We start from the raw sequence: 461,373 nt of genomic DNA on the forward strand, positions 1-461,373 counted from the left end.
GGCCGAACAGCAGCTTCTGCTCGTCCGCCGTGGCCGCGCCCAGCAACTCCTGGACCAGTCGGCGCCGTTCCGCCTGTGCTCCGGTGCCCGCGACGGCGGCCAGGGCGGTGAGCGCCGCGTCCACGTCCGCCACCGTGAGCGTCGGCTCGGCCGCCGGGGCGACGGGATCCTTCAGCGCGTTCCAGCCCACCCCGATCCGCCCCTGGGGGAGCCGTCCCGCCAGGTAAGGGATGACCAGGGGCCCGTCGGCGGGCCCGGCGGCCTGGAACAGGTCGGACAGCAGGGCGACCTTCCGCGACCGCGCCGCCGTCGCGGCCACCTCCTTGGACACCTCCGCGACCCTGGCGAACAGCATGCGGCCATCCTGCAACGCGGGGCCTGATCCCGCACGGCGGGCCGCACGGCGTCGCGCCCCGGCCGGGCGGCCCGTAGCGGTACGCGCCCGGCGGTCGGCCGAGTGCCCGGCCCGGTGCTCCGCTCAGCGCTCGACGATGCCGCGCACCACGTCCAGGTCGACCAAGTCCTGCGGGCGAAGCCGCAGTTCGTCCGCGAGGCCGGGCGCGTCCGCGCGCGGACGCTTGAGGATGGCGGCCGCCGCCTCGGGCGCGATCACGGAGAAATAGCTGTCCGGGGTCGCCCAGGTGCGGCCGGGGGCGGCCAGGGCGAGCGCGCCGCCGGAGCCGCCCTCGCCGATGACCAGGCTGGTGACGGGGGTGCGGGCGGTGGCCACCGCCGCGAAGACGTCCGCGATCGCGGCGCCCGCCCCGGCGCGCTCGGCCTCGGCGTCGTTCGCCGCCCCGGGCGTGTCGATCAGGGTGAGCACGGGCACGCCGAGGCGGTCGGCCAGGCGGATGAGCCGGGCCGCGGTGCGGTACCCGGCGGGGCGTGTCGCCGTACCGCACTGGGCCGCGTACGCGACCGTCCGGCCGTCCCGCAGCCCGAACCCGCACCGCAGGCCCGCGTCCGTGCCGCCGCACCGGTCACCGCTGATCTCCTCCCGCGCGGAGAAGTACGCGTCGAGGTAGGCCTCCGCGCGCGGGCGCTCCGGAGCACGGGCCCGGAGCACCGCCTCCCAGCCCGTGCCGGACGGCTGCGGGCGCCCGAGGGCGCGCGGCGGCGCGACGGGCCCCCGCGCGGGCGAGGTGAGCAGCCGCAGCCAGCGCCCCAGGCGCGTGCGCAGCTGCTCCCGCGGTACGACCGCGTCGACGGCGCCCGCCGCCAGCTGGGCCTCGGCGGTGTACGCCGCCGGGTCCGCGTCCGGCGGCCGGACCCGGGAGCCCGCGAAGCCCACCTGCGCGCCCGGCAGCGCGAGCACGAGGTCGGCGCCCGCGCCCAGGGTCGCCCAGCCGCCCCCTGTCGTCGGGTCGCGCACCACGGCGATCTGCGGCAACCCGGCCGCGCGGTTGAGTGCCGACTGGGCCGCCACGCGCTGGAGTTGGGACAGGGCCCGCAGGCCTTCCTGCATCCGGCTGCCGCCGGTCGCGACGAGCGAGACGAGCGGCAGCCGGTGCGTACGGGCCGCCGCGTACGCCGCCTCCAAGCGGTCGCCGGTCCGCTCGCCGAGCGAACCGCCCAGATAGCGGAACTCGAAGGAGACCAGGACGGCACGCACGCCCTCGACGACGGCCGTGCCGCACACCACGGACTCCGTCTCGCCGGTGCGCTCGTACGCCGCGGCGCGCGCGTCGTCGTATCCCGGCCAGGAGAGCGGTCCATCGGGCCGCGCCGCGCTCGGCGGCTCCGGGAGTTCGGTGAAGTCGGCGGTGACGGAGGCGATGGCCTCGCGTGCGGAGACGCGGTCGGCGGCGCGGTGCGCATGAGGTGAGGACACGCCTCGTACTCCTACCCTGCTCCGTCCCGTTCCGTCGAGCACCGGCCGGTCGGTACGCCGTCGGCATCCCAGCCGCACCAATCCGGCCGGGTGGCCGTGACGAACCCCCTGTGTCCATCCAGACAATGGGACGAGGGAGTCAGCCCATGCAGCAGAGCAACACCACCACCAAGCCGGGCCGCAGGCGGGCCGGGCGGTTCGCCGTCGCCGTCGCGGCGGTCGGGGTCCTCGTGGGCGGCGGCATCGCCGCGGCGGGCTCGGCCAGCGCCTCCACCTTCTGCGGAGCGACGGGGGACGGTGGCTACGGGTGCGTGATCGACCAGGGGGACGGGACGTTCAAGATGGTCAACAGCAACGGGGACATCGTCTACAACTGGTGACGCCGTACGGCTGGGACCTGACGCCTGGTGCCTGACGCCGGGCGTCCGACCTGAGGGCGGGCGGACCACGACCGGCTTGTGTGCCGGTGCGGGTCCGCCCGTCCGTGCGACCGCCGGGCCGCACGCGCCTTCTAGGGGCGGTGGCAGATGTAAAGAGGGCCCGCCCAGTGCTCGCAGACCGGGCCGGTGGTGGGCGCCGGTGTCGGCTCGGGGGGAGTGGTGGGCTCGACCGGGGTCGGCGTCGGAGTCGGTGTGGGCTCCGGGGGCAGGGTGGGTGTGGGCGTCGGGGTGGGTGTGGGTATGGGCTCCGGGGGTTGCGTGGGGGTCGGCGTCGGGGTGGGTGTGGGCGTAGGCGACGGCGAGGGAGGCTCTGTCGGGGTCGGGGTCGGGGCCGGGGTGGGAGTGGGCGTCGGTGTTGGAGCCAGCGCTGGCGTCGGTGTCGGAGGCAGCGGCGGCGTTGGCGTCGGAGCCAGCGGCGGCTCCGGCGGGCGCGGCGGCTGCGGTCGCGTCACAGGCGGGACAGGCTGCGGCGGCTCCGGCCGCGCGGCCGGAACCGGGGCCGGGCCCTGGGGCTGCTCGGCGGGCCGGTCGGCGGGCCGCTCGGGCCGCGCCTGCGGAGGGACCGGCGCCTCGGGCCGCCCCGGTGCCGCGCCCCCTGGTGCGTTCGGCTTCGCCGCGGTACCCGGCCGGGGCTCGGGCACGGTGATGTCCGGCGCCCCGTCGGACGCCTTCTCCGGCTCCCCGACCGGCGCGTCCGCGGGACGGGACGCCGCGCCGCTCTCCGCCGTGACGGCGCGGGCGGGGGTCGCCGAGTGTCCCGGGCCGCTCAGGACCAGGCCCGCGGCGACGGCGGCCCCGGCCACCGTCGTGCCGACGGCCCCGACGACGGCCACGGGCAGCTTCCCGCCCGCCGTGAGGGCGTGGCGCAGGCCGTGCAGCAGCCCGCCGGAGCCGGGCGCGCTCCCGCCGGACGACGCGGCGGCCGCGGCCCCGGCGCCCGCTCCGGCCGCGAGCGGCGCCAGGAACTTGCCCGCGCCCCCGAGGACGAACAGGAGCAGGGCGGGCCCGACCAGGGCGGGCAGCCGGTGGTTGGCGCGGGTCAGCAGTGCGAGGCGGCCCCGGCAGTCGGGGCAGCCGTCGAGGTGGGCGACCAGCGTCTCGGACTGCCGGGGCGTGGCCTCGCCGCGCACGTGCGCGGGCATGCGGTCCCAGTGGGTCTCGCAGGCCGGGTTCTCGGGCGCACCGGGGTGGGCGCGCAGGAAGGCCTGGCGCATGCCCTCGCGGGCCCGGTGCAGCAGCACCGCCGTGGCGCCGCGGCCCGCGCCGATGCTCCGGCCGATCGCGTCGAGCGGCTGGCCCTCCGCCTCGGCGAGCCACAGCGCCTTCACCCAGCGCTCGGGCAGCTGGCCCAGGACCCGCGTCAGCAGGTCGACGGAGGACACCCGGGCCGCCGGGTCGCCCTCGCCGTCGGCGACGGTGGTGACGTCGACGACCTCGGGCGCCCACGGGGCCTGCGGGTCGTGCGGGGTCTCCTTCGCGGCGGCCCGCCCGACCGACACCGCGAGGTGCCGCACGGTCGTCATGAGGTACGCCGCCACGTTCTCGATCTCGTGCCCGGCGGCCAGGCGCCGCCAGACGCGGAAGTGCGCCTCGGCGACCAGGTCGTCGGCGACCCAGGCGTTGCCGGTCAGTGAGCGCGCGTACGCGACGAGGCGCGGATGCTCGGCTTCGTAGACGCGCGCGTACGCGGCGGTCGCCGCCCCGGAGGCGGCGGGAACGGCCTCGGGCGGGCCGTCGGCGGGGACCTCAGGGGGGACGTCGGCAGGGACGTCGGATATGACAGGACACTCCTGTCCCACTGCGGGGGTGGTGGGTGAGGTCGAAAGACTAGGTGAGAAATATCGGACATATCAGGGATAGGTGACGCAGGTCACAGTGAACTCTTCATGCACTCCCGTAATGAGGGCACCCGCTACCGGGTCGTAGGGGTAAGGAACCGGCAGAAGTGGAGCTCGACCATGGCCGTCACGCTCGAACAGTCCGCCCGCGCTCGTCTGATCACCCCCGAGGGCCGTGAGCGTCCGATCTCCGTGACGTTGCGCTATGCGGCGAGCAATCCGCTGGCGGTGCAGGTGACCTTTCCGTCGGAGGTGTCCCTGGATGGCGCCGAGGTCACCTGGGTCTTCGCCCGCCGCCTGCTCGAGGACGGGCTGAGCGCCCCGGCGGGCACGGGGGACGTGCACGTCTGGCCCTGCGGGCGCGCGCGCACCGTCCTGGAGTTCCACGCCCCGCACGGCCTCGCGCTCGTGCAGTTCGACCGGGGCGCGCTGCGGCGCTTTCTGATGCGCACCTACGCCGTGGTGGGGGCGGAGGGCGAGGAGGTGGGGCTCGACCTGGACCGCGGTCTGACGGAACTCCTCGGCGGAGTCTGAACCGGCGGATCCCCTCCTGGACGCCGACGGATCCGCCCCCGGGTGTAGGTTAGGCTTGCCTAACTCGATCACGTGCGCGCGTTGTTCCACGTGAAACGGGCGTATCAGGATCTCAGGGGAGGAGACCGGGATGGGCCACGGCTGGGAAGGCGTCGTCCTCAAGCTGTTCCGAGGCAAGGACTTCCGGTTCACCGTGACCGGTGCCGAGGACGTGACGGAGCACTACCGTCGCCTCCACGTCACCGACGGCGGCATGCTCGCGCAGACCGGTGTGCACCCGACGATGTGGGTGCGGCTGTGGTTCGACAACGCGGGCAAACCCCATCAGCGCGCCTACACCCTCGTCGACCCCGATCCCGAGGCGGGCACGTTCAGCCTGGAGTTCGCGCTGCACGACGGCTGTGCGAGCGAGTGGGCGCGCAAGGCCGGGCCCGGCGACACCATCGAGGCGACCGTGCAGGGCACCGGCTTCGACCTGCCGCAGCCCGAGCCGTCGCGGCTGCTCGTCATCGGTGACGCGGCGTCGCTGCCCGCGGTGAACTCCCTCCTCGACGCGATGCCGGGCATCCCCGCGACGATCTGGTTCGAGACGCAGCACGCCTCGGACCGCGAACTGCCCCTGGGGGTCGACCCGGCACTCCACGACGTGCACTGGATCGAACGGCAGCCCTCGGGCGCCGAGCTGGTGCGGCAGGCCGAGGCGGGTCTCGCCGCGGCCGTCGAGGGCACCGCCGACGCCTATGTGTGGATCACCTGCGACACGACGACCACCCGCACGCTCGCCGCGTACGTACGCAAGGAACTGGCGCTGCCCAAGAACCGCGTGCACGCGCTCGGTTACTGGCGGCCGGGACGCGGCTGACGGCCGGGCGGTCCGGCGCCGCGCGGCCGCTCAGGGGCGCTCGGCCAGCTCCACGGCGACCCGCCGCCCGGAGTCCAGCGCCCGTACGCCCGCGTCGGCGACGGCCGCCGCCACGTACCCGTCCCAGGCGCCCGGGCCCGTCAGCCGCCCTGCGGCCGCCGCCCGCACCCAGGCCCTGACCTCGCGGTCGTAGGCGTCGGCGAAACGCACCAGATAGTCCTGCGCGATGTCCTGGCGCGCGCCGCCCCGGGACCGTACGACCATCGCGGACTCGTCGCCGACGCGGGCGGTGCCGTGCTCGCACACCGCCTCGCACGTCACCTCGTAGCCGAAGCCGCAGTTGACGAAGACCTCCACGTCGACCAGGGCGGCGCCGTCCGTCTCGAAGAGCACCAACTGGGGGTCGAGCAGCCCGGCGGGCGCCCCCGACGACGGCCGGGGCCAGGCCACGGTCACCGCCGTGATCTCCTGGCCGAGCAGCCAGCGCACCGCGTCGATCTCGTGCGACACCGAACTGCCGATGAGCATCGCGGACGTGAAGTGCGGGGGAGAGGACACATTGCGGTGGCGGCAGTGCAGCATCAGCGGCCTGCCCAGGTCACCGGCGTCCAACAGCGCCTTGAGCCGCCGGTACGCGGCGTCGTAGCGGCGCATGAACCCCACCTGGATCAGGGCGCGCCCGGCCCGTGCCTCCGCCTCGACGATCCGCAGCGCCGCCCGGGGGTCCGGCGCGAGGGGCTTCTCGCACAGCACCGGCAGGCCCCGCGCGACGGCGGCGAGCAGCGCCTCCTCGTGCGCGGCGTCCGGGGACGCCACCACCACGGCCCGCACGTCCGGCCGGTGGAGGGCGTCGAGGGCATCGGCGTGCACGCCCGCACCCGCGATCCCGGCCGCGGCCTGCCCGGCCCGCTCCGTGTCCGGGTCCGCGACCGCCACCACGCGCGCCCCGGCCGTCCGCGCCAGACGGCGCACGTGATCGGCGCCCATGTGGCCCGCGCCCAGGACGGCCACCCCCAGCGGTTCGCTCACTCCACGAACTCCCCTTCCGCGCCCGGCCGTCGGGCCACCGTAGCCGCACGCCGCCGCACGATCACCACGCATCCGGCGACGAGCACCGCCGCACCCGCCCCGACCAGGACGAGAGCGGGCCAGGCGGAGTCGTCGTCGGCGTCCGCGTCCGGCTCCGGCGCGAACGCGGGCGCCGCCGCGGCGGCGTGCCGGGCCCGGTCCGGCGCGGTACGGGGCTTCGCGGGCAGCAGCGAGCCGACCGGCCGCACCCGGCCCGCCGCCGCGAAGCCCCAGTCGAGCAGCCGCCTGGCCTCCTCGTACACGGCGTAGCCGCCGTTCTGAGGGTTCATCACCGTCACCACGAGCGTGCGCGCGCCCCGGTGGGCGGCGGCGATGAGGGTGTTCCCGGCCCGGCTGGTGTAGCCGTTCTTGACGCCGATCAGACCGGGGTAGCGGGCGACGCCGTCCGCCCCGGTGAGCAGCCGGTTGGTGTTCTGGATGGGGTAGGACCAGCCGCCCGCGGGGAAGGAGGCGACCGTCGTCGAGCAGTAGCGGGCGAACTGCGGGTCCGCGAGGCCCGCCCTGCCGAACACCGCCAGGTCGTACGCCGAGGAGACCTGGCCCAGGGCGTCGTAGCCGTCCGGTGAGACCACCTGGGTGTCGCGGGCGCCGAGCGCCCGGGCCTTGGCCCGCATCTGCCGGACCGTGCGGTCCATGCCGCCGTTCATCGCGGCGAGCACGTGCACGGCGTCGTTGCCGGAGCTGAGGAACACACCGCGCCACAGGTCGGCCACGCGGTAGCTGCGGCCCGCCGAGACGCCCACCAGGCTGCTGCCGCCGCCGACGCGGGCGAGTTCGGCCTCGGTGACCGTGTGCCGCGTGTCCGGGTGCAGCCGGGGCAGGGCCGCGAGGGCGAACAGCGACTTCAGCGTGGAGGCGGGCGGCAGACGGCGGTGCGCGTCGCGGGCGGCGAGCACCTCGCCGGTCCGCGCGTCGGCCACCACCCAGGACAGCGCCGAGACCCCGGCGGGCAGCGGCGGCGCCGCCGACCCCGGCCGCACCTGCGTGCCGGGCCGGTCCAGGAGCGAGGAGGTGTACGCGGGCTGCCGCACGGGCGGCGTGGGCTCGGCACACGCGGCGGTGCCGGTGAGGCAGACCAACGCCCCGGTGGTGAGGGCCGACGTGCGAAGGAGCGAGCGGCGCAGGGCGGCCGGCAGAAATCTGATGGTCATTCAGCCACCGTAGGAGCGGGCTCCGGACCGCGCAGATCGGCTTGGCCCGGCCGGGGGCATCGGGCCGCCGTACTCCGCCAGTCGGGCGGCGCACACGGCCCGCGCGCCCAGTGGCGGCGCGGCCGGAAGTCGACGACCGCGCGGGCGAAGGTGCGTGCGGGGCCGGGGAAGAAGTCAGGCCTCGACGCTGGAGATGAGGTGGTCGATCACGTCCACGGGGCTTCCGCGCCGCCGGTACGCGGCGCGCTGGCGGTCGGCGCCGCTGCCGTCGGCCTGGAGCCGGGACCAGGCGGCGTGCACCAGCGGGACGTCACCGTGGCATTCGAGGGCGGGCCGCACCCGGCTCAACAGGCGCACGGCCTGGGTGGCCGCGGGGGCGAGGCGCCGGGTGGTCAGGTCGATGCCCGCCCCGCCGAGCCCGTCGCGCGCGGCCCGCCAGCAGGCGGCGCGCAGCATCTCCGGCGGCGGCCGGAGCGGGGGCTCCCCGGCCTCGATGGCCCGCAGCGCGACGCAGGCCAGCGCCCTGACGACACCGGCCAGCAGGACCACGTCGTTCACGGTGGACACCGCGTCCGCGACCCGGACCTCCACCGTGGGCACGTGGTGCGAGGGCCGGATGTCCCAGTACAGGCCACCCCGGTCGAGGAGCGTGTCGGTGGCCACCAGGTCGTCCACGAGGTCCTCGAAGTGGCTCTGGGACTCGAAGTACGGCGGCGGCCCCGACACCGGCCAGCGCCCCCAGACCAGGGTGCGCCAGCTGGCGTAGCCGGTGTCCTCCCCGTACCAGTAAGGGGAGTTGGCCGCCAGCGCCACGAGCGCGGGAAGCCACGGCCGCAGATGGTTGCTCACGCGCAACGCGGTGGGCAGATCCGGAATCCCGACGTGGACGTGGCAGGCGCAGGTGCTCTGCTCGTAGTCCAGGGCACGGAAGCGCGCGAGACTCTTCACATAGCGCGGCGTGCTGGTGAACGCCGGTGGCACGGGATGCCCGAGGACCGGGGTGCCGCTGGAGATCAGCCGCAGCCCCTGCCGGGCCGCGGCCCGTGCGATGCCGCCGCGCGTGGACCGGATCTGGTCGGCCAGGCCGGCCAGCTCGGTGTGCGGGTCGGTCCGTCCCTCGACCTGATAGCGCGTGATCTCCGTGGTGACCCGGTCCTTGAGCTCCCCGACGGCGTCGGCCACGACCTTGTCGGCGCTGGGGCTCAGCTCCCGGGTGACCGGATCGACCAGCAGGTACTCCTCCTCGACCCCCACCGTGACGGTCGCCGCCGACCCTGCCGTGTCCCCGGGGTTTCCCATAGAAGCCATGGTGACACCCGGAGGAAAGCCTGGATCTGACGGAATACCGCCAATTACGCCGTGCGGTGCGAGGGCCCGGACCGGTGCGTCGCCGGGGCGGGAGGCCGCGGCTGGGCGGGTTCGCGCAGGGGGCGCAGGAGCAGCCAGCCGATGGCGGGCAGCACGATCAGCGGCGCCAGGGCGGTGCGCAGGGACGTGGCGTCGGCGAGGGTGCCGATGAGCGGGCTGGCTACGCCGCCGACGCTGACGGTCAGGCCCAGCGTGACCCCGCTCGCCGTGCCGACGCGGCTCGGCAGATAGTCCTGGCCGAGGGTGACGTGCAGGGAGAAGGGCACGTACAGGCCCGCGGACGTGAGCGCCACGCACCCGTAGAGCAGCGGCCCGGGGACCAGGACGACCCCGGCGACGGCGAGCACGCTCACCGCGTACGACCACCGCACCACCGTGACGCGGCTGTAGCGGGTGGCGAGGCGGCCGCCGATCACCGTGCCGACGGCTCCGCCGATGTAGAGCACGAACAGACCGGCCGTACCGGCGACTTCGCCGCCGCCGACGCGCTCGCGCACGTACAGCGCGATGAACGCGCTCAGCCCGACGAACACGATCGAGCGGCACACGATCGCGCCGGAGAGGCGGAGGAACGAGGCCCAGTCGTCGGCGCCGGTGCCCTTGGCCGCGCGGGCGGCCGCCGCCGTGGCCGCGAGGGGCGCCCTGACCTCGCGCAGCGCCGCCGCGCACAGGGCCGCACCGGCGAGCGCGGGGACGACCAGGAGCGGCGAGGCCCGCAGACCGCCGGTGGCGATGACGGCGGCGACGAGCAGCGGGGCCGTGGCGAAGCCGATGTTGCCGCCGAGGGAGAACCAGCCCATCGCCGTGTGGCTGCCGCGGCTGGCGACGCGCGCCACCCGCGCGGCCTCGGGGTGGTAGGCGGCGACACCGACGCCGGACACGGCGACCACCACCAGCGTCAGGGCGTACGAGTCGAAGACGCCGCTGAGCGCGACCCCGGCGCCGCCGACCACCGTGCTCACCGGCAGCAGCCACGGCATCGCCCACCGGTCGGTGAGCGCCCCGAACAGCGGCTGCACCACCGACGACAGGAGCGACGCGGCCAGGACGATGCCGGAGGCGGCGGCGTAGGTGTACGCCCGCTCGGACACGAAGTACGGGACCAGGGCGGCCACGGCTCCCTGGTAGACGTCCACACAGGTGTGGCCGAGGGACATCAGGGTCAGGGGCCTGTTGCGAGGTGAGGGCTTGGACACGGACCGATCGTCGCCCCGCCGCGCCCTGTCGGGCTTCCGATAAAATGCCAAAGTCTGCCGATTGTCCGCCAGCCTGGCGAACGCCGCACGGAGAGGCCCCTCGCATGCCGGAAGGTGACGCCCCGCCGGAACAGGAGCCGGTCCGCCACACCCCCGTGGCCCCGACCCACGTCAGGGTCCTCGCCCCGGGCGACCGCATCGACGCGCACCGGCACGACGACCACCAGATCGCCTACGCGGGCTCCGGGGTCGTCGCCGTCACCACGGACGCCGGTACGTGGTACGCGCCCGGCACCCGTGCCATCTGGGTGCCCGCGGGCACCGTCCACTCCCACCGGGCCTACGGCCACCTGGAGATGTACTTCGTCGGACTGCCCGCCGACGACAATCCGCTGCACCTGGACGAGCCGACCGTCCTCGCCGTCAGCCCGCTGCTGCGGGAGCTGATCATCGAGTACGCCCGCGGGCCCAAGGACGGCAGCGCGGAGCGCCGCCGGCTGCGCGCGGTCCTGCGTGACCAGCTGCGCGCGTCCCCGCAGCAGCCGGTGCGGCTGCCCACGCCCGCCGACCCGCGCCTCGCGGCGGTCTGCGCGCTCGTCCACGGGGACCCCGCCGACCCCCGCACCCTCGCCGAGCTCGGGGCCGCGACCGGGGTCGGCGAGCGCACCCTCAGCCGCCTCTTCCGCGCCGAGCTCGGCATGACCTTTCCGCAGTGGCGCACCCAGTCGCGGCTGTACCACGCGCTGCGGATGCTCGGCGACGACCTGACCGTGACCGCCGTCGCGCACCGCTGCGGCTGGTCCTCGACGAGCGCGTTCATCGACGTCTTCCGGCGGTCGTTCGGCTGTACGCCGGGCACCCACCAGCGGCGCGCCTGAGCCGCGCGCGGGCTCGCCGCGCCGTACGCCCCGCTTGTGGGGGATCGCGACACACCGAGCGGATCGTCAAACCTGGGGGTACCGCGGCCCGCGTGCCACCGTTCCGTTGGCCGCGGCCCGCGGACTCGCGGGCCCTCAGAACGAAGGATCGGCATGCGCAAGGTGAAGACGATGAGGACGAGGCTCTCCGCGCTGTTCGTCGCGGTGGCCGCCACGGCTGTCACGGCGGGCCCGGTCTCCACGGCCCACGCGGCCGACGGGTACGACCGGTGCCCCGCCGGCTTCTACTGCATGTTCTCGGGTCTCGACGGGACCGGCGAGATGATCAAGCTCAGCGGGAACACCCCGGACCTGGCGCCGCTCGGCATGGACGACCACGCCAAGTCGGACTGGAACCGGACGCCGTCGACCATCTACCTCTGGTCGGAGGCGGGCTACTCCGGCTGCACGGCCGTGACCTCCTCGGGCCCGACCGGCAAGGGCAACTTCTTCCCCGCCTACCGTGACTTCTTCAGCTCGGTGCAGTTCGACGGCCCGGGCGGCCCGAGCTGCGGGACGCCGCCCGGCGAGGACGGCTAGCCTCCCGGGGCGGGGCGCCCGGGCTCCGGGGGCGGAGGTCCGGGGCGCGACCGGCGGTTCTAGGATGCCGTCATGGCTGATCCGGACCCCTCGACCCGTACGTCCTCCAGGGACCCGGAGCTCGGTTTTCCACCCCCCGGCGCGGTGCTGCACCGGCTGCGCACCCAGCGGGGCATGTCACTGCGTCAAGTGGCCGCGGAGTGCGGCCTGTCGGTGTCCTTCCTCGCCTCCCTGGAGCGCGGCGAGACCGACATCGCCCTGGAGCGGCTCGGGCGCCTGGCCAAGGTCTTCGGCCACGACGTCGGCTCGTTCCTCGGCTTCTCCCGGGGCCGCGCCACGCCCTCGCTGTATCCGAGGGAGGAACAGGAGACCCTGGACCGCGCCCCGGGAGTCGTCTACCGCGTGCTGCGCGCCCCCGAGCTCGGCTACCAGGTCGTCACGGGGGACTTCGCACCGCACAGCGGCCTGTTCGAGGACCTCCAGCACGAGGGCACCGACCTGGTGACGGTCACCCGCGGCACGCTCGTGGCCCGCTACGACGGCGTCGACCACGTCCTGCGCGCCGGGGACTGCATCCAGTGGGCCGCGGGCCGTCCGCACACCTTCCGGAACGACGGCGACGAGCCCGCGCAGATGGTCGTGGTGCTGTTCTCCAGCCTGTACTGACGCACGGGCCTGCACTGAACGCTCGGGCCGCGCCGTGCCGTGCCGCGAAAGCGGCGGGTCCGGGCCGCGGCGCGTCCGGACCCGCCTGGGACTCACCTAGCGGCGTGCGGCCGCCGCGGGCTTGGGCAGGGTGCAGCCCGGCCGGTTCAGGTCGATCTTGTTGCCGGCGCCGACGCAGGGGACGACGATGTAGGTCTGCTGGGCGTACCCGATGTTGGGGCGGACGGTGACGTTGCCGTTCTGGTCGACCTCACAGGGGTTGTTGTCGGTGCAGCGCTGGCCGCTCTCATTGATGGTGTTGTTGACGGCCACGACCTTGCCGGTCTGGTCGTCGATCACCGGTGAGCCGGAGGTGCCGCCGATGACCTGGCAGGGCTGGGTGTAGCGGAGCGAGTCCTTCCAGGTCCAGCGCCCCTCCTTGAGGCGGTAGGCGAAGCCGTCGACGTTGCACTTGTACATCCGCTTCCAGTAGCCGGACGCGACGGTGATGGCACGACCGGCCTGCGGGTGCGCCGCGTCGATGTCGAGGGCTTTGATGCCGTAGCGGGTCTCTATGTCGCGGTAGGTGCTGGTGAGTTCGTACAGCGAGACGTCTGTGTCGGTCATCGTGCCGTATGCGATTTTGCTCGCACGTACGGTGCCCGCGTTGCCGCCGCTCGCATTGAGGAGCGTGAAGCTGCGGCTGGACGCGCGGTTGACGATGACCTGGCCGGGGCCGGGGAAGCCGGTCTCCAGGCAGTGGCCGTTGGACAGGACGAGCGCGGGGTCGGTGGGCTGCGAGCTGGGCACGCGGACGACGGAGCCGGAGCAGTTGCTGAGTGCCACGGTGCCCGCGAAGGTCACGGCCTTGGTGTTGACCTTGGTCTTGGCGGCGGGCTGCGTCCGTACCACCTGCTTGTCGGCCGTCGGCGCCTCGTTGCTGACGGCGGCCGCGGGCAGTGCCGTCGCGCCGAGGAGCAGCGCGGTGAAGACGGCACCGACGAGAGGCTTGTTCATGTGGGGGTCCCCTCTGATGGCTGTGTGACCGAAGGTGCTTCGGTTTTGTCATGCGCATCCTTGAGGGATCCTGCCGCCAGGACAAGACCGCGTACGGTCAAGTGCAGGGAAGACGCCGTGGGTTGTGGGCCCATGGGCGCCCGGCCGGGCCCGCCCGCTTCCGAACCAGCTGATGCCGTAAAGGACTTCAGCGCTCCTGTAGTGAACGATATTATGCTCAGGCGTACGATTTAACGTACGAGCTTCGCGTGGGAAGCACACGTGAGGCCGAGGAGCGACGACTTCGGGAGGACAGTGTGGTTCCGGAACTTGTCAGGACCTGGGCGGTGGGCTGGACGGTGTCGCGGAGCACGCCGCCGCCGGTGGAGCGGCCCTGGGGGCTCTACCTCGACGTGGGCGTCGCCGGTCAGGTGGGGCGTCATGTGCTGTCGTACGCCACCGAACCCGTCGTGCGCGCGGCGGCGGCGTCCGTGAGCGTGCCGGACACCTGGCTCAAGGTGCCCGGGGAGGCGGAGGACGTCGAACCCTGGCTGCCCGAAGGCTGGGTGGTCGACAAGGAGGAGTCCGGCCACTTGATGTCTGTAGGCCTGCGGGCCACGGCCCCAGCCGTGCCGGACGGCTACCGCGTGTCGGTGCGGACGCGCGACGGTGTCACCTTCGTGTGCCTGCACGACCGGGCGGGCGCTCTCGCCGCCCGGGGGCAGATGGCCGTCCTCGGTGAGGCCGCCGTCGTGGACCGCGTCGTCACGGAGGAGGCGCATCGCCGTCGGGGCCTGGGCAGTCACGTGATGCGCGTCCTCGCCGACGAGGCGCTCGCACGCGGCGCGGGCCTCGGCGTCCTGGGCGCGACCGACGACGGCCGCGCCCTGTACGAGGTGCTGGGCTGGAAGCTCAGCGCTCCGTTGGCGGCGTGCATCTACCGGCCGTGATGCTCGTGAGGGCGCGCCCGGGCCCGGGCGCGCCCTCACGAGGGTCCGCTCAGACGGCGGCCCGCTCCACGGGAATCCACAGCTTCGCGTCCGCCCGCGCCTGGTCCGCCGAGACCTCCACCTGGAGGATCTCGGGGCCCGGCCTGCTCCGGTACGGGTTCGACGGGAACCACTGCGTGAACACGTCCCGCCACAGGTGCTGGAGCGCCTGCGGGAACGGGCCGGAGTTCTCGAAGACGGCCCACGCGCCCGGGGGAACGGTGAGGACGTCCATGTCCTCCGGTGCCTCGGCGCCCGTCACCACGCCGTGGTAGTAGTCGAGTTCGGTCCCCTCGGCACGGCTGGGGTCGAGCTGGTCGCTGACCCCGACGATCCCCGTCGGCTCCTGGTCCGACAGCGCGGTGACGCGCCGCAGGGTCTCGGCGTCGATGCCGCGGATGAACTCGGCGATCGCGGGGTTGGCCCCTTCGTGGACGAGCGGGACGCGGGCCTTCTTGCCCACCACGCGGAACTCGTCCTTGTCCACGATCCGGTATCGCATGCTGCTGCTCCCTTCGATGATGAGGCGGAAGGACATCCGGGGCTGGGAGCGCAGCGCCGCACCGGTGCGGCGGGCCTCGCTCGGCCCCACCCCGTGGACGGCGCGGAAGGCACGCGCGAAGGCCTCGCCCGAGCCGTAGCCGTAGCGCACCGCGATGTCGAGGAGGCCGCGCTCACCGGCGAGCACCTCGGCGCCCGCCGTGGACAGCCGCCGCAGGCGGATGTACTCCGACAACGGGACTCCCGCCAGCGCCGAGAACAGCCGCCGGAAGTGGTACTCCGACGTCATGGCGATGCGCGCGAGCTCGCTCACCTCGATCGGCTCGCCGAGATGAGCCTCGATGTGTTCCATGGCCTCGTTGAGCCGCTCCAGCACCCGGATCCCCTTCCCTTTCGCTTCCTCACGTTAGGGAGGAGTCACCCTGCCCGACCCGACATTCTGTGCCCGGTGCGGTCGGGTCCGGCGCGCGCAGGGCGTCCAGCACGGCCCGCACCGCGGCGCGCGGCGGTGCGCCGTGCCGGACCGCCGCCGTGATGGTGCGCGTCACGGGGGTCGCCAGTTCGCTGGTGGCGACGCCGTAGCGGCGGTCCACCGCCAGGCCGGGGAGCAGCGCGATCGACAGACCCGCCTCGACGTGCTGGAGGGCCAGCATGTAGTTGCTGAACCGGCACACCACCCGCGGCTCGAACCGCGCCTGCCGGCACAGGCGCAGCGCGAGGTTCGCCATGTACGACTGCGGCATGTCGAAGGCCCACGGCTCGTCCACGAGGGACGCGAGGTCCACGGCGCCGCGCCCGGCCGCCGGATGCCCGGAGGGCACCACGAGCAGGATCGAGTCCGTGGCCAGCGGCACGAGGTCGAGGTCGGGCCCCAGCGGCAGCTCGTCGAAGTCCGTGGTCGTGATGATGAGGTCCGCGTCACCGCCCCGCAGCGCGGGCATGCTCTCGTGCGGCTCCAGCTGGAGCACCTCGACGTCGAGGTGCGGATGCTCCCGCGCGAGCCGGGTCACCGCCGGTACGGCCATGGTGTGGACCGCGCTCTGGAACGCCCCCAGGCGCACGAGCCCGGCCGGTTCCTCGCCGAAGCCGCGCAGCTCGGCCTCGACGCTGTCCATGTGGTCGAGGATCGCCCGGGCCCGCCGCGCCAGGATCAGACCGGCCGAGGTCAGGCGCACCCGGCGCCCCGTCCGCTCGATCAGCTGGGTGCGGGTCTCGGATTCGAGCACGGCGAGCTGCTGGGACACGCTCGACGGGCTCAGACTGGCGGCCTGGGCGACCGCCCGGACGGTGCCGAGGGTGTCGAGCTGGGTCAGCAGGCGCAGCCTCCAGGGATTCATCACCTCACGATTATTGTGCGGTTCTTCCGAACAGGAAAGCCGGAATTGTGAGATGGACGCGTCGCTCGGGCGCCGCCTAACGTCGGCGGCATGGCTCCTTCGTCCACCCCTCCGTCCCCGGGCGCTCAGGCGACCGCCGCCCCCGGGCTGTCCTGCGCGTCGTTCGCGTCCGTGCCGTCCGTGCCGTCCGCGCCGTCACCGTCGTCCCTGACGTCACCGTCGATGTCACCGTCGTCCACGGAGGCCTTCTGGGCCGACGCCGAGCGGCATCTCGTCCGGTACGGCGGCGCGTTCACACGCGAGATCATCGAACGCGCCGCGGGCAGCTTCGTGTACACCGCGGACGGCCGGAAGATCCTCGACTTCACCTCCGGCCAGATGAGCGCGATCCTCGGCCACGCGCACCCGGAGATCGTCGCGACCGTCCAGCACGGGATCGCGACGCTCGACCACCTCTTCAGCGGCATGCTCAGCCGCCCGGTCGTCGACCTCGCCCGACGCCTCGCCGGGACCTTGCCCGCACCGCTGGAGAAGGCGCTGCTCCTGACGACCGGCGCCGAGTCGAACGAGGCGGCCGTGCGGATGGCCAAGCTCGTCACCGGCAAGCACGAGGTCGTCTCCTTCGCGCGGTCCTGGCACGGCATGACGCAGGCCGCGGCGTCCGCCACGTACAGCGCGGGCCGCAAGGGCTACGGCCCCGGCGCCCCCGGCAACTTCGCCATCCCCGTGCCGAACGCCTACCGGCCCGACTTCACCACGCCCGACGGCACCCTCGACTGGCGCCGCCAGCTGGACTTCGCCTTCGAGCTGATCGACGCCCAGTCGACCGGCAGCCTCGCCGCGTGCCTCGTCGAGCCGATCCTCAGCTCGGGCGGCATCATCGAGCCGCCGCCCGGGTACTTCGCGGCCCTGCGGGACAAGTGCCGGGAACGCGGCATGCTGCTGATCCTCGACGAGGCCCAGACCGGCCTGTGCCGCACCGGGACCTGGTACGCCTTCGAGCGCGACGGCGTCGTGCCCGACATCCTCACGCTGTCCAAGACGCTCGGCGCGGGCCTGCCCCTCGCGGCCGTGGTCACCAGCGCCGAGATCGAGCAGGAGGCGCACGAGCGCGGGTACCTGTTCTTCACCACGCACGTGGCCGACCCGCTGGTGGCCGCGGTCGGCAACACCGTCCTGGACGTCCTGGTCCGCGACCGGCTCGACGAGCGCGCGCGGACCCTCGGCGCCTTCCTCCGCCAGGGCCTCACGGAGATCGCGGAACGGCACGAGGCGGTCGGTGACATCCGGGGCCGTGGCCTGCTGGCCGGGCTCGAATTCGCCGCCGACCCGCAGGGCGGGCGGAGCTCGAGCGAGCTGGGCGCACGCGTCACCCGGCGCTGCCTCGAACTGGGCCTGCACATGAACATCGTCCAGCTGCCGGGCATGGGCGGCGTCCTGCGGATGGCGCCGCCGCTGACCGCCACCGAGGACGAGCTGTCCCTCGGCCTGACGATCCTCGACCAGGCGATCAGCGAGGCCCGCGCCGGTCTCTGAGGGGGGTGCACCCGCGCCGGTCTCTGAAGGGACATCCGCGCGGGGCTCTGAGGGGACACCCGGGCCGGGGCACCGCGCGGCCCGATGGCGCCAATTGGTCTGGACCTGAAGGGTGCCACCTCGCCACGCTTGACGAATACATGCCATACCGCTGTGTCGTCGAAAGGTGGCCGCCATGTCCCCCCACACCTCGCAACACCCCGAGCGCACCGGCACCCCCGGCCCTGACACTCGCTCAGGCCTCGGTCGCCGCGCGTTCGTCGGCGTCCTCGGCGCCGCCGCCCTCGGCGCCCCCGCGTCCGCCGCGCACGCCTCGCCGGAGCCCGTGCGCGCGGGACGCGGCGGCACCGACCTGCGGCCGGTGTTTCTCGGCACGTACGGCAACGGCATCATCACCTGCACCTACGACACCACGACCGGCGCACTGACCCGGCAGAGCGCCTTCACGGCGGTGACCGACCCGTCCTTCCTCGCCGTGGCCCCCGGCGGCAAGGTGCTGTACGCGCTGGACAACGCCGGGCGCCAGGGCGCGGTGCGGGCCTTCGCCATCGGTGCCGGGGGCGCGCTGACCCCGCTCGGCCCGGCGCAGTCCACGGGCGGCGCCAACGTCACGCACCTGTCCGCGCACCCCGCCGGGCGCCATCTGCTCAGCGCCAACTACGGGGGCGGCAGCGTCGCCGCGCACACCCTCACCGGCGACGGCGGCGTGGGCGCGCGCACGGGCTTCGTCCAGCACACCGGCTCCGGGCCCGACCCCTCGCGGCAGGAGGGCCCGCACGCGCACCAGATCCTCACCGACCCCAAGGGCTCCTACGTCTTCGCCGTCGACCTGGGCACCGACAAGGTGTACACGTACCGGCTCGACGCCGTCAGCGGTGCGCTGCGCCCGGTGTCCGAGGCCCGCTCGGTGCCGGGCGCCGGGCCCCGGCACATGGTCTTCCACCCGACGGCCCCGTACGCCTATGTGGCGAACGAGCTGAACAGCACCATCAGCGTCTACGCCTACAACACCGCGACCGGCGTGCTGACGCGCGGCCAGAGCCGGCCCACCGTCCCCGCCGGGGCCGGGCGGGCCGTGCGCAACTACCCGGCCGAAGTGACGGTCTCGGCCGACGGCCGCTTCGTCTACCTGTCCAACCGGGGGCACGAGAGCGTCGCCCGCTTCTCCGTCACCGGCGGCGGAGCCGAACTGCGCCTGCTCGACACGGTCCCGAGCGGCGGTTCCTGGCCCCGGCACCTCAGCCTCTCGCCGTCGGGCGCGCTGCTCTTCACGGCCAACCAGTACGGCAACACGGTCGCGGCCTTCACCGTGGACCGGGACTCCGGCGCCCTCACTCCCTCCGGCCGGCCCTTCGCCACGTCGTCGCTGGGCTGCGTGCTGCCGATCTGAGCGGCTGCTGAGCGGCTCCTGGGCGGAAGGGGAGCGGTCCCGGCCACAACCCACTGGCGGCCTCGGTCCGCCGCGGCCGATCATGGAGCACATGAACGATCAACCCACGCGCTGGAGCCAGGCGACCGTCCACCCCGACATGTGGGCGGACCCGGGCGACGACCCCCGCGACGGAGCCACGCCGGACGGCGAACTCGCGACGCTGCGGGACTTCCTCACGAACTACCGCCACACCCTGCGGATGAAGTGCGAGGGCCTGGACGCGGAGCAGCTGGCCCGCCGGTCGGTGCCGCCGTCGACGATGTCGCTGCTCGGCCTGGTGCGCCACCTCGCCGAGGTGGAGCGGGACTGGCGCGGCTGGCTCGGCGCGGGCGGTCCGCCGCCGAAGCTGTACGGCGTGCGGGACGGGGACTTCGACGGCGCGGTCGCCGACCAGGCCGTGGTCGACGCCTCGTACGCCGACCTGGAGCGCGAGCAGGCGGAGACCGACGCCGCGCTGGCCGCGTACGAGGACCTGGGCGAGCGGGTGGGGAAGGACAACGTCTCGATACGGGAGCTGCTGGTGCACCGCGTGGAGGAGTACGCCCGCCACTGCGGACACGCCGACCTGCTGCGCGAGTGCGTGGACGGACGGGTCGGCCAGTGACCAGGGGACTCGGGTAGCGGGAGCGCGGCCGTAGGCTCCGGTGGGCGCTCACCGGAGCCTACGGCGGGGCGGGGCCGTCAGGCGGGCAGGGCCGCCTCGACGGCGGCCACGACCTCGGCCGCGTCGGGCTCGGTCTGCGGGGCGAACCGCGCGGCGACCGTGCCGTCGGGGCCGATCAGGAACTTCTCGAAGTTCCAGCGGATGTCCCCGGTGTGGCCCTCGGCGTCCGCCGCCGTGACCAGGTGCTGGTACAGCGGGTGCCGCTCCGCGCCGTTGACGTCGACCTTCTCCGTCAGGGGGAACGTCACGCCGTACGTCGCCGAGCAGAACTCGGCGATCTCCTCGGACGTGCCAGGCTCCTGGCCCATGAACTGGTTGCACGGCACCCCGAGCACGGTGAAGCCACGGCCCGCGTACTGCTCGTGCAGCCGCTCCAGGCCCGCGTACTGCGGGGTGAGGCCGCACTTGGAGGCGACGTTGACGATGAGGACGGCCTTGCCCAGGTACTGGGACAGGTCCGCGGGACCGCCCTGGAGGCTCTCGATCTCTACTGCGTCGTAGACAGACATGCTGCGGAGCCTACGCCCCGGTACTGACGGGGCACCGCGTGGTGTCCATCCCGAGCCTAAGGTCCGGCCGTGCCGGGCGCCGTGCCGGGGCGGGCCTCCCGCGGCAGCTCGTCGCGGTGCAGCCTGCCGCGGGCGACCAGCTCGACGGTGACGGCCGTGGCGATGGCCTGCACCGCCATGAGGGCGATGAGGACGAACAGCTGCACCGCGCCCGCCTGCACGGGTGAGGCGCCGCCGAGCAGCATGCCGACGAACGCGCCGGGAAGCGTGACCAGGCCGACCGTGCGGGTCTGGTCGAGCCCGGGCAGCAGGGCGTCGGACGCTGCCGGACGGCAGACCTCCAGACGGGCGTCGTGCGGGAGCAGACCGAGGGCGAGACCCGCCTCGAACTCGCCGAAGCGGGTGTGAAGTTCGTCCAGGGCGCGGCGCCCGGCGAGCACCGTGGCCGTGAGCGCGCCGCCGATGAGGATGCCCGTGACGGGGATCATGGCGATGCCCCGCACCGGGACGAGCCCGGTCAGCGTGAGCACGCAGACGACCGGTACGACGGGCGTCGCCAGCGGCACGGCCGCCCGCCACCAGGTGCCGTTCGGGGTGATGCGGCGCCCCGCCGTGCGCGTGGCCACGGCGAGCATGAGCAGCAGAAACGCGAACAGGGCCGCCGTGTGGTGGACCACCCAGCCGATGAGCAAGGAGACCGCGGCCAGTTGGGCCGTCGCCCGCGCACCGGCCACCGCGATCTCACGGGCCCGGCCGCGCGCCCCGTCCGGTGAGAGCCGGAACACCGCCGCCACCGCGGCCGCCGCCAGGAGCAGGACCAGCAGGACGGCACCGAGGGTCACATTGGCGGGCAGCAGCGTCTGAGCAGCGAGTACACGCACGGACCCACCCTAGGCGCGGGGGCCGTAGGCTCCTTCCTACCGACGCGTTCGCCCCAGGGTGGGCCGAATGCGCCGGACGGACGTACGCAGCGACAGAAGGGCGACCAGTCATGGCGCAGCAAGTGCGGGGCGTGATCGCACGCGCGAAGGGCGAGCCGGTACGGATCGAGACGATCACCGTGCCGGATCCGGGGCCTGGGGAAGCCGTGGTGAAGGTCCAGGCGTGCGGGGTCTGCCACACCGACCTGCACTATCGCGAAGGCGGCATCAACGACGACTTCCCGTTCCTGCTCGGCCACGAGGCGGCGGGCGTCGTGGAGTCGGTGGGCGAGGGCGTCACCGAGGTCGCGCCGGGCGACTTCGTGATCCTCAACTGGCGCGCCGTGTGCGGCCAGTGCCGCGCCTGTCGGCGGGGCCGCTCCCAGTACTGCTTCAACACGCACAACGCGCGGCAGAAGATGACCCTCGCCGACGGCACCGAGCTCTCGCCCGCGCTCGGCATCGGCGCGTTCGCGGAGAAGACCCTCGTCGCGGCCGGGCAGTGCACCAAGGTCGACCCGGCCGCGTCCCCGGCCGCCGCGGGCCTGCTCGGCTGCGGCGTGATGGCCGGGCTCGGCGCGGCCATCAACACCGGCGGGGTGACCCGTGGCGACTCGGTGGCCGTCATCGGCTGCGGCGGCGTCGGCAACGCGGCGGTCGTCGGGGCCCGGCTCGCCGGAGCCGCGAGGATCATCGCGGTGGACATCGACGACAGGAAGCTGGAGACCGCCCGCGGCCTCGGTGCGACCGACACGGTCAACTCCCGCTCGGCCGACCCGGTCGAAGCGGTCCGGGAGCTGACCGGCGGCTTCGGCGCCGACGTCGTCATCGACGCCGTCGGCCGCCCGGAGACGTACGAGCAGGCCTTCTACGCCCGTGACCTCGCGGGCACGGTCGTCCTGGTGGGCGTGCCGACCCCGGACATGCGCATCGACCTGCCGCTGCTCGACGTCTTCGGGCGCGGCGGCGCCCTCAAGTCGAGCTGGTACGGCGACTGCCTGCCCTCGCGGGACTTCCCCATGCTCATCGACCTCTACCGGCAGGGGCGGCTCGACCTCGACGCGTTCGTGACCGAGACGATCGCGCTCGACGAGGTGGAGAAGGCCTTCGAGCGGATGCACCACGGGGACGTGCTGCGTTCGGTGGTGGTCTTCTGATGGCCCCCGCCACCGCGGGCCCCGTCCGCGTCGAACACCTCGTCACCTCCGGCACGTTCTCCCTCGACGGCGGCACGTGGGACGTGGACAACAACGTCTGGATCGTCGGTGACGACCGCGAGGTCCTGGTCATCGACGCCGCGCACGACGCCGACGCCATCGCCGGCGCCGTGGGCGACCGGCGCGTCGTCGCCATCGTGTGCACCCACGCCCACGACGACCACGTCGACGCCGCTCCCGCGCTCGCCGAGCGCACCGGCGCGCCCGTCCTGCTGCACCCGGACGACCTGGAGCTGTGGAAGCTGACCCACCCGGACCGGGCACCGGACGGCGAGCTGGCCGACCGCCAGGAACTGGACGTCGCGGGAACGACCCTGACGGTCCTGCACACCCCCGGCCACTGCCGGGGCGCCGTGAGCCTCTACGCGCCGGGACTGGGCACGGTGTTCACGGGCGACACGCTGTTCGCGGGCGGTCCGGGCGCCACCGGCCGGTCCTTCAGTGACTTCCCGACGATCGTCGAGTCGATCCGTGAGCGGCTGCTGACGCTGCCCCCGGAGACGGTGGTGCGCACCGGCCACGGCGACACCACGACGATCGGCGCGGAGTCCGGTCACGTGGAGGAGTGGATCGCGCGCGGCCACTGAGCGCCCGGACGCCTCGCGCAAGCCACCTGCGGACATCCCCGCAGGTGGCTTTTCCGCACTGCTAGCCTGTAGCAGGTGAACACACATACTGACCCTTACGTCGTGCGCGCCGAGACGCCCTCCGTCGAGACCTACCTCCATCTGCGCGCCGCCTCCGGGCTCAGCCCTCGGACGGTCGAGCAGGCGTCGGCCGGACTGCCCCACACCTGGCACGCGGTCACCGTGTACGCCGGGGGCGAGCCGGTCGGCATGGGCCGCGTCGTCGGCGACGGCGGGTGCGTCTTCCAGATCGTCGACATGGCCGTCCTGCCCGCGCATCAGGGGCAGGGTCTCGGCAAGCAGATCATGGCCGCGCTCGTCGGCGAACTGGAGCGCCGCGCACCCGAGGGGGCGTACGTCTCCCTCATCGCGGACGGCGACGCGCGCTTCCTGTACGAGAAGTTCGGCTTCCGCGACACGGCGCCCGTCTCCATCGGGATGCAGCGCTGGATCTGACGGGACGTAGCGCCGGATCCGACGGGGCAGGGCGGTGGATCCGACGGGACGCGGGGCGGGACCCGACGCGGCGCGGTGCCGGGTCCGGCGGGTCGCGGCGCGTCGGACCCGGCGTCGCGGGAACCCGTGTCGGTCCCGTGAGGGCGGCGCGCCGCAGGTCACGCGTGCTGGCAGCGCTCCCCGATCTCCGATAAGTTAGGCAAGGCTTACCTAATGGAGGTTGAGGATGGGTGTCCGACACATCAGTACGACCATGCCCGCGGCAGCGGCGCGCGCCCGCTCCGTGCTCGCCACCGCCTGGTCCTGCGCGGTGACCACGGAGATCGGCAGGGACGAACTCCTCGGCGCCCACAGCGTCACCGAGCGGGGTGCCGTACGCCTCGATCCGCCGGAGGACAGCGCTCTCGCGGCCGCCCTCATCTGCGCGCCGCGCGGCGCGCCTTCCACCCTCGTGGAGTTCGCGGACGTCTCGCCGGTGCCGGTGCGGGACCGGGTGCGCAGCAGGCTGTGGCTCTCGGGGTCGCTCACGGCCACCCACGACGAGCTCCTCTTCGAACCGACCACCGTCGTCCTGCACGACACCCACGGCCGCACCGGCATCGACCTCGAAGAGTTCGCGCTCGCCGACCCCGACCCGCTGGCCCACGCCGAGTCCCGGCTGCTCACCCATCTCGCGGACTCCCACCCCGACGCCGTCGAGCAGCTCACCCGGCTCATCGCCGCGGAGAGCCTGAGCGGCGTCGTGAACGTCAAACCGGTGGCCGTCGACCGCTACGGCCTCACCCTGCGCCTCGAACGCGTCAGCAGCCAGGCCGACGTGCGCTTGCCCTTCCACGCATCCGTCGAGGACCTGGGCCAGGTCACCGAGCGGATGCACGCCCTGCTCACGAAGGCGCGCCTGCTGCGCCGCCCCGCGCTGCGCCCGGCGCCGCCGGAGCCCTGGGGGTCGACGGAGTCCTGAGGGCCGTAGGCGTCCGAACCGCTGTTCCCGGCGGGGGAGATGAGGTCTCGCCGAGCCAGGGTCGGTTACCGTTCGCCGGAGTGATCCAGGCATGATGGGCACCATGAGCGCGCAGAGTAAGTCTTTGCCCAACGATCCGGTGGAACCGGTTCAGGCCCTGATCGTCGTCGACATGCAGTCCGCCTTCGTCTCCGGCGACGACGCCATCCCTCACGTCGAGCGTGTGCTCCAGCGCACCGAACAGCTCATCGCCAAGGCCCGTGCGGCCGACGCCCTCGTCGTCCAGCTCCAGAACGACGGCCCGGAAGGCGCCACCGACGAGCCGGGCACACCCGGCTGGCGGCTCCATCTGCCCGTGGACGCCGACCGCGGCGAGGTCGTGATCCGCAAGGAGTACGACGACGGCTTCGAGGAGACCGAACTGGAGGAACTGCTGCGCGAGGAAGGCGTCACCTCGCTGGCCATCTGCGGCGTCATGTCGGAGATGTGTGTCAGCGCCACCGCACGCACCGCGCTCGACCTGGACTTCCGCGTGGTCATGCCGCACGACGCCCACGGGACGTACGACATCCCGGCGGCCGAGGGCATCAGCGACGCCGTACCGGCGGCGACGGTGTCGCGCGTCGCCGAGTGGGCCCTCGGCGACGAGGTCGAGGTCGTGCCGAGCGCCGACGAGGTGAGCTTCACCGCGTCCTGAGACGCGCCCGTACGAAGGGCTGTCCGCCCGCCCGTGCGACGGGCGGGCGGACAGCGGGCGCCGCGACGGGGCGGCGCGCGTCACTTCCCGGTCGAACCCGCCCGTGCCGCGAGGACCCCGGCCACCTCGTACAGATAGCGGTTGACCGGGGTCGGCGTCCCGGTGCGCTCGCCGAGCCGGACCACCGAACCGTTCCAGGCGTCCAGTTCGGACGGACGGCCGGACAGGATGTCGCGCTGGAGCGACGAGGTGCCCTCGGCGGGCTGCTGGTCGATGAAGTCCAGCGTCCTCAGCACGATGTCCTCCGGCAGCGGCACGCCGTGGGCCGCGGCCAGCCGCTGGATCTCGGTCATGCCCTCGACCAGCAGCCGCCGCGTCCCGGGCCGTGAGCGCAGCACGCCGAACGGCGCGTCCGTCACCGTGCCGAGCCCGCCGAACGGCACCACGAACAGGAACTTGGCCCACAGCTCCGCCCAGATGTCGTCCGGCACGGCGGCGGCCACGGACGCGCCCGTGAGCGCGGACACCAGGCGCGTCACACGCTCGGACGCGCTGTTGTCCCACTCCGCGAACGCCAGCGCCGCGGGCCCGCCCACATGGCGCACGCGCCCCGGCCCGTCGAGGTGCGCGATGATCTTCGCGGTGCCCGGCAGGACAGCGCCGCGGCCGACCTCCTGGGCCACCCGCTCGGGGCCTCCACGCCGTTCTGGAACGTCACGACGGCCGTGTCGGAGCCGACGAGCGGCTTCAACGCGGCGATGGCGGAGGGTAGTTGCCAGGTCTTGACGCACAGCAGGACGTAGTCGACCTCGCCGATGTCGCGGGTGTCGTCGGTCGCGCGCACCGGCGCCACGGCGAAGCCCCCGGCCGTGCTGTCCACGCGCAGGCCGTCGCGCCGCAGGGCCTCCAGATGGGCGCCCCGCGCCACGAAGCGCACGTCGTGCCCGGCGGCGGCGAGCCGCCCGCCGAAGTACCCGCCGATCCCGCCGGTGCCGATCACCGCGACGCGAACCTGCTCGGCCGTTGCCTTCCCCGCCATGGAGAACCCCCTTGTACCGCCGGTCGTCACACCGGGCGGCCACGGCCCGGATCAGGCCACCCTATGCCGGGGCCGCGGGCCGGGCGCGTGCCCTTCACAGGGGCAGCGCGCACACCGCCATGGGTGCCGTGAACGGCTCGCCGGCGGGGGTGAGTTCCCCCGTGCCCGCGTCGACGCGGAAGACGCTCACCGAGCCGGAGCGCTGGTTGCTGACGAACAGCAGCCGCTGCGTGGGGGAGAAGGCGAGGTGCCGGGGGAAGTCCCCGCCCGCGGGTGTCGTGCCGAGGAGGCGGAGCCGGGCCCCGCCCTGCTCGACGGCGTACCGTGCCAGGGAGTTGTGCCCCCGGTTGGCGACGTACGCGAAGCAGCCGTCGCGGGTCACGAGCGGCTGCGCCGGGTAGTTCGTGAGGCCGGACGGCGTGCCCGTGGACTGCGGCTCACCGGGTGTCAGACGCCCGGTCGTGGGGTCGTAGGCGCAGACCACGACCGTGTTGTCGAGCTCGTCGGCCACGTACGCGAAGCGCCCCGAGGGGTGGAACGCGAGGTGCCGGGGTCCCGCGCCCGCCCGCAGCGTGACCCGGGTGACCGGGCGCAGCGTGCCCGCTTCCGTGTCGAGGCGGTACGTGTACACGGTGTCGGTCCCGAGGTCGACGGCCAGGACGTGGCGGCCGTCCGGGGACGTCACGACCTGGTGGGCGTGCGGGCCCTGCTGCCCGGGGCCGGGCTGCGGCTCGGTGTGCTTGACGAGGCCGGTGCGCTCGCCGAGCGCGCCGGAGTCCTCGACGGGGTGCACGGCCACGCTGCCGGAGGAGTAGTTGGCGCTGAGCAGCCAGCGGCCGCTCGGGTGCACGGACAGGTGGCAGGGGCCGTCGCCCCCGGTGTCGCGGGTGCCGAGCACCCGGTGGGCGCCGTCGGGGGAGAGCGCGACGGCGGTCACGCTTCCCGGCGCCCGCTCGTTGACGCAGTACAGCGTCCGCCCCGAGGGGTGCGCCACCAGGTAGGACGGGTCCAGGACCCCGGTGAGCGTCCCGGCGCCGGTGATGCGGCCCGTCGTGTCGTCGTACGTGGCCAGGCCGATGCCGGAGCCGCCGCCCGGCTCGGAGGTGTAGGTGCCGAGGAAGAGGGGGCGCCCGCCGCTCCCGCTGCTGGGGAGGGGCGCGGCTCCGGCGGACGTGGTGGTGACGGCCCCGGCGGCGGCCGCGGCGAGTGTCGTAGCGATGAACCGGCGTCTGTCCATGCTGCACCTCGTGTGTCAGAAGTGACGGTAGTGGCGATGTGGCAGCCACCTTGGACCCTGGTCCGTTGAACAGGCAATAGTCGAAACATGAGTTGCATCATGTGCAACGGGCAAGAGGGGCGGTGATCGATGCCCGGCACCCTCTTCTGAGCAGCGCCGTCAGCTTTCGCCGTCCGGCCCCTGCACATTTGCCAACGCATCCGCGTACAGCCGGAACAGGCGCGGGGAGGGCCGCCGGGAATCCCCGGTCGACCGCGCCGTGTGCTGGAGGCGCTCCCAGCAGCGCGCGGTGAGGGCCCTGGCCCGGGCGCCCGGCCAGGGCTCGGGCAGCAGCTCGGGAGGCAGCAGCGGGTCCGGCTTCATGGCCGTGGAGAACGCGGCGGCGAGCGTGACGGCCAGGGTGAGCCGCTCGACACCCGTCGGCTCCGGGGAGCCGTCCAACTCCGCGAGGCAGGACGCCGCGTAGGCCGCGAGCCGGTCGTGGCGGTCGGCGATCTCCGGCAGCGGCCACAGGGCCGCGGCCAGCTCGCGAGGCGCTTCCAGCTCGCCGATGCGGAGATCCGTGCTGGTGAGGAAGGTGACCGAGGACAGCACGCCGAGGTGGCGCGCCTGGGCCTCGACCAAGCTCTCGACGGCGTTGGCGCACGCGTACAGGCCGCCCTGGACGGGGGCGGCGCCGAGGTGCAGCAGGGTGTCCCGCAGCGTGTCGCGGGCGGCGCGGCTCGACTCGGGCACGGCGAAGGCGAACAGGTGCCAGACGCCGTCCCAGGGGGCGAGCCCCCGGTCCTGGCGGTACGCGTGCCGCACGTACGCGGCGTCCGGGGCGAGGGAGCCGGTGACGTCGACGACGGCGCGCAGCACCGCCTTGCGCCCCCGGCCCTCGTGTGTGAACCGGCCCTCGCCGACGAGCCGTTTGAGGCACAGCCGGACCTGCTGGTCGCTCATGCCGAGGACGTTCGCGACCGTGTACAGCTCGCCCGCGTCGACGGTGCCGTCCTCGCGCACGAGGGCGTGGACCAGCAGGCGCGTCGGGATCTCCGGACGGCCTACCGGTGCGGCCGCGGCCTGCGCTGCGTCGGTGCCCTCGCGTGCGGTGGTGCTCATCGTTCCTCCTGGGCTGCTGCCGAATCCGCGGTCGTGACCGCGCGGTGCATGGTGGTCACCGCGTCGAAGCCCATCAGGCGGCGCAGATACGGCGTGCGGTGGGTCCGGGTCGCCGTGAAGCCGTGCCGTTCGTAGAGGGCGCGCGCCCGCGGGTTGACGTCGATGACGTCCAGGCGGACGCGGCGGCAGCCCGCCTCGGCCGCGACGGCGGCGACCTCCCGCAGCAGCAGACTGCCGATGCCGTGACCGCGTTGGTCGGCGGCCACGGCGATGCCGTCCATGACCAGCTCCCCGGCGGCGGGTGTCCGCTCGAAGAGGGCGAGCACCGCGAGCCTCGGCAGACCGCGGAGCGGACCGTAGGCGGACAGGACGTCGCGCGCGCCCCCACCGGTCAGCGCGCGCCCGTCCTGCTGGAACCCGGCGACCGCGACCACCCGGTGCCCGCGTACCGCCACGACGCCCCGGTCGCGGTGGAGATGGCGGGCGAGGAAGGCCCGTCCGGCGTCGGGCGGGCCGAGGCCCGGCCCCAGCTTCCGTCCGAAGGCCTCCCAGTAGAGCGCGGCGACCTGCTCCTCCGCGCCTGCGGGGACGCCGCGCCGCACCTCGATCTCCCCGCCCGTCGCCGCGGTGGGTCCGTGGTTCGTCACGCTCATCGGTACCGCCCCCCTGTCACGGGAAGGGCTCCATGCCCGGAGAGCCCCCTTGTGCGATCGATTGTATTACGTTCATTCTCTCTACGAGAGTTTTCAAAGCGATAGTTAAGTGGGGGTGGGGCATGCACGGGCATCCACGCGGGGCATCCGGGGAGCGACAGGGGCGGAAGCGGCCGAAGGGGGAGGGGGCGTGACCGAGACGACCGTTCGCCGTCCGGCCGTCACCGCTCGGGCGCGCCTCACCGACGTCGACGCCCTGCGCGGCTTCGCGCTCCTGGGCATCCTGCTGGTCAACATCCACTACCTGGCCTCCGCCCACCACGGCTCCGGAGTGGAGGACCCCGCCTTCGGCGCGCCGCTCGACACGGCGGTCCGCTCCGTGACCGCGGCGCTGTTCGAGGCCAAGTTCTTCCTGCTGTTCTCGTTCCTCTTCGGCTACAGCTTCACCTTGCAGCTCACCTCGGCGGAGCGCGCCGGGGCCCGCTTCGCCCCGCGCTTCCTGCGGCGCCTGGCGGGCTTGTTCGTGCTCGGGGTCCTGCACGCGGTGCTGCTGTTCCCCGGCGACATCCTCACCACGTACGCGGTGCTCGGACTGATCCTGCTGTCCCTGCGCCGGATGCGGCCGCGCACCGCCGTGCGCGTCGCCGTCGCGCTGCTCGCGCTCACGGCGGTGGGGTACGCGCTGCTCGCGCTCGTCGCCCACGCGGCCCATCCGAGCCCCGACCTGGCGGCGGCCGCCGCCGGTGCCGACGAGGCCACGGCGGCGCTGCGCTCCGGCCCCGCCTCGGTCGTCGGCGCGCACCTGGACGAGCTGCCCGACGTGGTGTTCCTGCTCGCCTTCTTCCAGGCGCCCGCGGCCCTGGCGGCCTTCCTCCTTGGCCTGGCCGCGGGCCGGCGCCAGGCCCTGGCCGACCTCGACCGCCACCAGCGCCTCCTGCGGCGGCTCCAGGCCGTCGGCTTCCCGGTCGGCCTGGCCGGTGGGGTGGTGTACGCCCACGCGAGCCTCGCGCACCCCGGGACCGCGTACCAGGTGCTCGCCCTGGGCGTCGACGTGATCACCGCCCCGCTCCTGGCGGCCGCCTACGCCGCGACGGTGCTGCGCGTGGTGCGGTCCCCGCGAGGCCGGGCGGTGAGCGCCGTGCTGGCCCCCGCGGGCCGGATGACCCTGACGAACTACCTCACGCAATCCCTCGTCTGTGCCCTGCTGTTCACCGGCTACGGCGCCGCCCTCGTCGGCCGCGTGTCCCCGCTGGGTGTCACGGCCGTGGCCCTCGCCCTGTTCGCCGTGCAGGCCGTCGCCTGCCGCTGGTGGCTGCGCGGCCATCCGTACGGGCCGGTCGAATGGCTGCTGCGGGCGGTGACCAACCTCGCCCGGCCCGGGTGGCGCGAGGACACCTGGGCGGAGGGCCGCTCACGGAGGCGGAGGGCCGCTCACGCCGCGGCGCGCGAGCGGCGCCGGTAGCCGCCGGGGGCCTGCCCGTACTCACGCTTGAAGGCCTTGGCGAAGGCGTACTCCGAGCCGTAGCCGGTGCGGGCGGCGACCGCGGTGAGGGGGACCTCGGACTCCCGCAGGAGCTGGGCGGCGGTCGTCATCCGCCAGCGCGTCACGTACGCCATCGGCGGCTCGCCGACCAGCGTCGCGAAGCGGCGGGCGAACGCCGCGCGGGACAGGCCCGCCCGGTCGGCCAGCGACTCGACGGTCCACTGGTTGGCCGGGTCCGTGTGGATCGCGGTGAGGGCCGGGGCGACCGCGGAGTCACTGAGCGCGGCGGCCCAGCCCTTGGCGGCCGAGGGCGGCTGCTCCTCCAGCCAGGCCCGCAGGATGTAGAGCAGGAGCGAGTCGATCAGGGCCGGGACGATCCCGGCCGAGCCGATGCGCGGGTGCTCCAGCTCGGTGCCGAGGAGCTGGACCGCGGTGCTCAGCTCGGGGTGGCGGCCGTGCCCGGTGGACAGGTGGACGACCTCGGGCAGCTGGCCCACCAGGGGGTGCGGCCGCCCCTGGTCCAGGTGGTAGTTGCCGCACAGCAGGCTGGTGCGCGGCCCTTCGCCGCCGAGCGAGACCGTGCCGATCGGCGAGCCCGGGCTGAACTGCTCGGCCCGCTCCTCCTCCGCCGGCGTCGACGGGTGGTCGGCGAGGACGTGCGCGGTGCCGTCCCGCAGGAAGACCACGTCGCCCGGGCTGAGGGCGACCGGCGCCAAGTGGGGCGCGCCCACGGGGATCAGCCAGCACGTGCCGTGCAGCACCACGTGGAACCCGGCACCCGCCACGGAGGGGAGGCGCAGCCCCCAGGGCGCGCGCCCCTCGGTGCGCACGGATGTGGGATGCCCGGTCCGCATCGAGCTCAGCGCCTCGGTCAGGATGTCCAACGCCCCGCCCCTTCGTCGTCGTCCACGATCGGGCTGCCCACGATACGGCCCGTTGATCAAGCCACGGTCAACACCACCTTGCCCTGCGTGCGGCCCGACCCCACCAGCTCGTGGGCCTTCGCCGCCTCGGTGAGGTCGAACGTCGCGGAGACGTGCGGCCGTATCCGCCCGGCATCGATGAGCTGGGCGATCGCCTCCAGGGACGCGTAGTCCGGCTCCACGGAGACGCCCGCGAAACGGCGGCCCGCCTTCTCGACGGCCGCGGCCAGCTCCTGGTTCCCGTGCTCCATGATGCTCACCAGGGTCCCGCCGGGGCGCAGCACCGACAGCGAACGCGCGCCGTCGGACGAGGAGTCGAAGACCACGTCGAGGTCCTTGACGACCTCCGTGTAGTCGGTGGTGCGGTAGTCGATGACCTCGTCGGCGCCCAGACCGCGGACGAAGTCGTGCTTGGGGGCGCTCGCCAGGGCGGTCACATGCGCCCCGCGCGCCTTCGCGATCTGTACGGCGAAGTGCCCCACGCCGCCCGCGGCACGGTGGACCAGCACGCGCTGGCCCTCGGTCAGCCGCGCCGCGTCGACGAGGCCCTGCCAGGCGGTGAGCCCGGCGAGCGGCACCGAGGCCGCGTGCACGTGGTCGAGGGAGGCGGGCTTGCGGGCCACCTGGCGCGACGGCACGGCGACGTAGTCCGCGTACGCGGTCGCCGCGCGCGGGAAGAACGGCATGCCGAACACCTCGTCACCGGGCTTGAACCGGGCGCCCGGGGCCGCCTCCTCGACGACGCCGGAGATGTCCCAGCCCACGCCGTACGGCGGCTCGCCGAGCAGCGGGTAGAAGCCCGCCCGGACCGCCACGTCGACCGGGTTCACGCTGCTGGCGTGCACCCGCACGAGCACCTCACCACCGAGCGGAGCGGGGCGTTCGGTCTCCACGGTCTCCAGGACCTCGGGACCGCCGAAGGACTTCTGGACGACAGCGCGCATCTCGGTTTCTCCTCCTGCTGGGGGCGCGGCCCGCGGAGGCGATCCGCGGCCCTGCCCGGCGTGTTGATGTGCTCAACCCTAGGAAGATCGAACGATCCGCTGAATATCCTGCGCGCTCTCAAAGATGTCCTGTCGTCTTGCGCAGGTGGAGGGTGAGCCATCCCGGGGCGCAGGGACCCAAGCGGCGCGTTCAGCGGGCTCGGCCGGGCCCAGCTCGTCGGCGCGTGCTCGTACGCCGACCGGGCCCGGCCCCGATGCGTTCTGGCCGAATAGGCGTCACCAGGCATGCCATATCGGTCAGTCGACCCCTCGGAGCTGCGGATAGGTCGCCTGTACGGGTGAACCTTTGTTCCCGCACCGCGGTGCGGGAACAGCCATCAGCGCAGACGAGGAGCCACTGAGTGGACCACAGCCGTGTGATCCGGATCCGTACGACCCTGGCCGCGATGGGGGTGACGGCCACGCTCGCGACGGCCGTGGCGGCGGCCCCCGCCGCGACCGCGGCTCCGGCACCGAAGCCGCCGACGACGGCCGGCGCGCCGCACGAGCCGTGCACCGGCACCTTCCAGGAGGACGCGCGCCTCGGCCCCCAGTGGCTGCCGAAGAAGGGGCAGCGGCCGGTCGGCCCGCTCCTCAAGGGCTGGAAGCGCACCGGAAAGCTCACGCCGTCCGCGTTCCTGAAGAAGTACTGGGAGGGCCCGGCGGACACCGGTAGCTGGAAGTACCCGCCGAACGACGGCTTCGAGACGGTCAACGGCCAGGTCGACAAGCACCGCGAGACCCTGGAGGCGGGCGAACGCCTGGACCGCTTCGGCTCCGAGTACGGCTCCTTCCTCGCGCCCGCGGGCGACTCCTACGCGGAGCGCGCCCTGCCGCCGCAGAACCTGAACACCCGCGACACCGCGTACGCCTGCGACTATCGCGTGTACAAGGTGGCCAAGCCGTTCGACGTCTGGCAGGGCGGCATAGCCCCCTGGTTCGAGCAGCCCGGCGGCGGCGAGCAGATCAAGCTGGACCCCGCCTTCCTCAACCCGGGCGACGGGCAGCGCCTGAACGTGAAGTGGCTTCTCGACCACGGCTACCTGAAGCCCGCCAGGGCCTGACGGCGACCAGGCACGCACAGTGGACGTCCACGCCCTGCGGTCCGCGCTGCGCGCCGCGGGCGTGGCCGACGGCTACTACTGGATCGAGGGCGTCCACGAACCGGCGCCCACGCCCCCGGACTTCGCGTATCTGCGCGGTGACGGACAGGGGGCGTGGGAGCTCGGAACGTACGAAAGAGGGGAGTGGCATCCGCTGGCACGGGGCCTTGCCGAGGCCGAGGCGTGCCGACGGATGCTGCGGCTCCTTGCCTGAGGGGGCGGTGCCACGGCCGCTGGGGCAGCCTGCCTCGGCCGTATGCGGAACCCGCCTCGGTCACATGGGGTACGACAGGAGCCGGACCTCTCCCGGGGGCCAGTCCGCTCCGTCCCGCAGCGGCGTCCACATGGTGCGCAGCGGCATCACCACGGGCCCGTCGGCCTGTTCGACGTGCACGTCCTGGTCGAGCGCGCGCCAGCCGAGGCGCTCGTAGAGCGCGACCAGCGGGGGGCGGCAGAAGAGCAGCCCGTGGTGCGGCCCCATCGTCCGGGCGTGGTCCAGGGCGGCGGCCACGACGGTGCGGGCGAGACCGCGACCGCGCACGTCCGGCGCGACGGCCACGCCACCGATGCCCACGACCTCGGTCGTGGTGTCGCCGATCGCTATGGGCAGCCGCAGCACACCGGTGTGGGCCACCAGGCGGCCGTCGAGACGGACGCCGAAGTGCTCCTCCTTGGGCAGCCAGGTGAGGCCGGTGTCATCGACGCCGAAGGGGTCGGGGCCGTCGCCGAGGATCTCGTTCTGGTGGGCGTGCGTGTACTCCGCGAGCCGCACGGCCGTCGCCGGTTCAGACAGGTGATCGGTCATTCCGGCATGATCCCTCAGCGCCGGGGGAGGGCACCCGCCGGGTCAGCGCTCGACGGGGACGAGCCCGCGCTCGTACGCCTTGACCAGGCGCTGCGGCACGTGAACGGTGACGCCGTCGACGGTGACCGGGACCAACTGGGCCGTGCTGGCCTTCCACTGGGCACGGCGGTGACGCGTGTTGCTGCGGGACATCTTCCGCTTGGGGACGGCCATGGTGAACCTCCGGGAGGGGGGTGCGGGCGGACACGTCGACCGTACATGAAAATGGCTTCCATTAACAAAAGGGTGCGGGGCGGCTGCCTCACGGGACGGGGGCGCCTCGCGGGGTGCCGGACCGGCCGTCTCGCGCCGCCGTCGCGACGGCCACCGCCCACGCGATGCGGGCCGCGCGCTGCTGACGCCGCAGGCGGCCGGGCGCGGCGGCCAGCGTTCCGCTCGCGGTGATGCGGTGATGCGCTGGCGCTGGCGACGGCCGCGTGCCGCCGTGGGTGCGCTGCTCACCGACGGAAGCGCCATCGCGGACACGGCCCTCGGCGCGGGCTTCGCCGACCAGGCGCACCTCACCCGCACCGCGCGGGCGCGCGCCGGACGCCCGCCCGCCTCGCCGCGCGAACGCCGCCGCGCACCCCGCCAACCCTGAACCTCACCCTAAACCTGAGGGTGAGAGTGACATGGCGTCAGCTATGGACACGGCCTCACACCGAGCCGAGGATCCCCGTCCCTCCAGCCCGAAGGAAGCCGGGGGCGGCGACCGCTCCGGCCGCTCGCTGTCACGGCCGCCCGGCCACCGACACCTCCTCGCCCTCCGGTACCGGCCCCGGTGGCGTCCCGTCGCCGAACGGGCGCCCGCCGAGCTGCTCACGGTGATGCGGCGTCAGCCATCCGCCGAGATCCGGCCCGAGCGGCACGATGCCCGTCGGGTTGATGCCGGTGTGCACCTCGTAGTAGTGCCGCTTGATGTGGTCGAAGTCGACGGTGTCGCCGAAACCGGGGGTCTGGTAGAGATCGCGGGCGTACGCCCACAGCACCGGGTCCTCGGACAGCTTCCAGCGGTTGCACTTGAAGTGGCCGTGGTACACGGCGTCGAAGCGCACCAGGGTCGTGAACAGGCGGATGTCGGCTTCCGTAAGGCTGTCGCCGACCAGATAGCGGCGGTGCGCGAGCCGCCGCGAGGTCTCCTCCAGGCGGTGGAAGACGTCCCGGCACGCGGCCTCGTACTCGCTCTGGCTCGAGGCGAACCCCGCGCGGTACACGCCGTTGTTGACGTCGCGGTAGATGCCTTCCATCACGTCGTCGATCTCGTCCCGCAGGGGCTGCGGATACAGGTCGGGCGCGCCCGGCCGGTGCAGGTCCCGCCACTCCGTGGCCAGGTCGAGGGTCAGCTGCTGGTAGTCGTTCGTGACCAGCTTGCCGCTGTCCGTGTCCACCAGCGCGGGGACGCTCACACCGCCCGGATAGCCGGTCTCCCGCGCGTCGTACGCCTCGCTCAGATAGCGGATGCCGAGCACCGGGTCGCGGCCGTCGGGGTCCAGGGTGAAGCGCCAGCTCCGGTCGTCCTGGATGGGGTCGACGACTGCCAGGGACAGCGCGTCCTCCAGGCCGAGCAGGCGACGGGAGACGAGCGCGCGGCTGGCCCAGGGGCAGGCGAGGCTGACCACCAGGCGGTAGCGCCCGGCCTCGACCGGCCAGCCGTCCCGGCCGTCCGCAGTGACCCGGTCGGCGAAGTGACTCTTGGAGCGCTTGAAGGGCTTCTTGCCGTACGCGGCGTTGCTCTTCGCCGTGTCTGCGCCGCCGGTCGCCCCTCCGGACCGGTCGGTGCCCCCGTCTGCCGCCGCCCCGGGGCGTCCGGTCTCGCCGCCGGACCCGCTCGCCGCCTCGGTGCGGCCGCTGTCGTCGCCGGTCACCGTACGCTCTCCGCACGCGCGGGGGCCGGCAGGGGCGCGAGGTCGTAGATGCGGTTCAGCAGCGCCGCCTCGTTGCCCGCGAGGCCCGCCCTGCGCAGGGCCTCGTCGGCGTCCGCGATCGGCACGGCCAGGAGGGCCGCGGTCTGGGGCGTCACGGGGTCGGACAGCGCGGCGCGCGCGGTGTGCAGCAGCCGCAAGCAGGCCTGGGCCGCGGCCAGTTCGGGATACGTCGTGCCGGTCATGTCGCTTGGCTCCTTAACCCGCGGGTCCACTGTGTGAAGGTGCAACCTCCACTCTCGCGCACGGGTCTGACAATTGCCCCTCAAGCACCCGGCGCGTACCCGTGCGACGGCCCCGGAACCCCTCTGCGAGTGAGCCGCAGCCGCAGCCCGCGGGGCATCAGCGTGAGCCGTTCGGTGACCCGCAGCCGGTAGCCGGGCTCCGGCAGCAGGTCGTAGCGGCGCAGCAGGAGCGCGAGCACCAGCGTCGCCTCGTGCAGCGCGAACTGACGGCCGATGCAGGCACGCGCGCCCGTGCCGAACGGCTTGAAGGCGTGCGCGGGCCGCGCACGCACGGCGGCGGGTGCGAACCGCTCCGGATCGAACTCCTCCGGGCGCGCCCCCCACACCTCCGGGTCCCGGTGCAACATCACCGCCAGGACGACCGCCCACGCGCCCCGGCGCATCGGATGTACGCCGCCGAGCACGGTGTCGGCGCGCGCCTCCCGCGAGAAGGCGGGTGCCGTCGGCCACAGCCGCAGCGACTCGTCGAGTACGCGGCGCACGTACCGCAACTTCGCCACTTGCTCGTACGCCGGTGATGCCGTGTCACCCCACACCTGGTCCACCTCCTCCCGCGCGCGGGCGAGCACGTCGGGGTGGCGCGCCAGATAGTGCAGCGCGAACGACAGGGCGCCGGACGTCGTCTCGTGCCCGGCCACCAGGAACGTGATGACCTGACGCCGGATGTTCTCGGCCGACAGGCGCTCGCCGGTCTCCGGGTGCGCGACCTCCAGCATCCGGTCCAGGAGATCCCCGCGGGCCCCCGAGGCGTCCGCCGCGCGGCGGGCCGCCACGACCCCGTCCACCGTCCGGTTCAAGTACGCCATGTCGGCGGCGTTGCGCCGCTCGGCGCCGCGCAGCAGTGCGGGCGCGAGCGCGGGCGGCACCACGTTGCGGCGCTGGGCGTACGAAAGGGTGCCGACCATGGCGGTGACGAAGGGGTGCGGCCGGGTGCGCTCGAAGGAGCCGAAGTCGTGCCCGAAGCCCGTGCGGGCGATCGTCTCCAGCGTCAGCTTGGTCATGTCGCCGGGCACGTCGACGGCCCGCCCGGCCGTCGCCTCGGCGTCCCAGCGGTCCGTCAGCTGCCCGGCCACGTCCAGCATCAGGGGGTGGTAGCCCGCCATGGCGTCCCGGCTGAAGCCCGGGGCGAGGATGTCGTGCGCGAGCTGCCAGTTGGGCTCGTGGTTGTAGGCGGTGAACAGGCCGTCGCCCGCCACCGGCCGCAGGTTGGCGACGCCGAGCCCGACGTGCTTGGCGAACCGCGCCTCGTCGGCGAGCTCCCCCGCGAGCCGCGCGCCCCACACGAACACGATCTCCTTGCCGAAGGCCTTGCGCCGGAAGATCGGCCCGAGGTCGGCGCCGATCCGCATCGAGTCCTGTATGGGCGTGCGCGGATCGATGCCGAGCACGTCCCCGAGCAGCGGCACGCGGCGCGGCGGGTGCGGGATCCGGCGCAGCCGCGGCCAGCCGAGCTCGGCGCCACGGAACCCCTTGGGCAGCGCGGTGGCATCGCCCGGCTGCCGCGTCGTCTGCGCCACGACCACCATCTCCCTTGTCAACAGGCCGAGTTCGGCCTTCTTGTACGTGGATTCAATAGGCGGGGCCAGTCTCCGCCCGCTGTTGAACCGACGTCAAGTAAGGTGCTCGTATGGCCGCGAACGCCCAGGAGCGCACCCGCCGCAGACTCAGCACGGAGGAGCGCAAGGAACAGCTGCTCACGGTGGGCGCGCGCCTCTTCGCACGCAATCCCTACGACGAGGTCTGGATCGAGCAGGTCGCCGAGATCGCGGGTGTCTCGCGGGGCTTGCTCTACCACTACTTCCCGACCAAGCGGGACTTCTTCGCCGCCGTCGTGCGGCGGGAGAGCGCGCGCATGCTGGGCCTGACGGCGGCCGAGCCGGGCCTGCCGTTCCGGGAGCAGATCAGCTCCGGCCTCGACGCGTTCCTCACGTACGTCGAGCAGCACGCCCAGGGCTTCCGGGCCTTCCACAGCGCGGAGGCGGCCGGGGACCCGGTGGTGCGCGAGGTCTACCGCGAGGGCCTCGCCGCCCAGGAGCGGCAGATCCTCGCGGCCCTCGCCGCCGACCCCGGGACCGCGCACCTGGGCGAGGACCTGCCCGCCGTACGGCTCGCCGTCCGCGGTTGGCTGGCCTTCATGGTCGCCGTGTGCCTGGAGTGGCTGGACACGCTCGACAGCGGGGAGCTGGGCCGCGACCAGGTGCGGGACCTGTGCGCGCGGGCGCTGCTCGGCGCGCTCCTGCCCTGATCGGCAGCCCGTGATCCGCCGTCGGTGTCCGGCGGCCGCGCGCCGCTTAGGCCGCTATCGCCAGGGTCGCAGGCGGCGGGGGTGCGAGCGGGCGCAGCGGTGGCACCACGCGTCCGTCCGGCAGGATCTCGCCGGTGTCGTCGAAGACGATCGTGCCGTTGCACAGCAGGCTCCAGCCCTGTTCGGGGTGGGCGCTGACGACCAGCGCGGCGTCCCGGTCGGAACCCTGCGCTGACGGGCACGGCGGCTGATGGGCGCACATGGCACACCTCCGGGTCGCTGTACGTCGGTGCCGCTTGGAGTGGCACCCTCTAGTACGAGTAATGACTCCTGCTCGCTCACGGATTCATCGCTCCGGGGGCTTACTAGGGCATGTTGAGTCACGCGGGCGAAAAGCCCGTCCCGAAGTGCTCCAGCAGTGCGCGCCGTGCGCCCTCCGTGTCGTCGCCGAGGCGCTCGGCGACCCACAGGAAGAAGTCGTCGGCGACCGTGTCGATCCAGTCGTCCGCGGGGTCGGCGGGGCCCGGATCCGGTGCCGGGTACCGCAGTTCGAGCTCCGGCCCGCGCGCCCCGAAGACCGTGAACAGGCGGTGCCCGTCCGCCTCGCACGCCTGCCGTACGGTCACCGTGGCGCAGTCCCAGCGCCGGGGCCCGTACTGCAGCCACAGGACCGCCGGGTCCGGCTCTTCGGCGTACAGGGCGGCGGCGACGGGCAGTTCACCCGCGCCGCCGGACCCGCCGTCGAGGTGGAGGAAGCCGTGACAGCGCCCGGCCGCGGGCGCGAGCAGCCCCGTGGCCCGGGCCAGCGCCCACACCCGGCCGTGCTGGTCGTAGTCCTGGAGCACCACGGCGTCGCTCGCCACGCTGGGAGACATCGGGGGCCTTTCCGGGTGGGGCGGCAGTGAAGGGCGATGCGGACGTTACGGCGACACGTGCGGGTTGCCGGGGCATGGCGGCTGCGCGTCCGGGTGACGTACTCCTGGTCACGTGTCCGCACCGGCTCTCCTCCATGAGAAGGGAAGCCGCCGACGCGAGGGTGCGGTACAGGCCATGTAGCCCACCGCCGCGAGGAGTTCGCAGCCCGCGGCCACGAGCAGGGCGCCGGGCAGGGACCAGGTGGCGAGGGGCCCGCCGACGCCCGCGCCGAGCGCGTACCCGGTGATCTTCAGGCTGGCGCCGGTGGTGAAGATCCGGCCGCGCAGCCGCTCCGGGGCCTCGCGGTGCCGGACCGCGAACAGGGCCGTGAGCTGCGGGCCTTCGGCGACCCCCGCGATGACCATCGCGGCGACGAGCGGCACCGGCGCGGCCGTCGCGGCGAGGGCGAACGCGGTGGCGAGGACGAGCGTGCTCACCAGCACGGTGACGTCGGGCCGCAGCAGCCCCGGCCGCTTCGCCAGCAGGGCGTTGGCGGCGAGCGACGCCGCGGCCAGAACGGTCAGCAGGACCGTACCGGAGTGGGACGAACCGAACGCCTCGGCGCCCAGCGGGGGAGTGCAGACGACGAGCACGCCGACGCCGACGTACGACACGACGGACGTCAGCGTCGCGCGGGCGAGCGGACGGGTGCTGCCGATGGCGACGAACCCGGAGAGCAGGTCGGCGACGATCGACGTCGTGGCGCCGCCCCCGGATGCCGGGGCGCGGCCGGGCAGGCTCCATGCCGCGGGCAGCGCCAGCAGGATCAGCGCGAGGGATACCACGACGCCCGCCGGGGCCCCGGCCAGCAGGGCCACGAGCCCCGCCAGGGCCGGTCCGGTCAGAGCGGCGGCGTTGTAGGTGAGCGCGTCGAGGGCGGTGGCGCGCGGCAGACCGTCCGGGGCGACGACGTCCGGAAGCCGGGCGGTCCAGCCACCGGCGAGCGCAGGCCCGAGCAGCCCGCCGAGCGCGGCGGTGGCCACCACGACGGGCAAGGGGATCCGCCCCAGGCTCACCAGGACGACGAGGAGCGTCGTCGCGTACGCGCCGAGCGCCCCCGCGAGCAGCCGCCCCGGCCGCGCCGCCCGGTCAAGCACGGCCCCGACGGCCGGGCCGCCCACCGCCGCCGACAACGTGAGCCCGGCCAGCAGCGCGGACGCGTCGGAAGCGGACCCGGTCACGGCGAGCCCGACGAGCAGCAGGGCGGGCCCCGACATCTCGTCACCGGTACGGGCGGTCGCGGCGCCCGCCAAGTAGAAGGCAAGTCTGTAACGCCTGATCATGATGGGCACGTTACGCAGTAACGCAATTCTTAAGGAAGAGCGTTACATTCCAGGATATGGATCCCTCAATGGACGGCGCGGACGGCGGAGGCGGCATGGACAACGCGAGCGGCGACGGGCACGACGACTGGTCGACCCGGCACTCCGTGTTCCGCACGGCCCGGCGCACCGCCGCGCTCGTCAACGCCCTCGGTACGGCACCGGACGCGCCGACGCAGGCGGAGGTGGCGGCGGTCGAGGCGGTGCTGCGCGAGTACGGCGAGAGCGACCCGCTCGACCTGACCGCCGAGGACGTGCGGGCGATGCGCTCCGCCGCCTCGTCCCTGCGCGCCGTCTTCGCCGCGCCCGACGTCGACACCGCCGCGCACCGCCTGAACCGGATCCTCGCCGAGCGCTGCGGCCCGCTCCGCCTCACCGCCCACGGCGGCGGCTCACCGTGGCACCCGCACCTGGACAGCGACGACGAGGCACCTTGGGCGGAGTGGCTCCTCGCCTCGTCCTGCATGGCCCTGACCGTACTCGTGTGGGACCGCCAACGCCCTCCGGGTGGCGTGTGCGCGTCACCGTGCTGCGCGCACGTGTACGTCGCGATCGGCGGCGGCGCGGACCGCCGCTACTGCTCCCGCCGGTGCGCCACGCGGGAGCGCGTGGCGAGCCACCGCCGGGCGAAGAGGGCAGGCGCGGTGTGAGGCCGCCCCGGAGGCGCGTGGCCTTGCCGGTCGGCCCGGTCTAACCCCCGTACCCCGCGAAGTCGTTCCAGCCCGGCGCCTGCGTGATCTGCTCCCACGTCGGCCGCGCGGCTCCCGTCCGCTCCCGTACGAGATCGCCGGGCAGGCTGAAGAGCGGTGCCTTGCCCGGTGAGACGAGGGCCTGGGCGACGATCGCGTCGCGCAGGGCCGCGGCCGTGTGCAGACGGGGGAGCGCGGCGTGCACACGGTCCGCGTACCCCGGCGGCAGATCACCGGCGCTGCCCGCGACGTCCAGCCGGGCCCCGGCGCTCACCAGCGCGATCTCGGGACGCTTGCGGGAGACGATGCCCTCCGAGGTGTGCAGGGCGATCGCGTCCCACACGACGTCCACGCGCTCCGGCGACACCCCCTGCCCGGTGAGGAACTCGGCGGCCAGGTCCGCGCCGTCGACCTCGAACCGCTGCTCGCCGTTGCCCTCCTCGGTGAGGCCGAGGTCATGGAGCATGCACCCGAGGAAGAGCAGCTCGTCGTCGTAGTCACGCCCGGGGACCACCCCGCGGGCCTCGCCTGCGCAGCGGCCGTACAGATAGGTGCGGATGCTGTGGTGGAACAGCATCGGCGACGCGATGCCCCGTGTGTACCGCAGTGCCTCTCGCGCCAACTCGCTCTCAGGAAGGCCGAATTCCGCGAACTCCGTGCCGGTGCTGTCGCCCGGAACGTGCTCTGCCGTTGCGTGCGTGCTCTGCTGTGTCGTCATGCGGGAAATTCTTCAACGGGCCTGAAGCGTCAGCAATGACGAGAATCCCACCTATCCAGCCATCGGCGCGTGGTCGCTGCCCCGGGGGGCCTCATGGCGGCGCGGGCACGGCGCGCGAGGTCGCGACGGGCTGAGCCCTTGCGGAGGCCGAGCCTCCGTAACGCGCGGCCACCGCGGTCGCACGAGCGTGCAGGGCGGTGCGCAGCGGCTGCGGGGCCAAGGCCTCCGCATCCATGCCGAGCTGCCACAGGGCCCATTCGGCGTGCCGGGAGTCCTGGAAGGTCACCTCCAGGCGCAGCCGGCCGTCCGCGTCGGCCTCTTCCGCGCGGACGGCCAGCGCGGTGTCGAGCAGCTCCTCCCGCCGGGCCGGATCCACCCGGACCAGCACGGTGAGGTGCTCGCCGCCGGAGAGGAACCGTGCGGACCGCTCCTGCCAGACGCGGTCCAGGTCGACCCGGTTCGGCCGCTGTGCCGGTTCGGGGAGTTCCTCGGCGGCCCGTACCCGCGCGAGGCGGTAGGTGCGGTCCGCTCCTGCTCTCGTGGCGAGGAGATAGGCCCAGTCGCGCACGGTGACCAGGCCGATCGGGTCCACCGTGCGCCACCGCGGCGGCCGGCCCGTGGCCGCGTAGTGGATGCGCAGCTTGTGCCCGGCGAGCACCGCGCGCCGGACCTCGGCCATCGTGCCGCGGGGCACCTCCTCGGTGACGAGCCTGCGGGAGAGCAGATCGGTCTCCGGGTCGACGAGGAATCGCCGGGCCGCGTCACCGGCGGAGTCCCGGTGGCTCTCGGGCAGCGCGTCGACCACCTTCCGCATGGCCGAGGCGAGCGCGGAGCCGAGGCCGAACACCTGCTCGCCGCGGACCGATCCGGCGGTCAGCAGGGCGAGGGCCTCGTCGTGGTTCAGCCCGGTGAGCTCGGTCTGGAAACCCGGCAGCAGCGCGAAACCGCCGTGCCTGCCGCGCTCGGCGTAGACCGGGACGCCCGCCGCGGACAGCGCCTCGATGTCGCGCAGCACGGTCCGGGTGGACACCTCCAGCTCCCGGGCCAGCGCGGCCGCGGTCATCCTGCCGTGCCGACGCAGCAGGAGCACCAGGGAGACCAGCCGATCGGCACGCATGCCCGCACTCTAATTCCATACGTGACCAAGGGTGTCGTGATGTGTTGGCAGGCTCGTGGACGCGAAGCGACGCGACCTCCGTCGGCGGTCGCCGAGCCGATGGACGTACGTACTCCCTGTGAATCGAATGGAGCTGATGTGACGGTGCGGCGAACGGCGGTCAATCCGGTGACGTGGTCGGTGGAGATGGGGTTCAACCAGGGAGAGGTCGTCTCCGGTCACACCCGGACCCTGTACGTCTCGGGGCAGACCGCGATGAACGGGGACGGCGAGCCCCAGCACGACGGGGACATGGGGGCGCAGCTGGCGCTGAGCATCGACAACGTGGAGGCCGTGCTCGGCGCGGCCGACATGGCCCTGCCGGACCTGGTTCGGCTCAACGTCTACACGACCGACGTCGATCTGCTCCTCCAGCACTACGGAGTCCTGGCGGCACGCCTTGGCGCCGCCGGGGCGGCGCCTACGACCACGATGCTCGGAGTGACGCGGCTGGCCGTCCCCGGCCAGCTGGTCGAGCTGGAGGGAACCGCCGTCGCGTGAACGACAGAGCCCACTCGCGCACGGCCGGGCGCGGGTGGGCTCTGGGGGTGGTGCACGGTCCACTGCCGAGGAATTACACCAATTCGGGCTGCGGCTTCGCCTGGAGGGAGCGCGCGGGCTTGGGATCCGAGCGTTTGGTGGTCCGTATGTAACCGTAGATCACGGAGGACATCGCGAGAATGAGGAGCGGTCCGAACAGCCACGGGTATGTGGCCATTTCCACGGCCAAGTACCGATAGGACACCAAGAGCACCGCGAAGACCGCGGCGCCATGGGCGACGAGCTGGATTGCGGACCGGTCCCAGCCGAGCGCGAAGGAGCGCACGGCCACCTCGACCGTGAGCGCGAACACCACACCGGCGATGAGGTCCACGCCGTAGTGGTACCCGAAGCCCAGCGTCGCCGTGAGGGTGGCGACGAGCCAGAACGTGCCCGCGTAGCGCAGCGCCCGCGGGCCCTTGCGGGAATGGATGAAGATGATCGTGGCCCACGCGGTGTGCAGGCTCGGCATGCAGTTGCGCGGGGTGATCTCGTCGTACGTCATGGGGCCCGGTGTGGTGCCCGGCAGCGTGTCCGGCCAGATGTTGGCCACCGCCCAGTGCTCGCCGCCGGTGCCGAAGGCGCCGGTGCCGTAGGCGAAGATCGGCCCGACCACCGGGAAGATCATGTAGATGCTCGGCCCGAGGAGGCCGATCACCAGGAACGTGCGCACCAGGTGGTGGCGCGGGAAACGGCGCTCGGCCGCCACGTTCCGCAGCTGGTACGCCGCGACGACCACCGCGGCCACCGCCAGCTGCACGTACACGAAGTCCAGGAAGTGCTCGCCGAACGGCCCCGTGGCCCTGATGACGCGGCCCACCAGCCACGACGGGTTGCCCAGCGCGTGGTCGGCGGTCGCCAGGTACTGGTCGAGGACCGTCGGCCGGGTCTTCGAGGTGATGAGCAGCCAGGCGTCACCGGTCTTGCGGCCCGCCACCAGGAGCAGGCCGAGGCCGACGCCCTTCAGCAGCAGCATGCGTTCCCTGCCGGTGCGGCGCGTGATCGCGAAGACCGCATATCCGAGAACGACCCACAGCGCGCCGTTGCCGAAAGTCAGCTTCTCGCCGAGTGCCCATCGCGCGAGAAAGAAGGGAATGTCGATCGCGACGGCGATGCCGAGTGCGACAAACCTTTCCCGCCAGGTGAGCACCACCATCATCAAGGCCATTCCGGCATACAGCAGGGGCCCCGACGCGGGCGGATATATCACCTCTTGCACCTGATTGGTGAGAGGCCCGGGAAGGCCGTAGCGGCGCGCGGTGATTTCAAGGGCGATGAGGAAGCCGAGGGTCACCACGCCCGCGGCGGCCCACAGGATCACCCGGGGTTGACGCCACGCGGCGAAAGAAATTCTGCAGTTAATTCGCGAGATCAACCGCGATACCATGGATATCAATTGTTTGGCCGATTTGGTAGATGTTGACTAAACGGTTCGCTCTTTGTGCCGCGTGGCACGGGTTTCCGGTCGGGGCGGGCGGCGGGTGGTCGTGAGTCCGATCATGCTATCGGAGTGACGCGGGTGGGTTTCCCTGGTCACGGGCTGTAAGAAGGTAAGTCGATCCTGTGCTCGAAAGTCCAGTGCCTAACGGTGATCGTGAAACTCTCGACACCCCCGGGGCATCGAGAGCACCACGCGCCAGCCGGGTCCGCCCGGGTCTCAGTCCCCGGGCCCGTCGAGCCGGGCGAACAGGGGCCGCGCCTTCGGGACGCGGCCGTCGGTCTCGGCCAGCTGCGCCGCTACGCGGGCCGCCGACTCCGGGACGAAGGGGGCGAGCTGGTCGGACAGCGTGCGACAGGCGTGCAGCAGGGCGGCGAGCACCGCGTCGAGACGGTCGCCCGCAAGGCGGTCCCCGGCGCGCTCGGCCTTGGCCAGCTCCCAGGGGCGCGTCGCGTCGACACAGCGGTTGGCCTCCTCCACGATCCGCCACACCGCGCCCGTCGCCCGCCGGAAGTCGAAGTCCGCCAGGGCCGCGTCGACCTCGTCCTGGACGCGGCGACAGGCCGCGTCGAGCCGCTCGGTGCCCGCGGCGGCGGCCCGCGCGGGGGCGACGCGGCCGTCGCGGAAGCGATGGGCCATCGTCACGACCCGGTTGACGAGGTTCCCGAGGCCTCCGGCGAAGTCGGCGTCGGCCCGCGCGACGAGTCGCTCCCGGGTGAAGTCCGCGTCCCCGACCCGGGGCACGTCCCGCAGCAGCCACCAGCGCACCGCGTCCGTGCCGTAGGCCGCGGCCAGCTCCGCCGGGTCGACGGTCGTGCCGCTGGACTTGCTGATCTTGCGGCCGTCGACGGTGAGGTAGTCGTGGACGAGGACGTCCGTGGGCAGCGGAAGCCCCGCCGACAGGAGCATGGCCGGCCAGTAGACGGCGTGGAAGCGCACGACGCCCTTGCCCACGAGGTGGACGCGGCGGGTGCTCCGCTCCCACCAGCGGGTGTACGCGGGATCGTCGGTGCCGTGGCCGAGGCTGGTGACGTAGTTGCCGAGGGCGTCCCACCAGACGTACACGACCTGGCTCGGGTCGTCCGGGACGGGGATGCCCCAGCCTCGGGCGCGCGTGTGCGAGCGCGAGACCGAGAAGTCGTGCAGGCCGCCGTCGATGAGGGCGAGCACCTCGTTGCGGCGCGCCGCGGGCTCGACGCGCAGCTCGCCGGAGGAGATCAGCGCGCGCAGCCGGTCCGCGTACCGGGACAGCCGGAAGAACCAGTTCTCCTCCGCCACCGGCTGCGGCTCGGTGCCGTGCTCGGCGCAGCGCCCTTCGACCAGTTCGGCCGGGGTGTAGAACTGCTCGCAGCCGACGCAGTACAGGCCCTCGTAGTGCTTGCGGTACAGATCCCCGGAGGCCGCACACCGGCGCCACAGGTGCTCCACGCCCACGCGGTGGCGCGGGTCGCGGCTGGTGCGGATGAAGTCGTCGAAGGACAGGGCGAGCGGTTCGCGCAGCCCCTCGAAGGCCTCCGCGTTGCCGTCGACGAAGTCCTGCACGGGCACGCCCTCGGCCTCGGCGGCCAGGACGTTCTTCAGTGAGTTGTCGTCCGTCCCGGTCAGGAGCCTGACCTCGTCGCCCCGATGGCGCCGGTGGCGGGCGAGGACGTCCGCCTGGACCAGTTCGAGGGCGAAGCCCAGGTGCGGGCGGGCGTTGACGTAGGGGATCGTCGTCGTGACGTACGTACGGGGTGTGGTCATCGGAACCTCCAGTGGAGAGGCGGGGCTCCGAAGCCGCTCGGAAACGGAACGAGGCCCCGACTCGGGGCCTCGGAAACGTGAACGTCCGGTATCAGCAGCCCCGTTGCGGGGGCATCATGGCGAAGAGGTACTCGGACGTGATCATGGTGGGGATGGTAGCAGCCGCTGTGGCACGGGGGCGGGGAATTTCCGGCGGGGTGTGGGGAGCGGCTGGGAGGCGGGCGCGTGACGGCTTCCCGCAGCCGTGGGGCGCGGGGCGGGTGGCGCGTGGCCGGGCCCGGGCGGACGTCGGCCGCGGACTACGGCGTCGCGTACCTGCCAGACCGCAGGTCGCGCCCCTGCTGGACTGAGTCTCGCGATCAGCCCCTCACCAGGACGGACCCATGCCTTCCGCTATTGCCGCAGCAGCCCTGCCCGCCCCTGACGGATCCACCACGGCCCCTCGGTCCCCGCTCGTACGCCGACTCGCCGTCGCCACCGTCACGATGGGGATCTTCGCCATCGTGACGGTGGAGATCCTGCCCATCGGCCTGCTCCCCGCCATCGGCCGTGACTTCCGGGTCACGGACGGCACGGCAGGGCTGATGATGACCATGCCCGGTCTGCTGGCGGCGCTGTCCGCGCCCGTGGTGACCGTGGCGTCCGCGCGGGTGGACCGGCGCACGATGCTCGGCGCCTTCATGCTGCTGCTCGCGGCGGCGAGCGCCCTCGCGGCGGCCGCGCCCGGCTACTGGCTCGTCCTCGTCTCGCGTGTCGCCGTGGGCGTCACCATCGGCGGTTTCTGGTCGATCGCGGCCGGTCTGGCCGAACGCCTCGTGCCCCAACAGTCGGTGGGGCGGGCCAAGGCGGTCATCTTCTCGGCCGTCCCCCTGGGTTCGGTCCTCGGCGTGCCCCTCGGCACCTTCGTCGGGGACGTGGCCGGGTGGCGGACCTCCTTCGCCGCCATGGCGGTCCTGGCCGTGGCGGTGTGGGTGGCGATGCTGGTGCTGCTGCCTCCGCTGCCGCCCGCCGAAGCCGTCCACCCGAGGGCCCTGTGCGGCCTGCTGCGGCGCACCGGCACCCGGCTCGCGCTGCTCATGACGTTCCTCGTCGTGCTCGCGCATTTCGGTGCCTATACGTACATAGCACCCTTCCTGGCCGAGGTGACGCGGGTGAGCCCGGGGCTGGTGACCCTGTTCCTGCTGGCGTACGGCGCGGCCGGGGTCGTCGGGAACTTCGTGGGCGGGGCGGTGGCGGCCCGTCGGCCGCGTACCGCGTTCGCCGTCGCTGCGGGGCTGATCGCCCTGGCCACGCTGGCGCTTCCGGTCGCCGGGCGGTGGGCGGGCGGCGCGGTCGCGCTGCTCGTCGTGTGGGGCGTCGCGTACGGCGCCGTGCCGGTGTGCTCGCAGACCTGGTTCGCCGTCGCGGCGCCCGGCGCGCCGGAGGCGGCCTCGGTCCTCTTCACCGCTTCCTTCCAGGCGACCTTCTCGCTGGGCGCGCTGGCGGGCGGTGCCGTGGTGGACCGGGCGTCGGCGGCCGCGGTGATGGTCTGCGGCGGTCTGGTCGCCGCTTCCGCGGTGCTGCTCGCGTGGGGCGCCGGACGGGTGGGCGGTCCGGCGCCCACCGTGGCCGGTGAGCGCCGGAACCGGTGACCGCAGGGGTCAGACCGCGGCCGTGAGCGCCTCGAACTGGGCGTCGGTCAGGGTGATCCCGGCGGCCGCCGTGTTCTGCTCCAGGTGCGCCACCCGGGACGTGCCCGGAATGGGGAGCATCACGGGGGAGCGGCGCAGCAGCCAGGCGAGGGCGAGCTGCGAGGGGGCCGCGCCGTGTTCCTTCGCGGCGGCGTCGAGCGGGCCGCCCGCGCGGGCGAGCTCGCCGGTGGCCATCGGGTACCAGGGGATGAACGCGATGTTCTCGCGCTCGGCGTACTCCAGGACGTCCTCGGAGGCGCGGTCGGCCAGGTTGTACCTGTTCTGCACGGAGGCGATCTCCGCGATCTCGCGGGCCGCCGTGAGCTGCTCGACGGTCACCTCGGACAGGCCGATGTGGCGGATCTTGCCTTCCTGCTGGAGCAGGACGAGCTCGCCGAGCTGGTCGGCGAGCGGCACCTGCGGGTCGATGCGGTGCAGCTGGAACAGGTCGATGCGCTCCACACCGAGATGGCGCAGGCTCAGCTCGGCCTGCTGGCGCAGGTACTCGGGGCGCCCCACCGCGTGCCAGGCGTCCGGGCCCGAGCGGGTGAAACCGGCCTTGGTCGCGATGACCAGGTCGTCGGCGTAGGGGTGCAGCGCCTCCTTGATGAGGACCTCGTTGACGAAGGGGCCGTAGGAGTCGGCGGTGTCGATGAAGGTCACACCGAGCTCGACGGCGCGGCGCAGCACGCGCACGGCTTCGTCACGGTCCTCGGGCTCGCCCCAGACGCCGGGCCCGGTCAGCTGCATGGCGCCGTAGCCGAGGCGGTGGACGGGCAGGTCGCCGCCGAGGGCGAACGTGCCCGAGGCGGCGGCGGGGCGCGGGGTGTTCGGGGTGCTCATGGGGGCGGTCCTTTCACGGCGTACGGATCGCGACATGGGGATCACAACGTACGAACGACACGGCATGGGTGACACGAGGTGTGTACCACCGAACCTATGCGCAAGAAGGCGTGAAGAGCGGCTTCGGCCGGGCACCGGCAGGTGGTCGGCCGGAGCCCGGCCGCCGCTCCCCACGGGCTGGTGGGGCGTCACGTCGGACAGGACACCCCTGGCCCGGGGCCCGCGGGCCGGGTCCCTCAGCCGTCCAGGCGCTTCAGGAGCTCGGCGGCCACCGCGCCGGAGGACGCCGGGTTCTGACCGGTGATCAGACCGCGGTCGACGACCACGTACGGGGCCCACGGCCGGCCCTCCTCGAAGGCGGCGCCCGCCTCGACGAGGCGGTCCTGGAGCAGCCACGCCGCCCTGTCCGCCAGACCCGCCTGGGTCTCCTCGGCGTTGGTGAAGCCGGTGAGGCGGTAGCCCGCGAAGGCATTGCTGCCGTCGGCGGTGGTGGCGGCGAGCAGCGCCGCAGTGGCGTGGCACACGGTGGCGACCGGGGTGCCCGACTCCAGCGCGCGGACGAGCAGCCTGCCGGAGGCGGGGTGGACCGCCAGGTCCTCCATGGGGCCGTGGCCGCCCGGGTAGAAGACGGCGGCGTAGGCGTCCAGGTCCACGTCCTCCAGCCGGACGGGGGAGCGGAGTTCGGTGAACGCGGCGAGCGCGGCGGCGGTGTCGGCGGCGCCCTGCTCGCCGCCGTTCACCTCCGGCGCCAGGCTCGCCCGGTCCACGGGCGGTACGACACCGCCCGGCGTGGCCACCACGATCTCGTGGCCCGCGGCCTTGAGGGCCGCGTAGGGCGCCACCGCCTCCTCGGCCCAGAAGCCGGTCGGGTGCGGGGTGCCGTCGGCGAGGGTCCAGTGGGCGGCGCCGGTCATCACGAAAAGAATCTTCGACATGCCCCGAAGGTAGGCCGCTCAGGCCATAGGTATCCAATAGGGAAGTAAGTCGCTGCCATAGGAAATCCAATGGACGGGAAGGGAATACCCGACGCCGGGCGGCGGCAGGCCCGAGCCCCCGTTCATCCTCCGTTCACAAGGGAATGAGACCGGCCGGCCTGGGGGTTGGAGGCACACATGCGTCGACGGCAACGGGCCGTGACGCGTCCTGGCCTGGAGGACCTCATGAGGATCGGCATCATCGGCGCGGGCAACATCGGCGGGAACCTCACCCGCCGTCTGACCGCACTCGGCCACGACGTGTCTGTGGCAAACTCCCGCGGCCCGCACACGCTCACCGCCCTCGCGGAGGAGACCGGGGCCACGCCCGTGACGGTGGCCGAGGCGGCGCGCGGCGCCGAGGTCGTCGTCGTGACGATCCCGCTCAAGAACATCCCCGACCTGCCGTCCGGCCTGTTCGACGGGGCCGCCGACGGCTTCGCCGTGATCGACACCGGCAACTACTACCCGAAGGAGCGCGACGGCAGGATCGAGGCCATCGAGAACGGCCTGCCCGAGAGCCGCTGGACCGAGCAGCACATCGGCCACCCGGTCATCAAGGCGTTCAACGGCACCTACGCCCAGGACATCCTCGACAAGCCCCTGCCCGCGGGCGACCCCGACCGCCTGGCCCTGCCCGTGGCCGGCGACGACCGGACGGCGAAGCGCACCGTCCGCGACCTCATCGACGCCCTCGGCTTCGACACCGTCGACGCGGGCGGCATCGACGACTCCTGGCGCCAGCAGCCCGACACCCCCGTCTACGGCCTGCGAGCGGGCACGGCGGAGGTCACCAAGGCCCTGGCGACGGCGAGCCCGGAACGGCCTGAGAACTTCCGGGCGTAGGCGTAGGCACAGCGGCCCGGTCCGGCATCCCCTTTCCGCCGCATGATCACCCCTGGGTAGATTGGCGCGATGACGGAGAGGGCGAACATCCCGGCGGACTTATCACCGGGCGAGCAGCGGGACGGGCGAGGGGCACGGGGCAGCAGGCGGGGACGGCACGCCGCGCCGAAGCGCGGAGCCAAGGCGGGGAGAGCCGGAGCCAAGGCGAGGAAGGGCGCTGCCCGGCCGGGAAAGGGCGGCGGCCTCGCCCGGTCTTCGCTCCTGATGGCGCTGGGCACCGTCGTGTCCCGAGCGACCGGCCTCATCCGGCAGGTCCTCCAGGCGGCCGCACTCGGCACCGGCCTGCTGGCCAGCACGTACAACACGGCGAACACCGTGCCGACGGGCCTGTACACCCTGCTGATCGGCGGCGCGCTCAACGCCGTGCTCGTGCCGCAGCTCGTCCGCGCCCGGACCACACACCCCGACGGCGGCCGGGCCTACGAGCAACGCCTGGTCACCCTCGTGCTGTGCGTGCTCGCCGGGGGCACGGCCCTGGCGGTGTGGGCGGCTCCCGAGATCGTCGGCCTGTACATGCGGGACACCCCGGACAGCCACGAGGCGTTCGAGCTGACCGTCGTCTTCGCGCGGTTCCTGCTGCCCCAGATCTTCTTCTACGGGATGTTCGGCATGCTGGGGCAGGTCCTCAACGCCCGGGAGAAGTTCGGCGCGATGATGTGGACGCCCGTCCTCAACAACGTCGTCCTGATCGGTATGTTCGGCGCCTATCTGAGCCTCATGACGGCGCCGGACCGCGTCGGCGACATCACCGCGAGCCAGATCCGGCTCCTCGGTATCGGCACCACCTGCGGCATCGCCCTCCAGGCCCTCGCCCTGGTCCCGTACGTCCGCGCGGCGGGCTTCCGCTTCCGGCCCCGGTTCGACTGGCGCGGCGCGGGCCTGCGCCAGAGCGCCCGGGCGGCCCGCTGGACCCTGCTGTTCGTCCTGGTCAACCAGATCGCGCTCACCGTCGTCACGAACTACGCCAACGCGGCCGACCAGCGACTGCCCACCGCGGGCGCCGGGTACACGGCGTACTCGTACGCGCAGACCATCTGGCTGCTGCCGCAGTCCATCGTCACGGTCTCCCTGGTCACGGCGCTGCTTCCGCGGCTGAGCACGGCGGCGGCGCAGGGCCGCACCGCCGACCTGCGCGGTGAGCTGTCGCGCGCGCTGCGTCTGACCGGCGTCGTCATCGTGCCCGCCGGGTTCTTCTTCCTCGCGCTCGGCCCGCAGACGGCGGCCCTGCTGTTCGGGCACGGCACCACCGACGCCGCCGCCACACAGCCACTCGGCCAGATGCTCCAGGCCTTCGGCCTCGGCCTCATCCCCTTCTCCGCCCAGTACCTGCTGCTGCGCGGCTTCTACGCCTTCGAGGACACGCGCACGCCGTTCTGGACGGCCGCGTGGATCGCCGCCGTGAACATCGCCCTGGCCACCGCCTGCCACCACCTCCTCCCGGCGCGCTGGGCCGTCGTCGGCATGGCGGGCGCGTACACGCTGTCGTACGCCGTGGGACTGCTGCTCACCGCGCGTCTGTTGCGCAGGCGCCTCGGCGGTCGCATGGACGGCAGGCGCCTGCTGCGCACCTACGGCAAGCTCGGCCTCGCCGCCGCCCCGGCGGGCGCGCTGGCCTGGGCCGTCGCGCACGGGCTCGGGTCCGGAGGGGGCGCGGGCACGCTGCGGACCGCGCTCGGGCTCGCCACCGGTGCCGCCGCGATGGTCCTCGGCTATCTGCTGCTCGCCCGGCTGCTGCGGGTCGGTGAGGTGCGACTCGGGGTGCGCTGAGCGGCGTGCGGGTGGCCATGGGGGTGGGTGGCGTTCGGTGGCTTGAAAGCGGTGGTCGGGTGTGGGGGAGGGCGTGTCAGGCAATGTGCCCCCGTGCTGCGTCCTGCCAGGTGTGACTGGTGCAGATCCCTCCTTCGACAAGCGGCCCCCTGCCGAGAGAGACCCGACCGAGCGGGCCAAGGCCGAGCAAAACGTGACTGAACACAGCGGTGAGGAGCGGGCGAAGGGCGAAGGCGAGGCGGGCAGACCGGAGCGGCTGCCCGCCAAGGAGACCTGGAGCGTGCTCTACCGGCACTTCCGGCCGCACCGCGGCGCGGTGGCGCTCGGCGCGCTGTTCACCCTCATCGGCGCGGCCACCGGCCTCGCCCAGCCCGTGGCCATCGAGGAACTCGTCAACCGGCTGTCCGACGACGAGTCGATCTCCTCGATCCTGATCCTGCTGACCGGGCTCCTCGTCATCGGCACCGCCGTCGAGTCCGTCGGCAGCTACATCCTGGAACGCACCGCCCAGTCCGTCGTCCTGGACTCCCGGCGCTCCCTGATACGCCGGCTGCTGCGGCTGAAGGTCAGCGAGATCGAGCGCGTACAGCCCGGCGACCTGATGTCCCGCGTCACCTCGGACACGACGCTGCTGCAGGCCGTCACCACGCAGTCGGTGGTGTCGGCGTTCTCCGGCGCCCTCACCGTCATCGCGACCATCGTGATGATGGCCTTCATGGACGCGGTGCTGCTCGGCGTCACCCTCGGCGTGATCGTCCTCATCGGCGGCGCCACCGCCCTCGTCATGCCGCAGATCTCCAAGGCGACCGAGCGCTCCCAGGAGGCCGTCGGCATGATCTCGACCGCGCTGGAGCGCGCGTTCGGCGCCTTCCGCACCCTGAAGGCCTCCGGCGCCGAGCGGCGCGAGACGGCCGCCGTGGAGGAGGCCGCCCACGAGGCCTGGCGGTACGGCGTGAAGTCCGCCAAGTGGCAGGCCGTGGCGTGGAGCTCCATGGGCTTCGCCATCCAGGTGTCGTTCCTCGCGGTGCTCGGCGTCGGCGGCGCGCGCGTCGCCTCCGAGGCGATCTCCGTGGCCACGCTGGTGGCGTTCCTGATGCTGCTCTTCTACCTGATCGACCCGGTGAGCCGACTCGTCGACGCGGTCACCCAGTACCAGGTGGGTGCCGCCGCCGTCGCCCGCATCGTGCGGGCCGAGCGCATGGAGACCGAGGAGCTCGACGCGCCCTCGCCGCGCGCGGCCGGGGCGCGGAACACCCCCGCCGCCGTGGCCTTCGACAACGTCACCTTCCGCTACCAGGACGGGCTGCCCCTGGTCCACCACGGCGTGACCTTCACCGTCCCCGGCCCCGGCATCACCGCGTTCGTCGGCCCGTCCGGCGCGGGCAAGACCACCGTGTTCGGACTCGTCGAGCGGTTCTACGAGGCCACCGGCGGCCGCGTCCTCGTCGACGGCAAGGACGTACAGGACTGGCCGCTCGCCGACCTGCGCGCCACCATCGGCTACGTCGAGCAGGACGCCCCCGTCCTCGCGGGCACCCTGCGTGAGAACCTCGTCTTCGCCGCCCCGGACGCCACCGAGGCCGACCTGCGCGACGTGCTGGTACGGGCCCGGCTCGACGCCCTTGTCGAGCGGCTGCCCGACGGCCTCGGCACCGTGGTCGGCCACCGCGGCTCCAAGCTCTCCGGCGGCGAACGCCAGCGCGTGGCCATCGCCCGCGCCCTGCTGCGCAAGCCCCGGCTGCTGCTCCTGGACGAGGCCACCTCGCAGCTCGACGCGGTCAACGAACTCGCGCTGCGCGACGTCGTCGCCGAGGTGTCCCGCGAGGTGACCGTCCTGGTCGTGGCCCACCGCCTGTCGACGGTGACGCTCGCCGACCAGATCGTCGTCATGGACGCGGGCCGGGTCCGCGCGACGGGCACGCACGACGAACTCGTGGCGGCGGACCCGCTGTACGGCGAGCTCGCGGCCACACAGTTCCTGGCGACCGCCTCGTGACGCCCGGGCCGCACCGGGGCGGGGCGGTGGCGGGAACGGGTCCGGGGCGGTGGCGGGAACGGAGCCGCGCCGTGGCGTGATTAAAGCCCGCGCCGAGCCCCGACGGCATGATCTACGGTGAGGCCATGACCAAGGTGACCTTCGATCGTCACGTATCCGAAATCAGCACGCAGGCCGAGCACTTGAGGGCTCAGGTCAAGGACGCCGACCTCGCCGTGCCGGTGCGGACCTGCCCCGGCTGGAGCCTCGGCAACCTCCTGCGGCACGTGGGCGGCGCGCACCGCTGGGCCGAGGCCGTGGTCCGCACCCGGGCCAGCGGGCCGGTGCCCCACGACCAGGTCGACGACGTCGCCGGGGACGACCGCGCCGACGCCGCCGCGCTCGCGGACTGGGTGGTCGAGGGCGCGGCGCGCCTCACGGACACCCTGCGCGCGGTGGGACCCGACGCCCCGGTGTGGACGCCCGCGCCCGGCGGCACGCCGGAGTTCTGGGCCCGGCGCATGCTGTTCGAGACGGTCCTGCACCGTGCGGACGCGGCCGTCGCCGTCGGCGGCCCCTACACCCTCGCCACGGACGTCGCGCTGATCGGCGTCGGCGAGTGGATGGAGTTCACCGTCCTGCCGCAGGTCTACGAGTCCGAGGAGCACTTGCGTGCCCTCCTCGGCCCCGGTCGCACGGTCCACTTCCACGCCACCGACGCCGAGCCCGCGAGCGCGGGGGAGTGGTTCGTCGACCTCACCGGCGACGCCATCACCACCCGGCCCGTGCACGAGAAGGCCGCGGTCGCGGTCCGCGGCCCGGCCACCGCCCTGCTCCTGGCGCTCTACCAGCGCGAGTCGGCTCTCCCCGAAGGCCCCGAGGTCATCGGTGACCGGGCCCTGTTCGAGCAGTGGCGCGAGACGGTGAGCCACTGGCTCCGGAAGTGAGGGAGAGCCCGTCCGCCCCCTGGCCCTTTGCGGAGCTGTACTCTGGCGAGCCCCGGGAAAGGGCCAGGCGCGCGGAGAGCCTTCAGTGCGATCCGAACCACGAGTGCCCCGCGGCATCGTTGTCCGATGTGCTGTAGACCGCCCCGGACTCACGGGCGGTCAAGAAGACGTTGTAGCTGGTCAGCGCCGACATGATGTACTTCTGGTCGTCGTCGTAGTGAAAGCGCATGCCGTCCCGCCACTCGCACCGGCTCGTCCAGACGGCGTTGTTCTCCCAGCTCTTGTTGTCGGTGGCCAGGCAGAGGCCGGTCGCCTTGTTCTGGAGCTGCTTCATCGACAACCCACCCGGGTCGTCGCCACGCCAGTCCCACTGCTGGAAATTGCTTCCGTTGCACTTGGACATGAAGACACTGGTCTTCCCGCCGTTGATCTTCCCGCCGGTGAGGCATTGGTTGCCGTTCAGGTAGATGTTCCTGAAAGTCCAGTACTCCGGGCCAGGAGCCGCCTGGGCGGAGGTGGGCTGCAGGACGCAGATCCCTCCCGCCAGCGCGAGGGCCGCGACTCCGGTACTCAGACGATGCGTTACCCGTGTGGTGTGCATGAGCAAAACCTAAGGGGCTTGCCCGGCAGGCCATCGAGGGCGAATGGGAGGAGAACCTGAGGAAAGGGGTCGGGATCGACGAAGAGCCGGTGAAGGTTCACCTTCCCGTGCGGCGGCGGGCGACGGGAGGCCCGCTCTCCTTCGGCGTCCCTTCACTTCGCGCTCCGCGAGGGAGTGCTCAGGACCTCGGCACCCGGTCCACGGGAAGGCCGCGAGGTTCCTTGATGCGCTTCATGATGATCTGGGAGTTGACCTCGGTGACCCCGTCCAGGGTCGTGAGGCGCTCGATCCACAGGCGTTCGTAGGCGGCCAGGTCGGCGACCGCGATGCGCAGCAGACAGCCGGGGCTGCCGAAGAGGCGGTACGCCTCGATGACGTCGGGGATGTCCTGGAGCGCCGCCTCGAACGCCTCGACCGTCTCGCGGTCCCGGCGGACCTCGATGGAGACCAGGACCTCGAAGCCGCGGCCCACCGCCTCCGGGTCGACGACCGCGCGGTAGCCCTGGATCACCCCGTCCTGCTCCAGCTGCCGCACCCGCCGCATGCAGGGCGACGCGCTGAGGCCGATGCGCTGGGCCAGCTCCTGGTTGCTGAGACGGCCGTCCTTCTGGAGCTCGCGCAAGATATCGAGGTCAATTCGGTCCATGACGCAATTCTGCACTACTGAAACCCGCATCTCCGGGTTGATCTCGCAATCGCCTTGCGCGGGGGCTCGCCTATTCTTGCGACGTGACTGTCCGTGAACCTCGGGCCGTCGATCTATGCGGCCGCGCGGCGAACAGCGCCCGGCCGCACCCCGGACTCATGGAGAGGCAGGCCCGCGCCGATGACGCAGCTGGCATCCCCGACGGCCCCGCGGCGGGTCGTCGTCATCAGCACCGGTGGCACCATCGCCAGCCGCTGGCAGGGCGCCGGGTACGCCGCCGACGCCTCCGGCGGCGAGGTCCTGGCCCAGGCCGCCGTGCCGGACGGCGTCACGGTCGAGGTCGTCGACCTGTTCAACGTGAACAGCTCCAGCATGACCTCCGCCCGGCAGCTCACGCTGCTGCGCGCGGTGCGCGAGGCGCTCTCCGATCCCGGCGTCACCGGGGTCGTCGTCACGCACGGCACCGACACCCTGGAGGAGTCGGCCTTCTTCGTCGACCTGCACCACGACGACCCGCGCCCGGTGGTCTTCACCGGCGCGCAGCGCCCGCTGGGCGCCGCCGACGGCGACGGCCCGGGCAATGTGTACGACGCCCTGCAAGTCGCCGCGACCGTACGGGACATGGGAGTCCTGGTCGTCTTCGACGGCACGATGCACGCGGCGCGCGGCACCGTGAAGACCCGCACCCTGGCCGCGCACCCGTTCGCCGACCCGTCCGGGCAGCCCGTGGGGCGGCTCGGCTTCGGGCGCGTGGACGTCGACCGGCGCCCCGAGCGGCCCGAGCCGCTGCCGCTGCCCGCGCCCGTGGGCTCCGACCCGCTGCCCCGCGTCGACATCGTGATGCACCACTGCGACGCCGACCCGCTGCTCCTGGACGCCGCGGTCGCCGCCGGGGCGCGGGGCATCGTGCTCGTGGCCACCGGAGCGGGCAACGCGACACCGCGGTTCGCCGACGCCGTCGCGGCGGCCGTGGACCGGGGCGTCCTGGTGGCCCTCACCACCCGGGTGCACTCCGGCCCGGTCGCCGAGATCTACACCGGCGGCGGCGCGGTCGACCTGGTCGCCGCGGGCGCCGTGCTCACCGGCACCCTCCGCGCCGGGCAGGCGCGCATCGCCGTCCTCGCCGCGCTGCTCGCGGACGCCGCACCCCAGCGGCGGGGCGCGCTGCTGCGACAGCTCCTGGGCACCCCGGACCAGAGCGAAGGCCAGGCGTCGGCCTCGGCCGCCTGACGCGCGAACCCGCGCCCTTCGCACTCCCCGCGCCCCGCGGCCCGCGCACTTCCCGTGCCCCGCGCGCGGCCTCGCGCTCGTCTCGCGTCCTCCCCGTTTCCGCGGGCGTTTCCGCGGGCGTTTCCGCGGGCGTTCCCGCGGGCGTTCCCGCGGGCGTTCCCGCGGGCGTTCCCGCACCACCCTCGTACCACAGGACACAAAGGACCACCCCATGACCGCCCCCGCCCGGCCCGCCGCCGAAGCCGCATCCGACCGTCCGATCGGCGCGGTCGCCACGAACACCCCGGCCGGGCCTCCGCGCACCCGCCGCGAGCACGACCTGCTCGGTGAGCGCGACGTCCCCGCGGACGCGTACTGGGGCATCCACTCGCTGCGCGCCACGGAGAACTTCCCCGTCACGGGCGTCCCGATCTCCGTGTACCCGCAGCTCGTCGACGCGCTCGCCGCCGTCAAGGAGGCCGCGGCGCGGGCCAACGAGGAACGGGGCCTGCTGTCCGCCGAGAAGACCCGCGCCATCGTGGCGGCGTGCCGGGAGATCCGCGCGGGGCACCTGCACGACCAGTTCGTCGTGGACGTCATCCAGGGCGGCGCCGGGACCTCCACGAACATGAACGTCAACGAGGTCGTCGCCAACCGGGGCCTCGAACTGCTCGGCCACGCCAAGGGCGCGTACGCGCATCTGCACCCCAACGAGGACGTCAACCTCAGCCAGTCCACCAACGACGCCTACCCGACCGCCCTGCGCATCGCGACGATCACGGCGGTGCACGGGCTGCTCCAGGCCATGGCCGTGCTCCAGGACGCCTTCGCCGCCAAGGCCGTGGAGTTCAGGGACGTCCTGAAGATGGGGCGCACCCAGCTCCAGGACGCCGTGCCGATGACGCTCGGCCAGGAGTTCTCCACGTACGCGGTCATGCTGGAGGAGGACCGGGGCCGTCTGTCCGAGGCCGTCGAGCTGATGCACGAGATCAACCTCGGCGCCACCGCCATCGGCACCGGCCTCAACACCCCGCCGGGCTACGCCGAGACGGCCCGCCGCCATCTGTGCGAGATCACCGGCCTGCCCCTGGTGACCTCCGCGAACCTGATCGAGGCCACCCAGGACTGCGGCGCGTTCGTGCAGCTCTCCGGCGTCCTCAAGCGGATCGCGGTGAAGCTCTCCAAGACCTGCAACGACCTGCGGCTGCTCTCCTCGGGGCCGCGCGCGGGCCTCAACGAGATCAATCTGCCCCCGGTCCAGGCCGGTTCGAGCATCATGCCGGGCAAGGTGAACCCGGTGATCCCCGAGGTCGTCAACCAGGTCGCCTTCGAGGTCATCGGCAACGACCTCACCGTCACGATGGCAGCCGAGGCCGGCCAGCTCCAGCTCAACGCCTTCGAGCCGGTCATCCTGCACGCCCTGTCCAAGAGCGTCACGTCCCTGCGAGCGGCCTGTCTGACCCTCGCGGAGCGCTGCGTCGCGGGCCCTGACGGCGGCATCACCGCCAACACCGAAGCGCTGCGTGCCTCCGTGGAGAACTCCATCGGCCTGGTCACCGCCCTCAACCCGCACATCGGCTACACCGCGGCCACCGCCATCGCCCAGGAGGCCCTGCGGACGGGGCGCGGCGTCGCCGAACTCACCTTGGAGAAGGGCCTGCTGCCCGCCGAGCGGCTGGCCGAGCTGCTCACCCCCGAACGCCTCGCGGGCGCCTCCGACCAGCGTGCTCGCTGGTCCTAGCGCGTTCCGCCCGGTCCTAGTGCTTTCGGCCGAGCCCGGCCACGCCCCCGGACGGAGTCCGTGGTGACCGCGCTGAACTAGCGTGGTCATCATGAGCGACGGGCAGCGGGGAGCAGACGGGCGGGAGGTGTCCGCCGCGGCCGCGGACCGCGCCCTCGGCGTGGTCCGCGGCTACGCGGCGCGCGACGCCGCCGCGGTGACCCGGGCCCTGGCCCGCGTCGGCGAGGCCGAACGGCAGCAGACGTACGCGGTGCTCGGCGGGCTGCTGCGGTCCACGCTGGCCCTCGTGGAGCTGACGGGCCGGGAGCTGCGGACCGGGGACGTGGTGCGGCTCGCCGACGAGGTGGCCGCCGCCGCGCCCACCGCCTACGAGTTCACCGTGACGCAGGCGGTCCGCGCCTGGGCGAGCGGCGACCGGGAAGCGTTCCGCAGCGCCCACGCCGACGACCCGCTCGGCGACCTCCACGTCACCGCCGTCCTCGTCGCGCTCCTCGGGCTCGCGCTCTGGGGCCGCGAGACCTTCCTGGACACGCTGCGGGCCTACGAAGAGGTCACGCGGACCCTGGGCGTGCCGCCCGACGCCTGACCCGTCGCCCTCCCGAACCCTCGCCGGCTGCGTCGTCGATGCCCATCCCTGGCGGAGCCGGCGAGTCCGCCACGCCTTCCGGGCACCGGTGCGGTGTGTCTCCCGGCCATCGGCGCAGCCTCGCGCACCGTCGGGAACCAGCCATCCTCTCGCCCGAGTGGAACCGTCAACGCCCTGTCTGCGTAGCAGAGTTGGCGGTCGGCGAACACCCCACGGCCCCCGCCCGTCCCAGGCGTTGACGTTCCTCGTGGTGTCCCTCATGTCACACGTGTCACGTGCGCCTCGATAGTCACGGACAACCTGACGGAACTCATTCCTCCCCTTGGTTCACGGGCCGATGTGCCTCCGGTAAGCCCCGCCACGGTGCTTTTCAGTCAGCGACCCCGGCGTCTTGTAGCCCGCTCCGGAGGCTGGCTACGATCCCGCTCTCGTTTCACTTTCTGCACATCTCTGCACAGGTAGTTCACAGTTGTGAGGGGGTTGCGTGGAGCCACAGACGGAAGCGGACACACCGGACCGCCACGGCGACGTAGCGCGGCCTCGGCCGCCCCAAGGCCCCCGCGCCGGTGCCGATGCGCTCTCCGCCCGCGACTTCCGCCTCTTCTGGTGGGCCAACGCCGCCGACGCACTCGGCACCCAGGCCTCCGGCGTCGTCCTGCCGCTGCTGCTCCTCGCGCTCGGCCACTCCGCGCAGACGGCCGGGCTCGTGGCCGGGTTGTCGCTGGCCGCCGGGATCCTGCTCGGCCCGCTCGCCGCGGTCCCCGCCGACCGGGGCGCCCGCAAGACGATCATGTTCTGGTCCGCCGCCGTCTCCGCGCTCGCCCTGGGGTCCGTCGCCCTGACGCTCGCGCTCGGGCACCTCACGCTCGCCCACCTCCTCGGCGCCGTCCTGGTCGAGCGGTTCGCCACCGCCTGCCACGAGGCGGCCTCGCGCGGCACCGTCGCCCTGGTCTGCCCGCCCGACGAACAGCCGCGCGCGGTCGCCCGGCTCGCCGCCGCCGACCAGGGCGCGCTGATCCTCGGCCCGGCCCTCGGCGGCGCCGCCTACCAGCTCTCGCGCGCCCTGCCCTTCCTGGCCGACGCGGTCTCCTACGCCGTCGCCGCCCTCTGCGTACGCGGGATGCGCACCGACCTGAAGGCCGCGACGGAGCCCTCCGGCGACAGCCTGCTCCGCGAGGCCGCGGCGGGCCTGCGCCTGGTGCGGCGACAGCCGCTGCTGCGCCTGGTCCTGGTCTGGATCGCCCTCGTCAACGGCGTCGCCGTCGCGCTCTACTACGCCGCCGTCTTCGCCCTCGAGCGCTCCGGCACGGGGGCGCTTCCGCTCGGCGTCGTGCTCGCGGTCTCCGGCGGCGCGGGGCTCGCCGGTTCGCTCGCCGCGCCGAAGGTCGCGGTCCGCGTCGGCGCCGCCCGGCTCGTCACCGCTGCGACCTGGCTGCTCGTCCCGCTGACCGCGGCACTCGCCACCGCCACCGGACCGTGGGCGTACGGCGCGCTGCTCGGCGCGGTCTGCCTGGTCATCCCGCTGGCCGCCGTGGTCCTCCAGGCGCGGGTGCTCCTCGTCGCCGAGCCCGCCGTGCAGGCCCGCGTCGGCGCGGTCCTCGGCACCGCGTCCGGCGGCGCCGCGGCCCTCGCCCCGGTCCTCGCGGGCCTGTTCGCCGACCGGGTGGACACCGCAGCGCCCGCCCTCTGCTGCGCCGCCCTGCTCACCGTCCTCGCCGTGCACACCACCCGGCGGGCCGCCCTCGCGGAGGCCGCCGCGTGAGCCGCTTCCAGGTCTACCGGGCCGCGCTGCCCGAGGTGTGCGCCGCCGACCCGCGCCGGATGGTGTTCACCGCCGACGCCGACGGCCGCTGCGAGGTCTTCACCTGGGACGCGGCCGCCCGCCGCGCCCGGCAGGTCACCGACAGGCCGGGCGGGACCCTGCACGGCGCGATCGACCGGGACGCCCGCGTCTGGTGGTTCGCCGAGGACGCCCGGGGCGTCGGCCACTGGCGGTTCCAGCCCTTCACCGGCGGCCCCGACCGGCCCGGACTCGCCGGCGTCCCGGACGGCACCGCGCGCGGCCTGGCCGTGACCGGCGGCGCCATCGCCGCCGTCGGCATCGGCCTGGACGACGGCACCGCCGTCCACATCGGGTCCCGGGGCGGCCCCGGCCGCGAGGTGACGCGCGTCGACGGGCCCGCCGCGCTCGCCGGACTCACCCCGGCGGGCGACCTGCTGGTCCTCACGCGCGGCGCCGACTCGCCCCACGCCGTCACGGTCCTCACCCCCGAAGGCGACGCCGCCGCGGTCCTGCCCGGGGACGGCGCGCACGGCAGGCTGTGGGCCCTCGGCTTCGCACCGGCGGGACCGGACGCCACCCTGCTCCTCGTCCGCGAGCGCGACGACCGCTATCTGCTGGAGACCTGGACCCCCGCCACCGGCACCGTGACGCACGACTGGTGCGCCTTCGACACCCAGATCACCGCCCGCTGGTACCCCGAAGGGCGCTCCGTCCTCATCCGCCAGGACCGCCACGGACGCTCCCTGCTGCACCGCGCCGACCTCGAACGGCGCGCCCTCGACGCCGTCCCCGCGCCACCCGGTACCCTGCTGGACGCCGCCCCGCACCCCGGCGGCGACCTGCACACCCTCTGGACCGACACGGCGCACCCGCCGCGGATGGCCGCCACCGCCGGCACACCGCTGCCGCCCCTCGGCACCGTCGAGGGCCGCGTACCCGGCACCCTGCGCGACATCCGCACGCCCGGCCCCGACGGCCCGGTGCACACCCTGCTCAGCCTCCCCGAGGACGGCCCCGGCCCCTACCCCGCCGTCTTCCTGGTGCACGGCGGCCCCGCCGATCACGACCGCGACGCCTACGACGGCACCGTGCACTCCCTGGTCGCCTCCGGCTTCGCCGTCGCCCGGGTCAACTACCGCGGCTCCACCGGCTACGGCCCCCGCTGGCAGCGCGCCTTCGGCGACGGCGTCGGCCACACCCAGGTCGCGGACCTCACCGCCGTGCGGGCCGACCTCGTCGCGCGCGGCCTGATCCGCCCCGACGCGACCGGCCTCTGGGGCACCTCCTGGGGCGGCTACCTCGTCCTGCTCGCCCTCGGCACCCGACCCGGCCTGTGGCGGGCGGGCGTCGCCGTGAAGCCGGTGGCCGACTACGCCGCCGCCCACGCCTCGGCCACCCCGGCCCTGCGCGCCCTGGACGAGCGGCTGTTCGGCGGCACCCCCGAGCAGGTCCCCGCACGCTACGCGCACAGCTCCCCGATCCGGTACGCCGTCGACGTACAGGATCCGCTGCTGGTCGTCGCCGCCACGCACGACACCAAATGCCCCGCCGCACAGGTCCGTTCCTACCTCGGCGTCCTCCACGCCGTCGGTGCCCGGCACGAGTCCCTCTGGCTGGACTCCGGGCACGACGGCTACGACGGCGGCGACCACGTGGCCGTGCTGCGCCGCGCGGTGCTCTTCCTCGACCGGGAGCTCCGCGGCACCACCCCACCCAGACGCCCCCCTCCGCCCGGAAGGGGGTCAGCTCACCGCACCGCCCATCAGTGAGAGGAGAGAGCCATGCAGAAGGACGTCATCCACAACGACCCGCTCGCGGAGGACGAGACGAACCGGAAGCCGAGCATCGGCATCACGGTCACCGTCCCGTTCCGCAACGCCGAGGACGGCGACGAGAGCGTCGAGGACTGATCCCGAACCGGCCGGCCCCCGGGAGCACCCCCCGGGGGCCGGTCGGCCCCACCATCGGAGGAGCGCCCATGCGCGTACTGCTGGTCAACATGCCCTGGTCGCCCATCGACCTTCCGTCCCTCGCCCTGGGCATCCTCAAACGGAGCGTGGACGAGCGCGTCCCCGGCGCCACCGCCGAGGTGCTGCACGCCAACCTCGCCTTCACCGACTGGATCACCGAGCGCACCGAGTTCACCGGTGACGACTACGAGTACTACGCCCTCTCCTCGTACTTCATGGGCTGCGGCGACTGGGTCTTCTCCTCCGCCCTGTACGACGACCCGCAGTGGCGGGACGAGGAGTTCACGGCCACCATGACCGGCAAGCTCAAGGCCGCGCGGATGAAGATGACGCGTGAACTGCACCGCGTCGTCCCCGAGTTCGTCGAGATGATCGCCCAGCAGATCGTGGCGAAGGAGCCCGACGTCGTCGGCTTCACCTCCACCTTCCAGCAGAACACCGCCGCGCTCGCCGCCGCCCGTCGGGTCAAGGAACTCGCCCCGCACGTCGTGACCGTCATGGGCGGCGCCAACTGCGACGGCGAGCAGGGCGCCGCCGTGCACCGCAACTTCGCCTTCGTCGACTACGTCGTCCGCGGCGAGGGCGAGGGCGCCTTCCCGCAGCTGCTCACCGCGCTCAAGGAGAGGGCCGCGGTCGACGACGTGCCCGGCCTGTGCCGCCGCGACGCCTCGGGCACGAGCATCGCCAACCCGATGGCCACCCGGCCGCTGCCGCCCGCGGCCATCCTGCCGCCCGACTACAGCGGCTACTTCGAGCGCCTCGCCGCCTCGGTGGCCCGCAACTGGGTGGAGCCCAAGCTCGTCGTCGAGGGCGCCCGCGGCTGCTGGTGGGGCGAGAAGCACCACTGCACCTTCTGCGGGCTGAACGGCTCGTTCATGGAGTTCCGTTCCAAGAGCCCGGACACCTTCTACGAAGAGATCATGGAGCTGGCCCGCCGCCACCGGGTGCTCGACATGTACGTCGTCGACAACATCCTCGACATGCGCTATCTGACGACCGTCCTGCCCCGCATCATCGACAGCGGCTACGACCTGCGCCTGCACATCGAGATCAAGGCCAACATGAAGCGCAGCCAGCTGCGCACCCTCGCCGACGCCGGGCTCATCTACGTCCAGCCGGGCATCGAGAGCCTCAACAGCCGCGTCCTGGACCTGATGGACAAGGGCGTCAGCGGCTGCCAGAACGTCCGGATGCTCCGCGACGGCGCCGAGACCGGCCTGTCCGTCGCCTGGAACTACCTGCACGGCTTCCCCGGCGAGAGCTCCGAGGACTACGACCCGGTCGTCGCGCAGATCCCCGCCCTGGAACACCTCGACCCACCGGTCGACCTCTCCGCCCGCATCGCCATCGAACGCTTCAGCCCCTACTTCGAGCGGCCCGAACTCGGCTTCACCGGACTGCGCCCCGAGGCCCACTACCGCTTCACCTACGACCTGCCCGAAGAAGAGCTGTACGGCATGGCGTACGTCTTCGAGGCCCCGGCCCGCGGCATCGGCGAGCAGACCGTCAGCGCCCTCAACGCGGCCCTCGCCGACTGGAAGAAGCACCACACGGACGCCCGCCTCACCCACGACGACCACGGCGACCGCATCGTCCTGGTCAGCCGCAGGCGTGCCTTCGCCTGGCGCGCCATGGAGCTGAGCGACCCCCTGGAGTTGGCCGTCTTCCGCCTCCTCGACCAGCCGCACACCCTCCAGGCCCTCACCCGCAAGGCCGCCTCGCGCGTCCCCGGAAGCGGCGTCGACGAGGAGCGGCTGCAGCGGCTGCTCGACTCCTGGCTCGCCCTCGGCATCGTCTTCGCGGACGCCGGCCAGTACGTCCACATCGCCCCGGCCGCGGTCAACGAGGACCTGCTGCGCCTCGACTTCATGCGGCACGTCCACGCGGAGGACGGCGCGGCCGACCCCGAAGCCGTCCCCGAGCCGGCCTGACCCGCCCGAACGACCGACCAGGAGGAGCCCGATGACCGCCACCCTCACCTCGCCCACGCTCCTGGCCTGGCGCGACTACGACCCGGACGCGTGCGCGCTGCCCGGCATGTTCCTGGGCGAGGTGCCGCTGCCGGGCCCGGCCCGCGGCGAGGCGGCGCGCCTGTGGGAGCTGGGCGCGCGCCGGGTGCGCCTGCCCGCCCCCGTCGACCTGACCGCCGCCACCGACCCGGCAGCCGCCCTGCACCGGCTCAGCCTCGTCCGGGACCTGACCGCGCGCGCCGTCATGGTGGAGTGGGAGCTGCTGCTCGACAGCGACGCGGGGGAGAGCTGGCGGGTGCTCAGCCACCTCCAGCCGCCCGCTTCCCTGCACGGCCCCACCGACGCCGAGGCGTCCCTTCGCACCTGGCGGCGCGGCCACTACCTGTGCAAATGCCTGTGGCGCAAGGGGCCGGGCTTCATCCAGATCCGGGACCGGCGCTGGGGCGAGCTGCGCCGCTTCACCGCCGACGAGCCCGAGTACGCGACGGCCATCGACCTCCTCGACTACGGCGCGCCCGCCGACAGCGTCCCCGGGGCGGCCCTGGACGACTTCCGCGGCGAGAAGCTCGTCCTGGACGTGGGTCCGTACGCCTGGTGGATTCCCTACCGCGTGAGCCGCTGGCTGCAGCAGTCGATCGCCATCTGAACGAGAGCGGTGGAGGGGCCGCTGAACGAGAGGGGTGGAGGGGCCGCGCCGGGAAAACCGGTCGACGGCCCCGAGCCCGTGGTGCGACCATCTCCGGAGCAGCCCACGAGATCAAGGAGACGGCGATGCGCGGAACGTCCATGTCCCAGACGAAAGGAACAGTCATCAACCTGAAGGACATGACGCTCTGTGCGCACCACGCACCGCACGCTGAACCTGGGGATCCTGGCGCATGTTGACGCCGGCAAGACGAGCCTGACCGAGCGGCTCCTGTACGAGGCCGGGGCGATCGACGCCATCGGCAGCGTCGACGCGGGCAGCACCCACACCGACTCCCTCGACCTGGAGCGCCGTCGCGGCATCACCATCAAGTCGGCGGTGGTGAACTTCCGCCTCGGCGGCGGTGGTTCGGCCGTCTCGGTGAACCTCATCGACACACCCGGCCACCCCGACTTCATCGCCGAGGTGGAGCGGGTCCTCGGTGTCCTCGACGGCGCCGTGCTCGTCGTCTCCGCCGTGGAGGGCGTACAGCCGCAGACACGCGTCCTGATGCGGACGCTGAAGCGGCTCGGCATCCCCACCCTGCTCTTCATCAACAAGGCCGATCGGCGCGGCGCCGACGACGCGCGCGTCCTGCGCGAGGCCGAGCGCAGGCTCGGCGTGCCCACCGTCGCGATGGGGCGCGTCACCACGGGCCTCGGCACGTCCACGGCCCGCGTGGCGGCCTTCACCGAGGACGACGCCCCCTTCGCGCGCGGCCTCCTCGACGTCCTGACCGCCCGGGACGACGCTCTGCTCGCCGCGTACGTGGCGGACGAGGCCTCCGTCCCGTACGAGCGCCTGCACGACGCCCTGGTGACCCAGACCCGCAAGGGCTGGGTGCATCCGGTGTACGTCGGGTCGGCGATCACCGGCGCGGGCATCCAGGAACTCGTCCGGGGCATCCGGGAACTGCTGCCCGCCGAGCACCCCGACACCGAAGGGCCCGTCTCGGGGCGGGTGTTCAAGGTGGAGCGCGGCGAGGGCGGCGAGAAGATCGCGTACGCCCGGCTGTTCTCGGGGCGGCTCGCGGTCCGCGAGCGCGTCGCGGTCGGCACCGCCACGGCCAAGGTCACGGACCTGGCCGTGTTCGACCGGGGCGCCCTGGAGCGCCGCGCCTCGGCGCGGGCCGGGGAGATCGCCACGCTGCGCGGGCTCGCGGCGATCCGCATCGGGGACGTGATCGGCACGCCGCCGGTCGGCCGCCCCTACGACCACGTCTTCGCGCCGCCCTCCCTCGAAACCGTCGTGGTGCCCGCGGACCCGGCCGACCTGGGCGCGCTGCACCTGGCCCTGACCCGGCTCGCCGAACAGGACCCCCTGATCGGACTGCGCCAGGATCCGGACGGGCGGGAACTGTCCGTCTCCCTCTACGGCGAGGTGCAGAAGGAGGTCCTCGCGGCGAGCCTGGCCGAACAGCACCTGGCGGTCGACTTCCGGCGGACGACGCCGATCTGCGTCGAGCGCGTCACCGGCACGGGCGCCGCCCACGAGGTGCTCGGCGAGGAGGGCAACCCCTTCCGGGCGACGGTGGGGCTGCGGGTGGAGCCGGGGCCGGTCGGCGGCGGCGTCGCCTTCCGCCTCGCGGTCGAACTGGGGTCGCTGCCCCTCGCCTATGTGCGGGCCGTGGAGGAGACCGTCCACGCCACGCTGGAGCAGGGGGTGTACGGCTGGCGGGTGCCCGACTGCGTGGTCACGATGACCCACTCGGGCTTCTGCAGCATCACGAGCACGGCGGGCGCGTTCCGCGGGCTGACGCCGTTGGTCCTGATGGCGGCGCTGCGCCGGGCCGGGACGGTCGTGCACGAGCCGATGCACCGCTTCGTCCTCGAGGTCCCGCAGGACGCGTACGCGCAGGTGGCGCTCGCTCTGGCCCGTCACCGCGCCCTGCCGGGAACGCCGACGGCACGCGGTGACGCGTTCGTCGTCGAGGGTCACCTGCCCGCCGACCACGTGCACGGCCTGGAGCGGGAGCTGCCCGAACTCACCGGCGGCGAGGGCGTCCTGGAGACGTCCTTCGGCCACTACCGCGTGACGAACCGCCCGCGGGCCCGGGCCAGGACCGACCACAACCCGCTGCACCGGGAGGAGTACCTGCTGCACGCGCACCGGCGGATGTGAGCGGCGCCGGGAGCCCCACCCGCCGGGGACGGGTGGGGCTCCCGGGCCACGGAGATGTCAGGCGGCGACCAGGCCGGTCTTGCGGGCGCCCGCGTTGCTGAAGCGGAGCCAGAACTCGACGCCGTCCTTGAAGTCGGTGCCGAGGATCTTCCAGCTGCCGCCCGGCACGTTGACCTCGTCCTTGCAGACCACCTGGTTCTCGTCGTGGTTCTTGAGGTAGCACAGCTTGAGCACCGTGCCGTTGCTCGGCTTGACCTGGATGTCCGCGCACCGGTTGGTGGTGCGGTAGTAGGCCGCGCCGGGCGGGGCGTCGATCTCCCCGGGTGCCTTGTCGTACCTCCAGGCGCCGCCGAGGCAGGAGGCGGCAGGCGCCCGGTGCTCCGGCGTCGCGACGGCCGCCGGGGTGATGAGGCCCGCGCCCAGCGCGATGAGGCCGGTGACGAGTGCGAGGCGCTTCTTGGTTCGCATGATGTCCCCTCGGTGTTCTGCCGATGTGGCGTACACAGGCCCCCGTGGGTCTGTGTGCGGCAGTCCACCGTCCGCGGAATTGTCCGGCAGCCCCCTCACGTCCTACCGGACAAAGGAGGTGGGGCGGACGGGGAGGTTCTGCTTACGCTTCGCCGTTCCGGCGGCCGGTCAGGGAACCGAAGTCGAGCATGGCGTCGGCTTCGCGCTGGGTCTCCTCGGCGGTGCGGGCGGCGATGGCGACCACGTCACCCCGTTCGGCTATCAGCAGGTCGTAGATGGGCGCGGTGTTCTCTGGAGCATGCACGTCTTGTGGTCCGTTTCTACTGGTCGTCGCGGCCATCACCCTACTGGGCGCCCCCGGCGGCGGGAGGCGGAGGGGGTGACCCGGTGATCAGCGGCGGGCCGCTCACGGGAGAGCTGGGCCACCGGCGTTCGGCCTGGTCAGGGGGTGGCGCGCAGGAGCACAAGGGATCCGTCATAGGTCGGGCGGCCGCGCAGCCGGCCGAAGGCTTCGTCCCACATGCCGGACCCCAGGGCGCGGCGCAGGGAGACGTCGAAGTCCTGCCGCGCGCGGTCGTCGACGAAGCTCCAGGCGGAGCAGGCCTGGCGGGCCGCGGGGTTCAACAGGAGTTCGGGGCGGCCGTAGTAGGCCTCGTTGAAGCCGTCGGTGCAGTCCAGCGGGATGGGCACGGGCCGGACGGCGGTGGTCCCGCCGAGCGCGGCCGTGAGGCGGTGCAGCGCGGGGTAGCGGCGGGCCTCGGTCTCCAGCACGTCGGGGGCGTACTCGTAAAGCCAGAAGTCACACACGCGCGCGGGGTCACAGGTCAGTACGACGACGGGGCCGCGGGTCACGCGGCGCATCTCGCGCAGCCCGGCTTCGGGGTCGGACCACTGGTGGACGCTGAAGAGGGTCATCGACGCGTCGAACTGTCCGTCGGCGAACGGGAGGTCCTCGGCGACGGCGTCGACGGCGGTCGCGAGCCGCGCCGGGCGCCGCGCGCGCAGGGCCAGGGAGGGCTCGACGGCGGTGACCCGATGGGCCGCGGTCTCGTACGACCCGGTGCCCGCGCCGACGTTGAGGACGCTGTGTGCGTCGCCGAGGGCCTGGGCGATGACACGGGCGATGCGCTCGTCGGGGCGGCGGAAGGACGCGTGGCCGGGGCCGGTGGCGCTGCCGTCGACGCTGCCGTCGTGGGTGCGCATGACCATGGGTGACCTCGCTTCTCGGGCCTGGCCGGGGCGGTCCTGTCCGCTCCTCGAACAATTCCCTCCATCTTGCATCTGCCGCGTGAATGTTCCTAGGAGCCTCGCGAATGCTTGGCTGATCGGCCAAAGGGTGGGGCATTTATGTTATTGATCTTGGAGGTTCCGTCGGGGCGGAGGGCCGGGCCCGGAGGCGTCTTGGCCTCAGGCCGCAGTGACGGGGCGTCACTGCGGCCTGCGCTCCGGCTGTGGCGGTCAAGGAGGGTCAGGAGGGTCAGGAGGTGGTGAATGCGGCGGCGCGGTCGGTGGCCCAGGTGGTGAAGGGGCGGGCGGGGTGGCCGGTGAGGCGCTCGACCGTGTCCGTGAGGGGTACGGGCTCGCCGTCGTGGGATGCCCACCAGTTCAGCAGGGTGTCGGCGTACACGGCGGGGATGTAGTCGGCCGTCTCGCGCTTCCACTCCTCGCGCGTGGCGTGGCGGACCGGGATCGGGCGGCCGGTGACGGCGGCGAGCTGCTCGATCTGCTCGGCGAAGGTGAGGGACGCGGGGCCGGTGAGGGTGAACCGGCCGCCGCGGTGGCGGGGATCGGTCAGGGCGGCGTGCGCGGCCTCGGCGACGTCGTACTCGTGGATGGGGTCGTTGTGGGCGTGGGGGTAGGGCAGGCTGACGGGCTTGCCGGACTTGATGGACCAGGCCCAGCCGCCGGCGTTGGAGGCGAAGGAGCCGGGCCGCAGGATCGTGGTGGTGATCGGCGAGGCCAGCAGGGCCTGTTCGACGTCGAAGTGGGACTTGGCGAGCGGGTCGCCCGCGGGGTCGGGGCCGAGGACGCTGGCGGAGGAGAGCAGTACGACGTGGGTGACGCCCGCGTGGTGGGCCAGGTCGGCGAAGTCGGTGACGCGGTCGGCGGCGGCGTAGAGGAAGACGGTGGTGACGCCCTCCAGGGCGGCGGGGAAGGTGGCCGGGTCGGTGAGGTCCAGGCGGACCGTCTCGACTCCGGCGGGCGGCGTGAGGCCCTCGGGGCGGGCGGAGCCGACACGGACGGGCAGGTCGTCGCGGTGGAGCAGGGTGGTCAGGTGGGTGGCGACCGCGCCGCGGCCGCCGGTGATCAGGAACATGGCTGTGCTTTCTCCGTACTGGTTCGTGGGGTGGGGCCGGTGGCCGGGCCGCCCGCAGGCGACGGAGGCGGCGGTGAACCCGGCGCGGCCGGTCAGGAAGGCGCGGCGGCGCCCGTACGTGTGGGCGAGCCGCCCGCCGACGGCCAGGGGCGCGCCGGGGGCGAGGGGGAGGGCCTCTTGGGGAGCGTGTCGAACGTCGTTCGTCGCGAACATCGTTCGTTCCGAAGGTAGGTAACGAACGGCGTTCGTGTCAAACAGTGTTCGTTTCGGGCTAGGGTCTCCCCATGAGCACGCAGCCCGTCAGCCGCCGCGCGCGGCCCGCCAAGGCCCCCCTCAGCCGCGACGTCATCGTGCGCACGGGCCTGAGGATCCTCGACCGCGACGGCCTGGACGCGCTGACCATGCGCCGCGTCGCCAAGGAGCTCGACACCGGCCCCGCCTCGCTCTACGTCTACGTCGCCCACCGCGACGACCTCATGGCCGCCATGCTCGACGAAGCCCTCGGACAGGTCCGCCCGCCCGGGGAAGGCACCTGGCGGGAACAGCTGCGGGCGCTGATCGCCGCGGCCGTCGAGGCGATGAGCCGCCACGAGGGCCTGGCCGCCGTCGCCCTGGGCGCCATCCCCACCGGCGACAACGTCCTGCTGGTCCTCGACCGCATGCTCGCCCTCCTGAAGGACGGCGGCCTCGACGACAACGCCGCCGCCTGGGCCGTCGACCTTCTCTGGCTCCACACCGCCGCGGCCGCCACCGAGGAGAGCGCGTACCGGACCAAGGGCTCCGACGAGGAGTCCACCATCGCCGCGGCCGACCGCCGCTACGCCGCCCTGCCCGCCGACCGGTACCCGATGATCACCTCGCTGCGGCAGGCCCTGTTCTCTCCCGGCGACCGCGACACCTGGGCCCTGGAGGTGCTGATCAACGGCATCCTGCACACCCCCACCCCCTGAATCGGACCGGCGCCTGTCGGCGGGATGTCGGTGCCCTCGGGGCCGGAGCCGGCGATGTGTCGGTGCCCGCTGCCACGGTGGCTTTCGGCCACTCCCCTCGGGAACGGCCCTGACCAGCACGTGCCGTCGCATCGACAGGGAGCCTCACGCCATGACTGGAACGCCCTCCGCCGCGCCCTGGGACGTGCACCGGCTGCCGCGTGCCGAGGGCCGCGTCTTCCTGGTCACCGGGGGCAACGCGGGCATCGGGTACTTCATCGCGGAGCAACTGGCCGCGACCGGAGCCACCGTCGTGCTGGGCAGCCGGGACCCGGGACGGGCGGAGGCGGCCCTCACCTCGATCCGCTCGCGCGTGCACGGCGCGGCGGTGCGCGCCGTCCGGCTGGACCTCGCCGACCTGTCCTCGCTCGGCGCGGTGGCGGACTCCCTGGACGTGGAAGCGCTCGACGCAGTGGTCCACAACGCGGGCGTCGCCCTCGACCACCCGCCGCGCCGCGAGACGCCGGACGGCCACGAGCTGATGTTCGGCACGAATCACCTCGGGCACTTCGCCCTGACGGGCCTGCTGCTGCCGCTCCTCGCGGCCGCCCCGGCGGCACGCGTCGTGACCGTCGGCAGCTTCGCGGCGAAGACGGAACGCCTCGACCTGGACGACCTCCCGTCCCGGCGGGACTACCGGGCCGCACGCGCCTACGGACGGTCCAAGTTGGCCCAGATGTACTTCGGGCTCGAACTCGACCGGCGCCTGCGGGACGTCGGCAGCCCGGTGGGCAGCGTGGTGGTCCACCCCGGCGGAGCTCTGGACGCCCTCACCCCGGCGCGGCCACCGGTCCACGCGCGCGGCCTCGGGGCGCGCCTCGGCGCGGCGCCCGCCGCCCTGCTCGTCCAGGGCAAGCACGCCGGTGCCTGGCCCGCGGTGCGAGCGGTCCTCGACCCGGCCGTGCGCGGAGGGCAGCTGTGGGGGCCGCGCCGCTTCGGCCTGCGCGGCGCCCCTCGGCAGGAGGAGGTGTGGAGCCATCTCGCCGACACCGCCGTCGCGGCCGGGCTGTGGGACGCCAGCCGCGACCTGACCGGCGTCGACCCGGGCCCGTGAGCGCACCGAGGAGCGGGCCGTGCTCCCGGCCCCGACGCGGCGGGCACGCGCCTCGACACATGGGCACGCGCCGAGGCGCGGCTGGGAGGCACCTCCCTGCGGCCGGGAAGCACCGGGATGCAAGGATCAGGCGCGTGAACAGTGATCCCACCGTGCTCGACAACCCCGTCGCCCAGTCGCTGCTCGGCACGCACGCGCATCTGGCCCGACGGCTCGGGCAGGCCGCCACGTACCTGCCGGAGGTCACGACCTTCTGCGCGCTGCCCACCGAGCCCGACCCGGCGGACTGGGCCGATCTGGCCCGGCTGCTCGGCAGCGACGGCTTCGCCGACATGTTCAGCAACGCGGCGCCCGCGCCCTCGGACTGGGAGCCGGTCTTCGTCCTGGAGGGGCGGCAGATGGTCTGGCCCGGCGGACGTCCGCCCGGTGACCCGGGTGCCGCGTCCGACGCCGCGATAGCGGAGCTGGGGCCGGACGACGTGCCGGACATGCTCGACCTCGTCAAGCGGACCGAACCGGGGCCGTTCTGGACCCGCACCGTCGAACTCGGCACCTACCTGGGCATCCGCGTGGACGGAGCCCTGGTGGCGATGGCGGGCGAGCGGCTGCGGCCCCCGGGCTGGACCGAGATCAGCGCCGTGTGCACGGCCCCCGAGGCCCGCGGCCAGGGCCACGCGGCCCGCCTGGTAAGGGCGTTGGCAGCCCACATCCTGGCCCGGGGCGACCAGCCGTTCCTGCACGTGGCGGAGGCGAACTCCGGCGCGATCGCCCTGTACGAGCGGCTCGGCTTCGAGACCCGCGGGCCCGTGACCTTCCAGGGTTTCCGCACGCCGTAGACCCGGTGCGGGGGCGCGGCCCCTCGGAGCGCCGCCGCACCGCATGGCCCCGCCCCGTAGGGGCACCCGCCGTGCACGTGACGTCGCGTCACGGTGGCGCGAGACGGCAGGGGGGCGCATGCGGGACACGCGGGAAACACGGGGCAAGGCCGGAGACGGAGAGGCACCGCCGTGGTGGGACGTCGCCTTCGACGCGCACGGCGACGCCGTGGACGAGCGGCAGGGAGACCGGGTGGCCGGCGCGGCCCGCGAGGCCGATGTGCGCCACCTGGTCGTGCTCGCACACACCGCCCACCAGGAGCCCGAGCTGACGGAACGGGTCGACGCGCGCTGCCGCGCCCTGTTCGCGCAGGCCGAGGTCACGGACGGCGTGGGACTCGTGGGGGTGCGCTGGCCCGGCATGTGCTTCGCGCCACCGGAGGACGGCCGTGCGGGGCGGCTCACCGACACCGACGTCGCCGGACTGCGCCGGGTCTTCCCCGACGGCGGGGACACCCTCACCAAGCTCCTCGGGCTCCTCGACGAACGGCCCTTGCGGAACGGCGCCCTGGACGACGTGGGCATCGCCCTGCGCCGCCTCGTCGAACAGCCCCTGGACACCCCGCTGCACGCCTACGGCACCGACCTGGGCGCGAACGTCCTGCCGCAGACCGACCCGGCCATGCTCATCGACAGTCCCACCCAGGTGTGCGAGGGCTTCGCCGAGGCCCTCGACGCGGCCCGGCAGGAGGTCGAGCGGGTGGAGAACCGCAGCCCCGAGCGGTTCGAGGAGGCCCATACCGGCTCCGGCGCACCCGAAGTCTCCGAGCACGGCACGCTCACCGAGTCCGGCACGGCCGGGCCGCGCCCCGCCGACGACCCCACCGAGCGCCTGTCGCGGCCCGAGTCCCTCGCGCCGAGCGAGCGCCCCCTGCGTGACCCGCACGCCGAGCGCATGCCCGGCCGGGTGTGGGACGGCGCCCACCAACTGCTGTGCGAGGTCACGTCGTACGCGATGAGGAGGCACGCCGGGCTCATCGGCGAGCGCGCCCTCGCCCCGCTCCTGCGGACCCTCGGCGAGAGCCTGCCCGACACCCGCATCCACCTCGTGGGCCACGGAGCGGGCGCACGTCTGGTGGCCTACGCCGTGCGGGGCCTCGGCCCGGACGAGCGGGTCGCCTCGCTGTGCCTGTTCCAGGCGGCCCTGTCGCACTTCGCGTTCGCCGAGCACCTGCCCCAACTGAGCGGCGGGGGAGCGCTGGCGGGCCTGCACCGGCGCGTCACGGGACCCGTCGTGTGCTGCTACTCGCACCACGACCTGGAACTCGGTCTGTTCTTCCCGCTCGCCTGCCGCAGGATCGGCGACGGAGCCCTGCTCTCCGGCGCCGGCCGGACCTGGGGCGCACTCAGCTACGACGGGATCCAGGGCATCGACGGCAGCCCCGCGCTCACCCTCGCCGACGCGCTCACCGAGGGCGCGCTGCCGTCCTCCGGGTACGTCGGCGTCGACGCGTCCGAACGGATCCGCGCGGGCGGCCCGCCCCGGGGCGCGCACGACGACGTGTTCCACCAGGACCTCGTCCGCCTGGTCGGTGCGGCGGCCGGCCTGGCCTAGGGAGCGGAGCCCAGGACGGGCCGGGCGGGCACGCCTAGCCGTTGGTGTAGACGTACCGCTGGCCCAGCGGCCAGCCCGCGCTGCGTCCCGCGTCCGTCACCAAGAGGTGCTGGTACTGCGGGACGGTGACGAGGTTCTGCGTCAGGGAGGGGCACAGCACCGCGCACCCGGCGGCGGTCTGCGTGCCCAGGCGCAGGCCGTTGCCGTCGAAGAAGACGTACTCCACGTCGTCCGCGGCCTGCGTGGTGTCGACGTGCACCGTGGCCGGGACCGGCGACGACAACCGGAACAGCACCCCGCCCACCCCGGCGGCACGCAGCTGCCGGGCGCCGATGCCCAGGGTGCTCCACCGCGGCCGCGGCGCGTCCACGTCGAGCAGGGCGATGCGCAGCGAACCGAGACCGGGCCCCTGCAACACGGCCCGGGGCGCGCGGTCCAGGCGCGCGGCGGCGCCGCCGGAGCCGTCCCCGCCGTCGTCCGCGGTGGACGACGGCGTACGCGTCCGGCTGGGAGCGGGCTCGTCGGGGGACGGGGAAGCGGGCGGCGACTCGCTGTCCGAGGGGGACGGCGATGCCGAGGGCGACGACGACGGTGAAACGGGCGGCGGCGACACGATGAGGGTGCCGTTGACGCACTGGACGTTGTGGCCGTTGCAGGCGAGGTTGTTGCCGTTCTCGTTGCTCTGGCCCTGCGCGTCCCCTTGGTCGCCGCCGCAGCCGCTGAGGGGGACGACCAGGCAGAGCAGCAGCACCGCCGTGGCGGTGCGGCGCGGTGCTCGCGTCATCCGCCGGAACTCCCTTGGGACGCGGGCCGGTTCGTGGCCGATGCGCTCGATGTCACTCCCGAGTCGCAGGCGACGTGCTGGCCGATGCACGCCTGGTTGTTGCCGTTCTGATTGGTCTGGACGATCGTCCCCGGACCGCGCTGCTCGCCGCCGCCGTCCTGCCCCCACACCGTGATGAACGCCGCCACGATCATGCCGACCGCGCCGATCACCGCCGCGATCAGGCCCACCGCGCCCCTGCCCCCCATTGCGCCCCCTCGACCGGCGTGCACCGCGCGAGTGCCGGTGCGCCGGGAGGCCAGCGTAGGCGCGGCACCAGGGTCGGAGGAGGCAGTGGCGACCGGGCTACGCCAGACGGCCCGGACGCCGTGCCTGCGCCCGCGCGGGCCGGTCTACGCGTGGACCGGCGCGGGCGAGGACCCTCGACGCCCGCGGGGCCCGCCGAGTTCAGCCGAGCGACCGTGTCACTCAACACAATCAAGCGACATGGTCAGATGACAAAGTCGTGTGTATCTTAATGATCAAGCGACTGCCGGTGCGGAACGAAAGGCCCCCTCATGACGCACGCCTCCACCCCCGACCTCACCTCCACGGCGACGGCCCAGGCGATCCCGGAGCGTCCGGCGCTCCCCCTGATCGGCCACGCCCTCGACATCCCGAGCGGAGCCGACGGCCTCGTCCATCTGATGAAGGAGGTCAAGGAGTTCGGCCCGGTGTTCCGGATCCGCGCCTTCGGCTCCGAGACCGTGATGGTCGGCGGCCTGGACCTGGTGGCCGAGCTGGCGGACGAGACCCGGTTCCGCAAGAACGTGCACGGCGACCTCGTCGAGATCAGGGAGATCGCCGGGGACGGCCTCTTCACGGCCTTCCACCACGAGGCCAACTGGCAGAAGGCGCACGACATCCTGATGCCCGCCTTCTCGCTCGGGGCCATGCGCGGCTACCACGCGACGATGCTGGACGTCGCCCGTTCGCTGATCGCCAAGTGGGACAGGCTGGCCGGCGAGGGCCCGGTGGACGTGCCGGAGGACATGACCCGGCTGACCTTCGACACCATCGGACTCTGCGGATTCGGCTACGACTTCGAGTCGTTCCGGCGCGACGACGCCCACCCCTTCGTCGACGCGATGAGCAGGGCGCTCGCCTACACCCAGACCAAGGGCGAGTCGATCCCGGGCACGGAGGTGTTCCGCTGGCGGCAGACCGAGCAGTTCCGCAAGGACGCCGTGCTGATGACCGAGCTCGTCGACGAGGTGATCCGGCAGCGCAGGGCGTCGGGCGACACCAGCACGGACGACCTCCTGGGCCGCATGCTCCACACCCGCGACGCACGGACCGGCGAGCCCCTGGACGACGTGAACATCCGCAACCAGGTGATCACGTTCCTCATCGCCGGACACGAGACCACCAGCGGGGCCCTGTCGTTCGCCCTCTACTACCTCACCAAGCACCCCGAGGTCCTGGCCCGCGCGCAGGCGGAGGTCGACGCGCTGTGGGGCGACACGGACGCGCCCGCGCCCGAGTACGGCGACATCGGCAAGCTCGGCTACATCCGCCAGGTGCTCAACGAGAGCCTGCGGCTGTGGCCGACCGCGCCCGCCTTCGCCATGGAGCCGATCGAGGACACCGTCATCGGCGGCACGTACGCCGTGCGCAAGGGCGAGACCCTGATGGTGCTCACCCCGGCCCTCCACCGCGACCCCGCCTGGGGCGAGAACGTCGACCTCTTCGACCCCGACCGGTTCACGCCCGAGCGCGAGGCGGCCCGCCCGGTCCACCTCTTCAAGCCGTTCGGCAGCGGTGAACGCGCCTGCATCGGCCGCCAGTTCGCCCTGCACGAGGCCACCCTGCTCCTCGGCCTGCTGGTCCACCGCTACCGCCTGCTCGACCACACCGACTACCAGCTGGAGATCAAGCAGACCCTCACCCTCAAGCCCGACGCGTTCACCCTCGAGCTCGCCCGGCGCACCAGCGACGAGCGGCGTCTGCCCGCCGCCGCGAGCAGCGCGCCCGTGAGCGAGGACCGGCCCGCGGCCCGCCGCGCCACCGCGACCGCGCTGACCCTGCTGCACGGCTCCAACCTGGGCACCTGCGCCGGGCTGGCCCACGACCTCGCCGCCGACGGCGACGACCACGGCTTCACCACCGAAGTCGCCCCCCTCAACGACCGGGCGGGCAGGCTCAGCCCCGCCGACGGCCCCGTGGTGATCGTCGCCGCCTCCTACAACGGCCGCCCCACCGACGACGCCGCCGAGTTCGTCACCTGGCTGGAGGGCCTGGAGCCCGGCGCCCTCGACGGCCTGCGGTTCGCCGTCCTCGGCGTCGGCGACCGCAACTGGGCCGCCACCTACCAGCACGTACCGACCCTCATCGAGGAGTGGCTCACCGCCGCCGGTGCCACCCCGCTCCTGGAGCGCGGCGCCGCGGACGCCTCCGGTGACTTCGCCGGCACCGTGGACCGCTGGAGCGCCGACCTGTGGACGGCCCTGCTCGACCGGTACGGCACCGCCGACGGCGAGGCGGCACGCCCCGAACCCGACACCGCGGAGCCGCAGAGCCTGTACGAGCTTCAGGACGCCACCGCGTGCGTCACCGGTGAACTCGCGGCCCGGCACGGCGTCCAGCCCATGGACGTGCTCGACGCCTACGAACTCGTCGACATGGAACACGAGCTGGGCCGCTCCAAGCGCTTTCTGAAGCTGCGGCTGCCCGCGGGCGTCTCCTACCGCACCGGCGACCACCTGGCCGTCCTGCCGCAGAACCCCGACGCGCTCGTCCAGCGGGTCACCGCCCGGTTCGGCCTCGACCCGGAGCGCACCGTGCGGCTGAGCGCCCGCCGCCGCGCCCGCAACACCCTGCCCGTCGACCGGCCGCTGACCCTGCGCCGACTGCTCACCGACTTCGTGGAGCTCCAGACCCCGGCCACGCCCGAGCAGGTCGCCGTCCTCGCCGAGCACACCGCCTGCCCGCCCGAGCGCCGCCCCCTGGCCGAACTCGCCGGACTCGACGCCGACGCCTTCCGCGAGCGGGTCACCGTCCCCGGGCTCAGCGTCCTGGACCTGCTGGAGCGTTACCGCGCCTGCGAGCTGCCCTTCGAGCGCTTCCTGGAACTCCTCCCGGTGCTGCGCCCGCGCCACTACTCCATCTCGTCCTCCGCGCAGGCCGCGCCCGGCGAGATCGACCTGATGGTGTCGCTGCTCGCCGCGCCCCACCGCGCGGGCGAGGGCACCTTCCACGGCATCGGTTCGCACTACGTCCAGACCGTGCGGGCCGGGGACACCGTCCAGGCCAGGGTCCTGCCGTGCGGCGAGTCCTTCCGGCTGCCCGAGGACGACGCGGTCCCGGTCATCCTGGTCAGCGCGGGCACCGGCCTCGCGCCCTTCCGCGGAGCCGTGCTCGACCGCCTGCACACCGGGTCCTCCGGCACGCTGCTGTGCTACTTCGGCTGCGACCACCCCGAGGTCGACTACCTGCACCGCGAGGAGTTCGAGACGGCCGAGACGGCCGGAGCCGTCAGCATGCGGCCCGTCTTCTCCCAGGCTCCCGAGGACGGCGCCCGCTACGTCCAGGACCGCATCGCCCGGGAGAGCGCCGAGGTCTGGGACGTGCTGGAGGCGGGCGGCCGGGTCTACGTCTGCGGTGACGGCCGCCGGATGGCCCCCGCCGTGCGGGAGGCGTTCCTGGCCGTCCACCGCGAGCACACCGGCGCGTCCGACGCCGAGGCCGCCGCCTGGCTCACCGGGCTCACCGAGTCCGGCCGCTACGTCGAGGACGTCTGGACCGGCTGAACCCGCCGCCCCTCACCGCCGCCCCACCTGCCGCACCCGCCCCGTCCGGTGGTCACGGACGCCCACCCGGCGCACCCGTGACCACCGGGGCGGCGCACCCGTGACTCCGGGGCCGGACCCGTGACTCCGGAGCGGCGCCCCCGAGGCTCCGGGGCCGGACCCACTCCTTCCGCACCTCCTACCGATGGGAATCCCATGGCTGTCGCACTCCCGCCCACCCGCCGAGCACCTGTGGCCGACCGCACCCCGCGGGGGCGTCGATGAGGGCGCGCGGCACGGCCGCCCTGACCCTCGGCGTCGCCGTCGCGCTGATCGCCGGAGCCACCCTCGGCAACGGCGGGGCGAACCTGATGCCCCTCTTCGTCGACGACTTCTCCTCACGGTTCGCCCTTGGGGACTCCGGTGCGGGACTCGTCGGCGCCGCCCAGCTCATGGCCACCGCGCTCGTCACCCTGCGCCTCGCCGCGCGGGCCGCGCGCCCCGGCCGCGTCCGCATGGCCCGCACCGGTCTCGCCGTCGGCCTCGCGGGCTTCGTCGGGGCGACCGCGGCGAGCGACCTGCCGACCCTGATCCTGGCCAACCTCGTCATCGGCGGCGGACTCGGCGCGGTCTACGCCGCGGCCACGGCGGCGATCGCCGCCACCGACGACGCCGACAAGGCGTCCGCGGCCACCATCGCGGGCACGGTGGCCGTGACCGCCCTGCTGATCATGGCGGTGCCCGCGGCCAACCACAGCGTGGGGGAGGGCACCGGCTTCCTGGTCATGGCGCTGTGCTGTCTGCTCGCCTGGCCCCTGGTGGGCGGCCTTCCCGACGGGCCGACCACGAACGGGGCCGCGCAGGCCGGGGCAGCCACGGCGGGGACCGCCCCGGCCGCCACGCCGCACGACGCGGCCACCCCCTCCTGGGTCCTGCTGGGCGGGATCGCGCTGCTGTGGGCCGTCACCCAGGGCGCCTGGGCGTACGCCTCGGTCTTCGGCCGCGAACACACCGGCATGTCGCCGTCGGCCGTGTCGGTGGTCCTCGCCGTCTCCGGCGTCGTGGCCCTCGTCGGCGCCGTGCTCGGCCCCGCCGCCGCCCGCCGCTTCGGCCGTACGCGGTCCCTGGCCGCCTTCATCACGGCACAGGCCCTGTCGATGGCCGCCCTGGTGCTCACCCACGACCCGGTGCTCTTCATCGTCGCGGCCGTCCTGTGGCAGGCCTGCCAACTGGCCGTCCTGGTACAGACCCTCGCGGCCGCCGCGCTCCTCGACCCGAGCGGACGCCTGGTGGCCTCCCTGAGCGGAGCGAGCGCGCTGGGCACCGGCATCGGGCCGCTGGCCGTCGGCGCCGTCCTCGACACGGCGGGCGCCGGGGTGCTCGGCGTCGTCCTGGCCCTCGGCACCTTCGTCGCGTCCCTGCCCCCGCTGCGGATGACGGTCGCCAGCGCCACGGCCGACCGCGCCCAGCCGCAGCCGCAGCCGCAGCCGGAGACTGAGCCCGAGCCCGACCCCGCGGCCACGACAGGCTGAACACCCGTCACATCTCAGGCCGGGCGGGCTCCCACGGACCGTCGCCAGGCGTCGCGCGCGCTCTTCACCGGGCTCGCGCAGCGCCGTACGATCCAGTAGCCGCCCCGCGTACGCCCGCCCCGCACGGTGTCCGCGTACGCCGTACAAGGCGCACACCCTGCGAGGCACACACCGCGTGAGGCGCACACGGCGCACGCCCCGTGCCACGCCACGCCCGTCCCCGCACACGCTCCGCGATCGATCCCTCGTCGACCCCAGCCAGAGGTGACCCGTGGACAGCCAACCCCCTCTCTTCCGCCTCGACGCGAGCGCCGGTGACCTGCACGGCGAGAACCGGAGGCTCCGCGCGATCGGCCCCGCCGTGCGCGTGCGGCTCCCCGGTGGAGTGCCCGCCTGGGTCCTCACCCGCCACCAACTCCTCCAGGAACTCCTGGCGGACCCTCGTACGGCGAAGGACCCGGCGCACTGGTCCGCGTTGCGGGCGGGAGAGGTGCCGGAGGGCTGGCCGCTGATCGGCATGGTCACCAACCGCGGCATGACCACCGCCGACGGAGAGGAGCACCGCCGACTGCGCGAGCTGGTCACGCAGGCCTTCACCGCGCGGCGCGTCACCGCGATGCGGCCCCGCGTCGAGGCGGTCACCCAGAGCCTCCTCGACGGCCTCGCCGAGGGCGGCACCGATCCCGTGGACCTGCGCCGCCACTTCGCCTATCCGCTGCCCATGGCGGTGATCGGCGACCTGCTCGGCGTGCCCCACGAGCGCTTCGACGACTTCCGGAACCTCTCCGCCAGCCTGACCAGCAGCGTCACCCCGCCCGAAGAGACCCTCACCACCCAACAACGCCTGCACGCGCTGCTCGCCGACCTCGTCGCCGACCGGCGGAAGCGGCCGGGGGAGGACCTGACCAGCCAGCTGATCGCCGCGCGTGACGACGGGGACCGGCTCTCGGAGCCGGAGTTGATCGGCACCCTGATCCTCGTCCTCGTCGCGGGCCACGGCACCACCCTCAACCTGATCACCAACGCGACCGCGGCGCTGCTCACCCACCCCGAGCAGCGCGCCGCCGTCACCACCGGGCAACGGCCGTGGGACGCCGTGGTGGAGGAGACCCTGCGCTGGGACCCGCCCGTCGCGCACTTCCCGCTGCGCTACGCCCTCGACGACATCCCCGTCGGGAACGTGGTGATCCCGCGCGGCGAGGCCATCCTGGCCTCGTACGCGGCCGCGGGCCGGGATCCCGACCGATTCGGCCCCGACGCCGCCGAGTTCGACACCGCCCGGCCACGGCCGAGGCACCTCTCCTTCGGTCACGGCCCGCACCACTGCCTCGGCGCGGCCCTGGCCCGGCTGGAGGTGGGCATCGCGCTGCCGGGCCTGTTCGGGCGGTTCCCGGACATGGAGCTCGCCGTGCCGCGCGCGGAGTTGGTGCCGTTGCCGTCCTTCGTCAGCAACAGCGTCCAGGCCCTGCCGGTGACCTTGTGCGGCGGCTGACGAGGTTCCGGAGCGGGACCCCCGGGCCGCTCGGGGCCGCCGGATGGAATGATGACGGGCGACAAGGCGACGGCGGTCCGAGGAAGCCGGTGTGAATCCGGCGCGGTCCCGCCACTGTGATCGGCGAGCGCGTCCCGGCCTGCCACCGCCCCGCAGGGGGTGGGAAGGCCGGGACGGACAGCGACCCGTAAGCCAGGAGACTCACGCGGTCGCCTCCTCCGCACAACACCGGGGCGGATCTCCCCGGAGAGAGGCAGGACGCGGCATGCCCGCAAGACAGGCCCGGAAGTCGTCCGGCACCGCAGGAAGTCACGACACGGCCACCGGCCCGGCGCCCTGCCGGGTCGTCGTCTGCCGGGACTGCTGCTGCGGCACTCCGAAGGTGACCGGCGTCGACCACGCCGCACAGACCGCGCGCCTGCGGGCCGAGGCACCCGTACGCGTCTCCGCCTGCCTGGACGTGTGCGACCAGGCCAACGTCATCGTGGTCCAGCCCTCCGCCGAGGGCCGGGCGGCCGGTGCCCGGCCGGTGTGGCTCGGCCTGGTCAACGACGCGGACGCGACCGAGGACATCGTCGCCTGGGTCCGCGCCGGGGGCCCCGGCGTCGCTCCGCGGCCGGAGATCCTCGACCTGTACGCCTTCACCCCGCCGCGACGCCGCGCGGTGTCCTGAACCACCGCGCCGGGGCGGCGCGTTCAGGTCAGGGCAGCGGGCGCGCCTCGCCCGCGGTCACCGCCGCCCCGGCGCCCACCCCGTGCAGGACGTGGGCCAGCACCTCCGCCCCGCGGACCACGCGCGGTCCCGGCCGGTTGAAGTACGCGGGCCCGTCCAGGACCCAGACGCGCCCCGACCGGACGGCGGGCAGCTCCGACCAGCCGGGCAGCCGGGTGAGCAGGTCCGTCTCGCGCAGCGTCCGCTCGGGCGGAAAGCCGCAGGGCAGCACGAGCAGCACGTCGGGCCGGGCCGCCCGCACCGCGTCCCACGTCATGGGCCCGGTGTGCTCCCCGGGCCCGGCGAGGAGCGCCTCGCCCCCGGCGGCGGAGATCTGCTCGGGCACCCAGTGCCCGGCGGGCCACAGCGGGTCCAGCCACTCGATCGCGACCACCCGGGGCCGCGCACGCCCCGCGGTCAGCGCGCGCACCCGGTCGAGACGGGCCCGCAGTCCGTCCCGGCGCGACGCGGCGCGCCCCCGCACCCCGAGCACGGAGCCGACCGTGACCAGACAGTCCAGCACGTCGTCGAGGGTGCGCGGCTCCAGGCTCAGGACGCGGGTGTCCGCGTCCAGGAGCCGCACGGTGCGGCTGACCCGCTCGTACGACACCGCGCAGACGTCGCACAGGTCCTGGGTGAGGACCACATCGGGGCGCAGGGCCGCGAGGGCCTCGGTGTCGAGGGAGTACAGCGAGGACCCGGAGTGCGCCGACCCGCCCACCGCGTCGGAGATCTCACGGCTGCTCAAGGCGTCCTGGTCCAGATCGGCACCGGTCACCACGGGCACGCCCGCCACCTCCCGGGGTGGCCAGTCGCACTCGTGGGTGCGCCCGACGAGCCCCTCCATCAGGCCGAGTTCGGCGACGATGTCGGTGGCGGCGGGGAGCAGGGACACGATGCGCATACGCCGACCCTACGGCGTGCGCCGCCGCCCGCGCCCGCCACCGGTGTGCCCAAGCCGACGCCTCCCGACGGTGGTGCTCGCCGCTCCCGGAGCCGATACTTCGCCCGGCACACGACCCGACGACGGAGGAGAACCGATGACGTTGAAGGTGAGCCGGAGGCCGCGCGGAGTCTTGCGCGGGCCGGGCCGCGGCATCGCGTCGATGGCCCTGCTGGCCGCGGCCGCGGGTGTGCTCGCACCCGCCCCCGCGTCCGCGGCACCGGCCTGTGCCGCCCCGGGGCGGGGTACGCCGGTCCAGGTGGCGCGCATCCCCGACTGGGTGGAGTCGATCGTCGTGGACGAGCGCGGGCGGATGTTCGCCACCGCCTACTTCACCGGCCGCGTCTACCGGATCGACGCGCCGGGCCGCACCCCCGTACCCCTCACCGGCGACGTGGGGGCCAACGGCGGAATCGTCGTGCGTGCGGACGGCCGCCTCCTGGTCGGCACCGGCAACGACCTCGTGCACTCGCTCACCGGCGACGCGCTGCCCACCTCGAAGCTCCTCCTGGTGGACCCGGACACCGGCGAGGTCAGCACGTACGCCGCCGGACTCGGCGGCATCGACGGCGTCGCCCTCGCGGCCGACGGCACCGTGTACACCACGACCTTGGGCGGGCGGAACATCGGCCGCGTCTCGCCGGACGGCGGGGTCGACCCCGCCTGGGCCCGGGTGCCCCAGCCCAACGGCATCGCCGTGTCCCCGGACGGGACGCAGGTGTACGTCATCCAGACCACCGTGGCCCCCGGTCTCTACCGCATCGCGGCCGACGACCCGGCCCACCCGAGGCGTTGGGTCTCGGTGGCCCCGTCCGACGTCCTCGCCCTGCCCGACGGGCTCACCCTCGACAGCAAGGGGCGGCCGCTGATCACCACGCACGCCGCGGGCCAGATCTGGCGCGTCGAGGACGGACGCCTCTGCGCCGTGGAGTCGGGTCTGCACCTCTCCACCCAGGTCACCTACGGCCAGGGCGACCGCGGCTTCTCGGCGGGCAGGCTCTACCGGGCGGGCGTCGACGGGAAGATCTACGAAGTGCCCGCGGGCGCCGACCCCTCGTAGCCCGCCCGCCGACCGCGCGGCACGCCGCGAGGCCGGGTGAGCCGTGTCTCACCTGCTCTGCGCCGCTTGTCTATGCAACGAGTTGCATAGAAGGATTCGGGCATGGCGCTTGAGCACGCGATCCTCGTCTCCCTGCTGGAGCAGCCGGGCTCCGGCTATGAGCTGGCCCGGCGGTTCGACCGGTCCATCGGGTACTTCTGGACCGCCACCCACCAGCAGATCTACCGCGTGCTCAAGCGCATGGAGAGCGACGCCTGGATCGAGGCCCGCGCGGTGGCGCAGCAGGACAGGCCCGACAAGAAGGAGTACTCCGTCGCGGCCCTCGGCCGCGCCGCGCTCTCGGGCTGGCTGCACGAGCCGATCGAGCCCGAGAGCGTCCGGCACGAGCTCGCCGTGAAGATCCGCGGCGCGGCCTTCGACGACCCGGCCGCGCTGATCCGCGAGGTGCGGCGGTACCGCGAGGCGCACGCCGACCGGCTCGCTCACTACCGCGCGGGGGAGCGGCGCGACTTCACCGGGCCCGAGGCGCCCGCCGTGCTCGACGACGGGCAGGAGCTCCAGCACGTCGTGCTGCGCGGCGGCATCGCGTACGAACAGATGACGCTCACCTGGCTCGACGACGTGATCGCCACCCTCGAACGGCTCGGCGCCCGGCGCTGACGCCCCCACAGCTCTCCCGCCCCCTTCCCCGACCTCCCCGACCCCGAGCCGGAAAGGCGACTGGCCATGGCCGACGCGCTGCTGTTCAACCCCCACACCTACGACCCGACCCACTTCGACCCCGAGACCCGCAGGCTGCTGCGGGCGACCGTCGACTGGTTCGAGGCGCGCGGCAAGCGCCGGCTCATCGAGGACTACCGCTCCCGCGCCTGGCTCGCGGACTTCCTGGAGTTCTCCGCCAAGGAGGGCCTGTTCGCGACCTTCCTCACCCCGGCGTCCGCCGCGGGCGAGGGCGAGGGCGACAAGCGCTGGGACACCGCCCGGATCGCCGCCCTCAACGAGATCTTCGGCTTCTACGGCCTCGACTACTGGTACGCGTGGCAGGTCACCATCCTCGGCCTCGGCCCGGTCTGGCAGAGCGACAACGCCGCCGCCCGCGCCCGCGCGGCCGAACTCCTCGCGCAGGGCGAGGTGTTCGCCTTCGGCCTGTCCGAGAAGACCCACGGCGCCGACATCTACTCCACCGACATGCTCCTGGAGCCCGACGGGAACGGCGGCTTCCGCGCCAGCGGCTCCAAGTACTACATCGGCAACGGCAACGCCGCGGGCCTCGTCTCCGTCTTCGGCCGCCGCACCGACATGGAGGGCCCGGAGGCGTACGTCTTCTTCGCCGCCGACAGCCGCCACGCGGCGTACCACCTGGTGAAGAACGTCGTGGACTCCTCGAAGTACGTGAGCGAGTTCCGGCTCGACGACTACCCGGTCGCGGCCGAGGACGTCCTGCACACCGGCCGTGCCGCCTTCGACGCCGCGCTCAACACCGTCAACGTCGGCAAGTTCAACCTCTGCACCGGCGCGATCGGCATCTGCGAGCACGCGATGTACGAGGCCGTCACGCACGCGCAGAACCGCATCCTGTACGGCCGTCCGGTCACCGCCTTCCCGCACGTGCGCCGCGAGCTGACCGACGCCTACGTCCGCCTCGTGGGGATGAAGCTGTTCAGCGACCGCGCCGTGGACTACTTCCGCTCGGCCGGGCCCGACGACCGCCGTTACCTCCTCTTCAACCCGATGACGAAGATGAAGGTGACCACGGAGGGCGAGAAGGTCATCGACCTGATGTGGGACGTCATCGCGGCCAAGGGCTTCGAGAAGGACACCTACTTCGCCCAGGCCGCCACGGAGATCCGGGGCCTGCCCAAGCTGGAGGGCACGGTCCACGTCAACCTGGCCCTGATCCTGAAGTTCATGGGCAACCACCTGCTGAACCCGGCCGAGTACGCGCCCGTGCCGACCCGCCTGGACGCGGCCGACGACGCCTTCCTCTTCCAGCAGGGACCGGCCCGGGGCCTCGGCGCCATCCGCTTCCACGACTGGCGCACCGCCTACGACGCGTACGCCGAGGTGCCCAACGTCGCCCGCTTCCGCGAACAGGCCGACGCGCTCTGCGCGTTCGTCACCACGGCCGCCCCGGACGAGGAGCAGAGCCGCGACCTCGATCTGCTCCTCGCCGTCGGCCAGCTCTTCGCGCTCGTCGTGCACGGCCAGCTCATCCTGGAGCAGGCGCGCCTGACGGGCCTGGCGCAGGACGTGCTCGACGAGCTCTTCGCCGTCCTCGTACGGGACTTCTCCGGGTACGCCGTCGAACTGCACGGCAAGGACTCCGCCACCGAGCGGCAGCAGAGCTGGGCCCTCGGCGCGGTCCGGCGCCCGGTCGTCGACGAGGCCCGCTCGGCGCGCGTCTGGGCCCGCGTCGAGGCGCTGGCCGGGACGTACGAGATGGCACCGTAGCCCTTTCGGGAACGAGAGGGGGGCGGGGCCGCCGTGGTGACACGGCGGCCCCGGTCCTCACAGGGTGAGCAGCGTCCGGCGGGCTACCCCGGTGTCCTGGAGCGGTTTGAGGACCAGCCGCACCAGGACCAGTGCGTTGTCGTCACCCGCGACACGGTTGGCGCTGAGCTCGCCGCACGTCAGACACTCGTGGATGAGCATCCACTCGCCGTCCGGGCGCGCGGTCATGGTCAGCGCCGTCATGCGGCCGCGGCAGGGTGAGGCGCGGTCGCCGGGCACGCGGTGGTCGACGTGCAGGCTGGCCAGGCAGTGCGGGCAGTGGTTGCGGTGCCCGGTGCCCGGCGCGTCCAGGGGCACGTCGAGTCGGCAGCCCACGCACCGGAAGTCGTGTGCGCGGTGCCCGCCCCGACCGTGCAGGACGTCCTTGTGCCGTTGCGGGCGGCGGCGCGCCGATGACGGCTCGGGGGTGTGGTTGCGTCGCGGCATGGTGGTGTCCTTCCCCTCGGCCCGGCTCACAGGGTGCCGAACGCTTCGAGCGGGAAGGGCGGTTGGGCGAGCGGCCGCACCGCCATGCGCATCAGGATGAGCTGGTTGTCGTCCGTGCGGACGGGGCTCGACGTGAGCTCGTCACAGCGCACGCAGCGGTGGATGACCCGCCAGTCGCCGGTCCGCAGGACGGCGATGGCTATCGGGGTCATCCGCCCCCGGCACTCGCTCGGGCCGCCCTCGACGTGGTCGACGACGTGCTGCGAGTGCAGGCACGAGGGGCAGTGGTCGCGCGGGACGCCGTCGGCGGTGGCGGACACGGTGAGGCCGCACCAGGCGCAGGTGAACGTGCCGATCCTGAGGGTGTTGTGGGCGTCGCTCTGACGAGCTCCGGTGGTGTGGGACACCCGGGTACTCCTTGCTGAGGGAAGGGAAACGACAGCAAGAGCAGGCCGAGCGGCTTCGGCGAAGGAAGGCACCATAGACCGGTGTCCGGCCGCCGCGCGGACATGGCGGCGGCGAAGCGGACGGTCAGACGGTGCGGCGAGGCGCGCTCGGCGCGACCCGGGGCATCAAGCACCCCTCTCTACGGGCACACGGCCCGGTCGGCGATCAACAGTGCGAACGCCAGGTTAGCCACGGCGCCGTGGCGCGTGCCAACGAATTTCGGGCCGGACGGGCGCGGATCAGACGATGGGGTCGATAGTGACGTCTTCGACGGCGAAGACGCACTTGGACTCGGACTTGGACTCCTTGGTGCCGCCTTGGGCGTTGGTCTGCCACGAGCCGTAGGACGTGAAGCCCGCCTTGCACTTCACCTTGGCCCGCCAGGTGACGTCCATGGTGCCGGTGCACTTCAGCGCCCCGTTCCCGTTCATGTCCGCTGAGGCGGTGCAGTCCAGGCTGCCGTAGCGGAACGTCTCGCCTGGTTTGACGGCAGAAGCGGTGGGGGCCATGAGCACCACGGTCGCGGCGAGCGCGGTGCCGACGGTGGCGAGCCTGCGGATCGAGAGTTTCATACCGTTTCCTCCCTGTTCTGACAGCTCCTAGAGCGTGCTGCCGGGAGGCACCCGGAAGCCAGGGGCGGTGGCCGGGGCGGGCCGGGAAACGTTCCCGGTTCCGACGGGAAGGGTGGCGGGGGAGTGACGGTCGCTGGGCGTGAGGCCCTGAGTCAGCCGCGGGCCGGTCGGCAGTCCGCGCACAGGCCCCACCAGATGATCTCCGCCTCGTCGACCGCGAAGCCCCGGTCGTCCCCGGGCTCCAGACAGGGGGCGTGGCCGACGCTGCAGTCGACGTCCTCGATGCGGCCGCAGGACCGGCAGACCAGATGGTGGTGGTTGTCCCCGACGCGGAGTTCGTAACGGGTGGGGGAGCCCGCCGGCTCGATGCAGCGGATCAGTGCCGCCCGCCCGAGGTCGTCGAGGACGTTGTACAGGCCCTGCCGGGACAGGCCCCCGGAGGAGGGCGCCCCGCCGCCGGTGACGCCGATGCGGCTTTCCAGTTCGGCCGCCGTGGAGTGCGGGTGACCGTGCAGGGCGGTCAGCACCGCGCGACGCTGCGCCGTGCTGCGCAGCCCCTTGGCCCTGAGCAGGTCGGCCGCTCGCTGCTCCATGACGATGCACCCCCAGTTCCGTCCCGGAAGTCTAACGGGATCACCCCGGGCGCCCTGGGCGAGATCCGATCCTAGAATTGACTCTGTCCAAACTAGCGGGCTACTGTCTCGTACGGCAACGGACCGCCGAGCACCCCGCGGCTCGGTGTGCGACCGCCGCTGCCGCACGCGACCCCTACCCCTCATCCGACGCGCCGCCCCCGGTTCCCCGGGACTTCGCTGCCCCGAACCGGGAGGCCGCCGGCGCGCGACCCCGACGGAGACCCCCATGAAGTGCTACGACTGCGCCCTCGACGGCAGGAGCGACACCGCGGGCATCGGCATCTGCAGCCGCTGCCACCTGGTCGTCTGCACGGACCACGGCCACGTCACGCCGCTCGTCCTGCACCAGGCCGGCGGCATGGGCAAGGCGACACGGGACCTGCCGGGCCGCCGCGTCGTCTGCCACACGTGCTACGCGGCGGAGCGGTCCGCCTGACCGGGCCTGACCAACCGTCACCTCCTGACCTGCCGGGCGGTCCGCCCCGTCACCCCCGAGGAAGTGCGTCGTGAACTCTCCCGCCGAGCCCGGAGCCACCACGTCCTCCGGACCCGACTCCTTGACCGCAGCCGCAACGTCAACCGCACCCCCTGCCCGCCGCCTGCTCCCGTACGCCCTGGCCGTGCTCCTGGTCGGCCTGAACATGCGGCCCGTCATCGTGGCCGTCTCGGCCCTCCTGGACGACATCCGGCACGCCACCGGCCTGTCCAACGGCGCCGCGGGCGTCCTGTCCACGCTGCCGCTGATCTGCTTCGGCGTCTTCGCCCCGCTCGCGCCCCGCCTCGCCCGCCGCCACGGCATGGAGCGCACCCTCGTCGCCGTGCTCCTGCTCCTCCTGGCCGGAGCCGCCGTGCGCCTCGTGCCCGCGCTGCCCCCGCTGTTCGCCGGGACCTTCCTGATCGGCGCGGCCGTGGCCGTGGCCAACGTCGTCGTGACGGCCCTGATCAAACGGGACTTCCACCGCCACGTGGGCCTGATGTCCGGCCTGCACTCCGCGATGCTCGTCGGCGGCGGCGCCGTGGCGGCCGCCGCGACGGTACCGCTGCGCGACGGGCTCGGCCTCGACTGGTCCGGCGGGCTCGCCCTGTGGGGGCTCCTCGCGCTCGTCGCGGTGCTGGTGTGGGCGCCGCGCCTGCGCCGCGGTCCCGCGCGGCGCCCCCGCGCCGCCCCGGGCCCGGGCGGATCGCTGTGGCGCGACCGGCTCGCCTGGGCCGTGGCCCTGTTCTACGCGTTCCAGTCCCTCATCTACTACACGGCCACCACCTGGCTGCCCTCCTTCTACATCTCCCATGGCTACTCAGAGGGCCGGGCCGGAGTACTGCTCGCCGTCTGCATGGGCTTCGCGATGCTCACGTCCCTGCTGGTGCCCGTGGCCGCGCAGCGCTCCCGGCGGCAGAGCCACCTGGCCGTGCTCGGCAGCGCGCTGTGCGCCGTGGCGCTGATCGGGCTGGCCGCCGCGCCGACCGGCGCCGCCACCCTGTGGGCCGCGCTCCTCGGCCTCGGCCTCGGGGCCGTCCTGAGCCTGGGCATCGCCTTTATGTCGATGCGGGCCCGCACCATCGAGGAGGCCGGGCTGCTCTCGGCGATGTCGCAGTGCGTGGGCTATCTGGTGGCCGCTGTCGGGCCCACGCTCTTCGGCGCCGTGCGGGACCTGAGCGGGCACTGGACCGCGGGCCTGGTCGGCCTGGTCGTCATCGCCGTACCGATGGCCGTCACCGGTGCGCTCGCCGGGCGCGGCGGACACGTGCGCCCGCACTGAACGCGGGAACGGGCCCGCACCCCGAAAGGGGGTGCGGGCCCGCACTGTGGACCGGCGCCTAGCAGCTCATGGCCCAGGTGTGGGAGTCGCCGTTGTCGTTGGCCGCGCCGTTGTAGTTGACCTCCTGGCCCGGCGTGAGGCAGATGGTCATGTGGCCGCCCTGGTGGGCCCGCGAGTACACCTGGACGTGGTCCTTGATGCCCGGGCCCGAGATGCCGTGGTTGGCCCAGGAGGAGTCCTCGTCGGCGATCCAGCTCTCCCACCAGCCGTCGTCACCGGACCAGTTGGCGCGCTGGCCCTTGTAGTCGGCGTGCTCCCAGGTGCAGAACTCGCCGCTGGGACAGTCGGCGGCACCGGCGGGCGTGGCCGCGACCAGGCCACCCGTCATCAGCAGGGCGGCGGCCGCGACGGCGGCGAACAGGCCGCGCTTGGCGGAGGTCTTGGGGGCGGAGGGGACGGGCTTCGTGCTCATGGGCGGGAGGGGCCTTTCTGTTCGCTTCGCTTGGACTTCTCGGGTGGTCGGGGTGGCTGCTCCGCGGGCTGCCGGGCGCGGGACGGGTGCGCCGACGGCCGCCGCCGGGCCGGTCAGGCCGCCTGGCAGCCCTCGTCCTTGTCGGACACGCCGTCGATCCGCGATCCCCAGGACCAGTTGTCGCTGAAGTCGTACGGCCGGATCAGGCGGTAGTAGCAGTCGTGCCGCCCCCAGTCGATCGCGTACAGGTTCTGGTTGGCGTCCGAGCGGAACGAGGCGGTCTTGTCGTGGTGGGAATCGGGCAGGTCCCGGTAGCCCGGGGGCTTGTAGCAGAAGCCCGTGCCGTGCTGGCCCGGCTGGGTCCAGAAGCACACTTCGCCGGGGCCGCGCTCGACGCCGGGCCCGGCCGCCGACGCGGGGGCCGTGGTGAGCGCGGGGGTGAGGGCGGTGACCAGGGCAGCGGCCGACAGGGCGAGTTTGCGGAGCATGGGCACCTTCGCGTCACTGGGGGATCCCTGCCCAAGGCTCGTGGGCGGGCACGGCCAGGCTGCCCCCGGCGCGAGGGCGGCATGCGGGAACTCACCCGAATGGTGGGCTTATGGGAGAGAAGAAGCCTTTCTGCGCGCGCGGAGCGTGATGCCTTGGCGAACGCCCCGGTCGGGATGGTGCGGCGCATGACCCTTCGGCCCAACTGGGTACGGTGTACGCTGATCCCTCCGGTCGAACCAACGTGCGAGGAGCGCTCGTGAACGTCACCCCCGCAGACAGCCACACCGTGATCCAGGTCCGCGGCGCGCGGGCGAACAACTTGCGGAACGTCTCCCTCGACCTGCCGAAACGGCGCTTGACCGTCTTCACCGGAGTCTCGGGCTCGGGGAAGTCCTCGCTGGTCTTCGGCACGATCGCCGCCGAGTCGCAGCGGCTCATCAACGAGACGTACGCCGCGTTCATCCAGTCGTTCATGCCGAGCGTCGGCCGACCCGACGTCGACGAGCTGCGCAACCTCAGCGCGGCCATCGTCGTCGACCAGGAGAGGATGGGCGCCAACTCGCGCTCCACGGTGGGCACCGCCACGGACGCCTACACGATGCTGCGCATCATCTTCAGCCGCCTCGGCGAGCCGGGCATCGGCACCGCGGGTGCCTTCAGCTTCAACCTGCCCGAGGGCATGTGCCCGGACTGCGAGGGCACCGGCGAGGTCTCCACCGTCGACGCCGACCAGCTGGTGGACCGCGACCTCTCGCTGAACGAGGGCGCCATCACCGTTCCCTACTACGCGGTGGACTCCTGGAGCTGGCAGATCATGGTCAACTCCGGCTTCCACGACCCCGACAAGAAGCTGCGGGACTTCACCGCGCGGGAGTGGGAGGACCTCCTGCACAAGGCGCCGGTCAAGGTGAAGGTGGGCGCCAACGGCTTCACCTACGAAGGCCTCGTCTCCAAGATGCAGCGGAGCTGGCTGGCGAAGGACCGCGAGTCGCTCCAGCCGCACATCAGGAGCTTCGTCGAGCGGGCGGTCGTCTTCGCCCGCTGCCCGCTCTGCGGGGGCAGCCGCCTCACCCGGGCCGCACTCGCCTCGAAGGTGGGCGGGCTGAACATCGCCGAGTGTTCGGCGATGCAGATCAGCGACCTGGCGGCGTTCGTCCGCGGCATCGACGCGCCCGGCGTGGCGCCGCTGCTCGCCGGGCTGCGGGACCTGCTGGACTCACTCGTGGAGATCGGCCTCGGCTACCTCAGTCTGGACCGGCCCTCGGGCACGCTGTCCGGCGGCGAGGCGCAGCGCGTGAAGATGGTCCGCCACCTCGGCTCCAGCATCACCGACGTGACGTACGTGTTCGACGAACCGACCACCGGCCTGCACCCGCACGACATCCAGCGCATGAACGGCCTGCTGCTGCGGCTGCGCGACAAGGGCAACACCGTGCTCGTCGTCGAGCACAAGCCGGAGGTCGTCGCGATCGCCGACCACGTCGTGGACCTCGGCCCCGGCGCGGGGGAGGCGGGCGGCGAGATCTGCTACACCGGCGACGTCGCGGGCCTGCGCACGTCCGGCACGCTCACCGGACGGCACCTCGGACACCGCGCCGAGCTGCGCACGCGCGTCCGTACGCCCCAGGGGCGCCTGTCCATCAAGGGCGCCGACCGGCACAACCTCAAGGACGTGGCGGTGGACGTGCCGCTCGGGGTGCTCACCGTGGTCACCGGCGTCGCGGGCTCCGGCAAGAGCTCCCTGATCCACGGCTATCTGTCGGGGCAGGACGGGGTCGTGGTCGCCGACCAGGCGCCGATACGCGGCTCGCGCCGCTCGAACCCGGCGACGTACACGAACCTCCTCGGCCCCATCCGCACCGCCTTCGCCAAGGCCAACGGCGTCAAGGCGGCGCTGTTCAGCGCCAACTCCGAAGGCGCCTGCCAGAAGTGCAACGGCATCGGCCTCGTCTACACCGACCTCGCGATGATGGCGCAGGTCGCCTCGGTGTGCGAGGGCTGCGCGGGCAAGCGGTTCACGCCCGAGGTCCTGACGTACACGCTGCGCGGCAAGAACATCAGCGAGGTGCTCGGCATGTCGGTCGCGGAGGCGTACGCCTTCTTCCCGTCGGGCCAGGCGCACACCATCCTCGGCCGCCTCGACGACGTCGGGCTGAGCTATCTGCGCCTCGGCCAGCCGCTCAACACCCTCTCCGGAGGCGAGCGGCAGCGCCTCAAGCTCGCCCTCCACATGGCCGAGAAGTCGTCCACGTACGTCCTGGACGAGCCGACGACCGGACTGCACCTCGCCGACGTGGACAAGCTGCTCGCGCTCCTCGACCGGCTCGTCGACGACGGCAACTCGGTGGTCGTCATCGAACACCACCAGGCCGTCATGGCCCACGCCGACTGGATCATCGACCTCGGGCCGGGCGGCGGACACGACGGCGGCGAAGTGGTGTTCACCGGCACTCCCTCCCAACTGGTCGCGGACGCCGATACGCTGACGGCACGTCACCTGCGGGAGTACGTGGCCTCCTGAGCCCGTGCCGTGGGGCGCTGACCCCACGCCCCACGGCACGCCCGCGATATTCGCTTGCCCTCGCGGCGACAGAGGACGACAGTCGCCCCGTGCGAAACATCGAGCTGTCGGACGGCGTGGTCACCCTGTCCCCCCTGACCCTGGAGGACGTCGACGCGCACCTGGCGGGCGAGGACGACCTCCTCGTGCGCTGGCTCAACGGCGAGCCCAGCACCCGGGCGAGCACGGAGGAGTACGTGCGCCACTGCCAGGACCAGTGGGCCGACAAGGGAACGCTGCGCGCCTTCGGCGTGCGCGCCGGTGACGACCTGACCCTCGCGGGCACCATCGACGTACGGCTCACCGTCCCGGGCCTCGCCCCCGGCGCGGCCAACATCGCCTACGGGCTCTACCCCGCCTGGCGGGGCCGGGGCCTCGCGACCCGCGCGGTCGACCTGGTCTGCCGCTACACGGCGACCGAGGGCGCGCGCGTCGGCGTGATCCGGGTCGACCCCGCCAACGCCGCGTCGGAGGCGGTGGCGCGGCGCGCGGGCTTCACGTACATGAAGCAGGTCCGGGAGACGGACGGGACGTGCCACAACTGGTACGTCCGCGACCTCAAGGGCCTCGCCGCGCCACGGTAGGAGTCAGTGCCCGTCGGAGCAGGTGTTGCCCGTGGCGGGGTTCAGCACGCCCACGACGTTCACGGTGTTGCCGCAGAGGTTCACGGGGATGTCGACCGGCACTTGGACGAGGTTGCCGCTCAGGACGCCGGGCGAGTTCTCCACCGTGCCGTCGGCGTCGGCGTCGGCGGCGGCCGAGGTGGCGCCGCCGACCAGCGTCGTCACGGCGAGTGCGGCCGAGGCGAGAAGCACGCGAGTGCGCATGGGTACCTCCTGGTGCGAAGGAATGGTTCCTCCCGAGCCTCGCCGCCGTGCGGTACGGGAGAAAGTCCTGGTAGCCCGATGGAATGAACAGCGACAACCGGCCATTTCGGTCGGCCGAACGCGGCGTCCGGGTCCGGAGTGGATCGACGGTGACGGGGCGGACGCGAGACCGCGCGGCCCCGCAAGGCACTGTTTCCGGCCTTCGTCATCGAGGCGGGGGACATGCGCGACGAAGTTGGCCGAACCACACGTCATCGAAATCGCTGTAGAGGGCATGTAGTGGGGAGCGGAACGCCTCGGGGGACCGGCAGACCTGCACGCCCGTCCGAAACCGGAGACAGCATGACGCAAGCAGCTCCCTTTCCTCAGGACCGCACCTGTCCCTACCACCCGCCCGCCGGCTACCGCCCGCTGAGCGAACAGGGCCCGCTCAGCCGCATCACCCTCTACGACCACACCGAGGCCTGGGTCGTCACCGGGCACGCCGAGGCCCAGGCGCTGCTCACCGACGACCGGCTCTCCGCGAACCGGCAGAATCCCGCCTTCCCCTCCCTCGCCCCCCGCTTCGAGCTCTCGCGCCGGGTGCGGACCGCGCTCCTCGGCGTGGACGACCCCGAACACAACAGACAGCGCCGCATGCTCATACCGCCGTTCGGCGTGAAACGGGTGGCGGCGATGCGGCCCCGCATCCAGCACCTCGTCGACCAGCTCCTCGACGCCATGCTCGAACAGGGCCCGCCCGTGGACCTGGTGTCCGCGTTCGCCCTTCCGGTGCCGTCCATGGTGATCTGCGAGCTCCTCGGCGTGCCGTACGCCGACCACGACTTCTTCGAAGAGGCCTCGCGCCGCCTGCTGCGCGGCAAGACGGCCGACGAGTCCGAGGAGGCGCGCCTGGACCTCATGGACTACCTCGTGGGTCTGGTCGACCGGAAGAGCCGGGCCGCCGGGAGCCGCCCCACGGACACGGCGGCGCCCGCCGAAGGCCTGCTCGACGACCTCGTCCGCGAACGGCTGCACACCGGCGAGGTCGACCGCGAGGAACTGGCGCGGATCGCGTTGATCCTGCTGGTCGCCGGGCACGAGACGACCGCCAACATGATCTCGCTCGGCACCTTCACCCTCCTCGAACACCCGGAACAGCTCGACGCCCTGCGGGCGGAGCCGGAGCTGATCCGCGACGCGGTGGAGGAACTCCTGCGATTCCTGTCGATCGCCGACGCGCTCCAGCGGATCGCCACCGCCGACATCGAGGTGGCCGGGCAGACCATCCGCGCGGGCGAGGGCGTCTTCCTCGCCGCCTCGGCCATCAACCGCGACGCCGCCGTCTACCCCGAACCGGACGACCTCGACGTCCGCAGAAGCGCCCGCCACCACCTGGCCTTCGGCTTCGGCATCCACCAGTGCCTCGGGCAGAACCTCGCCCGCCTGGAGCTGGAGATCGCCTTCACCTCCCTCCTCGCCCGGGTCCCCGGCCTGCGGCTCGCCGTCCCGCCGGACGAGGTCCCGATCAAGCCCGGCGACACCATCCAGGGCCTCATCGAACTGCCTGTCAGCTGGGGGCGCGGCTGATGCGGATCACGATCGACACGGACCGCTGCATCGGCGCGGGCCAGTGCGTCCTGACCGCCCCCGGCGTCTTCACCCAGGACGACGACGGCTTCAGCGCACTGCTGCCCGAGAGCGCCGACGGAGCGGACGACCCGATGCTGAAGGAGGCGGCACGCGCCTGCCCGGTGCAGGCCATCACCCTCAAGACCGAGTGACGCACACGGGCGGGGGTCAGCAGCGGCCCCCGCCCCCTCGCCCGGGACAGCGCCTGCCGGAGAACGGGGCAGGATTTCCGCCTCTAGCTGGCACTTCCTGGGAGTTCCCGAGGCAACACGGTGGGCGGTGCAGTGAGGTCGTGCCGCATCTCGCGGACGCCGAGGCGGATGTGCAGGGTCGTGGTGCGTCTGCCCGATGCCCGTCTGCCCCTCTCCCAGACCCGGCCCGGGCCGCTGGCCGGGGCCCGCGGCATCCACCTGCGCGGACTCGACCCCGGCCCGCAGTGCCCGCACCCCGGCTGGCGAGCCCTACACCGCCGTCGATACCGGCCCACTCGTCGAGGTGGCGGCGGGCACCACCCGCCATCAGGTCGTCACCGTCACCCGGCTGCGCTGAGCTCCTTTCTCCCGGTCGGCCGGGCGGGGCCCGCGTCAGCGGAGTAGCCCGGGTGGTCGGGCTCCGCCCGGTCCAGCAGGAACTCTGGACGCTCGTGCCTTACCGGGTCGGTCAGCAGGGAGAAGAGCGAGTCCATGTCGATACCGGCAGCTCGGTGTGCGCCACGGCGGGCCCGGTATCCGTCGAGGAGCTTCTCGAGGGCGGTCTCGCTCGCGTTGCGGCGGCGCGGGACGAGGGGCCGGTGGTGTCGCGGCCCGTCCACCTGGATCGTGACGTCGTCGTAGCGAGACAGTTGTTGGCGTAGGTGACCAGCCCGGTGGCCACCAGCCGTTGTTCGCGGCCCCTGCGGAACTCGGCGAGCCGGGCCTGGTCGGTGTACTTCGCCGCGGAGGTCCCGGGCAGGGTGCGCACACCCAGCTGGGGGCGAGGAGGTCGTCGGAGAGCCGGTGCAGTTCCCAGCCCGGAGCGTCACGTAAGTCGGCGAAGCCGCGCGGCGGAATCCCAGCTGGACCGTGCCCGACCACACCAGCACCACCCATGCGGAACGCGGCCAACTCCACGGCTACAGGCTGCCGTCCGGCTACGGCCTGCGCGCCCCCCGCGCCTTCACCTGGTTCCTGACCTCCCGCCTCCTGGAGCCCACCCTCCTCGCCGTCGGTGCACGCATCAAATGCTGACCACCCGCCCACACGCCATCCGCGTCGGTTCTGAGGAGCGGCTTGGCGGCCCCGCGAGGGGGCGGTGGATCGGGCTACCGTGTGAGGGACATGCGCTCATGACGGCTTTCGGACGCCCGCCGGAGAGGGACCCGTGGTTCGTCAAACGTTGGTTTTGCTCCCGGACGACATCGTCGCCGTGTGTGCGGCCTCCGGCTGTAGGCGGCGTGCCCATGTGTGGGGACCGCGGCGCAAAGCGGCCTTGTGGGCGTCCTCGCGGTGCTGGTTGCGTCGCAAGCCGCGGCACCCCCCCCGGCCCCGGATCGCGGGGCCCTCGACGGCATCGACGAAGGGCATACTCATGACGAAAGGAATGCATTCCACCACGCGCAGACGCGTCCTCGGGGCAGCGGTCGCGCTGTCCGCGGCGGCCTCTCTTCTCGGCGCGGCGTCCTCGTCCGCCGTGCCGCCGCGCGGTCAGGCGCCCCGTACGGAGATCGTCAGTACGACCGAGGACGGCACGCGGGGCAACAGCCACTCGTACAAGCCCCGCAGCAGCTACGACGGACGGTACGTCGCGTTCGAGACCATGGCGTCCAACCTGGTGCCCGGCGACACCAACGACACCACCGACGTGCTCGTCCGCGACCGCCGCACCGGCACCCTCACCCGTGTCGGCGTGGGCGACGACGGACGCCAGAGCAAGGAAAGCGTCGATCTCAGGGCGTTGAGCGGCGACGGCCGCGTCGTCGGTTTCGATTCCCGCGACCCGGCACTGGCTCCCGGGGAACGGCCACCCGCCATCAGCCACGCCTACGTCCGTGATCTGCGCAGCCGCCACACCGAGTTCGTCGCCATCGGCCCGGAGGGCAAGCTGTTCGAGTGGTCCCGTCTCGAAGCCCTCAGCGGGGACGGCCGGTACGCGGCCTTCTTCGGCTACGCCCGCATCCCCGGGCCGCCCTTCTACCTCGCCACGCTCTACGTACGCGACCGCGAGCGCGGCCTCACGGACGTCATCAGCGAGGATCTGTACCCCGGGCCGCTGATGAGCGATGTCTCGATGAGTGCGGACGGCCGCCACGTGGCCTTCAGGGTGTACGACCACGACCGGTACGGCGTGGCCAGCGCCGTGTACGTCCGCGACCGCCGCACGGGCCGCCTGCACCACATCAACCACACCCCGGGCGACCCGCAGCCGGTCAGTGACTGGTACTTCGAGCCGTCTCTGAGCGCGGACGGGCGCTTCATCGCGTACGTCACCAACCGCGATGGCCTGTCCGCCCCGAACCCTCACATGCTGTGGGAGATCTTCGTGCACGACCTGCGCACCGGACGCACCGTGCTCGCGAGCACGGCCCCCGACGGCGGACCGCTCAACAAGCCCGCCCGGTCGCCGCAGATCAGCCCCGAGGGCCGGTACGTGGGCTACACCACCCTCGCCTGCGCCACCGGTGAGCCGGACTGCAAGCAGGCGCTGTACCTGCGCGACCTGCGACGTGACGGCCCCGAGGCCACCCGCCGCATCACCGTCGCCGTGGACGGCGGCTTCCCCTCGCATGGCGCGGGCGCCCCGGCCCCGGCACACGGCGGCTGCCTGGTGGCCTTCGCCTCGCCCTCCACGAACCTGATCCCCGACCATCCCGAACAGATCGACGACGTGTACATCCGGCACCTGTGCTGAGGCGTAGGAGCGCGAACCAGATTCGGACAGGGACATGCGGTCCCTTCGCCTCCACCACTCGAGGAAGATCCGTGTGACCCTGCCCTGATCACGTGGGTTTGCGTACGGGTTCTGAGCTTGGGATTTATCCTGCGGCGGTGACTCTCCGTGGTTTCGTGCCGACCTTGTGGTGGGCGGGGCGCTGGTAACGCTCGCCGGTGGCGAGGACCTTGCCCACGTCATGTCGGGTGGCGGACCGCCGGTTCCTCGAGCCAACTGGACGCCCTGGGCCAGGATGTGAAGGTTTCGGCGCACCGGCTGGTGAAGCGGCTGTCGGACGCAGGTTTCTGAACCCCCGGCGGACTCGGGCGGGTGTGAGCCGTTCCGGCGGGGCGGGCTTCTCCCATGGATGGCGGAGGTCCTTCACCAGCGGGCGGGCGAGGCGGAGTTGAGTGTGGGCGGCGAGGACGAGCCAGGTCCACCGGTCCGCGGCCTCGGGGCTGCGCAGCCGTGGGGCGGTCCAGCCGAGTGTCTGCTTCCAGAACCTGAACATGTGCTCCACATCGAATCTGCGCAGGAAGACCTGCCAGCAACGGTCGGTGTCGGCCGCGGTGGCGCCGGTCTTGGACCACCACAGCCACACCGGCTTGGGCTCGCCGCCGGAGGGCAGGTGCTCGACCTGGAGCCGGATCACCGTGCCCTCGATCAGGGGCAGCTCGGCGGTGTGGTCGATCCATGCGCATCGCCGGGTGAGGCGGGGGTGGAGCCGGTCCCAGGCCCGTGCGGTTGCCTTCCCGTAGAGGCGGGTGTCGGTGATGGTGATGGCTTGCTCGGTGCCCCAGGTTGCCGGGTCGCCGAAGACGAACTCGCCGCCGTGCTTGGGCGGGCGGCCGCCCAAGGGGTTGGCCTGGTGGAACTCCTTGCGGGAGGGTGCCGGACGGCGCATCACGCGGTCCGAACGGAGCCGGCCCAGGATCTCGACGGGCAGGCCGGCCAGCAGGTGGGCCAGGCGCGGGGCGTCGTATCCGGCATCGACCACGACCAATACGTCCGGGTCGCCCTCGCGCCATTGTCCCGCCGTGATGAGGCGCTCGACAACCTCGCGGATCTGTGTGGTGGTGACTGCCGCGACGTCGGCGCCGGGTCCGAGGCGGACCGCGTCCAGGACCGCCGTCCACGAGGTCCTCCCGGTCTCCAGCGCGGCGATGACGGAGTAAGGCCAGCCAGGGATCATCTGGTGCTTGTTGTCTCCGTAGCCGTAGGTGTGGCAAAAGCACCGGTCAGGAGCGGTGTCCGCGTCTGGACGCAGCCAGGGCGTGACGTCGACGGCCAGGACCAGGCGGCCATCGGCCGCCTTCGGCAACGGTACCGAGACCAGGGCCCGCCGCAGCCGGTCCACATCAAGGCGCCCCTGGTTCAGCCCGGCGTACAACGCGCCATGCCCACGCTGGTGTTCCGGCGCGAGCGCCAGGCCGACCAGGGTCTTCACCGGCCCGTCGGCACACAGCATCGCGTCGGTGAGTTCGAACAAGGAGTCCGCCCGTGCGGTCAGGGACGCGTACAACTCCGCACGGAAGGCTGACAGCAGCCCGAACGGCTCCCGCGTGACATCGTGATGCAGCAGACTCACCTCTACGGCCTTCGCTTGATCCGGTGCCTCTGTGACGGAGCACAGAATCAGACGAAGGCCGCCCCGCTGAACGGCCCTTATCACTACGAGTGATCAAGTTCGAGGCGCAATTCGACCAGCGAGGATAAATCCCAAGCTGAGAGGTCGTTTTCCTCTTTAGCGCGGTGATATCAGATGGTTTGCGCAGGGTGGTGGTGTGGTGCTGGTGTCGCTGGCAGGCTGATTGCGCATGCTGGGACGGATGGTGTGGCGCATGGGGCGGGAGTCAGCATGCGCCTGTCTCATCCCAGGACACCCTGGTCCGTCCCGTGCTTCAGCACGGTAGGACGCGCGCCTGGGCGCACGCCCATCGGCAGCGGTATGCCCAGGTCATGACGGAACGTCGCGCGTACCCGAGCGATCTGTCCGATGCCCGCTGGGAGTTGATCGAGCCGGTGCTGTCCGCCTGGCGATACGAGCGCCACGGCCGGGCCCTGGGCTTTGGCCGGCCCGCCCAGCACGACCTGCGCGAGATCATGAACGCAATCCTGTACGTCGACCGCACCGGCTGTCAGTGGGCCTATCTACCGCACGATTTCCCGCCCCATCAGACGGTCTACGGCTACTTCGCCAAATGGCAGAAGGACGGCATCTTCGCCCAGCTCAACGGCCTGCTCCGGGACCTGGTCCGACAGCAGGAAGGGCGGAACGCGGAGCCGTCGGCCTGCGTGATCGACGCGCAGAGCGTCAAGACCTCCACCAGCGTCCCCGCCCGCAGCCAGGGCATCGACGCGGGCAAGAAGATCGTGGGAGGCAAGCGCAGCATCCTCATCGACACCCTCGGCCTGCTGCTGGCCGTGCTGGTCACCGCGGCCCGCGTCCAGGACTCCACCGCCGACCGCGAGCTCCTCGACCAGGCCGCCACCAACCACCCCACCCTGCGCAAGGTCTGGGTCGACGGCGGCTACCGCAAGCATTTCATCGAGCACGCCGCCACCCTCGGCGTCGACCTCGAAATCGTCCAACGCGCCCCCGGGACCAGGGGGTTCACCCCGATCCCGAAAAGGTGGGCGGTCGAGCGGATGTACGGCTGGCTGATGCTGCACCGCCGCCTGGCCCGCGACTACGAGACCCTCCCGGCCCGTTCGGAAGCCATGATTCACCTGGCCATGACCGACCTCATGGCCCGCCGCCTCCCCGGTGAGAGCACCGTCTCCTGGCGCGACCCGAGATCACCAAACCAAATCTGCAGCACGGGATAAAACGCCGGGAGAGAGCGACCTCTGAGTACGGGCTTCGCTGCCGCACGAGCCGAGCAGCAGGCGGCTGCCAAAAGCGGTGGGGACTCATGGGCGGGCGCCGGCAAGTGGCTCATCACGTTCGTGCGGGGCACCGTGCTCGTGATGCCCTTGATGCTGTGGGCGGGCATGCGGATCCTGCGGGAGAAGGGCTGTCGGCTGCTCGTCATCGGCGGCAGCGTGATCTGGTTCTTCGGCGCCGGGCACGGCGTCGACGGCATCGACTCCGTCCAGGGCGGTCTTCTGCCGGTGCCCCTGCTCGTCGGAGCCGTCGTCCTCGGGGTGCTTCTCTCCGCCCCGACGAGCCCGACGAGCCCGACGCCCCGGACGAACCCGACAAGAGAACCCCCGCCCGGCACCACGGTGTGACTGCTCCATAGCCTGCGCAGGGAGCAGTACCGCTCGCTTCCGCGAGGGTCGCGGGGAACCGGACCGTCCGCCTCGGCGCCGTCGACTCCGGGAAGGGCACACATGCCAGGCATCATCGCGTCTCTGGGCTTGGTGGGGGTCGTCCTCTTCCTGGCGGGCCCGGGCCGCTGGTCCAGGCTCGGCGGGGCTTTCGCGGGTAGTTTCCTGCTCACCGTGCTGCTCGTGCCGGTCGCCGGACCTATGGCGTTCGCCCTCGCGGCGCCCGTCATGGGGGCGGCGCTGGGCCTGTTGCCGCCGTTCGACCGGGAGACGGCCCCGCGGGCCCACGTCACCTGGCTGGTCTGCGTACTGCTCGCCATGGCGGGTCTCTTTCTCTGGTTCACCGGAGGCGCCAGCGACCTCGTCGTTCTGGCTCTCGTCGTCTCCGGACCCGGAGCGCTCGCCGCAGCGGGGCGGCTCATCTACTTCCTGCTTGCGGGCGACGAATGAGAGGACGTCTGGTTCACGCGCCTGCACCGGCACCGGGAGGACTACCTGCGCTGGGCCCACGACCTGCGGCTGCCGTTTGACAACAACCCCACCGAACAGACAATCAGGATGGGAAGACTGCGGATCCAGGTCTCCGGATGTCTGCGGACCCTGCAAGGCGCCCAGGACCTCGCCGCGATCCGCACCTACCTCGCCACCCTGGCCCGCCACGACCAGCCCCTGCTCGCCGTCCATGTGCAAGCCATGCGCGGCAGCCCCTGGACGCCCGCCACCGCTCGATCCCACCGGCCCCGCCGACCGGCAATCAAGCATGCCTTCCTACGATGACCCGGTGCCGCACTTCGAGATCGCGACAGCCATCGCCGCACCCCCAGACCAGGTATTCGAGGCATGCCTCGACGTGGAAGCGCACACCCGATCGATGGCCGATTCGTCGGAACGGGCGGTCGGCGGCAGGACCCGAGGCAGCCTCTCACTCGGCGACACGGTGACCTTCCAGGCCCGCCACTTCGGCCTGACCTGGCGACTCACCGCCCGGATTACAGCGTATGACCCGCCCCGGCGCTTCGTGGACGAACAGGATGCCGGCCCCTTCAAGCGATGGCATCACAGTCATCACTTCGAGCCGGACGGCACCGGCGGCACCCTCATGAGGGACGTCATCGACTTTGCCTCCCCGTTCGGACTTCTCGGACGCGTCGCCGACCACACCATCCTGAGCTGGTACATGCCCCGCCTCATCAAAACCCGCAACGCTTACCTCGCCAGCGCCCTACGCTGAGCCCCGATTGACGACCACCACGCCCTCAGGGCGGTACAGCGCCCCAGCAGCCGCCACGGCGCGGGTGCGCACGGAGGGACTGCGGGAGGAAGCAGAACGGGCGCGTGACCCGGCACCAACACATCAAAGCCGCATCCCGGGATGAAACAACAGGATGAAACGACCTCTGAGCGCGCCGGTGCTGGGCCTGTCCGTGCCGGTGGCCGCGACATCCTCATCCAGCGCTGGTACGTGCGCCGCATTTGCCTGGACAGCCAGGGCACGGTGCGGCGGGTGTGCGTGGTTGCCGGTGGCGGCGCGCTGGATGGTGACGGCCCGGTCCGGCGGGAGCCGCGCCGGGGCCTGTGCCAGGCGTCCAGGAGGGTTCGTCCATGCGCTGACGGTTGCTGTACTTCTGCCATGCAGCTGCGGCCGCCATCTAGAGGGCCGTCTCTACCGTGCCGTCCGCCCGCCTCACCGGCACCCGCGAGGCGGGCGGTGCCGTGGCGGCTGCCCTCACGCCCACTCGGTCAGGTCGTAGACCGCGTCGCAGAGGGGGTCTGTCACTCCGTCCGCGCGGTGGGCGGGGAGGGTCTCGCGGTCATCCGGGTTGAGGATGGCGATGAGCTTGGTCGACGCCCACCATCCCACGCTGCGAGGCCGGCGGGCGTCATCGTCATACACCGCAAGGTCCACGCCGATGGTGCCGTAGTCGCACCACAGATAGACACGCAGGACAGCGGGAGTGCGCAGGTCGAAGCCGACCAGACGGTAGAGGTCCGGAGCAGCGGACGCTGCCGCGTCATGCCAGAGCGGGTCTCCCACGAGGTCGGCAATCACGTAGTCGAGCGCGTCCTGAGCTGTGACTTCTATGTCTCTGGCCAGTAGCCCTGCCGACTCCACGTCCGCGAGGTCGACTACGGGCAGGTCTTCATCGTCGCGCACGGGGGGAAGGCCTTGGTCCCGTGCGCTCTGCGCTGCGTGACGCAGGGCGCCGACGTACCACCAGTCGCCGATCTGCTGCCCGTCCGGCCATCGTTCGGGAAGGTCCGCGAGGAACGAGCCGCTGGTCGGGCTCGCCAAGCGGACCCGGCAGTGATCGTTGCCGCTTCGGTGGGCGGCTTGAACGCAGTAGTCCGTCCCAGGGAGCGGGGTGCCGATGAAGCGGCGGAGCGTCAGCAAGACGCGGGAGGGGAAAACGTCCATGCTTTCAGGATCCTCCACTCCCGCGCCTGCTGAAGTGCATCGCGCTGATCAGATGTCGTTGACCCAGTCAGGGCATACTGTCTGCCCCTTGCAGTAGGACGTGATGGTGCCGATAGGACGTCCATCAGGGGTATGGACGCCGTTCGGTCCCTTCTCACCTCGCTCGGCCGAGCCCAAGATGTTCATGCGCACCTGGCTGCCATGGGTGATCACGCCGTCGTACTCGGCGCGCGTTCCGTGGACTCGGTCGGCGTTGCCGTTGTAGGGCGCGTTGATGAACTTCTTCGATGTCACGTTGTGCTTCTTCGCTATGTGATGGGCACCGAAGTCGTTGGTTCCCTGACGAGTGGGGATGTCGTTGTGGTCCCAGTCGAGTGTCGACCAGTTGACGCGGTACCAGGGGATGGAGGGGTCAGGCGGAAGCGCGGCGGTTTCACCCGCCCCGTCTATCTCTCCGGGGAGCGGCACTCCTTCGGCCAGGGCCTGCTCCACACCGAAGGTCTTGACGTACTCGTCGTTGGACATGATCTGGATGTCAGCGGGGGACTCGGAGGGGTTGGTGTGTTCCTCCGCGGCAGACGCCGCCCCAGGTGTCAGCAGTGCCGTGAGACAAGCAACGGCCGTACCAGCCATGGCAGTCTTGTGCAGTAAACGTACGATGTTTCCCCCAGCAACTCGGAGCGAGCATACGCCTCCGGAGAGGTCGTTGAGCTCGCACGTGGTCTGTGCGTGTTCAACAGGAGCATAGACCCGCGATGAGGAGTCGGTGCACCTCGCGGCGAAGGTTGGCGAAAAGTATTCCCTTTTGCAAATCTCGTCAGCGGTTCGACGGGGCGTCAGCTCTCGGCCGGTCACGCGTACGACGGCCAGGCCTTCGTCCCGTTCGGCGAGCCCGGTGCGGCACCCGAGGATCTGCTGCTCCGGCTCGGCAATTGCACGTCGCTCGTGAAGTCGCCAAACAGCGCGGACAGAGCGACGCCCGGGGCCGTGGCGGGCCCAGCTCGGGCTGTGCAACGCCGACGGTCGGGAGTCGTCCGGGTTCGCCCCCGTGCTCCAGGGTCTGATGGCCGACCGGGCCTGGGGTCCCGGCCGTCGGCGGCGTCCTGGACCGCTGGCCGGACATCGCGGTCGGCCGTCGCCCCGCAACTGCCCGACCGCGTACAGGCGGTCGCCCCCCTCCATTCGAAGTCCGGCCAACTGGACCTTCGCCCCGCTCCCCGGCCCGCGCCTCCCAACTGCGCCTGATCGCCGCCCGCATCGTCGCCGCGGCCAAGGGGCTGGTCGGCGCCGACGCGGTGTGCACCGTGCGGGTTTCCTGCCCGTCAGCGCCGTGCCCGCGTGCCAGCCCGTACCGGAAGTCCCCGGCCGCCGCGCCCGCCGCTCTGCAGGTGCCGGTGGAGACTCGCGGGGTGGGGGCGCCGGGCTTCCGGCGGGCGCTCGCCGCCCACCAGGCCGCTGTGCCTCAGCCCATGTCGACCCGGCCGTCGCGGAAGCGGTGCAGCGGCAGACGCAGGCGGTGCGGGCGCTGAGCCTGCGGGCGTTCCCCGGGCTGGAGGCGGCGGCCGTCGGTCAACTGGCCCCGGTTGAGCGGTCCCGCATCGTGCGCCGCCGCCAGGCCGACGCCTCACCCGCCGCCGCCGTACGGATGCTCCGCGCCCACGTCGAACAAGTTCACATCCACTATTGGTTACACCGTACACAGCGTGTACGGTGTAACCAGATCAACGACCGGAGGAACCGATGTCCGAGCAGACCGTCGCGCACGCATTCGCCGCATTGATGAACGGCCACGACCCCGATGCCGTGGACGGCTTCGTGGCCGAGGACTACGTCAACCACAACCCGTACGTCGAGGACGGCCGGGAGGCCAACCGGGCCTTCTGGGGCCGCTGGTTCGCCGCCTTCCCCGACACCCGCGTGACCCTCGAGGACGTCCTGGTCGACGGGGACCGCGTGGCCGGCAGGTTCACCTACCGTGCCACCCACCTCGGGTCGCTGCTCGGCGAGGAGCCCACCGGTCGCCCGGTGGAGATGCGCTCGCTGGACATCTGGCGGGTACAGGACGGCATGGCGGTCGAGCACTGGGACGAGCTCAACACCCTTGAATTCTTCACCCAGCTGGGCCTGCTCGCACCGATGACCATGCCCGGCGCACGGAGCCAGGAAGAGGGCGACGCGTCATGACACCTCCCGGACAGCAGCCCGAGCCCTCCAAGTCCCGGCAGCGCCGGGAGCGGGAACGTGCCGAAACGCGGACCGAGATCCTGCGAGCCGCCCGTGAGCTGGCCCGCGCCGAGGGCTGGGACGCCGTGAGCATGCGCCGCCTGGCCGACCGGATCGGCTACTCCACCAACTACGCCTACCGCTACTTCAAGGGCCGGGACGACATCCTGCTGGCCTTCGTCAAGGACGGCTTCGTCCGGCTCGCCGACACCATGCGCACCGGCGGTACGTCGGTCCAGGCCGCAGCGGCCGCCTACCTGGACTTCGCGCTCGACGAGCCGGACGTCTACCAGGTGATGTACGGCCTCGGCGGCGTCCACGTACCCGCCGCCGACACCGTCACCGAGGGCAACGCGGTCGGCGCCGTGATCGCGGACGCCCTGGGCGTCGCGGACCCCTACGACGACCGCATCGCCCGTATCTGGGCCACCGCGCACGGCCTCGCCGCTCTGCACGCCATCCGCAAACTCCCCGTCGACCGCGCCCACCTGCACCGGCTCCTCGCGGCCAGCGTCGACGACCTGCTCCGCACCCCGCAGCAGCCAGAAGAAGGAGATGCCCGATGACCACCAGCCCCGCCGTCCCCGCCCGCTGGACGGCGGACGACATCCCGGACCAGACCGGCCGCACCATCCTCGTGACCGGTGCCAACAGCGGCCTGGGCTACGTCACCGCACGAGAACTCGCCCGCCGCGGCGCCCACGTCGTGCTCACCGCACGCAACGCGGACAAAGGCCGAGCCGCGCTGGACAGACTCCGCGGCGAACTCACCGAACCCTCCCTGGAACTGCGCACCCTGGACCTGGCCGACCTGCGCTCGGTCCACGACTTCGCCGACACCTTCGACGCACCCGTGGACGTACTCGTCAACAACGCGGGGATCATGATGCCGCCGCGCACCCTCACCAAGCAGGGGTTCGAGTCCCAGTTCGCCACCAACCACCTGGGGCACTTCGCGCTGACCGGCCTGCTGCTGGAGCGACTGCGGACCGGAAGCGACCCACGCGTCGTGACGGTCACCTCGACCCTCCACAAGAACGGAACCATCCACTACGACGACCTCGACGGCGAACGGTCCTACTCACCGCGCGCGTTCTACGCGCAGTCCAAGTACGCCAACGTGCTGTTCGGCCTCGAACTGGACCGGCGACTGCGTACGAGCGCCGTCCAGGTCCGCAGTGTCCTGGCCCACCCCGGCTACTCGGCCACGAACCTCCAGTCCTCCGGACCGACCGGACTGCTCAAGGCCATCCTCAGGGTCACCAACCGCCTCGTCGCCCAGGACGTGGAGACGGGCGCGCTCAACCAGCTCTACGCGGCCGCCGCCCCGCAGGCCAGAAGCGGGCAATTCATCGGCCCCGACGGACGCAACGAGGCGAAGGGCCACCCCACCCTCGTACAGCCAGTCGAATCCGCCACGGATCCCGAGGCCGCCCGCCGCCTGTGGGACCTGTCGGAGCAACTCACCGGAGTCCGTTACGACTTCACCGATACTGGCGGCCGCTAGGGTGGGCCGCCGTCGACGGCACCCTGATCATGATCGAGTACACCGGTACCGTGACCCTCCGCCCCAAGGAGGGCGGCAACTTGCCCAAGGCCGTGGCGCCGCGCTCGACTTCAGGGCCGGCAGCCGGTTCGGAGGCGGCTGGTTCGACTTCGCCTGCACCGGCTCGCCTCGGCCCTGCTCCGGGGGAGGGCTTGTCGGCGGCGCGGCTGGGGTCTGCTGGGGTTCAGAGGGCGTGGCGCGCGGGAGTGGGGCAGGGGGGGCGATGGCGGGGCCTCCTGGTCAGAGGCGGTTTGTGATGTCTTGCTGTGGGTTGTCGAGCCAGAGTCTCTGACCGTGGGCGTCGGCGGTGAGGCCGAAGCGGGTGATGTCCGGCCGTCCCAGTTCGCACCAGATGGTGAAGGCGCCCACGACCTCGTCCCACAGATTCCGCGGCCCCCATACGGTCACCGCGCCCGGCTCCCACCACGCGTCGTAGCGGACCTGGGTCACGCAGGTGCCGGGCTCGTTCCACAGCTGGAGTTCCCTGTCCTGGCCCTCGCCGCGGTGCGCGAAGGAGATGTCGGGCACCTGCAGGCCGACCACGAAGTCCTGCTGCCAGGTTCCCTGCATGACCTCGCCAGGATCGAGAGCCGAGGCGGTGGTGCGGGCCTCGCCGAGTTCGCCGATCCTGCGTCCAGGACGCTGGGAACGCACCCACATGTACGAGCAGCCGCCCACGAAGCGGCCCGATGCGACGCCGTCACGCAGCGTCAGCTTGAGCAGTCCGGCGTTGGCGTACGCGGTGCCGAACGGCGTGACGATGATCCCGCCGTCACTCATCTGCTCTCGCCACGCGGTGGGGATTCGGTTGCGCAGCGCGGCCGTGGAGATCAGCCGGTCGAACGGGGCCCGCTGCGCCCACCCCTCCAGTCCGTCCCCGCACACCACGGCCGGGGTGTACCCGGCGCGCTTGAGGTTGGCCAGGCCGGCAGCAGTGAGCCCGGGGTCGACTTCCTTGGCGGTGACCTGCTGCGAGCCGACCCGCTCGCACAACAGGGCCGTATGGAAACCCAGTCCGGAGCCGACCTCGAAGACCCGCTGGCCTGCGGCGAGTTCCAGGTGGCACAGCTTCTCGAAGGCGATGTCGGGGGCGGAGACCGAGGACGTGAAGTCCCCCGGGCCGGTCCGGTCGGTGCGACGGCCCCGTCGTCGATCTGCGTGATGCACGAGCGGTGGGAGTCGTAGACGGCGCGCAGCCAGGTTTCCTCGTCACGCTCACGGTCCACCAGGAGGTATCGGCCCGCACTGTCCTTCTCCGGCACCCAGAACCGTGAGGGCACGAACGCGGTGCGGTCCACCGCGTCGAACGCGTCCCGCAGCCACGCTGTGCGGAAGACGCCCTTGGCCTCCAGGACTGTCCGGCACCACGCCTTGTGGTCCACCGTGCCTGCCCCGCCTATTTGCCGCCGGGCTGCCCGTCCGGATTGGGCTCCGGACTGGGCGGGGTCCACGGCTTGATCGGTGCGGGCTTGCCCTTGTGCTTGCTTTCGGCGGTCAACGCACGCCCTCCTTCCCTCTGGGCTGGTGATACGGGCCAGTGTGGGGCATCCATGGCCGCACCGGCAGACCACGCGTCAGGCGTCCTCCGCCTGCGCCCGCCCTCTGGGTTGCCGCTGCCAGTCGGATTCGACGAGCTGGGCTCAAGGGCATGTTCGGCCGGGTTCAGCCCGGCCGGAGTGGTGGGCGGTCATGACACGAAGCCCGCGATCGGCTGGGTGGGCCGGTCGCGGGCTGGGGTGTCGCGGGGGAGGGGAGCTCGCTGTCAGGCGGTGTAGCCGAGGACGAGGGCGGCGACGACCGGGGCGAGGTAGAGGACGGGGAAGGCGACGGTCTTGTAGGAGCGGGCGCGCAGGACGGTGATGACCGCGCCGGCGAAGTAGAGGATGAGGCCGATCGCGGCCGCCACTCCGATCGCGGGTACCGCGAAGCCCACCAGCAGGCCGATGGCTCCGGCGGTCTTGGCCAGGCCGAGCGGGGTCCACCACGCCTGGGGTACGCCGTACTGGGTCAGGGGTTCGGTGACGAAGGCGGCCTTGCGCAGCAGCGAGAAGCCGGAGAAGCCGACCCAGGCGGCGGTGAGCACGGTGACGATGGTGGCGGTGGTGGACATGGGGACTCCTCGGGGAACTGCTGAGCGGATCGGTGCTTGCTGCGACGGCCTCCCAGCGTTGCTGGCCTCGCCGTCATGGGTCTGACGCGGCTGCGCCCGAGAATGTGACAGGCCCAAGACGGGACAGACGGTTGGGCGGTCGTTCAGACGGTCTTGGTGAACGTGTGGAGATGTTCGCGGAGGAAGGTCCGCAGTGTCCTGGCGGGGCGGCCGAGGACGGTCTCGATGGTGTCGTTCGGAGATTCCGGGCGCGCGATGGCCAGTTGCTGGATCTCCACCACGTGGCTGGCGAGCCAGGGCGGCATATGTGCGGTCGACAGGAGATGGCTGTGGAACTCGCTCGGCGGCAGGTCGAGGTAGCGAACGGGGCGGCAGGTCAGCTCGCCGAGCAGACGGGCGAGCTCGGGGTGGCTGAAGGCTCGCGGGCCGGTCAGGGTGTAGGTGGCGCCGGCAAGGCCGGGGCGCAGGAGGGTCTCGGCGGCGACGTCGGCGATGTCTCGGACGTCGATGTAGTTACAGGGTGCCTCGCGCATGGCCCCGATGAGTACGCCCTCGGCGATCGCTGGGGCGTTCAGGAGCAGCTTTTGCATGAATGCGTAGGGCCGGAGCACCGTAGCCGTCATTTCGGTTTTCGCCAGGTGTTCCTCGACCCGCCAGTGGCCGCGCGAGATGGCCACCGGTGAGGCGGGCTCGGCTGCCGGGGCGGAGAGTTTGACCACGTGCCGTACCCCGCAGTGGGCTGCGGCGTCTATCACGTTGGTCTCCAGCTCGGCTTGGCGCGGGCTGTTGGCCATGGCCAGGAACAGTTGCGTGGATCCCTCGAACGCGTCGCGGAGCGTCTGAGGGGCTGCGGCGTCCGCACCGACGATCTCGACCGGCGTGCTCGTGCCGAGGGCGGCGCGCAGATGGTCGGGCGTACGGCTGACGGCGCGGCAGGGGACTTCGAGTTCGACGAGCCGCCGGAGCAGGGCACTGCCGGTGGCGCCGGTGGCGCCGATGACGGTGATCACAGTGTGCCTTTCGTGAGTGAGGCGTCTGGAGAATCGGGTGGGAAGGGCCGGGTCAGGCCTGTTGCCGGGATGTCGTGCCGTGCCACCGCCAGGTGACGATGGCGGCGGCCAGGCCGGCCGACAGCGGCAGGTCGATCCGCAGCCGCTCCAGCCATCCGGCATCGGGCACGGGTGTGTGCGACGGCAGCCAGGCGGATCCGAACCATCCGGCCAGGCCGGCGATTCCGGCCGCTGTCATGGCAAGTCCGAGGGTGAGTACCGGTCGTGGCACCGAGGCTGTCCAGCGCCGGGGTCGGCCACGGCGGCGCAGCCACACGCCGACGATGCAGGCCACCAAGGCCGATGTGGCCCCGATGGAGGTGAAGGCGGCCCTGGTCAGTTCGGGCTGGCCGCTGAGGAATCCGCCGAGCCCGGCGGTGAGCGCAGGGGCCAGGTAGGCGGTCGCGACTTCCTTCCACAGGGTGAACGGACGCGTGGCGGAACCGCGCTGGGCGGTTCTGGGAGGGGGACTCATGTAACTCCTCCAAAATAAATTAGCTGGCTAACCAGTTGATTAGGTGGCTAACTACTGGGGTGCAGGAAAGGCTGCCGCGCGATCGAGGCCGCCGCCCCGCGCGGAAGTGCTGCCGCGGCTATTCCGCTGTCAGTGCGCCGATCCGCTGAGTGATCCGCTCCAGGAGGTCGAGGAACAGCCCGCGTTCGTCGTCGGCCAGCCCGCCGACCAGCGCCTCAAGCCGTGCGAAGTGGTCCGCGGCCATATCGCGCAACCGCTGACTGCCGCGCGCCGTGAGGACGACTACTGCGCCCCGCCCGTCCTCCGTCGAGGCGCGGCGAGCCACCAGGCCCTCTCGCTCCAGGCCGACGACCAGGCCCGTCACTGTGGCGCGCGAGACGCCAAGACTCTTTGCGAGCTGCGACGGCGACTTCTCCCCGTCACTGTCCTCGAGATCCACCAGGAGGCGGTAGCGTCCGGTCGACAGCCCGGAACGCGCAAAGTGCACTTCGGACGCCCGGTCCAGGCGCGCCCCGGCAGCCATCAGGCGCACCGCGACAAGCACCGCCTGCGGATCGGCCTCAAGCCCGTACCGCGCGATCTGCTTCCGCGCCTGTGCGAGCGTGGGTGCGGCGCCGGGGTTCGCGTCCTCGTCACTCATGAGAAGTAATATGGCGGCTAACTACCTGCCGGTCAAGTCGCCGAGAGCCTCGCAGCCGCAGCCGCCGGACGGCTCCGCCCCCGACTGCGGCCCGCCGCGCCGGGGGCCTCACCGCAGACCTGGTCACCGGTGCCATGACGAGGGTGACGTGCCCAGTCGTCTGCGGATGTCTCCTGTCATGGCCCGGTGCTGTCGCCTCAAGGACGTGTCACTTCCTCAACTTGAGGCTTCAACTCGACTGCGTTGCGGCAGGCTGGGGTAGTCGGGGAGCTGCCAGTCGCCTCCGCGCTCTTCCTTCGCGAAGCGCGCGGTGAGGTCGGGAATGCGCAGGAGGCAAGCCAGGGCCGTGACGGCCTGGAAGGCGCTGATCGCGCGCTTGTTCATGGGCATGCCGACGCGTAGCAGACGGGGGTTCACTTGGGCTTGGATCTCGTCGATGAAGGGCCGTAGCACGCTGTCGTAGTTCGCCAGGGCGGTGGGCAGGTCGTCCGCGTGCCGGTTGATCTCGCCGGCCAGGACGTAGGCGCCGACCAGACCGCCGGAGATGCCCATGCCGCTGTAGGGGGAGGCGCAGTGTGCGGCGTCACCGGCCAGGGCCACCCGCCCCTGGGACCAGGTGGCGGTGCGTACCTGGGCGATCTCCTGCGAGTAGAAGAAGGGACTCGTCTCCATGCCCGCGATGAACCGCTCGGTCTGCCAGCCCGCATCGCGGAAACGGCCGGCCCAGAAGTCCTGCTGCCGCTCGACGGGGGCGCGGTGGATCGCGGAGGCTTCCGCCGACTCCTCTCGCATCACGAAGTAGACCTGGGTCTCGGCCGGGTCGTGGCTGCGCCGCATGATCTGGCGGCCTCCCGGGACCATGTAGGTGTCGCGGATGTTGCTGTCGGAGGCGATGCGCGGGACGAACCAGTAAGCCATGTGGATGCCGACGCGCCAATACGGGTCGAAGCCCTCCGGGAGGAGCGCCCGGCGGATGCGTGAACCCTGGCCGTCGGCGCCGATCAGCACGTCGTACGCGCCGGACGTGCCATCGGAGAAGTGGGCGGTGACCTGGCGGTCGTCCTGATCGAAGCCGTCGACGCTCTTGCCGAAGACGTACGCGGCGCCGTCCTTGGCCGCGTCGTGGAGGATGCGCACGAGGTCGCCGCGCATGATCTCGTACTCCGAGGTGAGGGTCTGGCGGCCCTTGCCGGAGGTGTTGGCCATGATCGTCGCCTTCGGCTTCCCGCGGGAGTTGACGAAGGCGACGCCCGCCTCGTCCACGAGCCGACTGCGGACGGTGTCGAGCAGCCCCATCCGCTCGACCGCTTCGATGCCCTGCCCGCGGAGGTCGACCTGCGCCCCCGAGGCGCGCAGCGCCGGAAAGCGTTCGATGACCGTCACCTGGTGGCCGCCGCGGGTGAGCCAGAAGGCCAGCGCCTGCCCGGTGACGCCGCCACCGGCGACGAGAATCCGCAGAGAGCACTTCGTGATCTTGTTCGTCATGTCGATCACCCCCAAATCTATCGGTGATTGATTCCTTTCGAGATTCTTCTATCACCGATAGATTGTCAACGTGACCAAGATGAACCGTGCGACCGTCGTCACTGAAGCGTTGGATCTGCTCGACGAGGTGGGCCTGGAGAACGTCAGCACGAGGCGGCTGGCACAGCGCCTCGGCGTCGAGCAGCCCTCGCTCTACTACCACTTCCGCACCAAGAAGGACCTGCTCGCGGCCATGGCACAGGCGGCTATGGCCCCCCACGCCGACGCACCGCTCCCCGCGCCCGGGGACGACTGGCGCGAGTGGTTTCTGGAGAACACGCGCAGCTTCCGGCGCACGCTGCTCCTGCGCCGCGATGGCGCACGCCTCCATGCCGGCAGCGCCCCGACCGGCGACCTCGACCGGATCCGCCACAAGATGACCTTCCTCATCACCTCCGGCGTGCCAGAACGGGACGCACAGATGGCCATGTTGGCCGCCAGCCGCTATACGGTCGGCAGCGTCCTGGAAGAGCAGGCCGACACGGACTCCGGGGACGTCACGGAGCGACGGGCCGGCGTGCCGGAGATCGACCACGAATCGGCGTTCGAGGAGGGCCTCGCCCTCATCCTGGGCGGCCTCGTGCAACGCACCGCAGCGGCTGGATCCCGGGCCCAGCAGGACCCCGGACGCTGATCGCCGCCGAGGCAGCACTGGCGAGTCGGTTCGGCCGAGCTTGACTCCGTCCGCTGGCGCTCGCCGCTGTCGCTGTGGCGGACTGGCGCCCCCAGCAGGCGGCCGAGATACGCAGCCTGGCGTATTGGGCCCCGTCGCACGACCGGTGACGATGAACCCTATGCGTACGCAGCCCCGGACGCGGGCCGAACTCAGGCGTGCCGCCTTCCTCCTTCTAGGCATCGGATTCCTCCTCCTGTTCACCGGAAACTTCCTCCTCGCCGACTACCAGGACCGCCCGCGGGGCCTCAACTTCTGCCTGAGCCCCTGCGAGCCGCCCGAGGATCCCGGCCCGGCCCAGTCGAGTGAAGCCTCGGATGTCATCAACGCTCTTGGAACGCTCGCCACGGGCGCGGGGACCTTCCTGACCGGCGCCGCGGCGTTCCGTCTGGCAAAACGCCGCGAGCTCCCGCCCCTCGCACGCCAGGAACGATCCGAGCCCCGAGAGAACACCACGCCGGAATAGGGTCCGCCTCCCGACCGCAGCCGTTGTGCCGCTATGTTCTGAGACCGCGCCACACGCCGGTGCCCTGTGTTGTGGGGGCCCGCCGTCCGGGGCTCCGGCACGCGCGGCTCCACCACTTTCGGTGCGGAGGGCGTTTACACCGCCCGCGCCGCTCTTGTCCGGGTGGCGTTGCCTGTCGCTTGTCGCCGTCGTCTCTCGCACTGCCAGCGGACGCGGTCCACGTGGTGGGCGGGTTACGTCGTTCACGGGACGGTGGCCAGGTTCGCGCGGGGGGCCAGCGGCTGCGTCACCGGCCGGGTGCAGGCGCCGGCGTCGGGCCCAGCTGCGAACGACGAGGTCTGCACGCTGTTCCGCGTGAGAACGCGTTGTGTTTGGCATCCCAGCACCTCCCGGCGTGCCGGAGAGCGCCTTGGCGCCACGCAGTGAACGGAAAGGGAGGAGCAGCCGTCGTGACCGGTGAGGGCCTCACTGCGCAGGAAGGCAAGTCGGCTTGTGAGAACGGAGACGCTCTGGCCGTACACGGCCGAACGGCTTGTGGGGACCTGACAGCGAGCGCTGCGCACTGGATGTGCACGGCGTTACGAGCTGCTGCCCGTTCGTGCTGCTCAGGCGGTACTTCACCGTGCGGCCATAGGGAACAATTGGATCATGCGTATCCGAGTGGTCGACCCCAGCGAATTCCCCCTGCTCCAGGACATCGAGAGGGCCGCGGGCCGCTCGTTCCGTGACGTCGGCATGCCGGAGATCGCCGATGACGAGCCGCCCACACCCGAAGAGCTCGCGCGGTACCAGCGGGCGGGGCGCGCCTGGGTCGCGGCCGACGACGCCGACCGGCCCGTCGCGTACCTCCTCGCGGACCACGTCGACGGCGATCTGCACATCGAGCAGGTGTCCGTGCACCCCGACCACGCGCGGCGCGGCGTCGGCCGCGCCCTCATCGAGCACCTGGCCGACACCGCCAGGGCCGGTGGGTTCCCCGCGCTGACCCTCACGACCTTCGCCGAGGTGCCGTGGAACGCGCCGTACTACGCCCGCTGCGGCTTCGAGACCGTCGACGAGGCGACGATCGGCCCACAGCTGCGAGCGGTGCGGCAGAACGAGGCCGCCCACGGCCTGGACCGGTGGCCGCGGGTGTGCATGCGGCGCCCGGTGTGAAGCCGTGGCACAACAGGCTCATTGAAGTCTTCAGTAACGCCGCGGTCCGGACCTAGGATCGGGCGGCATGAGCGGGCGACAGCTCAGGACCCGGCGCGGCGCGCGGTACACCGGCGCGCGCGGCGCGGGCCTGTGTCTGCTGGCGCTCGTGGTCTGCCTGCTCACCGTGTGGGGCTCGGGCGCGGCGTCGGTCTCCTCCGGGGCGGAGAAGACCGACCACGCGCGCACGACAGGTCCCTACAGCCCGGCCGTCGAGGCCTCGGTGGGCCCCGACACCAGCGGTTGCCAGGACGGGGACGCCCAGGACGCGCCCCGGGGCGCGGTGCTGCCCCGGCCCGACCAGCCCTGCGCGCCCGTGCCCCGGTCCGCGCCGACGAGCGGCGACGCGGTGCCCGTCGCCACCGCGCCGAGCCCGAAGGGCGCGGACGCCACCACCGTCGATCTCTACAGAACCCGCGTCATCAGAACGTAGAGGGCCCTCTCCTCCCTCGACGCTTCCCGCGCCACGGACGCGGCGTCCGACCGCTCCACCGGGCGTCCCCGCCCGCGCGGTGTCCGACCGCGCGGCTCCCTCGGCAACCCCCTGTGCACCAAGGAGAGTTCCAGCATGTCTTCGTCCCCTTCGCGTCCCCCCGCCCCGCCCGAGGGCCTGATCGCGCCCGGCGCGCCGGCCGCACACCGGGCCGTCCCCGGCGCTCCCGCGCTCCAGCCTGGCACCGACCTCGGGCTGCTGCTCCTGCGCGTCGCCGTCGGCTTGACCATGGCCGGTCACGGCACACAGAAGCTGTTCGGCTGGTTCGACGGCGGCGGCTTGAACGGCACCGCCGACCACTTCGCCGCGGACGGCTACAAGGCCGCCAAGACGATGGCGTGGGTCGCCGCCCTCACCGAGACCTTCTGCGGCCTCGGCCTCGCCATCGGCCTGCTCACCCCGCTCGCGGGTGCGGGCATCCTCGGCATCATGCTCAACGCCATCGCCACCAAGTGGGGCGGCGGCTTCTTCGCCCCCGAGGGCGTCGAGTACGACCTGGTCCTGCTCGTCGGCGCCGTGGCCCTGGCCCTGACCGGACCCGGCCGCGTCGCCGCCGACCACCTACTGCCCGGGCTGCGCGACCACCGGTTCACCAGGGGCGTCGCGGCGGTCGCCCTCGGCGCGCTCTCAGCCGCGTTCGTCCTGGTCGTCCTGCGCGACTGAGGCGGTACTCCCGGCAGGACCGGGGCGGCGCCCGCGGCCATGACCGCGGCCGCCGCCCCGGCGTGGGCCGACGCGAGGAGAACGTACTTGACTGCGGAACGATCTCCGCTTTGGGTGGAAGGGCCCACCGCCGGGCCCGTCGCCCTCGATCAGGAGCCGTCATGCACGCAGAGGAAAGCCAGGACGAAGCACCGGCACGCGTGCCGATGACCGCCGAGAGCATCGCGGCGGCCACGGTCGGTGAAGTGCCCCGGCTCGACGGGCAGGTGACGCTCAGGGAGTACGATTCGCGCTGGCCCGAGGCCTTCGCGCGGGAGGCGGCGCGCATCCGCGCCGCGCTTGACGCGACACCCCACGAGCTGGAGCACGCCGGGTCCACCTCTGTGCCGGGCCTCACCGCCAAGCCGATCGTCGACATGGTGCTCACCGTCCCCGACCCTGGAGACGAGGAGGCGTACGTACCGGCCCTGGAACGGATCGGATTCCGGCTCGCTATCCGTGAACCCGAGTGGTACGAACACCGCGTACTGCGCAAGCAGGACCTGGGGCCCGGCGCCGATTCGGCGAACCTGCACGTGTTCCCGCGCGGCTGCGCCGAGGTGACCCGCATGCTGCTGTTCCGCGACCGGCTGCGCGCCCACCGCGACGACCGGGACCTGTACGCCCGCACCAAGCAAGCACTCGCCGCCCGCACCTGGACCTATGCGCAGAACTACGCCGACGCCAAGTCGGACGTGGTCGCGGAGATCATGGAGAGGGCGGCACGGGAGGGCTGAGCACGGGCGGGGCCGCGCGGCCGGGGGCAGGTCCGTGTGGCGGGGCAGCCGCGAGTCGGGTGCGCTGCAGCCGGAGTTGAGCCCCTTGTGGCTCCGTCGACGGGGACAACGGACGAGCGCGGCAGAAGTGCCGTGCGGCGACCCGGGCGGTGGAACCCGGCCTGATGGCGTCGCCCGGCGGCTGGATCGCGCGGAGCCGTCAGGAGGTCGGTGAGCCGGTGACCGCCGCGAGGGCCTGGCGGAGCGTGGCCTCGCTCGGCGGGGCGGCGGGCCAGCGGGCGGCGACGTGGCCGTCGGGCCGGACGAGCAGCGCCCCCTGCGGGCCCAGGCCGCAGGGCTCCGTGTGCGCGCGGGGGAGGGCCTCGACCCGCAACGGCCAGGGCGCGGTGGGCAGATGCTCCCACCGGGCCGGGTCCGGGGTGAGCAGGGTGAACCACTCGCCGCAGGCGTCGAGCGTGGAGCGGCCCGGGGCGAGCCAGAAGTGGGGCATGCGGTGGCCCGGCTCCGCGGTGGGGACGTAGTCCGTGCCCCCTTCGGAGGAGCCGGATGCCTCCGGCGGAGCCGGGCCGTCGGCGAGGACCGCCCCGGAGCGATACGCGACGCCGAGCACCAGGCCGAGCTGCGCGAAGTACCGCTCCGACCAAGGGAGTTCGACCGGGTCCTCTGCCGCCGCGCCGGACCGGAGCTGCTCGTTGCGGCGCGTCTGCACCTGGACCATGAGCCGGGTGGCGGCCACCGTCTGGTCGAGCGTCCGATGAGCGACGGGCAGGCGTTCCGTGCCGTAGGTGTCGAGCAGGCCCGGCCCCGCCCATCCGCGCAGGACGCCCGCCAGTTTCCAGCAGAGGTTGTGCACGTCGGCGACCCCGGTGTTCATGCCCAGGCCGCCGGTGATGGGCAGCGCGTGCACGGCGTCACCGGCGAGCACCACGTGCCCCTGCCGGAAGCGCTCGGCGACGAACGCGTTCATCACCCAGTGCTGCACCCGCAGCACCTCGGGCCGCACCCCGGCGCGCGGCCCGAGCGCACGGGAGACGAGACCGGGCCAGTCGGTGTGCGCGGCGTCGTCCGGTGTGAGCCCGAACCAGAGCCAGCCGCCCTCGGGGTGGACGGGACCGAACGACCCGTGCGCGGTGAAGTAGACCCCGGCGGGCTGGCCGGCGCTCCAGCGGCCGAGGTCGGCGTCGAACACCACGGTGGTGAAACGGCCCAGCTCACCAGGGCCGGTGGTGGCGATGCCCAGGAGCGGCCGGAGGGTGGAGTGGGCGCCGTCGGCGGCGAGGACGTACCGGGCACGGACCCGGGTGCGCTCGCCGCTGCCGTGGTCGGCGAGCACGGCCACGGCGCCCTCGGCCTCTTCCACCAGGTCGACGAGTTCGACCCCGAAGCGCACCGGTGCGTCGGCGGCCGCCAGCAGGGTGGGTTCCAGGCGGTCCTGCGAGGTGAGCACGCCGATCACGGGGCTCTCGGGCACCGGCTCGTTGACCCCGATCATCGCGGCCGTGGCGAAGTCGCGGTCGTACAGGGTGTCGCGGAAGCGGATGCGGCCGTACTCGGGCGCGAACGCGCGGTCCGCGATCCGGGCGGCGAGGCCGAGCCCCCGGTAGATCTCCATCGAGCGCACGTTGACGAGCCGGGACCGGGGGAAGGGCGAGAGGCCGGTGCGCTTCTCCACGAGCAGCGTCCGCACGCCCCAGCGCGCGAGCAGCGCGCGGGCGGTGAGCCCGACGGGACCGCCCCCGACGATCAGTACTGCCGTCTCGGCGTCCACTGCGGGCATGTCGGCTCCTCAGGCGGCGGTGCGGCGGCCTGGGCGGCGGCCGAGCCGGCATGAGGTCAATTTCCCGGACCCGGTGGCGGGCCGCAACGCCCGTGCCGCCGATTGCGCCCGAACGTGTTCAGGAGGCCGGGCCGACCGGCAGCCCGCTCAGGACAGGGGGCGGCTGGAGCCTCGTACCACCAGGTCGGGGGCCAGGTGTATGGTCCGCCGCGGTCCGCCGCCGTCGGCGCCGAGGCGGTGGCCGAGCAACCGCGTCGCCTCGGCGGCCAGTTCGGCGACCGGCTGGCGGACCGTGGTGATGCCGGGGGCCGCGAGCTCCGCCATCGGGATGTCGTCGAACCCGGTGACGGCGACTTCGCCGGGCACGTCCGCGCCCAGCTCCCGCAGCCGCTGGAGCACCCCGATCGCGATGAGGTCGTTCGCGCAGACCACGGCGTCGGGACGCGTTTCCCCCAGCGCGTCGACGGCGGCCCGGCCCCACGCCACGGAGAAGTCGCCGAGCGCCACCCGCTCCGGCGCCCGGGGGTCGAGCGCGCCGGAACCGGTCGCGTACGCCGCGCGCCGTTCAGCCGCAGCCGACGCCGTGCCGTGCGCGCCGACGAAACAGGGCCGTCGGCGCCCGGTGGTCGCGAGGTGGTCCAGGACGAGGGCCATGCCCGTGGCGTTGTCGACGGCCACGGAGTCGGCGACGCCGGGACCGCACCGGCGGTCCAGGAGGACCAGCGGCACCCGCGCCGCCGCCGCGGCCACCGCGTCCCGGCTGCGCCGCTCGTCGGCAGGGATCACCAGGAGCGCGTCGACGCGGCGGCTGAGCAGGTCGTCGATGCGCTCCGCCTCCGCCACGGGGTCGTCGTCGCAGTCGGCGAGCAGCACGGCGCGCCCCTCGGCCTGCAGCGCGTGCGTCAGCTCGCGGACCAGGGCCGGGTAGAAGGGGTTGGTGATCTGCGGCAGGACGAGGCCGACCGTGCCGGTGGCGCGGCTGCGCAGGGCGCGGGCCGCGTGGTTGGGCCGGTAGCCGAGGCTCGCCGCGGCCGCCCGGACGCGGCGGGCGGTGTCGGCGCCCACGGGCCGGGTTCCGGCGAGGACCCGCGAGACGGTGGCGACGGAGCAGCCGGAGGCCCGCGCCACGTCCCTGAGCGTCACGTCAGCCACGCCCGTGCCCCCTTCCCTCGGCAATGTCCGGAGAACGTTATCAACGGCCACAGGGCTCGCCCGGAGGCGCCGAAGAGGGGCAGGGTCCCGTACCGCCTCGCCCCATGTCTGACGTAATACCAGGTCAGAGGCGTAGGACGGGCACATGGACGGGGATGCTCCGGATCGTTGACATAATGCGCACCCGTGCACAAAGTCTTCGGAGAACGTTTTCCCGAGGTGACGCCCGCCAGCGCCGCCTCAGCCGAACAAAGAGGTTCCGCGATGGCCAGAAAGATCATCCTCGACTGCGACCCCGGGCATGACGACGCGATCGCCATGCTGCTGGCGCACGGCAATCCCGACGTCGAGCTGGTCGCGGTCACCACCGTCGTCGGCAACCAGACCCTGGAGAAGGTCACCCGCAACGCCCTGTCGGTGGCCCGCATCGCCGACATCACCGGCGTGCCCTTCGCGGCGGGCTGCCCCCGCCCCCTGGTGCGCGACGTCGAGGTCGCCGAGTCGATCCACGGCGAGAGCGGCCTGGACGGCCCCGTCCTGCCCGAGCCGACCCTGGAGCTCGACGGCCGCCACGCCGTCGACCTCATCATCGACACGGTGATGTCCCACGAGCCCGGCGAGATCACGATCGTCCCGACGGCCGGTCTGACCAACATCGCCCTGGCCGTGCGCAAGGAGCCCCGGATCGCCGAGCGCGTCCGCGAGGTCGTGCTCATGGGCGGCGGCTACCACACCGGCAACTGGAGCGCCGTCGCCGAGTTCAACATCAAGATCGACCCGGAGGCCGCGCACATCGTCTTCAACGAGCGCTGGCCCCTCACCATGGTCGGCCTCGACCTGACGCACCAGGCGCTCGCCACCCCCGAGGTCGTCGCGCGCATCGCCGCCGTGGGCACGCGGCCGGCCGCGTTCGTGAACGAGCTCCTGGACTTCTTCGGCTCCATGTACCTGCGGGAGCAGGGCTTCGAGCACCCGCCGGTGCACGACCCGTGCGCCGTCGCGTACGTCATCGACCCGAACGTCATGACGGTGCGCAAGGCCCCCGTGGACATCGAGCTGACCGGCACCCTGACCCTCGGCATGACCGTGGCCGACTTCCGCGCGCCCGCCCCCGCCGACTGCCACACCCAGGTCGCCGTCGACCTGGACCACGACAGGTTCTGGGACCTCGTCGTCGACGCCCTGGAGCGCATCGGCGAGGTGCCCGCGTGAACGCCTCCTCCACCGGGTCCGCCACCGCGACCGCGCCGGGCAGCCGCCCGGTGCGGATCTGGGTCCTCGTCACCGCCCTGCTCGTGGCGTGCTTCGCCTTCCAGCTGAACGCGAGCATGCTCAGCCCGGCGCTGAAGAACGTCGAGGACTCCCTCGGCGCGACCACCGCCGAGGTCGGCCTGACCCAGACGGCGTTCTTCACCTCCGCCGCGCTGTTCTCGCTGTTCCTGCCGCGCCTGGGTGACCTCGTCGGCCGCCGCCGGGTGCTCGCCGCGATGATGGTCCTGATGGCCGTGGGCTGCGTCGTGGCCGCGCTCGCGCAGAGCGTGCCGATGCTGTTCGCAGGGCGTGTCATCCAGGGCGTGTCCGGGCCGACGGTCCCGCTCTGCCTGATCATGCTGCGCAACGAGGTCCACGAGCCCAAGCGGTACGGCACCCTGCTCGGCGTCATCACCGCCGTCAACGGCGGCATCGCGGGCGTCGACTCCATCGCGGGCGGCAAGCTCGCCGACCACTACGGCTTCCACTCGGTCTTCTGGGTGATGGCCGTCGTCGCCGCTCTCGCCGCCGTCCTGGTCGCCGTGCTCACCCCCGAGTCGACCGCCGCCAACGCCGCCGAGACCCGCATGGACTGGCCCGGCGTGGCCATCCTGGTCGTCTCCGTCGGCGCGGCCCTGATCGCCCTCAACGAAGCGGGGAAGCTCGGCGACGCCAACTGGCCGCTCGTGGCCGCTCTCGCCGTCGTCGCCGCGGCCGCCTTCGCCGTGTTCTGGCGCGCCGAGGACCGCAGCAGCCACCCGCTGGTGGCGACCCGGCACCTGCGCCAGCGCTCCACGTGGGCCCTGCTCCTGACGACCGTGCTCACCATGACCGGCGTCTTCGCCGTCATGAACGGCATGATCCCCGCGTTCGCGCAGAACGCGGACGCCGGATTCGGCATGAGCGCCGAGCAGTCCGCCTGGTGGACCCTGACCCCCTACGCCCTCGCGGGCCTGGCCATGGGCCCCCTCGCGGGACGCCTCGCGGCCACCCTCGGCTACGGCAAGGTCCTGCGCTTCGGCCTCGTCGGCTCGGCCGCGACGGTCGCCCTGATGCTCGTCACGCTCCAGGCCGACTCGCGCGCGCTGCTGCTCGTCTCGTCGATCCTCATCGGCGTGACGTACGCGGGCGTCGCCAACATCGTCCTCAACGGCCTCGGCATCGTCCTGTCCCCGAAGGAGGGCCCCGGCGTCCTGCCCGGCCTCAACGCGGGCGCGTTCAACCTGGGCGCGGGCCTGAGCTTCGCCGTCCTGTTCGCCGTGCAGACCGCGGCGGCGCCCGCGGACAAGACGTCGGTGGCGGGCTACTCGGCGGGCATGATCGCCGGAGTCGTTCTCATCGCGGCGGCGTTCGTGACGTCCTTCCTGATCCCGAAGCCGGTGACGGCGGAGGAGCACGCCTAGCCGCCCCGCGTCCCTCAGGGGCTCACCCCCCCTCAGGGGCTCACTCCCCCCACAGCGGGGCGAGGCCGACGCACGGGAGACGGCCGACGCACGGGAGACGGCCGGCGCACGGGAGACGGCCGACGGGCGGGAAGCGGTCGAACACAGTCCGTAGACGGACAAGAGCGAGACTCTTTGTCAGGACGGACTGTGTCTGCCCTAGGATCTCGACCAAATGAACGTGCACGGACGGGACTTCGAGAAGGCCACGTTCGCCCGCGTCCTGCGAGGAGCGCGCGAGGGCAGCGGCGCGACGCTCACGCTGTGGGGGGACCCCGGCATCGGCAAGACGGCGCTCCTGGAGCATGCCGCCGCCACGGCGACCGGGTTCACCACGCTCTCCTGCCGCGGCACCCGTGTGGAGGAGCCCCTCGCCTTCGCCGCGCTGCACGCACTGCTGCGGCCGGTGGCCGACCGGATCGACGCGTTGCCCGCGGCCCAGGCGGCGGCCCTGGGCGCGGCGCTCGGCCGCGGCGGCGCGCGCCCCGACCGCTTCCTCATCGCCGTCGCCACCCTCACGCTGCTGTCCGAACTCGCCGCGGAACAGCCCCTCCTGATCACCGTCGACGACGCGCAGTGGCTCGACGGGCCGACCACCGCGTGCCTCGCCTACGTGGCCCGCCGACTGGACCGCGAACCGGTCGCCCTGCTCGTCGCCACGGGTCAGGAGGCGCCCACGCCCGGCGGCCCCTGGGACGGCGGCACCGCCCTGGAGATCGGCGGGCTCGACGACACCGCCGCCGCAGCGGTCGTCCGCGAAGCCTCGCCGCACGCCGACGCCGAAACCGTCCGCCGCACCCTGCGCGCGGCGGGCGGCAACCCCCTTGCCCTGCGCGAGCTGCCCGGCTCCGGCGCGGCCGACGGGCCGGAAGGGCGGACGGCCCCCGTTCCACTTCTGCACCGGGCCATCGCCGCGCGCGTCGCCCAGCTCGCCGCGCCCACCCGCACCCTCCTCCTGGTCGCCGCCGCCGAGGACCGCGGCGACCACCGCGCCGTCCGTGCCGCCGCCGCCCTGCTCGGCGCCACCGAAGCAGCCTGGCAGGACGCCCTGGCCTCCGGGCTCCTTGACATCGAGGGCGACCGCGTCCGCTTCCACGCGCCACCGGTCCGTACGGTCGTCGACGACCACGCCCCGCCCGCCGAGTGCCGCCGCGCCCACCGCGCCCTCGCGGACGTCCTGACCGGCGAGGGCCGCGCCGACCTGGGCGCCTGGCACCGCGCGGCCGCCGCCGAAGGCCCCGACGACGACGTCGCCGCCCAGCTGGAGGAATGCGCCCGGCAGAGCGGACGGCGCGGCGGCCACGCCTCGGCCGTCGCCGGTCTGCGCCGGGCCGCCGACCTCACCACCGCGCCCCACGGCAAGGGCCGACGCCTCGCCCTGGCCGCTCGTGCCGCCTGGGAGGCCGGGCAGGTCCCCGCCGCACGCGACCTCCTCGACCAGGCCGAACGGCACGCCTCCGAGGAGGTCGTCGCAGGGATCAGCGGTGGCCTGCGCGGCCTCATCGCCCACGCCCACGGCGGCCAGGAGAGCGCACACCGGCTGCTCCTGCGGGACCTGCGCGCCGTCGCCGACCGGGGCCGCGCCGTCGAGCTGGCCTGCGTCGCCGTGCGGGCGGCCTGGTCCGCGGGCTCCGGCGACCGGCAGACCGAGGCCCTGCGCGTCCTGGCGGGCCTCGCCACCGACGGCGATCTGCCCGAGGCCGCGCTGTTGCCCGCGCTCAACCAGTGGTGGGACACCGACCGCGAGACGTCCGCCGCCGCGCCCCTCACCGACGACGCCGTCGCCCGCCTCGGCACCGTCTCCTGGCCGCTGCTCCCGCCTGCTCCGCTCGCCCTGGCCCGGGGCGCGGAGACCGCCCTCGCCGACGCCCTGCGCGCCCGGCTCGCCGCTCTGCGCGCGACCGAACCCACCGGCGCGCTCGTGCGCACCGCCCCGCAGACCGCCCCCCTCGACATCGCCCGCGGCCACTGGACGGAGGCCACCGCCGACGCCACCGAAGCCCTGCGCGTCGCGGAGGAGACCGGTGCCGACCACGCCGCGTCCCTGTGCCGCGCCGCCCTCGCCCGTCTCGCCGCGCTGCGCGGCGAGACGCCCGCCGTCACCGCGCTCACCGACCGCGTGCTGGAACGCTCGGTGCCGTGCGGCACGCGCGACCTGACGGCCACCGCGTACTGGGCCCGGGGCCAGGCCGCCCTGTTCGCGGGCCGGGACACCGAGGCGCTGGCGTGGCTGCGCCGTCTCACCGAGCCCGGCCACGCCGCCGCGCACCCCACCCTCGCGCTGCTCGCCGCGCCCGACACCGCGGAGGCGGCACTCCGCGCCGGTGCGGAGGCCGACGCGCGAGCCGCCCTGCGGCCGCTGCGCGCCTGGGCCGACGGCACCGGCGCCGCCTGGGCACAGGCCGCGGCCGACAGCACCGCCGCGCTCCTCACCACGGACCCGGACGAGGCCGAGGCGCTCTTCCGCCGGGCCCTGGAGGCCTCCGGCGCGGCCCGGCGCCCGTTCGACCACGCCCGTACGCGCCTGCTGTACGGCGAGTGGCTGGGCCGGGCCCGACGGCGTACGGACGCCCTCGTACAGCTCGTGGACGCGGCCGAGACCTTCCACCGGCTCGGCGCCGTGCCCCTGCTCGACCGCGCCCTGGCCGAGCAGGAGCGGGCCGGGGAGCGGATCCGCCGCCCCGCGCCGGAGCCGCGCGGCGGGCCGGTGCTCACGCCGCGCGCGTGGCAGGTGGCCCGCCTCGCCGCCGAAGGCCTCACCGACCCCGAGATCGCGGCCCGGCTCCTGCTCGGCCCGCGCACGGTCCACCACCTCGTGACCGACGCGCTCGCACGGCTCGGCGTCGCGGCCCGCGCCGACCTCGCGCGCGTGGACTTCACTGACGGGACGTACGCGAAGACCGACGGGACGTACGCGAAGACCGACGGCACGTACCCGAAGGCCGACGGGACGGACCCGAAACCGGAGTGACCGGTGCGGCTTCCGGGAGGGCTTGACTTCAACCGCACTTGAGGTCGGAGGATCACGGCACGTCTCGCGAAAGGAGCCGGGGCGTGCCCTCGTACCCCGCACCGCACGGTTCCCACGGGTCGCTCGTGGAGGCCGACCGGGCCCGGCGGCGCGCCGAGCCCGCCGACCACGCCGAGCCCGCCGACCACGCCGAGCCCGCCGACCGCGCGGGCCGGGAGGCGACGCGCAGGGGCGTCGCACTGGTCCGTGCCTACGCCCGAGGCGACTCCGCGACGATCGCCGCGGCCCTCGACACCCCGGACCCGGCCGTGCGGTCCCAGCTGCCGTCCGTCACCGGTGACGTCCTGCGCCTCGTCGTCGGCGTCGTCCTGTCGGGCCCGCGCACCCTCACCCCGGCCGACGTGGTCAGCACCGCCGACCGGCTCGCCGCCGCGGGCCCGCCGCACCACGAACTGGCCGCCACCCGGGCGGTCCGGGCCTGGGCCGCCCGCGACGACGCGGCGCTGCGCACCTCCTGGCGGGACGAGGCCGGTGGCGCGCACGGCACGGCGGTGCTCGCGGCGGCCCTCGCGGTCGCCGCGTGGGGCGAGGCCCCGTTCCTGGACCTGCTCGCGGCCTTCGACGAGCTGACCGCCGTCGGCGGCTGAAACCGCCCGGTCAGGGCCTCCGGTCGCGGGCCGCGCCCGGCCTGTCTAGCGTGAGAGCGCACATCACTCACCGGGGGGCGCGGAACGAACAGGTGGAATCGCCATGGCAGGCAAACCGGCCGTAGTCCTCGTGCACGGATTCTGGGGCGGCGCCGCCCACTGGGCGAACGTCATCGTGGAGCTGAACAAGCGCGGCTTCGACGATCTGCACGCGGTGGAGAACCCGCTGACCTCCCTCGCCGACGACGCCGAGCGCACCCGCAAGATGGTCCGGCAGATCGACGGACCCGTGCTCCTGGTGGGCCACTCCTACGGCGGCGCGGTCATCACGGAGGCGGGCGACCTGCCCAACGTCGCCGGACTCGTCTACATCGCGGCGTTCGCGCCGGACGCGGGAGAGAGCCCGGGGCAGATCAGCGAGGAGAAGCCCCCGGCCGCCTTCGACAACATCGCCCCGGACTCCGACGGCTATCTGTGGATCAAGCAGGACGCCTTCCACGAGAGCTTCGCCCAGGACCTCACACCCGAGGAGGCGCTGGTCATGGCCGTCACACAGAAGGCGCCGCTCGGCTCGACGTTCGGCGACACGATCACCGCCCCGGCCTGGCGCGCCAAGCCGAGCTGGTACCAGGTCTCCACCGCCGACCGCATGATCCACCCCGACAACGAGCGCCGCATGGCCCAGCGCATGAACCCGCGCAAGACCATCGAACTCGACGCCAGCCACGCCTCCCTGGCCTCCCAGCCGGGCCCGGTCACCGACCTCATCGAGGCGGCGGCCGACGAGGTCGGCGCGGCCTGACGCCCGGCCCGCTCAGCCCGCCGGCTTGCGGAGCGCCAGGACGTGGTAGTCCGTGTGCCGGCGGGTGAAGGAACGGAACGGGCCGATCAGCGGGTCGGTGTGGGTGAGTGCCTCCTTGCCGAACCGCTGCTCGATCTCCTCGCGCCGGTCCTGGTAGAGCACGCCCATCAGCTCGCCGCACAGCACGGCGTTGGTGGTCATGTCCCGCACCAGCTCCACCTGGAACCCGGCCTCCTCGACCTCGCCGATCAGCGCGGCGAAGGGCCGCAGCGGCGGACACGCCCACAGCGTGGTGTACGCGGACATCTCCGCCTCGCTGGGCGCGCCCCGCACCGTGAACTCGGTCAGCAGGAAGCGGCCGCCGGGCTTCAGCACGCGCTGCGCCTCCCGGAGTCCCAGGGGGCGGTCGGACAGGTGCGGTACGCAGTCGATGGACCAGGCGGCGTCGAACGAGGCGTCGGCGTGCTCCAGGGCCATGGCGTTGCCGTACGCGAACTCCACGCGGTCCGCGGCCGGATGCCCCGTCCGCCGCTCCTGGCACCGGTCCAGCTGGCTCCGGCTCACCGTGATGCCGGTGACGCGGCACCCGGTGCGCTCCGCCAGGCGCAGCGCGGGAGCGCCGGTGCCGCAGCCGATGTCGAGCACGCGGCTGCCCGGCACCGGGTCGAAGGTGTCGATGAGGAACTCGGTCTGCCGGTCCTGCGCGACGTCGGCCATGTCGACGAGCGAGGCCGCGGGCGTGCCGTGCGGCACGAACATGCCGATGTGCACGGCGCTCGACCCGAGCAGATGCGCCAGCAGATCGCCGTACTGGTCGTACATCGCCCCGACCTCGTCGGGGGTGGGAGCCGTGCCGTGTGCCTCCGCTGCCATGGTGCGTCTCCTCCCGGTGGGTGCGGATGCCGATCCTCCGCACGTACAAGGACATTGCACCTGTCACCCGTGCGGTTCGTGAGGGCGTAGTTGAGCCAGGAATGTGCCCTCCGACGGCGGTTCGGCGATGACGTCCGCCGAGGCTCGCCTTCGCCCAGCGGCCGGTGCCGGGCTCCATGCGGGGCCCGGTCGGTCCGCCGTCACGCTGGCCGTATCCGGCGCCGACCGCCGCCGGGAGCTGCGTTAAGCTCCGCAGCGGTCGACCCCGGGAGGGCCCTCATGTCGTACGATCCCACGCTGATCAACAGCAACGTGCCGCACTCCGCACGCATCTGGAACTACTGGCTGGGCGGCAAGGACTGCTACGAGGTCGACCGGCAGGTGGGCGACCAGATCTGCGCGGCCAACCCGGGGATCATCGAGATCGCGCGCGCCCAGCGGCACTTCCTCGTGCGCGCCGTGAGCCACCTCGTCGAGGACGCGGGCGTCCGCCAGTTCCTGGACGTCGGTACGGGCCTGCCCACCGCCGACAACACCCACGAGGTCGCCCAGCGCCTCGCTCCCGACGCGCGGATCGTCTACGTCGACCACGACCCGATCGTGCTCACCCACGCCGAGGCGCTGCTCACCAGCACCCCACAGGGCGCGACGGGTTACATCGACGCCGACCTGCGCGACCCGGACGCGATTCTCGAACAGGCCGCCCACACCCTGGACTTCACCCGGCCCGTCGCCCTGATGCTGCTCGGGATCACCGCGCACATCACCGACGACTCCGTCTACGCCATCGTGGGCCGCCTGGTGGACGCCCTGCCCTCCGGCAGCCATCTGGTCCTGTGCGACGACACCGAGGTGCTCGACCCCGAGCGGATGCGCGAGATGATCGAGCAGTGGAACGAGGCGAGCGACAACCCGCGCGTCAACCGCAGCCCCGAGCAGCTCGCCCGCTTCTTCGACGGCCTGGACCTCCTGGAGCCCGGCCTGGTGTCCGTCTCGCGCTGGCGGCCCGAGCCGCACAAGGGCCGACTGCCCGCGGAGGTCGACGACTTCGGGGGCGTGGCGCGCAAGCCCTGAGGCCCCCGGCCGCGTTCGAGTGACGGCCGGGCCCGCGCTCGGGTGACTCCGGGGAGGCGCGCGTCTTGCGGGGCGGTTGTGGTGTGCATGACCATACGTCCATGGCGAATCCGAAGGGCACCCCTCGGCGCACCCTCCTCACCGGCGCCGCCGCCACCGCGGCCGCCGCCACCGTCCAGGCCGCGGCCCCGGCCGCCGCGGGCGAGCGGATCCGGCTCGCTCCACGGCCGCCCTCGCGCGAACTGCGCGCCCTGCTGCGGGAGATCGACCACCGCCGCATCGAGGCGACCGTACGCCGCCTGGTCGCCTTCGGCACCCGGCACACCCTCTCCGCCCAGGACGACCCGGAGCGCGGCATCGGCGCCGCGCGCGACTGGATCCTCGCCCGGATGCGGGAGTACGCCCGCGACTCCGGCGGCCGGATGACCGTCGACCTCCAGTCGTACGTGCAGCAGCCGGGGCCGCGCATCCCGACGCCGACCCGGATCTCCAACGTCGTCGCCACGCTGCGCGGCACGACGTCCCCCGACCGCGTCTACGTCGTCTCCGGGCACTACGACTCCCGCGCCGGCGACCCCATGGACCACACCAGCGACGCCCCGGGCGCCGACGACGACGCCTCCGGGGTCGCCGTGGTCATGGAGCTGGCCCGTGTCCTCGCGACCCGGCGCACGGGGGCGACGCTGGTGTTCGCCGCCGTCGCCGGGGAGGAGCAGGGGCTGTACGGCGCCGCCCACCTCGCGCAGAGCTACAAGGACCAACGGGCCGACGTGCAGGGGATGTTCACCAACGACATCGTGGGCAGCTCCACCGCCGACGACGGCAGCCGCGACCCGCACACCATCCGGCTCTTCGCCGAGGGCGTGCCCACCGCCGAGACGCCGCAGGAGGCCGAAGTGCGGCGCTCCGTCGGTGGCGAGAACGACTCGCCCGCGCGGCAGCTCGCCCGCTTCGTGCGCGAGGTCGCCCACCCCGACGCGACCGGCATGAAGGTCCGTGTGATCTACCGCCGCGACCGCTATCTGCGCGGCGGCGACCACATCCCGTTCCTCGAGCGCGGCTACCCGGCGGCCCGGTTCACCGAGCCCGCGGAGGACTACGCCCACCAGCACCAGGACGTACGGGTCGTCGACGGCAAGCAGTACGGGGACCTGCCCGAGTTCTGCGACTTCCCGTTCGTCGCGCGTGTCGCCCGGGTCAACGCCGCGGCCCTGTGGAGCCTGGCCCTGGCCCCGGGCACGCCCCGCGGTGCGAAGATCGTGACCACGGCCCTCACGAACGCGACGGAGCTGGTCTGGGAGCGCGGCGGGGAGCCGGACCTGGCCGGGTACGAGGTCGTGTGGCGCGAGACGACCTCGCCCGAGTGGACGCACGCGGTCCGTGTGGGCGACACCACCCGCCACACCGTCGACCTCTCCAAGGACAACGTGTTCTTCGGCGTGCGCGCGGTGAACCGGGCCGGACTGCGCAGCCCGGTGGCCTTCCCGGCGCCGCAACGCTAGGGGCCGTCCCGCGCCCCTGCGCTGAGCTGGGGATTCCCTGGCGGCGCGGATTGACTTTGCGTGCTCTTTACTGTTGTCTGCGCACATGAAGAGAACGATCCGCACCGCCGCGTGCGCGCTCGCCGCCGCCGGTCTCGCGCTGACGCTCGGCGCCTGCTCCGAGGCCGAGAAGAAGGCCGTCGACGCCGTCGACAAGGCCGTCAACGAGAAGTACGAGGTGACCTACGAGGTCTCCGGCAAGAACGTCGACGAGATCGAGTTCGCCGCCGGTGCGGGTTCCGCCGCCAACCCCAAGCTGGAGAAGGCCGCCAAGCCGGAGCTGCCGTGGAAGAAGACGGTGACGCTGCGCGGGATCATGCCGCCCACCGTCGTGCCGATCTCCACGGACCCGACGGGTGCGGACCTCACCTGCAAGGTGATCTACAAGGGCGAGGTCATCAAGGAGGCCTCCGGCGAGAACGTCGTGGCGGGCTGCGTCGCGGTCTCGCCGGTCGCCAAGTAGCGCCCCGCGAGAAGTGCCCGCGGGGGCGCGCCCCGGACTCGGCTCCGGGGCGCGCCCCCGCGCGCGTGCGGCCCGGCCCCTGGCCTCACCGACGGGCGGCGCCGCCCGAGTACACGACGTCGACGAGCAGGATCTGGTCGTTGCCCGGGGAGTTGTCCCTGTCGATGGACGTGGTCAGCCAGATGTCCCCCTGGGGGTCGACCTCGACGGTGCGCAGCCGGTTGTACGTGCCCTGGAAGTACGTCCGCTGGTCGGTCAGGCCCAAGTTCGCGTCGATGCGCAGCCGGTACACCCGCTGGCCCCGGGTGGTGGCGACGAAGACGTGGTCGTTGATGATGGTCAGGCCGCTGGGCGAGCCGGAGGCCACCGGCCAGGTCTTCTTCGGCGGGATGGTGCCGGAGCAACTGCCGCTGGTGCCCTCACAGTTGGGCCAGCCGTAGTTGCCGCCCTTCTGGACGAGGTTGACCTCGTCCATCACGTTGTTGCCGAACTCGGCCTGCCACAGGCGTCCCTGCGAGTCGAAGTCGAGGCCCTGCGGGTTGCGGTGGCCCAGTGACCACACGGCGTTGCCGAAGGGGTTGTCGGCGGGGATGGAGCCGTCGGGGTTGATGCGCAGGATCTTGCCGTTGAGGGAGTTCCTGTTCTGCGCGAGCGCGCCGTTCTGTGCGTCGCCCATGCCCGCGTAGAGCTTGCCGTCGGGGCCGAAGCGCAGCCTCCCGCCGTTGTGGGCGCGGTTCTTGGTCATGCCGCTGAGGAGCACCTTGTACCCGGTGAGGGTGTTGTTCTCCAGCGTCATGCGGGCGATGCGGTTGCCGTCGGTCGAGGTGTGCAGGAAGTACAGGAAGTGGTCGGTGACGAAGGTCGGCGAGATCTCCAGGCCCATCAGACCGCCTTCGAGGCCGGTGGTCTGGGAGTAGGGCACCTTGCCGAGGAGCGTCTTCTGGCCCGTCTTCGTCAGGCGGTAGACGTTGAAGGTGTTGCGCTCGGTGAAGATCGCGGCGCCGTCCGGCAGGAACGCCAGGCCCCACGGCACGTCGAGACCGCTGGCGAGGGGGGTGACGGTGCCGGGGTCGGGGGTGCCCGGCTCGGCCCGCGTAGCGGCGTCGGCCGAGGTCAGGGTCGCGCAGAGCGAGACGGCGGTGGCCGCGGCCACCAGCGCGCCCAGGGTCCGGGACGGGTGGCGTCGGGTGCGTGACACGGTGTCCTCCAGGGGGAGTGGGGGGAGTTGACGGCCCTGGCAGGGAGGAAGCTTTCCTGTTGGGTGGGGGCACCGTAGGAGCGTGTGATGTACCTGTCAACGCGGGCGATCGGCCGTTCTCGGGGATTCGGATGAGGCTTCTCGGCGGCCCCGGTGCGGCGCCCGCCGCACCGCTTTCATATGGACGATCTTGTTCCGCCCCATGGGCCCGCCGCGTTCCTTATGATCACCGCGGGCCTCCAGGGGGGAGGCCGCCATGGTCAGGAGGGGAAACATGTCCGGAGTCTCCAGAAGATCGCTCCTTGGCTACTCGGGTTCGGCCGCGGCGGGCGCGGTGCTCGCGTCGGCCGGTGCCGCGCAGGCGGAGGACGGCAAGGTGGCGCAGGCCGCCGACACCGGCACGTCCGCCGAGCGGACGCAGGCGGCGGCGGTCGCCTTCGCGCCGGGCACGGAGTTCACCGGCCGGGTCCAGCACGGCACCGGCTACGCCGAGCTGTCGATGACCTTCACGGTCAAGACCGAGGAGTCGCCCGCCCAGTACGACGTCTCGCCCGCGGAGATCGCGGAGGCCCTCAACGAGGTCGCGGCCAAGCGCGGCTGGCCCCGCATGACGTTCTACGGCACGCCCCCGAAGGCACCGCTGAACTGACGCCGCGCGCGAGCGGCCCCCGCACCGGACGCCGAGCCGGTGCGGGGGCCGCCGCGTCGTTCCGGGGGCTCCGCACGCGGCGACGCCCCCGGACCTGGGATGGATCTAGTGGTGTTTGCCCTTGTTCACCTTGCAGACGGCCTTCGCGGTCTTGCCCGGATCGCTTTCCGAACGGGCGGTGAGCACCACCTTGCCGTTCCGGTCGGCGTCGCGCCGCGCGCTCACGGCGACGTCGACCTCGACGGACTGGCCGGACCGCGCGGTGGCGAGGCGGTTGGGCAGCCACGCGGACCAGCCGTCACCGGACGCCTTGGCGGACAGCCGGTAGACGTCGGAGCGCAGATAGCGGTCCACGTTCTCGGGGTGCCCCGGACGCGGGGGAACGCCGCGCCCGGTGTTGGCCAGGTCGAAGGAGCACACGGCCCGGCGCTCCGCGCTGCCCTTGGCGTGTCCGCGGTCCAGCGCCACGCCCCGGCGCTGCGGGCCCGCGCCGTCGAGGGACTTGACGGCGATCGTGTACGACAGGACACCGCTCGGGGTGCGCTCCAGGTCGAGGACGTAGAAGTGCAGGCGGTTGGCCTCGTCGACGTACTCGTACTCGCTGCCGGAGTTGGCGCCGGCGTGCAGCAGGGCGTCGCTGAGCTGCCGGTAGTCGCCCATGGTGATCTTCTGCTGGGTGCCGTCGGGGCGCTTGAAGTCCACCATGTCGATGTCCTCGGGGTGCGCGTCGACCACCCACGCGAACGGGGCCTGGTCCTGGTTCTTCGTCTTGGACAGCAGCACGCCGTTGTCCGGGGTGAAGGAGTCCATGCCCATGCGGTCGACGACCTCGACGGTGTAGTTCTGATAGCCGCCGCCGTCGCACAGGGGATCGGTGGCCGGATCGCAGGCGCGCGCCAGGTCGCGGCTCATGCTGATGTTGACGCCGCTGAGCCCCTTGGCGCCGGGCGGCGCGGAGCGGGCCGTCACCCGGGCCACGACGGTGCCGGAGCCCTTGAGCGCGTCGCGGTCCAGGCGCAGCACGTTCTTCTCGTCGACGATGCCGAGCTTGAGCTTGTCGCGCAGGATGTGCTGGGAGCCCATCGACCCGCCGTTGGTGGCCGGTATCTGCCAGCGGGTGTGCGGGCCTCCGGGGCCGTTGAAGGAGCCGCGCGAGAGCATGCTCCAGATGCCGGTGTAGGCGCGGCGCAGCGGTTTGCCGTACGGGTTGTTGTAGTTGTCGCCGATCCCCAGGATGTGGCTGAGCTCGTGCGCGTACACGCCCATCCCGGAGCTCTCGGCCTGCGTGGACGAACCGGCCGTCGCGTTGGGCCAGATGCGGGCCGCGGCCGCCCAGGACGTCCACGGCACGTAGCGGGTGCTCGCGGAGTTGCCGCCCGAGGTGATGGGCGCGGGCGGGCCCCACGCCGACGGCACGCTCTGCGGCGAGGCGAACTTCATCTGCCCGAACTCCTGCCACACGGACGACTCGTCCTGCCCCGCGGTCAGGAAGAAGACGAAGTCGTACTTGGCGGTCTCGCCGCCGCCCACGTCCGCGGTCCAGGCGGCCTTGCCGTCCGCGCGGATGTCCTTGCCGCAGCTGCTGCCGCGCGGACAGGCGCCCGGGTTCATCTGCGGCTCGATGCCGTACTGGAAGGACTTGTACGGCATGCGGTAGACGCCGAAGGCGGTCAGGTCGACGCCGATGCGGCCGCCGGAGTCCTCCATCCAGTACTCGTTGATGGTGTGGCCGCGGTTGAGCGCACCGGGCTTGTTGAGGAAGTCGCGGTAGAAGGACGGCAGTTGGGCGCGCGGGATGTTGGCGGCGCTCGGCTGGGGATTGCCGAAGAGGCTGGATCCGGCCGGTTTACTGACCGTGAACTCCTCGTCGGGGTAGTCCAGGAGCACCAGGGCGCCCTTGAAGGTGCGCTTGGTGGGCTTGAGATCGGGGTTGGCCCAGTCGGTGCCGGGCACGGACCGGTGGTCGGCCCACGTCATGGAGTCGGGGTTCTGCCAGCGCTGCGGGTCGATCGGCTGGACGAGGGGAGGACGGGCCGTGGGCTCGGGGTTCGCCCGGGCGGGGCCGACGGCGAGGGCGGAGGCGGTGAGTCCCAGGAGCGCCGTGAGGAGACCGAGACGGCGGACCGGGAGACGGCGCGTGCTGGCGCCGTGCGCATTTCTACGACGGGTGCGACGGAGGAACAAGGCTCACCTCTTGCCTGGTGGGTGTGGACAAGAACATGACAAGCCGGTCAGCGGTACCCTCCGCCGGGCACCTTTGGGGTGTCAACAGTCTTTTGGGACGGATTTGCCTGGTGGGGTGGGGCGGTTGGGCCCGGCGGGGCGGTGGACGCGGCTGAGCCCCACCGGGCGCCGCCCACCGGGCCTGCTGCCCGCCGGGCCTGCTGCCCGCCGGGCCTGCTGCCCGCCGGGCCTGCTGCCCGCCGGGCCTGCTGCCCGCCGGGCCTGCTGCCCGCCGGGCCTGCTGCCCGCCGGGCCTGCTGCCCGCCGGGCCCGCGCCCGCCGGGCCCGCCCTCCCGCCGGATCAGACCATCAGCCCCGCGCCCCGAAGTTCTGCGTCCACCACGGGCCGCCTTCGCCCTCCTCGACCCCCGTGCCCAGCTCCTTGAAGGCGCAGTTGAGGATGTTGGCGCGGTGGCCCTCGCTGTTCATCCAGGCGTCCATCACCGAGGCGGCGGTCTGCTGGCCGCGCGCGATGTTCTCGCCGTAGGTGCTCCATTTGTAGCCCGCGGCCGTGATGCGCTGCCCCGGGTCGGTGCCGTCCGGCGAGGTGTGGTCGAAGTAGTTGCGCGACCGCATGTCGGCGGAGTGGCGCTGCGCGGCCGTGGCCAGCTTGCTGTTGTGGGTGAGGGGACCGCACCCGGCCTTGGCGCGCTCGGCGTTGACCAGGCTGAGCACCTGCTGCGCGTTCGACCCGGAGGGTGCGGGCGGCGCGGGCTTCTTGGTCGTGGGGCGCGGCGCCGCCTTCCGGGAGGGTGCGGGCCGCGGCGGCTCGGCCGTCTTCTTCCTGCTGGCGCGCGAGGGGCTCGCGGTCGGCGAGGGCTTCTTGGTCTTCGTGGCCTTCGACGGCGACGCGGACGGGGACGGCGACCGGCTCGGCTCCTCCGTGACCGTCGGCGACGCGGAGGGCTCGCTCGACTCCAGCGCCACCGCCGAGCCCTTGTCCGACGGGCCGGGCGAGTCGTCGGCGAGCTGCATGACACCGGCGAGCGCGGCGATCGCGGCCACACCCGCGCCCGCACCGACCGCCTGCCGCCGCCGACGCACGCTGCGCCGCCCCTGCCGCAGCCGCGCGCGGGAGCCCGGGGTACCCGTCGAGGAGAGGGGGGTCACGTCAGGGGCCCCACCGTCCCGGAGGCCGACATCAGCAGAAGGCGCCGTTTCGTCCTGATGCATGGCTTGTGTGCTCGCCTCACCGTCGCCCGCGTACGCGACGGACGCCATGGCGTCGGCCCCGGCGCCCGCGCCGGAGAAGTGTCCGGCCCCCATGACCAGCAGCGGCGGCACGAGAGCGATCCCGGCGAGCAGCCCCTCCGCGGGCGTGAGGCGCGCGCCGAGGCCCCCGCAGGCCGCGCAGTCACGGGTGTGCCGCACCAGGCGCTTGCGCCACAGCGCGGACGGCCTGCCGTCCCAGCCCGACGCCGCCTGCGCGAGCACGGGGCAGCGCGGCTCGGCGGCCAGGGCGCGCACGACCACGCGTGCCGCCTCCAGCTGGGCCTTCATGCGCTGCACCCGGACGGCGGTGTGCTCGGGCGTCAGCTCCAGGGCCGCGGCGACCTCGCCGCGGGACAGCTCACCGGCGGCCTCCAGCCACCACAGCGCGAGCAGCTCCCGGTGGTCGTCGTCCATCCAGCGCGTGGCCCGGGCGACCTCCTTGCGCTCCCCGGACAGACCGAGCCGGAGGATCGTCACGTCGGTGAAGTCCCCGCCCGGGTCCGGGACGTCGTACGCGTCCTGGAGGCCGCTGTCGACCGGCGCGGGCCGCTGGTGGCGACGGGTCTCGTTCATGGCGATGGCGACGAGCCAGGAGCGGAACGAGTCCGGGTCGCGCAGGCCGGGAAGCCCTCTGAGCATCCGGACCATGACGTCCTGCACCAGGTCGTCGACGTCGGCGTGCCCGCTGAGGGCGCGGCCGACGATGTTGTACACGAGCGGCAGGAACGCGGCGACCAGCTCGTCCTGGGCCCGCGCGTCCCCGGCCCGGCCCGCGACGACGAGAGCGGTGAGGCCGGTGCCGTCCCCCTGCTGCGGCTCCCACTGATCGTGCTGCACGGCACATCTCCTGTCCTGATCGCTGCGTGGTGCTGAGTACGCCCACTGCATCGGAGATCCTGCGGGGCGCGGGGGGATAACAGAAACCGCGCAGATCACTTTGAGACCCGAGTCACGTCACGCGGTGCGAGACCGGAGTCGCTTCGGGTGACGCGTGCGAGGCCTGGGACGAGCCGGCTGGCACGCGGGGTGCGCGTCGGAACGTGTCGGCCGACGGGGGTTGTCCCCACCCCCGCCGCACCGGCCAGCCGGATGGCCGCGCCGGGCCGCGTGCGGGACCGTGATGCCGACGCGGATCGCGTCACGCGCCCGCGTCACCGCACCCCTTCACGCCACCCGCCCCTTACCCGGAAGGCTCCACCGTGCGCATCGCCACCGCCACCGCCGTCGTCCTGGCCCTCGCCGCGGGCGTCGCGCCGAGCGCCGTCGCGAAGGACCGTCCCGCCACCGGCGAGGAGCGGCCGACCGTCGACGGCTACTGGCGCATGGACGGCTACGGCACCGTCCTCGCGCTCCGGAACGGAACCTTCCAGGAGTACCAGACGACCGCCGTGAGCTGTCTCAAGGGCGAGTCGGCCCGACGCACGGGCGCCGGGCGCTACACCACGCGGGACAGCGCCGTAGTCACCGTGCGCACCGGGCCCGACGGGCAGCGCGCGACCCTGAGCTTCGACAGCTCCGTGGGCCACCGCGCCCTGCGGCGCCTCCAGGCGCTGCCGGACGACTGCACGCGGCAGGGCCCGAAGGGCCCCCGGGCGTCCTTCGACGTGTTCTGGCAGTCGTTCGCGGAGAACTACCCGTTCTTCGCGGCCCGGGGCATCGACTGGGACGCCGTACGCGACCGCTACCGGCCCCAGGTGCACGCGGACACCACGAGGAAGGAACTGTTCTCGATCCTCAGCCGGATGGTGAAGCCGCTGTACGACGCCCACGTCGCGGTCATGGACGGCGACCGCGTCTACGCCGAGGTCCGCCCCGGCACGGTCAACCCCACGAAGAAGCTGGACGCCAAGGTCAAGAAGTTCGTCGAGAGGCGCGACCTGAAGCACGCCACGTACCGCAAGGACTTCGCGGGCGGCCGGATCACCTACGCCGATCTGCCGGGCGGCCAGGGCTATCTGCGGATCTCCGGCTTCGCCGGGTACGTGCCCGCGGGCGCCCCCTTCTCCGCCCACGCGGCAGAGCTCGACCGGGCGCTCGACGCGATCCTCACCAAGGACCGCACCCGGCGGCTGAAAGGCCTCATGATCGACCTGCGCGTCAACGGCGGCGGCTCCGACGTCCTCGGCATCCGCATCGCCGAGCGCCTCACCGACACGCCCTACGTCGCCTACTCCAAGCGGGCCCGCAACGACCCCGCCGACCCGGGCGAGCACACCCGCCCCGAGCCCATCCGCGTCCGCCCGGCCGACGCTCCCCGCTACACCGGCCCGATCGCCGTGCTGACCGGCGGCTCGACCGTGAGCGCGGGGGAGACCTTCACCCAGGCCCTGATGGACCGGCCCGGCAGGGTCGTCCGCGTCGGGCAGGCCACCCAGGGCGTGTTCTCGGACGTCCTGGCGCGCAACCTCCCCAACGGCATGGTCGCCTGGCTGCCCAACGAGGAGTTCCTGACCCGCACCGGCCGCACCTTCGACGGCACCGGCGTTCCGCCGCACCTGAGCGAACCCGTCTTCACCAAGGAGGAGTTCGCCAAGAACCGCGACTCGGCCTTCGACCGCGCCCTGCGCGTCCTGAAGGCGCACTGAGCCTCGCGACCGGTGCGGCGCGAGGCGGCGGACGGAAGGGTCCAAGGACCGCGAGCGGAACGCCAACCAAAGCCTCACGCACATGTCTTGATGGACCATCAGTCAGCGGGTTGGATGGCGCGAACACCTTGACACCCAGGGTGTTCCCGTCCACCACCGGAGGTCCGCCATGGCCCCGCGCCGCATGGCTCTGGCCGCGCTCCTCGCCGTCGCCCTCCTGGGCGGGGCGCTGACCCCCGCTGTCCAGGCCCGTCCCGCCGCCATGGCGGACGGCCCGCGCGGCGGAGCCGTCGGCGCGTCACGCCCGGCGGACACCACCGGCATCCCGCGCCTGACCGACCGCCGGGGCCGCACCCTCACCCTGCGCGGCTGGAACGTCGAGGACAAGACCCACCATGGCGCCGAGGCCCTCAGCGCCATCACGGAACGCCACTTCAGCGATCTGCGCGCCCGCGGCTTCAACGTCGCGCGGCTCCTCGTCCTCTGGGACGACCTGGAGCCGCGCCGCGGCCACTACAGCGAGGGCTATCTGCGCAAGATCCAGCGGATCCTCGGCTGGGCCCACAAGCACCGGATCCAGGTCGTGCTCGACGCCCACCAGGACGTGTTCGGACCCGCTTTCGGCCACCGCGGGATCCCCCGCTGGGCGACGCGCACCGACGGGCTGCCGTTCACCCCGCACCCCGACGACTGGTTCGCCGAGTACTTCGAGCCCGCCGTCCAGCGCGCCTTCACCCACCTCTACGAGGACGCGGACCTGCGCACCGCCCAGGCCCGCGTGTGGCGCCTCCTCGCCGCCCGCTTCGGCGGCCATCCGGCGCTGCTCGGCTACGACCTCATCAACGAGCCGATGGGTGAACTGCGCCCCGGCGAGGACCTGGCGAGCGCCGCCCGCCGCATCGAGGCGACCCAGCTCACCCCCCTGTACAACCGCCTCGCGGACGCGATCCGCACCCGGGACCGCTCGGCCTGGCTGTTCGTCGAGCCGACCCCGATCGTCGGCGAAGGCGTCCCCACCGGCCTCGGCCGCGTGGACGACGAACGGGTCGTGTACGCGCCGCACTTCTACAACACCGCGATGGAGGCGGGCGCCGACTACGATCCGTCGGCCGGCTGGATCGAGGCGTACGAGCGGGCCGTCACCGCCTACCCGCGCGAGCACTCCCTGCCGGTCGTGGTGGGGGAGTGGGGCCCCCTCAACAGCGGCCTGCCGCACATGCGCCGCTTCTACGACGACGCCCTCGCCTCCCTGAACCGCTACTCCTCCGGCTGGGCGGGCTACGTGTGGTGCTACGGCGGCGGTTACTGCGCGCTCGACCCCGAAGGGCGCTTCCGCACGAACAAGGAGCGCACCGCCACGCCGTACGCTCCCGCGGTCGCCGGAGCCGTACGCGAGGACGCCCACGACCCGGCCACCGGCACCTACCGCCTCGCCTACCGGGCCGCGCGCCGCCCCGGCACCACCGAGCTGTCCCTGCCGCCGAGCCCCACCGGATGGCGCGTCGAGGTCACGGGGCGCGGGGCGCACACCAGCACCGACGGCGTGCCCGCGGGACGGGCGGGCCACGTGAAGGTGTGGGCCGCCCGGCACGCGGAGGTGGCCGTGCGGGTCACACCGGGTCCGGGCGGCACACGTAGCTGAAAACCCGTCAGAAGAAGATCACGGAGCGGAGCTTGAGGCGTTCGGAGCCGTACCCGGTGCGCGGGCGCAAGGTGAACGAGTCGCCCGTGCAGTCCGGCTCCGTGAAGACCTCGGCGTACGCGTCGGTCCGGTTGCGCGGCGAGTGGGCCGGGGAGCTGGAATCCGGGTCCGCCACCTCCGGCAGCGTGACGCACTTCCAGCTCTCCGGGTCGTCGATGACGGCGACCTGCGGCCTGCCGTCGAGCCCGCTGTAGGTGTACTGGAACTGGCCGTCGGCCGCGGTGGCCGAAGCGGGCAGGGTGACGATCAGGGCAAGAGCGCCCGCGGCGGCGGCCAGGGCGGTGCGGAAGCGCATACGCGCGGTCCTTTCGCAGTGGTGAGGGCAACGGGCCTTCGCTTCCCCTGCGTATGTCCGCATATGCCGGTCCTTTCGGCACTCACCCGGACGAGGGAGCCGCTCGGCGCGCGGTCCGTACGCTGCGGACGAGGGGCTCCCGGGGCGCACGCGGGGGGCGTGCGAATCAGCTGCCCGCTCCGACTTCCCGGCTCTCTGGGAGCGTGTCCCCTGGGTGACTCCACCCCCGTGCGGAACCGTGGCACCCATGACCGCCACACGCATGACGTCGGCACGCATCAGGCGCGCGGCCCTGGCCGCCGCTGCCGCCCTCGCCGTCTTCACCGCGCTGCCCACCAGCAGCGCCCACGCCGCCACCGGCACCTTCTTCTACCACTCGTCCCAGTCCGGCGACCTGGAGATCGACGACCCGGACAACGGCGAGTGCTACCTCCTGCTCCAAGGCGCGACCAGCGTGCGGAACCGCACGGACGCCGTCGCCCGGGTGTACTACGACCAGGGCTGCGAGGAACTCGCGGACACCCTGGTTCCCGGGGACGGCCGCACCTTCACCGACCCTCTCGCGCGCAGCGTGATGTTCGGCTGAGAGCCACCCCCCCCCAGGACGGCGGGGCCGCCCCTCCTTGGCCCCGCCGTCCACCCCTCGCGCGGCGGGAGCGGCCTAGGCGGCAAGCTCCCGCAGCAGCTCCGGCAGCGCCGTGCCGATCGGCTCGCGCACCACCTCCGCGGCCCGGTCGTCGTACGGGGTCGGCTCGGCGTTCACGATGACGAGACGCGCCCCGAAGTCGGCGGCGAGACCCGCGAGGCCCGCCGCGGGCTGCACCTGGAGGCTCGTGCCCACCGCGATGAACACCTCGCAGGCCTTCGTGATCGCCACGGCCTCGCCGAGCACCTCCGGATCGAGCCGCTCGCCGAACATCACCGTCGCCGACTTGAGGACACCGCCGCATGCCGTGCACGCCGGATCCGGATCGCCCGCCTCGACACGGGCGAGCGCCTCCTCCATCGGCCCGCGGGCACCGCACCCGGTGCACACCACCGACCGCGCCGAGCCGTGCAGTTCGAGCACCTTGCGGTCCGGCATCCCGGCCAGCTGGTGCAGCCCGTCCACGTTCTGCGTGATCACCCGCACCGGGACGCCGGAGCGCTCCAGTTCGACCACCGCGTGGTGCGCCGCGTTCGGACGGGCCAGCAGCGTGCGGTTCTCCCGCCGCATCCGCCAGGCCCTGCGCCGGACTTCCGGATCGCCCATGTAGTACTCGTACGTCACGAGCTTCTCGGCCTCGGGATCACGCCGCCACAGGCCGTTCGGCCCGCGGTAGTCGGGGATGCCGGAGTCCGTGGAGATGCCGGCTCCGCTGAGAAGGGCGACGAGGGGCTTGCTCATGCCGCCGAGCCTAGGGCGCGCGTGCGCGCACCGGCGAACGGATTCCGCCGGGCGCACCGCTCCGCGCCCGCGCACCGATCCGGCGCCGCGCCCGGCGCCACCCCCGGCTCGCCCAATGGGGTGAGCTGCGCGTATGGAGCGCCGCGCGCCCCCGCCGGGCGGGGATCCTGGGACGGAAGCGGCGTGCGGGCAGGAGCTGGCATGAAGGCCGAAATTGACAGCGACGACAGCCTCCGGCGTGCGATAGAACCATGGATCACACATCCCAGGGCGCATCTCACCTCGCTTCAGTGGCGGCTCAGCCACGCCTCGCTCCGTCGACGGCGCGGGCACGCCACCCCCTCCCACCACACGCCAGGCGGGTCGGCCGTGACGCCGACGTCCTGACGCACCTCCCTCCCTCACTTTCGCCCTTCCCGCCACTTCCGCGACACACCATGCCGCCCTACGGGGTCCTCGGACCCGGCAACGGGGGAACCCATGTCCGTGCCACCGCCTCCGCAGCCCTACCGTCTGCTGCGCGCCACCGACCTCCTCGACCTCCACTTCCGCTTCCTGGGCCTGCGCCTGGAGAAGCCCCTGCTCGAACCCCGCCGACTGGTCCGCCAGAAGCCGGACCAGCCGGGCTACCTCGTGGTCACCTTCGGCCCCCAGCACGTCGTCGAGCGGGCGTTCTTCGAGATCACCCCCGGCATCCCGGAAGGCGCCTCCCTCGCGGGGGACGAGCCGCACGAGCCACCGCCCGTGGCCTCGCGCATCGGCGGCCGCAGCGTCCTGGTGTTCGGCGTGGGCGCCCAGGCCTTCGTCACCTACACCGAGAAGGGCCTCCTCGACGCGATGCGGGAACTCCCCCTGCGCGTCGTGGACGCCGCCAGGGAACCGGCCGCCGCGGCCGGCCTGCACCACGCCGTGACCGAGGCTCCCGACAACGTCTTCCACGCCCTGCGCCTGGCCCGCACGGTGGCGGAGCTCGCGGCGCGGCACGGCACCGACGCGCCCGTCGACGCGGGGCTGCTCGCCGCCCCGGCCGCGGACCTCGCCGCCGGAGCCCGGCCGGAGAACCCGCTCGCGAACCCGGACGACCCGAAGACCGGCATCGAACTGCCCTACCGGCTCCTGCTGTCACCACCCCAGGGCGCCACCTGGTCGCACAGCAGCGAACTCGCCGACCCCACGGGCCGCGTCGAGCTGTGGCACACCCGGCTGCCCGCCACCGGCGCCCGTGCCGTCTGGACCCGCGACCCCGGCTTCGACCCCGCGAGCCCGCACCCGCTGCCCCCCGACGGCAACGAGTTCACCATGGCGATGACCCCCGAGGACCGGTCGTCCGTGGTGCACCTGACCTCGAACACCGGTCTTCCGGGCGGTTTCCGGCCGACACCGCTCACCGGCGACAACCTCATGCTGTCCAGCATGGGAGGCTGGCTCGACTCCCTCGGCCGCTGGGACCGGCCGCCCGAGGGATTCCAGGTCACCCAGTGGCGCCACCGCGCCTCCCTCGGCCGCGACCACTACGTACGCGTCATGTACCGGGGGCGGCTCTTCCCCTTCGGTCACCTCGCGGACCTCGTGAAGGTCACCGAGCGCAAGTTCGACCACAAGCGGCCGGACAACGCGGCCTACCTCAACCAGCGGTTCTTCATCATGGTGCGCGAGCCGGTCCGCCGCTACGGAGCGCCGGAGGACACCGAGGAACTGAAGCGCCTGCGCCGCCGCTTCCCGTTCACCAGCGTCCGTCTGCTCACCCTCGTCACCCCCGACCTGCACGAGCCCCGCCCCATCCCGGGCCTGGCCACCGACCCCCAGCACCCCAACGAGAAGCTCGCCTTCTTCCCGGAGACCGACGGCGACGTGCCCTTCCAGTTCCAGGTGAGCATGACCGACCTGGACGGCCGGCTCGTGGAGTTCCGTACGCCCATGGCCTTCGTCGGCAAGAACCTGTACGGGAACCGGGCCGACGTAGGGACGATCATCACCTACTACACGCCGGACGAGACGAAACCGAGCCCCACCGAGCCCGACCTGACCCAGGGCGCGGTCACCCGGGCCCTCGCCGACGTGCGCGGCCAGGCCGTCGCCTACGCGCCGAGCAACAAGCCCGACGACACGACGCTCTCCACCGGACGGCTGATCTGGGGCGCCGCGCTCGCCCCGGAGCCGGTCGCCGCCGAAGAGCCCCTGTTCCTGCCCACCGTGCGCTGGGCGCGAGCCGTCGTGCCCGCCCTCAGCCGCTTCGGCACCGGCGTGGGCGGCGACCAGCCGAAGTCGGTGTTCCACCCCGAGCCGTACGTGCGCGACGCCTTCACCGACGCCAACAAGGGCCAGCTGTTCATCGAGCTCGTCGAGCCGTTCCCGCTGACCTTCAGCTCGGCAGGGCAGAGCGCCGGAGCCCTCGCCCAGCCGAACTTCTCCGTCGCGGGCCTGTCCCGGCTGACCGGCCCGGTCGCCGCCGTCCCCACCACGGCCCTCGGGCCCGCCGCCGACCCGGCCGACAAGTGGGTCAACCTCCTCCAGGGCCGGTTCAACCCCCTCGACTACTTCAAGCAGATCGCCGACGCCAAGCTCTTCGGCATGTTCCCGCTGTCGGCGATCCTCAAGGAGGCCGGCCTCGACAAGCTCAAGGCGCCGAACTTCCTCACGGCGACCGTCAACGCCGTCACCGGGTTCCTCAACGACCTGCGCGGTCTGCGCGACACCCTGGCCGCCGTCCAGGAACAGTTCCCGCAGACCGCCGACCGCGTCATCCGCGTCGTCGACACCGCGACGCGCTTCGTCGAGGTGCTCCTCGCCTACATCACCAGCAATCTGGAGCACGCCCCCAACCCCACCCGCATCGAGGACGTCGACAACGCCTTCCGCGCCTTCGCCGACGCCCTCAGGGAGCTGCGGGTGGGCCTGCCCGCCGGGGTCGAGACCGGTGTGCGGCAGCTGCTCACCCGCATCGCCGAGGCGACCGCCACGTACGAGAACGGGGCGGGCGAGGTCATCGCGCTGCGGGACGCCATCAAGATGGCGGCGCTCGGCGCCAAGCTCCCGGACGTCGTCAACTCCCGCATCCAGTGGCAGCCGGACATCAAAGCGTGGACGCCGGGCAGGACGGACCCTCCGGAACACGAGAAGGACGCCGTCTTCTGGCCCATCGGCAAACTGAGCCTCGTCGCCGACCTGCGCGGCTCACTGCGGCCCGACGTGCCCCAGGCAGCCGACGTCACCTGCACGCTGGGCCGCTTCAAGCTGCGCATGGTCCCCGGATTCGAAGCGATCGCCCTGGACTTCGAACGGATCCGCTTCACCATGCGCGCGGGCCAGAAGCCCGACGTCGAGGTGAAGTTCGGCGGCGTCGACTTCATCGGGCACCTGGAGTTCATCCAGACCCTGCGCAACCTCATCCCGCTCGACGGCTTCAGCGACCCGCCCGCCCTCACCGTCGACGCCTCCGGCATCCACGCCAACTACTCGATGCAGCTGCCCAACGCGGCCGTGGGCGTGTTCAGCCTGGAGAACCTCTCCCTGAACGCGATGCTCTCGGTGCCGTTCATCGGGAACACCCCGCTCCAGGCGGGCTTCTCCTTCTGCCGCCGCGAGGCACCCTTCCGCCTCACCGTGTCGATGCTCGGCGGCGGCGGCTACTTCGGCATCGTCCTGAACCCCAAGGAGATCGCCGTCCTGGACGCCGCCATCGAATTCGGCGCCGCGGTGTCCATGAACTTCGGCGTGGCCAGCGGCAGCCTGTCCGTGATGGCGGGCGTCTACTTCCGGCTCGAACTCGTCGACGTCACGCCCGACCCGGGCAGGCCCGACCAGAAGGAGACCCGCCCCAGCGTCAAACTCGTCGGCTACCTCCGCGCCCGCGGCGAGGTCGACGTCCTCGGCATCGTCTCCGCCTCCATCGAGCTCTACCTCGAACTCGGCTACGAAGGCGGCTACGCCGTCGGTCGCGCCCGGCTCACCATCAGCATCGAGATCGGCTTCTTCTCGAAGTCCGTGACGATCCGCTGCGAGAAGAAGTTCGCGGGCAGCGGCAAACTCACCGGATTCGCGGGCGCCGCGGCCGAACCGGAGCTCACACCGCCGTCCTTCGCCGACCTCATGTCGCCGTACACCGACCCGGTCACGGGCGCCCGCGTCGACCCCGTCCTCGACTACTGCACGGCCTTCGCGGAGGTGGACTGACCATGGTGGACAGCATCCGATGGACCGTCCTCCCCGACGGCGTCATCGAGGGCGACACCGTACGCGTGTCCGTCCTCGTCACCCCGAACCTGACCGGCATCACCCAACTCGGCCAGTCCGAGGCGTTCATCCGCTGGCCCGAGCGGCTCGCCACCCTGCTGGCCGGGCTCTGGTTCGAGTTCGACAAGCCCGAACACACCTACGTCACGCAGCACGAGCCGACGGGCCACCACCCCCCGGCCGACCTCGACACGTGGAAGGCCCTGTTCAAGGACACCACCCTGGTGTCCCCGCCGGAGCAGGCGACCGCGCTGGCCGCCGAGGCACCGGACACGCTGCGCTCCTTCCCCGGCAAGCTGGTGCACGACGAGATCACCGACGTGTACCGGGCCGTCGCCGTGACCACGACGCGCAGCCGCCTCGGCGGCGAATGGGCCCGCCAGGAGAGCGTCCTGTGCGAGGAGCCGCCGACGGACCACCGCGGCTGGGAGACGCCCGCCCTGTATCTGATGCCCGACATCATCACCAGCGAAGTCCTGGCCATGGGCCGCAACCTGGCCAAGGGCTACGAGGCGGTGAAGCTGGCGTTCAACCAGCACAGCGACGTCCCGCGCGCCGCCGCGGACGACCTCGCTCCCCGGGTCATGGACCGTACGACCCCGCTGTACACCAGCGAGGAGTACAAGCACATGCTGCCCCTGGCCGAGACCGCCCTGTTCTACGACCGGCCCAGGCCGTCCGCCGAGGCCCTGGCCGCCGAGGAGGAGGAAGAGCACCGCGTCGACTTCCACGAGGCGTGCGGTCTGCTCGGCGACTACCCGGAGCTCCAGCGCAGGTTCGGCCTCGTCGTCGACCGCCGGTTCACGCTGCCCGCGAGCATCCCCGACGGGGCCCGCGTCCGGGTGCGCTTCGACAACGGCGTGCCCCACGCCGACGATCTCAACGCCGAGCCGCTCCGCCCCTGGACGACCCTCCGGATCGTCCGGGGCAGCGTCTTCGAAGCGGGCGCCGCCACCACCGGCCTGATCACCGGCAGGATGCTGAACCTGGGCGCCCCCGACACCTGGCACCTCACCGAACTGGACGTGGACGGGGCGGCGCTCAAACACCTCGACTACGCCCGCACCATCGCGGCCCTGCACGACCGTGACGTGCCGTCGAGCCCCGGCTCCGTCGCCCACCAGGTCGCGGGCACCGCCACCCCGGCCGCCCGCGGCGGCGGCATCACCCTGATGCACACCGTCCGCGACCACTACCTCGCCGGGCAGATCGGCACCGACCTCAAGCGCCGCACCAACGGCGAAGTGGCCGAACTGACCGCGGAGAACCTGGTCCGCGGCTACCGCGTGGACATCGGCACCGTCGACCCGGCCACCGGAGCCGTCCGCCAGTGGCAGTCCCTGCTGCGCCGCCGCGGCCGCTACACGATCCGCTGGCCCGGACAGCAGCCCATCACCCTCCAGGTCCGCCCCGACGAGGGCCTGGTGCGCGCCAGCGCCGTGACGGCCGTCTCCGCCACCTCCAAGGTGCTCTACGGTCACCAGGCCGTCTGCGGCTGGCACGGCTGGAGCCTCGCCGCGCCCCGGCCGGGCCGCACCATCGGGCTCGACAACGAGCCGGAGGCACCCGCCCCGCCCGTGTCCCCCGACGTGCCCCTGGAGACCCGGTTCACGGCGGAGCCCGGCTCGCTGCCCGCCCTGCGCTTCGGCCGCACGTACCGCATGCGCGCCCGCGTCGTCGACCTCGCGGGCAACGGCCTCGACCACACCGCGAGCACCCCCGACGCCGTCCGGTCCGACGCGATCACCTACGGCCGCTGGGAACCCGTCCCGCAGCCCGTGGTGGTGCCGCTGCTGCCGTTCAACGAGGGCGAGTCCACCGAGCGCATGGTCATCCGCAGCACCGTCACCGACGACGGCCGCCAGATCTCGCCCGACGAGTACGTCCTGTGGCGCTCCGACGTCCCCGACCACAAGGCGCGCTCCGACGTCGACGGCCTGGACCGCCAGTACAAGCCGATCGCGGAACGACACGTGGCACCGCCGAAGACGGCCCTGCAGATGGCCGAGGAGCACGGCGTGTTCGACGCCGCCTTCGGCGCCACCAAGCCCGACCGGGTGCGCGCGGAGTACTTCGCGGCCGCCTCCCGCGAATCCGGGTCCTTCCTGGACACCGTCGTCCGCGACCCGCAGTGGCCGCACCTCCCGCACGACCTGCTGCTCGAAGGCTCCATCCACATCGCCAAGCACGACGTGCACGACCCGCTGGCCGTCACCCCGCTGCCGCTCGCGCGCCGCGGCGCGGGGCTCAAGCGCGGCGAGTTCGTCGTGCACGACACCCACCAACTGCGCCTGCCGTACCTCCCGGACGTCCTCGCCGAGGGCGTCATGCTGCGCGGCCTGCCCGGCGACCGGGAGAACCGCAAGATCCCCTTCCCGGGACCCTGGCCGCAGGCCCAGCCGTTCAGGATCCGCATCCGGGAGGGCAGCGGCGAACCGCACTGGGACGGCCTCACCCAGCGCGTCCTGGAGGTGTACCTGCCCAAGGGCGAGATCGCCACGGTCCGCCTGAGCTGCTATCTGGACCCGGCGAAGCTCCCCCTGCTGCGCCAGTGGGGGCTGCTCACCGAGTCCTCCTTCTGGAAGGACCTGCGCGAGCGGGACAGGGCGTTCCTCACCCGGGCCACCGCCGACGGTGAGAACTGGATGCTCACGCCCTGGACCGAGGTCACGCTGGTGCACGCGGTGGAGAAGCCCGTCCAGCCGCCCCGCCTCGCCGAACTCAGCGCCTTCCGGACGGCCGAGCAGACCGCCGCCCACATCGCCATCCAGGTCACCAGCCACGCCGAGAGCACCGGCCACGTCGAGGTGGACGCCCGCTGGAGCGAGTGGCTCGACGACGTCACCCAGCCCGCGCCCACCCGCGTCGACGGCCACAAGCAACTGGAGGACATCACCCTCGCTTACGCCGACGACGAGGAACGGGTCACCCGCACCCACGAGTTCGGCGACACCCGGCACCGCAACGTCCGCTACACGCCGACCGCCGTCACCCGCTTCCGCGAGTACTTCCACCCCACCATCACCGAAGACCGCGCCAACGTCACCCGCCTCGGCCCGACCGCGGCCCCCCTGCCGGTGCCCAGCTCCCGCAGGCCCGAGCCGCCCGCCGTCGCCTACGCCGTACCCACCCTGCGCCACGACCGCAGCGTCGACCAGCAGCGGGCCACGGTCACCCAGCGCCGCCGCCCCGCGGGCCTGCGCGTCTATCTGAACCGCCCCTGGTACTCCTCCGGCGACGACGAGATGCTCGCCGTGGTGCTCGACACCGGCACCGCCCTGCCCGACACCGTCGCCACCCGCTGGGGCGTCGACCCCGTCTGGTCCGACACCACCGTCCTGCCGCGCCCGCAGGCCACGCACTTCCCGAACCCGGAGAAGCGCCCGACCGGTCTGCGCCTGCCCGGCTCACCCGACGCGGAACCGGTCCTGGTCGACGCGGCGGCCTTCACCCCCGCGTACGACACGGCACGCAGGCTCTGGTACGTCGACATCGACGTGGACTTCGGCGGCGGCGCGGCCACCGCCTACTTCCCCTATCTGCGCCTCGCCCTCGCCCGCTACCAGCCGTACGCGGTCGACCCGCTGCACCTGTCGAAGGTGGAACGGGCGGAGTTCGCCCAGCTCCTGCCGCCGCGCACGCTCACCGGGCGGCGCGAGGGCAACCAGCTCACGGCCACCCTCACCGGCCCGGCCACGTACAACGAACTGGGTGAGACGAGCGGCACCGGCGTCACCGCCGCGGCCGCGTGCCGCCGGGTCACGCTCACCCTCCAGAGCCGGGCGCTCGCGGGGGAGGACGACATGGACTGGAAGGAGCTGGGCACGCCGGCGGACCTGGTCTGCCGTGCCGACGGCACGGGCTTCGCCTGGTCCGGCGGCATCGCGGCCCCCACCGGTCAACCCCTCACCCTGTACCGGCTGCTGGTCCAGGAGCACGAGCTCTACCGCACCGACAAGGACACGGCCACCGACACGGTCACCGTCAACGGCGCCCCGGTACCGGCCGCCCGGCGCCTGGTGCACGCCGACTACTTCGAGCTGACGGTCGGTCTGCTGGGCCGGATCGACTTCAAGCTGTAGCGAGCCGGCCGCCGCCAGGGGCCCGGGCCGCGGGGGAACGCGGCCGGGGCCCCTCGCAGCACGTCGGGAAACGGCCACCACTGCTGCTACTCTCTGTCGTCGCATGGTCATCGTGAGCAACTTGCAGAGGTGTACGTGAAGGTCACCTGCGTCGGTGGCGGCCCCGCCGGTCTCTATCTCTCCATCCTCCTGAAGCGACAGGACCCGGCCACCGAGATCACCGTCCACGAGCGCAACCCGGAGGGCTCCACCTACGGCTGGGGCGTCACGTACTGGCGCGGGCTCCTCGACAAACTCCACGAGCACGACCCCGAGTCCGCGCGCGCCGTCGAGGAGGCATCCGTGCGCTGGCGCGACGGCGTCGCCCACGTGGGGGACGCCGTCACGCGCCACCGCGGCGACGAGGGCTTCGGCATCGGCCGCCACCGCCTCCTCGAACTGCTCGCCGCCCGGGCCCGCTCCCTCGGCGTACGCCTGGAGTTCGGCCAGGAGATGACCGCCGACGCGCTGCCCCGCGACGCCGACCTGGTCGTCGCCGGTGACGGCCTGCACAGCACGCTGCGCGGCGCGCACCCCGAGCACCACGGCACGCACGTCACGGCCGGGCGCAACCGCTACATCTGGCTCGGCACCACCAAGGTCTTCGACGCCTTCACCTTCGCCTTCGTGGAGAGCGACCACGGCTGGATCTGGGCCTACGCGTACGGCTACGGCACGGAGGGCAGCACCTGCGTCGTCGAGTGCGCCCCGGAGACCTGGACCGGGCTCGGCCTCGACCGTGCCGACGAGGCCGAAGGCCTGACCCTCCTGGGCAAGCTCTTCGACCACCTCCTGGACGGGCACCCCCTGATCGGCCGCTCCTCCAGCGACGGCCGGGCCCAGTGGCTGACCTTCCAGACCCTCACCAACAAGCGCTGGTACCGCGACAACGTCGTCCTCCTCGGCGACGCCGCCCACACCACCCACTACTCCATCGGCGCGGGCACCACCCTCGCCCTGGAGGACGCCATCGCGCTGGCCGCCGCCCTGCGCGGCCACTGCGCGGTCCCGGAGGCGCTCGCCGCCTACCAGCGGGAGCGCGCGGCCGCCCTCCTGTCCGTGCAGAGCGCCGCCCGCTACAGCGCCCGGTGGTACGAGAGCCTGCCGCGGTACGTCCACCTGCCGCCGCACCGCATGTTCGCCCTGCTCGGCCAGCGCCACTCACCGCTGCTGCCGTACGTGCCGCCCCAGCTCTACTACGGCCTCGACAAGGCCGCCGGACAGGTCGAGGCACTGCGCAGGTTCAAGCGCTGGCTGGGGCCGAAGCTCGCCCGCACCGCGCACGCGCGGACCGCGCCGGGCCGCGACCGGCGCCCGTAGCGCACGAGGACCCCGTGGTCCGGGCCGTGGCCCGGACCACTCGGTGCCTCGATCAGGACTGCGGCGGGTTCTGCTGCCCCTGGTCGCCGCCCAGCTGCTCCTTGAGCTTCTCCTGGGCGGTGTCGACCTGGCTGCTGTACTTGCCCTGCGTCTTGTCGTCGACGAAGTCTCCCGCCTTGTCGATGCCCTGGCCCGCCTTGTCCTCGTGGCCCTTCAGCATCTGCTTGAGCTTGTCCAGCACAGACATGGGATGTCTCCTTGCGGTTCGCCCCTGGTTCCAGGTTCACCGCGCTCCGACCGATCCGCATCCCGTGCGGGGAAAACGCATCCCGTGCGGGGGAAACCCCCGTGCGTCACCCACGCCCCGGGCGCTACCGTCCCGGCATGCTCCCTGAGGACGGACACTTCGCTGAGGACGTAGCCGCCACCTACGACGAGTCGTCGGCCGACATGTTCCGCCCGGAGGCGGTGGACCCCGTCGTCGACCTCCTCGCCGACCTGGCGGGCGACGGCGAGGCGCTGGAGTTCGGCATCGGCACGGGCCGCATCGCCCTGCCGCTCTCCCGGCGCGGCGTCCCGGTGCGCGGCATCGAGATGTCCCGCGCCATGGCGTCCCGGCTGCGGGAGAAACCCGGCGGCGACGCGGTGCCCGTGACCATCGGCGACTTCGCCACCACCCACGCCGAGGACGCGCGGTCCGCCGCGGTGGTCTACCTCGTCTTCAACACGATCAACAACCTCACCACGCAGGACGCCCAGGTGGCCTGCTTCCACAACGCCGCCGCCCATCTGCGCCCCGGCGGCCGCTTCGTCATCGAGGTCGGCGTGCCCGATCTGCGCCTCCTGCCACCCGGGCAGACCGCCGTGCCGTTCCACATCAGCCCCACCCGATGGGCGTTCGACACCTATGACGTGGCCACCCAGGCGCTGAGCTCGCACTACGTCACGATCGTCGACGGCCGCGCCGAGCACCGCTCCATCCCCTTCCGGTACGTGTGGCCCGCCGAGCTCGACCTGATGGCGCGGCTCGCCGGACTCCGCCTCCGCGACCGCTGGGAGGACTGGCACGGCAAGCCCTTCACCGGCGAGAGCACCCAGCACGTCTCGGTGTGGGAGAAGCCCCTCGACTGACCGGGCCCGGGTCAGCGCCCGGCGAGCAGCGCGTCGACCGCCCGGCCGAACAGCCACGCCGCCGCCCGCGCCACCACGGGATCCAGCACCCCGGGCAGCCACCGCACCCGCAGCTCCTCGCGCCAGACCACCCGCGCACCCGCGCCGGCCTCCCCGGGGCCCACCTCAATCTCGGCCCACCCGGTGACGAACGAGCCGCGCTTGACCAGACGGCAGATCCCGCGCCTCCCTCGCGGCGGCTGCCAGAGCACGACCTCCATCACGTCGTCGAACGCCAGCGGCCCGACCCCGGACCGCGCGGTCAGCAGGGCACCCGCACCCCCGGACTCCGCTCCGGAGACCGTGACCCTGGTCAGGGGCATCACCCGGCCGTGCCGCTCCCAGTCCGTCAGCCGCCGCCACGCCTCGTCGGGACCGAGCGGCGTGGTGCGTACGAGGCGGAAGAGGGCCATACGCCGATCGTAGACAGCGCCACCGGGCTCCGCGGCCCCGGCCTCACCGAGCCCACTGCGGCTTCCAGACCCCGGTGTCCGGCTCGGCCGGCCGCGCGGAGACGAGGTGGTCGCGCAGCGTGGCCAGGGCCGGATGCGGGTTGTCAGCGCGCCAGAGCAGGGAGTGCGGATAGACCGGAGTGGGGTCGCGCAGGGGGATGAGCCGCAGGTCGTGGCCGACGGGCCAGACGAGGGGAGTGCGCTCGCTGAGGAAGGTCGCGACCGCAGCGGAGTCGACGATCGTGTCGAGGAGGGCCTCGACGCCGAAGTCGGGGCCGATGGCGTCGATGGACAGGCCGAAGGCCTCGGCGAGCGCGTCGTAGTACGCGGCCCACTCGGTGCCCGGAGCGTTGCCGGGCATCCAGATGCGGTGCCCGGCCAGCTCGGCGAGCGCGACCGAGGACGCGGCGGCGAACGGGTGGGCGGGCCCGGTGAACAGGCGCAGCGGCTCGTCGAGCACGGGCAGCGCCCCGATGCCCTCCGGAAGCTGCCGGCCCGGCATGGTCACGGCCCGGAACGTGGCGTCGATGGTGCCGGACGCGAGGGCCTCGACGGCCGCGTCGACGCCGTACAGCGTGACGACGTCGAGCTCCACGTCCGGGTGCGCGCGGTGGAAGTCGCGCACCAGGCCCGCGGTGGCGACCCGGCGGCCGACCACGTCCACGCGCAGGGCGCGCCGCCCCGGGCGCACGGATGCCGCCGCCCGCTCCTCGGCCAGGAGCAGCGCCCGGGCGTGCGGCAGGAACGCCTGCCCGTCGATGGTGAGCCGGGCCCCGCGCGGGGTGCGGGCGAAGAGGCGCACGCCGAGTTCCTCCTCCAGGGCGGCGACGCGCTTGGACACGGCCTGCTGGGTGAGCGACAGATCGACGGCGGCCTTCTGGAACTGCCCGGCGTCCGCGGCGACGACGAAGGTGCGTACGGAGTTGAGATCCACACCGCCCAGCCTACTGACACAACACGTGGTTGTGGCTCGCCGGTCCGATGGTTGTTTGATCCGCAGGCCAGACGCTCGCTTGGATGACGCGGGTCAACGAAAGGTTGCCCGGACCGGCCGACCGGGAGCGCGCTGCTCCCGGGCCGGGGGCGCCTTGCCCCGCACCCCGGAGGTGACGCACCCGTGCCCGACTCCTTCGTCCATCTGCACAACCACACCGAGTACTCGATGCTGGACGGCGCCCAGAAGCTGCGGCCCATGTTCGCCGAGGTGGCCCGGCAGCGGATGCCCGCCATCGCCATGAGCGACCACGGGAACATGTTCGGCGCCTACGAGTTCGCCCAGGTGGCGAAGGAGTCCGACGGCATCCGGCCGATCATCGGCATCGAGGCGTACCTGGCGCCGTCCTCACGCTTCGCGCGCAAGCAGGAGTTCTGGGGGCCGGGCGGCCGCCGCGCCGTCGGCGACGGCGGCGAGGGCTCCAAGGACGTCTCCGGCGGCGGCCGCTTCACCCACATGACCATGTGGGCCCGGAACGTCCAGGGCCTGCGGAACCTCTTCTGGCTCAGCACCCGCGCCAGCTACGAGGGCCAGTTCCCCGCGGGCAAGCCGCGCATGGACCGGGAGCTGATCGCCGAGCGCCCGGACGGCATCATCGCCACCACCGGCTGCCCCTCCGGCGAGATCCAGACGCGCCTGCGACTGCACCAGTACGACGAGGCCAGGGCCGCCGCCGCGGCCTGGCAGGACCTCTTCGGGCGCGAGAACTACTTCCTGGAGCTGATGGACCACGGCCTGGACATCGAACGCGACGTGCGCGACGGCCTGCTGCGCCTGGCCGACGACCTGGCGATCCCGCTGCTCGCCACCAACGACGCGCACTACGTCACCGAGGACCAGGCCGACGCCCACGACACCCTGCTGTGCATCGGCGTCGGCAAGAACAAGGACGACCCCCGGCGCTTCCGCTTCAACGGCTCCGGCTACTACCTCAAGAGCGCCACCGAGATGCGCGCGCTGTTCGCGGAGCTCCCGCAGGCCTGCGACAACACCCTGCTGATCGCCGAGCGCGTCGAGTCCTACGACGAGGTCTTCGACCACGTCGACGAGATGCCGCGCTTCCCGGACGTCCCCGAGGGCGAGACCCAGGAGTCATGGCTGCGCAAGGAGGTCGCCCGGGGCCTGGTCCTGCGCTACGGCGACCCGGTCCCCGCGCACGTCATGGACCGCTTCGAGACCGAGATGGCCGTCATCGGCCCCATGGGCTTCAGCTCGTACTTCCTCGTCGTCGCCGACATCTGCCGCCACGCCCGCGACAACAGGATCCCCATCGGGCCCGGCCGCGGCTCCGCGACCGGCTCCCTCGTCGCCTACGCCACGCGCATCACCGAGCTGTGCCCCCTGGAGCACGGCCTGCTCTTCGAGCGCTTCCTGAACCCCGAGCGCATCAACCCGCCGGACGTCGACCTCGACTTCGACGACCGCCAGCGCGACCGCATGGTCCGCTACGTCACCGAGAAGTACGGCGACGAGTACACCGCCTTCGTGAACACCTTCGGTACCATCAAGGCCAAGAACGCGATCAAGGACTCCGCACGCATCCTCGGCTACCCGTACGCCCACGGCGAGCGCATCACCAAGGCGCTCCCGCCGGACCAGAACGGCAAGTCGGCCCCGCTGGCCGCCGTCTTCGACCCCGCCCACCCGCGCCACGCCGAGGCCGGCGGGATCCGGCAGCTGTACGACGCCGAGGCCGACGTCAAGCGGGTCATCGACACCGCACGCGGCGTGGAGGGCCTCACCCGCGGCACCGGCGTCCACGCCGCGGCCGTGATCCTGTCCAAGACACGGCTGACCGACCGGATCCCGCTGCACATGCGCGCCGCCGACGGCGCGCGGATCACCGGTTTCGACTATCCGTCGTGCGAGGCGATGGGCCTGGTCAAGATGGACTTCCTGGGGCTGCGCAACCTCGGCGTCATCGACCAGGCCATCGAGAACGTCCGCGAGAACCGCGGCGTCCGGCTGGCCACCGTCGACCCGGGCGACGGCGACCCGGCCACCGTCGTGATCCCCCTCGACGACGCCAGGACGTACCGGCTCCTCGCCGACGGCAACACCTTCGGCGTCTTCCAGCTCGACGGCGGCGGCATGCGGGCCCTGCTCAAGCTCATGGAACCCACCCGCTTCGAGGACATCGCGGCCGCCAACGCCCTCTACCGGCCGGGCCCCATGGCCGCCAACGCCCACACCAACTACGCGCTGCGCCAGAACGGCAAGCAGGAGCCCGCCCCCATCCACCCCGAGCTGAAGGAGGCCCTCGACCCGATCCTCGGCTCCACCCACCACCTGCTGATCTTCCAGGAACAGATCATGGCCATCGCCCGGCAGCTCGCCGGATACACGCTGGGCGGCGCCGACATGCTGCGCCGCGCGATGGGCAAGAAGAAGCCGGAGGTCCTCGCCGCCGAGTGGGAGAAGTTCCACGGCGGCATGCGCGCGAACGGCTACTCCGACGAGGCCGTCAAGGCCCTCTGGGACGTGATGCTGCCCTTCTCCGGCTACGCCTTCAACAAGTCCCACACCGCCGGATACGGCCTCGTCTCGTACTGGACCGCCTACCTCAAGGCCAACCACCCGGCCGAGTACATGGCCGCCCTGCTCACCTCGGTCGGCGACGACAAGGACAAGGCCGCCGTCTATCTGGCCGACGCCCGCAAGAACGGCGTCCGGGTCCTGCAGCCCGACGTGAACGAGTCCCTCGCGGAGTTCACCGCGATCGGCGACGACGTGCGGTTCGGACTCCGGTCCGTGCGCAACGTCGGCGACAGCGTCATCGAAGCCGTCGTCGACGCCCGCCGCCGCAAGGGGAAGTTCACCTCCTTCCCCGACTTCCTCGACAAGGCCGATCTGCCCGCCCTGTCCAAGAGGGCCGTGGAGTCCCTGATCAAGGCCGGCGCCTTCGACTCGCTCGGGCACTCCCGCAAGGGCCTGACCGCCGTCCACGAGGACGCCATCGACGCGATCACCCCGGTGAAGAAGGCGGCTGCCTTCGGCCAGGACGACCTGTTCTCGGGGGCCACGGGCGCACAGGACCCACAGACGCCGTCCTTCGGCCTCGACTTCCCCCTCGACCCGACGGAGTGGCCGCGCCGACAACTCCTCGCCACCGAGCGCGAGATGCTCGGCCTCTACGTCTCCGCCCATCCGCTCGACGGCGCCGAGCACATCCTCGCGGGAGCGCGGGACCGCTCCCTCGCCGACCTCCTCGCCTCCGGCAGCTCCGGCGCCGACGTCCGGCTCTCCGGGCTGGTCACCGGCGTCCAGCGCAAGGTGACCAAACAGGGCAACGCCTGGGCAGTCGTCCACCTCGCCGACCGCGACGCGAGCGTCGAGGTCCTCTTCTTCCCCGCCGCCTACCAACTCGTCCAGCACGCCCTGGCCGAGGACAACGTCGTCTCCGTCAAGGGCAGGGCCGAGGACCGCGACGGCACCCTGACCGTCTTCGGCCGGGAGCTGACGGTGCTCGACGTGTCCGCCGCCGAGCACGGCGGCAGGCCCCCCGTCCTCCTCGCCCTGCCCTCCCACCGCGTCACCCGACGGTCCGTGGCCGACCTCAAGAAGATCCTCGCCGCCCACCCCGGAGACAGCCCCGTCCACCTCACCGTCCGCGGCCCCCGCAAGACCACCGTCTACGCCCTGGAGGCGAGGGTGAACGCCGCCACCCTCGCCTCCGACGTCAAGGGCACCTTCGGGGCCGACGCGTGGACGGGCGCCACGTGACCCCGAGGGGCCGGTCCGTCAGCCGCCCACCACCGGATAGTGGTCGGAGAGGTCGGTGTACGTGTACTGCTTGCCCCAGCTCGACACCGTCCAGGGCGCGCTCCGCTCCTTGACCACGTCGTTCTTCCACCCCGAAGGACGGGCGTGCCCTTGGCGGTGCAGGACGTAGTCGAGGTCTTCGCGGGGGTCGCTCGGGTAGCGCTCGGCGGCGATCGAGTTGTCCCGCGTGTCGAAGGAGTACGGGTGCCCGGTCCGCTCGTCGGCGGGCGCGAGGCCCGCGTCGGCGAGCATCGAGGCGTACTCCGGGCTGTGCGAGTCCACGTTGAAGTCACCCGCGACCATGACCTGCTCGTTCGCCGGGATGCCCTTGGCGTCCAGGAACGCGTCCAGCTCCTTGAACTGCTTGGCGCGCGTCGTGGCCGCCTCGCCCGCCGAGCAGCCGGGGTCGGTGGACTGGGCGTGGGTGCCGACCACGTGCACCTTCGTGCCGTTCACGTCCAGGACGACGTAGGCGAACCCCTTGTTGGAGTGGTAGTCCGCGCCGCAGGCGTCCTTGTAGACGTACTGCTCCTTGCGCACGATCGGCCACTTGCTGAGGACCGTCACGCCGCCGTCCTCCGGGGTCAGCGAGGAGTACGCGCCCCCGGTGGCGTCCCACCCGGACTTGCTCCGGCCCACCACCGGCGTCTGGTGCGGGTAGAGCGCCGAGGCGTTCTTCTGCAGCGCGTCGGACGCGGAGTTGTCGAACGCCTCCTGCAACACGACGACGTCGTTCCCCCGGAAGAACCCGGCGGCCGGTATCTCCTTGGCCCGGTGGTCCTGCCCCCAGTTCGGGTACAGCGTCTTGCTGAAGAGGAAGGCGTTGTACGTGAGCACCTTCAGGCGGGGCGGCGCGTCGGCGGCCGCTGCGTTCGGGGCCGTCGCGGCCAGCGTCGCGGCCGTGGCGAGGGCCACGAGGCAGGTGCGCGGGGTGGGGTGGGGCACGGAGTATCTCCCTGTGGGGGGTGGGGACGGGGGCCGGCTGGAAGTACCGGCGTCGGTCATCCAAGGCGTCGTGGGTTACGGCGGGTTGACGTGCGGGTGAGCGTGGGGAGGATCATGGCCTGCGGCTGAGCCGCAGGTCACGTAGGTGGCGCCTGGGTGTGCCGGACGCATTCCGTGATCACGGAGCGCAGGCTGTCGGTGCGCCGGAGGAGGTCGCGCTGGACGTGGGCCCCGGCGCCGTGGGCGAGGAGGCGTGCCGTGCGTTCGCGGGCCAGGGCGAGGTCCCCGGTGTCGTGGAGGGCGTCGCGTGCGTGGTCGAGCAGGGTGCGTACCGCCTCGGCGGCGGGCACCGGCCGCATCGACAGCGGGTGGAGGAGCGGGCCGTCAAGGCCGGAGCGCGCGGCGCGCCACGCGGCGAGCCGCAGCAGGCTGACGCCGTGCCCCAGCGGCGGCGTGCCCGCGCGCCACTCCCGCGCGGCCGTCTCGACGAGGGCCCGGCAGAGCGCGGCGATCAGGACGGTGGTGCCCGCGTCGAGGCACACGTCCGCCACCCGGATCTCGACGGTGGGGTAGCGGTGCGAGAGCCGGGCGTCGAAGTAGACCATGCCCCGGTCGTGCAGCACCCCGGTGGCCACCATGTCGCTGACCTGCCGCTCGTACCGCTCGGCCGAGCCGAAGAGCTCGGTGGGGCCCGCCATCGGCCAGCGCCCCCACACCCTGCTGCGGTAGCTGGCGTACCGGCTGTCCTTGCCCTGCCAGAACGGGGAGTTGGAGCTCAGCGCGACGAGGACCGCCAGCCACGGCCGGATCCTGTCGACGACGGCCACGCCCTCCTCGTCCGACTCCACCGCGACGTGCACGTGGCAGCCGCAGGTCAGCTGCTCCTGGGTGGTGAGGCCGAACTGCTCCTCCATCCACTGGAAGCGGCTGCCCACGTTGACGGAGGGGCTCGCGGGCAGGGGAGAGGTGGCAAGGGCGGCCACCGAGGCGCCGACGTCCCCGGCGTGCCGGGCCGCCTCCGCCCGCCACCGGACGATCTCGGCGGAGAGGCTGTCCATGTCCGACTGCGGCCGCGTGGCGAACTCGATCTGGTGGCCGTGCAGCTCCTTCTCGAAGGCGGAGTCCTCGGAGTCTTCCGAGTTCTCGGAGCCGGAGCCGGAGTCCCCGTGCTCGCTCTCCTCCGCATCGTCGTGCGCGCCGCTGTCCCTGGCCGCACGGGCCAGGACGGCCGTCGACAGGGCCCGCGGCTCCCCACTCTCACGGTCGAACAGGAGGAGCTCCTCCTCCACACCCACGGTACGCACCGGACGCCGCCTCTCCGGCCCGCCTACTTCGGACTGTGGGGGCCACTCGGTACCCAGTACCCCGACGGTGGGGGCGCAGCCGTGTGCTGTCCGCCATCAGGGTTCATGGGTTTCAGTCGAGCCAGTGAGGCAAAAGCGTAGATCATGGTAAAAATCGGCTACACGATGATGACCGAGCAAGCGGGACCGCGTCCCCTCGTCGAGCATCTGGTCGCCGCGGAGGGCGCCGGTTTCGACTTCTCCGTGACCTCGGACCACTACTTCCCGTGGCTGGCGGAGCAGGGCCATGCGCCGTACGTGTGGAGCGTGCTCGGCGCCGCCGCGCAGGCGACCTCGCGGATCCCGCTCATGACGTACGTGACCTGTCCGACGTTCCGCTACCACCCCGCCGTTGTGGCCCAGAAGGCCGCCACGATGCAGCTGCTCTCCGAGGGCCGCTTCCGGCTCGGTCTCGGCAGCGGCGAGAACCTCAACGAACACGTGGTCGGTGGCGGCTGGCCCGCGCCGGAGGTCCGGCTGGAGATGCTCGAAGAGGCCGTCGGGATCATCCGGGCGCTCTTCTCGGGGGAGACCGTCCACCACCAGGGCACCCACTTCGACGTGGCGGACGCCCGCCTGTGGGACCTGCCGGACGAGCCGCCGCCCCTCGGCGTGGCCGTCTCCGGCGAGCTGTCGTGCGCCCTGGCCGGCCGCCACGCCGACCTGGTCATCGCCACCGAGGCGAAGCCCGAGCTGCTCGACGCCTTCGACCGGCACGGCGGCAGCGGCAAGCCCCGCGTGGGGCAGCTGCCCGTCTGCTACGACCCCGACGAGGGCGCGGCGATCGCCCGCGCCCACGAGCAGTTCCGCTGGAGCGTGGGCGGCTGGCCGGTCAACGCCGAACTGCCCGGCCCGTCCGGCTTCGCCGGAGCCACCCAGTACGTCACGCCGCAGGACGTCGCACAGCAGATCCCGTGCGGCGCCGACGTCGACGCGTTCGTCGAGGCGGTACGCCCCTACGCGGAGGCCGGCTTCACCGAGATCGCCCTCGTCCAGGTGGGCGGCGACCACCAGCTGCCGTTCATCGCCTGGGCCGAGAAGGAGCTGCTGCCCGCGCTGCGCGACCTGTGACGCCGCATCCGCCCATGCACGACCCGACGGGAGAACAGCATGAACGACACACCGAGCACGCAGCCGCCGCCCTCGTCCCCCGACCTGGTGCAGGTGGTGCTCAGCGACTGCTCGGCCGCCGACGCGGACGCGGTCTTCGGGGCCCTGTGCACTCACTTCCGCGGCGACCGCGGTGACGACGCGCCACGCCAGACCGAGGCGACACGGCCCGCCGTCTGGACGGGCTCCTTCCAGGCCTCCCGGGCTCCGGGCCCGGTGCCGGGAGTGCTCCTCTCGGGCTCCGTGACCGCCGACCTGCAGGGCGGCCCGGCGGCGGTCGACCGGCTGCGCGCGGTGCTCGAAGGGGCCTTCAGCGCCGCGGCCGAGGGCACGGTGTCGGGCGACCAGGAGGTGCAGGTCCAGCTGCGCCTGACGGGCGCCGACCGCGGGGCCCCGCCCGCCGGGGCCTGAGCGGCGGCGCCCACGGCGCGCTCAGAAGGGCGGCGCCCACGGCGTGCTCAGAAGACGGAGAGCCCGGTGAGCGTGGTGAAGCGGTCGAGCGCGGCGACACCCGCCACGGAGTTCCCGCGCTGGTCCAGGCCGGGGCTCCACACGCACAGGGTGCAGCGGCCGGGCACGACGGCGATGATGCCGCCGCCCACGCCGCTCTTGCCGGGCAGGCCCACGCGGTGGGCGAAGTCACCGGCGGCGTCGTACGTGCCGCAGGTCAGCATGACCGCGTTGATCTGCTTGGCCTGGCTGCGGGTGAGCAGCGTGGAGCCGTCGGCCCGTATACCGTGGCGGGCGAGGAACCCGGCGGCCAGGGCGAGGTCGGCGCAGGACGCCTCGATGGAGCACTGGCGGAAGTACTGGGCGAGGAGCTCGGGGACGGCGTTGGCGATGTTGCCGTACGACGCCATGAAGTGCGCGAGGGCGGCGTTGCGGTCGCCGTGCTCGGTCTCGCTGTCGGCGACGTGCTCGTCGAAGGTGAGGCGGTCGTTCCCGGACTCGGCGCGCAGGAAGTCGCGCAGCGCCCCGGCGGCGTCACCGGTCAGGCTCTGCAGCCGGTCGGTGACGACGAGGGCACCGGCGTTGATGAAGGGGTTGCGCGGGATGCCGTGCTCGTACTCCAGCTGCACCAGCGAGTTGAACGGATTGCCCGACGGCTCCCGGCCCACGTGCTCCCACAGCAGCTCGCCCTCCAGGCTCAGATCGAGGGCGAGCGTGAAGACCTTGGTGATGGACTGGGTGGAGAAGGGCTGCTGCCAGTCCCCGACGCCGTAGACCGTGCCGTCGAGCTCGGCGACCGCCATCCCGAACCGTCGCGGGTCCGCCGAGGCGAGCGCCGGGATGTAGTCGGCGGGGCGGCCGCGGCCCGGCAGGCGCTGGATCTCGTCAGCGATGCGGTCGAGGACCGGCTGGAGGGAGGGTGACACGCGTACTTGCTCCGTGTTCGTGCTTCTTGCGGTGGGGCGTCAGTACCTTACGGCAGCCCACGGGCGGAAACGATCAGGGCCGGGCGCACGCCCCGGAGGCTGCCTCCACCTGGCCTGTTCGGGCGTACGGGGAACGCATGAGCGATCGCATGTTGAACCATTGCAAAGAGCAAGAAAAATAAGTTCTAAGTACAACCAACTGGCCGAAAAGTGGTCCACACCAGAGCCCGGCCAGGGGCACTCTGGCCCTCGATCGATGAGGTGTGTGCCGACGTGACCACCACCCCACGGCGGCACCGCGATGCCCGAGGAGGGCCCGCGACATGGGCATGGGACGCAGCAGGGCGAAGGCGGAGCGCGCCGCCGCGGACGCCGCCGAGCGACTGCTCGAAATCGGCCGATTACTTCAACAGGCACCCACGACACCGGAGGGCCGAGCGGTCTTCCGCCCAGGTCAGAAGGTCAACGACCAGCCCTATCGGGAGCGGTGGGCCCACGACAAGGTGGTGCGCTCCACCCACGGCGTGAACTGCACCGGCTCGTGTTCGTGGCAGGTGTACGTCAAGGACGGCCTGATCACCTGGGAGACGCAGGCCACCGACTACCCCTCCACCGGACCCGACCGGCCCGACTACGAGCCGCGCGGCTGCCCGCGCGGCGCGTCCTTCTCCTGGTACACCTACTCGCCCACGCGCGTGCGATCTCCGCTGGCCCGCGGTGTTCTGGTGGAGATGTTCCGGTCCGCCAAGCGGAGGCTCGGCGACCCCGTCGCGGCCTGGGCGGAGATCACCGGGGATCCGGAGCGGCGGCGCCGCTACCAGGCGGCGCGCGGCCACGGCGGCCTGGTGCGCGTCAGCTGGCAGGAGGCCCTGGAGATCGCGGCGGCCGCGTACGTGCACACCCTCGACGCGTACGGCCCCGACCGGATCGCGGGCTTCTCGCCGATCCCGGCGATGTCGATGGCCTCGCACGCCGTCGGCGCCCGCTTCCACGCCCTGATCGGCGCGCCCATGCTGTCCTTCTACGACTGGTACGCCGACCTGCCCGTCGCCTCGCCCCAGGTCTTCGGCGACCAGACCGACGTGCCCGAGTCCGGGGACTGGTGGGACGCCGCGTATCTGATGCTGTGGGGCTCGAACGTGCCGGTGACCCGCACCCCGGACGCCCACTGGATGGCCGAGGCCCGCTACCGGGGCCAGAAGGTCGTGGTCGTGTCGCCGGACTACGCCGACGCGACGAAGTTCGCCGACGAATGGCTGCACCCGCACCCCGGGACCGACGGCGCGCTCGCCATGGCGATGGGCCATGTGATCCTGCGCGAGTGCTTCGTCGACCGACAGGTGCCGTACTTCACCGACTACGTCAAACGGTTCACCGACCTGCCGTTCCTGATCGCCCTGGACGAGCGGGAGCGGGGCGCCCACACCCCGGGGGCCTTCGTCACCGCCGTCGACGCGGACCTCGCGCGGGAGGCACAGGCCGACGCGCGGCGCTGGATGCCGGTGTTCCTCGACGCGGTCACGGGCGAGCCCGCGGTGCCGAACGGCACCCTCGGCGACCGCTGGAGCAAGGGCGGCGAGGGCCGCTGGAACCTCGACCTGGGTGACCTCGACCCCGTGCTGAGCCTCCTCGGACACCCGGGCGCCGGGACCGCGACGGTGGTCCTTCCCCGCTTCGACGCAGCCGTCGACGAGGAGGGGGCGGGCGCGACGGTCCGCCGCACCGTGCCGACCACCCGCGTCGGCGGCCGCCTGGTGACCACGGTGTTCGACCTGATGCTGGCCCAGTACGGCGTGGCACGCGAGGCCCTCGACGGACGGCCGCCCGTCCCGTACGAGGACGCCTCGGCCCCCTGCACCCCCGCCTGGCAGGAAGCCGTCACCTCGGTGTCCGCGGGGGCCGCGGTGCGCGCCGCCCGGGAGTTCGCCCGCACCGCGGAGCAGACCCGGGGCCGCTGCATGATCGTGATGGGGGCCGGGACCAACCACTGGTTCCACTCCGACACGATCTACCGCTCGTTCCTCTCACTGCTGCTGCTCACCGGCTGCCAGGGCGTCAACGGCGGCGGCTGGGCGCACTACGTGGGCCAGGAGAAGGTCCGCCCCTACGCCGGCTGGCAGCAGCTGGCCACCGGCTCCGACTGGGCCCGCCCCTCGCGGCAGATGGCCGGCACGCCCTACTGGTACCTGCACACCGACCAGTGGCGCTACGACAGGACCACCGCGGACGCCCTCGCCTCGCCCACCGGAGCAGGGGCGCTCAGCGGACTGCACACCGCGGACCTGCTCGCCCGCTCGACCCGGCAGGGGTGGATGCCCGCCTACCCCACCTTCTCGGCCAACCCGCTGACCCTGGGGCGGCGGATCCACGAGGCGGGCGCGGAGCCCGGCCCCTGGGTGGCCGCCGAGGAGGCGGCGGGCCGCCTCACCCACGCCTTCCAGGACCCCGACGACCCCGCCAACTGGCCCCGCGTCCTGACGGTGTGGCGGGCCAACCTGATCGGCTCCTCGGCCAAGGGCAACGAGTTCTTCCAGCGGCACCTGCTCGGCACCACCGACAACGCGAGCGCCGACGAGGTCCCGCCCGACGACCGGCCCCGGCACGTCGCCTGGCACGAACAGGCCCCGCGCGGCAAGCTCGACCTGCTGCTCGCGCTCGACTTCCGCATGACCTCCACCACGCTCTTCGCCGACCTCGTGCTGCCCGCCGCCACCTGGTACGAGAAGCACGACCTGTCCAGCACGGACATGCACCCCTACGTGCACGCCTTCTCCCCGGCGATCAACCCGCCCTGGCAGGCCCGCACCGACTTCGAGATCTTCCACGGGCTCGCCGCCGAGGTGTCACGGCTCGCCCACGGGCGCCTGGACGTCGCCCACGACCTGGTGGCCACGGCCCTCCAGCACGACACCCCCGGCGAGGCACCGCCGCCGGGGCCCACCGGGCCGCAGTACACGCTCGTCGAGCGCGACTACCGGGCCGTCGCCGACAAGCTCGCCGCGCTCGGCCCGCTGCCCGACGAACTGGGCCTCCAGGTCAAGGGCGTCACCGTCCGCACCGCCCCCGAGAGCCGCTGGCTGACGGCCCGCTGCGGCACCGCCGCCGCGGGACCGGCCCGGGGCAGGCCCCTGCTGGACACCGACGTCAAGCTGTGCGAAGCGATCCTCGCGCTCTCCGGCACCACCAACGGCCGCGTCGCCGCCGAAGGGCTGCGCCGGCTGGCCGAACGCTGCGGCGGCGACAGCGGGCTGGAGGAACTCGCCGCGTCGGTCGCCGAGCGACGCGTCGTCTTCTCCGACACCCAGGCCCGCCCCGTGCAGGTCAGCGCCAGCTTCGAATGGTCCGGCAAGGAGGCGTCCGACCGGCGCTACGCGCCCTTCACGATCAACACCGAACACCGCAAGCCCTGGCACACCTTCACCGGACGGCAGCACTTCTACCTCGACCACCCCTGGATCACCGAGTTCGGCGAACAGCTGCCCGTCTACCGGCCGCCCCTCGACCTCGCCCTCCTCGGCGAGCGGCCCGCCACCGACGGCGACGGCACCTCGGTGACCGTGCGCTACCTGACACCGCACTCGAAGTGGTCCATCCACTCCGAGTACCAGGAGAACCTCCTGATGCAGACCCTCGCCCGCGGCGGGCCCGTCATCTGGATCAGCGTCACCGACGCCGAAGCGATCGGCGTGGCGGACAACGACTGGATCGAAGCGGTCAACGCCAACGGCGTGGTCGTCGCCCGCGCCGTCGTCTCGCACCGGATGCCGCCCGGCACGGTGTTCATGTACCACGTGCAGGAACGCCTGGTGAACGTCCCCAAGTCGGAGCGCACCGGGCGGCGCGGCGGCGTCCACAACGCCCTCACCCGGCTCCTCGTCAAACCGACCCACCTCATCGGCGGACACGCCCAGCTGTCCTTCGCCCCCAACTACTACGGCCCGACCGGCAACCAGCGCGACGCGGTCACCGTGATCCGCCGCCGCTCCCAGGAGGTGCAGTACTGATGCCCCGTGACGAAGGCGCCATCGGACGCTGCATGGCACAGGTGGCGATGGTGATGAACCTCGACAAGTGCATCGGCTGCCACACCTGCTCGGTCACCTGCAAACAGACGTGGACCAACCGCTCGGGCACCGAGTACGCCTGGTTCAACAACGTCGAGACCCGCCCCGGCCAGGGCTACCCCCGCGGCTACGAGGACCAGGACAGGTGGAAGGGCGGCTGGCGGCTCAAGCACGGCCGTCTCGTGCCGCGCAGCGGCGGCCGCGCCCGCCGCCTCGCACGGCTCTTCGCCAACCCCGAACTGCCCTCCCTCGACGACTACTACGAGCCGTGGACCTACGACTACGACAACCTGATCAGCGCGCCCCTGGGCGACGACGTCCCCACGGCCGCGCCGCGTTCCCAGATCGACGGCCGCCCGACGTCCGTCACCTGGGGGCCCAACTGGGACGACGACCTCGGCGGCGGGCCCCAGCACCTCGCGGGCGACCCCGTCCTGAGGGACATCGGCGAACAGGTGCGCCTGGAGTACGAGCAGGCGTTCATGTTCTATCTGCCCCGCATCTGCGAGCACTGCCTCAACCCGTCCTGCGTCGCCGTGTGCCCCTCCGGCGCGCTGTACAAGCGCATCGAGGACGGCATCGTCCTCGTCGACCAGGACCGCTGCCGCGGCTGGCGCATGTGCGTCACCGGCTGCCCGTACAAGAAGGTCTACTTCAACCACAGCACCGGCAAGGCCGAGAAGTGCACCCTGTGCTACCCGCGCATCGAGGCCGGGCAGCCCACCGTCTGCTCCGAGACCTGCGTCGGCCGGCTGCGCTACCTCGGCGTGATCCTCTACGACGCCGACAAGGCGGGGGAGGCCGCGGCCACCCCCGACGAGAAGGACCTGTACCAGGCCCAACTGGACTGCTTCCTCGACCCCTTCGACCCCCGGGTGGCGGCCGCGGCCGAGGCGTCCGGCATCCCGCACGACTGGATCACGGCCGCCCGCCGCTCCCCGGTGTACGACCTGATCAGCCGGTACCAGGTGGCCCTGCCCCTGCATCCCGAGTACCGCACGCTGCCCATGGTCTGGTACGTGCCGCCGCTCTCCCCGGTGGTCGAGTCCCTCACCGCCACCGGCCACGACGGCGAGGACCCCGCCAAGCTCTTCGCCGCCATCGACACCCTGCGCATCCCCGTCTCCTACCTGGCCGGTCTGTTCACCGCGGGCGACCCCGCGCCCGTCGAGGCCGCGCTGTGCCGCCTCGCCGCGATGCGCTCCCACATGCGGCGCGTCAACCTCGGCGAGGAGCAGGACCCCGCCATCGCCCGCGCCGTCGGCATGGACGCCGGGGAGGTCGAGGCCATGTACCGGCTGCTCGCCCTCGCCAAGTACGACGAGCGCTACGTCATCCCCACCGGCTACCACACCACCGCCACCGGCGACGAGCCGGACGGCTGCAGCCTCGACCACGACCACGGCCCGGGCATGTTCGACGCCGACGCCTTCCACACCCCGCCGCCCGGCACCGAGGAGCCCGAGCCCGAACACGCCGGGACCTCGCTGCGCGGCCGTGTCAACCTCCTGGACTGGAACGGGCAGGGCCGCCCCGATGGCCTCTTCCCCGGCCCCGAAGGGCACCGGGCATGAGCGGCACACCCCTCGTCCACCAGGCCGCTTCCCTGCTCCTGCGTCACCCCGACGCGGACTGGCCGCACCGGCTCCACGCGGTCACCACGGCCCTCGCCGCCGCCCCCGGCCGGCGCGCGGAACCGCTGCTCCGGTTCTGCGCGGCCGTCACCGACGTCCCCGTGCTCGACCTGTCCGCGCGCTATGTGGCGACCTTCGACCGCAGCCGCAGGCGCACCCTGCACCTGACGTACTACACCGACGGCGACACGCGCCGCCGCGGCCAGTCCCTGCTGCGCTGGCAGGATCTGTACCGCGCGCACGGGTGGCAGCCGCCCGCCGACGAACTGCCCGACTTCCTGCCCCTGGCCCTGGAATTCGCCGCCCGCTGCCCCGCACCGGGGCGCACCGCCCTGCGGGAGCACCGCGCCGCCGTCGAACTCCTCCGGCTCGCCCTGCGCGACCACCGCAGCCCCTACGCCGACGTCCTCGAAGCCGTCTGCCGCACCCTGCCCGGCGCGTCGCCCACCGACCGCGCCGCCGCACTGCGCCTGGCCCGGACGGGACCGCCCACCGAGACGGTCGGACTCCTGCCCTTCCCCCGACGAACCGCTGCGCACCCGCACGAGGAGGAGACCGTCTCGTGAAGCACCTGCACACCACCTTGTGGGGCGTGCTGCCCTATCTCGTCGTGGCCTTCATGGTCACGGGCACCGTGTGGCGCTACCGCTACGACCGGTTCGGCTTCACCACCCGCTCCAGCCAGCTGCACGAGAACCGGCTCCTGCGGGTCGGCGGCCCCCTCTTCCACTTCGGTCTGCTCTTCGTCATCGCCGGACACCTCATCGGCCTGCTCGTCCCCGAGGCCTTCACCGACCGCGTCCACGTCCACGAGTGGCTCTACCACGCCAACGCGCTGCTCGTCGGCGGCATCGCGGGCCTCGCCACCCTGGCCGGGCTCGCGATCCTGCTCTACCGCCGCCTGCGCGTACCGGCCGTCCGCGGCGCCACCAGCCGCAGCGACCGCGCCGTCTACCCGCTCCTCGCCGCGGTGATCCTGGCCGGGATCACCGCGACCGCCTCCACCGCGCCGCCCCACCACTACGACTACCGGCTCGGCGTCTCCGTGTGGGTCCGCTCCCTGTTCGCCCTGGACCCCGACGTGTCGGCCATGTCCCACGCCCCGTTCGTCTACCAGACGCACACGCTGCTCGCCATGGCGCTGTTCGCGCTGTGGCCCTTCAGCCGCCTCGTGCACGCCTTCACCGCCCCGGTCGGCTATCTGGCCCGCCCCTACATCGTCTACCGCTCCCGCGGCGCGCGGCCCGCGCCGGTGACCCGTCCCGCCCCGGTGGCCGCCCCGCCGGTACGGGACGCCGCCGCGCGCCGGTGAGGGACGGGCTCCGGCTCCGTGACCGGTGCCGGTCGCTGCCACCGGCGTGCTTCGCGCCCGTCATGGCCACCGGCATCGTGTCCCGGGCCCTGAACGAAGCCGGGATCCGCACCGCCTCCACGCTGCTCTTCGCCTTCGCGTGCGCGCTCTACGCCGTCCTCCTGGTGGCGAGCGGCGCCAAGGCCCTGTTCCACCCCGCGGCCCTCCGAGCCGAACTCACCGACCCCGCCCGGGTGTTCGGCCACTTCACCTTCGTCGCGGCCTCCGGCGTCCTCGCCACCCGCCTCAGCCACGGCCCCGCACGCGGCACGGCGTACGTCCTGCTCGCCGTGGCGGGCGCGGCCTGGGCGGTGCTCGCCCTCGGCCTCCCGCGCCTGCCGCGTTCGGCCGCGCGGGAGGCCGACGGCACCTGGTTCCTGGCCGCCGTCGGCCTCCAGTCGCTGGTCCTCTGCCTCACCAGCCTGCCGCCGCGCCCCGTGCTCGTACCGCTCGCGTTCGCCCTGTGGTGGTGCGGGGTCCTGCTGTACGCGGGCACCGCCACCGTCCTCGGCCACCGGCTGCTGCGCCATCCGCCGGGCCCCGCGCGCTGCACTCCGGCGTACTGGGTCACGATGGGAGCCGTGGCCATCAGCACGCTCGCGGGCACCCAACTCCACGACCACGAAGACCTCTTGCCGCCCGCGGCCCGCGGCACGCTCGCCCTCGCCGTGGTCGTCCTGTGGAGCTGGGCGACCGTGCTCATACCGCCGCTGCTCGCCACGGGCTGGTGGCGGCACCTCCACCACCGCGTCCCGCTGGCGTACGAGCCCGCCCTGTGGTGTGTCGTCTTCCCCGTCGGCATGTACGCCACCGCCACCGCGCGCGTCACCGCCACGCTGACGCCGCACGCGCCGGGCGCGGCCGTCCGTCTGCTCGCCTGGGTCGCGGCGGCGGTGTGGCTGACGGTGCAGGGGCACGCGGTGGCGGCGCGGCGTCCCGCTCGCCCCTGACGCCGGGGAGCCGGCCTTCCGCGCCGGAGGGCGTCAGCGGGCCGGCCTCCCGCGCCCGAGGGCGCCAGGGGGCCGCGGGGCTCCATCAAGGAGCCACCCGCCGGAACTCCTCGGCGACCTCGGGCACATGGATCGAACGGTCGCCCGCCACCTCCAGCAAGGCCCGCAACCCCGCCACCAGGCCCGACCGTGCCTCGGGCGGCACCCCTTCGACGAGCTTGGCCACCTCCCGGCGCCGGTGCCGCAGGACGCGCTCCACCAGGGCCGCGCCCGACGGCGTCAGCGTGAGGATCACCTCGCGCCTGCTGTCGGGATTGGCCCGCCGGTCCACGAGGCCCCCCGCTTCGAGCCGCGCCACCGCGCGCAGCGCCGTCGAGGCGTTCACTCCGAGCACCTCGGCCAGTTCGGCGAGTTTGACCGGGCCGCACCCCTCCAGGGCGACCATCGTCCGCAGCTGCGGCAGCGAGAGCGTCTCGTCCACCTCGGCCAGTGCTCGTGCCGACATGCCCATCACCAGGCGCGACGCCGCCATCACCACAGCGACCACGTCGTCCTCGTCGACCACCGCTCCGCCTCCGCCCCCGGCCCCGCCCCCGCCGCCCCGGTCACGGCGGCCGGCAGCGAGCCCCTCACTCGACACCATGGCAAGACCGTAGGGCATAGGCCCGGTGGCCGGATCGGGATCGGTCCGGCCCGTTGGTTCACCGGCACGGCAGCGGACGGTCCTAGGGTGTCCGGCGGACCGGAGCGAGAGGCCGCCGAACGCCTCGGCGGCCGTGAGGGGGGGAGCCATGGACCACGAGCGCACGCCGTCCGGGCGCGGGGTGTTGGAGGGGGCCTTCCTCCTGTTGGAGGAGCTCGCCCGGGTGGGCGAGGCCGGGCCGACCGGCCTCAGTCACGCGACCGGACTGCCCAAGAGCACCGTGCACCGGCTGCTCGACCAGCTCACCGCCCTGGGCGCGGTGGAGCGGCTCGACGGGGGCTACCGCATCGGCGCGACCGTGGCCCGCCTGGGCCGGTCCTGGAACGCCCATCGGGCCCTGGAGAGGAACGCGGCGCTGCCCTTGCGGCACCTGGTCTCGGTGACGCGGGCGACGGTCTGCCTGACCGTTCCGCACGCCGGGCAGATGACGGTGGTGACCGGGATACCCGCGGCCGCCCGGGAGTTCTTCCCCCATCTGGCGGGCCAGACGCTGCCGCCCGACAGCGCCGCCGACGTGATCTTCGCCGCCGCGGGGCCGACGGCCGCACCGCCGCCCCAGGGGCACACCGCGGCCCAGTGGACCCGCCGGGTGCGCAGGGCCCGCGAGCAGGGCGCCGACATGCACCAGTACGAGTGGGACGGCGAGCGCAACTGCCTTGCGGTGCCGGTGCACGCCCCCTCGGGCGAGGTCGTCGCCGCCGTCGGCGTGGCCGTCGTGGACACGCGCCGCCTCACCACCACCGTGGAAGCCGCCCAGCGCGCCGCCCGCATGCTGAGCACGAGCCTGGGGCGGACACCCGGCGCCGGAACCCCGCGCGGCTGCTGAAGGCGGCGCAGCGGCCGTGGGGACGCGCTCCACCGACATCTCAAGGCCCGTCCAGGTTGTACGCATGGCGTCCGATTGACCCGTGCCAAAGGGTGCGCTTGGATCCGTGGAGGCCCTCGGCGTCGGGCCGGGGGGAACACGCTCTGGGGGGAACATGTCCTTGGCTGGAAGCGTGCAGTCGTCCGCCGTACGCGCCTTACGGATCGGCAGGGCCGCCGTCGCGGTCACCGCGGTCGGAGTCGTCGGTCTCACCGTGCCGCCCGCGACCGCGCAGGCGGCCGGGCCCGTCCCGTCACCCGCGCCGAGCGTGGAGCGCGTGTCCGTCGCCGCCGACGGCACCCAGGCCGACAACAACTCGACCCACGCCTCCCTGTCACGCAACGGCGCCTTCACCGTCTTCCACAGTGCCGCCACCAACCTCACGTCGGAGCCCACGCCCCGCCCGCCCGGCGCGGTGCACGTCCGTGACAACGCCACCGGCGCGGTCAAACGGATCAGGGACTCCTTGCAGGACCCCGCCGTCAGCGACGACGGACGGTACGTCACCTACCTCGGCTGGGGCAGCCAGACGGTCAAGGTCAAACTGACCGACCTGGAGACCGGGCAGACGAGGACCGTCAGCAGCGGCCCGGCCAAGGCCGGGTCCAACAGCGCCACCATGAGCGCCGACGGCCGCTACATCGCCTTCACCCAGCTGCCCGACCACCCCTCGGTCCCGTCCCGCGTCGACGTCTACGACCGCGTCAAGGACACCTACGAGACCGTGAGCGAGGGCCCGCCGGTCTCCACCCGCGACATGCAGGAGCCGTCCATCAGCGCCGACGGCCGCTACGTCGCCTACCGCGACGCGGGCACCGGCGAGGTCTGGCGCTACGACCGCGACCAGCACACCCGCGTCCGCGTCGACGACAGCGGGTCGAGCGAACTCGTCCAGCTCAGCGGGAACGGCCGTACCGTCGCCATCAACACGACGGACGGCACCTACGTACGGGACGTACCCAACGGCGCGACCACGCGGCTGCCCGGCAAGAGGATCGACGCGCTCAGCCAGAACGGCCACCAGGTGCTCTACCAGAGCAACGGCCCCGTGGCGTACTCCGCGCTCCGCCTGCGCCACGTCCCGAGCGGCCGGGAGACCGACGTCCACGGCACCGCACGGGCCGTTCCCGGAGCCCTCGCCGGTGAGGACCGTCTCGTCTTCGACAGCCCCGACGCGGGCATCGTCCCGGGCGACACGAACGGCAAGGCCGACATCTTCCTGTGGCGGGCCCACCCGCCTCAGAACGGCAGGTAGAAGCTGAGCACGTCCGCGGTCAGCGGCGGGAAGAGCGCCCGGAACAGCTCCTCCCGCGCGGCGTAGACATCGGGCCGCAGGCGCGTCAGGCCCTCCAGGCCGTGCGGGCCGAACAGCAGGGCGGGCAGCTGGTCGGGCGCCACCCCGGCGCCGCCCACGGCCCTGGGGCCCTGCATCGGCCCGCCGGTGACCACGGACCCGAGGCCCTCGGCCCGTACCGGCATCCGGTAGTGGGCGCCGAACGTGGACACGACGATGTCGCCATCGCCGGGATCCGCGCCGGCCGCGGTGAGGCGCTGCCAGAGCAGCGGCCGCAGCCGGTCCAGGAGGGCCGCGACGTCCGGGACGCGGACGTAGTACTGCTCGGCCTGCTCGCGCGGCGTGTGCTCCAGGAACTCCTGCCAGGCGGCGGATGTCACCGTGCCCGGCCGGTCGACGACGCGCACCGGCCCCTCGGGGGCCAGGGCGGCGACCCCGCGCAACAGCTCCCGGGCCGCCGCCCCGTCGCGTGCGGCGGCCTCGGCGAGGAGCACCCCGCCGTCCGGGGGCGTGGTGCGGCCGGTGGCGACGACGGCACCGGCCCGCTCCAGGACCCACAGCGCGCTCGCCTCGTGCTCAAGGAGCCACCGCCAGCAGGGGGCCGAGTGCGGCATCGCCACGTCGAAACGTTCCTGCGCCGCGTCCTGGAGGGCCGCCACCGCGGGGATGTCGGCGGGCCGGGCGGCGCGCAGCGCGGGCGCTCCCGCACCGGGCGGCGGTGTCCGCACGGCCAGGGTCCGCGGCATGTCGATGGCGTACTCGTACCCGAACAGCCGGTAGAAGTACGGGATCCCGATCATCGCCTGGACCACGTGGCCCCGCGCGGCGGAACGTGCGTGCGCCCAGCCCATGAGGGCCCGCACCAGGCCGCGGCCTTCGTACTCCTTGTCCGTGGCGACCAGTTCGACCTGTCCCGCGGGCAGCTGGACGCCGCCGACGCGCAGGCTCTCGTCGAGGAGCGTCGCGGTGGAGACGACGCGGTCACCGTCGACGACCACGGCGCAGGAGGACCACCCGGCGTCCGGGTCCTCGGCCACGAGGCGGTGGTCGAGGGCGTCGGCGGGCTCGCCCCGCGCGGTCAGCAGCGCGCCGATCCGGTCGAGGTCCTGAGGGCGGGCCTCGCGCAGCACGAGGCCGTCGGCCAGGCAAACAGGGGCGGCGGAGGGAGCGGTCGTCGTCACGGCCGGACTATCGCACCGCCCGATTCGGCCCGTCCACCGGGTTTTCCGTCCGGGCTTCGCCCCGGGCGGCCAGGCGACGGCCGACGCAGGCGGTGATGGCGGGGACGACCGCCTCCATCGCCGGGCGCCAGCCGGGGACGGAGTTGACCTCGCAGACGGTGTAGGTGTCCTCCGAGGCGAACAGCAGGTCAACCCCGGCGATGTCCAGGCCCAGGGCGCGGGCCGCGTCCACCGCCAGCTCCTCCGCGCGCGGGTAGCGCCCCCGGCACAGCGCGGCGGAGCCGCCCTTGGCGATGTTGGCGGTGAGGCCGCCGTTGCCGGAGGTGTGCAGCACGGCGTCCACCGGCTCGCCGTCGACGACGATGACGCGCAGGGTGCGGCCGTGGGAGTGGGCCACGTGCTCCTGGAACAGGAACGGCACCTCGTGCTGGAGACTGCCGGCCAGCGCGCGCAGCAGCTGGGCGTCGGGAGCGAGGAACACCTGCGTGCCCTTGCAGCCGCTGACGGACTTCACCACGCACGGCCCGTCAAGCCGAGGGCTGCGGACCACGCCTTCGAGCGGCGCGGTGGCGTAGGAGAGGGTGTCGGGCACGGGCAGTCCCGCCAGGGCGAGTTCCTGGAGCTGCCAGAGCTTGTTGCGGCTGGTGAGGTGGGCGTCGACGCCGTTGACCAGGGTGCTGCCCATGCGCTCCAGATGGCGGAGCAGGGTCACCTCGCGGTCGTCGCGCATGGGCCCCGCCACCTGGCGCACGCACACCACCTCGGGAGCGGGCAGCTCCGCGCCGCCGAGGGTGTGCAGCACCAACCGGCCGTCCTGGACGCCGAAGAGCAGCTCGTCGGTGTGCCAGACCGCGAAACGGTCGCCGTGGGCGGCCGCGAGGGCGTCGGCGAGCTCACGCGTGGACCTGCGCAGCGCGGTGGGGTGCTGCCGCACCAGCATCCATACGTGCGCGGGTGCAGCGATCACCGGGCGGGTACGGTCCTGTGGCTCCACACTGGCTCCTCGTCTCGACGCCGCCCTGGTGAGGGGCGGTCCGGAAGGGGCCAGTCTCACAGACGGCCCGGTGAGCGGCGGACGAGCGGCGAGGGCATGGCCGGGTCCCGGCCCCGGGCCGGGCGGCGCGGGGCCCGGCCGGACGGCCCGTGCGGGGCGGCCCGGTCCGCCGGAAAACCGGTTGACCGGGCTGCGGCGCCACGGGCTAGATTCCGTGCATGGCCGACGTTCAGGGCACATATGATGATCTGTTCACCGCCGTACCCCAGGCACTCGCGGCGCTCCTCGACTCGGGTGACACGGGGGCCTCGGCAGCCGTCTTCGTGGACGGCGAGCCGGTGGTCGACGTCTGGGGCGGCTTCGCCGACGCGGACCGTACGACTGACTGGCAGCGGGACACCCTCGTCAACACCTGGTCCGTCACGAAGACGATGACGGCGCTGTGCGCCCTGATCCTCGCGGACCGCGGCGCACTCGACCCGGACGCGCCGGTCGCCCGGTACTGGCCGGAGTTCGCGGCCGCGGGCAAGCGGGGCGTGCTGGTCCGCCATCTGCTCGCGCACACCGCGGGCCTTCCCGACTGGGAGGGGCCCGTCGAGGAGCTCTACGACTGGCCGGCCGCCACGGCGCGCCTGGCCGCGCAGACACCGCGCTGGGACCCGGGCACCGCGGCCGGATACCACTCGCTGACCCAGGGGTTCCTGGTCGGTGAGGTCATCCGCCGGATCACCGGCCGAGGCCCGGGCCGCTTCTTCGCCGAAGAGGTGGCCGGGCCGCTGGGCGCCGACTTCCACCTGGGCCTGGCGGCCGAGCACGACGGCCGGGTCGCGCTCGCGGTGCCGCCGCCCTCCCAGGGCGAGGACTACGCCGCGAGCGCCCCGGGCAGCGGCGCCGCGCCCTCCGATGCGACCGCGATCCGGGTCCGCGACGGCAACAGCGTCGCCTGGCGCCGCGCGGAGATCCCCGCAGCGAGCGGCTTCGGCAACGCCCGCTCGGTCGCGCTCGTGCAGTCGGTCCTGGCCTGCGGGGGAGCGGTGGGCGACGTACGGCTCCTGTCGAAGGCGGGCTGCGACCGCGCGTGGCAGGAGCAGTTCCACGGTGAGGACCGCGTCCTGGGCACCTCGATGCGCTACGGCATGGGCTACGGCCTGTTCGGCACCACCTACGGATGGGGCGGCTGGGGCGGTTCGCTGGTCATGGTCGAGCCCGACGCCCGCATGGCGGTGGCGTACGTGACGAACCAGCTGCGCCGGCCCGAAGAGGACAACCGGGGGCTGGACGTCGTGATGGCCGCCTACGACGGGCTCACGGCCCTGCGCGCCTGATCCCGCGGGGGCGCGTCACCTCCGTGCCACCCGTGCGAGCCGGTCGAGCTGCTTGTCGACCACCGCGCCGAGGGGGAAGCGGGGCGCGTCCCGGGCGCCGCGGTCACTCATGTCCACGGTGAGCGTGCCCACGCGCACCCAGGTGTGGTGGTCGACCAGCCGGGCGCCGTCCCGACCGGTCGAGCTCAGGTCGAAGGTGACCGCCTCGTCACCGAACTCCGCGGCCTTCACCAGGGATATCCGGGAGTTGAGCCTGCCCTCCGGGGTCTGCCCCACCAGCGCCCTACAGGTGGTGAGGCCGTCCGTCAGCCGCTGGAACCGCTCGGTGGCCCCGGTGCCCGCGTACGAGGCCAGCCAGGTGCGCCCGCCCCAGGTCCTGCCGCGCCACCAGAAGTCCTGGATCACGGACGCGGACGCGTGGTGGGCGACGAGCGCGTCGAACACGTCCTGGCAGCCGGGGCCCGGCACCCGCACCGGCGGATCGTAGCGGGGCACGGGCCCCTGCACCGAGGTGCTCTCGGCCCGCGGCACGTCCGCGTCCCGCAGGAGGAGGGACTTCAGTTTCCCCGCGGTGAGCGGCCGGGCCCCGGCCGACGACGGCGTGGCGGACGCCCGCGCGGCCGACGACGGGGCGGCCGACGCCGGTGCCGTGTCCTGCGACCGCCCGGCGTCCCCCGCCTCCTGCGCCGAACACCCGGCGACGACGGCCACCATCACCCCCACCGCCGCACCGACGACGCCCCGCTGCCCCCAACGCACCACCACTGCCCCCTTGATCGCCTCGGACCGAGCCGGGCAGACACTACGGCCCGACGGCACGGTCGAGCCACCCCGGCCCCGCCGGGCGGTGAGCCACGAACCTCCTGCGAGGAGCACCGGCATGACAGCCGAGACCGCGTACCACGGTGAGATGGGCGAGCAGTTCGCCGCACAGGCCACGGACAGCGCGTACAACGCGCACACCGAACGTCCCGCGATGCGGGAGTTGGCCGGTGAGGTGCGGGGACTGCGGGTCCTCGACCTCGGCTGCGGAGCCGGGCACCTCGCCGCCGAGTTCCTGGAGCGGGGGGCCGGGGCCGTCACCGGGGCCGAGGGCAGCGCGTCCCTCCTGGCGGCCGCGCGCGAGCGGCTCGGTGACCGTGCCGCCCTGCACCGGCACGACCTGGAGGAGCCGCTGACGTTCCTGCGCGACGGGACGTTCGACCTGGCCGTGATGGCCCTCGTCTACCACCACGTCGAGGCGCGCGGACAGCTGCTCGCCGAGATCCGGCGCGTGCTGCGGCCGGGCGGCACCCTGCTGGTCTCCACGTCCCACCCCACCAGCGACTGGGCTCGTCGAGCCGAGAGCCACCCAAGAGGCCCGGAGGGTCGATCCGCGCCGGTACGACAAGACCCACCACCAGCCGCTGTTCCTGGCCGTCAGGCTGCGTCGCCCGTGATGCCTCGCGGCCGGAGGGGCGCGACCGCTACGCGGCCGGGCGGACGGCGACCGCGTCGACCTCGAAGAGCATGCCCGGCAGGGCGAGCGAGGCGACACCACTGAGGGTCTGCGCCGGGAGGCGGTCCCCGAAGTGGGCGTGCAGGGTCGTGCCGAGGGCACGGAGCTTGTCGACGTCGTGGTCCACGATGTACGTGCCGAGACGGACGACGTGCTCGAAGCCGAGACCCACCCCTTCCAGGGCCGACCGCAGCCGCTCGAAGGCCAGGCCGACCTGGGCGGCGAAGTCACCGGGCACCGGGGCACCGGTGGCGTCGGAGGCGTACTGACCGCCGATGAAGACGAGTTCGCCGGGCGCCGATGCGGCGTGGCTGTAACCGAAGGGGGTCGGATCGTGGAGCGTGGTGGGGTTGGTGATGGTGCGGGCGTCGTGCGTCATGTCCTGGCGATCCTCTGTGACGGGCGGCCGCCGCGCGGTGCGAGGGCGGCACGCGTGGGGAGCCGATCGGGCCCCCGACTGCTTGAACGCTCTGGTGAACGTCCCGTGCCGGTCCTCGCATTCCGCTGGACAGAACATCTCCTGAACGGAGTTCAGTCCTTGGACTCCGGCTTCTCGGCGGCGGTGGCCGCGCCGTCGTCGACTCCCTTCGCCTGCTCGGGGGCGTCGGGCGTGCTGTAGAAGACGGAGTTCTTCTGCCGGGTGCGCTGGGCCTGGCCCTTGGCGACCAGCTTCTCCAGGGTGGTGCGCACGACCGTGGTCTTGATGGTGCGATCCGGGTGGCCCTGGGTGAGCGCGGTCGTCACCTCGGCGGCCGAGCGCGGTTCGCTCTGCTGTCCGAGGTGGGTGCGCACCAGCTCGATGAGGGTGGGACCCTCGGCGGGCTTGGGCTTGGGCTGCGGCTTGGCCTTGGCGGCCGCGGCCTTCTTGGGCGCGGTGCGCTTGGTGCGGGGCGTGGTCTCCCGGGGTGCGGGGACCCGTGCCTTACGGGCCGTTGCCTGCCGGACGGAGGCCGCGGCCCCGTCGTCCAGCAGCTGCTGCATCTTCAGCAGCAGCTCACGGTCGCGCTGCAGGGCGCGCAACTGCTCCTGCAGGGACTGCACTTCGGTACCGATACGTTCCTGCTCGGTGGCGTTGCGCTCGAGGTCGGCCGCGAGCTGCGCGGCGTAGTGACTCTCGAGTCCGGTCGGTGTGGCGAGGGCATCGGACATGACGTCCACCTCTCCTGAGTGCGAACGGGGTGTCGGCGGATCCTACCCGCATGTTTCTCGCCATGATCCTGCTCGGTCGGCGAGAGTTCGTCCGGCGGCGGGTGCGCGGGGCCCATGAGCGTGACACCTCATGGCCCACCACGACACCGTCCACCGGGCGAGGCAGGCAGGACATGGCTGCTTCTCTACCCAGGGGTCGGCCGTGTACCCAACCCGGCCCGTCGCAGTCCGCGTTGAACCGCCGCACCCCGGGGGAGGCAAGAGCGGCCGCGCGGTTGACTTCGCGGCCGAGCGGCCCCGACGGCCACCGGGGCGACGGGCCCGTGGTGACGGACGAGGCCCTTCCGGGTAGGGCCCTCCTGGGGGATGATCGCGTGATGAGCGAGATCATTCTGATGTCGGACCCGAGAGTCGCCGCGATACCCGTCGCCGAGTGCGGTGAACGGCTCGTGGACGTACGGCGCGACGGCCGCCTGCACGTCGACGACCGTGAGCAGGACCCGGCGGACGGCTTCGCGCACCTGCGGTCGGCGGACACCTTCGCCCAGCTGCGCGAGGGCGTCCTGGAGCGCCTGCTGAAGGCCCAGTCGCTGCTCCCGGCCGACGTGCGGCTGCTGTTCGTCGAGGGGTACCGGCCGCTGGCGCTCCAGCGCGCGTACTTCGAGGAGTACACGGACGAACTGCGGGCCCAGCACGCCGACTGGTCCGCCGAGGAGCTCCACGCGGCGACGAGCCGGTACGTGTCACCGCCCGAGATCGCCCCGCACAGCGCGGGCGCGGCTGTCGACCTCACCCTGGCCGACGCCGACGGACGCGAACTGGACCTGGGCACCCGCATGAACGCGGACCCCGAGGAGAGCGCGGGCGCCTGCTACACCGGCGCCGCCAACATCAGCGCCCGGGCCCGCGCCCACCGGGAGCTGCTCGGCTCCGTACTCACCGCCGCGGGCCTGGTGAACTACCCCACCGAGTGGTGGCACTGGTCCTACGGCGACCGCTACTGGGCCCTGCACACCGGCGCGGACGCCGCGCTCTACGGCCCGACGGAACACACCCCTTCGGCCTGAACGTCCCGGGCCCGGCGGGACGGAGACGGCCGCCACCGGCCAAGGGGCCCCGGCGAGCTGCCACCGGCGGGGCCGCCCGCCGGGCCCACCGCCCCCACCAGCGAAGATGTGCTCATGACTGAGGCAAACGAGCACCGCCGTACCGTCCTGGTCGTCGAGGACGACCCGGGAGTGCGCAGCACCCTGGACCACCTGCTGCGCTTCGAGGGCTACCGCGTCCTGCTGGCCCCCGACGGGCTGCGCGGGCTCGCCCTGATCGAGGAGGAGGTCCCGGACCTGGCGGTGGTGGACGTGGTCATGCCGGGCCTGGACGGCCTGGCCCTGTGCCGGATGCTGCGCCGGCGCGGCGACCGGCTCCCCGTGCTCGTGCTCACCGCCCGGGACCAGATCGGTGACCGCGTCGCCGGTCTCGACGCGGGCGCCGACGACTACCTGGCGAAGCCGTTCGCCACCGAGGAACTCCTGGCGCGCATCCGCGCGTTGCTGCGCCGCACCGCGCCCCCCGAAGCCACCACCGAGCTGCTGTCCTTCGGCGACCTCACCCTGGACCCCGCCACCCGGCAGGCCCACCGAGGACCCCACCCGCTCGACCTGACCAAGACCGAGTTCGACGTCCTGGAACTGCTGTTGGACAACCCGGGTGTCGTGCTCACCCGCGCCCAGATCTACGAGCGGATCTGGGGCTACGACTTCGACACCACGTCGCGCTCCCTGGACGTCTACATCGGCTATCTGCGCCGCAAGACCGAACACGACGGCGCCTCACGGGTGATCCACACCGTGCGCAACGTCGGCTTCACCGTCAGGTCGGCGTGATGGCACGCCCCCTTGCACGCCCCCTGGCACGGCTGACCCGCCTGACGCTGCGCACGAAGATCACCCTGGTGGTCGTGGCCGCGGCCGTGCTCGCCATCGGGGGCACCGTCGTCGCGTCGTACCGCAGCGTCAGCGACCTCGTCGCAGGCGAATTGGAACGCGGCCTCGAAGACCGCGCCGACACGGTCACCACCCTGCTCGGCGCCTCCCGCAAGCCCCCGGTGCGCCCCGACGTCACCGAGCAGGTGCTGCTCGCCGACGGCACCGTGCGCCCCCTCAACCCCGGCCGCGACCGCCTCCCGGTCTCGGACGCCGACCGCGAGGTGGCCCGCACGGGCACCGGGACCAGCCGCCAGGACGTCTTCGTCTCCGGCCGCGAGTACGGGGTGCTCACCAAGGCGCTGCCCGACGGGGGAGCGGTGATGGTCGGACAGCACTACCAAGGCGCCGCCCGCGTAGAGAACGCCTTCCTGTGGCGCGTCCCCTGGACCACCGTGGCCGCCACCGGCCTCTCGGCGGTGCTCAGCTGGATCGTCCTGGGCCGCATCCTGCGCCCGGTCAGCCGCCTCGCCCGCGCCACCGGACGCATCACCACCACCCAGGACCTGTCCACGCCCCTGCCGCCCGCGGGAACGGACGAGATCGGCCAGCTGACCCGCAGCTTCGACGCGATGCTGGGCGCCCTGCGCCGCTCGCGCGCCCAGCAGCAGCAACTGGTGCAGGACGCGAGCCACGAACTGCGCACCCCCCTGACCTCCGTACGCGGCAGCGCCGAGCTGCTCCAGCGGGCCCGCGGCCGACTCGACCCGCGGGACGAGGAGCAGATCCTCACCACCCTCGTCACGGAGACCACGGCACTCGACGAACTCGTCCGCGAACTCGTCGAGCTGGCCACCGACCGGTACACCGGGGAGGACCCGGCGAGCGTCGACCTGCCCGCCGTGGCGGAGGACAGCGCGCGGCGCTACCGCCAGCGCACCGGCCGCGAGATCACCGTCACGGCCGAGGGCCCCGTCCCGGTACGGGCCAGACCCCGGGCACTGCAACGCTGCGTGGACAACCTCCTCAACAACGCGGTGAAGTTCAGCGAGGCCCCCGCACCCATCGCCCTCCACATCGACGGGAACCGCCTGACGGTACGCGACCACGGCCCCGGCATCGCGCCGGACGACCTGGACGCCGTCTTCGACCGCTTCTACCGCGGCCCCCGCACCCAGTCCATCCCCGGCTCCGGCCTCGGTCTGGCCATCGTCCACGACATCATCACGGCCGACGACGGCACCGTCTTCGCCACCGGCGCCCCGGGCGGCGGCGCACAAGTCGGCTTCCAGCTCCCGGCCGACGGGCCGAGGCCCGGCCGGCGCTCGCTACAGTTCCCCCGTGAACGACACCCATGAGCAGCCCCCGCCGCCGGACTGGCGCGTCCTCGCCGTCGGCGGCGCCTCGGGAACGGGCAAGACCACGGTCAGCCGCGCGCTCGCGCGACGGTTCGCCGTCCCCGTCGTGGAGGTCGACGACATCGTGGAGGCGCTCCTCGCGGTGACCCGGCCCGAGCACCTGCCCGAGGTGCACATCTGGCGCACCCACCCCGAGGCGGCGCTCCAGGCGCCAGAGTCGGTCGTCGAGCGGCAGATCGCGATCGCCCGGGCGCTCGCCCCGGCCGTCGAGGCGGTGGTCGCCAACCACGTGGACACCGACACCCCTGTCATCGTCGAAGGCGACTACCTGCTCCCCGACCTGGTGAACTCGCTGGACGGCGTGCGGGCCGTCCTCGTCCACGAGGACGACGAGGCCCAGGTGACGGCCAACTACCTGGCACGCGAGCCGGAAGCCGGACCGCAGCACCACCGGGCCCGCGTCAGCGTGCTGTACGGCAGGTGGCTCGCCGACCGCGCCCGGACCCTGGGCGTGCCGGTCGTGGCCCCGCGGCCCTGGAGCGACCTGCCCCACCGCGTAGGCTGGGCCGTCGGCGAGCACGCGCTGAGCTGACGCCGCGGGCCTACCCGGGCCGCTCCCGCAGCACGTACTTCTGGATCTTGCCGGTCGATGTCTTCGGCAGGCTGGTGACGAACTCGACCCGGTCCGGCGCCTTGAAGCGGGCCAGGCGGGAGCGCACGTGGTCGATGAGGTCCTGGGCGGTCACCTCGACGTCGTCGGCGGCGGGGCCCAGGACCACGAAGGCCTTGGGACGTTCGCCCCACTTCTCGTCGGGCACGCCCACGACCGCCACCTCGTGCACCGCGGGGTGCGAGTCGATGGCGCGCTCGACCTCCACGGTGGAGATGTTCTCGCCGCCGGAGATGATGATGTCCTTGGCCCGGTCCCGGAGTTCGACGTAGCCGTCGGGGTGCCGCACGCCGAGGTCCCCGGAGTGGAACCAACCGCCGCGGAACGCCTCGGCGGTGGCCTCGGCGTCCTCGAAGTAGCCCGCCATGACGTTGTTGCCGCGCATGACGACCTCACCGAGCGTGGTGCCGTCGGCCGGGACGTCGCGCAGGTCCTCGTCGACGACGCGGAGCCCGTCCGTCTGGATCATGCCGACCCCCTGGCGGGCCCGCAGCGCGTGGCGTGCCGGGCCGTCCAGGGCGCCCCAGGAGGGCTGCGGTTCGCAGACGGCGTACGGGCCGTAGGTCTCGGTGAGCCCGTAGACGTGGACGACGTCGGCGCCGAGGTCCTCGACCCGGCGGATCAGGGTGGGGCTGGGCGGCGCGCCCGCGACCGTCACCGTGAGCGGGCGCCGCAGCCGATGGGCCTGCGGGGCGGTCGCGAGGGTGAGCAGGACGGTCGGGGCGCCGTTCAGATGCGTCACGCCCTCGGTGCCGAGGAGCCGCCAGACGTCCTCGGCGACCACCGCGCGCAGGCACACGTGGGTACCGCCGATCGCGGTGACGGCCCAGGCGGTGCACCAGCCGTTGCAGTGGAACATCGGCAGGGTCCACAGGTACACGCTCTCGGGCGTGTGCCGCGAGTGGAGCACCTCGCCGAGGGCGTTGAGGTACGCCCCGCGGTGGGTGTACATGACGCCCTTGGGCCGACCGGTCGTGCCGGAGGTGTAGTTGAGGGCGATGAGCGCGTTCTCGTCCGGCACGTCCCAGGAGAGCGGACGGTCGTCACCCCGGGCGAGGAACGTCTCGTACGGCGTGCCGAGTGCCGCCCCGGCGTCCGCGCCGACGACGACGGTCTCCCGGACCGACGCCGGGCCGCCGGGGTCCGGCCGGGCCGCGGCGAGCAGCTCCGCGTCGCCCACCAGGAGGCGGGCCCCGGAGTGGTCGCAGATGTGCCGGACCTCCGCGGGGGCGAGGCGGGTGTTCACCGCGACGAGCACGGCACCGGCCAGCGGCACGCCGAAGTGCGCGACGAGCAGTTCGGGGACGTTCGGGGCGAGGTAGGCGACCCGGTCACCGGGCGCCACTCCGGAGGCCCGCAGCGCGTGCGCGAGCCGTGTCGCCCGCGCGGCGAACTCGGCATAGCTCAGCCGTAGTTCGCCGTGCACGACGGCGGTCTTGTCGGGGTGGACCTCGGCGGCGCGGCGCAGGAAGGCCAGGGGGGTGAGGGGGGTGTGCATCGGCGTCCTCGGTGTCCGGTGGGGGCGGGGTTCAGGGACCGGCGAAGGCGGGCGCGGCGGCCAGGGCCTCGTCGACCAGGGTGGTGTCCCCGCTGACGCGGGCGAGGGCGGCGGCTTCGGCCGGGGTCCGGCGGTCCCCGGTGAGCAGGCAGAACTCCACGGCGTCGAGAGCGAGACGGGCGTCGGGCGGGCCCTGCGGCGAGGAGCGGCCCGGGTCGGTGAGCAGCCACGTGTCACCGCTCCGGCCGGTGAGTTCGAGGTGCAGGACGCGGTCCCCCAGAGGCGTGCCCCGCAGTCGCATGGCGAGCGGCAGCAGGCGTACGCCGAAGGCGCACATGAGGGACAGGGAGCGGGACGTGGGCGGCGGCAGCCGACGGCCCGTGCGCAGGGCGATGTCCCGGGTGTGGATCCAGGTCTCGAAGGCACGGGCGGCGGCGTGATGGGCCACGGTGAGCGCGGGGGCACCCCCGAGGGAGACGAGGCGCTCGGGGCCGGCCGCGGTGCCTCCCGCGCCGCGGGTGGCGTCGCCGAGCAGCGCGGCGCGCAGGACGTCGGCCTGGGCGCGCCAGGCCCGGTGCACCGACGCGGGGGACTGGCCGACCGCCCAGGCCGTACCGGCCCGGGTGCGGTCGGGGACGGTGTCACCCGCCAGGCCCAGCGGGCCCCGGGCCCCCGCGTCGAGCCCCTCGGCCAGGAGGCCGTCGGTCGCGGCGAGGTGGGCCACCAACTGGGCCACCGTCCAGCCCTCCACGGTGAGGGTGCTCCACTCCGCGTCGGCCAGGTCGCGCAGGACGGCGTCCAGCGTGGCCACCTGGTCGGTGTACGGGCGCAGGTGCGGCGGGACGGCGCGGGGAGCGGGCGGCCGCCGGGCGAAGGCGAGGGCGGTGACGCGGTCGTTCGGGGAGTGCGGGGAACCGGGCGGGTTCCTGGCGGCTCCGGGCAGGGCGGCGGCGTCGTACGGCGGCGGCTCGGCCAGCGCGGCGGTCGCCGGGTACAGGTGGCGCACCTCGGCCGCACACGTGGCGCAGCGCCCCAGGTGCGCCACCACGGCGGAGCTCTCCCGGTCCGAGCAGGCGTCGAGGAGCCACGCGCCCAACAAGGAACGCACCTGGGCGTGTTCGCCGGGTGCGGGGCGGGCGGCTCCGCTCATGGTGTGATCCCTTCCTCCGCGAGTGCCGCGGCCAGTGCGCGCAGGGCGGCCCGCAGGCGGGTCTTGGCGGTCCCTTCCGGGATGCCGAGGTCACCGGCCACCTGACGGTACGTACGGCTTCCGTAGTAGGCGAGGAGCAGCGGAGCGCGCAAGGTGTCCGGCAGCCGGGCCGCGGCGGAGCGTACACCGAGCGCCTCCAGGCGTGCGGTCACGGCCTCGGCGGTCTCGTCGTGGCCGGACGGCGCCGGCGGCTCGGCGGTCCTGCGGTGGCGCTCCTCGCGGCGGACCCAGTCGACGGAACGCCGGTGGGCGACCACGCCGAGCCAGGCGCGCAGCGGTCCACGCGCCGGGTCGTAGGACAGCGGGCTCTCCCACAGCCGCACGAAGACCTCCTGGACGACGTCGTCGGCGGCGCTGTGGTCGCGGGTGATGCGCACCGCGAGGGCCCGTACCAGCGGGGAGTACCGCTCGTAGATCTCGCGGAAGGCGTCTTCGTCGGCGGCCAGCAGGAGGGCCTGGACCTCCAGGCGGTCCTCCGGGACCGCCCGGGTCGCCTCGTCCAGCCCGCTGCGCGGCCGCGCCTGATGGGAGGAGGCCATGGCCGAAGTGTCCCGCGAACGCGGGGTTCCGGGGCCTTCCGGCGCGAATCGTTGCCGTCTGGCCGGTGCCGGTGGTCGCAACGGTCCGTACCCCCGTGACGGACCGGGCGGGCGCCGTGCCGCAGCGGCAGGAGCGGGGCTGGACGCGCAGGCGTACGGAGGAGTGGACGGGCACTCCCCGCACCCCCCGCACTCGTGTGTGCTCACCCCTCGCAGGCCGTCTCGGTCTCCGCGTCGCAGACGTCGGTGCCGTCGGCCCCGACGACCGCCGCCCGCTCGCCGAGGCAGTGCACCGGCAGGGTGAGCCGCCGGGTACGGATGCGTTTCTCGCGTGGGGCCACGGGCCCTCCCAGGTCTCTCGTGTCACCGGCACATGAGGCGGGGTGCCTCATGTCTGCGCGAGCGATTCGTTTGAGCCGGGCGGGCGGATTGCGCCCGCGGAGAGGAAGGGCCAGAGCTACGCCAACTGCTGCGCGTGCATGGACGCCTGACGCTACGTCGACCAGCGGAGCGGCACCCGGGTCGCGCGGGTTGAGGGTGAGGTGTCAGGGAGGGGAGAGGGGCGGGCGACCGTGCCATGCCCGTGGGCCGGGGTGACTGCTGTCTGAAAACCACTGGTGGCCGCGGCAAACGCCCTGCCGGGCAAGCTCACCGCATCGAGGTAATGCCCTGGGATTTCGTGGGTGGACGGGGCATACCCGCCGCTACTGTTCCCTGAGTTCTGGACCGGTTCACCGATATTAGCTGTGAGTTGTCAACTTTCAACAGTTATGCACAGGTACGCCAATGGCTGCCTGCAAATGCCTTATGAAGGAGCGCTTGCCCCATGACCGTTGACGCCAGCCGGGAGGCACCGCCGGAGCCGCCGCGCACCAGCCTGGGCACGGCGGCCGCCCGCAACCTCGCCACCACCACCAAGTCCGCCCCGCAGATGCAGGAGATCACCTCCCGCTGGCTGCTGCGGATGCTGCCCTGGGTGGAGACCAAGGGCGGCACCTACCGGGTGAACCGCCGACTGACGTACACCGTCGGCGACGGACGCATCGACTTCATCCAGGACGGCGCACGCGTCCGGGTCATCCCCCGGGAGCTCGGCGAACTGGCCCTGCTGCGGGACTTCGACGAGGACGACGTGCTGACCGCGATCGCCGACCGGTGCGTACAGCGCGACTTCCGCGCCGGTGAGGTCCTCGTGGAGCGCGGCGCCGCCGCCGAGCAGCTCCACCTCATCGCGCACGGCCGGATCAACCAGACCTCCGTGGGCCAGTACGGAGAGGAGGTCGCCGTCGCGGTGCTCGGCGACGGCGACCGGTTCGGCGACGACGCCCTGCTCGACTCCGACGCCACCTGGGACTTCACCGCCACCGCCGAGACCGACGGCACCCTCGTCACGCTCTCCCGCGACGACTTCGCCGCCCTGATGTCCTCGGCACCGAGCCTGCGGGCGCACGTCGAGCGGTTGAGCGCCCTGCCCCAGCAGCGGCAGAACCGGCACGGAGAGGCGGAGATCGCGCTCTCCGCCGGGCACACGGGCGAGCCGGTGCTGCCCGGCACCTTCGTGGACTACGAACTCCACCCGCGCGAGTACGAACTCTCCGTCGCCCAGACCGTCCTGCGGGTCCACACCAGGGTCGCCGACCTCTACAACGGCCCGATGAACCAGACCGAGGAACAGCTCAGGCTCACCGTCGAGGCGCTGCGCGAGCGCCAGGAGCACGAGCTGATCAACAACCGCGAGTTCGGCCTCCTGCACAACGTCGACCTCAAGCAGCGGATCCAGCCCCACGCGGGAACGCCGAGCCCCGACGACATGGACGCGCTCCTCTGCCGCCGCCGCGGCACCAAGTTCTTCCTCGCCCACCCCCGGACCATCGCGGCGATCGGGCGCGGCTTCAGCGCCCACGGGCTCTACCCGGACAACGTGGACCTCGGCGGACAGCAGGTCCCCGCCTGGCGCGGCGTCCCGATCCTGCCCTGCAACAAGATCCCGATCACGAAGGAGAGCACCAGCTCGATCCTCGCCATGCGCGTCGGCGAGGACAACCAGGGCGTCATCGGCCTGCACCAGACCGGTCTGCCGGACGAGTACGAGCCGGGCCTCTCGGTCCGCTTCATGGGGCTCAACGAGCAGGCGGTCACGTCCTACCTGGTGACCACGTACTTCTCCGCCGCCGTCCTGGTGCCCGACGCGCTGGGCGTGCTGGAGAACGTGCAGATCGCCCGCAGGCCCGACTAGCCGCCGAGGCCCGCCCACCCCACGTCACCTAGGAGTCACGGATGCCTGATCCCGGGCCCTCCCCCCTGCCGCCGAGCGCGATCGAACCCAACCCCGCGCTCGCCCGGGTGCTGCGCGGCCCCAGCGGCCTGGGCACGGCGGCCCTCAGCCTGGCCCGGCGCGAGGAGCTGCCCCTCCCACCGGTCGCGCCGGACCCGGAGCCGCTGGAGCCCGAGCCGCCGGAGCAGCCGCCCGCGGCCGGGGGCACGCCGATCCCCGGCCTCTACTACCACCCGGTGCCGGAGCCCGACCCCGTCCGGGTGGAGGAGGTCGGCCGCCGGATCAAGCGCTGGGCGGTGGACGAGGCCGAGGTGTACCCCCCGGAGTGGGAGGACCAGTTCGACGGCTTCTTCGTCGGCCGCTACATGGTCGCCTGCCACCCGGACGCGCCCACCGTCGAGCACGTGATGGCCGCCGCCCGGCTCATGGTCGCCGAGAACGCGGTCGACGACTACTACTGCGAGGACCACGGCGGCTCTCCCGTGGGCCTCGGCAGCAGGCTGCTGCTCGCGCACACCGCGCTCGACCCGCTCCACACGACGAAGGAGTACGCGCCGGACTGGGCCCTGTCCCTCCAGTCGGACGCCCCACGGCGCGCCTACGCCTCCGCCATGGAGTACTTCGTCCAGCTGGCCACCCCCACCCAGGCCGACCGGTTCCGGCACGACATGGCCCGGCTGCACCTGGGATACCTCGCGGAGGCGGCCTGGACCGAGACGGAGTACGTGCCGCAGGTCTGGGAGTACCTGGCGATGCGCCAGTTCAACAACTTCCGCCCGTGCCCCACCATCACCGACACCGTCGGCGGCTACGAACTCCCGGCGGATGTGCACGCGCAGCCCGCCATGCAGCGGGTCATCGCCCTCGCGGGCAACGCCAGCACCATCGTGAACGACCTGTACTCGTACACCAAGGAGCTCGCCAGCCCCGGCAAGCACCTCAACCTGCCCGTGGTGCTCGCCGAACGGGAGGACCTCTCCGAGCGGGAGGCCTATCTGAAGGCCGTCGAGGTCCACAACGAGCTCATGCACGAGTTCGAGGCCGAGGCCGCCCAGCTGGCCGCCTCCTGCCCCGACCCGCGCGTGCTGCGCTTCCTCAAGGGCGTGGCCGTCTGGGTCGACGGCAACCACTACTGGCACATGACCAACACCTACCGCTACAGCCTTCCCGATTTCTGGTAAAGGGGGACTTATCCATGTCCAGCACCGATCTCACCACCGATGTCACCTCTGTCAACGGCTCCGCGGACGCCTCCGTCTTCATCCCCACCCCGGCCACGCCCTACCAGGGCGACATCGCCCGCTACTGGGACCACGAGGCCCGCCCCGTCAATCTGCGCCTCGGCGACGTCGACGGCCTCTACCACCACCACTACGGCATCGGCGACGTCGACCGCTCCGCGCTCGGGGACATCGACGGCGACGGGTACGAGAAGAGGCTGATCGCCGAGTTGCACCGCCTGGAGTCGGCGCAGGCCGAGATGCTCCTGGACCACCTCGGCACGATCGGCCGCGACGACCTGCTCGTCGACGCGGGCTGCGGCCGCGGGGGTTCGATGGTCATGGCCCACCAGCGCTTCGGCTGCACGGTGGAGGGGCTGACGCTCTCGGCCAAGCAGGCCGAGTTCGGCAATCAGCGCGCCCTCGAGCTGGGCATCGAGGACTCCGTCCATTCGAGGGTCTGCAACATGCTCGCCATGCCCTTCGAGACGGGGCAGGCCGCGGGCTCGTGGAACAACGAGTCGAGCATGTACGTCGACCTCGAGGACCTCATGGCCGAGCACTCCCGCATCCTCTCCGTGGGCGGCCGCTATGTGACGATCACGGGCTGCTGGAACCCGCGCTACGGCCAGCCCTCGAAGTGGGTCTCGCAGATCAACGCGCACTTCGAGTGCAACATCCACTCGCGGCGGGAGTACCTGCGCGCCATGGCGGACAACCGCCTCGTCCCGCAGGCCGTCGTCGACCTGACGCCCGCGACCCTGCCGTACTGGGAGCTGCGGGCCACCTCGTCGCTGGTCACGGGCATCGAGGAGGCGTTCATCAACTCGTACAAGGACGGCTCGTTCCAGTACGTCCTGATCGCCGCCGACCGCGTCTGAGCCGTCGGCCGACCACGGGGGCGGGGCCCGTCGTCCGACGGGTCCGGCCCCCGCCGCACGCCCGCCGCCGGGACACGCGGCCGGCTCAGGTGGACTCTCCCACGGGGGGAGAGTCCACGATGGTGACGTGCGAGACGAACTTCTGACCATCGGGCGCTTCGCCCGGCTGTGCCGCCTCAGCGTGAAGCAGCTGCGGCACTACGACGAGACGGGGCTGCTCGCGCCGATACGCGTCGACGCCAGCTCCGGCTACCGCTACTACGCGCCCGGACAGGCCCGCGACGCGCTGACCATCGCCCTGCTGCGGGAGATGGACCTGCCCCTGGCCGTCATCGCCGAGGCCCTGGCCGCCGAGCCCGGACGCAGGGCGGAGCTGCTGCGCGCGGAACGGGACCGGCTCGCCGAGCGGATCAGCCGGGACCAGGCGCGCCTCGGCATGCTGGAGCGGCTCGAAGAGGGCGGTCTGCCCGGTTACGAGGTCACGGTCGCCGCGGAGCCCGCGCGGCATCTGGCGGTGACGCGGGCCACCTGCGCCGCCACCGAGATCGGGGACAAGGTCGGCGAGTGCGTGGGCCGGCTGCTGCCCCTGCTCGGCGGGGCGGCGGTCGGCTGGGAACCGCCGCTGTGGGGCCTCTACCCCTTGGACCTGGAGGAACGCACGCGGATCGCCGTGGGAGCCCAGACGCCGGAGGGCGCGCGCGTCCCGGGTCTGACGCGTGAGGTGCTGCCCGCCGGGCCCGCGGCCCACACCGTGCACATCGGGCCCTACGCCCAGCTGCCCCTGGCCTACAACGCCCTCTTCGCCGCCATCCACGAGCGCGGACTGCGCCCGCACGGCCCCGTACGGGAGGCCTATCTGGTCGGACCCGCCGAAGCACCGCCGGAAGAGCTGATGACCAGGCTGGTCATCCCTGTCGAGGAGAACGCATGACGCGCGTGAACGACGTCGATGCCCGCGGTATGCGGCACTGCGAGACCACAGCGCTCGACGTCCTGTTGAAGCACGAAGGAATCGAGCTGTCCGAGCCGATGCTCTTCGGCCTCGGCTCCGGGCTGACGTTCATCTACTGGGACAGCAAGAAGCAGGACTTCCCCTTCCTCGGAGGGCGCGTCAAACCCTTCGAGCTCACGAGGAACCTGGCCGCGCGGCTCGGCCTCGACCTCCAGGTCCGGGAGACCACGTCCGCCCGCAAGGCCTGGGAGAACGTGCGGGCCCCGCTCGACGACGGCCGGCCCGTCGGGCTCCAGCTCGACAGCTACTACCTTGACTACTTCACCTCGAAGGTCCACTTCGCCGGTCACGTCGTCGCGATGTACGGCTACGACGAGGACGAGGCCCATCTGGTGGACACCGCCCAGCAAGGGGGCGCGGTGACCACCACCCTGGCCGCCCTCGCCGAGGCCAGGGCCGCGCGCGGGCCCATGTCCGCCCGGAACCGCTCCTTCACCCTCACCGCCCCGGCCGGGGCGGCGGCGCCGCGGGACCGGATCGTCCCGGCCGTCACCGCCTGCGCCGAGGCCTTCCTGAACCCGCCCATCGCCAACCTGGGGCACCGGGGCATCGAGAAGGCCGGGAAGCTCGTGCGCACCTGGCTCAAGCGCAGCGACGACCCGCAGCGGGACCTGCCGCTCGCCGCCCTCCTGATGGAGCGCGGAGGCACCGGGGGCGCCCTGTTCCGCAACCTCTACCGCGACTTCCTCGCCGAGTGCGCCGAGCTGGTCGACAGCGACCGGCTGCGCACCGGGCACGCGCTGTACGCCGAGGCCGCGACGCTGTGGACCGAGGTGGCCGCCCTCGTCGAGAAGGCCGGTGAGTCGAGCGACGAGCGGTGCCTCGTGCAGGCGAGCACGGTGCTCGGCGAACTCGCCCGCATCGAGAGCGAGGCCATGCGGGAACTGAGCCTCCTGCGGGACTGAGGCGAACGCGCCACGTGCGCCGGGGCTCGGTGCGCTTCATGGGCGCGGCAAGAGGCTCTCCGCGGGCTCGTGCCGTCGGAACGTGGCGCGGTACGCGCTCGGCTGCCGGCCGGTGTGCCGGGCGAAGACCCCGCTGAACGTACCGGAGTCGCGGTAGCCGACGTCGGCGGCGATGCTCGCGACGGTCCTGTCGGTGGTCTCCAGGAGGTGTCTGGCGCGGCGGACCCGGGCGCCCTGCAGATAGGCGAGGGGCGTCTCGCCCGCTTCCTCGCCGAAGCGCCGGAGCATCGTCCGCGTGCTCACGCCGAACGCGCGGGCGAGGGCGGTCAGGTCGTAGCGGACGCCGAGGCGCTGGTCGAGCCAGCGCTTCACCCGCTGCGCGAAGCCCCTGCCCGAGGTGGGCAGCAGCTCCGGGTCGACGTACGCGGACTGGGTGGAACGCGCGTCGTCGAGGAGCGCGACGCGCGCCGTGCCGCGGGCGACGCGGGGGCCGTCGTGCTCGCGGACGAGCCGCAGCGCGAAGTCGTACATCGCACTGAAGGCGGCGGTGGTCGTCACGCCCCGGTCGGTGACGACCAACTGCTCCGGGCGGACCCGCACATCGGCGTACCGGCGTGCCAGACGGTCCGCGAACAGCCAGGACGTCGTCGCCTCGCGCCCGTCCAGCAGCCCGGCCTCGGCGATCAGGAAGGCGCCGACGCAGACCGACACGACGGCGGCCCCCGCGGCGGCCTGCGAGCGGATCGAGGCGGTTTCCGGCTCCAGGCCGGCGAGCGTCGCCGTGAGGTCGAGCGCGGGGGAGAGCTCGAAGCCCGGCACGATGACGACGTCCGCGGGGCGCGGTGCCGAGACGTCGAGGCGCGCGCCGCCGGAGGCGGTCACACGGCGCCGGGGCGAGACGACCGTCGCCTCGTAGGACGGCTCGGCCGCCCCCTGCGCCGCGGCGACATGCGTGGCCATGGTCAACAGGTCGAGGACGCCGTACACCTCCGACGCGAAACAGCCCGGGTAGGCCAGGACGCTCACGCGCAGCGGACTCATGCGGCACCTCCGGCGCCCGACGGGTGGCGAGATCACCGTGACACCTGGCGATACCGCCGCTTCTCTGGAAGGGCAGCCTCTCGCCATCCTGTGGTTCATGACAACCGAGCGAGTCCAGAGCGCCCCGTCGCGCACCCAGGCCGACCCGTTGGACGACTGGTCCCGCAGGACTGTCGAGGTCGGGGGCGTCAGCAAGACCGTGTACGTCGCCGGGTCGGGGCCGGCGGTCGTCCTCATGCCGGAGATGCCGGGCATCAGCCCCGACGTGGTGCGCTTCGCCCGGTGGACGCGCGATGCCGGGTTCTGCGTCTACATGCCTTCGCTCTTCGGCATCGACGGCGCGTATCCGCAGGCCGACGCGGTCGAGACCGTGGTCCGGCCCGCTTGCGTCAGCGCCGAGTTCCGCGCCTTCGCCGGAGGCGGTACCAGCCCGGTCGTGGAGTGGCTGCGCGGACTCGCCCGCGTGGCGCACGCCGAGTGCGGGGGACCCGGCGTAGGCGCCGTCGGGCTGTGTTTCACGGGCAACTTCGCCTTGAGCATGACGCTCGAACCCGCGGTGATCGCTCCCGTCGTCAACCATCCGTCGCTGCCGCTGGACGACCCCGGCGCTCTGGAGTTCAGTGCCGAGGACGCCGCCGCCGTGGCGCAACGCGTCGAGCGGGACGGGCTTCGGGTGCTCGGCTACCGCTTCGACAATGACAAGTGGTGCACGGGCCGACGCTTCGCGGCCTACCGCGCGCTGCTCGGTGACGCGTTCGACGGCCGTGTGCTGCCCGGCGGGGCCGCTCACGCGGACCCGCCGCCCTTCTTCCGCGACGTCGTCGGCTGTGCCCACAGCGTCGTCACGGCACACCTCGTCGACCAGGAGGGCCACCCGACGGTGCGGGCCCGCGACGAGATCATCGCCTTCCTCGCGGAACGGCTCGGTCTTTCGGCCACCCCGTCCGCGTGACGCGGTGGTGTGTGCCGAAAGACCGAGCCGTGACGTCAGCGGACGACGTCGAAGACGTTCTTCTGCAGGCCGTTGGCGTACGCCTCGTGCTCGACCAGCTTCAGCTTCTGGGTGTCCTTGTCCGTCTCGCTGAACAGGCGCTTGCCCGCGCCGAGGAGCAGCGGGAAGACGAGCAGGTGGTAGCGGTCGATCAGACCGGCGTCCGAGAGGCTCCGGTTCAGTCCCGCGCTGCCGTGGACGATGATCGGGCCGCCGTCGGTCTCCTTGAGCGCGGCGACGTCGTCGAGCGAGCGCAGGATCGTGGTCTCGCCCCAGTTCGACACCAGGTCGCCCTCCCCGAGGGTGGTGGAGACGACGTACTTCGGCATCACCTTGTAGTCCGCGAACTCCTCCATGTCGGGCCACACCGGGCTGAACGCCTCGTAGCTGACGCGGCCCAGCAGGATCGCCGTGGCCTCCTGCTGCTCCCTGCCCTTGATCTCGAACGCCTCGGGGAGGAACTCGACGTCCTTGAAGGTCCATCCCGAGTTGCGGTAACCGGGCTCGCCGCCGGGAGCCTCCACGACGCCGTCGAGCGAGATGAAGGCGGTGCTGATCAAAGTGCGCATCTGGGTTCCTCGGTCTCTTGTGCCCGGTGCGTGCGCCCGGTTCACGGCAAGTGGGGTCCGTGCGCCCTTCGGCCGCACGCGCGGCGTCGTTCGCACCAACATCATCTATGACTGCCGGGCACGGAGAAACTCATCGGTCGCCCGTTCGCGTCGCCGCCGGGTGCTAGTGAGCGAGCTGCCGGGCGGGCGCGGGCGCCGGGGTGGGGTCGTCGGTCGCGAAGCGCGGCACCTCGTCGTTCTCGTCCCGGTTGCCGTTCTTCTCGTGGATCCACTTGCCCGCGAGGGCCGGGATCCAGGCGGAGAACTCGCTCTGGGTGAGGTCGGCGGGCACCTTGGCGCCGAGCCGGTTGAGGTCGGCGGCGGGCAGCCGCAGCGTCGGGTCGATGCGTTCGGCGGGGGCGTTCACCATCGCGGCGTCCCACACCTGGAGGGCGAACGTCGTGCAGTTGCGGGCCGGGGTCCCGGCCCAGCCGCCGGTGAGGAGGTACTTCCAGGTGGGCAGCAGCGTGTACTTCTCGTCGGCCTGCTTGCGCCGGTCGATCTCCTTCTCGAAGGCGCTCTGTTGGGTGGGGGTGAGCGCCTTGCAGCGGGCCGCGCGGGGCGCGTACGCGCCGTTGCGGTCCTGCTTGCGGCTCGGCCGGTCCCATTCGATCAGCGGCTTGCCGGGCGTGTTGACGTCGTAGCCGGTGTAGTTGATGGACATGCCGTCCACCGGGCTGCCGTCGCCGTTGCGGCCGTCGGGGTCCTGCGGCTGGAACGAGTAGGTGTCGTAGCGCGCGGTGGCGCCTCCGGCGAGCTTGCGCTCGAAGGCGCCGTCCGCGTTGAAGTGCACCAGCCAGCTGTGGCCGAAGACGTGCTGGCTGACGTTGAGTTCGTAGAGGAGCTTGTTCGTCTGCTCGCCGTAGGAGAGCTTTCCGTACTTGTTCTGGAAGTCCTCGGACTTCCAGAGCGCGTAGGCACGGGTGCCCACGTCCCAGACGTAGCCGCCGGTGGTCCTGTCGGTGATCTCGGTGCTGTAGACGCACAGCGTGTTGTCGGCCGGTGCGGCGGACCGGGGGGCGGGCGCCGACGGCTCCGCCGCGGCGGCCGGTGCGGAGACGGCGGCCGTGGCGAGGACGGCCACGGCACAGGAACGGGTGAAGAAAGAGCGCAAAGTCACGGCAAAGGTATACATGCGGTGACCCGTTCATGATCATTTAGGGGGTCGGTTTCTCGCCAGGGCGGCCGCGTGGCCGCGCGGCCGCCGAGGGGCGGGTCCGCGGGTACGCGTGCCGCTTCACCCGGGACGGTCCGACGCGCCCGGGACGGTCGGTCCGGCAAGGGTGCCCGGGCCGTCCGATGGAGGACGCCGTGCGAAATGTTATTGCGGGCCCCTGAGTTCGGGGGAGATTTCGCGGATGAGCGGGTGAATTGACAGTGAACCCGCCCTTTCCGCGTGTTGTCAATTTCCCCGCCGAAATATGAAAGATGCAGGTCAGAGGCTTCATGGGGAGGTGCTGCCGCACTCGGTCGCGGAGGTGCCGATCGGCAGGAATACAACCAAGTGCGCACCCCACGAGTCCCCTGTTGTTGTTGAAACAACTTACTCCTCATGGAGGTTAGGAAATGCGCTCTCGCCCCTTCAGCAGCCGTACGTTAAGCGCTGCTTCCGCGGTGACGCTCGCTCTCGGCGCGGGCATCACCGCACCGGTGCTGCTGTCCGGCACGGCAGGTGCCGCGGCGCCGTCGGCCACCGCCGCGGTTGACGGGAAGTCGGTGGTCTACACGGCCGCCGCAGGTCAGACCAACAAGCTGAACATCACCGCGTCGCGGACCGGTACGAGCCTCGACAACCTCACGTACCTCATCGACGACGTCGTCACCATCAAGGCGGGCACCGGCTGCACCTACCCCAGCGGCTCCGACCACACGAAGGTCTCCTGCAAGGTCGACACCTCCGAGAGCCAGGACCCGTACGCCACCCTGGAGCTGTCCGCGGGTGACCGCAACGACACGGTCAAGTACACCAACGAGACCGACAGCACCTACTACTTCGCCCGCCTCGACCTCGGCAAGGGCGACGACACCCTCACCGAGGCGGCCGGCGCCCAGGGCAACTCGATCCTGGGCGGCACGGGCGACGACACCCTCACGGTCAGCGCGTACAGCGTCGTGCTCGGCGGTGACGGCAAGGACACGATCCGCGCGGGCAAGGGCGCCATCTCGATAGGCGGCAACGGCAACGACACGCTCCACGCGGTCGGCGAGAACAGCGACGCCGACGGCGGAGCGGGCGACGACGTGATCCGCGGCGGCGGGAACCGGCAGAACCTGAACGGCGGCGACGGCAACGACACCATCCGCGCCGGAGCGGGCAGCGACTTCCTCTACGGAGGCAAGGGCAACGACGTCCTGTACGGCGAGGGCGGCAACGACACCATCTACGGCAACAGCGGCGACGACAAGCTGTACGGCGGTCCCGGCACGGACACCCTGTCCGGCGGCCCCGGCAGGAACGAGATCCACCAGGACTGACCCACCGGGCGCCCACAGCCGTCGGCGCCCGAGGCCCGCCCCGGGCCCGCGTGCCGCGCGAGCGGCGCCGCGGGCTACGGGCGCGGCGCCAGGGTCTCGACGGTGATGTGCGGCGCCAGGGAGCGGAGGAAGCCGGGTGCGTCGAAGGCGCTGCCCGCGGAGGCGACGCCCTCCCTCCTGATCTGCCCGGTCAGGACGCGGTGCACGGCTTCCACCACGAGCGGCGCGGTGACCGCGTAGATGTCCCGGCCGCGGGCCACGGCACGCCGCTCCCTGCCGCCGGAGCGCACGACGACGTCGACGACGAAGGTCTGCGCCGACCGTCCCCGCTCGTCGACGGCGGCCGGGGCCGGAGTGCCCGGGGCCGTGACCTCCCCGGCCGCCTCGACGGTCATGTAGGTGCGCACGTCGGGAACCGGCAGATGGCTGGGGACCGTGACGACGTCGGCCATCGTGAACTCCCCGATGACGGACCGGGTTCCCATCGGTTCGGGGAAGGTCCACTCCAGGGTGGGCGGGGCGTCGTCGCGGTACTCCAGGCGTCCGTCCGCGAAGCGGACGCGCCGGCCGCCGCGCCGCTCCCGGGAGACCGCGCCCGCGGCACGCGTCCCCTCGGTGGGGTGCCAGCCGTTCAGGCCGTAGGCGACGTGGACCTCGTCGGCCTCCGTCCAGTCGTCCATCGCCGCCGTGGCCACCAGGTCGCCGAGGCCGCCGAAGAAGGCCATCGCGGGCACGATCACCGCTCCCGCGGCGCGGGCCCGGTCCGCGAAGCGGGCGAACGTGTCGGCGTTGGCCTCGATCTCGGCCGCCACGTCCACATACGGGATACCGGCGCGCAGCGCCGCCTCGATCACGGGCGCGGCCGTCGTGGCGAAGGGCCCGGCACAGTTGACCACGGCCGCCGCACCGGACAGCGCCCGGTCGAGCGCGGCCGGATCGTCGACCGGCGCGGGCCGGGCGTCGAGGCCGGGGTGGGACGCGGCCAGCTCCCGCAGCTTGCCGGCGTCACGGCCGGAGAGGACCGGGACGAACCCGCGCTCCCGCAAGTGCGCCACCACGAACCGACCGGTGTGCCCGTAGGCGCCGTACACCGCCACGATCTGCCCCGTTGCCATGACTTCTCCTCTGTGCTTGAACGATCAACGAGGAACATCCTGGCCGGTGCGGACGTCGTGCGTGAGTGTCTGGAACGACATGCCCCGTACAATTCCGGACATGAGTTCTGTCGCGTTCGCCGTCACCGACGGGATGCTGCACTTCGAACTGTCCGTGGCGTACGAGGTCTTCGGCTCCGCCCCGGACGCCGTGCCAGGACCCTGGTACGACGTCGGCGTGTACGGCCCGGACGCCGTGCGGTTCGGCCGGTTCCGCCTGGAGCCCGACCACGGCTTCGACCGGCTCCGCCACGCGAGCACCGTGATCGTGCCCGGCTGGGCCGACGTCGCCGTGGAGCCGCCCGCCGACCTGGTCGACGCGGTGCGCGCGGCCCACCGGGCGGGCGCGCGCGTGGCCTCCCTGTGCACGGGCGCGTTCGTCCTGGCCGCCGCGGGCCTCCTGGACGGCAGGCGCGCCACCACGCACTGGGCGCACACCGACGCCCTGGCCGCCCGCTACCCGCGGGTGGAGGTCGACCCGGACGTCCTCTACGTGGACGACGGCAGCGTGCTCACCTCCGCGGGCAAGGCCGCCGCGATGGACCTCTGTCTGCACCTCGTCCGCCTCGACCACGGCTCGTCGGTCGCCAACGCCGTCGCCCGCCGACTGGTCGTGCCGCCGCACCGCGACGGCGGCCAGGCCCAGTTCGTCACCGCCCCCGTGCCCGCCCGGGACGACCATCCGCTCGCCGGGCTGCTCCCCTGGGCGATCGAGCGCCTCGACGAGCCGCTGACCGTGGAGGACCTGGCCCGCCGGGCCCGGATGAGCTCGCGCCACCTGGGCCGGCACTTCAAGGCGGCGACCGGCACCACCCCACTGCAATGGCTGCTGACCCAACGCGTCCGCCGCGCACAGGAGTTGCTGGAGAGGACCGACGACGGCATCGACGCCATCGCCGCGGCCACCGGCATGGGGACCGCCACGACGCTGCGCCGTCACTTCAACCGCGCCGTCGGCGTGCCGCCGGACGCCTACCGCCGCACGTTCCGCTCGCGCGGCCCGGTCAAGGGCCCCGCACGCGGCGCATAGTCGCCGCTACAGCAAACGATGGGCAAATGTCAGGCGAGCTACCGGTACGCGGGGCCGAGTTCGTCGAGAATGGACGGTGACGGAGAGGGGCGTCAGGGGAACCGGATCGTCGTGATTCCCCTGGCCGGAGGTCAAGTCGCAGGGGGCCGGGAGATGAAGGACGCATCTGGACATCAGCTGGCCGCGCCGAGGATCCACGACGCCGCCGACGGCGTGGTCACCCTCGGCGGGCACGAACCCGAGCTGGTGGTGCGGATCGAGCCGTACGCGGGGATGGCCGCGGGGGATCAGGTCCAACTCAGGTGGGACACCGGGGTGTTGCGCACATCCCGGATCGACACGCAGATCATCGACGCCGGTGAGGTCGGCGAGGCCAAGGTGTTCACCGTCCGCCCCGCCCCGGGCACGGCACGGGTGAGCTACCTCGTGGGCCACCCCGCCGGTGACTGGCACGCCTCGCAGCGGCTGACCGTCACCGTGCGGGAGACCCACGAGAGCCCGCGCCGCCTCACCCGGCCGTGAACCGACCGGTCAGGCGCCGGGCGGCACGCTGCCCTTGATCACGGTGCCGGGCGCGGGCGTGATCAGGCGCGTGAGGTAGTCGGTGACGGCCTTCCGCTCGGCCCCGCCGTTGAAGACCTTCGCACCGTGGCCCCAGCCGTCGACCTCCACGAGCGCCGCCTTGTCGCCGAGGTGCCGCGCGGCGGAGCGGGCCCAGTCGACGGGCGTGGCGTTGTCGTAGCGGGCGTTGATCAGCAGCATCGGGTGCTCGGTGCGGAAGTCGCCCGGCGTCGCGGGCCGCGGCGTGGGGCGCTCCGGCAGGCCCAGGCACAGGTTGGCGTACCCGACGGCGTTGGGCGAGAAGCCGAAGGCGGGCGCGGCCTCACGGGCCGCCTTCTGGTCGGCGAGGTAGGCCGCGGCGTCCGGGGCGCGCAGGTTCAGATCGACGCACACCGCCTGGTCGGCCACGGGCAGCAGCTTCCCGCCCGGCTCCTCGCCGTCCTCCTGCCAGGGCTTCCCGCTGTCCAGGGCCTGGAGGTACTCGCCGACCACCGGCCAGGACGGGGTGAGGAGCATCTGGTCGAGCGTGCCGTTCAGCGCGGCGAGCGTGACCTTCTTGCCGTCGTTGCGCAGGGTGCCGTCGGCGGCCTTGGCGGCCACGCGCCGAAGGACCGCACGCGGGTCCTTGTCGCCCAGCGCGCACGCGTCGTTCTTTCCGCACCACCGGGCGAACTCTCCGAAGGCACGCTCCAGGGCGCGGGCACTCGTGACGTTGAAGTCGCGCCGGCCGACCGCCGGGTCCATCACGCCGTCAAGGACGGCGGCCCGCACCCGCTCGCCGTACAGCTGCGCGTACCGCTGGCCGTAGAGCGTGCCGTACGAGTGCCCGTACAGGGAGACGCGGTCCTCGCCGAGCGCGGCGCGGACCGCCTCGACGTCATGGCTGACGCTGGTCGCGTCGGTGTGCGCGGCCACGGGCCCGGACGCGCGGGCACAGTCCTCGGCGAAGGCACCGGCCCGCTCCCGCTCGCGGGCGAACTCCGCCGCGGAGGCGGCGGGCTTCTTGTCCCGCACCATGGCGACGTACGGCTTCGCCGGGCAGCGCACCGCGCTGCTCGCGCCGACGCCGCGCGGATCGAGGCTGACGATGTCGAAGCGCCGTTCGAGACCGCCCCAGGTGTCGGTGGCCCGGACCGTGTCGACGCCGGAGCTGCCGGGGCCGCCGGGCAGGAACACGAGCGTGCCGACGCGCCGGTCCGGTTCGGCCGCGGTGCGCCGGGCGACCGCGATGTCGATCTTCTTGCCGCCGGGCTCACGCCAGTCGACGGGCACCCGCACGGTGCCGCAGTCGGCCCCCTTCGGCACGCCCTCCTCGGCGCGACAGGCCTTCCAGGCGATCCGCTGCTCCGGGATCCGCACCGCCGCCTCGTCCCGCGCCCCGGACGCCACGTCCCGGTCCTGCCACGCGTACAGGGCGCCGCCGATCCGCGCCCCCGACCACGTGCCGCAGTTCACGTCGGCCTTCGCGGCCACGTCGGAGGGGAACCAGTCGGCCTTCAGGCGCGGCTTGCCCTGCGGCTCTCCGCGCACACAGGAGGCGGGGAACCCGCCGCTCTCCGCCGTGAACCGCATGATGCGGTCCCCACCCGTCGTCGATATCACGTACGAGATGTCCCTGGCGTCGTCCGGCAGCCACCGCGGCACGGACGTCCGGTCCTTCTTCGCCTCGGCGCCGGTCCTGTACGTGGCCCTCTCCTGGTGGTCGTCGAAGGGGTTGTACGAGCCGCCGCACGCCGTCAAGGAGACGGCGAGCGCGGCCACGCCGAGGGCACAGACCGGTGTGCGCGGGATTCGGGGCATGGGCGTCGCTCTCTTCGGGAGTCCTGGAATGCTGCGTTCCTCCACGGTGGCCGGGCGGTGCCGGGCGCCGCCTCAGCCGTTCGATGGATCGGACCCACGCCGGTCCGGCTTTCGGTTGAGCCCTCGCGTACGACCTGGTCCGTACATTCACTGTGTGAACCGCCGTCGCACGCTGCTCCTCGCCCTGCCGCCCGCCCTGCTGCTCTGGCTCGGCGACCTCGTCTCGAACGAGCCGGACGGCTCCTGGCTCCCACTGGTGTCCGGGCCGCTGGCGCTGGGGGCGCTGCTCGCGCGCCGCCGCGTCGCCGTCGAGGCGCTGGCGGCCGGGGCGGCCCTGGCGTCCGGGGCGCTGACGCTCGGCATGCTGTGGCTCGCCCCCGCGGGCGGCAGCTGGGGCCTGCTGGAGTCGGCGGCCCTGCTCGCGCTGCTCACCGTGGCGGCCCGGACGGCACGGGTCCCGGCCGCGTACGTGCTCTGCCCGCTCCTGGCCGTGGCGATCGCGGCCGCGCCGGTGCGCATGGGCTTCCCCTCGGACGCCCAGACCTTCGCGTTCCTGCTCACCGTCGCGGCGGGCGGCGCGCTCGCGCTCGGCTGCTATCTGCGCTCCCTGGACCGGCGCAGGGCCGACGCCGTGACCGCCGTGCAGGAGGCGGAGCGCCTCGCCCTCGCACGCGACCTGCACGACTTCGTCGCCCACCACGTCACCGGCATCGTCGTCCAGGCCCAGGCGGCCCGCACCATCCGGGAGACCGCGCCCGAGCAGCTCGATCCGCTCCTCGCGGGCATCGAGCGGGCGGGCACGGAGACCCTCGCCTCCATGCGCCGCCTCGTGCACGTGCTGCGTGCCGCGCCCGACGCCCCGACCCGGCCCGCCGACCTGCTCACCGAACTCGCCGCCCTGGTGGCCGCGCACGGCGACAGCGGGGCGGCGGCCACCCTGGACGTCTCCGCCGACGCCCGGGGCCTCGCCCTCGCGCCGGAGGTCGAGACGTCCGTGCACCGCGTGGTCCAGGAGTCCCTCACCAACGTGCGCCGCCACGCGCCGGAGGCCGACGACGTCCGCGTGCGGCTGACGGCCGACGGCGGCCGCCTGTGCGTCGAGGTCACCAACGGCCCCGCGCCCGCCGGTGACCGCCCGCCGCCCGGCGGAAGGGGCGGCCTCGGCCTGGTCGGGCTGCGCGAGCGCGTGGAGGCCGTCGGCGGCGGCTTCGCGGCCGGGCCCGCCCCGGGTGGCGGCTGGCGGGTCCGCGCCGCGTTTCCCCCGGCACACCTGCCACACTGACCACGATGAGTGTGACGACCCCCGAGACCGGCTCCGCGCCCCTGCGCGTCCTGATCGCCGACGACCAGGAGATGGTGCGCACCGGCTTCCGCCTGATCCTCGCCGCGCAGCCCGGCATCGAGGTCGTCGGCGAGGCCGCCGACGGCGCCGCGTGCGTGGAGCTCGCCCGGCGGCTGCGCCCCGACGTCTGCCTGGTCGACGTCCGCATGCCGAAGCTCAACGGCCTGGAGGTGACCCGGCTGCTCGCCGGGCCGGACGCGGTCGATCCCCTGCACGTCGTCGTGGTGACCACCTTCGACCAGGACGACTACCTGGACGAGGCGCTGCGCCGTGGCGCGGTCGGCTTCCTGTTGAAGGACGCGGGACCCGGCCTCCTGGTCGAGGCGGTGCGCGCCGCGGCGCGCGGCGACGCCCTGGTCTCGCCCGCCGTCACGCTGCGCCTGCTGCGGCGCACGGCCGAGCGGCACGGCCCGCGGTGCGGCGCGGCGGCCGCGGGTGGCGCGCCGCACGAGCTGTCCGAGCGGGAGCTCGGCGTGGCCCGGCTCGTGGCGCGCGGCCGCACCAACCAGGAGATCGCCGCCGAGCTGTTCATCTCCGTCGCCACCGTGAAGACCCACCTCGTCAACATCCAGGCCAAGCTGGCCGTCCGGAACCGCGTCGAGATCGCGGCCTGGGCCTGGGAGTCGGGGCAGATGGGCCCCGCCTGACGCCTCAGCCGAGCCACCGCACCCCGGTCGCCCGGCGCACGTGCAGGAGCACGTCGAACGCGTCGGCCAGCGAGGCGACCGCGAGGTGCTCGGCGGCGTCACGGGACGGGTCGTAGACGCCGCTGATGACGCGGAGCTTCGCGGGGCCGTCCCACTGGCGGCGGACGTCGTCGTGGCGCAGGTCGAGCCAGCGGGCGGGCACGTCCGCCGAGCCGAGGCGCGCGTCCACGAGGTCCGCGCTCGGCTCGGGAACGGCGACGACGCCGAGGTCCCCGTGGTGGAAGCCGATCGCCACGGAGACGTACCGCCTGCCGTGGCGCTCCCGGAGGTGCGTGCCGACGGTGGGCCGTGCGGCGGACCCGGGGGCCGAGCCCAGGACCGTCCCGGTCGCCGCGGTGTGCGCGATGCCGTCCCAATAGACCAGGCGGGCCCCGCGCCGGGCGTCGTCGAGGGCGTCCGCCTCCGCGGCGGTGTCGCCCGCGAAGCCGCCGCGTCCGGCGACGCTGCCCGCGTGGAAGCTCAGGATCAGCCGCATCCGGGTCAGGACGTCGTCGTTGGCCCCCGGCCGGGCCCGCAGCAGCGCGAGCGCGTCCCGGGCGTGGTCGACGAACGGCCGCCCGGGGTGTGTGCCCCGCGCGCGCTGCACGTGCTCGTCGATGTCGTGCGCGGTGCGGATCGGGTCGAGGTGCGCGGCCAGGTCCGCGAGGAGTTCCGGGGCGGTGGCGCGCACGTGGTCCAGGACGGCGTCGTAGTCCTCGGAGCGCGCCTGCGCGGGCCGCACCCCGAAGATCCGTACGGGGTCGTCCGGGTGCTCCCGGTTGAACTCCCTGATCCAGTCGAGGGCCGCGGCCATCTCGGCGGTGCGCCACGGACGCCAGGCACCGGCGAGCGCGGCCTCGGCCGAGCCCTCGCCGACGCGCACGTACCGGTCGAGGCCGGCGGCGACGTCAGCGCTGTCCTGGAGGGCGAGCGCCCGGAACCCGTGCTGCCGCACCAGGCGGCGGAAGAGCTGGTCACGCAGGCGGAAGGTCTCCCGGGAGAACCGCGTGGACTCACCGATGCCGACGATGTCGGCCCCGGCGGCGAGCCGTTCGGCGAGGGTGTCGAGCGTGGCGTCGGACAGCGGTCCTGAGCCGCCGGGCCGCTGACCGGAGGAGTCCACGGAGGAGTTCACGGGGGAGGGGAGCGGGCGCTGAAGAGCGGTGGTGTCGTGCGTCATGCCGCCAAGACTCATAGGTGAAGTTCGGTTGAGGTCAAGGCGCGGTGGCCTCCTCGTCGTCGGCGGCGGTCACCTCGACCTCGATCACGTCGTCCCGGTCGAAGAGTTCGGCGGTCAGGCGTGCGGTGTCGGCGGTGCCTTCGAGCGCCAGCAGGACGCGGGCGTCGGGGTCGGCCCCGCCGGGCAGCCGGTCGACCTTGACCCGGGCGATGCGGAAGCCGTGCCGGGTGCACGTCTCCATCAGCTGGGGCAGCAGGGCCGTGCCCGTGCGGTACGTCATGCGCAGCTCGAAGGCGGAGCCGCTCGCGCGGGGCAGCAGACGCGCGGCGAGCCGTGGATAGCCGCGGACGACGAGGAAGTGCAGCGCCGTCGCGGCCAGGGCGAGGACGGGCAGTCCGCCGCCGCAGGCCATGCCCACCGCGCAGGTGAGCCAGACCGTGGCGGCGGTGGTGAGGCCGCGCACGACGTCCTGGCGTACGAAGATCAGGCCGCCGCCGACGAAGCCGATCCCGGAGACGATCTGCGCGGCCACCCGGGAGGGGTCGAAGGAGACGCCGGGCAGGCCGAGCGCGCCCGCGAAGCCGTGCTGGGACACCTCCATCATCAGCGCGCTGGCGATGCCCACCAGGGTGTGCGTGCGCAGCCCGGCGCTCTTGTGCCGGGCCGCCCGCTCCCATCCGATGAGGCTCGACAGGAACAGGGCAAGCCCGAGTTCGGTCAGCTGCCGCGGGCCCTGCCCGCTCCGCAAGCCCCACAGGGGCACCGCCAGATGGACCACGCACACCTCCTGTCACCGCCCTCGCCCCTGCCCCGGACGGCAGCGGGCACACCTGCCGCCTCCTCGGCGGGGGGCGCGCGCTCCGCCCATGGCCCGGGTGAGGGCCGCGTACAGGAGCGAGGTGGTGACGATGCCGACGGGCAGGGAGAGGTCCATGCCGCCCAGGGCGTGCGCGACCGGTCCGGTGTAGGCGGTGTCGACGCACAGGGCCGCCGCGGTGACGCCGCCCGTCAGGGCCAGGGCACCGGCCGGGCTGACCCCGGCGGTGTACCAGAAGGGGCCGGCGGGGGTCTCGTCCATCAGGGCCGGACCGTCGTAGCGGTTGCGGCGCAGCAGGATGTCCGTGGCGTAGAGGGCGGTGGCGGGGCCGAGCAGGACGACGGTGAGCTGGAGGACGTTGCTGACGGTGTCGAGGAAGTCGGAGACGAGGAGCGCGTACAGGGTGAGGGAGACCGCGGCGGCGCCGTCGACGATCACGCTGCGGGAGCGCCGGATGCGGATGCCGACGGCCTGGAGGGCGAGCCCGGCGCTGTAGGAGGTCAGGGCGTTGAGGGCGATCGTGCCGAGGACGAGGGCGAGCAGGAAGACCGGGTCGAACCAGCCCGGCAGGATCCGCTGGAGCCCTGCCTGAGGGTCCGTCATGTCGACCGCGGTCGCGGCGAGCGCCCCGAGGGAGCACACGGCGACACCGGGCACGAAGCCGCCGAGGGCGGTCCAGCCGAGAACGGCCTTGGCGGACGTCGTGCGCGGCAGATAGCGGGAGAAGTCGGCGCTGGTGGTGTACGACAGCGGAGCGGAGCCGACCAGGGTGACGCCGGAGATGAGGGCCGTCCACAGCGGGGCGCCGGTCAGCGGCTCGGCGGGCGCGTAGGAGTAGTCGGCGTGCTGGAACACGCGGACCGCGACCACGGCGAAGACAGCGGCGAGCACCAGGGTGATCGGCAGATACAGCCGCAGGATGGTGGCGTGGCCGTAGACGCCGATGGTCAGGGTGAGCGCGGCGACGGCGAGGACCACGGCGACCTTCACGCCGGTGCCCGCGGTGACACCGGTCTTCTCGACGAGCGAGAACGCGGCGGTCGCGGCGGCGGCGAGGTTCAGGGCGAAGTACGCCACGGAGATCATCCAGCCGACGACCGCGTTGTTGACGCGGTTGCCGCGGATTCCGTACATCGCGCGCGTGATCACTTCGCTCGGCGCGCCCGCGGCCGGGCCGGATATGGCGAGCAGCCCGGTGAGCGACCAGAACAGATTGCCCGTCACGATCACGACGAGGGCCTGCCACAGGGTCAGGCCCATCAGGACCAGGGTGCCGCCGATGACGAGGCTCAGATAGTTGACGTTCGCCGCGGCCCAGACGGAGAAGAGGCGCCGGGGGTGGCCGTGGCGCTCGTGCTCGGGGATGTGGTCGATGCCGTGGGCCTCGACGCGGACCGTCCCGCCCGTTCGAGGCGGCTCCTCCCGGTGTGCCGTCCGGGGGTTCGGGGGGACTTCGTGCGGGTCGGGAAGCGTGGACGCCATGCGGCCCCTCCGGATGCTGGGAACCCACCTGCTTGTTTATTGGTCGCACACTCAATAGCATGGATTCCATGACGTCAAGGCTCCAGAACAAGCGAATCCGCAAGTCTCCAACGGAAAGGCGTGCGGAAATCGTTGCGGCAGCGGCTCGGGTGGCTCTGGCCGAGGGCCTTGAGTGCATCACGCTGCGGCGCATCGCCGAGGAGCTCGCCGTGCGGCCGGGGCTGATCAGCCACTACTTCCCGGCCGTGGACGACCTGGTGGCCGAGGCCTACGGCACCGCCGCGGGCGCCGAGCTCGACGCGCTCCTTCCGGCCGAGCGCGCCGACGCCACCTGCGTCCAGCACCTGGCGCGGTTCTTCGCCCGGACCACGGGAGAGGCCTACGACGACATCAGCCGCCTCTGGCTCAACGCCCGCCACCTCAGCCGCTACCGGCCCGCGCTGCGCGACCGCGTCAGCGCGCAGGAGGCCGCCTGGCGCGACCGGTTCGAGGGGCACATCCGCGACGGCGTCGCCCGGGGGGAGTTCCGCACCGACGACCCGGTGGTGACGACCGCGCACATCCTGATCGTCCTCGACGGCCTCGGCATGCTCGTCAACAGCGGTGACACCGTCGGCGACGCGCCCGAGGTACTGCGCCTGCCCGCCACTACGGCGGAGCGCGAACTCGGCCTGGAACCGGGCTCGCTGAGCGAGGTGACCCCCGACTGACGCTCCGGCGGCGAGCCGGGCAGCTCCGGGTGCCCCCGAGACCCAGGTGCCGCCCCCCCGCCCGCACATCGCCGATCCCCACGACGAGTCGAGCGCTGCCGACCTCCCGCAGCACGCCGAACGCAGCGCGGCATTCACCCGACGACCCCGCAAGGAGACCTCCCGTGCGCACCTCCCTCATCCTGCTCTCGGCCCGTCTGCTCGACCCGGAGTCCGGCGAGTTCCTGCCACAGACCGCGCTCGCCGCGGCGGGCGGACGCATCACCGCCCTCGGCGACGACCAGGAGGTCCGCGCCCTCGCGGACCCCGCCACCGAGGTGATCGACCTCAAGGGCGCGGTGGTGACACCCGGTCTGGTCGACGGACACATCCACCCCGTCACCGGCGCCGAACTGACCCGCGGCCTGGACCTGTCGGCCTGCACCGACGTGGCCCAGGTGCGCGCCGCGCTCGCCCGCGAGGTACGGGACCTCGCCCCCGGCGCGTGGCTGCGCGGCTGGGGCCTGGACCCCAACGTGTTCGCGGACGCCCCCGTCGAGTCCGCCCCCTTCGACGCCGTACTCGACGGCGTGCCCGCCCAACTGCTGCTCTTCGACGCGCACTCCATGCTGGTCAGCCGCCGCGCCCTCGAACTCGCCGGGGTCGACGGGCCCCGGACCTTCGACCAGGCGACCGCCGAGGTGGTGTGCGACAGCGCGGGGCGGCCCACCGGGCTGCTCCTGGAGGAGGCCGCTTGCGAGCTCGTGCAGCGGGTCGCCCCGCAGCCCACCTACGAGGAGCGCCGCGCCCGGGTCGCCGCCGCGCTGAAGACCATGGCCGCGGCGGGCCTCACCGGTGGCCACGTCATGGACGCGGGCGGCGACAGCCTGGCCTTCTACGCCGAACTCGAGGCGGCCGGGCAGCTTCCGCTGCGGCTGCGGGTCGCCCCGTGGTGCCAGCCGGGGACCGACGCCGACGGTGTGCGCGCGCTCATCGACCAGCAGGGCGAGGGCGGCCGCCTGTGGCGCACCGACGGCGTGAAGATCTTCATGGACGGCACCATCGACAACGGCACCGCGTGGCTGGAGCGGCCCGACTGCCACGGCGAGTCCCGGCACGCCTTCTGGCCGGACCCCGAGGAGTACACCCGCGTCATCGGCGAGCTCCACCGCGCCGGAGTGCCCACCGCCACCCACGCCATCGGCGACGCGGCGGTACGGCACGTCCTCGACGCCGTCGAGAAGGCCCAGGCCGACGACTGGCGCGCGGTACGGCACCGGGTCGAACACATCGAGACCGTCCCCGACGACACCTTGCGGCGGTTCGCCGAACTGGGTGTCGTCGCCTCCATGCAGCCGACGCACTGCTGCGACTTCACCCGGGCCGACCACACCGACAACTGGTCGCGCCGCCTCGGCGAGGAGCGGGCCGCCCGTGCCTGGCGCTGCCGCGACCTGTACGACTCCGGGGCCGTCGTCGTCCTCGGCTCCGACTGGCCCATCGCGCCCGCCCCGCCGCTCGGCGTCATGGCCGGGGCCCGCCACCGCCGCCCGAGCCGTGACCTCAGCCGGCCCCCGCACGGCCCGGAGCAGGCCCTCACGGCGCTGGAGGCGCTCCAGGGCATGACCGTCAACGCCGCCTACGCGGCCGGCGCGGAGCACGAGGCGGGACGCGTCGCGATCGGCCACCGCGCCGACCTGACGGTCCTCGCCGCCGATCCGCTCACCACCCCCGCGACCGAACTCCCGGACCTTCCGGTGCTGCTCACCGCCGTCGACGGCAGGCCGACCCATCGGGACGCCCGGCTGTGACCGGTCGGCTCAGGCGTGGCGGCAGGCGCCTGAGAGAATGATGTGTATGGCACATATCGGTGAGGCGGTCGCTCGCGGCGGCCGCGACGCGTGGCAGTCCCCGGCCGCTGACGGCGGCCACGGCACGCCGGATCCCCTGGTCGTCGTGGCCGCCGTGGTCGTTCAGGAGGGGCGGCTGCTGGTGGTGAGCAAGAAGGCGGCGCCAGAGGTGTTCTATCTGCCGGGCGGCAAGCCCGACGCGGGGGAGGAGCCGCTGGAGGCCCTGGTCAGGGAGCTCGACGAGGAACTGGGCGTCCGGCCGGTGGCGCCGGAGTTCCTGGCCGAGATCGAGTCGACGGCCGCCCTCGAAGGGGTGCCCCTCCAGCTGACGGTCTTCACCGCGGGCCTCAGCCGGGCGCCCCGCCCCGCGGCCGAACTGGCCCACCTGCGGTGGATCACGGGCACCGAGACCGACATCCGGCTCGCTCCGGCGGTGGCGGGGCAGATCCTGCCGATGCTGCGGCGCGACGGGCTCGTGCCCGTGGCCTGAGGCGGCCCGACCCGTCGGACGGGGCCCGGGCCCCCGGCGAGCCCGGGGGATCCCGGGCGTCCCGCAGGCCGTGGACGCGCGCGTGCTCGGGCTCCGCGCATCAGGCGGACGCTCTCGCCAGCCTGGCCGAGATCCTCCAGGCCTCGGGGCACGCGGCAAGGCGGCAGGTCGTGGCCCGGAACGGGGTGTGGAGCCGGGGGAGGTGAGCAGGGCGCGACCGGTCCCGCCTGTCCCAGAGGGTGCTCTGAGTCTCACGAACCCCGTGTGACTGTGGCTGGATCGGTCGGCTGAGGAGCCTTTGAGTCCGGTGATACTCAGGTCTCGGCAATCCGTCCCCAACTCCTACTTCCGGAGGCCGCTCATGCCCCAGACCAGTGTGCAGAACGCCGTTCTCGAAGCGTGGCTGTCGGGCGCCGAGAGCGCGTACGGCCAGGCCAACCCCGCGGGCCCGCTCTACGTCGGCGGTAGCGCGGCCGAGGCCGCGCTGACCGACCCGAGCGACTCGCTGTACGGCTTCTGTTCCAGCCCGAGCGGGTCGCACGGCAGCTGGTGCTGCTGATTCCCGAGGGGAGCCGCGGGCCACGGCACTCCCGTGACGGGGAGCGCGCCGGGCCCCGCGGTTCCCCGCTTCTCGTCCAAGCGGCTCGAAGGCGCCGGAGCGCGGCGCGGGATGGGGGCAGTGGCCCGTGAGCGGATCGGCACCGCACGAGCCCGGACAGCAGGACGGACCCGGCAGGGAACGCGACGAGGCCCAGTGGTTCGCCCGGCCCGTGCGGAACCTCGCCCGCCCCTGGCGGCAGGAGCTGGCCCGGCGCCTCGCCGCCGTGGCCGCACTCGGCGGGCGCGAACGGGACGTGATCCTGGAGGCCGGGCACACCGCCCTGCTCACCTCCCTGCACGCGAAGCTGTCCCGCCTCTTCCTGATCGAACTGCACGCGCTGCGCCTGGCGACGGCCGCGGGCCAGGCCGACGCGGGCGCGGCGGCCGGACCCGACGAGGGCACCTGGGCCGCGTTCATCGAGCAGGCGGGCGCGGACGGCTACCTCGACACCCTGGCCCACCGCTACCCGACCCTCGGCGCGCGGGTCGCGTCGGTGGCGCGGCTCTCGGTCGCGGCCACGGCCCGGTTCGCGGAGCGGCTCGCCACGGACCGCGAACTGCTCGGGCCGCTGCTCGGAGCGCCGACGGGCCAGGTGCGCGCCGTCGCGTTCGGGGCGGGCGACAGCCACCGGGGCGGACTGACCGTCAGCCGGGTGGACTTCGCCGCCGGAAGCGTCATGTACAAGCCACGGCCGTCCGCGGCCGACGTGGCCCTGGGCGCGCTCCTCGACGAGCTGTTCGCGGACCTTCCCGGCGCCCCGCCGCGCCACGAGCGGATCCGGGTGCCGCGGACGCTGGCCCGTGACGGCTACGGCTGGGCCGAGTTCGTCCCCCACCGCTACTGCGCCGACGACACCGAACTCGCCGCGTTCTACCGGGGCGTCGGACACTGGCTGGCCGTCCTGCGCTGCACCGGCGGCACCGACATGCACGCCGAGAACATGATCGCCGCGGGCCCGGTCCCGGTGATCGTGGACGCCGAGACGCTCTTCGACGCACCCGCGCCGTTCCCGCCCAGCGGCCGCGGCGACGCCGTCGACGTGGCCGCCGCCGCCATCCGCCGCACGGTGCTGCGCACCGGACTGCTGCCCGTGCGCGGCACGGGCTTCGCGCTCGGCGGCGTGGACATCTCCGGGGTCGGGGCGCTGCCCGGCCAGCAGCCGCTGATCCCGCACCCGGTGATCGCGGGCGGCGGCACCGCGGCCGCCCGCTTCGAGGTGGACCTGGTGGCCATGCCCACGGCGGGCAACCACCCGAGCCCCACCCCGGTCCTGAGCACGTACTGGGACCGCGTCCTGGCGGGCTTCCGCGAGATGACCGCGCACCTGCGGCGGCCCGGCACCGACCCGCACGCGCTCCTGCGCCGCTTCGAGGGCGCGCGGGCGCGGCGGATCCCGCGGCCGACGCAGGCGTACGTCGACATCGGCCGGATGCTGTGGCACCCGGCGTCGCTCCACGACGAACCCGCCGCGGTCGAGCGGGCCCGCGACATCCTGCGCCGCAACGCCGAGGTCCTGCCGGGCGCGCCGACGGACCGCGCGGCCATCGACGGCGAGATCGCGGACCTCCTGGTCGGCGACGTGCCGATGGTCACCTTCCCCGTGGACGCGGCCGTCGTACGCGCCACCGTCGAGGACTGGCGCACCGCCGACCTGGCCCTCGAGGAGGCGGTGATCCAGGACGCCCTGGTGGGCGCGTACCTCAACGAGCGGTCGCTGCCCGCGCGGGTGCAGGCCGCCGCCCGCGACCCGCACGCCCGCGACCGGGAGCGCCGCCGCCGGGAGTTGGCGGCGCGGATGGTGCGGCGGCTGTGCGACGGCGCGGTGCGCGGCGCCGACTCCACGGTCACCTGGATCAGCCCGGTGTTCACCCCCGCCGGATGGTCCATCAGGGTGCTGCCCGCCGACCTCTACACCGGGCAGGGCGGGGTGGCGCTGACGCTCGCGGAGTACGACAAGGAGGTGCGGGCCGGGCGCGCGGAGGAGGTACCGGGCGTCGCCGAGACGTTCGCGGGGGCCCTGCGGGTCCTGGTGAGCACCGAGGACGTCACGCCGACGCCGTCGCCGGGGGCGTTCAGCGGTGCCGCGTCACAGGTGTGGACGTGGCTCGCGCTGCACCGGGTGCTCGGCGAGGACCGGCTCCTGGAACGGGCCGCCGTGCGGGCCCACCTCTTGGAGGAGGGCCCGCTGGTCGACGACGACGTCGAGGTGGACCTCCTCAACGGGGCGGCGGGCGGTGTCGTCCCCCTGCTCGGTCTGGCCGCGGCGACCGGGCAGGACCGCTGGCTGGCCGCGGCCGCGCGCATCGGCCGCCGCCTTTCCGGCCTGGCCGTCGTCGACGAGAGCGGTGCCCGCTGGCCGACCCGGCTCAACCCCGAGGGCATCGGGGGCTTCGCCCACGGCGCCACCGGCATCGGCTGGGCCCTGCTGCGGCTCGCCCTCACCGACGCCGGAACGCCCGGCGAGCGACGCGGCTGGGCCCGCCTCGCCGAGCGGGCCTTCGCCTATCAGGAGTCCCTCTACCGCCCCGAGCACGGCAACTGGCTCGACGTGCGCATCGGCGCCGAGGAAGACTTCTTCACCAGCTGGTGCCACGGCAGCACGGGCATCGGCATCGGCCTGCTGGACCTGCACCGGCGCACGGGCGACCCGGCCCACCTGGACATGGCCCGGCGCGCCGCACGCGCCTGCGCCGCCGAGGGCTTCGGCTGGAGCCACACCCTGTGCCACGGCGACCTCGGCCTCTGGGAGTTCCTGACGGCCCTGGGCGCCGACGACCCCCAGGGCCTCGACGGTGAGATCCTGACCGGCCTCGAACAGCGCGGCCCGGTCGGCGGCCTGGCCCGCGAGGCGTTCTCACCGAGCCTCATGTCCGGCCTCGCGGGAGTGCTCCACACCCTCCTGCGCATGCACCCCGCGGCACAGCTGCCCAACCCCCTGCTGCTCGACTGATGGCCCGCCCGGCCCGGACCGGCCTGTGCCGTCAGCCGTCGAAGCGGTCGCGGGAGGCCTCGATGTCGCCGAGGTGGGCGTGGGTCCAGCCGCACATGCCGTCGACCACCGCGCGCAGGGCCCGGCCGGGCGGGGTGAGGGTGTACTCGACGCGCGGCGGCACGGTGGGGTGCACGGTCCGCTCCACCAGGCCGTTGCGCTCCAGCATGCGCAGGTTCTGGGTGAGCATCTTGTGGCTGACGCCCTCGACCTCGTTGCGCAACTCGGTGAAGCGCAGGGTGCCTTCGCCGAGCGCCTCGATGATCAGGAACGCCCACTTGTTGGCGATGTCCGAGAAGATCTCCCGCGCCAGGGAGTCCGCCCGCCTCAGATCGGCGTCCTCGGGCAGGCCCTTGAGCTGCTGCTTGGTCACCATCGGGTTCCCCCGTTACGGAAAAGTGCGTTCTTCCAGGTTGGCGCTCACTCTCCTACGGTTTCCGAGTAACCACAAGAGAGCGGCTCGGCGGATCCGGTCCACTCGCCGCCGGGGTCCTCCCTGTCCCGAGACCCGCACCAGAAGGATGAAATCGATGACCACCGCTGATGTCTTCCCGTTCGACGTGCGGGCCGAGAGCGACTTCGGCTACGTCCCCGGCCAGGTCGTCGAGATCAGCCTCGTCGTCGACGCCCGGCCGGGCGGCTGAGGTCACCGCCTGAGCCTGCGGTCGATGACGCGCTGCGCGGAGTTGATCGCGACACGGATGTCCGCGATCTTCGCGCCCTGCTGGCGCGAGAGTTCGAGGGCCTCGGTCACCGACTTCTTGTCGGAGATGCGTTTGGTGAGCCTCTTGGCGCACTCGGTGCTCAAGACGGTCGTCTGATACGCCTCGATCGTGGCGACGACGGCACCGAACGGGATCTTCGGGAAGCGCTTCTGCGCCTGCCTGACGAGGCTGAGCTCCCTCCTCAGACCGTCGAGGTCCGCATGGGTCGCCGCCAGCGACTGGAGGGTGTCGAGCTCGACGACGACCTTGTCGAGCACCACGTAGTCCTTCTCCAGGAGCTTGGCCCGCTTGTCGCGCCAGCGGTGGACGGCCGCGGCGACGAGTCCGATCGCGGTGAGGAGAGCGGCCCAGGTGAACGTGTCGTTGAAGCCGCCCGAAGCCGCCGTGCTGGCCTGAAACAGACCGCTCTCGCAGATGTCATCCGTGTTTTGCCACGGAAACGAAGAGCATGGGGGCACCATGAGGTTGTCCTAACCGGGAACTAGGAGGATGCCCGGCGGCCAGGTCCTGGACAGATCGGCCGGCGAGCGTCTGAAGGTTCTCCGTGCGGCGGTGACACGGCGCACGTCACAGCTGCGGCCTCGGGCTCCACCAAGCCTGGGGCCGCGGTCGTTCAGGGCCGCGGCGCCCCGTCGGACGGTGCTATCGCGTGCGGCCGCCGGGGCGCGGACGAGCCGGGCGGCGACGCGGTCGGCTCCGGGCGGACGGCCCCGCGGACACGTACGAACCGCGGTGTTTCCTGGTCATCCGTTCTCCGTACGGGGGGCCACGAGGGGAATGAGGGCATCGGCTCTTCCGTGATGGGGTCGAGGTGCAAGGCAGGAGTCGTGGACGGGCCGCGACCGCGCGGCGTCCGCCACAGGATCGGCGTACGAAGTCCCGGCGGCGGCGTGCGGAGCCGCGGCTAGTCCCCGGGGTGCTGGGGGATGAGGCGCGCCAGGATCCGATGGCGCTGCCGCCAGCCCGGGTTGTTGCGGACCACCGAGATCCGCACGTCGTTCGTCGCGGTGTACAGCGTCGCCATCCCGGCTCCCAGTTGCAGGGCCACCGCTGTCGAGATCCCCCAGAACAGCAGCATCGTGACGGTCATGCAGATGCTGACCATCACGGCGCCGAGCGGCATCGCCGCGTTCGGCACCTTGGCGATCGTGCTGTGCGTCCGTGCCCGGGTGGACCGGCGTTCGTCGCAGCAGGCCTTGTGGACGGTGTCGGCGTAGGCCCGGACATGCTTCTCCGGGTCGAACGAATACGTACGGAACTCACCCATCGGAGCCTCCTCCTTGGCGGTGCTGGTGGTGCAGGGCCTGGTCATCGATTCCCTCTCGTCACTCACGTGCCGCTTCACGTGGGCACGGGCTCGCGTCGCCGCCCGGACAGGAGCCACTCGAGACCGTCGACGTCGACCTGGTCCTCGGTCATGGTTTTCCAGGCGTTGCTGAAGTGGGCCTTGACGCAGTCGGTCGTGATCCCCATCGCGCCCGCGATCTCGGGCCGCGGCATCCGCATGACCCCGGCCATGTGGAAGACCTCCTTCTGGCGCTCCGTGAGGTTTCCGTCGCTCACGTAGTGCAGGCCGCCGAGGATCGTCTGCTTCTTCTCGGCCGGATCCCATCCCGGCGGCAGGTCGGCGTCGTTCAGATGTTCGTCGAGCTGCCTCGAAAGGAGTGGAGGCAGATGCTCCAGATAGAACGTGACGGGCTCCGAGCGGCCGGACAGGATCGCGCTCCGGTGCTTGCGCGCCTTGGCGATGGTCCTGCCCCGGAACTCGACCCAGTTCGACCTGAACCGGCGGGCCTCGGAGGCGTGGTACTCGGCTGCCTCCTTGCGCACCCACTCCTGGACGTCCCACACGGGTGCCCCACCGAGGTAGACGTCCCGGAAGAGCGTGAACACGGCGCGTTCGTCCGGCAGTTGTCGGTGGAAGATGAAGCTCACTGGGGCCTCCCGTGACGTCCCGAGCGAGATGAATTTCGGACTGACGCCGAACGTACTCAGCGGCGCCCCCGGCGGGTTTAGAGCCCGGAGCAAACCACCCTGACCTGCGCGAACAGCCCTGCTTCAGCAGTAGGTCGGCCGTCGCCCGGATGGCTGACCACGGGGTCAGGGCAGGCGGCGGGCCCGCGCCGCGGAGGTGCGGCGCGGGAGGTGTGATGGGGTACGCCGTATGGATCTCAGACGAGTGTTCCCAGGGCGCGCGTGCGCCGGGGTGGGGGACCGTGGCGGGAAGGCGGCCGGGTGTTCCGCCGCCCGAACGGAGGGCGGATCATGAGCGAGAGCCCCGCACCGAACCCGCCTGGCCCCGCACCGAACCCGCCTGGCCCCGCACCGAACCCGCCTGGCCCCGCACCGAACCCGCCTGGCCCCGCACCGAACCCGCCCGGCCCCGCACCGAACCCGCCCGGCCGCGCCCAGGAGACGTATGCCGCGCCCCCGTTCGACCCCGAACTGAGCGTGGCCCTCGCGGCCTTGGCCACGGGCCCCAGGGAGCCGATCACCCCCGACAACCTCCAGGAGCGACGGGCGCGGGACGCTGCGTCGCGCCCCCGGCCGACGGCCGAAGACCTGCGCGCCGACGGCCGCTTCGCGGTGACGGAGCTGTCCGTACCGGGGCCGCCGGGCGCACCCGACGTGACGCTCGTGAGCGCCCGGCCCGCGGGGCTCGCGGGCCCGCTGCCCCTGCTGTACTACCTGCACGGCGGCGCCATGGTCATGGGCAACGCCTGGTCCGTGCTGCCGCGCGTCCTCAGCGAGTGGGCGCTGCCGCTGGGCCTCGCGGTGCTCTCCGTCGAATACCGCCTCGCTCCGGAGACGCCGTACCCGGGACCGCTGGAGGACTGCTACGCCGGACTCGTCTGGGCGGTCGAGCACGCGGCCGACCTGGACGTCGATGCGGACCGCGTCATCATCGGCGGCAAGAGCGCGGGCGGCGGGCTCGCCGCGGCCCTGGCCCTGCTGGCCCGTGACCGCGGCGGCCCCGAAGCGCTCGGGCTGCTGCTGCTCTGCCCGATGCTCGACGACCGCAACAGCACGCTCTCCAGCCACCAGATGTCGGGCCGCGGGCTGTGGGACCTGACCTCGCACACGACCGTGTGGAAGGCGGTACTCGGCGAGCGCCACGGCGCCGCGGACCTGCCGTACTACGCCGCCCCCGCACGCGCCACGGACCTCTCCGGGCTGCCCCCGGCCTATGTCGAGGTCGGCTCGGCCGAGATGTTCCGCGACGAGGACGTCGCGTACGCGAACGCGATCTGGCGAGCCGGTGGCCAGGCCGAGCTGCACGTGTGGTCCGGCGCCTACCACGGCTTCGACGGCATCGCCCCGAAGGCGGCCGTGAGCCTGGACGCCCGGGACGCCCGCACCCGCTGGCTGAGGCGTCTGCTCGCGCAGTCGGGCGCGTGAACGGCGCTCGACACGGTCCCTGTCCGTGCGAAAGCCCGTGACCGGCTGGGTGGGCCGGTCGCGGGCTGGGGTGTCGCGGGGGAGGGGGGTTTGCTGTCAGGCGGTGTAGCCGAGGACGAGGGCGGCGACGATGGTGGCGGTGGTGGACATGGGGGCTCCTCGGGGAAACTGCTGAGCGGATCAGGTGCTGGGGAAGGACGGCTGCTTTCCGGTCTCGCCGGGGTTGCCGTCATGGGTCTGACGCACCGGCGCCGGAGAATGTGACAGGTCAGCGCGACTTTCTTTCCGCTCTCGTGCCGCCGGGCGGGCCCCCGGACGCGCGAACGGCACACCACCCCTCGGGTCGTGTGCCGTACGCGTGTGCTCGGGTCGCGTCAGCGCTGACGCAGCGCCTCGCGGATGGTGGTGAACAGGTCGGTCTGGTTGGTGACGCCGAGGACGCGGTACGCCTGCGGGCCCTGGGCGGCGATGCGGACCTGGGTGCCGGTGTGCTCCTGGGCCTTGCCCGGGGTGTTGGTCGAGTAGTTGACCTTCAGCTGCTGGCCCTCGTCGGTGACCAGGGTGGAGGTCAGGCCGGGCGGCTGCGCGTCCAGCGGCACGATCTGGCTGGTGTGGCCGTGGTCGGCGGTGGTCACCACGAGGGTGTCCGGGTGCTTGGCGGCGTAGGCGCGCGCCACCTTCACCGCGCGGTCGAACGCGGCGGTCTCACCGATCTGGCCGCACGGGTCCGCCGCGTGGTCCTGCTTGTCGATGGAGGCACCCTCGATCTGCAGGAAGAAGCCCTGCTTCGACTGCTGCTTCTTCTGCTTGGCCTCGAGGAGCTTGATGGCCTGCGTGGCCTGGTCCGCGAGGGCCGGGGTGCCGTCCGGGCGGTTCGGGTTGGAGGTGACGCAGCGCTGCGGGTCGGTGCCGCCGACGGCGGCGGGCTTGCCGGTCCACTCCGTGGCCACGTTGCCGTCGGCGAAGAGGCCGAGGACGGGCTTGCCCGGCTTGACGTTCTTCAGCGAGGCCTTGTCGGTGACGACCTGGTAGCCCAGCTTCTTCGCCTGCTCGGTGACCGTGCGGCCCTTGTACTTGCCGTCGGTGACCTTCTGGTCGAAGCGCTGCTTGCCGCCGCCGAGGAGCACGTCCACCTTGTGGTTGACGCTCTGCTCGGCGATGGAGCCCGGGCCGCCCTTGGCGATGGTGTCGGCCGGGCACTTGGCCATGTCGGCGGGGCCCTGGCAGCTGCGGTCGGTGGCGTGCGAGGCGAGCACCGCGGGGGTGGCGTCGGTGAGTTCGGCGGTGGTCACGGAGCCGGTGGCGTAGCCCCTGCGCTGCGCGAGCTCCAGGATCGTCGGGACGGCCTTGTCGGTGTCCGGCGTCTTGGAGATGCGGCCGTTCACGGTCTTGTGGCCGGTGGCCCAGCCGGTGCCGCTGGCGGCGGAGTCGGTCACGTACTCCGGGGAGCCGTCGGGGTGCACGGCGTACGTCGTGTAGCTGCCCGTGAGCGGGAACTTGTCCATGTTCAGGCGGCCTGCCGCCCCCACGGTGTAGTCGCGGGCCAGCGTGATCTCCGAGTCACCCATGCCGTCGCCGATGAGCAGGATGACGTTCTTCGCCTTCCCGCCCTTGATCGCGGCCTGGGCCTGCTCCTTGCCGCCCGAGGCCCCCGCCGCGGCGGTGACCGCGACAGCGGCGGTGGCGGTGGCGGCGACCACGGAAGCGGCGACTATGAGAGTACGGGGGGACCGGCGCGGTCTGGACATGCACGACTCCTCGATCGAGTACTGGACTTGTCGGACACTTCACCAGCGCTATGTGAACCGGCGGGAACGCTCCGGCGATGTTTCCCTGACGTGCGCGTGACACGAAGTGGATCTTGCCGATCGGGGATGGCGCGCGGCCGCCCCCTGGGTCCCTTCCCGCACCGGCCGTGCGTACCCACCGGGGTGCGCCCCCGGCGCCTCATCCGGCCAATCACATGGGATCATGGTCCTGACCAGGGGAAACCCAGAAATAGAAGGATGAGGCAGTACATGTTCGACGCCCTGAAGAACCTCAAGAACCTGAAGGACAAGGCCGAGGACCTGGCCCAGACCCACGGTGACAAGATCTCGGGCGGTCTGGAGAAGGTCGGCGACTTCATCGACGGCAAGACCGAGGGCAAGCACAGCGACAAGATCGACACGGCCGTGGACAAGGCGCAGGGCTTCGTCGGGAAGCTGGGCGACAAGAAGGCCTGATCCGGCGGGAAATGCGAAGGCGGCCGACGCCACGGCTGCCTAGGCTCCCCCCATGTCGAGATCGGAACTCCAGCGGATCAACGCCTTCCTGGCCGCCTTCGCCCGCCGTCAGGCCGGACGTGTCGTGGACCTTCCCGGCGGGTTCGCCGTCCACGACGACGCCTTCGCGCACTCCCGCGCGAACAACCAGGTCGTCATCGAGGGGGCCGTCGACCCGGAGGCGCTGCCCGCCCTCGCGGACCGGGCCCTCGGCCACCTGCCGCACCGGCTGGTCTCCGTCCTCGACGACGCGGTCGGAACGGCCTGCGCGGAGCCGCTGATCCGGGCCGGATACTCCCACTCCGCCTATCTCGTCATGCTGCACGCGGGCCCCGTCCACGACGGCGGAGCCGCGGACGAGGTGGACCTCGACGCGCTGCGCACTCCGCTCACCCGCCGCTGGCGGGACCTCCTTCCGGACGTCGACGACGAGGTCGTACGCCATCTCGTCGACCGGCGCGAGGCCCGTCGGCGCGGCGCGGACGTCGTCCGCTTCCTCGGTGCGCGCACGGCAGGAGGCGAGGTCGCCTCGTGGGCCGACCTCTATCTGGACCCGGCGACCGGCCTGGCCCAGATCGAGGACCTGGTCACCTCGGAGGCCCACCTCGGGCGCGGCCACGCCGACGCCGTTCTGAACACCGCCCTGCGCGCGGCCGTCGACGAGGGCTGCGGCACCCGGTTCCTCACCGCCGACGCGGCGGACTGGCCGCGTCACTGGTACGAGCGCCGCGGCTTCTCCGCCATCGGCGTCACGCACTGCTTCGAACGGGGCTGAGCCCGCGACCCGCCGCCGTGCCGGACGGGCTCCGGGACTGGTGCCTGCCGGGTGGCATGCCGGGGGTTAGCCCCCGCCCGAGTCGGGTGGGTAGCGGGATCGTCCTGAATGATCACTTCCGGAAATGCTGGGTGTCGGCACCAACCGCCGATATCCCTACGATTTCCCCGGAGTTGACCCGTGCGTGAACAGGCAGGACAGGCATACCGCGCTCCCGGACGGCAGCAGAGCTCTCCCGGGCGACAGCAGAGCGGACGGTGGCGGCGCGGCCGCCGCGGCATCGGGCGGGCCGCGGTCGCGGTGACCGCCGGTGTGCTGTCGCTCGGCGCCCTGGCGCCGTCGGCGGCCTCCGCCGCGCCCGCCACCCGGCCGGACCCCGTGCAGAAGGGCCTGAACGCCTTGGTGCGCGACGGCGGCCCGCCCGGCGCCCTGGCGAGCGTGACCGACCGCGACGACCGCACCCGCAGCTACACCGCGGGCGTCGGCGACCTGGCCACGGGGGCGAAGGTGCCCCGGGACGGACAGGTGCGCATCGGCAGCAACACCAAGGCCTTCACCGCGGTGGTGGTGCTGCAACTGGTCGGTGAGAAGAAGGTGAAGCTCGACGCCTCCGTCGACACGTACCTGCCCGGCCTCGTCCGCGGGGACGGCATCGACGGGCGCCGCATCACCGTCCGTCAGCTGCTCCAGCACACCAGCGGGCTGCCCAACTACACCGACTACCTCGACTTCCCGGCCGTCCAGCACCGGTACTTCGCACCCCGCGACCTCCTCGACATCGCCCTGAAGCACAAGGCCCGCTCCGCCCCCGGCGAGAAGTGGGAGTACAACAACACCAACTACGTCCTCGCCGGGCTGATCATCCAGAAGGTCACCGGACGCCCCCTCGCCGAGGAGATCGACAAGCGCGTCATCCAGCGCGTCGGGCTGCGCCACACCTACTTCCCGGCCGTCGGCGACCAGACGATCCGGGAGCGGCACCCCCAGGGCTACATCAAGAACCCGGACGGCGGGCAGCCGCGCGACTTCACGAAGATGGACCCCTCCTGGGCCTGGGCGGCGGGTCAGCTCGTCTCCACCAACGCCGACGTCAACCGGTTCTTCGGCGCGCTCCTGGACGGTGACCTCCTGCCGAAGGCCCAGCTCGCCCAGATGCGCACCACGATCCCGGCCAAGGCCCTCGGCCCCGGCGTCCGTTACGGCCTGGGGCTCGTGAGCAGGCCGCTGTCGTGCGGCGGCGTCGCCTGGAACCACGGCGGTGACATCGACGGCTTCGAGACCCGGGGCGGCGTCACCGAGGACGGCCGCGCCGCCAACGTCGCGGTGACGCGCATGCCGGACAGCGAGGCGGAGATGCGGCGCGTGGAGAAGGTCGTGGACACGGCTCTGTGCCGCTGACCTCCGGCACGGCCGGGGGTGCACTCAGGTCCACCCCCGGCACGGGGGACACTCGGATGTCGAGGTGAGCCGCGCGCCCGTAGCGTTCGGGGCATGAGCGATGAATCACGCAAAGCCCGTGCGCACAGGGCGAGTCGGGGCGTGCGGCGGGGCCTTGCCGGAGCGGCTGCCCTGCTGCTCGCGGGCCTGGCCGCGGCGCCCGTCGCCGCCGCCGGGGAGCGGAGCACCGGGGAGCGGAGCACCGGGGAGCGGAGTGCCGGGGAGCGGAGCGCAGGGCGCGGCGACCTCCTCTCCCTGGTCCCCGTCGCCGACCGGGACCTCACGGAGGTCCGGTCCTTCCTCGGCGGTCGGAACGTCGACAGCGGCCCCGCGCGGTACGGCGTGCGGGCCTACCGCCTCACGTACAAGACCGTCGACCCGCACGGCCGGCCCACCACCGCGACCGGCCTGCTGACCCTGCCCAAGGGCGGGACCCACCGGCTCGACGTGGTCTCCGACACGCACGGCACGATGGTCAACCGGGACTACGCGCCCTCGGCCGGGGAGGACTTCGGGCGGGTCGCCTCGTATCTGCACGCCTCCGCGGGGCGGGCCGTCGCCGCGCCCGACTACCTCGGGCTCGGCGGCGGGCCGGGCCTCCATCCGTACATGGACACCCGCTCGTCCGTCACCGCCTCGGTCGACATGCTGCGCGCCGCTCGCGCCGCGGCGGGAAAGCTGGGCCGCCCCCTCAACGGCGACGTGTACGCCACCGGCTTCTCGCAGGGCGGTCAGGTCGCGATGGGCCTCGGACGGGCGCTGCGGGAGGGCGCGGACCGGCACTTCAGGCTCCGGGCCCTCGCCCCCGTCAGCGGTCCGTACGACCTACAGGGCCAGGAGCTCCCGGCCCTGTACGACGGCAGGGTCAACGACGTCAGCGGCGTTCTCTACGTGTCGTACTGGTTGGTCGCGCAGAACCGTCTGCACGCCATCTACAAGGACCCGGCCGAGGTGTTCCGGAAGCCGTACGCGCACCGCGTCGAGGGTCTCTTCGACGGCAACCACGAGGAGGAGGACATCCTCGGCGCGCTCGCGCCCACGGTGAAGGACCTGCTCACGCCGGACTTCTACGAGAAGCTCAAGCACCCGAGCGGCGGTCTGCTGGACGCGGCGCGCGAGAACGACCGCACCTGCGACTGGAAGGCCGACCTGCCGGTGCGGCTGTACGCGGGGACGGCCGACACCGACGTCCCGATCGCCAACACGCGCAGTTGCGCGGCCCGACTGGCGCGCCACGGAGCGCCCGCGCGGATCGTCGACCAGGGCGCCGTGGACCATTTCCGGTCGTTCGTGGTGTCGGCGCCGCAGGTGGTGCGGTGGTTCGACGCGGTGGGGCGGCGGTAGGCGTTCCCCGCCCGTTGCGGGCACGCGGAGCACCCCGCCGGTCGACGGGGTGCTCCGCGTGCCCGCGCGTGTCAGGCCCCGTCGGCGGTGGCCGCCGTCACCGCCAGTTGCACGCGGCTGTGGCGGGGCGTCTCGATCTCGTCGAGCAGGGCGATCGCGAGGTCCGCGTGGGAGATCCGGCCCGGCCCTTCGAGGACGGTGCCGACGGCGGTCCGGTAGCCGCCGGTGGGTTCGGCGTCGGCGTTCAGGTCGAGCGGCGGCACGACCATCAGCCAGTCGAGCTCCGGCCCCGCCGTGGACAGGAGCTCGAACTCCGCGACGTGCCCCTGGGCGAAGGCCCGCCAGTCCGCGGGGAAGTCCGCGCCGTCCATGATCCGTACGCCGGGGGAGGTCTCCAGCGTCGTGGCGATGCCCAGGACCAGCAGCCGTCGCACCCCCGCCGCCGCGAGCCCCGCGGTCAGCGCGCGCGCCGCCGCCGTGAAGTAGTCCTCGGAGCCGATGTCGAGGCGCGCCGACGCGTTGACCGCCGCACGGTGACCCGGGGCGAGCGCCGCCACCGAGCGCGGATCGGTCACGTCACCCTGGACGACGGTGACCCGCTCGCCGCCCAGGTCCTGGTACTTGGCGGGGTCACGGACCACCGCCGTCACCCGGTGGCCGCGCGCCACCGCCTCGGCCACCGCCGCCCGGCCGACGCGTCCACCCGCTCCGAAAATGATGAGGTCGTTGTTCATGACGCCGACGTTAGGACGGGGGTGGCTGGTTACTGCAAAGGTACTGGGCTAGCGTCGGGCCGGTGAACCAGTCCTTGCCCGCACAGATGCCCTTGCCCGCACAGACGCCCTTGTCCGCGGAGATGTTCGACGACCCCGGCTGCTCCGACCGCGCGGCGCCGTTCCGCGTCGGCGACAAGTGGACCGCAATGGTGTTGCGCTGTCTGGAGGGCGGCCCGCGCCGGTTCACCGAGCTGCGGGTCCCGCTGCACTGGGTCACCCCCAAGGTGCTCACCGAGACGCTCCGCTCGATGGAGCGCAACGGCTTCCTGAGCCGGACCGTGCACGACGAGAACCCGCCGCGCGTGGAGTACGAGTTGACCGCCCTGGGGCGTTCGCTCCTGGAGCCGCTGGACGTCGCCTGCGACTGGGCGCGTACGCATGTGCCGGACATCGTCGCGGCGAGGGAGGCCTACGCGGCGGACTGAGCCGGCCGGTCCTCCGGGGCACCGACGCCCGTCCCGCCCCCGGGAGAGCCGGGCGGAGGGCCGGGCCGAGAGGTGGGCCCGCCGCGACGGGGGAGCACGGCGGGCCCGGCCATCAGTGTGCCCGAGCGGGCGCCGGCCATGCGTCCCGGGTTTCGGATTTGGCCGAGTGTCTCCGGTGCCGAGCCCACCGCGTTCGGGACCATTCGGCCTGGAAGGAGACAAGTGGCGCGCCCGCGGCGGGGGAGTCGTACGAAAGGCTCTGGCGCCCGACGGCTGGCCAGATACGGTGCTGGGCATGGCGAACAGCACGAGCACCGACCACGACCTGCCCGGATACGCCTTGCTGATTGCCGCCGAGCCACCGGTGCGCCACCCGTTCGCCGTCACCGCCCAGCTGCCGCCCCTCGCCGCTCTGCCGCCGGCGCGGCTCGTCGGCACCCGGCAGGCGAGCGCCGTCCAGTTGGCCAATCCCGAGGATCCCCAGACCGTGCTGACGTGTCTGCGGACGGCCGCGGCCGCCGAGGGGCACCTGCTCGTCCACGTCGCCGGGCACCTGGTCGTCGACACCCGCCAGCACTTGCTCCACTTGGCGCTCGCCCGCACCACGGCACGTACGGTCCGCTACACGGCCCTGCCGTGGCACTGGCTCACCGCCGAGCTGCGGCACCGGCCACCAGGCACGACGACCGTGGTCGCCGCCCTGGCCGCCGACACCGCCGTCTGGCAGGCGCTCGTCCGCCGTGCACAGGTGCTCGACGGCCCTTACGCCCTGTACGGAGCCGTGCAGTGGGAGGACCGCCACCATCGGCCCGCCCCTGCCTACACGCGGGCCTTCGCCCACATCCTGCGCACGGTTCCGGCCACGCCTCCCGCGCACGTTCTGCACGAGCAGGCCGTGGAGGCGGCCGCCTCCGACGTCGACGAGGCCGCCACTCTTTGGCTGGGAGGCATCGCTCCGGCAGACACGGGGCCGCAGCCCCCGGTCGGCGTCCCCGCGCCCGGGACGGCACCGGTCGCGCCCGCCGCGGCCCTCGCGCCCGTCGTCCCCGCACAGCCGACCGCGCCCGTCGTCCCCGCGCAGCCGACCGCGGCCCTGGCCGTCGCGGATCCGCACCGCGCCATCAGCGAGGCGAGCCGGGCCGGGCGGCACGCCGAGGCCGCCGCCATCGCCGCCGCGTGCGAGCAGAACGCCCTGCGCGGCCACGGCGCGACCTCGCCCGAGGTGGCGCACTGGATCGAGGTCCGCGCCTTCCTGGCCTTCGCCGAGGGCGCCTTCGACCGGGCCTGCGAGCTGTGGATGCGCGGCGCCGTGACCCGTCTGATGGCCGAGCAGCCCGAGAGCGACCCGGCCGTCGTGGAGGCCGTCGACCGCGCTCACCAGGCCTGGCACCGGGTCACCGACACCGGCCGGATCCGCGAGCTGGGCACCGAACTGCTCAGCCTGCGGACCCGGGTCACCGGCAGCGACGGGGCCCGCGAGGACGTGCGACAGCGCCTGGCGAGGCTCACCGAGGCCGACGGCTCCGTCGGTGCGGTCAGCCGAACCTGATCCCCTGCGGCCGGTCGCCGCCGAACTCGAGCCGCGTTCCCTTGAAGACGTAGATCAGGAAGTCGGTGCACTCCTGGTCCCGGTACAGCGCGGCGTCCGTCCCCGTGCCGTTGGTGACGTTCACCGCAGGGGACTCGAAGTAGGCGCAGACTCCGTCCGGCGGATTCTCCTTCCGGTGTTCCACGCCTTGTGCGTCGGTGTACTTCAGGACGCCGATGGCCGCGGCGGATTCGCCGGGGAAACCGGCGAGGAGCGCGAAGGACAGGGCCGGGGCCAGGACCGCCCGGCCCGCGCGGCGCAGGGTGTCTCCCACGGCCGTCACGCTCCCAACTTGGCGCTGCGGGGCTTCGTCGCGCCGAAGACCAGGGACGAGCCCGCGTGGATGGGGATGAGGAAGGTGTTCTCCTCACAGAGGCTGCCGGTGAAGAGCCTGCCGTCGGTGTCGGTGAGGTTGGCGACGCTGACCGCTTCGGCCGTGAAGCTGTAGCAGACGCCGTTGGTCGGGTTGTCTCTCGCGTGGTCGATCCCGCTCGCGTCGCGGAAGCTCAGCGTGCCGTTGGCCGCCTGCGCCTGGGCGGAGAGGCCGGTGACGAGTGCGAATGCGGCACCGGTGGCCGCGGCGGCCCTCGCGATACGTCGCCCGGTACGCCTCGGGGTGTCCATGGCGTGTTCCCCCTTTCTGAGCCTTCGTCCGTACGAAGGGCTCTATGTCCGAGAGAGTCCGCTGATTTCAAGGTCTTTTGAAGGGCCGACTCCTGTCATCACCCATGTGGGTAAGGCAGTTCGCACACCATTCGAGCGAGGGAACGCGTGGTCGAGCGGGGGCGGGTCCGGACCGGGTCACCCGTGCGCCGTTCCCATGCGGGCGCTCTCACATAAGGCCACGTCAGAGCCGATTTGCCCCACCCCGGGGCCGGTATGTCACAGTGGCCGTCCTGTCGGCCGAGCGCCTGACGTTCCCGTGTACCCGTACCCCCTTCCTTGGCAGAGAACGATGCAGGCTACGACTCTTGTCTCCCGGACCGCCGACCTGTTCGACCAGGGCCTGGAGCGTCGGTCCGGCGCCGCCCTGCTGCGCTTCGGCGCCGCCCGGCGCCGCCAGGACGACCGGACCGGCTGGTCCGGCGACGGCGCCGTGGCCTGGCTGGACGCCGGGCGCGGACACGTGTGGAGCGTCGGCGACGCGGCGGCGGCCGCGGAACTCGTGCTGCACGCCGAGCGTGAACTGCCCGGTGCTGTGCAGGATTTCACCGGGCCGCGCGGCAGCGCCGCGCTGGTGGGGGAGCGCCGCGAGCTCTCCGACGTGGTGGAGTGGGTTTTCCGCTGGACGCTCGTGGAGCCGCCCGTGATGCGCAATGAGGAGCGCGTGGCCGAGCTCGGCGCGGAGCACCACGAGGAGTTGGCCGCCTTCCTCGGCGAGCACAGTCCGGGCCACTCCACGGGCCCCGGCTCCGCCGACGTCAGCCTCTGGGCCGGGATCCGCGACGGCGACGGGCGGCTCGTCGCCTGCGGCGCCCTGAGCAGCCTGCGCGACAGCGGGGCGCCGCTGATGGCGTCCGTCGCCACCGACGCGGCCCAGCGCGGCCAGGGCCTGGGTGCCGCGCTCACCGCCTGGCTGACCAGGTACGCGGTGCGCGAGCACGGCTTCTGCACGCTGTGGCAGATCGCCGACAACGTCCCCGCGCGCCGGTTGTACGACCGGCTCGGCTACCGCGACGAGGACCTCTGCGTCTCGGCGCGCATCGTCGGCGCCGCGTGAGGCCGCGGGGCGCGGGAACCCCGCCCGGCGCCGTGCTGGAGGCGGCGGTTCACTCCCCGCGCCCGGCCCGGCCGTGCACGGCTGTGACGTGGGTGACGGCGGCGGACAGCTGGGCCTGGGTGGCGTCCGGCAGCGGGGCGCCCTTGATGGATCCCACCACCTGCTGAGCGAGCAGGTACAGCTTGACGTTGGTGTTCTGCGAGGTCATGACCAGGACGTCCCACGCCTCCTCCTCGTCGAGGGCGAAGGCGGCCATCAGGATGCCGCGGGCCGTGTCGATGGGGCCGCGGGTCTGCATCGCACGCCGCAGCTGTGCGATTTTGACGCGCAGGCCGTTCTCGGAGTCGTCCGGGCCGTCGGCGGCGGACGGGGCACCTGCCTGCGCGGAGGCCTCCGGCGTGAACAGGGGCAGGGCCCCGGTGAGCGCGAAGACCCGCTCCGCGGCCGGGCTGAGCGCGAGGATCGCGACCGTCTTCGCCTCGTCCAGGGCCCGCTGGCGCACGGTCAGCAGGGTGTTGAGCCCGGAGCAGTCGCAGAACGCGACGCCGCTGAGGTCCACGTCGATGCCCTCGCCGGAGCGGGCGAGGGCCGAGCGCAGCTCGCGGCGCAGCTCCTGTTCCGTGTCGAGGTCGAGATCGCCGCGGACGGTGACCACGAGGCGGTCGCCCTCGGCGCGGAGGCGGACCGTCAGCTCCGACCGCGGCGCCGGGCCGCGGGGGTCGGCGAGCCCCGCGCGGCTGTCGGCCTGCCCGGTCCCTGACTGCGCCGCCTGCGGCATGGTCTTCTCCCCTGGGCTGGAGCGCCTGTGTATCTGCCGTCACCAGGTTCGCCGTCCTGCGGATCCACGTCAACGGATACATGAAATCTGGTTCACGTATTCTCTTGCATGAACTGGCTGGCGTACGATCTGCCCATGGGTGGAGCACCGGAACCGCACACGGGATGGACGTTCATCACCAATCACGCGCGGGTACTCGCTGTCATTGCCGACAACCAGAACGCGCGGGTCCGGGACATCGCTGCTCACTGCAGACTCACCGAACGCGCTGTGCAGAAGATCATCTCCGATCTGGAGCACAGCGGGTATCTGTCCCACACCCGCGAAGGCCGCACCAACGCCTACCAGATCGAGCCGGGTACGATCCTGCGCCACCCAGCCGAGGCCGGGCTCACCGTGGCCTCTCTGCTGGGCCTGCTCGCCCAGGTCGACACCCAGCACGCGGCCGCGCCGCACACCGACCGGGGCCCCGCGCGCGACGGCTGAACGCCACGGCCGGGACACCCTGCGCCGCGGCTCGAGTGAGACTCCGCGCGCCCGTGGGGTACACGGAGCCCATGGTCTCCGGCATCCAGTGGGCTTCCTTCTTTCCCGCCGCGCTGCTGCTCGCCGCCACCCCCGGGGCGAACCAGCTGCTGGCCCTGCGCAACGGACTGCGGCACGGCCCGCGTCCTGCCGTGGGCGCGCTCGCTGGCCGCTTCAGCGCGTTCGCGTTGATGGTCGTCGCCGTGGCAACGGGCCTCGGGGCCGTGCTGACCGGTTCCGCGGTGGCCTTCCACGTCATCAAGTGGTGCGGCGTGGTCTGTCTCGTCTGGCTCGGCGGACGCACGGTGCTCACGGCGGTGCGCCGGCGGCGGGGCGCGGGGCACACCTCGTACACGGAGCGGGAGGCCCCGCCCGCCAGGGGCGACGGCGGGCGCACGGGCCGGCGGCTCGCCCGGCAGGAGTTCGTCGTCGCGGCCTCCAACCCGAAGGCGCTCCTTCTGTTCGCCGTGTTCCTGCCGCAGTTCCTGGGCAACGGCGTCGACGAGGCGGCGGTGCCGCTGCTCCTCCTCGGCGCCGCGTACATCGCCGTGGAGTTCCTCTGCGCGTGTGGGTACGCCGCCCTGGGCGGGCGGTTGCAGAGCCTGGGGATGACGCGGCGGACCCGGCGGGCGCTGGACGCGTGCACCGGGGTCGCGATGCTGGGGCTCGCCGGGTGGCTGGCCGCTGAGCGTCGCTGACCTCGGCTCGTACCGGTCCTGGAGCGGGGACCGCTGCGAGCCGAGGGCGAAGGGGCGGGCGGTGCGGGGTCACCCCGTGACGATCCGGCCGCCGAAGGTGGGGGAGAGGACGTGGGTGAGCGCGTGGTCGACGCGGTCGAACCTGAAGTTCCAGGCGCAGATGCGACGGGGCCGGTTCTCCCCGCGGCAGGGCACGCGTGCGTCGGAGGCACCGGAGGTCACCGTGCCCAGGGCGATCACCCGGGAGAGGCCGCCCGTGAGGCTGAAGACCGGACCTCCGCTGTCCCCCTGGCCGGGACCGTACTGGGCGGCGTCCTGCGACGCGCACCCGGCGGCACCGGGGGCCCAGGACGAAGGTTCTCTTGCGCTGGGTGCCGCGGGACTTGAGCCCGGTCCCGCGCGGAGCCGATCGGTGTGTCATGGCATCCTCGCGTGGCCTGGGGAGGCATCAGGCGGAGGAGGGGCCGGAGCGACGCGGGACGTCACGTTCTTATTCCGCTCAGCGGAGCACCGCGCTACTTGACCTCGCTCAGGCGCCCCGTGGCGACGTCGAAGACGAAGCCGCGGACGGAGTCGGTGTGCGGGACGAACGGGCTGGAGGTGATGCGTTCCACGGACCGGCGTACGTCGTCCTCCAGGTCGGGGAACGCCTCGGCGGCCCAGGGCGGGCGGACCCCGGTCTCCTCCTCGAGCTGTCGCGCGAAGGCGTCGTCGGTGAAGGTGAGCATGCCGCAGTCGGTGTGGTGGATCAGGATGATCTCCCGCGTCCCCAGCAGGCGCTGGCTGATGGCCAGCGAGCGGATCTCGTCGTCGGTGACCACGCCGCCCGCGTTGCGGATGACATGGGCCTCGCCGTCCTTGAGGCCGAGGATCGCGTACACGTTCAGGCGGGCGTCCATGCAGGCGAGGACCGCCACCTGCCGCGACGGGGGGAGGGGCAGCGGGCCGCGGAAGGACGCGGCGTACGCGGTGTTGTGGGCCAGGTACTCGTCGGTCGCGGACACGGCGTCCTCCCCTTCTGAGGCCGGGCCTCCCCGGCATCCGTCGCTCGGCACCGTAGTGACGGGCCCGGCGCGGCGGAAGGCCTCGGCCGGTTCGGCCACGGTCCTGCAACGCCCCCGCAATGAACGCGGGTACGCCGCTCGTGGCCCGCCCGTGGAAGCCGTCACACGATGCCGCTGACCGTCACCGTCACGCGTACCGGGACCGGCGTCGCCAGCGTGGTGCGCGCCGCCCGCGTCACGGCCTCGCGGACCGCGCGGGTCACGTCGACGGCACGGTGGCCCCGGTGCACCACCACGAACACGTCCACGGCGAGCCCATCGGCGTCACGGGCACCCCGCGTGCCGCTCGCGCCACGGACGCGTATGCCCGAAGTCGACGCCGTCGGTGCGCCGTTCGTACGGGGTGCCGACATCGTGGTGGCGCGCAGGCGTCCGGCGAGGCCCGGCCGCAGGAAGGCCACTCCGGGGACCTCGCCCACCGCCGTGGCGACGGCCTCGACGAGCCGCCTGCCGTCGTGTGCCCGGGTCACCATGCCTCGTCTCCGTTCGCGTCGAGCAGATCGGTGATGACCACGTCGACGGCCGCCAGGCGCAGGCCCAGGGCGTCCGCGGCCGCGTCGGCGATCCGGCGCCGTACGCGGTCGGCGACGTCCGGAAGGTCCCAGGACGGGGCGGTCTGGACCTCGATGCGCACGGTCACCGGGGCGCGCGGAGCGCCGCCGGGCCCCGCCGGGGCCACCCGGCAGCTGCCCGCCCGCACCCCCGGCAGCGTCTCGGCGGCCGCGCGGAAGGTGCGCGCGGCCGCCGCCTCGACGATCCACGCGTCCTCGTCCGCCTCGCCCAGGGGGAGCGTGCGGCCGGGCCGCAGTTCGAGGCGGACCACGTCCATGATCCGCGCGCTGAGCGCCGAGGCGTCCGCGGGCCACGCGGAGCGCTGCACGTCGCGGGCCCGCCACACCACGTCCTGCAACTCGTAGAAGCCGTCGAGCGCCGGGAGGCAGTACGGACAGTCCGCGATGTGCGGATCCGGCTCGCCCGCCTCCCCGGCCTCCCACACGGCGGCCAGCCGGCGGCCGCAGGGCAGCCGTTCGTCCTCGGGCGCCGCTCCGCCGCGCATGCCGTCGTACGCGGGCCGCGGCCCGCCCCTGTCGTCGGAGGGCACAAGCCCGTCACCGTCGTACGGGACCGGTGTCTCGTCGCCCGCTCCGGGCCCGCCGTGCTCGTTCACCGCCATGCCGCCATCGTCTCCATCAAGTGGCGGCGCGCCCGGAAGACCCGGGCGCGGGCCGCTCCCGTCGTGATGCCGACCGTCTCGGCCACGGACTCGTACGGCATGTCGTCGAGCTCGCGCAGGACCCAGCACACGCGCTGCTCCACCGACAGGCCCTCCATGGCCTTCGTCAGTTCCTCGACGGCGGCGATGCCCTCCACGGCCCGCGGGGGTGAGACCTGGTGCTCCGGCGCGGCGGGCTCGGGCACGTCGTCCAGGCCCGCGACGCGCGTCCGGCCCCGGAGCAGATTGAGACACCGATTGGTGACGATGCGGTGCATCCACGTGCCGAAGCGAGCGTCGCGGCGGAATTCGGGCAGCTTGCGCCAGGCGCTCACGAACGATTCCTGCACGGCGTCCTCCGCTTCCGTCGGGCTGCCGAGCAGCCGGGTGGCCAGCTGCAGCAGCCGGGGTCCGTGGCGCAGGACGAGCGCCTCGAAAGCCTCCTCGTCCCCTTCCGCCGCACGCACCGCGAGCAACGCGTCGTCGTGCCGGGGGGAAGGGCCGGCCTCCCACGGTGTCCCGTCCTCGTCCCCGGGCACGCTCGCTCCTCTCTGGTGGTCCTCTCCCTACGACCCGGCCGGGGGCGCGGACGTTACGCGACCCTGACCGATTCCTATTCGGTCGAAGAAGTGCGCGCGGATGCGTAACAACCGGCCGGGCACACGGGTCAGAGCAGAAAGAAGGCACCTACGGACACCGTGAGACGAGGAGACGGCCCCATGGCGACACAAGAGCTGGCAGCGAAGGCGAACACGCCCCAGACCGCGGAGCACACCGGCGGCACCCGGCAGAACGCGCCGGGCGTCACCACCCTCACCGGCCGCACCGGAGCCGACGAGCCGGCCGCCACGCGCGGCAGGACGTCCATCGCCGACGTGGTCGTGGTCAAGATCGCGGGCATGGCCACCCGTGAGATCCCCGGCGTGTACGACATGGGCGGCGGCCTGTCCCGCGCCATCGGCGCCGTGCGCGACCGCGTCCCCGGCGGCCGCTCGAACGTGGGGCGCGGCGTGAAGGTGGAGGTCGGCGAGCGGCAGACCGCCATCGACCTGGACGTCGTCGTCGAGTACGGCGTACCGATCACCGACGTCGCCCACGACGTCCGCGAGAACGTCATCGCCGCCGTGGAGCGCATCACCGGCCTGGAGGTCGTGGAGGTCAACGTCGCCGTCAACGACGTGCACCTGCCCGAGGACGACAGCGCCGACAACGGCCCGGCCCGCGTGGAGTGACCGTCCGCGCGCCCGTCGGCCGTGACGTCCTGCCCCTGACATGAGGTGAAGCGTGAGTACAGCCCTGGTGGGTTTGATCGTGGGCATGGCCCTGGGATTCGCCGGCTGGTTCGGCGGCTTCGGCGCCTTCCTGCTGGTGGCCGCGCTCGGCGCGGTGGGCTTCGTGGTGGGGCGGCTCGTGGACGACGGCGTCGGCCTGCGCGAGTTCCTCAGCGGTCGCGGCTCGGAGCGCCGATGACCGCGCCCCCGCGCCCCTCGGCGTCCCGTACGCCCGCCGCGCCGCGCGGCACGACGACCGTCGCCGACCGCGCGGTCCGCCGTGTCGCGCAGCGCGCCGCTGCGGAGACGCCGATCCCCGGCGGCGTACGCGCCGACGGCGGGACGGCGGCCGTGCGGGGCGCGAACGCCCGCGTCGGGGTCACCGTGGCGCTGCCGTACCCGGGCGGCCTCGACGCCTCGGCCCTGGCGGTGCAGCGGCACGTCACCGCGCGCACCGCCGAACTCACGGGCCTGGCCGTGCGACCCGTCAGCGTGCGCGTCCGGGCCCTGGAACGGCAGGCCCCCGACCGGCCCCTGGACCGGCCGGAGCGGGGCCCCGAGGAGCCGGGCGGCCCGCCGGGAGCCCCCTGCGCGTCCTCACCCGTGACCCTGGCCGAGCCCGGCCCGCGCGCCGGGCCCGGCGGCCCTGGTCCCCGCGCCGCCTGCCCGTCGCCCTGGGCGCCCTGGCGGTCGCGGCCGGGTGCGCGGTGCTCCTGTACGACGTGGTGGCCGTGCACGCGGCCGGGCGCGCCCCCGCCGCGTGGCGGGTCCGCCTGGTCGCGTGGCTCACGGCGCACGGGCCCGACGGCGGCACGGTCACCGGCCTCGCGGCGGCCGCGACCGTCGTGCTCGGCCTGGGAATGGTCGTGCTGGCCCTCACCCCGGGCCGCCGCGCGAGCCTGCCGATGGCGCCGCCCGACGCGCACACGCACGCCGTCCTCCCCCGGGGCGCGGTCGCCGTCCTGCTGCGGGACTCCGTCGCCGTGCTGCCCGGGGTCACCCGGGTCCGGGTGCGGGTCGGCCGCCGTCGGGTCAGGGTGGGCGCGGAGCTGGCCTTCGGGGACCGGGGCGGCGCCGTGGCAGCGGCGACGCGCGCGGCGGAGGACGCCCTGGCCGGGTGCGGCCTCGCACGGCCCCCGCGGCTGCGCGTGCGCCTGCGGTCGGGTCCGGGCGTCACGGCCGGTGGCGGGGTGCCGGAATGAGCGGCCTGCGCTCCGCCGCCAACAGAGCGGTTCTCCTGGTGACCGGGGCCCTCGCCGTGCTCGGCGGGGCGGCCCTCGCCTCGACGACCGACGCCGTGCGTCGGCGGCTGCCCGAAGCCCTGCCCCGCCTGGACCCCGACCGGGTGTGGCTGGACGGGGCCGCCCTCGACCGGTGGCGGGCCCACGGCTGGTGGGCCGCCGCCGTGATCGCCGCGCTCGCGCTCGGGGTGCTCGCGACGGCGGCCTGGGTGGCGTACGAAGCGCGGGCGGGCCGACTGCGGCACCTGCCGCTCGGAGACCCGGGGCACGCCCGGCACGGTGACGTCACCCTGTCCGGTGCGGCCCTCGCGGCGGCGGTCGGCGACCGGGCCAGCGCCACGCCCGGCGTCGACCGGGCCCGGGTGCGCCTCCTCGGCCGCCCACGGCACCTGCGGGCCCACGTCACGGTCACGCTCGCGCCCGGCGTCGCACCCCAGGTCGTCCTCCAGCGGCTCACCCGCGACGCGATCGCCGAGGCAAGGGCGGCCGCGGCACCCCGGACGCTCCATGCCGAGATCCACTTCGAGGTCCGTGCCCACGCCCCGCGCCGACTGCGGTGACCGCGGCGCCGTTCACCCGGCGGGCGACGGGCCGGGAGACGCGCGCGGCCGCTACGGCTGCTTGCCGCGCGCCTGCCGGAAGCGGTCGAGCCCGTACGGGAGCTCGACGATCGGGTCGGGGTAGTCGAGGGCCGCGCGGTCCAGGCCGGGCAGCTTCCACGGCTCGTGCACCGACGGGGCCTCGACGCCGGAGAGTTCCGGCACCCAGCGCCGTACGTACGTGCCGTCCGGGTCGTACTTCTTGGCCTGGGTGACCGGGTTGAGGACCCGGTTGGGACGGGTGTCGGTGCCGGTGCCCGCCATCCACTGCCAGTTGAGCTGGTTGTTGGGCACGTCGCCGTCCACCAGCCAGTGCAGGAAGTGCTCGGCGCCCACCCGCCAGTCGACGTAGAGGGTCTTGGTCAGGAAGCTCGCGGTGAGCAGCCGTGCCCGGTTGTGCATCCAGCCCTCGTGGCGCAGCTGCCGCATGGCCGCGTCGATGAGGGGGTAGCCCGTGCGGCCCTCGCGCCAGGCCGCGATGTCGTCGGCGGCGGTGCGCTCCGTGCGCCAGCGGTCGTGCTTGGTGCGGTAGTCGGCGTGGGCGGCGTCCGGCCGGGCGGCGAGGACCTGACGGTGGAAGTCGCGCCAGGCCAGCTGCCGGACGAAGGCCTCCGCGCCCGGACCGCCGTGGCGGTGCGCGCGCCGCACGAGCTCCACCGGGGACAAGGTGCCGAAGTGCAGATGGGGCGAGAAGCGCGAGGTGGCGTCGGCCGCCAGGTCGTCGCGGGTGTCCTCGTAGGCGCCCAGACCGCGGCGCCAGTACGCGCTCACCCGCTTGCGGGCCTCGCTCTCCCCGGCGGGCGGCAGCGCCGGTGACACCTCGGAGCTCGCGTCGCGTGCGCACACCTTCTCGCCCGCCACCCCGTCGGGCACGGGCACCCCGCGGGGAGTGCCGATGACCGGCCGCAGCGGCACCTGCGCCCACTGCCGGTAGTACGGGGTGAACACGGCGAAGTGGTCGGACGCGGCGGGGGTCACCGTGCCCGGCGGCACGGCGACGGTGACCGCGTCGTGCACGAAGAGCCGACGGCCCGCCGCCTCCAGGGCCGAGCGCAGCCGCTCCTCGCGCCGCGCGGCGAACCGGGTGTGCCCCGCCGACATGTGCACCTCGTCGGCGTCCGCCTGGGTGACGACCCGGCACACCTGCTCCACCAGATCGCCGGAGCGCACCACGAGCCGCCCGCCCCGGTCACGCAGCGCGGAGTCCAGATCGGCCAGACAGCCGTCGAGGAACGCGGCGCGGTTGGGCGCCGCGAACCCGGTGGCCTCCACGGCGCTGTCCCGGACGAAGAGCGGCACCACGGCGTCCGCCGCGTCCAGGGCCGCCCGCAGCGGTGGATGGTCGGCCAGGCGCAGGTCGGAGGTGAACAGGACGACCGAGACGTGCATGCGTGTCAGCTTCTTTCGGTGGGCGGGCAGTTCTGTCGGCGGGCGGGGAGCCGCTGCGGGCCCTCAGGGCCCCGGGCACCCAGGACTCCGGACCACTTAAGGCTTCGGCCGGAAACCGCTCCCCGGATGCGGTGGCGCCGCGTCCGGTCGGGTGCCGTCGTGCCCGGACGCCGGGGGAGCCGCGCGCTCGGCCGCGCGGACGATGTTGCGGGCCATGCCGCCGAAGACCACCGCGTGGAAGGGCGAGACGCTCCACCAGTACAGCTGGCCAAGCAGGCCGTGCGGATGGAACAGGGCCCGCTGCCGGTAGCGCACGCCCCCGGCCCCGTCGTCGTCCACCCGCATCTCCAGCCAGGCCAGGCCCGGCAGGCGCATCTCGGCGCGCAGCCGAAGGAGCCGCCCGCGTTCGATCTCCTCCACCCGCCAGAAGTCCAGCGAGTCGCCCACCCTGAGCCGGTGCGCGTCACGCCGGCCCCGGCGCAGGCCGACGCCGCCGACCAGCCGGTCGAGCCAGCCGCGCACCGCCCACGCGAGCGGGAAGGAGTACCAGCCGTTCTCCCCGCCGATGCCCTCGACGACGTCCCACAGCGCCTCCGGCGTGACCTCGGCCGCCCGTTCGCGCACGTCGGTGTAGAGGCTGCCGCCCGCCCAGTCGGGGTCGGTGGGGAGCGGGTCGCTGGGCGCGCCGGGCACGGCGGCCGACGACCAGCGGGTGGTGACCTCGGCCTCACGGACGCGGTGCAGGGCGAGGGCGACGGCGCGGTCGAAGCCGAGGGGGGAGCCCGGCGGAGCGGGCACGTACCGCGCGATGTCGTTCTCGCCGCACACCACCTCGTACCGCAGGGACTCGGTCAGTGGACGGGCGATCCGGGTCGGCACCGGTGTCACCAGGCCCACCCAGTGGCTGGACAGACCTGGGGTGAGGACGGGGACGGGCAGGATCAGCCGCCGGGGGAGACCGGCGACGGCCGCGTAACGGCGCATCATGTCGAGGTACGTGAGCACCTCGGGGCCGCCGGCGTCGAAGGTGCGGTTCACGTCCGGGGGCAGCCCCGCGCAGCCGACCAGCAGCCGCAGGACGTCGCGCACGGCGATCGGCTGGATCCGGGTGTGCACCCAGCGCGGCGTGACCATCACCGGCAGCCGTTCGGAGAGGTAGCGCAGCATCTCGAAGCTGGCCGAGCCGGAGCCGATGATCACGGCGGCGCGCAGCACGGCCGTCGGCACCCCCGAGTCGAGCAGGATGCGGCCGACCTCGGCACGGGAGCGCAGATGCGGCGACAGCTCCCGCTCGGGCACCGTGTCGGGGGTGAGCCCGCCCAGGTAGACGATCCGGCCGACACCGGCGCCGCGGGCCTGCTCCCCGAACACGTGGGCCGCCCGCCGGTCGGTCTCCTCGAAGTCCCGCCCGGTGCCGAGGGAGTGCACCAGGTAGTGGGCGACGTCCACGCCGCTCAGGGCGCGCGCGACCGATTCGGGGTCCGTGACGTCGCCCCGGACCACCTCCACCCGCCCGGCCCACGGGTGATCACGCAGCTTCTCCGGGGTACGGGCCAGACAGCGCACCCGGTGGCCCGCGTCGAGGAGCTCCGGGACCAGCCGACCCCCGATGTAGCCGCTCGCACCGGTCACCAGGCACAGGCGACCACCGCCCGCGCGCTGCCCGGCCGGGGTGGTGTCGTCGTCGCTCATGGTGGCTCCCGCCGCTCGCCTGCTCGTCGTCCGTCGTCGCCGTAGCGCCTGTCCTTACTTCTACGGTGCGAACGTGCCGGACGGATGCGCCCGGTACGGGGGCCTGCGCGAGTGACCTGAGCGCCCTCCGCGTGCGGTACGGCCGGGAGGCGCCCGGCGCCGATCGCCCGGCGCCGATCGCGCGGTGCCGATCGCGCGGTGCCGATCGCGCGGTGCCGATCGCGCGGTGCCGATCGCGCGGTGCCGGGAAAAATCGTGCGTCGGGCCAATCCGTCAGGCCGTCGGCTCCGGAATACGGAACAACATCCACCGCTCTCCGGGAGGCCGTCGCGTGAAGGAAGTCGTGCACATCGGGTCCCGGGCGGCGCCGGGGCCCGACCTCCAGGAGCTGATGGCCCGGGTGGCCCGCGGCGACCAGCAGGCGTTCTCGTCCCTGTACGACGCGGTGGCCGCCGCCGTCCTCGGGGTGGTGCGCAGCGTGCTGCGCGACCACGCCCAGTCCGAGGAAGTCACCCAGGAGGTCCTGGTCGAGGTGTGGCGCACCGCGCCGCGCTACCGGCGGGACCGGGGCACGGCCATGAACTGGGTCCTGACCCTCGCGCACCGCCGCGCGGTCGACCGCGTCCGCTCCGTGGAGGCCGCCACCGCCCGCGAGCACAAGGCGGCACTGCTCACGCACACCCCGGAGTACGACGAGGTCAGCGAGCAGGTCGAGACCCGTCTCGAGCGCGAGCAGGTCCGCCGGTGTCTGCGCACGCTCACCGAGGTCCAACGGCAGTCCGTGACGCTCGCCTACTACCGCGGCCTGACCTACCGCCAGGTCGCCGAACTCCTCTCGCTGCCCTTGGGCACCGTCAAGACCCGCCTGCGCGACGGACTCATCCGGCTGCGCGACTGCCTGGGAGTGAGCGCATGACCATCGGCGCGGACCCGCACACGCTCACCGGCGCCTATGCCACCGACGCCCTGGACGACGACGAGCGCCGTACGTTCGAGGAGCACCTGGCCCGGTGCCCGTCCTGTGCCCAAGAGGTGCGGGAGCTGACGGCCGCCGCGGCGCGGCTCGGCCTCGCGGCGGCCGTCGCGCCCCGCCGCGCGCTGAAGGACGAGGTGCTGCGGCGCCTTGCCACGGTCCGCCAGGAAGCACCGCGGCCGGGCCCGGGACCGCAGGCCGGTACCGCGTGGCACCGGGCCCGCCGCGCGTCCCGGTGGGCCCTGGCCGCCTGCCTCGCCGCGGCCGCCGGGCTCGGCGGCACCGCCGTCTGGCAGCACCGGCAGGCCGACGAGGCACGCGAGACGGCCCGCCGGGCCCAGGCGCGGTCCGAGGACCTGGCCGCCCTGCTGGCCGCGCCCGACGCGCGGGCGCGCACCGCGAAGCTCCCCGACGGGGCGAGGGCGACGGTGGTCGTCTCCAGCAGCCGCGACCGGGCCGCGCTCCTGGCGTCCGGCATGGCGAGGCCGCCACGCGGCAAGGTCTACCAGCTGTGGTTCGACGACAAGGGGTCCATGCGCCCCGCCGGGCTCATGGACCCCGACCGCACGACCGCGGCGGTCCTGCTGACGGGCCCGGTCGGCGGGGCCACCGGCATGGGCATCACCGTGGAGCCCGCGGGCGGTTCGACCGAGCCGACCTCACCGCCCGTGGCGCTGGTGGACTTCCCCGCCTGACCTCGCCGCCCGACTTCCCCGGCAGGCGTCAGCGGACGGTGACGAGCACGGAGTGCCAGCCGCTCGCGCCGTCGGGGACGGTGCGGGTGCGCTCCTTGGTCTGCGGAGTGCCCGTGCGGTCGGTGGCGCGCACGGTCAGGGTGTGGCGCCCGGACGTGGCCTTCCAGGGGAGGGACCACTGACGCCAGGTGTCCCGGGTGTCCTCCGCGGCGAGGTCGGCCCTGCGCCAGGGGCCGTCGTCGACGCGGACCTCGACCGCGGCGATGCCGCGGTGCTGGGCCCACGCCACACCGGCGATCATGACCGTGCCGGGCTCGGGGCGGGCGAAGGGCCGGGGGGTGTCGATGCGGGACTGGGTCTTGACGGGGGCCCGCTGGGCCCAGCCCCGCTTGACCCAGTACGCGTCGTAGGCGTCGAAGGTGGTGAGCTCGATGTCCTCGATCCACTTGCAGGCGGACACGTACCCGTAGAGGCCGGGTACGACCATGCGGACCGGGAAGCCGTGGGCGAAGGGCAGCGGCTCGCCGTTCATGCCGAGCGCGAGCAGCGCGTCACGGCCGTCCAGCACGTCTTCCACGGGCGTGCCGAGGGTCATTCCGTCGACCGAGCGGGCGACCAGCTGGTCGGCGGGGCCGCCCCGGGACGGCGGCTCGACGCCGCACCGGGCGAGCAGCCCTGCCAGCGGTACGCCGATCCAGCGCGCGTTCCCCGCGTAGGGGCCGCCGACCTCGTTCGACACGCAGGTGAGGGTGATGTCGCGCTCGATGAGGGGCATGCGCAGCAAGTCGTCGTAGGAGAGCCGCAGCGCACGGGTGACGCCCCTGCCGTGGATGCGCAGGCTCCAGGACGACGGCACGACCTTGGGCACGACGAGGGCGGTGTCCACCCGGTAGAAGTCCGCGTTGGGCGTGGTGAACGGGCTGATGCCCGGCACGCGCGGCGCCGCTCCCCGGGGCACCGGGGAGGCGGGCGAGGACGGCGGCGGCAGGGTGACGCGGTCGCGGGCCTTCACCGCCCGCTCGGCGTCCGCGCCGTGCAGCGCACGGCCGAGCAGCCCGGCACCCGTCGACGCGGCGGCCGCGGTCGTGGCGATGACGAGGAACCCGCGCCGGTCCCACCCGGGGCTCCCGGGACCCCCGGGCCCGGCGGCGGGCGGCGCGGGCCGCAGCCGCCCGGCGAGCCGGTACAGCAGCGCCGCGCCGACCAGGGCGCCCACGACGGAGGGCAGCGCGTCCCGCGCGCCCACGGAGTCCGGACGGCCGGTCGCGGCGAGCGCCCCGACGGCTCCGAAGAGGAGTGCGCCCGCGGAGCCGACCCGCCGGTGCCGTGCGGCCAGGAGCCCCAGGGCGAGGGCGAACAGGGCCAGGACGCCGAGAATGCCCAGCTGCAGGACCAGCTTGTCGTTCGCGCCGAAGGAGCGGATCGCCCACGTCTTGAGGGACGCCGGGGTCCGGTCGATGGCCGCGCCGCCGACAGCGACCACCGGCCCGGCCTCGGGGCGCACGGCGGCCGACACCAGCTCGGCCACGGCCAGGGCCGTGTAACCCGCCAGCGGTCCGCTCAACGACCCCAAGACGCCCCGCCCGCGGGCCGTTCGACGCCCAGAGGTTCTCAGTTCATCGCTCATACGGGACATCCGTAGCCGCTCCCGGGGGCGGATTGGTGCCGGGCCACGGGTGGAGCACACCGCGCCGCACCACCCGAATTCCGCTGACAGCTCCCTGCTGACCTGCACGGATTCGGAACATGTCGATCTCCTGGGGTGAATCACCAAGCCGGAAGGGCCACAGCTTCGAATCACGGGCGTACGGAGCACACCAGAAGTTCCGCTTCCGCAGGCCCACCCCCCATCGAGGAGCAGATGATGAGCAGCACCTTCCGTATCCGCCGTGTCGCCCTGGCCCTGACCGCGGCGGCCGTTCTGCCGCTGTCCCTCTCCGCCTGCTCGGACGACGGCGGCGGCAAGGACGGCGCCTCCGGCAAGAAGTCCTCCGCCGCGCGGGACGACGCGAGCAAGGACGCCTCCGCCGACGGCGCGAAGAGCGCGGACGAGCCGTTCGGCCCCGCCTGCGCCTCGGTTCCCCAGAACGGCGCGGGCAGCTTCGACGGCATGGCCAAGGACCCGGTCGCCACGGCCGCCTCGCACAACCCGGCCCTGTCGACCCTGGTCACCGCGGTCAAGAAGGCCGGACTCGGCGACACGCTCAACAACGCGAAGGACATCACGGTCTTCGCACCCACCAACGACGCCTTCGCGAAGATCCCCAAGGCGGACCTGGACCAGGTCCTCAGCGACAAGGCCCAGCTGACCAGCATCCTGACCTACCACGTCGTGGGGAAGCGGCTCGCCCCCGCTGACCTCGCGGACGGCTCCTTCCCGACCCTGGAGAAGGGCCGGATCCGCACCTCGGGAACGGGCGAGTCGTACAAGGTCAACGGCTCCGCCGACGTCGTGTGCGGCAACGTGCGGACCGCCAACGCGAACGTGTACATCATCGACACCGTGCTGATGCCGAAGAAGTGAGGCGCGATGCCGAAGAGGTGACACGCGTGCGGGCGGCACGCGCGGTGATCCCCGCGGCCGGGGCGGTGGTCAGCCCTCGGCCGCGGGCTCTCCGGGCCCCGCCGGGCCCAGGAGGTCGCCGTACAGGGCGCTGAGCGTCGACGTCGCGTCCCCCAGGTTGTGGCAGCGCACGAGCCCCGGCACCGTCCTGCCCGCCCAGCCGGGGCCCGCGGTCAGGACCACCGGGCTGCGCCGCGCCCCCTTCACGCCCCACTCCATGGAAGTGAGGTGCTGGGCGAGCGGGACGCTGGCCGTGGAGCGCGCCTGGGACCACAGCACCACGGCCGCAGGGCCGACGCGGCGCACCGACGCGAGCAGCGCCTCCACGGGAACGGCGGCGCCGAGGATGCGCGTGGGCACGCCCCGTGCCCCCAGGGCGGCGTGCAGCGCCTCCAGCGGCAGGGTGTGCTGCTCGTCCGGTACGCAGGCCAGCAGTACCGGGGCGGCGTCGACGGGCGGCCCCGTCGGGACAAGGAGCGGAACGCTGCGCAGCGTGGTCGAGATGTGCCACGACAGCAGGTGCTCGACCTCCACGTAACGGTCCCCGGACGACGCCCACTTCCGCCCCACGGCCCGCAGGGTCGGCACCATGACCTCGTCCCAGGTGACGGTCAGGCCGTGGCCCCTGACCAGGGCGTTGAGCCGGCCTTGCACCTCCGGCGCGTCGAGCCGCACGGCCGCGCGGGCCAGGCCCCTGGACTCCTGCCGCACGTTCCCGAGCGGCAGCCCGCCCCCGGCGCGGTCGCCGCGCACAGGGGCGGGCGGGGCCGCACCGCCGGCCCGCTCGGCCGGGCCGCGTTCCCTGGCGATGCGGGCCGCCTCCGCAGGTGGCACACCCGTGGCGGTGAGGCGGCACATGTCCTCGACCATCGCGACGTCCTGACGGGTCCATCTGCGGTGCCTGCCGTCCGCGCGCACGGCGGGCCCCAGGCCGTAACGCCGGTCCCAGGACCGCAGGGTGGTCGGCGAGACGCCGAGGCGTCGCGCGAGTGCCCCGGTCGTCACGGCGGCACCGTCGTCCCCGCCCCGATCTTCCTGCTGTTCGTCGACCACACGGCCACCATACGACGCATAAACGACGCATGTTGCTGCGTTCGACGAGGCCTGCGGACGATGGGAGTCCGGTCGCACCCCCTCCGGTGGACCGCGCCCCGGCCGTTCGCCGCGCCGGTACAGCCCCCTTGTCTAAGGAGCCGCAGTCATGCCCTCCACCCGCACAGTTCGCCGGACGCCCGGCACCCACGGCACACGGGGACCGCACGCGGCCGACCGACTGCCGCCCCGGCCGCGGCACTTGGGCGCGGACGGCGCCGACCTGGGCGCGGACGGGGCCGAGGGGCAGCCGTGCGACGCGGACATCGCCCGCGGCTTCGTGTCCGGCGACGAGGACGCCCTCGCCGCCGCCTTCCACCGCTGGGGACCTCTGGTCCACGCGCGGGGGCGGCAGGCACTGGGCGACGCGCGCGAGGCCGAGGACGTCACGCAGCAGGTGTTCCTCGCCGCCTGGCGGGCGCGCGCCACCTATGCGGTCGGCAGAGGCACCTTCCCCGGATGGCTCGTCGGCATCACCCGCCACAAGATCGCCGACGCCCTCGCGGCCCGCTCCCGCCGGGCGGACCTCGTCACGCTCGCGGCCGCGGTGCCGCCCGCGCGCGCGGACCGGCGCGCCGACCACCCGGAGGCCGTGCTCGACCGCGTGATGATCAGCCACGAGGTGAGCCGTCTGTCACCCGCCCAACGGCGCGTCCTCAGGCTCGCGTTCTACGACGACCTCACCCAGCCGCAGATCGCCGTCGTCACCGGCTGGCCGCTCGGCACGGTGAAGAGCCACGCGCGACGGGGCCTGGAACAGCTGCGCCGCCGACTGCGGGAGAGCGGCGCCGTCGAAGCGGGCGAGGAAGAGGAAGGCGCTGACGGAAACGTGGGGGGACGCGATCGCGATCACTGAGAACAGGTCAGCTACTGTCGCGTGCATACCCCAAGCATTGGCCAGGGCATTGGCCGTTAACCCGACATTCGCCGTTAACCGGAGAGAATTCCACAGAGATGAAGAAGGGAAGAAGTTTCTGCCGGAAGCGTGCGCCCGCGCACAATGCGTGACTGTGCGCCCCTGTGCGCCCCCTATGGAATTCGGCCACGCCTGCACCTCCGTCCGACGGGCCCTCCGAGGGCTGGACATCCCCGATCCGTCCATGTCGTGGGATGGAGGGCAAGTGGGCAACGAGGGTGCGTATTCGGTCAGCATCTTCCATCCCGGTAGTCGTTCATGGCCGGGCCTCGGCGGCTGTGCCTGGTCGAAGGCGTTACTGGCTGGATGCGGGTGGACGGAAGGCGGCGATTTCTATGGTTGGGTGTTTGGTCATGGGGCGGCGGGGCACACGCGTGGCGGCGGTCCGTACTGGATTGTTGAGGCTCGAACGAGACCGTTCGAAAGCTACTCGACGGTTACGCAAAACAGACGGCGGAAGCACCCTTCGTTCAACTTCTGGGGGTTGCTATCGAGTGACCCACCGTGAAGACTGTGGCGAGGGTGCTCTGAATATGCGTGGTGCAAAGCACAGGACCGCATCCATGGGATGTGCGTACGTTGTCGTCCGCAGCGGGGAGTCCCGTCTTCGCGGGACCGCGCCACCGATTCGTACGAGCAAGGGGAAATCTCGCGCCACCGCGAGGAACGTTTCACTGGGGGATGAGTGATGTCGGCTTGGTTCGCACAACAGGTGCCGCCCTTCGCCGAAGGGCGGACGGAAAGCCGAAGTGCGATGGGGCGGACGTGTTGAGCCAGGCCAAGCGGCCCCGGTGACGGCGGAGAGCAGGCGTGCGGGTCGGTGAGGACACCACCGCCCGCCGCTAGGGCCTGCCCGCCCTCCGTGACGGACGCTCCATCGGCCTGCCCGCACACCGCGTTCACCGCGTGGGGCCCTTCGGCGCGCGCGGGGACATGCGGCCCGCATCCGGCCACGGTGGCCCCGCCCCGCGTGCCGGAGTCGACTCAGCCCGAGCGACCACCCCACCCCCTGCTTTCGTCGTGCCTCCGCATCCCCCCACCCAAGGGAGAGAAGTGACCAGCAATTCGACCAACAGCTCCTCGACGCAGGGCCACTTACTGTTCGACGCGCTGACCGAACAGTGGCGATCCCTGCGCGAGGCCGGCCCGGTCCGCCACGACGAGGCGCAGGGGGTGTGGCACGTCGTAAACCACGAAGGGGTTGCCGCCGTGCTCGCCGACTCGGCGACGTACTCCTCGGACATGACCCCGATCGCCCCCTCCCAAGAGGACTTCGAAGCCTTCAGGCAGGGCAACTTCGTCGGCATGGACCCGCCCGAGCACCGCAAGTTCCGCACCCTGGTGAGCCAGGCGTTCACCCCGCGCGTGGTGCACGGGCTCGAACCGCGCATCGAAGCCGTGTGCGCCCGTCTGCTCGACGCGGTGGCCGACCACGACCGGATCGACATGGTCGACGCGCTGGCCTACCCCCTGCCCATCATCGTGATCGCCGAACTCCTCGGCATCCCCACCGAGGACCACCCGCTGTTCCAGGAGTGGGCGGCCACCCTCTTCGGCGGCGACCAGCTCGGCGAGTCGCCCGACATGGCCGACCTGGAGCGCGCCCTCGAAGCCATCGCCCCGACCGTGCGCGAGATGAACGGCTACGTCCTGGACCACATCCGCCGCCGCCGCGCCGAGCCGGGCGACGACCTCATCAGCAAGCTCATCGCCGCCGAGGTCGACGGAGTCCGCCTGGAGGACCAGGAGATGGTCGGGTTCGTCGCCCTGCTCCTCGTGGCCGGACACATCACCACCACCGCCCTCCTGGGCAACGCCCTGGTCGCCTTCGACCGCAACCCCGGCACGCTCACCGCCCTGCGCGCCGACCCCGCACGGCTGCCCGACGCCATCGAGGAAGTGCTGCGCTGGCTGCCGCCCTTCCCCGAACTGGGTCGGCGCGTCACCCGCCCCGTGGTCCTCGGCGGTCACGAACTGCCCACCAACACCCTGGTGATGGCCCACCTGGGCGCCGCCAACCGCGACCCCGACCGCTTCACCAAGCCGGACGTCCTGGACGTGACCCGCAGCCCGAATCCCCATCTGACCTTCGGCCACGGCATCCACTTCTGCTTCGGCGCGCCCCTGGCCCGCCTGGAGGCCCGCATCGCGCTGCGGATGCTGCTCGACCGCTTCCGTGACCTCTCCGTCTCCTCCTACGGCGACGTCACGTACCAGAACCCGGCCGTCCTCGTCGGCGTCCGCCACCTGCCGGTCGACGTCGTCAGACCGTAATCACCCGCGCCCTCACGCCCGGCCCGGAGCCCGCCGGCCGTCGCGCCACCCGCCCTGAGCCACTGTTAACGGGAGCCACTTCGTCATGCCGTACACCACCGCCGCCACGATCATCGAGCGGTCGCCGTCCCGCTTAAGCGAAGTCCTGCAAGATCGTCTCGATGTGCTCGCGCGCACCCACCGGGTCCCCGGTGCCCACCTGGCCGTGGACACCGGGACGGACGTGGTCAGCGTGCACACCGGCACCACCGACGCCTCCACCGGCACTCCGTTCACCGCGGACACGGCCGTTCCCCTGGGGTCCGTCACCAAGGTCTACACCGCCGCCGCCGTGATGCTCCTCGCCGACGACGGCGATCTGGAGCCCGACGACCCCGCGGCCTCGTTCATACCCGAGCTACGCGCGTTACCTGAGGTAACGATACGTCACCTGCTCAGCCACACCGCCGGGCTGCCCACAGGACCCGACTCGGACACCGCCGCCGGGACGACCGCCCCGCGCTATCTGGCGGAGGTCTGCGCCGCCCGGGACGCGCTGTTCGCGCCCGGAGCCGGATTCTCGTACTCCAACGCCGGTTACATCGCCGCCGGACGGATCATCGAGTCGGTCACCGGCATGACCTGGAAGGAGGCCGTCCGCGCCCTGCTCCTGGAGCCCCTCGGCACCACGGCCGCCTACCTCGGCGAGCCCGCCCCCGCCCGCACGGCCGCCGTCGGCCACGCGCTGAACACCGCGACCGGACAACCGCGCCCGGCCCGGCAGAACCTCGCCGCCGTCGAGGCACCGGCGGGCGCCCTGCTGGCCAGCGCCCTCGACCTGGCGGCCCTCGGAAGATCCCTGACAGGCCGGTCCGCCGTGCTGCCGCCCGCCGTCGCGGCGCTCATGCGGACCCCCGTGCCCGGCGCCGACCCGGGGGTCCTCGCGGACGCCTGGGGCCTGGGCGTCGCGCTGTTCAAGGAGGACGGCCGCTGGTGGTGCGGCCACGACGGGAACGCCCAGGGCACCTCCTGCCACCTGCGGGCCGAGCCCGACAGCGGCGTGGTCGTCGCCTTCACCGGCAACGCCGGCGGCGCCACCGCCCTGTGGCAGGACCTCGCCGACGACCTCACCCGGCTCACCGGCGTACGCGTGCCGACCGCTCCGGCACCCGCACAGCGGGGCGAACCCATCGCCCTCCCCGAGTGCGCCGGCACCTACCGCAACGGCGCCCTCGAATACCGGATCACTCTCGACGTCGACGGCTCCCCAGCGCTGTCCGTGGACGGCGACCTCCCGCTGCCCCTGGTCTGCTACGCCGACCTGACGTGCGACCTGGTCGACCCGGCCACCGGTCGCCGCGAGCCCGGCGGACGCTTCCACCGCGACGCCGCCACCGGCACCGTCGACCGCGTGCAGATCTCGGGCCGCACCGCCCGCCGCACCCGCACCTCCTGAGCACACCCAGCTCCGGCGTGAGCACGTCCCGGCCCCGCCCTGCCGGGAGCAACCCGTGCCCGCGCGCACCCGCACCGTCCCCGCGCCGAAGGACATCCCCCCATGACGGACCTGCATGACAAGCCCACCCCGGCGACCAACCCGCCGTCGGCCGACCACGCCGCCACCGGCGGCGGAAGCGGGAGCTCCGGTGCGCACCCGCACCCGTCGCTCGGTGAGCTGTTCGCCGCATGGGTGGCCCGGACACCCGACGCGCCCGCGGTCACCGACGGCCGACGCACCTGGTCCTACCGGGAGTTGGCACAGCGGGCCGACCGCCTCGCCGCCGACCTCGTACGGCGCGGGGCCGGACCGGATCGCACGGTGGCGCTCGTCCTGCCGCGATCAATGGAACTGATCGCGGCAGAGATCGCCGTGACACGTGCTAGTGCCGCCTTCCTGCCCGTGGACCCGGGCTACCCCGCCGAGCGGCGCGCGCTGATGCTGGCCGACGCCGCACCGGTGGTGGTCCTCGACGACCCGGCCCGGGTCCGCGCCGTCCTCGACGACGCGGCCGGTCCCGTGCCCGACCGGTGGCCCGAGCCGGTGGGCGCCGACCACGCGGCGTACGTCATCTACACCTCCGGCTCCACCGGCACCCCCAAGGGCGTGACCGTCACCCACCGGGGCATCGCGGCCTTCAGCCGCGGCTGCGCCGAGCAGTACGCCGTGCGGCCCGGCGACCGGATCCTGCAGTTCTCCTCGCCCAGCTTCGACGCCGCCGTCCTCGAACTGTGCAGCTCCGTCCTGTCCGGAGCCACCCTCGTGGTGCCGCCGCACGGACCGTGGCTCGGCGACGAACTCGCCGCCGTCCTCGACGAGCACCGCATCACCCACGCGCTGATCCCGCCCGCCGCCCTCGCCACCCTGCCCGACCCGGCGCACGGCGCCGCGGGCAGCCACCTGAGCAACCTGATCGTAGGAGCGGAGGCCTGCCCGCCCACCCTCGTCGACCGCTGGGCCCCCGGCCGCCGGATGATCAACTCCTACGGCCCCACCGAAGCGACGGTCGTCGCCTCCTGGACCGGCCCCCTGACCGCGGGCAGCGGAACACCGAGCATCGGCACCCCCCTGTCCGGCACCCAGGTACACGTCCTCGACGCGGCGCTGCGCCCCGTCGCGCCCGGCGCCGACGGCGAGCTGTACGTGGGCGGGGACGGCGTGGCCCGCGGCTACCACGGCCGCCCCGGCCTGACCGCCACCCGCTTCGTCGCCAGCCCCTTCGGCCCGCCCGGCGCTCGGCTCTACCGCACCGGCGACCGCGCCCGCTGGAACGGCGAAGGAGAGCTGGAGTTCCTCGGCCGCGCCGACCGCCAGGTCAAGGTCCGCGGCTTCCGCATCGAACCCGGCGAGATCGAGGCCGTGCTCCTGCGCCACCCCGGCGTGCGCGAGGCCGTCGTCGTGGTGCGCGAGGACGACCCGGGACGGCGGCGGCTCGTCGGCTACGTCACGCCCACCGACGCCGACCGCGCCCCGGAGCCCGCCGCGCTGCGCGCGGCGACGGCCACCGCCCTGCCCGCGCACATGGTCCCGGCCGCCGTCGTCGTCCTGGACGAACTCCCGCTCACCAGTCACCACAAGGTGGACCACCGCGCCCTGCCCGCCCCCGTCCGCGAGACCGCCGACGGCTGGACCCGGCCGCGCACCCCGCAGGAGGAGGCACTGGCCGCCATCTGGGCCGAGGTCCTCGCCGTCGACGCCGTGGGCGCCGACGACGACTTCTTCGACCTGGGCGGCGACTCCGTCCTCGCCGCCCGGACGCTGTCACGGATCACCGAGGAACTGGGCGTGCGCCTCGCGGTGCGGGACGTGTTCACCGCCCGGACCGTCGCCGCTCTCGCCCCGCTCCTCGGCGACCCGTCCGCCACCGCACCGCCCGAGCCGATACCGCCCGCCCCGCGCGACGGCCCGCTGCCCCTGTCCAGCGCGCAGCAGCGGCTGTGGTTCCTGGACGACCTCACCCAAGGCGGCACGGAGTACAACACCGGCGTGGCGCTGCGGCTGCGCGGCGACCTCGACGGCGCGGCCCTGCGCCGCGCCCTGGACCGGCTCGCCGCCCGCCACGACGCGCTGCGCACCACGTTCGCCACGGTCGCCGGACAGGGCGTGCAGCGCGTCAGCGCGACGGCCGAACTGCCCCTGCGCACGGCCGACGTGGCGCACGTGCCCGCCGCCCGGCGCGCCGAGGTCGCCGAACGGCTCCTCACCGTGGAGCTCGGCCGCGCCTTCGACCTGGCCACGGGCCCCCTCACCCGGGCGCTCCTCATCCGCCTCACCGACGGGGAACACCTGCTGCTCCTGGCCCAGCACCACATCGTCACCGACGGCTGGTCGGTGGGCCTGCTCACCCGCGAACTGGCCGCGCTCTACCACGCGGAGGCCACCGGAGCGCCCGACGGCCTGCCCGCGCCGACGGTGCAGTACCCGGACTTCGCGGTGTGGGAGCGGCGGCAGCGCTCCTCCGGCACCGACAGCGACGACCTCGCGTACTGGAAGCGGCACCTGACGGGCATGCAGCAGCTCGACCTGCCCACCGACCGGCCCCGGCCGCCGGTGCGCACGACCGTCGGCGACGCCCACCGCCACCCGATCCCGGCGGACCTCGTCGAGCGGCTGCGGCAGCTGGCCGCGGGCCGCGGCACGACGTTGTTCACCCTGTTCGCCGCGGCGGCGGCCGTGCTGTTCTCCCGGTACTCCGGCCAGCGGGACGTGGCCTTCGGCACCGTCACCAACGGGCGCGGGCGCCGCGACCTGGAGGACGTGACAGGCTTCTTCGCCAACACCGTGGTGCTGCGCGAGGAAGTCGACGACACCACCACCGTCGGCGCGTTCGTGGAGCGCATGCGCGCGACCGTCCTGGACGCCTTCGCCCACGACGGGGTGCCCTTCGACCGCGTCGTCGAGGAACTGGCACCGCCCCGCGACCCCAGCCGTACGCCGCTGGTGCAGGCGCTCGTGGTCCAGCAGACGGCCCCCGCCCATCCGCCGCGGGCCGGCGCGCTGCGCGTCGAGGAGCACCCGCTGCCGCGCCCGGCCTCCCGCTTCGACCTGGTCCTTGAGTTCGCGCCGCGCCCGGACGGCGGCCGTGAGCTGACCGTCGAGTTCAACACCGATCTGTTCGACGTGGACACGGTCGCCCGGATGAGCCGCCATCTGCACCGCCTCCTGGAGGACATGGCGGACGGCCCGCACCGGACGCTGGCCGAGCTGCCCCTGCTCCTGGAGGGCGAGCGGCGCACCCTCCTGGAGACCTGGAACCCGCCCGCGCGCACCGGGGACGACGACACCGCGCGCACCCTGCCGGCGCTCTTCGAGGCCCAGGTGGCCCGCACCCCCGAGCACACCGCCGTGGACTGCGGCACCACACGCCTCGACTACACCGAGGTGAACCGGCGAGCCAACCGCATCGCCCGGCAGCTCGTGGCCCGCGGCGCCGGGCCCGAGACGCTCGTGGCCCTGTGCCTGCCCCGCACCGCCGACCTGGTCCCGGCCCTGTGGGGCGTCCTGAAGTCCGGCGCGGGCTATCTGCCCGTCGACCCCGGCTACCCCGCCGAGCGCATCCGCTTCATGCTCGCCGACGCCCAACCGGGCCTCGTCGTCGCGGGCCGCGAGACCGCGGGCGCGCTGCCCGCGGACTGCGAGCCGCTGATCCTGGAGGACTGCCTGACCGACGGCGCGGACCTGCCGGGGGACACGGACCTGACGGCGGCGGACCTGGCACGCCCCCTGGTCCCCGACCATCCCGCGTACGTCATCTACACCTCGGGGTCGACCGGCCGCCCCAAGGGCGTCGTGGTCGCCCACCGCAGCGTGGCGGCGCTCGCCGAGTGGGTGGCGGAGCGGTTCGGGCCCGAGCGCCTCGCCCATGTGATCGCCTCGACGTCGCTCAACTTCGACGTGTCCGTGTTCGAGTTGATCTGCCCCCTGCTCGCGGGCGGCAGCATCGAGGTGGTCGCGGACCTCGCCGCCCTCGCCGAGGCCCCCGACCTGCGCAGCGCCGGGCTCGTCAGCGGTGTGCCGTCCGTGATCGCGCGGCTGCTCACCGAGGGCCACACGGCGATCGCCTCGGACACGTTCGTCCTGGCCGGGGAGGCGCTGCCCGCGCAGACCGTGCGCGACCTTCGGCGGGCCATGCCGTTCTGCGAAGTGGCCAACATATACGGCCCGACCGAGGCCACGGTCTACGCCACCGCCTGGTTCGCCGACGACACCGAACCCGACCAGGCCCCGCCGATCGGCAGGCCCGTGGCGCGCACCCGCGCCTACGTCCTGGACCACCTGCTGCGCCCGCAGCCCCCGGGCGTGACGGGCGAGCTCTACCTCGGCGGCGGCGGCCTCGCCCGCGGCTATCTGCGCCGCCCCGGGCTGACCGCGACCCGCTTCCTCGCCGACCCCTTCGGCGCCCCCGGGGACCGCATGTACCGCACCGGTGACCTGGTGCGGTGGACCCAGGCGGGCGAACTGGAGTACCTGGGCCGCACCGACCAGCAGGTCAAGGTGCGCGGCTTCCGCATCGAACTGGGCGAGGTGGAGGAGGCCCTGCTGCGCTGCGAGGGCGTGGCGCAGGCGGCCGCCGCCGCCCGCGAGAGCGAAGGACACCGGCGCCTGGTCGGCTACGTCGTGCCCGCCCCGGGCAAGCGGGTGGACCCGGACGCGGTGCGCCGCGAACTCGGCCGCGCCCTGCCCGACTACCTGGTCCCCGCCGTCGTCGTCGGGCTGAGCGCGCTGCCCCTGAACCCCAACGGCAAGCTGGACCGCGACCGGCTGCCCGACCCCGGGCCGCTCGCGCGCACCGCCCGCCACGTGCCGCCGCGCACGCCCACCGAACGGCTCCTCGCCGGGATCTGGGCGGACGTCCTGCACGTGGAGCGGGTCGGGGCGGACGACAACTTCTTCGCGCTCGGCGGCGACTCCATCCTCAGCATCCAAGTCGTCGCCCGGGCCCGGCAGGCGGGCCTGACGGTCACCTCCCGCGATGTGTACCGGCACCAGACGGTGGCCGACCTCGCCCGCTGCGCGGACGCCGCGGAAGGCCGCAAGGCCACCGCCCCCGTCCAGGTGGCGGCCACCGGACCGGCGCCGCTGACGCCCATCCAGCACTGGCTGTTCGACAGCGCCGGAGACCGCTCCGGCCACTTCTCCCAGACCCTGTCGGCCCAGCTGCGCGGGGCGGTCGACGCGGCAGCTCTTGAGGACGCGCTCAACGACCTGGTCGCCCACCACGACGCGCTGCGCTCCCACTTCGTGACCGAGGGCGCCGCAGGTCCCGGCGGTACCGGCCCCGCCACCGCCCGGTGGCGCATCGGCGAACGGACGCCGCGCCTGCGCCTGGCACGCCACACGGGCCCCGACGCCGACGCGCCGCACCTGGGCCCCTTCGACCTGAGCGAGGGCCCGCTGCTGCGCGCCGTCCTGCACGAGCGGGGCGCGGGGCTGCGGCCCGTCCTGCACCTGGCCGTCCACCACCTCGTGGTCGACGGCGTCTCCTGGCGCGTCCTGCTCGAAGACCTCGACCTGGCCTACCGCGCCCGCCGCGAGGGCCGCGACGCGACGGCGGCCCTGCCCGCCAAGTCCTCGCCGCTGCGCCACTGGGCACAGCGCCTGGCCACGCACGCGGCCGACGGAGGCTTCGCCGACGAGACGGCGTACTGGACCCGAGCCCTCGCGGGCGCCGAGGCGGCCCTGCCCACGGACGGGGCGGGCCCCAACACCTACGCCTCGGCCCGCTCGGTGACCGTACGCCTCACCCCCGAGCACACCACCGCGCTGCTGCGCACGCTGCCCGACACCTACCGCACCCGGGTCAACGACGTGCTCCTGAGCGCGCTCGGACGCGTGCTGTGCGCCTGGACCGGCCACGAGCGGGTCCTGGTGGACGTCGAGGGGCACGGGCGCGAGGAGCTGTTCGCCGACGTCGACACCAGCCGGACCGTCGGCTGGTTCACCACCCGCCACCCCGTCGCGCTCGCCGTCCCGCCCGACGCCGACTGGGACGCCGTACTCAAGCAGGTCAAGGAGCAGCTGCGCGCGGTACCCCGGCACGGCCTGGGCCACGACGCGCTGCGCCACCTGACCGGGCCCGGCACGGCGCCCCCGGCGCCCGCCGCGCAGGTCAGCTTCAACTACCTGGGCCGTTTCGGGCTCCCGGACGCGCCGGACGGCCTGTACGGCGAACCGTTCCGCCCCCTCGAACTGGACGCCGACCCGCTGTCCGCGCGCCCGCACCCGCTGGAGGTCGTGGGGCAGCTGGACGGCGACGCACTGGAGTTCACCTGGTTCTACTCCGACGCGCTGCACCACGAGGCGACCGTCGCGGATCTCGCCGCGGGGTTCGCGGACGCGCTCGCCGGGATCGCCCGGCACGCGGCCCGGCCCGGCACCGGCGGCCGCACCCCGTCGGACTTCCCGCTGGCGCGGCTCGACCAGACGGCCGTGGACCGCCTCGTGGGCGACGACCCCGGCGCGGTCGAGGACGTCCACGCGCTCACGCCCACCCAGGCGGGGATGCTCTTCCACGGCCTGTCGCAGGACGACCAGAGCGTGTACTTCCAGCAGGTGTCGTTCGTCCTGGACGGCGTGCCCGATCCCGCCGCCCTCGCGGCGGCCTGGCAGCACGTGACGGACCGCACCCCGGTGCTCCGCTCCCGCGCGGTGTGGCAGGACGTGCCCGAACCGCTCCTCGTGGTGCGGCGCCACGCGACCGTGCCGGTCACGCACCTGGACTGGCGCCGGCTGACCGACGACGAGCGGGGCGGCGCGCCGCGGGACCTGCTCGACCGGGACCGCGAGCGCGGCGTCGACCTGGCGTGCGCCCCGCTCCAGCGCCTGGCCCTGGTCCGGCTCTCCGACACCTCCGTACGCGTGGTGTGGTCCTTCCACCATCTGATCCTGGACGGCTGGAGCCTGTTCCAGGTCCTGTCCGACGTGTTCGCCCGCCACGCACGGCCGTCCGGCTCCGAGGACGGGGGCGACCCGCTGCCCGTGCGGCGCCCCTTCAGCGACTACGTGGCCTGGCTGCGCGACCGCGACGACGACCGGGCCGAGCGGCACTGGCGCGACCGCCTCGCCGGCCTGACCGAGGCCACCGCGCTGCCCTACGACCGCGAACCGCGCGAGACCCACCACGCGGAGTCCACCGAGGCGGTCCGCGTCACGGTGCCGCAGGCCACGACGCGCGCCCTGGAGGACCTGGCCAAGGCGGCGGGCCTGACCCTGAACACCCTGGTCCAGGGCGCCTGGGCGCTCCTCCTGAGCCGCCTTGCGGGCAGGGACGAGGTCGTCTTCGGCACCACCGTCTCCGGCCGCCCGCCCGAGCTGCCGGGCGCCGACTCCATCACCGGCCTGTTCATCACGACCCTGCCCACCCGCGTCCGGGTGGCGCGCGACGGCACCCTCGCCGACTGGCTGGGCGCCCTCCAGTACGACCAGAGCGAGGACCGCCGCTTCGACCACGTGCCGCTCACACGGATGAAGGCCCTCACCGAACTCCCCGAGCGGGCCGCCCTGTTCGACAGCATCGTCGTCTTCGAGAACTACCCCGTCGACGACGACCTCGCCGCCGCCCACGGGCTGCGCCTGAGCGACCTCGACGGCATCGAGACCACCAACTACCCGCTGAGCCTGGTCGCCTATCCCGGTACGGAACTCGGCCTGCGCCTCGGCTACGACCCCGCGCTCCTCGACGCCGCCACGGTCGCCCGGATGGGCGAGTACCTCACCGTGCTCTTCGAGGGCATGGCCGCGGGACCCGAGCGCCCGCCCGCGCTGCTGCCGCTGCTCACGCCCGCCCGCCGCCGCCAGGTCGTCGACGAGTGGAACGACACCGCCACCGCCGTCCCCGAGGAGACGGTCGCGCGGCTGTGGACGGCACAGGCGCGCCGCACGCCCGACGCCGTCGCCCTGGAGGCCGGTGCCGACCGGCTCACCTACCGGGACCTGGACGTCCGGGCCACGGCACTCGCCGCCCGGCTCGCCGCCCGCGGCGTCACGGCCGAAGTGCCGGTCGGCGTCCTCATGGACCGCTCGGTCGGCCTGGTCGTCGTCCAGCTCGCGCTCGCCCTCGGCGGAGGCGTCTACGTCCCCCTCGACGGCCGGGCGCCGAGCGAGCGGCTGCGGCGCATGCTCGCCGAGGTCGGCGCGGACCTCGTCCTGACGGACGCCGAGTGGGAGCGCACGGCGCGGGACGTGCTGCCCGACGGAACCGTGCTGCGGCCCGACCGGGAACCCGAGGGCGAAGCGCCGGACGCTCCCGACGCCCCGGCCGTGCACCCCGACTCCGTCCAGTACGTCATGTTCACCTCCGGCTCCACCGGCACGCCCAAGGGCGTCGCCGTGCGCCACCGGGACGTCGCCGCCCTCGCGTCGGACCGCGCCTTCGCCGGGCACGACCGCGTCCTCGTGCACTCCCCGCACGCCTTCGACGCCTCCACGTACGAGCTGTGGGTGCCCCTGCTGCGGGGCGGAACGGCCGTCCTCGCCCCGCCCGGGGACGTCGAGGCCGCCGTCGTCCGGAACGCGATCACCGAGCGCGGCGTGCGGTTCCTGTGGCTCACCGCGGGCCTGTTCCGCCTCCTCGCGCAGGAGGACCCCACCTGCCTGCGCGGCGCGCGGGAGGTGTGGACCGGGGGCGAGGCCGTGCCGGGCGCCGTGGTGCGCCGCGTCCTCGACGCCTGCCCCGACCTCACCGTCGTCGACGGCTACGGCCCCACCGAGACCACCACCTTCGCGACCCGGCGCCCCTTCCGCGCCGGTGACCCGCTGCCCCCGGTGCTGCCCATCGGGCGCCCGCTCGACAACACCCGGGTGTACGTCCTCGACGCCGCGCTCCAGCCCCAACCACCCGGCGTGCCGGGGGAGTTGTACGTCGCGGGGGCCGGGCTCGCCCGGGGCTACACCGGGCGGTCGGGGGCGACCGCCGCCCGCTATGTGGCCGATCCGTTCGGTCCGCCCGGCTCCCGCATGTACCGCACCGGCGACGTCGTGCGCTTCGGCGGCGACGGCGAACTGCACTTCGTGGGGCGCGCGGACGACCAGATCAAGCTGCGCGGGTTCCGCGTCGAGCCCGCCGAGATCGAGGCCCGCCTCACCGCGCACGCGGGTGTCGCCGAGGTCGTCGTGTCCGTGTGCGAGCACGCCGGGCGCAAGCGCCTGGCCGCCCACGTCGTGCCCGCCCCCGCGGCGGCCGCGCCGACCGTGCGCGAACTGCGCGCCCACGTGGCCGCCGAACTGCCCGACTACATGGTCCCCGCCGCCTTCGTGACGGTGCCGGAGCTGCCGCTGACCGCCAACGGCAAGGTGGACCGGAGCAGACTGCCCGCACCGGACTGGTCGGCGGCGGGCGACACCGCCTACCGGCCGCCCCGCACCGAGGCCGAGCGCGTCCTCAGCGGCATCTGGGCGGACCTCCTGGGCGTGGACCGCGTCGGCGCCGACGACAACTTCTTCACCCTCGGCGGCGACTCGATCCTCAGCATCCAGGTCGTCTCACGGGCCCGCGCCGCCGGGCTCGGGCTCACCCCGCGCGACCTGTTCCGCCACCCCACCGTGGCCGCCCTCGCCGCGGCCAGCGGCTCGGCCGGGGCCGTCGCCGGAACCGGCCCCGTGGCCGGCGAGGTGCCGCTCACGCCCATCCAGCACTGGTTCCTCGACCCTGGGCCGCGCCGCCCCGAGGTCTTCGACCAGTGCCTGCTCGTCGAGACGGCCGGGGACGTCGACGCGGACGCCCTGCGCCGCGCCCTCGCGGCCCTGTGGTCCCACCACGACGCCCTGCGCGCCCGGTTCGTCCAGGGCGACGACGGGGCCTGGCGGCAGCACTGCCCCGGCCCGGACGAGGCGGCACCGGACCTTCTGGAGATCGTGGACCTGAGCGGCCCGGACGCCGAAGCGGCCGAAGCCGCCGAGGCCCGCGCCACCGCCGAGGCGCACGCCGCGTTCCGCCTCGCCACCGGCCCGCTGCTGAACGCCCTTCTGTTCACCGGCACGCGACCGCGCCTGCTCCTGACCGTCCACCACCTGGTCGTCGACGGGGTGTCCTGGCGCATCCTCCTGGAGGACCTGGACACCGCCTATCAGCAGGCGCGTACGGGCGAGCCCGTACGGCTTCCGGAGCGCACCACGTCGGTCCAGGAGTGGGCCCGCCGCCTGCGTGCCCGCACCGCGTCCGGCGGCTTCGCCGACCAGCGCGCCCACTGGGAGGACGTGGCACGGCACTGCGCCGCGCCCCTGCCCCTGGACACCGGCGCGGCACCGGACGGCACCACCATGGCCGACGTGCGCGCGGTCACCGTACGCCTGGACCGGGAGCGCACCGACGACCTGCTGCGCAAGGTGCCCGGCGCCTACCGCACCCGCATCGACGACGTGCTCCTGACCGCGCTCGGCCGTACCGTCGCCGACTGGATCGAACGTTCTACCGTCGCTGTCGCTCTGGAGGGCCACGGCCGCGAGGACCAGCTCTTCGACGACGTCGACCTGTCCCGCACGGTCGGCTGGTTCACCAGCCTGTACCCCGTCGCCCTGCACGTGCCGGACACGGACTGGGGGACCGCCCTGAAGTCCGTCAAGGAGCAGCTGCGCGCGGTGCCGGAGCGGGGCATCGGCCATGGCGCGCTCACGCACCTCGCCGGGGACGACCGGCTCACCGCCGCGCCGACGCCCGGCATCAGCTTCAACTACCTGGGCCGGTTCGACTGGTCGGCCGACGGCGGCGGCGCCCTGGTGCGCGGCGTGCCCGGCGGCCTCGGCGGCGCCGACGCGCCCGACGCGGCGCGCCCGCACCTCCTCGACGTGATCGCCCGCGTGGAGGGCGGGGAGCTGGAGATCACCTGGCACTACAGCCACACCCTGCACCACGAGGAGACCGTCGCGGGCCTCGCCGACGGCATGCTGCGGGCGCTCACCGAGCTCGTAGCCCACTGCTGCCGCGAGGACGCCGGGGGCCGCACGCCCTCGGACTTCCCGCTGGCCCGCGTGGACCAGGAGGCCCTGGACCGCGTCGTGGGCGACGGCCGCGCGGTCGAGGACCTGTACCCGCTGACGCCGATGCAGGCGGGCATGCTGTTCCACAGCCTCATGGATCCCGACGCGCGGACGTACGTCAACCAGGTCCAGCTGGTGCTGCGCGGCGTCACCGACCCGGGCGCCCTGGCCGAGGCGTGGCAGCGGACCGCCGACGCCAACGCCGTGCTGCGCACCGGCCTGGTGTGGCAGGAGACCTCCGAGCCGCTCCAGGCCGTGCGGCACCGGGCCACCGTGCCCGTCACCCACCACGACTGGACCGGATGGCCCGCCGACCGGTGCGCGCGGGAGATGGACCGGCTGCTCGACGCGGACCGGGACGCCGGGATCGACCTGGGCACCGCGCCCCTGATGCGCCTCACCCTGATCCGTCTGGCGCCGGACCGCGTACGGATGGTGTGGACGTTCCACCACGTCCTGCTCGACGGGTGGAGCGCGGCCCAGGTCTTCGACGAGGTGTGCGAGCGGTACGCGGCGCTGACCGCCGGACGCCGCCCGGAGATCGCCGACCGCGCGCCCTTCCGCGACTACCTGGAGTGGCTGTCGCGGCAGGACGCCGCCCGGTCGGAGCGGTACTGGCGCGAGACCCTCGCCGGGTTCTCCGCCCCGACCGAACTCCCCAGGGACCGGCGGCCCACCGAGGCCCACCGCGCGTCGTCCTCCGGAACCGTCGGCGTGGAGCTCGACGCCGGGACGTCGGCGCGGCTGCGGGAGACGGCACAGCGGGCCGGACTGACCGTCAACACCATGGTGCAGGGCGCCTGGGCGCTGCTCCTGTCGCGGTACGGCGGCGGGGACGACGTCGTGTTCGGCACCACCGTCTCCGGGCGCCCCGCCGAACTGCCCGGAGTGACCTCGATGGTCGGGGTGTTCATCAACACCCTGCCCACCCGCGTCCGGATCGACGGCGGTCGCGGCCTCCTGGAGTGGCTGCGCGAGCTCCAGGCCGCCCAGTCGGAGTCCCGCAGGCACGACTTCGTCTCCCTCGCCCAGCTCCAGACGTGGAGCGAGGTGCCCGGCGGCACGAACCTCTTCGACAGCATCGTGGTCTTCGAGAACTACCCGTTCGACGAGGGCGCCCTGGCCCGGCACGGCCTGGCCATCGAGCAGGAACGCGACGTGGAGCCGACCAACTACCCGCTCAACGTGGTGGTCGCCCCCGGGGACGTCCTGTCGGTCATCCTGGACTACGACCCCGGTCACTTCGAGGAGCCGACCGCGCGTTCCCTCGCGGCGCGGCTGCTGCACACGCTGCGCCTCCTGGCCGACGCCTCGGACGACATCCGCCTGGACGCGGTGGACATCCTGGCGCCGGAGGAGCGCGAACGGCTCCTGCGGGGGCCCGCGCGCCCCGCACTGGCCCCGGTCGCGCCGGAGGTGCTGCCCGTCCTGGTCGAGGCCGCCGTGGACCGTACGCCCGAGGCGACGGCCCTCGTCGGACCGGGCCTCACCCTGTCCTTCGCCGAGGCCGAGGTGCGCGCGAACCGGGTGGCGCACGGGTTGATCGCCCGCGGTGTGGGCCCGGGCGATCTGGTGGCCCTGGTGCTGCCCCGCTCCGTGGACATGGTCCTCGCGCAGCTCGGCGTGGCCAAGGCCGGTGCGGCCTTCGTGCCGGTGGATCCGGGGTATCCGGCGGAGCGGGTGGCGTTGATGCTGCGGGACGCGGCGCCCGCGGTGACACTCGACGCGGAGCAGGTCGCCGAACTGCTCGCGGCACAGGGCGTACCGGAGCACCGGCCGACGGAGGCGGACCGGGTCCGTCCGCTGCGTCTGGAGGATCCGGCGTATGTGATCTATACGTCGGGTTCCACGGGGACGCCCAAGGGTGTCGTGGTGACGCATCGCGGTCTTGCGGGTTTCTCGGCTGCTGAGGCGGCGCACTATGAAGTGGCGCCGGGGGACCGGGTGCTGGCGTTCGCCACGCCGAGCTTCGACGCTTCGGTGCTGGAGTTGTGCATGTCCCTGCCGCTCGGCGCGAGCCTGGTCGTGCCCGCACCCGGGCCACTGCTCGGCGCGGAACTCGCGGAGGTGCTCCGGACGGAGCGCATCACGCACACGCTGCTGCCTCCGCCCGCGCTGTCCACCCTGCCACCGGAGACCCCGGGCACCCTGCCGGACCTGAAGACCCTCACGGTCGGCGCCGACGCCTGTGGTCCGGAACTGGTGGCCGCCTGGGCGCCGCACCACCGTCTGGTCAACTCCTACGGGCCCACCGAGGCGACGGTGGTGGCCACTTGGTCGGCGCCGTTGACCGTGGAGGGGACCGCGCCGCCCATCGGGCGGCGGCTGCCGGAGACGGGTGTGTATGTTCTGGACTCCCGGCTGCGGCCGGTTCCGGACGGGGTGGCGGGGGAGTTGTGGCTGAGTGGTCCGGCTCTGGCTCGTGGTTATCTGAACCGTCCGGGTCTTACGGCGTCGCGGTTCACGGCCGATCCGTTCGGTCCGCCCGGCTCGCGGATGTACCGCACCGGTGACCTGGTGCGCCGCGACGCCCACGGCGAGCTGCACTACCTGGGCCGCACCGACCACCAGGTGAAGGTGCGCGGCTTCCGCGTCGAGCTGGGTGAGCTGGAGGCCGCCCTCGCCGGGCACCCGGACGTGGCCGCGGCCGCCGCCCGCGTGTCGGAGCGCGACGGCCACCGCCGCCTCGTGGCGTACGCCGTACCGAGGGGGAGCGAAGCCCCCGACCCCGCGGCCCTGCGCGACTTCCTCGCCCGCACCCTCCCCGACCACCTGGTCCCCGCGGCCGTCGTACCGCTGGAGCGACTGCCGCTCGGCGCCAGCGGCAAGCTCGACCGGAACGCACTGCCCGAACCCGTCTGGTCGGCTCCGGCCGACGGCGGCGGCGTCCCGCCCCGCACCGACACGGAGAAGGCGCTCGCCGCGATCTGGTCCGAGGTCCTCGGCGTGCCCGACGTGGGCGCGCAGGACAACTACTTCACGCTCGGCGGGGACTCCATCCTCGGCATCCAGATCGTCGCCGCGGCCCGCCGCGCCGGATTCGCGCTGACGCCCAGGCACCTGTTCCGCCACCAGACGATCGCCGAGCTGGCCGCCGCCGCTGAGGACCTGCCCGCCGCGGGAACGACGGCCGAACAGGGCGCCGTCGTCGGCGAGGCACCGCTCACGCCCGTCCAGCACCTGCTGTTCGACACCCTCACCGGCGACCCGGCACGCCTCACCCAGGCCGTCGCCCACCACCTCGCCAGCGACACCGACGAGGCCGCGCTGCGCGCCGCCCTCGCCGCCGTCCACGACCACCACGACGCGCTGCGCCTGCGCTACCCGGCACACGCCGACGGGGCCCGCCGCCAGTACGGCACCGCGCCGGGCGCACCGGTCCACCTGGAGGTGCACGACCTGCCGGGGGAGGTGCCCGCCGCCCTCGTCGACGAGCTGTGCGCGGGCTTCGACCTGGACACCGGGCCGCTCCTGAAGGCCGCGCTGTGCCGCTCCGGCGACGAGCGGCGGCCCGTCCTGGTGCTCGCCGCGCACCACCTGGTCGTGGACGCGGTGTCCTGGCACTTGATCCTGGAGGACCTCGACACCGCCTACCGGGCCCTGCGCGCGGGGAACCCGCCGGACCTCGGCCCGAAGACGACCTCCTTCCAGGCGTGGGCCCGCCGCCTCGCCGCGCACACCGAGGCCGGAGCCTTCGACGGCGAGCTCGACCACTGGCGGAACGTGCCCGACGGCCACGCCCTGCCGACCGATCTCGCCGGGGCCAACACCGCCGCGAGCGAGGAGTCGGTGACGGTGGGCCTCGACGCCGAGGAGACCCGCCGCCTCCTCCAGGACGTACCGGGCGTCTACCGCACCCGCGTCAACGACGTGCTGCTGTACGCCCTCGGCCGGGTCCTGGCGCGCTGGACGGGCCGGGACCGGGTGGCCGTGACCCTGGAGGGCCACGGCCGCGAGGAGCTCTTCGACGACGTCGACCTCTCCCGCACCGTCGGCTGGTTCACCAGCGTGTTCCCCGTCGCGCTCGACGTACCGCGCGACGCGGACACCGCCACCGCGCTGAAGTCCGTCAAGGAGGGCCTGCGCGCGGTGCCCCACGGCGGCATCGGCTACGGCGCCCTGCGCCATCTGCACCCGACCGCGGGCGCGGGACTGCCCGCGCTGCCGCAGATCTCCTTCAACTACCTGGGCCAGCAGGACCGGAACACCACCGGAGACCTGCTGCACGCGCCCCACGGCGACCTGACGGGCGGCATGGACACGGCCGCGGACCGCCCGCACCTGCTCGACGTCATCGGGCGCGTGACGGACAAGCGCCTGGAGTTCACCTGGTCGTACTCGCGCGACGTGCACCGCGGTGACACCGTCGCCCGGCTCGCGGCCGAGCTCACCGACGAACTGCGGGCCCTCGTGCGGCACTGCGCCGAACCCGGCGCCGGGGGCCGCACCCCGTCGGACTTCCCGCTGGCCCCGCTGGACCAGGCCGCCGTCGACCGCCTGGTCGGCACCGGACGCGACGTCGTGGACCTCTACCCGCTCACCCCCACCCAGGCGGGCATGCTCGTCCACGGCATGGACGAGCCCGCCGAGGGGCTGTACGTCGAGCAGATCACGTTCGTCATGGACGGCGTGCCCGACGCCCGCGTGCTCGCCGCCGCGTGGCAGCACGTCGTGGACCGCACCCCCGTGCTGCGCACCGCCGTCGTCCTCGGCGGGGCGCCCGTCCCGCTCCAGGCGGTGCGGCGCGCCGTCACCGTGCCCGTCACCGAGCACGACTGGAGCTCTCTCGCGCCCGAGGCGCGCGCGGCGGAGCTGGAACGGCTGCTCGCCGAGGACAAGGCCCGCGGCATCGACCTGGACCGCGTGCCGCTGCTGCGCGTCGCCCTGATCCGCCTCACCCCGGACGAGGTGCGCGTGGTGTGGACCTTCCACCACGCCCTGCTCGACGGGTGGAGCGTCTTCCACGTCCTCGGGGACGTCGTGGCCGCTCACGCCGCCCTCTCCCGGGGCGAGGAGCCGCGGCTGCCCGAGCGCAGGCCGTTCGCGGACTACGCCGCCTGGCTCGCGGCCCGCGACACCACACGGGCCGCGGAGCACTGGACGGGCGCGCTCGCCGACCTGACCGCACCGACCCCGCTGCCCTACGACCGCAGGCCCGCCCCGGGCGCCCCGTCCCGCTCCGGCAGCTGGCTCGCGGAGTACCTGGAGGAGGCCGAGACGGACGGCCTCGCGGACTACGCCCGGCGCCACCGGCTGACCCTCAACACCGTGGTGCAGGGCGCCTGGGCGCTGCTGCTGTCCCGCTGGAGCGGCGAGCGGGACGTGTGCTTCGGCACGACCGTCTCCGGGCGGCCCGCGGACATGCCGGGCGCCGACACCATCGCCGGCCTGTTCATCACCACCCTGCCCGCCCGGGTCACCGTGGACGGCGCCGCCCCGTGCGCCGCGTGGCTGCGCGAGACGCAGGCCGCGCGGGCCGAGGACCGCCGCTTCGACCACGTACCGCTCACCGACCTCCAGGCCGCCAGCGGACTGCCCGCGGGAACCCCGCTGTTCGACAGCCTGCTGGTGTTCGAGAACTATCCGGTCGGCGACGACACCGCGGGCGCGCACGGCGTCCAGGTCCGCGACCTCGACGCCCACGAGTCCACCAACTACCCGCTGACCGTGGTGATCCTGCCGGGCAGCCGGATGGGTGTCGTCGTCGGCTACGACCCCCGCTACTTCGAGGAGGCCACGGCACGCTCCCTCGCGGACCAGCTTGTCCACACCCTGCGTGCCCTGGTCGCCGCGCCGGACGGGACGTCCCTGGACGCGGTGGACGCCCTGGCGCCGGAGGAGCGCGAACGGCTGCTGCGGGGGCCCGCGCGCCCCGCACTGGCCCCGGTCGTACCGGAGGTGCTGCCCGTCCTGGTCGAGGCCGCCGTGGACCGTACGCCCGAGGCGACGGCCCTCGTCGGACCGGGCCTCACCCTGTCCTTCGCCGAGGCCGAGGTGCGCGCGAACCGGGTGGCGCACCAGCTGATCGCCCGCGGTGTGGGCCCGGGCGATCTGGTGGCCCTGGTGCTGCCCCGCTCCGTGGACATGGTCCTCGCGCAGCTCGGCGTGGCCAAGGCCGGTGCGGCCTTCGTGCCGGTGGATCCGGGGTATCCGGCGGAGCGGGTGGCGTTGATGCTGCGGGACGCGGCGCCCGCGGTGACACTCGACGCGGAGCAGGTCGCCGAACTGCTCGCGGCACAGGGCGTACCGGAGCACCGGCCGACGGAGGCGGACCGGGTCCGTCCGCTGCGTCTGGATGACCCGGCGTATGTGATCTATACGTCGGGTTCCACGGGGACGCCCAAGGGTGTCGTGGTGACGCATCGCGGTCTTGCGGGTTTCTCGGCTGCTGAGGCGGCGCACTATGAAGTGGCGCCGGGGGACCGGGTGCTGGCGTTCGCCACGCCGAGCTTCGACGCTTCGGTGCTGGAGTTGTGCATGTCCCTGCCGCTCGGCGCGAGCCTGGTCGTGCCCGCACCCGGGCCACTGCTCGGCGCCGAACTGGCCGAGGTCCTGCGCGCCGAACGCATCACGCACACCCTGCTGCCCCCGGCCGCGCTCGCCACCTTGCCGCCGGACACACCCGGCACCCTGCCCGACCTGAAGACCCTCACGGTCGGCGCCGACGCGTGCGGCGCTGACCTGGTGGCCCGCTGGGCGCCGCACCACCGCCTGGTCAACTCCTACGGGCCCACCGAAGCGACCGTGGTGGCCACTTGGTCGGCGCCCCTGACAGCGGACGGCGTCGCGCCGCCCATCGGGCGGCGGCTGCCGGACACCGGGGTGTACGTCCTGGATTCCCGGCTGCGGCCGGTCCCGGACGGGGTGGCGGGGGAGTTGTGGCTGAGTGGTCTGGCCCTGGCCCGTGGCTATCTGAACCGTCCCGGGCTCACCGCGTCGCGGTTCACGGCCGATCCGTTCGGTCCGCCCGGCTCGCGGATGTACCGCACCGGCGACCTGGTGCGCCGCGACGCCCACGGCGAGCTGCACTACCTGGGCCGCACCGACCACCAGCTCAAGCTGCGCGGCCACCGCATCGAGGCGGGCGAGGTCGAGGCGGTGCTCGTCCGTCACCCGGCGGTGCTCGACGCCGTGGTCACGGTGCGCGAGGACGAGCCGGGGCTGCCGCGCCTGGTCGCCCACCTGCTCGCCGCGCCCGACGCCGAGCCGCCCGCCACCGCGGAGCTGCGGACCCTCGCCGCCCGCACCCTGCCCGGCCCCCTGGTCCCCTCGGCATACGTCGTCCTCGACCGCTTCCCGCTCACCGAGAACGGCAAGACGGACCGGGCCGCGCTGCCCGCGCCGCCACCGGACCAGGAGGAGACGTCCGGGCACGTCGCCCCGCGCACCCCCACCGAGGAGGCCGTCGCCTTCCTGTGGGAGGAGGTCCTGCAGACGGTGGTGGGCGTGGAGGACGACTACTTCTCCCTGGGCGGCGACTCCCTGCGCGCCCTGCTCATCGCCTCCCGGGTGGGCGAAGCGTTCGGCGTGACCCTCACGCCCCGCGACGTCCTGGTCCACCGCACGGTCGCCGCCCTGGCGGACCTGGTGGAGGAACAGGTGCTGAGCGAACTCGAAGACGCCGCACGCGGCGACAGCGACCACGACGAACGGTGAGGACTGCCAGACCATGACGTCTTCGAAGCGAGACCGCGCCGCGGCCCTGCCCAAGGACCTCCAGGAGGCGCTGCGCCGTCGCCTCGCCGGGCGCGCCGGCGGCGCGCCGGGAACGACCGCGGCCGGGAAGGACGGAGCGCCGGGCCCGGCCGCACGGCCGGGCATCCCGCCCGCGGACCGCTCCGCTCCGCTCCCGCTGTCCTTCGCCCAGCAGCGGCTGTGGTTCCTGGACCGGCTGCGGCCCGGCGACTCCCGCTACAACAGCGCCGTCGCGCTGCGGCTCACCGGCGCCCTCGACCGCGCGGCGCTCTCCCGCGCCCTTGACACCGTCGTGGCGCGCCACGAGGCGCTGCGCACCACGTTCCAGGAGACCGACGGGCGACCGGCCCAGACCGTGAGCCCGGCCGGTCCGGTGCCGCTGCCCGTACGGGACCTGCCCGCCGCGGGCACGGCGGCCCTGGAGGAAGCCCTCCTCGCGGAGTACGAGCGGTCCTTCGACCTGAGCGGCGGCCCGCTGCTGCGCGCCCTGCTGCTGCGGGAGCCCGAGGGCGCCGAGGCGTCCCACGTCCTGCTCCTGACCGCCCACCACATCGTCACCGACGGCTGGTCGATGGGCGTGGTCCTGGAGGAGCTGTGCGCCGCGTACGACGCGCTGGCCCGGGGCGCGGCACCGGAGCTGCCGCCGGTGGCGGCGCAGTACCCGGACTTCGCGGTGTGGCAGCGCGAGCGGCTCTCCGGAGCGCGCCTGGAGCGGCACCTCGCCCACTGGGCCGAGCAGCTGACCGGCGCCGTGCCGCCGGGCCTGCCGCTGGACCGGCCCCGCCGCGGCGAGGAGGCGGGGGCGGGCGCCGTGCACACCTTCGCCGTGTCCGCGGACACCACGGCCCGGCTGCGCGCGCTCGCCACGGAACGGCACACCACTCTCTTCACGGCCCTGGTCGCCGGGTGCCAGGCGCTCCTGGCCCGCTGGTCGGGGCAGGACGACATCACCATCGGCTCGCTGACCCCCGGCCGCTCCCACACCGACCTGGAACGGTCCGTCGGCTTCTACGTCAACACCGTCGTGCTGCGCACCCCCGTGGCGGAGGCCGGGTCCTTCCGCGACCTCCTGGGCGCCACGGCCGACACCGTCAACGACGCCTTCGCGCACGGCGACACGCCCTTCGAGCGCCTGGTGGAGACCGTGGGCGCGACCCGCGAGGCAGGCCGCAACCCCCTGTTCGACGTGATGGTCCTGCTGCACCCCGCCCCGCCCGGGGCGCCCGGCATGAACGGGGTGAGCGCCTCCCCGGTGACCGTGCCCCGGCGCGCCTCCACCTTCGACCTGAGCGTGGAGTTCGTGCCCGACGGGGACAAGCTCGTCGGCCTCCTGGAGTACCGCACCGACCTGTTCGACACCGCCACGGCCGAGCGGATGGCCGACCAGCTCGTGCGGCTCCTCGACACCGCCGCCTCGGAGCCGGACCGCTCCCTGGGCACGGTCCCGCTGCTCTCCCCGGAAGAGACCCGCCGGATCACCCAGGAGTGGAACGCCACGGCGGCACCGGAGCCCGCCGGAACCTACCCCGAGCTCTTCGCCCGGCAGGTCGCCCGGGCCCCGCACGCCACCGCCCTGGTCGCCGGGGACGACCGCCTCGACTACGCGACGCTCGACGCCCGCGCCGACCTCCTCGCCCACCACCTCCTCGCCCACGGCGCCGGGCCCGAACGACTGGTCGCGCTGCGGCTGCCCCGCACCGCCGACATGATCGTGGCGATGCTCGCCGTGTGGAAGTCCGGCGCGGGCTATCTGCCGCTGGACCCCTCGCTGCCCGACGAGCGCGTGCGGTTCCTCCTCGACGACGCCCGCCCGGCCCTGGTCCTGGACGAGGCCGCGCTCGCGGCCGTGCCGGACACCGGGCCCGCCGCCGCCCTCCCGGCCGCGCCGCTCGACCCGGACACCACCGCGTACGTCATCTACACCTCCGGCTCCACCGGCCGCCCCAAGGGCGTCGCCGTCTCGCACCGCTCGCTCACGAACCTCCTGGCGGGCCACCGCGAGGGCTTCGTCGCCGCGGCGGGCGGCGGCCCGCTGCACGTCGCCCTGACCGCGTCGTTCTCCTTCGACACCTCGCTGGAGGGCGTGCTGCTGATGGCCGACGGCCACCCGCTGCACCTCGTCGACGAGACGACCCGTCTGGACGCCGCCGCCCTGGTCGAGTACGTCGTCGCGCACCGCGTCGACTTCCTCGACCTGACACCCTCGTACCTGCGCCAGCTGCTGCCCGCCGGACTGCTGAGCGACCCCCGCCACCACCCCCGGATCCTGATGCTCGGCGGCGAGGCCATCGGCCCCGCCCTGTGGCGCGAGCTCGCCGGACACCAGGACGTGGCCGCGTACAACTTCTACGGCCCCACCGAGTGCACCGTCGACGCGCTCGCCTGCCGCATCGGGGGCGACGGGCGGCCGCTGGTGGGCCGTCCGCTGCCCGGCGTGCGGGCCTACGTCCTCGACCGGCGGCTCCAGGCCGTGCCGCCCGGCGTCGGCGGCGAGCTGTACCTGGCGGGCGAGCAGGTCGCCCGCGGCTACGCGGGCCGCCCGGGCCTCACCGCCGCCCGCTTCCTGCCGGACCCGTTCGGGCCGCCCGGCAGCCGCATGTACCGCACCGGGGACCTGGCCCGCTGGACCGGCGACGGGCAACTCGACTACCTGGGCCGCGCCGACGACCAGGTGAAGGTGCGCGGCCACCGCATCGAGCCGGGCGAGATCGAGGCCGTGCTCCTCGACCTGCCGGACGTCTCCGGGGCCGCGGTCGTCGCGGTGCCCGACGCGCACGGCCATCTGCGCCTCGCCGCCTACGTCACGCCCGCCGCGGACGCGGCCACGCCCGCCGCCGCGGAGCTGCGGGGCGCGTGCCGCCGCGTCCTGCCCGACCACATGGTGCCGTCCTCGTTCACCGTGCTCGACACGCTGCCGCTGACCGCCCACGGCAAGCTGGACCGCAGGGCCCTGCCCGCCCCCGACCTCGCATCCGGGCCCCGCGAACGGGAGTTCGTCGCCCCGCGCACCCCCGACGAGGAGACCCTCGCGGCCATCTGGGCGGAGGTCCTCGGCACGAGCAGGGTCGGGGTCACCGACAACTTCTTCGAGCTCGGCGGCGACTCCATCCTCAGCATCCAGGCCGTCTCCCGCGCCCGCGCCGCCGGTCTGCGCCTCAGCTCGCAGGACGTGTTCCGGCACCAGACGGTCGCTGACCTGGCCGCCGCCGCGTCCCGGCGGAACGCCGACGTGCCCGCGCCCCGACGGCCGCGCACCGAGGGGCCCGCCCCCCTGACCCCCGTCCAGGAGTGGTTCTTCGCCACCCACGGACCCCGGCGGCACTTCAGCATGTCGCTCCTGCTCGACCTGCCGTACGACCTCGACGAACAGGCCCTGGAACGGGCCGTGGAAGCCCTCGCCGCCCACCACCCGGCGCTGCGCACACGCTTCGCGAACACCGACGGCAGCTGGCGGCAGCACCCCGGAGAGGGCCCGGCCACCGGCCTGCTGACCCGCCACGACCTGCCCGCCGACGCCGCCGCGACCGCCCGGGAAGCGGCCGCCGACGCCGCCCGCGCCGCCCTCGACCCGGCCACCGGCGCCCTCCTGCGCGCGGCCCTGCTGCGCCCGGCGGCGGGGGAGCGGCCGCAGCTGTTCCTGACCGCCCACCACTTGGCCGTGGACAGCGTCTCCTGGCGGATCCTCCTCGCCGACCTGGAGCAGGCCTACCGCCAGGCCGCCGCGGGCGAGCCGGTCCGCCTGGAACCCGCCGCCACGCCGTTCGCCGACTGGGCCGGACACCTGTCCGAGCGCGTGCGCTCCGGCGGCCTCGACGGCGACCTGCCCGCCTGGGCGGCGGAGGCCGCCGAGCCCCGCACCGCGCTGCCCGTCGACCGGACGGCCGCCCCGCTCGCCGGATCGGTGCGCACCGTGCGCACCCGCGTGGACCGCACCACCACGGAGGCACTGCTGCGCCGGGTGCCCGGCGTCTACCGCACCCAGGTCAACGACGTGCTGCTCAGCGCCCTCGGCCGGGTGCTCGCCGACTGGGCGGGCACCGAACGGGTCACCGTCGCCCTGGAGGGCCACGGCCGCGAGGACGACATCCTCGACCTGTCCGGCACGGTGGGCTGGTTCACCACCCAGTACCCCGTCACCCTCGCCCCCGCCGGGCCGCCCGGCGCGCCCGACTGGGGCGCCACGCTCAAGGCCGTCAAGGAGCGGCTGCGGGCCGTGCCCCGGCGCGGCCTGAGCTACGAGGCGCTGGCCCGCCTCGGCTCGCCCGACCCGGCGGCCCGCGCCCTGCGGGACCTGCCGCTGCCCCAGGTGTCGTTCAACTACCACGGCCAGTGGGACACCTCCGGCACCGGGGACTTCGCCCCCGCCGCCGACGTGCCCGGCCGGGACCTCGCCCCCGACGTGCCCGTCGACCACCTGCTCGACGTCACGGCCGTGGTGGCGGACGGCGAACTGGAGATCACCTGGCACTACAGCCGGGACACCCACGACACGGCCACCGTCGAGGACCTGGCCGCGGGCCTGGTCACCGCCCTCACCGCGATCACCGAGCACTGCGCGCGCCCCGACGCGGGCGGCCGCACCCCCTCCGACTTCCCGCTGGCCCGCCTCGACCAGGCCGGCGTGGACCGCCTCGCCGGCGACGGCAGGAGCGTGGAGGACCTGCTGCCGCTGACCCCCCTCCAGGAAGGCATGCTCTTCCACCGCCTCGTCGGCGGCCCCGACGACGTGTACGTGGACCAGGCGGCGCTGCTCCTCGACGGCGTGGCAGACCCGCACGCCTTCGCCCTGGCCTGGCAGCAGGTGGCCGACGAGACGCCCACCCTGCGCACGTCCGTGGTCTGGGAGGACGTCCCCGCCCCGCTCCAGGTGGTGCACCGCGAGGTCTGCGTACCGGTCACCCACGTGGACCTGCGGGACCTGGCCGAGGACGAGCGCGCCGCCCGGTTCGAGCGGCTGCGCGCCGACGACCTCGCGCGCGGCATCGACCTCACCACGGCTCCCCTCATGCGGCTCACCCTGGTCCGGCTGCCCGACGCGCGCCTGCACCTGCTGTGGACCTCCCACCATCTGATCCTGGACGGCTGGAGCCTCGCCCAGGTGCTCACCGAGGTAGGCGAGCGCTACGCCGCGCTCACCAGCGGCAGCCCCGCCCGGCCGCTGGTGCGCCGCCCCTTCGGCGACTACGTACGGTGGCTGGCCGAACAGGACGGCACGGCCGCACGCGCGCACTGGCAGCAGGTCCTCGCGGGCTTCGCCACGCCGACCCCGCTGCCCGTCGACCGCCCCCTCGGCGACGCGCACCGGGCCCGCTCCGCCGGGGTCCACACCACCGGCCTGTCCGACGAGGTGTCCGCGCGCCTCGCGCGCACCGCACGGGCCGCCGGACTCACCGCCAACACCCTGGTCCAGGGCTCCTGGGCGCTGCTGCTCGCCCGCCACAGCGGGGAGCGCGACGTGGTGTTCGGCACCACCGTGTCCGGGCGCCCCGACGACCTGCCCGGCGTGGAGTCGATGGTCGGCATGTTCATCAACACCCTGCCCACCCGCGTCCCCGTCGACAGCGCCCGCACGGCCGACGCGTGGCTGCGCGCACTCCAGGAGGCGCAGGCCGAGTCGCGGCGCTACTCCGCGGTCTCCCTGGCCGAGCTGACCGCGCTCAGCGACGTGCCCTCCGGCACCCCGCTGTTCCACAGCATGGTGGCCTTCGAGAACTACCCCTTCGACGAGGCCCGCGCGGCCACCACCGGCGTCCGTCTCCTGGACGTCACCTCCCGCGACGCCACCAACTACCCGCTGGTGCTCCGCGCCTACCAGGGCGAACGGCTCGGCTTCGACCTGGCCTACGATCCGGACCTGTTCGACGCCGCGACGGCACGGTCCCTCGCCGACCGGCTGTGCCTGCTCCTCGCGCAGTTCGCCGACGACCTCGACCGGCCGCTGCGCGACCTCGCCGTCACGACCGCCGAGGAGCGCCGCCGGATCCTGGCCGAGGGGACCGGCACCGCGCACGGACGCCCCGCGTACACCCTGGTGGACCTCTTCGAGGCCCAGGCCGCGCGGACGCCCCGTGCCACCGCGGTCACCTGCGGGGACGACCGCCTCGACTACGCCGCGCTCGACGCGGCGGCCGGGCGCCTCGCCCACCGCCTCGCCGAGGCCGGAGCCGGTCCCGAGCGCTTCGTGGCCCTCGCCCTGCCCCGCTCCACCGACCTGGTCGTCGCGGTCGTCGCCGCCCTGAAGTCCGGCGCCGCCTATCTGCCGATCGACCCCGAGCTGCCCGCCGAGCGCGTCGCCCAGCTGCTGCGCGACACCGCCCCGGTGGCCCTGGTGACCACCACGGACACGGGCGTGCGCGCCGACGGCACCGCCCTGCCCGTCCTGCTCCTGGACGACGCGCGGGTACGGGCCGACCTCGACCGGCGCCCGGCCACCGGCCCGGACCCGGCCCGGCGCCCGCTGCCGGACAGCCCCGCCTACGCCATCTACACCTCCGGCTCCACCGGCAGGCCCAAGGGCGTCGTCGTACCGCACGCCAACGTCGTCCGGCTGTTCACCCGCACCCGCGACTGGTTCGGCTTCGACGAGCACGACGTGTGGACGCTGTTCCACTCCTACGCCTTCGACTTCTCCGTGTGGGAGCTGTGGGGCCCGCTGCTGCACGGCGGCCGGCTCGTCGTCGTCCCCGACGACACCGCCCGCTCCCCGGAGGACTTCCTGCGCCTCCTCGCGGACGAAGGCGTCACGGTCCTCAACCAGACCCCGTCCGCCTTCTACCCGCTCGCCCGCGCGGACGCCGAACACCCCGAACTGAGCAAGCGCCTGACGTTGCGTCAGGTCATTTTCGGCGGTGAGGCCCTCGACGTCGGCCGGCTCGCCGACTGGTACGCCCGCCACCCGGACGAGTCACCGCGCCTGGTCAACATGTACGGCATCACCGAGACCACCGTGCACGTCACCTACGCCCCCCTCGACCGGACGACGGCCCGCACCGGCACCGCGAGCCCCATCGGCACCGGCATCCCCGACCTGCGCGTCCACGTGCTCGACGACGACCTCGCCCTGGCACCCCCCGGCGCCATCGGCGAGATGTACGTGGCGGGCGAGGGCCTGGCCCGCGGCTACCTCGGCCTGCCCGCCCTCACCGCCACCCGCTTCCTGCCCGACCCCTTCGGGCCGCCCGGCAGCCGCATGTACCGCACCGGCGACCGGGCGCGGCGGCGGCCCGACGGCACCCTGGAGTACCTCGGCCGCGCCGACGCCCAGGTCAAGATCCGCGGCTACCGCATCGAACCCGGCGAGATCGAGGCCGCGCTCCACACCCACCCCGGCGTCGGCGCCGCCACCGTCGGTGTGTACGAGGACTCCTCCGGGACCCGCCGCCTGGTCGCCCACGTCGTCGGCTCGGGTGCGCACGGCGCTCCGGCGGCCGCCGTGCTCCGCGCGCACCTCGAAGGCCTGCTGCCCGCCCACATGGTGCCCGCCGCCTACGTCCCCCTGGCCGCGCTGCCCCTGACCGTCAACGGCAAGCTCGACCGGCGTGCCCTGCCCGCGCCCGGCGCCGACGGCTTCGCCACGGGGGGCGACCGCACTCCGCCGCGCACCGAGGCCGAACGCCTGGTCGCCGCGGTCTGGGCGGCCGTCCTGGACACCGACGAGGTGGGCGCCGACGACGACTTCTTCGCCCTCGGCGGCGACTCCATCCTCGCCGTCCGCGTCACCTCGCGGCTGCGCGCCGCCTTCGGCGCGGACGTCTCACCCCGGCTCCTCTTCACCCACCCCACCGTGTGCGCCCTCGCCGCCGCCCTCGGCGAGCCGTCGGGCGCCGCGGCCCCCGACGTGATCCCGGCCACCGACCCGGACACCGCGGCGCCGCTGTCGTACGCCCAGCAGCGCCTGTGGTTCCTCGACCGCTTCGAGCCCGGCAGCACCGAGTACACGACGGTGTCCGCCCTGCGCCTGCGCGGCACGCTCGACGAGGCCGCCCTGCGCACCGCCCTCGACGGCCTGGTCGCCCGGCACGAGGCCCTGCGCACCACGTTCGCCGAACAGGACGGCACGGCCCGGCAGCTCGTGGCCCCGCCGCACGGCGCCGACCTGCGCGTGGACGACCTCACGTCCGCCGCGGCCGACGCGGTGGACACCCTCCTGGAACGCGAGGCCACCACCCCCTTCGACCTGAGCACCGGGCCCCTGCTGCGGGCCCGCCTCGCCCGCCTTGCCGCCGACGAGCACGTGCTCGTCCTGGCCCTCCACCACATCGTCACCGACGGCTGGTCCCTCGGCGTCCTCGGCCGAGACCTCGGCGAGCTGTACACGGCGGCGCTGGAGGGCCGCGGCCCGCGGCTGCCCGAACTGCCCGTGCGCTACGCCGACTACGCCGCCTGGCAGCGCGGCCGCACCGAGGAGGCCGAGCGGCAGCTCGCCCACTGGAAGCGCGCACTGGACGGCCTGGCCCCGCTGGAGCCGCCCACGGACCGGCCCCGCCCCGCCGTACGCACCCGCGACGGCGCCCTGGTGACCTTCCCGCTGCCCGCCGCGCTCGTGGAGCGGCTGCGGGAACGGGGCCGCGAGGCCGACGCCACCCTGTACATGACGCTCCTGACGGCCTGCCAGGTCCTGCTCGCCCGGTGGACGGGCCAGCAGGACGTCGCCGTCGGCACCGTGACCGCGGGGCGCGAGCGCCCCGAACTCCACGACGTGGTCGGCATGTTCGTCAACACCCTCGTGCTGCGCGGCGAGGTCACCCCCGGCGCGTCGTTCCGCCGCCTGCTGGACCGGGCGCGCACCACCACCCTCGACGCCTTCGCCCACCAGGACGTGCCCTTCGAGCGGGTCGTGGACGCGGTGCGGCCCGAGCGCGACACCAGCCGCACCCCCCTGTTCCAGGTCATGGTGGCCCTGCACAACCTGGGCACCGAGGCACCCGGCCTGCCCGGCCTCGACGTCGAGGCCGTGACCCCGCCGGTGCGGGGCGCCACCTTCGACCTCGCCTTCGACTTCGTCGAGCACGACGACGGCGTCACCGGCCACCTGGAGTACAGCACCGGCCTGTTCGACCCCGGCACCGCCGAGCGCCTCGCCGCCCAGCTGCGGCTGCTCCTGGAAGCGGTCGCCGACGACCCGGACCAGGAGGTCGGCGCCCTGCCGCTGCTGAGCCCCGCCGAACAGCGGCAGGTCCTTCAGGAGTGGCAGGGCGGCCCGGCACCCGCGCCGGAGACCACCTTCCCGGCCCTGTTCGAGGCGCGGGCCGTGCGCACGCCGGACGCCACCGCCCTGGTCGCCCGCGACGCCACGCTCGACTTCGCCGCCCTCAACGACCGCGCCAACCGCCTCGCCCACCACCTCATCGCCCAGGGCGTCGGCCCCGAGCGCACCGTCGCCACGCGGCTGCCGCGCACCTCGGACCAGGTGGTCGCCCTGTTCGCCGTCCTCAAGGCGGGCGGCACCCTGCTGTGCCTCGACCCCGATCTGCCCGAGGAGCGCGTAGCCCACCTCACCGCCGACGCCGCGCCCCGCACGGTCCTGACGGCCGAGGCGCTGCGCGCGGTGCCCTGGGACCGACTGCCCGCCCACGACCCCACCGACGCCGACCGCCTCGCGCCGCTGCGCCCGGCCACCACCGCGTACGTCATCTACACCTCCGGCTCCACCGGGCGGCCCAAGGGCGTCGCCGTGGAACACCGCCAGCTGGTCAACCTCTGCCACGACCACCAGGAAGGGCTCGTCGCCCCGCACACCACCGACGGCCGTCGGCTGCGGGCCGCGCTCAGCGCGTCGTTCTCCTTCGACACCTCCTGGGAGGGGCCGCTGCTCCTCGCGCTCGGCCAGGAAGTCCACCTCGTCGACGAGGACGTGCGCCTGGACCCCGACGCGTTCTGCGCCCAGGTCGCCGAGCGCCGCCTGGACCTGGTGAACGTCACCCCGTCCTTCCTGCGCGAACTCACCGCGGCGGGCCTCCTCGCGCCCGGCCGCCACCACCCGCGCGTGCTCCTGGTGGGAGGCGAGGCAATCGGCACCGACACCTGGCGCGAGCTGTGCGCGGCACAGGACGCCGGCGTCACCGCGTACAACGTGTACGGGCCCACCGAGTGCACCGTCGACGCCGTCTACGGCCCGTGCGCCCAACGGCCCGAGCGCCCGGTCATCGGCCGCCCCGGCCGGGGCGTCTTCGCCTACGTCCTCGACGGCGCGCTGCGGCCGGTGCCGCCCGGCACCCCGGGCGAGCTGTACCTCGCGGGCGCGCAGGTGGCCCGCGGCTATCTGAACCGGCCGGGCCTGACCGCGACCCGCTTCCTCGCCGACCCCTACGGGGCGCCGGGCACGCGCATGTACCGCACCGGCGACCGCGCCCGCTGGGACGACCGCGGCCTCCTGGAGTTCCTCGGCCGCGTCGACGAGCAGGTCAAGATCCGCGGCTTCCGCATCGAACCCGGTGAGATCGAGGCCGCCCTGACGGCCCATCCGGACGTCGCCGAGGCCGTGGTGACGCCCCACGAGCACGCGGGCCGCACCCTGCTCGTGGCGTACGTGGTGCCCGCGGGGGAGCACACCCCGACGGGCGACGACCTGCGGGCCCGGCTGCGCAGGACGCTGCCGGACCACATGGTGCCGCAGGCGTTCGTGCCGCTGACGCGCATCCCGCGCACCAGCGGCGGCAAGACCGACCGCCGCGCCCTGCCCGCCCCGCCCGCGCAGCCCGACACCCAGGTGCCCTACGTCGCGCCCCGGCCCGGCACCGAGGAGCGCCTGGCCACGATCTGGGCGGACGTCCTGGGGGTGGCCCGGGTGGGCGCGCGCGACAACTTCTTCGCGCTCGGCGGCGACTCCATCCTCAGCATCCAGATCGTCTCCCGGGCCCGCCGCGCGGGCCTCGCCGTGACCACCAAGGACGTGTTCCGCGCGCCGACCGTCGCCGAACTCGCCCTGTGCGCCACCACCGCGGACCCGGCCGGGGCCGCCGCGGGCGCCGCCCCACCCGCCGAGGCGCCGCTCACCCCGATCCAGCGCTGGTACCTCGACGCCCGCCGCCCCGGCGACGCGCTGCGCTTCACCATGACCCAGCGCCTCGAACTGGCCCCGGGCACCGACCTGTCCGCCCTGGAGCAGGCCGTGGACGCCGTCGTGCGCCACCACGCCGCGCTGCGCACCCGCTTCCGCCACACCGGCGACGGCTGGCGCCAGGAACTCCTCGCCGAGGCCCCCGGGCCCGTGTTCACCGCCCACGACGCGACGGGCCTCGACGAGGCCGCGCTCGAGGCGCGGGTGCAGCGCGCGGCGGACGCGGCCCAGGCCTCGCTCGACCCCACCGAGGGCCGGACGGTCCGGGTCCTGGTCTTCGACCGCGGCCCCGACCGGCCCGCGCAACTCGTCTTCACCGTGCACCACTTGGCGGTGGACGGCGTCTCCTGGCGCATCCTGCTCGGCGACCTGGAGAGCGCCCACCGCGCAGCAGCCGCCGGCCGGCCCGTCGACCTCGCCCCGGTCGGCACCGCGTACGGACACTGGGCCGCCCGGCTCGACGAGCACACCCGCTCCGGCGCCCTGGAAGCCGACCTCGCCCACTGGCGGCGGACCGCCGCCGCACCGGCGGACCTGCCCGCGGGGCGCCCCGGCCCCAACACCCACGGCGGCGCCGCCACCCTCACGGTCACGCTGACGCCCGAGGAGACCGACGCCCTGCTGCGCCAGGTCCCCGACGTCTACCGCACCCAGGTCAACGACGTGCTCCTCAGCGCCCTGGGCCGCACCCTGGCCCGCTGGTGCGGGCGCGACACCGTCCTGATCGGCGTGGAGGGCCACGGCCGCGAGGACCTGTTCGAGCACGTGGACCTGTCGCGGACCGTCGGCTGGTTCACCGCCGAGTTCCCCCTCGCCCTGACCGTCGACCCCGACGCCGACTGGCGCGACACCCTGCGCTCGGTCAAGGAACAGCTGCGCGCGGTCCCGCTGCACGGCCTGAGCCACGGCGCCCTGCGGCACCTGCTGCCCGAAAGCCCGCTGGCCGAAGGGCCCGCACCGCAGGTCGGGTTCAACTACCACGGGCAGTGGGACACCGCGGGCCCCCGGGACGGCGCGCTGTACGGCGCCGCCCTGCCGTCCGCGGGCCGCGACACCGACCCCGACGAGAACCGGCCCTACCTCCTCGACATCACCGGCGTGGTCCACGACGGGCGCCTCGAACTCGGCTGGACCTACCCGAGCGCCGTCTACGACGAGGCCACCGTGCGCCGACTGGCCGAGGAGACGCACGCGGCGCTGCGCGACATCGCCCGGCACTGCGCCCGCCCCGACGCGGGCGGCCGCACGCCCTCCGACTTCCCGCTCGCCGGGCTCACCCAGGACCACCTGGACCGGCTCCTCGGCGACGGACGGCACGTCGCGGACGTCCTGCCGCTGACCCCGCTGCAGGCCGGGATGCTCTTCCACGGCCTCGTCGACACCGCGGGCGCCTACTTCGACCGCACCGCGGTGCGCCTCTCCGGAGTCACGGACCCGCGGGCGCTCGCCGCCGCCTGGCAGCAGGTCGCCGACCGCACCCCGGCGCTGCGCACCAGCGTCCACTGGCAGGGCCTGCCGCAGCCGGTGCAAGTGGTCCGCCACCGCGCCCAACTGCCCGTCACCCACCTCGACTGGCGCGCGCTGACGCCCGACGGACGCGCGGAGGCCGTCGAGCGGCTGCTCGCCGAGGACCGCGCCGCGGGCATGGAGCTGACCACCGCGCCGCTCACCCGGATCACCCTGGCCGCCCTGCCCGATGACGAGGTCCTGCTGCTGTGGTCCTCGCACCACCTCATCCTCGACGGCTGGAGCAGCGGCCAGCTCCTCATCGAGGTGTGCGAGCGCTACGCCGCGCTCACCGGCGGCCCGGAAGCCGCCGCACCGATCCGGCGCCCCTTCGCGGACTTCCTCCAGTGGCTCGCGGAGCAGGACGAGTCCGTCGCCGAGGCGCACTGGGCCGAAGAGCTCGCCGGATGCGCCGCCCGCACCCCGCTGCCGTACGACCGCGTACCCGCCGAGGCGCACCGCGCCCGCTCCGGGGAGGCCGTCGCACGCGAACTCGACGCCGACGTCTCCCGTACGCTGCGGGAGACGGCGGCCCGCGCCGGACTGACCGTCAACACCGTGGTGCAGGCCGCCTGGGGGCTGCTCCTGGCCCGCTACAGCGGCCGCGACGACGTCGTGTTCGGCACGACGGTCTCCGGCCGCCCCGCCGAGCTGCCCGGCGTGGACTCCATGGTCGGCATGTTCATCAACACCGTGCCGACACGGGTGCGCGTCCCCGGCGGCGGCGTGCTGCCCTGGCTGCGCGACCTCCAGGAGCGGCAGAGCGACGCCCGCCGCTTCGACTTCCTCGCGCTGCCCCGCATCCAGGCCCTCAGCGAGCTCCCGTCGGGCGAGGCCCTGTTCGACAGTATGGTGGTGTTCGAGAACTACCCCGTCGACGAGCAGGCCGCGGCCAGGACCGGCGTGCGCGTCGAGGAGGTGCGCGCCGACGACGCCACCACCTTCCCGCTGTGCCTGCGCGCCCACCTCGCCGAGGGGCTCGGCTTCGACCTGGCCTACGACACCGCCCTCTTCGACCGGGCCACCGTGGAACGCGCCGCGGACCGCCTGGTCACCCTGCTCACCCGCCTCGCCGAGGGCCTCGGCGGAGACGTCGACGACCTGGACCTGCTCACCGCCGAGGACAAGGACCTCCTGCGGCGGTGGAACACCACCGCCTCCGACGGCGCGCCCCCGCGCACCCCGGTGGCCCTCTTCGCCGAGCAGGCCCGCCGCACCCCCGCCGCGGTCGCCCTCCAGGACGGCGACCAGACACTGACGTACCGTCAACTCGACGCCTGGTCCGACCGCGTGGCCGCCCGCCTCCGCGCGCAGGGCCTGCGGCCCGAGGACCGCGTGGCCCTGCTCATGGACCGCTCCGCCGCCCTCGTGGTCGCGCAGCTCGCGGCCCTCAAGGCGGGCGGCGCCTATGTGCCCGTCGACACCCGTGCGCCCGAGGAGCGCCGCCGCGCCCTGCTCGACCAGGTCGGCGCCACCGTCCGGCTCACCGCCGACGACGTCGAGGCCGCGCGCACCGACCCGGCCGGGGCACCGGCCGCCGGGCAGGCCGACCCCGACCAGCTGGCCTACGTGATGTTCACCTCCGGCTCCACCGGCCTGCCCAAGGCCGTGGCCGTGCGCCACCGCGACGTGGCCGCGCTGGCCACCGACAGCCGCTTCGCGGACGGCGTGTGCGCCCGCGTCCTGCTGCACTCCCCGGTCGCCTTCGACGCCGTCACCTTCGAGGTGTGGGCGCCCCTGCTGACCGGCGGCCGCGTGGTCGTCGCCCCCGACGGGGCGGTGGACGCGGCCCTGCTGCGGCGGCTCGCCGGTGACGGCGGCCTGAGCGCGCTGTGGCTCACCGCCGGACTGTTCCGGCTCCTCGCCCAGGACGCCCCGGACTGCTTCACCGGACTGCGCCAGGTGTGGACGGGCGGTGACGTGGTCCCGGCGGCGGCCGTGCGCCGGGTCCTCGCCGCCTGCCCCGGCCTGACCGTCGTGGACGGCTACGGCCCCACCGAGACCACCACCTTCGCGACCTCCTTCGCCCTCGCCGACGCCGCCGCCGTGCCCGACACCGTGCCGATCGGCCACCCGCTGGACGCCATGCGCGCGCACGTCCTCGACGCCCGCCTCAGGCCCGTGCCACCGGGCTGCGCGGGCGAGCTGTTCCTCGCGGGTGAGGGCGTGGCGCGCGGCTACCTGGGCCGCGGCGCGGACACCGCGGGCCGGTTCCTCGCCGACCCCTACGGGCCGCCCGGCGCCCGCATGTACCGCACCGGTGACCTGGCCCGGCGCCACCCGGACGGCACCGTCGCGTTCCTCGGCCGCGCCGACGACCAGGTGAAGATCCGCGGCTTCCGCGTCGAGCCCGGCGAGGCCGAGGCCGCCCTCGCGGCGCACCCCGGCGTCGCGGACGTCGCCGTGGTGGCCCGCGAGGACCGGCCGGGCGCCCGCCGCCTGGTGGCCTACCTCGTCGGCCCGGCGGGCGAGGACCTGGCGGAGCTGCGGTCCTTCGCCGCCCGCACGCTGCCCGACTACCTCGTGCCCTCCGCGTACGTCCCGCTGGCGGCCCTGCCGCTCAGCGCCAACGGCAAGGTCGACCGGGCGGCGCTCCCGGCGCCGGAACCGGACGCGGGGACGGGCCGCGCCGCACGCGTCGAGCCCCGCACCGACGCCGAACGCCGCGTCGCCGACGTCTTCGCCGACGTCCTCGGCGCGGCCCTGCCCGGCGCGGAGGACGACTTCTTCACCCTGGGCGGCGACTCGATCCTCAGCATCCGCCTCGCGTCCCGCCTGGCCGAGGAGTTCGGCACGGACGTCTCGCCGCGCGCGGTGTTCACCCACCCCACTCCGGCCGCGCTCGCCACCCTGGTCACCGCCGACCCGGCCCCCGGCACGGCACGCCCCGCGATCGTGCCCGTCGCGCGCGCCACGGCCCCCATGTCGTACGCGCAGCAACGCCTGTGGTTCCTAGCTGAGTTCGCGCCCGGCGGGACCGCCGAGTACGTCACGGGCCTCGCGCTGCGGCTGCGCGGACGGCTCGACACCGGTGCCCTCACCGAGGCCCTGAACGGCCTGGTGGCCCGGCACGCTTCGCTGCGCACCACCTTCGACACCGTCGACGGCCACGGCGTACAGCTCGTGCACCCGCCCCGCGAGGTACCGCTGCCGGTGCACGACCTGTCGGGAACGTCCGAGAAGCACCGCGAGGCCCAGCTGCACCGCCTCCTGACGGACGAACGCACCCGCCCCTTCGACCTGCGCCACGGCCCGCTGCTGCGCACCACCCTGGTGCGCCTCGGCGACGACGACCACGTGCTCGCGCTCACCCTGCACCACATCGTCACCGACGGCTGGTCCACCGCCGTGCTCACCGGCGACCTGGCCCACCTCTACCGGCAGGCCCTCGGTACCGGCACCGGAGAGCTGCCGCCGCTGCCGGTGCAGTACGCCGACTACGCGCACTGGCAGCGCACCGCCGAAGGCGCGGACGCCGACGCCCAACTCGCCTACTGGAAGCAGCACCTGGCCGACACCGAACCCGTCGACCTGCCCACCGACCGGCCGCGCCCCGCCGTGCGCACCCACCACGGAGGCACCGCCCGGCTGACCCTGGCACCCCGGACCGCCCGGCGCCTCGCACGAGTCGGCAGGGAGCGCGGGGCCACTCTGTTCACCACGCTCGTCGCGGCCGCGCAGACCTACCTCGCGCGCCTGTCGGGCGGGCGGGACATCGCCGTCGGCACCGTCACCTCCGGCCGCGACCGGCCCGAGGTGCAGAACCTGGTCGGCTTCTTCGTCAACACCCTCGTCCTGCGCTCACGCGTCGAGCCCGAGCGCGGCTTCCCCGAGTTCCTCGACGACGTCCGGCAGACCGTGCTCGACGCCTTCGCCCACCAGGACGTGCCGTTCGAGCGGGTCGTGGACGAGGTGCAGCCGGTGCGCGACACCAGCCGTACCCCGCTCTTCCAGGTCATGGTCGTCCTCCAGAACACCCCGACCGGCGACCTCGACCTGCCGGGGCTCGACGTCTCCGACATCGAGTCGGAGCTCCAGCACGCGGCCTTCGACCTCACCCTGGAGTTCGCCGAGACGGACTCCGGAGCGCTGCACGGACTGCTCACCTACAACACCGACCTGTTCGACGCGGCGACGGCCGAGCGCATGGCCGACCAGCTCGGCACGCTCCTGACGGCCGTCGCCGACGACCCGCACCGGCCCCTGGGCGCCCTGCCCCTGTCGTCCGACGCCGAGCTGAAGACCCTCCTGGAGCAGGGCCACGGCACGGCCCGGCCGGTCACCGCGGTCACCCTGCCGCGGCTCTTCGAACGGCAGGCCGCGCGCACGCCCGACGCGGTGGCGCTCGACGACGGCTCCCGGCAGCTGACGTACGCCGAGGTCGACCGCGCCGCCAACCGCCTCGCCCACCAGCTGATCGGCCGCGGGGTCGGCCCCGAGCACGTGGTGGCCCTGGCCCTGTCCCGGACCGCCGAAGCGGTGGTGGCACAGCTCGCGGTCGCCAAGGCGGGCGGCGCCTTCCTGTCCGTGGACCCCGCCTACCCCGAGCAGCGCCGGGAGTTCATGGTGCGCGACGCGGGCGCCCGGCTCACCCTGGACGACCCGGCGGAGGTCTGGGCCGCCGACGGGCCCGAGACCGCGCCCACCGACGCCGACCGCACCGCACCGCTCACCTGCGACCACCCCGCGTACGTCATCTACACCTCCGGGTCCACCGGCACGCCCAAGGGCGTCGTGGTGCCGCACCGGGGCCTGGCGGGCTTCGCCGCGGCCGCCGCCGAACAGTACGCGGCGGGCCCCGGCGACAAGGTCCTGCAGTTCGCCTCGCCCAGCTTCGACGCCTCAGTCCTGGAGCTGTGCGTCTCCCTGCTCAGCGGCGCCGCCCTGGTGACCGGCGAGGAGGGCCCGCTGGTCGGCGAACGCCTCGCGGAGGTCCTCACCGAGCGGCACGTCAGCCACACCCTCATCCCGCCCGCCGCCCTGGCCACGGTGGCGCCCGAGACCGCGGGCAGCCTGCCGCACCTGCGCACCCTGATCGTCGGCGCGGAGGCCTGCCCGCCCGACCTCGTCGAGCAGTGGGCCCCCGGCCGCCGGATGATCAACTCCTACGGGCCCACCGAGGCGACCGTGGTCGCCTCCTGGACCGGACCCCTCACCCCGGGAGCGGGCGCCCCGCCCATCGGCCGCCCGGCGGGCGCCACCCGCCTGTACGTCCTCGACGCCGCCCTGCGGCCCGTCCCGCCCGGCGTGACCGGCGAGCTGTACGTCGCGGGACCCGGCCTCGCCCGCGGCTATGTGAACCAGCCGGGCCTGACCGCCCGGCGCTTCACCGCCGACCCGTTCGGCCCGCCGGGGGAGCGCATGTACCGCACCGGCGACCTGGTGCGCTGGGACGCCGACGGCGCCCTGCGCTTCGCGGGGCGCGCCGACGACCAGATCAAGCTGCGCGGCTACCGCATCGAGCCGGGCGAGATCGAGAGCGCCCTGCGCCGCAGCGACCGGGTGCGCGACGCGGTCGTCGTCGTCCGCGCCGACGGCGGCTCCGACCGGCTCGTGGCGTACGTGGTGCCCGCCGACGGCGACACCGGACAGCTCCCCGCGGCGGAGTTGCGCGAGCACCTCGCCGGGCTGCTCCCGCTGCACATGGTGCCGTCGGTGTTCGTCCCCCTGGAGCGGCTGCCGCTCACCCCGAACGGCAAGGCCGACCGGCGTGCCCTGCCCGCGCCCGGGCCCGCGCACACCGCCACCGGGCCGCACGTCGCACCGCGCACCGACACCGAACGCCGCGTCGCCCGCATCTGGGGCGACGTCCTCGGTGTCGACGACGTGGGCGCCCACGACAACTTCTTCCTGCTCGGCGGCGACTCGATCCTGAGCATGCAGGTCGTGTCCCGGCTGCGGCGCGACGGGCTGCACCTGGCCACGCGCGACCTGTTCACCCACCAGACGGTGGCCGAACTCGCAGCCGTCGTCAGGACCGCGCCGCAGCGCTCCGGCGAGGGCCCCGTGAGCGGAGACGTACCGCTCACGCCCATCCAGGAGTGGTTCCTGACCACCCCGCGCGCCGCGCACCACCACTTCAACCAGTCGGCGCTCCTGGAACTCGACGGCGCCCCCGACCCGCAGGCCCTGCACGCCGCCCTGGACGCGCTGCTCGACCACCACGACGCGCTGCGCATGCGCTTCACCCTCGGCGCCGACGGCTGGCGGCAGTTCAACCCGCCGCCCGCCGACACCCCCACCGACGGCCTGCTCGTCCAGCACGACCTGAGCGGCCTGGCCGAGGCGGAGGCCGACGAGGCCCTGCGCAAGGCCGCCGACGACCTGCACACCGGCTTCGACCTGGGCCACGGCCCGCTGCTGCGGGCGGCCCTGTTCACCGGGGACGCGGACCGCCCCGTCTTCCTCCTCCTGGTCGGCCACCACCTGGTCGTGGACGCGGTGTCCTGGCGGATCCTCGCCGACGACCTGGAAGCCGCCTACCGGCAGGCGGCCGCGGGCGAACCCATCACCCTGGGGGAGCGCACCACCTCCTTCCGGGACTGGTCCCGACGGCTCGCCGCGCACGTCGCCGAGGGCGGCCTCGACCACGAACTGCCGTACTGGGAGGAGACGGTGACCGCCGAGCCGCCGCCCGCCGCCGAGGCGGCGGGAGCCGACGAGGGCGAGGCCCGGCAGGTCACCGTGGAGCTGACCGAGGAGGACACGACGGCGCTGCTGCGGGCCGCGCCGACCGCCTACCGCACCCGCGTCAACGACGTCCTGCTGGCCGCCCTCGCCCTCGCCCTCGCCCGCTGGACCGGCGGCGACCGGGTCCGCCTCGACCTGGAGGGGCACGGCCGCGAGGACCTGCTCGACGGCGTGGACCTGTCCCGCACGGTCGGCTGGTTCACCACCGTCCACCCCGTCGCCCTCCAGGTGACTCGGCCGGACGACCTCGGCGCCTCCCGCGACTGGCGGGCCCTGGTGAAGTCCGTGCGCCGCCAGCTGCGCGTGGTGCCCGGCAACGGCCTCGGCTACGGCGCCCTGCGCACCTTCGGCCCGCCCGAGGTCCGCGAACGGCTCGGCGCCGCGGCCCACGGCCAGGTGGTGTTCAACTACCTCGGCCAGTGGGACGCCCGGCCCGCGGAGCCCGGCAGCGGCCTCGTGCGCGCCGAGCACGGCTCCCTCGGCCAGGACCACGACCCCCGGGACAGCGGCTCCCACCCCCTGGAGGTGGTCGGCGCCGTCCAGGACGGCCGCCTGGCCTTCACCTGGCACCACCGCACAGGACTGCACGACACGGAGACCGTACGCCGCGTCGCCGAGGAGTTCGCCACGGCTCTGCACCACATAGCCCGGCACGCCCGCGACAGTCTGTGACCCCACGCTCCGCCCCGGGGCACCCGCACCGCCGGTGCCCCGGGGCGGCGACACCGCACCCACGAGAGGAGACCACACCATGGACGAGAACACCCGCTACCAGGTGCTGCGCAACGACGAGGACCAGTACTCGCTGTGGCCCATAGACGTCGACGTCCCGGCGGGCTGGCACCGCACGGACAAGGAGGGCACCGAAGCCGAGTGCTCCGCCTACGTCGACCAGATCTGGACCGACATGCGTCCCCGCAGCCTGCGCGAGCGAATGGAACGAGAGGCATCCCGATGACGCTGCCGACGCCCACCACGCCACCCCTGTGCACCGAGCGCTTGGACTTCACGCCCTACCGCCCCGAGGACGAGGACCACTTCGTCGCCCTCCTGCGCAACGAGGTGGTCTGCCGCTGGATGGGCCAGGACCAGGTTCCCGAGCCCGACCTGCGCAACCTGTTCAAGGCGATCTTCACCGATGTGTATCCCCAACGCCTCTTCGACGTATGGGGCGTCTGGCACGACGGCACGTACATCGGCCATGCGGAGTGCAAGAAGACCGGCAATGTCGACGGCCACGAACTGATCACCGCGCTGCTTCCGGAGTACTGGGGGAAGGGATTCGGCACCGAGGCCGTGTACGGCCTGATGCGGCACGCCGCCGAGAACCTCGGCCTCAAGGAGGTGTACGGCATGGTCGGCGCGGAGAACGCCGCGAGCCTCGCGCTGTGCCGGCGCCTGAACGCCCAGCACGTCCGTGACGTCGTGGGCGACGACGGCACCGTGACCAAGATGATCCTGATCCCGCTCACCGACCTGATCTGATCCGCCGCGTCCGTCCCGGCCGCCGGATCCGGGACGTACGTCGTGACGTTGCGCACCGCCCACGCCGACCGGGCGGTGACAGCGCGGCGGCACGGCCAGGACGGACGCCGGTTTCAGACCCCGGGCCCCTGGGGCGCGGATGCGGTCAGGTCGTGGCGTATCCGGTTAGCGGGCAGGCCAAGGGCGGACAGGCGCCGCACCGTGGTGGCCAGGGCGGGCGGGCCGCTCACGAAGACGGGCCCGCGTGAGAAGGCCGGACACCGGGCGATGGCGTCGGCCAGCGCGTCGCCCTCGGCGGCCGCACCGACGACGGTGACGGTGCTCAGCCACGGATGGCGGCTCTCCAGATCGGCCGCGGCGGCCGCGGCGTACAGCTCGTCCCGGGTGCGCGCGCCGAGGAACAGCCGGGCGGTCCGGCCCGGCAGGCGGCGCCGGGCCAGGTCCTGGAGGAGCGCCCTGGCACCGGCCCAGCCGGTGCCGCTCGCCGCGATCAGCACGTCGTGCCGGAGGTCGCCGTCCCTGAGCGTCATCGTCCCCTGCGCGGGGCCGACGAGAAGCGAGTCCCCGACGCGGGTGCGGTTCACCAGGGCGTCGCTCACCCCGCCCGGACCGGTGCGGCGGACGTGGAACTGCAGCTCGCCGTCCGGGCGCGGGGCGCACGCCACGCTGAACGGGCGCCAGGCCCGCGCCAGGAGCGGCGACTGGAGCAGGGCGTACTGACCCGCGCGGTACGGAAACGGCTCGGTGGGGGAGACCCGGAGCACGGCCAGGTCCGGCCGGCACTGCCGGTGGCCCGTCACCGTGGCGTGCCAGAAGGGCCGTTCCGCGAGAGCCGCCTCCGCGCCCCGCACCATGGCTGCCACCGCCCGCCGCAGCATGCGCTTCCACGCCTCTTCCGCGTCCTGGCGCCACCAGCTGCCGCCACGGCGGCGCAACGCCTCCACCAGGGCCGTCTCGAACACCTCGTAGTGCACGGGGCGCACGCCCAGCTTGCGGTGGTCGCGGCCCAGGCGGCGGCAGAAGGCGGTCACCTCGTCCGGGCGGTCCAGGTGGTCGATCAGATAGCGGAAGGCCTGTTCCAGATGGGCCCGCTGGAAGTCCAGCGACTCGGGGAAGAGGCGCCGCAGATACGGGTGCTGGTCGAACATCGCCGCGTACAGCTCCGAGATGAGCCGGTCGAAGGGGATGACGAGGGGCAGCGACTCGGTGATCAGCCGGTGGTCCTCGGCTCCGTCGTGACGGTCGCCGCCGGTCCCTGCACCGGGTGACCCCGCACCGGTGGGGGCGGGGTCCAGCAGGCTCTGCCGCAACCGCTTCGCCTCCTGTCGCGCGAGCAGTACGCGGTATTCCTCGAACTGGTCGGTGGGGTCGGTCTGCACAGCGGCTTCTCCTGCTCTGGCTCCGTGGAGTGCGCTCCCGCCCGTCCCCGGAGCGCCTCGCGAGTCTCGCACCGGGCCCCGCCGCCCGAACGGCCCTCCCCATGGGGTCCTTCGGCCCCATGCGGAACGCGGGAGCGGGCCTACCGCGGGGGCCGCGCGGGCCCGGCCCCGGCGCGGCGGTGGACCGCGCGGCCATGGGCGAACGCGATGGTGAGGAACAGCGCGAGGACCGCGGCGGGAGCGAGGGCCGCGGTCAGCCACGCCGAGGCGTCCCCGGGCCCGGCGGCCACCTTGACGACCGCGACGGCCACCGCGGTGACGAGGCCGCAGCCGACCAGGACCGCCACGACGTTCCGGGAGTCCCTCCGGCCGGCCGGGGGCGGGCCGACGCGCAACCGCGCCCAGTGGTACGCGGCCTCCCGCGACTCGCGGCGCCGCCACAGAGCGGCGCGGACCCGCAGGGCGGCCGTGACCACGGAGCCCGTGGCGGCCGCGGCGCCGGGCGCCCACCACGTCCGGTCCAGGAGCAGCAGCACGGCGGTCACGGCGGCCGCGGCCCAGCCGCTCACACAGGCGGCCGCGGCCGTGCGGCGGGAGACGGGGCGGTCGGCTCCCGCGCGCAGCTCGGCGAGCGCGGGAACGTACCAGACACAACCGGCGGCGGTGACCAGGGCGGTGCCGAGGGCGAGAGCGGCGTGGGGCACGGCCTACCTCGCCGCCCCTTCGAGCTCGGCGACCTCCGGGTGGTGCAGGTCGAAGGCCGGGGACTCGGAGCGGATGCGGGGGAGCCGGGCGAAGTTGTGCCGCGGGGGCGGGCAGGAGGTCGCCCACTCCAGGGACCGGCCGTAGCCCCAGGGGTCGTCGCCGCCGACGGGCTCGCCGTACTTGGCGGTCTTCCAGACGTTGTAGAAGAACGGCAGCAGGGACAGGCCGAGCAGGAACGAGCCGATCGTGGACAGGGTGTTGAGGGCCGTGAAGCCGTCGGCGGAGAGGTAGTCGGCGTACCGGCGGGGCATGCCCTCGGCCCCGAGCCAGTGCTGGACGAGGAAGGTGAGGTGGAAGCCCGCCGTGAGCGTCCAGAAGGTGAGCTTGCCGAGGCGCTCGTCGAGCATCTTGCCGGTGAACTTGGGCCACCAGAAGTGGAATCCGGCGAACATCGCGTACACGACCGTGCCGAAGACCGTGTAGTGGAAGTGGGCCACCACGAAGTAGGAGTCCGAGAGGTGGAAGTCCATCGGCGGCGAGGCGAGGATGACGCCGGTCAGGCCGCCGAAGACGAAGGTGATGAGGAAGCCGACGGTCCACAGCATCGGGGTCTCGAAGCTGAGTGAGCCCTTCCACATGGTGCCGATCCAGTTGAAGAACTTCACGCCGGTGGGCACGGCGATGAGGAAGGTCATGAAGGAGAAGAAGGGCAGCAGCACCCCGCCGGTGACGTACATGTGGTGCGCCCACACGGTCACGGACAGACCGGCGATCGCGATGGTCGCGCCGACCAGGCCCATGTAGCCGAACATCGGCTTGCGGGAGAAGACGGGGATGACCTCGCTGACGATCCCGAAGAACGGCAGCGCCAGGATGTACACCTCGGGGTGGCCGAAGAACCAGAAGAGGTGTTGCCACAACAGCGCCCCGCCGTTGGCCGGGTCGAAGACGTGGCTGCCGAACTTGCGGTCGCACTCCAGGGCGAACAGGGCCGCCGCGAGGACGGGGAAGACCATCAGGACCAGGAGCGCGGTGAGGAGGACGTTCCAGGTGAAGATCGGCATCCGGAACATCGTCATGCCCGGTGCGCGCATGCAGATGATGGTGGTGATGAAGTTGACCGCGCCCGCGATCGACCCGAACCCGGACAGGGCCACACCCATGATCCACAGGTCGGCTCCGACGCCCGGCGAGTGCACCGCGTCGGACAGCGGGGCGTAGAGGAACCAGCCGAAGTCGGCGGCTCCGCCCGGGGTGAGGAAACCGGCGGCCGCGATCGTGGAGCCGAACAGGAACAGCCAGAAGGACAGCATGTTCAGGCGCGGGAAGGCCACGTCCGGGGCGCCGATCTGCAACGGCATGATCCAGTTCGCGAAGCCGGTGAACAACGGCATGGCGAACATCAGGAGCATGATCGAACCGTGCATCGTGAAGGCCTGGTTGAACTGCTCGTTCGACATGATCTGCAGCCCGGGCCGGGCCAGCTCGGCCCGCATGAACAGGGCCATCACACCGCCGACGATGAAGAAGACGAACGCGGTGACCAGGTACAGCGTCCCGATCCTCTTGTGGTCGGTGGTGGTCAGCCACTCCGTCCACGACGGCCGGTCCGCCTCGGCGGCCACCGGCAGCCCGCCCCGGGGCCGTGCGGCCGTCACCTGCTGTATCTGCGCCTCGTCCACCGGACGGCGTCCTTCCCTTGGTGCTCATGTCGTCGGCGGCCGGGAAGCGCCGTGCACACGGGGGGACGGGGCGGCGCTTCCCGGCCGCAGCCACATGATCGCCGGTGGGGCACGGGGTCCTGCCAGGGCCGAACAGTCCCCGACCGGGTCCGCGGGTAGGGTCCAACGGCCCCTGTCCGCACGCCCTTGACCAGCGCGAACGCGGCGTCTGACGGCAGCGGGGGCCGTGCGTTCCGGCACGGGAGACGGCCGTACCCTACGGAACACCGACCGACTCAGGAGTTCCCCCATGTCCGCATCGCCACCCCCGGCGGCAGCGCCGGCACGTCTGCGCCTCGACGTGCCGGACCGCATCCACAACCTCCTCGACGCCGTCATGAACCTGGGACACGGCCTCGAACTCCCCCAGGTCCTGCGGGACATCGTGGAGGCGGCGGTCACGCTCACCGACGCCGAGTACGGGGCCCTCGGCGTGATCGGTGACGGCCGCCGCCTCTCGCAGTTCCTGCCGGTGGGCATGGCCGACGAGCTGGCCGCCCGGATCGGGCAGGCGCCCTGCGGACGCGGCATCCTGGGCGAACTGATCCGCAATCCTGCGCCGCTCCGCCTGACGGATCTCGGCCGCCACCCGGCCAGCTTCGGCTTTCCCGCGCACCATCCGCCGATGCGGACGTTCCTCGGGGTGCCCATCCGGGTGCGCGACGAGGTGTTCGGCAACCTCTACCTGACCGAGAAGCGCGGCGGCGCGGGATTCGACGCCGACGACGAGGCCGTCCTGACGACGCTGGCCAACGCCGCCGGAGTGGCGATCGACAACGCCCGCCTTTACCACGAGAGCCGTCGGCGCGAGCGCTGGCTGGAGGCGCTCAGCGAGATCACCCGCAGTCTCTTCGCGGGGACCGCGACCCGCGAGGTCCTGCGCCTGATCGCCCGCCGCGCGAGCGAGGTGGCCGACGCCGACCTCGCCGCCGTACTGCTCCCGGCCCCCGCGGGCGGCGACCTGCTCACCGTGGAGGTGGCGCACGGCCCCGGCGCCGCGCACATGGAGGGCGTGACCCTGCCCGCGCGGGGATCCCTCGCCGGGCTCGCCGCACGCAACGGCGAGGCCGTGGCCACCGCGGACGCCGACAGCGACCCGCGCGCCCATCCGCTCGGCGCGGCGGCGTACGGCCCGACCATCGTGGTCCCGCTGCCCCAGGGCACATCGGCCCCCGGCGCCCTGCGCCTGAGCAGGCGATCCGGCCGCCCGGCCTTCGACGACACCGAGGTGCCGCTGGTCTCGCGCTTCGCCGACCAGGCCGCGATCGCCCTCGAACTGGCCCGGCACCGCACCGAGTCGGAGGAGCTCGCCGTCCTCAAGGAGCGCGACCGCATCGCCCGTGACCTGCACGACCTGGCGATCCAGCGCATCTTCGCCACCGGCATGACGCTGCGGAGCGCGACCCGCATGGTCGAGCATCCGGACGCCGCCGAACGCGTGGCCCGGGCGGTGCGGGACCTGGACACCACCGTCGAGATCATCCGGTCGACCATCTTCGAGCTGCGGTCCGCGGGCGACGCCCGGGGCGGGCCCGGGCTGCGCCACCGACTGCCGGAGACCGCCCGCCTCGCCGCCCAGTCCCTGGGCTTCAGCCCGTCCCTGCGCATCGACGGACCCGTGGACTCCACCGTGCCGGCCGACGTGGCCGAGCACGTCCTCGCCGTGGCCGCCGAGGCCCTCAGTAACGTCGCCCGGCACGCCCGGGCCGCTCACGCGGACGTGGTGCTCGCCGTTCCGGGCACGGGGGACGAGCTCACGCTCACGGTGACGGACGACGGGGCGGGCATCTGTGGGCCGGGTAACTCCGCGGGGCGCAGCGGCGGTCTGGCCAATCTGCGCTCCCGGGCCGAGCAGTACGCCGGGACCCTGACCGTCGAGTCTCCGGAAGCGGGCGGCACCCGCGTGGTGTGGCGGGTGCCGCTGCCCGGCGACTGAACTCCCGTGCGCCCCTCGGCTAGCGCCGGGCGACCTGCTGCTCGCGCAGCCGCTCGGCGATCACCGCCGCCTGGACGCGGCGGCCGACGCCGAGCTTGGTCAGGATGGACGAGACCCGGTTCTTGATGGTCTTCTCGGCGAGGAACAGCCGGTCGGCGATCTGCCGGTTCGTCAGGCCCTCGCCGATCAGCGCCAGGATCTCCGCCTCGCGCGGTGAAAGGCGCTCCAGCTCCGGCGCGCGGGCGGGCTCGGGCTCCGGATCGCGCAGCCGCGCCATCACCCGGGCGGTCGCGCGCGGGTCGAGCATCGACGCCCCGCCCGCCACCGTCCGCACGGCGTGCACCAGGTCCGAGCCGTCGATCCGCTTGAGCACGTACCCGGCCGCGCCCGCCATGATCGCGTCGAACAGCGCCTCGTCGTCGTCGAACGACGTGAGCATCAGACAGGCGAGGTCCGGCATCCGGGCCCGCAGCTCCCGGCACACCTCCACGCCCGCGTGGTCGCCGCTGCCGCCCTCGCCGAGGCGTACGTCGAGGACCGCGACGTCCGGCCGGACGGCGGGGACGCGGGCGAGCGCCTCGGCGGCGTCCGAGGCCTCCCCGGCCACCACGATGTCGGGCTCGGCGTCCAGCAGGTCCCGTATGCCTCGCCGCACCACCTCGTGGTCGTCGAGGACGAAGACCCGCAGCGGCGAAACGGGCGCGGGAACGGTGTCGTTGTGTGTACGTGCTTCCACGGAAGACCAGCGTACGGGCCGTGCGCCCGGTCCCCGGCACGAGGTGCGGGCACCCGGCGGCGGTCACCGGGAGGCCGATGCGGTGAGGCGCCTTCGCTGCGGGTGAACCCAGCGGTACACCCCCGCCGCAGTGGGTACGAGCCGTCCCGTACGGAACATCACCGAAGTGCCCTCGGAGCGAAAGGCGCTGGACATGATTCGGAAGCTGCAAGCGGTCGCGCTGGACTGTGCGGATCCGGTACGGCTCGCGACGTTCTACGCGGAGCTGCTCGGCGGCAGAGTGGTCGCGGATCCGGGGGACTCCGACTGGGTCGAAGTGCACGGGTTCGAGGGGACACCGCTGGCCTGCCAGCGCGTGGACGGCTACCGACCGCCCGAGTGGCCGGGCCAGCAGCACCCGCAACAGCTCCACCTGGACTTCGACGTCGACGACCTCGAAGTGGAGGAGAAGCGGGCCCTGGGCCTCGGCGCCACGGTCCTTGAGCGGACGGACCAGCTCCGCCCGGAGGCCAACTGGCGTGTGTACGCGGACCCGGCAGGGCACCCGTTCTGCCTCTGCCTGCACTGAGCCCGCCCTCGCCCCTGGCCGCCCCGGCCGCGCGCGTCCTCGTCGGCGCGGCCGGGTGGTGACGGCGGCTAGTCGGCGCCGTGGGGCTCGGCGGCGTCCGGGCGGCGGCTCGCGCGCCACTCGCTGACCGCCGTCCAGCCCAGGCTGCCGACCACGCCGGTGTAGAGCGCGAGCCAGAAGTCGAAGGACGTCTCCGCGTCCAGCACGTGGTCCACGAACAGCAGGGTGACCACGCCGAGCAGCAGCAGCGTCCCGTACATCTTGCGGCGGGCCGCGCGCTCCTTCTTGCGGGGGCCGTCGGCGAGCCGGAGGGCGTAGACCTCGACGTCCCCGAAGACGTCCTCGGCGTGCTCGCCGGGCACGGCGGCGAGGTGCTGCCGTGCTTCGCGCACGTGCCCGCGCGCCTCGGCCGCCGTCATGCCGTGCCGCCCGCGCAGCAGCCCGCCGAGCCGGTCGAGCCACGCGGCGTCGTCGCGCCCCGCGGGCGGGCGCCCCGCGAACCACCGGTCGACGACGCGCTCCGGTACGGCGAAGGCCCCCACGGCGCAGGCCGCGCACCCCGCCAGCAGGACCGGCACGGGCACGCTGAACAACTGCCCCTCGGGCACGGCGACCCCGACCCCGCCCCCGGCCGCGATGACCGCGGGCACAGCGGCGGCGAAGGCGTACGCGCCCTTGAACCGCCCGGCGGACCGTGCCACGACGGCCACGGCGATCAGCCCGACGGCCAGGACGACGGTGGTGACGCCCACGACGCCGGGCCAGCTCACGCCCGCCCACAGCCCGTCACGCACCCAGTCGATGGCGCACAGGATGGCACCGACCACCCCGAGCGTGCCGAACGCGGCGAGCAGCCGTTCGCCGGGAGTGAGGCCGTGGGTGTCGGTCCGCGCCCGGTACTCCTCGCTGACGCGTTCCTCGGCGACCGCGCGCGCGTACGCCTCCGGCGCGCCGAACAGGTCCCGGGCGGTGCGGCCTTCCTCGCGCACCAGCTCGTGGACCTCGGCGAGGACGTCGTCGGCGAGCCCCGCGGGCGCGTCGTGGTCGAGGACGAGGCGCAGCTCGACCGTCGCCGCCCAGTCCGCGTTCTCGTCGAGCTCCCAACGGAGGCTGTTCTTCCGCGTCTGCTTCTGTGACTCGTGCTGTGACGTGGCCACGGCTACTCCTCGTCCCCCGCACCGTCGGCGAGCGTGGCGACCCTGGCGGTGAACGCGTGCCACGCGGCCCGCTCCCGCCGCAGTCGCTGCCGCCCGGCCTCGGTGATCCGGTAGTACTTGCGCCCGGGCCCGCCCTCTCCCGCGCCCCACTCGATCTCGACGGCGCCTTCCTCTTCGAGGCGGCCGAGGGCGGGGTAGAGGGCGGCGGGCTTCACGCCGGTGAGTCCCGCGTCGGCGAGGCGGCTGAGCAGGGCGTACCCATAGCTCTTGGCCTCGCTGTCGAGGACTCCGAGAAGGCAGAGCGGCAGGGCCGCCCGGGTCCAGGCCGCCGTCCCAAGGGCTGCCGCGTGTGCTGCCACCGAGGTCGCTCCTCTGCTTCACCGACTATTACGGAATCCAGAATAGTCGAGGAGCTGAGTACCCGGACACGCACCCCCGCGCGGCGGCTACGCGGCCCGGCCGTCCCGCAGCCGGACCGCCGCGCGCCCGGTCGCGGGGTCACGCTCAAGCAGGACGTAGCGACTGAGGACGGCGAGGGCGACTATGCAGCCGCTCATCTCCAAACCCTCCTCCACGAGCGTGCCCAGCATGAGCACGACGCTGTGGCCGTTCTCGAGCGCCCAGCCGTTGAACGCCTCGGTCACCAGCGCCCCGCCGAGATACACCCCCAGCGCGCTCAGCACCCCGTTGCGCAGGTCGCGCGGGAGCTTGCGCGCCCACAGCACGGCGCAGACGGTGCCCGCCGCCGCGAGCAGTGCCCCGGGCAGCACCCAGGCGTGCGTGGGCAGCGCACCCCCGGCCCATTCCTTCCACGAGCGGCCGACCTCGCCGAGGCGCTCGTGCAACGACACCGTCTCGTCGATGCTGAGCAGCGCGGTCGCGGCGGCGAGGCCCAGCCACGACAGCCGCCCGGGGCGGGTGTCGCGCCCGCTGAGCAGTGCCGCGGTCAGCGCCACGCCCGCCACGGCCAACAGGAGCGTGCTGTTCCACCACGTGGCCAGATTGGCCTCGACGTCGACGTTCACCAACCTGCGGATGGTCGGGATGGAGTCGTAGTGGTTGTAGGCACGCGTACCGAGGTCGGCGAGGAGTAAGAACGCGGTGGCGCCCGCGGCGAACCACAGGACACGGTGGGCAGGCGGTCTCACGAGCTCACCGACGCGCTGGTCGTGGGTTTGTGTATCGGTCATGCGTACGGAGGCTAGCGGCTTGATCGGCGGACGAAGCGCCCGGGGCGCTCCGCGGGGTGCTGTTCCGGACAGAACTCCCGCGGCGGCGCGTGCGCGGTGAACTCGGTTCCCGTGCCGACTTATTGGATTGCCGCTGATCGGCACGGTCGGATAGGAAGCTCCCATGTTGAGAGGGAACAAGGTCGGGCTCAGGGCCCGGCACGAGGACGACATGCCCGTCCTGCAGGCCGAACTCCACGACGACGTGGTCAACCAGGCCCGGTCCGACACCCGGCCGTGGCGGCCGATCACGCCCGGCTCGAAGGAGTCGCCCTTCGCGGTGGACGACAAGGAGCAGCGTCACGCCGCCTTCTCCGTCGTGGAGTTGGAGGGCGGCACGCTGGTCGGCGACGCGGTGCTGTGGAACATCGACCAGCACAACCGGTCCGCGCACATCGGCCTCGGACTGCTGCCGACCTCGCGCGGCAAGGGCTACGGCACGGACGTGGTCGGGGTCCTGTGTCACTACGGCTTCGTGGTGCGCGGCCTGCACCGCCTGCAGATCGAGACCCTGGCGGACAACCCCGCGATGCTGCGCTCCGCCGAGCGCAACGGCTTCGTCCGCGAGGGGGTGCTTCGCTCCTCGGCCTGGGTGATGGGCGAGTTCGTCGACGAGGTGCTGCTGGGCCTCCTCGTGCGGGACTGGAAGCCGGACCTCGCCTCGTCGTGACCGATGAGGCCCGGGCCCGGCCCGGTGACGCTCAGAACGCGCCATTGGTGACCCGTGCGGCGGACACCGGGGTTGAGGGCGCGGGCCGTGGGGCACGGCTGTGCTCGACCGGGCACGGGAGAGGAAGGAGCCGGGGCGATGGGCGACAGGGGCAGTGCTGGTGAGCGGGGTGCGCACGGCGGGGACGGGGGAGGTGCCGCACTCATCGACGCGGCGCTCGGCTTCGTGTTCCCGGCCGCGCTCAGGGCGGCCGCGCTCGCGCGCGTGGCCGACCACCTGGCCGACGGGCCGCGCGCGCCCGCGGAGTTGGCCGCCGCCACCGATACCGACCCGGCGGCCCTGACCCGGGTGCTCCGGCTGCTCGCCACGCGGGGCCTGTTCGGCGAGGACGAGCAGGGCCGCTTCCGCCTGGAGGCGGCAGGGCAGGCATTGCGGTCCGACGTCCCGGGCTCGGTGCGGGACGGGGTCCTCATGATCACCGACCGTACGTTCTGGCTCCCGGCGGGCCGGATGGACCACTGCCTGAGCACCGGCGGATCCGTCTTCGAGGAGATCTTCACCCGGCCGTTCTTCGACCACTTCGCCCAGGACGCCAAGACCGCGGCCGTCTTCCACGACGGCATGGCCGCCATGTCCGGCGTGGAGAACGGACCGATCGCCGGCTCCTACGACTTCCCGAAGACCGGCACCGTCGTGGACGTCGGCGGCGGCCAGGGCGGGTTCCTCGCCGCGATCCTGCGGGCCGGGCCGGGGCTCAGCGGTGTGCTGTACGACCGGGCCCACGTCGTGGCCGGGCACCGCCTCGCCGACGACGCGGCACTCGCCGGACGGTGGTCCACCGCGGAGGGTGACTTCTTCACCGACGTGCCCAAGGGCGACGTCGTCGTCCTCAAGCGCATCCTGCACGACTGGCAGGACGAGCAGTGCGTCCGCCTGCTGCGCGCCTGCCGCCGCGCGCTCGCCCCGGGCGGGCGGATCCTCGTGGTGGACGCGGTCATCGCACCCGACAACCGCCCCCATCAGGCCAAGGACCTGGACCTGTTGATGATGGCTTCGCTGGTGGGGCGTGAGCGCACGCACGAGGACTTCCGCGCCGTGCTGGCCGAGGCGGGCCTGCGGCTGACCCGTGTCGTCCCCACTCCCACCGTCCTGAGCATCGTCGAGGCCCAGGCCGTGGACGACGCGTAGCCGACGGACGGCTCCCGGACGCGCGCGGCCGGGTGGGAGCATGCGCTGCACGAGCCCCTCGGGCACCGGGAGGTGACCCGGATCGACCCGAAACCCGTGCGGACCACCGCCCCACTACCGTTGCTCCCCATGACGGCACCCGACACGGACATCACCGAGGACTTGATCCGGGATCTGCTGCGTGCACACCACCCGGACCTGGCGGACCGCCCCCTGAAGCTCGGCGCGCGTGGCTGGGACAACCAAGTGTGGCGGCTCGGCGACGACCTCGCCGTCAGGATGCCCTGGGCGACGCGGACGCGGCCGTCAGCCTCGCCGCCTCCCTGACCGCCCTCCACCGCCCCGCCCCCGACGGGGCGCCCGAGGGCCGCGACCGCGGGCGGCGGGTGGCACCCGACCCGGACGGGGCGCCGGGACCTGAGGCTCAGGGCAGGGGGAGTTCGGCCAGGACGGTCGTGCCCGTGCGGGAGGGGCGGATCGTGGTGTGGGCGGCGTAGGCCTCCACGAGGGCGAGGCCGCGGCCGGACTCGGCGTGCAGGAGGTCCGCCGTGGCGTCGTCCGGCGCGGTGGTCTGCCGGTCGGCGCGGCGCGTCACCCGGCGGTGCCAGCAGCCGGTGTCGTGGACCTCGACGCGCAGGACGCCGGTCAGGAGACGCAGCCGCAGGGTGACACGGGGGCTGCCGCTGTGCAGTATGACATTTGTGACCAGCTCAGTGACGACGAGCGCCAGCGCCTCGCGGGTGGCGGCATCGAGGCGCCAGGCCCGCGCGGACGTCGTCGCCAAGCGGCGCAGGGCCGGAGCCGCGGCGGCGGTGGCCGCCAGCGTGGCCAGCGACTCGCGGTGCACGGTGGCCGGGCCAGCGGGCGCCGCGGGCGCGGGCGGGATCGCACCGGTGCCCGTTCGGGACGGTTGCGCGTACTGGGCGGTGATCATGCGGTCCTCCCGCTGCCGTGCCCGGAGCCTCGCATCACGGGCGCTTAGCACGCTGTCAACCACGGCAGGCGAAAAGCAATCAGTGCCGGGCGAAATACGGATACGCAAAGAAGGCCGGAAGGCCTGGTAGACGGCGTACAGGAGCAGCGTGGTCACGCAGGGTGAGGAATTCTGGGAAGGCCGGATACGGCGGACACTGGCCGAGAAGGACGCCGGTCCCGTGCTGGTCCTGGTCGCCGGAGCCGCGGGCACCGGCAAGAGCCGGCTGCTGCGGCGCCTGGCCGAGCTGCCGGAGGCCGTCGGCGTGGTGACCCCCTGGCGCTGCGGCGACCGGCAGGCGCCGGACATCGCCGCCGACGCCCCCGCGCTCGTACTGGTGGACGACGTGCACGCGGCGGACGCGAAGGCTCTGGCGCGGATACGGGACGTGGTGGCCAAGGCCGCGCCGCGGACGGCTTTCGTCGTCACCTACCGCCCCGAAGAACTGGCCCGGCCCGGTCTGCCGTTCGGTCCGGCGCCGCTTCGCTACCCCGACGGCCTGGTGATCCTGCGCCACCAGGTGTTGCCGTGGCACGCCGGTCAGGTCGCCGAGGCGGCGCGCGAGGCCCTGGGGGAGGGGTGCGCACCCCAGGCGGTGGCTCGGCTGCACGAGCGGTCGGGCGGCGTGGCGCAGGTGGTGGTCGACCTGCTGGCCGTGCTGCGGGACAGCGCGGGGGAGCGCTGCACCGCCGCTGACGTCGATGCCGCGGGGGTGCCCGTACGACTGGCCGAGCTGATGCTGCACCGCACCGACGCCCTGCCCGGTCCCGCACGGCGCGTGGTGTGGGCCGCGGCGGTCCTGGGCGAACCGGCGTCCGGGGCGGACCTGCTGACCGTGGCCGGGCTCGCGGCGCGTACGGCTCAAGGAGCGGACGAGGACCGTGGCGAGGACGGCGGCCGCGGCGACGGCGGCCGCGGTGGCGGTGGCGACGGCGACCGGGGAGGCGACGGTGACCGGGGAGGCCATGACAACCGCGACGGCCGCGACGCGCTGGTGGCCGCCCTCGCGCGAGCCGCCCTGGTGGAGGACGCCGAGCACCGCTACGCCCTGCCGGTCCCGCTCGCGGCCGAGGCCGTCCTGGAGACGGTTCCCGGGCCCGTGCGCCAGGAACTGCACGGCCGGGCGGCCGCGCTGCTCCAGCGCAGGCACCCCGTGCCCTGGGCGGCCCTGGCCCGGCACCGGCGGGCGGGCGGCGAGATGCGCGCCTGGCTGCGGGCCGTGGAACGCGCGGCCCGTGCGTTCGCGGCCGAGGGCCGCCACCAGGAGGTCATCGCGCTCCTTGAGGACACCCTCGCCTCGCCGCTCGTGTCGCACCCCGCGCGAGCGCGCCTCGCCCCCGTCCTGGCCGCCAGCGCCGTCGTCGCGCTGCGCTCCGACCAGACGGTCGAGGTGCTCACACAGATCGTGCGGGACGAGAACCTGCCGAAGGCCGTGCGCGGCGAGATGCGTCTGGACCTGGGACTCCTGCTGTGCAACCAGGTGGGCATGAGCACGCACGGCTGGGCGGAGCTGGAACGGTCCGCCGCGGAGCTGCGCGAGGCGCGGCCGGAGCTCGCGGCCAGAGCGATGTCGGCCCTGGCCATGCCCTATTGGCCGGGCAACTCCCTGGACGTCCACCTGGCGTGGATGCAAGACGCCGAGCGGGCCAGCGCGGCCAGCGGCGACGAGGTCGTGAAGACCGCCGTGGCCGCGAACCGGGCAGGGCTGGCCCTCAGTTACGGCAACCCCGAGGGCTGGGAGCTGCTGAAGGCCCTCCCCGTCGACAGCCCCGACCCCCGCTGCCGCCGCCACGCGGCCCGTGGCCTGTGCAACGCCGCGGACTCCTCGGTGTGGCTGGGCTTCTACGACCGCACCCGCGAACTGCTCGACCAGGGCCTTGAGCTGTCCGCGCGCAGCGGCGCCCCCTACACCGAGCGGACGGCGATGGGCACCCGGCTGCTCCTGGAGTGGGCCACCGGGCAGTGGGAAGGCCTCGGTGAGCGCTGTGAGGCGTTCGTCCGCGAAACCGCGGACATGCCGGTCATCTCGGCCGACGCCCGCACCGTACTGGGGCTGCTCAACCTCGCGCGCGGCGGCTGGGGTCCGGCGGCGTCATGGCTGTCGGGCAAGGACGCGCCCCTGGCCGAACACGCCGCCGCACCCCTGGGCGCGACCCTCGCCGGGGCGCTCATCCGCCTCGCCCTGGCGCGGCAGGACCTCGCCGACGCGGCCGCGCAGGCCCGTACCGCCTGGAACAACATCGTCACCAAGGGCGTGTTCGTCTGGGCGGCGGAGCTGGCGCCCTGGGCGGTCGAGGCGCTGGCCCGCGACGGCGACACCGCGGGCGCGCGCCGGCTCGTGGACACCTTCGCCGACGGCCTGAGGGGTCTTGAGTCCCCTGCCGCCGACGCGGCCCTGTGGTGGACCCGCGCCGCGCTGGCCGAGGCGACCGGCGACCCGGCTCGGGCCAGCCCCCTCTACCAGCGGGCGGCGAGCGCGTTCGCCGCCCTGCCCCGGCCCTACGCCCACGCCTTGACCGCCGAGGGCGCCGGACGTTGCGCCCTGCGGGAGGCGGACGCCCACACACCCGACGGCCGTGACACGACGCCCGACGGCCGTGACACGACGCCCGGCCGCCGTGACACGGCGGACGACGGCCGCGACGACGCGCACGACGAGGACCCCACCCCCGACGCCACCCCCGACGCGCCCCGCGAACAGGGCCTCGCCGATCTCGCCTTCGCCGCCGAGCAGTTCAGTGGTCTGGGCGCGGCATGGGACGCGGCGCGCGTACGGGCGCTCTCGCGCGCCCACCAGCCCGAGAAGCACCGCCGCCGCCCCGGGCGGCCCTCCTACCGCGACCAGCTCTCCCCGCGGGAGCGCGAGGTCGCCGAGCTGGCGGGCAACGGGCTGACCAACCGTGAGATCGCCACCACCCTGCACCTGTCGCCCCGTACGGTCGAACAGCATGTCGCCCGGGCCATGCGCAAACTGGGCACGGCGACCCGGCAGGAACTGGCCCCGTAGGTCGCCGACGCGTCCCCAACACCGCCCGGCTAGGCCCGCGTTGAGGGAACCGGCGCCCGTGCCGCCAGCAAAACCCCAGGTCAGGCCTAGACCAACACGGCCTGCGGGCCCGGTTAATTGCGTATCCGTAGGTTGGGCCTTCCGGATAGGCGTGCTGTTCGTCCAGCCATAAGTTCCCTGCCACCGGTTGGTCGAACGTTCATCTGTTGCAGGCCGTACGAGTCCTGCGTGACGGACAGGCGTGCGTCCGACCGGTGGCGCGTCATGGCGTCTTCGCAGAGCCCGGCGCGCCGTCGCGCCTGTGCCGCCCCCACATCCCCACGCACCATTCGGCACAGGCGCGGAGCACTTTTGTCATGCACGGCACGAACCGCTGGTCCGGCACGCCCGGACCAGCCCGTGAAAGGCACACCTTGAGCGGTTCCACACGCATACGCACATCCCTGCTGGCCACGGTCGGCGCCGCCGTCCTGCTCGGCACCGGAGTCACCACCGTCGTCGCAGCCCCGGGCCCGGACTCCGCCGCGGTACCCGGCGCGTCCGTGGCGAAGGCGGTCCCCACCGAGCGCCTCATCGTCGGCTACACGGCACGCGCCGACGAGGCCACCTCCAACACCGAGGCCCGCGCCGACGCCCGCGCCAAGGGCGAGGACGTCGGCGAGAACCTCGCCTTCGAGCGGCGCCTCGGCACCGGCGCCGCCCTGGTCGACCTCGGTGACGACCTCGGCACCAAGGACGTCAAGGACGTCATGGCCGCCTTCGCCGCCGACCCCGACGTCGCGTACGTCGTCCCCGACACCCGCGTGTACGCCGCGGCCGACCCCGACGACACCCTCTACCCGAAGCAGTGGGACCTCTTCGAGGACCAGGCCGGCATGAGGGTTCCCGGCGCCTGGGCGCGGGGCGCCACCGGTGAGGGCGTCCACGTCTCGGTCATCGACACCGGCTACGTCGCCCACTCCGACCTGGCCGCCAACGTGGTCCCCGGATACGACTTCATCTCCGACCCGTGGATGGCCCAGGACGGCGGCGGCCGGGACAGCGACTCCGCTGACCCCGGCGACTGGATGAACCGCGGCGAGTGCGGCACCGACGCGAAGGGCCAGCCCGTCCCCGCCCGCGACACCAACAACTCCTGGCACGGCACCCACGTCGCGGGCACCATCGCGGCCTCGGGCGACAACGCCAAGGGCATCACGGGCATCGCCCACCGGGCCAAGGTCCAGCCCGTCCGCGTCCTGGGCAAGTGCGGCGGCACCACGGCGGACATCATCGACGCCATCACCTGGTCCTCCGGCGGCACCGTGCAGGGCGTCGCGGCCAACCCCTACCCCGCCGACGTCATCAACATGAGCCTGGGCGGTGCCGGTGCCTGTGACGCGGGCACGCAGAGCGCCGTCAACGCCGCGGTGAACCGCGGCACCACCGTCGTCGTCGCGGCCGGCAACTCCAACGCCAACGCCGCGAACTTCAACCCGGCCAGCTGCAAGAACGTCATCGCCGTCGCGGCCGCCGACCGCCAGGGCAACCGGGCCGTCTACTCCAACTACGGCAGCGCCGTGGACGTCACCGCCCCCGGCGGCGAGACCTCGCCGAACACCGCCGACGGCATCCTGTCCACCCTGAACTCCGGCACCCGCGGCATCGGGGCTGAGACCTACACCGCCTACCAGGGCACCAGCATGGCCGCACCCCACATCGCCGGGCTCGCCGCGCTGATGTACCAGACCAAGTCCGGCATCACCCCGGCCCAGGTCGAGTCGGCCATCAAGGCCAACGCCCGCCCGCTGCCCGGCACCTGCTCCGGCGGCTGCGGCGCGGGCCTGGCCGACGCGACAGCGACCCTGTCCGCGCTCGGCACCCCCTGACCGGAACGGAACCCCACGGGGCCCGGTGCCGCGACGGCGCCGGGCCCCGGCACGCGCCCGCCGAAGACCTCAGCCCTCCTTCGGGGGCGGCACGGGCAGCGAGCCCACCGGGCAGTCCGCGACACCGGCCGTGTCACGGGTGATCGCCTCGGCGTTCTCCGCGGCCTTGGCCGGGTCGGTCACCCAGAGCCGGTAGAAGTCGAACGGGCACTCCGCCACGCCCCGTTCGCCCTCTCCCGCCGCGTGCACACCGGAGTAGCCGCGGTGCATCAGCTTGTACAGGTGGTTCTGCGACTGGTCGTGGGCGCGCGCGTCCCGGATGGCGGACACCGACAGCTGCGCGTACTGGATGCCGTACTCCTCCTCGCCGGTCTCGCCCAGCGTGCGCCCGTCGAAGCCGATGAGCGCGGAGTGCCCGAAGAAGGAGTAGACGCCGTCGAACCCGGTGGCGTTGGCGACCGCGACGTAGCAGTTGTTCGCCCAGGCCATCGCCTTGGCCATGAGGACCTGCTGGTCCTTGGCCGGGTACATATAGCCCTGACAGCGCACGATCAGCTCGGCGCCCTTCATCGCGCAGTCCCGCCAGATCTCCGGATAGTTGCCGTCGTCGCAGACGATCAGCGAGATGCGCAGGCCCTTGGGGCCCTCGGTCACCCGCGTGGAGTCCCCCGGGTACCAGCCCTCGATCGGACACCACGGGAAGATCTTCCGGTACTTCTGCGCGATGCGGCCCTGGTCGTCGATGAGCACCAGGGTGTTGTAGGGCGGCTTGTGCGGGTGGTCCTCGTGCCGCTCGCCGGTCAGCGAGAAGACTCCCCAGACCCCCGCCGCACGGCAGGCCGCGGCGAAGACCTCGGTCTCCTCACCCGGCACGCGGGAGGCGGTGTCCAGCATCTCGCCCGGGTCGTACATGATTCCGTGCGTGGAGTACTCGGGGAAGACGACGAGGTCCATCCCCGGCAGGCCGACCTTGACGCCCTTCACCATCTCGGCGATCCTCCGGGCGTTGTCGAGCACCTCTGCCCTGGTGTGGAGCCGGGGCATCTTGTAGTTCACCACTGCGACCCCGACCGTGTCCGGGCCGGAGGCGATGTCGCCATGGCGCATCGTCCGCTCCTTCCGTTGCGTTGCCGTACCGGGCGTCCCCGCCCAGACAACGCCCGCCCCGGCGGCATGACAAGCGTTCCGACAGGGAGGCACGGGACGGAGCGAGTCCCCCATCTGCCGCCATATGGGCGCATTCCGAACAGGTGACCACGTGCGGTCCCGGGTACGTACCAGGGCGCTCGGGCCCACCGTGGGCCCCCGGCCGCCGAAGGACGTCATCATGCAGGAACCCCGTCCCTCACGACGCCGAGGCGGCGCGCTGTGCGCGCTGGTCCTCACGCTGTCCGCTCTCCTCACCGCACCGGCCACGGGTGCCGGGGCCCCCGGCCGGCCGGCCGCGCGCGGCCCGGGTGCCGACGGCCCGGTCGTCGTCACCGACCACGGGCCGGTACGGGGCCGGTCCCACGGCGTGTACGACACCTTCGAGGGGATCCCCTTCGCCGCGCCGCCGACCGGGCCGCTGCGCTGGCGTGACCCGCGACCGGCACGGCCCTGGCGGAAGGTGCGCGACGGGGGCGCGCCCGGCCCGAAGTGCCCCCAGCTCCCGCAGTTGGGGCCCGGCCCCGTGACCGGCTCGGAGGACTGCCTCACCCTCAACGTGACCGTGCCGTCGACCCCGCCCGCCCCGTCCGCGTCGGCCAAGGGGCGCGGCCGACCCGTCATGGTGTGGGTGCACGGCGGCGGCTTCACCATCGGCTCGGGCTCCCCGTACCGGGCCGAGCGTCTCGCCGTCCAGGGCGACACCGTGGTCGTGACGCTCAACTACCGGCTCGGCGTCCTCGGCTTCTTCGGCCACCCGGAGCTGCGCGGTGCGACGAACTTCGGCCTCGCCGACCAGCGGGCGGCGCTGCGCTGGGTGCGGGCGAACGCGGCCCGCTTCGGGGGAGACCCGGGCCGGGTGACGCTGTTCGGGGAGTCCGCCGGAGCGCTGAGCGCCTGCGCGCACCTCACCTCGCCGAAGTCCGCGGGGCTCTTCCACCGGGCGGTGCTGCAGAGCGGGTCCTGCATGACCGCGTTCCCGCGCGGCGCCATCCTCCCCGCACAGCCTCGCTACGAGCCGTTCGTGCCGCGGAGCCGGACGGAGACGGCGGGCACGGCGGCCGCCGCCGCGCTCGGCTGCGCACGGCCGGGCGGGACGCTCGACTGCCTGCGCCGTCTGAGCCCCGACAAACTGGTGACACCCGCGCTGACGCAGACGTTCTCCCTCGTCTCCTACGGGGGCGGGGGGCTGCCCCTGCGCCCCGACCGGGCCCTGGAGCAGGGCCGTTTCCACCGCGTGCCGGTGGTGCAGGGCACCAACAAGGACGAGCTGCGGCTCTTCCTCGCCCTGACGCAGTCGGCGGCCCCGATCCCCGACGCGCGCGCGTACCGGGCCCGCCTTGTCCACTCCTTCGGCGCGGCGGCGGCAGCCGTCGAGAAGCAGTACCCGCTGACGGCCCACTCCTCGCCGGGGGCGGCCTGGGCCGCGCTGACGTCCGACGCCTCGTTCACCTGCCCCGCGCTGCGGGCGAACCGCGCGCTGGCCGCGCGCGTGCCCACGTACGCCTATCTCTTCAGCGACACGAACGCGCCGCGCCTCGCGGAGCTCCCGGCGGTGGAGGGCTACCCCTACGGGGCGGCGCACGGCTTCGAGCTGCCGTACCTCTTCCCGACCGACACGGTGCCGCGGTTCACTCCCGAACAGCACGCGCTGGCGGCCCGCATGACCGGCTACTGGACCCGGTTCGCGACCACCGGTGACCCGAACTCCCCGGACGCGCCCGCCTGGCCCGGCTCTGCCAGCGGCCCGACCGTGCTGTCACTGGCCCCCGGTCCGGACGGCATCCGCCCGGTGGACGCCACCCGCGCACACCACTGCGCGTTCTGGGACCGGCAGACCGACTGAGCGGGGCCGGGCCCGCCGACGGGAACGTCGCACGGCCCGAGCCCTCGGCCCGGCCCCGTGGCCTGTGAAACGATCAGCCTCATGGTGTCTGTGAGCGCGTTGCTGCCGGTGGAGGCGATCCGGCTCGGGGCCGAGGCCGAGGACTGGCGCGGGGCGGTGTGCCTCGCGGGTGAGCTGCTGGTGGAGACCGGCAGCAGCACGGACGCGTACACCGGCGAGATGATCCGGAGCGTCGTGGACAACGGGCCGTACATCGTGCTCGCACCCGGCTTCGCCTTCGCGCACGCGCGGCCCTCACCGGCGGTGCTGCGGACGGGCATGTCCTGGGTACGGCTGGCGCGGCCGGTGGAGTTCGGGCACGCGACGAACGACCCGGTGGACCTGGTCGTGGCGCTGGCCGCGCGGGACGCTTCCCAGCACACCGAGGCGATGGCCTCACTGGCCCGGCTGCTCGCGGACCCGGAGACCGAGCGGGCCCTGCGGAACGCGTCCACGCCGCAGGCCCTGCGGGCGCTGCTCGCGGGGGAGACCCCACCGGGGCCCGCGCGGGAAAGCGCGGCGGGCGGTGGCCGGACCGTGCACAAGATCCTCACCGTCTGCGGCAACGGCCTGGGCACCAGCCTGTTCCTGAAGAACACCCTGGAGCAGGTCCTCGAACGCTGGGGATGGGGCCGGTACGTGACCGTGGAGGCCACCGACACCATCTCCGCCAAGGGCAAGGCGGCCGAGGCCGTCGCGATCCTCACCTCCCGCGAGATCGCCAGGACCCTCGGCGACGTCGGCATCCCCGTGAAGGTCGTGGACGACTTCACCTCCACCGCGGAGGCCGACCGGGTGCTGCGGGACACGTACGACGTATGAGCCGGAGCACCGCACACGACAGTGGAGAAGTAGGAGGAAGAGCGCCGTGGACCGGCTGGTATCGGTAGCGAAGTTCCTGGTCGACGAGATCCTCAGCCAGCCCGCGTATCTGATCGGGCTCATCACGGCCGCGGGTCTGGTCGCGCTGCGCAAGTCGGCGGGCCAGGTGCTCGGCGGCGCGATCAAGGCGACGCTGGGGTTCCTGTTGATCGGCGCGGGCGCCGGCCTTGTGGTGGCGGCGCTCGCCCCGCTCGGCGAGATGATCCAGGGCTCGACGGGTGCGCACGGCGTGATCCCGACGAACGAGGCCATCGTCGGCATCGCCCAGGCCGAATACGGCTCGCGGGTGGCCTGGCTGATGATCCTCGGCTTCGCGGTCAGCCTGGCGCTCGCCCGCTTCACGCCGCTGCGCTATGTCTTCCTGACGGGCCATCACATGCTGTTCATGGCCACGCTCCTGACGATGGTGCTCGCCACCGCCGGGCAGAAGTCGTGGGTCGTGGTCGTCGTCGGCGGTGTCCTGCTCGGCATCCTGCTCGTGGCGCTGCCCGCCTTCGCCCACCCCTGGACCAAGCGCGTCACCGGCAACAACACCGTGGCGATCGGCCACTTCGGCACCGCGGGCTACGTCGTCGCCGGGGCGACGGGGCAGCTCGTCGGGCGCCGCAGCCGTTCCACGGAGGACATGAAGCTGCCCGAGGGCCTGCGCTTCCTGCGGGACTCGATGGTCGCCACGGCCCTGTCCATGGTGCTCATCTACCTGATCATGTCGCTGGTGTTCCTCGCCAAGGTGGGCAAGGAGACCGCGTTCAAGGCGTTCGCCGCGGACGGCGGTCCGGCCGCGCCCGACGTCGGCGCGTACGTCATGCAGTCGATCATGCAGGGGCTCCAGTTCGGCATCGCCGTCGCCGTGATCCTCTTCGGCGTCCGCACGATCCTCGGTGAACTCGTGCCCGCCTTCCAGGGCATCGCGAACAGGCTGGTGCCGGGTGCGGTGCCCTCGCTGGACGCGCCGATCGTCTTCCCGTACGCGCAGAACGCCGTCCTGATCGGCTTCATCTCCAGCTTCGTCGGCGGCCTGGTCAGCCTCGGCCTGCTCGCCTGGATCCTGGAGCCCGCCTTCGGGCTCGCGCTGGTGCTGCCCGGCCTGGTGCCGCACTTCTTCACCGGTGGCGCCGCGGGGGTGTACGGCAACGCCACCGGAGGGCGGCGCGGCGCCGTGGCCGGTGCCTTCCTCAACGGCGTGCTCATCACGTTCCTGCCCGCGCTGCTCCTGGAGGTCCTCGGCGCCTTCGGCAAGGAGAACACGACGTTCGGCGACGCGGACTTCGGCTGGTTCGGCTCCCTCATCGGCAACGCCGCCAAGGCCGGGACGGTGGGCGGCGCCGTCCTGATGCTGCTCCTGGGCGCGGTGATCCTGGCCGGGGCCATCGTCGTGCAGAAGCGGGTCGTGGAGACGGGCTGGGACCCGGGCGCGCGCCGCGACGCGCTCCTGCCCCGCGCGGAGCGGGCCCCCGCCGCACCCGCCGCCCCGGCCACCGCGTACAGGAAGATCGCGCCACCTCCGGGGGCGCCGAAGCCGCCCCCGCCGCCGCAGGGGTGACGCGTGACGGCGTCGTAGGGTCGCCGCATGCGACGGAGGACGAGAGCGGCGATCGCGGGGGCGGCGGCCCTGGCCTGGGGCGAGTGGCTGAACCGGCGCTGGTCCCGCACGCTCGTGGGGCGCGGCGCGGGCGCCGTCGAGGCCGTGGTCGTGCTGGGGTTCCGAAACCCCCAGGCGACAGCGAACGTCATCAACCGCTGGCGAGTCCGCGCCGGAATCCGCTCCGCCACGGGCGGCGGTGCGGGGAACCCGCGCGTGATCTTCAGCGGCGGCGCGACCGGCGGCGGCGCCACGGAGGCCGCGGTGATGGCGGACTACGCGACGTCGGTGCTCGGGTTCCGCGGCACGGTGGTCCTCGAAGACCGCAGCCGGACGACCTGGGAGAACATCACGCACGTGATCCCCCTTCTCGAAGACGCCGACCGCATCAAGATCGCCTCCCAGCCGGCGCACGCGCTCAAGGCGCGCGCCTACTTGCGGCGGCAGCGCCCCGACCTCGCCGAGCGGCTGGTGCGCGCGGACGACTACCGCCCGGGGGAGTGGACGGCGGTCAAGCCACTGCTGGCCCTGTACGGACTCTGGACGCTCCGTGGCCTCACGGCCGAGGAACGGAAGCCCGCGTTGTAGCCGCCGCGGCCCCCGCTTCCTCCTCCGCGTTCACCGGCTTCCTCCTCCGCGTTCACCGCAGGCGGGTCCAGGGCCTGTCCGCACGGTCCTGGACCCGTCCGGGCCTCAGAGCTCGGTGGCGAAGTTCTGTACCCACCAGGGGCCGCCTGCCTTCAGGCCGACACCGGCGCCGAAGTCCTTGTACGCGCAGTTGAGGATGTTGGCGCGGTGCCCGGAGCTGCGCATCCAGTCACGCATGGCGGTCTTGGGGCCCTTCGGGCCCTTGTGTATGTTCTCGCCCCACGCCCCGGCGCGGTATCCCGCCTTCCGCATCCGGTCGCCCGCGCTCTTGCCCTCGGGGCTGGTGTGGTCGTAGTAGTCCCGCGCCGCCATGTCCTTGGCGTGGGCCTGCGCGGCGGCCTGAACCCGGCGGTCCAGGCGCAGCGGCCGGCACCCCGCCTTCGCCCGCTCGGCGTTGACGAGGACCAGGAGCTGCTTCTGGTACCGCGCGGTCTTGCTCGGCGCCGGGCGCTGCTTCGCCTCCGCGGCGGCGGTGCCCGGCTTCTCGCCGCCGGAGGTGTCCGCGAGGGCGAACGTCCCCACCGACGCGAGAGCGGCCGCCGCCACGGCCCCGCCCGCCAGCACGCGGACCTTCAGCCCGCGACGGCTCCGTCCGTGACGGCCGCGCTCCGCGTCGGCGTTGTCCTTGCCCAGGTGCATGTGCGCTCCACTCTGTGGTGATCGTCGGTCGGTCCGACGTAGGGGAGACCGGGCACGGGGCCTGGGGACAACACTTTTCGCACAGGCGTTTCTAGGGCGTGCCGAAGTCCCCGCTCGTCCACGCGGCGCGCAGCGCCTTCTTGTCGACCTTGCCGACGTTGGTCGTCGGGAGCTGCTTCAGCAGGACGGTCCCGCGGGGCGTGTACAGCTCGCCCAGCTCGGCGGTCACCGCCGCGCCGACCGCGCCCGGGTCGACGTCGACGCCCTCGGCCGTGGCCAGGAAGATCTGGACGGCCTCCCCGTACTCCTCGTCCGGTACGCCGAGGGCCGCCGCGTTGCGCACACCCGGCAGCGTGAGCAGGAAGTCCTCCAGGACCCGGGAGTAGACGTTGTCGCTGGTGCCGCCGGTGACGATGATGTCCTTGGCCCGGTCGACGAGGTAGAGGTACCCCTCGGCGTCGAGGTAGCCCATGTCGCCGGTGCGCAGCCAGCCGTCGTGCAGGGCCTCGGCGGTGCGCCGCGGGTCCTCGAAGTAGCCGAGCATCACCGTCTCGCCCCGGACGCACACCTCACCGACCTGCCGGACGGGCAGCGCCAGGGTGCTGTCCTCGCCGCGGATCTCGATCTCGGTGTCGCATATCGCGCGACCGCAGCTGCGCCACAGCTCGGGACGGCGGGCGCCCTCCGCGGCGAGGTCCTCCGCGCCGAACGCGGTGATGCCGAGCGCCTCCGACTGCCCGTAGCCCTGGCTGAGCACGGGCCCGAAGACCTCGACCGCCTGCTGGAGCCGGCTGGGCGAGGTGGCCGCGCCGCCCACCACGATCCGGCGCAGCGCGGGCAGGGCGCCGGGCACGCACTCCGGGTGGTCGAGGACCGCGTACAGCATCGGCGGGACGAACATGGTGGCGGTGATCCGCTCCTCGCGCAGCACCGTCAGCGCCGCGCCCGCGTCGAACTCCGGCAGCACGACGAGGACGGACCCCGTCACCAGCGCCTGGATCGAGGTGAGGTGGCCGCTGCCGTGCGTGAGCAGCGTCGAGGCGAGCACCCGGTCCGTGCTCGGGTCCATGGTGGGGAAGAACCCGGCGCGGGAGTCCTGCGGATCGTCCTCCGCCATGTCGACCAGCGTGTCGTAGAGCCGGTGGCTGTGCGCGGCGAGCTTGGGGTTGCCCAAGGTGCCGCCGGTGTAGAGGACGGTGACGGCCTCGTCCGCCGCCGGGGCGGGCACGCCGTCGGGGCGCTCCGCCGGGCACTCGGCCGCCAGGGCCAGCAGGTCCGGACACGGCTGGGCGCAGGGGCCGAGGCTGACCAGGGTGGGGGCGTGGACGCTGCGCCCGGCCGCGTCGGCGGCCCGCCGCGCGAAGAGCGGGTCGGTGACCACGACGCGCGCCCGCGACTGCTCGACCAGCGCGGCCAGCTCGCCGGGGCCCGGCTCGGGCGGCAGGAAGACGACGCGGCAGCCGATGAGATGGACCGCGAGTTGCACCAGCACGGAGTCCACGCGATTGGCCAGGAACAGCCCCACTCCGTCGCCGGGCTCGAGCCCCTGCCGGCGCAGTGCGTGGCCCAGCCTGAACAGCCGTCGGCGAGCTTCGCCCCGGGTCAGCCGCTGCGCACCCTGGACGAGCGCCTCGGCCTCTTCGTCCTTGTGCCAGTGCTCCAGGACGCGGTCCACGTACGTCCGCGGCACGGCTGTTTGCTGCTCGTTAATGATCATGGACACATGCAAACATGCCGCTCGCGATGCGTGGACTCGCAGGGGGTAACTTCGGCCATCAACAGGGGGAGTAGCATGCCCCCCCGATCCGGGGCGGGTGGTTGCTTTTGTGCCGCACGCGCATGGCCTGATGTCGTCGGTGCGGTGGGCTCGCGGCGCCGCCTCTCCGAGCGGGGCAGGGAGGTCGAGGGGGGCGTGCCCGAGGGGGCGCTTCCGGTCGTGAAAGAAGTTCGAATACATCAATGAATTCGGTACGTGTCTTCTCCATCAAGGCGCCGCTCGACATCACCCAACGGTGCGGTGATCGACTATTCCGGTCGCCATTTGACGCCTTGTCGAGGCGTGCGGAATCGGCCTGTACGGACGAAGCGTGAAACGGTCTGCGCGTCAACACGGCACCCCGGTCGAGGTGTTGACTGAGGAATAGGGCCGGGATAACGTCGCCATGAATCCCGGTCCCGCACCTTGTGTCACATACCCGGGACCCGTGCCCGATGCGAGGCCACGCGGCGACGACACGTAACTCCGCATCAATGGGCAAATGCGTGCTGCCGCCTCTGCCGTCGGAAACCTGTTCCAGGAAGCACCGGCAAGGTCCTCTTTCCGTCGTGTCGACGCGGTGGAGACGGGCGAGGAAGAACAGGCCGGGGAGCCGGAGCAGGCAGGGAGAGTCCGGCTTCGTCGGTCCCCGTGAAGAGTCGCAGCGCAACCACCTGAACGGCGCGGATCGTCGCCGCGCCGCGATCACCTCGGCATGGCGCGCGCCGCCAACGCGATTTCCCGCGGGCGGGACTTCCGGAGCTTTCCCATGGCCATGGCCCGCGGAAAGCCCGGACGAGAGCAGATGAATTTGATTCTGACGGCGACCTGGCCGTCACCATGGATGTGCCCTGGGGGGCAACAATGACAGAGGAATCAAGGGCACCGGCGCCGGGCCGGGGAATGTACGCGCTCTGGGGCGGCGACGCCGAAGCGCGCTGCCTGCTGGAGTCACTGGCCGAGACCGTGAAAGAGCGAAGCGAAGACATCGCCGTACAGGACGAGGAACACGAACTGACCTACGCCCGGCTCGCGGCCTGGGCCGGTCACATCGCCGATCTCCTCGCCGAGCACGGCATTCGCCCGGGTGACCGGGTGGCGGTCACCGGACCACGGAGCGCCGCGATCGTCGCGGCGATGCTGGCCACCGTGAGCGCGGGAGCGACCTATGTGCCGCTCGACGTCGAGTACCCGCTCCGGCGCCTGGAGCACATGGCCGCCGACAGCGAGGCCCGAATGCTCCTGTACTGCGGCGACGAACCGGCCTTCGGCCTCAAGGCCGAGGCGGTCCGCATCCCCGCCGCGCCCGACCCGACCGACACGGATGCCGTGGCCGCGCTCGCGCGGCTGTCCTGTCGACCGGACCTCCCTGTATACGTGATCTACACCTCGGGTTCAACGGGCCTGCCCAAAGGCGTGGCCCTGCCGCACCGCTGCGTCGACAACATGGCGGCCTGGCAGTGGCGCCACTCGGTGCGCCCGGACCTGCGCACGGCCCAGTTCGCCCCGCTCAACTTCGACGTGTGGTTCCAGGAAGTACTCGGCACCCTCTGCGGCGGCGGAACGCTGATCGTCATGCCCGAGCCGCTCCGGCGCGACCCCATCGCCCTCCTGGACTGGCTCGGCGACCACCGCGTCGAGCGCCTGTTCCTGCCGTACGTCGCCCTGCACATGCTCGCCGTGGCCGCCGAGGCCACGGACTCCCTGGAGCACCTCGCCCTGGCCGAGGTGAACACCGCGGGAGAGCAGCTCGTGTGCACCCCGGCGGTCCGTGATCTCTTCCGTCGCCTTCCTGGCTGCCGGTTGAACAATCACTACGGACAGAGCGAGTCCGCCATGGTCGCGGTGCACACGCTCACGGGTTCCAGCGACACCTGGCCCACGCTCCCCCCGATCGGACGCCCGCTGCCGGGCTGCGAGGTCCTCGTCGCCCCCACCGAGCCGGGCGAACCGTCGGTGGGTGAACTCCTGGTCGCCGGCGCACCGCTGTCCGTGGGCTATCTGAACCAGCCGGCCCTCAACGCCGAGCGGTACGTCACGCTCGACGAGACGACGCCACAGGGGCACCGCCACGCCTTCCGCACCGGTGACCTGGTGCGCGTCGAGGGGGACACCGTGCACCTCCTCAGCCGGATCGACCGCGAGGTGAAGATCCGCGGCGTGCGCGTGAACCCACTGGAGGTGGACGCCTGCCTGCTGGAGCAGCCGGGGATCGTCGAGGCGGTCACCGTCGTGGTGGACATCGCCGAGGGCTCCCGGCAGCTGCGCGCCGCCGTGACCGTGGACGTCGACGAGGACGTGTTCGACGGCGCGAGGACGCTCAAGGCACTCACCGAACTCCTGCCCGAGCAGTTCATCCCGGTCTCCCTCACCGTCCTGCCGGAACTGCCGCGCACTCCCAGCGGAAAGGCCGACCGGGACGCCATCACCGCCGCACTCGCACCCCCGACGCCATGACGCCGGACGGCGAGAGCGGCGAACGGACCCCGGGCACGGTCCGGGAACGGGGGAGCACCGCACGAACGGAATCCATCCGAAGAGGGGGGCGCGTGGAACACAGCGACTTCAAGACGGCGACCGAACAGCGGCTCGCCGGGATCTGGGCCGACGTCATGCGGCTGGACAGGGAAAAGATCAAGCGCGACCAGGACTTCTTCGATGTCGGTGGTGACTCGCTGCTGGCCACGAAGGTCGTCCTGCGCGTACGCCGCGACTGGGACATCAACATCACGGTCCGGGTGCTGAACGACGCGCCGGTCCTGGCCGAACTGGCCGAACGCATCGACCAGCGGGTGGCGAAGTCGGCGCGGCCGACCGCGGGCTCGCCCGCCCCGGCGACCCGCGCGAGCAGGCCCGGAGCGTGCCTGTGGGAGATGCGCCCCGGAGCAGGGGGCCCCGGACGGGGAACGCTGCTCGTCCTGCCCCATGCGGGAGGGTCGGCACAGAACTACGGCCCGTGGGCGGACTGGCTCCCCGAGGACCTGCGCATCCTCGCGGCCCAGTACCCCGCCCGCGCCTCGCGCGCCGACGAACCGGTCGCGGCCGACCTCCACCGCATCGTCGACGAGGTCCTCGAAGCCCTGGGCGACCTCGACGGGCCGCTCTACGTCTTCGGCCACAGCATGGGCTCCTACGTCGGATACGAGCTCTGCTGGAGGGAACAGTCGGCGGGGCGCGCGCCCGCCGTGCTCTTCGCCTCCGGAGCCGTTCCTCCCCACCGGCACCGGCCGAACCCGGCGACCGAGGAGGAGATCACCGACGAGTGGCTCCTGGGCATCCTGGGGACGTACGAGGGCGTTTCCGACGACCTCAGGAACCACCCGGAGGTCATGAGCCAGGCACTGCGCACCCTGCGGGGCGACGTGAAGCTCTTCAGGAACTACGCGTACGGCGATGCGCTCCGCAGGCTGGACATCCCCATCGTGGTGTTCGGCGGAGAGAACGACGACCTCGTGCCCCCGGCCGAGGCGGAACGCTGGAGCGACCTGGGCACGGCGGAAAGCGTCACGCGTCTGATGCCGGGCGGGCACTTCTTCTATCTCGACAACATGGCGACCGTCACGGACGCCATGTCCACGTATCTCGTGAGCGGTCACGACGGGCAGAGGGCATAGGGGGCACGAGCATGGAAAGCCAGGAATTATCCGGAACCACGGACGCCGGGACGGCCACGCGGGACCGCCGGAGGATCGTGCTGGTGGAACTGCCCACCTACGAGAACATCCTGCCGCTCGCCTCCGGCTACATCCAGGCGTTCGCCCAGGACGACGACGAGGTCGCGGCGGCCCACACCTTCGAGATCGTGTCCCTCCCGGTCACCGGCGACCGGCGCGACCTGCTCCGGCAGCTCGCCGACAAGGACGCGTACCTCTATACGTTCAGCTGCTACATCTGGAACATGAAGCTGGTCCGCTGGCTGCTGAAGGAACTGCGTGCCCTGCGCCCCGACGCGCACTACCTGCTGGGCGGACCCCAGGTGATGAACCACGCCGCGACCTATCTGAGCGACGGCGCTCAGAACGTCTACGTGTGCAACGGAGAGGGGGAACGCACGTCCCTCGCATTCATCCGGCAACTCGGCGCGCGGAATCCGGACATGCACAAGGTGCCGGGGCTCAGTTTCTGGTCCGCGGGCGAACTCGTCACCACCGAGGCGGCGCCCAGGATCCAGAACCTGATGGACATTCCTTCGCCGTTCCTCAACGGCGTCTTCGACGGTCACGAATTCAGCTTCGCCATCATGGAGACGAACCGCGGCTGCCCGTTCCGCTGCACCTTCTGCTATTGGGGCGCCGCCACGAACTCCAAGGTCAACAAGTTCGAAGAAGAACGGATCAAGAACGAGCTCAAGTGGGTCAGCGAGCACGGCTACAACGCGCTGATGATCGCCGATGCCAACTGGGGCCTCTCACCCCGCGACATCGCCCTGAGCGAGTACATCGTCGAATGCAGCGAGGAGAACGGCTACCCACTGATCGTCCACATGGCCGCCGCCAAGAACCGGCCCGAGCGCATGGCGGAGATCACCGAGATCTTCGTACGCGGCGGACTGATGGTGAGCCAGCCCATCTCGCTGCAGACGGTCAACGAATCGACGCTGGAGATGGTGGACCGGAAGAACATCCGCGAGGAGACCTACATCGGGCTGCAGCGCCTGCTCCGGGAGAAGCGGATCAGCTCGTACGTGGAGATGATCTGGCCGCTGCCCGGCGAGACCCTCACCTCGTTCAAGGACGGGCTGACCAGGCTCTGCCGCTCGTACGCCGACACCATCATCGTCTATCCGCAGCTGTTCCTGCACAACACGCCCATGTACGCGCAGCGGGAGGCCCTCGGCATCGTGACCGCCGAGGCGGCCAGCGACGTGTCCGAGGCGGAGGTCGTCCTCGGCACGAAATGGGTGACCGAGGAGGACTGCTACGAGGGCTACTGGGTGAACCACGCGCTGTACACCCTGTACAACATGCGCGCCCTGTTCGTGCTCTCGGGATACCTCGACGCGACCGGAACCCTCTCCTACGGCGACCTGTTCGCCGAGATGGCCCGCTACTTCCGGAGCAGGCCCGACTCGGAGGTGTGCCGGTTCTTCATCCAGTCGACGAAGGACCTCGGCAACTACGACCTGCTGAACACCGGCAAGACCGCGCACATGGTGCTGAGCTCGCACCGCGAGGAGTTCGACCGGTTGCTGGCCGACTTCGTCGCCGAACAGGAGTGGTGGGCCGACCCGATGGCGCGCCAGGCCTTCGAGATGGACCTCCTCACCCGTGCCTACATCTACCGCGAACCGGTACGGACGCCGGACTACGCGTTCACCGAGGTCACCCTGCTCGGCCGGCCGGACGACAAGGGCCACCTGGTCGAGGTGTCCGCGGAGCTGTTCCGCCTGCTGGTGGGGCGCGAGATGCTCGAAGCCGACGACGCGGGGGCGGAGCGGGTCACCCTGCACATCGACCACCGGGGGCGGCAGAAGATGCCGTACCAGCGGCAGCGGAGCCTGGAGCACAACGCGAACTACTGCCAGGGCATGGTGCTGCGCTCGCGGGAGATCCTGCCCACCCTTGAGGTCGCCTCCACCGAGGCCCTCAGCTCCGTGGCGTGAGCCGCTGAGCGGGGAGGGAGCCCCGGCGGGACGGCGAGCCGATTCGCCGGGGTGCTCCGCCTCCTCGTCACTCCGCCTCGGCAGGCAGGTCCTTCAGCCGCCGCAGCGGGCTCGGCAGGATGAACAGGATGCTCACGACGCCGCCCAGCGTGGCCAGCCACAGCGTCGGGCGCAGCCCCAGCCAGCTGCCCAGGGCGCCGCCCACGAGCGCGCCCAGCGGCCGGGACCCCTTGTTGAACAGCATGAACGCGCCCTGCACCCGGGCGCGGAGCCGGTGCGGCGTCAACGCGAGCTGGATCGAGGTCGCGGAGATGTCACACACCATCAGGCCGATGCCGGAGACGAACTCGGCCACGATCAGCAACGTGGCCGCCAGCCACACCGGTCCCTGGGCCAGCGGCACCAGGACCAGGGCCCCCGGATAGAGGAACGCGCCGAGGAAGAAGGCCCCGCCCACCCCCAGCGACCGGCTCGCCCGGGTCGTGAGCGCCGCCCCGGCCATCGCGCCGACGGCACCGGCCGCGATCACGACACCGACGAGGCCGGACGACAGGTGGAGCTCCCGCACCGCGTACAGGACCAGGAGCGTGAAGTAGATCGTGTAGAAGAAGTTGAGGCTGGCGTCCGCGAAGAACTTCGCGAGCAGGACCGGGGTGCGCAGCACGAACCGCAGCCCCTCCCGCAGATGTCTGCGGCCCGCGGGCGCGGGCCGGGGCTCCTCCGGCGAGAAGGACCGCAGCAGCAGGGCCGAACCGACGAAGGAGACGACGTCGAGGACGATCGCGACGGGACCGGACAGGATCTGCACGAGCCCACCGCCGATCCCGGGACCCGCCGCGAAGGAGAAGTTGTAGCTCCCCTTGACCAGGGCGTTGCCCGACAGCAGCTGCTCACGCGGCACCACGACGGCCAGGAGGCTGTTGGCGCACAGACTGAACAACATGCCGAACGTCCCCGTGACGAAGGCGACGACGTACAGCTGCGGCAGCGTCATCACGTCGAGCCAGTAGGCGATCGGCACGGTCACCAGGACCAGCGCGCGGACGAGGTCGGCGACGATCATCGTGGTGCGCAGCCGCCCGGACCGGTCGATGAGCGAGCCCGCGTGCAGCGAGAACAGCAGATTGGGAAGGGACGCGGCGGCCGAGAGGACGCCCAGCTGGGCCGCGTTGGCGTCCAGGGCGAGGACCGCGGCCAGCGGCAGGGCGACGAAGGTGATCTGATCGCCCAGGTAGGAGATCGACTGGGCGGTCCAGTATCTGCGGAAGGCGGTCTGGCGTAACAGCGGTGGCACCCGGTCAAGGACGCGGCGTCGGGTGGTGCTCGGCACGGTCTCCTCCGCTGGATCGGTCGGCCCGGCGCTCACAGGTCGCCGCTGCTTTCGGCGAACGCCGTTCTACCACAGGGGAGATCATGGATCGGCCGGTCCGGTTCCCCGGCGATGACCCGCAGGATCAGACCCAGGTCCTCGACCATGGCGCGGGCCGTCTCCCGGTCGAAGAGGTCCTCGGCGTACTCCAGGTGCCCGGTGACACCGGCCGGTCCGCCGTCGCCGTCGAAGGCCTCGGTCAGCTCCCAGGTGAGATCGAACTTGGCGACCTTGAGCGGCAGGATCTCGGCCTCGGCGCGCAGGCCCGTCAGCTCCGGCGGCTCGACGGGGCCCGCCTGGAACGCCAGGAGGACCTGCACCAGCGGTCCGTACGCCGCCGACCGCGGCGGGTTCACCACCTCCACGACACGGTCGAAGGGGAGGTCCTGGTGCTCCAGGGCCGCGAGGTCCGTCACCTGCGTACGGCGCACCGCCTCGGCCACCGTGGGGGCGCCCGACAGATCGACCCGCAGCACGAGGGTGTTCACGAACAACCCCACCAGGCCGTCGAGGGAGGCGTCCGGCCGCCCGGCCACGGTCGCGCCGATGACGACGTCCTCTCCCGCGCCGCGCAGGTGCAGCAGCAGGGCGAGTGCGGCGTGGACGAGGACGAACACGGTGCAGCCCGAGCGCCGGGCCGTGCTCAGCAGGTCCCGGTGGAGCGCCGGGTCGAGGGCCAGCGGCAGCTGGTCGCCTCTGCCGCTGGGCACCGGAGGACGGGGGCGGTCGGTGGCCATCACCAGCGGCTCGGGGGCCCCTGCCAGGGCGGCGCGCCAGAACTCCGTCTGCCGGAGGGCCGTGGGGGAGGGGCGGTCCGGGGCGTACTGGGCGCGTTGCCACACCGCGTAGTCGGCGTACTGGACGGGCAGGGGCTCCCAGGGTACGTCCCGCCCGGCGATGCGGGCCCGGTAGGCGAGGCCGATGTCCCTGGTGAGGCGATTGTTGGACCAGCCGTCGACCGCGATGTGATGGATCAGCAGGAGCAGGACGTACGCGTCGCAGCCGTCAGCCGCGGAGCCGTCCGCGCGGGTGTCGTCGGCGAACAGCGCGGCGCGGAAGGGGATCTCGGTGTCCAGACAGAAGGAGCGACCGGCGGCCTCCCGCACGGCCTCCACCACCGTGCCCGTCGTCACGCGGGTGTGGTGCAGCGGCGCCTCCCGCGGTGCCGGAAGGACCTCCTGCACGGGCCCGTCCTCACCGAGGACGACCCGGGTGCGCAAGGCCTCGTGACGCTCCAGTACGTCACCGAGTGCCCTACGCAGGGCGGCCTGGTCGAGGGGGCCGCTCAGACGGAGGACCATCGCGACGTTGTAGAGGCTGCTGGGGCCGGTGAACTGGTCGAGGATCCACAGGCGTTCCTGGGCGAAGGACGCGGGGATCGCCATGGCGCGGTCGGCGGGCCGGACGAGGCGCGCCGCCTCGCGCCCGCTGTCGAGGGCGGCGCGCAGGCTCCGCACGGTCGGGTTGCGGAAGATGTCCGCGGTGGTCACCTCGACGCCCAGGGCGCTGCGGATGCGCGCCGACAGGGTCGTCGCGGTCAGCGAGTAGCCGCCGAGCACGAAGAAGTCGTCGTCGGGACCGACCGAGGGTATCTGGAGGCATTCGGCGAACAGGCCGGCGAGGGCCTCCTCGGGTGCGCGCGTCGGTCGGGATGCGTGGTGCGGCTCGGTCGTCACGGGCTGCTCGCTCCTCACCAGGTCCTGGTCCTTCGTACGGTCGCGGCGCTCCGCCGGGTCAGTGGGCCGCGGGCACCGGCACGTCAATGAGGTGTGGTCCGGGCTCGGACAGCGCCCCTTTCAACCGGTCGGTCAGTTCGCCGACGGTCCGGACACGGCACGCCGGTACGCCCATGCCCTCGCTGAGGCGGACGAAGTCCAGGTCGGGCCGGTCCAGGTCGAAGAGGTCCGCCAGCGGCTCGGCGGAAGGACCCAGCATGCGGCGGGCCTCCCGGCGCAGGATCGCGTAGCTGCGGTTGTTGAGCACGAGGACGGTGACGTCGAGGTTCTCGCGCGCCTGGGTCCAGAGCGCGCTGAGGGTGTACATCGCGCTGCCGTCGGCCTCCAGACAGATCACCGGCCGCTCTGGACAGGCGAGTTGGGCGCCGACGGCGAGCGGCAGGCCCTGGCCGATGGCGAAGCCGGACAGGGTGAGCAGATCGTGCCGCGCGGACGAGGCGGTCGCGGCCGGAAGGGCCGCGCCGGACGTGTTGGTCTCGTCGACGAGGACGGCCCCCTCGGGCAGCGCGGCGCCCACCACCCGCGCCACCGTCTCGGCGGTCAGCTCGGCCCCGGGGGAAGGGCGGGGTCCGGGCAGCGCCTCGTGGGGCCGCGGCCGGGTGCGCGGGGCGACCTGGTCGGCGACCTCGTCCAGTACGTCGGCCACGTCCTGGCCGTGATCGGCGAGACGGGTCACCGTACAGCCGGGCGGGACGAGGTCGCCGGGCACCCCGGGGGTCGCGAAGGCGGTGACGGGCCGGGACGCCCCCGCCAGGATCAGCCGGGTGACATCGGCGAGGCGGGCCCGCGCGGTCTCGGGAGCCGCGCTGAGCCGCTCGACGCACGGCACGCCCAGGCCGCGTTCGAGCCGCCCGGGGAACGGCTCGGCGAGGATCCGGGCGCCGGTGGCCCGCGCGATGCGGTCGGCGGCGGCGAGGCCGCGGGCGGTGAGCGTCCGCCCGCCGAGCAGCAGCAGGGTGCCGGGGCCCGCCCGCAACGCGCGGGCGCTTTCGGCCGGAGCGCCGGCAGGGGCCGTCGTGTGCTGCTGCCGCCCGCTGGGGGCGGCCGGGTCCGGCGCCGCGGGGCCCGGTGGCTCCGGGCTCCACGGCGACCAGGCCACGTCCGAGGGGACGACCAGGGTGGCCACCCCGGAGGGCGGACCGCACGCCGCCCGCAGCGCGGCGAGCGCGTCGGCTGCCAGGTCCGCGGCGTGCGCGCTGCTGCGGACCCACTGCGACATGGGGCGGGCGAGGGCCGCGACGTCGGACTCCAGGGGCGCGCCGAGGCCGCGGTGGGTGATCGCCCCGTCGCCCACGACGTTCACCACGGGGGAGCCCGCCCGCTGGGCGTTGTGCAGATTGGCGAGGCCGTTGGCGAGCCCGGCACCCTGGTGGAGCAGGGTCATGGCCGGGACGGGTGCCATGCGGCCGTAGCCGTCGGCCGCGCCGGTCGCCACCCCTTCGAACAGGCACATCACGGTGCGCGTGCCCGGGGTGTCCTGGAGCGCCGCCACCAGATGGATCTCCGAGGTGCCGGGGTTGGTGAAGCACACGGAGACCCCGGCCGCGCGCAGCGCACCGGTCAGGGCGTGGGCGCCGTCGTCCGGCGGTGTGCCGCTCATGCCGGACGCGCCGTGGGGTCGGTATGCCGGGACGCGGTGTCGGCGCCCTCGTGCAGCAGCGGCGCGATGGCGTCGAGGACCTCGGGGCGTCCCGCGAAGGGGAAGTCCGCGCGGGGCCAGAAGACCACCATGTCGGTGAAGCCCATCCCCGAGAACATCTCCCTGGCCTCCGTGAAGGACTGCGCCGACTCCAGGACGCCACCGAGCTGTTCACCGGCGACGACGATCCGCGCGAGCGTGGACGGCTCCCTGCCCTCGGCGGCGCAGGCCTCGTCGATCCGTGCGAGCTGGTCCTCGAGCAGCCCGGCCATCCGGTCGAAGCGGCCCTCCTGGAAGCGTCCCGGGACCCCGACGGTGATCCAGGACTGTGCGTGCCGGGCCGCGAGGCGCATCCCGCGGGGGCCGCCGGCCGCGAGGGCGAACGGCACCCGCGGGCGCTGGACACAGCCCGGATGCATATGGGCCTCCCGCGCCTGGAAGTACCGGCCGCTGTAGCTGGTCTCCGCCTCGCGCAGCAGCAGGTCCGTCAGCTCGACGAACTCCTCGAAGCGCGCGGCCCGTTCGGCCGGGGACAGGGGAGCGGCACCGAAGACCTCGGCGTCGAAGCCCTGGGCGCCCGCCCCGACCCCGCAGATGAGGCGGCCCTCGGAGATGTCGTCGAGCGTCATGAGCTCCTTGGCGAAGGAGACCGGGTGGCGCAGGTTGGGGCTGGCCACCAGCGTGCCGAGCCGCAGCCTGGTCGTGACGGCGGCCGCGGCGGTCAGCGTCGTCAGGCCCGAGTACCACGTCGACTCGCGCAGCCGCCGCCACATCAGGTGGTCGAAGGTCCAGGCGTGGTCGAAGCCCAGCTCCTCGGCCCGGCGCCACAGGTCACGGGCCCGGGGCCAGGGGTGCTCCGGCAGGATGACCACGCCGTGCCGCATCGACCGCCGGGGCGGCGCGGCCGTGCCGCCGGGCAGCGCGGCCCGCCCGGGTTCCGCGGCGCCGGTCACGTGGTGCGTGCGCACAGGAAGTAGTCGTCCAGTTCCGCGAGGCGCGCGGCCATCGCGGGATCGGCGACCCGGTCGCGGATCTCGGCGATCGTCCGCCAGAAGAAGTTCTCGCCGCCGTCGTACTGGAAGCCCGCCCTGGCGACGAGGCCGAACACCTCCCGGAGGTTGCCCGGGTCGACCACGTCGGCCAGGCCGTACAGGGCCTGCCGTGCGGCGTCCGGCAGCCGTGGACGGTGGACGACGCGGGAGTCGGGGATCACCCGCTCGGGCTCGGTGCCGAGGGTGAGCAGCTCGTCGTGGTCCTCGGTGTCGACGAAGTCGACGATCAGGTGCAGGCGCAGCTCGTCGGAGAGGTTGGCGGCGCTGTGCACCTTGGTGACGTCGAGGAACCACACCTCCCCGGCCGCCATCTGGAAGACCACGTTGTCGTCGCTGAAGTAGCAGTCCGGAAAGGTGATCAGCGGGATGTGCAGCCGGTGCGCGGGGCGCCTGTCGGTGGCGGCGGCCGTGTCGAACTCGACGTAGTCGCGGTGCGGGACCAGGACGTTCGAGGTCAGCGCGGCCAGCCGGGCGAACCGCAGATGGCTCATGGACAACGACTCTTCCATGATCTGTACGAGGTACGGCAGCTGTCGGCCGTACTCCGTGACACCCGACGCGCAGCCGTCGTCGTAGTGCTTGATGATGCCGTCCCCGTTGTCGCCCCCGGGCGCCCAGAGCATGATCTGCCCTTGTCGGCGTGCCGGGCGGCTGCACAGGAACTCGTCATAGGGCTCGGCGAAGTCGAACTCCTTCGCCTGCTCCAGCTCCTTGGCCAGTCTTTCCTCGTCTATCTCCACCGTGCTGACGCGATGAGAATGCAAACTCGCCAGTCCTTCCAGAAACAGGTTTGTGAGGGCAGCGGCGGCAGCGTGAATTGCCGATGAATGGAGAGTCACGCCTCGTCTTCGCGTGGCCTGGCGGCTCTTCCGCGCGGCCATGCAGCGGGCACGGGCCCCGGAGATGCGGACGCATGGTGCGGGACCGGGAGTCATGGCGACGGTAGCCCGGTGATATTCGCCAGTCAACACCGTGGCGACAGGCGGCGGGTGGGCGGCGAACCGCTTCGCACCACGTTCACACGGGCCGGTTCCGTACGTCTCGACGGGGTGGTGAAGTGATCTCCGCCCACGGCTGTCATCAGTGCACATGTCGTCGAATGTGGGCCGATGCGTTTCCGCCCCGAGGAGTTGCGGGGGAGGGGAGCCATGTCCTGATTCCACTGTTGACTGGAATTTTCGATCACCGTAGTGTTGGGCTTCGTTGAATGTTGATCGCATGGTGAAGGCGGGTGCCGAATTGGCCGATGCCGGACACGTCGGACGGCTACTCCGTCTGCACCTCCCTCGAGCAGGCCGTGTTTTCGAAATGGCGCATCAATAACATTCCAATCCTTTGCCGCCCCTCGTTTTTCATGCGCATGAGCCGATCGCGCGGGTGGTGTGCCTCGAATCCCCTGGGCGGCCTGCCCATGGGCTGACGCGGCTGTGCACCGGCAAAGGGACCAGAGGACGGGGTACCCGGTTTGCTCAACGAAGCTGTGGAGTCCGCTGTTGCCGCGGGGCCGTCGCCGACCGAGCCGTACGACGTCGTCGGCATCGGATTCGGACCGTCGAACCTGGCGCTCGCCATCGCCGCGCGGGAGATCGACCCGCTGCACACCTGCCCCGGCGGGAAGCCCCGGATACCCGAAGGCGTCGACCTCGACCGTGTGATCCACTCCAGCGAGTTCCTGCCCCGGTTCGCCGAAGGGCTGCCGGACACGGGCGGGGCGCACCGGATCGTCCGCGACCGCGAACGGATCGTGGCGGGCCTGTGCGAACTGGCCGCGCGCGGAGCGCGATCCGGGCCCGCCGACGCTGGAACCCGACGACGAACGCATCGACAAGCTGATCGGCGAGCTGCTCGGCATGTCCCTGGACGACGGCCGCACCGCATCGGACCCGGGCGGCGACGCCACCGTAGAGAGCCTTGTGGGAGGTGACGGCAGTGGACACCACGTCTGAGGCCGCGAGCGAGCCCGACTTCCTCGTCGTACGCAACGTCGAGGAGCAGTACTCCATCTGGCCGGCGGGCAGAGACGTGCCGGCCGGCTGGGAAGTGATCGGTCCGCCACGGCCCAAGGACGCCTGCCTCACGCACATCGCCGAGGTCTGGACGGACATGCGCCCGGCCAGTCTGCGCCGGAGCATGGAGGCCGCGGCCGGGGAGCAGACCTCATGAGCGTGCCGCCGCCCGGCACGAGCCGTGCCCCGGGAGCGCCACCGGCGACGGCGCCGTCCTTCAACCACATCGGCGTACAGACCGCGGACCTGGAGAACTCCCTCAACTGGTACCAGGACTTCTTCGGCTGCACGCCGAACTGGACGCTGTCCACGTTCTCGTCGCTCACCCTCAGCAGGCTGCCCGGGATCACCACCCTCGTGGAGCTGGAGTGCGGCTCGGTGCGCTTCCACCTCTTCGACCGGCAGGGCAGCGCCGCACAGCCGCCCGACCCCAAGGCGGCGCAGTACCAGCACGTGTGCCTCCAGGCGGGCTCCTCCGCGGAACTGGTGGCCTGGCGCGAGCACTGGCTGGCGCTGTTCCGCTCCGGCTCCTACACCTTCGCCGACCAGGAGAGCGCGACCGACGTCGTGGTGGACGCCGACGGAGTGGAGAGCTTCTACTTCCTCGACGTCAACGGTCTCGAGTTCGAGTTCACCTACATACCCGGTGCGCGCCCGTGAGCGGGAGGGCCGCCGAGGTGACCACCGCGACGCGGGTGGCGGAGTGGGACTTCGGCGCCTACCCCTACGGCCTGGAGCCGCTCCACCTGCCCGAGCCGGACGGCCTCGACCGGGACGGCCCGGACCCCGCCGCCGACGCCGCCCTGGAGCACGCCGCGCGCAGGCTCGGACACGCCACGGCGTGGCTGTCGCAGGAGGAGATCCACCTCGCCGACCGCGACACCCTCGACGACGTGTTCTGGTTCCGGTGGATCACCGGGCACCAGATCTCGTTCCTGCTGTGGCACCTGATGGCGCGGGTCCTTGCCCGCCTGCCGGAGGCGGAGCCGGGGCCATCGCCATCGCCGGGGCCGGATTCGCCCCGCACCGGTGCCGAACTGCTCGCGGGGCTCGCCGAGGGGTACAACGCCATGATGCTGTACACCAGTTCCTGCACCCGTGACAGCTACGAGCGGGTCATCCGCCCGGCGATGCACCGCCACCACCACGGCTTCAGCGGGAGCTGGGCACCGGACTACCGCCCGGTGCGCCGCCTCTTCCACGGCCGGGTCCCCGGCACCGCCGACGGCCTCGGGAACCCCCAGCTGGAGGAGGCGCTGCGGGTCAACCACGTCGTGCACGGCGCCGTGGCGGCCCGCCTGGTGCCCGGCAGCGAGTCCCTGCTCCAGCAGTCCGTCGGGGAGATGCGCCTCCAGGACCGGGCGGTGCGCTCGATCTTCTACGACCACTTCTTCCTGACGGTCCGCCGCCCCGTCGCCGAGCGGCAGGTGCTCGACCAGCTCCTTCGCCGGCTGCGCGCCGCGCTGATCGACGTGTCCCTCAACGGCCTGTACCCGTACGGCGAGCAGACCTTCGAAGGGCTGCCGCCCACGTACCGCACCCCGTTCATCGGAGAGTGCGAGCACCGCTTCCCGAGCATCACCGCCCGTACCGCGCAACTCACCTGCGGCTTCGCGGGACCGTCGAGCGCGGGCCGCCACACGGAGGGGGAGGACCACCAGTGACAACCCACCGACCGGCCGTGCGGCTGGCCCTGCCGCCGGACCTCATGGCCCGGGCCGCGGCCCTCGCGCGGAAGGACGGCGCTACGGCGGAGACGGTCCTCGCCGCGGCGGTGGCCGCGACGCTGTTCCGCTATGACCGCGTCGAGGAGCGCCGACTGATCACCGGCGGTACGCCGTCGGCGGTGCGGGTGACGGACGCGGTGCGCTTCACCGACCTCGTGGCACAGGTCCACGCCGCGTCACCAGCGCCGCCCGCCCCGGCCACGCCGTCCGCCTCGCTCGCTCCCACCGCTCCGTCCGCCCCGCCCGTCAAGGCCACGCCGAGCGCCCCGGACGGACAGGACGCCGTACACGTCGTACTGGCCACACCGCCCGGAGCCGACGAGGCCACGGCGGAGATCGCCGCGCCCGACGGGCGGTGGACCCCGGCCGCCCTGGAAGCCCTGCTGCGCCACGCCCTGGCCGAGCCCGCCACCCGCGTCGGCTCGCTGCGCCTGCTGAGCGCCGAGCAGGCCGCGGCCCGGATCGCGGCGACGGACGCCGCGGCGACCGCCGCCCCCGCGCCGCACCCGCTGCACCGCCCCTTCGAGGAGCAGGCCGCCCGCCACCCGGAGCGCGTCGCGCTGCTCACCGCCGACGAGACCGTGACCTACGGCGAACTCGACGCCCGCGCCCAGCGGTTCGCCGACCGGCTCACCGCCCTGGGCGCGGGACCCGAGCGGCCGGTCGCCCTCCACCTGCGCCGCTCGACGGAACTGGTCGTGGCCCTGCTCGCCGTCCTCAAGTGCGGCGCGCCCTTCGTCCCCCTCGACGACCGGATGCCGCCCGAACGCGTCCGGACCGTGCTGAGCTCGGCCCGCGCCCGGCTGGTGGTCTGCGCACCGGGCACCCGCGCCGTCGACGGCCTGGACATCCCGTGCGTGAGCGAGCACCCGGACGACGACACCGCCGAACGCGGCACGGCCCGCACCCCCGTGCATCCGCACCACGCCGCGTTCATCTACTTCACCTCCGGCTCCACCGGCGTCCCCAAGGGCGTGGTCACGGACCACACGTGCGCCGCGATCCGCGTCGACTGGACGGCCGAGTACTACGGCCTGGGGCCCGGCACGGTCACCCTGCACAAGACGCCGCTCATCTTCGACGTCGCGGTCATCGAGATCCTCGCGCCGCTGTCGGCCGGTGGCTCGGTGCGCCTGGCGGAGCCGCACGGCGAGGGGGACGTCGCCCACCTCGTCGATCTGCTCACCCGCGGCGAGGTGACGTTCGTGCACTTCGTGCCGTCCATGCTCAAGGTGTTCCTCGACGAGGCCGGGGACGCGAAGTTCCCCGGCGTGCGCTGGGTGCAGACCTCGGGCGAGGCCCTGCCGACCCGGCTCCTCGACGGGGTGCGGCAGCGGTTCGGCGACGCCGAGATCCACTCGGCGTACGGCCAGAGCGAGACGTGCGAGCTCGCCGTCTGGGCGGGCCGGCGGCCGCACCTGGACACCGGGGTGCCGCCGCACGCCGCCCACGTACCGGTGGGCCGCCAGGTCGGCCTGTACCGGCCGTACGTGCTCGACGAGGCGCTCCAGCCGGTGCCGGACGGCGTCCCCGGGGAGATCTGCGTCGCCGGGGTGGGCGGCCTCGCCCGCGGCTACCACCACCAGCCCGCGCTGACCGCCGAGCGCTTCGTCCCGCACCCCTACGCCCTCGAACCCGGCGAACGCCTCTACCGGACCGGGGACCTCGGCGCGCACGCCCCCGACGGACAGATCCTCTTCCTGGGCCGCGCCGACACCCAGACCAAGATCCGCGGCGCCCGGGTCGAACCCGCCGAGGTCGAGGCGGTCCTGGCCGAAGGACCCGGCGTGCGGGACTGCGCGGTCCTGGTGCGCCCCGACGAGCAGGGCGACGCCGCCCTGGTCGGCTACGTCGTCGGCACGGACGTGGACATCGAGGAGCTGGCCCGGTGGGCGGCCGAGCGCCTCACCAGCCACCTGCTGCCCCAGGTCTACGTCCGCATGCCGGCCCTGCCCTACACCGCCTCCGGGAAACTGGACCGCACCGCGCTGCCCGCGCCGACCGCCGAGGACAGGGCGGCCCGCGGCGAGGGCGAGCAGGCGCGGTCGCACCTGGAGGCCGAACTGTGCCGCCTGTGGAGCCGCGTCCTCGCACTGCCCGACGTCGGGCCCACGGACAACTTCTTCTCCCTGGGCGGCAATTCGCTGAAGGTCGCCCAGGTGATGGTCAGGATCTCCGCCCTGTTCGGCATCCGCGTCCCCGTCGCCGCGTTCTTCGAGGACCCGACGGTACGCGGCCTGGCCGCCCTCATCGAACGGACCCTGGGCGAGCTCGTCGGCTCGATGTCCGAGCAGGAGGCCGCCGAGCGCATCGAGGCACTCAACGCACGCGGCTCGGGAGGCTGAGATGGACAGGACGACCGACGCCCGGCACGAACTGATCAGGCGACTGCTCAGCCAGAGCGTCACCACCACCCGCCACCTGGCCATCCCCGCGCACCGGCCCGGCACGGGCGTGCCGCTCACCCCCGCCCAGGCGGGCATCTGGTTCTTCACCCAGCTCTTCCCCGACAGCACCGAGTACAACTGCTTCGACAACCTGCGCATCCCCTGGGCCTGCACCGAGGCCGACCTGCGCCGCGCCCTGCGCACCCTGGTCGAGCGGCACGACGCGCTGCGGCTGCGGATCACCGTCGAGGACGGCGAGGCCCGCCAGTACGACCGGCCGCCGTTCGACCCCGACGTGGACTGGCACGACCTGCGCGCACTGCCCGCCGAGGACGCCGAGCGCCGCGCCGAGGAGATCGCCAACGCCAGTGCCCAGGTGCCGCTGCGCGTCGACCGGCCGCCCCTGTTCCGCGTCTCGGCCGTCGCCCTGCCCGGCGACGCCGTGCTGCTGGTGTTCGTCGTCCACCACATCGTCAACGACTACGCCTCCATGTCGACGTACATGGAGGAGCTGAGCGCCCTGCTGGCGGGCGCGCCGCTCGGGCCGCCGCCGGACGTCGGCTTCCTCGACTACGCGGCCTGGCTCGACGACACCGCCGACAAGGACCGCGCCGTCGTCGAACTCGCCTACTGGAAGGACAAGCTCGGCGGCGACCTGGCCGTCCTCGACCTGCCCGCCGACCGGCCGCGCGGCGACGAGCCGAGCCGCAGCGGCCACTCCGTCGCCGTCGACCTGCCGCCCGGTCTGGTCGGTGCCCTGAAGGACCTGGCCACGCGCAACGGCACCACGCTGTTCGTCGTGCTGCTCGCCGCCTACAAGGTGTTCCTGATGCGGCTGACCGCGCAGCGCGACACCGTCGTCGGCACCGCCCTCAGCGGCCGGGACCACCCCGACGCCGAGCGGATCGCCGGATGCTTCGTGAAGTCGGTGGCGCTGCGCACCGACGTGGTCGCCGCCGCGTCGTTCCACGACGTCATCCGCGCCGTGCACACCACCACCGCCGAGGCCCAGGACCACCAGACGGTGCCCTTCGAACGGATCGTGGACGCCCTGGGCACCCCGCGCCGCCTCACCACCCACCCCGTCTTCCAGACCTTCTTCGGCTTCCAGAGCGACGAACGGCTCCAGTTGCGCGGCGCGCAGATGAACCCGCTCAAGCTCCTGGAGTACGGCACCGCCAAGTGGGAGCTGTCGGCGACCCTGTCGGAGACGCCCCAGGGCGTCAGCGGCGTCATGGAGTGCTCTGCGGCCCTCTTCGACGCCACGACCCTCGACCGGTTCCGCGACATCTGGCTGCACCTGAGCACCGCACTCGCAGCGGACCCCGACGCGGCCGTCGGCACCCACCCGCTGGTCACCGACGCGGAGCGGCAGCGGATCCTGTACGGCCTCAACCCCCACAAGGCGCTCGACGTCCCGTACGCCACCCTGGCCGAGCCCTTCGAGCAGCAGGCCGCCCGCACCCCCGACGCCGTCGCCGTCGAGGTGGGCGAGCGGACCCTCACCTACCGTGAGTTCAACGCCTGGGCCAACCGCCTGGCGCGGGCGCTGCGCGGCCTGGGCGCCGGGCCCGGCACCCGGGTGGCGCTGTTCATGGACCGCGGCGTCCGCACGCTGGCGATGGTGTACGCCGTCGCCAAGAGCGGCGCGGCCTATGTGCCGCTTGACCCCCAACTGCCGGACGCCCGCCTTGCGTTCATGCTCCAGGACACCGCCCCGGAGCTCGTGGTCGCCGAGGCGGACGGCACCGGCCGGATGCCCGTCGGGACCTGGGCCGTGCACACCTTCGCGGATCTCGACACGGCCGCGGCGGGCGAGCCCGAGGGCGACCTCCCGGCCCAGGGCGACTGCCACAACGTCTCCCACCTGCTCTACACCTCGGGATCCACCGGCAAGCCGAAGGCCGTCATCTGTCCGGTCGCCACCGCCGTCGCCGACATCCTGGAGATGCAGCGCCATCTGTCCTACCGGCCCGACGACGTGATGCTGTTCAAGACGTCCTACGGATTCGACACCTCGCTGTGGGAGATCCTGTGGCCGCTGTACGTGGGCGCCCGCGTCGTGGTGTGCCCGCCGGGCGCGGAGAGGGACCCGGAACAGCTGGTGGAGGTGGTCGAACGGCACGCGGTGACCACCGTGTACCTCACCCCGACCCTGCTGCAGGCGGTCGTCGACCACATCGAGGACCCCGGGCGCTGGCGCGCCGTGCGCTATCTGCACACCGGTGGCGAAGTGGTGACCCCGGGCCTGCGCGACGCGTTCTACGCGAAGTTCGCCGCCCTCGGCACCGAGCTGATCAACGGCTACGGGCCGACGGAGACCGCCTGCATGATCAGCACCCGCCTCGCCGACACCCCCGGCGACCCGGTCGTGCCCCTGGGCCGCCCCCACCGGCACTACCGGATGTACGTGCTGGACGAGGAGCTGAACGTGGTGCCGGTCAACGTGCCCGGCGAGGCGTACCTCAGCTCCCCGATCGGCATCAGCCACGGCTACCACCACCGCCCGGAACTGACCGCCGAGCGCTTCCTGCCCGACCCGTACGGCCCGCCGGGCAGCCGCATGTACCGCACCGGCGACCTGTGCTGCTACCGGCCGGACGGCACGGTGACCTTCCTGGAACGCCTGGACACCCAGGTCAAGATCCGGGGCAACCGCATCGAACTGGCCGAGGTGGAGGCGGTGCTTCGCCTCCACCCCGACGTCGCCGAATGCGTCGTGGTCACGGTGGGCGAGGGCGTCGACCGGGCGCTCGCCGCCTTCGTCCGCACCGCGCCGGGCGCCCGGTTCGACGCCGCGGCCCTGCTCGACCACGCGCGCGGCGCGCTCCCGCAGACCATGGTCCCCGCCGGCGTCCAGGCCGTCGAGGCCATCCCCGTCAACGTCAACGGCAAGACCGACCGCAGGGCCCTGCAACGGGCCTGGCTCGGCGAGACGCTCCCGCGCACCACTCCCCGGGTGCCGCCCGAGGGCGAGGTGGAGCGCCAGCTCGCCCTCAGCTACGCGGAGGCGCTCGGCCTGCCCGAGGTGGGGGCGACCGACAGCTTCTTCGACCTGGGCGGTCACTCCCTGAAGATCTTCAAGCTGATCGCGGTGTGCGCGCGCCGCCTCGGCGTGCGCCTGCGGGTGGCCGACGTGTTCGAGGCGCCGACGGTCCGGCGGCTCGCCGAGCGCCTCGACTTCACCCACAGCGCCCCGGAGACCAGCCTGGTGCCCCTGGTGCCGCGCCCCGGCAGGCCCCTGGTCGTCTTCGTCCACGCCACGTCCGGGTCGGCGCTGCCCTTCCACGCCGTCGCCCGGGCCTTGGGTGACGACTTCTCCGTCCTCGGCCTGCAGTCCCCGGACGGCGAGGCCGAGCACACGGTCGAGAGCCTCGCGGCCCGCTACGTCGAGGCGGTCGACGGCGTGCGCGGGCTCAGCCCCGTGCTGCTCGCCGGATGGTCCATGGGCGGGTGCATCGCCCTGGAGATGGCCCGCGCGTGGCGCGAACGCGGCGAGGACGTCACCGGCACCGTCCTGCTGGACACCTGGGTGCCGCCCGACGGACGGCGCCTGCAGCCCGCCGAACGGGCCGCGGCGCGCGCCGCGCTCCTGGACCTGGACATCATCGCCACGGAGGGCCTGGACACGGCCATCGGCGACGAAGCGCCCGACGAACTGACCCGGCTGCGGCGGGCGATCGAGCGCAACCGCGGCGCGTACCTGGACTACACCCCGCACCCCTACGACGGCCCGGTGCACCTCCTGCGCGCCGCCGAGGCCGACGCCTCGCCCGACCCCTACGCCGCGCTGCGCCAAGGGCCCGACCACGGCTGGGGCGAGGTGCTCCCCGACGTGGTGACCCACACCGTGCCCGGCAACCACTTCACCCTGCTCGACGAGCGCCACGCGCCCCGACTGGCCACCGCACTCACCGCGATCGCCGAGGCGGGCCTGAACTTCAGCGAGATCTGACCCCACCGGAACGACCACGCGCACACCTCACGCGCACGCCTCACGCGTGCACCCCATCCGCACGACTCACGCGCACGACCCGAGCACACGACCCCACGGCCGTGCCGTGCCAGGACCCGCGCCGGGCACGAGGAAGGAGCCGAAGTGAGCGACCTCAGGGCCACGTCCGCACGCCCGGGACACCGGGCCGCGACAGCACCCCGGCGGAGAGGGGCCCCGCGATGACCACCCGCCTCGACCCGCGGCGGGCCGTGATCCGCCCCCTGCACCGGCCCGCCGCCCGGCGGACCCTGGTCTGCCTGGGCTTCTGCGGCGGCGGCACCGGCGCCTACCGCGGCTGGGGCCCCCTGCTCGACGAGGAGACGGACTTCGCGCTGGTGTGCTACCCCGGCCGGGAGGCCCGGTTCGCCGAGGACTTCGCCCCCGGCTGGGAGGAGCTGGCCGAGGACACCACCGAGGCGGTGCGCAGCGCCGCGGGCGAGCTGCCCTACGTCCTGTTCGGCCACAGCATGGGCGGCTGGATGGCGTACGACGTGGCCACCCGCCTCGAACGCCGGGGCGGCCCGCTGCCGCAGACCCTCGTCGTGTCCTCCTGCAACGCCCCGTACCGCGGAGTCACCGAACGGGACCGCTTCCCGCGCGCCGAGGACGGCGACGAGGACCTGCTGCTCTGGATGCGCACCAGCGGATCACTGCCCGACTACGTGCTGGAGGACGCCGACCTGCGCCGCATGGCGATCGACCTGATGCGGGCCGACGTACGGGTGCGCGACTCCTACCGGCCGACCAAGACCCGCACGAGCGTGGACGTGCAGGTCCTGTACGGCGCGGACGACCCCGTCATCGAACCGGAAGCCGACCGGCAGTGGGCCGAGGCGACGAGCGGGACCCTGCGCGCCGACCGGCTGCCCGGCGGCCACTTCTACACCCCGGCGGTCTGGGAGGCGCTGCCCACGCACTTCGCGGCGCTGACCGCACACCGGCCGACGCCGGGCTGACCGCCCGGCACCAGGACCGGGCCGAACCGCCCTTCACAAGGAGAGGCAATCGTGGACTGCGTCAAGCCGGCCGGACGACCCGCCCTCGTCCAGGCCCCGCACACCCAGGACGTGGCCGAGGCAGGCGCCTGGCTGGACTCCGTACGGGCACCCCTGCGCACGGCCCTCGACCGGTACGGCGCGGTCTATGTGCGCGGCCTGCCCATCTCCACACCCCAGGACTTCGCGGCGCTGCGGAACCGGCTCCTGACCGAGAACGCCGCCTACCGCGAGAAGGCCACCCCCCGCACCGCGTACGGCGACGACGTCTTCTCCTCGACGGACCTGCCGCCCAGCCAGCCCATCCGGCTGCACAACGAGAACAGCTACACCCTCACCTTCCCCGGCATCCTGCTGTTCTGCTGCTTGACCGCGCCCGACCACGGCGGCGCCACCCCCGTCGCGGACTGCCGGGAGGTGCTGCGACACCTGCCCCACGAGCTCACCGAGCGGTTCCGGCGGCAGGGCTGGGCCCTGACGCGCACCTACGACGAGCACCTCTCCCTGGACTGGCGCACCGCCTTCGGCACCGACTCCGCCGACGCCGTGGCCGCGTACTGCCGCCGCGAGCGCATCGCCCACAGCTGGGACGAGCACGGCAGCCTGCGCACCACCCAGCGCCGCTCCGCCGTCATCCGGCACCCGCGCACCGGCGACGACGTCTGGTTCAACCACGTGGCGTTCTGGAACGCCTGGTCCCTCGACCCGGACATCCGCGACGTCCTGACGGGCGAACTCGGCCCGGACCGGCTCCCGTTCAACACCTCCTACGGCGACGGGGAGCCCCTCACCGAGGAGGACATCGCCGCCATCCACGCCGCGTACGACCGCGCCACCGTCTGGGAGAGCTGGCGACCGGGCGACCTGATGATGGTGGACAACGTGCTCGCGGCCCACGGCCGCCAGGCCTTCCGGGGGAAGCGCAGGATCCTGGTGGCGATGGGCGAACCCGTCCGGGTGGAGGACTGCCGACCCACGGTGCCCGCCCTCGCGGGACTGGGCACATGACCCCCCGCGCTTCGGAGGCGGCCGGCATGCCGGACACGGACGGCGCACCGGCAGCGCCCGCACCTCATGGGGATCCGGTTCTCCGCTTCCTGCGGGCGGCGGACCGCACGCCCGACAGGCCCGCGGTCCGCGACGGACAGCGCTGCCTGAGCTTCGGCGAACTGGCGGACCACAGCGCCCGGTTGGCCGACGTGCTCGCCGGGCACGGTGTGCGCCGCGGCACGCTGGTGGGCGTGCGGCTGCCGCGTTCGGTGGACCTCGTCGTCGCGCTGCTCGCCGTGTGGCGGGCGGGCGGCGCGTACGTCCCGCTCGATCCGGGCTACCCCGCCGAGCGCCTCGCGCACATGACGCGGGACGCGGACCTGCGCCTGGTCGTCACCGACCGGCCGGACCCGGCGCCCCACCCGGGCGTCCGCCCGGTGGCCGTGGACGAGCGGGCCCCGGACACCGCCGCCCGCCGCCCGGAGACGACCCCCACCCCCGACGACCCCGCCTACGTCATCTACACCTCGGGTTCGACCGGCCGGCCCAAGGGCGTCGTCGTCTCCCGCGGCGGCGTGGCCCACCTGATCGCCGCCCTGGAACACGGCGGGCTCTACGCGGACGCGCCCAGGACGGTCGGCTGGAACGCCAGCGTCTCCTTCGACGCGTCCGTCCAGCAGTGGGCCCGGGTGTGCCGCGGCGACACCCTCGTCCTGATCGACGACCGGCTGCGCTCCGAACCCGCCGCCTTCGCCGCACACGTGCGCGAACACGGCGTGACCGACCTCGACGTGACCCCTTCGCACTGGCAGGTCCTGAGTGACCTGCTGCTCGACCACCCCGGTGGCACACCGCTGCGCCTGTTCGTCGGCGGGGAGCCGATCCCCACGCCCCTGTGGCGGGACCTCGCGCTGGCGGCCGAGCGCGGGCTCGTCGAAGCGGTCAACGTCTACGGCCCCACCGAGACCACCGTCGACGCCACCGCCGCGTGGATCACCGGCGACCGCCCGCATCTGGGCCTGCCGCTGCACGGCGTACGGGGCCAGGTGCTCGACGCCCAGCTGCGGCCGGTGCCCGACGGCACGGAGGGCGAGCTGTTCCTCGCCGGATCCGGTGTCGCGCAGGCCTATCTGGGCCGACCCGCCCTCACCGCGGAACGGTTCCTGCCCGACCCCGCGGCCGCGGCGTCGCCGGGATCCCGGATGTACCGCACCGGGGACCGCGTACGACGCCGTGCCGACGGCACCCTGGACTACCTCGGCCGCACCGACCGCCAGGTGAAACTGCACGGCTTCCGCATCGAACCGGGCGAGATCGAGACGGCCCTGGCCGACCACCCGGACGTCGCCGCGGCGGCGGTCACCGCGGACGCCGCGCGCGGCCTGTCCGCGTACTGCACCCTGGCCCACGGCCCCGCCACGGCCGACGCCCCCGAACGGACGGCGGCGCGCCTGCTGAGCCACCTCGCCGCGACCCTGCCGCCCTACCTGGTGCCCTCCCGCCTCGCCGTCCTGCCGGACATGCCGCTGACCGCCAACGGCAAACTGGACCACGCCGCCCTGCCCGCCGCGGCCGACCGCGCCCGGGCGGCGCGCCCGGCGGACGAGGACGGGCACCTCGAACCGACCGGGCCCGTCGAGCCGTTGATCGCGCGGACCTGGGCCGAGGTCCTCGGCCGGGACCGGGTCCGCGCCGACGACGACTTCTTCGTGCTCGGCGGGCACTCCCTGATGGCCCTCAAGGTGATCGCGGGCCTCAAGAGGAGCCTGGGCGTGGTGATCTCCACCCGCGCCGTCTACCAGCACCCCCAGCTGCGGGAGCTCGCCCGCCACGTCGAAGACCTCCTCGCCGACCGGCCCTAGGGCCCCACCGGACCCCGAACGGAGTGCACCCGTGCCCCTCGCGCCCCCAGAGTGCCCCTTCTCCGGCCCCGCGCCCTCCCTGACGGACCCGGACCTGTACGCCCGCGGCGATCCCCACGGCCTGTGGCGGGAGCTGCGGGACACGCGCCCGGTCAGCTGGCAGGACGAGGGGGAGCGGGGCGGCTTCTGGTCGGTGACCGGCTACGAGGACGCCCAACGGGTGCTCAGGGAGTGGAAGGACTTCACCTCCACCCGCGGCACCATGCTCCGGGAGAACCTCACCGAGCCCTACCCCGGGGCCGGGACGATGCTGGCCCTCACCGACCCGCCCCGCCACGACGTGATCCGCAAGGCCCTGACCCCCCTGTTCACCCCGCGCGCCATGGCCCGCCTCGAAACCCGTGCCCGCCAGGTCACGGCGGCGCTGATCGACGAGGCGCTGACGGCCGGGCACTGCGACGTCGCCACCGACATCGCCGCCCGCATCCCCCTGGCCGTCACCGCGGAACTCCTCGGCGTCCGCGACGACGCCGTCGGACCGCTGGAGGCCGCCATGGCCTGCGTCACCGGCGCCGACGTGGACAGCGGCGAGGTCCAGGAGGCCCATCTGGAGATCCTGCGCTACTACACCGAGGCGCTGTTCGAACCGCCCGGCGCCCCCGACGCCAACGTCGTCTCCGCGCTGCTGCACGCCCGTTCCCGCGGCCAGGACATCTCGGACGAGGAGATCATCCTGGCCTGCGACAACGTGATCGTCGCCGCCACCGAGACCAGCCGCAACGCCATGACCTCCGGCCTTCTCGCCCTCCTGAGGCACCCGACGGCCTGGGCCGAACTGCGCGCGGGCCGCCTGGAGACGGCGCCCGTCGTCGAGGAGATCCTGCGCCTGACGGCCCCGGCGACGCACGTGCTGCGCGTCGCCACCCGCGACCTCACCCTGTCCGGCGCCCGGATCAAGGCCGGTGACGCGGTCGTGGTGTGGCTCACGTCGGTCAACCGCGACGCCTCCGCCTTCGAGGAACCCGACACCGTCCGCTTCGACCGGCGGCCCAACCGCCACCTCACGTTCGGCACCGGGGTGCACTTCTGCCTGGGCGCCCCGCTCGCCCGGCTCCTGCTCTCCGTGTTCCTCGGCGAACTCGCCCACCGCACCGGGAAGGTGGAACTGGCAGGCGAGCCCCGCCGCAACGCCTCGCACCACGTCTGGGGCTACGCCTCCCTGCCCGTCTCGCTGTCCCCGCGCGCGGATCATGGGTGAGCTATCCTGCGCGGATGCGTGGACGGTTCACAGGCTGGCCGGAGCGGGCCATGGACGTGCTGGTGCAGTTGCAGGGCGAGCCGTCCCACACGACCCGCGAGCGCTGCCGCGCGGACCGCGAGCACCTCGTCCGGCAGCCGATGATCGCCCTGTTGCACGAGGTCGCGGACGCCGACTCCCGCTACGAGGACTTCTCCGTCTGGCACTACCGCACCGACGCGTGGTGGTGGCAGCACCAGGGCGCGGTGATCCGCCTCGGCCGGAAGATCGAGATCGGCCTCCGCTTCGACCTGGACGGCCTGCGGATCCAGGGCGCCTGGTGGTACCCCGACCCCGGCCAGGTGGACGTGTTCCGCAAGGCCGTGGCCGCCGAGGGGAGCGGCCGCCACCTGGCCGGCATCGTCGAGGACGTACGGAAGAAGGGCTACGGGATCTCCGGGGACGTGATGAAACGCCCCCCGCGCGGCTATCCGGTGGACCACGCCCGCACCCACCTGCTGCGCCACCGTTCGCTGATCGCCGCCCGGTACCTCGGCGACGGGGACTGGCTGCACACCCCCGAGGCCGTCGACCGGGTCCTGTCGGCCGCCGCCGATCTGGATCCCCTGCTGAGGTGGCTGGTCCGGCACGTGCAGCGCGCCGCCTGACGGGACGAGGACACCCCGCGGCAGCGGAGCCGCCCCCGTACCGCCGCAGCGCGCGCTCAGAACGTGATGCGGACCTTCAGGGCCGATCGGTCGTCCATCGCCCGGTAGCCGTCCGGCACCTCGGCCAGCGGGACCGTACGGTCGAAGACGGGCCCCGGATCCAGGGCGCCGGACAGTACGTCCGGCAGGAGCTCGGGGCGCGTTCCGCGCCGAGGCGCCGCGCGGCGAGGACCCCGCACAGCCCCACCGCGCCGTCGCCGACCACCGCGACCGTGGCGCCCGGGCGCACCTGCGCGCTCACCGCCGCGTGGTGCCCGGTGCTCAGGACGTCGGACAGCGCGAGCAGGCCGGGCAGCAGCTTCCGCTCCCCGGCGAGCTCCGGCGGCAGCGGCACCAGCGTCGCCGCCCTCATTAAGGCGCGGCGGCCCCGCGCAATCAACGGGCCCATACCGTCCACGGCCCGACAACCAGGAGGAAGAAGACAGATGTACGACGTCATTGTGGTGGGCGCGCGCTGCGCGGGATCTCCTACGGCGATGCTCCTGGCGCGCGCCGGACACCGCGTCCTGCTCCTGGACCGGGTCCGCTTCCCGCGGGACACGCTCTCGTCGCACTACATCCACCAGCCCGGCACGGCGCTCCTGGACCGCTGGGGACTCCTCGCCGCGGTGCGCGACTCCGGCTGCCCGCCCCTCGAACGCGTCCGGTACGAGGCCGCTGACGTCAGCGTCTCGGGCTGTTCACCGCCCGTCGGGGGCCGGCGGGCGGGATGGGCGCCCCGCCGCCACGTGCTCGACCCGCTCCTCGCCGACGCCGCGGTCGCGGCGGGCGCGGAGCTCCGCCAGGGGTGCCGCGTCGACGACCTCCTCTTCGACGGCGACCGGGTCACCGGAGTCGCGTACACCACACCCCGAGGGCAGCGGTCGGTCGAACGCGCCCGGCTCGTCGTCGGCGCCGACGGCATGCGCTCGCTCGTCGCCCGGCGTGCACAGGCCCCGACGGTCACCGAGGACCGGCGCATGACCTGCACCTACTACAGCTACTGGGAAGGCCTGCCCGCCGACTTCGAGCTGTACGAGCGGCCCGGCCGGTGGATCGGGGTGATCCCGACCAACGACGCGCTCACGCTGGTGATGACGTACTTCCCGCAGGCCGACTTCGAGACCGTGCGCGCCGCGGCCGAGCCCGCCTATCTGGAGGCGGTGCGGACGACCGCTCCCCGGCTGGCCGAGCGGATGACCGACGCCCGCCGGGTCGAACGGCTCTACGGCACCGGTGACCAGCAGAACTACCTGCGCCGCGCGGCGGGCCCCGGCTGGGCGCTGGTCGGTGACGCCGCCCACCACAAGGACTCCATCGCCGCGCGCGGCATCACCGACGCCTTCCTCCAGGCGGAGCTCCTCGTCGAGAGCATCGGCACCGGCCTGGACGAGGAGCCGCGCCTCGACGCGGCGCTCGCGCGGTACGCCGCCGAACTGGAGCAGCGGTTCCTGGGCTTCTACCGCAGCACCCTCACGACGGCCGAGCTCAGGGTCCCGGAGTCACGGCTCTCCCTGCTGCGGGCGATCGCCGGCCGCCAGGACCTGGTCGACCGGTACTTCGGCACCCTGTCCGGGGCCTGCGGCCTCGACGACTTCTACAACGAGGACCTGCTGGACCTCCTCGCGCTGAGCTAGCGCCGCCACCCACCAGGAGTTGGTCATGAGCGATGTGCAGAGCCTGCTCGCCGAGCTGCGCGCCTCCGGCACCCGTCTGTGGGTCCACGAGGGCTCGCTGCGCTACCGCGCGCCCGAGCCGCTGTCCCCGGCCGTCCTCGCCGCCCTGCGGAACGCCAGAACCGAGATCGTCGCGGCGCTCAGCCAGGACCGGACCTCCCTCACCGGCGCGCCGCGCCCGGCGCGCCTGCCCCTCTCCCTGGGCCAGGAAGGTCTCTGGTACATCGACCAGCTCGGCGCCCACGACATGGCGTACAACGTACGGACCGACCTGCGGCTGCGGGGCGAACTGGACGAGCCCGCACTGCGCCGCGCGCTCGGGGAACTCGTGCGCAGACACGAGAGCCTGCGCACGCGCTACGTCTCCGAGAACGGGGTCGGACACCAGATCGTCGACCCGCCCGGCGAGGTCCCCATGGACGTCACCGATCTGTCGCGGCTGACCCCGGAGCGGCGCGCGGACCGGCTGGCGGCGATCAGCGACGCCCACACCGACCACCGCTTCGACCTGGCGGCCGACCTCGCGCTGCTGGTGCACCTGGTCCGCAACGAGCCCACCGACCACGTCCTCCTCGTCACCGTCCCGCACATCGCCATCGACGGGCCCTCCACCGCGATCATGTTCGACGAACTGGACGCGCTGTACCGCGCCTTCGGAGAGGGCCGGACGTCCCCGCTGCCGCCGCCGGTCGCGCAGTACGCCGACTACGCCGTATGGCAGCGGGAGTGGGCCGAAGGGCCCGACTACGCGCGGCAGTTGCGGTACTGGAAGGACCGGCTCGCCGGAGCGGCACCCCTGCTGGACATGCCGACCGACAGGAGCCGTCCCGCGGTGCCCACCCAGTCCGGCGACATGCTGAGGTTCAGCGTGCCACCGGAGCTCGCCGCGCGCTTGGAGGGGTTGCGCAGGGAACACGACGCCACCCTCTACATGGTGCTGCTCGCGGGCTTCCACGCGACGCTGGCGAAGTGGACCCGGCAGTCGGACATCTGCGTCGGGTTCCCGGTGGACGCGCGCTCGCACGACGAGGCCGCCCGTCTGATCGGCTACTTCGTCAACACCGTCGTCCTGCGGAGCACCATCGGCGGGGACAGCACGTTCCTGACCCTCCTGGACAGCGTGCGCACCGGCCTGCTCGGCGCCTACGACCACCGCGACCTGCCCATCGGCCGCCTGGTCGCCGAACTGGCCCCCGCCCGTGAGGCCGGCGCCCACCCCCTTTTCCAGGTGATGTCCGCCCATCTGACCCCGGGCGAGCACCGCCTGGGCGGGCTGCGGGTCACCCAGCTGGACACCGGGGACCGTACGGCGAAGTTCGACCTGACCTTCGTCACGGAGGAGATCGGCCCCGACGGATCGATCACGGCGGGCCTGGAGTACGCGACCGACCTGTTCGACCGGTCGACCGTCGAGGGCCTTGCCGACGGCGTCCTGACTCTGCTCGACCGGGTCACCCGACACCCGGCCGCCCCCTTGCGCGAGCTGTCCCTCCTCCCGGACGCCCGGCTCGCCGACCGGGTCGCCGAACTGTCCGGCGCGCCCCGGCCCACCGGCGACAACGCCTGCCTGCACCACCTGGTGGAGCGCACCGCACGCCGCACGCCCGACGCCCTCGCGGTCATCGCCGGAGAGGAGCGGCTCACCTACCGCGAACTGGACGCCGGGGCCGACCGATGGGCAGCGCTGCTGCGGGAGCGGGGGATCGGCCCCGAGCAGCTCGTCGGCGTCTTCCTCGGCCGCTCTGCCACGATGGTCGTCGCCCTGCTGGCCGTGCTGAAGGCGGGCGGCGCCTATCTGCCGCTGGACCCGGAGTACCCCCGGGCCCGCGTCCAGGGCATGCTGGAGGACAGCGGGGCGAGGGTGGTGGTGACCTCCTCCGACGTCGCCCACCGGCTGGAGGCGCCCGCGGCCGAACTGCTCCTGGTCGACGAGCCGTTCACCGTCTCCGGCGCGTATGAAGACGCCGGTGCGGTGCCGGACAACGCGGCGTACTGCCTGTACACCTCCGGATCGACGGGCCGCCCGAAGGGAGTCGTGCTGCGGCACGAGAACGCGGTCGCGTTCGTGCGCTGGGCGAGCACGTCCTTCACCGAGGAGGAGCTCGCCCGGGTGCTGTTCAGCACGTCGATCTCCTTCGACCTCTCCGTCTTCGAACTGTTCGCGCCGCTGTCGGTCGGCGGCACGGTGATCCTGGCGGACAACGCCCTGGACCTGCTGGACGCGGACGCCGGGGACGCCCCGGACGGTTCCGGGGAGGTGAGCCTGCTCAACATCGTGCCGTCGGTGGGCCGGGTCCTCGCCGAAGCGGGCCGCGTACCGGCGGGCGTACGCGCGATCAATCTGGCGGGGGAGGCCCTGCGGCCCGAGATCGTGGACCGGCTGCGCCGACTCGCACCGCGGGCACGGATCAACAACCTGTACGGACCCACGGAGTACACGACCTACGCCACGGGCCGCGAGGTGACCGCGGCGGAACGGATCACCATCGGCCGTCCGTTCCCGGGCACCCAGGCCCTCGTCCTGGACGACGCGCTGTCCCCGGTCCCCGCCGGCGTCGTCGGCGAGCTGTACCTCGCGGGCCCGGGCCTCGCCCGCGGCTACTGGCACCGGCCCGGCATGACCGCGGAGAAGTTCCTGCCCAACCCCTACGGCCCGGCGGGCAGCCGCATGTACCGCACCGGGGACCTGGTCCGGTCGCTGCCCGGCGGCGAACTCGACTTCCGAGGACGGCTCGACCACCAGGTGAAGGTCCGCGGCTACCGCGTCGAGCCGGGCGAGATCGAGACGGTGCTGCTCTCCTCGGAGCAGGTCAAGGACGCCGTGGTCGTCGTCGACGGCGCCGGTACCGAGGAGGCGCGCCTGATCGCCCATGTGGTGGCGGACCCGGCCGCCGAGCCCGACCTCGCCCGCCGCATGGCGGAACGGCTGCCCGCCTTCATGGCCGCGTCCGCGATCGTCTTCCTCGACCGGCTCCCGTTGACGGCCAACGGCAAGGTGGACCGCCGCGCCCTGCCCGACCCGGAGGCCCACCTGGCCCGGACGCCCACCGACGACGTTCCCCGGGACGAGGTGGAGGCGGCGCTCCTCGGCATCTGGAGCGACGTCCTCGGGGGCGTACGGATCGGGATCAGGGACAGCTTCTTCGAAGCGGGCGGGCACTCCCTCCTGGCCACCCAGGCGCTGTCGCGCATCCGCCGTGCCCTGGGCGTACGCCTGTCCCTGACCGACGTCCTGACGGCGCCGACCGTGGCCGAACTGGCCGCCGTACTCAGGGACAAGGGCGCCGGAGCCCCCGGCGCGCCGTCGCGGCCGGACACCGCAGGCGCAACGCCGCGGCACGCTGTGCGGGACACCGCGCAGGACAGTCCACAGGACTCCTTCGCGCCGGTCCTTCCGATACGCTCCTCCGGCTCCCGGCCCCCGCTGTTCTGCTTCCACCCTGCTCTCGGCCTGAGCCTTCCCTACGCGGGTCTGGCCGCGCACCTGGGTCCCGACCGGCCCGTCTTCGGTCTGCAGTCGCCCCACATCGGCGGCTCCTCCCGGTTCCCGGCGTCGGTCGAGGAAGTGGCCGATGAGTACGTCGGCCGTATCCGGGAGATCCGTCCGAACGGGCCCTACCACCTGCTCGGCTGGTCGTTCGGAGGGCTGCTCGCCTTCGAGGCGGCGGTGCGGCTGCGGGCCGCGGGCGAGGCGGTCGCCTCGCTGACGGTGGTGGACAGCCGACCCGCCGTCGCGGGGGAGCGGCCGCCGTCGGAGCGTGACCTGCTCACGGCCTTCCTGGACCACGCGGGAATCCGCCACCCCGGCACCGCGCCGACCCCGGACGGCGCGCTGGCTCTGGCCCGGGGCGAGGGCAGCAGGCTCGCGGGCATCGGCGCCCGGCACCTGGAGCGCGTCCTCGCCGTGATGCGCAACAACGCGGTGCTGGCCCAGCGCTACGTCCCCACCCGCTTCACCGGTTCCGTCCGGCTGTTCGTCGGCACGAAGGGCGCCACCGAGGACGAACTCCGGGCGCGGGCACAGAGCTGGGCGCCCCACGTCGAGGGCGCGGTCCAGGTCTTCCGGATCGGCTTCCGCCACGAGGAACTGATGGACCCGCGGCCGCGGTCCGAGATCGCGGCCGTGCTGCTGGGCGACCTGGAGGGCGCGGAACGGCACACGTGGTCCGGCACCGCCCTGGCGTGAATGCGGCGGACTCCCCGCCCGTCCCTTGTGGCTGCCGCCCTCGCCCCGTAAGGTCTGCGCGTTCTGCCCACGGGGGCAGTGCTCCTCGTGCGGCGGCTCGGTGAGGGACCGGAGGACTGGGGGCTGAGTCTCGTGCCTGATCGATCTGTGCCGCGGCCGGGCCCGGTGGCCGCCGTCACCCTCGTCGCCGCGTTCATGGCGTTCCTGGACGCGACGATCGTGAACATCGCGATCCCCGACATGCACCACTCGTTCCCCGCGGACTCCCTGGGCGACCTGTCGTGGGTGCTGAACGCGTACAACATCGTCTTCGCCGCCTTCCTGATGCCCTTCGGCCGCCTCGCCGACCGCTGGGGGCGCAGGCGGGCCTTCCTGGCGGGGCTCGCGGTGTTCACCCTCGCCTCGGGGGTGTGCGCGCTGGCGGGGAGCGTCGGCGTGCTCGTGGCCGCCCGCGTCGTGCAGGCCGTGGGCGGGGCGATGCTGGTGCCGACGTCGCTCGCGCTGCTCCTCGAGGTGTACCCGGCCGCGCGCCGGGCCGCGGCGGTCGCCGCGTACGGCGCGACCTCGGCGGCCGCCGCCGGCATCGGGCCCTCGGTCGGCGGGGTGCTGATCAGCGCCCAGGGCTGGGAGCTGGTGTTCGTGGTCAACCTCCCGCTGGGGGCGCTGGCGGGAGTCCTGGGGTGGCGGGTGCTGCACGAGAGCCGCGAGCCGCGGGGCCTGCCGATGCCGGACCTGATCGGCGCCGCCCTGCTCGGCGCGGGCGTCGGGGCGCTGGCCGCGGCGGCGGTCAAGGGCGACGACTGGGGCTGGGCCTCGGCCGCCACGATCGGCTCCCTGGCACTCGCGGCGGCGGCCCTCGCCGGGATGGCGCTGCGCTCGGCGCGACACCCGGCACCCGCCTTCGACCCGGCCTTCCTGCGACTGCGTACCTTCGCCGTCGCCAACGCCGTGTCCCTGGTCTTCGCGGTGGCCTTCTTCGCCACCCTGCTGTGCAACGTGCTGTATCTGACCTCGATCTGGCACTACTCCACGCTGCGCACGGGCTTGGCCGTCACGCCCGCCCCGATCGCCGCGGCCCTGATCGCGCTGCCGGCCGAGCGCCTCGCCCGCAGGACCGGGGCGCGCGCCGTCGCCCTGCTGGGCCTGGTGGTCTTCGCGGTCGGCGCGCTGCTCTACGGGACCTGGATCGGGCCCGACCCGGACTTCCTGGGCCAGTGGTTGCCGGTCAGCGCGCTGACCGGCCTTGGCGCCGGTATCGCCCTGCCGACGCTGAGCGCCGCGTCGCTCGCCCAGGTGCCGGTGGCGCGGTACGCGGTGGGTTCGGCGGGCAACGCGACGGCACGTCAGGTGGGCGCGGTCTTCGGGGTGGCGCTGTTGGTGGCCGTGGTCGGCACCCCCGCCCCGCAGGAGCTGCGCGAGGCGCTGCGGCACGGCTGGCTGTGGGCGTCGGCGGTCACCCTCCCCGCCGTGGTGGCGGTCCTGTTCCTGGGCGCGGACACGGGGCGTGCGCGAGGTGCTGGTTCCGGCCGTGTACGAGGCGCGGACGCCGGGCGCGTACGCGGCGTGGACGGCGGCTACGACAAGGACAGTACGGGCGGCGGGGACGACCCCGGCGACAAGGCGGGAAGGGGCGACGGTGCCGAGGCCGGTACGGGCGACAGCGGTGAGGTCACTCGCCCCGGAACTCGGGCCACTCCCCGGCCAGAAGGGACGTGACCCCGCGCCGCATGTCACGCGAGGCCACCCCGGCCGCGAAGTCCGCGCGCTCCAGCTCGAGGTGGTCCGCGAGGCCGGTCGACAGGCTCCGGTCGAGCAGCCGCTTGGCGCTGCGGAGGGCGTGCGGGGCGGCCTGCGCCAGCTCCTCAAGTCGGCGTAGCCCCGCGTCCACCAGGTCCGCGGGGTCGACGACCGCACCGACCAGGCCCTCCTTCAGCGCCTGCGGGGGGCGCAGAACGGGCTGTTCCAGGAGCAGTTCCAGCGCGCGGGCGTGGCCGACCACGCGGGGCAGGAACCAGGCCATGCCGGCGTCCGTCGAGGCCCCGATGGCTCCGTACGCGAAGTGGAAGGACGCCCGGCGTGAAGCGATGCGCAGGTCGCAGGCCAGCGCGAGGGAGAACCCGGCGCCCGCCGCCTGTCCGTTGACCGCGGCCAGGACCGGGCACCCCAGGGAGCGTATGGTCAGTACGACTTCGGACAACAGCCCCGTCAGCCGGTCGCCGTAGGCCACGGCGTCGAACTGCGGGTCCGACATGGCCTGGTGGTACGCGCGCAGATCGCCGCCGAGACAGAAGGCCCGCCCCGCGCCCGTGACCAGGACCCCTCGCAGCTCCGGATCGGCCGTCAGGGACCGCAGCGCCTCGGTGAGCTGGACCAGCAAGGGTGTGTCCATCGCGTTGCCCGCGTCGGGACGGTCGAGGGTCACCACGGCCGTGCGCCCCTGGGTGGAGACGGGGACGTGGGACACGGTGACGGATGGGGATTGTGGGGAATCGGCCGCCGAACTCATTTCCATGGCACGGCAGCGTAGATCTGTGTAAGGACGCTCACAAGACCGCTTAACCACGGTGACTTTTCGAGGTCGGTGTCCTACCATCGCCCTCAGACCGCCGACGTGAATCCTTATACGTCGGCTCTTCGTACGCGATGTTCCACGGGGGTTGCATGCCGAACGTCGCTCCATTGCGTCCACCTGACGAAAGTTGTTCTCTGGTGACGGGCGCGTCGCGCGGGATCGGCGCGGCCATCGCGCTCTCGCTCGCCGCCACCGGAAGGCCCGTTGTTGTCGGTTACCGCGCGGACGAGGCCGCCGCGCAGCGCACGGTCGAGGCGGTCGAACGCGCCGGTGGCAAGGCACTCGCCGTCCAGGCCGACGTCACCGTTTCCACCGACGTGGAAAGAATTTTCGATTCCGCTGAATCCGCCTTCGGGCCTGTCACGGTATTGATAAACAATGCCGGGGTCCGGTCCGATCAGATCTTCTCCGCCATGGAACCGGACGACTGGAATGTGGTGCTGGACACCAACCTGAATTCCGTCTACCGGACCGTGCGCAGAGCTCTTCCCGCTATGGGGAAGGCGCGTTTCGGTCGTATCGTGAACATCGGTTCCGTGCTCGGCGGTCGATCATTGCCGGGCGTGGCCAATTACGCGACGGCCAAAGCGGGCCTGGAGGCCCTGACCAGATCGGTGGCCGTCGAGGTCGCCCGGCGCGGCATCACCGTCAACGCGGTGGCGCCCGGCCTCGTCGAGACCGAACTCGTGCGTGACGTCGCGTTCCTGAGACGTTCGGCCCGCGCGGCGATCCCGGCACGACGGGCCGCCACGCCCGCCGAGATCGCCGCCTGTGTGAGCTTCCTGGCCTCGCCCGAGGCCGGCTACGTCACGGGAACCACCCTCACCGTCGACGGAGGGCTCTCCGCCGCGGCGTTCCTGCCCGGCGCGGTCCACGACTGAGAGTCACCCGTTCCCGCCCGTCGTCCCAGGGCGCTGCCCTGACGCGCCCTGCCCGCGCACCCGGCGCCCCGCCCCTCACTGAGTCCTGCCCTGCTGCCGCCCTGTCCGGGCGCACCTGCCACGATTGGAGATCGCCCCATGACCACCACCGCTCCCACCCGTGAGGCCTTGACGGAGTTCGTCGTCGAAGCGCTTGAGGACTTCGGTGCCGAGTCCGACGCCATCACCATGGACGTCACCTTCGAGGACCTCGAGATCGACTCGCTGGACCTGGTGGAGCTCGGCCAGGCCGTCAAGAAGCGGTTCGGCGTCCAGGTGCGCCCCAAGGACATGGACGGCGTCAAGACGGTGGGCGAGGCACTCGACGTCATGTTCGCGGCCGCGGGGCTGTGATGACCCCTCGAAGGGCCGTCGTCACCGGTGTCGGGGCGGTGACCCCGCTCGGCACCGGTGCCGCCGTGCTGCACGAGCGGGCCGTCGCGGGCGAGACCGGACTCACCGGCGGCGAGGGCCGCTGCACCGACTTCGCCCCCACCCCCGTGCTGACCCGCAGGGAAGCCCGCAGGACCGACCGCTTCTCGCAATTCGCCCTGGTGGCCGCCGCCGAAGCCGTCGCCGCGGCAGGCTGGGGTGACGTACCGCCCCACGCGCCCGAACGGACGGGCTGCGTCGTCGGGTCGGGGGTGGGCGGCCTGGAGACCTTCCAGGAACAGCTCGTCGTCCTGGAGAAGGAGGGACCGGAGGCGGTCTCCCCTCTCATGGTGCCGATGATGATGGCCAACGCCGCCGCGGCCCAGATAGCCCTGCGCTTCGGACTGCGCGGCGAGAGCCACTGCGTGATCTCGGCCTGCTCGGCCGGTGCGCAGGCCATCGGCGCGGGCCTGCGCATGATCCGCTCCGGCGAGGCGGACGCGGTCGTGGTCGGCGGCGCGGAGGCGGCTACCTCGGAGATCGTCCGGGCCGCCTTCCTCAACGCCGGGGCCCTCTCGCCGAGCGGGACGTCGGTGCCCTTCGACAAAGACCGCGACGGATTCCTGCTGGGGGAGGGGGCCGGAATCCTCGTCCTCGAAGAGGCCGACGCGGCGCGGCGCAGGGGAGCACCCATCCTCGCCGAACTGGCCGGTTACGGCGCCACCAGCGACGCCCACCACCTGACCGCGCCGCACCCCGAGGGCACCTCGGCGGCCCGCGCCGTCACCCTGGCCCTGACCGACGCGGGCGTCGCCCCGCAGGACGTCCACTACATCAACGCCCACGGCACCGGCACCGCCCTCAACGACAGCGCCGAGGTCACCGCCCTGCGCCGCAGCCTCGGCCCGGCCCTGGAGAGCATCCCGCTGTCCTCCACCAAGTCGGCCATCGGACACCTCCTGGGGGCGGCCGGAGCGGTGGAGGCCGTCGCCACCGTCATGGCCCTGCGCCACCGCGAGGCACCGCCCACCGCGGGCCTGCGCGTCCCCGATCCGCACCTGGGGCCGCTGACCCACCTGATCCGGTCCCGTCCGCTGAGCCCCGGCCCCGACGGGCGCCTGACCGCGCTGTCCACCGCCTTCGGGTTCGGCGGCCACAACGCGGTGCTCGTGCTGCGCACCCCCGCACGGGAGACCGGCCCATGATCGACCTGTCCGGCCGGCGCTACCTGGTCACCGGCGTCCTCACCAGCGACTCCATCGCCTGGCACCTCGCCCGCGCCCTCCAGTCGGCCGGCGCCGACGTCCTGCTGACCGGCTACGGGCGCAGCCTGCGCATCACCGAACTGGCCGCGTCCCAACTGCCCAAGCCCGCCGAGGTCCTGGCCCTCGACGTCCAGCGCCCACAGGACTTCCCCGCCCTGGCCGGGGCCGTCGCGGAGCGATGGCCCGCGCTCGACGGCGTGGTCCACGCCGTCGCGGGCGCCCCGCCCGCGGCGATCGGCGGCGGCTTCCTCACCGCCTCCGCCACCGACGCCGAAGACGCCCTGCGCACCAGCGCCCTGTCCCTGCACGCCCTGACCACGGCACTCGCCCCGCTCCTGGAGCGCGGCGCGACGCCGGGCAGCGTCGTGGGCATCGACTTCGACGGCACCCGGGCCTGGCCCGGCTACGACTGGATGGGAGTCGCCAAGGCGGCCCTGGAATCCGTCTGCCGCTATCTCGCCCTCTATCTCGGCCCCACCGGAATCCGCGTCAACCTGGTGGCCACCGGCCCCGTCGAGACCGTCTCCGGGCGGGGCGTCAGCACCTTCGACGCCCTGGACCGCCGCTGGCGCGAGGAGGCCCCGCTGGGCTGGGACAGCACCACGGCGGCCGCCGAAGTGGTCACAGGACCGGCTCTGTTCCTCCTGTCCGACCTGGCCCGGGGCGTCACCGGCGAGGTGCTCCACGCGGACGGCGGCATGCGCTGCGTCGGCATGGGAGCGGCACCGGCCGACAGGGCTCCCGGCCCCCAGGGGCCCCCGTCGGCCGGGGCTCCCGCTCCGCGGGCGGCCACGGAATCCGGGACGCCCAGTACCCCGGCACCGGAACGGGAGGCACCGTGACCACCACCGCGCCCCGGGACGCCACGACGCCGCTGACCACCGACCGAGGCGTACGCCGGCAACTGGTGCACAAGCGCGCCGTCGAACACGTCCTCACCACCGCCGTGGCCCGCCACGGCGACAGGCTCCTCGGCAGCGCCCAACTGCCGCGCTGCCACCGGTACTTCAACGACACCAGCACCCCGTACTACGACCTGCTGCTGGTGGCCGAGGCGGCCCGGCAGACCGTCGAGGCCATGACCCACGAGCTCCTGGACGTACCGCTGGACGCCCGGTTCGTCCTGGGCGGACTGGCCGTGGAGATCACCCGGCTGCCCGCCCTGCGCGTCGGGCCCGCCCCCACCGACCTCGCCGTGGAACTCCACATCGACCGCAGCAGGCGCAGCCGCAGCGGAACCCTGCGCGCGCTGGAGGGAGTGGCACAGTGCCACGTGGAAGGGGAGCCGGCGGCACGCTTCTCCGGCGCCCTGCGGTTCGTACCCGCAGACACCTACACCGACCTGCGCGCCGACCCGGCCCCGGAGCCCGCGGACACCCGCGCCGACTCGCCCGCCGCCCCCGCCCCGGGGCCCGCCGACCCGCTTCCGCCCCGCGGCACACCGGCCCTCGTGGGCCGGACCGACCCCCGCAACGTCCTGATCGGCCGACCGGACGTCCGGGGCCGCGAGACGCTCGCGCGCGTCGTCCCCGACCCGGCGGACCCCGTCTTCTTCGACCACCCGCTGGACCACCTCCCGGGCATGCTCCTGGTCGAGGCGGCCCGCCAGTGCGCACTGGTCACCCGGGCGCGGGACAGCGGCGTGCCCGTCACCGCCCTCGTGGCCACCGCCTGCCGCGCCGCCTTCCGGGAGTTCGCCGAACACGACGCGCCCCTGTGGTGCCGGGCGCGACCCGAAGGCCCCACAGGCGTACGGGTGTCGGTCGAGCAGCGTGGCCGCGCCATCGGGACGGTGGACGTCGAGTTCACCACGAGCCCCGACACCGCCCCCACGGGCGAAGGCCTGCCGAGCGGGCACGGTGGGGAACCTGCCACGGACCCAGGAGCGGGGCCATGAATCCAGCGGCGAACCCGGCCCCGCCCGCGACGCGGGGGGCCATGCACCCCGTCCTGAGCGGCGTCGGCGCCGCCCTGCCCTCCCGCGTCATCGGCAACGACCACTTCCTGCCCCTGGACGCCACCGACGCCTGGATCACCCGGCGCACCGGCATCCGCACCCGGCACCGCCTCGGCCCCGGCGAGACCCTCGCCGATCTCGCGGAGCGCGCCGCGCGCGAGGCGCTCGCCGACGCGGGCCGCCACCCCCACGAGGTCGACCACGTCCTCGTGTGCACCATCACCCCGGACCGGATCACCCCCGGCATCGCCCCGGAGCTGGCCGCCCGCCTGGGCGCCGACGGACCGCCCGCCATCGACCTCAACGCGGCCTGTTCGGGCTTCGTCTACGCCCTCGACCACGCCTGCGCGCTCGTCGAGACCGGCCGTGCGGGCTGCGTACTGGTCTGTGCGGCGGAGGCCCTGTCCCGCATCACCGACCACCACGACCGCTCGACCGCCGTCCTGTTCGGCGACGCGGCGGGCGCCGTGGTGGTCACCGCCCACCCCACCGCCGAACGCCCCGTCTTCCTGCTCGGCTCCGACGGCAGGCACACCGAGCTGCTGTACGCGGACCGGGACGAGCGCCTCCTGCGCATGGAGGGCCGCGAGGTCTTCGAGTTCGCCGTGGACAACATGACGGAGCAGACCCGCAAGGTCCTCGGCGCCGGCGGGATCGGCCTGGACGACGTCGACCTGTTCGTCGGCCACCAGGCCAACGCGCGGATCCTGCTGGCGGTGGCGGCCGAACTGGGGCTGCCGGACGCGCGTGTGGAAATCGCCGTCGACTCCGTGGGTAACACCTCCTCCGCCTCCATCCCGCACGCCCTGTGGCAGGCCCGTGAGCGCGGCCGACTGCCCGCGGGCGCCCGGATCGTCATGGCGGCCTTCGGCGCGGGCTTCGTCTGGGGCGCCGGACTCATGCGCTGGAAGACGGACCGCCCACAGCACGACCGCACGCACCACCGCGACTCAGAGAGTTCCGAGCACGACCGCACGCACCACCCCGAGACAGACAGCCACGAGCACGACCGCACGCACCACACACCCACAGCCAATCCGAGTGACCAGGGAGACACCCCGTGTCAGAGGTGAGTTCGCAGACACAGCGCTACTACCAGGGGGACAACCCCACCCGCCCCGTACCGTTCGACGGCGTCATGACGGTCTCGCACTACATCATGCCGAACTTCGCCACGATGGACTGGCACCAGGTTCCGCGCGAGAAGGTCGTCGAGAACATCCACAGCCTGCAGGACCCGGGCGGCAACCTGAACGACCGGATCATGATGTACATCCATGTTCCGTACTGCAAGTCGTTCTGCCACTACTGCAACTTCAACCGGTTCCACTACCCCAAGCAGGATTCGGAGCGCCTGGAGCGGTACACCGACTACCTCATCAAGGAGATCGACTGGTACATGCGGCAACCGTACGTCCAGGCGCGGGAGTTCACCGGCATCTACATCGGCGGCGGCAGCCCCTCGACGCTGCCCGTGTCCGCGGTGGAGCGCCTGAGCGACCATCTGCGCAAGGTCGTCCCGAACTTCGACACGATCGAGAAGAGCTTCACCGGTGAGCCCCGCACGCTGCGCCGCCCCGGACTCCTCGAAGTCCTGCGCGACCACGGCTGGGACCGCGTCACCTTCGGCATCGAGACGCTGAACGAGAAGATCCACCGCAAGATCGGCCGCCTCGACACCCGCGAGGACGTCGACGCGATCTTCGACCGGATGCGGGACATCGGCTACACCGCCGACACCTGCGTGGACATGATGTACGACCTGCCGGGTCAGACCCTCGAAGGGTTCCAGGCCGAGCTGTCCGAACTGCTCAGCTGCTACGACCCCACCGAGATCGACCTCTTCACCACGATCTACCTGCCCTACCGGCCGCTGCACAAGCTGATCATGGACGGCAGGGTCGAACAGCCCGGCAGCCCCTGGCAGCTGCTCGCCATGCGCGAGCACCTCTACGACACCCTGACGGACGCCGGGTACCACAACACCATCGCCGAGACCTGGTCCAAGCGCCCCGAGCGGTCCCAGTACCAGACCGCCCACTGCGCCCGCCAGGACATCATCGGCATCGGCTGTGCCGCCCGCGGGAACCTCCGCGACATGGTGTCGATCAACCCCGAGAAGGTCGACGACTGGCAGCGCAACGTCGACGAGCAGGGCGCCTCCACCGAGACCCTCCAGTCCATCGGCCCCGAGGGCGTGCTGGACCGGATCATGGTGATGTTCCCGCGCTACAAGTCCCTCGACAAGGAGCTCCTGGCCGACTTCGGGGCCCTGGTCGACGAGGAGGCCTTCGAGCGGGTCCGGGCCGTGCTCGACGGGCACCTCGCCGCCGGCGTCATCGAGGACGAGGGCGACCGGTTCACCGTCAACAAGCTGGGTGTCATCTGGCACGGCAACCTCCAGACCGACTACCTTCGGCACACCCTCAACACCAAGGGCGAAGTGCTGATGAACCACCTCACCGAGGCCCGCCAGGACTTCGACAGCGAGAACCGCTTCGAGGTGACCGCCGAGACCGTGTACATCAAGGAACACGACGCGGAGTACCCGAGGCTGATGAAGTAGCGCTTCGCCGCGCCGTCCCCGACGGTGCCCCCGTCGAAAGGAGTGCCACATGAACGGCGAGCCCCCGGACCCGGCGGCGCGGCCGAAGGAACAGCGCGCCCCGTTGCCCCTGCTGGCCCGGATCGAGCCCGCCTCCGGAGTGTCCCTGGTGGCGCGGGTACTGCGCCACCAGGACCCGACCGCGCCCGTCGCGGTGGTCCTCCCGGCCATGGGCGCCTCCGCCCGCTTCTACCTGCCGTTCGTGCGCGCGCTGCACAAGGAGGGACTGACCGTGGTCACCGCCGACCAGCGCGGCCACGGCGAATCCGTGCCCCGGGTGGCCCGCGGCGTGCTCTTCGGCTACCGCGAACTCCTGGAGGAGGACCTGCCCGCCCTCCTGGAGACCGTCCGGCGCGAACTGCCCGACCGGCCCGTGATCCTGGTCGGGCACAGCCTGGGCGGCCAGCTCGCCCTGCTGTACGCCGCGGCCCACCCGGCCGACGTCGACGCGATCGCCCTGGTCGCCAGCGGATCCGTCTGGTACCGCGGCTTCGAAGGGCCGCGCGCCCTGCGCAACCTCGTCGCCGGTCAGCTCTTCGCCGCGCTGGCCACCGCCATCGGCTACTGGCCCGGCAAACGCTTCCGCTTCGGCGGCACGGAGGCCACCGGCGTCATGCGCGACTGGGCCCGCCAGGGGCGTACCGGCGACTACCGGCCCCGGGGCAGCACCGTCGACTACGAGCGGGCCCTGCGCGACCTCACCCACCCGGTCCTCGCCGTCGGCGTCGCCGGTGACCGGCTGGCCCCGGCGGGCTCCCGGCGGCACCTGCTGGCCAAGGTCCCGCGCTGCGCCCTGGAGGAGTGGGAGTACACCAGCGAGGCCGCCGACGGGAAACCGATCGACCACTTCCGCTGGGTCCGCTACCACGCGGGCCTCTGCACCCGCCTCGCCCGGTGGGTCGGCGAGTCCGTCAAGGCAGGCGGCACGAGCACCCCGGACGGGCCCGGCACGAACTCCACGGATGAGCCCGGAACGAACCCCACGGACTCGCCCGCCGCGCACCCCACGGACGAGCATCGGAGGAGCACCAAGGATGAGTAACGGGAGGAGCACCACGGATGAGCACTGAGCGCTCCGGAGCCCGCGTCATCGTCGTAGGCGGCGGCTGGTCGGGCCTGGCCGCCGCCTGGAACCTGCACCGCGCGGGCGCCCGCCCCCTTCTCATCGACGACCGCCCCACCCTCGGCGGCCGCTCCGCCACCGCCCGCCTCGGCGCGCGGGCGATCACTCTCGGCGGCAAGAACATCGGCCGCAAGTACAGCCGGTTCCGCGCCTTCGCCGCCGAACTCGGGGCGGGCGAGGCGGCCTACGAGCACTTCGGCATCAACTCCTCGCGCATCGAGAACGGCCGGCTGCACACCACCGACAGCACCAACAAGGCCGCCGCCCTGTACGGGATGCTGCGCGGCGTGCCCCCGCGCGATCTGAGCCGGATCCTGCGCCTCGCCTACTACGTCCGCCGCGACCGCGCGAACGCCTTCCTGTCCGGCCCCGACGTCGAGCGCTACGCCGCACGCACCGGCGATCCCACGCTGTCCGCCTTCTTCGGCACGCGCCTGTGCGAACGCCTGCTCCGCCCCGCGGTGATCCGCATGAACGGAGCGGAGCCGGAAGAGTCCCACCTCTCCACCCTGGGCACCAACCTCGGCATGCTCCTGGACGGCTTCGACCAGCTCACCGACGGTTTCGATCCGCTCCTGCACGCCTTCGCCGCCCGGGTGGAGACCCGCGCCGCGACCCGTGTCACCGCCCTGCTCGTCACCGCCGGACGCGTCACCGGTGTACGTGCCCTCGCGCCCGACGGCACCTCGTCGGAGGAGGAGGCCGACGCCGTCGTCCTCGCCGTGCCCGCCCCCCACGCGGCCGAACTCCTCCGGCACCACCACGACGAGCTGGCCCAACACCTCTCCCACGTCCGCTACTTCCCGGTCTCCGTCGTCGTGGCCGAGTACGACCGGCCGGTCTTCGACACGCGCGTCAGGGCGCTGACCTTCCCCGCGGACAGCCCCCTCAGCAACGCCGGTGCCTACGGCGTCACGGACCGGCACCTCGTCCGCTACACCTTCAGCGGCCGAGCGGCCCGCACCCTGCCCGGCGACGACGAGGAACTCGCCGCCCTCGCCGAGCGCCTCCTCGGCGCCCACCTCGACCTCGACGCGCCCAAGCGCCTGGACACGGCCACCGCCCGCTGGCAGCACGGACTGTGCGCCTACGCCCCCGCCCACACCCGCACCCTGTCCGCCATCGACACCCGCACCGCCGCCCTCCCGGGCCTCACCCTGACCGGCGACTACGCGCGCGGCGCGTCCATCGAGGCCTGCGTCCGGGCAGCCGAGGAACGCACGGACCGGCTGCTGCGCCACCTCGGCCGACCTGGATGATCCCCACCCGGGCGGCGGGCCGTGGAGGAGCCCGGGTCAGAGGCCGAGGCCCGTGTCTCCGCCCTGGGCGAGCCAGCGGGCCCGGCCCGACGCGACCGTACCGAGGTGAGGAAGAATCGCTCTGCTGAGCATCCAGGTCGCCGAGTTCCACCAGTAGGAGGGGTGGTCGTCGGCCGCGTAGTACTGGACGCCGTCGGCCCCATGCCGCACGGGGGTGAACGCGGCCGGTCTCGCCCGGCCGGGCCCTGCTCCCTGCTCCCGCGAGACGTCCACCACGAGCGTGCCCGGTCTCAGCGGGTACGGCTGGTCCGGCGGCAGGAGCGGCAGCGGCACGTCCGCGTCCTGGCCGAGGCAGTTCACGATGAGGTCGTGCTGCGTCAGCAGGTCTCGCAAGGCGAGGTGGCCCGAGGTGGAGACCGCGTGGCACTCTCCCGCGTCGTCCACGACCAGTTGGACCGTCCGCAGCCCGTCGCGTGCCGCGTCGAGGGCGGCCGGGAAGCGCTTCGTCACGCGTGTGAGACGGGTGATCCCCTGTGCCTGGAGTGCCGCCACGGCGCCGTCACCGAGCGGACCGTCGCCGAGGACCACAGCGTGCACCGGGGGTCCCCAGCGGCCCGTCCGGCCCGTGGACGCCAGCGCGTGTGTCACAGAGCCATAGGCTGCCATCTCCTCCAGTTGCTCACCTATCGGAGGGGCGAAGGAGCCGTTGCCCGACCCGTCCAGGGAGGGTTCCCGCGCGATGACGGCGTGCCGTCGGTCGTTGGGCGCCCAGGGAGGCTCCCCGGTCTGCTCGAAGTGCGGGAAGCCCCACAGGATCTGTCCCTCCGTCAGGTCCAGGAAGTCTTCGCGCACCGGCTTGTACAGCAGCACCACATCGCACTCGGAGAAGATCAGCCGACGCGTGCAGACGCCGCCGGACACACGCGCGAGATCGTCGTCGGTCAGGCCGAAGGGAGTGCCGTACCCCGTTTCGAAGAACAGCCGGCTGCGGACCTCGGCGTGCAGAGAGGCCAGGTGCTGTGGATGGACGGGAAGGCTCTGGCCACTCTCCCCTCGGTGTGCCGCGGTGAGACCGATCGTGAGCTCGGGCATGCCAATTCCTCCGTTTCGAGAAGCAAGAGCACTGCTGATCCGGTCGGCCGCCCGTGCGTCTTCACGTCCGGTCGGCCACGGGCGGGGCGAGCCGCGAGCCGTCGGCGCAGGGCCCGGCTGCGGGCACAACCAGGAACGACCCTCAGCGGAGGCGGGGGAGGGTGCGCCGGTACCGCAAGGCGCGGTGGTCCGATTCGGCTGGTGCAACTAGGCATGCGGGCATCTGGGGTGCAACACTCATGGCAACTCCAGCAAATCCGTTGGTGTGTGGGCCGTCTCCAGCTGTGAAGTTTTCAGGGCCTCCGGCTGGGGCGGCTCCCTCTCGCGGTCCCGGAAGAGCAAGGGTGGGCATGGCGGTGCGGACGGGAGAAGAGGCTCTCCATTCCACGCCGCCGTGCGGAATTGACATTATGACAACTTCGCACGGTGCTCAAATGGTTACGCCACCGACGCTGTGCCTGCCAGCTGATGGAGCCCGCCATGCCTGCACGTCACTTTGATGGCAAGCGCCTGCGGTCAGCGCGGCTGGAAGCCGGGTACCGGAGCCAGGCCGACTTCGCCCGGGAGGTCGGGGTCTCCCGCACGGCAGTCGCCACCTGGGAGAACGGCCGCGGCCCCGACCCGGAGCGGCTGCCCGCACTGGCCCGCGCCCTCCACACGGACATCAATCTGCTCTTCCCCCGGCACGGCGCCCCCGACCTGGCCGATCTGCGGTGCGACGCCGGTCTCGCCCAGTACGAGGTCGAGCGCAAGGCGGGCACCACGGACCACGACATCGGCAGGGCCGAGCGCGGCTCACGGCCGCTGACGCCGACCCTGCGCACGACCTTGGCGGCCCTCTACGAAGTCACCGAGGATGCCCTGCTGGCAGCGGAGCGGCGCAGCTTCGGAGCCAAGGAGGCGCCGCTCCCCGTCACGCTCGCGGAGAAGATCGAGTACCTGCTGGAGCACACGTATCCGGGCGACCAACAGCCGCCCTCGGACGCGGACATCGCCCGTGGCATCAACGCGGCCGCCGGAGCCGACGTGGTGTCCGCACAGGGTGTCAGGGACTTGCGCGAGGGCACGGTGACGGACGCCCCCCGCGTCGTCCGGGACGGTCTGGCCGAGGTGCTGGGGGTCAGCGCCTTCTTCTTCCAGCCGAACGAGGACGCCATCGTGGCGACGATCGTGGAGGGCCTGCGCACGCTCCACCAGGTACGCAACGGCGACATCAGCAACATCAAAGCCCGCGGCCTGGGACCCGAGGGCCTGCCGGTGGAACTGCTGGCCGTCGTGAACGACCTCGCCAGCAACCTCCAGAAGTGGGGCAGGACTCAGGACGACCCGGCCGGTCGATAGGCCCCCGGCATCCGTGCTCCCCTGCTACGAGACCGACGCCGACAGCGCGTGCAGCGCCCTGGACAGGGCGACGAGTTGCTCCACCTCGGCGGTGTCGCCGTCCCGCGAAAGGGCCAGGGGGGTGCCGGGCCGCGACGGTACCTGACCGCGGCGGACCGCCACCGCCGCGCGGTGCAGGCGTTCCGCGAGCGCCTTCGGAGCCATGGACTCCCACACCGGTTCGACCGAGCTCAGGTGCGGGCTGATGCGGACCAGGCCGTCCCGGCATTCGATGACACGCCGCGCGTACCGGAAGCCGGCACGGCCCCCGCGGCCCGCCTGGGGCAGGACGGTGTCGGGGTAGGCCGAGGAGAGCAGCCGCCACAGCGGCTCCAGTTCCCGGTGGATCCGGCGGTGCTCCCGCCGCAGCCGCCATGCGGCGCAGCGGCTCCGCACCCCTGGCCAGGTGACGCCGAGGACGAACGCGGGAAGGGACACCACCAGCAGGATCCCCGTGGACACGCTGAGCCACGCGGGCACGACCCCGCCTTGCGAGCGGACGACGACGAACACCGAACGGATGCCGGTGGAGGCCGCGAGACCCAGCAACCCCGCGCTGGCCGTCCAGAGGCCGACGGCCTCGGCACCGCTGGACATCCGGGCGAAGCGCTGGGTCCTGCGACAGGACATCGCGAGGGCGTACAGGGCGTACAGCCCGATCCCCAGGTAGAAGAGGGCGACCCGGGGGACCGTCATGTCGGCGTCCTCGAAGGTGCTGTGGAGCACGGCGTGGTGCGGCGGGGTGACCGCCGTCGCCACGATCCCGGTCACGGCGGCGAGGAACCCCACCCCCTCCCGGCGCGCACGGCGCCGGACAGCCGGTGTGTCGCCGGTGGAGTACAGATAGAAGAGCATCAGGCTGTACGTCATGCCCATGAACAGGGTGTCCATCAGGAGCTTCGCCGTACCGATGCCGAAGGTGCCGTCGATGCCTCGTGTGCCGTGCTCGATGGCCAGTGCGTAGGTCGCCACGGCACAGACCACGCACAGGGTCAGCCACCGCACCCCACGATTCTGCGGCGCACGGGAGAGCTGGTGGAACTTCCAGGCGGTCTCGGCCGCCAGGACGATGAAGAGGATCGTGAAGAACATCAGAGCCAGCCGTGCCGGTCGCGCATCGCGGAGTGGACCCGCCCCAGTTCGGGATGCCCGCAGGCGGTCGGGGCGACCTCGTCCAGAACCGTGGCCCACATCGTGACGATCGTCGCCGCGCGCTCGGCTTCGCACTCCTGGTCGTCGTCGTACGTGCACCGGGCCACCACCCGGTGCACCGCCTCGGAACTGAGGCCCGGCACCACCGAACTCCATCGGGAGCCGTCGGTCCGGTGACTCCCGCAGATGTGCCCCATCACCTCGTGCAGGATGATGTGGCGCTGATGCAGGGGGGTGGTGTGCTCCTGGTACAACACGGCGTACCCGTCGGGCGTTTCCACACAGAGCCCCTGCGGGCCGGGGACCGGCAGGGGATAGGCCCGCAGGACGATGGGGCGCTCGAGCCGTCTCGCCAGCGCGTCGCACAACGCCTCGACGCTGAGCGGTGGCTGGACATCGAGGTCACGCAACTGCTGCCGGAGCCTGCGCTCCAAGGCCCGGTCCCGCACCCGCTCGCGCCGGGCGGCCAACAGCCGCCGCGCGAACGGCCCGAGCGGCCCACCCCGACGGACCACGTCCCGTGCGCGCCGCCCGTCCCCCTGGAGATCCATGCCGTGCATCGCCACCTCGCCCCTCTCATCCCGTGCGGTGACCGCCGTGCACGGAGGCCCCTCGCCCGCCGGCCCCCTGCGAGCGGACATCGCCCCCCTGCCTCGGGGGAATGTCTCACACCCCCGGGGGCCATCGCCCGGGACGGGGCTCAGGGTTCCGGACAACCTTCGCCCACGAGGGAGTCAGAGGGTGAGGACGACCTTCCCCCGGAGGTGACCGCGGTCGAGCAGCCGGTGCGCGTCGGCGACGCGCTCGAAGGGGAACGTCTCCTGTACGTGGACCCGAAGCCCGCCCTGTTCGACGAGTGCGACGAGGCCTCGGAGGGCGACCGGATCGGGATCGACCGCGATGCCGCTGAAACGCCTGCCGGCCGCCTCGTACCGGGCGATGAGCCCCGCGTCCTCCTCGGCGACCGCCGTCACCAGATGACCGCCCGGGCGGAGCACGTCGAGCGAGCGCTCGACGGTGTCGCCGCCGATCGTGTCGAGTACGACGTCGATGTCGCGGACCGCCGCGGTGAAGTCGACCGCCGTGTAGTCGACCACCTCGTCGGCGCCGAACCCCTCCACGAACGTCCGCTTGCTCCCGCTCGCGGTCGCGATCACGTGCGCGCCGAGCGCCTTCGCGATCTGGATCGCGACGTGCCCGACCCCGCCCCCACCACCGTGGACCAGGACGCGGTCGCCCTCGCCCACCCCGCCGAGGTCGACCAGGCCCTGCCACGCCGTCAGCCCGACGACCGGCAGTGCCGCCGCCTCGACGTGCGAGAGCGAGGCCGGTTTGCGTGCCAGGTGCAGCGCGGGCGCCGCCACGGCCTCGGCGTACGCGCGCGCCGCCCGCGGGAACAGCGGCATCCCGAACACCTCGTCGCCGGGCCGAAGCCGCCACGACCCCGTCGCCTGTTCGACCACGCCGCTGACGTCCCAGCCGAGGACGAACGGCGGCCGGCCGAGCAGCGGGAACTCACCGGCGCGAAGGCGCGCCTCCAGCGGGTTCAGCCCGATCGCCTTGACGCGGACGAGGACCTCGGTCGGCAGGACCCGTGGCTCCGGCGAGTCCTCGATGGTCAGTACCTCGGGCCCGCCGAGCCGGTGCTGGGTGATGACGCGCATGACTCTCCTGACATGGAGGGAAGGGGTGGGAATCCAGGCTAGGTTTCCGACAGGAACCAGTAGGTACCGTTGGCGCCATGAGCGGATTCACCCCCGGCGACCCCTTCCTCGCCGACTGCCCGGCGCGCCTGGCGGTCGAGCTGATCGCCGACAAGTGGACGGTGGTCGTGCTCTACGGCCTCAGCCAAGGACCGGTCCGCCACGGCGAGTTGATCGAGCTGATCGGCGGGATCTCCCGCAAGATGCTCACCCAGACGCTCCGACGACTCCAGGCCCACGGACTGGTCCGCCGCCACGCCTACGCCGAGGTGCCGCCCCGCGTCGAGTACGAGCTCACCCCGCTCGGGGAGACGCTGATCGAGCCGATCCACATGCTGACCGAGTGGGCGAGGTCGAACGGCGACGCGGTGCTCGACGCCCTCGACGCCCTCGACGCCGATCCCGAGGCGCTCGCCCCCGGCGATTGAGGCGCGCGTGGCGCCGTCTTGCCGCCTTCCCGGCCGTGGGTTTGGATCCTGAGGTCCCGTGGTGGTCGCGGGAGCAGGAAAGCCGAGCAGGAGCCCATCGATGAGACGTCGTTCCTCGTTACGCGCCCTTCACGTCCTCAGCGTTCTGCCCTTGGTCCTCACGGCCCTGGCCCTCCCGGCCGCCGCGGCCGACGACGGTGCTTCCGCCCCGCGCACCGAGCGCCTCAGCGTCGCCCCCGACGGCACGGGCGGCAACGGCCACTCGGGCAGCCCCTCGGTCAGTGCCGACGGCCGGGTCGTGGCGTTCGTGTCACAGGCCACCAACCTCGTGCCCGGCACCACCACGCGCGGCAACGTCTTCGTCCGCACCGCGCCGGGCGCGGCCCTGCGACGCGTCTCCCCGCCCGGTGAGACCACATCGACGCCCGCCCTCTCCGCCGACGGCCGCTACCTCACCTTCGCGTCGTACTCGACCGCCACGGAGCGCACTTCCGTCCACGTCATGGACCTGAAGAGCGGCCGCACCGAGCGCCTCGCCCCCGCCCTCCCCGACGGCTACGCGGTGTCGTACGGCGTCGCCCCGATCAGCGGGAACGGCCGCTACGTCGCCTTCGTCGCCCGGCCCACCGACGATTCCGACCCCCGCGGCTGCCAGTTCCACGTCCTGGACCGCGTCACCGAGCGGGTCCAGCAGGTCAGCCGTGCCTCGCAACGCGCCACCTGCCAGCAGCAGTCGATGAGCGCCGACGGCCGGAAGATCGCGTACCAGGACGGCTACACCGGGCCGAGCGACGACGACCAGGGCGACATCCTCGTCCACGACCGCCGGACGGGCCGCACCGTCAAGGCCGACGCCACGCACGACGGGGCGCCCGCCGAGCAGTCGTCCGTGAGCCCCTCCCTCAGCGCCGACGGCTCGACGGTCTCCTTCGCCTCCACCGCCCGCAACCTGGTGCCGGGCACCGACCCCAACGACGGCTGGAACGTCTTCGTCCGTGATCTGCGCACCGGTTCCCTCACGCGCGTGGACGGCCACGCACCCACCGACCTGGTCGTCGGCGGCCAGCTGTCGACCGACGGCTCGCGGATGCTCGTCAACATCGGCAACGCCGACCGGCAGCCGCAGGGCCTGTGGCTGCGCGACCTGCGGACCGGCCAGGAGACCCTGCTGTCGCCCGGCACGGACGGCAAACCGGTCGGCGTCGGCTCCACCGCACTGAGCGCGGACGCCTCGACGGCCGTGTTCGACTCCTTCTACCCGGGCCTGGTCCCCGACGACACGAACTGGACCGGCGACGTGTTCGTCCGACACCTACGCTGAACCTGAGGCGGCGGTATTCAGCAGTTGTCCCCGCCCGGTCCTCCGAAGAACAGGTAGCTGCCCCAGTCGGGCCCCGAGTTGTTGGTGATCTGGAGGGAGTAGCAGGGGCCGCTCACCGATCCCGCGTCGGACAGGGTCGCGTGCGCCGCGCCGCCGCTCACGGGGTTCACCGTCGCGACGCGCTGGTACGCCGCCTGCCTGAAGCCCGCCGACGCGTGTCGTCCGGAGCCCATCGGGGGCCACTGAGTGATCAGGGTTCCGACCTCGCCGCCGAACTTGGCGCGGGTGGCATGGGTGGCCATCGGCCCGTTGTCGAACCACGCCGCCGGGTAGCACCCGATCGCGTGGTCGTCGAAGTAGAGCCACCACGCGTTGTTGGTGAAGTAGAAGCCCATCTTGTACTCGACCTGTGTGCCACCGCTCTGGGACACAGCCAGCGGGGCGCCCGGGCGCACATAGGGATTGGAGACCGGCTGGAACACCTGGCCTGCTTGGTTGTAGAAGGAGTGGCCGGCTTCGTAGTTCCGCCGGGTGGTGAAGACGAAGAAGTGGGGCGCGGCGTCGCCGTACATCGTGATGTCGACGTGCCAGCCGCACTCCACGGTCTGCAGGACGGGTCCTTCCAGTCCCGCGTAGTACCACTGTTGGCTGAAGGTGGACTGGTTCGACGCCGCGGCGAAAGGGTTCCACACGTTGATGCGGCTTGCTCCGCCCAGGCAGGGGAGGTTCTGCTCGCCGGTCGCGTATCGCTTGCCGAGCGCGGCTGCCGGTGCCTCGGTGCCCGCGAGGCCGAGCGGCCGTTCCTTCGCTGAGGATGCCGCGAGGTTCGGGTACCGGCAGAGCGCCGAGAGGGTGGTGCGGTACAGCGGCGTGGTACCCGCGGGGGCGGCCCGCGCGGCCGGGACGTCGTGCTGTGGCGGACTCACGACGTCCCGCGACCCGGGGTCCGGCGACCTGGGGCCCGGCGTCGTCGGCTCGTCGGATTCGGTCGGCTCAGGAGGGCCTTGGTCGGGAGCGACGGCGAGGCCTCCCCAGCGGCGCGCGGCGGGATGCGCGTCCTCAGGGATGCAGTCGACGACTTGGCCGTCGGTTTCGACGTAGCTCTCGACGGCGTCGACGCCCGTGTACAGGTCGATGACGTACGCCTGGATCTCGTCGAAGTCCCGGGAACTCGCGACGGCGGCACCAGGCAGTCGGCGTGCCTCTTCGTACGTGGTGGAGGCGACGGATCTGAGAAACGCGTCCAAGGGCTGCGGGGAGAGTTCAGCGGTCATGGGGGATGCTCCTTGGTCGGATATCCGCATGCGCACGATCAGCGGCCGTCCCGGACGCCGGGCCGACGGATTGGTGATTCGCGGCTTGGTGTTTCACGGCTTGGTGTGCGGACGTCCACGCTGTCCGGGCGTCCAGGCTGTCCGGACACGCAACCGTCCAGACTGCCCGGACACGCAGCTGCCGCGTACCGGGGAGCACCGACGACGAGGGGCCACTTCGATTACACCTTCGATCGTCGTCTGGATGTAGGGTGAGGGGCCTTCTTCACTCTTGTGGGGGGGGGGGAGGGACCGCAGGGGCCCGCGCCAGGCTCGGCATCGACGGGGCTCGTCATCATCCGGCCCGCCCCTCCCGCCTCCGTCTGTGACGCCGCTGGTTCCTCGACCGCTGGCCGGATGCGGCTGCTTCCTTTCCGGCCGCCAGCCTCACATTTTCCTCATAGTCCTCACTCGGTCTTCTCATTCAGGGCCGCACCTGCCACCCTCACCCCGGCTGCCGGACCGCCGCAGTGTGCACTGACGCGTCCGCAGGCACCTCTCGTTTCGCGACCAACCCGAGAACAGGGGGAGTCACGTGCGCATTCGCTGTTCCGCTCTGTCCGCTCTCACGGCTTTCCTGCTGCTGTCCACCGGCCTGGTGATCAGCGCGCCGACGGCCGGGGCCGCTCCCGTGACGGCCGATGCCCCGGCACGGAGCACCCAGGCAGCATCAGGAGCACAGGGCACACAAAAGGCACCCAGATCCGAGGCCGCAGGCGATCCCGCCGGAGGCCAGTACGTCCCCATGAGGGCCCGCGTGCTGGACAACGTCGCGGTGGAGCCCGGCGCGACGCTGACGGTGAAGCTGTCGGGAACCGCGGGGCTTCCAGCAACGGGACTCGACTCGGTCGCCGTGAACGTGGCCGCCAAGGGCGACAGCGACTCCGGGACAGTGGTCGTCTACCCGTCGGGCGAGCTGGAGCCGGACGCGGCCAGCGTGAGCTACGACAAGGCGCACTACGCATCCACGACCTTGGTGACCAAGGCCGGCTCCGACGGCCAGGTCAAGGTCGTCAACCAAGGCACCGCCAACGTACGCGTCTACCTGGACGTCCAGGGCTACACCCTCCGGCAGGACGACGGCCAGGGCTCCTCCTACGTGGCCCTGCCACCGCAGCGCATCCTGGCCCCCACCAGCCTGAACGGCGGAGGCAACCTCGAACTCAAGCCGCTGGGCAAGGGCGGCGTACCCACCACCGCCGTCACCGCCGTCGCGCTGACCGTCACGGCCCAAAGCACCTCGACGGGCACCATACGGGTCTACCCCGCGGGTGAGGGGTGGCCCGCCGACGCCACCATCGACTACCCGAAGGACGCGGCCCAGCAGAACTTCGCCATCGCCAAAATCGGCACCAATGGCGCGGTCAACATCCACAACCTCGGCTGGGGCAGCGCCGACGTCGCAGTCGACGTGGTCGGCTACTTCACCCGCTCCACAGGCACCGCTCAGCGCGCCGGCCTGCGCTCGGTGCCCCCGGCCAGGGTCGCCGAGAAGCTGGTGATCCCGGCGGGCGGCGACAAGATCGTGGACCCGCGCGGCGTGACGGGCGTCCCTGTTCTCAACACCACGGCCGTCGGCATCGCCGTCACCGCCTTCGGCACCGGATCGGGCGCCGTCCAGGTGCACCCCACCCGGACCACCGCCGCGCCGGGCCCCACCGTCAGCTACGCCCCCGACACCGAGGCCACGGGCTTCACTCTCGCCAAGCTCGGCGACGACGGAAAGGTCAACCTCCACAACACCGGATCGAACCCCGTGACCGTCTGGGTCGACGTCCTGTCCTACGCCGAGCTCGTCGACCGCAGGTTCCCCACCCCGGCCACCGTCGGCGAGGCCATCGAGAACATCACCGGCACCGCGGACGTCAGCGGCACCGTGGAGAGCGACGGCGAGAACATCGCCATCACCTCCAGGACCGACGACTCGGGCACGACGACGGTGAAGGTGCCCCGGGACCCGCAGCAGGGCATCAAGGTGACCACCGACGCGGGAACCACCACTCTCAAGCTGCCCGCCTCCGGGTCCGCCACCCGCACGTCCGGGGGAACCATCGTCTACGACGGCACCAGCGCCAACCACGCAATCGGCGTGCAGCCCACCACCGACGGCGGCTTCCGGACCTTCGCCCACCTCGACGACGCCTCCGCTCCGACCAGTTACTCCTTCCCGCTGGACCTGCCCACCGGCACCCAGCTGGCCATCGACGAACTGGACGGCAGCGCCCTGATCGTCAAGGAGCACGCCAGCACCACGGAGCCCGCCGTGCTCCTCGAAGAGGTGACCCGGATCCAGAAGCCGTGGGCGAAGGACGCGAACGGGCGTACCTGGCCCACCAGTTACGCCATCGAGGGCAACACCCTCAAGCTCAGCATCGACCTCACCCCGGTCACGGACACCTCCGGCGCCGCGGTCTCGCCCCGCTTCCCCGTGGTCGCCGACCCCTGGGTGAAGAGGAACTGCGGCATCGTCACCTGTTCCTGGTACTTCAGCAAGGCCACCACGCGCTGGATGAAGTCGAAGTTCGACAACCACGGCTGGAAGGTGGCCACGGCGAGCACCGTCATCTGCGGCAACCTCCCGCACCCCGTGGCCAAGGGGGCATGCGCCATCGCCATCGCCTACTACTACAACAGCGCCTTCAACAACACCCGTGCCGCATACAACCGGGGAGGGTGTCTGGTGGTGAGAGTCAACGTCCTGTGGGGCGCGACTCCCGCCACCGCATGGAGAACGGTGCGCTTCGACAACGTTCCGCTCAGCAACCGCTACTGCTACAGCAGCTGACACACCCCCGGCCGCCGCCCGCCCCCAACGGCGGCGGCCGGGGCGGATCGCGTTCCGGACCTTCGCCTGAGGTCCGAGGGCGCCAACACGCTCTCGGCCGGGAACCGGAGCCTGCCATACTGCTGCCCTGAAGTCGTAGGGCTTGCGCGGAACGCTTTTGCTCGGCGGGGTCTCTCACTATCTGTACGGCTGTACCCCTAAGAGGAAGAGGAGTTGTTCTGGTGCGTCGCATTCGTGTACTGCTGGTGACCGCCCTGGCGCTGGTCGCGGGCTCGGTGATGTCATCGCCCCCGGCCTTCGCCGTCATCGGCGGGAAGAAGAGCACCTACGGCCCGTGGGCGGTACGCATGCTCGTCGACGGCAAGCCGGCGTGCACCGGGACGGCGGTCAGCCGCCAGTGGATCCTCACCGCGTCGCACTGCTTCTACGAGCAGGCGCAGCCGGTCGCCGACAAGCGGATCTCCTTCCGGGTGGGCAACCTCGACATGCGCAAGGGCAAGACGGTCCGCCCCATTCCCCGCAAGCGGGTGGGCAGCGCGCACGCCGACATGATGCTCATCAAGGTCGCGCCGATGAACGTTCCCACGGCACGCCTGTCCAAGGTCGGCGTCCACCGCGGCCAGATCGTGCGGCAGTACGGCTGGGGCGCCACCTGCACCACGGACGAGAGCGCCTGCCAGTCCCGCGTCCTCAAGCAGTCGGACCTGAAGGTCGTACGGGCCGACGACCCCCTGTGCGCGGGCCACACCGCACCGGGCGGCCCCGACTTCTGCATGAAGAAGGTGACCGGGATTCCCGCCGGAGGCGACTCCGGAGGCCCGGTGATGACCATCGGCCCGCGCGGCAAGGAAACCCTCATCGGCGTCTTCAACGGCTCCGACCGGGAGAAGAGCGCCGAGGCCGGAGAGGTGTCCCAGCAGCTCTCCTGGATCCGCTCGGTCATCCGGCGATAGCGCCCAAGCGCCGCTTCTCCGCACTCGGACGTTCATGACCCGGGCCCCCGCGCACGGTCGCGCGCCCCGACCGGGCGGGTCAGTGCGGGGTCTCGTTGGCCTGCTGGACGACGTGCCAGCAGGCGGAACACAGGTCGAGCCACCGCGGTCCCGCCGCGGAAGAGTTGACGATGACCGCGGCGGTGGCCGGGTGGCCGCATCCCAGGCACGGATGGCCCCCGTCGCGGGCCCGGCGGGCCAGCGCGGGCCGGGACACGTCATCGGGTGCCGCGGCGAGCAGCGTGGGCTCGGCCGCGATCAGGTGCAGCAGCGCGGCCGCTGCCGCGGTGTTCACCGCGGCGCGCCCGCGCCGCCGGCCTTCGGCCCGCGCGCCCGGACCGTGCCTGCCGTCACTTCTCACCCGCTCCTGGTCTCGACTCGTCCTGGGTACCGTACCGGGAGCGGGCGCGGCCGTGAGCGAATCGGTCGAGGGCCCGGAGTACGTGGGTGCGTGTCCGATCGGTGCCCAGGTGACCGGCGTCATCGACGACGGTCAGTTCCGCGTCCGGCCATGCGCGGGCGAGTTCCCACGCGGTGTCGAGCGGTCCGCCCATGTCGAGCCTGCCGTGGATGAGTACGCCAGGGATACCGGCCAGGCGATGGGCGTCGCGCAGCAGCGCGCCTTCCTCCAGGAACGCGCCGTGGGAGAAGTAGTGCGCGCAGATGCGGACCAGGGCGAGTCGCGCGACCGGGGGACGGTCGCCGTACGGGTTGGAGGCGCCGTCGGTCTCCCCGGACAGGACCGCGTCCTCCCAGCGGCACCAGTCAGCGGTGGCCTTCTCCCGTACCGCGGCGTCCGGGTGTTCCGTGAGGCGCGCGTAGGCCGCGACGACGTCACCGTCTCGCGGGGTGCCCGGGGCTCCGGCGAGGAAGCGTTCCCACTGCTCGGGGAAGTACCGGCCGACCCCTCGGTAGAGCCAGTCGATCTCGGAGCGCCGGGTGGTGGTGACGGCGGCGATGACGATCTGCGACACCCGCTCCGGGTGCGTCTCGGCGTACGCCAGGATCAGCGTGGAGCCCCACGAGCCGCCGTACAGCAGCCAGCGGTCGATGCCCAGGTGCTCCCGCAGCCGTTCCATGTCGGCGATCAGGTGCTGCGTGGTGTTGTGCCGCATGTCCGTCGCGGGGTCGCTCGCGTGCGGTGTGCTGCGGCCGCAGCCGCGCTGGTCGAACAGGACCACCCGGTACCGGTCCGGGTCGAAGTACCGGCGCGCCCCGGTCCCGCACCCGGACCCCGGACCACCGTGAACGACGAGCGCGGGCTTGCCGTCCGGGTTGCCGCAGACCTCCCAGTACACGAGGTTGCCGTCACCGACGTCGAGCATCCCCTTCTCGTACGGCTCGATCGGCGGGTACAGCTCAGCCATGTGCAGACCTCCTGTGGATCAGATGGTACGTGTGGTCACGACTGGTCCAGGGCCCGTTCGATCGCGCGGCGGGCGCGGTCCGCGGCCGCCCGGTCGTGCTGGAGCTGCATGGCCGCGTTGAGGGCGAGCCCGGCGGCGACGATCTCGAACAGCGCCTGGTCGATGTCGAACTCGGCGGGCAGCTCGCCGTGGTCCACCGCCGCGGTCAGGTCCGCCCGCAGTTGGTCCCGCCAGCGCGACCACACCTCGGCCACCGCGTCGCGGACCCGTCCGGGGCGGCCGTCGTACTCGGTGAGCGCCGCGGTCATGAGGCAGCCGCCGGGCAGCAGCGGCGCTTCCAGGTAGCCCACGGAGTTGGCGCACACCGCGCGCAGCCGCCGCAGGCCCGGCGGCTCGGCCAGCGCGGGCTCGACCACCCGGTGCCAGAAGTCCACGAACGCCTTGTCCAGCGTGGAGATCTGCAGCGTCTCCTTGGTGCCGAAGTGCTTGTGCACCCCGGACTTGCTCATCTCCAGCTCCTCGGCGAGCCGGCCGATGGTGATGCCGTCAAGGCCCTCCTCGGAGGCGATCTCGGCGGCACGGTCGAGGATCCGGCCCCTGGTGGCCTGCGCTTCGGCCGCTGAACGGCGTGGTGACATGCGCCGAGGATAGCGCACGGCCGTTCGCTATTGATTTAGAGAACGCTCGTACGCTAAATTCCGGGGCAGCTACTGCAGCTACTGCAGCTACTGCAGCCACGGCAAAACGGCAACCACGGGACCGAAGGAGTGCGCGATGCGGGTGCGACGACTGGGCTGGGCCGGACTGGAGATGGAGGCGGGCGGTGAGCGCCTGGTGATCGACTATGTGCGGGACCTGACACCGCTGTTCACGGGGTGGAGGCCCGGCGAGGGCCTCACGGTGCCGAGCGGGAAGGCCGCCGCCGCGCTGGTCACCCACCTGCACCGGGACCACACCGATGCGGCCGCGCTCGCGGACGTGCTGACGCCGGGCGCGCCGGTGCTGCGACCGGCGCCCGGCCACGGCGACGACGTGGACAACGTGACGACGCTGTTGGCCGAGCGGGAGCTGGTCCTGCACGAACTGGCCCCCGAAGTCGTGGACGCCTGGGCCGCCCGCGAAGTCGGGCCGTTCCGCGTCACCGCGGTCCCCGCCGTCGACGGCCTCGGCGACCCGCAGCTGAACTGGGTGGTGGAGGCCGACGGGCAGCGGGTCTTCCACGGCGGCGACACGATGTTCCACGGCTACTGGTGGCTCGTCGCGCGCCGGTTCAGCCCGTTCGACGCGGTGTTCCTGCCCGCCAACGGCGCGGTGGTCGACGCACCGCACCTACAGCCGCCGAGCCCGCTGCCCGCCGCGCTGGACCCCAGGCAGGCCGCCGCGGCCGCGGAGATCCTCGACGCCCGGTACGCGGTGCCGATCCACTACGAGACCGAGCAGCCGGACAAGATCCCGGGCTACGTCGAGGTCTCCGACCCGGAGAAGGAGTTCCGCACACACGCCGGACGGCGCGCACGCGTGCTGGCGGTCGGGGAATGGCTGGACCTGGCCGGATGACGGGAAACCTCGCCGTGCCGCAGTAGTCGGGCCCGCGCGGCCTCACATCCGGGACCTCAGCACGTCGACCTCGCAGCCCGGCGCGAAGGGGGCGAAGCCGTGTTCGAGCAGCCAGCGAACGGCCAGCAGGCTTCGCAACGACCACCACGCGTGGAGCACGTCGAGATCGATGTCGGTGCCGTATCCGGCGAGGACGTCGTCGAGGTGTTCCTCGTGTCCCAGCGTGAAGGTGGCGAGGTCGTACAGGGCGTCACCCTGGCCCGCCTCGGACCAGTCGATGATGCCGGTGACCTCGCCGCCGTCGACGAAGACGTGCGCGATCTGCAGGTCGCCGTGGGTGAACGCCGGAGTCCACGGCCGGAGCGCGGCCTCGGCGACCTGGCGGTTGCGGGTGACCAGGTCGGCGGGCAGGATGCCGTTCGCCACGAGCACCTCGCACTCGTCGTCGAGTTCCGCCGCCAGCGCGTCAACGCTCCGTCCGGCCCGGCCCGGCAGGGGTGGCAGTGGCGCGTCGTGCAACGTGCGGATGGCGGCGCCCGCCGCGGCCCACGCCGCGGGCGACCCGGTCGACGGCCCGCCGAGGCGCCCCAGCGTCGTTCCGGGGAGCGCGGCGATCGCGAGCACGGGCGGTTTGCGCCACAGGACCTCGGGGGTGGGGACCGGCGCGAGGGACATCGCCTCGACCTCGGCGTCGACGCGCGCCTGATCGGCGTCCACCTTCAAGAACACGTCACCGACGCGCAGGGTCGCGCGCTCGGAATGGGCGACGACGACATTGACCTCATCCATGGGAGACCAGTATCCCGGGGATGATCGCCGACGTCGCCGGGTTTGTCGCGTGCGAGGACGCGACCGACCACGTCCCGCCACCCGGCGGCCTCGTGCCCGCCACCGACCTCTGGCCAGGTCAAGCCCACCACTTCTGCGAGGAGTCATCCCTGGCGGCGGCCGAGTCGGCTCTCCCGCTAGGCCCGGCGCGGGGCGCGATGGGCGTGCTTGTCGACGACGCTACGCGGCGGGGCTCTCCGTCCTTCGGGAGCCGGTCCGGGGACTGTTCCTTCAGGCATTGCGGTGTACCGGCGGAAGCGACCCACCCGTCACGGCCAACCGGGTAAGTGTTCTATTCCGGTTGGAGTCATAAATTCCGGGAACGGCGGTTTTCGGCCTCTCCGTCACATCTTTCCAGCCATGCTGCATTCGCTCTTTCTTTGATCTGGGGGCGGTGGGACGATCGGACCCCTTCGCTGCCCGGGGATCGACCGGTGGGAGTAACCATGGCCAGCACGGTTCCTATCACCGCGGATCTTCCCGTCTTTCCGCACCTCGATCTGCACCTTGTGCTGAGCGGCGACCTCCCGCTCAAGATCCAGGTGTTCAGCCGCACTTTCACCGAGGCCGCACCCCAGCCATTCGTACTGACGGAACAGACGCAGGGCAGCACATTCCACTTCTTCGCGCCGCACCATTCCGTGGGAGACCGGCTCAACAGGCTCCCTACGGTGAACAGTCAGGGAGTCGTGACAGCTCAGGAACCCGGGGTCTATCTCTTCCAGATCACCGTCGGCGGCGGGTTCGGTGTGGTGGTGGGCAGACTCCAGGTGCACCAGGAGATCGAGGACTGGTGGTTCGGGAACACCTCCATGACCACAGCGAAGGACAGCAAGTTCGCGCACGCCCAGCCGTCGCTCTACGCCAAGTTCAGCAACGACTCCGCAGCCGGTACGGACTTGGTCGGCGATATCACAGGGCATGACTACATCGAGCTGAAATCACCGAGTTCGGACGTGGTGATCTCTTCGGGGGGAAGGCTGCGGGGAGCGGCGGAGACGACGACTCCCGTGATCATCACGGGAGAACTCAAAGGCGCCCACAAAGAGGGCACCCGCAAAGAGGGCACCGACAAAGCCCATGTCCTTCCGGTGCGCGTGGTCGACTACGCGAAATCCCGGACGACACTCACCCGGGTCAGGGCCACGGACGTGGCGAACCATGAGGACCAGTGCAACATGGTCTTCATCGCGGAGGGGTTCCGGGCCCAGGACGCCCAGTTGTTCGACCGCATCGTCCAGCGCACCGTCCGCGACATGTTCGAAAAGCCGCGACATCAGCCCTACCCGCTGCTGAGCAAGAGTTTCAACGTCTTCTCTTCGTTCGAACCCTCCGAGCAGCAACTCGTCACCTGCGGCCCCCGCGTCGTGAGCGCGGCGGGAAACGGGGTTGATCTCACCGGCCGCCGCATTCCCGAGTCCGACCCGCGGGGCCTTCCGCCCAACAGTTACAGCGTGCAGGAGCTGGTCGAGCGCGTGGGTCTGCCCCGGCGCGGCGAGAACCGCTCTCCGCAGCAGTTGAGGGACCTGTGGAAGACGCAGAGCCTGACGGACTTCGCCGAAGGCAGGGCGAGCGACCTGGTGGTCGAGACGTGGAAGGCGCACCAGTCGGAGGGGTTCCTCCAGGCGTCGGACACGTTCTACGGCCTGTACCTCGGCCGCCGGTGGGCCGACGGTGGCAGGTTCCACGGCCAGGGGGAACCCGCGGTCCAGCCGCCCGCCGGCGACGCGCCGAACGCCCCGCGCCTGAAGGAGTTCATCGACCGGGTCTACGAGTTCTACCGGGTCGCGGGACACCAGACGCTGGAACTCGATCCACGGCGGCACGCCCCCGAGGTGTACGCGGACAGCAATGCGGCGAACCCGGGAAATGCGGTTCTCGGCTATCTGGCGGGGCTTCGGCTCGCGGAGCCGCCGAACCTCCCCATCGGGCAGAACTGGGTTCCCGACGACACCCGTTTCCGCAAGAGCCGGGGGATGGTAGCGATCATCGCGTACGAATCACTCCTGGGCGGCACGGCCTTCAACAAAGGCACGATGACGGCCTCGACCGTGGGCAGGCAGGGGAAGGTCGAGTTCACCAAGGCGTCGGGGACCAGACCGGTCATGACGAGGACTCCTCCTCCGCCCGTCGTGGCGAAGGAGCCCTTGGGGGTCACCGACATCGACCACCTCGTCAACAAGGTGGCCCACGAGTTCGCCCACTCCTTCAACCTGGGGGACGAGTACGAGGACTTCGGCGGCGACCGGCAGGGAGACAACGACCCCTTCCACGACGTGATATTCGACAACCTGGCGAAGCTCAGCTTCCTGCACCAAGGAGCGCCGCCGCAGGACCGAAAACTCAACCCCGGCCGCATCAAGTGGTTCGCGGTTCCCCGGGTGCGGATATCCGGAAAGCTCCTGAAGCCGTCTCAGACGCTGCTGCCCGACATCTTCGAAGTCACGGTCGGCACCGCCGACATGGGGAAGTGGGTCCAGGCGTTCACGGACAACGCCAAGGTGACGGTGCGCAATTTCACGACCGGCGCGGACAACCGGCAGCTGCCGCTGTCGGCGGCACCCGCCGACATGCTGACCAATCTGACCATCGCGTCCAGGCCCGATGAGAAGCAGGGCACCCTCTTCCTCCAGACCTCCGGGCCCGTCGCGGCGATCCCGGTCTTCAAGAAGGGCTCGGTGGTGTTCGTCCAGCGGACGGACCCCTCGGGGCTACCGGTCTTCGTGGTGGACAAGGCGGTGCGGGACTTCGTCGCCGACCCCAGTCCCGCGAACCAGCGCAGCCACGGCCCGCTGAACCGGAACCGCGACACGACGAAGCCCTTCGGGAAGAAGGAAGAGGAAACAGATCTCCCCATCAACGTGCCGGGCTTCGTGCCACCGAAGTTCGCCTACCAGATGGTGGGGATCTTCGAAGGCGGCAACCACTTCGCGGGCGGCTTCTACCGGGCGTCGGGCGAATGCAAAATGCGCGGCCAGGACAGAGGCACGACGAACGACGCGGACCTGCGGGGCGTGTTCTGCTTCCTCTGCAAATGGCTGATCGTCAATCTCATCGACCCGGCCCAGCACGCCCCGCTCGACGCGCACCAGTACCCGAGGGCGTGACATGGCCGACCAGGGCACCTTCGACAAGCTCCTCGCCGAGATCGGGCAGGCACTGCTGCCCCTGCGGGAGGCCGTCGCCTCCCCTCAGGCGTTCATCGGCCTCCTCCACCAGCTCGGCTGGACGGTCGACGACCCCCCGGCCCCGCTGCGTGCGCTCGGCACCACCACGGACACGCTGTACGACAGCCTGCGCCGCCTGCTGGGCGACGGCGGACTCAACGAGGGCGGGCCCGGGCTCCGCACCCCGGCACCCGGAAAGCCCGAGAGGGCGAGCGCCGCCGCCTCCGCCGACGAGGCGGCCCGCGTACTCGCCGCCGTACAGGGCCTCGTGACCGCGATCCGCGCCATCGCCGACGCGCCCGACGCGGCCATCCCGCCCCACCTGCGGGCCGACGGCTTCCGCGAGCAGTTCCCCCGCCAGCTCCTCGACCACCTGGTCATCACGTACCTGCAACGCTTCCATCCGTCCGTCGGGTTCGGACTGCGCGCGCTCGGCGTCATCAAGGCGGCCTACGTGCCGCCCACGGGCAGCCGCCCCTCCCACACCCGCATGACACTCGACGTGACCGACGTCCCCAAGGTGCTCGACGATCCGTCGCTCGTGCTGAAGAACGCGTACGGCTGGGGCGGGCCCGACCTCGACTTCGCGGAGCTGGCCTCCCAGCTCGACAACCTCTTCCTGGGCATGGGCTTCGACGTGCGCGTCGCGCAGCTGTCCGAAGGCGCGGAGACCGCTGTGCAGGGCCCGCGCACGGACCCGCTGGGCCCGACGGCGACCGCGCTCACCTTCATCGCCTTCGACCAGGCGGTGGGGGAGGAGGAGGCGCGGGCGCGCGGCGCGGTGCGGCTCGTACGGGTGCCCCCGGCCACCCCGGGCGGGGCGCCGGGCCTCGCGCTGCTGCCCTCGCTGACCGGCTCGCTCGGGGTCCGGTTCGAGCTGGCGTGCGGCATCGCCATCACGGTGCGCAGCGGCCTCGACCTCCAGGGCGGGGTGGCGCTCCTCGCCCGGCCCGGCGAGGGCGTGGACGTGATCACCGGCTTCGCGTCGGGCGGCGCCCCCGTGCACGCCAAGGGCGCCATCGAGGTCACGGCCGAGAGCATGGTCGCCGACCGGGCGCCGGTGCTGCTCCTCGGTACGCCCGACGGCACCCGGCTCCAGTTCCGCGCGCTCGCGGGCACCGGCGGCGTCCGGATCGACGGTGACGACGTGGACGTCTTCGCCGAATTCGACCTCACGGGCCTGGAGTTCGTGTTCCGGCCGGGGGAGGACGCCGACGGATTCCTCGCCGCAGTGGTTCCGGCCGACGGGTTCGCCGTCGGCGGCGACCTGACCCTCGGGGTCTCGCACCGCGAAGGACCGTACTTCCGCGGCACGTCGAACCTGGACCTCCAGATCCCGGTGCGCCGACGGCTCGGGCCGGTCGAGATCCAGAGCCTGACCGTCTCCGTGACCCCCTCGGGAGGGTCCGTGCCGGTCAGTGTCGGCGCGACGTTCACGGCCGCACTGGGCCCCGTCACCGCAGTGGTGGACAGGGTCGGCCTCACCGCCCTGTTCGACGGACGCCCCGGGCAGGACGGGAACCTCGGCCCGCTCGACGTCTCCCTCGGCTTCAAGCCGCCCGGCGGCGCGGGCCTCTCGATCGACACGGGCGTGGTGCGCGGGGGCGGCTTCCTCGCCTTCGACCTCGCGCGCGGCGAGTACGCCGGGGCGATGGAGCTGGAGTTCGCCGACCTCCTGGAGCTCAAGGCCATCGGCCTCGTCAGCACCCGGATGCCGGACGGCTCGAAGGGGTTCTCGCTGCTGATCGTGGTCACCGCCGACTTCGGCGAGGGCATCCAGCTCGGCTACGGCTTCACCCTGCTCGCCGTCGGCGGCCTGATCGGGCTGAACCGCGGCATGAACCTCCAGGCGCTCGCGGAGGGCATCCGCACGGGCTCGATCGAGTCCGTGATGTTCCCGCGCGACGTGATCGCCAACGCGCCGCGCGTCCTGTCCGACCTGAACGCGTTCTTCCCGCCGGAGGCCGGCACGTTCCTCATCGGCCCGATGGCCAGGATCGGCTGGGGCACCCCGACGCTGGTGAGCATCTCCCTCGCACTGATCATCGAGATCCCCGGCAACCTCTCCGTCCTCGGCACCCTGCGCGCCACGCTGCCGAACACGAAACTGCCCCTCCTCGACCTGCGCGTCGACTTCTTCGGCGCACTGGAACCCGGCAAGAACCGGCTGTGGTTCGAGGCCCGCCTCGTGGACTCGCACGTACTGACCATGCCCCTCGACGGGGGCATGGGCGTCCTGGTCGCCTGGGGCGACAACCCCGACCTGGTGCTCACGGTCGGCGGCTTCCACCCCTCGTACAAGGCACCGGCCCTGCCCTTCGCCGTGCCCGAGCGGGTGTCGATCGACATCCTGCACCGCGACAGGCAACTGATCCGCGTCTCCGGCTACTTCGCCCTCACCAGCAACACCGCCCAGTTCGGGTCGAAGGCAGAACTCCGGCTCGGCGTCGGCGGGTTCGGCGTCGAAGGACATCTCAGCTTCGACGCGCTGTTCCAGTTCAACCCCTTCCGGTTCGCCATCGCCATCAGCGCGGAGGTCTCCCTCAAGGCGTTCGGGGTCGGTGTGTTCAGCATCGACCTGCGGTTCCAGCTGGAGGGCCCGGCCCCCTGGCGGGCGCGCGGCAAGGGATCCATCGGGTTCCTGTTCTTCTCCGTCTCCGCCAACTTCGACATCACCTGGGGCGAGAACGCCGTCACCACCCTGCCGCCCCTCCTGGTCCTCCCGCTGCTCGCCGCCGAACTGCGCAAGACCGAGGGCTGGCAGACCCGCCTGCCCACCGGCAGCGGCAAGCCGCTGGTCAGCCTCCGCAGGCTCCCCCCGTCCGACGACCTGGTGCTGCACCCCCTGGGCACCCTGTCCGTACAGCAGCGGGCGCTGCCGCTCAACGTGCGCCTCGACAAGGTCGGCCCGCGGCGCGCGGCCGACGGCAGGCGCTTCACCGTCGCGCCCGCGCCGGACAGCGGGCTCGTGCGGATCTCCGACACCGGCGACAAGTTCGCCATGGCCCAGTACCAGGACATGACCGACGCGGCGAAGCTGTCGAGTCCCGCGTACGAGACCCAGGACACCGGCCTGGAGCTCACCGCCGCCACGGGCGCCCTGGCATCCGCACGCGTCGTACGCCGCAGCGCGCGCTACGAGCTGCACATCATCGACAGCGCACCCTCCACGAACGGAGTGCACGGCGCCTCCGGCCCCGACGGCCCGCGCACCGAGCCGCCCGCGCGGCTGTCCGCCGCACGCACCAAGCGGTTCCACAGCGTCAGCCCCGCCGTGTTCGACGGGTTGCTCCAGGGGAGCAGCACCAGCAGGTCGCCGCTGTCCCGGCGCGAGGCGCTGCTGCGCCAGCCGTTCGCGACGGCCGACACCGTGCGCGTCGCCGACCAGCGGTTCGTCGTCGCGTACGTGCGCAGCAACGTGCCCGCGCTGCCGCCGCGCGCGCTCGGCCGCAGGTCCACGGGCGCTCCGGTGGACTTCCGGAGCCAGGCCACGGCGGCCGACGCGCTCGCCGACTTCGTCGCCGCCGACCCGGCGCTCGACGGCCTGCTGCACGTCATCCCCACGTCCGAGGCGGCCGTGCCCGCCTTCGTGCCCGGCACCTGGGCGCCCGCGGGCACGCTGCCCGCACCGGCCGGCCAGGCGGACACCGTCGTCCTCGCCACCGGGAAGGTACTGATCGCCGGAGGGTCCGGCCCGACGGGCACGGCACTCGGCGCGACGGCGCTCTTCGACCCGACCGCCAACGCCTGGTCGGCTTCGGCCGCGCTGGCGGCACCCCGCCGCCTGCACACCACCACCCGGCTCCCCGACGGCAGGGTCCTCGCCGCCGGAGGCCGGGGTACGGACGCCGCGCCCCTGGCCTCCGCCGAGGTGTTCGACCCGGCCGCCGCGACGTGGTCCGTGTCGGGCCCGATGGCCGCGGCCAGGTTCGCGCACTCCGCGACGCCGCTGCCCGACGGCCGGGTCCTCGCGGCCGGAGGCAGCGCCGCCCGCGGCGGGCACGGCTTCGGCGCGCTCCGCTCCGCCGAGGTGTTCGACCCCGCGACCCGGGCCTGGACCGCCACGGCGCCGATGAACGACGCCCGCACGGGCCACCAGGCCGTCCTCCTGCACGACGGCCGGGTCCTCGTCGCGGGCGGAGCGCTGCCCACGGGCGGCACCGGCGAAGCGGCCCTCGCCCACTGCGAGCTGTACGACCCGGCCGACGGCACCTGGACCCCGACCGGCAGCCTCCACACACCCCGCAAGGGACACCAGGCGACCCTGCTGCCCGACGGCCGGGTCATCGTCACGGGCGGCGAGCCCGCCGTCGCCGCGGACGGCACGTTCAGCCCGCGTGCCCTGGCCTCCACCGAGCTCTACGACCCGGTCACCGGTGCCTGGACCCCCGCGGCCCCCCTGCCCGGCGGCCGCGCCCGGCACCGCGCGCTGCGCACGCGCGCGGGGGACGTCCTGATCATCGGAGGCACCACGGGCCCCGGCTTCACCGCGGGCTTCCGCAGCGTGATCGCGTACGCCCCGGCAGCGGGCACCTGGACGCGGCTCGCGGGCCTCGCCCAGGGCAGGTGGGCCACGGCCGTGGCCGAACTCGCCGACGACCGCGTCCTGGTGACCGGAGGCATCGCCGCGGCCGGCCCCGCCGCGCCGGGACCCGAACCACTCCAGCTCACGGCCACGGCGGAGGCACTGATCCCCTGACCACGTCCCGGACCGGCTCCCCGCCCGCGGACCGGTCCACCACCCGTACGGACGGCGCACCCGAGGAGCCTCGATGACCACCACCTCCCCCCAGGCCACCGGGTCCTGGACGCCCGCTCCCGGCCTGCCCCGGGCCGCCACCTGGTACGGGCAGCACGACAACGCCGTGCCGATCGCGGGCGGAAGCGCCGTCCTGGTCGCGGGGGGCGCCGACAGCACCTCGGCAGCCGTCAGCCATGCCGCCGTCCACGATGCCGCCGCGGGAACCTGGCTCCCGGTCGGAGCCCTGAACACGCCCCGCCGACTGCACACCCTGACCCTCCTGCCGGGCGGGAAGGTCCTCGCCACCGGCGGCACCAGCGGCCCCGCACCGGGCGCCCCCGCCCTCGCGACGACCGAGCTGTACGACCCGGCGACCCGCGCCTGGACCACCAGCGGCGCCATGGCGGGACCCCGCGCGGGCCACAGCGCGGTCCTGCTCGCCGACGGCAAGGTCCTCGTCGCCGGAGGCACCACGTTCCGCTCGCCCCAGAGCGCCAAGGCCCTGCGTACGGCAGAGCTCTACGACCCCGCGGCGGGCACCTGGTCGGCGGCCGGCGACATGACGGAGGCCCGCACGGGACACACCGCCCTGGCGCTCGCGGACGGAGCCGTCCTGGTCTGCGGCGGCACCGCACCGGTCGGCAGCGCCGACGAACCCGCCCTCGCCTTCTGCGAGCTGTACGACTCCACCACGAAGAAGTGGGCCCCGACCGGAAGCCTGCGCGCGGCCCGCAGCCACCACCAGGCCACCAGGCTCTCCGACACCACGGTCCTGGTCACCGGCGGCCTCGCGCCCCAAGCGCCCGGCGGCGGCGTGTTCGACCCGTTCAGCCAGCGCACCGCCGAGCTGTACGACCTGGCCGCCGGGGCGTGGAAGCCCGCGGCCGACATGCCCTCGGGACGCGCACTGCACCGCGCGCTCCCGTTCGGCCCGAGCGGGGTCCTCGTCGTCGGGGGCGCCGCCGACGACACGGACGAGGCGGGCTACCGCAGCGCCCTCCTCTACGACTCGGTCGCGGACACCTGGTCCCCGGTCGCGGGCCTCGCCGACGGCCGGTGGGCGTTCGCCGCCGCGCCGCTGCCGGGCGGGAAGGTCCTGGTCACCGGAGGCACGGCCCGCACCGGGGCGGCCGCCGCCGACCCCGCCCTGCCCGAACTGACGGCGAGCACGGAGGTCTTCACCGGCGGGGGCGCCTCGTGACCACGAACGCGTACTCCTTCCTGCCCTGGCTGCGCGCCGGGATCGCCACCCGCATCGCGGGCGACCCAGGGACCTCGGCGCGCGCCAGCCTGCCGGTCCGTCTGCGGATCTCCGGCGAGCCCCTCGAGGGCGGGCCGCTGACACAGGAGATCGAGCGGAGCGTCCAGCTCTACGGACCCGGAGACGTGACCGGCGTCGACCCCCGCGCGATCTCCCGCAGGGAACCGCGGCCCGGCACCACCAACTACGAGCCGAACTACCTCGCCCACATCGAGTTCTGCGACGAGGACTTCCCCTGGCGCTACAGCCCCGCCCCGCCCGACGACGCCACCAAGCGCCTCACCCCCTGGCTCGCCCTCGTCGTCCTCGCCGCCCAGGCCCCGGCGGACGGCACGGCACCGGAGTTCACCGAGAGCCCCCAGGGCAGCGGGCCGCTGCCCGTGATCGCCGTACGGGACACCGCCGCCACCCTGCCCCGGCCCGACCAGCTCGGCGCCTGGGCCCACGTGCACGTCAACGGCTCGCTGACGGGCCCCGTCGCCTCCGACAGCACGGCACCCGCCCTCGCCGCGCTCGCCGAGGTGCTCCGCACCCACGCCGACGACGCCTGCTCGCGGCTGATGTGCCCGCGCAGGCTGCGCCCGGACACGGCCTACGAGGCGTTCCTGGTACCGGCGTTCGAGACCGGTCGCCTCGCCGGGCTCGGCCTCGACCCCGCGGGCTCGCCCGGCGCCGTGTACCTGGCCTGGGGCCCGCCGTACGCGGGCAGGCCCGCCTCGGGGCACCTGCCGTACTACCACCGCTGGCAGTTCACCACGGGCAGCACCGGCGACTTCGAATCCCTCGTCCGGCTCCTTCGCCCCCAGCGGCCCGACCCGCGCGTGGGGCGCCGGGACATCGACGTCCACCGCTCGCCCGGCCTCGGGCTGCCCGGAATCCAGACACCCGTGGCGCTCGGCGGCGTCCTGCCGATGGGCGGCGCGCTCAAGGTGCCGCAGCCGCCGGGCACCGAGCCCGACGAGGCGGAGAACTGGGACAACTTCCACGACCGGCCGCCGCCCGCGGTCCCGTACCCGCACCCCTTCCAGAGCGCCCTGGCCGCGCTGCTCAACCTCGCCGACGACTACCAGCGCCACACTCCGGCCGCGGCGCACGCCGCGCTCGCGGCGACGCCTCTCGACGCGCCGCCGCCCGCGGCGGAGCCCGACCCGATCCTCACCCCCTCGCTGTACGGCAGGTGGCACGCCCTCACCCCCCGGCTCCTCACCCGCCAGGACGGCACCCCCGTCCCCGCGCCCGAGAACCGCAACTGGGTCCACCGGCTCAACCTCGACCCGCGCTTCCGCGCCGCCGCGCAGTGGGGTACGCGGGTCGTCCAGGCACGCCAGGAAGAGCTGATGGGCGCCGCCTGGGAACAGGTCGGGGACGTCCTGGCCGCCAACGCCCGGATCCGCGCCGCGCAGCTGGCGCGCGAGGTCGGGCACGTACTCCAGACCAAGCACCTGGACCCGGTGGGAGGCACCACGGCGGCGGAACGATCCGCCGCCGCGTCGGGGCGCTCACTGCGTCTGACCGCGCCCGCGCACGCGCGGGTGACGTCCGCCGTCACCGGGACCCCCGCCGCGGCCGCGGCGCCCGACGGGCAGGCGGAGAAGGTGGCGGTCGGGTTCCGGGTGGCCGCCAGCCAGGTCGCGGGCGCGCCGCTGTCCCCGGCGATGCGACGGATCACGCGGCCCGGATCGCGCCTGATGCGGACGCTGCCCTTCACCCCCGACCGCCCGCCGGACGCGCTCGTGCCCCGCATGGACGCCGCCTCCGGGGCGGTCACAGCCGCACCCGTGAAGACCACCCCGGCCGGGCTCGTCACCGCCGAACGGCTCGCCGCCGCACTGCACCCCGGCCCGCCACCGACGGACCCGGTCGACAGCCTCCCGCACAGCCCCGACTTCCGGCTCCGCGAGATCGGCGACGCGGTGGTGCCGAGGACGGGCACCACCGACAGCCCGGAAGCGGCCCGCTTCAAAGGCGCACTGCGCGAGCTGTACCAGACCCTGAACGTCGCCACCTCGGTCGGCAGGGCCGCTCCGCGCACGCGGCTCGAAGTCGCCGCCGCCACCGGCGCGGTGCTCTCCGCACTGCGCGCCGACACGACCGTGCCCAGAACGCTGCTCGGCTCGGTCGGCCTGCCCGAGCGGCTCCGCCCGTTCGCCGACGACTTCATCGAGGCGATGGCGTACCCGGTCTTCGACCTGCCCACCTACCAGGCACTCCTCGACCAGTCGGTCGACGCGTTCGTCCCGCACCTCGACCTGCTCCCGCAGAACTCGATCACCCTGCTCGCCAACAACCGCGAGTTCATCGAGTCCTACCTCGCCGGACTCAACCACGAGATGGCCCGCGAACTGCTCTGGCGGGAGTACCCCACCGACCAGCGAGGCACCCCCTTCCGGCAGTTCTGGGACCCCCGCACCGCACAGCCCAGGCCGGGGGAGAGCGCCGAGCAGCGGCGCGAGCGGTGCTACGACATCCCGCCCGTCCACACCTGGCCGACCACCGGACGGCTCGGCCGGAACGCCCATGACCGCGCCGGCACCGGACCCCAGAAGGAAGACCTGGTCCTGGTCGTGCGCGGCGAACTGCTCAAGAGGTACCCGACGGCCGCCGTCTACGCCCAGCGGGCCGAGTGGCCGCTCGGCACCGACGGCCTGCCCGACCTGACGCAGGAGCGGGTGCCCGTGCTCCTTCCCGACGAGGAGAGGCCGCCGCCCTCACTGGTGCGGTTCCCGCTGTACGAGGCGAGGATCGAGCCCGACATCACCCTCCTCGGGTTCGACCTGGACGCCGACGAGGCACGCGGCGCCCCACCCGCCGACGCGGGCTGGTTCTTCCTCCTCAAAGAGCGCCCGGGGGACCCCAGGTTCGGGGTCGACGACGCCGAGCCGACACCGGTGGAGGTGTGGAACGACCTGTCGTGGGCCGACGTCGACCCGCGCGGGCGCGGCTTCCTCGAACTCGACCCCCACCTCACCGTGCCCCTGGCCCACTTCGACGGCTCCGAGGACGACCAGGAGAAGCGCGAACAACGCGCCGAGGACGAGAACCTGCCGCTCTGGCACGCCGGCCTCAGCTCCGCCGACCTCGCCTACATCCTCTTCCAGGTGCCGGTCCTGGTGGCCGTCCACGCACAGGAAATGCTGCCGCGATGACGCACTCGACGCCACCCCCTGCCCCGCCCTCGGCCACAGCGGCGACCGCCACGCAGCTCAGTGACGACTTCCCCGTCCTCCTCGGCCCCGTACGGATCGAGACCCGCTTCACCCCGACCGAGCTCCTGATCCGGGTCTTCCCCGACGAGTGGGCCGTCGACAAGTTCGAGCCCCGGCCCACACCGGCCGAGATCGCCGCCCTCGACGCGTACTGGACCGCGCGCTGGGCCGCCGCGCGCGAGCCCGCCGCGCTCCGCGCCGCCCAGCTGGAGCTGGCCGGGCGGATCGCCCCCGGGCGGGCGGCCTGGCTCCTCGGCGTGCGGCTCCCGGCCAACCCCGGCGAGGAGCCGACCGCCGTCCCCGCCGGCACGACGGTGCTCGTGGTCGTGGGCCCCAAGCCGGTGGCCGCCGCGGACCGGCAGCCGACCTCCGCCTACTGGACCGCGGTCTGGCGCGCCCACGGCGACCGCCACCTGCTGCGGCAGGCCGACACCGCGCTGCTCACCGCGGTCGGCGCCACCCGGGCCGCCGCCATCAGGGGCCTGCGCCCCGCAGGTGTCGAAGGGGCGCCCGCCGGCACGGGCGACGCCGTCCACGTGGCCTTCCTGGTGCTGCCGCCCCCCGCGGCGGGATCCACCGAACCCGAGTCATGGACCCGTGCCGCGCGCGCCCGGCTCCTTCCCGAGCGCTTCCAGGCACTGGGCTACGCCGACGGAGAGCAGGTCCTGTCCGCGACCGGCGCGCCCGTGCCCGACACGCTGCCCGTGAGCCCCGACCCCACAGCCGCCGACCAGATCTCCGTGAACCCGGTCACCGGGGCCCTGCACGTCCCCGACGAACTGCGCTGGCTCACCGACTTCGACCGCGCCGTCGCCCTCGGCATGGGCCTGCGCGTCCCGCTGGACGACCGCACGCGCGGCGGCCTCGACCGGCTGCTCGTGTTCGGCCTGCGCAAGGAGACCGACCCGCTCGCGTCAGCGCAGCAGCTCACCGACCTGATCACCCGGCAGCTGCGCGGCCCCGACGGATACGCGCTGCTGCCGCAGGGCACCCCGACCAACAACACCGAACGGCTGCCCGCGGGACGCGGCGACGCCGACGAGGCGGAGTCGGCCCTGCGCCCGGCCGCGGCACCGGCCGCCGAGGCCACCGACTGGACCACCGAGACCGACGGCCGGCGCTTCGCCGAACTCCTCGGCCTCCCGGCCACAGTCCTCGACGGCATGCCGCACGCGGACGGCACCGACCAGCGCGAGGCCCGCGCCGCCAACACCGCCCTGTGGCCCGTGACGTGGGGCTCCTTCCTCCAGACCGCCCTGCACCCCGTCCTCGACGCCGAGACCGTCCGCAAGACCAGGGACTTCTTCCTGCGCCACGTCTCCGGGCGGGGCCCGGTCCCGGCCGTCCGCATCGGCAGCCAGCCGTACGGCATCCTGCCCACCACCGCGTTCTCCCGCCTCGCCTGGCCCGACTCGGCCGCGCACCTGCGCGGCCTGCACCGGCTGCTGAGCGCGGCGGCCCAGGACTGGCAGGCCGCCGCGGACAAGGTCGCCCACCTCGGTGAGGACACCGGCGACCCCCACCAGCTCCTCCTGGACATCCTCGCCCTGCACCCCACCTCGGCCGAGTACCACCAGCGGTACGCACACAGCGTCGAGGACCTCTTCAACCGCGAGAACCTCGGCGGCCGCGGCGCCGACGTCCTCCCCGCGCTCGACCGCCTGAACATGCCCGGACCGCTGCGCGCACTCCTCGCCCGCCTCGGCCACCCCGACGGCGGCCCGGACCACGACCCCGACCTGCTGCGCAAGCTGTTCACCGACGCCCAGCAGCCGTTCCTCGCCCCCCTGGTCGACGACCGGCCCCTGTCCGAGACCGACCCCGTACGCGCCTGCACCTCCGACGGCCGCAACTACCTGCGCCTGCTCGCCGACGAAGCGGGCGTCAGCCTCGACGCGGTCCGCCTCGAACGCGGCTTCACCGACGACGCGCCGCCCGCCGCGCTGCTGTACCTGCTGCTGCGGCACGCGGTGCTGCTCGGCTGGGCCGACGCCGCCCGCGACCTCGCCGTCGCCGCCGGTGCGGCCACGCCCGACGAACTCGCCGCCGACCCGCCGTTCGTGCACGTACGGATACCGGAGCCCGGACAGGCACTGCCGAGCGAGAGCCGCTTCCGCAGGCTGTACTCGCCCGAGCGCGCCGTGACGGGAAGCCCCGACCAGCTCCTGGCCGACTTCCTCCCGGGCGTGCTCGGCAAGACGCCCGCCACCGCCGAACTCGCCGAGCAGATCAAGGCCCTCGGCATCCTCGCCGACCTGCCCACGGCCCGCCTGGAGCGGCTCCTCGCCGAACACCTCGACCTCGCCACCTACCGGCTCGACGCCTGGCGCATCGGCCTGGCCACCGCACGCCTGGAGGAACTGCGGTTCGGCCCGAACGGCGGCGCGGTGCCCCGCCCGGGCCTGCACCTCGGCGCCTACGGCTGGCTGGAGGACGTCCGGCCCTGGGCGGCGCAGCTCACCCCCGTCGAGCTGACCGGCGAACTCGCGGAGATCTTCGGTGACGGCGAGCCGCTCCTGCACGACCCGCGGAACGCGGGCTTCGTCCACGCGCCCTCGCCCGGCCACGCCAGGACCGCCGCCGTCCTGCGCGCCGGATACACGGCCAACGCCGGCCCCGACCACCCCGACACCTTCGCCGTGAACCTCAGCTCGGAGCGGGTGCGGACCGCGCTCGGCCTGCTCGACGGCCTGCGGCAGGGCCAGCCGCTCGGCGCGCTGCTCGGCTACCGGCTCGAACGCGGCCTGCACGACCGGCACGACGAGGCGGAGGTCGACCGCTTCGTCACCGCGCTGCGCGCACAGTTCCCGCTGCGCGCCGGAAAGATCCCGCAGACGGCGCCCGACCCCGCCGACCACGTCCCGATCGAACAGGTCGAGGCGCGCAACGTCGTGGACGGCCTCGCCCTGGTCCGGCACGTGACCCGTACCGGGGTCCCGGACACCTACCCGTTCGGCCTGGACGGCGTGCTGCCCCCCGCCACCCCGGGCCAGGCCGCGGCCCTGACCGCCGAAGTCCGCGCGCTCCTCGACGTGCACGACGCGCTCGCCGACCTCGCCGTGGCCGAAAGCGCCCACCAGGCCCTCGCCGGGAACACCGAGCGCGCCTCCGCGACCCTCGACGCCTACGCCAAGGCGGGCTTCCCGCCCCCGCCCTCCGTGGTCGAGACCCCGCGCGGCGGCACCACCCTCACCCACCGCCTCGCCCTGCGGCTGCGCCCCGGCCTGCGCCCGGACGGCCGCGCGACCCCCAGGGCACAGGCCGAACCCGCCGTCGACGACTGGCTGGAGGGGCTGCTGCCGGACGCGGACGACGTCGTCGCCCGCGTCACCTGGACCGACCCGGTGAACGGACAGGACCGAAGCCGGAACATCGCCCTCGACGACCTCGGACTCGACCCGATCGACCTGCTGTGGACGGTCCGCTCCACGGGCGCCGAGGCGATGACCGACCTGGAGGACCGGATCATCGGCGCCGTCATCGACCGCGACCACCCGCGACCGGACACGGCCCTGACCATCCGCCACACCGCACGCGTCCCCGGCAAGGTCACCTTCTTCGAACTCTCCCCGCTCATCGGGGCGTTGCGCACCCTGCTGACCACCTCGCGGCCCCTGCGCACCAGCGACCTCGTGCCCGCCGCGGGCACCGCGCCCGTCGACCGCGCCGCCGACGACGCGGTGTCCCTGCCCCGCGCCCGCCCGGCCGCCGTACGCGCCTCCCTCGCCGCACTCGACGAGGAGGCCGCCGACTACGTCCACGACTTCGCACCGCTCTACCCCGGCCCGCCCGCGCCGCCGGCGCGGGCCGCGGTGCTCACCGCCATCGACGGCTTCCTCACCCGATACGCCGCGCTCGCCACCACGGCGTCCGGATTCGGGATGGTACGCAGCGGCTGGGGCGAGCTCGTCCAGTGGCGCGGGAGCGCCTACGCCGACGTGCTCGCCGCGGTCGCCACCACCGCGGCACGCATGACACGGGCACTGGCCGACGCCGACGCGCTGCTCGCCCGCTACGACGCGCTGCCGCCCGCCACCGCCGACAGCGAACGCTTCCGCGTGCTCCAGCAGGCCGAGCGCCTCCTCACCACCCGCCCGACCACCCCCCTCCCCAACAGGCCCGCGCAACTGCGCGGGATCGTCGGCAGTCGCCGCACCACCTTCCGCAACCGGCTCCAGGCCCTCAACCGGCAGGCACAGACGGCGAAGAGCACGCTCAGCGGGCTGCTCGCCGAGGTGTCCGACCTGCTGCCGCTCACCGACATCGACCCCGCCGGGCTCGACCTGACACCCGTCGAGGACCGGGTCGTCGCCTTCGGCCGCGAACTCCTCGACCGGACCCGCGCCCTGCGCACCGACATCGCCGACCGACTGGCCTCGGCGGACACCGCGCTCACCGCGTACGACCAGGCGGTGACCGCCCCCGACCGGGTCGCGGCGGGCACCGAGGCACTCCGGGCGATGCTCGGCCCCGAGGCCGTCGTCGTACCCGAGTTCACGCCGCCCGCCGCGCTCACCGCCGAGTGGACCAAGGCCCGCAGGGACAGCGGCAAGCTCCTGGAGCACCTGACCCGGCCCCCGGTGGACAGGGACTTCCCGCTCGACGACTGGATCCACGGGCTCGCGCGGGTCCGCGAGACGCCCCGCCTCTGGGAGCGCGCCGTGCAGCTCAGCTCCGCCCTGCGCGACGACGACGAGGAGCCCGAGCTGGCTCCCGTCCAGCTCCCGTACCGCCAGAACGACCACTGGCTCGGCATGGAGTTCGCCCCCGGCGCCGCGATCACCGAGGACAGGCTGCTGTTCACGGCGCACTACGCCGACGGCGCGGACGAGGACGAGCCGCACTGCGGACTGCTCCTCGACGAGTGGACCGAGGTCATCCCCGCCGAGCGGGAGACCACCGGGATCACCGCCGACGTGGACCGCCCCGACTCCGAGCCGCCCCAGGCCATGCTCCTCGTCGCACCGCCCGTACGCACCGGCACCTGGGACACCTCCGACCTGGTGGCCGCGGTCCACGAGACCTTCGCGATGGCCAGGGCCCGCGCCGTGGAGCCCGTACATCTGGAGGACAGCGCCTACGCGCACCTGCTGCCCGCCACGCTCCTGTCGGCGACCACCCCGCCGATCACCATCAGCACCGATCTGTCGATCGCGAACGTCCGCTGGAAGGCCGACCATGACTGAGCCACGCATCGCGGACCTCGCCGCGGCGCTGCGGGACCGCGCGCACCCCGCCGTCGGCGTCTGGAACCGGCTCGAAGGCAGGCCGCGCACCACCGACTTCGACCGCGCGCTGCGCGCGGAGGTGCGGGACGCGCTGTGGCTGCTGACCCGGCAGTGGCAGCTGGGCGAGTTCCGGGGCGCCGACGCGGGCTCGCCCGTGACCGCCCGGTACGCCGTGACCACCAGCACGCCCAGCCGGTTCCGCCCGGGGAACGGACCGGCCGAGCCGCTGCCCACCGACAGGCCGCTGGAGACGGTCGCCGAACGCCGGCCCCTGCCCTTCACCCTCGGTGCCGACCGGATCTCCTTCGACCTGCGCCTCGCGCTCGGCCGCCGCTGGCTCAAGCTGGTCTCCGGCGTGCCGGTGCTGCGGGCGCACGACGTGCCCGAGCAGTTCACGGCGCGCTATCCCGTCGCGCTGCCCGACCCCGCGGACGAGGCCGACCGCGCGCTGGTCGCGCACCCGGAGGTCTGGGCGACCCTGCAGGCGCTCGCGGGCCGCCGCATGGACGGGCACCTGCTGTACCAGCACCTGAAGGCGGGTGGACACCCCTCGGACGGCATCGACCTGCCCCGCCCGCACCGCGCGACCCTGGACGCGCTCGGACCCCGACTGACCTCCTGGTTCGACCAGTTGATCGACTCCCCGGCCGGGGTGACCGCGGAGCGGCCGCAGGGGAACGCCACCTGGGACGCCAGGCGCCTCGAGCACTCCTTCGCCATCTCGGCACCCGCCCCCGGCGGCGGGGAGCGCGTCCTCACGGCCGCCGAGCACCCGGGCGGCCCACTCGACTGGCACGCCTTCTCCACCGACTCCGGCGGCTCGCTCGGCGGCACGGATCCGGCACCCGTACCGGCCGCACGCACCGTGTTCCCGGCGCCGGTCAGCTTCGCGGGGATGCCCCTGCCGCGCTGGTGGGCGGTGGAGGACGGCAACACGAACTTCGCCGCCGTCACCCCGGACAGCACCGACCTGGCCCGGCTCGTCTTCCTGGAGTTCGCGCTCGTCTTCAGCAACGACTGGTACCAGCTTCCCTGCGACGTGCCCGCCGGAACACTGGCCACCGTCCAGGGACTCGCGGTCACCGACGTCTTCGGGCAGCGCCGGTGGATCACCCCGGCGGGCACGGGCGAGCGCCACGACTGGCAGCGCTGGTCGATGTTCACGCTCGGCACCGACGGCGAGACCGGCCTGCTCCTGCCGCCGGGCACCCCGAAGGTCGCCACCGGCCCCCCGCTGGAGGGCGTGGCGCTCGTACGGGACGAGAGCGCCAACCTCGTCTGGGGCATCGAGGAGACGGTCCAGCTCGCCCACGGCGGAGGGCGCAACGGCGACGAGGCCGCCGCCGAGAGCCTCGCCCAGCGCCGCAGGCTCCACCCGCCGCCACCGGCGGACGACCCGCGCGCCGACCTCACCTACGAGATCGCGAGCCCGGTCCCCGAGAACTGGATCCCCTTCATCCCCGTCCATGTGCCGGGGGACAGCCGGAACGTGCAACTCCAGCGTGCCGCGATGCCCAGCGAGGTGGACGGCACCCCGGTCCGGCCCCGCACGTCCCTGCTGCGGGAGGGCCTTGACGCGGGGCGGCCGTACTTCCTCAACGAGGAGGAGGTCACGCGCACCGGAACCCGGGTCACCGTCGCCTTCAACAGGACCCGGTGGCGGGACGGCCGCGTCGTCGTCTGGCTCGCGGCCCAACGCGCCACGGGCCACGGCGAACGCTCCAGCGGCCTCGCCTTCGACCTCCTGAAGAACGCCTCCGCCTCCCCGCCGCAGATGTCCGACGCGGACCGCCGGGCCCGGCGGACGCCGTCCTCGTAGTGCGGGCGCAGATCGCGCTCCGCGATGTGCAGATCCCGTCCGGCCTGGTAGATCCGGTCCCGACGGGAGGCCAGGGCTCGCAGCACCGTCCGCTCGCCACCGGGGGCACGTTGGTCCGGCCCGGTCATGGCCCGGTGATCTGCTGGTCGCTGTCGGCGTGCGGACCGCCGCGAGCTACGGCAACACCCCGACGGGCATCGCCCCGCAGCGCCCGCACCAGGACGGTTCGCCACCGGTGCCCGGCTACAGATACGGCAGCACGAAGTCGTAGCCGGCCTTGCGGTGGGCGCCACCGGCGGGGCAGACGCCGTCGGTGGGGTAGCCGTAGAAGAAGAGGCCGTAACACTTGTCGCAGAAGCGCCAGTTGCGCTGCGACTTGCCGTTCTCGGGAATGTCGTGCGGCAGCACGAAGTCGTAGCCCGCCATGCGGTGCGCGCCGCCGGTGGGGCAGCGGCCGTTGGTCGGGTAGCCGTAGAAGAACTGGCCGTAGCACTTGTCGCAGAAGCGCCAGTTGCGCTGCGCGGTCGGCGTCTCCGGTACGTCGTGGGGCAGGTTGAAGTTGAATCCGGCAGAGTCGTGGCCGCCGCCCGCCGGGCACGCGCCGTCCGACGGGTAGCCGCGGAAGAACAGGCCGTAGCACTTCACGCAGAACCGCCAGTCCGCCTGGCTCGCGCGGACCGATACGGGACTCCGCCTCGGTCCTGCCGCCGCCGCGGGCCCGGCGAAGGCCCCGGCCATCGCGGTGGCGCCCGCCGCGCCCGCGGTCGCCTTGAGCACGGTGATGAGCATGGTGCGCCGGTCCGGGTTCTCGGTGTCGCCGCCGCCCTGCGGCGACCCCGGCTTGGGCTGTCTCACGTCCATGTGTGACTCCTTGGCTCCGTCGGTTCCCGTCATCACGGATCACGGGAACCGGCGCCTGCGGCACGGGATGTCAAAGGCTCACCCCGGCACCAGGCCTCCCTGGGACTCCGGTTCACCGAGGCGCCCTCACCGTGCCCCAAGGCTCCGTAGGCTGCCAGTGCGGTTCCGGTCAGTGGAACGTCAAGGCCTTCGGTGGGGCTGGGAGCGGTGACCGCCCGACCGGGAAGCCGCCGCTCCCGGGGCGGCGGAGTGGCGTTGCCCGGCCCAGTGGTACAGCAGCACCGAAGCCACCGCGGCGGCCGCGCACCAGGTGGAGATGAACTCCCGCCGCCACAGGACGAAGGACACCGCGGCCCCGATCGCGGTCAGGACACCGAGGAGGATGAGGACGCGGTCCCCGGAGAGGAGCAGGGCGCCGATGGTGGCGAGCAGATAGCCCGCGATGGTCAGCTCCGTGTGGGACAGCCCGAGGGCGTAGCCGACCGTGTGCCCGCGAATCTCGGCGCTTACGGTACGAGTGACCAGCGCGTACGCGAGCACTGCCGCTGTCGCGATGCCCGCGGCGAGGGGGATGAGCAGGCGGCGGTGGGCGCGGGGCGGCGCGGCGCACAGGACAGCGGCGGGTACCCACAGCGGGAGCAGGGGCAGGGCGATGACGGCCCACGCGACGGTGGCGGGCCCGGTCCCGCCGTCGTGGTGCCAGACGGCGGCTTCGATCAGCTGGTGGACTCCCAGGAGGACGGGAAGCGCGGCCAGGGGCAGGTCGCGGGGGCGTCGGGCCGCCCGGGCCACGGTGGCGACTCCTACGGCCGTGATGCCCGTACCCGCGATGAGGTCGGCTGTCGCGCTCCAGCACATGGGGCCAACGGTACGGCTGCGCCGGGCTTGTCGGGAGTGGGCTCGCCAGGGCTGTGCAGGGGTCCTCCCCAGAGGCCCGCATGCGGTCGACCGGGGCGCGCGTCGAGCACGTCCGCGATTGTCGAGGCTCCGGCGCGGCGCCGGGTCCGACTCGGCCGTCACCTCCCCTTGAGTGCCCACAGGGGGGGGCGTGGTCCGGCTCCACCTCCTCCGTGCGGCGCCCGTACCGGGCGCGCAGGACCAGCAGGACGATGCCGCCCACGACGCCGGCACCGGCGTACCCGACGACCATGTCCTGCTCGACCGGCGACTCGCTGATGTGGGCAACACCGTTCCGCGACACCCAGACGCGGTCACCGCCGGAGCGGCTGCCCACAGCACGACCGTCACCACCACGGAGAGCCGAGATTCCGGCTGCCCCGCACGCCGAACGTCCCTCACCGCCTCGTCCCCGGGCTGCTGACAGCGTCGAGGCGGTGTCGTCGGCAAGGAGGTGGGGTTGGCCCCCGACCGGATACGGCGACGAGCCCCATCGCGACGGAGTGGCCGCTCCAGCAAGCTCATTGTTCACGGGGCCGACCGCATGGCAGGCCCTGCGACGGGGACGGATGCGAGTCGTCAGCACTGCTGATCGGGAGGCCGGGATGAAGCGCGTGCAGCGCGTGCTGGTGACGGTGGCGACGGCGGTTGCGGTGCTCGCGGCACCGACCGCCGCGCTCGCCGTGTCGGGGACGGCGGATCGCACCGGGTTGCAGGGAGGGCTGGACGAGATCACCGCGCAGAGCGCCGTGGGCGCGCTGATGGAGGTACGTGACGAAGACGGCGTGTGGCAAGGCACCAGCGGGGTCGCCGAGCGGGGCACGACGCGGCCGGTCCCGGCACACGGCCGCTTCCGGATGGGCAGCATCACGAAGACGTTCCTGGCCACCACCGTCCTGCAACTCGTGGCCGAGGGCCGCCTGCGGTTGGACGACACGCTCGGAAGGTGGCTGCCCGGTGTCGTCCCCCGCGGTCACCGGATCACCGTGCGGCAGCTGCTCAACCACACGAGTGGAGTGCCGGACTACCGCCGCGCGCTGCCGCTGCCACCGGCGCCGGAGTTCCTGGACAACCGCCTGCGGACCTGGTCCGCGGCCGAGCTGATCCAGCGGGCGGTGGCCGATCCGCCGACGTTCGAACCCCCGGGCTCCGGCTACGCGTACTCCAACACCGGCTACCTGCTGCTCGGCCAGATCGTCGAGAAGGCGACCGGCCGTCCGTACGGCGAGGAGATCGAACGCCGGATCATCCGACCCCTGCGGTTGCGCGGCACCTCGGTGCCGGGGACGTCCCCGCGCCTGCGGGGGCCGCACCCGCACGGCTACGTACCGATACAGCGGGCCACCGGAAGACAACTCGTCGACCTCACCGTGATGAATCCGTCGCTGCTGGGCGCCGGCGGCGAGATGATCTCCACGACGAGTGACCTCAACCGGTTCATGGCCGCACTGCTCGCTGGACGCCTCCTGCCCGGCCACCTGCTCGACGCCATGCGGACACCAGGAACCAAGGACCGTACGTACGGGCTGGGACTGCGCCGACAGGACACCTCGTGCGGGATCCGCGTGTACGGCAACGACGGTGACGCCCTGGCCTACCAGGCCTGGTCGTTCACTACCGAGGACCGGCGCCGCCAGGTCACCGTCGCGCTCACGCCCGACTTCCGCGGCGATCCGGACGACGCCGTCGACGCGCTCCTCGACAAGGCGTTCTGCGGCTGACCCTCACCCGGCGGACCGAAGAGGCGGCTCGGGCAGCCAGTCCCGGGTCGGGTCGTACTCCAGCCACCGGCTCCGTTTCGCCTCCTCCGCACAGGCGGTGGCGAGCCCGTCGAGGCCCGGATGCCCGTTGCCGGTGCGCCACAGCAGCGACCAGGCGTACAGCGGCGTGGGAGCGACGAGGGGCACCGAGCGCAGTCCGGGGACCTCCGGCAGAGGTACGTCCGCGGGGACCAGTGAGAAGCGTCGTGGCCCCTGTGCCACCTCGGCGAGGAAGTGGGCGAGCCCCAGGTTGACGCTTGCGGCCGTGTCCCGGATGTCGAACCGGACGGCGAACTGGTGGAGGAAGTCGAGCCGGTCCAGAGCGCCGGGCGTCCACAGCACGCTGTCGCGCAACTGGTCCGGCCGCAGCGCCGGTTCGGCCGCGAGGGGGTGGTCCGCGCTGAGTACGGCGTCCACCGGTTCGAGGCGGACGAGGCGATGGGCCAGGCCGCCGGGCAGCGGAGGGTGGACACGGCCGAAGGCGGCGTCGGTGTCGCCGTGCAGCAGTGCCGCAGATACCGAGGCCAGGTCGCGCCCGTGCCCCAACGCCAGTTCCCCGGCTCGCCCGGCGACCTGGGCCAGCGAACGCATCGGCGCGTAGAGGTGCCCCCAGACGTCCACGCGCAGCGGACGGTCCTCGCCGACCACCGCCGTGACGGCGGCGTCGGCCGCGGCGACGGCCTGCCGGGCCGGCGCGAGGAAGCGCTGTCCGGCCTCGGTGAGGCGTACGCCGCTGCCGCCGCGGTGGAACAGCTCGGTGCCGAGCAGGGACTCCAGCCGCGCGATCCTCTTGGACAGGGCCTGCTGGGACAGGGCGAGCGTCCCGGCCGCCCGCCCGAAGTGCAGCTCGTCGGCGGTGCGCACGAAGGCACGTACCTGCGCCACGTCGAGATCCATGGCTCTCACCATAGGTGACAACTGATGGTTGTCGGCCTCGCCCGGTCGTTGTTGGATCCCGTGGGGCCGTACGGGGTTGCATCCTGGGCATGCACAGACTGATCCCCACGGGGCGAGCGGCGTGCCCCGTCGCTTTCGCCGAGGTCCCCCAGCCCGTGCCGGAGCCCGACGAGGCACTGGTCAAGGTCGAGGCGTTCGCGCCCAACCGGGGCGAGACCTTCCTTCTCGAACACCCCCGGCCGGAACTGCTGCCCGGCAAGGACGTCGCGGGGCTCGTCGTCCAGGCGGCGGCCGACGGCTCCGGCCCCGGCATCGGCACCCGCGTCGTCGGGCATCCGGCACAGGGCGGCTGGGCCGAGTACGCTGCCGTGCCCACGCACTCGCTCGCGGTGCTCCCGGACGGCATCGACAGCACACGGGCCGCGGCCCTTCCCCTGGCCGGGATCACCGCCCTGCGGCTGCTGCGTACGGCCGGTTCCCTGGCCGGCCGCAGGGTGCTGCTGACCGGCGCCTCCGGTGGCGTCGGCCACTACGTCACCGAGATGGCCATCGGGGCCGGAGCGGAGCTGACCGCGGTGACGGCCACGCCGTCGCGCGGTGAGCGGCTCGTGGAGCTCGGCGCGCGGGTGGTGCACGAGGTCGCCGCGGCGCGGGGGCCGTTCGACCTCGTGCTGGAGTCCACGGGTGGCCCTGATCTGCCGCTGGCCCTGTCGAAGACGCGCCCGGGCGGCACCCTCGTCTGGTTCGGCCAGGCGAGCCGCACCCCGGCGACCCTCGACTTCTTCCAGCTCCTCCGCGGCCCCGAGCGCGCCACGATCCAGCACTTCCACTACGCCGGCGCCCCGTACGACTCCGATCTCGCCGCACTGGTACGCCTTGTCGAACAGGGCCGACTGCACCCGGAGATCGGCCGCACCGCCGACTGGGCACACACCGCCGACACCCTTGTCGACCTGCGAGAGCGCCGGATACGCGGCAAGGCCGTCCTGACGATCGGAGGAGCACGATGAACGCCACCGAGTACGCCGCCGCCCAGTGGACCCGCGCCACCGGTGCGGGCGTGGACCCGCACGAGTACCGACGCGTCACCGAGGACCTCACCTCCGTCACCGACTGGGGACCCGCCTTCCTGCACACCGGGCACACCTACCTCCAGCGCGCGGACAACGCGGAATCGCCCCTTTCCGCAGGTGAGTACCTGCTGACGGCGGCCCGATGGTTCCACCTGGCCACCCTCGCGCCGTACGCGGAAGCACATCGGGCGGCCGCCGAAGCGGATCGCGCCCTGGGCCGGGCACTGGCGGTGCTGGAACCCGGTGCGCGGCGGGTGAGCGGCGAGGGCTTCACCGGCTGGCTGCGCGGCCCCGCCGACGCGCCGGGGACCGTGGTCGTCGTCCCCGGCCTGGACTCGGCCAAGGAAGAGTTCCTGGATCTGGTGTCCGCGCTGCTGGCCAGGGGGCTCGCGGTGTTCGCGATGGACGGCCCCGGACAGGGCGCCCTCGCGGCCACCACGACGTTCGTGCCGGACTACGAGAGGGCCGTGGGCCGAGTCGTCGACGCCCTGGGCGTCACCCGCATCGGTCTCGTCGGCCTCAGCCTGGGCGGCTACTTCGCGGCCCGGACCGCGGCGCTGGAGCCGCGCGTGGCGGCCGCCGCCACCGTCAGCGGCCCCTTCCGCCTCGACTGGCAGGAACTGCCCCCGCCCGTACGCGACCTCATGGCCCAGCGCGCCGGAGGGCCCGACGCCGCCCACGCGTTCGTACGCCACGTGGATCTCGTCCCCCTGGCACCCCGCATCGCGGCGCCGCTCCTGGTCGTGGACGGCGGCCAGGACGTCATCCCCGGCGTGACCAACGGCGAGCCCCTGGCCCGCCTTGCACCGCGCGGCAGCTACCTGTCCGTCCCGCACGGCGACCACCTGCTCGGCAACGCACGCCCTGACTGGCTGCCGCGGCTCGGCGACCACATGGCCGACAGCCTGACGTGACCTGCTACCGCGGGAAGCGGGTCGGTGCGCTGGGCACCGCGGCCGCGGACGAGAGCCGGACCGGGCCCGCCGCCAGACGCTCACGAACGGGCGAGCGAACGCCGCGTTAGGCCACGGCGGACCGGAAAGTCTGCGGCTCTTGTTCCTGTCGCCGAAGGAGGGCAAGGGCCTCGCGCAGCGTGAGGTGTGCCCGAGCGCGCCATTCGTGTTCGAGGATGGTGAACATGTAGCAGTCCCACCAGCGTCCGTCGCGGAAGTAGAGCTCCCGGACCTTCCCGTCCCGCGTGCTCCCGGAGGCGAGGAAGAGCCGCTGGGCGGCGAGGTTGTCGACCGCTGTCATGAACCACAGCCGATGGACACCGAGTTCGTCGAAGGCGAGGCCCGCGACGAGCTGGCTCGTCTCATAGCCCGCCGAGAGGTTCGCCAGGTGGGGCCGCAGGATGATCGAGTGGCTGTAGACACTCGAGTACTGCTCGCGCTCCACCGTCACCGTGCCGACGAGGGCGCCGTCCTCCCGCTGGACGATGGCGAGCCGGTGTCGGCTCCGAGCGGGATCCGCCTGGTCCGCCTCGGCCTCACGCACCAGATCGACGACGGCCTCGTACGACATCGCACCGGACGAGGTGTGGCGCATGACATGAGGGTCGCCAAGGATCTCGGCCAGCACGTCGGCGTCGGACGGGACGAACTCCCGCAGCGCGAGCGTGGCACCCTCGCGCACGACACGAGCGGTGGGCGGAAGACAAACGACCGAGGAGAGGGCGACTGTACTCACGGTGTTCTTACTGATCCTCTGTGTATGAGTGAGAAGGGCCGGCGAGGTACCCCCACCCCACAGACTTCCGGCGGACGGGACCCTTCGATCCTCTCGGATCGTTAGACGTGGCTGTTGTCTGGTGGAGGGCGGTACGTGAGGTCCCGAAGAGCGGGGCATCACGTGTAGTGAACCGCCCACCGATCAACAACCGATCAACACCGGCGTGACGAGGTGCCCCTGAAGCCGGGAACAACCCTCTGGATCCGTGCCCATGAGATCTTCGTCCGAGATCTTCGTCATCTGCGTTGTCCGGCGGTGCTGGGTGTGGGGGTGCCCGCTGTGTGGGGCGTTCAGCGGGCGTTGGTTGTGGGTGGGTGAGCGGGTACCGGGGGTTTGCTGTGGGTGGCTGTTTGTTGGTGGGTTGGTGGGTTGGTTCTAGGGGTGGGGTGTGGTGGTGATGGTGCTGGTGAAGGCGGTTTGGTTGTTCTGGGTGGCGGTGATGTGGGTGGTGGCTGTGCCGGTGCCGGTGCCGGTGCCGGTGCCGGTGGTGTGGGTGTCGGTTGTGCTGGTGGTGGTGATGTGGGTGGGGTGGTGTATTCGATGAACTGAGGAATGTGGGTGGGGGGGTGGGGGGGTGGGGTGGGGCGGTGGTGTGTGGGGGGGGCGGGTGAGGGTGCATGGCGTGCCGATCCCGGCAATCAATCCGGTCGGTGTTGTCTGCGGCGTTGTGGTGGCGGTCAGGCGCGTATCGCCGTGTCGGTGGCGATGGGCTGGCGGTGGGTGGCGTGTGGCGAGCTGGCCTTCGATGAGCATGCCTGGCGTGGTTGACGATTGGCGAAACGGGGAGCGGGTGGCGTCGTCGGAGGTCCATGGTGGGGTGGGGTGGGGAGACGTCGTGAGGGTTCCGGCGGTCGAGTGGGGTGGGTGGGTGGGGGGAAGTGGTGGGGTTTAGGGGGATTGCGACGCGCTGGCAGATTTGCGGTGAGCGGAAGGTTTTGCGGTCGCGCGGTGGGGTGATCGGAGGATTACGTGGAGGTGGCGGTGAGGCGGCCGTCTGCGCGGCGGCTGATCGGACGGACATGGGTGGGTGGGGTGGTGGGGGTGTGTTGCATGGCGTGGGGGCTGATGTCGGTGGGGAGTGCCAGATGAGGTGGTGGTTGTGGGGGTGGTAGGCGTTGTGGGCGAGGAGGGGAAGCTGGCGGATGGTTTCGATGAACGGGGAGGGTCGTTGAGGTGGGGGTGGGGTGTAGAGGGGTGGTGCCGGCCATCACGGTGACGGTGCAGGTGTCGGGGCGCAGGGTGTCGTAGTGAGGATCCCGGCGGGTTGTGTTTGTTAACGTGGTGGGGTGCGGAGGGTGGGCTGTGCGGGTGTGTGGGTGGGGTGTGCGGGTGTCGGGTGAGGTGCTGGGTGACAGGCATGGTGAGCCCCGCTGAGTGGTTGCGAGTGACCGCTTGCACTTGTGCTCGGTTGGCGCTGTCTCGCCGTCCAGCAACATAACGAGTGTTCTTTTTGTTGTCGAGGGGTGTCCGGATCCTGCCCGTGGCACGGGGTGCCGTGGCTGGGGGGCGGGGTGCGGGGCGGTGGGGGAAGGGCGGCTCGTCGGGCGGGTGCACCCGGAGGCGCGGCGAGTGCCGGTGCGGGGTGCGGCGGGGGCGGGGGTGGTGGCGGAGTTGACCGGAACTGTTCGCCCGGGGCGGGGAGTTGGGGGTGCGGGGCGGGGTGTGAGGGGCGGTTGGGTGGCTGAAAGTGGAAGGTCGTCATCCGTGGTGGGGGCGGGTGGCTGTTTCCCGCCCCTTGGCTGTGGCTTGACGGTGCATCAGTTTTCTGGCGCCTTCACCCCCGCCGGGTACCTCGCCGCCCCCGGCGCTGTCGCTCTCCGCCGAGTTTCCCGCCGCTCTGGTGTCTTTGGCTCTTTCTGCCGTCCTGGGTTGTTCGTCTGCGGGCTTGCCACACCGCGGCCCTGACACGAGCCCGCGATCGGCGGGGCGGGCCGGTCGCGGGCTGCGGGGCATCAAATACCCTCTGTTCGTAGTGTGTTGAGTGACTCAGGCCCCCGCTGCCCTAGGTTGCCGATATCCATTTCGACACCTAGGGCCTGTGCGGAGTCGTGATCAGGTTGTGGCTGGACACCGATCGGAGTGCCTGGACGGAGGTGCCGTGCGCTGGGCAGCGGCCGGGCTTCGCCGTCGTCCTACGGCGTATGGAGCAGCGGGCGGTGGAAGCAGTGCGCAGGGTCGGGACCGGTCCGGCGCGCGGGAGCGAGGACTCACCACTGCCAGACGGGCCGGCCAGCACCGGCAAGGGCCTCTCGCGCACCATGACCATCAGCTCCTGGACGGGGTCGTCTCGGCCGAAGAAGCGGTCTTGGTCACCTGTTTCGTAGCGCGTCAGCCCCAGATACGGGGCCTGGTCGGCGGTGTTTCGGACCATCACGGTGACGGAATCAAGGTGACGGAACCAAAGGGCACGCAATCTTCCCGCCGTGCTTCCGTGATGCTTCGATATCTGATGGCGGCTGGGCGAAGCCGTGCAGGAGTGACGACGCTCCGAAGGAGGACCGCTTGCCGGGATTCGACTTCGTCATCGTGGGCGCGGGGACGGCCGGCTGTGTGCTGGCGGCGAGGCTGTCACAGGACGTGAACACTCATGTCCTGCTGATCGAGGCGGGGGGCTCAAAGGTGCTGCCCGCGCAGACCTCGCCTCCCGCATGGCCGACCCTGCTCCAGACCCCCGCGAACTGGGGGGACTGCACCGTCGAGCAGTCGGCCACCGGCACATCCATACGGCTGCCGCGAGGGCGCGGGCTCGGCGGATCCTCGGCGATCAACGGCATGGTCTTCGCCCGCGGCCACCACTTGGGCTACGACCGGTGGCCCAGCCAGGGCGCCAGGGGCTGGGGCTTCGACGATCTGCTGCCGTACTTCCGGCGCAGTGAGACCGCGGTGGGCCGCGATCCGGCACTGCGCGGGATCGGCGGCCCCCTGACCGTGGGACCCGCTGACCCGCCGCATCCGGTCATCGAAGCGTGCCTGGAAGCGGCCGCGGAGACGGGGTATGCCAGGGCCGCCGACATCAGCGGCGGCCTGGAGGAGGGCTTCGGACTGGCGGACCTCAACATCGTCGACGGCAGGCGGCAGAGCGCCGCCGACGCCTATCTCGCGCCAGCCCTGGAGCGGCCCAACCTGAGCGTCGTGACCGACGCCCTGGTGCGACGGCTGCGCATCAGCGGCGGGCGCTGTGTCGGCGTGGAGTACCGCACCGGTACCGACGAGGTGACCGTCGACTGCGCGGGTGAAGTCGTCCTGACTGCCGGTGCCGTCGGCTCCGCGCAGCTGCTGCTCCTGTCGGGGGTCGGCCCGCAGGCCCATCTGGCCGACGTGGGCGTCACGACCGTCCTCGACCTGCCGGGCGTCGGCGCCCGGCTCCACGACCATCCGATCGTCAGCGTCACGTCGAGCGCGGCCCGCCCGCTGCCGCCACGGCGCAACAACCACGGCGAAGCCATCGGTCTCATACGCAGTGACCCCGCTGTCGAAGAGCCGGACCTCCAGGTCGTCTTCGTCGACTTGCCTTCCCATCTGGCCTCGGCCAACCCGGAGGACGGCTACACCATCGCTGTCTCCGCGATCCGCCCGTACAGCCGCGGCACGCTGCGGCTGGCAAGCGACGATCCCGGTGCGGCGCCGGTGCTCGATCCGGGTTACTACACCGACGAGCGTGACCTGGCAGCGGTCGTCGCCGGTGTGCGGCTCGTCCGGGAGATCGGCTACGCCCCGGCGCTCGCGCCGTGGCGTGGTCGGGAGGTGGTTCCCGGGCCGGACGCGGACGACGACGATGCCGTGCGCGGGTTCGTGCGCCGGACCCTCACCTCGTACTGCCATCCGGTGGGCACCTGCCGGATGGGGGCCGATCCCCTCTCTGTCACCGGTCCCGACCTGCGGGTCCACGGCATCGACGGACTCCGGGTCGCCGACGCCTCGGTGTTCCCGTCCATTCCGTCGGCCAATACGGTCGCCACGGTGTACGCCGTGGCCGAACGAGCCGCGGACCTGCTGCGCGGCACCGACTCCAGGAGGGCATCGTCATAAACGTGCTGTCCACCCTGCCGCCGGAGCGGCTCTCTGTCCCCCACCCGCACGAGCTGTCGCCGCACCGCCTGCCCGCCGTCGCATACCTTTCTAGACGGAGTTCGGGTCTTCAAGTGAGGCTGCGGAGCCAGATGATCGCGCCGTGGAGGTGGAGTGCGGCGAGGTAGCTCTCGGGGGTCTTGTCGTAGCGGGTGGCGATACCGCGCCACGCTTTGAGTTTGTTGATCAGGCGCTCGACCGTGTTGCGGTCCCGGTAGAGGCCGGCGTCGTAGGTGAGGGGACGCCCGCCGCGGCGGCCTGCCCGGGGGCGAGCGCGAAGGACAGCGGACGGCAGCGCCGTTCGGCCGCCAGGCGCACCGTGCTGGTCAGCCCGCCCCGCGAACGCCCCAGGGCGGCGGCCTTCGCACAGGCCCTAACGGGAGGGGCAGGGTGCCCGATGAAGGGCGTGGCGGGCGACGGCGGCGCGTCGGAGCGCGTCGTGCCAGGGTGCGCACACGCACTCCCGGGCGCCGTGCGGGATGCGCCCGGCGCCCGGTGAGCGTCATGAGTGAGCCTCCGCAGCCTGGATGCGGGCCCGCTCCTTCCTCCTTGTGAGTGATCGACTGATGTGCGGCACGGGCCGAGCATGGAGGCAGGGCCTCGTGTGGGGCCGTTCGTTCCTCCTTGATGAGGTGTGGTTGTGTGGTGTCAGAAAGCGGCTCCGCGCCTCGTGCTCGGCTGCGCGCTCACCGCTGCTGTGATCGGTCTGGCGCCGGGTGCGGTCCACGCGGAACCTCGGGCCCAGGCGCGTGCCTTGGAGCCGGCCTGTGACGCACCGAGCACTGGTGAGTGCTACGTGCAATGGTTTGATCGCTTAGGCAACCGGACCATCGATCGCGACCCGGAGATCGGCGTCTGCCGCAACGTGGCCGCGGGCGCGGTGAGCGGCACCAATCGCACCAACCTCCCGCTGCACTTCTGGCCCAGAGCCAACTGCCGCGACAGCCCGACGTTCCTGCTCCCCGCGGGCTTCTCCTGGAACGACCCCTTCCAGCCCTACTTCTCGTACATGCCTGCCCGCTGAGGCGCGTCGGGCAAGGGGTGCCCTCCCCCCCCTGGAGCCGGGCGCGCAGCTCCGTCTCTGTGCTCTCGCTGCTGCGCAGGATGAGCGTGCCCTCACGCGCGTGGGGCTGGGAGCTGGCGGAGGGCACCCTGCGTGCAGACCGTGCCGTGTCGGGCACGGCCGCGGACGTGGAGTGGTTCCTCGACACCGGCCAGCACATCGCCCGCGCCCGCGACCAGGAGTCCGCCACCATCGAGGAACTCGTGGCGGTGGTCGAACGCGAGGGCAAGAAGGCCGACGCGAAGACGAAGCAGGCCGAAGAGGCCGCCGCCCGCGCCCAGACCGCCGCGGAGAAGGCCAAGGAAGCGGCGGAGAAGGCCGCGGCCGAGGCCAAGGCGGCCCGGGCCGACGTGGTGAAGTCCGGCAGAGCCGCACGCAAAGCCGCCGAGTCGGCCAAAGGCCCGGCCAACTCCGCCCGGGCCGCGATCCGCGCCTCCCACGCCGCCGTTCAGGCCTCGCGCCGCGCCGCCTACGCCTCCACCGCAGCGAGCCAGGCCGCCGCCAGCGCGGGTCCGCCGCCGCAGCCGCCTACGGGGCCGCCATCGCCGCGTCCAAGGACGCCCGCGCGCGGCCGCCGCCAAGAACGCCGCCGTCGCCGCGCGCAACGCCGTAGCCAAGGCCCGCACCGCGTGGCCGATGAGTTTGTGGCCCCCGGCCGGTCCAAGCTCGTGACACCTCAGGAAAGGACACTGCCATGTCGGAGCTTCTCGTCGACTTCATCACTTCCCTCGACGGTCACGCATCGGGAGAGGGATGGCCCGGGTTCTGGGGCCTGGAGGGCCCGGAGTACCTCGCATGGCTCGGGAAGCAGCCCGAGGTCACCTATCTGATGGGAGCGAACACCTACCGCCTGATGTCGGGCTTCGCCGCGGGCGAGGTCCCCGGCGGCCAGGACGAGTTCAGGCCCGAGGAAGAGGCGTCCGTGGACGAGCTCACGCAAGCGTCCAAGGTGGTGTTCTCCTCCTCCATCGAGGAGCCGCTGACGTGGGCCAACTCCACGCTCGTGCGCGGCGACGCCGTCGAGGCGGTCCGTGCCATGAAGTCGGGCGGCTCGGGGCTCCTCAGCACGATCGGCAGCCTCAGTCTGTGCCGGTCCCTGCTGCGGGCCGGACTCGTCGACCGCTTCCGGGTCGTGATGTTCCCGGTGATCACCGGGGCCACGGGCGCGGAACGCATCTACGACGGCTATCCGGACGTCGCCCTGGAGATGACCGAGCACCGCACCTTCGACGGCCGCATCCAGCTCGTCGAGTACAAGCCCCGCGTGCTCGAGCACCCACCGCTCCACACCCCCGCGTGACCTCACCCCGCCCGCCGGTCTGCACGGCCGCCAGGCCGCGCCGACGGGCGCAGAGCAAGACCTGATAGGGGGCGAACGGCCAACGTCAGGACGCCCGGGGACCTCGAGGACGACGTGGTGGAGCTGGCCCGCGCGGAGGCCCGGCAGTGGCTGACGGTGGGTGCCACCTCGCCGGTCACCGTGGCGGTTGACACCCTGGGCGGCGCGGCCGCGGAGCAGCACTACGGCTCCGACTTGGTGCGCCGTGGTCTGGAGCTGGTGAGCGGTGCCCGCGACTCGCTGATGACCTTCGGGCGCCGGTAGGCGGGTGGGATGAGCGAGACGACCACGCCCGTCGCGCGGCCGGAGCTGCCCGCCACCGACACGCCGGAGCTGTGCGGCGGCCTTGCCTGCGTTGCGCTGTATGCCGCTCGTGAGGCCGCCAGGAAGCGACGACTACGCCCGGGGCGGGCTCACCGCGATGGCCCAGGGCGACACGCAGCCTCGCGAAGTCGCTGGGTATCAACGGGGCCAGCAGAAGGTGTGCCACCGCCTTTCCTTCCGGATCATGCGGAGACGGAAGGCGATAGCGCCGCCCCTGCTCGATCAACGCCTGCGCGTCAGTGATCGCACGCTCACATTTCCTCGTCACCGCGACCGCGGCGCGCTGGGTGCCGGTTCCTGGCTCAATTTCGATGCCTGGCGTGATGGCCGGAAAAGAAGGTCTGAGGGCGGCGTTCCCCAGCTACCTTGACGCCGTCTGGAGGAAGTGCATGGAATTCAGGCCTGGAGTCGTACTGCCGGCCCTTGCGCTCGTATCGCACGGTGCGGCGGTGGTGGCCGAACAGCCACGAGAGCGACCGCTCGACCTTCCAGCGGTGTCACCGAGCCGCTTGCTGGAGTCGATCCGGGGGCGGCTGACGCGCGGGACGAAGGTGCGTTCTCGCAGTCAGGCGAGGTACTCGGCGGAGCGGAGCTTGCCGCCGGGGCGGCGCCTGCGGTGCCTGCGCCGAGCGCATCCGGTGGGCACCCCGAGCCGAGCCCGTCCAAGACCTTCCGATGCAACTGCCGCCACACCTCCGTCGCCTCGGCCCAGGCGGTGCACCGGCGACGTGCCCTGGCCGGGAAGACCTCGAAGATCTTCGGCAGGTGCCGCCAGGCGCGCCCACCGGTGACGACGTACACCACGGCCGTGCACATCGCTCGCTCATCGACCGGAGCGGTCCCACCGCCCGGCGGACGGGTGGAGTAGAAGGAAGGCAGCAACGGGGCGGCCGAATCCCGCAGTTCGTCACGAACCAATCGGTGCGACAGACACATGTCCACGGCCCGACATGTCGCCTTGAGTACCACCACGTGAAAGCGCTTACGACAGAACCTGGTCACGGCTGGCGTCCCGTTCGGCGCGGTCATCAGTGTCTATCCATCATCCGCCCAGTCCCGGTTGGGCTCGCGAAGGGAATGCTCATTGTTAGGCGTGGAGATATTACGTAGCCTGGGACTTCCAGAACAGGACGACTACAGCCTCAGTCGTTCACCGCATTCTTTCCCCGATGGTGCCGACTTCCGGATCGAAGTGCCGGTCGTCAACAGCTTCAGCACCTTCCGAGCACTGGTGGATCAGGCCCGGCGCAGAGGCATGACCGTGAACAGAGTGACCGAGACGGTCGGTCTCTTCCGGCACACCAGGGAAGAACTGACCGACTATCTGAGGCTGGCCGCGGACGAAGGCATCACCACGGTCTTCTCGGTGGGCCCGCGTGCCACGTACGACACGTGCCCCACCCGATTGACTCAGCACGGCAGTTTCATCGGGTACCGGCTGCGCGGGTTCGACCAGATCCGGCGCGCGCTCGACGACGTGCTGCGCGGCCTCGAATTGGGCTGCCGTTCGTTCGTCGTGTACGACGAGGGATTGCTGAAGACACTCGGGCAGGCCAGGAAGGCGGGTCTGCTGCCGGCGGACACCACGTTCAAGGCCTCCGCGCACCTCGGCTACGCCAATCCCATCAGCATCTCGATGCTGGAGGAGTTCGGCGCGGACAGCATCAACCCGGTCAGGGACCTCCCCCTGCCCGCCATCGCGGCTGTCCGGCAGCAGATCGCCGTGCCGCTCGACGTGCATACGGACAACCCGCCGTCATCCGGCGGGTTCATCAGAACGTACGAGGCACCCGACATCGTGCGCGTCGCACGACCGGTGTATCTGAAGACGGGCAATTCAGTGGTCGGTGCGCACGGCCAGTTCACCGGAGCCGAGGACGGCGAGAGAATGGCGGACCAGGCCTCCATCACGCTGGAGACGGTACAGCGGTTCGCACCCGAAGTGAGGCAGAGTCCCGCGGGTTCACCAGCACCGGGAGGCGCGGTTTCCAGCCGGGCTGCGAGCGAGGAGCCCGCCGGGAGCATACGATGACGCATCCGGCGCTGGTGGCCACCCTGCTCGATGGCCCGGTCATGCGCAGTGGCAGCGGCTCCTGGCTCGTCGACATCGAGGGAAACCGCTATCTGGACTGTGTCGCGGGGCCCGGTGTGCACCTGCTGGGCCACGGTCATCCGGCGGTGGTCTCGGCAATCGAGCGGCAAGCGGGCGCACTCGTTCATTCGAGTTTTCAGCTCAATGAACCGGTCATCGCATTGGCGGAAGAGCTCACCGAACTGGCCGGTGGCTCGTTTCAGCGCGTCTTTTTCGCCAACAGCGGCTCCGAAGCGATCGAGACCGCGGTCAAGCTGGCCAAGAAGTTCCAGGCCTCCCGCGGCAGGTTCGGCCATTCCATCGCCGCGCTGGAGAACGGTTATCACGGGCGGTCCGGCATCGCGCTCGCACTCACCGGGATGAACATCTACAAGACGGGTCTGCCCGGTTTCAGTCTCTATCCGGGGATCGTGCACCTGCCGGTGCCCCGAACCGGCGAGGTGGACCTCGACGAGCTGGGACGCCAACTGGACGCGCGGTCCCAGGACGACCTGCTCGCCGTCGTCGCGGAACCGGTGCTTGGAGTGGGCGGGGTGATCGTGCCTGCCGATGGCTTCCTCCGCGCGCTGCGCGAACTGTGCGACGCACGGGGTGCGCTGCTGATCTTCGACGAGATCTTCACCGGCCTCGGCAGGACAGGCACGACGTTCGCCTTCGAGCGCTCCGGAGTGAGGCCGGACATCCTGGTGGTCGGCAAGCCGCTCGGCGCCGGCCTGCCGGTCGGCGCCGTCCTGACCCCGGACGACCTCGGCTCGTGCTGGGCACCCGTCGACCACTCGACCACGTTCGGCGGGAACGGGGCCCTGGTGGGCGCGGTGGGCAAGGCGGTGCTCCGGGAGCTGACCGCGGGCGGCCTGGCAGACGCGTCGGAACGAGCGGGCAACCAGCTGATGGACGCGCTGCGTTCCGCGGCGCCGGCGGACGTCGAGGTGCGCGGGCAGGGGCTGCTCATCGGCCTGGAGTGGCCCTCGCCCGATCAGGCCATGGCGTTCCGGCGCCAGATGATGGCGCGCGGCGTCCTCGTGGGCGTCGGCGGCCAGCGACGCTCGGTCGTGCGTCTCACCCCGCCGCTGAACATCACCTCCGAGGACCTCAAGCTCCTGGAGAGCACCACGCTCTCCGTGTTCGACGAGGTGGTGCGCCGGTGACCGGGGACGTGGTCGACCGGCGGGCCGCGGCGGCAGCGGCACGGTTGACAGGAGACCAGAAGCGCGCCGCCCTGCACGCGGTGGCGGATGCGATGGCGGAGCGGTTCGGCGAGATCGCTGAGACCAACAAGGACGAGTTCGCACGGGCGGAGCGGACAGGCTCGGTCACGGGCAAGGCGCTGCGGCGGATGCTGGTGGAACGCCCCCGGTTCGACCGGATCATCAACGGTGTCCGGTGGCTCGCCGAGTGCCCGGACCCGGTGGGAGAGATCTCTGAACTCCGTCCGCAGCCGAACGGCCTCCTGGTCGGCCGGATGCGCGTTCCGCTCGGAGTCATCGCTGCCGTGTACGAAAGCCGTCCCGAGGTGACCCTCGAGGCCGCGGCGATGGCGCTGAAGAGCGGCAACGCCATCGTCCTCCGGGGTGGCAGGGAATCGACGCGGACGAACCGGCTACTGGTGCGGATCATCCAGGACTGCCTGAAGGACGTCGGTGTCCCACCGGGCACCATCCGGTACGTCGACGATCCGTCACGGGAGGCACTGTGGGACCTGCTCGGCGGCGACCACCGGATCGACCTGGTCGTGGCCAGGGGCAGCGACGCCTTCATCGCTGAGGTGCGGCGGCGCTCTCCCTGGCCGGTCCTCGCGTCCGGCGGCGGCAACTGCCACATCTACGTCGACGCGTCGGCGGACCTCGACTCGGCGACCCGGATCGTGCTCAACGCGAAACTCTCCGCGCCGACCATGTGCAACGCGGTGGAGACCGTGCTGGTGCACGCCGCGCACGCGCCGGGCTACGTCAGCAGCCTGGTCGCCGAACTGCACCGGGCCGAGGTCGCCGTGCACGGCTGCCTCCAGGTGTGCGCGGCGGCCCCGGAGGCCACCCGGGCCGACGAGAAGGACTGGCGCGCGGAGTTCCTCGGCCCGACCGTGGCCATGCGCGTGGTGCCGGACCTGGAGACCGCCGTCGACCACATCAACACGTACGGCACCGGGCATTCGGAGGCGATCGTGACGGCCGACCTGGCGAACGCCCGCCAGTTCCAGTACGCGGTGGACGCGGCCGCCGTCTTCGTCAACGCGTCGACCCGGTTCACCTACGGTTATGAGTTCGGTCTCGGGCCGATGCTGGGCGTCTCCACGCAGAAGCTGCACGCGCGAGGGCCGATCGGCGTCACCGACCTCACGTCGAGGAAGTTCGTCGTGACGGGTGCCGGTCAGTTGCGGACGGCGCCATGAGCGGGCCGGCAGGTGACGGGGCCATGAGCGGGCCGGCAGGTGACGGGCTGATCGCCGCGATCCGCGAGCGCCGCCCGCTCGTACACATGATCACCAACCTGGTGTCGATGGCCGCCTGCGCGCAGACCGTGAAGTCGCTGGGCGCTGCGACCATCTTCGCGCACGCGGCCGAGGAGGCGGCGGAGATCGCCGGGACGGCGGACGCGGTCGTGCTGAACGTCGGGACCTCGGTGCCGGGCATGGACCGGACCGTACTGCGGGTGGCCGAGACCTGTGCGGCACGGTCGATCCCCGTCGTCCTCGACCCGTTGGGCTCCGGAGCCAGCCGGTTCCGCTCGAACCTCGCCAGGGCGCTGCTCGACACCGGAGCCGTCCGCATGGTGTCCGGCAATGTCGCCGAGCTGGCGGACCTGTGCGGTGTCCCCTCGGTGATGCGTGGCGCCGACGCCGTCAGCGCCACAGCTCCGGCGGATGAGGTGTGCCGGAAGCTGGCCGAGTCCGCTCAGGTCGTCGCCGCCGTCTCCGGCCGCACCGACTACGTCGGCGACGGACGGCGGCTGGCCGCGATCGCCAACGGACATCCGGTCATGGGGCAGGTGGTCGGCACCGGCAGTGCGCGGTCCGCGGTGCTCGGCGCCTTCGCGGCCGTCGCGGGTGAGGACGTGTTCACCGCGACGGTCACCGGGGTCTGCGCCTATGGCATCGCCGGTGAACTGGCGGCGGCCACCGGCAAAGGACCCGGATACTTCCTGCCCGAGCTCTGCAATCAGCTGTTCGCCATCGACGACGAGGTGGTCGCGACCCGGTCACAGGTCACCACGTCCGCCCCCAGGGAGACATCGTGAAGTGGGTGGAGTGGCTGCCCGAGCTCACCAGGATCGGTGACGACGGCCTGCGGGACAGGACGGTCGACGTGCTGACCGAGGCCGCGAGGCGCGGTGGCTGGGCCGACCCGAGCATCATGTGGTACGTCGAGGAGACCGCGTCCGGAGCGCCACCGGTCGTCCGCACGGAGGTGAGGCTGGTCGATCACCTCCGGCTGGTGGCGGCCGCCGCGGCCGACATGGCGGAGGAGTGCAACCGGATCGTGGGCTCCCGCACCAGGGTGGACCACGTCCTGGCCGGCGGGCTGCTGCACGACGTCGGCCTGTTCGAGCTCTTCGGACCGAAGAGCCCGGCCGAACCGGCGGTGCCGGTGCTGCGCCGGCCGTTGCTGCTGCGCCACCCGTACACAGGCGCGCGGCTCGCCGAGGAGATGGGCCTGCCGACCGAGGTGGTGCACATCATCGCGACCCACTCCGTCGAGGGGGAGCACACCAAGCGCAGCAAGGAGTCGGCGCTGGTGCACTGGGCGGACTGGGCGACCTACGACGTGATGCGGGAGGCACTGTTCCCGAACGCGCCGCAAGAACGAGCCTTTTACTACTCTCCGGGGGGCGCGTCATGAGGGTGCTCATCGTCTACGACTACGGCGGCCCGCCGCTGTCCTACTTTCTGCCCGTGCTGCGAGCTCGGGCCCGCATCGCGGTCTACGTGCCGCGCCCCGAACGCCTCGACCCGGTGGAGCGTGCCGTGCTCACCGCCGGAGCGGAACGTGTTCTGCTGGACGACGGCCCATGGGACCGGCGGGACGAGCAGGAGACCGAACGACGCGTCGTCGTGGCGGCGCAGGACTGGCGTGCCGACGCTCTGGTGTGCTTCAGCGAGCTCTACGCCACTCAGACGGCCGGCGCGGCGGAAAAGCTCGGGCTGCGCGGTCCCGGCGCGGCCGGTGCCGAACGCGCCAGGGACAAACTCCTGATGCGGGACGCCCTCACGGCGGGAGGACTGACGAACGTGCGCTACCGCCCGCTGCGGTCGGAGGAGGACATCGTCGCCCTGATGTCCGAAGTGGGTGGCCCCGTGCTGATCAAGCCACGGCGCGGTATGTCCGCGGCCGGCATCCAGCGAGTCGATCGCGCCGACCAGGCGCAGCAGGTGTTCGCCTCGGCACGGGAGTCGCTGGCCGGTTTCGACGTTCCGGCCGATGCCGAAGGGGCCTTCCTGGTGGAGGAACTGCTCCATGGCGATCCGGACCTGTGGTATCCGGTACCGGGCTTCAGCGACCAGGTCTGTGTGGAAGGCCTGGTGGTGGCCGGCGCGTACGTACCGGTCGCCATCACCGACGTGACCCCGAAAGTGCCTCCGCTCACACAGAGCGGTCACGTCTCACCGACGTCCATGGACGCGGACGCCCGCCGCCGGGTGATCGACACGGCCGAACGGGCCGTCGCCGCACTCGGCCTTGACACCTGCGGCACGCACGTCGAGCTCAAGCTCATGCCCGACGGCGGCTGCGCCGTAGTGGAGATCGCGGCTCGCTACGCGGGCCGCACGATCATCCCGGAGACGGACTTCGCCCACGGCTGCGACCTGGTCGGCGCCCTCGCGGACGCGCTGCTGCACGGTACGTGCACCACCCGGCGCTTCGATCCCGACGCGGAGCCGTCGCGGGCGGCGGCCACCGTCCATCTCTACGGCAGCGAGTGCCTGGGCACCCATCGGACCCCCGTCCGGTTCGGCGGCTTCGCCGTACACCCGGCCGAGCTCCTGGACCGGACCGTGCGGATCGCGGGCTACGCCGAGCGGGAGCGTGGCTGGGTCGTCGAGGACCGGGTGCACGAGCAGCCGTACTGGCTCGCGCAGCTCCACCTGCAGAGCACCTCCCTCGTCGAGCTGCGGAACTCGGTGACGCGCGTGCGCCGGGAGCTGCGACTGGTGCCGGAGGACGAGTGAAGGGTCGGGGTTCCGCGCTGCTCGCCCTGTCGACCACCGTGCTGATCTGGGCCTCGACCTTCGTCGTGAGCGACCGCGTACTGGCCGAGACCGGGCCGGCCCAGCTCACGTTCCTGCGGTTCGCCATCGGATCCCTGGTGCTCCTGCCGTTCGGCATCGCCGGTGGGCTGAGGGCGCGTGACCTGTTCAGGTCCTCGTACGTGGTGTGCGGACTCACCGGCGTCGCCCTGTACTACGGACTGCAGAACGTGGGACTGCTGTTCACCTCACCCGACAGCGCCGCGCTCCTGCAGGCGGCACTGCCGGTGCTCACCGTGATGCTGGGTCTGCTGTGGCTGCGCGAGAGGCTCCGTGCCGGCCGGGCGCTGGGACTGGTCCTTGCGGTGCTCGGCGTGCTGCTCGTGGTTGGGCACGGCGGGCCCCGGTTCGACCTGCTCGGCAACATGATCGTGCTCGGTGGTGTCGCCGCGTACGCGTATTACACCGCCTACGTACGGCGCTTCTGCACTCACCTCAAGCCGGTCGTCCTGGCCTCGGCGTCCAGCCTGTGGGGCCTGGTGTTCCTGACACCGTGGCTGGGGTGGGAGATCGGTGAGAAGGGGTTCCGGCCGCCCTCCACCGACGGCTGGCTCGCGATCACCTACCTCGGTGTCGTGGCGTCCGGCCTCACCCTGATCCTGTGGACCTTCGCACTGCGCAGGGTGCCGGCATCCGTGGCAGGCACGTTCACCGGCGGCATCCCAGCCGTCGGTTACCTGTTCGCGGTCCTGACCGGGGCACCGTTGATCTGGTCCCAACTCATGGGAGGAGCACTGGCGTTGGCGGGTGTGATCCTGAGTGCGACGAGCCGGCCGGACCCCGTGCCGGGCCAGCCGGAGCGTGCGGTGATCCGGCAGGAGCGCGGACGAGTCGATGCCTGGCACCGCGGCTCCTGACGGCAACCACGCCGACGTGCTGTGGCGAAGCGGTGCCGTGGCGGGAGGCCACCACACATGTCCGCTCCGTGGGGCACGCATGGGTGTCCGCCGCCTATCGCCGCGTCGTACGGGGTGAGCCGGCCGCTGTTCCCAACGGCTCACACCGGGCGGTGAGGTGATCTCGCTCAGCACCGGCCGACCTGTGCGGTTCGGGGCCCAGCCCTAGCCGGGCCTGGGGCCCCTTGGAGGAGGATCGCCCCCCGGGTCACCCCAACCAGCCGGACTCCGTGCGACGGCCACCGGCGGCCGGGGGAGCGCGGCTTCACCACCGTTCAAGGAGACGATGATGCATATCGCTGTGATCGGCCTCGGCGAGGCCGGCTCCCGTTACGCGACGGCCTTGGCCGCCGCCGGACACGAGACGACCGGATTCGACCCCGGCCCCGCCGCCACCCCCGGCGGTGTCCGCCGCGTGGCAGACCTGGCCGACGCCGTACGCGACGCCGAGATGGTGCTGCTGCTCACCCCGGCGTCATGGAGCGTCCGCCTCGCGACGCAGGCCCGCCCCGCTCTCGCCCCTGGCACCTGCTGGGCCGATCTCACCGCGGGTTCCCCGGCGGCGATGACCGCGGCCGCCGAGGCCTTGGCCGATGCGCCGGTGTCCTTCGCCGATGTCGCGATCCTCGGCACGGTACCGCTCACGGGCGCACGGACGGCCGTGGCCGCCAGCGGCCCCGGTGGCCCCGCCGTCACCCGGGTACTGCGGGGACTCGGCGCACCCGTCGAGCTGCTGCCGTTCCCTGCCGGTGCTGCCGCCGCCCGCAAACTGCTGCGCAGCGTGCTGATGAAGCCGCTCGCCCTGGTGATCTGTGAGGCAGTGGAGGCCGCTCGCGCGGCGGGCTGCGAAGAGTGGATGCGCGAGCAGATCACGGACCAGCTGGGCGCCGACGGACCGGTCATGATCGACCGATTCCTCACCGGCACCCGGCAGCACGCCGAACGCCGGGCGGCCGAGATGCGAGCGACGGTCGGCTATCTGGACTCCCTGGGTGTCCCGAGTGAGATGTCCAGCGCTTCAGCACAGGCACTCCTGCGGCTGACCCGGAGGAATCCGGCTGTGCCGCATTCCGCGGATGCCGCTTCACCGCGCACCAGCGAGTCGTCCGGTACCGATGCGTGTGATCAACAATGAGGAGAAGGGACTCTGGTCCACTGGGCATGCGGCGTGAGCGGGGTGAGCGGGGTCTGCGCTCTGCGGCGCCGCCGGGCCGGGGTCGGTCGTGCGGCCGCGCGAGTGGCCTCGCCGGACTTCCACCGGACGCTCGCCGCGCACCAGGCCGTCGTACCCGCGCCGTGTCGGCCCGTCGATCGCAGAGGGGGCGCGGCGGTGGACGAGGGTGAGGCGGGACCGTGACTCCACTTCCGTACTTCACCGAGTTGGACCAGCTGACTCCCGATGAGCTGGGGCCCCTGCACGATGTGTTCTGCGCGCGTGAAGACCCGAGAAATGAGCTCAGGAGTGCAGACGTCCTTCGGCACCGCATGCGGGCGGATCTGCCGACGGGCCGCCTCACTCGCTGACGAGGAACTTCATGGTGGTTCTTGCTCGATCGCGTAAGCAGCTGCACCAGGTCGAGATGACGTGGGCGAGGGCGCGTGAGTAGGACCTGTACCGGGCAAGGCAGACCACCGGAGCTCAAGCTCCTGCCGAAGCCACGGCCGCGAACGGCGGCGAGGTGCACGCCCCGCGGCGTCGCCGTTCCACCGCCGTGCAGGGGGACGGTGGGAATCCCACCCCGTGCCCCATCAGGCCGGGCAGGCGGCACCAGAGAGAAGGAGTGAGGCCACGAGGGTTGCTGCGTCTGCGCATGATGGTGGCCCGGGTGCTGAAGGCTGTGTGTTCCGTTCAGCGGAACGGGAGTTGCCTGGGTTTCGGGTGTGTCGCAACGCTGTCCTCGACATCTCAGAACTTGCTGTCGAATTGTGGCTGGTGCGGCGCAGGGCTGCCTTGAGGCGGGTTCGTGCCTACACACTTTCAAGGGGGCTTCATGGAACCGTTGTTCCGCATGTCACTGGTCCGTCCCGCGGTGAGCCAGGACGGTGACCGTCCGAGCATCGACCTTTCTCAACAGTCCGCGTTCCAAAGCGCGTTGGCCTCCGCGGCCACCTCAGCGAAGCCGCGTGTCGAGGCACGCAAGGCCGCGGCGCAGTTCGTGGCGTCGGCCGGGTTCGTCGGCGATCCGTCGCGCACTCCGCTGGCCGCGCAGACAGCCGCCTTCACGGCCACGCTCGGTCGCCTGCTGGGGGCTCCGCCCAGCCAGCCCGGCGCGTTGCGTACGGCCACGGTGAAGGCCGTACGCGACACCTACGGCTCCGAGCCGTCCGCTCTCGTCGCGTCCCAGCCCTACCTGGACGCCGTCACCAAGCTCCGTGACAGCCTGCTGGCCATCAAGTACTTGCCGGGGGAGCACGGCCGACCGCTGGCCGCCCTCACCGAGCAGCTGCGCCACCTGGACCTGATCGCCCGGCTGGCGACCGACACGTCCTTCCCCGCGAAGGCGGACGACGCCCATCGCACCCTGCGTCGTCCCCTGCGGCTACCGCGCCCCACCGGGCTCGAACCCGAGCTGTCCACCAAGGCGGCCGAGCAGCGGCAGCGGGAGCGGGAGGCCCAGGCCGCCGCGGCCCGCCGCGAACGCGCCGCCACACTGCTGACCGCACACCGGAGGCTGCGGGAGGCGGTGGGTGAGCTGACCGGACTCGGTGGCGAGCACCTGCTGTCCACCCAGCAGACCCCGGGTGTGGGCGCCGTCCCTCCGGAGGAGTTCCAGCCGCCGGCCGCGCTGACCCGGCAGGTGCAGTTCCACAACAGGCTCGGCGAGGCCAATCTGCGGGCGCTCGGCGGGCCCGTGCCCCCGGCGGCATCAGGCGATGCTTCCGGGAACGGGGCGCGTCCGGCCGACGGCCCGGGCTCGGCGGGCACCGGCGCGGAGCCCCGTACGGACGGCGACACGGGCCCCACTCCTGCCTCCGGCGACGTGCCGGGCGCCACCGCCACCGCCGCCGGTGAGGGTGACCCCCCGGCCCCGCCCCCTCTGCCCGTGGAGGGAGCGGCCCATCTCGCAGGCCAGCTCTTCGGCGCCCGCCCCGACCTGCTCTCCGGGACCCCGCCCTTCAAGCCGTCCGTCCTGTCCGACCTCGGTTTCCGGCTGCACCAGGCGGCGGCCGACAAGCTCAGTCCCGGCACCAAGACCGTGCTGGCCGATCGGGGCATCAGCCCGGTGGGTCAGCCGCTGGACCGCATCGTGGACACGCTCAGGGACGAACAGGACGGGATCGGCGGTGAACTGGAGACCCTGGTGGGCCGGCCCACCCGGCGCAGCGTCAAACGCGTGGGCGACACCCTCGTCACCGTCTCCACCCCGCTGCCCTCCCTGTGGACGGCCCTGGTCGTCGGTACGACACCGTTGCCGGAGCAGATCCCCCTGGAGGACGACCGCGTTCCGCGCAGCCGCGGCACGGTGGCCCCCTCCGGGGTCGCCGACCTGATCCTGGTCCGCCAGCAACTGGTCGGGTACGAGGGCGCGGACATCGCGCACATCGAGAACGTGCTGCGGGGCGAGAGCAAGCAGCGGGAGCACACCCGCCGCCAGGAGACCGAGCAGATCACCGTCAGGGAGTCGGAGGTCACCACCACCGAAGAGCGGGAGCTGGAGTCCACCGACCGCTATGAGATGACGCGCGAGGCCAGCACGGTCATCAAGGAGGACGCGCAGCTCAAGGCGGGTCTGACGGTCTCGGGCAAGTACGGTCCCACGGTCGAGTTCACCGCCTCCGCCGAGGGGTCGCAGTCCCGGAACAAGGAAGAGGCCACCAAGTCGGCCGCGGTGTTCGCACAGGACGTGACACAGCGCAGCGCCAACCGGATCTCCGAGCGGGTGCTGGAGCGCACCTCGCTGCGCGTCACCACCGAGGTGACGGAGAAGAACAGCCACGGCCTGGACAACCGGACCGGTCTGAACAACATCTCCGGGGTGTACCAGTGGGTCAACAAGGTCTACGAGGCCCAGATGTACAACTACGGCCTGCGCACCATGTTCGACTTCATGATTCCCGAGCCGGCCGCGTACTTCGTGGAGACGTTGCAATCGGCGCACGCCAGCGCCGTGGACCTGGACAAGCCCCAGCAGTTCGATCTGCGCCCCGACCAGATCACCGAGCTGAACTACGCCCAGTGGGTGCACCTCTACGGCGCGACGGACGTCTCCCCGCCGCCGGAGCCGTACCGGACGAAGTCCTTCGACTACAAGGCGGGCGGCGGCGACAGCAAGACCGACTACACCCACTCCGGCCAGGTGGCCATCGACGACGGCTACATGGCCGTGCAGGTCTCCTGCGGGGCGGTGTTCAACCTGTGGGAGCGGGGCTGCTGCATCGACGTGCTGGTGGGCAACCGCACCCACCGGTTCAGCAACGACGACCACTGGCTGTGGACCACCTCGCTGGCCGAGGAGCGCGACTCGGTGCCCGTCGCCATCCAGACCTGGCGGATCTCCGAGATCGCCGTGGGCATCGAGGTGAAGTGCCGGCGCACCGAGCGGGCCATGCACAAGTGGGCGCTGGACACCCACGCCAAGCTCACCAACGCCTACCGGGCCCGGCTCGCGGAGTACGAGGAGAAGCTCGCCGCCCTCCAGCTCCAGGCGGGGGTGCCGATCCACGGCCGCAACCCCCGGGCCAACCAGCTCCTCATCGCCGACGAGCTGCGCAAGAACTGCGTCAGCATCCTCACCGACCAGCACTTCGACCTGTTCGGTGCGATCGAGGTGAAGCGGGGTCCTGACGGCTCTCCCATCCCGCAGATCGACGTCCAGGAGGCCGCCGCCGAGGGCGCGTACGTACGCTTCTTCGAGCAGGCCATCGAGTGGGAGCACCTGACCTGGGTGGCGTACCCGTACTTCTGGGGCCGCAAGGGCCAATGGGACGAGCGGTTGAGCTACGACGATCCGGACCCGCAGTTCAACGAGTTCCTCAAGGCCGGCTACTGCCGGGTGACCGTGCCGGTGCGCCCCGGCTTCGAGGGGGCCATCGACCACTACATGAACTTCGGCGAGCTGTGGAACGGCGGCCCGCTTCCCCCCATCACCAGCCCGCTCTACCTGCCCATCGCCGAGGAGATCGCCGAGCGCCTCGACCGCCCCGGAGCCGAGGTGCCCCAGGGCGACCCGTGGCGGGTCCGCATCCCGACCACCCTGGTCAAGCTGCGTCAGGACGACAAGCTCCCGACCTGGCACAAGGACGGCTCGGGAGAGTGGGTCGAGGACTGAAGGCAACACCGGGGCAGGACAGGAGAGGAGACCGTCGATGCCGGTGAACGCGAGGCCGTTCCTGGAGCAGCTGGCCGCCGCGGAGCTGCGGCTGTTCCAGCACCTGCTGCGCCCGCGCACGCCCGCCGACGAGGTCGCCGTCGCGCGCCGCACGGTGGACATCATGCGCGAGGACGTGGCCACGGGCCCCGCCCTGGCACAGGCGTACGCGGGCGGCGGGCGGGGCCGCGCCACCGGCCTCAGCGGCCCGGAGCGCTGGTACGCCGCCGTGCTGGAGCGAGCCGGCCGCGAGGTGAACCGGCCGGTCGACACCGACCTGCTCGCGCGCAAGCACGGGGAGTACCTCGTCTTCGCGAACCGGTTGCGCACCCAGGTGGCGGTGCAGCAGTCCTACACCAAGGACCCGCGCAACGGAGTCGACTACCTGATCACACCCAACGAGGAGACCTCGAAGCTGTACATGACCGCCGTGGCCGACGAGTTGATGACCTGGTTCCGCGCCCAGCCGTACGACACCGCCTTCCTGCAGCTGTCGGCGGAAACCGGCTACTACGCGGTCTTCCTGCCCCAGCGCCCCGACGTGGTCGCCCTGCTGCGGGCCGCCCAGAGGCTGCTGCCGGACGTCGATCGTGGTGAGATCCCCATCGAACCGCCGCTGGAGGCCGAACTGTTCGAGACCGCCGTCGGGTCCCTGCCCCTGATCGGCAGCATGCTGGCGGCGTACGAGGCGTACGAGGGCCGCGACCTCTTCGGCTACCGGCTCGGCGACATCGAGCGCGCGGTCCTGCTCGCCACCCTCTTGCTGCCGTTCGCGGGCCGGATGGTCAAGGCGGGCCGCGTGATGTACACCGAATCCCGGCTCGCCCGCCTGTACGGCCACGACGGTGCCGCCTGGCGGCGCCTGGTCCTCACGGCCGACCGGATGGCCGTCAACGGCCCGGCCGTCCACTCCGTGCGGCAGGCCGAGGAGGCCCTGCGCGCCGAGGGCCGCGTCACGGGGAAGCTCGGCCGGGAGGCGGCCGACGGACTGCCCAAACTCCTCCGCGGTGGACGTGGCGCCTCCGGCGGTGGCGCGGGCCGGGTGGCCGGGGACCTCGACGACGAGATCGAGGCGCTGCTCCGCCGGATGACCGGTCGGCACCCCGTGCTCGAGGACCTCGACGTCCCCGCGGTGCGCCGGGTCCTTTCCAAGGGGCCGTACATCAACAACCTGAAGGGCCAGTTGCTGGAGGAACTGGTCGAGAACCGCGTCGTCCCGTGGCTGCGGCTGCGCACCGGCCCCCAGGCACTGGGCGTCAGGGCCGCCCGCGAGAAGCTGGAGTTCATCCCCGGCCACCTCATCTCCGACCGGGGCGGCCGCGCGGTCACCGACGGCATCCTCGCGATCCGCCGGAACGGCGTCCTGCACATCGAGGCGATCTTCGAGGCCAAGGCCGGCTTCGGCCAGACCGCCCGCGGCCTGAGCAGGGGACGCGGCGGTCTGTCCTCCCTCAGGAGCGCCGAGGACCGGGCCACGTTCCTGAGCCTCGTCAAGAACAAGTTCCGCAGCGAGCGCGAGCTCGCCCGCGTCACCGGCAAGCCCTACCACAAGACCTTCCTCGACCTGCAACAGGAGTACCAACTCGCTGAGGCGGGCGGGCAGTTCCGCAAGGACGTGGAGCGCCTTTCGCCCAGCGACATCGGAAAGCTGGAGCAGATCTACATCGGTGAAGAGCTCGTCAAAGTCCGGATCTCGGCGACCAAGGTGAAGCTCTTCGGGGTCGTCCCCGGCGACCTCCCCGTGGCCCAGGCCAAACTCATCCACGACGAGTTGAAGGCGGACCACTTCCAGTACGTCGAGATCATCGGCGCGGACACCACCCGCGCGGAGCTGAACCAGATGGCCGGGCAGCTGAAGGGCCTGGCCCGGCGACTGGCGGAGGAGGAGGCGCCCTGACTGATTCCTCAGGTTGTCTGTCAAGGCGCGAGGGCGTCGGGCGTGAGAGTCCGTAGTGCAGGAGGGCCCACAGGACGTGCACGCGGCGACGGGCGAGGCGCACGGAAGCGTGTGCAGGCCGCCAGCAACCAGTGGCCAGGGCTTACGTGTAGATATCTTCCGCATCAGGTTCTGAGCGCGGTGTCCCCCACATGCACCTCCGCTGTCGCTCCGGCCGCAGCCGTGCACAGTTCGTCGTTCCCGCACACCGCACGGAATCGGCGGGCCCTATGCTCCCGTAGCAGATGGCATCAGGTCACCGCGAGTGACCGCTCGGGGGCGACGGGGGGACGGGACCACATGACCGTCGAGGAGTACTGGAGCAGGAGCGACGACGAACTGTACGCCTTGCTGGGGGCGGAGCTCCTGGGGGAGGGTTTGGGGCTCTCTCCCGCTGACGACGAGGACAAACGCCGGTTCGGGCAGCAGTGGTTCGCCAACAAGCACCGGGAACTGCAGATCAAGATCTGTCATCACGACCGGGCCCAGTCGCTGATGGGCACCACCGGCTCGGACCGGCTCCTCGACGCCTACGCCCTCCAGGAACTGCTGCAGCAGTCCCTCGGTGACCCCACGACGGCCGTCCTCATCGCCGTCCTCGTCGCCAGGGTGGGACTCGGCACCTTCTGCCACAACGCGCCCGCGCGCCCATGACGACCCTGGCGGACCGCAAGCGCGCTCTCCTCCAGGCGGACCGCGAGGCGGCACTGGCGGAGAAGCGGCGGCAACTGCGGGAACTCGGGGCCCACGACCTGCTGCGACAGGTCGACGAGGCCTCCGCTGACTGGCGAAAGGACCCTCGGTACAAGCCGGGCGCCGACCTGTCCGTCGGCTTCGTGGACATGGTGGGTGAGGAGCTGAAGGCCGCGATGGCCGACCTCGGGGCGAGCGCCGCCCGGCTCGAGTCGGTACGCGTCGTCACCACGCTCGACCAAGCCGTGTCGGCCCAGATGACCCCCTTCGACGACGGCTCGGGCCTGGTCATCGTCGCCGACGGGATCTTCGGCATGTGCTCCAGCTACTGCCAGTACCTCGCTCTGTGCGCCGACAAGAGGTCCCATGCCGCGTCCCGGCCCACGGCCTTCTGGCGAGTGCTGCGCGACCTCGGCAAAGGGGAGCTCTTCGGGCACGAGGACGTGCTCACCGCCCTGCTGCGTTACCACACCACCCACCAGCGGGCCTTGGCCGCGTCGACGCAGTTGGGGGTGCGGCTCAGCCCGGAGGGCGAGCGGTACGCCTGGCAGCTCAGTCACCTCGCCTATCGCTTCGTCGTCGGCCATGAGATGGCCCACCACGTCCTCGGGCACTCCTCCGGCCCGAGCGCGTTCGCGCCGGGCGAGCGCCTCCCGGCCTGCTCCGCCGACGACCGCAGGGAGCGGGACGCGGACCGGCTCGCCTTCCAGGCCACCAGGCGCGCCAGTGAGAGGCTCAGCCACGGCCGGTGGGAAACGTTGGGCATGCGGGAACGGGCCACCATGGCCGCGCTGATGGCCATGATGGCCCTGCACGTGGCGGAGCGGACGCTGTTCGTCCACCACGGTGGCTCGCATCCCCCCGCCGCCGTCCGGACGGGCTGGCTGCTGGAGCAGCTCAAGCCGGGCAAGCAGCAGTCCACGCGCCGTCTCCTGCGCGTACCGATGAAAGCCACGAAGGCCGCCACCGATCTGTCAGAGCATGCCCGGCCCTTCTCCTGGCAGGCGTTGGATCCGGACCTGGTGTTCAGCCCCATGCCCCCCTCGCACCTGGAGGCGATCGGCGAGTTCGACGCGATGCAGTGCGAAACGGAGGCTTTCCACGTCTCCTGGCTGGAACGGCACGCCACGGCCGACACCGCCTGGCTGGGCGAGGGAGCGCGGCTGGCCGCCGCTGGGGAACCGGCGCCCGCGCTGCAGCGCTGGGGCGTGGACGCAGGGACCTCCCGCACGCTGTGCGACCCCCGAAGGGCGCTCACCTTCTTCACGCTGAAGGACCACATCACCCGGTCCTTCACCGAGCGGGGCATCGCGGAACAGTGGGTGGCCCCGCACGCCCTGGCGGCGAGCATGCTGATCGCCAGGCGCGTGCAGCCGCGTCGAGCCCATCTCGCGCAGGACCCCGACGGGGGTGGCCCTGCGCAGGAGCCACCGATGCCCGGCATCTCCCCGGGGTAGATCCACATTCGAGCCGACACGGCCTGCGAAGAACAGCACCGCCAAGGTGACCGTGGCGCAGAAGACCACGACGGCGCTGAAGAGCGCCTCCCGCAGCCGCGCAGGAACGCCTGACAGGGGTGGCCTGGTGCTTCTGCCCGAGCCGCTCCTCCGCTGTATCGCTCGGTCCGCCAGAGCCCGCGCCGTGCGGGCTGCGGGGGCCGTCGCGATGCTCGGTGCTTCGGAGGCGGAACGACGGGCGGCTGCCGCACCGCAGTTGCACCAGGGCGCGGCGGCCGAGCGGCCTGGAGTTCGACGGCTGGTCGCCTCCTGGCCGTCTGGTGTGGGGAGCACAGCGCGACGTGCTCCCCCTGCTGCCCTAACCCGGCCACCGGGCGGCTGACTGGGTGGCCCCGGCCGCGGTCGTCACGGCTGCAGGAGCGTCTTGATCATTCCGTCCTTCTTGGCCTGGAACATTCGGTATGCCAGCGGGCCGTCTTCCAGGGGCATGTGGTGCGTGGCGAAGCCGTCCACGCCGAGGGGGTCCTCGTCGGTGAGCAGCGGCAGGATGTCGCCCACCCAGTGCTTGACGTTGGCCTGTCCCATGCGCAGCTGGATCTGCTTGTCGAACATGGTCAGCAGCGGCAGGGGGTCGGCGGCTCCGCCGTAGACGCCGCTGAGTGAGATGGTGCCGCCCCGGCGCACGATGTCGATCGCGGCGTAGAGGGCGCCGAGCCGGTCGACGCCGACGCGTTCCATGAGCTTCTCCGCCAGCGCGTCGGGCAGCAGGCCCACGCCCCACTGCGCCGCCTTGGCCACCGGCGCCCCGTGCGCCTCCATGCCCATCGCGTCGATCACGGCGTCGGTGCCCCGGCCCTGCGTCTGGTCCCGGATGCTGTCACCGATGTCCTTGCTGTGCCGTCGCAGGTCAAGGGACTTGACGCCGTCCCGGCTCGCCCTGCTCAGCCGGTCCGGCACGAGGTCGACGCCGATGACGAGGCTCGCGCCCCGGTGCAGGGCGATCCGGGCCGCCATGGCGCCGATCGGCCCGAGCCCCAGGACGGTCACGCTGCCGCCGGGCGGGACGTTCGCGTACTGGACGGCCTGCCAGGCGGTGGGCAGGACGTCGGAGAGGTAGACGTACCGGTCGTCGGGCGGGCCGTGCGGAACCTTGATCGGCAGCGTGTTGCCGAAGGGCACGCGCAGGAACTCGGCCTGACCGCCGGGGACTTGGCCGTACAGCTTGGTGTACCCGAACAGTGCGGCCCCTGTCCCGCGCTCCTTGACCTGCGTGGTCTCGCACTGCGAATGCAGCCCCAGACCGCACATGTAGCAGTGGCCGCAGCTGATGTTGAAGGGCACGACGACACGATCGCCGACCACCACCTCCGTGACGTCGGCCCCCACTTCCTCGACGATGCCCATCGGCTCGTGCCCCACGATGTCACCGGGGTCGAGGTAGGGCCCGAGGACTTCGTACAGATGCAGGTCGGAGCCGCAGATGCCGCTCGACGTCGTCCTTATGACGATGTCGGTCGGCTCTTTGATCACAGGGTCGGCAACGGTGTCGACGCGGACGTCGCGCTTGCCGTGCCAGGTCAGTGCTCGCATCACTACCTCCGGTCAGTGGCCGCGGCGGGGGAGCCGCACGCCCCGGGTCTCCCCGCGCGCCGGCGTCATGCCCGCGCCAGGCCGTGGATCGCAACAGGCGCAGAGGGGCTCCCGTCCGCTGGTCGGCAGGTGCGCCCGGCCCCTCGTCCGGGGCCAGCGGCAGGTCGTGGGGGCGGACGCTGGTGGCGTCGTGCGCCGCGTCGCTGGGTCGGAGGCGCAGGGCTGCTGGTACCGCTGACGCGGCCATCGCCTACGAGATCAGGCTGGGACCCCTGCGGCTGGCCAACGAAACCGTGGTACGCCGGTGCCGACAGGGCTCCACGTTGGAGCTGGAGGCGCACGCCGGGCCGCTGGGAACGGCCCGCATCGCCGTCGACCTGCGTGCCTGGGGCGAACACTGCCTGGTGACCCTGGACGAGCATCCGCTGCGGGGCGCGGGAGGACGGCTGCACAACGCCGGGTTCGAGGCCCTGATCCAGCTGCGCCACCGAGCGATGCTCGGCCGCCTCGCCCGGCTGTGCGAAGACGGAGGGCGCAGCGCCCGTGCCCGCGGCGCCTCGGAGCGTGTGGGTGCTGGAGGCAGGGCCCGACCCGCGAGGCGCGGTGCGCCACGACCGTGGCGTCGCCCCCGACTCCGTCAACGACCAGCTCCTTCTACCCGCTGGCCGCGGCATCCCCGGCCCTGGCCCGGCTGCGTCCGGAGGACCACGGACTGCGGCCAGCGGGTGGAACGCGTCACCGAGCGCGACGGGCGGGCCGTCGAGGTGCGCACCGCCGCCGGACAGCGAGTGGCCGCCCACCGGGCCGTGCTCGCGGACGCGTCCGCGCCCGCCCTGTACGGCGACCTTCTCGAAGGGGGGCACCTGCCCGGCCAACTTCTCGCCGACCTGCGCCGCTTCCAGTGGGCCTGGCCGTGGGTGTCGCCTACCTCAACCGGGTGGACGCCGGCATGCTGCACGGAGAGGAGCACGGGCCCCTGCGCGCCCTGCGGGCCTGGAGACCGCCACGGACGTCCGAGGCAGCGGCCCGCTCGGCCCCGGGGGCAAGCGGACCGGTGAGCCGCCCACCGCAGGCCCGCGTGCTCACCGCCCCGCCCGCCGAGCCGCCCACCGCAGGACGGCGGAGCGGCCGCGATCGGGCACCGTCCACAGGGCGTGCCCGCGTAGCCCCCAGCGCCGCAGCAGCGCGTTGGCGGCGAGGAAGCCGCTGGTGGCCGCCCGCTCCATCAAGGCGACGGGCAGACCGGTGCGAACCACGTCGCCCGCGACGACCAGGCCGGGCGTGGGCGTGCCCACCGTCGGCCGCTCGGCGTAGCCGCCGAGGGGGAACAGTGGACAGTCGGCCCGCCACTCGTGCCGCGCGTCGATCACCCGGGACCGGCTCGTCTCCGGGTAGAGGCGGTGCAGTTCGCTCTGGAGCTCCTTCTGCGTCGTGGCCCGGTCGGCGTGTTCGGGCAGCGCGTAGGCGTGCAGCTCCACGACAGAGCCGCCGGTGCGGGCTGCCCAGCGCGCGGCCTCGCCCTCCCAGCGGTCGAGCACGCTGACGTTGTCGAGCGCCCCGAATCCGCTGGTGCCGAGGAAGCCGGGCCGGTCGGCGCGCACAGGGCCGTCGAGCCACAGGCGCGACACCAGGAAGGGCGGCGCGGTGCGCAGTCGGGCCACCCGCTCGCGCCACCGGTCGTCCCCAAGGCTCTCGGAACGGGACACCACTGAGCGCAGGCCCGCCGGGTCCAGGGCGAGCACCACAGCGTCGTACGGCTCCTCGCCGCTCGCGGCGCTCACCGTGAAGCCGCCCGCGGCAAGGGCCGACACCCCGTGCACCGCGGTGCCGGTGCGCACGCGTGCGCGGAGCCGTCCGAGGCGCCCGGCAACCGGGTCCCACAGGGCCTGTGGGAAGGGTTCCCCGGGCACGTCGAACAGCAGTCCCTCGGACGAGCCCAGGAAGTACACGTGGAACATCAGCGCCATCTCCGCGGCCGACAGCTCGCGGGGGTCGGCGAAGAAGCTGCGGGAGAACACCTCGAAGGCCAGATGCCGGGCCGCGGCCGGGAAGTTGATCGCTTCCAGGAAGTCGTGGGCGCTGACGAGGTCGAGCCGTTCGTACACCTCGGGGACACGCACGTCGAGCAGGGGCAGGGCCGCCCGCGGTCGCATCCGCGTCAGGTCACGCGGAGTGAATGACTCGCTCAGGGCCACGAATCCGAGCGCGCTCAGCGGCGGCGTGCGCGGCACGTGCCGGAAGCCGTCCTGCCTGCCGCTGCCGTGGTGCAAGGGGTAGTCGGGCAGACCGACGAGGCCGGACAGGAGGGGGTCGGTGCGGCGCAGCAGGGCGCGCAGGTTGTAGTACTGCCGGAAGAAGGCGTGGAAGCCGCGGCTCATCGTCGCGGTCGTGCCGTCGGTCAGGCGCGTGGGCCATCCGGCGACCCGGCCGCCGAGCTGCGGCTCGCGTTCGTACAGCGTGACGCGCACCCCGCGTTCGGCAAGGGCGGTGGCCGCGGTGAGACCGGCGATGCCGCCGCCGACGACCGCAGCGCGCGGAGCTCCGTCCCGGTCGGCGCGCGCGGCGCCGGGCGGGGCGGGCAGCAGCCGCGCCTGCCGGTCCCGGCCCGGACGGGCCGACCGGTGGTGCGGGCCTCTGGTCATCGGGCCGCCTCTTCGGTGCCGGCCGCCGGGCAGCGGGCGACGAGGGTGTGGGTGATGCCCGTGTGCCAGCCCGGCAGGGGCAGCACGCGCACGTGCTCGAACCCGGCTCGCCGTACGCGTTCCGCGAGTTGTCCGGCCGCGTCGAAGGTGACGACGCTGCGCCACAGGTGGCGGTAGAGCGGCCCGTCGCCGAGCAGCGTGGCGACCGGCAGGATGACCGTGCCGCACACCGCGGTCCACACCGCCCGGTGGACCGCTCTCCCGCTCAGCGCGTACTCGTGCACCGCCAGGCGGCCGTGCGGGGCGAGCAGGCCGAGGGCGGAGGCGAGAACGGCGTCCGGGTCGGCCGTGTTGCGCAGCAGGTAGGCGGCGAAGACCGCGTCGAAGGGGCCGCGCACACCGGCCTCCGCCAGGCGCTCCACCGGCGCGTGCACGAACCGCACGGGACGGTGGAACCGCCGACGGGTGGCGCGCCGCAGCATGCCGGCCGAGGCGTCGACGGCGGTGAGGTCCGCGCCGGGAAGCACCGCGGCCAGGGTCGCCGTCGAGGCGCCCGTGCCGCAGCCGAGGTCCAGCACTCTCAGTCCCGCGCCGGCCCGTGGCAGCCCGAGCCGCCGCACGGAGCGGCGCAGTTGGCAGTGGTAGCCGGGGTTGGCCGCCACCAGCGTGTCGTAGCTGAGGGAGGCGTGGTCGAACGCGGCTGCAAGGTCGGCGTCGCGCAGCACGGTCATGCCATCTCCGTAACGGATCGTCGAGTTCTCGGGTACGAGGTCATCAGCTCGCGGGGTGACCGCGGCGCGGCGTGAAGGGCAGGGCGAGCGCGGAACCGAGCATCGCGGTGACGGGCACGTGCAGGCCGATGGACAGGTCCTCCGGCAGGCTGGTGCGTCCGTCCAGGAAGCGCAGCAGGCGGGGCGCGGGCACGCGTGAGAACAGGCGGGTGAAGAAGGCCGGGCCGTCCACGCGGCCGTGGTCGAGCGCGTGCAGGAGCACGGAGTCCATGAGCCGGGAGCGGGCGGAGTGGGCCCGCGGCGGCAGGGGATGGCGTCCGGCGTGCAGCGCGGCGGCCACGGCGAGGGCCTGGCGTTGCACGGCGCTGAAGGTGTACCCGGTCGCGGGCCTGGTCGCTCCCGCCGCCGCTCCGACGCGGAACACGCGTGCGGAGGCGCGCCGGGGGAAGTCCCCGTCCGTCATCGGGATCACGCCCTGCTCGGTCGCGGTGATCTCGTACGCGCCGACACCGAGCACCTCGGTGAGGTAGTGCCGCAGCGCGCGGTCGTAGTCGTCACGGCCGAGCGGGCCGCGGGAGAACTCCGTGTACTCCACCAGCGCCTCGCACGGGCCGGTCGGCAGGACGTACCCGAACGACAGGCCGTGCGGGGGCTGCGCAGTGCGGAAGTCCATCAGCTCCACCGCGGCGGGGTCGAACCGTGGCGCGCGGGTGCGCACGAACCAGCCGCGGAAGTGCTGCAGCAGTGTCGTGCGCGCGGGCGGCAGGCGTGCGGGCGGCCGCGAGTCGAAGACCCAGCGGGCCCGCACCCGCACCCGGGTGCCGTCGGCCCGGCGGGCGTGCGCCACGGCGCCGCCCGCCACGGACTCGACCCGCTCCACGAGGGCCTCCGCACGCGTCACGCAAGAGCTGTCGGACAGCACCCGCCCGGCCAGCGCCTCGAAGGCCTCGGAGTCCAGCATCTTGTAGCGCAGCGGCGCGATGGCGGCGTCCACCATCCGGCCGCCCGCCGAGCGCACACGCAGCCGCTGCCAGGACGCCGTCACCGCCTCGTCGTACGGCCCCGGCCCCGACTCCCAGTAGCACCAGGTGCGCCGCGCGGTGCGGAACGGGCCCGGCGGCGCGGCCAGGAGCACCGCCGTCACCCGGCGCGCGCCCAGCGGTGGTCGAGCCAGCCGCAGCGCGAGCGACAGGCCGGCCGCTCCGGCGCCCACGACGGCGACGTCGGCGTCCACGTCCACATCCACGTCTGCTTCCTTCCCCGACCGGGCGTTCCGATCAGTCTTCTCGTCCGGCGCTCCCCGCGGATGCAGCCGAGAGGGTGTCGTGGCCAGGGGCACACGCCGCGGCGAGATGTCCACCGAACCGCGCATCCGCGCAGCCCTTCCGCGCGGAATGTGTCGCGAGGAAGGAACCGCACGACGTACGCGAGACGTGTGGGGCGCGGGACATCAGGTCCGCCCGCCCCGACCGGCGAGAGGACCCGCGATGTGCTCTACCCAGGCGACCGGCCGGCTCACGGCGGACCCGCCGCACAGCCCTCAAGGCACGGGAGACGCGGCCCGGGCCCACCCCGGGGCGGATGACCGTGCGGGCCGCACGCCCGAGGCCGACCGGACAAGCGACGTGCGCGCGGTCGACGACGACGTGCCGGGTGCCGTCGGCCGGGAACTGGAGCGGCTGCTCGCCGACCGCCTGGCCCGCTGCCGCGGGCTGGACACGGTGTTCGCCCACGACATCGCCGAGCGGGTCGCCCGCTTCACCCGGAGCGGCGGTCGCCGCATCCGCGCCCGCCTCGTGTGGTGGTCCCTGCGCGCTTGCGGTGGCGGAGTGGACGCCGCCCGGACGCGCGCGGCGCTGCGGACGGCGGCCGCGCTCGAACTGATCCAGACCTGCGCCCTGGTCCACGACGATCTGATGGACCAGGCATCCACCCGCAGGGGCGATCTCGCCCTGCACGCCGACGTGACCCGTCAGTACGCCGGCAGCGCGCCTCGGTCCGCCGCGAGCAGGCTCGGCGGATCAGCCGCCGTGCTCGCCGGGGACCTCGCGCTGGCCTGGGCCGACGACGTGCTGGCCGACCTGGTGCTCGATCCCGGCCTTCCGTCCGCGACCGGACGCAGGCTCAACGAGGTGTGGCGCACCCTGCGCACGGAAATGGTGGCCGGGCAGTACCTCGATGTGCAGGGCCAGGCCACCTCCGCCAACACCCTCGACCGGGCGGTCCGGTCCGCCTGCCTCAAGAGCGCCCTGTACACGGTCGAGCGGCCGCTGGAGCTGGGCGCCGTGCTCGCCGGAGCCGACGGCGCCACCACGCTCGCGCTGTGCCGCGCCGGACGCTGCGCGGGGCTGGCCTTCCAACTGCGGGACGACCTGGACGACCTCTTCGCCGACCCCGAGGTCACCGGCAAGCCCTCCGGCGGGGACGTGCGCGAGGGCAAGCCCACCTATCTGCTGGCCGCGGCCCGGGCGCTCGCCACGAGCGCCGACGACCGCTCCGCGCTCGGCGTGCTGGAGCGCGCGGTGGGCCGCGCGGACCTCCCCGGCAGCGAGCTCGCCGTGGTACGGGATGTCCTCGTCTCCACCGGCGCGCGCGACCTGGTGACGGCGAAGGTCACCCGGCTCTCCGGGCAGTGCCTGCGCCACCTGGGCGAAGCCGCCCTGGAGCCGCGCGCGGCGGCCCGGCTGCGTGCCGTGCTCGCCGAGGTCACCGGCACGCCCGGCCAGGTGTCCGAGGACGGCGGCCTGCCACTCGCCGCGGCCCTGACCGCCTCGGGAACGCAGGCACAGCGGTGACCAGGAGCGTCAACGGGCCGACCGATCACGTGGTGGTGGTCGGCGCGGGCCTCGCCGGGCTGTCCGCCACCCTGCACCTGCTGGGCGCGGGCCGCCGGGTCACCGTCGTGGAACGCGACCCGCGGCCCGGCGGCCGGGCCGGACGCCGAGCGCTCGGCGGCTACCTGATCGACACCGGACCCACCGTGCTCACCATGCCGGACATCGCCGACGAGGCGTTCGCCGCGGTCGGCACGTCGCTGCGCGACCGCGTCGACCTGATCCCGCTGCACCCCGCCTACCGGGCCCGCTTCGCCGACGGCAGCGCTCTGGACGTGCACACCGATGCCAGCGCGATGGAGGCGGAGATCGAGCGGTTCGCCGGGCCCGCCGACGCGGCGGGCTACCGCCGACTGCGCCGCTGGCTGCGGCAGCTCTACCGGGCCCAGCGCGGCCGCTTCCTCGACGCCGACTTCGACTCGCCGCTCCAGCTGCTCACCCCCGACCTGCTCCGGCTCGCGGCCCTCGGCGGCTTCGGCCGCTGGCAGGCGCGCATCGCCCGCCACCTGCGCGACGAACGACTGCGCCGCGTCTTCTCCTTCCAGGCCCTGTACGCGGGCGTTGTACCCGAGCGGGCCCTGGCCGCCTACGCGGTGATCGCCTACATGGACACCATCGCCGGGGTGTACTTCCCGCGCGGCGGCATGCACGCCCTGCCCCGCGCGATGGCCGACGCCGCGGCCGGGGCCGGGGCGCGGTTCCACTACGGGCAGCGGGTCACCCGTCTGGAGCGCACGGGCGAGCGCGTCACCGCGGTGGTCACCGACGACCAGCGCATCGCCTGCGACGCCGTCGTCCTCACTCCCGACCTGCCGCTCGCCTACCACCTGTTGGGACGTACCCCGCGCCGCCCGGCCCGCCTGCGGCACGCGCCGTCGGCGGTGGTCCTGCACGCCGGCTGCGACCGGACCTGGCCCGAACTGGCCCACCACACCCTGTCGTTCGGTCACGCCTGGCGGCGCACCTTCCACGAACTCACCCGCACCGGCGAGCTGATGAGCGACCCCTCCTTGCTGATCACCCGCCCCACCGCGACGGACCCCGCCCTCGCGCCGCCGGGCCGTCACCTCCACTACATCCTCGCGCCCTGCCCCAACACCGCGATCGGGCCCGGCGCAGCCGACTGGACCGGCCTGGCACCGCGCTACCGCGACAGCCTGCTGCGCGAACTCGACCGCCGCGGCCTCACCGGCATCGCGGCCTCCATCGAGCAGGAGTGCCTCGTGACCCCCGCCGACTGGACCGGCCAGGGCCACGCCGCGGGCACGCCCTTCTCCGCCGCGCACACCTTCTCCCAGACAGGCCCGTTCCGCCCCCGCAACCTGGTGCGCGGCACCACCAACGCCGTACTCGCGGGCTGCGGCACGACACCGGGCGTCGGGGTGCCGCCCGTGCTGCTGTCCGGAAAGCTCGCCGCCGCCCGCCTCACCGGCGGCCGCGCCGCTGCCGGCCGCCGCACCAGGGGAGCACGCCCGTGACCGCCCGCGAACTGGACGCCGCCCGCATCACCGACCGCCGCCTGCGCGCCGCCTACACCCACTGCCGCGAGCTGAACGCCCGCCACGGCCGCACCTATTTCCTCGCCACCCGTCTGCTGCCCCCCGAACGCCGCCCCGCCGTCCACGCCCTGTACGGTTTCGCACGCTGGGCCGACGACATCGTCGACGCACCCCACGGCGGCCGCGCCCCCGGCGCCGGGGGCGACACGGCCCGGCGGACCGCCGCCCTCGACCGGCTGAGCGACGACCTCCGTCACGGCCTCGCGGACGGACGGGGCAGCGCGCCGGTGGTCGCCGCCCTCGCCGACACCAGCCGCCGCTACGCCATCGACCACCGCCACTTCACCGACTTCCTCACCGCCATGCGCAGCGACCTGACCGTCACCGAGTACGCCTGCTACGACGACCTGCGCGCCTACATGCACGGCTCCGCCGCGGTGATCGGCCTGCAGATGCTGCCGGTCCTCGGTGCCGTGGTCCCGCGCGAGGAAGCGGCACCCTACGCGGCCGAACTGGGAGTCGCCTTCCAGCTCACCAACTTCCTGCGGGACGTGGGGGAGGACCTCGACCGAGGCCGCGTCTACCTCCCGCTCGACCTGATCGCCGCGCACGGCGCCGACCGGGAACTGCTGCGCCATTGCCGGTACGGCGGCCGTAGCGACCACCGCGTCACCGCTGCCCTGCGCGAGTTCGAGGCCCTCACCCGTGCCGCCTACCGCCGCGCGGCGCCAGGCGTGCCGCTGCTCGATCCCGTCGCACGGCCCTGCATCCGTACGGCGCTCGTGCTGTACGGCGGCATCCTCGACGCCGTCGCCGCCGACGGCTGGACGGTGCTGCACCGCCGAGCGGTGGTGCCCCGCCGACGTCGCGTGCTCGTCGCGGCCGACAGCCTGCTGCGGGTCGCCGCGGCCCGCCTCGCCGCCCGCCGCGGGCCCGCGTCCACCCCCGCCGGGGACCGCCCCACGCCTTCCCGCCCGAAGGAGCCCGCGTGACACCCGCCCAGCCGCCCCGGCGCGGACGCCTGCCCCTGCGCCTGCGCCGCGCCCCCGCCCCCTGGGAGCGCCAGCGCCCCACCTGGCACGAGGCCCGGCCTGCGCTGATCGCCGACGCGCTCAAGCGGGCCCGGGCCCGTCCCAGCGGCAACTGGTACGCGGTCGGCGCCTCCCGCGACCTGCGCGCCGACCGGCCCCTGGCCCGTACCGTCGCAGGCCACGAAGTGGTGCTGTGGCGGAACGCGGAAGGCCGTCTCGTCGCCGGGCCCGGCGCCTGCCCGCATCTGGGGGCGCCCCTGCGCGACAGCCCGGTGCGCTGCGGCACCTTGGTGTGTCACTGGCACGGACTCGCCCTGGGCGGCGAGCCGTTCGCCGGCTGGGAACCGTGGCTCGCCCACGACGACGGGGTGCTGGTCTGGGTGCGCCTCGACGCCGCCGGAGGCGAGGAGCCGACCGCTCGACCACCGCTACCGGGCCGCCCCGTCGCTACCGCCGCGCTGACAGCCGTGTACACGGGGGTCGGCGTCTGTGAGCCCGACGACGTGGTCGCCAACCGCCTCGACCCCTGGCACGGGGCCTGGTTCCACCCGTACTCCTTCGTCGACCTCACCGTCGTGGGCACCCCGGGTCCGCATGACGAGGAGGACGCCTTCACGGTCGACGTCTCCTTCAAGGTCGCCGGACGGCTCGTCGTCCCCGTCCGCGCGGTGTTCACCGCCCCAGGGCCGCGCACCGTCGTCATGCGCATCACCGAGGGGGAGGGCAGGGGCTCCGTCGTGGAGACCCACGCCACGCCCCTGACACCCGACCGCTCGGGCAGGCCGCGCACCGCCGTGGTGGAGGCCGTCATAGCCACGTCCGACCGGCCCGGCTTCACCGCGGCCCGCCGGGCCTCCCCGCTGCTGCGCCCGCTGATCCGACACACAGCGGGCCGACTGTGGCGCGACGACCTGGCCTACGCCGAGCGACGCTGGGCCCTGCGTTCGTCGGGACGCTTTCCCGGGTGAACGGGGGGCGATAGCCGGAGGCCGACCTTGAGCAGGAGCCGACCGGGCGTTTCCCGTCTCGTGGCCCGGTGGAGGGCGTCTCGGCTTGAGGTTGCTCCGGCCTTGCAGGTGAAGTGGGCTGTGCGGCGGTTGGCAGCCGGGGGTGTCAGCGATGACGGGGCCGCGGGAGTGATTCGCTCACCGGCCGATCCCGCCCCCCCCGCCCTTCGAGAGCGTCGGCCTCGCCGGGAGGGTGATCAAGGAGGTGGTCCTGCTCATCGACTCGGTGATACACGAGGAAGGCCTTGGACCTGTACTTCCCATCGGGTGATGGGCGTCTTTCCTTGGACCGCGGACGCGTGACTCCTGTGTCCTGTAGGGAAGGTGCGGCGAATTTATATAGCAGTGTCAGGGGTGTTTCGTGCCGCCCGCCGCGTGGCCCGTGCCTGCTGCCACTCTGTGGTACGGCAGCGCGTGCTGCGTTGCCTCCGGGGCGGTCGGGGCCCGTCCCCCGGCCGGCTCTGGCCGTGAAGTGTCGTGTCCTGGCCCGGCCTGGCCCGGTGTCTGGGTGCCGTACACATACCCCCCTGTGCTGCTCCCGGTACTCGGGTTCGCGCCGTGCCGTGTCTCCGGGTGTGGGGGGCGTGGTGGGCTTGTCCGGGGTGCTCCTGCGACCGGCTGCAGGTGGGCTGAGGGGGTGTGGCCGCGTGGGCCCTGTGCGGCTGGTTGTGGTGTTGGTGTGTGTCATGGGGTGGTGTGGCTTCGTGGTGGGGTGGTGGGCGTCCCTCCTGGTCGGCGCCGCTGGCTGGCGTCCCGGCCCTCTGTGGCGTCCTGGGTCTCCTGGCTGGTGTCTTGGGTTCCGTGGGCTGCGTTCTGGTGGGCCGTCGTGCGGTCTCTTCGGTTCCTGTCTGTGGTCTTGGCCTGCGGTGTCCGGCTGGTTGCCTTCCCTGTGCTGTTTTGGGGTTTGGCTGTGCGGTGTCGCTGTGTCCGGTGTTCTGCTCTTGCCGCGGCTGTGCCGGTGTCTTCCGCCTGGCCGGGACGGGGCCGGGTGGTTGGACCTGCCCGGTGGCGGTGGCGGTGGCGGTGGCGGTGGGCGGGGCGGGGGTGTGGGTGTGGGGGTGGGTTTGGGTGGGGTTGGTGGCCTGGTGTGGGGGCGGGGCGGGGGCGTAAAATAACGGCCGTTCGTTTTTGTGGCGAGGAAGGGCAGGGGACGCTCGATGGTGGAGCCCAAGCAGGAGCGTGCTGTGAAGACCCGGGATGACATTCTGCGGGCGGCGGCGCTGGCTTTTGATGAGTTGGGGTACCGGGGGGCGAGTATGCGGGAGATCATGCGGCGGGCGGGGGTGACGCTGGGGGCGGTGTATTTCCATTTCGAGAACAAGGAGGCGCTGGCGCGTGCGGTGATCCGTGCGCAGCCGGAGGTGATGGTGCCGCGGGTGCATTCGCAGGGGTTGCAGCGGCTGGTGGATCTGTCGCTGGTGTGGGCGCATCAGCTGAATGTGAATCCGTTGCTGCGGGCGGGGGTGCGGCTGGCGGTGGAGCAGCGCAGTCACGGGATCGAGGACGATACGTCGTTCTATGAGTGGGAGAAGATTTTCCAGGGCTGGCTGGAGGTGGCGCGGGAGCAGGGGGAGCTGGCGCCGGGGGTGGAGCCGGAGGTGGTGGCGGAGTTCGTGGTCGGGGCGATGACGGGCACGCAGCAGCATGCGCATCTGACGGGGACGACGGCGGCGTTGCCGCAGCGGATCGTGCATATGTGGCAGTTGCTGCTGCCGGGTATCGCGCGGGCGCAGGCCGCGGCCGCGATCGATCTGGATCCCGGCCGGGGCCGGTAGCCGACGAAGAGGAAGCGGGGGGCGGGGTGTCGTTACCGGCAGGGCCGTACACGGTCCAGGACGCGGCGGACGAGGGGACGGCCACGGCCGCCCGCACGGGCAGTGCCGCCCGCGTGGCTGCCCGGGCGGGCGGTGCTGGCCGCGTGGCTGCCTGGGCGGGCGGTGCTGGCCGCGTGGCTGCCTGGGCGGGCGGTGCTGGCCGGGTGGCTGCCTGGGCGGGCGGTGCTGGCCGGGTGGCTGCCTGGGGTGGTGTGGTGGGCCGGGGTGGTGCTGGCGGCGGGGGTTCTGCTGGTGGTGGGGGTGGTGTGCGGGTGGTGGTGGCGGGGGCTTCGGGGACGGTGGGGCGGTTGGTGGTGGGGGAGTTGGTGGGGGCGGGGTGTTATGTGCGGGCGTTGACGCGGGATCCGCGGGCGGCGGTGCGGGCGGGGGTGGGGGGTGTTTTGGTGCGTGCTGATTTCGGTGACCGGGCCTCGTTGGAGCGGGCGTTGGCGGGGATGGAGGCGTTGTTGCTGATCACGAGTGATCCGTTGCGTCCTGATCATGATGAGCGGGTGCTGGAGGCGGCGGTGCGGGCGGGGGTGGGGCATGTGGTGAAGGTGTCGGCGCTGGCGGTGACGGATGCGGGGGCGGGGGATGTGATTACGTGCTGGCAGCGGGTGTGTGAGCAGCGGGTGCGGGAGTGCGGTCTGGCGTGGACGGTGCTGCGTCCGCGGGCGTTTATGTCCAAGGCGCTGGCCTGGGCGCCGTCGGTGCGGGAGCGGGGGGTGGTGCGGGCGGTGTACGGGTCGTCGGTGAATGCGTGTGTGGATCCGGGGGATGTGGCGGCGGTGGCGGCGCGGGTGCTGACCACGCCCGGGCACGGGGGGCGCTGTTATGAGCTGACGGGGCCGGGGCCGGTGTGCGCGCGGGAGCAGACGCGGGTGCTGGCGCGGGTGCTGGGGCGGGCGCTGCGGTTTGAGGAGATGGGGGTGGAGGAGGCCTGGCGGCTGTGGCGCGGCCGGTATCCGGAGCCTTATGCGCGGGCCCTGCTGGAGAGCGCCGAGCGCCAGCGGGCCGGGGCGAAGGCGGGGGTGAGCGCGGGGGTGCGCCAGGTCACGGGCCGCGCTCCGGCGGGTTTTGCCGACTGGGCCCGGCGCCATGCCCGTTTCTTCGGCTAGCCGCGGCGCGGGCGGCCTGCCGCGCGCCTGCCGCAGCCCGCCCCCTCCGTGCCCGCCCCCCCCGTGCCCGGCGCTGCGTGCCCTGTGCTCGGTGCCTTTCGCCGGCGCTCCGTCCCGGGGATGTCCCCGGCACCGGTGCTCCGGGGGCACCGGTTCTCCGGGGGTGCCGGGAGTGCCGGGGGTGCCGGTTCTCCGGGGGTGCCAGGAGTGCCGGGGGTGCCGGTTCTCCGGGGGTGCCAGGAGTGCCGGGGGTGCCGGGGGTGCGCTGCGCGGCGGTCCGTCCCGCCCGGGACGCGGCCTGCCGCCCGTACGCCCGGCCCCGGGCCCCGGCCCCGGCCCCGGGCCCTGTTCCTGTTCGTGTTCCTGTTCCTGTTCCGGTCGTTGTTCGTGGTCCTGTTCGTGGTCCTGCTTGTGGTCCCGTGCTGTTCGTGGGGTGCGGGGGGCGTGTGCCGGTGCTGTGTGCCCGGTGCGGTGGCCGGTTGGCGGGGTGGTCTGGGGGCCTGGGGCGGGGAAAGGTTTCTGCTGCCGGTGTGTGCGGCCGGGCCGGGCGGGGCGGGTGTGTGCGGCGGGTCCGGCAGGTGTGGGGCGGGTGCGGGTTTCGTAGGGGCAGGGGGCCGGGGATTCGCCGCGGGTTTCGCCGTGGGTTTCGCGGCGGGTGGCGAAGCGGTTGTCGAAGCGGATTTCACATATAGGGGAGGGGTTTTCCGGTGAGGGATGGTCTGGGAGCGGGGCGGGATCTGCTGGGCGGGGCGACGGTCATGATTACGGGGGCTTCGAGCGGGATCGGTGCGGCCGCGGCGCGGTTGTTCGCGGCGGAGGGTGCGGCGGTGGTGCTGATGGCGCGGCGTCAGGAGCGGTTACGGGCGCTGGTGGGGGAGATCACGGCGGGCGGGGGGCGGGCGCTGGCGGTGCCGGGGGACGTCACCGTCGCCGAGGACGCGGCGCGGGCGGTGAAGGAGGCGGTCAATGTCTTCGGCCGTCTGGACGCGGCGTTCAACAACGCGGGCTGGGCGACCGCGGGCACCCGGCTGCACGAGACGGACGACGAGGTGTTCGCCCGGATCGTGGAGGTGAATCTGCGCGGGGCCTGGAACTGCCTGAAGGCGCAGATCACGCAGATGCTCGAGAGCGGGCGCGGGGGTGCGATCGTCAATACCGCCAGTGTCGCGGGGGTGGTGGCCACCGGGGCGGCGGCGCCGTATGTGGCGGCCAAGCACGGGGTGATCGGTCTGACCCGGGCCGCGGCCGAGGAGTACGGCCGCCAGGGCATCCGGGTCAACGCGCTGGTGGTGGGCAGTACCCGTACCGAGCTGATGGACGACGTGCTGACCCAGGTGCCCGCGCTGGAGGAGTCCTTCGTGGCCCGCTCCGCGCAAAAGCGCATGGCCCGTCCCGAGGAGGTGGCCCAGGCCGCCGCGTGGCTGTGCAGCGCCCGTGCCTCGTTCGTCACCGGGGCCGCGATGGCCGTCGACGGCGGCTGGACCGCCGCCTGAGTCCCCGCCGCACCCCGGCCCCGGCGGGGCCGCGCCCCGCCGGGGCCCCGGCCTTGGCGCGCGCGGAGCCCGGCCCCGCGCCGTACCCGGCCCGGCCGCGCCGCGCCCGTGCCCCGCGCCCGGCCCGGCCGTGCGCGGCAGCGGGCCGTGCGCGGCCGGGCCGGGCGGTACAGCGGGCCGTGCCCGTGCCGGACCGGCCGTGACCGGCAGTTGGGCCGGGGCGGATGCCGGGTGTTGCCTGGGGTGCACCGTGGCAGGTCCGGGTCTGCTGTGTGCCGCTCCGGGGCCTGGCCCGCGTATGTGAAGCAGGGCGTGCGGTCCGGCGCGCGCCGCGCCCGGGCTCCGCCGCGCACCCGCCCCGGCCGGGAGGGGGCAGGGGTGCCGGGGCCGGGCTCGGAGGTGTGCCCTTTATGGCAGGCCCGGGCCGGGGCCCGGCGCCGAGCTGGGCCCGGACGGCGCGGTCTTCGGGCGGGTGAAGGCGCGGGCGCCCCCGGGTCCCGGGCGGTGAGGGCGGGCAACCCGCCCTGGGATCAGGGCGGGTGGAGGGGTGTGGCTTGGTCCCCGGACCGGCGAGGACGAGGGGCACCCCCCGGCCCGCTCCCGGACGGGTGAGGATGAGGGCGGGGGCCCGGGCCCCTCCCGGACCGGCGAAGGCGGGGGACGCCCCCCGGGGCCCCCGGGCGGTGGGGGCGGGCAACGGGCCCTGGCCCCCGGGTGGGTGAGGGGTGCGGGACGGCCGCAGTCCCCGGACGAGGGGCGTGAACGGCCCCGGTTCGCCGATGGTGAGGGCGCGGGGCGGCCTTGGGCCCCGGACCGGCAAAGACGGGGACGGCCCCAGGCCTGGACAGTGACGGCGGCCTGGACAGCGACGGCGACAGCGACGGCGCACGCGGGCCCCCGGGCCCCCGGGCCCCGGACGGGTGCGGGCCCAGGGCAGCCTTAGTCCCCAGGCGGGCGAAGGCGCGACGGGCCGCCCGGGGGCCGGGACGGCGAAGGACCGGCCTTCCGGCCCCGGGCGGCGAAGGACCGGCCTTCCGGCCCCCGGGCGGTGGGGGAACGCCTTCCGGCCTTGGGTGGTCAAGGCGCCCCGGGCCCGGGGCGGGTGGAGGCGCGGTCACGGCCTCAGGCCCCGAAGGCCGAAAGCGGGTGGCCGGAGGCGGGCGAGGGTGAGGGCGCGCAACGGGCCCTGTGCCCCGGGCGGGTGGGCGCGGGCAGCAGCCCCGGTCCCCGGACGGGGGTAGGTGTGGGGCGGCTGCGGTCTCCGGACGGCGGGGGCGCGGGGCGGCCTTGGACCCCGGACCCGCGAGGGCGAGGGCGGCCCCAGGCCTGGACAGCGACGGCGACGGCGACGGCGACGGCGGCGACGGCGACGGCGGCGACGGCGACGGCGGCGGCGGCGGTGGTGGCGGCGGCGGTGGTGGCGACGGCGGCGGTGGCGACGGCGGCGGCGCACGAAGGCCCCGGACCCCGGCCCCCGGACCCCGGCCCCGGGGCGGCGGGGCGGCGGGGGTGGCAACTCGCCCTGGGCTCAGGGCGGCTGCGGCCGCCGGGCGGCGCAACCAGGCAGGGGCAGGGGCAGGGGCGGGGGGAAGGGGGCGGGGCCCCGGGGCCGGGTGTGGGCCGGGGGCCCCGCCGGGGGCCGGGTCCCGGGGGCGGGGGACCGGCCGGGGGGTGGGTCAGGCGGTGCGGGGCAGGGGCTGGTCGGCGGCCGGCGCGCACAGCCGGCTGTAGGCGTAGGCGGCCGAGACCAGGGTCATGTGATGGTGCCAGCCGGGGTAGGAGCGCCCCTCGAAGTCCAGCAGCCCGCACTCCTGCTCCAGATGGGTCATGGTCGCCCGGGTGCGCGCGTGCAGCTGGGCCAGGGACATCAGCTCGTCCAGGCGCGCGTCCAGCAGGTTGGAGACCCAGACCCGGGCCGGGCGCTGGAGGCTGGGCCGCCACTGGGTGAAGATCCGCAGGGTGTGGGTGGTGCCGGGCAGGCGGATCAGGCCGGACAGGATCCGGATGTGGCGCTGGCCGTGCTCGGGCGTGGTGACGGTGACCACATGCGGATGGCGGGTGCTGTGCTGGTAGAGGAACTGCCGCGCGCCGTGCGGGCTGTGGGCGCCCAGGTGCGAGGCGGTGGTGCGGGCGGTCGCCGGGCACACCCCCATCCCCGGCGGCACCGACACCACCATCGCCCGGCCCTGGCGGTGCAGCTGCTCGATGAGCTGCGCGACATCGGTGTGGTCACTCATGTCCGCCACCACCGGCGCGGGCGCGTGCCGGGTGTGCCTGGCCAGCGAGCCCGCCAGGTCCGCCGCGTGCGCCCACAGCGGCCGGTGCCGGGCCACGGCCGGGATACGGGCCCGCTCGCGCAGCCGCTCATCGGCGTTCCACTGCTCGGGCAGCATCAGCCGCCAGTCCACCGGCAGCTGCAGCTCGCCCAGCGACAGGAACACCCCGATCCCCAGCTGGCAGTTGATGGTGCGCCCGGCCTCGGGCACGAACCTGCGGTGCACCCCGCAGGAGTGCCCCCCGCGCTTGGGCAGCACCGCGGTGGCGATGATCCACGCCCGCGGGGCGGCCCGCTGCTCCACATAGCGGATCAGCTCCTTGCGGGCCGGATCCCACTCCCAGGGACTGGCGTTGATGAACTGCTGCAGCGACTGCGAGGCGGTGGGCGAATCGGAGATCGCCGCCGCCAGGCGCCGCACCGACTTCTTGCCCGGCGTCGAGAGCAGCCCCTGCAGATACCCCTGCGCCCAGCGCCGCTGATCGGCGCGCGGCAGATGCCCGAAGAGCGCCGCGGCGAACGCGGACAGCGGATCACCGCCCCCCGCCGCTGACGCCACCCCCACCTGCTGCTGTCCGGCCATGGTCGTTCCCCTCCGTGACGTGTCCGACCCAAAAAGCGTAGCGAACGTTCGCTTTGTTTTCGAGAGAGGGGAGCGCACCGGTGCGACTTGGTGAACTCCAGTGCCCCGCACGGGACTTCACGCCCGCGCGAACGCCCCCCGGACCCCGGCGCTCCCCTCCCGCCGCCTCCCGCCCCGTCCCGCGCTCCTCGCACGCCCCGCCCCGCACCCCGTGCCGCACTCCGCCCCGCACCCTGCGCCGTGCCGCACCGTGTGCCGTGCGCTGTGCCGTACTCCGTACTCCGTTTCCGGGCCGGGCCGGGTCCGGTGCGTGCTCCGGTGGGGGCGCGGGCGTGGGGGCGGTGTGGTGTTTTGGGGGATTGCCGGGAGAGTCCGGGCTTTCGGTGTCTGGTCGGACGAAAGGGCGAAAAACTGCGGAAAGAGGGGGAGTGGGGAGAGAAAAAGGCCTGAGGCTTTCCCACGTTGGCGTTGTGGTGTCCCCTCCTGCGTCGGAAGCTCAAAGTCCGGTACGTCGGTCGTGGTGGAAGGAGGGCTCCGGTGACGCGCAGCGCGCCGCACACGGCACCCGCCCCCCAAAGCAGGGCGCCCGCACCGCCGCACCGGGCCCGCGTGCCCGGCGGCCCGCCGCCCGCTGCGGCGGACGCAGGGCGCGGTCCCGGGGCTGTGGCCTGCGCACCGGCGGGCCGCGCCCGCAGGCCCGCACCCCCGCCGTCCGCACCCCTGCCGTCCGCGCCGCCCCACCGCGCCCGCGCCCGCGGGCGGCCGGTGCCCGCGGGCGTCAACAGGCGCCGCCCCGCCGCGCCTTCACCGTCTGCGCCGGTCCCGCCGTCTCCGCTGTCTTCACGGGTCCCGCCGGTTCTGCTGGCTGCGCCGGTCTTGCCGTCTGCACTGGTTTCGCCGGTGGGGGCAGCGTACGGGACGGCCTGCCGCACGCACCGGCGGGCGAGCGGCACCCCCCGGCCCGCCAGCCCGGCATCCGGCCCGGTGCCCGCCCGCCCGGCGCCCGGCCCGGACACCCGCCCGCCCGGCCGGGGCGGCCCCTCCGGCCGGGGCGGTGTGCGCGGTGTGCGGGGCGGGGGCGGTGCGCGGGCCGGGCCGGGCGGCCCGCCGGTGGCTGCCGGCCGTGTGCCGGGACTTGACCGCTCGTGTACCGCCTTCGCCCCCCGCGCCGCGCTGTGGTGCGCGGGGGTGTCCCACGTCCCCAAGGGAGTCGACAGTGAAACAGGAACGCGCCGCACGCACCCGCGAGGCTCTGGTGCAGGCAGCCGCCGTGGCCTTTGACCACGCCGGTTTTCACGGCACGTCCCTTGGCCGGATCAGCAAGGCGGCGGGGATCTCCATGGGCGCGTTGACCTTCCACTTCCCCACCAAGGACGAACTGGCCGACACCGTGCAGCTGCGCGGGCTCACCACCACCCGCGACGCCGTCCAGCGGCTGCTGGACGGCCGCGAGGCGGCCCTGGAGACGGTCGTGGACGTCACCCTGGAGCTGGCCGCCCTGCTCCAGGAGGAACCCGCGGTACGCGCCGCGGCCCGCCTGAGCCGCGAACGCGAGGGCGCCCAGGACGCCGCCCCGTGGCCGCGGGCCTGGCTGCCGGCCATCGAGGAACTGCTGGAGGCCATGCCCGCGGGCCAGCTGCGCGCGGGCTGCGACCCGCGCACCGTCCTGGCCCTGGTGCAGCACCTGGTGGCCGGCGTGGAGTCCTACCTGCGCAGCTGCGGACCGCAGGGCTGCGACACCTACAAGAGCGCCCCCGAACAGCTGGCCCGCATCTGGGAGCTGGCCCTGTACGGCATCCGCCGCGGGCGCGGCCTGTAGGCGGCTGCGTCTTGCGCAAGTCGGCGTTGCCGCGCCGCCGCCGGGCGCCCGAGGCTGGGAGACACCCCCTGAACCCCCTGCTGTTGAACCCCCCTGCTGTCCGGTGTCTTTGCAAGGAGCTGCCCCGTGGCGGACACAGACGTCTCTGCCCCCACCCCCACCCCCGCCCCCGCTGCCGCTGTGGGCCGCCGCGTGCCCGCACGCGCGGGCGCGCGGCGCCGCGGCTGGCTGCTGGCGGTGGTCCTGGGCGGCACCTTCATGGCGATCATGGACGGGTTCATCGTCAACGTGGCGGTGCCGGCCGTGCGCACGGATCTGGGCGCCAGTTTCGCCCAGGCCCAGCTGACGGTCTCCGGCTATCTGCTGGCCTATGGCCTGTTCCTGGTCGCGGGCGGCCGCCTGGGCGACCGCTACGGCTTCCGGCGGCTGTTCCTTACGGGCCTTGCGGTGTTCACCGCGGCCTCCCTGGCCTGCGGCCTGGCGGGCTCGGCCCCGGCACTGATCGCCTTTCGCACGGTGCAGGCGCTGGGCGCGGCCCTGTTCTACCCCCAGGTCCTGTCGGTGCTGCAGACCGCCTTCGCCGGCGCCCGCCGGGCCCGCGCCTTCGCCGCCTTCGGCGCCGCCATCGGCGGCGCCTCGGTGGCCGGCCAGCTCCTGGGCGGCCTGCTGGTGCAGGCCGACCTGTTCGGGATGTCCTGGCGCCCGGTCTTCCTCCTCAACGTCCCCCTGGGGCTGCTGCTGTTGCTGGGCGCCGCCCTGACCCTGCCCCCCGCCCCCCGCCGCGCGGCCCCCGCCCGCCGGGGCGCGGGCCTGGACGCGGGCGGCACCCTGCTGCTGAGCGCCGTCCTGGCCCTGCTGCTGGTACCGCTGACCCTGGGACAGGGCGCGCACTGGCCGCCGTGGAGCGTGGCGATGCTGGCCGCCTTCCCGCCCGCCGCCGCCCTCCTGGCCGCCTACGAGCGGGCCCTGGCCCGCCGCGGCGGGCAGGCGGTGATCGACCCGGGCCTGTTCACCCGCGGCCGCTTCCGTGCGGGCAGCGCCCTCGCGGTGGCCTTCTTCGCCGGCAACGCCGGGCTGTTCTTCCTGCTCACCTGGCACCTGCAGAGCACCATGGGCTACGGCGCGCTGCGCGCGGGGCTGTGCTTCACCCCGCTGGCGCTGGCGTTCGTCCTCGCCTCGCTGCTGGCCCCGCGGCTGCAGGAACGTATCGGCACCCGGCTGCTGGCGGCCGGCTACGCCCTCAACGCCGCGGGCACCCTGGCCCTGCTGGCCGCCGCGGTGGCCGGCCGGCCCGAAACCGCCGTGCTCCTGGGCTGCCTGGCCGTCATCGGCTTCGGGCAGGGCCTGGGGGTCAGCCCGCTGTTCGCCGCCGCGCTGCGCGAGGTGCCCGCCCCGCTGGCGGGCGCGGCCTCGGGGGTGCTGGAGACCGCCGCCCAGCTCGGCATGGCCCTGGGCGTCACCCTCACCGGCCTGGCCTTCACCGCCCAGGCCGGCCCGGACAGCCCCACCGCGTCCACCGCGTCCGGCGCGTCCGGTGCTTTCGGTGCGGGCCTGGCGGTCGCCGCCCTGCTGGCGCTGGCCGCGCTGGCCCTGCTGCCCCGCCTGCTGCGCACCCCCGCCCCCGCCGGTGCGCTGCCGGGCCCGCGGCCGTGAGACACCCCGCCCCCGGCCCCGCTGCGGAGTGTGCTGCGGGCTGTGCCGCGGGCCCTGTCGTGCTGTGTCTGTGTCTGTGTCTGTGTCTGTGCTGTGAGGTGACGTGCCATGGGTGCCTGGGGTGTCCGTGACGCCATGGGGGTGAGCGTGAGTGTGGGCGGGGAGCCGGTCCGGGCGGGGCGGCTGCCGTCGCTGACCGGGATGCGTTTCGCCGCGGCGCTGCTGGTGTTCTGCTTCCACGCCTCCTACGAGAACCTCTTCGCCGACCGGCAGGTCAACGACGCCTTCGCCCGGGCGGTCAGCCAGGCGGGCTGGACGGGCGTGTCGTTCTTCTTCGTGCTGAGCGGTTTCGTGCTGGCCTTCTCCGCCCGCTCCAAGGACACCTGGCGGGCGTTCTGGCGCCGCCGCCTGGTCAAGATCTACCCCAGTCATCTGGTGACGCTGGCGGCCGCCGTGGCGCTGCTGGCGGCCGCCGGTCTGCCCCGGCCCGGGCTGCTGCGCAACCTGCTGCTGGTGCAGGCCTGGCAGCCGGATGTCGACGTCATCCTCAGTGCGAACCCGGTCAGCTGGTCTTTGAGCGCGGAGGCCCTGTTCTATCTGGCCTTTCCCGCCCTGTGGGCGGGGGTGCGCCGCATCCGCGCCGAGCGCCTGTGGTGGTGGGCCGCGGCCCTGGCGGCCCTGGTGGCCGCGTTCCCGGTGCTGTCGGGCGTGCTGCTGCCCCCGGGTGCGGACATGTCCTGGCTGGCCATCAGCGAAGGGCAGTACTGGTTCCTGCTGGCCTTCCCGCCGGTGCGGGCGGCGGAATTCGTCCTGGGCATGGTGATGGCCCGCCTGGTGGCCACCGGCCGCTTCCGCGCCCGCGGCGGCCTGGCGCTGCCGGTGCTGGCGCTGGCCGCCTCCTACCTGCTGGCGCTGGCCCTGCCCGTCGCCTACGGCATCGCCGCCCTGGGCGCGGCCCCGCTGGCCTGGCTGGTCGCCGCGGGCGCGCGCGCCGATCTGAGCGGGGCCCGCACCCTGCTGGCCGGCCGCCTGCTGGTACGGCTGGGGGAGCTGTCCTTCGCCTTCTACCTGCTGCACCGCCTGATCCAGTTCCACGGCCACCGCGCGCTGGGCGAGCACCGCACGTTCAGCACCGGGGCGGCCGCGGGCCTGCTCCTGCTGGCCTGCGCCCTGACCCTGCTGGCGGCCTGGGTGCTGCACACGGCCGTCGAGCAGCCCCTGCTGCGCCGCTACGCCGCCCCCCGCCGCACCCCCCGCACCCCCCGCCCTCCCGGAACCCCCGGCACTCCCGGCACTCCCGGCACTCCCGGCACTCCCGGCACTCCCGGAACTTCCGGGGCTTGCCGTCCTCCTGGAACTCCCGGCACTCCCGGAACTTCCGGGGCTTGCCGTCCTCCTGGAACTCCCGGTGCTCCCGGGGCTGTTGGCAACTCCTGTTCTGCTCCCGCGTCCAAGTGAGGCCCGATGACTGTCACGGTCGACGTCTGGTTCGACTTCATCTGCCCCTACAGCCTGATCACCCGGCATGTGCTGGCCAAGGCCCTGCACGGCCAGGACGCCGCGCCCGCCTTCCATCCCTTCGAGGTCAACCCCAACTGCGTGGAGGAGGCGGGGGAGTACCCGCGCGGGGTGTGGGAGAACTCGGTGCGCCCACTGGGCGCCGAGCGCGGCGTGCACCTGGCCGGGCCGCCGGGCACCCCGCTGCGCCGGGCGCGGATGGCGCTGCTGGGCTATCAGTACGCGCGTGAGCACGGGGCCGGGGCCCGCTACACCGACCTGGTCTTCGGCGCCTACTTCCACCACTGGCAGGACATCTCCGATCCCACGGTCCTGGCCGGGCTTGCGGTGGAGGCGGGCCTGGACCGGGCGGGTTTCCGCGCGGCCATCATGTCGGCGCGCTATGCCCGCGCCCATCAGCAGAGCCTGGCCCATGCCCGGGGCCCGGCGCAGGTGACGATGGTGCCGGTGATCGTGGCCGGGCAGCGGCGCATCGACGGGGTGCCCACGGCCGATGAGCTGACCCGGGCCGTGGAGGAGGCCATCGCCGCCGCCGCGGCGCCGTCCGTGCCGTCCGTGCCGTCCGTGCCGGCGGTGCCGGCCGGGCCGGGCGCGGGGGCGGGGCAGGGGCTGTGGGACATGACGACCCCGGCCCCGCCCGGGGTGGCGCTGCCCGCTGCGGTGCCCAAGCCGCTGCCGGGCACCCGCACCCGCCTGCACGGCACCTGACCCCCTTCGGGGCTGTCCGCGCCCCCGCCCCCGCACCCGGTGTGCGGGGGCGGGGGCGGGCGGCTGCGCGGGGGTGCGGGGGTCAGGCGGCGGCGGAGCCGCGTACGGCCGCGCTCCATTCGTCGAGCAGGGCGTCGGCGGCCGCGGGGTCGGGGCCCTCGGCCCACAGGCGGGTGATGGGGGCGGCCGCATCGGGCAGGACCAGGGCCCAGCGGCCGTCGTCCTCCAGCACGCGCACCCCGTCGGTGGTGTCGATCTGCCGTCCGCTGGCGGCCTCGACGACGGTGCGCATGACCTGGCCCTTGATGCGCCAGGCGGTGGGCAGGTCGCGCTGGCGCACGTGCACGGCGGGCAGCGGGGCGATGAGCTCGCTGAGCGTGGTGTGGTCCGCCGAGAGCAGGGCGGCGATCTTGACGAAGGCCGCGACGCCGTCGGCGTAGATGCTGAACTGGGGCAGGACGAAGGCGCCGTCGCCGTCGGCGGCCAGGATGAAGCCGCCGCCGGCGGCGGCGCGGTTCAAGTCGCCCGGCGCGGTGGCCACCCAGCGCACCTGCCCGCCGTGGGCCAGGGCGGTCTGCTCCACCGCGCGGCTGACGGTGACCGGTACCGCGGTGCGCCCGCCGCCGGCCTCGGCTGTCAGCAGGCGGACCAGGAGCAGCAGGACGCGGTCGTCGGCGATGATGTGGCCCTGTTCGTCGACCAGGGACAGGCGTTCGCCGGTGGGGTCGAAGCGCACGCCGAAGTCGGCGCCGGAGGTGGCCACGAAGTGGCCCAGGGTGTGCAGGGCGGCGCGGCGTTCGGCCGGGGTCTCGGTGGAGGAGGCGGGCACCAGGGCGTTGTTGACGGTCAGCGCCTCGATGCTGAGCCGGCCCAGGACGGCGGGCAGGGTCAGGGCGGTGCTGCCGCAGGCGGCGTCCACCACGACCTTCAGGCGCCGGCCGGGGCCCTCCAGGGTGCCCAGGCGCGCGGTGAGTTCGTCGGCGTACTCCTCGATGCTGGTGGGCGCGGCCTGCAGGCGGCCCATCTCGCCGGAGAGCACGCGCCGGTACTCGCGCCGGGAGAAGACCCGTTCCAGGCCGCGCTGGGCGGTGGGGGAGAGGTCGATGCCGTGCGCGTCCAGGAAGAGGATGTCGACGCTCTCCTCGCTGCCGGGGGTGGTGGTGACCACGATGGCGCCGTGGCTGTCCTCGGCGGTGTGCCGGCGGGCCAGCGGCAGCGGCACGTGCCCCAGATCGCGTACGCCCAGGCCGGCCGCGCGCAGCGCGGAGATCATGGCGGGCAGCAGGACCTGGGCGGCCACGCCGTGGTCGCGGGCCACGGTGACCTGGCCGCCGCGCGGCAGGGTGGTGGCGAACGCGCTGGCCAGGCGCACCGCGAGGTCGGGGGTGACCTGGCTGTTGAGGGCGCCGCGCACCCCGCGCGGCCCGAACAGCGACTTGGTGGCGCGCGACTCCCAGACCAGGCTGTCGTTGACGGTGGTGCCCGCCTCGATGGTCTTGCCCGGGTAGACCAGGACGTCGGCGGCGACGTGGGCGTCCTCCTCCACCACGCAGCCCGCGCCCAGCACGCTGCCCTCCTCGATGCGCACATCGCGGCGCAGGCTGCTGTTGCGGCCGATCACGCAGCCGCGCAGCACCGCGCCGGGGCCCAGATAGGCGTGCGGGTGCACCACCACGCGGCGCAGCTGGGCGCCCTGGTCGACGACCGCGTGCGCGCCCACCACGGTGTGCTCGCCGATGCGGGCGCCCGCCCCGATCTGGGCGTGCGCTCCCACATACACCGGCCCCGTCAGCTGGGCGGTGGGGTGGATGCGGGCGGTTTTGTCGACCCGCACGGTGGGGGAGAGCTCCACCCCGGCGCGCTCCACGCCCACCCGCCCGCCCAGGACGTCGGCCTGGGCGCGCAGATAGCTGGCGTGGGTGCCCACGTCCTCCCAGTAGCCCTCGGCGACGTAGCCGTAGACGGCCCGGCCCTCCTCCAGCAGGCGGGGGAAGACGTCGCTGGACCAGTCCACGCTCTCGCCCGCGGCGACGTAGTCGAGGACTTCGGGCTCCATGACGTAGATGCCGGTGTTGACGGTGTCGGAGAACACCTGGCCCCAGGTGGGCTTCTCCAGGAAGCGCTCCACGCGCCCGCCGGCGTCCAGGACGGTGATGCCGAACTCCACCGGCTCGGGCACCCGCGTCAGGCACACCGTCACCAGGGCGCCCTTGGCGCGGTGGAAGGCGATCAGGTCGGTGAGGTCGATGTCGGTCAGCGCGTCCCCGGAGATCACCACGAACGGCTCCTCGCCCAGCAGGCCGGCGGCGTTCTTCACGCTGCCCGCGGTGCCCAGCGCGTAGGGCTCGGTGGCGTAGCTCAGGCGCATGCCCAGCGCGCTGCCGTCGCCGAACTGCTCGCGGATGAGGGAGGCCAGGAACTGCACGGTGACGACCGTGTCGTCCAGGCGGTGGCGCTTGAGCAGGCGCAGCACGTGCTCCATGATCGGCCGGTCGGCGACCGGCAGCAGCGGCTTGGGCAGGTCCGAGGTCATCGGCCTCAGCCGTGAGCCCTCGCCGCCGGCCATCACAACAGCCTTCATGTCGGAGAATCTCCCTTGGGTAGCGCGGGTGTCGCAGGACGTACAAGAAAGGCGGGACATACGGCAGACAAAGGGGTGTTCGGGGTCAGGCGGCGGCGGGCTCGTCGGGCAGGCTCACCGAGCCCTCGATGAGGGTGACGGCCTGGGCGAAGCCGCTGGCCTGCAGCACCCGGCGGACGCGGTCGCAGGCGCCGTCCACCACGATCTGCGCGCCGGCGGGCAGCTGCTGCTGGGTGCAGCACAGGCAGCGCACCCCGGCCGCGGACAGCGAGGTCAGCCCGTGCATGCGCAGCACCAGCCGGTTCACCGGACGCGACAGCGCCTGATCGATCAGGGTGCGCACGGCGGGCACCCGTTTGTCGGTCAGATCCCCGCTGAGGTAGATCGTGGCGGTGTCACCGGTGAACCCGAAGTAGGCCTCAAAACTCATCACGTCATCCCTTGGAGTCTTTTCATCGCGGTACGGACGGATCAACAGCAGCCGTGCACAGACAAGGAGGGGGCACCGCGCCCGGCGGCGCCCGGCGGACGCGGAAGAAGAGCAGGAAGAAGAGCAGGAAAGAAGAGGGCGGGGGTCAGGGGCGGGCGGGGGCGGGGCGCAGGCGGACCTGGACGGTCATGCGCCGGGCGCGCCGGGGCAGGCGCACGGTCAGCTCCTCGGCGTCGAAGTCGCTGTAGGGCGCGCCGTCGATCAGGACGTGCTCGAGTTCGACGCGGCCGGGCGGCAGCAGGTCGGGGGCCACCCGCAGCAGGTTGTCGGGGAAGTCGGCGTCGGCGTGCGGCTTGAACCACAGGTCCAGCGGCTCGCCGCGCACCAGCAGCCGGGTGTAGACCTCGGCGAGGTAGCACAGTTCGGCCTTGTGGTACATCGCCATGGCGTGGCTGCCCTTGAGGCGTTCGTTGCCCAGCAGGTAGGGGATGCCGCTGGCCAGGACGGTGAAGTGGACGCCGCCCTCGTCGTGGTCGAGGAAGAAGGCGTTGTAGAAGGCGGCCGCCTCGTCCGCGTGGCGCGTGTAGGTGTCCTGGCCGGTGGCGCCGGCCAGGACCAGGTAGGCGAGGATGGCCTGCTCCTGCTGCCACCAGGTCTTGCGGTCGTGCCAGGCGAAGGCGTGCCGGCCGTCCTCGGCCTCGCGCTCCAGGACGTCGTACCAGCCCCCGCGCTGCCCGTCGCGGCCCACGGCCGGCAGCTGGGCGGCCAGCTGCTCGGCGAGCTGGCGGTATTCGCGTTTGGGCAGCACGGCGTGCATCCGCATCAGGTTCCACACGATCTTCAGGTTGTGGCCGACGACCGCGCGGTTCTGCTGCCAGCCCCAGTCGTGGTCGGGCGTCCAGTCGGCGTGGAAGCGCTCGTTGACGAAGACGCTGCGGTCGCGGGAGCGGTCGGGCAGATGGGTGACGATCATGTCGAAGGTGTGCTCCAGCATGCGCCGGTAGCGTTCCTCGCCGGTGGCCAGGTACAGGTTGATCAGGTAGGCGGGGGCGTGGTCGCCCACCGAGTTCCAGTTCTTGCGCGAGCGGTTGGGGCCCAGGCTGTCGTGGTGGGGGCTGAGGGTGACCGGGTCGATGTGGGAGAAGTAGCCGCCCAGGCGCGGGTCGTAAAAGGCGGTGTCGAAGAGCTTGACGGTCGCCTCCAGGTCCTGCTTGATGCGCGGGGCGCCGGTGACGCGGTAGGTCTG

Annotated in this window: 366 protein-coding genes, 7 pseudogenes and 1 riboswitch (2 of these 374 cut by a window edge); of the genes and pseudogenes, 223 read left to right on the plus strand and 150 right to left on the minus strand. The window is 73.2% G+C overall.

Annotation, left to right across the window (positions count from 1 at the left end; genetic code table 11):
- Together C9F11_RS40375 and C9F11_RS40380 are read right to left on the minus strand one after the other, a co-directional pair.
- Positions 1–355, minus strand: the beginning of a protein-coding gene (locus C9F11_RS40375; RefSeq protein ID WP_138965206.1) for an ATP-dependent DNA ligase. It extends 1,184 nt beyond the left edge of the window; 355 of the gene's 1,539 nt are visible here — the first part of the coding sequence; the start codon lies at positions 353–355; its stop codon lies off the left edge, out of view.
- A gap of 123 nt (positions 356–478) precedes the next feature.
- Positions 479–1,831, minus strand: coding sequence for a carboxyl transferase domain-containing protein (locus tag C9F11_RS40380; RefSeq protein WP_138965208.1), 1,353 nt, complete (start codon positions 1,829–1,831; stop codon positions 479–481).
- A gap of 146 nt (positions 1,832–1,977) precedes the next feature.
- On the opposite strand from C9F11_RS40380, the gene C9F11_RS40385 reads away from it, so the two are divergent.
- Positions 1,978–2,211, plus strand: a complete 234-nt coding sequence (locus C9F11_RS40385; protein WP_138965210.1) for a hypothetical protein — start codon at positions 1,978–1,980, stop codon at positions 2,209–2,211.
- 131 nt (positions 2,212–2,342) lie between these two features.
- Here the strand turns inward: C9F11_RS40385 and C9F11_RS40390 are convergent, their stop codons facing one another.
- Positions 2,343–4,070 (minus strand): sigma factor, encoded by a 1,728-nt coding sequence (locus C9F11_RS40390; protein WP_249402086.1) that lies wholly within the window; start codon positions 4,068–4,070, stop codon positions 2,343–2,345.
- Between the two features lie 159 nt (positions 4,071–4,229).
- Between C9F11_RS40390 and C9F11_RS40395 the strand changes: the two genes are divergently transcribed.
- Together C9F11_RS40395 and C9F11_RS40400 are read left to right on the plus strand one after the other, a co-directional pair.
- On the plus strand, positions 4,230–4,643 hold the full coding sequence (locus tag C9F11_RS40395; protein ID WP_138967565.1) for an SsgA family sporulation/cell division regulator: 414 nt from the start codon (positions 4,230–4,232) through the stop codon (positions 4,641–4,643).
- Between the two features lie 130 nt (positions 4,644–4,773).
- Positions 4,774–5,505, plus strand: a complete 732-nt coding sequence (locus C9F11_RS40400; RefSeq protein ID WP_138965211.1) for a siderophore-interacting protein — start codon at positions 4,774–4,776, stop codon at positions 5,503–5,505.
- Positions 5,506–5,535: 30 nt separating this feature from the next.
- On the opposite strand, the gene C9F11_RS40405 is transcribed toward C9F11_RS40400, so the two are convergent.
- From C9F11_RS40405 to C9F11_RS40420, 4 genes are all read right to left on the minus strand, one after another.
- Positions 5,536–6,534: a Gfo/Idh/MocA family oxidoreductase gene (locus C9F11_RS40405; RefSeq protein ID WP_138965213.1), complete on the minus strand. Its 999-nt coding sequence runs from the start codon at positions 6,532–6,534 to the stop codon at positions 5,536–5,538.
- Positions 6,531–7,745, minus strand: a complete 1,215-nt coding sequence (locus C9F11_RS40410) for a serine hydrolase (RefSeq protein ID WP_138965215.1) — start codon at positions 7,743–7,745, stop codon at positions 6,531–6,533. The genes C9F11_RS40405 and C9F11_RS40410 overlap by 4 nt, the downstream gene beginning before the upstream one ends.
- 174 nt (positions 7,746–7,919) lie before the next feature.
- Complete coding sequence (locus tag C9F11_RS40415; RefSeq protein ID WP_138965217.1) at positions 7,920–9,044, minus strand: glutamate--cysteine ligase; 1,125 nt, start codon at positions 9,042–9,044, stop codon at positions 7,920–7,922.
- 53 nt (positions 9,045–9,097) lie between these two features.
- On the minus strand, positions 9,098–10,270 hold the full coding sequence (locus C9F11_RS40420; RefSeq protein ID WP_138967567.1) for an MFS transporter: 1,173 nt from the start codon (positions 10,268–10,270) through the stop codon (positions 9,098–9,100).
- Positions 10,271–10,413: 143 nt separating this feature from the next.
- Between C9F11_RS40420 and C9F11_RS40425 the strand changes: the two genes are divergently transcribed.
- From C9F11_RS40425 to C9F11_RS40435, 3 genes are all read left to right on the plus strand, one after another.
- A complete protein-coding gene (locus C9F11_RS40425; protein WP_171076012.1) occupies positions 10,414–11,187 on the plus strand; it encodes a helix-turn-helix transcriptional regulator in 774 nt (257 codons plus the stop codon).
- 171 nt (positions 11,188–11,358) lie between these two features.
- Positions 11,359–11,766, plus strand: a complete 408-nt coding sequence (locus tag C9F11_RS40430; RefSeq protein WP_138965221.1) for a peptidase inhibitor family I36 protein — start codon at positions 11,359–11,361, stop codon at positions 11,764–11,766.
- 72 nt (positions 11,767–11,838) lie between these two features.
- Entirely contained in the window at positions 11,839–12,432 is a 594-nt protein-coding gene (locus tag C9F11_RS40435; protein ID WP_138965223.1) for an XRE family transcriptional regulator, read from the plus strand.
- A 96-nt stretch (positions 12,433–12,528) separates the two neighbouring features.
- Here C9F11_RS40435 and C9F11_RS40440 read toward each other — a convergent pair whose 3' ends face one another.
- A complete protein-coding gene (locus C9F11_RS40440; protein ID WP_138965225.1) occupies positions 12,529–13,428 on the minus strand; it encodes a serine protease in 900 nt (299 codons plus the stop codon).
- Positions 13,429–13,676: 248 nt separating this feature from the next.
- Between C9F11_RS40440 and C9F11_RS40445 the strand changes: the two genes are divergently transcribed.
- Positions 13,677–14,357 (plus strand): GNAT family N-acetyltransferase, encoded by a 681-nt coding sequence (locus tag C9F11_RS40445; RefSeq protein ID WP_346347438.1) that lies wholly within the window; start codon positions 13,677–13,679, stop codon positions 14,355–14,357.
- A gap of 49 nt (positions 14,358–14,406) precedes the next feature.
- Here C9F11_RS40445 and C9F11_RS40450 read toward each other — a convergent pair whose 3' ends face one another.
- Together C9F11_RS40450 and C9F11_RS40455 are read right to left on the minus strand one after the other, a co-directional pair.
- Positions 14,407–15,273, minus strand: coding sequence for an AraC family transcriptional regulator (locus C9F11_RS40450; protein WP_138965227.1), 867 nt, complete (start codon positions 15,271–15,273; stop codon positions 14,407–14,409).
- A gap of 25 nt (positions 15,274–15,298) precedes the next feature.
- Positions 15,299–16,234, minus strand: coding sequence for a LysR family transcriptional regulator (locus C9F11_RS40455; protein ID WP_212767879.1), 936 nt, complete (start codon positions 16,232–16,234; stop codon positions 15,299–15,301).
- Positions 16,235–16,456: 222 nt separating this feature from the next.
- Here C9F11_RS40455 and C9F11_RS40460 point away from each other — a divergent pair, with 222 nt between their 5' ends.
- The 3 genes from C9F11_RS40460 (at position 16,457) to C9F11_RS40470 (ending at position 19,806) form a co-directional block, all read left to right on the plus strand.
- Positions 16,457–17,770, plus strand: coding sequence for an aspartate aminotransferase family protein (locus C9F11_RS40460; RefSeq protein WP_138965231.1), 1,314 nt, complete (start codon positions 16,457–16,459; stop codon positions 17,768–17,770).
- A gap of 175 nt (positions 17,771–17,945) precedes the next feature.
- Positions 17,946–19,160 (plus strand): lactonase family protein, encoded by a 1,215-nt coding sequence (locus C9F11_RS40465; protein WP_138965233.1) that lies wholly within the window; start codon positions 17,946–17,948, stop codon positions 19,158–19,160.
- Positions 19,161–19,251: 91 nt separating this feature from the next.
- Positions 19,252–19,806: a DinB family protein gene (locus C9F11_RS40470; RefSeq protein ID WP_138965235.1), complete on the plus strand. Its 555-nt coding sequence runs from the start codon at positions 19,252–19,254 to the stop codon at positions 19,804–19,806.
- Between the two features lie 77 nt (positions 19,807–19,883).
- Here the strand turns inward: C9F11_RS40470 and C9F11_RS40475 are convergent, their stop codons facing one another.
- Together C9F11_RS40475 and C9F11_RS40480 are read right to left on the minus strand one after the other, a co-directional pair.
- Positions 19,884–20,375 (minus strand): glutathione peroxidase, encoded by a 492-nt coding sequence (locus C9F11_RS40475; protein ID WP_138965237.1) that lies wholly within the window; start codon positions 20,373–20,375, stop codon positions 19,884–19,886.
- Between the two features lie 56 nt (positions 20,376–20,431).
- A complete protein-coding gene (locus C9F11_RS40480) occupies positions 20,432–21,256 on the minus strand; it encodes an ABC transporter permease (RefSeq protein ID WP_138965239.1) in 825 nt (274 codons plus the stop codon).
- A gap of 110 nt (positions 21,257–21,366) precedes the next feature.
- On the opposite strand from C9F11_RS40480, the gene C9F11_RS40485 reads away from it, so the two are divergent.
- From C9F11_RS40485 to C9F11_RS40505, 5 genes are all read left to right on the plus strand, one after another.
- A complete protein-coding gene (locus C9F11_RS40485; protein WP_138965241.1) occupies positions 21,367–22,452 on the plus strand; it encodes an S-(hydroxymethyl)mycothiol dehydrogenase in 1,086 nt (361 codons plus the stop codon).
- Positions 22,452–23,099, plus strand: a complete 648-nt coding sequence (locus C9F11_RS40490) for an MBL fold metallo-hydrolase (RefSeq protein ID WP_138965243.1) — start codon at positions 22,452–22,454, stop codon at positions 23,097–23,099. Before C9F11_RS40485 ends, C9F11_RS40490 begins: the two co-directional genes overlap by 1 nt.
- Positions 23,100–23,174: 75 nt before the next feature.
- Positions 23,175–23,594: a GNAT family N-acetyltransferase gene (locus C9F11_RS40495; protein ID WP_138965245.1), complete on the plus strand. Its 420-nt coding sequence runs from the start codon at positions 23,175–23,177 to the stop codon at positions 23,592–23,594.
- Between the two features lie 226 nt (positions 23,595–23,820).
- A complete protein-coding gene (locus tag C9F11_RS40500) occupies positions 23,821–24,555 on the plus strand; it encodes a DUF2470 domain-containing protein (RefSeq protein ID WP_138965247.1) in 735 nt (244 codons plus the stop codon).
- A gap of 103 nt (positions 24,556–24,658) precedes the next feature.
- Complete coding sequence (locus C9F11_RS40505) at positions 24,659–25,252, plus strand: isochorismatase family protein (protein WP_249402087.1); 594 nt, start codon at positions 24,659–24,661, stop codon at positions 25,250–25,252.
- An 80-nt stretch (positions 25,253–25,332) separates the two neighbouring features.
- On the opposite strand, the gene C9F11_RS49110 is transcribed toward C9F11_RS40505, so the two are convergent.
- The 5 genes from C9F11_RS49110 to C9F11_RS40525 all read right to left on the minus strand — a co-directional run bounded on the left by C9F11_RS49110 (position 25,333) and on the right by C9F11_RS40525 (position 29,285).
- Positions 25,333–25,857, minus strand: coding sequence for a ketopantoate reductase C-terminal domain-containing protein (locus C9F11_RS49110; protein ID WP_346347467.1), 525 nt, complete (start codon positions 25,855–25,857; stop codon positions 25,333–25,335).
- Positions 25,788–26,291, minus strand: a complete 504-nt coding sequence (locus C9F11_RS49115) for a 2-dehydropantoate 2-reductase N-terminal domain-containing protein (protein WP_249402088.1) — start codon at positions 26,289–26,291, stop codon at positions 25,788–25,790. The genes C9F11_RS49110 and C9F11_RS49115 overlap by 70 nt, the downstream gene beginning before the upstream one ends.
- A gap of 94 nt (positions 26,292–26,385) precedes the next feature.
- Complete coding sequence (locus C9F11_RS40515; protein ID WP_138965251.1) at positions 26,386–27,528, minus strand: lactonase family protein; 1,143 nt, start codon at positions 27,526–27,528, stop codon at positions 26,386–26,388.
- Positions 27,529–27,687: 159 nt separating this feature from the next.
- Entirely contained in the window at positions 27,688–28,632 is a 945-nt protein-coding gene (locus C9F11_RS40520) for a PaaX family transcriptional regulator C-terminal domain-containing protein (RefSeq protein WP_138965253.1), read from the minus strand.
- Positions 28,629–29,285 (minus strand): GNAT family N-acetyltransferase, encoded by a 657-nt coding sequence (locus C9F11_RS40525; RefSeq protein WP_138965255.1) that lies wholly within the window; start codon positions 29,283–29,285, stop codon positions 28,629–28,631. Before C9F11_RS40525 ends, C9F11_RS40520 begins: the two co-directional genes overlap by 4 nt.
- A 190-nt stretch (positions 29,286–29,475) precedes the next feature.
- Here C9F11_RS40525 and C9F11_RS40530 point away from each other — a divergent pair, with 190 nt between their 5' ends.
- Entirely contained in the window at positions 29,476–30,747 is a 1,272-nt protein-coding gene (locus C9F11_RS40530) for a DUF418 domain-containing protein (protein WP_138965257.1), read from the plus strand.
- On the opposite strand, the gene C9F11_RS40535 is transcribed toward C9F11_RS40530, so the two are convergent.
- Both C9F11_RS40535 and C9F11_RS40540 read right to left on the minus strand, forming a co-directional pair.
- On the minus strand, positions 30,717–31,652 hold the full coding sequence (locus tag C9F11_RS40535; RefSeq protein ID WP_138965259.1) for an AraC family transcriptional regulator: 936 nt from the start codon (positions 31,650–31,652) through the stop codon (positions 30,717–30,719). The genes C9F11_RS40530 and C9F11_RS40535 overlap by 31 nt on opposite strands.
- A gap of 56 nt (positions 31,653–31,708) precedes the next feature.
- Positions 31,709–32,635: an NADP-dependent oxidoreductase gene (locus tag C9F11_RS40540; protein ID WP_138965261.1), complete on the minus strand. Its 927-nt coding sequence runs from the start codon at positions 32,633–32,635 to the stop codon at positions 31,709–31,711.
- Positions 32,636–33,051: 416 nt separating this feature from the next.
- On the opposite strand from C9F11_RS40540, the gene C9F11_RS40545 reads away from it, so the two are divergent.
- Both C9F11_RS40545 and C9F11_RS40550 read left to right on the plus strand, forming a co-directional pair.
- Entirely contained in the window at positions 33,052–33,738 is a 687-nt protein-coding gene (locus C9F11_RS40545; protein WP_138967571.1) for a TNT domain-containing protein, read from the plus strand.
- Positions 33,739–33,757: 19 nt separating this feature from the next.
- Complete coding sequence (locus C9F11_RS40550) at positions 33,758–33,991, plus strand: hypothetical protein (protein ID WP_138965263.1); 234 nt, start codon at positions 33,758–33,760, stop codon at positions 33,989–33,991.
- Positions 33,992–34,051: 60 nt separating this feature from the next.
- Here C9F11_RS40550 and C9F11_RS40555 read toward each other — a convergent pair whose 3' ends face one another.
- Positions 34,052–34,582, minus strand: coding sequence for a GNAT family N-acetyltransferase (locus tag C9F11_RS40555; protein ID WP_138965265.1), 531 nt, complete (start codon positions 34,580–34,582; stop codon positions 34,052–34,054).
- 42 nt (positions 34,583–34,624) lie between these two features.
- Positions 34,625–34,795, minus strand: coding sequence for a 50S ribosomal protein L32 (gene rpmF / locus C9F11_RS40560; RefSeq protein WP_138965267.1), 171 nt, complete (start codon positions 34,793–34,795; stop codon positions 34,625–34,627).
- A 238-nt stretch (positions 34,796–35,033) separates the two neighbouring features.
- On the opposite strand from rpmF, the gene C9F11_RS40565 reads away from it, so the two are divergent.
- Positions 35,034–35,222: a hypothetical protein gene (locus C9F11_RS40565; RefSeq protein WP_138965269.1), complete on the plus strand. Its 189-nt coding sequence runs from the start codon at positions 35,034–35,036 to the stop codon at positions 35,220–35,222.
- Between the two features lie 130 nt (positions 35,223–35,352).
- Here C9F11_RS40565 and C9F11_RS40570 read toward each other — a convergent pair whose 3' ends face one another.
- The 3 genes from C9F11_RS40570 to C9F11_RS40580 form a co-directional block, all read right to left on the minus strand.
- Positions 35,353–36,486 (minus strand): glutathione S-transferase C-terminal domain-containing protein, encoded by a 1,134-nt coding sequence (locus C9F11_RS40570; protein WP_138965271.1) that lies wholly within the window; start codon positions 36,484–36,486, stop codon positions 35,353–35,355.
- Complete coding sequence (locus C9F11_RS40575; RefSeq protein WP_138965273.1) at positions 36,483–36,728, minus strand: hypothetical protein; 246 nt, start codon at positions 36,726–36,728, stop codon at positions 36,483–36,485. Before C9F11_RS40575 ends, C9F11_RS40570 begins: the two co-directional genes overlap by 4 nt.
- A gap of 80 nt (positions 36,729–36,808) precedes the next feature.
- Complete coding sequence (locus tag C9F11_RS40580; protein WP_138965274.1) at positions 36,809–38,305, minus strand: cytochrome P450; 1,497 nt, start codon at positions 38,303–38,305, stop codon at positions 36,809–36,811.
- 110 nt (positions 38,306–38,415) lie between these two features.
- Here C9F11_RS40580 and C9F11_RS40585 point away from each other — a divergent pair, with 110 nt between their 5' ends.
- A complete protein-coding gene (locus tag C9F11_RS40585; RefSeq protein ID WP_138965276.1) occupies positions 38,416–39,033 on the plus strand; it encodes a TetR/AcrR family transcriptional regulator in 618 nt (205 codons plus the stop codon).
- Between the two features lie 46 nt (positions 39,034–39,079).
- On the opposite strand, the gene C9F11_RS40590 is transcribed toward C9F11_RS40585, so the two are convergent.
- From C9F11_RS40590 to C9F11_RS40600, 3 genes are all read right to left on the minus strand, one after another.
- The gene (locus tag C9F11_RS40590; RefSeq protein ID WP_138965278.1) at positions 39,080–39,295 is read right to left on the minus strand and encodes a DUF5999 family protein; all 216 of its coding nucleotides are present in this window, start codon (positions 39,293–39,295) and stop codon (positions 39,080–39,082) included.
- 118 nt (positions 39,296–39,413) lie between these two features.
- Entirely contained in the window at positions 39,414–39,908 is a 495-nt protein-coding gene (locus C9F11_RS40595) for a hypothetical protein (RefSeq protein WP_138965280.1), read from the minus strand.
- A gap of 108 nt (positions 39,909–40,016) precedes the next feature.
- The gene (locus tag C9F11_RS40600) at positions 40,017–41,231 is read right to left on the minus strand and encodes an MFS transporter (protein ID WP_138965282.1); all 1,215 of its coding nucleotides are present in this window, start codon (positions 41,229–41,231) and stop codon (positions 40,017–40,019) included.
- A 95-nt stretch (positions 41,232–41,326) separates the two neighbouring features.
- Here C9F11_RS40600 and C9F11_RS40605 point away from each other — a divergent pair, with 95 nt between their 5' ends.
- The gene (locus C9F11_RS40605) at positions 41,327–41,920 is read left to right on the plus strand and encodes a CGNR zinc finger domain-containing protein (RefSeq protein ID WP_171076164.1); all 594 of its coding nucleotides are present in this window, start codon (positions 41,327–41,329) and stop codon (positions 41,918–41,920) included.
- A gap of 40 nt (positions 41,921–41,960) precedes the next feature.
- Here the strand turns inward: C9F11_RS40605 and C9F11_RS40610 are convergent, their stop codons facing one another.
- Together C9F11_RS40610 and C9F11_RS40615 are read right to left on the minus strand one after the other, a co-directional pair.
- Entirely contained in the window at positions 41,961–42,677 is a 717-nt protein-coding gene (locus C9F11_RS40610; RefSeq protein WP_138965284.1) for an HD domain-containing protein, read from the minus strand.
- Between the two features lie 91 nt (positions 42,678–42,768).
- Positions 42,769–43,794 (minus strand): WYL domain-containing protein, encoded by a 1,026-nt coding sequence (locus C9F11_RS40615; RefSeq protein WP_138965286.1) that lies wholly within the window; start codon positions 43,792–43,794, stop codon positions 42,769–42,771.
- Positions 43,795–43,938: 144 nt separating this feature from the next.
- Between C9F11_RS40615 and C9F11_RS40620 the strand changes: the two genes are divergently transcribed.
- Positions 43,939–44,334: a RidA family protein gene (locus C9F11_RS40620; protein ID WP_138967576.1), complete on the plus strand. Its 396-nt coding sequence runs from the start codon at positions 43,939–43,941 to the stop codon at positions 44,332–44,334.
- 73 nt (positions 44,335–44,407) lie between these two features.
- Here the strand turns inward: C9F11_RS40620 and C9F11_RS40625 are convergent, their stop codons facing one another.
- Complete coding sequence (locus C9F11_RS40625; RefSeq protein ID WP_171076013.1) at positions 44,408–45,760, minus strand: phosphatase PAP2 family protein; 1,353 nt, start codon at positions 45,758–45,760, stop codon at positions 44,408–44,410.
- Between the two features lie 270 nt (positions 45,761–46,030).
- Positions 46,031–47,554, minus strand: a complete 1,524-nt coding sequence (locus C9F11_RS40630) for a methionine--tRNA ligase (protein WP_138965290.1) — start codon at positions 47,552–47,554, stop codon at positions 46,031–46,033.
- A 383-nt stretch (positions 47,555–47,937) separates the two neighbouring features.
- On the opposite strand from C9F11_RS40630, the gene C9F11_RS40635 reads away from it, so the two are divergent.
- The gene (locus C9F11_RS40635; RefSeq protein WP_138965292.1) at positions 47,938–49,185 is read left to right on the plus strand and encodes an MFS transporter; all 1,248 of its coding nucleotides are present in this window, start codon (positions 47,938–47,940) and stop codon (positions 49,183–49,185) included.
- Positions 49,186–49,194: 9 nt separating this feature from the next.
- Here the strand turns inward: C9F11_RS40635 and C9F11_RS40640 are convergent, their stop codons facing one another.
- Both C9F11_RS40640 and C9F11_RS40645 read right to left on the minus strand, forming a co-directional pair.
- Positions 49,195–50,067: an aldo/keto reductase gene (locus tag C9F11_RS40640; RefSeq protein ID WP_138965294.1), complete on the minus strand. Its 873-nt coding sequence runs from the start codon at positions 50,065–50,067 to the stop codon at positions 49,195–49,197.
- 236 nt (positions 50,068–50,303) lie between these two features.
- The gene (locus tag C9F11_RS40645; RefSeq protein ID WP_138965296.1) at positions 50,304–51,002 is read right to left on the minus strand and encodes a type 1 glutamine amidotransferase domain-containing protein; all 699 of its coding nucleotides are present in this window, start codon (positions 51,000–51,002) and stop codon (positions 50,304–50,306) included.
- A gap of 225 nt (positions 51,003–51,227) precedes the next feature.
- On the opposite strand from C9F11_RS40645, the gene C9F11_RS40650 reads away from it, so the two are divergent.
- The 4 genes from C9F11_RS40650 (at position 51,228) to C9F11_RS40665 (ending at position 56,636) form a co-directional block, all read left to right on the plus strand.
- Positions 51,228–51,887 (plus strand): NAD(P)-binding domain-containing protein, encoded by a 660-nt coding sequence (locus C9F11_RS40650; RefSeq protein ID WP_138965298.1) that lies wholly within the window; start codon positions 51,228–51,230, stop codon positions 51,885–51,887.
- Positions 51,888–51,956: 69 nt separating this feature from the next.
- Positions 51,957–53,714 carry a murein biosynthesis integral membrane protein MurJ gene (murJ, locus tag C9F11_RS40655; protein ID WP_138965300.1) on the plus strand — a complete coding sequence of 586 codons (1,758 nt, stop codon included), beginning with the start codon at positions 51,957–51,959 and terminating at the stop codon, positions 53,712–53,714.
- A gap of 256 nt (positions 53,715–53,970) precedes the next feature.
- On the plus strand, positions 53,971–55,710 hold the full coding sequence (locus C9F11_RS40660; RefSeq protein WP_138967579.1) for an ABC transporter ATP-binding protein: 1,740 nt from the start codon (positions 53,971–53,973) through the stop codon (positions 55,708–55,710).
- Positions 55,711–55,835: 125 nt separating this feature from the next.
- Positions 55,836–56,636, plus strand: a complete 801-nt coding sequence (locus tag C9F11_RS40665) for a maleylpyruvate isomerase family mycothiol-dependent enzyme (RefSeq protein ID WP_138965302.1) — start codon at positions 55,836–55,838, stop codon at positions 56,634–56,636.
- 82 nt (positions 56,637–56,718) lie between these two features.
- Here C9F11_RS40665 and C9F11_RS40670 read toward each other — a convergent pair whose 3' ends face one another.
- Together C9F11_RS40670 and C9F11_RS40675 are read right to left on the minus strand one after the other, a co-directional pair.
- Positions 56,719–57,237, minus strand: coding sequence for a ricin-type beta-trefoil lectin domain protein (locus tag C9F11_RS40670; RefSeq protein ID WP_138965304.1), 519 nt, complete (start codon positions 57,235–57,237; stop codon positions 56,719–56,721).
- A 178-nt stretch (positions 57,238–57,415) separates the two neighbouring features.
- Complete coding sequence (locus C9F11_RS40675) at positions 57,416–57,883, minus strand: Lrp/AsnC family transcriptional regulator (protein WP_138965306.1); 468 nt, start codon at positions 57,881–57,883, stop codon at positions 57,416–57,418.
- 180 nt (positions 57,884–58,063) lie between these two features.
- Between C9F11_RS40675 and C9F11_RS40680 the strand changes: the two genes are divergently transcribed.
- From C9F11_RS40680 to C9F11_RS40715, 9 genes are all read left to right on the plus strand, one after another.
- Positions 58,064–59,113, plus strand: coding sequence for an asparaginase (locus C9F11_RS40680; protein WP_138965308.1), 1,050 nt, complete (start codon positions 58,064–58,066; stop codon positions 59,111–59,113).
- Between the two features lie 211 nt (positions 59,114–59,324).
- Positions 59,325–60,833 (plus strand): aspartate ammonia-lyase, encoded by a 1,509-nt coding sequence (aspA, locus tag C9F11_RS40685; protein ID WP_138965310.1) that lies wholly within the window; start codon positions 59,325–59,327, stop codon positions 60,831–60,833.
- 91 nt (positions 60,834–60,924) lie between these two features.
- Positions 60,925–61,419 carry a hypothetical protein gene (locus C9F11_RS40690; protein ID WP_138965312.1) on the plus strand — a complete coding sequence of 165 codons (495 nt, stop codon included), beginning with the start codon at positions 60,925–60,927 and terminating at the stop codon, positions 61,417–61,419.
- 484 nt (positions 61,420–61,903) lie between these two features.
- On the plus strand, positions 61,904–63,181 hold the full coding sequence (locus C9F11_RS40695) for an MFS transporter (protein ID WP_138965314.1): 1,278 nt from the start codon (positions 61,904–61,906) through the stop codon (positions 63,179–63,181).
- Entirely contained in the window at positions 63,178–64,971 is a 1,794-nt protein-coding gene (locus C9F11_RS40700; protein WP_249402090.1) for an alpha/beta fold hydrolase, read from the plus strand. Before C9F11_RS40695 ends, C9F11_RS40700 begins: the two co-directional genes overlap by 4 nt.
- Before the next feature lie 12 nt (positions 64,972–64,983).
- Complete coding sequence (locus C9F11_RS49775; RefSeq protein ID WP_264081221.1) at positions 64,984–65,112, plus strand: hypothetical protein; 129 nt, start codon at positions 64,984–64,986, stop codon at positions 65,110–65,112.
- A 68-nt stretch (positions 65,113–65,180) separates the two neighbouring features.
- The gene (locus C9F11_RS40705; protein WP_138965316.1) at positions 65,181–67,103 is read left to right on the plus strand and encodes a RiPP maturation radical SAM C-methyltransferase; all 1,923 of its coding nucleotides are present in this window, start codon (positions 65,181–65,183) and stop codon (positions 67,101–67,103) included.
- Positions 67,104–67,134: 31 nt separating this feature from the next.
- Entirely contained in the window at positions 67,135–67,788 is a 654-nt protein-coding gene (locus C9F11_RS40710) for a DUF5825 family protein (protein ID WP_138965318.1), read from the plus strand.
- Positions 67,789–67,977: 189 nt separating this feature from the next.
- Entirely contained in the window at positions 67,978–69,948 is a 1,971-nt protein-coding gene (locus tag C9F11_RS40715; protein ID WP_138965319.1) for a TetM/TetW/TetO/TetS family tetracycline resistance ribosomal protection protein, read from the plus strand.
- Between the two features lie 57 nt (positions 69,949–70,005).
- On the opposite strand, the gene C9F11_RS40720 is transcribed toward C9F11_RS40715, so the two are convergent.
- The 4 genes from C9F11_RS40720 to C9F11_RS40735 form a co-directional block, all read right to left on the minus strand.
- Positions 70,006–70,416, minus strand: coding sequence for a hypothetical protein (locus tag C9F11_RS40720; protein WP_138965321.1), 411 nt, complete (start codon positions 70,414–70,416; stop codon positions 70,006–70,008).
- A 142-nt stretch (positions 70,417–70,558) separates the two neighbouring features.
- Entirely contained in the window at positions 70,559–70,720 is a 162-nt protein-coding gene (locus C9F11_RS40725; RefSeq protein ID WP_249402091.1) for a hypothetical protein, read from the minus strand.
- Positions 70,721–70,857: 137 nt separating this feature from the next.
- A complete protein-coding gene (locus C9F11_RS40730) occupies positions 70,858–71,625 on the minus strand; it encodes a class I SAM-dependent methyltransferase (RefSeq protein ID WP_138965325.1) in 768 nt (255 codons plus the stop codon).
- Between the two features lie 268 nt (positions 71,626–71,893).
- Positions 71,894–72,946 carry an NAD(P)H-binding protein gene (locus C9F11_RS40735; RefSeq protein ID WP_346347440.1) on the minus strand — a complete coding sequence of 351 codons (1,053 nt, stop codon included), beginning with the start codon at positions 72,944–72,946 and terminating at the stop codon, positions 71,894–71,896.
- 71 nt (positions 72,947–73,017) lie between these two features.
- Between C9F11_RS40735 and C9F11_RS40740 the strand changes: the two genes are divergently transcribed.
- The 4 genes from C9F11_RS40740 to C9F11_RS40755 all read left to right on the plus strand — a co-directional run bounded on the left by C9F11_RS40740 (position 73,018) and on the right by C9F11_RS40755 (position 77,206).
- A complete protein-coding gene (locus C9F11_RS40740; protein WP_138965327.1) occupies positions 73,018–73,683 on the plus strand; it encodes a TetR/AcrR family transcriptional regulator C-terminal domain-containing protein in 666 nt (221 codons plus the stop codon).
- 151 nt (positions 73,684–73,834) lie between these two features.
- Positions 73,835–74,776 carry an SDR family NAD(P)-dependent oxidoreductase gene (locus C9F11_RS40745; protein WP_138965329.1) on the plus strand — a complete coding sequence of 314 codons (942 nt, stop codon included), beginning with the start codon at positions 73,835–73,837 and terminating at the stop codon, positions 74,774–74,776.
- Between the two features lie 134 nt (positions 74,777–74,910).
- Positions 74,911–75,612 (plus strand): GNAT family N-acetyltransferase, encoded by a 702-nt coding sequence (locus tag C9F11_RS40750; protein WP_249402092.1) that lies wholly within the window; start codon positions 74,911–74,913, stop codon positions 75,610–75,612.
- A 118-nt stretch (positions 75,613–75,730) separates the two neighbouring features.
- Positions 75,731–77,206 carry a hypothetical protein gene (locus tag C9F11_RS40755; protein ID WP_138965333.1) on the plus strand — a complete coding sequence of 492 codons (1,476 nt, stop codon included), beginning with the start codon at positions 75,731–75,733 and terminating at the stop codon, positions 77,204–77,206.
- 34 nt (positions 77,207–77,240) lie between these two features.
- Here C9F11_RS40755 and C9F11_RS40760 read toward each other — a convergent pair whose 3' ends face one another.
- Both C9F11_RS40760 and C9F11_RS40765 read right to left on the minus strand, forming a co-directional pair.
- Positions 77,241–77,990, minus strand: coding sequence for a hypothetical protein (locus C9F11_RS40760; RefSeq protein WP_138965335.1), 750 nt, complete (start codon positions 77,988–77,990; stop codon positions 77,241–77,243).
- A complete protein-coding gene (locus C9F11_RS40765; RefSeq protein ID WP_138965338.1) occupies positions 77,987–78,220 on the minus strand; it encodes a hypothetical protein in 234 nt (77 codons plus the stop codon). The genes C9F11_RS40760 and C9F11_RS40765 overlap by 4 nt, the downstream gene beginning before the upstream one ends.
- 327 nt (positions 78,221–78,547) lie before the next feature.
- On the opposite strand from C9F11_RS40765, the gene C9F11_RS40770 reads away from it, so the two are divergent.
- From C9F11_RS40770 to C9F11_RS40785, 4 genes are all read left to right on the plus strand, one after another.
- Positions 78,548–81,778 carry a cytochrome P450 gene (locus C9F11_RS40770; RefSeq protein ID WP_138965340.1) on the plus strand — a complete coding sequence of 1,077 codons (3,231 nt, stop codon included), beginning with the start codon at positions 78,548–78,550 and terminating at the stop codon, positions 81,776–81,778.
- Positions 81,779–82,038: 260 nt separating this feature from the next.
- The gene (locus C9F11_RS40775) at positions 82,039–83,289 is read left to right on the plus strand and encodes an MFS transporter (protein ID WP_138965342.1); all 1,251 of its coding nucleotides are present in this window, start codon (positions 82,039–82,041) and stop codon (positions 83,287–83,289) included.
- Between the two features lie 271 nt (positions 83,290–83,560).
- Entirely contained in the window at positions 83,561–84,781 is a 1,221-nt protein-coding gene (locus C9F11_RS40780) for a cytochrome P450 (protein WP_138965344.1), read from the plus strand.
- A gap of 79 nt (positions 84,782–84,860) precedes the next feature.
- Positions 84,861–84,984, plus strand: a riboswitch (cobalamin riboswitch).
- Between the two features lie 62 nt (positions 84,985–85,046).
- A complete protein-coding gene (locus C9F11_RS40785; protein WP_138965346.1) occupies positions 85,047–85,454 on the plus strand; it encodes a (2Fe-2S) ferredoxin domain-containing protein in 408 nt (135 codons plus the stop codon).
- Positions 85,455–85,482: 28 nt separating this feature from the next.
- Here the strand turns inward: C9F11_RS40785 and C9F11_RS40790 are convergent, their stop codons facing one another.
- Positions 85,483–86,397 (minus strand): cobalamin-binding protein, encoded by a 915-nt coding sequence (locus tag C9F11_RS40790; protein ID WP_138965348.1) that lies wholly within the window; start codon positions 86,395–86,397, stop codon positions 85,483–85,485.
- A gap of 136 nt (positions 86,398–86,533) precedes the next feature.
- Between C9F11_RS40790 and C9F11_RS40795 the strand changes: the two genes are divergently transcribed.
- From C9F11_RS40795 to C9F11_RS40805, 3 genes are all read left to right on the plus strand, one after another.
- Positions 86,534–87,496, plus strand: a complete 963-nt coding sequence (locus C9F11_RS40795; RefSeq protein WP_138965350.1) for an SMP-30/gluconolactonase/LRE family protein — start codon at positions 86,534–86,536, stop codon at positions 87,494–87,496.
- Between the two features lie 102 nt (positions 87,497–87,598).
- Positions 87,599–88,156, plus strand: coding sequence for a PadR family transcriptional regulator (locus C9F11_RS40800; RefSeq protein WP_138965352.1), 558 nt, complete (start codon positions 87,599–87,601; stop codon positions 88,154–88,156).
- A gap of 66 nt (positions 88,157–88,222) precedes the next feature.
- Positions 88,223–89,947 carry an acyl-CoA dehydrogenase family protein gene (locus C9F11_RS40805; RefSeq protein ID WP_138965354.1) on the plus strand — a complete coding sequence of 575 codons (1,725 nt, stop codon included), beginning with the start codon at positions 88,223–88,225 and terminating at the stop codon, positions 89,945–89,947.
- Between the two features lie 57 nt (positions 89,948–90,004).
- On the opposite strand, the gene C9F11_RS40810 is transcribed toward C9F11_RS40805, so the two are convergent.
- From C9F11_RS40810 to C9F11_RS40825, 4 genes are all read right to left on the minus strand, one after another.
- Entirely contained in the window at positions 90,005–90,433 is a 429-nt protein-coding gene (locus tag C9F11_RS40810; RefSeq protein WP_138965355.1) for an RNHCP domain-containing protein, read from the minus strand.
- 26 nt (positions 90,434–90,459) lie between these two features.
- Positions 90,460–90,840 carry an RNHCP domain-containing protein gene (locus tag C9F11_RS40815; protein ID WP_172382501.1) on the minus strand — a complete coding sequence of 127 codons (381 nt, stop codon included), beginning with the start codon at positions 90,838–90,840 and terminating at the stop codon, positions 90,460–90,462.
- 279 nt (positions 90,841–91,119) lie between these two features.
- Positions 91,120–91,452: a hypothetical protein gene (locus C9F11_RS40820; RefSeq protein ID WP_030671812.1), complete on the minus strand. Its 333-nt coding sequence runs from the start codon at positions 91,450–91,452 to the stop codon at positions 91,120–91,122.
- Positions 91,453–91,604: 152 nt separating this feature from the next.
- Positions 91,605–92,045 (minus strand): Fur family transcriptional regulator, encoded by a 441-nt coding sequence (locus C9F11_RS40825; protein WP_138965360.1) that lies wholly within the window; start codon positions 92,043–92,045, stop codon positions 91,605–91,607.
- A 268-nt stretch (positions 92,046–92,313) separates the two neighbouring features.
- On the opposite strand from C9F11_RS40825, the gene C9F11_RS40830 reads away from it, so the two are divergent.
- Complete coding sequence (locus tag C9F11_RS40830) at positions 92,314–92,523, plus strand: DUF2180 family protein (protein WP_138965361.1); 210 nt, start codon at positions 92,314–92,316, stop codon at positions 92,521–92,523.
- 70 nt (positions 92,524–92,593) lie between these two features.
- Complete coding sequence (locus tag C9F11_RS40835; RefSeq protein WP_138965363.1) at positions 92,594–93,844, plus strand: MFS transporter; 1,251 nt, start codon at positions 92,594–92,596, stop codon at positions 93,842–93,844.
- A gap of 58 nt (positions 93,845–93,902) precedes the next feature.
- On the opposite strand, the gene C9F11_RS40840 is transcribed toward C9F11_RS40835, so the two are convergent.
- Positions 93,903–94,232 carry a peptidase inhibitor family I36 protein gene (locus tag C9F11_RS40840; RefSeq protein WP_171076165.1) on the minus strand — a complete coding sequence of 110 codons (330 nt, stop codon included), beginning with the start codon at positions 94,230–94,232 and terminating at the stop codon, positions 93,903–93,905.
- A 197-nt stretch (positions 94,233–94,429) separates the two neighbouring features.
- On the minus strand, positions 94,430–94,804 hold the full coding sequence (locus tag C9F11_RS40845; RefSeq protein WP_138965367.1) for a hypothetical protein: 375 nt from the start codon (positions 94,802–94,804) through the stop codon (positions 94,430–94,432).
- A gap of 257 nt (positions 94,805–95,061) precedes the next feature.
- On the opposite strand from C9F11_RS40845, the gene C9F11_RS40850 reads away from it, so the two are divergent.
- On the plus strand, positions 95,062–97,326 hold the full coding sequence (locus C9F11_RS40850) for an excinuclease ABC subunit UvrA (protein ID WP_138965369.1): 2,265 nt from the start codon (positions 95,062–95,064) through the stop codon (positions 97,324–97,326).
- A gap of 89 nt (positions 97,327–97,415) precedes the next feature.
- Positions 97,416–97,949 (plus strand): GNAT family protein, encoded by a 534-nt coding sequence (locus C9F11_RS40855; protein ID WP_249402093.1) that lies wholly within the window; start codon positions 97,416–97,418, stop codon positions 97,947–97,949.
- Between the two features lie 3 nt (positions 97,950–97,952).
- On the opposite strand, the gene C9F11_RS40860 is transcribed toward C9F11_RS40855, so the two are convergent.
- A complete protein-coding gene (locus C9F11_RS40860) occupies positions 97,953–98,192 on the minus strand; it encodes a chaplin (protein WP_138965371.1) in 240 nt (79 codons plus the stop codon).
- Positions 98,193–98,534: 342 nt separating this feature from the next.
- Here C9F11_RS40860 and C9F11_RS40865 point away from each other — a divergent pair, with 342 nt between their 5' ends.
- Both C9F11_RS40865 and C9F11_RS40870 read left to right on the plus strand, forming a co-directional pair.
- Entirely contained in the window at positions 98,535–99,761 is a 1,227-nt protein-coding gene (locus C9F11_RS40865) for a cytochrome P450 (RefSeq protein ID WP_138965373.1), read from the plus strand.
- The gene (locus tag C9F11_RS40870; protein ID WP_138965375.1) at positions 99,761–99,955 is read left to right on the plus strand and encodes a ferredoxin; all 195 of its coding nucleotides are present in this window, start codon (positions 99,761–99,763) and stop codon (positions 99,953–99,955) included. The genes C9F11_RS40865 and C9F11_RS40870 overlap by 1 nt, the downstream gene beginning before the upstream one ends.
- Positions 99,956–100,335: 380 nt before the next feature.
- Here the strand turns inward: C9F11_RS40870 and C9F11_RS40880 are convergent, their stop codons facing one another.
- On the minus strand, positions 100,336–100,614 hold the full coding sequence (locus tag C9F11_RS40880; RefSeq protein ID WP_138965377.1) for a hypothetical protein: 279 nt from the start codon (positions 100,612–100,614) through the stop codon (positions 100,336–100,338).
- Positions 100,615–100,864: 250 nt separating this feature from the next.
- On the opposite strand from C9F11_RS40880, the gene C9F11_RS47810 reads away from it, so the two are divergent.
- On the plus strand, positions 100,865–101,029 hold the full coding sequence (locus C9F11_RS47810; protein ID WP_171075585.1) for a hypothetical protein: 165 nt from the start codon (positions 100,865–100,867) through the stop codon (positions 101,027–101,029).
- Between the two features lie 352 nt (positions 101,030–101,381).
- Complete coding sequence (locus C9F11_RS40885; RefSeq protein WP_171076014.1) at positions 101,382–102,689, plus strand: PD40 domain-containing protein; 1,308 nt, start codon at positions 101,382–101,384, stop codon at positions 102,687–102,689.
- A 124-nt stretch (positions 102,690–102,813) separates the two neighbouring features.
- Here C9F11_RS40885 and C9F11_RS40890 read toward each other — a convergent pair whose 3' ends face one another.
- A complete protein-coding gene (locus tag C9F11_RS40890) occupies positions 102,814–104,298 on the minus strand; it encodes an NF041680 family putative transposase (protein WP_249402094.1) in 1,485 nt (494 codons plus the stop codon).
- A gap of 371 nt (positions 104,299–104,669) precedes the next feature.
- Between C9F11_RS40890 and C9F11_RS40895 the strand changes: the two genes are divergently transcribed.
- From C9F11_RS40895 to C9F11_RS40915, 5 genes are all read left to right on the plus strand, one after another.
- Entirely contained in the window at positions 104,670–105,539 is an 870-nt protein-coding gene (locus tag C9F11_RS40895) for an IS5 family transposase (protein WP_138965381.1), read from the plus strand.
- 141 nt (positions 105,540–105,680) lie between these two features.
- On the plus strand, positions 105,681–105,944 hold the full coding sequence (locus tag C9F11_RS40900) for a hypothetical protein (RefSeq protein ID WP_138965383.1): 264 nt from the start codon (positions 105,681–105,683) through the stop codon (positions 105,942–105,944).
- A 102-nt stretch (positions 105,945–106,046) separates the two neighbouring features.
- Positions 106,047–106,433 (plus strand): hypothetical protein, encoded by a 387-nt coding sequence (locus C9F11_RS40905; protein ID WP_138965385.1) that lies wholly within the window; start codon positions 106,047–106,049, stop codon positions 106,431–106,433.
- A gap of 21 nt (positions 106,434–106,454) precedes the next feature.
- A complete protein-coding gene (locus tag C9F11_RS40910) occupies positions 106,455–106,760 on the plus strand; it encodes a transposase (RefSeq protein WP_138965387.1) in 306 nt (101 codons plus the stop codon).
- 4 nt (positions 106,761–106,764) lie between these two features.
- Positions 106,765–107,214: an SRPBCC family protein gene (locus C9F11_RS40915; protein WP_138965389.1), complete on the plus strand. Its 450-nt coding sequence runs from the start codon at positions 106,765–106,767 to the stop codon at positions 107,212–107,214.
- Between the two features lie 495 nt (positions 107,215–107,709).
- Here C9F11_RS40915 and C9F11_RS40920 read toward each other — a convergent pair whose 3' ends face one another.
- Positions 107,710–108,399: a hypothetical protein gene (locus tag C9F11_RS40920; protein ID WP_138965391.1), complete on the minus strand. Its 690-nt coding sequence runs from the start codon at positions 108,397–108,399 to the stop codon at positions 107,710–107,712.
- A gap of 48 nt (positions 108,400–108,447) precedes the next feature.
- Entirely contained in the window at positions 108,448–108,924 is a 477-nt protein-coding gene (locus C9F11_RS40925) for a hypothetical protein (RefSeq protein ID WP_138965393.1), read from the minus strand.
- A 1,215-nt stretch (positions 108,925–110,139) separates the two neighbouring features.
- Between C9F11_RS40925 and C9F11_RS40935 the strand changes: the two genes are divergently transcribed.
- The 3 genes from C9F11_RS40935 to C9F11_RS40945 are packed head-to-tail and all read left to right on the plus strand — an operon-like array spanning position 110,140 to position 112,129.
- Positions 110,140–110,583, plus strand: coding sequence for an ester cyclase (locus tag C9F11_RS40935; RefSeq protein WP_138965395.1), 444 nt, complete (start codon positions 110,140–110,142; stop codon positions 110,581–110,583).
- Positions 110,580–111,188 (plus strand): TetR/AcrR family transcriptional regulator, encoded by a 609-nt coding sequence (locus tag C9F11_RS40940; protein WP_138965397.1) that lies wholly within the window; start codon positions 110,580–110,582, stop codon positions 111,186–111,188. The genes C9F11_RS40935 and C9F11_RS40940 overlap by 4 nt, the downstream gene beginning before the upstream one ends.
- Complete coding sequence (locus tag C9F11_RS40945; protein WP_138965399.1) at positions 111,185–112,129, plus strand: oxidoreductase; 945 nt, start codon at positions 111,185–111,187, stop codon at positions 112,127–112,129. The genes C9F11_RS40940 and C9F11_RS40945 overlap by 4 nt, the downstream gene beginning before the upstream one ends.
- A 279-nt stretch (positions 112,130–112,408) precedes the next feature.
- Here the strand turns inward: C9F11_RS40945 and C9F11_RS40950 are convergent, their stop codons facing one another.
- The 6 genes from C9F11_RS40950 to C9F11_RS40975 all read right to left on the minus strand — a co-directional run bounded on the left by C9F11_RS40950 (position 112,409) and on the right by C9F11_RS40975 (position 117,927).
- Positions 112,409–113,335 (minus strand): protein-L-isoaspartate(D-aspartate) O-methyltransferase, encoded by a 927-nt coding sequence (locus C9F11_RS40950; RefSeq protein WP_171076015.1) that lies wholly within the window; start codon positions 113,333–113,335, stop codon positions 112,409–112,411.
- A gap of 595 nt (positions 113,336–113,930) precedes the next feature.
- Positions 113,931–114,278, minus strand: coding sequence for a DoxX family protein (locus C9F11_RS40955; RefSeq protein ID WP_138965403.1), 348 nt, complete (start codon positions 114,276–114,278; stop codon positions 113,931–113,933).
- A gap of 143 nt (positions 114,279–114,421) precedes the next feature.
- On the minus strand, positions 114,422–115,288 hold the full coding sequence (locus C9F11_RS40960; protein ID WP_138965405.1) for an NmrA family NAD(P)-binding protein: 867 nt from the start codon (positions 115,286–115,288) through the stop codon (positions 114,422–114,424).
- Between the two features lie 52 nt (positions 115,289–115,340).
- Positions 115,341–115,802 (minus strand): hypothetical protein, encoded by a 462-nt coding sequence (locus tag C9F11_RS40965; RefSeq protein WP_138965407.1) that lies wholly within the window; start codon positions 115,800–115,802, stop codon positions 115,341–115,343.
- 118 nt (positions 115,803–115,920) lie between these two features.
- Entirely contained in the window at positions 115,921–116,442 is a 522-nt protein-coding gene (locus tag C9F11_RS40970) for a MarR family transcriptional regulator (RefSeq protein ID WP_138965409.1), read from the minus strand.
- Between the two features lie 216 nt (positions 116,443–116,658).
- On the minus strand, positions 116,659–117,927 hold the full coding sequence (locus tag C9F11_RS40975) for an FAD-dependent monooxygenase (protein WP_138965411.1): 1,269 nt from the start codon (positions 117,925–117,927) through the stop codon (positions 116,659–116,661).
- A gap of 79 nt (positions 117,928–118,006) precedes the next feature.
- Between C9F11_RS40975 and C9F11_RS40980 the strand changes: the two genes are divergently transcribed.
- The 6 genes from C9F11_RS40980 (at position 118,007) to C9F11_RS41005 (ending at position 122,231) form a co-directional block, all read left to right on the plus strand.
- Entirely contained in the window at positions 118,007–118,600 is a 594-nt protein-coding gene (locus C9F11_RS40980) for a TetR/AcrR family transcriptional regulator C-terminal domain-containing protein (protein WP_171076166.1), read from the plus strand.
- 160 nt (positions 118,601–118,760) lie between these two features.
- Complete coding sequence (locus C9F11_RS40985) at positions 118,761–119,105, plus strand: hypothetical protein (protein ID WP_138965415.1); 345 nt, start codon at positions 118,761–118,763, stop codon at positions 119,103–119,105.
- A gap of 648 nt (positions 119,106–119,753) precedes the next feature.
- Positions 119,754–120,260 carry a GNAT family N-acetyltransferase gene (locus tag C9F11_RS40990; RefSeq protein ID WP_138965417.1) on the plus strand — a complete coding sequence of 169 codons (507 nt, stop codon included), beginning with the start codon at positions 119,754–119,756 and terminating at the stop codon, positions 120,258–120,260.
- Positions 120,261–120,327: 67 nt separating this feature from the next.
- Positions 120,328–120,732, plus strand: coding sequence for a hypothetical protein (locus C9F11_RS40995; protein WP_138965419.1), 405 nt, complete (start codon positions 120,328–120,330; stop codon positions 120,730–120,732).
- A 135-nt stretch (positions 120,733–120,867) separates the two neighbouring features.
- Positions 120,868–121,455, plus strand: a complete 588-nt coding sequence (locus tag C9F11_RS41000; RefSeq protein WP_138965421.1) for a DoxX family protein — start codon at positions 120,868–120,870, stop codon at positions 121,453–121,455.
- Positions 121,456–121,616: 161 nt separating this feature from the next.
- The gene (locus C9F11_RS41005) at positions 121,617–122,231 is read left to right on the plus strand and encodes a GrpB family protein (protein WP_249402096.1); all 615 of its coding nucleotides are present in this window, start codon (positions 121,617–121,619) and stop codon (positions 122,229–122,231) included.
- 199 nt (positions 122,232–122,430) lie between these two features.
- Here C9F11_RS41005 and C9F11_RS41010 read toward each other — a convergent pair whose 3' ends face one another.
- Together C9F11_RS41010 and C9F11_RS41015 are read right to left on the minus strand one after the other, a co-directional pair.
- Positions 122,431–124,008 carry an FAD-dependent monooxygenase gene (locus C9F11_RS41010; RefSeq protein WP_138965423.1) on the minus strand — a complete coding sequence of 526 codons (1,578 nt, stop codon included), beginning with the start codon at positions 124,006–124,008 and terminating at the stop codon, positions 122,431–122,433.
- Positions 124,009–124,155: 147 nt separating this feature from the next.
- A complete protein-coding gene (locus C9F11_RS41015) occupies positions 124,156–125,160 on the minus strand; it encodes a LacI family DNA-binding transcriptional regulator (RefSeq protein WP_138965425.1) in 1,005 nt (334 codons plus the stop codon).
- Between the two features lie 264 nt (positions 125,161–125,424).
- Here C9F11_RS41015 and C9F11_RS41020 point away from each other — a divergent pair, with 264 nt between their 5' ends.
- The 5 genes from C9F11_RS41020 (at position 125,425) to C9F11_RS41050 (ending at position 132,273) form a co-directional block, all read left to right on the plus strand.
- Positions 125,425–126,372 carry a nucleoside hydrolase gene (locus tag C9F11_RS41020; protein ID WP_138965427.1) on the plus strand — a complete coding sequence of 316 codons (948 nt, stop codon included), beginning with the start codon at positions 125,425–125,427 and terminating at the stop codon, positions 126,370–126,372.
- On the plus strand, positions 126,369–127,814 hold the full coding sequence (locus C9F11_RS41025) for an MFS transporter (protein WP_138965429.1): 1,446 nt from the start codon (positions 126,369–126,371) through the stop codon (positions 127,812–127,814). Before C9F11_RS41020 ends, C9F11_RS41025 begins: the two co-directional genes overlap by 4 nt.
- 214 nt (positions 127,815–128,028) lie before the next feature.
- Positions 128,029–130,824: a LuxR family transcriptional regulator gene (locus C9F11_RS47815; protein ID WP_171076016.1), complete on the plus strand. Its 2,796-nt coding sequence runs from the start codon at positions 128,029–128,031 to the stop codon at positions 130,822–130,824.
- An 83-nt stretch (positions 130,825–130,907) separates the two neighbouring features.
- Positions 130,908–131,471 carry a hypothetical protein gene (locus C9F11_RS41045; RefSeq protein WP_138965433.1) on the plus strand — a complete coding sequence of 188 codons (564 nt, stop codon included), beginning with the start codon at positions 130,908–130,910 and terminating at the stop codon, positions 131,469–131,471.
- 103 nt (positions 131,472–131,574) lie between these two features.
- Positions 131,575–132,273, plus strand: a complete 699-nt coding sequence (locus C9F11_RS41050; RefSeq protein ID WP_138965435.1) for an alpha/beta hydrolase — start codon at positions 131,575–131,577, stop codon at positions 132,271–132,273.
- Positions 132,274–132,285: 12 nt separating this feature from the next.
- On the opposite strand, the gene C9F11_RS41055 is transcribed toward C9F11_RS41050, so the two are convergent.
- The gene (locus C9F11_RS41055; RefSeq protein ID WP_138965437.1) at positions 132,286–133,146 is read right to left on the minus strand and encodes a class I SAM-dependent methyltransferase; all 861 of its coding nucleotides are present in this window, start codon (positions 133,144–133,146) and stop codon (positions 132,286–132,288) included.
- Positions 133,147–133,425: 279 nt separating this feature from the next.
- Here C9F11_RS41055 and C9F11_RS41060 point away from each other — a divergent pair, with 279 nt between their 5' ends.
- The 3 genes from C9F11_RS41060 (at position 133,426) to C9F11_RS41070 (ending at position 136,224) form a co-directional block, all read left to right on the plus strand.
- Entirely contained in the window at positions 133,426–134,220 is a 795-nt protein-coding gene (locus tag C9F11_RS41060) for an SAM-dependent methyltransferase (protein WP_171076017.1), read from the plus strand.
- A gap of 101 nt (positions 134,221–134,321) precedes the next feature.
- Positions 134,322–135,722 carry a M28 family metallopeptidase gene (locus tag C9F11_RS41065; protein WP_138965439.1) on the plus strand — a complete coding sequence of 467 codons (1,401 nt, stop codon included), beginning with the start codon at positions 134,322–134,324 and terminating at the stop codon, positions 135,720–135,722.
- An 85-nt stretch (positions 135,723–135,807) separates the two neighbouring features.
- Complete coding sequence (locus C9F11_RS41070) at positions 135,808–136,224, plus strand: hypothetical protein (RefSeq protein WP_138965441.1); 417 nt, start codon at positions 135,808–135,810, stop codon at positions 136,222–136,224.
- Between the two features lie 85 nt (positions 136,225–136,309).
- Here C9F11_RS41070 and C9F11_RS41075 read toward each other — a convergent pair whose 3' ends face one another.
- The gene (locus C9F11_RS41075; RefSeq protein ID WP_249402097.1) at positions 136,310–137,422 is read right to left on the minus strand and encodes a PQQ-dependent sugar dehydrogenase; all 1,113 of its coding nucleotides are present in this window, start codon (positions 137,420–137,422) and stop codon (positions 136,310–136,312) included.
- Between the two features lie 274 nt (positions 137,423–137,696).
- Here C9F11_RS41075 and C9F11_RS41080 point away from each other — a divergent pair, with 274 nt between their 5' ends.
- Positions 137,697–138,071 carry a hypothetical protein gene (locus C9F11_RS41080; RefSeq protein ID WP_138965445.1) on the plus strand — a complete coding sequence of 125 codons (375 nt, stop codon included), beginning with the start codon at positions 137,697–137,699 and terminating at the stop codon, positions 138,069–138,071.
- A gap of 105 nt (positions 138,072–138,176) precedes the next feature.
- On the opposite strand, the gene C9F11_RS41085 is transcribed toward C9F11_RS41080, so the two are convergent.
- Complete coding sequence (locus tag C9F11_RS41085) at positions 138,177–140,255, minus strand: M6 family metalloprotease domain-containing protein (RefSeq protein WP_138965447.1); 2,079 nt, start codon at positions 140,253–140,255, stop codon at positions 138,177–138,179.
- Between the two features lie 348 nt (positions 140,256–140,603).
- On the minus strand, positions 140,604–142,343 hold the full coding sequence (locus tag C9F11_RS41090; protein ID WP_249402098.1) for a sigma-70 family RNA polymerase sigma factor: 1,740 nt from the start codon (positions 142,341–142,343) through the stop codon (positions 140,604–140,606).
- Between the two features lie 362 nt (positions 142,344–142,705).
- Between C9F11_RS41090 and C9F11_RS41095 the strand changes: the two genes are divergently transcribed.
- A complete protein-coding gene (locus C9F11_RS41095) occupies positions 142,706–144,091 on the plus strand; it encodes a S41 family peptidase (RefSeq protein ID WP_138965451.1) in 1,386 nt (461 codons plus the stop codon).
- A 169-nt stretch (positions 144,092–144,260) separates the two neighbouring features.
- Entirely contained in the window at positions 144,261–145,733 is a 1,473-nt protein-coding gene (locus tag C9F11_RS41100) for a cellulase family glycosylhydrolase (protein ID WP_138965453.1), read from the plus strand.
- A 7-nt stretch (positions 145,734–145,740) separates the two neighbouring features.
- On the opposite strand, the gene C9F11_RS41105 is transcribed toward C9F11_RS41100, so the two are convergent.
- A complete protein-coding gene (locus C9F11_RS41105) occupies positions 145,741–146,088 on the minus strand; it encodes a hypothetical protein (protein ID WP_138965455.1) in 348 nt (115 codons plus the stop codon).
- Between the two features lie 247 nt (positions 146,089–146,335).
- On the opposite strand from C9F11_RS41105, the gene C9F11_RS41110 reads away from it, so the two are divergent.
- Positions 146,336–146,674 carry a hypothetical protein gene (locus C9F11_RS41110; RefSeq protein WP_138965457.1) on the plus strand — a complete coding sequence of 113 codons (339 nt, stop codon included), beginning with the start codon at positions 146,336–146,338 and terminating at the stop codon, positions 146,672–146,674.
- A 75-nt stretch (positions 146,675–146,749) separates the two neighbouring features.
- Here the strand turns inward: C9F11_RS41110 and C9F11_RS41115 are convergent, their stop codons facing one another.
- A complete protein-coding gene (locus C9F11_RS41115) occupies positions 146,750–147,475 on the minus strand; it encodes a Sir2 family NAD-dependent protein deacetylase (RefSeq protein WP_138965459.1) in 726 nt (241 codons plus the stop codon).
- A 480-nt stretch (positions 147,476–147,955) separates the two neighbouring features.
- On the opposite strand from C9F11_RS41115, the gene C9F11_RS47820 reads away from it, so the two are divergent.
- From C9F11_RS47820 to C9F11_RS41130, 3 genes are all read left to right on the plus strand, one after another.
- The gene (locus C9F11_RS47820; RefSeq protein WP_171076018.1) at positions 147,956–151,648 is read left to right on the plus strand and encodes a hypothetical protein; all 3,693 of its coding nucleotides are present in this window, start codon (positions 147,956–147,958) and stop codon (positions 151,646–151,648) included.
- Positions 151,649–151,650: 2 nt separating this feature from the next.
- A complete protein-coding gene (locus tag C9F11_RS41125; RefSeq protein WP_138965461.1) occupies positions 151,651–155,790 on the plus strand; it encodes a hypothetical protein in 4,140 nt (1,379 codons plus the stop codon).
- A 129-nt stretch (positions 155,791–155,919) separates the two neighbouring features.
- Positions 155,920–157,149, plus strand: a complete 1,230-nt coding sequence (locus C9F11_RS41130; protein ID WP_138965463.1) for an FAD-dependent monooxygenase — start codon at positions 155,920–155,922, stop codon at positions 157,147–157,149.
- A gap of 52 nt (positions 157,150–157,201) precedes the next feature.
- Here the strand turns inward: C9F11_RS41130 and C9F11_RS41135 are convergent, their stop codons facing one another.
- Positions 157,202–157,396, minus strand: a complete 195-nt coding sequence (locus C9F11_RS41135) for an antitoxin (RefSeq protein ID WP_138965465.1) — start codon at positions 157,394–157,396, stop codon at positions 157,202–157,204.
- Positions 157,397–157,533: 137 nt separating this feature from the next.
- Between C9F11_RS41135 and C9F11_RS41140 the strand changes: the two genes are divergently transcribed.
- Positions 157,534–158,280: a class I SAM-dependent methyltransferase gene (locus tag C9F11_RS41140; protein WP_138965467.1), complete on the plus strand. Its 747-nt coding sequence runs from the start codon at positions 157,534–157,536 to the stop codon at positions 158,278–158,280.
- A gap of 11 nt (positions 158,281–158,291) precedes the next feature.
- Here C9F11_RS41140 and C9F11_RS41145 read toward each other — a convergent pair whose 3' ends face one another.
- Together C9F11_RS41145 and C9F11_RS41150 are read right to left on the minus strand one after the other, a co-directional pair.
- The gene (locus C9F11_RS41145; RefSeq protein ID WP_138965469.1) at positions 158,292–158,732 is read right to left on the minus strand and encodes an SRPBCC family protein; all 441 of its coding nucleotides are present in this window, start codon (positions 158,730–158,732) and stop codon (positions 158,292–158,294) included.
- A 43-nt stretch (positions 158,733–158,775) separates the two neighbouring features.
- A complete protein-coding gene (locus tag C9F11_RS41150; RefSeq protein WP_138965471.1) occupies positions 158,776–159,705 on the minus strand; it encodes a LysR family transcriptional regulator in 930 nt (309 codons plus the stop codon).
- A 183-nt stretch (positions 159,706–159,888) separates the two neighbouring features.
- On the opposite strand from C9F11_RS41150, the gene dnaE reads away from it, so the two are divergent.
- Positions 159,889–163,488, plus strand: coding sequence for a DNA polymerase III subunit alpha (gene dnaE / locus C9F11_RS41155; RefSeq protein ID WP_138965472.1), 3,600 nt, complete (start codon positions 159,889–159,891; stop codon positions 163,486–163,488).
- An 18-nt stretch (positions 163,489–163,506) separates the two neighbouring features.
- On the opposite strand, the gene sph is transcribed toward dnaE, so the two are convergent.
- Both sph and C9F11_RS41165 read right to left on the minus strand, forming a co-directional pair.
- Entirely contained in the window at positions 163,507–164,472 is a 966-nt protein-coding gene (sph, locus tag C9F11_RS41160) for a sphingomyelin phosphodiesterase (protein ID WP_249402099.1), read from the minus strand.
- A gap of 137 nt (positions 164,473–164,609) precedes the next feature.
- Positions 164,610–165,776, minus strand: a complete 1,167-nt coding sequence (locus tag C9F11_RS41165; RefSeq protein ID WP_138965476.1) for a glutamate--cysteine ligase — start codon at positions 165,774–165,776, stop codon at positions 164,610–164,612.
- A gap of 144 nt (positions 165,777–165,920) precedes the next feature.
- Between C9F11_RS41165 and C9F11_RS41170 the strand changes: the two genes are divergently transcribed.
- Both C9F11_RS41170 and C9F11_RS41175 read left to right on the plus strand, forming a co-directional pair.
- A complete protein-coding gene (locus C9F11_RS41170) occupies positions 165,921–166,886 on the plus strand; it encodes an LLM class F420-dependent oxidoreductase (RefSeq protein ID WP_138965478.1) in 966 nt (321 codons plus the stop codon).
- Between the two features lie 39 nt (positions 166,887–166,925).
- Entirely contained in the window at positions 166,926–167,336 is a 411-nt protein-coding gene (locus tag C9F11_RS41175) for a hypothetical protein (RefSeq protein WP_138965480.1), read from the plus strand.
- A gap of 47 nt (positions 167,337–167,383) precedes the next feature.
- Here C9F11_RS41175 and C9F11_RS41180 read toward each other — a convergent pair whose 3' ends face one another.
- Positions 167,384–168,301, minus strand: a complete 918-nt coding sequence (locus C9F11_RS41180) for a glutaminase (RefSeq protein ID WP_138965482.1) — start codon at positions 168,299–168,301, stop codon at positions 167,384–167,386.
- 329 nt (positions 168,302–168,630) lie between these two features.
- Here C9F11_RS41180 and C9F11_RS41185 point away from each other — a divergent pair, with 329 nt between their 5' ends.
- Genes C9F11_RS41185 through C9F11_RS41205 form a run of 5 tightly spaced genes read left to right on the plus strand, consistent with a single transcriptional unit; the run spans position 168,631 to position 176,300 of the window.
- On the plus strand, positions 168,631–172,305 hold the full coding sequence (locus tag C9F11_RS41185; protein ID WP_138967594.1) for a nitrate reductase subunit alpha: 3,675 nt from the start codon (positions 168,631–168,633) through the stop codon (positions 172,303–172,305).
- On the plus strand, positions 172,305–173,939 hold the full coding sequence (gene narH, locus C9F11_RS41190) for a nitrate reductase subunit beta (RefSeq protein ID WP_212767880.1): 1,635 nt from the start codon (positions 172,305–172,307) through the stop codon (positions 173,937–173,939). Before C9F11_RS41185 ends, narH begins: the two co-directional genes overlap by 1 nt.
- The gene (gene narJ / locus C9F11_RS41195) at positions 173,936–174,565 is read left to right on the plus strand and encodes a nitrate reductase molybdenum cofactor assembly chaperone (RefSeq protein ID WP_138965484.1); all 630 of its coding nucleotides are present in this window, start codon (positions 173,936–173,938) and stop codon (positions 174,563–174,565) included. The genes narH and narJ overlap by 4 nt, the downstream gene beginning before the upstream one ends.
- Positions 174,562–175,311 carry a respiratory nitrate reductase subunit gamma gene (gene narI / locus C9F11_RS41200; RefSeq protein WP_138965486.1) on the plus strand — a complete coding sequence of 250 codons (750 nt, stop codon included), beginning with the start codon at positions 174,562–174,564 and terminating at the stop codon, positions 175,309–175,311. Before narJ ends, narI begins: the two co-directional genes overlap by 4 nt.
- Complete coding sequence (locus C9F11_RS41205) at positions 175,308–176,300, plus strand: tellurite resistance/C4-dicarboxylate transporter family protein (RefSeq protein ID WP_269078118.1); 993 nt, start codon at positions 175,308–175,310, stop codon at positions 176,298–176,300. Before narI ends, C9F11_RS41205 begins: the two co-directional genes overlap by 4 nt.
- An 85-nt stretch (positions 176,301–176,385) precedes the next feature.
- On the opposite strand, the gene C9F11_RS41210 is transcribed toward C9F11_RS41205, so the two are convergent.
- On the minus strand, positions 176,386–176,943 hold the full coding sequence (locus tag C9F11_RS41210; RefSeq protein WP_138965490.1) for a MarR family transcriptional regulator: 558 nt from the start codon (positions 176,941–176,943) through the stop codon (positions 176,386–176,388).
- Between the two features lie 148 nt (positions 176,944–177,091).
- On the opposite strand from C9F11_RS41210, the gene C9F11_RS41215 reads away from it, so the two are divergent.
- Together C9F11_RS41215 and C9F11_RS41220 are read left to right on the plus strand one after the other, a co-directional pair.
- On the plus strand, positions 177,092–177,829 hold the full coding sequence (locus C9F11_RS41215) for a helix-turn-helix domain-containing protein (protein WP_138965492.1): 738 nt from the start codon (positions 177,092–177,094) through the stop codon (positions 177,827–177,829).
- Positions 177,830–177,989: 160 nt separating this feature from the next.
- Entirely contained in the window at positions 177,990–179,123 is a 1,134-nt protein-coding gene (locus tag C9F11_RS41220) for a protein TolB (protein WP_138965494.1), read from the plus strand.
- On the opposite strand, the gene C9F11_RS41225 is transcribed toward C9F11_RS41220, so the two are convergent.
- Complete coding sequence (locus C9F11_RS41225; RefSeq protein ID WP_138965496.1) at positions 179,108–180,343, minus strand: GNAT family N-acetyltransferase; 1,236 nt, start codon at positions 180,341–180,343, stop codon at positions 179,108–179,110. The genes C9F11_RS41220 and C9F11_RS41225 overlap by 16 nt on opposite strands.
- Positions 180,344–180,350: 7 nt before the next feature.
- Entirely contained in the window at positions 180,351–181,337 is a 987-nt protein-coding gene (locus tag C9F11_RS41230; RefSeq protein WP_249402100.1) for a RimK family alpha-L-glutamate ligase, read from the minus strand.
- Between the two features lie 218 nt (positions 181,338–181,555).
- Between C9F11_RS41230 and C9F11_RS41235 the strand changes: the two genes are divergently transcribed.
- Positions 181,556–182,662 carry a serine hydrolase domain-containing protein gene (locus tag C9F11_RS41235; RefSeq protein WP_138965498.1) on the plus strand — a complete coding sequence of 369 codons (1,107 nt, stop codon included), beginning with the start codon at positions 181,556–181,558 and terminating at the stop codon, positions 182,660–182,662.
- Between the two features lie 15 nt (positions 182,663–182,677).
- Here C9F11_RS41235 and C9F11_RS41240 read toward each other — a convergent pair whose 3' ends face one another.
- Complete coding sequence (locus C9F11_RS41240; RefSeq protein ID WP_138965500.1) at positions 182,678–183,424, minus strand: hypothetical protein; 747 nt, start codon at positions 183,422–183,424, stop codon at positions 182,678–182,680.
- Positions 183,425–183,542: 118 nt separating this feature from the next.
- Here C9F11_RS41240 and C9F11_RS41245 point away from each other — a divergent pair, with 118 nt between their 5' ends.
- Positions 183,543–184,205, plus strand: coding sequence for a class I SAM-dependent methyltransferase (locus C9F11_RS41245; protein WP_249402101.1), 663 nt, complete (start codon positions 183,543–183,545; stop codon positions 184,203–184,205).
- On the opposite strand, the gene C9F11_RS41250 is transcribed toward C9F11_RS41245, so the two are convergent.
- Positions 184,129–184,539 (minus strand): RidA family protein, encoded by a 411-nt coding sequence (locus C9F11_RS41250; protein WP_138965502.1) that lies wholly within the window; start codon positions 184,537–184,539, stop codon positions 184,129–184,131. The two genes, C9F11_RS41245 and C9F11_RS41250, sit on opposite strands and share 77 nt — an antisense overlap.
- Before the next feature lie 152 nt (positions 184,540–184,691).
- Positions 184,692–185,309, minus strand: a complete 618-nt coding sequence (locus C9F11_RS41255) for a hypothetical protein (RefSeq protein WP_138965504.1) — start codon at positions 185,307–185,309, stop codon at positions 184,692–184,694.
- 377 nt (positions 185,310–185,686) lie between these two features.
- On the opposite strand from C9F11_RS41255, the gene C9F11_RS41260 reads away from it, so the two are divergent.
- From C9F11_RS41260 to C9F11_RS41275, 4 genes are all read left to right on the plus strand, one after another.
- Entirely contained in the window at positions 185,687–186,376 is a 690-nt protein-coding gene (locus C9F11_RS41260; protein ID WP_138965506.1) for a M15 family metallopeptidase, read from the plus strand.
- A 114-nt stretch (positions 186,377–186,490) separates the two neighbouring features.
- Positions 186,491–187,192 (plus strand): response regulator transcription factor, encoded by a 702-nt coding sequence (locus tag C9F11_RS41265; RefSeq protein ID WP_138965508.1) that lies wholly within the window; start codon positions 186,491–186,493, stop codon positions 187,190–187,192.
- Positions 187,192–188,589, plus strand: a complete 1,398-nt coding sequence (locus C9F11_RS41270) for a HAMP domain-containing sensor histidine kinase (RefSeq protein WP_138965510.1) — start codon at positions 187,192–187,194, stop codon at positions 188,587–188,589. Before C9F11_RS41265 ends, C9F11_RS41270 begins: the two co-directional genes overlap by 1 nt.
- Entirely contained in the window at positions 188,573–189,181 is a 609-nt protein-coding gene (locus C9F11_RS41275; RefSeq protein WP_171076019.1) for a hypothetical protein, read from the plus strand. The genes C9F11_RS41270 and C9F11_RS41275 overlap by 17 nt, the downstream gene beginning before the upstream one ends.
- Before the next feature lie 10 nt (positions 189,182–189,191).
- On the opposite strand, the gene C9F11_RS41280 is transcribed toward C9F11_RS41275, so the two are convergent.
- The 4 genes from C9F11_RS41280 to C9F11_RS47825 all read right to left on the minus strand — a co-directional run bounded on the left by C9F11_RS41280 (position 189,192) and on the right by C9F11_RS47825 (position 192,847).
- Positions 189,192–190,757: a long-chain-fatty-acid--CoA ligase gene (locus C9F11_RS41280; protein WP_138965512.1), complete on the minus strand. Its 1,566-nt coding sequence runs from the start codon at positions 190,755–190,757 to the stop codon at positions 189,192–189,194.
- Positions 190,758–190,788: 31 nt separating this feature from the next.
- Entirely contained in the window at positions 190,789–191,907 is a 1,119-nt protein-coding gene (locus C9F11_RS41285; protein ID WP_138965514.1) for a DinB family protein, read from the minus strand.
- Positions 191,904–192,506: a sigma-70 family RNA polymerase sigma factor gene (locus C9F11_RS41290; protein ID WP_138965516.1), complete on the minus strand. Its 603-nt coding sequence runs from the start codon at positions 192,504–192,506 to the stop codon at positions 191,904–191,906. The genes C9F11_RS41285 and C9F11_RS41290 overlap by 4 nt, the downstream gene beginning before the upstream one ends.
- A 203-nt stretch (positions 192,507–192,709) precedes the next feature.
- Complete coding sequence (locus C9F11_RS47825) at positions 192,710–192,847, minus strand: hypothetical protein (RefSeq protein ID WP_171076020.1); 138 nt, start codon at positions 192,845–192,847, stop codon at positions 192,710–192,712.
- 485 nt (positions 192,848–193,332) lie between these two features.
- On the opposite strand from C9F11_RS47825, the gene C9F11_RS41295 reads away from it, so the two are divergent.
- The 5 genes and pseudogenes from C9F11_RS41295 to C9F11_RS41315 all read left to right on the plus strand — a co-directional run bounded on the left by C9F11_RS41295 (position 193,333) and on the right by C9F11_RS41315 (position 198,799).
- Positions 193,333–194,742, plus strand: coding sequence for a family 2B encapsulin nanocompartment shell protein (locus C9F11_RS41295; protein ID WP_138965518.1), 1,410 nt, complete (start codon positions 193,333–193,335; stop codon positions 194,740–194,742).
- A 95-nt stretch (positions 194,743–194,837) separates the two neighbouring features.
- Positions 194,838–195,962: pseudogene (locus C9F11_RS41300) on the plus strand (family 2 encapsulin nanocompartment cargo protein terpene cyclase); the annotation flags it as partial.
- Positions 195,963–195,976: 14 nt separating this feature from the next.
- Positions 195,977–196,882, plus strand: coding sequence for a geranyl diphosphate 2-C-methyltransferase (locus C9F11_RS41305; RefSeq protein ID WP_138965520.1), 906 nt, complete (start codon positions 195,977–195,979; stop codon positions 196,880–196,882).
- Positions 196,883–197,009: 127 nt separating this feature from the next.
- Positions 197,010–197,813, plus strand: a complete 804-nt coding sequence (locus tag C9F11_RS41310; protein ID WP_138965522.1) for a MerR family transcriptional regulator — start codon at positions 197,010–197,012, stop codon at positions 197,811–197,813.
- Positions 197,810–198,799 carry a BtrH N-terminal domain-containing protein gene (locus C9F11_RS41315; protein ID WP_138965523.1) on the plus strand — a complete coding sequence of 330 codons (990 nt, stop codon included), beginning with the start codon at positions 197,810–197,812 and terminating at the stop codon, positions 198,797–198,799. Before C9F11_RS41310 ends, C9F11_RS41315 begins: the two co-directional genes overlap by 4 nt.
- Before the next feature lie 36 nt (positions 198,800–198,835).
- Here the strand turns inward: C9F11_RS41315 and C9F11_RS41320 are convergent, their stop codons facing one another.
- Positions 198,836–199,840 carry a helix-turn-helix domain-containing protein gene (locus C9F11_RS41320; RefSeq protein WP_138965525.1) on the minus strand — a complete coding sequence of 335 codons (1,005 nt, stop codon included), beginning with the start codon at positions 199,838–199,840 and terminating at the stop codon, positions 198,836–198,838.
- Positions 199,841–199,937: 97 nt separating this feature from the next.
- Between C9F11_RS41320 and C9F11_RS41325 the strand changes: the two genes are divergently transcribed.
- A complete protein-coding gene (locus C9F11_RS41325) occupies positions 199,938–200,792 on the plus strand; it encodes a dienelactone hydrolase family protein (RefSeq protein WP_138965527.1) in 855 nt (284 codons plus the stop codon).
- A gap of 35 nt (positions 200,793–200,827) precedes the next feature.
- On the opposite strand, the gene C9F11_RS41330 is transcribed toward C9F11_RS41325, so the two are convergent.
- Positions 200,828–201,400, minus strand: a complete 573-nt coding sequence (locus C9F11_RS41330) for a dihydrofolate reductase family protein (RefSeq protein WP_138965529.1) — start codon at positions 201,398–201,400, stop codon at positions 200,828–200,830.
- 163 nt (positions 201,401–201,563) lie between these two features.
- On the minus strand, positions 201,564–202,559 hold the full coding sequence (locus C9F11_RS41335; RefSeq protein ID WP_138965531.1) for a hypothetical protein: 996 nt from the start codon (positions 202,557–202,559) through the stop codon (positions 201,564–201,566).
- Between the two features lie 494 nt (positions 202,560–203,053).
- Here C9F11_RS41335 and C9F11_RS41340 point away from each other — a divergent pair, with 494 nt between their 5' ends.
- Positions 203,054–203,914, plus strand: coding sequence for a calcium-binding protein (locus C9F11_RS41340; RefSeq protein WP_249402102.1), 861 nt, complete (start codon positions 203,054–203,056; stop codon positions 203,912–203,914).
- A 74-nt stretch (positions 203,915–203,988) separates the two neighbouring features.
- Here C9F11_RS41340 and C9F11_RS41345 read toward each other — a convergent pair whose 3' ends face one another.
- Positions 203,989–205,029 (minus strand): saccharopine dehydrogenase NADP-binding domain-containing protein, encoded by a 1,041-nt coding sequence (locus tag C9F11_RS41345; RefSeq protein WP_138965535.1) that lies wholly within the window; start codon positions 205,027–205,029, stop codon positions 203,989–203,991.
- Between the two features lie 100 nt (positions 205,030–205,129).
- On the opposite strand from C9F11_RS41345, the gene C9F11_RS41350 reads away from it, so the two are divergent.
- Entirely contained in the window at positions 205,130–206,098 is a 969-nt protein-coding gene (locus C9F11_RS41350) for a helix-turn-helix domain-containing protein (protein WP_138965537.1), read from the plus strand.
- Positions 206,099–206,251: 153 nt separating this feature from the next.
- The gene (locus C9F11_RS41355; RefSeq protein WP_138965539.1) at positions 206,252–206,620 is read left to right on the plus strand and encodes a hypothetical protein; all 369 of its coding nucleotides are present in this window, start codon (positions 206,252–206,254) and stop codon (positions 206,618–206,620) included.
- Positions 206,621–206,629: 9 nt separating this feature from the next.
- Here C9F11_RS41355 and C9F11_RS41360 read toward each other — a convergent pair whose 3' ends face one another.
- Entirely contained in the window at positions 206,630–208,459 is a 1,830-nt protein-coding gene (locus C9F11_RS41360; RefSeq protein ID WP_138965541.1) for an alpha/beta fold hydrolase, read from the minus strand.
- A gap of 154 nt (positions 208,460–208,613) precedes the next feature.
- On the opposite strand from C9F11_RS41360, the gene C9F11_RS41365 reads away from it, so the two are divergent.
- Together C9F11_RS41365 and C9F11_RS41370 are read left to right on the plus strand one after the other, a co-directional pair.
- The gene (locus tag C9F11_RS41365) at positions 208,614–209,741 is read left to right on the plus strand and encodes a histidine kinase (RefSeq protein ID WP_249402103.1); all 1,128 of its coding nucleotides are present in this window, start codon (positions 208,614–208,616) and stop codon (positions 209,739–209,741) included.
- A gap of 5 nt (positions 209,742–209,746) precedes the next feature.
- Complete coding sequence (locus C9F11_RS41370; RefSeq protein WP_138965545.1) at positions 209,747–210,448, plus strand: response regulator transcription factor; 702 nt, start codon at positions 209,747–209,749, stop codon at positions 210,446–210,448.
- Between the two features lie 4 nt (positions 210,449–210,452).
- On the opposite strand, the gene C9F11_RS41375 is transcribed toward C9F11_RS41370, so the two are convergent.
- Genes C9F11_RS41375 through C9F11_RS41385 form a run of 3 tightly spaced genes read right to left on the minus strand, consistent with a single transcriptional unit; the run spans position 210,453 to position 213,966 of the window.
- Complete coding sequence (locus C9F11_RS41375) at positions 210,453–211,667, minus strand: erythromycin esterase family protein (protein WP_249402104.1); 1,215 nt, start codon at positions 211,665–211,667, stop codon at positions 210,453–210,455.
- A 34-nt stretch (positions 211,668–211,701) separates the two neighbouring features.
- Positions 211,702–212,445 (minus strand): MgtC/SapB family protein, encoded by a 744-nt coding sequence (locus C9F11_RS41380; protein ID WP_138965549.1) that lies wholly within the window; start codon positions 212,443–212,445, stop codon positions 211,702–211,704.
- Positions 212,446–212,457: 12 nt separating this feature from the next.
- On the minus strand, positions 212,458–213,966 hold the full coding sequence (locus tag C9F11_RS41385; protein WP_138965551.1) for a cytosine permease: 1,509 nt from the start codon (positions 213,964–213,966) through the stop codon (positions 212,458–212,460).
- A 68-nt stretch (positions 213,967–214,034) separates the two neighbouring features.
- On the opposite strand from C9F11_RS41385, the gene C9F11_RS41390 reads away from it, so the two are divergent.
- From C9F11_RS41390 to C9F11_RS41410, 5 genes are all read left to right on the plus strand, one after another.
- Positions 214,035–214,676: a TetR family transcriptional regulator C-terminal domain-containing protein gene (locus C9F11_RS41390; RefSeq protein ID WP_138965553.1), complete on the plus strand. Its 642-nt coding sequence runs from the start codon at positions 214,035–214,037 to the stop codon at positions 214,674–214,676.
- A gap of 164 nt (positions 214,677–214,840) precedes the next feature.
- Positions 214,841–216,466: an amidohydrolase gene (locus C9F11_RS41395; RefSeq protein WP_138965555.1), complete on the plus strand. Its 1,626-nt coding sequence runs from the start codon at positions 214,841–214,843 to the stop codon at positions 216,464–216,466.
- Between the two features lie 46 nt (positions 216,467–216,512).
- Complete coding sequence (locus tag C9F11_RS41400) at positions 216,513–216,995, plus strand: NUDIX domain-containing protein (protein ID WP_138965557.1); 483 nt, start codon at positions 216,513–216,515, stop codon at positions 216,993–216,995.
- Between the two features lie 361 nt (positions 216,996–217,356).
- Positions 217,357–217,554, plus strand: coding sequence for a DUF6229 family protein (locus tag C9F11_RS41405; RefSeq protein WP_138965559.1), 198 nt, complete (start codon positions 217,357–217,359; stop codon positions 217,552–217,554).
- A gap of 127 nt (positions 217,555–217,681) precedes the next feature.
- Positions 217,682–220,546, plus strand: coding sequence for a type 2 lanthipeptide synthetase LanM family protein (locus C9F11_RS41410; protein WP_138965561.1), 2,865 nt, complete (start codon positions 217,682–217,684; stop codon positions 220,544–220,546).
- A 31-nt stretch (positions 220,547–220,577) separates the two neighbouring features.
- Here the strand turns inward: C9F11_RS41410 and C9F11_RS41415 are convergent, their stop codons facing one another.
- From C9F11_RS41415 to C9F11_RS41430, 4 genes are all read right to left on the minus strand, one after another.
- Positions 220,578–220,961: a helix-turn-helix domain-containing protein gene (locus tag C9F11_RS41415; RefSeq protein ID WP_138965563.1), complete on the minus strand. Its 384-nt coding sequence runs from the start codon at positions 220,959–220,961 to the stop codon at positions 220,578–220,580.
- Between the two features lie 270 nt (positions 220,962–221,231).
- Entirely contained in the window at positions 221,232–221,771 is a 540-nt protein-coding gene (locus C9F11_RS41420; protein WP_138965565.1) for a hypothetical protein, read from the minus strand.
- A 443-nt stretch (positions 221,772–222,214) separates the two neighbouring features.
- Positions 222,215–222,622: a hypothetical protein gene (locus C9F11_RS41425; RefSeq protein ID WP_138965567.1), complete on the minus strand. Its 408-nt coding sequence runs from the start codon at positions 222,620–222,622 to the stop codon at positions 222,215–222,217.
- Between the two features lie 29 nt (positions 222,623–222,651).
- Positions 222,652–223,245 (minus strand): hypothetical protein, encoded by a 594-nt coding sequence (locus C9F11_RS41430; protein WP_138965569.1) that lies wholly within the window; start codon positions 223,243–223,245, stop codon positions 222,652–222,654.
- 531 nt (positions 223,246–223,776) lie between these two features.
- Here C9F11_RS41430 and C9F11_RS41440 point away from each other — a divergent pair.
- Positions 223,777–224,709 carry an alpha/beta hydrolase gene (locus C9F11_RS41440; protein WP_249402105.1) on the plus strand — a complete coding sequence of 311 codons (933 nt, stop codon included), beginning with the start codon at positions 223,777–223,779 and terminating at the stop codon, positions 224,707–224,709.
- A gap of 374 nt (positions 224,710–225,083) precedes the next feature.
- Here C9F11_RS41440 and C9F11_RS41445 read toward each other — a convergent pair whose 3' ends face one another.
- Positions 225,084–226,457, minus strand: a complete 1,374-nt coding sequence (locus C9F11_RS41445) for an alkaline phosphatase (RefSeq protein ID WP_138965571.1) — start codon at positions 226,455–226,457, stop codon at positions 225,084–225,086.
- A 270-nt stretch (positions 226,458–226,727) separates the two neighbouring features.
- Between C9F11_RS41445 and C9F11_RS41450 the strand changes: the two genes are divergently transcribed.
- From C9F11_RS41450 to C9F11_RS41465, 4 genes are all read left to right on the plus strand, one after another.
- Positions 226,728–226,934, plus strand: a complete 207-nt coding sequence (locus C9F11_RS41450) for an antitoxin (protein ID WP_138967604.1) — start codon at positions 226,728–226,730, stop codon at positions 226,932–226,934.
- Positions 226,935–226,986: 52 nt separating this feature from the next.
- Positions 226,987–227,748, plus strand: a complete 762-nt coding sequence (locus C9F11_RS41455) for a GNAT family N-acetyltransferase (RefSeq protein ID WP_138965573.1) — start codon at positions 226,987–226,989, stop codon at positions 227,746–227,748.
- A 279-nt stretch (positions 227,749–228,027) separates the two neighbouring features.
- Entirely contained in the window at positions 228,028–229,146 is a 1,119-nt protein-coding gene (locus C9F11_RS41460; protein WP_249402282.1) for a serine hydrolase domain-containing protein, read from the plus strand.
- Positions 229,147–229,239: 93 nt separating this feature from the next.
- Positions 229,240–230,529: an alpha/beta hydrolase gene (locus C9F11_RS41465; protein ID WP_138965577.1), complete on the plus strand. Its 1,290-nt coding sequence runs from the start codon at positions 229,240–229,242 to the stop codon at positions 230,527–230,529.
- Between the two features lie 71 nt (positions 230,530–230,600).
- On the opposite strand, the gene C9F11_RS41470 is transcribed toward C9F11_RS41465, so the two are convergent.
- Complete coding sequence (locus C9F11_RS41470; protein WP_171076022.1) at positions 230,601–231,263, minus strand: NAD(P)H-binding protein; 663 nt, start codon at positions 231,261–231,263, stop codon at positions 230,601–230,603.
- A 122-nt stretch (positions 231,264–231,385) separates the two neighbouring features.
- Between C9F11_RS41470 and C9F11_RS41475 the strand changes: the two genes are divergently transcribed.
- Both C9F11_RS41475 and C9F11_RS41480 read left to right on the plus strand, forming a co-directional pair.
- Complete coding sequence (locus C9F11_RS41475; protein ID WP_249402283.1) at positions 231,386–231,730, plus strand: helix-turn-helix domain-containing protein; 345 nt, start codon at positions 231,386–231,388, stop codon at positions 231,728–231,730.
- A gap of 295 nt (positions 231,731–232,025) precedes the next feature.
- Positions 232,026–233,279 carry a hypothetical protein gene (locus C9F11_RS41480; RefSeq protein ID WP_138965579.1) on the plus strand — a complete coding sequence of 418 codons (1,254 nt, stop codon included), beginning with the start codon at positions 232,026–232,028 and terminating at the stop codon, positions 233,277–233,279.
- On the opposite strand, the gene C9F11_RS41485 is transcribed toward C9F11_RS41480, so the two are convergent.
- Together C9F11_RS41485 and C9F11_RS41490 are read right to left on the minus strand one after the other, a co-directional pair.
- Complete coding sequence (locus C9F11_RS41485; RefSeq protein ID WP_138965581.1) at positions 233,266–233,601, minus strand: hypothetical protein; 336 nt, start codon at positions 233,599–233,601, stop codon at positions 233,266–233,268. The two genes, C9F11_RS41480 and C9F11_RS41485, sit on opposite strands and share 14 nt — an antisense overlap.
- Positions 233,598–233,942, minus strand: a complete 345-nt coding sequence (locus C9F11_RS41490; RefSeq protein ID WP_138965583.1) for a hypothetical protein — start codon at positions 233,940–233,942, stop codon at positions 233,598–233,600. The genes C9F11_RS41485 and C9F11_RS41490 overlap by 4 nt, the downstream gene beginning before the upstream one ends.
- A 331-nt stretch (positions 233,943–234,273) precedes the next feature.
- On the opposite strand from C9F11_RS41490, the gene C9F11_RS41495 reads away from it, so the two are divergent.
- Positions 234,274–235,038, plus strand: coding sequence for a GNAT family N-acetyltransferase (locus tag C9F11_RS41495; protein WP_138965585.1), 765 nt, complete (start codon positions 234,274–234,276; stop codon positions 235,036–235,038).
- Positions 235,039–235,087: 49 nt separating this feature from the next.
- Here the strand turns inward: C9F11_RS41495 and C9F11_RS41500 are convergent, their stop codons facing one another.
- Complete coding sequence (locus C9F11_RS41500; RefSeq protein ID WP_138965587.1) at positions 235,088–235,816, minus strand: anti-sigma factor antagonist; 729 nt, start codon at positions 235,814–235,816, stop codon at positions 235,088–235,090.
- Positions 235,817–235,951: 135 nt separating this feature from the next.
- Here C9F11_RS41500 and C9F11_RS41505 point away from each other — a divergent pair, with 135 nt between their 5' ends.
- Positions 235,952–236,302, plus strand: coding sequence for a MarR family transcriptional regulator (locus C9F11_RS41505; protein WP_138965589.1), 351 nt, complete (start codon positions 235,952–235,954; stop codon positions 236,300–236,302).
- A 53-nt stretch (positions 236,303–236,355) separates the two neighbouring features.
- Positions 236,356–237,039: a LysE family translocator gene (locus C9F11_RS41510; RefSeq protein ID WP_249402106.1), complete on the plus strand. Its 684-nt coding sequence runs from the start codon at positions 236,356–236,358 to the stop codon at positions 237,037–237,039.
- Between the two features lie 69 nt (positions 237,040–237,108).
- Here C9F11_RS41510 and C9F11_RS47830 read toward each other — a convergent pair whose 3' ends face one another.
- From C9F11_RS47830 to C9F11_RS41530, 5 genes are all read right to left on the minus strand, one after another.
- Positions 237,109–237,279, minus strand: a complete 171-nt coding sequence (locus C9F11_RS47830; protein ID WP_171076023.1) for a hypothetical protein — start codon at positions 237,277–237,279, stop codon at positions 237,109–237,111.
- 275 nt (positions 237,280–237,554) lie between these two features.
- Positions 237,555–238,043: a carbonic anhydrase gene (locus tag C9F11_RS41515; protein ID WP_138965591.1), complete on the minus strand. Its 489-nt coding sequence runs from the start codon at positions 238,041–238,043 to the stop codon at positions 237,555–237,557.
- Between the two features lie 161 nt (positions 238,044–238,204).
- A complete protein-coding gene (locus C9F11_RS41520) occupies positions 238,205–238,576 on the minus strand; it encodes an Asp23/Gls24 family envelope stress response protein (protein ID WP_138965593.1) in 372 nt (123 codons plus the stop codon).
- Entirely contained in the window at positions 238,570–239,277 is a 708-nt protein-coding gene (locus C9F11_RS41525; protein ID WP_249402107.1) for a hypothetical protein, read from the minus strand. The genes C9F11_RS41520 and C9F11_RS41525 overlap by 7 nt, the downstream gene beginning before the upstream one ends.
- Positions 239,268–239,855 (minus strand): RNA polymerase sigma factor, encoded by a 588-nt coding sequence (locus tag C9F11_RS41530; RefSeq protein WP_249402108.1) that lies wholly within the window; start codon positions 239,853–239,855, stop codon positions 239,268–239,270. The genes C9F11_RS41525 and C9F11_RS41530 overlap by 10 nt, the downstream gene beginning before the upstream one ends.
- 180 nt (positions 239,856–240,035) lie before the next feature.
- Here C9F11_RS41530 and C9F11_RS41535 point away from each other — a divergent pair, with 180 nt between their 5' ends.
- Both C9F11_RS41535 and C9F11_RS41540 read left to right on the plus strand, forming a co-directional pair.
- Positions 240,036–240,548 carry an Asp23/Gls24 family envelope stress response protein gene (locus C9F11_RS41535; protein ID WP_138965595.1) on the plus strand — a complete coding sequence of 171 codons (513 nt, stop codon included), beginning with the start codon at positions 240,036–240,038 and terminating at the stop codon, positions 240,546–240,548.
- Positions 240,549–240,600: 52 nt separating this feature from the next.
- Entirely contained in the window at positions 240,601–240,786 is a 186-nt protein-coding gene (locus tag C9F11_RS41540; protein ID WP_138965597.1) for a hypothetical protein, read from the plus strand.
- On the opposite strand, the gene C9F11_RS49120 is transcribed toward C9F11_RS41540, so the two are convergent.
- The gene (locus C9F11_RS49120) at positions 240,758–241,054 is read right to left on the minus strand and encodes a hypothetical protein (protein WP_249402109.1); all 297 of its coding nucleotides are present in this window, start codon (positions 241,052–241,054) and stop codon (positions 240,758–240,760) included. The two genes, C9F11_RS41540 and C9F11_RS49120, sit on opposite strands and share 29 nt — an antisense overlap.
- Positions 241,055–241,294: 240 nt before the next feature.
- Here C9F11_RS49120 and C9F11_RS49125 point away from each other — a divergent pair, with 240 nt between their 5' ends.
- Positions 241,295–241,789 carry a DUF6286 domain-containing protein gene (locus tag C9F11_RS49125; protein WP_249402110.1) on the plus strand — a complete coding sequence of 165 codons (495 nt, stop codon included), beginning with the start codon at positions 241,295–241,297 and terminating at the stop codon, positions 241,787–241,789.
- Entirely contained in the window at positions 241,786–242,388 is a 603-nt protein-coding gene (locus C9F11_RS41550) for a hypothetical protein (protein ID WP_138965599.1), read from the plus strand. The genes C9F11_RS49125 and C9F11_RS41550 overlap by 4 nt, the downstream gene beginning before the upstream one ends.
- 51 nt (positions 242,389–242,439) lie before the next feature.
- Here C9F11_RS41550 and C9F11_RS41555 read toward each other — a convergent pair whose 3' ends face one another.
- Positions 242,440–243,816 carry a deoxyribodipyrimidine photo-lyase gene (locus C9F11_RS41555; protein ID WP_138965601.1) on the minus strand — a complete coding sequence of 459 codons (1,377 nt, stop codon included), beginning with the start codon at positions 243,814–243,816 and terminating at the stop codon, positions 242,440–242,442.
- A 96-nt stretch (positions 243,817–243,912) separates the two neighbouring features.
- On the minus strand, positions 243,913–245,508 hold the full coding sequence (locus C9F11_RS41560; protein ID WP_138965603.1) for an SDR family oxidoreductase: 1,596 nt from the start codon (positions 245,506–245,508) through the stop codon (positions 243,913–243,915).
- Positions 245,509–245,839: 331 nt separating this feature from the next.
- Here C9F11_RS41560 and C9F11_RS41565 point away from each other — a divergent pair, with 331 nt between their 5' ends.
- Positions 245,840–246,424 (plus strand): sigma-70 family RNA polymerase sigma factor, encoded by a 585-nt coding sequence (locus C9F11_RS41565; protein WP_138965605.1) that lies wholly within the window; start codon positions 245,840–245,842, stop codon positions 246,422–246,424.
- Positions 246,421–247,176: an anti-sigma factor gene (locus C9F11_RS41570; RefSeq protein ID WP_138965607.1), complete on the plus strand. Its 756-nt coding sequence runs from the start codon at positions 246,421–246,423 to the stop codon at positions 247,174–247,176. Before C9F11_RS41565 ends, C9F11_RS41570 begins: the two co-directional genes overlap by 4 nt.
- A gap of 28 nt (positions 247,177–247,204) precedes the next feature.
- On the opposite strand, the gene C9F11_RS41575 is transcribed toward C9F11_RS41570, so the two are convergent.
- Complete coding sequence (locus tag C9F11_RS41575) at positions 247,205–248,803, minus strand: molybdopterin-dependent oxidoreductase (protein ID WP_138965609.1); 1,599 nt, start codon at positions 248,801–248,803, stop codon at positions 247,205–247,207.
- 237 nt (positions 248,804–249,040) lie between these two features.
- On the opposite strand from C9F11_RS41575, the gene C9F11_RS41580 reads away from it, so the two are divergent.
- Complete coding sequence (locus C9F11_RS41580; protein ID WP_138965611.1) at positions 249,041–249,700, plus strand: fasciclin domain-containing protein; 660 nt, start codon at positions 249,041–249,043, stop codon at positions 249,698–249,700.
- A gap of 69 nt (positions 249,701–249,769) precedes the next feature.
- Here C9F11_RS41580 and C9F11_RS41585 read toward each other — a convergent pair whose 3' ends face one another.
- Positions 249,770–250,792: a MerR family transcriptional regulator gene (locus tag C9F11_RS41585; RefSeq protein WP_138965613.1), complete on the minus strand. Its 1,023-nt coding sequence runs from the start codon at positions 250,790–250,792 to the stop codon at positions 249,770–249,772.
- 148 nt (positions 250,793–250,940) lie between these two features.
- Here C9F11_RS41585 and C9F11_RS41590 point away from each other — a divergent pair, with 148 nt between their 5' ends.
- The 7 genes from C9F11_RS41590 to C9F11_RS41620 all read left to right on the plus strand — a co-directional run bounded on the left by C9F11_RS41590 (position 250,941) and on the right by C9F11_RS41620 (position 294,907).
- A complete protein-coding gene (locus tag C9F11_RS41590) occupies positions 250,941–251,687 on the plus strand; it encodes a sigma-70 family RNA polymerase sigma factor (protein ID WP_138965615.1) in 747 nt (248 codons plus the stop codon).
- A 1,113-nt stretch (positions 251,688–252,800) separates the two neighbouring features.
- Complete coding sequence (locus C9F11_RS41595; protein ID WP_249402111.1) at positions 252,801–254,021, plus strand: cytochrome P450; 1,221 nt, start codon at positions 252,801–252,803, stop codon at positions 254,019–254,021.
- Positions 254,022–254,106: 85 nt separating this feature from the next.
- The gene (locus C9F11_RS41600) at positions 254,107–255,456 is read left to right on the plus strand and encodes a serine hydrolase domain-containing protein (RefSeq protein WP_138965619.1); all 1,350 of its coding nucleotides are present in this window, start codon (positions 254,107–254,109) and stop codon (positions 255,454–255,456) included.
- 102 nt (positions 255,457–255,558) lie between these two features.
- On the plus strand, positions 255,559–274,128 hold the full coding sequence (locus C9F11_RS41605; protein WP_138965621.1) for a non-ribosomal peptide synthase/polyketide synthase: 18,570 nt from the start codon (positions 255,559–255,561) through the stop codon (positions 274,126–274,128).
- A 13-nt stretch (positions 274,129–274,141) separates the two neighbouring features.
- Positions 274,142–294,094 carry a non-ribosomal peptide synthase/polyketide synthase gene (locus C9F11_RS41610; RefSeq protein ID WP_138965623.1) on the plus strand — a complete coding sequence of 6,651 codons (19,953 nt, stop codon included), beginning with the start codon at positions 274,142–274,144 and terminating at the stop codon, positions 294,092–294,094.
- A 79-nt stretch (positions 294,095–294,173) separates the two neighbouring features.
- A complete protein-coding gene (locus C9F11_RS41615; protein ID WP_138965625.1) occupies positions 294,174–294,380 on the plus strand; it encodes an MbtH family NRPS accessory protein in 207 nt (68 codons plus the stop codon).
- Positions 294,377–294,907, plus strand: coding sequence for a GNAT family N-acetyltransferase (locus tag C9F11_RS41620; protein ID WP_171076024.1), 531 nt, complete (start codon positions 294,377–294,379; stop codon positions 294,905–294,907). Before C9F11_RS41615 ends, C9F11_RS41620 begins: the two co-directional genes overlap by 4 nt.
- 113 nt (positions 294,908–295,020) lie before the next feature.
- Here C9F11_RS41620 and C9F11_RS49780 read toward each other — a convergent pair whose 3' ends face one another.
- The 3 genes from C9F11_RS49780 to ctaD all read right to left on the minus strand — a co-directional run bounded on the left by C9F11_RS49780 (position 295,021) and on the right by ctaD (position 298,616).
- Positions 295,021–296,286 carry a globin domain-containing protein gene (locus C9F11_RS49780; RefSeq protein ID WP_138965627.1) on the minus strand — a complete coding sequence of 422 codons (1,266 nt, stop codon included), beginning with the start codon at positions 296,284–296,286 and terminating at the stop codon, positions 295,021–295,023.
- Between the two features lie 140 nt (positions 296,287–296,426).
- The gene (locus C9F11_RS41630; RefSeq protein ID WP_212767881.1) at positions 296,427–296,990 is read right to left on the minus strand and encodes a hypothetical protein; all 564 of its coding nucleotides are present in this window, start codon (positions 296,988–296,990) and stop codon (positions 296,427–296,429) included.
- A 3-nt stretch (positions 296,991–296,993) separates the two neighbouring features.
- Positions 296,994–298,616 carry a cytochrome c oxidase subunit I gene (ctaD, locus tag C9F11_RS41635; RefSeq protein WP_249402285.1) on the minus strand — a complete coding sequence of 541 codons (1,623 nt, stop codon included), beginning with the start codon at positions 298,614–298,616 and terminating at the stop codon, positions 296,994–296,996.
- Positions 298,617–299,049: 433 nt separating this feature from the next.
- On the opposite strand from ctaD, the gene C9F11_RS41640 reads away from it, so the two are divergent.
- Positions 299,050–300,648 (plus strand): GAF domain-containing protein, encoded by a 1,599-nt coding sequence (locus tag C9F11_RS41640; RefSeq protein WP_171076169.1) that lies wholly within the window; start codon positions 299,050–299,052, stop codon positions 300,646–300,648.
- A gap of 19 nt (positions 300,649–300,667) precedes the next feature.
- Here the strand turns inward: C9F11_RS41640 and C9F11_RS41645 are convergent, their stop codons facing one another.
- Positions 300,668–301,384, minus strand: coding sequence for a response regulator transcription factor (locus C9F11_RS41645; protein WP_138965631.1), 717 nt, complete (start codon positions 301,382–301,384; stop codon positions 300,668–300,670).
- Between the two features lie 193 nt (positions 301,385–301,577).
- Between C9F11_RS41645 and C9F11_RS41650 the strand changes: the two genes are divergently transcribed.
- Positions 301,578–301,952, plus strand: a complete 375-nt coding sequence (locus tag C9F11_RS41650; protein WP_138965633.1) for a VOC family protein — start codon at positions 301,578–301,580, stop codon at positions 301,950–301,952.
- 68 nt (positions 301,953–302,020) lie between these two features.
- Here C9F11_RS41650 and C9F11_RS41655 read toward each other — a convergent pair whose 3' ends face one another.
- From C9F11_RS41655 to C9F11_RS41665, 3 genes are all read right to left on the minus strand, one after another.
- The gene (locus C9F11_RS41655) at positions 302,021–303,109 is read right to left on the minus strand and encodes a hypothetical protein (protein WP_138965634.1); all 1,089 of its coding nucleotides are present in this window, start codon (positions 303,107–303,109) and stop codon (positions 302,021–302,023) included.
- A 2-nt stretch (positions 303,110–303,111) separates the two neighbouring features.
- Positions 303,112–303,468, minus strand: coding sequence for a PadR family transcriptional regulator (locus C9F11_RS41660; protein ID WP_138965636.1), 357 nt, complete (start codon positions 303,466–303,468; stop codon positions 303,112–303,114).
- Between the two features lie 87 nt (positions 303,469–303,555).
- On the minus strand, positions 303,556–304,299 hold the full coding sequence (locus C9F11_RS41665; protein WP_138965638.1) for a hypothetical protein: 744 nt from the start codon (positions 304,297–304,299) through the stop codon (positions 303,556–303,558).
- Between the two features lie 163 nt (positions 304,300–304,462).
- Between C9F11_RS41665 and C9F11_RS41670 the strand changes: the two genes are divergently transcribed.
- The 3 genes and pseudogenes from C9F11_RS41670 to C9F11_RS41680 all read left to right on the plus strand — a co-directional run.
- On the plus strand, positions 304,463–305,008 hold the full coding sequence (locus C9F11_RS41670; protein ID WP_138965640.1) for a GNAT family protein: 546 nt from the start codon (positions 304,463–304,465) through the stop codon (positions 305,006–305,008).
- 138 nt (positions 305,009–305,146) lie between these two features.
- On the plus strand, positions 305,147–306,196 hold the full coding sequence (locus tag C9F11_RS41675) for a methyltransferase (protein ID WP_138965642.1): 1,050 nt from the start codon (positions 305,147–305,149) through the stop codon (positions 306,194–306,196).
- A gap of 129 nt (positions 306,197–306,325) precedes the next feature.
- A pseudogene (locus C9F11_RS41680) lies at positions 306,326–306,576 on the plus strand (aminoglycoside phosphotransferase); the annotation flags it as partial.
- Between the two features lie 44 nt (positions 306,577–306,620).
- Here C9F11_RS41680 and C9F11_RS41685 read toward each other — a convergent pair.
- Complete coding sequence (locus C9F11_RS41685) at positions 306,621–307,130, minus strand: ATP-binding protein (protein ID WP_138965644.1); 510 nt, start codon at positions 307,128–307,130, stop codon at positions 306,621–306,623.
- Between the two features lie 148 nt (positions 307,131–307,278).
- Here C9F11_RS41685 and C9F11_RS41690 point away from each other — a divergent pair, with 148 nt between their 5' ends.
- A complete protein-coding gene (locus C9F11_RS41690) occupies positions 307,279–310,176 on the plus strand; it encodes a LuxR C-terminal-related transcriptional regulator (RefSeq protein WP_249402112.1) in 2,898 nt (965 codons plus the stop codon).
- Positions 310,177–310,532: 356 nt separating this feature from the next.
- A pseudogene (locus tag C9F11_RS41695) lies at positions 310,533–312,032 on the plus strand (S8 family peptidase); the annotation flags it as partial.
- An 81-nt stretch (positions 312,033–312,113) separates the two neighbouring features.
- Here the strand turns inward: C9F11_RS41695 and C9F11_RS41700 are convergent.
- Positions 312,114–313,151, minus strand: coding sequence for an aliphatic amidase (locus C9F11_RS41700; protein WP_138965648.1), 1,038 nt, complete (start codon positions 313,149–313,151; stop codon positions 312,114–312,116).
- A gap of 220 nt (positions 313,152–313,371) precedes the next feature.
- On the opposite strand from C9F11_RS41700, the gene C9F11_RS41705 reads away from it, so the two are divergent.
- The 4 genes from C9F11_RS41705 (at position 313,372) to C9F11_RS41720 (ending at position 318,127) form a co-directional block, all read left to right on the plus strand.
- Positions 313,372–315,036 (plus strand): carboxylesterase family protein, encoded by a 1,665-nt coding sequence (locus C9F11_RS41705; RefSeq protein ID WP_138965650.1) that lies wholly within the window; start codon positions 313,372–313,374, stop codon positions 315,034–315,036.
- An 81-nt stretch (positions 315,037–315,117) separates the two neighbouring features.
- A complete protein-coding gene (locus tag C9F11_RS41710; RefSeq protein WP_138965652.1) occupies positions 315,118–315,897 on the plus strand; it encodes a PTS sugar transporter subunit IIA in 780 nt (259 codons plus the stop codon).
- Between the two features lie 46 nt (positions 315,898–315,943).
- Entirely contained in the window at positions 315,944–317,500 is a 1,557-nt protein-coding gene (locus C9F11_RS41715) for a PTS ascorbate transporter subunit IIC (RefSeq protein ID WP_138965654.1), read from the plus strand.
- A gap of 27 nt (positions 317,501–317,527) precedes the next feature.
- On the plus strand, positions 317,528–318,127 hold the full coding sequence (locus C9F11_RS41720) for a YdcF family protein (RefSeq protein ID WP_138965656.1): 600 nt from the start codon (positions 317,528–317,530) through the stop codon (positions 318,125–318,127).
- Between the two features lie 105 nt (positions 318,128–318,232).
- Here C9F11_RS41720 and C9F11_RS41725 read toward each other — a convergent pair whose 3' ends face one another.
- Entirely contained in the window at positions 318,233–318,826 is a 594-nt protein-coding gene (locus tag C9F11_RS41725; protein ID WP_138965658.1) for a CAP domain-containing protein, read from the minus strand.
- Positions 318,827–318,917: 91 nt separating this feature from the next.
- Positions 318,918–320,543, minus strand: a complete 1,626-nt coding sequence (locus tag C9F11_RS41730) for an AMP-binding protein (protein WP_249402113.1) — start codon at positions 320,541–320,543, stop codon at positions 318,918–318,920.
- Positions 320,544–321,446: 903 nt separating this feature from the next.
- Here C9F11_RS41730 and C9F11_RS41735 point away from each other — a divergent pair.
- The 3 genes from C9F11_RS41735 (at position 321,447) to C9F11_RS41745 (ending at position 326,184) form a co-directional block, all read left to right on the plus strand.
- A complete protein-coding gene (locus tag C9F11_RS41735; protein ID WP_212767882.1) occupies positions 321,447–323,039 on the plus strand; it encodes an AMP-binding protein in 1,593 nt (530 codons plus the stop codon).
- 92 nt (positions 323,040–323,131) lie between these two features.
- Positions 323,132–324,196 carry an alpha/beta fold hydrolase gene (locus C9F11_RS41740; protein WP_171076025.1) on the plus strand — a complete coding sequence of 355 codons (1,065 nt, stop codon included), beginning with the start codon at positions 323,132–323,134 and terminating at the stop codon, positions 324,194–324,196.
- A gap of 83 nt (positions 324,197–324,279) precedes the next feature.
- The gene (locus C9F11_RS41745; RefSeq protein WP_171076026.1) at positions 324,280–326,184 is read left to right on the plus strand and encodes a radical SAM protein; all 1,905 of its coding nucleotides are present in this window, start codon (positions 324,280–324,282) and stop codon (positions 326,182–326,184) included.
- A gap of 67 nt (positions 326,185–326,251) precedes the next feature.
- Here the strand turns inward: C9F11_RS41745 and C9F11_RS41750 are convergent, their stop codons facing one another.
- Genes C9F11_RS41750 through C9F11_RS41770 form a run of 5 tightly spaced genes read right to left on the minus strand, consistent with a single transcriptional unit; the run spans position 326,252 to position 332,744 of the window.
- Entirely contained in the window at positions 326,252–327,514 is a 1,263-nt protein-coding gene (locus C9F11_RS41750; RefSeq protein WP_171076027.1) for an MFS transporter, read from the minus strand.
- Between the two features lie 32 nt (positions 327,515–327,546).
- Positions 327,547–329,229 (minus strand): condensation domain-containing protein, encoded by a 1,683-nt coding sequence (locus tag C9F11_RS41755; RefSeq protein ID WP_171076028.1) that lies wholly within the window; start codon positions 329,227–329,229, stop codon positions 327,547–327,549.
- A gap of 58 nt (positions 329,230–329,287) precedes the next feature.
- Entirely contained in the window at positions 329,288–330,889 is a 1,602-nt protein-coding gene (locus tag C9F11_RS41760) for an acetolactate synthase large subunit (protein ID WP_138965670.1), read from the minus strand.
- Positions 330,886–331,896, minus strand: a complete 1,011-nt coding sequence (locus C9F11_RS41765) for an LLM class flavin-dependent oxidoreductase (RefSeq protein ID WP_249402114.1) — start codon at positions 331,894–331,896, stop codon at positions 330,886–330,888. Before C9F11_RS41765 ends, C9F11_RS41760 begins: the two co-directional genes overlap by 4 nt.
- Positions 331,878–332,744 carry an aspartyl/asparaginyl beta-hydroxylase domain-containing protein gene (locus C9F11_RS41770; protein ID WP_171076029.1) on the minus strand — a complete coding sequence of 289 codons (867 nt, stop codon included), beginning with the start codon at positions 332,742–332,744 and terminating at the stop codon, positions 331,878–331,880. The genes C9F11_RS41765 and C9F11_RS41770 overlap by 19 nt, the downstream gene beginning before the upstream one ends.
- Before the next feature lie 1,156 nt (positions 332,745–333,900).
- Here C9F11_RS41770 and C9F11_RS41780 point away from each other — a divergent pair.
- The 10 genes from C9F11_RS41780 to C9F11_RS41825 all read left to right on the plus strand — a co-directional run bounded on the left by C9F11_RS41780 (position 333,901) and on the right by C9F11_RS41825 (position 347,849).
- A complete protein-coding gene (locus C9F11_RS41780; protein ID WP_212767884.1) occupies positions 333,901–334,143 on the plus strand; it encodes an MbtH family NRPS accessory protein in 243 nt (80 codons plus the stop codon).
- Positions 334,140–334,646, plus strand: coding sequence for a VOC family protein (locus C9F11_RS41785; RefSeq protein WP_249402115.1), 507 nt, complete (start codon positions 334,140–334,142; stop codon positions 334,644–334,646). Before C9F11_RS41780 ends, C9F11_RS41785 begins: the two co-directional genes overlap by 4 nt.
- Positions 334,647–334,663: 17 nt before the next feature.
- The gene (locus C9F11_RS41790; protein ID WP_138965676.1) at positions 334,664–335,650 is read left to right on the plus strand and encodes a hypothetical protein; all 987 of its coding nucleotides are present in this window, start codon (positions 334,664–334,666) and stop codon (positions 335,648–335,650) included.
- Positions 335,647–338,058 (plus strand): non-ribosomal peptide synthetase, encoded by a 2,412-nt coding sequence (locus C9F11_RS41795; RefSeq protein ID WP_138965678.1) that lies wholly within the window; start codon positions 335,647–335,649, stop codon positions 338,056–338,058. Before C9F11_RS41790 ends, C9F11_RS41795 begins: the two co-directional genes overlap by 4 nt.
- Position 338,059: 1 nt before the next feature.
- Positions 338,060–342,055 (plus strand): non-ribosomal peptide synthetase, encoded by a 3,996-nt coding sequence (locus C9F11_RS41800; protein WP_138965680.1) that lies wholly within the window; start codon positions 338,060–338,062, stop codon positions 342,053–342,055.
- A gap of 221 nt (positions 342,056–342,276) precedes the next feature.
- A complete protein-coding gene (locus C9F11_RS41805) occupies positions 342,277–343,053 on the plus strand; it encodes an alpha/beta fold hydrolase (RefSeq protein WP_138965682.1) in 777 nt (258 codons plus the stop codon).
- Between the two features lie 51 nt (positions 343,054–343,104).
- Complete coding sequence (locus C9F11_RS41810; RefSeq protein WP_249402116.1) at positions 343,105–344,100, plus strand: TauD/TfdA family dioxygenase; 996 nt, start codon at positions 343,105–343,107, stop codon at positions 344,098–344,100.
- A gap of 26 nt (positions 344,101–344,126) precedes the next feature.
- Positions 344,127–345,944 carry a non-ribosomal peptide synthetase gene (locus C9F11_RS41815; protein WP_138965686.1) on the plus strand — a complete coding sequence of 606 codons (1,818 nt, stop codon included), beginning with the start codon at positions 344,127–344,129 and terminating at the stop codon, positions 345,942–345,944.
- Positions 345,945–345,975: 31 nt separating this feature from the next.
- On the plus strand, positions 345,976–347,202 hold the full coding sequence (locus tag C9F11_RS41820; RefSeq protein WP_138965688.1) for a cytochrome P450: 1,227 nt from the start codon (positions 345,976–345,978) through the stop codon (positions 347,200–347,202).
- A gap of 14 nt (positions 347,203–347,216) precedes the next feature.
- Positions 347,217–347,849: a DUF2461 family protein gene (locus C9F11_RS41825; protein ID WP_249402117.1), complete on the plus strand. Its 633-nt coding sequence runs from the start codon at positions 347,217–347,219 to the stop codon at positions 347,847–347,849.
- A 56-nt stretch (positions 347,850–347,905) separates the two neighbouring features.
- Here C9F11_RS41825 and C9F11_RS41830 read toward each other — a convergent pair.
- Positions 347,906–348,249 (minus strand): annotated as a pseudogene (locus C9F11_RS41830) (hypothetical protein); the annotation flags it as partial.
- Positions 348,250–348,334: 85 nt separating this feature from the next.
- On the opposite strand from C9F11_RS41830, the gene C9F11_RS41835 reads away from it, so the two are divergent.
- The 3 genes from C9F11_RS41835 to C9F11_RS41845 all read left to right on the plus strand — a co-directional run bounded on the left by C9F11_RS41835 (position 348,335) and on the right by C9F11_RS41845 (position 355,466).
- A complete protein-coding gene (locus tag C9F11_RS41835; RefSeq protein WP_138965690.1) occupies positions 348,335–349,525 on the plus strand; it encodes an NAD(P)/FAD-dependent oxidoreductase in 1,191 nt (396 codons plus the stop codon).
- Positions 349,526–349,550: 25 nt separating this feature from the next.
- Positions 349,551–353,750 (plus strand): non-ribosomal peptide synthetase, encoded by a 4,200-nt coding sequence (locus tag C9F11_RS41840; protein WP_138965692.1) that lies wholly within the window; start codon positions 349,551–349,553, stop codon positions 353,748–353,750.
- 132 nt (positions 353,751–353,882) lie between these two features.
- The gene (locus C9F11_RS41845) at positions 353,883–355,466 is read left to right on the plus strand and encodes an MFS transporter (protein WP_138965694.1); all 1,584 of its coding nucleotides are present in this window, start codon (positions 353,883–353,885) and stop codon (positions 355,464–355,466) included.
- Here the strand turns inward: C9F11_RS41845 and C9F11_RS41850 are convergent.
- Entirely contained in the window at positions 355,420–356,214 is a 795-nt protein-coding gene (locus C9F11_RS41850) for an enoyl-CoA hydratase/isomerase family protein (protein ID WP_171076030.1), read from the minus strand. The genes C9F11_RS41845 and C9F11_RS41850 overlap by 47 nt on opposite strands.
- A 197-nt stretch (positions 356,215–356,411) precedes the next feature.
- Here C9F11_RS41850 and C9F11_RS41855 point away from each other — a divergent pair, with 197 nt between their 5' ends.
- The 9 genes from C9F11_RS41855 to C9F11_RS41895 all read left to right on the plus strand — a co-directional run bounded on the left by C9F11_RS41855 (position 356,412) and on the right by C9F11_RS41895 (position 365,823).
- Positions 356,412–357,203 (plus strand): SDR family oxidoreductase, encoded by a 792-nt coding sequence (locus C9F11_RS41855; RefSeq protein WP_138965706.1) that lies wholly within the window; start codon positions 356,412–356,414, stop codon positions 357,201–357,203.
- Between the two features lie 138 nt (positions 357,204–357,341).
- A complete protein-coding gene (locus C9F11_RS41860; RefSeq protein ID WP_138965708.1) occupies positions 357,342–357,596 on the plus strand; it encodes a phosphopantetheine-binding protein in 255 nt (84 codons plus the stop codon).
- Positions 357,596–358,819: a beta-ketoacyl-[acyl-carrier-protein] synthase family protein gene (locus C9F11_RS41865; protein WP_138965710.1), complete on the plus strand. Its 1,224-nt coding sequence runs from the start codon at positions 357,596–357,598 to the stop codon at positions 358,817–358,819. Before C9F11_RS41860 ends, C9F11_RS41865 begins: the two co-directional genes overlap by 1 nt.
- Positions 358,816–359,721 carry an SDR family oxidoreductase gene (locus tag C9F11_RS41870; RefSeq protein ID WP_138965712.1) on the plus strand — a complete coding sequence of 302 codons (906 nt, stop codon included), beginning with the start codon at positions 358,816–358,818 and terminating at the stop codon, positions 359,719–359,721. Before C9F11_RS41865 ends, C9F11_RS41870 begins: the two co-directional genes overlap by 4 nt.
- The gene (locus C9F11_RS41875; RefSeq protein WP_171076031.1) at positions 359,718–360,776 is read left to right on the plus strand and encodes a ScbA/BarX family gamma-butyrolactone biosynthesis protein; all 1,059 of its coding nucleotides are present in this window, start codon (positions 359,718–359,720) and stop codon (positions 360,774–360,776) included. The genes C9F11_RS41870 and C9F11_RS41875 overlap by 4 nt, the downstream gene beginning before the upstream one ends.
- Positions 360,773–361,909: a beta-ketoacyl-ACP synthase 3 gene (locus tag C9F11_RS41880; RefSeq protein ID WP_249402118.1), complete on the plus strand. Its 1,137-nt coding sequence runs from the start codon at positions 360,773–360,775 to the stop codon at positions 361,907–361,909. Before C9F11_RS41875 ends, C9F11_RS41880 begins: the two co-directional genes overlap by 4 nt.
- The gene (locus C9F11_RS41885) at positions 361,897–363,402 is read left to right on the plus strand and encodes a radical SAM protein (RefSeq protein ID WP_138965714.1); all 1,506 of its coding nucleotides are present in this window, start codon (positions 361,897–361,899) and stop codon (positions 363,400–363,402) included. The genes C9F11_RS41880 and C9F11_RS41885 overlap by 13 nt, the downstream gene beginning before the upstream one ends.
- 49 nt (positions 363,403–363,451) lie before the next feature.
- Positions 363,452–364,483, plus strand: coding sequence for an alpha/beta fold hydrolase (locus C9F11_RS41890; protein ID WP_138965716.1), 1,032 nt, complete (start codon positions 363,452–363,454; stop codon positions 364,481–364,483).
- 17 nt (positions 364,484–364,500) lie between these two features.
- Positions 364,501–365,823, plus strand: a complete 1,323-nt coding sequence (locus C9F11_RS41895) for an FAD-dependent oxidoreductase (protein ID WP_138965718.1) — start codon at positions 364,501–364,503, stop codon at positions 365,821–365,823.
- Between the two features lie 36 nt (positions 365,824–365,859).
- On the opposite strand, the gene C9F11_RS41900 is transcribed toward C9F11_RS41895, so the two are convergent.
- Positions 365,860–366,915, minus strand: a complete 1,056-nt coding sequence (locus C9F11_RS41900) for an alanine dehydrogenase (RefSeq protein WP_138965720.1) — start codon at positions 366,913–366,915, stop codon at positions 365,860–365,862.
- A 480-nt stretch (positions 366,916–367,395) separates the two neighbouring features.
- Here C9F11_RS41900 and C9F11_RS41905 point away from each other — a divergent pair, with 480 nt between their 5' ends.
- Complete coding sequence (locus C9F11_RS41905; RefSeq protein ID WP_171076032.1) at positions 367,396–368,256, plus strand: helix-turn-helix transcriptional regulator; 861 nt, start codon at positions 367,396–367,398, stop codon at positions 368,254–368,256.
- Positions 368,257–368,280: 24 nt separating this feature from the next.
- Here C9F11_RS41905 and C9F11_RS41910 read toward each other — a convergent pair whose 3' ends face one another.
- From C9F11_RS41910 to C9F11_RS41920, 3 genes are all read right to left on the minus strand, one after another.
- Positions 368,281–369,387: an MAB_1171c family putative transporter gene (locus tag C9F11_RS41910; RefSeq protein ID WP_138965724.1), complete on the minus strand. Its 1,107-nt coding sequence runs from the start codon at positions 369,385–369,387 to the stop codon at positions 368,281–368,283.
- Positions 369,387–369,998 carry a hypothetical protein gene (locus C9F11_RS41915; RefSeq protein ID WP_249402119.1) on the minus strand — a complete coding sequence of 204 codons (612 nt, stop codon included), beginning with the start codon at positions 369,996–369,998 and terminating at the stop codon, positions 369,387–369,389. The genes C9F11_RS41910 and C9F11_RS41915 overlap by 1 nt, the downstream gene beginning before the upstream one ends.
- A 183-nt stretch (positions 369,999–370,181) precedes the next feature.
- Complete coding sequence (locus tag C9F11_RS41920; protein ID WP_138965726.1) at positions 370,182–371,111, minus strand: NADP-dependent oxidoreductase; 930 nt, start codon at positions 371,109–371,111, stop codon at positions 370,182–370,184.
- Between the two features lie 77 nt (positions 371,112–371,188).
- Between C9F11_RS41920 and C9F11_RS41925 the strand changes: the two genes are divergently transcribed.
- Both C9F11_RS41925 and C9F11_RS41930 read left to right on the plus strand, forming a co-directional pair.
- Complete coding sequence (locus tag C9F11_RS41925; protein ID WP_138965728.1) at positions 371,189–371,578, plus strand: helix-turn-helix domain-containing protein; 390 nt, start codon at positions 371,189–371,191, stop codon at positions 371,576–371,578.
- A gap of 100 nt (positions 371,579–371,678) precedes the next feature.
- Complete coding sequence (locus C9F11_RS41930) at positions 371,679–372,899, plus strand: PD40 domain-containing protein (protein ID WP_138965730.1); 1,221 nt, start codon at positions 371,679–371,681, stop codon at positions 372,897–372,899.
- A 17-nt stretch (positions 372,900–372,916) separates the two neighbouring features.
- Here the strand turns inward: C9F11_RS41930 and C9F11_RS41935 are convergent, their stop codons facing one another.
- Complete coding sequence (locus tag C9F11_RS41935) at positions 372,917–374,173, minus strand: neprosin family prolyl endopeptidase (RefSeq protein WP_171076033.1); 1,257 nt, start codon at positions 374,171–374,173, stop codon at positions 372,917–372,919.
- Between the two features lie 796 nt (positions 374,174–374,969).
- Here C9F11_RS41935 and C9F11_RS41940 point away from each other — a divergent pair.
- Both C9F11_RS41940 and C9F11_RS41945 read left to right on the plus strand, forming a co-directional pair.
- Positions 374,970–376,997, plus strand: a complete 2,028-nt coding sequence (locus tag C9F11_RS41940; RefSeq protein ID WP_138965734.1) for a hypothetical protein — start codon at positions 374,970–374,972, stop codon at positions 376,995–376,997.
- 218 nt (positions 376,998–377,215) lie between these two features.
- On the plus strand, positions 377,216–377,950 hold the full coding sequence (locus C9F11_RS41945; RefSeq protein ID WP_138965736.1) for a trypsin-like serine protease: 735 nt from the start codon (positions 377,216–377,218) through the stop codon (positions 377,948–377,950).
- Between the two features lie 79 nt (positions 377,951–378,029).
- Here the strand turns inward: C9F11_RS41945 and C9F11_RS41950 are convergent, their stop codons facing one another.
- Genes C9F11_RS41950 through C9F11_RS41960 form a run of 3 tightly spaced genes read right to left on the minus strand, consistent with a single transcriptional unit; the run spans position 378,030 to position 379,994 of the window.
- A complete protein-coding gene (locus tag C9F11_RS41950) occupies positions 378,030–378,284 on the minus strand; it encodes a hypothetical protein (protein WP_138965738.1) in 255 nt (84 codons plus the stop codon).
- A 55-nt stretch (positions 378,285–378,339) separates the two neighbouring features.
- Entirely contained in the window at positions 378,340–379,356 is a 1,017-nt protein-coding gene (gene pip, locus C9F11_RS41955) for a prolyl aminopeptidase (RefSeq protein ID WP_138965740.1), read from the minus strand.
- A gap of 35 nt (positions 379,357–379,391) precedes the next feature.
- A complete protein-coding gene (locus C9F11_RS41960) occupies positions 379,392–379,994 on the minus strand; it encodes a TetR/AcrR family transcriptional regulator (protein WP_138965742.1) in 603 nt (200 codons plus the stop codon).
- 136 nt (positions 379,995–380,130) lie between these two features.
- Here C9F11_RS41960 and C9F11_RS41965 point away from each other — a divergent pair, with 136 nt between their 5' ends.
- Positions 380,131–380,913: an MBL fold metallo-hydrolase gene (locus C9F11_RS41965; RefSeq protein WP_138965744.1), complete on the plus strand. Its 783-nt coding sequence runs from the start codon at positions 380,131–380,133 to the stop codon at positions 380,911–380,913.
- Between the two features lie 42 nt (positions 380,914–380,955).
- Here the strand turns inward: C9F11_RS41965 and C9F11_RS41970 are convergent, their stop codons facing one another.
- Positions 380,956–381,702, minus strand: coding sequence for a phosphotransferase (locus C9F11_RS41970; RefSeq protein ID WP_138965746.1), 747 nt, complete (start codon positions 381,700–381,702; stop codon positions 380,956–380,958).
- A gap of 419 nt (positions 381,703–382,121) precedes the next feature.
- On the opposite strand from C9F11_RS41970, the gene C9F11_RS41980 reads away from it, so the two are divergent.
- From C9F11_RS41980 to C9F11_RS42005, 6 genes are all read left to right on the plus strand, one after another.
- On the plus strand, positions 382,122–384,848 hold the full coding sequence (locus tag C9F11_RS41980; RefSeq protein WP_138965751.1) for a hypothetical protein: 2,727 nt from the start codon (positions 382,122–382,124) through the stop codon (positions 384,846–384,848).
- Position 384,849: 1 nt separating this feature from the next.
- Positions 384,850–389,607 carry a DUF6603 domain-containing protein gene (locus C9F11_RS41985; RefSeq protein ID WP_138965753.1) on the plus strand — a complete coding sequence of 1,586 codons (4,758 nt, stop codon included), beginning with the start codon at positions 384,850–384,852 and terminating at the stop codon, positions 389,605–389,607.
- A 73-nt stretch (positions 389,608–389,680) separates the two neighbouring features.
- Positions 389,681–390,850: a kelch repeat-containing protein gene (locus tag C9F11_RS41990; protein ID WP_138965755.1), complete on the plus strand. Its 1,170-nt coding sequence runs from the start codon at positions 389,681–389,683 to the stop codon at positions 390,848–390,850.
- Positions 390,847–394,056: a hypothetical protein gene (locus C9F11_RS41995; protein ID WP_138965756.1), complete on the plus strand. Its 3,210-nt coding sequence runs from the start codon at positions 390,847–390,849 to the stop codon at positions 394,054–394,056. Before C9F11_RS41990 ends, C9F11_RS41995 begins: the two co-directional genes overlap by 4 nt.
- A complete protein-coding gene (locus C9F11_RS42000) occupies positions 394,053–399,302 on the plus strand; it encodes a hypothetical protein (protein WP_138965758.1) in 5,250 nt (1,749 codons plus the stop codon). The genes C9F11_RS41995 and C9F11_RS42000 overlap by 4 nt, the downstream gene beginning before the upstream one ends.
- Positions 399,295–401,163, plus strand: coding sequence for a hypothetical protein (locus C9F11_RS42005; RefSeq protein ID WP_212767885.1), 1,869 nt, complete (start codon positions 399,295–399,297; stop codon positions 401,161–401,163). The genes C9F11_RS42000 and C9F11_RS42005 overlap by 8 nt, the downstream gene beginning before the upstream one ends.
- Before the next feature lie 243 nt (positions 401,164–401,406).
- Here C9F11_RS42005 and C9F11_RS42010 read toward each other — a convergent pair whose 3' ends face one another.
- Together C9F11_RS42010 and C9F11_RS42015 are read right to left on the minus strand one after the other, a co-directional pair.
- A complete protein-coding gene (locus C9F11_RS42010; RefSeq protein WP_212767886.1) occupies positions 401,407–402,024 on the minus strand; it encodes a hypothetical protein in 618 nt (205 codons plus the stop codon).
- 180 nt (positions 402,025–402,204) lie between these two features.
- A complete protein-coding gene (locus C9F11_RS42015; RefSeq protein WP_138965760.1) occupies positions 402,205–402,882 on the minus strand; it encodes a DUF6629 family protein in 678 nt (225 codons plus the stop codon).
- Positions 402,883–403,526: 644 nt separating this feature from the next.
- Here C9F11_RS42015 and C9F11_RS42020 point away from each other — a divergent pair.
- Complete coding sequence (locus C9F11_RS42020) at positions 403,527–404,642, plus strand: serine hydrolase domain-containing protein (RefSeq protein ID WP_171076034.1); 1,116 nt, start codon at positions 403,527–403,529, stop codon at positions 404,640–404,642.
- Between the two features lie 3 nt (positions 404,643–404,645).
- Here C9F11_RS42020 and C9F11_RS42025 read toward each other — a convergent pair whose 3' ends face one another.
- On the minus strand, positions 404,646–405,578 hold the full coding sequence (locus C9F11_RS42025) for a LysR family transcriptional regulator (RefSeq protein WP_138965762.1): 933 nt from the start codon (positions 405,576–405,578) through the stop codon (positions 404,646–404,648).
- A gap of 89 nt (positions 405,579–405,667) precedes the next feature.
- Here C9F11_RS42025 and C9F11_RS42030 point away from each other — a divergent pair, with 89 nt between their 5' ends.
- Complete coding sequence (locus tag C9F11_RS42030; RefSeq protein WP_138965764.1) at positions 405,668–406,588, plus strand: zinc-binding dehydrogenase; 921 nt, start codon at positions 405,668–405,670, stop codon at positions 406,586–406,588.
- The gene (locus C9F11_RS42035; protein WP_138965766.1) at positions 406,585–407,565 is read left to right on the plus strand and encodes an alpha/beta fold hydrolase; all 981 of its coding nucleotides are present in this window, start codon (positions 406,585–406,587) and stop codon (positions 407,563–407,565) included. Before C9F11_RS42030 ends, C9F11_RS42035 begins: the two co-directional genes overlap by 4 nt.
- Positions 407,566–407,671: 106 nt before the next feature.
- Here the strand turns inward: C9F11_RS42035 and C9F11_RS42040 are convergent, their stop codons facing one another.
- Entirely contained in the window at positions 407,672–408,286 is a 615-nt protein-coding gene (locus C9F11_RS42040) for a GNAT family protein (protein ID WP_171076035.1), read from the minus strand.
- Between the two features lie 484 nt (positions 408,287–408,770).
- On the opposite strand from C9F11_RS42040, the gene C9F11_RS47835 reads away from it, so the two are divergent.
- A complete protein-coding gene (locus tag C9F11_RS47835; protein WP_171076036.1) occupies positions 408,771–408,926 on the plus strand; it encodes a hypothetical protein in 156 nt (51 codons plus the stop codon).
- A 1,958-nt stretch (positions 408,927–410,884) separates the two neighbouring features.
- On the plus strand, positions 410,885–412,411 hold the full coding sequence (locus C9F11_RS42045; RefSeq protein WP_138965770.1) for a GMC family oxidoreductase N-terminal domain-containing protein: 1,527 nt from the start codon (positions 410,885–410,887) through the stop codon (positions 412,409–412,411).
- Between the two features lie 109 nt (positions 412,412–412,520).
- Here the strand turns inward: C9F11_RS42045 and C9F11_RS49135 are convergent.
- Positions 412,521–412,670, minus strand: a pseudogene (locus C9F11_RS49135) (IS5/IS1182 family transposase); the annotation flags it as partial.
- A gap of 576 nt (positions 412,671–413,246) precedes the next feature.
- Between C9F11_RS49135 and C9F11_RS42055 the strand changes: the two are divergent.
- The 16 genes from C9F11_RS42055 (at position 413,247) to C9F11_RS42135 (ending at position 432,801) form a co-directional block, all read left to right on the plus strand.
- Complete coding sequence (locus C9F11_RS42055) at positions 413,247–413,474, plus strand: hypothetical protein (RefSeq protein WP_138965772.1); 228 nt, start codon at positions 413,247–413,249, stop codon at positions 413,472–413,474.
- Between the two features lie 59 nt (positions 413,475–413,533).
- Positions 413,534–414,343 carry a hypothetical protein gene (locus tag C9F11_RS42060; protein WP_269078154.1) on the plus strand — a complete coding sequence of 270 codons (810 nt, stop codon included), beginning with the start codon at positions 413,534–413,536 and terminating at the stop codon, positions 414,341–414,343.
- Positions 414,232–414,813, plus strand: coding sequence for a dihydrofolate reductase family protein (locus C9F11_RS42065; protein ID WP_269078150.1), 582 nt, complete (start codon positions 414,232–414,234; stop codon positions 414,811–414,813). The genes C9F11_RS42060 and C9F11_RS42065 overlap by 112 nt, the downstream gene beginning before the upstream one ends.
- A 117-nt stretch (positions 414,814–414,930) precedes the next feature.
- Positions 414,931–415,116 (plus strand): hypothetical protein, encoded by a 186-nt coding sequence (locus tag C9F11_RS42070; RefSeq protein ID WP_138965776.1) that lies wholly within the window; start codon positions 414,931–414,933, stop codon positions 415,114–415,116.
- Between the two features lie 1,153 nt (positions 415,117–416,269).
- Positions 416,270–417,208, plus strand: a complete 939-nt coding sequence (locus C9F11_RS42080) for a peptidase (RefSeq protein ID WP_249402120.1) — start codon at positions 416,270–416,272, stop codon at positions 417,206–417,208.
- Positions 417,205–418,416 carry an aspartate aminotransferase family protein gene (locus C9F11_RS42085; RefSeq protein WP_138965781.1) on the plus strand — a complete coding sequence of 404 codons (1,212 nt, stop codon included), beginning with the start codon at positions 417,205–417,207 and terminating at the stop codon, positions 418,414–418,416. Before C9F11_RS42080 ends, C9F11_RS42085 begins: the two co-directional genes overlap by 4 nt.
- On the plus strand, positions 418,413–419,657 hold the full coding sequence (locus C9F11_RS42090; RefSeq protein ID WP_138965783.1) for a glutamate-5-semialdehyde dehydrogenase: 1,245 nt from the start codon (positions 418,413–418,415) through the stop codon (positions 419,655–419,657). Before C9F11_RS42085 ends, C9F11_RS42090 begins: the two co-directional genes overlap by 4 nt.
- A 23-nt stretch (positions 419,658–419,680) precedes the next feature.
- On the plus strand, positions 419,681–420,502 hold the full coding sequence (gene thiM / locus C9F11_RS42095; RefSeq protein ID WP_171076037.1) for a hydroxyethylthiazole kinase: 822 nt from the start codon (positions 419,681–419,683) through the stop codon (positions 420,500–420,502).
- A complete protein-coding gene (locus C9F11_RS42100) occupies positions 420,499–421,104 on the plus strand; it encodes an HD domain-containing protein (RefSeq protein WP_138965787.1) in 606 nt (201 codons plus the stop codon). Before thiM ends, C9F11_RS42100 begins: the two co-directional genes overlap by 4 nt.
- The gene (locus C9F11_RS42105) at positions 421,101–422,432 is read left to right on the plus strand and encodes an ATP-grasp domain-containing protein (RefSeq protein ID WP_138965789.1); all 1,332 of its coding nucleotides are present in this window, start codon (positions 421,101–421,103) and stop codon (positions 422,430–422,432) included. The genes C9F11_RS42100 and C9F11_RS42105 overlap by 4 nt, the downstream gene beginning before the upstream one ends.
- A complete protein-coding gene (locus C9F11_RS42110; RefSeq protein ID WP_138965791.1) occupies positions 422,429–423,367 on the plus strand; it encodes a DMT family transporter in 939 nt (312 codons plus the stop codon). Before C9F11_RS42105 ends, C9F11_RS42110 begins: the two co-directional genes overlap by 4 nt.
- Before the next feature lie 328 nt (positions 423,368–423,695).
- The gene (locus C9F11_RS42115; protein ID WP_138965793.1) at positions 423,696–424,541 is read left to right on the plus strand and encodes a DUF1932 domain-containing protein; all 846 of its coding nucleotides are present in this window, start codon (positions 423,696–423,698) and stop codon (positions 424,539–424,541) included.
- An 856-nt stretch (positions 424,542–425,397) separates the two neighbouring features.
- Positions 425,398–428,676 carry a hypothetical protein gene (locus C9F11_RS42120; RefSeq protein ID WP_138965795.1) on the plus strand — a complete coding sequence of 1,093 codons (3,279 nt, stop codon included), beginning with the start codon at positions 425,398–425,400 and terminating at the stop codon, positions 428,674–428,676.
- Positions 428,677–428,713: 37 nt separating this feature from the next.
- A complete protein-coding gene (locus C9F11_RS47840; protein ID WP_171076038.1) occupies positions 428,714–430,612 on the plus strand; it encodes a hypothetical protein in 1,899 nt (632 codons plus the stop codon).
- A 339-nt stretch (positions 430,613–430,951) separates the two neighbouring features.
- On the plus strand, positions 430,952–431,305 hold the full coding sequence (locus C9F11_RS42130) for a hypothetical protein (RefSeq protein WP_138965797.1): 354 nt from the start codon (positions 430,952–430,954) through the stop codon (positions 431,303–431,305).
- Positions 431,302–432,801 carry a hypothetical protein gene (locus C9F11_RS42135; protein WP_138965799.1) on the plus strand — a complete coding sequence of 500 codons (1,500 nt, stop codon included), beginning with the start codon at positions 431,302–431,304 and terminating at the stop codon, positions 432,799–432,801. Before C9F11_RS42130 ends, C9F11_RS42135 begins: the two co-directional genes overlap by 4 nt.
- A gap of 405 nt (positions 432,802–433,206) precedes the next feature.
- Here the strand turns inward: C9F11_RS42135 and C9F11_RS42140 are convergent, their stop codons facing one another.
- Positions 433,207–434,391, minus strand: coding sequence for an alcohol dehydrogenase catalytic domain-containing protein (locus C9F11_RS42140; RefSeq protein ID WP_138965801.1), 1,185 nt, complete (start codon positions 434,389–434,391; stop codon positions 433,207–433,209).
- Positions 434,392–434,630: 239 nt separating this feature from the next.
- Between C9F11_RS42140 and C9F11_RS49140 the strand changes: the two are divergent.
- Positions 434,631–434,915, plus strand: a pseudogene (locus C9F11_RS49140) (SRPBCC family protein); the annotation flags it as partial.
- 189 nt (positions 434,916–435,104) lie between these two features.
- A pseudogene (locus C9F11_RS50005) lies at positions 435,105–435,296 on the plus strand (NAD(P)/FAD-dependent oxidoreductase); the annotation flags it as partial.
- A gap of 177 nt (positions 435,297–435,473) precedes the next feature.
- Here the strand turns inward: C9F11_RS50005 and C9F11_RS42155 are convergent.
- From C9F11_RS42155 to C9F11_RS42165, 3 genes are read right to left on the minus strand one after another with little or no spacing between them, the layout of a single operon-like run.
- The gene (locus tag C9F11_RS42155) at positions 435,474–437,033 is read right to left on the minus strand and encodes an FAD-dependent oxidoreductase (RefSeq protein WP_138965803.1); all 1,560 of its coding nucleotides are present in this window, start codon (positions 437,031–437,033) and stop codon (positions 435,474–435,476) included.
- Complete coding sequence (locus C9F11_RS42160) at positions 437,030–437,764, minus strand: class I SAM-dependent methyltransferase (RefSeq protein WP_138965805.1); 735 nt, start codon at positions 437,762–437,764, stop codon at positions 437,030–437,032. The genes C9F11_RS42155 and C9F11_RS42160 overlap by 4 nt, the downstream gene beginning before the upstream one ends.
- 43 nt (positions 437,765–437,807) lie before the next feature.
- Positions 437,808–439,004, minus strand: coding sequence for a lycopene cyclase family protein (locus C9F11_RS42165; protein ID WP_249402286.1), 1,197 nt, complete (start codon positions 439,002–439,004; stop codon positions 437,808–437,810).
- Between the two features lie 247 nt (positions 439,005–439,251).
- Between C9F11_RS42165 and C9F11_RS42170 the strand changes: the two genes are divergently transcribed.
- From C9F11_RS42170 to C9F11_RS42205, 7 genes are all read left to right on the plus strand, one after another.
- Positions 439,252–440,559, plus strand: coding sequence for a polyprenyl synthetase family protein (locus C9F11_RS42170; RefSeq protein ID WP_138965809.1), 1,308 nt, complete (start codon positions 439,252–439,254; stop codon positions 440,557–440,559).
- Entirely contained in the window at positions 440,556–442,076 is a 1,521-nt protein-coding gene (gene crtI, locus C9F11_RS42175; protein WP_138965811.1) for a phytoene desaturase family protein, read from the plus strand. Before C9F11_RS42170 ends, crtI begins: the two co-directional genes overlap by 4 nt.
- The gene (locus C9F11_RS42180) at positions 442,073–443,089 is read left to right on the plus strand and encodes a phytoene/squalene synthase family protein (RefSeq protein ID WP_138965813.1); all 1,017 of its coding nucleotides are present in this window, start codon (positions 442,073–442,075) and stop codon (positions 443,087–443,089) included. The genes crtI and C9F11_RS42180 overlap by 4 nt, the downstream gene beginning before the upstream one ends.
- Positions 443,086–444,096 (plus strand): DUF5914 domain-containing protein, encoded by a 1,011-nt coding sequence (locus C9F11_RS42185; protein ID WP_138965815.1) that lies wholly within the window; start codon positions 443,086–443,088, stop codon positions 444,094–444,096. The genes C9F11_RS42180 and C9F11_RS42185 overlap by 4 nt, the downstream gene beginning before the upstream one ends.
- 1,196 nt (positions 444,097–445,292) lie before the next feature.
- A complete protein-coding gene (locus C9F11_RS42195; protein ID WP_138957358.1) occupies positions 445,293–445,910 on the plus strand; it encodes a ScbR family autoregulator-binding transcription factor in 618 nt (205 codons plus the stop codon).
- Between the two features lie 317 nt (positions 445,911–446,227).
- Positions 446,228–447,067 carry an NAD(P)H-binding protein gene (locus C9F11_RS42200; RefSeq protein WP_269078151.1) on the plus strand — a complete coding sequence of 280 codons (840 nt, stop codon included), beginning with the start codon at positions 446,228–446,230 and terminating at the stop codon, positions 447,065–447,067.
- A 707-nt stretch (positions 447,068–447,774) separates the two neighbouring features.
- Positions 447,775–448,560 (plus strand): glucose 1-dehydrogenase, encoded by a 786-nt coding sequence (locus tag C9F11_RS42205; RefSeq protein ID WP_269078065.1) that lies wholly within the window; start codon positions 447,775–447,777, stop codon positions 448,558–448,560.
- 1,676 nt (positions 448,561–450,236) lie between these two features.
- Here the strand turns inward: C9F11_RS42205 and C9F11_RS42215 are convergent.
- On the minus strand, positions 450,237–451,418 hold the full coding sequence (locus C9F11_RS42215; RefSeq protein ID WP_138957357.1) for a transposase: 1,182 nt from the start codon (positions 451,416–451,418) through the stop codon (positions 450,237–450,239).
- Between the two features lie 1,216 nt (positions 451,419–452,634).
- Here C9F11_RS42215 and C9F11_RS42220 point away from each other — a divergent pair.
- The 4 genes from C9F11_RS42220 to C9F11_RS42235 all read left to right on the plus strand — a co-directional run bounded on the left by C9F11_RS42220 (position 452,635) and on the right by C9F11_RS42235 (position 457,116).
- Positions 452,635–453,237 (plus strand): TetR/AcrR family transcriptional regulator, encoded by a 603-nt coding sequence (locus C9F11_RS42220; protein ID WP_138957356.1) that lies wholly within the window; start codon positions 452,635–452,637, stop codon positions 453,235–453,237.
- A 126-nt stretch (positions 453,238–453,363) separates the two neighbouring features.
- Positions 453,364–454,890 (plus strand): MFS transporter, encoded by a 1,527-nt coding sequence (locus C9F11_RS42225; protein WP_249401526.1) that lies wholly within the window; start codon positions 453,364–453,366, stop codon positions 454,888–454,890.
- A 108-nt stretch (positions 454,891–454,998) separates the two neighbouring features.
- The gene (locus tag C9F11_RS42230; RefSeq protein ID WP_269078064.1) at positions 454,999–456,348 is read left to right on the plus strand and encodes an acyltransferase; all 1,350 of its coding nucleotides are present in this window, start codon (positions 454,999–455,001) and stop codon (positions 456,346–456,348) included.
- 6 nt (positions 456,349–456,354) lie between these two features.
- Complete coding sequence (locus C9F11_RS42235) at positions 456,355–457,116, plus strand: DsbA family protein (protein ID WP_212767779.1); 762 nt, start codon at positions 456,355–456,357, stop codon at positions 457,114–457,116.
- An 82-nt stretch (positions 457,117–457,198) separates the two neighbouring features.
- On the opposite strand, the gene C9F11_RS42240 is transcribed toward C9F11_RS42235, so the two are convergent.
- The 3 genes from C9F11_RS42240 to C9F11_RS42250 all read right to left on the minus strand — a co-directional run.
- On the minus strand, positions 457,199–459,697 hold the full coding sequence (locus C9F11_RS42240) for a sugar phosphate nucleotidyltransferase (protein WP_138957355.1): 2,499 nt from the start codon (positions 459,695–459,697) through the stop codon (positions 457,199–457,201).
- An 85-nt stretch (positions 459,698–459,782) separates the two neighbouring features.
- Positions 459,783–460,127 (minus strand): STAS domain-containing protein, encoded by a 345-nt coding sequence (locus tag C9F11_RS42245; RefSeq protein ID WP_138957354.1) that lies wholly within the window; start codon positions 460,125–460,127, stop codon positions 459,783–459,785.
- A 145-nt stretch (positions 460,128–460,272) separates the two neighbouring features.
- Positions 460,273–461,373: the 3' portion of an AGE family epimerase/isomerase gene (locus tag C9F11_RS42250; RefSeq protein WP_138957353.1), read on the minus strand. It continues 732 nt past the right edge of the window; 1,101 of the gene's 1,833 nt are visible here — the last part of the coding sequence; the start codon falls outside the window, past its right edge; its stop codon occupies positions 460,273–460,275.

Source organism: Streptomyces sp. YIM 121038, from assembly GCF_006088715.1.
Classification (GTDB): Bacteria; Actinomycetota; Actinomycetes; order Streptomycetales; family Streptomycetaceae; genus Streptomyces.

Excerpts from the sequence above, each read along its gene's own strand:
- C9F11_RS40385 (WP_138965210.1), top strand. The coding sequence starts at position 1,978 with ATGCAGCAGAGCAACACCACCACCAAGCCGGGCCGCAGGCGGGCCGGG.
- C9F11_RS40395 (WP_138967565.1), top strand. The coding sequence starts at position 4,230 with ATGGCCGTCACGCTCGAACAGTCCGCCCGCGCTCGTCTGATCACCCCC.
- C9F11_RS40400 (WP_138965211.1), top strand. The coding sequence starts at position 4,774 with ATGGGCCACGGCTGGGAAGGCGTCGTCCTCAAGCTGTTCCGAGGCAAG.
- C9F11_RS40410 (WP_138965215.1), bottom strand. The coding sequence starts at position 7,745 with ATGACCATCAGATTTCTGCCGGCCGCCCTGCGCCGCTCGCTCCTTCGC.
- C9F11_RS40415 (WP_138965217.1), bottom strand. The coding sequence starts at position 9,044 with ATGGGAAACCCCGGGGACACGGCAGGGTCGGCGGCGACCGTCACGGTG.
- C9F11_RS40420 (WP_138967567.1), bottom strand. The coding sequence starts at position 10,270 with ATGTCCCTCGGCCACACCTGTGTGGACGTCTACCAGGGAGCCGTGGCC.
- C9F11_RS40425 (WP_171076012.1), top strand. The coding sequence starts at position 10,414 with ATGCCGGAAGGTGACGCCCCGCCGGAACAGGAGCCGGTCCGCCACACC.
- C9F11_RS40430 (WP_138965221.1), top strand. The coding sequence starts at position 11,359 with ATGAGGACGAGGCTCTCCGCGCTGTTCGTCGCGGTGGCCGCCACGGCT.
- C9F11_RS40435 (WP_138965223.1), top strand. The coding sequence starts at position 11,839 with ATGGCTGATCCGGACCCCTCGACCCGTACGTCCTCCAGGGACCCGGAG.
- C9F11_RS40440 (WP_138965225.1), bottom strand. The coding sequence starts at position 13,428 with ATGAACAAGCCTCTCGTCGGTGCCGTCTTCACCGCGCTGCTCCTCGGC.
- C9F11_RS40455 (WP_212767879.1), bottom strand. The coding sequence starts at position 16,234 with ATGAATCCCTGGAGGCTGCGCCTGCTGACCCAGCTCGACACCCTCGGC.
- C9F11_RS40460 (WP_138965231.1), top strand. The coding sequence starts at position 16,457 with ATGTCACCGTCGTCCACGGAGGCCTTCTGGGCCGACGCCGAGCGGCAT.
- C9F11_RS40465 (WP_138965233.1), top strand. The coding sequence starts at position 17,946 with ATGTCCCCCCACACCTCGCAACACCCCGAGCGCACCGGCACCCCCGGC.
- C9F11_RS40470 (WP_138965235.1), top strand. The coding sequence starts at position 19,252 with ATGAACGATCAACCCACGCGCTGGAGCCAGGCGACCGTCCACCCCGAC.
- C9F11_RS40475 (WP_138965237.1), bottom strand. The coding sequence starts at position 20,375 with ATGTCTGTCTACGACGCAGTAGAGATCGAGAGCCTCCAGGGCGGTCCC.
- C9F11_RS40485 (WP_138965241.1), top strand. The coding sequence starts at position 21,367 with ATGGCGCAGCAAGTGCGGGGCGTGATCGCACGCGCGAAGGGCGAGCCG.
- C9F11_RS40490 (WP_138965243.1), top strand. The coding sequence starts at position 22,452 with ATGGCCCCCGCCACCGCGGGCCCCGTCCGCGTCGAACACCTCGTCACC.
- C9F11_RS40500 (WP_138965247.1), top strand. The coding sequence starts at position 23,821 with ATGGGTGTCCGACACATCAGTACGACCATGCCCGCGGCAGCGGCGCGC.
- C9F11_RS40505 (WP_249402087.1), top strand. The coding sequence starts at position 24,659 with ATGAGCGCGCAGAGTAAGTCTTTGCCCAACGATCCGGTGGAACCGGTT.
- C9F11_RS49115 (WP_249402088.1), bottom strand. The coding sequence starts at position 26,291 with ATGGCGGGGAAGGCAACGGCCGAGCAGGTTCGCGTCGCGGTGATCGGC.
- C9F11_RS40515 (WP_138965251.1), bottom strand. The coding sequence starts at position 27,528 with ATGGACAGACGCCGGTTCATCGCTACGACACTCGCCGCGGCCGCCGCC.
- C9F11_RS40520 (WP_138965253.1), bottom strand. The coding sequence starts at position 28,632 with ATGAGCACCACCGCACGCGAGGGCACCGACGCAGCGCAGGCCGCGGCC.
- C9F11_RS40525 (WP_138965255.1), bottom strand. The coding sequence starts at position 29,285 with ATGAGCGTGACGAACCACGGACCCACCGCGGCGACGGGCGGGGAGATC.
- C9F11_RS40540 (WP_138965261.1), bottom strand. The coding sequence starts at position 32,635 with ATGCGCGCTGTCGTCCAGAAGTCCTTCGGCGGTCCCGAGGTCCTGGAG.
- C9F11_RS40555 (WP_138965265.1), bottom strand. The coding sequence starts at position 34,582 with ATGACCGATCACCTGTCTGAACCGGCGACGGCCGTGCGGCTCGCGGAG.
- rpmF (WP_138965267.1), bottom strand. The coding sequence starts at position 34,795 with ATGGCCGTCCCCAAGCGGAAGATGTCCCGCAGCAACACGCGTCACCGC.
- C9F11_RS40565 (WP_138965269.1), top strand. The coding sequence starts at position 35,034 with ATGCGCTGGCGCTGGCGACGGCCGCGTGCCGCCGTGGGTGCGCTGCTC.
- C9F11_RS40575 (WP_138965273.1), bottom strand. The coding sequence starts at position 36,728 with ATGACCGGCACGACGTATCCCGAACTGGCCGCGGCCCAGGCCTGCTTG.
- C9F11_RS40585 (WP_138965276.1), top strand. The coding sequence starts at position 38,416 with ATGGCCGCGAACGCCCAGGAGCGCACCCGCCGCAGACTCAGCACGGAG.
- C9F11_RS40590 (WP_138965278.1), bottom strand. The coding sequence starts at position 39,295 with ATGTGCGCCCATCAGCCGCCGTGCCCGTCAGCGCAGGGTTCCGACCGG.
- C9F11_RS40595 (WP_138965280.1), bottom strand. The coding sequence starts at position 39,908 with ATGTCTCCCAGCGTGGCGAGCGACGCCGTGGTGCTCCAGGACTACGAC.
- C9F11_RS40600 (WP_138965282.1), bottom strand. The coding sequence starts at position 41,231 with ATGATCAGGCGTTACAGACTTGCCTTCTACTTGGCGGGCGCCGCGACC.
- C9F11_RS40605 (WP_171076164.1), top strand. The coding sequence starts at position 41,327 with ATGGACAACGCGAGCGGCGACGGGCACGACGACTGGTCGACCCGGCAC.
- C9F11_RS40610 (WP_138965284.1), bottom strand. The coding sequence starts at position 42,677 with ATGACGACACAGCAGAGCACGCACGCAACGGCAGAGCACGTTCCGGGC.
- C9F11_RS40615 (WP_138965286.1), bottom strand. The coding sequence starts at position 43,794 with ATGCGTGCCGATCGGCTGGTCTCCCTGGTGCTCCTGCTGCGTCGGCAC.
- C9F11_RS40625 (WP_171076013.1), bottom strand. The coding sequence starts at position 45,760 with ATGGTATCGCGGTTGATCTCGCGAATTAACTGCAGAATTTCTTTCGCC.
- C9F11_RS40630 (WP_138965290.1), bottom strand. The coding sequence starts at position 47,554 with ATGACCACACCCCGTACGTACGTCACGACGACGATCCCCTACGTCAAC.
- C9F11_RS40635 (WP_138965292.1), top strand. The coding sequence starts at position 47,938 with ATGCCTTCCGCTATTGCCGCAGCAGCCCTGCCCGCCCCTGACGGATCC.
- C9F11_RS40640 (WP_138965294.1), bottom strand. The coding sequence starts at position 50,067 with ATGAGCACCCCGAACACCCCGCGCCCCGCCGCCGCCTCGGGCACGTTC.
- C9F11_RS40645 (WP_138965296.1), bottom strand. The coding sequence starts at position 51,002 with ATGTCGAAGATTCTTTTCGTGATGACCGGCGCCGCCCACTGGACCCTC.
- C9F11_RS40650 (WP_138965298.1), top strand. The coding sequence starts at position 51,228 with ATGAGGATCGGCATCATCGGCGCGGGCAACATCGGCGGGAACCTCACC.
- murJ (WP_138965300.1), top strand. The coding sequence starts at position 51,957 with ATGACGGAGAGGGCGAACATCCCGGCGGACTTATCACCGGGCGAGCAG.
- C9F11_RS40665 (WP_138965302.1), top strand. The coding sequence starts at position 55,836 with ATGACCAAGGTGACCTTCGATCGTCACGTATCCGAAATCAGCACGCAG.
- C9F11_RS40670 (WP_138965304.1), bottom strand. The coding sequence starts at position 57,237 with ATGCACACCACACGGGTAACGCATCGTCTGAGTACCGGAGTCGCGGCC.
- C9F11_RS40675 (WP_138965306.1), bottom strand. The coding sequence starts at position 57,883 with ATGGACCGAATTGACCTCGATATCTTGCGCGAGCTCCAGAAGGACGGC.
- C9F11_RS40680 (WP_138965308.1), top strand. The coding sequence starts at position 58,064 with ATGACGCAGCTGGCATCCCCGACGGCCCCGCGGCGGGTCGTCGTCATC.
- aspA (WP_138965310.1), top strand. The coding sequence starts at position 59,325 with ATGACCGCCCCCGCCCGGCCCGCCGCCGAAGCCGCATCCGACCGTCCG.
- C9F11_RS40690 (WP_138965312.1), top strand. The coding sequence starts at position 60,925 with ATGAGCGACGGGCAGCGGGGAGCAGACGGGCGGGAGGTGTCCGCCGCG.
- C9F11_RS49775 (WP_264081221.1), top strand. The coding sequence starts at position 64,984 with ATGCAGAAGGACGTCATCCACAACGACCCGCTCGCGGAGGACGAGACG.
- C9F11_RS40705 (WP_138965316.1), top strand. The coding sequence starts at position 65,181 with ATGCGCGTACTGCTGGTCAACATGCCCTGGTCGCCCATCGACCTTCCG.
- C9F11_RS40710 (WP_138965318.1), top strand. The coding sequence starts at position 67,135 with ATGACCGCCACCCTCACCTCGCCCACGCTCCTGGCCTGGCGCGACTAC.
- C9F11_RS40720 (WP_138965321.1), bottom strand. The coding sequence starts at position 70,416 with ATGCGAACCAAGAAGCGCCTCGCACTCGTCACCGGCCTCATCGCGCTG.
- C9F11_RS40730 (WP_138965325.1), bottom strand. The coding sequence starts at position 71,625 with ATGGTCATGCGCACCCACGACGGCAGCGTCGACGGCAGCGCCACCGGC.
- C9F11_RS40735 (WP_346347440.1), bottom strand. The coding sequence starts at position 72,946 with ATGTTCGCGACGAACGACGTTCGACACGCTCCCCAAGAGGCCCTCCCC.
- C9F11_RS40740 (WP_138965327.1), top strand. The coding sequence starts at position 73,018 with ATGAGCACGCAGCCCGTCAGCCGCCGCGCGCGGCCCGCCAAGGCCCCC.
- C9F11_RS40745 (WP_138965329.1), top strand. The coding sequence starts at position 73,835 with ATGACTGGAACGCCCTCCGCCGCGCCCTGGGACGTGCACCGGCTGCCG.
- C9F11_RS40755 (WP_138965333.1), top strand. The coding sequence starts at position 75,731 with ATGCGGGACACGCGGGAAACACGGGGCAAGGCCGGAGACGGAGAGGCA.
- C9F11_RS40760 (WP_138965335.1), bottom strand. The coding sequence starts at position 77,990 with ATGACGCGAGCACCGCGCCGCACCGCCACGGCGGTGCTGCTGCTCTGC.
- C9F11_RS40770 (WP_138965340.1), top strand. The coding sequence starts at position 78,548 with ATGACGCACGCCTCCACCCCCGACCTCACCTCCACGGCGACGGCCCAG.
- C9F11_RS40775 (WP_138965342.1), top strand. The coding sequence starts at position 82,039 with ATGAGGGCGCGCGGCACGGCCGCCCTGACCCTCGGCGTCGCCGTCGCG.
- C9F11_RS40785 (WP_138965346.1), top strand. The coding sequence starts at position 85,047 with ATGCCCGCAAGACAGGCCCGGAAGTCGTCCGGCACCGCAGGAAGTCAC.
- C9F11_RS40790 (WP_138965348.1), bottom strand. The coding sequence starts at position 86,397 with ATGCGCATCGTGTCCCTGCTCCCCGCCGCCACCGACATCGTCGCCGAA.
- C9F11_RS40795 (WP_138965350.1), top strand. The coding sequence starts at position 86,534 with ATGACGTTGAAGGTGAGCCGGAGGCCGCGCGGAGTCTTGCGCGGGCCG.
- C9F11_RS40800 (WP_138965352.1), top strand. The coding sequence starts at position 87,599 with ATGGCGCTTGAGCACGCGATCCTCGTCTCCCTGCTGGAGCAGCCGGGC.
- C9F11_RS40805 (WP_138965354.1), top strand. The coding sequence starts at position 88,223 with ATGGCCGACGCGCTGCTGTTCAACCCCCACACCTACGACCCGACCCAC.
- C9F11_RS40810 (WP_138965355.1), bottom strand. The coding sequence starts at position 90,433 with ATGCCGCGACGCAACCACACCCCCGAGCCGTCATCGGCGCGCCGCCGC.
- C9F11_RS40820 (WP_030671812.1), bottom strand. The coding sequence starts at position 91,452 with ATGAAACTCTCGATCCGCAGGCTCGCCACCGTCGGCACCGCGCTCGCC.
- C9F11_RS40825 (WP_138965360.1), bottom strand. The coding sequence starts at position 92,045 with ATGGAGCAGCGAGCGGCCGACCTGCTCAGGGCCAAGGGGCTGCGCAGC.
- C9F11_RS40830 (WP_138965361.1), top strand. The coding sequence starts at position 92,314 with ATGAAGTGCTACGACTGCGCCCTCGACGGCAGGAGCGACACCGCGGGC.
- C9F11_RS40840 (WP_171076165.1), bottom strand. The coding sequence starts at position 94,232 with ATGACGGGTGGCCTGGTCGCGGCCACGCCCGCCGGTGCCGCCGACTGT.
- C9F11_RS40845 (WP_138965367.1), bottom strand. The coding sequence starts at position 94,804 with ATGCTCCGCAAACTCGCCCTGTCGGCCGCTGCCCTGGTCACCGCCCTC.
- C9F11_RS40860 (WP_138965371.1), bottom strand. The coding sequence starts at position 98,192 with ATGCGCACTCGCGTGCTTCTCGCCTCGGCCGCACTCGCCGTGACGACG.
- C9F11_RS40865 (WP_138965373.1), top strand. The coding sequence starts at position 98,535 with ATGACGCAAGCAGCTCCCTTTCCTCAGGACCGCACCTGTCCCTACCAC.
- C9F11_RS40870 (WP_138965375.1), top strand. The coding sequence starts at position 99,761 with ATGCGGATCACGATCGACACGGACCGCTGCATCGGCGCGGGCCAGTGC.
- C9F11_RS40885 (WP_171076014.1), top strand. The coding sequence starts at position 101,382 with ATGCATTCCACCACGCGCAGACGCGTCCTCGGGGCAGCGGTCGCGCTG.
- C9F11_RS40895 (WP_138965381.1), top strand. The coding sequence starts at position 104,670 with ATGACGGAACGTCGCGCGTACCCGAGCGATCTGTCCGATGCCCGCTGG.
- C9F11_RS40900 (WP_138965383.1), top strand. The coding sequence starts at position 105,681 with ATGCCCTTGATGCTGTGGGCGGGCATGCGGATCCTGCGGGAGAAGGGC.
- C9F11_RS40905 (WP_138965385.1), top strand. The coding sequence starts at position 106,047 with ATGCCAGGCATCATCGCGTCTCTGGGCTTGGTGGGGGTCGTCCTCTTC.
- C9F11_RS40920 (WP_138965391.1), bottom strand. The coding sequence starts at position 108,399 with ATGGACGTTTTCCCCTCCCGCGTCTTGCTGACGCTCCGCCGCTTCATC.
- C9F11_RS40925 (WP_138965393.1), bottom strand. The coding sequence starts at position 108,924 with ATGTCCAACGACGAGTACGTCAAGACCTTCGGTGTGGAGCAGGCCCTG.
- C9F11_RS40935 (WP_138965395.1), top strand. The coding sequence starts at position 110,140 with ATGTCCGAGCAGACCGTCGCGCACGCATTCGCCGCATTGATGAACGGC.
- C9F11_RS40940 (WP_138965397.1), top strand. The coding sequence starts at position 110,580 with ATGACACCTCCCGGACAGCAGCCCGAGCCCTCCAAGTCCCGGCAGCGC.
- C9F11_RS40945 (WP_138965399.1), top strand. The coding sequence starts at position 111,185 with ATGACCACCAGCCCCGCCGTCCCCGCCCGCTGGACGGCGGACGACATC.
- C9F11_RS40955 (WP_138965403.1), bottom strand. The coding sequence starts at position 114,278 with ATGTCCACCACCGCCACCATCGTCACCGTGCTCACCGCCGCCTGGGTC.
- C9F11_RS40965 (WP_138965407.1), bottom strand. The coding sequence starts at position 115,802 with ATGAGTCCCCCTCCCAGAACCGCCCAGCGCGGTTCCGCCACGCGTCCG.
- C9F11_RS40970 (WP_138965409.1), bottom strand. The coding sequence starts at position 116,442 with ATGAGTGACGAGGACGCGAACCCCGGCGCCGCACCCACGCTCGCACAG.
- C9F11_RS40975 (WP_138965411.1), bottom strand. The coding sequence starts at position 117,927 with ATGACGAACAAGATCACGAAGTGCTCTCTGCGGATTCTCGTCGCCGGT.
- C9F11_RS40980 (WP_171076166.1), top strand. The coding sequence starts at position 118,007 with ATGAACCGTGCGACCGTCGTCACTGAAGCGTTGGATCTGCTCGACGAG.
- C9F11_RS40985 (WP_138965415.1), top strand. The coding sequence starts at position 118,761 with ATGCGTACGCAGCCCCGGACGCGGGCCGAACTCAGGCGTGCCGCCTTC.
- C9F11_RS40990 (WP_138965417.1), top strand. The coding sequence starts at position 119,754 with ATGCGTATCCGAGTGGTCGACCCCAGCGAATTCCCCCTGCTCCAGGAC.
- C9F11_RS40995 (WP_138965419.1), top strand. The coding sequence starts at position 120,328 with ATGAGCGGGCGACAGCTCAGGACCCGGCGCGGCGCGCGGTACACCGGC.
- C9F11_RS41000 (WP_138965421.1), top strand. The coding sequence starts at position 120,868 with ATGTCTTCGTCCCCTTCGCGTCCCCCCGCCCCGCCCGAGGGCCTGATC.
- C9F11_RS41005 (WP_249402096.1), top strand. The coding sequence starts at position 121,617 with ATGCACGCAGAGGAAAGCCAGGACGAAGCACCGGCACGCGTGCCGATG.
- C9F11_RS41010 (WP_138965423.1), bottom strand. The coding sequence starts at position 124,008 with ATGCCCGCAGTGGACGCCGAGACGGCAGTACTGATCGTCGGGGGCGGT.
- C9F11_RS41020 (WP_138965427.1), top strand. The coding sequence starts at position 125,425 with ATGGCCAGAAAGATCATCCTCGACTGCGACCCCGGGCATGACGACGCG.
- C9F11_RS47815 (WP_171076016.1), top strand. The coding sequence starts at position 128,029 with ATGAACGTGCACGGACGGGACTTCGAGAAGGCCACGTTCGCCCGCGTC.
- C9F11_RS41050 (WP_138965435.1), top strand. The coding sequence starts at position 131,575 with ATGGCAGGCAAACCGGCCGTAGTCCTCGTGCACGGATTCTGGGGCGGC.
- C9F11_RS41055 (WP_138965437.1), bottom strand. The coding sequence starts at position 133,146 with ATGGCAGCGGAGGCACACGGCACGGCTCCCACCCCCGACGAGGTCGGG.
- C9F11_RS41060 (WP_171076017.1), top strand. The coding sequence starts at position 133,426 with ATGTCGTACGATCCCACGCTGATCAACAGCAACGTGCCGCACTCCGCA.
- C9F11_RS41065 (WP_138965439.1), top strand. The coding sequence starts at position 134,322 with ATGGCGAATCCGAAGGGCACCCCTCGGCGCACCCTCCTCACCGGCGCC.
- C9F11_RS41070 (WP_138965441.1), top strand. The coding sequence starts at position 135,808 with ATGAAGAGAACGATCCGCACCGCCGCGTGCGCGCTCGCCGCCGCCGGT.
- C9F11_RS41080 (WP_138965445.1), top strand. The coding sequence starts at position 137,697 with ATGTCCGGAGTCTCCAGAAGATCGCTCCTTGGCTACTCGGGTTCGGCC.
- C9F11_RS41100 (WP_138965453.1), top strand. The coding sequence starts at position 144,261 with ATGGCCCCGCGCCGCATGGCTCTGGCCGCGCTCCTCGCCGTCGCCCTC.
- C9F11_RS41105 (WP_138965455.1), bottom strand. The coding sequence starts at position 146,088 with ATGCGCTTCCGCACCGCCCTGGCCGCCGCCGCGGGCGCTCTTGCCCTG.
- C9F11_RS41110 (WP_138965457.1), top strand. The coding sequence starts at position 146,336 with ATGACCGCCACACGCATGACGTCGGCACGCATCAGGCGCGCGGCCCTG.
- C9F11_RS41115 (WP_138965459.1), bottom strand. The coding sequence starts at position 147,475 with ATGAGCAAGCCCCTCGTCGCCCTTCTCAGCGGAGCCGGCATCTCCACG.
- C9F11_RS47820 (WP_171076018.1), top strand. The coding sequence starts at position 147,956 with ATGTCCGTGCCACCGCCTCCGCAGCCCTACCGTCTGCTGCGCGCCACC.
- C9F11_RS41125 (WP_138965461.1), top strand. The coding sequence starts at position 151,651 with ATGGTGGACAGCATCCGATGGACCGTCCTCCCCGACGGCGTCATCGAG.
- C9F11_RS41135 (WP_138965465.1), bottom strand. The coding sequence starts at position 157,396 with ATGTCTGTGCTGGACAAGCTCAAGCAGATGCTGAAGGGCCACGAGGAC.
- C9F11_RS41140 (WP_138965467.1), top strand. The coding sequence starts at position 157,534 with ATGCTCCCTGAGGACGGACACTTCGCTGAGGACGTAGCCGCCACCTAC.
- C9F11_RS41145 (WP_138965469.1), bottom strand. The coding sequence starts at position 158,732 with ATGGCCCTCTTCCGCCTCGTACGCACCACGCCGCTCGGTCCCGACGAG.
- C9F11_RS41170 (WP_138965478.1), top strand. The coding sequence starts at position 165,921 with ATGGTAAAAATCGGCTACACGATGATGACCGAGCAAGCGGGACCGCGT.
- C9F11_RS41175 (WP_138965480.1), top strand. The coding sequence starts at position 166,926 with ATGAACGACACACCGAGCACGCAGCCGCCGCCCTCGTCCCCCGACCTG.
- C9F11_RS41185 (WP_138967594.1), top strand. The coding sequence starts at position 168,631 with ATGGGACGCAGCAGGGCGAAGGCGGAGCGCGCCGCCGCGGACGCCGCC.
- narH (WP_212767880.1), top strand. The coding sequence starts at position 172,305 with ATGCCCCGTGACGAAGGCGCCATCGGACGCTGCATGGCACAGGTGGCG.
- narJ (WP_138965484.1), top strand. The coding sequence starts at position 173,936 with ATGAGCGGCACACCCCTCGTCCACCAGGCCGCTTCCCTGCTCCTGCGT.
- C9F11_RS41210 (WP_138965490.1), bottom strand. The coding sequence starts at position 176,943 with ATGGTGTCGAGTGAGGGGCTCGCTGCCGGCCGCCGTGACCGGGGCGGC.
- C9F11_RS41215 (WP_138965492.1), top strand. The coding sequence starts at position 177,092 with ATGGACCACGAGCGCACGCCGTCCGGGCGCGGGGTGTTGGAGGGGGCC.
- C9F11_RS41235 (WP_138965498.1), top strand. The coding sequence starts at position 181,556 with ATGGCCGACGTTCAGGGCACATATGATGATCTGTTCACCGCCGTACCC.
- C9F11_RS41245 (WP_249402101.1), top strand. The coding sequence starts at position 183,543 with ATGACAGCCGAGACCGCGTACCACGGTGAGATGGGCGAGCAGTTCGCC.
- C9F11_RS41250 (WP_138965502.1), bottom strand. The coding sequence starts at position 184,539 with ATGACGCACGACGCCCGCACCATCACCAACCCCACCACGCTCCACGAT.
- C9F11_RS41255 (WP_138965504.1), bottom strand. The coding sequence starts at position 185,309 with ATGTCCGATGCCCTCGCCACACCGACCGGACTCGAGAGTCACTACGCC.
- C9F11_RS41260 (WP_138965506.1), top strand. The coding sequence starts at position 185,687 with ATGAGCGAGATCATTCTGATGTCGGACCCGAGAGTCGCCGCGATACCC.
- C9F11_RS41265 (WP_138965508.1), top strand. The coding sequence starts at position 186,491 with ATGACTGAGGCAAACGAGCACCGCCGTACCGTCCTGGTCGTCGAGGAC.
- C9F11_RS41270 (WP_138965510.1), top strand. The coding sequence starts at position 187,192 with ATGGCACGCCCCCTTGCACGCCCCCTGGCACGGCTGACCCGCCTGACG.
- C9F11_RS41280 (WP_138965512.1), bottom strand. The coding sequence starts at position 190,757 with ATGCACACCCCCCTCACCCCCCTGGCCTTCCTGCGCCGCGCCGCCGAG.
- C9F11_RS41285 (WP_138965514.1), bottom strand. The coding sequence starts at position 191,907 with ATGAGCGGAGCCGCCCGCCCCGCACCCGGCGAACACGCCCAGGTGCGT.
- C9F11_RS41290 (WP_138965516.1), bottom strand. The coding sequence starts at position 192,506 with ATGGCCTCCTCCCATCAGGCGCGGCCGCGCAGCGGGCTGGACGAGGCG.
- C9F11_RS41295 (WP_138965518.1), top strand. The coding sequence starts at position 193,333 with ATGACCGTTGACGCCAGCCGGGAGGCACCGCCGGAGCCGCCGCGCACC.
- C9F11_RS41305 (WP_138965520.1), top strand. The coding sequence starts at position 195,977 with ATGTCCAGCACCGATCTCACCACCGATGTCACCTCTGTCAACGGCTCC.
- C9F11_RS41315 (WP_138965523.1), top strand. The coding sequence starts at position 197,810 with ATGACGCGCGTGAACGACGTCGATGCCCGCGGTATGCGGCACTGCGAG.
- C9F11_RS41320 (WP_138965525.1), bottom strand. The coding sequence starts at position 199,840 with ATGAGTCCGCTGCGCGTGAGCGTCCTGGCCTACCCGGGCTGTTTCGCG.
- C9F11_RS41325 (WP_138965527.1), top strand. The coding sequence starts at position 199,938 with ATGACAACCGAGCGAGTCCAGAGCGCCCCGTCGCGCACCCAGGCCGAC.
- C9F11_RS41330 (WP_138965529.1), bottom strand. The coding sequence starts at position 201,400 with ATGCGCACTTTGATCAGCACCGCCTTCATCTCGCTCGACGGCGTCGTG.
- C9F11_RS41345 (WP_138965535.1), bottom strand. The coding sequence starts at position 205,029 with ATGGCAACGGGGCAGATCGTGGCGGTGTACGGCGCCTACGGGCACACC.
- C9F11_RS41350 (WP_138965537.1), top strand. The coding sequence starts at position 205,130 with ATGAGTTCTGTCGCGTTCGCCGTCACCGACGGGATGCTGCACTTCGAA.
- C9F11_RS41355 (WP_138965539.1), top strand. The coding sequence starts at position 206,252 with ATGAAGGACGCATCTGGACATCAGCTGGCCGCGCCGAGGATCCACGAC.
- C9F11_RS41360 (WP_138965541.1), bottom strand. The coding sequence starts at position 208,459 with ATGCCCCGAATCCCGCGCACACCGGTCTGTGCCCTCGGCGTGGCCGCG.
- C9F11_RS41370 (WP_138965545.1), top strand. The coding sequence starts at position 209,747 with ATGAGTGTGACGACCCCCGAGACCGGCTCCGCGCCCCTGCGCGTCCTG.
- C9F11_RS41375 (WP_249402104.1), bottom strand. The coding sequence starts at position 211,667 with ATGACGCACGACACCACCGCTCTTCAGCGCCCGCTCCCCTCCCCCGTG.
- C9F11_RS41385 (WP_138965551.1), bottom strand. The coding sequence starts at position 213,966 with ATGGCGTCCACGCTTCCCGACCCGCACGAAGTCCCCCCGAACCCCCGG.
- C9F11_RS41390 (WP_138965553.1), top strand. The coding sequence starts at position 214,035 with ATGACGTCAAGGCTCCAGAACAAGCGAATCCGCAAGTCTCCAACGGAA.
- C9F11_RS41400 (WP_138965557.1), top strand. The coding sequence starts at position 216,513 with ATGGCACATATCGGTGAGGCGGTCGCTCGCGGCGGCCGCGACGCGTGG.
- C9F11_RS41405 (WP_138965559.1), top strand. The coding sequence starts at position 217,357 with ATGCCCCAGACCAGTGTGCAGAACGCCGTTCTCGAAGCGTGGCTGTCG.
- C9F11_RS41415 (WP_138965563.1), bottom strand. The coding sequence starts at position 220,961 with ATGGTGACCAAGCAGCAGCTCAAGGGCCTGCCCGAGGACGCCGATCTG.
- C9F11_RS41420 (WP_138965565.1), bottom strand. The coding sequence starts at position 221,771 with ATGGTGCCCCCATGCTCTTCGTTTCCGTGGCAAAACACGGATGACATC.
- C9F11_RS41425 (WP_138965567.1), bottom strand. The coding sequence starts at position 222,622 with ATGACCAGGCCCTGCACCACCAGCACCGCCAAGGAGGAGGCTCCGATG.
- C9F11_RS41445 (WP_138965571.1), bottom strand. The coding sequence starts at position 226,457 with ATGTCCAGACCGCGCCGGTCCCCCCGTACTCTCATAGTCGCCGCTTCC.
- C9F11_RS41450 (WP_138967604.1), top strand. The coding sequence starts at position 226,728 with ATGTTCGACGCCCTGAAGAACCTCAAGAACCTGAAGGACAAGGCCGAG.
- C9F11_RS41455 (WP_138965573.1), top strand. The coding sequence starts at position 226,987 with ATGTCGAGATCGGAACTCCAGCGGATCAACGCCTTCCTGGCCGCCTTC.
- C9F11_RS41465 (WP_138965577.1), top strand. The coding sequence starts at position 229,240 with ATGAGCGATGAATCACGCAAAGCCCGTGCGCACAGGGCGAGTCGGGGC.
- C9F11_RS41470 (WP_171076022.1), bottom strand. The coding sequence starts at position 231,263 with ATGAACAACGACCTCATCATTTTCGGAGCGGGTGGACGCGTCGGCCGG.
- C9F11_RS41475 (WP_249402283.1), top strand. The coding sequence starts at position 231,386 with ATGTTCGACGACCCCGGCTGCTCCGACCGCGCGGCGCCGTTCCGCGTC.
- C9F11_RS41480 (WP_138965579.1), top strand. The coding sequence starts at position 232,026 with ATGGCGAACAGCACGAGCACCGACCACGACCTGCCCGGATACGCCTTG.
- C9F11_RS41490 (WP_138965583.1), bottom strand. The coding sequence starts at position 233,942 with ATGGACACCCCGAGGCGTACCGGGCGACGTATCGCGAGGGCCGCCGCG.
- C9F11_RS41495 (WP_138965585.1), top strand. The coding sequence starts at position 234,274 with ATGCAGGCTACGACTCTTGTCTCCCGGACCGCCGACCTGTTCGACCAG.
- C9F11_RS41500 (WP_138965587.1), bottom strand. The coding sequence starts at position 235,816 with ATGCCGCAGGCGGCGCAGTCAGGGACCGGGCAGGCCGACAGCCGCGCG.
- C9F11_RS41505 (WP_138965589.1), top strand. The coding sequence starts at position 235,952 with ATGGGTGGAGCACCGGAACCGCACACGGGATGGACGTTCATCACCAAT.
- C9F11_RS41520 (WP_138965593.1), bottom strand. The coding sequence starts at position 238,576 with ATGGTGACCCGGGCACACGACGGCAGGCGGCTCGTCGAGGCCGTCGCC.
- C9F11_RS41525 (WP_249402107.1), bottom strand. The coding sequence starts at position 239,277 with ATGGCGGTGAACGAGCACGGCGGGCCCGGAGCGGGCGACGAGACACCG.
- C9F11_RS41535 (WP_138965595.1), top strand. The coding sequence starts at position 240,036 with ATGGCGACACAAGAGCTGGCAGCGAAGGCGAACACGCCCCAGACCGCG.
- C9F11_RS41550 (WP_138965599.1), top strand. The coding sequence starts at position 241,786 with ATGAGCGGCCTGCGCTCCGCCGCCAACAGAGCGGTTCTCCTGGTGACC.
- C9F11_RS41555 (WP_138965601.1), bottom strand. The coding sequence starts at position 243,816 with ATGCACGTCTCGGTCGTCCTGTTCACCTCCGACCTGCGCCTGGCCGAC.
- C9F11_RS41560 (WP_138965603.1), bottom strand. The coding sequence starts at position 245,508 with ATGAGCGACGACGACACCACCCCGGCCGGGCAGCGCGCGGGCGGTGGT.
- C9F11_RS41570 (WP_138965607.1), top strand. The coding sequence starts at position 246,421 with ATGACCATCGGCGCGGACCCGCACACGCTCACCGGCGCCTATGCCACC.
- C9F11_RS41575 (WP_138965609.1), bottom strand. The coding sequence starts at position 248,803 with ATGAGCGATGAACTGAGAACCTCTGGGCGTCGAACGGCCCGCGGGCGG.
- C9F11_RS41580 (WP_138965611.1), top strand. The coding sequence starts at position 249,041 with ATGAGCAGCACCTTCCGTATCCGCCGTGTCGCCCTGGCCCTGACCGCG.
- C9F11_RS41590 (WP_138965615.1), top strand. The coding sequence starts at position 250,941 with ATGCCCTCCACCCGCACAGTTCGCCGGACGCCCGGCACCCACGGCACA.
- C9F11_RS41600 (WP_138965619.1), top strand. The coding sequence starts at position 254,107 with ATGCCGTACACCACCGCCGCCACGATCATCGAGCGGTCGCCGTCCCGC.
- C9F11_RS41605 (WP_138965621.1), top strand. The coding sequence starts at position 255,559 with ATGACGGACCTGCATGACAAGCCCACCCCGGCGACCAACCCGCCGTCG.
- C9F11_RS41610 (WP_138965623.1), top strand. The coding sequence starts at position 274,142 with ATGACGTCTTCGAAGCGAGACCGCGCCGCGGCCCTGCCCAAGGACCTC.
- C9F11_RS41615 (WP_138965625.1), top strand. The coding sequence starts at position 294,174 with ATGGACGAGAACACCCGCTACCAGGTGCTGCGCAACGACGAGGACCAG.
- C9F11_RS41620 (WP_171076024.1), top strand. The coding sequence starts at position 294,377 with ATGACGCTGCCGACGCCCACCACGCCACCCCTGTGCACCGAGCGCTTG.
- C9F11_RS41640 (WP_171076169.1), top strand. The coding sequence starts at position 299,050 with ATGAACCTGGGACACGGCCTCGAACTCCCCCAGGTCCTGCGGGACATC.
- C9F11_RS41650 (WP_138965633.1), top strand. The coding sequence starts at position 301,578 with ATGATTCGGAAGCTGCAAGCGGTCGCGCTGGACTGTGCGGATCCGGTA.
- C9F11_RS41665 (WP_138965638.1), bottom strand. The coding sequence starts at position 304,299 with ATGACCGATACACAAACCCACGACCAGCGCGTCGGTGAGCTCGTGAGA.
- C9F11_RS41670 (WP_138965640.1), top strand. The coding sequence starts at position 304,463 with ATGTTGAGAGGGAACAAGGTCGGGCTCAGGGCCCGGCACGAGGACGAC.
- C9F11_RS41675 (WP_138965642.1), top strand. The coding sequence starts at position 305,147 with ATGGGCGACAGGGGCAGTGCTGGTGAGCGGGGTGCGCACGGCGGGGAC.
- C9F11_RS41685 (WP_138965644.1), bottom strand. The coding sequence starts at position 307,130 with ATGATCACCGCCCAGTACGCGCAACCGTCCCGAACGGGCACCGGTGCG.
- C9F11_RS41700 (WP_138965648.1), bottom strand. The coding sequence starts at position 313,151 with ATGCGCCATGGCGACATCGCCTCCGGCCCGGACACGGTCGGGGTCGCA.
- C9F11_RS41705 (WP_138965650.1), top strand. The coding sequence starts at position 313,372 with ATGCAGGAACCCCGTCCCTCACGACGCCGAGGCGGCGCGCTGTGCGCG.
- C9F11_RS41710 (WP_138965652.1), top strand. The coding sequence starts at position 315,118 with ATGGTGTCTGTGAGCGCGTTGCTGCCGGTGGAGGCGATCCGGCTCGGG.
- C9F11_RS41720 (WP_138965656.1), top strand. The coding sequence starts at position 317,528 with ATGCGACGGAGGACGAGAGCGGCGATCGCGGGGGCGGCGGCCCTGGCC.
- C9F11_RS41725 (WP_138965658.1), bottom strand. The coding sequence starts at position 318,826 with ATGCACCTGGGCAAGGACAACGCCGACGCGGAGCGCGGCCGTCACGGA.
- C9F11_RS41730 (WP_249402113.1), bottom strand. The coding sequence starts at position 320,543 with ATGATCATTAACGAGCAGCAAACAGCCGTGCCGCGGACGTACGTGGAC.
- C9F11_RS41735 (WP_212767882.1), top strand. The coding sequence starts at position 321,447 with ATGACAGAGGAATCAAGGGCACCGGCGCCGGGCCGGGGAATGTACGCG.
- C9F11_RS41760 (WP_138965670.1), bottom strand. The coding sequence starts at position 330,889 with ATGAGCGGCACACCGCCGGACGACGGCGCCCACGCCCTGACCGGTGCG.
- C9F11_RS41785 (WP_249402115.1), top strand. The coding sequence starts at position 334,140 with ATGAGCGTGCCGCCGCCCGGCACGAGCCGTGCCCCGGGAGCGCCACCG.
- C9F11_RS41800 (WP_138965680.1), top strand. The coding sequence starts at position 338,060 with ATGGACAGGACGACCGACGCCCGGCACGAACTGATCAGGCGACTGCTC.
- C9F11_RS41805 (WP_138965682.1), top strand. The coding sequence starts at position 342,277 with ATGACCACCCGCCTCGACCCGCGGCGGGCCGTGATCCGCCCCCTGCAC.
- C9F11_RS41815 (WP_138965686.1), top strand. The coding sequence starts at position 344,127 with ATGCCGGACACGGACGGCGCACCGGCAGCGCCCGCACCTCATGGGGAT.
- C9F11_RS41825 (WP_249402117.1), top strand. The coding sequence starts at position 347,217 with ATGCGTGGACGGTTCACAGGCTGGCCGGAGCGGGCCATGGACGTGCTG.
- C9F11_RS41835 (WP_138965690.1), top strand. The coding sequence starts at position 348,335 with ATGTACGACGTCATTGTGGTGGGCGCGCGCTGCGCGGGATCTCCTACG.
- C9F11_RS41840 (WP_138965692.1), top strand. The coding sequence starts at position 349,551 with ATGAGCGATGTGCAGAGCCTGCTCGCCGAGCTGCGCGCCTCCGGCACC.
- C9F11_RS41855 (WP_138965706.1), top strand. The coding sequence starts at position 356,412 with ATGCCGAACGTCGCTCCATTGCGTCCACCTGACGAAAGTTGTTCTCTG.
- C9F11_RS41860 (WP_138965708.1), top strand. The coding sequence starts at position 357,342 with ATGACCACCACCGCTCCCACCCGTGAGGCCTTGACGGAGTTCGTCGTC.
- C9F11_RS41865 (WP_138965710.1), top strand. The coding sequence starts at position 357,596 with ATGACCCCTCGAAGGGCCGTCGTCACCGGTGTCGGGGCGGTGACCCCG.
- C9F11_RS41870 (WP_138965712.1), top strand. The coding sequence starts at position 358,816 with ATGATCGACCTGTCCGGCCGGCGCTACCTGGTCACCGGCGTCCTCACC.
- C9F11_RS41880 (WP_249402118.1), top strand. The coding sequence starts at position 360,773 with ATGAATCCAGCGGCGAACCCGGCCCCGCCCGCGACGCGGGGGGCCATG.
- C9F11_RS41890 (WP_138965716.1), top strand. The coding sequence starts at position 363,452 with ATGAACGGCGAGCCCCCGGACCCGGCGGCGCGGCCGAAGGAACAGCGC.
- C9F11_RS41895 (WP_138965718.1), top strand. The coding sequence starts at position 364,501 with ATGAGCACTGAGCGCTCCGGAGCCCGCGTCATCGTCGTAGGCGGCGGC.
- C9F11_RS41900 (WP_138965720.1), bottom strand. The coding sequence starts at position 366,915 with ATGCCCGAGCTCACGATCGGTCTCACCGCGGCACACCGAGGGGAGAGT.
- C9F11_RS41905 (WP_171076032.1), top strand. The coding sequence starts at position 367,396 with ATGCCTGCACGTCACTTTGATGGCAAGCGCCTGCGGTCAGCGCGGCTG.
- C9F11_RS41910 (WP_138965724.1), bottom strand. The coding sequence starts at position 369,387 with ATGTTCTTCACGATCCTCTTCATCGTCCTGGCGGCCGAGACCGCCTGG.
- C9F11_RS41915 (WP_249402119.1), bottom strand. The coding sequence starts at position 369,998 with ATGGATCTCCAGGGGGACGGGCGGCGCGCACGGGACGTGGTCCGTCGG.
- C9F11_RS41920 (WP_138965726.1), bottom strand. The coding sequence starts at position 371,111 with ATGCGCGTCATCACCCAGCACCGGCTCGGCGGGCCCGAGGTACTGACC.
- C9F11_RS41925 (WP_138965728.1), top strand. The coding sequence starts at position 371,189 with ATGAGCGGATTCACCCCCGGCGACCCCTTCCTCGCCGACTGCCCGGCG.
- C9F11_RS41930 (WP_138965730.1), top strand. The coding sequence starts at position 371,679 with ATGAGACGTCGTTCCTCGTTACGCGCCCTTCACGTCCTCAGCGTTCTG.
- C9F11_RS41935 (WP_171076033.1), bottom strand. The coding sequence starts at position 374,173 with ATGACCGCTGAACTCTCCCCGCAGCCCTTGGACGCGTTTCTCAGATCC.
- pip (WP_138965740.1), bottom strand. The coding sequence starts at position 379,356 with ATGGCTGAGCTGTACCCGCCGATCGAGCCGTACGAGAAGGGGATGCTC.
- C9F11_RS41960 (WP_138965742.1), bottom strand. The coding sequence starts at position 379,994 with ATGTCACCACGCCGTTCAGCGGCCGAAGCGCAGGCCACCAGGGGCCGG.
- C9F11_RS41965 (WP_138965744.1), top strand. The coding sequence starts at position 380,131 with ATGCGGGTGCGACGACTGGGCTGGGCCGGACTGGAGATGGAGGCGGGC.
- C9F11_RS41970 (WP_138965746.1), bottom strand. The coding sequence starts at position 381,702 with ATGGATGAGGTCAATGTCGTCGTCGCCCATTCCGAGCGCGCGACCCTG.
- C9F11_RS41985 (WP_138965753.1), top strand. The coding sequence starts at position 384,850 with ATGGCCGACCAGGGCACCTTCGACAAGCTCCTCGCCGAGATCGGGCAG.
- C9F11_RS41990 (WP_138965755.1), top strand. The coding sequence starts at position 389,681 with ATGACCACCACCTCCCCCCAGGCCACCGGGTCCTGGACGCCCGCTCCC.
- C9F11_RS42000 (WP_138965758.1), top strand. The coding sequence starts at position 394,053 with ATGACGCACTCGACGCCACCCCCTGCCCCGCCCTCGGCCACAGCGGCG.
- C9F11_RS42005 (WP_212767885.1), top strand. The coding sequence starts at position 399,295 with ATGACTGAGCCACGCATCGCGGACCTCGCCGCGGCGCTGCGGGACCGC.
- C9F11_RS42010 (WP_212767886.1), bottom strand. The coding sequence starts at position 402,024 with ATGGACGTGAGACAGCCCAAGCCGGGGTCGCCGCAGGGCGGCGGCGAC.
- C9F11_RS42015 (WP_138965760.1), bottom strand. The coding sequence starts at position 402,882 with ATGTGCTGGAGCGCGACAGCCGACCTCATCGCGGGTACGGGCATCACG.
- C9F11_RS42020 (WP_171076034.1), top strand. The coding sequence starts at position 403,527 with ATGAAGCGCGTGCAGCGCGTGCTGGTGACGGTGGCGACGGCGGTTGCG.
- C9F11_RS42025 (WP_138965762.1), bottom strand. The coding sequence starts at position 405,578 with ATGGATCTCGACGTGGCGCAGGTACGTGCCTTCGTGCGCACCGCCGAC.
- C9F11_RS42030 (WP_138965764.1), top strand. The coding sequence starts at position 405,668 with ATGCACAGACTGATCCCCACGGGGCGAGCGGCGTGCCCCGTCGCTTTC.
- C9F11_RS42035 (WP_138965766.1), top strand. The coding sequence starts at position 406,585 with ATGAACGCCACCGAGTACGCCGCCGCCCAGTGGACCCGCGCCACCGGT.
- C9F11_RS42085 (WP_138965781.1), top strand. The coding sequence starts at position 417,205 with ATGACGCATCCGGCGCTGGTGGCCACCCTGCTCGATGGCCCGGTCATG.
- thiM (WP_171076037.1), top strand. The coding sequence starts at position 419,681 with ATGAGCGGGCCGGCAGGTGACGGGCTGATCGCCGCGATCCGCGAGCGC.
- C9F11_RS42105 (WP_138965789.1), top strand. The coding sequence starts at position 421,101 with ATGAGGGTGCTCATCGTCTACGACTACGGCGGCCCGCCGCTGTCCTAC.
- C9F11_RS42115 (WP_138965793.1), top strand. The coding sequence starts at position 423,696 with ATGCATATCGCTGTGATCGGCCTCGGCGAGGCCGGCTCCCGTTACGCG.
- C9F11_RS42120 (WP_138965795.1), top strand. The coding sequence starts at position 425,398 with ATGGAACCGTTGTTCCGCATGTCACTGGTCCGTCCCGCGGTGAGCCAG.
- C9F11_RS47840 (WP_171076038.1), top strand. The coding sequence starts at position 428,714 with ATGCCGGTGAACGCGAGGCCGTTCCTGGAGCAGCTGGCCGCCGCGGAG.
- C9F11_RS42130 (WP_138965797.1), top strand. The coding sequence starts at position 430,952 with ATGACCGTCGAGGAGTACTGGAGCAGGAGCGACGACGAACTGTACGCC.
- C9F11_RS42135 (WP_138965799.1), top strand. The coding sequence starts at position 431,302 with ATGACGACCCTGGCGGACCGCAAGCGCGCTCTCCTCCAGGCGGACCGC.
- C9F11_RS42140 (WP_138965801.1), bottom strand. The coding sequence starts at position 434,391 with ATGCGAGCACTGACCTGGCACGGCAAGCGCGACGTCCGCGTCGACACC.
- C9F11_RS42155 (WP_138965803.1), bottom strand. The coding sequence starts at position 437,033 with ATGACCAGAGGCCCGCACCACCGGTCGGCCCGTCCGGGCCGGGACCGG.
- C9F11_RS42160 (WP_138965805.1), bottom strand. The coding sequence starts at position 437,764 with ATGACCGTGCTGCGCGACGCCGACCTTGCAGCCGCGTTCGACCACGCC.
- C9F11_RS42170 (WP_138965809.1), top strand. The coding sequence starts at position 439,252 with ATGTGCTCTACCCAGGCGACCGGCCGGCTCACGGCGGACCCGCCGCAC.
- C9F11_RS42195 (WP_138957358.1), top strand. The coding sequence starts at position 445,293 with ATGGTGGAGCCCAAGCAGGAGCGTGCTGTGAAGACCCGGGATGACATT.
- C9F11_RS42215 (WP_138957357.1), bottom strand. The coding sequence starts at position 451,418 with ATGGCCGGACAGCAGCAGGTGGGGGTGGCGTCAGCGGCGGGGGGCGGT.
- C9F11_RS42230 (WP_269078064.1), top strand. The coding sequence starts at position 454,999 with ATGGGTGCCTGGGGTGTCCGTGACGCCATGGGGGTGAGCGTGAGTGTG.
- C9F11_RS42235 (WP_212767779.1), top strand. The coding sequence starts at position 456,355 with ATGACTGTCACGGTCGACGTCTGGTTCGACTTCATCTGCCCCTACAGC.
- C9F11_RS42240 (WP_138957355.1), bottom strand. The coding sequence starts at position 459,697 with ATGAAGGCTGTTGTGATGGCCGGCGGCGAGGGCTCACGGCTGAGGCCG.
- C9F11_RS42245 (WP_138957354.1), bottom strand. The coding sequence starts at position 460,127 with ATGAGTTTTGAGGCCTACTTCGGGTTCACCGGTGACACCGCCACGATC.